Source organism: Streptomyces sp. NPDC020192, assembly GCF_044388685.1.
Taxonomy (GTDB): Bacteria; Actinomycetota; Actinomycetes; order Streptomycetales; family Streptomycetaceae; genus Streptomyces.
The window spans coordinates 281888-736764 of the sequence record NZ_JBIRXG010000001.1 but is presented as its reverse complement, the minus strand read 5'-3'; the positions used below and the strand labels follow the sequence as shown (position 1 = coordinate 736764).

Annotated in this window: 407 protein-coding genes, 1 tRNA gene, 1 other RNA gene, 7 pseudogenes and 3 riboswitches (2 of these 419 running past the window's edge); of the genes and pseudogenes, 226 read left to right on the top strand and 190 right to left on the bottom strand. The window is 71.2% G+C overall.

The window, feature by feature from the left end; genetic code table 11:
- Positions 1–587, bottom strand: the 5' portion of a protein-coding gene (locus ACH47Z_RS03425; RefSeq protein ID WP_399069981.1) for an NADP-dependent oxidoreductase. 412 nt of this gene lie to the left of the window's left edge; 587 of the gene's 999 nt are visible here — the first part of the coding sequence; the start codon lies at positions 585–587; the stop codon falls past the left edge of the window.
- Positions 588–699: 112 nt separating this feature from the next.
- On the opposite strand from ACH47Z_RS03425, the gene ACH47Z_RS03420 reads away from it, so the two are divergent.
- Both ACH47Z_RS03420 and ACH47Z_RS03415 read left to right on the top strand, forming a co-directional pair.
- Positions 700–1146, top strand: coding sequence for a MarR family winged helix-turn-helix transcriptional regulator (locus ACH47Z_RS03420; protein ID WP_399069979.1), 447 nt, complete (start codon positions 700–702; stop codon positions 1144–1146).
- 10 nt (positions 1147–1156) lie between these two features.
- Positions 1157–2062, top strand: a complete 906-nt coding sequence (locus ACH47Z_RS03415) for an EI24 domain-containing protein (protein WP_399069977.1) — start codon at positions 1157–1159, stop codon at positions 2060–2062.
- Here the strand turns inward: ACH47Z_RS03415 and ACH47Z_RS03410 are convergent.
- Positions 2027–2974 (bottom strand): LysR family transcriptional regulator, encoded by a 948-nt coding sequence (locus tag ACH47Z_RS03410; RefSeq protein WP_399069975.1) that lies wholly within the window; start codon positions 2972–2974, stop codon positions 2027–2029. The genes ACH47Z_RS03415 and ACH47Z_RS03410 overlap by 36 nt on opposite strands.
- Positions 2975–3032: 58 nt before the next feature.
- On the opposite strand from ACH47Z_RS03410, the gene ACH47Z_RS03405 reads away from it, so the two are divergent.
- The 4 genes from ACH47Z_RS03405 (at position 3033) to ACH47Z_RS03390 (ending at position 7820) form a co-directional block, all read left to right on the top strand.
- Positions 3033–3845 (top strand): NAD(P)-dependent oxidoreductase, encoded by an 813-nt coding sequence (locus tag ACH47Z_RS03405; protein WP_399069973.1) that lies wholly within the window; start codon positions 3033–3035, stop codon positions 3843–3845.
- Complete coding sequence (locus ACH47Z_RS03400; protein WP_399069971.1) at positions 3845–4231, top strand: RidA family protein; 387 nt, start codon at positions 3845–3847, stop codon at positions 4229–4231. Before ACH47Z_RS03405 ends, ACH47Z_RS03400 begins: the two co-directional genes overlap by 1 nt.
- A gap of 58 nt (positions 4232–4289) precedes the next feature.
- Positions 4290–6728, top strand: a complete 2439-nt coding sequence (locus ACH47Z_RS03395) for a beta-glucosidase (RefSeq protein ID WP_399069968.1) — start codon at positions 4290–4292, stop codon at positions 6726–6728.
- Positions 6729–7133: 405 nt separating this feature from the next.
- A complete protein-coding gene (locus ACH47Z_RS03390; protein WP_399069966.1) occupies positions 7134–7820 on the top strand; it encodes a hypothetical protein in 687 nt (228 codons plus the stop codon).
- Here the strand turns inward: ACH47Z_RS03390 and ACH47Z_RS03385 are convergent.
- On the bottom strand, positions 7817–8794 hold the full coding sequence (locus ACH47Z_RS03385) for an aldose epimerase family protein (protein ID WP_399069964.1): 978 nt from the start codon (positions 8792–8794) through the stop codon (positions 7817–7819). The two genes, ACH47Z_RS03390 and ACH47Z_RS03385, sit on opposite strands and share 4 nt — an antisense overlap.
- A gap of 10 nt (positions 8795–8804) precedes the next feature.
- The gene (locus tag ACH47Z_RS03380; protein ID WP_399069962.1) at positions 8805–9689 is read right to left on the bottom strand and encodes an SGNH/GDSL hydrolase family protein; all 885 of its coding nucleotides are present in this window, start codon (positions 9687–9689) and stop codon (positions 8805–8807) included.
- A 279-nt stretch (positions 9690–9968) separates the two neighbouring features.
- Here ACH47Z_RS03380 and ACH47Z_RS03375 point away from each other — a divergent pair, with 279 nt between their 5' ends.
- Entirely contained in the window at positions 9969–10463 is a 495-nt protein-coding gene (locus ACH47Z_RS03375) for a DUF3145 domain-containing protein (protein ID WP_399069960.1), read from the top strand.
- Positions 10464–10532: 69 nt separating this feature from the next.
- On the opposite strand, the gene fabF is transcribed toward ACH47Z_RS03375, so the two are convergent.
- The 5 genes from fabF to ACH47Z_RS03350 all read right to left on the bottom strand — a co-directional run bounded on the left by fabF (position 10533) and on the right by ACH47Z_RS03350 (position 15503).
- Entirely contained in the window at positions 10533–11795 is a 1263-nt protein-coding gene (gene fabF, locus ACH47Z_RS03370) for a beta-ketoacyl-ACP synthase II (RefSeq protein ID WP_399069958.1), read from the bottom strand.
- An 85-nt stretch (positions 11796–11880) separates the two neighbouring features.
- Positions 11881–12129, bottom strand: coding sequence for an acyl carrier protein (locus tag ACH47Z_RS03365; RefSeq protein WP_046425089.1), 249 nt, complete (start codon positions 12127–12129; stop codon positions 11881–11883).
- A gap of 80 nt (positions 12130–12209) precedes the next feature.
- Entirely contained in the window at positions 12210–13241 is a 1032-nt protein-coding gene (locus ACH47Z_RS03360; protein WP_399069956.1) for a ketoacyl-ACP synthase III, read from the bottom strand.
- A gap of 10 nt (positions 13242–13251) precedes the next feature.
- Entirely contained in the window at positions 13252–14184 is a 933-nt protein-coding gene (locus ACH47Z_RS03355; RefSeq protein WP_399069954.1) for an ACP S-malonyltransferase, read from the bottom strand.
- Positions 14185–14273: 89 nt separating this feature from the next.
- On the bottom strand, positions 14274–15503 hold the full coding sequence (locus ACH47Z_RS03350) for a PucR family transcriptional regulator (protein ID WP_399069952.1): 1230 nt from the start codon (positions 15501–15503) through the stop codon (positions 14274–14276).
- A 73-nt stretch (positions 15504–15576) separates the two neighbouring features.
- Between ACH47Z_RS03350 and ACH47Z_RS03345 the strand changes: the two genes are divergently transcribed.
- Positions 15577–16230 carry a pirin family protein gene (locus ACH47Z_RS03345; protein WP_399070368.1) on the top strand — a complete coding sequence of 218 codons (654 nt, stop codon included), beginning with the start codon at positions 15577–15579 and terminating at the stop codon, positions 16228–16230.
- 18 nt (positions 16231–16248) lie between these two features.
- Here ACH47Z_RS03345 and ACH47Z_RS03340 read toward each other — a convergent pair whose 3' ends face one another.
- Together ACH47Z_RS03340 and ACH47Z_RS03335 are read right to left on the bottom strand one after the other, a co-directional pair.
- The gene (locus ACH47Z_RS03340) at positions 16249–17070 is read right to left on the bottom strand and encodes a serine hydrolase domain-containing protein (protein ID WP_399069950.1); all 822 of its coding nucleotides are present in this window, start codon (positions 17068–17070) and stop codon (positions 16249–16251) included.
- Positions 17071–17089: 19 nt separating this feature from the next.
- The gene (locus ACH47Z_RS03335; RefSeq protein WP_399069947.1) at positions 17090–17566 is read right to left on the bottom strand and encodes a GNAT family N-acetyltransferase; all 477 of its coding nucleotides are present in this window, start codon (positions 17564–17566) and stop codon (positions 17090–17092) included.
- A 97-nt stretch (positions 17567–17663) separates the two neighbouring features.
- On the opposite strand from ACH47Z_RS03335, the gene ACH47Z_RS03330 reads away from it, so the two are divergent.
- Positions 17664–18119 carry a MerR family transcriptional regulator gene (locus ACH47Z_RS03330; protein WP_399069945.1) on the top strand — a complete coding sequence of 152 codons (456 nt, stop codon included), beginning with the start codon at positions 17664–17666 and terminating at the stop codon, positions 18117–18119.
- A gap of 6 nt (positions 18120–18125) precedes the next feature.
- Here ACH47Z_RS03330 and ACH47Z_RS03325 read toward each other — a convergent pair whose 3' ends face one another.
- The 3 genes from ACH47Z_RS03325 to ACH47Z_RS03315 form a co-directional block, all read right to left on the bottom strand.
- Positions 18126–18983, bottom strand: a complete 858-nt coding sequence (locus ACH47Z_RS03325) for a DUF4429 domain-containing protein (RefSeq protein ID WP_399069943.1) — start codon at positions 18981–18983, stop codon at positions 18126–18128.
- A 66-nt stretch (positions 18984–19049) separates the two neighbouring features.
- A complete protein-coding gene (locus ACH47Z_RS03320; protein ID WP_399069941.1) occupies positions 19050–20267 on the bottom strand; it encodes an alpha/beta hydrolase in 1218 nt (405 codons plus the stop codon).
- A gap of 83 nt (positions 20268–20350) precedes the next feature.
- On the bottom strand, positions 20351–20986 hold the full coding sequence (locus ACH47Z_RS03315) for a TetR family transcriptional regulator (RefSeq protein WP_399069940.1): 636 nt from the start codon (positions 20984–20986) through the stop codon (positions 20351–20353).
- 66 nt (positions 20987–21052) lie between these two features.
- On the opposite strand from ACH47Z_RS03315, the gene ACH47Z_RS03310 reads away from it, so the two are divergent.
- Entirely contained in the window at positions 21053–22675 is a 1623-nt protein-coding gene (locus ACH47Z_RS03310; protein ID WP_399069938.1) for a DHA2 family efflux MFS transporter permease subunit, read from the top strand.
- A gap of 275 nt (positions 22676–22950) precedes the next feature.
- Here the strand turns inward: ACH47Z_RS03310 and ACH47Z_RS03305 are convergent, their stop codons facing one another.
- Positions 22951–23694 (bottom strand): potassium channel family protein, encoded by a 744-nt coding sequence (locus tag ACH47Z_RS03305; RefSeq protein ID WP_399069936.1) that lies wholly within the window; start codon positions 23692–23694, stop codon positions 22951–22953.
- Between the two features lie 78 nt (positions 23695–23772).
- A complete protein-coding gene (gene aceE / locus ACH47Z_RS03300) occupies positions 23773–26520 on the bottom strand; it encodes a pyruvate dehydrogenase (acetyl-transferring), homodimeric type (RefSeq protein ID WP_399069934.1) in 2748 nt (915 codons plus the stop codon).
- Between the two features lie 391 nt (positions 26521–26911).
- Between aceE (ACH47Z_RS03300) and ACH47Z_RS03295 the strand changes: the two genes are divergently transcribed.
- From ACH47Z_RS03295 to ACH47Z_RS03270, 6 genes are all read left to right on the top strand, one after another.
- Entirely contained in the window at positions 26912–27337 is a 426-nt protein-coding gene (locus ACH47Z_RS03295) for a DUF3052 domain-containing protein (RefSeq protein WP_399069932.1), read from the top strand.
- A 112-nt stretch (positions 27338–27449) separates the two neighbouring features.
- The gene (locus ACH47Z_RS03290) at positions 27450–27908 is read left to right on the top strand and encodes a peroxiredoxin (protein WP_399069930.1); all 459 of its coding nucleotides are present in this window, start codon (positions 27450–27452) and stop codon (positions 27906–27908) included.
- Between the two features lie 139 nt (positions 27909–28047).
- A complete protein-coding gene (locus tag ACH47Z_RS03285; protein WP_399069928.1) occupies positions 28048–28623 on the top strand; it encodes a TerD family protein in 576 nt (191 codons plus the stop codon).
- Between the two features lie 100 nt (positions 28624–28723).
- On the top strand, positions 28724–29302 hold the full coding sequence (locus tag ACH47Z_RS03280; RefSeq protein WP_399069926.1) for a TerD family protein: 579 nt from the start codon (positions 28724–28726) through the stop codon (positions 29300–29302).
- 153 nt (positions 29303–29455) lie between these two features.
- Entirely contained in the window at positions 29456–30595 is a 1140-nt protein-coding gene (locus ACH47Z_RS03275; protein ID WP_399069924.1) for a DUF475 domain-containing protein, read from the top strand.
- A gap of 91 nt (positions 30596–30686) precedes the next feature.
- On the top strand, positions 30687–31424 hold the full coding sequence (locus ACH47Z_RS03270) for a Tellurium resistance (RefSeq protein WP_399069922.1): 738 nt from the start codon (positions 30687–30689) through the stop codon (positions 31422–31424).
- Between the two features lie 12 nt (positions 31425–31436).
- On the opposite strand, the gene ACH47Z_RS03265 is transcribed toward ACH47Z_RS03270, so the two are convergent.
- Entirely contained in the window at positions 31437–32183 is a 747-nt protein-coding gene (locus ACH47Z_RS03265; protein WP_399069919.1) for a TerD family protein, read from the bottom strand.
- Positions 32184–32366: 183 nt separating this feature from the next.
- Between ACH47Z_RS03265 and ACH47Z_RS03260 the strand changes: the two genes are divergently transcribed.
- From ACH47Z_RS03260 to ACH47Z_RS03250, 3 genes are read left to right on the top strand one after another with little or no spacing between them, the layout of a single operon-like run.
- A complete protein-coding gene (locus ACH47Z_RS03260) occupies positions 32367–33536 on the top strand; it encodes an HpcH/HpaI aldolase/citrate lyase family protein (protein WP_399069917.1) in 1170 nt (389 codons plus the stop codon).
- Positions 33533–35968 (top strand): phosphoribosyltransferase, encoded by a 2436-nt coding sequence (locus ACH47Z_RS03255; protein ID WP_399069915.1) that lies wholly within the window; start codon positions 33533–33535, stop codon positions 35966–35968. The genes ACH47Z_RS03260 and ACH47Z_RS03255 overlap by 4 nt, the downstream gene beginning before the upstream one ends.
- Positions 35968–36777: an HAD family hydrolase gene (locus ACH47Z_RS03250; RefSeq protein ID WP_399069914.1), complete on the top strand. Its 810-nt coding sequence runs from the start codon at positions 35968–35970 to the stop codon at positions 36775–36777. Before ACH47Z_RS03255 ends, ACH47Z_RS03250 begins: the two co-directional genes overlap by 1 nt.
- On the opposite strand, the gene ACH47Z_RS03245 is transcribed toward ACH47Z_RS03250, so the two are convergent.
- Positions 36774–36980, bottom strand: a complete 207-nt coding sequence (locus ACH47Z_RS03245) for a zinc ribbon domain-containing protein (RefSeq protein ID WP_399069912.1) — start codon at positions 36978–36980, stop codon at positions 36774–36776. The genes ACH47Z_RS03250 and ACH47Z_RS03245 overlap by 4 nt on opposite strands.
- A gap of 293 nt (positions 36981–37273) precedes the next feature.
- On the opposite strand from ACH47Z_RS03245, the gene ACH47Z_RS03240 reads away from it, so the two are divergent.
- The 3 genes from ACH47Z_RS03240 to ACH47Z_RS03230 all read left to right on the top strand — a co-directional run bounded on the left by ACH47Z_RS03240 (position 37274) and on the right by ACH47Z_RS03230 (position 42011).
- Positions 37274–39379 carry a transglycosylase domain-containing protein gene (locus ACH47Z_RS03240; protein WP_399070366.1) on the top strand — a complete coding sequence of 702 codons (2106 nt, stop codon included), beginning with the start codon at positions 37274–37276 and terminating at the stop codon, positions 39377–39379.
- A 57-nt stretch (positions 39380–39436) separates the two neighbouring features.
- Entirely contained in the window at positions 39437–40720 is a 1284-nt protein-coding gene (locus ACH47Z_RS03235; protein WP_399069910.1) for a hypothetical protein, read from the top strand.
- A 175-nt stretch (positions 40721–40895) separates the two neighbouring features.
- Positions 40896–42011, top strand: a complete 1116-nt coding sequence (locus ACH47Z_RS03230; RefSeq protein ID WP_399070364.1) for an amidase domain-containing protein — start codon at positions 40896–40898, stop codon at positions 42009–42011.
- On the opposite strand, the gene ACH47Z_RS03225 is transcribed toward ACH47Z_RS03230, so the two are convergent.
- The 3 genes from ACH47Z_RS03225 to ACH47Z_RS03215 all read right to left on the bottom strand — a co-directional run bounded on the left by ACH47Z_RS03225 (position 41999) and on the right by ACH47Z_RS03215 (position 44886).
- Entirely contained in the window at positions 41999–42532 is a 534-nt protein-coding gene (locus ACH47Z_RS03225) for a DUF4383 domain-containing protein (RefSeq protein ID WP_399069909.1), read from the bottom strand. The genes ACH47Z_RS03230 and ACH47Z_RS03225 overlap by 13 nt on opposite strands.
- A 107-nt stretch (positions 42533–42639) precedes the next feature.
- Positions 42640–44040, bottom strand: a complete 1401-nt coding sequence (locus tag ACH47Z_RS03220; protein ID WP_399069908.1) for a hypothetical protein — start codon at positions 44038–44040, stop codon at positions 42640–42642.
- 75 nt (positions 44041–44115) lie between these two features.
- On the bottom strand, positions 44116–44886 hold the full coding sequence (locus ACH47Z_RS03215) for a DUF4097 family beta strand repeat-containing protein (RefSeq protein ID WP_399069907.1): 771 nt from the start codon (positions 44884–44886) through the stop codon (positions 44116–44118).
- A 225-nt stretch (positions 44887–45111) separates the two neighbouring features.
- Between ACH47Z_RS03215 and ACH47Z_RS03210 the strand changes: the two genes are divergently transcribed.
- Positions 45112–45186 (top strand) — tRNA-Val (locus tag ACH47Z_RS03210).
- Between the two features lie 43 nt (positions 45187–45229).
- Here ACH47Z_RS03210 and ACH47Z_RS03205 read toward each other — a convergent pair.
- Positions 45230–45565: a hypothetical protein gene (locus tag ACH47Z_RS03205; RefSeq protein ID WP_399069906.1), complete on the bottom strand. Its 336-nt coding sequence runs from the start codon at positions 45563–45565 to the stop codon at positions 45230–45232.
- A gap of 126 nt (positions 45566–45691) precedes the next feature.
- The gene (locus tag ACH47Z_RS03200) at positions 45692–46591 is read right to left on the bottom strand and encodes a ketopantoate reductase family protein (RefSeq protein ID WP_399069904.1); all 900 of its coding nucleotides are present in this window, start codon (positions 46589–46591) and stop codon (positions 45692–45694) included.
- A gap of 93 nt (positions 46592–46684) precedes the next feature.
- Between ACH47Z_RS03200 and ACH47Z_RS03195 the strand changes: the two genes are divergently transcribed.
- The 3 genes from ACH47Z_RS03195 to ACH47Z_RS03185 all read left to right on the top strand — a co-directional run bounded on the left by ACH47Z_RS03195 (position 46685) and on the right by ACH47Z_RS03185 (position 49488).
- Positions 46685–46915 (top strand): DUF2277 domain-containing protein, encoded by a 231-nt coding sequence (locus ACH47Z_RS03195; protein WP_399069903.1) that lies wholly within the window; start codon positions 46685–46687, stop codon positions 46913–46915.
- Between the two features lie 102 nt (positions 46916–47017).
- Positions 47018–48946, top strand: a complete 1929-nt coding sequence (locus ACH47Z_RS03190; RefSeq protein ID WP_399069901.1) for an FAD/NAD(P)-binding protein — start codon at positions 47018–47020, stop codon at positions 48944–48946.
- A gap of 86 nt (positions 48947–49032) precedes the next feature.
- Positions 49033–49488, top strand: coding sequence for a DoxX family protein (locus tag ACH47Z_RS03185; RefSeq protein WP_399069899.1), 456 nt, complete (start codon positions 49033–49035; stop codon positions 49486–49488).
- Positions 49489–49561: 73 nt separating this feature from the next.
- Here the strand turns inward: ACH47Z_RS03185 and ACH47Z_RS03180 are convergent, their stop codons facing one another.
- Entirely contained in the window at positions 49562–50092 is a 531-nt protein-coding gene (locus tag ACH47Z_RS03180) for a superoxide dismutase family protein (protein WP_399069897.1), read from the bottom strand.
- Positions 50093–50315: 223 nt separating this feature from the next.
- On the opposite strand from ACH47Z_RS03180, the gene ACH47Z_RS03175 reads away from it, so the two are divergent.
- Positions 50316–50930, top strand: a complete 615-nt coding sequence (locus ACH47Z_RS03175; RefSeq protein ID WP_399069894.1) for a DedA family protein — start codon at positions 50316–50318, stop codon at positions 50928–50930.
- A 55-nt stretch (positions 50931–50985) separates the two neighbouring features.
- Here the strand turns inward: ACH47Z_RS03175 and ACH47Z_RS03170 are convergent, their stop codons facing one another.
- Positions 50986–51639, bottom strand: coding sequence for an HNH endonuclease family protein (locus ACH47Z_RS03170; RefSeq protein WP_399069892.1), 654 nt, complete (start codon positions 51637–51639; stop codon positions 50986–50988).
- A 399-nt stretch (positions 51640–52038) separates the two neighbouring features.
- Between ACH47Z_RS03170 and ACH47Z_RS03165 the strand changes: the two genes are divergently transcribed.
- Positions 52039–52620 (top strand): TMEM165/GDT1 family protein, encoded by a 582-nt coding sequence (locus ACH47Z_RS03165; RefSeq protein WP_399069890.1) that lies wholly within the window; start codon positions 52039–52041, stop codon positions 52618–52620.
- Between the two features lie 164 nt (positions 52621–52784).
- Complete coding sequence (locus ACH47Z_RS03160; RefSeq protein WP_399069888.1) at positions 52785–53453, top strand: HAD-IA family hydrolase; 669 nt, start codon at positions 52785–52787, stop codon at positions 53451–53453.
- 13 nt (positions 53454–53466) lie between these two features.
- Here the strand turns inward: ACH47Z_RS03160 and ACH47Z_RS03155 are convergent, their stop codons facing one another.
- A complete protein-coding gene (locus ACH47Z_RS03155) occupies positions 53467–54348 on the bottom strand; it encodes a peptidoglycan-binding protein (RefSeq protein ID WP_399069886.1) in 882 nt (293 codons plus the stop codon).
- Between the two features lie 143 nt (positions 54349–54491).
- Here ACH47Z_RS03155 and ACH47Z_RS03150 point away from each other — a divergent pair, with 143 nt between their 5' ends.
- A complete protein-coding gene (locus tag ACH47Z_RS03150; RefSeq protein WP_399069884.1) occupies positions 54492–56531 on the top strand; it encodes a DHA2 family efflux MFS transporter permease subunit in 2040 nt (679 codons plus the stop codon).
- On the opposite strand, the gene ACH47Z_RS03145 is transcribed toward ACH47Z_RS03150, so the two are convergent.
- Together ACH47Z_RS03145 and ACH47Z_RS03140 are read right to left on the bottom strand one after the other, a co-directional pair.
- Positions 56524–57030 (bottom strand): GNAT family N-acetyltransferase, encoded by a 507-nt coding sequence (locus ACH47Z_RS03145; RefSeq protein WP_399069882.1) that lies wholly within the window; start codon positions 57028–57030, stop codon positions 56524–56526. The genes ACH47Z_RS03150 and ACH47Z_RS03145 overlap by 8 nt on opposite strands.
- Positions 57018–57440 carry a DUF1992 domain-containing protein gene (locus ACH47Z_RS03140; protein WP_399069880.1) on the bottom strand — a complete coding sequence of 141 codons (423 nt, stop codon included), beginning with the start codon at positions 57438–57440 and terminating at the stop codon, positions 57018–57020. Before ACH47Z_RS03140 ends, ACH47Z_RS03145 begins: the two co-directional genes overlap by 13 nt.
- A 94-nt stretch (positions 57441–57534) precedes the next feature.
- On the opposite strand from ACH47Z_RS03140, the gene ACH47Z_RS03135 reads away from it, so the two are divergent.
- Positions 57535–57927 (top strand): hypothetical protein, encoded by a 393-nt coding sequence (locus ACH47Z_RS03135; RefSeq protein ID WP_399069878.1) that lies wholly within the window; start codon positions 57535–57537, stop codon positions 57925–57927.
- Positions 57928–57952: 25 nt separating this feature from the next.
- Here the strand turns inward: ACH47Z_RS03135 and ACH47Z_RS03130 are convergent, their stop codons facing one another.
- From ACH47Z_RS03130 to proP, 3 genes are all read right to left on the bottom strand, one after another.
- A complete protein-coding gene (locus ACH47Z_RS03130) occupies positions 57953–58624 on the bottom strand; it encodes an O-methyltransferase (RefSeq protein WP_399069876.1) in 672 nt (223 codons plus the stop codon).
- A 45-nt stretch (positions 58625–58669) separates the two neighbouring features.
- Positions 58670–59785 carry a DUF2330 domain-containing protein gene (locus tag ACH47Z_RS03125; RefSeq protein WP_399069874.1) on the bottom strand — a complete coding sequence of 372 codons (1116 nt, stop codon included), beginning with the start codon at positions 59783–59785 and terminating at the stop codon, positions 58670–58672.
- Positions 59786–59860: 75 nt separating this feature from the next.
- Entirely contained in the window at positions 59861–61216 is a 1356-nt protein-coding gene (gene proP, locus ACH47Z_RS03120) for a glycine betaine/L-proline transporter ProP (RefSeq protein WP_399069872.1), read from the bottom strand.
- A gap of 469 nt (positions 61217–61685) precedes the next feature.
- On the opposite strand from proP, the gene ACH47Z_RS03115 reads away from it, so the two are divergent.
- Positions 61686–63731 carry a bifunctional glycosyltransferase 87/phosphatase PAP2 family protein gene (locus ACH47Z_RS03115; RefSeq protein ID WP_399069870.1) on the top strand — a complete coding sequence of 682 codons (2046 nt, stop codon included), beginning with the start codon at positions 61686–61688 and terminating at the stop codon, positions 63729–63731.
- Here ACH47Z_RS03115 and ACH47Z_RS03110 read toward each other — a convergent pair.
- The gene (locus tag ACH47Z_RS03110) at positions 63715–64884 is read right to left on the bottom strand and encodes a steroid 3-ketoacyl-CoA thiolase (RefSeq protein WP_399069868.1); all 1170 of its coding nucleotides are present in this window, start codon (positions 64882–64884) and stop codon (positions 63715–63717) included. The two genes, ACH47Z_RS03115 and ACH47Z_RS03110, sit on opposite strands and share 17 nt — an antisense overlap.
- 229 nt (positions 64885–65113) lie before the next feature.
- Between ACH47Z_RS03110 and ACH47Z_RS03105 the strand changes: the two genes are divergently transcribed.
- Complete coding sequence (locus tag ACH47Z_RS03105; RefSeq protein WP_399070362.1) at positions 65114–66349, top strand: cytochrome P450; 1236 nt, start codon at positions 65114–65116, stop codon at positions 66347–66349.
- A gap of 9 nt (positions 66350–66358) precedes the next feature.
- Here the strand turns inward: ACH47Z_RS03105 and ACH47Z_RS03100 are convergent, their stop codons facing one another.
- From ACH47Z_RS03100 to ACH47Z_RS03070, 7 genes are all read right to left on the bottom strand, one after another.
- The gene (locus tag ACH47Z_RS03100) at positions 66359–67054 is read right to left on the bottom strand and encodes a YoaK family protein (protein ID WP_399069866.1); all 696 of its coding nucleotides are present in this window, start codon (positions 67052–67054) and stop codon (positions 66359–66361) included.
- A gap of 88 nt (positions 67055–67142) precedes the next feature.
- Positions 67143–67559 carry a transglycosylase SLT domain-containing protein gene (locus ACH47Z_RS03095; RefSeq protein ID WP_399069864.1) on the bottom strand — a complete coding sequence of 139 codons (417 nt, stop codon included), beginning with the start codon at positions 67557–67559 and terminating at the stop codon, positions 67143–67145.
- A 290-nt stretch (positions 67560–67849) separates the two neighbouring features.
- Positions 67850–68743 (bottom strand): ECF transporter S component, encoded by an 894-nt coding sequence (locus ACH47Z_RS03090; RefSeq protein WP_399069862.1) that lies wholly within the window; start codon positions 68741–68743, stop codon positions 67850–67852.
- A complete protein-coding gene (locus ACH47Z_RS03085; protein ID WP_399069860.1) occupies positions 68740–70416 on the bottom strand; it encodes an ABC transporter ATP-binding protein in 1677 nt (558 codons plus the stop codon). The genes ACH47Z_RS03090 and ACH47Z_RS03085 overlap by 4 nt, the downstream gene beginning before the upstream one ends.
- A complete protein-coding gene (locus ACH47Z_RS03080) occupies positions 70413–71501 on the bottom strand; it encodes a CbiQ family ECF transporter T component (protein ID WP_399069858.1) in 1089 nt (362 codons plus the stop codon). Before ACH47Z_RS03080 ends, ACH47Z_RS03085 begins: the two co-directional genes overlap by 4 nt.
- Complete coding sequence (locus tag ACH47Z_RS03075) at positions 71494–72150, bottom strand: SCO2322 family protein (protein ID WP_399069856.1); 657 nt, start codon at positions 72148–72150, stop codon at positions 71494–71496. Before ACH47Z_RS03075 ends, ACH47Z_RS03080 begins: the two co-directional genes overlap by 8 nt.
- Positions 72147–73373: a prenyltransferase/squalene oxidase repeat-containing protein gene (locus ACH47Z_RS03070; protein WP_399069854.1), complete on the bottom strand. Its 1227-nt coding sequence runs from the start codon at positions 73371–73373 to the stop codon at positions 72147–72149. The genes ACH47Z_RS03075 and ACH47Z_RS03070 overlap by 4 nt, the downstream gene beginning before the upstream one ends.
- A 114-nt stretch (positions 73374–73487) precedes the next feature.
- Positions 73488–73621: riboswitch (cobalamin riboswitch) on the bottom strand.
- Positions 73622–73680: 59 nt separating this feature from the next.
- Between ACH47Z_RS03070 and ACH47Z_RS03065 the strand changes: the two are divergent.
- Positions 73681–74073, top strand: a pseudogene (locus ACH47Z_RS03065) (phosphotransferase family protein); the annotation flags it as partial.
- A gap of 379 nt (positions 74074–74452) precedes the next feature.
- Here ACH47Z_RS03065 and ACH47Z_RS03060 read toward each other — a convergent pair.
- Entirely contained in the window at positions 74453–75313 is an 861-nt protein-coding gene (locus ACH47Z_RS03060; protein ID WP_399070386.1) for a hypothetical protein, read from the bottom strand.
- A gap of 265 nt (positions 75314–75578) precedes the next feature.
- Here ACH47Z_RS03060 and ACH47Z_RS03055 point away from each other — a divergent pair, with 265 nt between their 5' ends.
- The 4 genes from ACH47Z_RS03055 to ACH47Z_RS03040 are packed head-to-tail and all read left to right on the top strand — an operon-like array spanning position 75579 to position 79417.
- A complete protein-coding gene (locus tag ACH47Z_RS03055; protein WP_399069853.1) occupies positions 75579–76172 on the top strand; it encodes an XRE family transcriptional regulator in 594 nt (197 codons plus the stop codon).
- Entirely contained in the window at positions 76169–76789 is a 621-nt protein-coding gene (locus ACH47Z_RS03050; RefSeq protein WP_399069851.1) for a hypothetical protein, read from the top strand. Before ACH47Z_RS03055 ends, ACH47Z_RS03050 begins: the two co-directional genes overlap by 4 nt.
- Entirely contained in the window at positions 76789–78012 is a 1224-nt protein-coding gene (locus ACH47Z_RS03045) for an MAB_1171c family putative transporter (protein WP_399069849.1), read from the top strand. The genes ACH47Z_RS03050 and ACH47Z_RS03045 overlap by 1 nt, the downstream gene beginning before the upstream one ends.
- Entirely contained in the window at positions 78005–79417 is a 1413-nt protein-coding gene (locus ACH47Z_RS03040) for an FAD-dependent oxidoreductase (RefSeq protein WP_399069846.1), read from the top strand. Before ACH47Z_RS03045 ends, ACH47Z_RS03040 begins: the two co-directional genes overlap by 8 nt.
- Before the next feature lie 11 nt (positions 79418–79428).
- Here the strand turns inward: ACH47Z_RS03040 and ACH47Z_RS03035 are convergent.
- A pseudogene (locus ACH47Z_RS03035) lies at positions 79429–79758 on the bottom strand (nuclear transport factor 2 family protein); the annotation flags it as partial.
- Positions 79759–79797: 39 nt separating this feature from the next.
- A complete protein-coding gene (locus ACH47Z_RS03030; RefSeq protein WP_399069844.1) occupies positions 79798–80823 on the bottom strand; it encodes an MBL fold metallo-hydrolase in 1026 nt (341 codons plus the stop codon).
- Positions 80824–80920: 97 nt separating this feature from the next.
- Here ACH47Z_RS03030 and ACH47Z_RS03025 point away from each other — a divergent pair, with 97 nt between their 5' ends.
- From ACH47Z_RS03025 to ACH47Z_RS03010, 4 genes are all read left to right on the top strand, one after another.
- Complete coding sequence (locus tag ACH47Z_RS03025) at positions 80921–82375, top strand: aldehyde dehydrogenase (protein WP_399069842.1); 1455 nt, start codon at positions 80921–80923, stop codon at positions 82373–82375.
- A gap of 2 nt (positions 82376–82377) precedes the next feature.
- Entirely contained in the window at positions 82378–82611 is a 234-nt protein-coding gene (locus ACH47Z_RS03020) for a ferredoxin (RefSeq protein WP_399069840.1), read from the top strand.
- 124 nt (positions 82612–82735) lie between these two features.
- Positions 82736–83368, top strand: a complete 633-nt coding sequence (locus ACH47Z_RS03015; RefSeq protein ID WP_399069838.1) for a transposase — start codon at positions 82736–82738, stop codon at positions 83366–83368.
- 65 nt (positions 83369–83433) lie between these two features.
- The gene (locus ACH47Z_RS03010; RefSeq protein ID WP_399069836.1) at positions 83434–83595 is read left to right on the top strand and encodes a hypothetical protein; all 162 of its coding nucleotides are present in this window, start codon (positions 83434–83436) and stop codon (positions 83593–83595) included.
- Here ACH47Z_RS03010 and ACH47Z_RS03005 read toward each other — a convergent pair whose 3' ends face one another.
- Positions 83596–84216: a TetR family transcriptional regulator gene (locus ACH47Z_RS03005; RefSeq protein WP_399069834.1), complete on the bottom strand. Its 621-nt coding sequence runs from the start codon at positions 84214–84216 to the stop codon at positions 83596–83598.
- 220 nt (positions 84217–84436) lie between these two features.
- Here ACH47Z_RS03005 and ACH47Z_RS03000 point away from each other — a divergent pair, with 220 nt between their 5' ends.
- From ACH47Z_RS03000 to ACH47Z_RS02990, 3 genes are read left to right on the top strand one after another with little or no spacing between them, the layout of a single operon-like run.
- The gene (locus ACH47Z_RS03000; RefSeq protein ID WP_399069833.1) at positions 84437–85834 is read left to right on the top strand and encodes a glycosyltransferase family 4 protein; all 1398 of its coding nucleotides are present in this window, start codon (positions 84437–84439) and stop codon (positions 85832–85834) included.
- Positions 85828–86574: a class I SAM-dependent methyltransferase gene (locus ACH47Z_RS02995; RefSeq protein WP_399069831.1), complete on the top strand. Its 747-nt coding sequence runs from the start codon at positions 85828–85830 to the stop codon at positions 86572–86574. The genes ACH47Z_RS03000 and ACH47Z_RS02995 overlap by 7 nt, the downstream gene beginning before the upstream one ends.
- Positions 86571–87641, top strand: coding sequence for a prenyltransferase (locus ACH47Z_RS02990; protein WP_399069829.1), 1071 nt, complete (start codon positions 86571–86573; stop codon positions 87639–87641). Before ACH47Z_RS02995 ends, ACH47Z_RS02990 begins: the two co-directional genes overlap by 4 nt.
- Before the next feature lie 10 nt (positions 87642–87651).
- On the opposite strand, the gene ACH47Z_RS02985 is transcribed toward ACH47Z_RS02990, so the two are convergent.
- Positions 87652–87948: a hypothetical protein gene (locus ACH47Z_RS02985; protein WP_399069828.1), complete on the bottom strand. Its 297-nt coding sequence runs from the start codon at positions 87946–87948 to the stop codon at positions 87652–87654.
- 160 nt (positions 87949–88108) lie between these two features.
- On the opposite strand from ACH47Z_RS02985, the gene ACH47Z_RS02980 reads away from it, so the two are divergent.
- Positions 88109–88693, top strand: coding sequence for a hypothetical protein (locus tag ACH47Z_RS02980; RefSeq protein WP_399069826.1), 585 nt, complete (start codon positions 88109–88111; stop codon positions 88691–88693).
- A gap of 4 nt (positions 88694–88697) precedes the next feature.
- On the opposite strand, the gene ACH47Z_RS02975 is transcribed toward ACH47Z_RS02980, so the two are convergent.
- The 3 genes from ACH47Z_RS02975 to ACH47Z_RS02965 all read right to left on the bottom strand — a co-directional run bounded on the left by ACH47Z_RS02975 (position 88698) and on the right by ACH47Z_RS02965 (position 91647).
- A complete protein-coding gene (locus ACH47Z_RS02975) occupies positions 88698–89708 on the bottom strand; it encodes an LLM class F420-dependent oxidoreductase (protein ID WP_399069824.1) in 1011 nt (336 codons plus the stop codon).
- 108 nt (positions 89709–89816) lie between these two features.
- Positions 89817–90620, bottom strand: a complete 804-nt coding sequence (locus tag ACH47Z_RS02970; RefSeq protein ID WP_399069822.1) for a DUF5336 domain-containing protein — start codon at positions 90618–90620, stop codon at positions 89817–89819.
- Between the two features lie 85 nt (positions 90621–90705).
- Positions 90706–91647 (bottom strand): N-acetylmuramoyl-L-alanine amidase, encoded by a 942-nt coding sequence (locus tag ACH47Z_RS02965; RefSeq protein WP_399069820.1) that lies wholly within the window; start codon positions 91645–91647, stop codon positions 90706–90708.
- 193 nt (positions 91648–91840) lie between these two features.
- Between ACH47Z_RS02965 and ACH47Z_RS02960 the strand changes: the two genes are divergently transcribed.
- Positions 91841–92248 carry a hypothetical protein gene (locus tag ACH47Z_RS02960; RefSeq protein WP_399069819.1) on the top strand — a complete coding sequence of 136 codons (408 nt, stop codon included), beginning with the start codon at positions 91841–91843 and terminating at the stop codon, positions 92246–92248.
- Here the strand turns inward: ACH47Z_RS02960 and ACH47Z_RS02955 are convergent.
- Both ACH47Z_RS02955 and ACH47Z_RS02950 read right to left on the bottom strand, forming a co-directional pair.
- Positions 92245–92904, bottom strand: a complete 660-nt coding sequence (locus ACH47Z_RS02955; RefSeq protein WP_399069816.1) for a class I SAM-dependent methyltransferase — start codon at positions 92902–92904, stop codon at positions 92245–92247. The genes ACH47Z_RS02960 and ACH47Z_RS02955 overlap by 4 nt on opposite strands.
- A gap of 91 nt (positions 92905–92995) precedes the next feature.
- The gene (locus ACH47Z_RS02950; RefSeq protein ID WP_399069814.1) at positions 92996–94729 is read right to left on the bottom strand and encodes an MFS transporter; all 1734 of its coding nucleotides are present in this window, start codon (positions 94727–94729) and stop codon (positions 92996–92998) included.
- Between the two features lie 161 nt (positions 94730–94890).
- Here ACH47Z_RS02950 and ACH47Z_RS02945 point away from each other — a divergent pair, with 161 nt between their 5' ends.
- Positions 94891–96102 (top strand): thiolase C-terminal domain-containing protein, encoded by a 1212-nt coding sequence (locus ACH47Z_RS02945; RefSeq protein WP_399069812.1) that lies wholly within the window; start codon positions 94891–94893, stop codon positions 96100–96102.
- Positions 96103–96109: 7 nt separating this feature from the next.
- Here ACH47Z_RS02945 and ACH47Z_RS02940 read toward each other — a convergent pair whose 3' ends face one another.
- Positions 96110–96751 (bottom strand): response regulator, encoded by a 642-nt coding sequence (locus ACH47Z_RS02940; RefSeq protein ID WP_399069810.1) that lies wholly within the window; start codon positions 96749–96751, stop codon positions 96110–96112.
- A 245-nt stretch (positions 96752–96996) separates the two neighbouring features.
- Here ACH47Z_RS02940 and ACH47Z_RS02935 point away from each other — a divergent pair, with 245 nt between their 5' ends.
- Positions 96997–98559, top strand: a complete 1563-nt coding sequence (locus ACH47Z_RS02935; RefSeq protein WP_399069808.1) for an alpha-L-arabinofuranosidase B — start codon at positions 96997–96999, stop codon at positions 98557–98559.
- On the opposite strand, the gene ACH47Z_RS02930 is transcribed toward ACH47Z_RS02935, so the two are convergent.
- Genes ACH47Z_RS02930 through ACH47Z_RS02920 form a run of 3 tightly spaced genes read right to left on the bottom strand, consistent with a single transcriptional unit; the run spans position 98537 to position 101494 of the window.
- Positions 98537–99829 carry a sensor histidine kinase gene (locus tag ACH47Z_RS02930; RefSeq protein ID WP_399069806.1) on the bottom strand — a complete coding sequence of 431 codons (1293 nt, stop codon included), beginning with the start codon at positions 99827–99829 and terminating at the stop codon, positions 98537–98539. The two genes, ACH47Z_RS02935 and ACH47Z_RS02930, sit on opposite strands and share 23 nt — an antisense overlap.
- 16 nt (positions 99830–99845) lie before the next feature.
- On the bottom strand, positions 99846–100562 hold the full coding sequence (locus ACH47Z_RS02925) for an ABC transporter permease (RefSeq protein ID WP_399069804.1): 717 nt from the start codon (positions 100560–100562) through the stop codon (positions 99846–99848).
- Positions 100562–101494 (bottom strand): ATP-binding cassette domain-containing protein, encoded by a 933-nt coding sequence (locus tag ACH47Z_RS02920; protein ID WP_399069802.1) that lies wholly within the window; start codon positions 101492–101494, stop codon positions 100562–100564. Before ACH47Z_RS02920 ends, ACH47Z_RS02925 begins: the two co-directional genes overlap by 1 nt.
- A 245-nt stretch (positions 101495–101739) precedes the next feature.
- Here ACH47Z_RS02920 and ACH47Z_RS02915 point away from each other — a divergent pair, with 245 nt between their 5' ends.
- Genes ACH47Z_RS02915 through ACH47Z_RS02905 form a run of 3 tightly spaced genes read left to right on the top strand, consistent with a single transcriptional unit; the run spans position 101740 to position 104661 of the window.
- Positions 101740–102600 carry a MaoC/PaaZ C-terminal domain-containing protein gene (locus ACH47Z_RS02915; RefSeq protein ID WP_399069800.1) on the top strand — a complete coding sequence of 287 codons (861 nt, stop codon included), beginning with the start codon at positions 101740–101742 and terminating at the stop codon, positions 102598–102600.
- 31 nt (positions 102601–102631) lie between these two features.
- Positions 102632–103708: a Zn-dependent alcohol dehydrogenase gene (locus ACH47Z_RS02910; protein ID WP_399069798.1), complete on the top strand. Its 1077-nt coding sequence runs from the start codon at positions 102632–102634 to the stop codon at positions 103706–103708.
- Between the two features lie 11 nt (positions 103709–103719).
- Positions 103720–104661, top strand: a complete 942-nt coding sequence (locus ACH47Z_RS02905; protein WP_399069796.1) for a 3-oxoacyl-ACP reductase — start codon at positions 103720–103722, stop codon at positions 104659–104661.
- 55 nt (positions 104662–104716) lie between these two features.
- Here ACH47Z_RS02905 and ACH47Z_RS02900 read toward each other — a convergent pair whose 3' ends face one another.
- Together ACH47Z_RS02900 and ACH47Z_RS02895 are read right to left on the bottom strand one after the other, a co-directional pair.
- Positions 104717–104875: a hypothetical protein gene (locus ACH47Z_RS02900; protein ID WP_399069794.1), complete on the bottom strand. Its 159-nt coding sequence runs from the start codon at positions 104873–104875 to the stop codon at positions 104717–104719.
- A gap of 96 nt (positions 104876–104971) precedes the next feature.
- A complete protein-coding gene (locus ACH47Z_RS02895; protein ID WP_399069792.1) occupies positions 104972–106423 on the bottom strand; it encodes a hypothetical protein in 1452 nt (483 codons plus the stop codon).
- 187 nt (positions 106424–106610) lie between these two features.
- On the opposite strand from ACH47Z_RS02895, the gene ACH47Z_RS02890 reads away from it, so the two are divergent.
- Genes ACH47Z_RS02890 through ACH47Z_RS02880 form a run of 3 tightly spaced genes read left to right on the top strand, consistent with a single transcriptional unit; the run spans position 106611 to position 109368 of the window.
- Complete coding sequence (locus tag ACH47Z_RS02890; RefSeq protein ID WP_399069790.1) at positions 106611–107450, top strand: Nif3-like dinuclear metal center hexameric protein; 840 nt, start codon at positions 106611–106613, stop codon at positions 107448–107450.
- A 13-nt stretch (positions 107451–107463) separates the two neighbouring features.
- Positions 107464–108207 (top strand): zinc ribbon domain-containing protein, encoded by a 744-nt coding sequence (locus tag ACH47Z_RS02885; protein ID WP_399070360.1) that lies wholly within the window; start codon positions 107464–107466, stop codon positions 108205–108207.
- A gap of 21 nt (positions 108208–108228) precedes the next feature.
- On the top strand, positions 108229–109368 hold the full coding sequence (locus ACH47Z_RS02880) for a bifunctional RNase H/acid phosphatase (protein WP_399069788.1): 1140 nt from the start codon (positions 108229–108231) through the stop codon (positions 109366–109368).
- On the opposite strand, the gene ACH47Z_RS02875 is transcribed toward ACH47Z_RS02880, so the two are convergent.
- Complete coding sequence (locus ACH47Z_RS02875; protein ID WP_399069786.1) at positions 109343–109978, bottom strand: bifunctional 4-hydroxy-2-oxoglutarate aldolase/2-dehydro-3-deoxy-phosphogluconate aldolase; 636 nt, start codon at positions 109976–109978, stop codon at positions 109343–109345. The genes ACH47Z_RS02880 and ACH47Z_RS02875 overlap by 26 nt on opposite strands.
- Before the next feature lie 72 nt (positions 109979–110050).
- Positions 110051–110833 carry a peroxide stress protein YaaA gene (gene yaaA, locus ACH47Z_RS02870; protein ID WP_399069784.1) on the bottom strand — a complete coding sequence of 261 codons (783 nt, stop codon included), beginning with the start codon at positions 110831–110833 and terminating at the stop codon, positions 110051–110053.
- Positions 110834–110907: 74 nt separating this feature from the next.
- Here yaaA and ACH47Z_RS02865 point away from each other — a divergent pair, with 74 nt between their 5' ends.
- Positions 110908–112341, top strand: coding sequence for an RNB domain-containing ribonuclease (locus ACH47Z_RS02865; protein WP_399069783.1), 1434 nt, complete (start codon positions 110908–110910; stop codon positions 112339–112341).
- Here the strand turns inward: ACH47Z_RS02865 and ACH47Z_RS02860 are convergent.
- Together ACH47Z_RS02860 and ACH47Z_RS02855 are read right to left on the bottom strand one after the other, a co-directional pair.
- Entirely contained in the window at positions 112328–112486 is a 159-nt protein-coding gene (locus ACH47Z_RS02860) for a hypothetical protein (protein ID WP_399070384.1), read from the bottom strand. The genes ACH47Z_RS02865 and ACH47Z_RS02860 overlap by 14 nt on opposite strands.
- A 21-nt stretch (positions 112487–112507) precedes the next feature.
- Positions 112508–114064: an FAD-dependent monooxygenase gene (locus tag ACH47Z_RS02855; RefSeq protein ID WP_399069781.1), complete on the bottom strand. Its 1557-nt coding sequence runs from the start codon at positions 114062–114064 to the stop codon at positions 112508–112510.
- 48 nt (positions 114065–114112) lie between these two features.
- Here ACH47Z_RS02855 and ACH47Z_RS02850 point away from each other — a divergent pair, with 48 nt between their 5' ends.
- The 6 genes and pseudogenes from ACH47Z_RS02850 (at position 114113) to rnpB (ending at position 117955) form a co-directional block, all read left to right on the top strand.
- A complete protein-coding gene (locus ACH47Z_RS02850; RefSeq protein ID WP_399069779.1) occupies positions 114113–114739 on the top strand; it encodes a TetR/AcrR family transcriptional regulator in 627 nt (208 codons plus the stop codon).
- A 68-nt stretch (positions 114740–114807) separates the two neighbouring features.
- Entirely contained in the window at positions 114808–115227 is a 420-nt protein-coding gene (locus tag ACH47Z_RS02845) for a DUF4260 family protein (RefSeq protein ID WP_399069777.1), read from the top strand.
- Entirely contained in the window at positions 115220–115771 is a 552-nt protein-coding gene (locus tag ACH47Z_RS02840) for a TetR/AcrR family transcriptional regulator (protein ID WP_399069775.1), read from the top strand. Before ACH47Z_RS02845 ends, ACH47Z_RS02840 begins: the two co-directional genes overlap by 8 nt.
- 35 nt (positions 115772–115806) lie before the next feature.
- The gene (locus ACH47Z_RS02835; protein WP_399069773.1) at positions 115807–116628 is read left to right on the top strand and encodes a helix-turn-helix domain-containing protein; all 822 of its coding nucleotides are present in this window, start codon (positions 115807–115809) and stop codon (positions 116626–116628) included.
- A 22-nt stretch (positions 116629–116650) separates the two neighbouring features.
- Positions 116651–117430, top strand: a pseudogene (locus ACH47Z_RS02830) (DMT family transporter); the annotation flags it as partial.
- Positions 117431–117548: 118 nt separating this feature from the next.
- Positions 117549–117955, top strand: an RNA gene (rnpB, locus tag ACH47Z_RS02825) — RNase P RNA component class A.
- Between the two features lie 589 nt (positions 117956–118544).
- Here rnpB and ACH47Z_RS02820 read toward each other — a convergent pair.
- Positions 118545–118685: a hypothetical protein gene (locus ACH47Z_RS02820; RefSeq protein WP_399069771.1), complete on the bottom strand. Its 141-nt coding sequence runs from the start codon at positions 118683–118685 to the stop codon at positions 118545–118547.
- 21 nt (positions 118686–118706) lie between these two features.
- On the opposite strand from ACH47Z_RS02820, the gene ACH47Z_RS02815 reads away from it, so the two are divergent.
- Both ACH47Z_RS02815 and ACH47Z_RS02810 read left to right on the top strand, forming a co-directional pair.
- A complete protein-coding gene (locus ACH47Z_RS02815) occupies positions 118707–119735 on the top strand; it encodes a hypothetical protein (RefSeq protein WP_399069769.1) in 1029 nt (342 codons plus the stop codon).
- A 36-nt stretch (positions 119736–119771) separates the two neighbouring features.
- Positions 119772–121877 (top strand): AIPR family protein, encoded by a 2106-nt coding sequence (locus ACH47Z_RS02810; RefSeq protein WP_399069768.1) that lies wholly within the window; start codon positions 119772–119774, stop codon positions 121875–121877.
- 27 nt (positions 121878–121904) lie between these two features.
- Here the strand turns inward: ACH47Z_RS02810 and ACH47Z_RS02805 are convergent, their stop codons facing one another.
- From ACH47Z_RS02805 to ACH47Z_RS02795, 3 genes are all read right to left on the bottom strand, one after another.
- Complete coding sequence (locus ACH47Z_RS02805; RefSeq protein WP_399069766.1) at positions 121905–123521, bottom strand: protein kinase; 1617 nt, start codon at positions 123519–123521, stop codon at positions 121905–121907.
- A gap of 79 nt (positions 123522–123600) precedes the next feature.
- Complete coding sequence (locus ACH47Z_RS02800; protein WP_399069764.1) at positions 123601–123792, bottom strand: hypothetical protein; 192 nt, start codon at positions 123790–123792, stop codon at positions 123601–123603.
- 11 nt (positions 123793–123803) lie between these two features.
- Positions 123804–124655 (bottom strand): helix-turn-helix domain-containing protein, encoded by an 852-nt coding sequence (locus tag ACH47Z_RS02795; protein ID WP_399069762.1) that lies wholly within the window; start codon positions 124653–124655, stop codon positions 123804–123806.
- A gap of 242 nt (positions 124656–124897) precedes the next feature.
- Here ACH47Z_RS02795 and ACH47Z_RS02790 point away from each other — a divergent pair, with 242 nt between their 5' ends.
- Complete coding sequence (locus ACH47Z_RS02790) at positions 124898–125311, top strand: ATP-binding protein (RefSeq protein WP_399069760.1); 414 nt, start codon at positions 124898–124900, stop codon at positions 125309–125311.
- Positions 125312–125360: 49 nt separating this feature from the next.
- Here the strand turns inward: ACH47Z_RS02790 and ACH47Z_RS02785 are convergent, their stop codons facing one another.
- From ACH47Z_RS02785 to ACH47Z_RS02760, 6 genes are all read right to left on the bottom strand, one after another.
- The gene (locus tag ACH47Z_RS02785; protein WP_399069757.1) at positions 125361–128564 is read right to left on the bottom strand and encodes a type I restriction endonuclease subunit R; all 3204 of its coding nucleotides are present in this window, start codon (positions 128562–128564) and stop codon (positions 125361–125363) included.
- A 6-nt stretch (positions 128565–128570) separates the two neighbouring features.
- Entirely contained in the window at positions 128571–129185 is a 615-nt protein-coding gene (locus ACH47Z_RS02780; protein WP_399069754.1) for a DUF4276 family protein, read from the bottom strand.
- Entirely contained in the window at positions 129182–130399 is a 1218-nt protein-coding gene (locus ACH47Z_RS02775; protein WP_399069752.1) for an AAA family ATPase, read from the bottom strand. Before ACH47Z_RS02775 ends, ACH47Z_RS02780 begins: the two co-directional genes overlap by 4 nt.
- Positions 130400–130433: 34 nt before the next feature.
- On the bottom strand, positions 130434–131516 hold the full coding sequence (locus ACH47Z_RS02770) for a restriction endonuclease subunit S (RefSeq protein ID WP_399070357.1): 1083 nt from the start codon (positions 131514–131516) through the stop codon (positions 130434–130436).
- Between the two features lie 182 nt (positions 131517–131698).
- Positions 131699–133795, bottom strand: a complete 2097-nt coding sequence (locus tag ACH47Z_RS02765) for an N-6 DNA methylase (RefSeq protein WP_399069750.1) — start codon at positions 133793–133795, stop codon at positions 131699–131701.
- Between the two features lie 79 nt (positions 133796–133874).
- Positions 133875–135998, bottom strand: a complete 2124-nt coding sequence (locus ACH47Z_RS02760; RefSeq protein WP_399069748.1) for an N-6 DNA methylase — start codon at positions 135996–135998, stop codon at positions 133875–133877.
- 185 nt (positions 135999–136183) lie between these two features.
- Between ACH47Z_RS02760 and ACH47Z_RS02755 the strand changes: the two genes are divergently transcribed.
- From ACH47Z_RS02755 to ACH47Z_RS02745, 3 genes are all read left to right on the top strand, one after another.
- A complete protein-coding gene (locus ACH47Z_RS02755) occupies positions 136184–137878 on the top strand; it encodes a TIGR04141 family sporadically distributed protein (RefSeq protein ID WP_399069746.1) in 1695 nt (564 codons plus the stop codon).
- A gap of 317 nt (positions 137879–138195) precedes the next feature.
- Entirely contained in the window at positions 138196–139110 is a 915-nt protein-coding gene (locus ACH47Z_RS02750) for a DUF4231 domain-containing protein (protein ID WP_399069744.1), read from the top strand.
- Between the two features lie 55 nt (positions 139111–139165).
- Positions 139166–139681, top strand: coding sequence for a hypothetical protein (locus ACH47Z_RS02745; protein ID WP_399069742.1), 516 nt, complete (start codon positions 139166–139168; stop codon positions 139679–139681).
- Here the strand turns inward: ACH47Z_RS02745 and ACH47Z_RS02740 are convergent.
- The gene (locus ACH47Z_RS02740; RefSeq protein WP_399069740.1) at positions 139674–139937 is read right to left on the bottom strand and encodes a hypothetical protein; all 264 of its coding nucleotides are present in this window, start codon (positions 139935–139937) and stop codon (positions 139674–139676) included. The two genes, ACH47Z_RS02745 and ACH47Z_RS02740, sit on opposite strands and share 8 nt — an antisense overlap.
- A gap of 53 nt (positions 139938–139990) precedes the next feature.
- Between ACH47Z_RS02740 and ACH47Z_RS02735 the strand changes: the two genes are divergently transcribed.
- The 5 genes from ACH47Z_RS02735 (at position 139991) to atpF (ending at position 146269) form a co-directional block, all read left to right on the top strand.
- Positions 139991–140836, top strand: coding sequence for a fructose-bisphosphate aldolase (locus ACH47Z_RS02735; protein ID WP_399069739.1), 846 nt, complete (start codon positions 139991–139993; stop codon positions 140834–140836).
- Positions 140837–140841: 5 nt separating this feature from the next.
- The gene (locus ACH47Z_RS02730; protein WP_399069737.1) at positions 140842–141741 is read left to right on the top strand and encodes a DMT family transporter; all 900 of its coding nucleotides are present in this window, start codon (positions 140842–140844) and stop codon (positions 141739–141741) included.
- 66 nt (positions 141742–141807) lie between these two features.
- Positions 141808–142557 (top strand): SDR family NAD(P)-dependent oxidoreductase, encoded by a 750-nt coding sequence (locus tag ACH47Z_RS02725; protein WP_399069735.1) that lies wholly within the window; start codon positions 141808–141810, stop codon positions 142555–142557.
- 25 nt (positions 142558–142582) lie between these two features.
- Complete coding sequence (locus tag ACH47Z_RS02720) at positions 142583–145690, top strand: SUMF1/EgtB/PvdO family nonheme iron enzyme (RefSeq protein ID WP_399069733.1); 3108 nt, start codon at positions 142583–142585, stop codon at positions 145688–145690.
- 69 nt (positions 145691–145759) lie between these two features.
- The gene (gene atpF, locus ACH47Z_RS02715; protein WP_399069731.1) at positions 145760–146269 is read left to right on the top strand and encodes a F0F1 ATP synthase subunit B; all 510 of its coding nucleotides are present in this window, start codon (positions 145760–145762) and stop codon (positions 146267–146269) included.
- 64 nt (positions 146270–146333) lie between these two features.
- Here atpF and ACH47Z_RS02710 read toward each other — a convergent pair whose 3' ends face one another.
- On the bottom strand, positions 146334–146750 hold the full coding sequence (locus ACH47Z_RS02710; protein ID WP_399069729.1) for an ATP-binding protein: 417 nt from the start codon (positions 146748–146750) through the stop codon (positions 146334–146336).
- Between the two features lie 121 nt (positions 146751–146871).
- Between ACH47Z_RS02710 and ACH47Z_RS02705 the strand changes: the two genes are divergently transcribed.
- Complete coding sequence (locus tag ACH47Z_RS02705) at positions 146872–147723, top strand: Scr1 family TA system antitoxin-like transcriptional regulator (RefSeq protein ID WP_399069726.1); 852 nt, start codon at positions 146872–146874, stop codon at positions 147721–147723.
- On the top strand, positions 147720–147917 hold the full coding sequence (locus ACH47Z_RS02700) for a DUF397 domain-containing protein (RefSeq protein ID WP_399069724.1): 198 nt from the start codon (positions 147720–147722) through the stop codon (positions 147915–147917). Before ACH47Z_RS02705 ends, ACH47Z_RS02700 begins: the two co-directional genes overlap by 4 nt.
- A gap of 15 nt (positions 147918–147932) precedes the next feature.
- Here ACH47Z_RS02700 and ACH47Z_RS02695 read toward each other — a convergent pair whose 3' ends face one another.
- Positions 147933–148478, bottom strand: a complete 546-nt coding sequence (locus ACH47Z_RS02695; RefSeq protein ID WP_399069722.1) for a DoxX family membrane protein — start codon at positions 148476–148478, stop codon at positions 147933–147935.
- Between the two features lie 136 nt (positions 148479–148614).
- On the opposite strand from ACH47Z_RS02695, the gene ACH47Z_RS02690 reads away from it, so the two are divergent.
- The 3 genes from ACH47Z_RS02690 (at position 148615) to ACH47Z_RS02680 (ending at position 151347) form a co-directional block, all read left to right on the top strand.
- Positions 148615–148941 carry a nuclear transport factor 2 family protein gene (locus ACH47Z_RS02690; protein ID WP_399069721.1) on the top strand — a complete coding sequence of 109 codons (327 nt, stop codon included), beginning with the start codon at positions 148615–148617 and terminating at the stop codon, positions 148939–148941.
- A 58-nt stretch (positions 148942–148999) separates the two neighbouring features.
- Positions 149000–149980 (top strand): aldo/keto reductase, encoded by a 981-nt coding sequence (locus ACH47Z_RS02685; protein WP_399069719.1) that lies wholly within the window; start codon positions 149000–149002, stop codon positions 149978–149980.
- Positions 149981–150135: 155 nt separating this feature from the next.
- A complete protein-coding gene (locus tag ACH47Z_RS02680) occupies positions 150136–151347 on the top strand; it encodes a D-alanyl-D-alanine carboxypeptidase family protein (RefSeq protein ID WP_399069717.1) in 1212 nt (403 codons plus the stop codon).
- Between the two features lie 259 nt (positions 151348–151606).
- On the opposite strand, the gene ACH47Z_RS02675 is transcribed toward ACH47Z_RS02680, so the two are convergent.
- Both ACH47Z_RS02675 and ACH47Z_RS02670 read right to left on the bottom strand, forming a co-directional pair.
- Positions 151607–152365, bottom strand: a complete 759-nt coding sequence (locus ACH47Z_RS02675; protein WP_399069714.1) for an SDR family oxidoreductase — start codon at positions 152363–152365, stop codon at positions 151607–151609.
- 56 nt (positions 152366–152421) lie between these two features.
- Positions 152422–153438 carry a Gfo/Idh/MocA family protein gene (locus ACH47Z_RS02670; protein ID WP_399069712.1) on the bottom strand — a complete coding sequence of 339 codons (1017 nt, stop codon included), beginning with the start codon at positions 153436–153438 and terminating at the stop codon, positions 152422–152424.
- A gap of 90 nt (positions 153439–153528) precedes the next feature.
- Between ACH47Z_RS02670 and ACH47Z_RS02665 the strand changes: the two genes are divergently transcribed.
- The 5 genes from ACH47Z_RS02665 to ACH47Z_RS02645 all read left to right on the top strand — a co-directional run bounded on the left by ACH47Z_RS02665 (position 153529) and on the right by ACH47Z_RS02645 (position 158560).
- Positions 153529–154824: a multidrug effflux MFS transporter gene (locus ACH47Z_RS02665; RefSeq protein ID WP_399069711.1), complete on the top strand. Its 1296-nt coding sequence runs from the start codon at positions 153529–153531 to the stop codon at positions 154822–154824.
- Positions 154764–155945 carry a serine hydrolase domain-containing protein gene (locus ACH47Z_RS02660; RefSeq protein ID WP_399069709.1) on the top strand — a complete coding sequence of 394 codons (1182 nt, stop codon included), beginning with the start codon at positions 154764–154766 and terminating at the stop codon, positions 155943–155945. The genes ACH47Z_RS02665 and ACH47Z_RS02660 overlap by 61 nt, the downstream gene beginning before the upstream one ends.
- 23 nt (positions 155946–155968) lie before the next feature.
- Entirely contained in the window at positions 155969–156964 is a 996-nt protein-coding gene (locus ACH47Z_RS02655; RefSeq protein ID WP_399069707.1) for a small ribosomal subunit Rsm22 family protein, read from the top strand.
- Between the two features lie 148 nt (positions 156965–157112).
- On the top strand, positions 157113–157751 hold the full coding sequence (locus ACH47Z_RS02650; RefSeq protein WP_399069705.1) for a TetR/AcrR family transcriptional regulator: 639 nt from the start codon (positions 157113–157115) through the stop codon (positions 157749–157751).
- A gap of 77 nt (positions 157752–157828) precedes the next feature.
- Positions 157829–158560 (top strand): bifunctional DNA primase/polymerase, encoded by a 732-nt coding sequence (locus tag ACH47Z_RS02645; protein WP_399069703.1) that lies wholly within the window; start codon positions 157829–157831, stop codon positions 158558–158560.
- A gap of 6 nt (positions 158561–158566) precedes the next feature.
- On the opposite strand, the gene ACH47Z_RS02640 is transcribed toward ACH47Z_RS02645, so the two are convergent.
- Genes ACH47Z_RS02640 through efeO form a run of 4 tightly spaced genes read right to left on the bottom strand, consistent with a single transcriptional unit; the run spans position 158567 to position 162775 of the window.
- On the bottom strand, positions 158567–159559 hold the full coding sequence (locus ACH47Z_RS02640) for a hypothetical protein (RefSeq protein WP_399069701.1): 993 nt from the start codon (positions 159557–159559) through the stop codon (positions 158567–158569).
- Positions 159519–160391 (bottom strand): iron uptake transporter permease EfeU, encoded by an 873-nt coding sequence (gene efeU / locus ACH47Z_RS02635; protein WP_399069699.1) that lies wholly within the window; start codon positions 160389–160391, stop codon positions 159519–159521. Before efeU ends, ACH47Z_RS02640 begins: the two co-directional genes overlap by 41 nt.
- Before the next feature lie 6 nt (positions 160392–160397).
- Entirely contained in the window at positions 160398–161636 is a 1239-nt protein-coding gene (gene efeB, locus ACH47Z_RS02630) for an iron uptake transporter deferrochelatase/peroxidase subunit (RefSeq protein WP_399069697.1), read from the bottom strand.
- A 2-nt stretch (positions 161637–161638) separates the two neighbouring features.
- Complete coding sequence (gene efeO / locus ACH47Z_RS02625; protein ID WP_399069695.1) at positions 161639–162775, bottom strand: iron uptake system protein EfeO; 1137 nt, start codon at positions 162773–162775, stop codon at positions 161639–161641.
- A gap of 363 nt (positions 162776–163138) precedes the next feature.
- On the opposite strand from efeO, the gene ACH47Z_RS02620 reads away from it, so the two are divergent.
- Entirely contained in the window at positions 163139–163795 is a 657-nt protein-coding gene (locus tag ACH47Z_RS02620; protein WP_399069694.1) for a PhzF family phenazine biosynthesis protein, read from the top strand.
- Here ACH47Z_RS02620 and ACH47Z_RS02615 read toward each other — a convergent pair.
- Together ACH47Z_RS02615 and map are read right to left on the bottom strand one after the other, a co-directional pair.
- The gene (locus ACH47Z_RS02615; protein ID WP_399069692.1) at positions 163792–164439 is read right to left on the bottom strand and encodes a heme oxygenase (biliverdin-producing); all 648 of its coding nucleotides are present in this window, start codon (positions 164437–164439) and stop codon (positions 163792–163794) included. The two genes, ACH47Z_RS02620 and ACH47Z_RS02615, sit on opposite strands and share 4 nt — an antisense overlap.
- Before the next feature lie 97 nt (positions 164440–164536).
- On the bottom strand, positions 164537–165394 hold the full coding sequence (gene map / locus ACH47Z_RS02610; RefSeq protein ID WP_399069690.1) for a type I methionyl aminopeptidase: 858 nt from the start codon (positions 165392–165394) through the stop codon (positions 164537–164539).
- Between the two features lie 59 nt (positions 165395–165453).
- Here map and ACH47Z_RS02605 point away from each other — a divergent pair, with 59 nt between their 5' ends.
- The gene (locus ACH47Z_RS02605) at positions 165454–165687 is read left to right on the top strand and encodes a hypothetical protein (RefSeq protein ID WP_399069689.1); all 234 of its coding nucleotides are present in this window, start codon (positions 165454–165456) and stop codon (positions 165685–165687) included.
- Here ACH47Z_RS02605 and ACH47Z_RS02600 read toward each other — a convergent pair whose 3' ends face one another.
- Together ACH47Z_RS02600 and ACH47Z_RS02595 are read right to left on the bottom strand one after the other, a co-directional pair.
- Positions 165688–166953: an MFS transporter gene (locus ACH47Z_RS02600; RefSeq protein ID WP_399070355.1), complete on the bottom strand. Its 1266-nt coding sequence runs from the start codon at positions 166951–166953 to the stop codon at positions 165688–165690.
- A gap of 58 nt (positions 166954–167011) precedes the next feature.
- Positions 167012–167608, bottom strand: coding sequence for a hypothetical protein (locus ACH47Z_RS02595; protein WP_399069688.1), 597 nt, complete (start codon positions 167606–167608; stop codon positions 167012–167014).
- 168 nt (positions 167609–167776) lie between these two features.
- Between ACH47Z_RS02595 and npdG the strand changes: the two genes are divergently transcribed.
- Together npdG and ACH47Z_RS02585 are read left to right on the top strand one after the other, a co-directional pair.
- Positions 167777–168502: an NADPH-dependent F420 reductase gene (gene npdG / locus ACH47Z_RS02590; RefSeq protein ID WP_399069686.1), complete on the top strand. Its 726-nt coding sequence runs from the start codon at positions 167777–167779 to the stop codon at positions 168500–168502.
- A gap of 61 nt (positions 168503–168563) precedes the next feature.
- Positions 168564–168782 carry a hypothetical protein gene (locus ACH47Z_RS02585; RefSeq protein ID WP_399069684.1) on the top strand — a complete coding sequence of 73 codons (219 nt, stop codon included), beginning with the start codon at positions 168564–168566 and terminating at the stop codon, positions 168780–168782.
- On the opposite strand, the gene ACH47Z_RS02580 is transcribed toward ACH47Z_RS02585, so the two are convergent.
- Positions 168772–169572, bottom strand: a complete 801-nt coding sequence (locus tag ACH47Z_RS02580) for a site-2 protease family protein (protein WP_399069682.1) — start codon at positions 169570–169572, stop codon at positions 168772–168774. The genes ACH47Z_RS02585 and ACH47Z_RS02580 overlap by 11 nt on opposite strands.
- Positions 169573–169704: 132 nt before the next feature.
- Between ACH47Z_RS02580 and ACH47Z_RS02575 the strand changes: the two genes are divergently transcribed.
- A complete protein-coding gene (locus ACH47Z_RS02575) occupies positions 169705–170250 on the top strand; it encodes a Uma2 family endonuclease (RefSeq protein WP_399069680.1) in 546 nt (181 codons plus the stop codon).
- Between the two features lie 35 nt (positions 170251–170285).
- Positions 170286–173546, top strand: a complete 3261-nt coding sequence (locus ACH47Z_RS02570; RefSeq protein ID WP_399069678.1) for a BTAD domain-containing putative transcriptional regulator — start codon at positions 170286–170288, stop codon at positions 173544–173546.
- Between the two features lie 10 nt (positions 173547–173556).
- Here the strand turns inward: ACH47Z_RS02570 and ACH47Z_RS02565 are convergent, their stop codons facing one another.
- The 3 genes from ACH47Z_RS02565 to panB form a co-directional block, all read right to left on the bottom strand.
- A complete protein-coding gene (locus tag ACH47Z_RS02565) occupies positions 173557–174378 on the bottom strand; it encodes an ABC transporter permease (RefSeq protein ID WP_399069676.1) in 822 nt (273 codons plus the stop codon).
- Positions 174375–175400, bottom strand: coding sequence for an ATP-binding cassette domain-containing protein (locus tag ACH47Z_RS02560; RefSeq protein ID WP_399069674.1), 1026 nt, complete (start codon positions 175398–175400; stop codon positions 174375–174377). Before ACH47Z_RS02560 ends, ACH47Z_RS02565 begins: the two co-directional genes overlap by 4 nt.
- Before the next feature lie 209 nt (positions 175401–175609).
- Entirely contained in the window at positions 175610–176476 is an 867-nt protein-coding gene (panB, locus tag ACH47Z_RS02555; RefSeq protein WP_399069672.1) for a 3-methyl-2-oxobutanoate hydroxymethyltransferase, read from the bottom strand.
- Positions 176477–176676: 200 nt separating this feature from the next.
- On the opposite strand from panB, the gene ACH47Z_RS02550 reads away from it, so the two are divergent.
- The 4 genes from ACH47Z_RS02550 to ACH47Z_RS02535 all read left to right on the top strand — a co-directional run bounded on the left by ACH47Z_RS02550 (position 176677) and on the right by ACH47Z_RS02535 (position 181562).
- Complete coding sequence (locus ACH47Z_RS02550) at positions 176677–178263, top strand: MFS transporter (protein ID WP_399069669.1); 1587 nt, start codon at positions 176677–176679, stop codon at positions 178261–178263.
- Positions 178264–178476: 213 nt separating this feature from the next.
- Positions 178477–179013 carry a TetR/AcrR family transcriptional regulator gene (locus ACH47Z_RS02545; protein WP_399070353.1) on the top strand — a complete coding sequence of 179 codons (537 nt, stop codon included), beginning with the start codon at positions 178477–178479 and terminating at the stop codon, positions 179011–179013.
- A gap of 187 nt (positions 179014–179200) precedes the next feature.
- On the top strand, positions 179201–180250 hold the full coding sequence (locus ACH47Z_RS02540; RefSeq protein ID WP_399069667.1) for an endonuclease/exonuclease/phosphatase family protein: 1050 nt from the start codon (positions 179201–179203) through the stop codon (positions 180248–180250).
- Positions 180251–180347: 97 nt separating this feature from the next.
- The gene (locus ACH47Z_RS02535; protein WP_399069665.1) at positions 180348–181562 is read left to right on the top strand and encodes an MFS transporter; all 1215 of its coding nucleotides are present in this window, start codon (positions 180348–180350) and stop codon (positions 181560–181562) included.
- A 125-nt stretch (positions 181563–181687) separates the two neighbouring features.
- On the opposite strand, the gene ACH47Z_RS02530 is transcribed toward ACH47Z_RS02535, so the two are convergent.
- The 5 genes from ACH47Z_RS02530 to ACH47Z_RS02510 all read right to left on the bottom strand — a co-directional run bounded on the left by ACH47Z_RS02530 (position 181688) and on the right by ACH47Z_RS02510 (position 186689).
- A complete protein-coding gene (locus tag ACH47Z_RS02530) occupies positions 181688–182146 on the bottom strand; it encodes a hypothetical protein (protein WP_399069663.1) in 459 nt (152 codons plus the stop codon).
- Between the two features lie 110 nt (positions 182147–182256).
- Positions 182257–182799, bottom strand: coding sequence for a hypothetical protein (locus tag ACH47Z_RS02525; RefSeq protein WP_399069661.1), 543 nt, complete (start codon positions 182797–182799; stop codon positions 182257–182259).
- A gap of 400 nt (positions 182800–183199) precedes the next feature.
- Positions 183200–185140, bottom strand: coding sequence for a protease pro-enzyme activation domain-containing protein (locus tag ACH47Z_RS02520; protein WP_399069660.1), 1941 nt, complete (start codon positions 185138–185140; stop codon positions 183200–183202).
- Between the two features lie 236 nt (positions 185141–185376).
- On the bottom strand, positions 185377–186012 hold the full coding sequence (locus ACH47Z_RS02515) for a DUF305 domain-containing protein (RefSeq protein ID WP_399069658.1): 636 nt from the start codon (positions 186010–186012) through the stop codon (positions 185377–185379).
- Positions 186009–186689 (bottom strand): DUF3105 domain-containing protein, encoded by a 681-nt coding sequence (locus ACH47Z_RS02510; RefSeq protein ID WP_399069656.1) that lies wholly within the window; start codon positions 186687–186689, stop codon positions 186009–186011. The genes ACH47Z_RS02515 and ACH47Z_RS02510 overlap by 4 nt, the downstream gene beginning before the upstream one ends.
- A 152-nt stretch (positions 186690–186841) precedes the next feature.
- Here ACH47Z_RS02510 and ACH47Z_RS02505 point away from each other — a divergent pair, with 152 nt between their 5' ends.
- Positions 186842–187270 carry an RrF2 family transcriptional regulator gene (locus ACH47Z_RS02505; protein WP_399069654.1) on the top strand — a complete coding sequence of 143 codons (429 nt, stop codon included), beginning with the start codon at positions 186842–186844 and terminating at the stop codon, positions 187268–187270.
- A 164-nt stretch (positions 187271–187434) separates the two neighbouring features.
- Complete coding sequence (locus ACH47Z_RS02500; protein ID WP_399069652.1) at positions 187435–190302, top strand: SpoIIE family protein phosphatase; 2868 nt, start codon at positions 187435–187437, stop codon at positions 190300–190302.
- A gap of 17 nt (positions 190303–190319) precedes the next feature.
- On the opposite strand, the gene ACH47Z_RS02495 is transcribed toward ACH47Z_RS02500, so the two are convergent.
- Positions 190320–191507, bottom strand: coding sequence for a globin domain-containing protein (locus tag ACH47Z_RS02495; protein WP_399069650.1), 1188 nt, complete (start codon positions 191505–191507; stop codon positions 190320–190322).
- A 286-nt stretch (positions 191508–191793) separates the two neighbouring features.
- Here ACH47Z_RS02495 and ACH47Z_RS02490 point away from each other — a divergent pair, with 286 nt between their 5' ends.
- Both ACH47Z_RS02490 and ACH47Z_RS02485 read left to right on the top strand, forming a co-directional pair.
- A complete protein-coding gene (locus ACH47Z_RS02490; protein ID WP_399069648.1) occupies positions 191794–193155 on the top strand; it encodes a glutamine synthetase family protein in 1362 nt (453 codons plus the stop codon).
- A 178-nt stretch (positions 193156–193333) separates the two neighbouring features.
- Entirely contained in the window at positions 193334–196723 is a 3390-nt protein-coding gene (locus ACH47Z_RS02485) for an NACHT domain-containing protein (RefSeq protein ID WP_399069646.1), read from the top strand.
- Positions 196724–196732: 9 nt separating this feature from the next.
- On the opposite strand, the gene ACH47Z_RS02480 is transcribed toward ACH47Z_RS02485, so the two are convergent.
- Genes ACH47Z_RS02480 through ACH47Z_RS02470 form a run of 3 tightly spaced genes read right to left on the bottom strand, consistent with a single transcriptional unit; the run spans position 196733 to position 199918 of the window.
- On the bottom strand, positions 196733–197752 hold the full coding sequence (locus ACH47Z_RS02480; RefSeq protein WP_399069644.1) for a TolB family protein: 1020 nt from the start codon (positions 197750–197752) through the stop codon (positions 196733–196735).
- Complete coding sequence (locus ACH47Z_RS02475; protein WP_399069642.1) at positions 197749–199029, bottom strand: MFS transporter; 1281 nt, start codon at positions 199027–199029, stop codon at positions 197749–197751. Before ACH47Z_RS02475 ends, ACH47Z_RS02480 begins: the two co-directional genes overlap by 4 nt.
- Position 199030: 1 nt before the next feature.
- Entirely contained in the window at positions 199031–199918 is an 888-nt protein-coding gene (locus ACH47Z_RS02470; protein ID WP_399069639.1) for an alkaline phosphatase family protein, read from the bottom strand.
- 611 nt (positions 199919–200529) lie between these two features.
- Between ACH47Z_RS02470 and ACH47Z_RS02465 the strand changes: the two genes are divergently transcribed.
- Positions 200530–203544 carry a bifunctional [glutamine synthetase] adenylyltransferase/[glutamine synthetase]-adenylyl-L-tyrosine phosphorylase gene (locus tag ACH47Z_RS02465; protein ID WP_399069637.1) on the top strand — a complete coding sequence of 1005 codons (3015 nt, stop codon included), beginning with the start codon at positions 200530–200532 and terminating at the stop codon, positions 203542–203544.
- On the opposite strand, the gene ACH47Z_RS02460 is transcribed toward ACH47Z_RS02465, so the two are convergent.
- Together ACH47Z_RS02460 and ACH47Z_RS02455 are read right to left on the bottom strand one after the other, a co-directional pair.
- On the bottom strand, positions 203526–204416 hold the full coding sequence (locus tag ACH47Z_RS02460) for a phosphatase PAP2 family protein (RefSeq protein WP_399069634.1): 891 nt from the start codon (positions 204414–204416) through the stop codon (positions 203526–203528). The genes ACH47Z_RS02465 and ACH47Z_RS02460 overlap by 19 nt on opposite strands.
- A 68-nt stretch (positions 204417–204484) precedes the next feature.
- Complete coding sequence (locus tag ACH47Z_RS02455; protein WP_399069632.1) at positions 204485–205519, bottom strand: LacI family DNA-binding transcriptional regulator; 1035 nt, start codon at positions 205517–205519, stop codon at positions 204485–204487.
- Positions 205520–205899: 380 nt separating this feature from the next.
- Here ACH47Z_RS02455 and ACH47Z_RS02450 point away from each other — a divergent pair, with 380 nt between their 5' ends.
- The 4 genes from ACH47Z_RS02450 (at position 205900) to ACH47Z_RS02435 (ending at position 211075) form a co-directional block, all read left to right on the top strand.
- Positions 205900–207183: an extracellular solute-binding protein gene (locus tag ACH47Z_RS02450; protein ID WP_399069630.1), complete on the top strand. Its 1284-nt coding sequence runs from the start codon at positions 205900–205902 to the stop codon at positions 207181–207183.
- A 107-nt stretch (positions 207184–207290) separates the two neighbouring features.
- Positions 207291–208295, top strand: coding sequence for a carbohydrate ABC transporter permease (locus ACH47Z_RS02445; protein WP_399069628.1), 1005 nt, complete (start codon positions 207291–207293; stop codon positions 208293–208295).
- A gap of 19 nt (positions 208296–208314) precedes the next feature.
- A complete protein-coding gene (locus ACH47Z_RS02440) occupies positions 208315–209235 on the top strand; it encodes a sugar ABC transporter permease (protein ID WP_399069626.1) in 921 nt (306 codons plus the stop codon).
- A gap of 169 nt (positions 209236–209404) precedes the next feature.
- Positions 209405–211075, top strand: coding sequence for a glycoside hydrolase family 13 protein (locus ACH47Z_RS02435; protein ID WP_399069624.1), 1671 nt, complete (start codon positions 209405–209407; stop codon positions 211073–211075).
- 63 nt (positions 211076–211138) lie between these two features.
- Here ACH47Z_RS02435 and ACH47Z_RS02430 read toward each other — a convergent pair whose 3' ends face one another.
- A complete protein-coding gene (locus tag ACH47Z_RS02430; protein ID WP_399069622.1) occupies positions 211139–213223 on the bottom strand; it encodes a carbohydrate-binding module family 20 domain-containing protein in 2085 nt (694 codons plus the stop codon).
- A 185-nt stretch (positions 213224–213408) separates the two neighbouring features.
- On the opposite strand from ACH47Z_RS02430, the gene pulA reads away from it, so the two are divergent.
- Positions 213409–218781 (top strand): pullulanase-type alpha-1,6-glucosidase, encoded by a 5373-nt coding sequence (pulA, locus tag ACH47Z_RS02425; protein ID WP_399069620.1) that lies wholly within the window; start codon positions 213409–213411, stop codon positions 218779–218781.
- A gap of 34 nt (positions 218782–218815) precedes the next feature.
- Positions 218816–219169 carry a 5-carboxymethyl-2-hydroxymuconate Delta-isomerase gene (locus ACH47Z_RS02420; protein ID WP_399069618.1) on the top strand — a complete coding sequence of 118 codons (354 nt, stop codon included), beginning with the start codon at positions 218816–218818 and terminating at the stop codon, positions 219167–219169.
- Here ACH47Z_RS02420 and ACH47Z_RS02415 read toward each other — a convergent pair.
- The 5 genes from ACH47Z_RS02415 to ACH47Z_RS02395 form a co-directional block, all read right to left on the bottom strand.
- On the bottom strand, positions 219166–219882 hold the full coding sequence (locus ACH47Z_RS02415) for a TetR/AcrR family transcriptional regulator (RefSeq protein ID WP_399069616.1): 717 nt from the start codon (positions 219880–219882) through the stop codon (positions 219166–219168). The two genes, ACH47Z_RS02420 and ACH47Z_RS02415, sit on opposite strands and share 4 nt — an antisense overlap.
- Positions 219883–219918: 36 nt before the next feature.
- Positions 219919–220944 carry a PDR/VanB family oxidoreductase gene (locus tag ACH47Z_RS02410; protein WP_399069614.1) on the bottom strand — a complete coding sequence of 342 codons (1026 nt, stop codon included), beginning with the start codon at positions 220942–220944 and terminating at the stop codon, positions 219919–219921.
- A complete protein-coding gene (locus tag ACH47Z_RS02405) occupies positions 220944–221822 on the bottom strand; it encodes a metal-dependent hydrolase (RefSeq protein ID WP_399069612.1) in 879 nt (292 codons plus the stop codon). The genes ACH47Z_RS02410 and ACH47Z_RS02405 overlap by 1 nt, the downstream gene beginning before the upstream one ends.
- A gap of 103 nt (positions 221823–221925) precedes the next feature.
- The gene (locus tag ACH47Z_RS02400) at positions 221926–223848 is read right to left on the bottom strand and encodes a hypothetical protein (protein WP_399069610.1); all 1923 of its coding nucleotides are present in this window, start codon (positions 223846–223848) and stop codon (positions 221926–221928) included.
- A 71-nt stretch (positions 223849–223919) separates the two neighbouring features.
- Positions 223920–224447 carry a tetratricopeptide repeat protein gene (locus ACH47Z_RS02395; RefSeq protein WP_399069608.1) on the bottom strand — a complete coding sequence of 176 codons (528 nt, stop codon included), beginning with the start codon at positions 224445–224447 and terminating at the stop codon, positions 223920–223922.
- Positions 224448–224544: 97 nt separating this feature from the next.
- On the opposite strand from ACH47Z_RS02395, the gene ACH47Z_RS02390 reads away from it, so the two are divergent.
- Positions 224545–224940, top strand: a complete 396-nt coding sequence (locus ACH47Z_RS02390; RefSeq protein ID WP_399069606.1) for a hypothetical protein — start codon at positions 224545–224547, stop codon at positions 224938–224940.
- 67 nt (positions 224941–225007) lie between these two features.
- Here the strand turns inward: ACH47Z_RS02390 and ACH47Z_RS02385 are convergent, their stop codons facing one another.
- The 10 genes and pseudogenes from ACH47Z_RS02385 to ACH47Z_RS02340 all read right to left on the bottom strand — a co-directional run bounded on the left by ACH47Z_RS02385 (position 225008) and on the right by ACH47Z_RS02340 (position 236930).
- Complete coding sequence (locus ACH47Z_RS02385; RefSeq protein WP_399069604.1) at positions 225008–226534, bottom strand: DUF1996 domain-containing protein; 1527 nt, start codon at positions 226532–226534, stop codon at positions 225008–225010.
- Positions 226535–226682: 148 nt separating this feature from the next.
- Positions 226683–227336, bottom strand: a complete 654-nt coding sequence (locus ACH47Z_RS02380) for a LuxR C-terminal-related transcriptional regulator (RefSeq protein WP_399069603.1) — start codon at positions 227334–227336, stop codon at positions 226683–226685.
- Positions 227321–228619: a sensor histidine kinase gene (locus ACH47Z_RS02375; RefSeq protein ID WP_399069600.1), complete on the bottom strand. Its 1299-nt coding sequence runs from the start codon at positions 228617–228619 to the stop codon at positions 227321–227323. The genes ACH47Z_RS02380 and ACH47Z_RS02375 overlap by 16 nt, the downstream gene beginning before the upstream one ends.
- A 31-nt stretch (positions 228620–228650) precedes the next feature.
- Positions 228651–230342 (bottom strand): annotated as a pseudogene (locus tag ACH47Z_RS02370) (IS200/IS605 family accessory protein TnpB-related protein).
- A gap of 183 nt (positions 230343–230525) precedes the next feature.
- Positions 230526–231536 carry an NAD-dependent epimerase/dehydratase family protein gene (locus ACH47Z_RS02365; protein ID WP_399069598.1) on the bottom strand — a complete coding sequence of 337 codons (1011 nt, stop codon included), beginning with the start codon at positions 231534–231536 and terminating at the stop codon, positions 230526–230528.
- A gap of 69 nt (positions 231537–231605) precedes the next feature.
- Positions 231606–232145: a winged helix-turn-helix domain-containing protein gene (locus tag ACH47Z_RS02360; protein ID WP_399069596.1), complete on the bottom strand. Its 540-nt coding sequence runs from the start codon at positions 232143–232145 to the stop codon at positions 231606–231608.
- 282 nt (positions 232146–232427) lie between these two features.
- The gene (locus ACH47Z_RS02355) at positions 232428–234239 is read right to left on the bottom strand and encodes a hypothetical protein (protein WP_399069595.1); all 1812 of its coding nucleotides are present in this window, start codon (positions 234237–234239) and stop codon (positions 232428–232430) included.
- 68 nt (positions 234240–234307) lie between these two features.
- A complete protein-coding gene (gene glnII, locus ACH47Z_RS02350; RefSeq protein ID WP_399069593.1) occupies positions 234308–235339 on the bottom strand; it encodes a glutamine synthetase in 1032 nt (343 codons plus the stop codon).
- Between the two features lie 407 nt (positions 235340–235746).
- Positions 235747–236442 carry a hypothetical protein gene (locus ACH47Z_RS02345; RefSeq protein WP_399069591.1) on the bottom strand — a complete coding sequence of 232 codons (696 nt, stop codon included), beginning with the start codon at positions 236440–236442 and terminating at the stop codon, positions 235747–235749.
- Positions 236443–236561: 119 nt separating this feature from the next.
- Positions 236562–236930, bottom strand: coding sequence for an ArsC/Spx/MgsR family protein (locus tag ACH47Z_RS02340; RefSeq protein ID WP_399069589.1), 369 nt, complete (start codon positions 236928–236930; stop codon positions 236562–236564).
- Positions 236931–237030: 100 nt separating this feature from the next.
- Between ACH47Z_RS02340 and ACH47Z_RS02335 the strand changes: the two genes are divergently transcribed.
- Together ACH47Z_RS02335 and ACH47Z_RS02330 are read left to right on the top strand one after the other, a co-directional pair.
- Positions 237031–238581 carry an AMP-binding protein gene (locus ACH47Z_RS02335; protein WP_399069586.1) on the top strand — a complete coding sequence of 517 codons (1551 nt, stop codon included), beginning with the start codon at positions 237031–237033 and terminating at the stop codon, positions 238579–238581.
- Between the two features lie 146 nt (positions 238582–238727).
- Entirely contained in the window at positions 238728–239042 is a 315-nt protein-coding gene (locus ACH47Z_RS02330) for a hypothetical protein (protein WP_399069585.1), read from the top strand.
- Between the two features lie 63 nt (positions 239043–239105).
- On the opposite strand, the gene ACH47Z_RS02325 is transcribed toward ACH47Z_RS02330, so the two are convergent.
- The 4 genes from ACH47Z_RS02325 to glnA form a co-directional block, all read right to left on the bottom strand.
- On the bottom strand, positions 239106–239690 hold the full coding sequence (locus ACH47Z_RS02325; RefSeq protein ID WP_399069583.1) for a hypothetical protein: 585 nt from the start codon (positions 239688–239690) through the stop codon (positions 239106–239108).
- A gap of 31 nt (positions 239691–239721) precedes the next feature.
- Positions 239722–240639, bottom strand: a complete 918-nt coding sequence (gene htpX, locus ACH47Z_RS02320; RefSeq protein ID WP_399069581.1) for a zinc metalloprotease HtpX — start codon at positions 240637–240639, stop codon at positions 239722–239724.
- Between the two features lie 139 nt (positions 240640–240778).
- The gene (locus ACH47Z_RS02315) at positions 240779–241033 is read right to left on the bottom strand and encodes a hypothetical protein (protein ID WP_399069579.1); all 255 of its coding nucleotides are present in this window, start codon (positions 241031–241033) and stop codon (positions 240779–240781) included.
- Positions 241034–241231: 198 nt separating this feature from the next.
- Positions 241232–242641, bottom strand: a complete 1410-nt coding sequence (gene glnA / locus ACH47Z_RS02310; RefSeq protein WP_399069577.1) for a type I glutamate--ammonia ligase — start codon at positions 242639–242641, stop codon at positions 241232–241234.
- 210 nt (positions 242642–242851) lie between these two features.
- On the opposite strand from glnA, the gene ACH47Z_RS02305 reads away from it, so the two are divergent.
- From ACH47Z_RS02305 to ACH47Z_RS02295, 3 genes are all read left to right on the top strand, one after another.
- Entirely contained in the window at positions 242852–243319 is a 468-nt protein-coding gene (locus ACH47Z_RS02305; RefSeq protein WP_399069576.1) for an RDD family protein, read from the top strand.
- A gap of 165 nt (positions 243320–243484) precedes the next feature.
- Complete coding sequence (locus tag ACH47Z_RS02300; RefSeq protein ID WP_399069574.1) at positions 243485–244699, top strand: acyl-CoA dehydrogenase family protein; 1215 nt, start codon at positions 243485–243487, stop codon at positions 244697–244699.
- Positions 244700–244831: 132 nt separating this feature from the next.
- On the top strand, positions 244832–245332 hold the full coding sequence (locus tag ACH47Z_RS02295) for a flavin reductase family protein (protein ID WP_399069572.1): 501 nt from the start codon (positions 244832–244834) through the stop codon (positions 245330–245332).
- Between the two features lie 63 nt (positions 245333–245395).
- Here the strand turns inward: ACH47Z_RS02295 and ACH47Z_RS02290 are convergent, their stop codons facing one another.
- From ACH47Z_RS02290 to lipB, 4 genes are all read right to left on the bottom strand, one after another.
- Complete coding sequence (locus ACH47Z_RS02290) at positions 245396–246085, bottom strand: DUF4191 domain-containing protein (protein WP_399069570.1); 690 nt, start codon at positions 246083–246085, stop codon at positions 245396–245398.
- Between the two features lie 60 nt (positions 246086–246145).
- Positions 246146–246343, bottom strand: coding sequence for a hypothetical protein (locus ACH47Z_RS02285; RefSeq protein ID WP_399069569.1), 198 nt, complete (start codon positions 246341–246343; stop codon positions 246146–246148).
- A gap of 220 nt (positions 246344–246563) precedes the next feature.
- Positions 246564–247553, bottom strand: a complete 990-nt coding sequence (gene lipA, locus ACH47Z_RS02280) for a lipoyl synthase (protein ID WP_399069567.1) — start codon at positions 247551–247553, stop codon at positions 246564–246566.
- A 123-nt stretch (positions 247554–247676) separates the two neighbouring features.
- Positions 247677–248498: a lipoyl(octanoyl) transferase LipB gene (gene lipB / locus ACH47Z_RS02275; RefSeq protein ID WP_399069565.1), complete on the bottom strand. Its 822-nt coding sequence runs from the start codon at positions 248496–248498 to the stop codon at positions 247677–247679.
- Positions 248499–248761: 263 nt separating this feature from the next.
- On the opposite strand from lipB, the gene ACH47Z_RS02270 reads away from it, so the two are divergent.
- Entirely contained in the window at positions 248762–250219 is a 1458-nt protein-coding gene (locus ACH47Z_RS02270) for a regulator (protein WP_399069563.1), read from the top strand.
- Positions 250220–250253: 34 nt separating this feature from the next.
- Here the strand turns inward: ACH47Z_RS02270 and ACH47Z_RS02265 are convergent, their stop codons facing one another.
- Both ACH47Z_RS02265 and ACH47Z_RS02260 read right to left on the bottom strand, forming a co-directional pair.
- Complete coding sequence (locus ACH47Z_RS02265; protein WP_399069562.1) at positions 250254–251627, bottom strand: NAD(P)/FAD-dependent oxidoreductase; 1374 nt, start codon at positions 251625–251627, stop codon at positions 250254–250256.
- A gap of 192 nt (positions 251628–251819) precedes the next feature.
- Positions 251820–252713 carry a TIGR01777 family oxidoreductase gene (locus tag ACH47Z_RS02260; protein WP_399070351.1) on the bottom strand — a complete coding sequence of 298 codons (894 nt, stop codon included), beginning with the start codon at positions 252711–252713 and terminating at the stop codon, positions 251820–251822.
- A gap of 80 nt (positions 252714–252793) precedes the next feature.
- On the opposite strand from ACH47Z_RS02260, the gene ACH47Z_RS02255 reads away from it, so the two are divergent.
- Complete coding sequence (locus tag ACH47Z_RS02255; RefSeq protein WP_399069560.1) at positions 252794–253282, top strand: GNAT family N-acetyltransferase; 489 nt, start codon at positions 252794–252796, stop codon at positions 253280–253282.
- A gap of 12 nt (positions 253283–253294) precedes the next feature.
- Here ACH47Z_RS02255 and ACH47Z_RS02250 read toward each other — a convergent pair whose 3' ends face one another.
- Positions 253295–254485 carry a MarP family serine protease gene (locus ACH47Z_RS02250; protein ID WP_399069558.1) on the bottom strand — a complete coding sequence of 397 codons (1191 nt, stop codon included), beginning with the start codon at positions 254483–254485 and terminating at the stop codon, positions 253295–253297.
- A 579-nt stretch (positions 254486–255064) separates the two neighbouring features.
- Between ACH47Z_RS02250 and ACH47Z_RS02245 the strand changes: the two genes are divergently transcribed.
- Positions 255065–255862: a peptidoglycan recognition protein gene (locus ACH47Z_RS02245; protein WP_399070349.1), complete on the top strand. Its 798-nt coding sequence runs from the start codon at positions 255065–255067 to the stop codon at positions 255860–255862.
- 426 nt (positions 255863–256288) lie between these two features.
- Here the strand turns inward: ACH47Z_RS02245 and ACH47Z_RS02240 are convergent, their stop codons facing one another.
- The 10 genes and pseudogenes from ACH47Z_RS02240 to ACH47Z_RS02195 form a co-directional block, all read right to left on the bottom strand.
- Positions 256289–256807 (bottom strand): DUF4240 domain-containing protein, encoded by a 519-nt coding sequence (locus ACH47Z_RS02240; RefSeq protein WP_399070347.1) that lies wholly within the window; start codon positions 256805–256807, stop codon positions 256289–256291.
- Between the two features lie 66 nt (positions 256808–256873).
- On the bottom strand, positions 256874–257863 hold the full coding sequence (locus ACH47Z_RS02235; protein ID WP_399069556.1) for a helix-turn-helix transcriptional regulator: 990 nt from the start codon (positions 257861–257863) through the stop codon (positions 256874–256876).
- Positions 257864–257919: 56 nt separating this feature from the next.
- The gene (aceE, locus tag ACH47Z_RS02230) at positions 257920–260622 is read right to left on the bottom strand and encodes a pyruvate dehydrogenase (acetyl-transferring), homodimeric type (RefSeq protein WP_399069554.1); all 2703 of its coding nucleotides are present in this window, start codon (positions 260620–260622) and stop codon (positions 257920–257922) included.
- A gap of 314 nt (positions 260623–260936) precedes the next feature.
- Entirely contained in the window at positions 260937–261560 is a 624-nt protein-coding gene (locus ACH47Z_RS02225) for a GntR family transcriptional regulator (protein WP_399069552.1), read from the bottom strand.
- Between the two features lie 172 nt (positions 261561–261732).
- On the bottom strand, positions 261733–263508 hold the full coding sequence (gene sucB, locus ACH47Z_RS02220; protein ID WP_399069550.1) for a 2-oxoglutarate dehydrogenase, E2 component, dihydrolipoamide succinyltransferase: 1776 nt from the start codon (positions 263506–263508) through the stop codon (positions 261733–261735).
- 61 nt (positions 263509–263569) lie between these two features.
- Positions 263570–264958: a dihydrolipoyl dehydrogenase gene (lpdA, locus tag ACH47Z_RS02215; protein ID WP_399069548.1), complete on the bottom strand. Its 1389-nt coding sequence runs from the start codon at positions 264956–264958 to the stop codon at positions 263570–263572.
- Positions 264959–265225: 267 nt separating this feature from the next.
- A complete protein-coding gene (locus ACH47Z_RS02210; protein ID WP_399069546.1) occupies positions 265226–266761 on the bottom strand; it encodes a leucyl aminopeptidase in 1536 nt (511 codons plus the stop codon).
- A gap of 172 nt (positions 266762–266933) precedes the next feature.
- A pseudogene (locus ACH47Z_RS02205) lies at positions 266934–267620 on the bottom strand (hypothetical protein); the annotation flags it as partial.
- A 140-nt stretch (positions 267621–267760) separates the two neighbouring features.
- A complete protein-coding gene (locus tag ACH47Z_RS02200) occupies positions 267761–268321 on the bottom strand; it encodes a hypothetical protein (RefSeq protein ID WP_399069544.1) in 561 nt (186 codons plus the stop codon).
- Positions 268322–268422: 101 nt separating this feature from the next.
- Entirely contained in the window at positions 268423–269223 is an 801-nt protein-coding gene (locus ACH47Z_RS02195; protein ID WP_399069542.1) for an adenosylcobinamide-GDP ribazoletransferase, read from the bottom strand.
- A gap of 61 nt (positions 269224–269284) precedes the next feature.
- Between ACH47Z_RS02195 and ACH47Z_RS02190 the strand changes: the two genes are divergently transcribed.
- The gene (locus ACH47Z_RS02190; protein ID WP_399069539.1) at positions 269285–270049 is read left to right on the top strand and encodes a hypothetical protein; all 765 of its coding nucleotides are present in this window, start codon (positions 269285–269287) and stop codon (positions 270047–270049) included.
- Here the strand turns inward: ACH47Z_RS02190 and ACH47Z_RS02185 are convergent.
- The 3 genes from ACH47Z_RS02185 to cobT form a co-directional block, all read right to left on the bottom strand.
- Positions 269989–270753, bottom strand: a complete 765-nt coding sequence (locus ACH47Z_RS02185) for a hypothetical protein (protein WP_399069538.1) — start codon at positions 270751–270753, stop codon at positions 269989–269991. The two genes, ACH47Z_RS02190 and ACH47Z_RS02185, sit on opposite strands and share 61 nt — an antisense overlap.
- Before the next feature lie 10 nt (positions 270754–270763).
- Positions 270764–272563 (bottom strand): phosphatidylglycerol lysyltransferase domain-containing protein, encoded by a 1800-nt coding sequence (locus tag ACH47Z_RS02180; protein ID WP_399069536.1) that lies wholly within the window; start codon positions 272561–272563, stop codon positions 270764–270766.
- 148 nt (positions 272564–272711) lie between these two features.
- Entirely contained in the window at positions 272712–273830 is a 1119-nt protein-coding gene (gene cobT / locus ACH47Z_RS02175; RefSeq protein ID WP_399069534.1) for a nicotinate-nucleotide--dimethylbenzimidazole phosphoribosyltransferase, read from the bottom strand.
- 133 nt (positions 273831–273963) lie between these two features.
- Between cobT and ACH47Z_RS02170 the strand changes: the two genes are divergently transcribed.
- Positions 273964–274803, top strand: a complete 840-nt coding sequence (locus tag ACH47Z_RS02170; RefSeq protein ID WP_399069533.1) for a class I SAM-dependent methyltransferase — start codon at positions 273964–273966, stop codon at positions 274801–274803.
- Between the two features lie 7 nt (positions 274804–274810).
- Here the strand turns inward: ACH47Z_RS02170 and ACH47Z_RS02165 are convergent, their stop codons facing one another.
- Entirely contained in the window at positions 274811–276013 is a 1203-nt protein-coding gene (locus ACH47Z_RS02165; RefSeq protein ID WP_399069531.1) for a bifunctional adenosylcobinamide kinase/adenosylcobinamide-phosphate guanylyltransferase, read from the bottom strand.
- 80 nt (positions 276014–276093) lie between these two features.
- On the opposite strand from ACH47Z_RS02165, the gene ACH47Z_RS02160 reads away from it, so the two are divergent.
- Entirely contained in the window at positions 276094–276312 is a 219-nt protein-coding gene (locus tag ACH47Z_RS02160; RefSeq protein WP_399069529.1) for a hypothetical protein, read from the top strand.
- Between the two features lie 35 nt (positions 276313–276347).
- Here ACH47Z_RS02160 and ACH47Z_RS02155 read toward each other — a convergent pair whose 3' ends face one another.
- The 3 genes from ACH47Z_RS02155 to ACH47Z_RS02145 all read right to left on the bottom strand — a co-directional run bounded on the left by ACH47Z_RS02155 (position 276348) and on the right by ACH47Z_RS02145 (position 278874).
- Positions 276348–277439, bottom strand: a complete 1092-nt coding sequence (locus ACH47Z_RS02155) for a S1C family serine protease (protein WP_399069527.1) — start codon at positions 277437–277439, stop codon at positions 276348–276350.
- A 56-nt stretch (positions 277440–277495) separates the two neighbouring features.
- Positions 277496–278197 (bottom strand): class I SAM-dependent methyltransferase, encoded by a 702-nt coding sequence (locus tag ACH47Z_RS02150; RefSeq protein ID WP_399069526.1) that lies wholly within the window; start codon positions 278195–278197, stop codon positions 277496–277498.
- Positions 278198–278280: 83 nt separating this feature from the next.
- Entirely contained in the window at positions 278281–278874 is a 594-nt protein-coding gene (locus ACH47Z_RS02145) for a DUF3043 domain-containing protein (protein ID WP_399069523.1), read from the bottom strand.
- A gap of 266 nt (positions 278875–279140) precedes the next feature.
- On the opposite strand from ACH47Z_RS02145, the gene ACH47Z_RS02140 reads away from it, so the two are divergent.
- The 5 genes from ACH47Z_RS02140 to ACH47Z_RS02120 all read left to right on the top strand — a co-directional run bounded on the left by ACH47Z_RS02140 (position 279141) and on the right by ACH47Z_RS02120 (position 285549).
- The gene (locus tag ACH47Z_RS02140) at positions 279141–279932 is read left to right on the top strand and encodes a PspA/IM30 family protein (protein ID WP_399069521.1); all 792 of its coding nucleotides are present in this window, start codon (positions 279141–279143) and stop codon (positions 279930–279932) included.
- A gap of 33 nt (positions 279933–279965) precedes the next feature.
- Positions 279966–280244, top strand: a complete 279-nt coding sequence (locus tag ACH47Z_RS02135; protein ID WP_399069519.1) for a hypothetical protein — start codon at positions 279966–279968, stop codon at positions 280242–280244.
- Positions 280245–280326: 82 nt separating this feature from the next.
- Complete coding sequence (locus tag ACH47Z_RS02130; RefSeq protein ID WP_399069518.1) at positions 280327–281547, top strand: sensor histidine kinase; 1221 nt, start codon at positions 280327–280329, stop codon at positions 281545–281547.
- A gap of 55 nt (positions 281548–281602) precedes the next feature.
- The gene (locus tag ACH47Z_RS02125) at positions 281603–282277 is read left to right on the top strand and encodes a response regulator (RefSeq protein ID WP_399069516.1); all 675 of its coding nucleotides are present in this window, start codon (positions 281603–281605) and stop codon (positions 282275–282277) included.
- A gap of 170 nt (positions 282278–282447) precedes the next feature.
- The gene (locus ACH47Z_RS02120; RefSeq protein ID WP_399069514.1) at positions 282448–285549 is read left to right on the top strand and encodes an efflux RND transporter permease subunit; all 3102 of its coding nucleotides are present in this window, start codon (positions 282448–282450) and stop codon (positions 285547–285549) included.
- A gap of 54 nt (positions 285550–285603) precedes the next feature.
- On the opposite strand, the gene nadA is transcribed toward ACH47Z_RS02120, so the two are convergent.
- Entirely contained in the window at positions 285604–286788 is a 1185-nt protein-coding gene (gene nadA, locus ACH47Z_RS02115; protein ID WP_399069512.1) for a quinolinate synthase NadA, read from the bottom strand.
- 242 nt (positions 286789–287030) lie between these two features.
- Here nadA and ACH47Z_RS02110 point away from each other — a divergent pair, with 242 nt between their 5' ends.
- Complete coding sequence (locus ACH47Z_RS02110; RefSeq protein ID WP_023551351.1) at positions 287031–287387, top strand: iron-sulfur cluster assembly accessory protein; 357 nt, start codon at positions 287031–287033, stop codon at positions 287385–287387.
- An 84-nt stretch (positions 287388–287471) separates the two neighbouring features.
- Here the strand turns inward: ACH47Z_RS02110 and ACH47Z_RS02105 are convergent, their stop codons facing one another.
- Together ACH47Z_RS02105 and ACH47Z_RS02100 are read right to left on the bottom strand one after the other, a co-directional pair.
- On the bottom strand, positions 287472–289004 hold the full coding sequence (locus ACH47Z_RS02105) for a hypothetical protein (RefSeq protein ID WP_399069510.1): 1533 nt from the start codon (positions 289002–289004) through the stop codon (positions 287472–287474).
- A gap of 99 nt (positions 289005–289103) precedes the next feature.
- Entirely contained in the window at positions 289104–289313 is a 210-nt protein-coding gene (locus ACH47Z_RS02100; protein ID WP_399069509.1) for a hypothetical protein, read from the bottom strand.
- A 130-nt stretch (positions 289314–289443) separates the two neighbouring features.
- On the opposite strand from ACH47Z_RS02100, the gene ACH47Z_RS02095 reads away from it, so the two are divergent.
- Entirely contained in the window at positions 289444–290418 is a 975-nt protein-coding gene (locus tag ACH47Z_RS02095) for a carbohydrate kinase family protein (protein ID WP_399069507.1), read from the top strand.
- Positions 290419–290433: 15 nt separating this feature from the next.
- Here ACH47Z_RS02095 and ACH47Z_RS02090 read toward each other — a convergent pair whose 3' ends face one another.
- On the bottom strand, positions 290434–291810 hold the full coding sequence (locus ACH47Z_RS02090; protein WP_399069505.1) for a cysteine desulfurase/sulfurtransferase TusA family protein: 1377 nt from the start codon (positions 291808–291810) through the stop codon (positions 290434–290436).
- 258 nt (positions 291811–292068) lie between these two features.
- Here ACH47Z_RS02090 and coxB point away from each other — a divergent pair, with 258 nt between their 5' ends.
- The 4 genes from coxB to ACH47Z_RS02070 all read left to right on the top strand — a co-directional run bounded on the left by coxB (position 292069) and on the right by ACH47Z_RS02070 (position 296570).
- Positions 292069–293028: a cytochrome c oxidase subunit II gene (coxB, locus tag ACH47Z_RS02085; protein ID WP_399069503.1), complete on the top strand. Its 960-nt coding sequence runs from the start codon at positions 292069–292071 to the stop codon at positions 293026–293028.
- On the top strand, positions 293025–294758 hold the full coding sequence (gene ctaD, locus ACH47Z_RS02080; RefSeq protein ID WP_399069502.1) for a cytochrome c oxidase subunit I: 1734 nt from the start codon (positions 293025–293027) through the stop codon (positions 294756–294758). Before coxB ends, ctaD begins: the two co-directional genes overlap by 4 nt.
- Positions 294755–295153 (top strand): cytochrome c oxidase subunit 4, encoded by a 399-nt coding sequence (locus ACH47Z_RS02075; protein ID WP_031166647.1) that lies wholly within the window; start codon positions 294755–294757, stop codon positions 295151–295153. The genes ctaD and ACH47Z_RS02075 overlap by 4 nt, the downstream gene beginning before the upstream one ends.
- A 154-nt stretch (positions 295154–295307) precedes the next feature.
- The gene (locus tag ACH47Z_RS02070) at positions 295308–296570 is read left to right on the top strand and encodes an Ig-like domain-containing protein (protein ID WP_399069500.1); all 1263 of its coding nucleotides are present in this window, start codon (positions 295308–295310) and stop codon (positions 296568–296570) included.
- A gap of 39 nt (positions 296571–296609) precedes the next feature.
- Here ACH47Z_RS02070 and ACH47Z_RS02065 read toward each other — a convergent pair whose 3' ends face one another.
- Positions 296610–297011: a hypothetical protein gene (locus tag ACH47Z_RS02065; protein ID WP_399069499.1), complete on the bottom strand. Its 402-nt coding sequence runs from the start codon at positions 297009–297011 to the stop codon at positions 296610–296612.
- Between the two features lie 168 nt (positions 297012–297179).
- On the opposite strand from ACH47Z_RS02065, the gene ACH47Z_RS02060 reads away from it, so the two are divergent.
- The 6 genes from ACH47Z_RS02060 (at position 297180) to ACH47Z_RS02035 (ending at position 304282) form a co-directional block, all read left to right on the top strand.
- On the top strand, positions 297180–297800 hold the full coding sequence (locus ACH47Z_RS02060) for a heme-copper oxidase subunit III (RefSeq protein ID WP_399069497.1): 621 nt from the start codon (positions 297180–297182) through the stop codon (positions 297798–297800).
- A gap of 62 nt (positions 297801–297862) precedes the next feature.
- The gene (locus tag ACH47Z_RS02055) at positions 297863–298675 is read left to right on the top strand and encodes a c-type cytochrome (RefSeq protein WP_399069495.1); all 813 of its coding nucleotides are present in this window, start codon (positions 297863–297865) and stop codon (positions 298673–298675) included.
- Positions 298672–299730, top strand: coding sequence for a Rieske 2Fe-2S domain-containing protein (locus ACH47Z_RS02050; RefSeq protein WP_399069493.1), 1059 nt, complete (start codon positions 298672–298674; stop codon positions 299728–299730). Before ACH47Z_RS02055 ends, ACH47Z_RS02050 begins: the two co-directional genes overlap by 4 nt.
- A complete protein-coding gene (locus tag ACH47Z_RS02045) occupies positions 299727–301364 on the top strand; it encodes a cytochrome bc complex cytochrome b subunit (protein WP_399069491.1) in 1638 nt (545 codons plus the stop codon). Before ACH47Z_RS02050 ends, ACH47Z_RS02045 begins: the two co-directional genes overlap by 4 nt.
- A gap of 126 nt (positions 301365–301490) precedes the next feature.
- Positions 301491–302555 (top strand): anthranilate phosphoribosyltransferase, encoded by a 1065-nt coding sequence (gene trpD, locus ACH47Z_RS02040; RefSeq protein WP_399069489.1) that lies wholly within the window; start codon positions 301491–301493, stop codon positions 302553–302555.
- An 85-nt stretch (positions 302556–302640) separates the two neighbouring features.
- Positions 302641–302757: riboswitch (SAM riboswitch) on the top strand.
- Between the two features lie 163 nt (positions 302758–302920).
- Positions 302921–304282, top strand: coding sequence for an aminotransferase class V-fold PLP-dependent enzyme (locus ACH47Z_RS02035; protein ID WP_399069487.1), 1362 nt, complete (start codon positions 302921–302923; stop codon positions 304280–304282).
- Here the strand turns inward: ACH47Z_RS02035 and ACH47Z_RS02030 are convergent, their stop codons facing one another.
- A complete protein-coding gene (locus ACH47Z_RS02030) occupies positions 304283–304564 on the bottom strand; it encodes an Lrp/AsnC family transcriptional regulator (RefSeq protein ID WP_399069485.1) in 282 nt (93 codons plus the stop codon). It lies immediately after the preceding gene.
- On the bottom strand, positions 304561–305352 hold the full coding sequence (locus ACH47Z_RS02025; RefSeq protein ID WP_399069483.1) for a rhomboid family intramembrane serine protease: 792 nt from the start codon (positions 305350–305352) through the stop codon (positions 304561–304563). Before ACH47Z_RS02025 ends, ACH47Z_RS02030 begins: the two co-directional genes overlap by 4 nt.
- 152 nt (positions 305353–305504) lie before the next feature.
- Here ACH47Z_RS02025 and ACH47Z_RS02020 point away from each other — a divergent pair, with 152 nt between their 5' ends.
- The 5 genes from ACH47Z_RS02020 to ACH47Z_RS02000 all read left to right on the top strand — a co-directional run bounded on the left by ACH47Z_RS02020 (position 305505) and on the right by ACH47Z_RS02000 (position 310887).
- A complete protein-coding gene (locus ACH47Z_RS02020) occupies positions 305505–305744 on the top strand; it encodes a hypothetical protein (protein WP_399069481.1) in 240 nt (79 codons plus the stop codon).
- A gap of 48 nt (positions 305745–305792) precedes the next feature.
- Entirely contained in the window at positions 305793–307136 is a 1344-nt protein-coding gene (locus ACH47Z_RS02015; protein WP_399069480.1) for an NYN domain-containing protein, read from the top strand.
- 220 nt (positions 307137–307356) lie between these two features.
- Complete coding sequence (locus ACH47Z_RS02010) at positions 307357–308388, top strand: NlpC/P60 family protein (protein WP_399069479.1); 1032 nt, start codon at positions 307357–307359, stop codon at positions 308386–308388.
- 269 nt (positions 308389–308657) lie between these two features.
- Positions 308658–309668 carry an NlpC/P60 family protein gene (locus ACH47Z_RS02005; protein WP_399069477.1) on the top strand — a complete coding sequence of 337 codons (1011 nt, stop codon included), beginning with the start codon at positions 308658–308660 and terminating at the stop codon, positions 309666–309668.
- A 28-nt stretch (positions 309669–309696) separates the two neighbouring features.
- On the top strand, positions 309697–310887 hold the full coding sequence (locus ACH47Z_RS02000; protein ID WP_399069475.1) for a hypothetical protein: 1191 nt from the start codon (positions 309697–309699) through the stop codon (positions 310885–310887).
- Here the strand turns inward: ACH47Z_RS02000 and ACH47Z_RS01995 are convergent.
- Positions 310868–311401, bottom strand: a complete 534-nt coding sequence (locus ACH47Z_RS01995; protein WP_399069473.1) for a PadR family transcriptional regulator — start codon at positions 311399–311401, stop codon at positions 310868–310870. The genes ACH47Z_RS02000 and ACH47Z_RS01995 overlap by 20 nt on opposite strands.
- An 88-nt stretch (positions 311402–311489) precedes the next feature.
- Here ACH47Z_RS01995 and ACH47Z_RS01990 point away from each other — a divergent pair, with 88 nt between their 5' ends.
- The gene (locus tag ACH47Z_RS01990) at positions 311490–312812 is read left to right on the top strand and encodes an MATE family efflux transporter (RefSeq protein ID WP_399069471.1); all 1323 of its coding nucleotides are present in this window, start codon (positions 311490–311492) and stop codon (positions 312810–312812) included.
- Positions 312813–312958: 146 nt separating this feature from the next.
- On the opposite strand, the gene ACH47Z_RS01985 is transcribed toward ACH47Z_RS01990, so the two are convergent.
- Entirely contained in the window at positions 312959–314194 is a 1236-nt protein-coding gene (locus ACH47Z_RS01985; protein WP_399069469.1) for a glycosyltransferase 87 family protein, read from the bottom strand.
- Positions 314195–314312: 118 nt separating this feature from the next.
- Here ACH47Z_RS01985 and ACH47Z_RS01980 point away from each other — a divergent pair, with 118 nt between their 5' ends.
- A complete protein-coding gene (locus ACH47Z_RS01980; protein WP_399069467.1) occupies positions 314313–315455 on the top strand; it encodes a glycosyltransferase family 4 protein in 1143 nt (380 codons plus the stop codon).
- A 51-nt stretch (positions 315456–315506) separates the two neighbouring features.
- Complete coding sequence (locus tag ACH47Z_RS01975) at positions 315507–317144, top strand: GMC oxidoreductase (RefSeq protein ID WP_399069465.1); 1638 nt, start codon at positions 315507–315509, stop codon at positions 317142–317144.
- A gap of 22 nt (positions 317145–317166) precedes the next feature.
- On the opposite strand, the gene ACH47Z_RS01970 is transcribed toward ACH47Z_RS01975, so the two are convergent.
- Positions 317167–318963, bottom strand: coding sequence for an AMP-dependent synthetase/ligase (locus ACH47Z_RS01970; protein ID WP_399069463.1), 1797 nt, complete (start codon positions 318961–318963; stop codon positions 317167–317169).
- Between the two features lie 296 nt (positions 318964–319259).
- Here ACH47Z_RS01970 and ACH47Z_RS01965 point away from each other — a divergent pair, with 296 nt between their 5' ends.
- The 6 genes from ACH47Z_RS01965 (at position 319260) to ACH47Z_RS01940 (ending at position 324310) form a co-directional block, all read left to right on the top strand.
- Positions 319260–320057 carry a metallophosphoesterase gene (locus ACH47Z_RS01965; RefSeq protein ID WP_399069460.1) on the top strand — a complete coding sequence of 266 codons (798 nt, stop codon included), beginning with the start codon at positions 319260–319262 and terminating at the stop codon, positions 320055–320057.
- A 110-nt stretch (positions 320058–320167) separates the two neighbouring features.
- Positions 320168–320635: an SRPBCC family protein gene (locus ACH47Z_RS01960; protein WP_399069458.1), complete on the top strand. Its 468-nt coding sequence runs from the start codon at positions 320168–320170 to the stop codon at positions 320633–320635.
- 43 nt (positions 320636–320678) lie between these two features.
- Positions 320679–321854: an ArsA family ATPase gene (locus ACH47Z_RS01955; protein ID WP_399069457.1), complete on the top strand. Its 1176-nt coding sequence runs from the start codon at positions 320679–320681 to the stop codon at positions 321852–321854.
- A 57-nt stretch (positions 321855–321911) separates the two neighbouring features.
- Positions 321912–322439 (top strand): DUF5304 domain-containing protein, encoded by a 528-nt coding sequence (locus tag ACH47Z_RS01950; protein ID WP_399069455.1) that lies wholly within the window; start codon positions 321912–321914, stop codon positions 322437–322439.
- 67 nt (positions 322440–322506) lie between these two features.
- Positions 322507–323460, top strand: a complete 954-nt coding sequence (locus ACH47Z_RS01945; RefSeq protein WP_225096762.1) for an ROK family glucokinase — start codon at positions 322507–322509, stop codon at positions 323458–323460.
- A 76-nt stretch (positions 323461–323536) separates the two neighbouring features.
- Positions 323537–324310 carry an endonuclease/exonuclease/phosphatase family protein gene (locus ACH47Z_RS01940; RefSeq protein ID WP_399069453.1) on the top strand — a complete coding sequence of 258 codons (774 nt, stop codon included), beginning with the start codon at positions 323537–323539 and terminating at the stop codon, positions 324308–324310.
- Here ACH47Z_RS01940 and ACH47Z_RS01935 read toward each other — a convergent pair.
- Together ACH47Z_RS01935 and ACH47Z_RS01930 are read right to left on the bottom strand one after the other, a co-directional pair.
- Positions 324307–324882, bottom strand: a complete 576-nt coding sequence (locus ACH47Z_RS01935; RefSeq protein WP_399069451.1) for a hypothetical protein — start codon at positions 324880–324882, stop codon at positions 324307–324309. The genes ACH47Z_RS01940 and ACH47Z_RS01935 overlap by 4 nt on opposite strands.
- On the bottom strand, positions 324875–325684 hold the full coding sequence (locus ACH47Z_RS01930) for an alpha/beta hydrolase (protein ID WP_399069449.1): 810 nt from the start codon (positions 325682–325684) through the stop codon (positions 324875–324877). The genes ACH47Z_RS01935 and ACH47Z_RS01930 overlap by 8 nt, the downstream gene beginning before the upstream one ends.
- Before the next feature lie 117 nt (positions 325685–325801).
- On the opposite strand from ACH47Z_RS01930, the gene ACH47Z_RS01925 reads away from it, so the two are divergent.
- The 4 genes from ACH47Z_RS01925 (at position 325802) to ACH47Z_RS01910 (ending at position 329598) form a co-directional block, all read left to right on the top strand.
- The gene (locus ACH47Z_RS01925) at positions 325802–326524 is read left to right on the top strand and encodes a lysophospholipid acyltransferase family protein (protein ID WP_399070345.1); all 723 of its coding nucleotides are present in this window, start codon (positions 325802–325804) and stop codon (positions 326522–326524) included.
- A 39-nt stretch (positions 326525–326563) separates the two neighbouring features.
- Positions 326564–327772, top strand: a complete 1209-nt coding sequence (gene macS, locus ACH47Z_RS01920; RefSeq protein ID WP_399069448.1) for a MacS family sensor histidine kinase — start codon at positions 326564–326566, stop codon at positions 327770–327772.
- Entirely contained in the window at positions 327769–328446 is a 678-nt protein-coding gene (locus ACH47Z_RS01915) for a response regulator (protein ID WP_399069446.1), read from the top strand. The genes macS and ACH47Z_RS01915 overlap by 4 nt, the downstream gene beginning before the upstream one ends.
- Before the next feature lie 123 nt (positions 328447–328569).
- Positions 328570–329598, top strand: a complete 1029-nt coding sequence (locus tag ACH47Z_RS01910) for a 6-phosphofructokinase (RefSeq protein WP_399069444.1) — start codon at positions 328570–328572, stop codon at positions 329596–329598.
- 53 nt (positions 329599–329651) lie between these two features.
- Here ACH47Z_RS01910 and ACH47Z_RS01905 read toward each other — a convergent pair whose 3' ends face one another.
- Positions 329652–331508 carry an anthranilate synthase family protein gene (locus ACH47Z_RS01905; protein ID WP_399069441.1) on the bottom strand — a complete coding sequence of 619 codons (1857 nt, stop codon included), beginning with the start codon at positions 331506–331508 and terminating at the stop codon, positions 329652–329654.
- A gap of 99 nt (positions 331509–331607) precedes the next feature.
- Positions 331608–331670, bottom strand: coding sequence for a trp operon leader peptide (locus ACH47Z_RS01900; RefSeq protein ID WP_356021349.1), 63 nt, complete (start codon positions 331668–331670; stop codon positions 331608–331610).
- 392 nt (positions 331671–332062) lie between these two features.
- Between ACH47Z_RS01900 and ACH47Z_RS01895 the strand changes: the two genes are divergently transcribed.
- From ACH47Z_RS01895 to ACH47Z_RS01885, 3 genes are all read left to right on the top strand, one after another.
- Entirely contained in the window at positions 332063–334033 is a 1971-nt protein-coding gene (locus ACH47Z_RS01895) for a choice-of-anchor P family protein (protein ID WP_399069439.1), read from the top strand.
- A 115-nt stretch (positions 334034–334148) separates the two neighbouring features.
- Positions 334149–335501, top strand: coding sequence for a class II 3-deoxy-7-phosphoheptulonate synthase (locus tag ACH47Z_RS01890; protein WP_399069437.1), 1353 nt, complete (start codon positions 334149–334151; stop codon positions 335499–335501).
- A gap of 161 nt (positions 335502–335662) precedes the next feature.
- Entirely contained in the window at positions 335663–335914 is a 252-nt protein-coding gene (locus ACH47Z_RS01885) for a bacterioferritin-associated ferredoxin (RefSeq protein WP_399069435.1), read from the top strand.
- A 6-nt stretch (positions 335915–335920) separates the two neighbouring features.
- Here ACH47Z_RS01885 and bfr read toward each other — a convergent pair whose 3' ends face one another.
- A complete protein-coding gene (gene bfr / locus ACH47Z_RS01880; protein ID WP_399069433.1) occupies positions 335921–336403 on the bottom strand; it encodes a bacterioferritin in 483 nt (160 codons plus the stop codon).
- A gap of 184 nt (positions 336404–336587) precedes the next feature.
- Here bfr and ACH47Z_RS01875 point away from each other — a divergent pair, with 184 nt between their 5' ends.
- A complete protein-coding gene (locus tag ACH47Z_RS01875) occupies positions 336588–337220 on the top strand; it encodes a sulfite oxidase-like oxidoreductase (protein WP_399069431.1) in 633 nt (210 codons plus the stop codon).
- A gap of 20 nt (positions 337221–337240) precedes the next feature.
- Here the strand turns inward: ACH47Z_RS01875 and ACH47Z_RS01870 are convergent, their stop codons facing one another.
- The 5 genes from ACH47Z_RS01870 to thiO form a co-directional block, all read right to left on the bottom strand.
- Positions 337241–338131 (bottom strand): deoxyribonuclease IV, encoded by an 891-nt coding sequence (locus tag ACH47Z_RS01870; protein WP_399069429.1) that lies wholly within the window; start codon positions 338129–338131, stop codon positions 337241–337243.
- Between the two features lie 57 nt (positions 338132–338188).
- Positions 338189–340093 (bottom strand): Stk1 family PASTA domain-containing Ser/Thr kinase, encoded by a 1905-nt coding sequence (gene pknB / locus ACH47Z_RS01865; protein ID WP_399069427.1) that lies wholly within the window; start codon positions 340091–340093, stop codon positions 338189–338191.
- Between the two features lie 90 nt (positions 340094–340183).
- Complete coding sequence (locus ACH47Z_RS01860) at positions 340184–340978, bottom strand: thiazole synthase (RefSeq protein ID WP_399069425.1); 795 nt, start codon at positions 340976–340978, stop codon at positions 340184–340186.
- A gap of 3 nt (positions 340979–340981) precedes the next feature.
- Entirely contained in the window at positions 340982–341200 is a 219-nt protein-coding gene (thiS, locus tag ACH47Z_RS01855) for a sulfur carrier protein ThiS (RefSeq protein ID WP_399069424.1), read from the bottom strand.
- On the bottom strand, positions 341197–342366 hold the full coding sequence (gene thiO, locus ACH47Z_RS01850; protein ID WP_399069422.1) for a glycine oxidase ThiO: 1170 nt from the start codon (positions 342364–342366) through the stop codon (positions 341197–341199). Before thiO ends, thiS begins: the two co-directional genes overlap by 4 nt.
- Positions 342364–342475, bottom strand: a riboswitch (TPP riboswitch). (Overlaps the previous gene by 3 nt.)
- Positions 342476–342600: 125 nt before the next feature.
- On the opposite strand from thiO, the gene ACH47Z_RS01845 reads away from it, so the two are divergent.
- The 5 genes from ACH47Z_RS01845 to ACH47Z_RS01825 all read left to right on the top strand — a co-directional run bounded on the left by ACH47Z_RS01845 (position 342601) and on the right by ACH47Z_RS01825 (position 347087).
- Positions 342601–343833 carry an NAD(P)/FAD-dependent oxidoreductase gene (locus ACH47Z_RS01845; protein WP_399069419.1) on the top strand — a complete coding sequence of 411 codons (1233 nt, stop codon included), beginning with the start codon at positions 342601–342603 and terminating at the stop codon, positions 343831–343833.
- 64 nt (positions 343834–343897) lie between these two features.
- Complete coding sequence (locus ACH47Z_RS01840; protein WP_027758504.1) at positions 343898–344263, top strand: Rv2175c family DNA-binding protein; 366 nt, start codon at positions 343898–343900, stop codon at positions 344261–344263.
- Between the two features lie 105 nt (positions 344264–344368).
- Positions 344369–345016: a thiamine phosphate synthase gene (thiE, locus tag ACH47Z_RS01835; RefSeq protein WP_399069416.1), complete on the top strand. Its 648-nt coding sequence runs from the start codon at positions 344369–344371 to the stop codon at positions 345014–345016.
- Positions 345017–345150: 134 nt separating this feature from the next.
- Complete coding sequence (gene metF, locus ACH47Z_RS01830) at positions 345151–346074, top strand: methylenetetrahydrofolate reductase [NAD(P)H] (protein ID WP_399069414.1); 924 nt, start codon at positions 345151–345153, stop codon at positions 346072–346074.
- A 56-nt stretch (positions 346075–346130) separates the two neighbouring features.
- A complete protein-coding gene (locus ACH47Z_RS01825; protein WP_399069412.1) occupies positions 346131–347087 on the top strand; it encodes a hypothetical protein in 957 nt (318 codons plus the stop codon).
- A gap of 32 nt (positions 347088–347119) precedes the next feature.
- Here ACH47Z_RS01825 and ACH47Z_RS01820 read toward each other — a convergent pair whose 3' ends face one another.
- The 4 genes from ACH47Z_RS01820 to ACH47Z_RS01805 form a co-directional block, all read right to left on the bottom strand.
- Entirely contained in the window at positions 347120–348631 is a 1512-nt protein-coding gene (locus tag ACH47Z_RS01820) for a phytoene desaturase family protein (RefSeq protein ID WP_399069410.1), read from the bottom strand.
- Between the two features lie 390 nt (positions 348632–349021).
- Complete coding sequence (locus tag ACH47Z_RS01815) at positions 349022–349651, bottom strand: TetR/AcrR family transcriptional regulator (protein WP_399069408.1); 630 nt, start codon at positions 349649–349651, stop codon at positions 349022–349024.
- A 47-nt stretch (positions 349652–349698) separates the two neighbouring features.
- Positions 349699–351783, bottom strand: coding sequence for a YhgE/Pip family protein (locus ACH47Z_RS01810; protein ID WP_399069406.1), 2085 nt, complete (start codon positions 351781–351783; stop codon positions 349699–349701).
- Positions 351770–352534 carry an ATP-binding cassette domain-containing protein gene (locus ACH47Z_RS01805; protein ID WP_399070342.1) on the bottom strand — a complete coding sequence of 255 codons (765 nt, stop codon included), beginning with the start codon at positions 352532–352534 and terminating at the stop codon, positions 351770–351772. The genes ACH47Z_RS01810 and ACH47Z_RS01805 overlap by 14 nt, the downstream gene beginning before the upstream one ends.
- 190 nt (positions 352535–352724) lie before the next feature.
- Here ACH47Z_RS01805 and ACH47Z_RS01800 point away from each other — a divergent pair, with 190 nt between their 5' ends.
- From ACH47Z_RS01800 to ACH47Z_RS01790, 3 genes are all read left to right on the top strand, one after another.
- A complete protein-coding gene (locus ACH47Z_RS01800) occupies positions 352725–353285 on the top strand; it encodes an SAV_6107 family HEPN domain-containing protein (RefSeq protein WP_399069404.1) in 561 nt (186 codons plus the stop codon).
- A gap of 174 nt (positions 353286–353459) precedes the next feature.
- On the top strand, positions 353460–354230 hold the full coding sequence (locus ACH47Z_RS01795; protein ID WP_399069402.1) for a methyltransferase: 771 nt from the start codon (positions 353460–353462) through the stop codon (positions 354228–354230).
- A 277-nt stretch (positions 354231–354507) separates the two neighbouring features.
- Positions 354508–354891, top strand: a complete 384-nt coding sequence (locus ACH47Z_RS01790; RefSeq protein ID WP_053653797.1) for a DUF3040 domain-containing protein — start codon at positions 354508–354510, stop codon at positions 354889–354891.
- Positions 354892–354974: 83 nt separating this feature from the next.
- On the opposite strand, the gene ACH47Z_RS01785 is transcribed toward ACH47Z_RS01790, so the two are convergent.
- From ACH47Z_RS01785 to ACH47Z_RS01770, 4 genes are all read right to left on the bottom strand, one after another.
- Entirely contained in the window at positions 354975–357356 is a 2382-nt protein-coding gene (locus ACH47Z_RS01785; RefSeq protein ID WP_399069400.1) for a DUF3488 and DUF4129 domain-containing transglutaminase family protein, read from the bottom strand.
- Positions 357353–358714, bottom strand: a complete 1362-nt coding sequence (locus tag ACH47Z_RS01780) for a DUF58 domain-containing protein (RefSeq protein ID WP_399069398.1) — start codon at positions 358712–358714, stop codon at positions 357353–357355. Before ACH47Z_RS01780 ends, ACH47Z_RS01785 begins: the two co-directional genes overlap by 4 nt.
- On the bottom strand, positions 358714–359754 hold the full coding sequence (locus ACH47Z_RS01775; protein WP_399069396.1) for an AAA family ATPase: 1041 nt from the start codon (positions 359752–359754) through the stop codon (positions 358714–358716). The genes ACH47Z_RS01780 and ACH47Z_RS01775 overlap by 1 nt, the downstream gene beginning before the upstream one ends.
- Before the next feature lie 279 nt (positions 359755–360033).
- Positions 360034–360582, bottom strand: a complete 549-nt coding sequence (locus tag ACH47Z_RS01770) for a beta-class carbonic anhydrase (protein ID WP_399069394.1) — start codon at positions 360580–360582, stop codon at positions 360034–360036.
- 420 nt (positions 360583–361002) lie between these two features.
- Here ACH47Z_RS01770 and rsmH point away from each other — a divergent pair, with 420 nt between their 5' ends.
- The 16 genes from rsmH to ACH47Z_RS01690 all read left to right on the top strand — a co-directional run bounded on the left by rsmH (position 361003) and on the right by ACH47Z_RS01690 (position 378871).
- Positions 361003–361959: a 16S rRNA (cytosine(1402)-N(4))-methyltransferase RsmH gene (gene rsmH, locus ACH47Z_RS01765; RefSeq protein WP_399069392.1), complete on the top strand. Its 957-nt coding sequence runs from the start codon at positions 361003–361005 to the stop codon at positions 361957–361959.
- Positions 361960–362031: 72 nt separating this feature from the next.
- Positions 362032–362613 (top strand): septum formation initiator family protein, encoded by a 582-nt coding sequence (locus ACH47Z_RS01760; protein ID WP_399069390.1) that lies wholly within the window; start codon positions 362032–362034, stop codon positions 362611–362613.
- Positions 362614–362618: 5 nt separating this feature from the next.
- Positions 362619–364583 carry a peptidoglycan D,D-transpeptidase FtsI family protein gene (locus tag ACH47Z_RS01755; RefSeq protein WP_399069388.1) on the top strand — a complete coding sequence of 655 codons (1965 nt, stop codon included), beginning with the start codon at positions 362619–362621 and terminating at the stop codon, positions 364581–364583.
- A gap of 28 nt (positions 364584–364611) precedes the next feature.
- Positions 364612–366267 carry a UDP-N-acetylmuramoyl-L-alanyl-D-glutamate--2,6-diaminopimelate ligase gene (locus ACH47Z_RS01750; protein WP_399069386.1) on the top strand — a complete coding sequence of 552 codons (1656 nt, stop codon included), beginning with the start codon at positions 364612–364614 and terminating at the stop codon, positions 366265–366267.
- Between the two features lie 4 nt (positions 366268–366271).
- Positions 366272–367678 carry a UDP-N-acetylmuramoyl-tripeptide--D-alanyl-D-alanine ligase gene (gene murF, locus ACH47Z_RS01745; RefSeq protein WP_399069384.1) on the top strand — a complete coding sequence of 469 codons (1407 nt, stop codon included), beginning with the start codon at positions 366272–366274 and terminating at the stop codon, positions 367676–367678.
- Entirely contained in the window at positions 367675–368748 is a 1074-nt protein-coding gene (mraY, locus tag ACH47Z_RS01740; RefSeq protein WP_399069381.1) for a phospho-N-acetylmuramoyl-pentapeptide-transferase, read from the top strand. Before murF ends, mraY begins: the two co-directional genes overlap by 4 nt.
- Positions 368730–370172 (top strand): UDP-N-acetylmuramoyl-L-alanine--D-glutamate ligase, encoded by a 1443-nt coding sequence (gene murD, locus ACH47Z_RS01735; RefSeq protein ID WP_399069379.1) that lies wholly within the window; start codon positions 368730–368732, stop codon positions 370170–370172. Before mraY ends, murD begins: the two co-directional genes overlap by 19 nt.
- Positions 370173–370269: 97 nt before the next feature.
- Positions 370270–371631 (top strand): putative lipid II flippase FtsW, encoded by a 1362-nt coding sequence (ftsW, locus tag ACH47Z_RS01730; RefSeq protein ID WP_399069377.1) that lies wholly within the window; start codon positions 370270–370272, stop codon positions 371629–371631.
- Between the two features lie 6 nt (positions 371632–371637).
- Positions 371638–372726 carry an undecaprenyldiphospho-muramoylpentapeptide beta-N-acetylglucosaminyltransferase gene (gene murG, locus ACH47Z_RS01725; protein WP_399069374.1) on the top strand — a complete coding sequence of 363 codons (1089 nt, stop codon included), beginning with the start codon at positions 371638–371640 and terminating at the stop codon, positions 372724–372726.
- 26 nt (positions 372727–372752) lie between these two features.
- A complete protein-coding gene (locus tag ACH47Z_RS01720; protein WP_399069372.1) occupies positions 372753–373547 on the top strand; it encodes a cell division protein FtsQ/DivIB in 795 nt (264 codons plus the stop codon).
- 279 nt (positions 373548–373826) lie between these two features.
- Positions 373827–375032 carry a cell division protein FtsZ gene (gene ftsZ / locus ACH47Z_RS01715; protein WP_399069370.1) on the top strand — a complete coding sequence of 402 codons (1206 nt, stop codon included), beginning with the start codon at positions 373827–373829 and terminating at the stop codon, positions 375030–375032.
- The gene (gene pgeF, locus ACH47Z_RS01710) at positions 375029–375757 is read left to right on the top strand and encodes a peptidoglycan editing factor PgeF (RefSeq protein WP_399069368.1); all 729 of its coding nucleotides are present in this window, start codon (positions 375029–375031) and stop codon (positions 375755–375757) included. The genes ftsZ and pgeF overlap by 4 nt, the downstream gene beginning before the upstream one ends.
- A gap of 6 nt (positions 375758–375763) precedes the next feature.
- Positions 375764–376483 (top strand): YggS family pyridoxal phosphate-dependent enzyme, encoded by a 720-nt coding sequence (locus ACH47Z_RS01705; protein ID WP_399069366.1) that lies wholly within the window; start codon positions 375764–375766, stop codon positions 376481–376483.
- A gap of 128 nt (positions 376484–376611) precedes the next feature.
- Entirely contained in the window at positions 376612–377253 is a 642-nt protein-coding gene (locus ACH47Z_RS01700; RefSeq protein ID WP_361251709.1) for a cell division protein SepF, read from the top strand.
- A 60-nt stretch (positions 377254–377313) separates the two neighbouring features.
- The gene (locus ACH47Z_RS01695) at positions 377314–377601 is read left to right on the top strand and encodes a YggT family protein (protein WP_225096692.1); all 288 of its coding nucleotides are present in this window, start codon (positions 377314–377316) and stop codon (positions 377599–377601) included.
- Positions 377602–377656: 55 nt separating this feature from the next.
- Positions 377657–378871 (top strand): DivIVA domain-containing protein, encoded by a 1215-nt coding sequence (locus ACH47Z_RS01690; RefSeq protein ID WP_399069363.1) that lies wholly within the window; start codon positions 377657–377659, stop codon positions 378869–378871.
- Between the two features lie 171 nt (positions 378872–379042).
- On the opposite strand, the gene ileS is transcribed toward ACH47Z_RS01690, so the two are convergent.
- Positions 379043–382186: an isoleucine--tRNA ligase gene (gene ileS, locus ACH47Z_RS01685; RefSeq protein WP_399069361.1), complete on the bottom strand. Its 3144-nt coding sequence runs from the start codon at positions 382184–382186 to the stop codon at positions 379043–379045.
- A gap of 542 nt (positions 382187–382728) precedes the next feature.
- Here ileS and ACH47Z_RS01680 point away from each other — a divergent pair.
- The 7 genes from ACH47Z_RS01680 to ACH47Z_RS01650 all read left to right on the top strand — a co-directional run bounded on the left by ACH47Z_RS01680 (position 382729) and on the right by ACH47Z_RS01650 (position 389008).
- The gene (locus tag ACH47Z_RS01680; protein WP_399069358.1) at positions 382729–383745 is read left to right on the top strand and encodes a TraR/DksA family transcriptional regulator; all 1017 of its coding nucleotides are present in this window, start codon (positions 382729–382731) and stop codon (positions 383743–383745) included.
- Between the two features lie 67 nt (positions 383746–383812).
- Entirely contained in the window at positions 383813–384382 is a 570-nt protein-coding gene (gene lspA / locus ACH47Z_RS01675; protein ID WP_399069355.1) for a signal peptidase II, read from the top strand.
- A gap of 71 nt (positions 384383–384453) precedes the next feature.
- The gene (locus tag ACH47Z_RS01670) at positions 384454–385398 is read left to right on the top strand and encodes an RluA family pseudouridine synthase (protein WP_399069353.1); all 945 of its coding nucleotides are present in this window, start codon (positions 384454–384456) and stop codon (positions 385396–385398) included.
- Positions 385395–385865, top strand: coding sequence for a GNAT family N-acetyltransferase (locus ACH47Z_RS01665; protein ID WP_399069350.1), 471 nt, complete (start codon positions 385395–385397; stop codon positions 385863–385865). Before ACH47Z_RS01670 ends, ACH47Z_RS01665 begins: the two co-directional genes overlap by 4 nt.
- 95 nt (positions 385866–385960) lie before the next feature.
- Positions 385961–387547 carry a Na+/H+ antiporter gene (locus tag ACH47Z_RS01660; protein ID WP_399069348.1) on the top strand — a complete coding sequence of 529 codons (1587 nt, stop codon included), beginning with the start codon at positions 385961–385963 and terminating at the stop codon, positions 387545–387547.
- Positions 387548–387653: 106 nt separating this feature from the next.
- Entirely contained in the window at positions 387654–388394 is a 741-nt protein-coding gene (locus ACH47Z_RS01655) for an SDR family NAD(P)-dependent oxidoreductase (RefSeq protein ID WP_399069346.1), read from the top strand.
- 35 nt (positions 388395–388429) lie between these two features.
- The gene (locus ACH47Z_RS01650; RefSeq protein ID WP_399069344.1) at positions 388430–389008 is read left to right on the top strand and encodes a dienelactone hydrolase family protein; all 579 of its coding nucleotides are present in this window, start codon (positions 388430–388432) and stop codon (positions 389006–389008) included.
- A 22-nt stretch (positions 389009–389030) separates the two neighbouring features.
- Here ACH47Z_RS01650 and ACH47Z_RS01645 read toward each other — a convergent pair whose 3' ends face one another.
- From ACH47Z_RS01645 to ACH47Z_RS01630, 4 genes are all read right to left on the bottom strand, one after another.
- A complete protein-coding gene (locus ACH47Z_RS01645; protein WP_399069342.1) occupies positions 389031–390701 on the bottom strand; it encodes an alkaline phosphatase D family protein in 1671 nt (556 codons plus the stop codon).
- A 94-nt stretch (positions 390702–390795) separates the two neighbouring features.
- A complete protein-coding gene (locus tag ACH47Z_RS01640; RefSeq protein ID WP_399069340.1) occupies positions 390796–391608 on the bottom strand; it encodes a DsbA family protein in 813 nt (270 codons plus the stop codon).
- A 91-nt stretch (positions 391609–391699) separates the two neighbouring features.
- Positions 391700–392389, bottom strand: a complete 690-nt coding sequence (locus ACH47Z_RS01635) for a hypothetical protein (protein WP_399069338.1) — start codon at positions 392387–392389, stop codon at positions 391700–391702.
- Between the two features lie 68 nt (positions 392390–392457).
- Positions 392458–393783 (bottom strand): DUF2252 domain-containing protein, encoded by a 1326-nt coding sequence (locus ACH47Z_RS01630; RefSeq protein ID WP_399069336.1) that lies wholly within the window; start codon positions 393781–393783, stop codon positions 392458–392460.
- A 201-nt stretch (positions 393784–393984) separates the two neighbouring features.
- On the opposite strand from ACH47Z_RS01630, the gene dnaE reads away from it, so the two are divergent.
- A complete protein-coding gene (gene dnaE / locus ACH47Z_RS01625; RefSeq protein ID WP_399069334.1) occupies positions 393985–397524 on the top strand; it encodes a DNA polymerase III subunit alpha in 3540 nt (1179 codons plus the stop codon).
- 84 nt (positions 397525–397608) lie between these two features.
- On the opposite strand, the gene ACH47Z_RS01620 is transcribed toward dnaE, so the two are convergent.
- Entirely contained in the window at positions 397609–397776 is a 168-nt protein-coding gene (locus ACH47Z_RS01620; protein ID WP_399069331.1) for a hypothetical protein, read from the bottom strand.
- 226 nt (positions 397777–398002) lie between these two features.
- On the opposite strand from ACH47Z_RS01620, the gene ACH47Z_RS01615 reads away from it, so the two are divergent.
- The 4 genes from ACH47Z_RS01615 to ACH47Z_RS01600 all read left to right on the top strand — a co-directional run bounded on the left by ACH47Z_RS01615 (position 398003) and on the right by ACH47Z_RS01600 (position 401876).
- Positions 398003–399265, top strand: coding sequence for an NYN domain-containing protein (locus ACH47Z_RS01615; RefSeq protein WP_399069329.1), 1263 nt, complete (start codon positions 398003–398005; stop codon positions 399263–399265).
- A gap of 29 nt (positions 399266–399294) precedes the next feature.
- Positions 399295–400308, top strand: coding sequence for an ABC transporter ATP-binding protein (locus ACH47Z_RS01610; RefSeq protein WP_399069327.1), 1014 nt, complete (start codon positions 399295–399297; stop codon positions 400306–400308).
- Between the two features lie 73 nt (positions 400309–400381).
- On the top strand, positions 400382–401203 hold the full coding sequence (locus ACH47Z_RS01605) for an ABC transporter permease (protein ID WP_399069325.1): 822 nt from the start codon (positions 400382–400384) through the stop codon (positions 401201–401203).
- A gap of 34 nt (positions 401204–401237) precedes the next feature.
- Positions 401238–401876 (top strand): AAA family ATPase, encoded by a 639-nt coding sequence (locus tag ACH47Z_RS01600; protein ID WP_399069323.1) that lies wholly within the window; start codon positions 401238–401240, stop codon positions 401874–401876.
- A gap of 252 nt (positions 401877–402128) precedes the next feature.
- On the opposite strand, the gene ybaK is transcribed toward ACH47Z_RS01600, so the two are convergent.
- The 4 genes from ybaK to ACH47Z_RS01580 form a co-directional block, all read right to left on the bottom strand.
- Positions 402129–402632: a Cys-tRNA(Pro) deacylase gene (gene ybaK / locus ACH47Z_RS01595; protein ID WP_399069321.1), complete on the bottom strand. Its 504-nt coding sequence runs from the start codon at positions 402630–402632 to the stop codon at positions 402129–402131.
- Between the two features lie 14 nt (positions 402633–402646).
- Complete coding sequence (locus ACH47Z_RS01590) at positions 402647–403387, bottom strand: LON peptidase substrate-binding domain-containing protein (RefSeq protein ID WP_399069319.1); 741 nt, start codon at positions 403385–403387, stop codon at positions 402647–402649.
- 11 nt (positions 403388–403398) lie between these two features.
- The gene (locus ACH47Z_RS01585; RefSeq protein WP_399069317.1) at positions 403399–404442 is read right to left on the bottom strand and encodes a hypothetical protein; all 1044 of its coding nucleotides are present in this window, start codon (positions 404440–404442) and stop codon (positions 403399–403401) included.
- A 143-nt stretch (positions 404443–404585) separates the two neighbouring features.
- Positions 404586–406172: an oxidoreductase gene (locus tag ACH47Z_RS01580; RefSeq protein WP_399069315.1), complete on the bottom strand. Its 1587-nt coding sequence runs from the start codon at positions 406170–406172 to the stop codon at positions 404586–404588.
- Between the two features lie 170 nt (positions 406173–406342).
- On the opposite strand from ACH47Z_RS01580, the gene hisD reads away from it, so the two are divergent.
- From hisD to ACH47Z_RS01530, 10 genes are all read left to right on the top strand, one after another.
- Positions 406343–407668, top strand: coding sequence for a histidinol dehydrogenase (gene hisD / locus ACH47Z_RS01575; RefSeq protein WP_399069313.1), 1326 nt, complete (start codon positions 406343–406345; stop codon positions 407666–407668).
- The gene (locus ACH47Z_RS01570; protein WP_399069312.1) at positions 407665–408819 is read left to right on the top strand and encodes a histidinol-phosphate transaminase; all 1155 of its coding nucleotides are present in this window, start codon (positions 407665–407667) and stop codon (positions 408817–408819) included. The genes hisD and ACH47Z_RS01570 overlap by 4 nt, the downstream gene beginning before the upstream one ends.
- A complete protein-coding gene (gene hisB, locus ACH47Z_RS01565) occupies positions 408816–409409 on the top strand; it encodes an imidazoleglycerol-phosphate dehydratase HisB (protein WP_365579311.1) in 594 nt (197 codons plus the stop codon). The genes ACH47Z_RS01570 and hisB overlap by 4 nt, the downstream gene beginning before the upstream one ends.
- A 4-nt stretch (positions 409410–409413) precedes the next feature.
- A complete protein-coding gene (locus tag ACH47Z_RS01560; protein WP_046729563.1) occupies positions 409414–409578 on the top strand; it encodes a hypothetical protein in 165 nt (54 codons plus the stop codon).
- On the top strand, positions 409575–410216 hold the full coding sequence (gene hisH, locus ACH47Z_RS01555) for an imidazole glycerol phosphate synthase subunit HisH (protein WP_399069309.1): 642 nt from the start codon (positions 409575–409577) through the stop codon (positions 410214–410216). Before ACH47Z_RS01560 ends, hisH begins: the two co-directional genes overlap by 4 nt.
- Positions 410217–410219: 3 nt before the next feature.
- Positions 410220–410945 carry a bifunctional 1-(5-phosphoribosyl)-5-((5-phosphoribosylamino)methylideneamino)imidazole-4-carboxamide isomerase/phosphoribosylanthranilate isomerase PriA gene (priA, locus tag ACH47Z_RS01550; protein WP_399069308.1) on the top strand — a complete coding sequence of 242 codons (726 nt, stop codon included), beginning with the start codon at positions 410220–410222 and terminating at the stop codon, positions 410943–410945.
- Entirely contained in the window at positions 410942–411334 is a 393-nt protein-coding gene (locus tag ACH47Z_RS01545; protein WP_399069306.1) for a RidA family protein, read from the top strand. Before priA ends, ACH47Z_RS01545 begins: the two co-directional genes overlap by 4 nt.
- A 6-nt stretch (positions 411335–411340) precedes the next feature.
- Positions 411341–412096 carry an imidazole glycerol phosphate synthase subunit HisF gene (hisF, locus tag ACH47Z_RS01540; RefSeq protein WP_399069304.1) on the top strand — a complete coding sequence of 252 codons (756 nt, stop codon included), beginning with the start codon at positions 411341–411343 and terminating at the stop codon, positions 412094–412096.
- An 85-nt stretch (positions 412097–412181) separates the two neighbouring features.
- Positions 412182–412769, top strand: a complete 588-nt coding sequence (locus tag ACH47Z_RS01535; protein WP_399069302.1) for an ArsR/SmtB family transcription factor — start codon at positions 412182–412184, stop codon at positions 412767–412769.
- Between the two features lie 14 nt (positions 412770–412783).
- Positions 412784–414016 (top strand): MFS transporter, encoded by a 1233-nt coding sequence (locus tag ACH47Z_RS01530; RefSeq protein ID WP_399069300.1) that lies wholly within the window; start codon positions 412784–412786, stop codon positions 414014–414016.
- A 3-nt stretch (positions 414017–414019) separates the two neighbouring features.
- On the opposite strand, the gene ACH47Z_RS01525 is transcribed toward ACH47Z_RS01530, so the two are convergent.
- Entirely contained in the window at positions 414020–414418 is a 399-nt protein-coding gene (locus ACH47Z_RS01525; protein ID WP_399069298.1) for a VOC family protein, read from the bottom strand.
- A 17-nt stretch (positions 414419–414435) separates the two neighbouring features.
- A complete protein-coding gene (locus ACH47Z_RS01520) occupies positions 414436–415071 on the bottom strand; it encodes a TIGR03085 family metal-binding protein (protein WP_399069296.1) in 636 nt (211 codons plus the stop codon).
- 158 nt (positions 415072–415229) lie between these two features.
- Between ACH47Z_RS01520 and hisI the strand changes: the two genes are divergently transcribed.
- Both hisI and ACH47Z_RS01510 read left to right on the top strand, forming a co-directional pair.
- Positions 415230–415631, top strand: coding sequence for a phosphoribosyl-AMP cyclohydrolase (gene hisI, locus ACH47Z_RS01515; RefSeq protein WP_399069294.1), 402 nt, complete (start codon positions 415230–415232; stop codon positions 415629–415631).
- Between the two features lie 11 nt (positions 415632–415642).
- Positions 415643–417136 (top strand): anthranilate synthase component I, encoded by a 1494-nt coding sequence (locus ACH47Z_RS01510; protein WP_399069292.1) that lies wholly within the window; start codon positions 415643–415645, stop codon positions 417134–417136.
- Between the two features lie 6 nt (positions 417137–417142).
- Here the strand turns inward: ACH47Z_RS01510 and ACH47Z_RS01505 are convergent, their stop codons facing one another.
- Entirely contained in the window at positions 417143–418351 is a 1209-nt protein-coding gene (locus ACH47Z_RS01505; protein WP_399069290.1) for a peptidase S8, read from the bottom strand.
- A gap of 262 nt (positions 418352–418613) precedes the next feature.
- Between ACH47Z_RS01505 and ACH47Z_RS01500 the strand changes: the two genes are divergently transcribed.
- The 9 genes from ACH47Z_RS01500 (at position 418614) to lgt (ending at position 425640) form a co-directional block, all read left to right on the top strand.
- On the top strand, positions 418614–419252 hold the full coding sequence (locus ACH47Z_RS01500; RefSeq protein ID WP_399069289.1) for a TIGR02234 family membrane protein: 639 nt from the start codon (positions 418614–418616) through the stop codon (positions 419250–419252).
- A 224-nt stretch (positions 419253–419476) separates the two neighbouring features.
- Positions 419477–419737, top strand: a complete 261-nt coding sequence (locus ACH47Z_RS01495; RefSeq protein ID WP_399069287.1) for an HGxxPAAW family protein — start codon at positions 419477–419479, stop codon at positions 419735–419737.
- Positions 419738–419895: 158 nt separating this feature from the next.
- The gene (locus tag ACH47Z_RS01490; protein ID WP_399069285.1) at positions 419896–420342 is read left to right on the top strand and encodes a DUF2752 domain-containing protein; all 447 of its coding nucleotides are present in this window, start codon (positions 419896–419898) and stop codon (positions 420340–420342) included.
- Positions 420343–420519: 177 nt separating this feature from the next.
- Positions 420520–421329: an indole-3-glycerol phosphate synthase TrpC gene (gene trpC, locus ACH47Z_RS01485; RefSeq protein ID WP_399069282.1), complete on the top strand. Its 810-nt coding sequence runs from the start codon at positions 420520–420522 to the stop codon at positions 421327–421329.
- A 21-nt stretch (positions 421330–421350) separates the two neighbouring features.
- A complete protein-coding gene (gene trpM / locus ACH47Z_RS01480; RefSeq protein WP_399069280.1) occupies positions 421351–421584 on the top strand; it encodes a tryptophan biosynthesis modulator TrpM in 234 nt (77 codons plus the stop codon).
- Positions 421585–421650: 66 nt separating this feature from the next.
- A complete protein-coding gene (gene trpB, locus ACH47Z_RS01475; protein ID WP_399069278.1) occupies positions 421651–422934 on the top strand; it encodes a tryptophan synthase subunit beta in 1284 nt (427 codons plus the stop codon).
- Entirely contained in the window at positions 422931–423749 is an 819-nt protein-coding gene (trpA, locus tag ACH47Z_RS01470) for a tryptophan synthase subunit alpha (protein ID WP_399069276.1), read from the top strand. Before trpB ends, trpA begins: the two co-directional genes overlap by 4 nt.
- A gap of 89 nt (positions 423750–423838) precedes the next feature.
- The gene (locus ACH47Z_RS01465; RefSeq protein WP_399069274.1) at positions 423839–424612 is read left to right on the top strand and encodes a DsbA family protein; all 774 of its coding nucleotides are present in this window, start codon (positions 423839–423841) and stop codon (positions 424610–424612) included.
- Between the two features lie 101 nt (positions 424613–424713).
- Positions 424714–425640, top strand: a complete 927-nt coding sequence (gene lgt / locus ACH47Z_RS01460; RefSeq protein WP_399069272.1) for a prolipoprotein diacylglyceryl transferase — start codon at positions 424714–424716, stop codon at positions 425638–425640.
- Between the two features lie 78 nt (positions 425641–425718).
- On the opposite strand, the gene rbsK is transcribed toward lgt, so the two are convergent.
- The 4 genes from rbsK to ACH47Z_RS01440 all read right to left on the bottom strand — a co-directional run bounded on the left by rbsK (position 425719) and on the right by ACH47Z_RS01440 (position 430044).
- The gene (gene rbsK, locus ACH47Z_RS01455; protein WP_399069269.1) at positions 425719–426612 is read right to left on the bottom strand and encodes a ribokinase; all 894 of its coding nucleotides are present in this window, start codon (positions 426610–426612) and stop codon (positions 425719–425721) included.
- Complete coding sequence (locus ACH47Z_RS01450) at positions 426609–427967, bottom strand: ADP-ribosylglycohydrolase family protein (protein ID WP_399069267.1); 1359 nt, start codon at positions 427965–427967, stop codon at positions 426609–426611. The genes rbsK and ACH47Z_RS01450 overlap by 4 nt, the downstream gene beginning before the upstream one ends.
- A gap of 319 nt (positions 427968–428286) precedes the next feature.
- Positions 428287–429405: an ADP-ribosylglycohydrolase family protein gene (locus tag ACH47Z_RS01445; protein WP_399069266.1), complete on the bottom strand. Its 1119-nt coding sequence runs from the start codon at positions 429403–429405 to the stop codon at positions 428287–428289.
- Positions 429406–429489: 84 nt separating this feature from the next.
- Complete coding sequence (locus tag ACH47Z_RS01440) at positions 429490–430044, bottom strand: ADP-ribosylglycohydrolase family protein (RefSeq protein ID WP_399069264.1); 555 nt, start codon at positions 430042–430044, stop codon at positions 429490–429492.
- Between the two features lie 150 nt (positions 430045–430194).
- Here ACH47Z_RS01440 and ACH47Z_RS01435 point away from each other — a divergent pair, with 150 nt between their 5' ends.
- The 4 genes from ACH47Z_RS01435 to ACH47Z_RS01420 all read left to right on the top strand — a co-directional run bounded on the left by ACH47Z_RS01435 (position 430195) and on the right by ACH47Z_RS01420 (position 438258).
- Positions 430195–430926 carry a VIT1/CCC1 transporter family protein gene (locus ACH47Z_RS01435; protein ID WP_399069262.1) on the top strand — a complete coding sequence of 244 codons (732 nt, stop codon included), beginning with the start codon at positions 430195–430197 and terminating at the stop codon, positions 430924–430926.
- Between the two features lie 519 nt (positions 430927–431445).
- On the top strand, positions 431446–435957 hold the full coding sequence (gene gltB / locus ACH47Z_RS01430) for a glutamate synthase large subunit (RefSeq protein WP_399070340.1): 4512 nt from the start codon (positions 431446–431448) through the stop codon (positions 435955–435957).
- Positions 435950–437413, top strand: a complete 1464-nt coding sequence (locus ACH47Z_RS01425) for a glutamate synthase subunit beta (RefSeq protein ID WP_399069261.1) — start codon at positions 435950–435952, stop codon at positions 437411–437413. The genes gltB and ACH47Z_RS01425 overlap by 8 nt, the downstream gene beginning before the upstream one ends.
- A 116-nt stretch (positions 437414–437529) precedes the next feature.
- A complete protein-coding gene (locus ACH47Z_RS01420) occupies positions 437530–438258 on the top strand; it encodes a vWA domain-containing protein (RefSeq protein WP_399069259.1) in 729 nt (242 codons plus the stop codon).
- 1 nt (position 438259) lies between these two features.
- Here ACH47Z_RS01420 and ACH47Z_RS01415 read toward each other — a convergent pair.
- Positions 438260–438403: pseudogene (locus ACH47Z_RS01415) on the bottom strand (oxidoreductase); the annotation flags it as partial.
- Between the two features lie 282 nt (positions 438404–438685).
- On the opposite strand from ACH47Z_RS01415, the gene ACH47Z_RS01410 reads away from it, so the two are divergent.
- Entirely contained in the window at positions 438686–439297 is a 612-nt protein-coding gene (locus ACH47Z_RS01410; protein WP_399069257.1) for a TetR/AcrR family transcriptional regulator, read from the top strand.
- 24 nt (positions 439298–439321) lie between these two features.
- A pseudogene (locus ACH47Z_RS01405) lies at positions 439322–439568 on the top strand (acetyl-CoA C-acetyltransferase); the annotation flags it as partial.
- A 701-nt stretch (positions 439569–440269) separates the two neighbouring features.
- Here ACH47Z_RS01405 and ACH47Z_RS01400 read toward each other — a convergent pair.
- Both ACH47Z_RS01400 and ACH47Z_RS01395 read right to left on the bottom strand, forming a co-directional pair.
- Positions 440270–441151 carry a hypothetical protein gene (locus tag ACH47Z_RS01400; protein ID WP_399069255.1) on the bottom strand — a complete coding sequence of 294 codons (882 nt, stop codon included), beginning with the start codon at positions 441149–441151 and terminating at the stop codon, positions 440270–440272.
- A 58-nt stretch (positions 441152–441209) separates the two neighbouring features.
- A complete protein-coding gene (locus ACH47Z_RS01395; protein WP_399069253.1) occupies positions 441210–442967 on the bottom strand; it encodes a beta-galactosidase family protein in 1758 nt (585 codons plus the stop codon).
- 112 nt (positions 442968–443079) lie between these two features.
- Here ACH47Z_RS01395 and ACH47Z_RS01390 point away from each other — a divergent pair, with 112 nt between their 5' ends.
- The 7 genes from ACH47Z_RS01390 (at position 443080) to ACH47Z_RS01360 (ending at position 452091) form a co-directional block, all read left to right on the top strand.
- A complete protein-coding gene (locus ACH47Z_RS01390) occupies positions 443080–443970 on the top strand; it encodes a helix-turn-helix domain-containing protein (protein WP_399069251.1) in 891 nt (296 codons plus the stop codon).
- A gap of 33 nt (positions 443971–444003) precedes the next feature.
- Positions 444004–444351, top strand: coding sequence for a chorismate mutase (locus ACH47Z_RS01385; RefSeq protein WP_399069250.1), 348 nt, complete (start codon positions 444004–444006; stop codon positions 444349–444351).
- 96 nt (positions 444352–444447) lie between these two features.
- Positions 444448–446979 carry an aminopeptidase N gene (gene pepN / locus ACH47Z_RS01380; RefSeq protein WP_399069248.1) on the top strand — a complete coding sequence of 844 codons (2532 nt, stop codon included), beginning with the start codon at positions 444448–444450 and terminating at the stop codon, positions 446977–446979.
- Between the two features lie 108 nt (positions 446980–447087).
- Positions 447088–447918 (top strand): NAD(P)H-binding protein, encoded by an 831-nt coding sequence (locus ACH47Z_RS01375; protein ID WP_399069246.1) that lies wholly within the window; start codon positions 447088–447090, stop codon positions 447916–447918.
- A gap of 145 nt (positions 447919–448063) precedes the next feature.
- Complete coding sequence (locus ACH47Z_RS01370; RefSeq protein WP_399069244.1) at positions 448064–449494, top strand: pyridoxal phosphate-dependent decarboxylase family protein; 1431 nt, start codon at positions 448064–448066, stop codon at positions 449492–449494.
- Complete coding sequence (locus tag ACH47Z_RS01365; protein WP_399069242.1) at positions 449491–450903, top strand: lysine N(6)-hydroxylase/L-ornithine N(5)-oxygenase family protein; 1413 nt, start codon at positions 449491–449493, stop codon at positions 450901–450903. The genes ACH47Z_RS01370 and ACH47Z_RS01365 overlap by 4 nt, the downstream gene beginning before the upstream one ends.
- Before the next feature lie 63 nt (positions 450904–450966).
- The gene (locus ACH47Z_RS01360) at positions 450967–452091 is read left to right on the top strand and encodes a GDSL-type esterase/lipase family protein (RefSeq protein ID WP_399069240.1); all 1125 of its coding nucleotides are present in this window, start codon (positions 450967–450969) and stop codon (positions 452089–452091) included.
- On the opposite strand, the gene ACH47Z_RS01355 is transcribed toward ACH47Z_RS01360, so the two are convergent.
- Positions 452088–453893 (bottom strand): bifunctional metallophosphatase/5'-nucleotidase, encoded by a 1806-nt coding sequence (locus ACH47Z_RS01355; protein WP_399069238.1) that lies wholly within the window; start codon positions 453891–453893, stop codon positions 452088–452090. The two genes, ACH47Z_RS01360 and ACH47Z_RS01355, sit on opposite strands and share 4 nt — an antisense overlap.
- A gap of 208 nt (positions 453894–454101) precedes the next feature.
- Between ACH47Z_RS01355 and pyk the strand changes: the two genes are divergently transcribed.
- A protein-coding gene (pyk, locus tag ACH47Z_RS01350; protein ID WP_399069236.1) for a pyruvate kinase crosses the window boundary here: on the top strand, positions 454102–454877 show its 5' portion. It continues 664 nt past the right edge of the window; 776 of the gene's 1440 nt are visible here — the first part of the coding sequence; it begins with the start codon at positions 454102–454104; its stop codon lies beyond the right edge, outside the window.

Here is a 454877-nt window from a genome sequence, read left to right as displayed (position 1 = left end):
AAGGCGGCGTCGAAGCCGTACTCCTCGACCAGCAGCTTGACCTTCTCGTCGGAGCCGGCCGAGCCGATCACCCGCGACGCGCCCAGAAGCTTGGCGATCTGGCCGACCTGGCTGCCGACCGCGCCCGCGGCGCCGGACACGAACACGACGTCGCCCTCCTTGAAGGAGGCGGTGCGCAGCAGACCGGCGTAGGCGGTGAGGCCGGTCATGCCGAGCACGCCGAGGTACGTCGACAGGGGCGCGGCCTCGGGGTCGACCTTGACGGCGTGCTTCGCGTCCATGACCGCGTACTCGCGCCAGCCGAAGAAGTGCAGGACGTGGTCGCCCGCCTCGATGCCCTCGGCGTTCGACTCGATCACCTCGCCGACCGCGCCGCCCTGCATGACCTTGCCCAGCTCGAAGGGGGCGGTGTACGACTTCGCGGCACTCATCCGGCCCCGCATGTACGGGTCCACCGAGAGGTACTTGTTCCTCACCAGCACCTGGCCCGCACCGGGGGCCGGGACCTCGGTCTCGACCAGGGCGAAGTCCTCGGGCTTCGGCCAGCCGACGGGACGGCTGAGCAGGTGCCACTCGCGGTTGATCATGACGGCCTTCCTCACATGCTTCGCGAAATGCTCCGCGCAAATACTTCAGAACCTGAAACAACCATGCTCCTGAATATTTCAGCATGTCAAGTAACGAGGTATCCTGGAGCCCATGTCCACTCCGTCCAGTCCATCGCAGACCCGCCGCCCGGACGCCCTGACCATGGAGGTCGTCGAGCTGATCGGAGACGTCGTGGCCCGCTTCTACGCGGACTACGAGAAGGCGGCGGGCGAGCACACGCTGACCGGCCCGCAGGCCCGGCTCCTCAGCCTGCTCTCGCTGGAGCCGCTGCCGATGCGGAAGCTGGCCCAGAAGCTGAAGTGCGAGCCGTCCAACGTGACCGGGATCGTGGACCGGCTGGAGTCCCGGGGGCTGGTCGAGCGGCGCCCCGACCCCGCCGACCGCCGCGTGAAGCTCGCCGCCGCCACGGACGAGGGCCTGCGCATGGCCCAGGACCTGCGCGAGGGCCTGCGCTTCGCCCGCGAACCCCTCGCCGGGCTCTCCGAGGACGAGCGCCGGTCGTTGCGTGATCTGCTGCGGCGGATGCTGAACGCGTAAAGTTTTCGCCATGCGTGATCTCGGGGTGGGGTTCGGCTATCTGCTGAAGGGCCAGCGCTGGGTCAGCCGGCACGGCAGGCAGTACGGCTTCGGGCTGCTGCCGGGGCTGGTCACCCTGGTGCTGTACGTCGCCGCGCTCGTCGCGCTCGCCGTGTGGGGCGAGGACGCGGTCACCTGGGCGACGCCGTTCGCGGACGACTGGTCGAGCCCCTGGCAGGGCCTGTTCCGCGGCTTCCTCACCGCCGTCCTCTTCGCGCTCGGACTGCTGCTCGCCGTGCTGACCTTCACGGCCGTCACCCTGCTGGTCGGCGAGCCCTTCTACGAGAGCCTGTCGGAACAGGTCGACGCCGACGTCTCGCCCGAGGGCACCGCCCCGCGCTCGGGGCTGCCGCTCTGGCGCGACCTGTGGATCTCGGCCCGCGACAGCCTGCGTGTGCTGGTGCGGGCCGCGCTGTGGGGCGTCCTGCTCTTCGCCCTGGGCTTCCTTCCCCTCGTCGGCCAGACGGTGATCCCGGTGATCGGGTTCTTCGTCACCGGCTTCTTCCTCACCGAGGAACTGACCGCCGTGGCCCTCCAGCGCCGGGGCGTCGACCTGCGCGCCCGGCTCGCCCTGCTCCGCTCCCGCAAGACCCTGGTCTGGGGCTTCGGCACCCCACTCGGCCTGGCCTTCCTGGTTCCGTTCGTCGCGGTGTTCCTGATGCCCGGCGCTGTCGCGGGGGCGACGATGCTGGCGCGGGAGCTGTTGGGGGAGGAGATTGCAGCCGCGGGCAATCGTGCCGCTGGGGCGGCTCCCGACCCGGAGCAAAGCGCACCCTGCACGCGCCGGCAAGCGACCCAACCCCCGGCCGGCACCAGCACCGAGCACCCACATGGCACCGGCTCACCCCGGGATCCGGGCCGCCGCCTCCCGCAGTGACCCGATGAAGGCCTGCGCCGCCATCGTCAGGGAACGGCCCCGTACCGTCGCCGCGTAGACCCCCCGCGGCGGGGCGTCCTCAGGGTGCAGGGGCAGCAGGGTGACGTCCGGCCGTAGGGAGGATGCGGCCAGGGCCGGGACCAGGGTGACGCCCAGGCCGGCGGCGACGTAACCCTGCTTGGCGGTCCACTCGGCGACGACGTGTGCGACGCGCGGCCGGAAGCCCTGCCGTACGGCCGCGTCGAGGAGCGTGCCCTCGGGCCGGGTGCTGCCGGCGATCCAGTCGGCGTCGGCCAGCCGGGCCAGCCGTACCGGACCGGCGGCCGCCGCGAGCGGATGGTCCGCGGGGACGGCGACGTACAGGGTCTCGTCGAGCAGATGGTGCAGTGCGTACGTGTCCAGCGGGGCGCGGCCCGTCGTGGAGACCACCGCGAGGTCGAGATGGCCGGCCGTGAGCCGGTCCAGCAGGGCGGGGGAGAGGCCCTCCTCGCGCGAGACGCGGACGCGCGGACGGCGGGCGCGGAACGCGGCCAGCGCGTGCGGGACGAGCGCCGCGTCGGCGGTGGCGAACGCGCCGAACCGCAGCCGGCCGCCCGCCGCCGTGCGCAGGTCGGCCAGCTCGCGCACGGCACCCCGCAGCGACGCGGTGACGGCCTCGGCGTGCGGGACCAGGGTCCGGCCGGCCTCGGTCAGCCGTACCCCGCGCGGCAGCCGGTCGAAGAGCGGACCGCCGCCGAGCGCCGACTCCAGCGCGGAGATCTGCCGGGACACCGCGGACTGGGTCCAGCCCAGCGTCCGCGCGGCCACCGTGAACGAGCCGTGCCGGGCGACCTCCAGGAACACGCGCAGCCAGACGGTGTTCAGGTCGGGCGGCTCGGAGCCGGCGGGCGGGGTGGTATGCGAGGTGGGCATGGCAGCGATGCTATTCATTCGCTTGTCGCATCGCGCGGCCGGTCCTAGCGTCGACGGCATGCAGAAGATCGCGTTTCTGGGGCTGGGCCACATGGGCGCCCCGATGGCTCGCCGGCTGCTCGCGGCCGGGTATCCGCTCACCGTCTGGAACCGCTCCCCGGCCAGGGCCGAGCCGCTCGTCGCCGAGGGGGCCGTGCTCGCCGGGTCGCCCGCGGCGGCCGTGCGGGACGCGGACGTCGTCCTGACGATGCTCGCCGGACCGGACGCGCTGACCGACGTCGCCGACGCCGTCGTACCCGAGCTGCGGCCGGGCACGGCCTGGGTCGAGATGTCCACCGTCGGGCCGGACGCCGTAAGGGAGTTGGCCGCGCGGCTGAAGGACGGGGTCGTGCTGGTCGACGCGCCGGTCATGGGCAGCACGGACAGGGCCGCCGACGGCACGCTCGGCATCCTCGCGGGCGGCGACACGGCCGCCGTCGAGCAGGTCCTCGCCCACCTCGGCACACTCACCCGCACCGGCCCCCTCGGCTCGGGCGCGGCCCTCAAACTCGTCGTCAACACGGCGGTGATCGGCGGCGTCGGCATCGTCGCGGAGGCGCTGCGGCTCGCCGGCGCGCTCGGCCTCGACGGCGACACCGCCCGTACGGCCCTCGCGTCGAGCCCGCTCGGCGGCGCGGTCGGCCGGGCCTTCGCCGAGGGCGTCCACTTCGCCACGGACCTCGCGGTGAAGGACCTGCGGATCGCCGTGGACGCGACACAACTCCCTGTCACCGAAGTCGTGTTGACGCACTTTCGGCAAGCCGCCGAAGACCCCGCCCTGTCCCGCGCCGACATCGCCCAGGCAGTCACCCGCATCCGGAAAGGCCTCTGATGAACGTCACCCTCACCAGCCCCGCCGACGCCCCGCAGCCCGCCAACGCCTACTACTCCCAGATCGCCCGCGTCGAACAGGCCGACGGCGACGCCCTGTTGTTCCTCTCGGGTCAGATCGCCGAGGGAGAGACGCTGGCCGAGCAGACCCGGGGCGTCTTCGAGACGATCGACGCCCTGCTGAAGTCGCAGGGCGCGAGCCTCGCGGACGTCATCAACATCCGTACCTACCTGACCGACATCGGCAGGCTCGACGAATACGGTTCCGTGCGCCGCGAGTTCCTCACCGGGACCGCGCCGACGAGCATGACGTTCGAGGTGCCGAGGCTGTTCCGGCCGGAGGCGCAGGTGGAGATCGAGGTCGTGGCGGCCGTGGTACCCGCGTAGCGCACGGCGGCTCAGGCAGGATTGAGGCATCCGTGGACGTCAACGAGGAGGTACCGCGATGGCGGGATCCCAGCGCACCCCGGCCGGCAAGGCGCGCGAGACGGTCGTGGAGGAGGCGCTCTCGCGGCTCGACCTCGATGCCAAGGCCCGGCTGCTGGCCGGGCAGGACATGTGGACCCTGCCCGCCCTGCCCGAGATCGGCCTGAAGTCGCTCGTCATGTCCGACGGGCCGATCGGCGTCCGGGGTGCGCGCTGGAGTGCCGACGACCCCTCCGTCGCCCTGCCCTCCCCGACCGCGCTGGCCGCCACCTGGGATCCCGAACTCGCATACCGAGCCGGTGTGTTGCTCGCCCAGGAGGCCCGCCGCAAGGGGGTGCACGTGCTGCTCGCCCCCACCGTCAACCTCCATCGCTCGCCGCTCGGCGGGCGGCACTTCGAGGCCTACAGCGAGGACCCGCATCTGACGGGCGCGATCGGCGCCGGGTACGTCACCGGTGTGCAGTCCGGCGGGGTCGGCACGACGGTCAAGCACTTCGTCGCCAACGACGCCGAGACCGACCGCTTCACCGTGAACAACCTGGTCTCCGAACGCGCCCTGCGCGAGCTGTACCTGGCCCCCTTCGAGGCGATCGTCGAGAACGCCCGCCCCTGGGGCATCATGACCGCCTACAACACGGTCAACGGCACGACCATGACCGAGCACCACCACCTCGTCAACGAAGTCCTGCGCGGAGAATGGGGCTTCGACGGGTTCAACGTCTCCGACTGGATGGCCGCCCGGGACACCGTCGGTTGCATCAACGGCGGTCTGGACGTGGCGATGCCGGGCCCTCGGACCGTCTACGGCGCCGCCCTCGCCCAGGCCGTCCGGGACGGCGAGGTCGCCGAGGCCACCGTCGACGCCGCCGTACGGCGCGTGCTGCGGCTCGCCGCCCGCGTCGGGATCCTCGACGGCGCCGAACCCGTCGTCACCGAGCTGCCCGCGACCGTCGACGGCATCGAACTGGCCCGCGAGATCGCCCGCCGCTCCTTCGTCCTCGTCCGCAACGAACGCGGTGCTCTTCCCCTGAAGAACGGCACCGTGGCCCTGATCGGCGCCGCCGCCCGCGACGCCCGTGTCCTCGGCGGCGGCTCCGCCACCGTCTTCCCGGCCCGCGTCGTCTCCCCACTCGACGGCCTCACCGCCGCGCTCCCCGAGGGTACGCTCACGTACACCGTCGGCGCCGACCCCGCCACCGAACTCGCCGTCGCCGACGGGGGATTCACCCTGCGTGCCGTCTGCCGCGACACCGACGGCCAGGTCATCGGCACCCGGTCGGCCCCCGGCGGGCTGATCCAGTGGATGGGTTCCGACCTCCCCGACGGCGTCACCCACGACACCCTGCACACGGTCGAGTTGACCGGCACCTTCACTCCCCGCGAGTCCGGCCCGCACACCTTCGGCATCAAGGGCATGGGCGCCTTCACGCTCACCGTCGACGGCACCACCTACTTCGACGACGTCCAGCGCCCCGACGAGGGCGACCCCTTCGAGGCCTTCTTCGCCGCCCCCGTACCCCGCGCCCAGGCCGAACTCACCGCCGACGAAACGGTCGACGTCTCCCTCACCCACGTCGTCCAGCTCCCCGACGACGTCCCGATGCGGGTCGTCACCTTCGCCCTCGCCCACGCCGAGCCCGAGCGCGACGCCGACACGCTGATCGCCGAGGCCGTCGAGGCCGCCCGCGCAGCCGACACGGCCGTCGTCGTGGTCGCCACCACCGACCGCGTCGAGTCCGAGGGCTTCGACCGCACCGACCTCCGGCTGCCCGGCCGCCAGGACGACCTGGTCCGCGCGGTCGCCGCCGCCAACCCGAACACGGTCGTGGTCGTCAACTCCGGCTCCCCGGTCGAACTGCCCTGGCGCGAGGACGTGGCCGCCGTCCTGCTGACCTGGTTCCCCGGCCAGGAGGGCGGCGCCGCCCTCGCCGACGTCCTCACCGGCGCCCAGGAGCCCGGCGGCCGCCTCCCCACCACCTGGGGCTCCCTCGCCGACGCCCCGGTCACCCGGGTCGTCCCGGCCGACGGCGAACTGCCGTACACCGAGGGCGTGTTCATCGGCTACCGCGCCTGGGAGAAGGCCGGCCGCACCCCGGCGTACCCCTTCGGCCACGGCCTCGGCTACACCGACTGGGCCTACGAGAGCATCGTCGCCGACGGCACCACGGCCCGCGTCCGGCTGCGCAACACCGGCGAGCGGCCCGGCCGTGAGGTCGTCCAGGTCTACGTCTCCCCGGCCGAGCCCGACCCCGAGCGCCCGGCCCGCTGGCTCGCCGGCTTCGCCTCCGCCGAGGCCGGGCCCGGCGAGAGCGTCGAGGTGATGGTCGCGCTTTTGCGCCGGGCCTTCGAGGTCTGGGACGAGAAGGCGAAGGCGTGGGCATGTGTGAAGGGTTCGTACGAGATCACCGCCGGACGCTCGATCGCCGACCGTGGGCTCGCCACGCCGATTAACGTCTGATCCGGGACAAGTCCCCCTTCAGCAGCCCCGGTCCGGGACCTGACCTCCGGACCGGGGCTCATCACGTCCGGGCGGGTATGGCAGACTCCCGGCCCGCGAGAACACCGGACACACCGGGCACGGGGGAGAGGCATCGTGTATCCAGGGCAGCAGCAGGGGCCTTACGGCCAGCAACCGCCGACGGGGCCGTACGGACAGCAGCAGCCGCCTGCGGGATCGTACGGACCGTACGGGCAGCCGCCGCAGTATCAGCAGCCGTACGCGCCTCAGCAGCCGTACGCGCCTCAACAACCGTATCCGCCTCAACAACCGTATCCGCCGCAGCAGATGTATCCGCAGCAGCCGTACCCGCCGCAGCAGCCCTCTCCTCCCCAGCCGCCCGCGCAGGAGGTCGGTGAGGGGCGTATGCGGCTGGATCCGAACCTCACGCCCGCCCAGCGCGAGCTGGCGCTGAAGATCCAGGAGAAGTCCAAGCCCATGGCCTACGGCATGGTGCTCGGCGTTCCGCTCACCTTCGGCGGCGTCCACTACGGCATCACGCAGAAGCCCCTCGGCTTCGTCGCCGCGCTCGCCGGACTGGGCCTGCTGGCCTTCGGCGTCTACTCGCTGCTGCAGATGCAGGGACTCAAGCGGCAGTTGCGGCTCATCACGGCGGACGCCTGGCGTTCCCCGGCCGCGCATCTGCCCGGCGCCCGCAAGGCCGCCACGCAGGCCGCGTACCTCAACGGCCTGCTGGTCCTGCTGTCCCTCGCCGCGACCGGCTATCTGCTCTACAAGGGCGCCGGCTGGGGCGCGTACGGCAACTCCCTCGGCTTCGGCGCGCTGATGACCGCCGCAGCGCTGCCCTTCGGCCTGGCCCTGGCCGCCGCGACCACCATCCCGCAGCTGCTCCAGGTGATTCCGGCCGGCGCCAAGGTCGGCCGGAGCCTGTACTCGATCATCTTCGTGCTGGCCACGACGGTGACGGGCGAGGGCATCAAGAGCCACGCCGTCGGGCCGGTCGTGGGTGGCGGGGCGACTCTGCTGATCTGCTGGGGTGCGATGACCCTGCTGGGCAAGGCGGCGAAGAGAATGCGCGGGGAGCGCGTCTAACGCACCGAGAAGGCGTACACCGTCTCCGACCCGAACACCTCGCCCGGCCTCAGCACCGTGCTCGGGAACTCCGGCTGGTTCGGGGAGTCCGGGAAGTGCTGGGTCTCCAGGGCGATGCCGTCGCCCGGGGCGAACGGGGCGGGCAGGTGGTCGGCGGTGTAGAGCTGGAGGCCCGGCTCGGTCGTGGAGATCGTCAGGGTGCGGCCGCAGGCGGGGTCGTGCAGCTCGGCGACCTCCTGTGGGGCGGCGGTCACGCCCTTGTCCAGGACGAAGTTGTGGTCGTAACCCGAGCCGGTCTTGCGGGCGGCGCGGAAGTCGAAGCGGGAGCCGGTCACGTCCTCGATGGCGCCCGTCGGGATCAGATCGGCGTCCACCGGGGTGAACCGGGACGCGGCGATCCGCAGCTCGTGGCCGCCCGCGTGGCCCGCGTCATGGCCGGCCAGGTTGAAGTAGCCGTGGTGGGTGAGGTTGAGGACGGTCGGCGCGTCCGTCGTCGCCTCGTAGGCGAGGTGCAGGGCACCGGCCGGGTCCAGGGTGTACGTCGCCGAGACCGCCAGGCGGCCCGGGAAGCCCTCCTCGCCGTGCGGGCTGATCCGGGTCAGCCGCAGGCCGTGCTCGACCGGCTCGGCGTCCCACACCCGCTTGTCGAAGCCGTGCGTGCCGCCGTGCAGGGAGTTGGGGCCGTTGTTCGGCTCCAGGGCGTAGACCGCGCCGTCCAGCGGGAAGCGGGCGCCCGCGATCCGGTTGGCGTACCGGCCGACCAGGGCCCCGAAGTACGGCTCCGGGTGCGCGAGATAGCCGTCCAGGGACGGGAAGCCCAGCACCACGTTCGCCGTGCGACCCTCGCGGTCCGGGATCTCCAGGGAGCGGACGATGCCGCCGTACGTCAGGATCTCCACGCGCGTCCCGGCGCGCTCCAGCGTCCAGCGGTGGACCTCGGTGCCGTCGGAAAGTGTGCCGAAAAGTTCAGTCATGTGGGAAACCCTAGGTCACGGCCGTGATCGTCTTGTAGGCGATCGCCGCGAGCCGCGCCTGGCCGTCCTTGCTGGGGTGGAACCAGTCCCAGTGGCTGAGCTGGTCGGTGCCGAAGTCGTAGTCGTAGACCGCGCCCCCGTCGAAACGGCAACGGCGGTCCTTGGCGCAGACCTCCTTCAGCACCTTGTTGTACTCCACCACCCGCTGCTGCACCTGGTCCCGGCGCCGGCCGGCCGCGGTCGTCAGGTCGTCCGCGTCGGACAGCATCGACGGGCAGATGCCGAGCTTCCAGACCTGCTTGCCCAGCGGATTGGTGCGGCCCTCGGACCACAGCCGCTTCAGGTTCGGCACGCTCGCCACGTACACCTGCGTCTTCGGCTGGGCCGTCCGCAGCGTGCGCAGCGCCTCCTCGAAGTCCGCGCGGAAGTCGGCCACCGGGGTCATCGCCGACGCCGAGGAACGGCAGGCGTCGTTCGCGCCCGCCATCACCGTCACCAACGCCGGGCCGCGCGCCGCCGCCTGGGCCATCTGGGCCGGCAGGTCCGCCATCCGGGCGCCGGTCACCGCGTAGTTCCAGCTGCGCTCCGCCGCGCCCGACACGCCGAGCAGCCGCACCGCCAGACTGTCGACGTCGGCGTCGCTGCCCGTCGCCCAGGACACCTCGGGGCAGTCCGAGAGCACCGTGCACGCGTCGAAGCCGCGCGTGATGGAGTCGCCGACCGCGGCGATCGAGTCCGGGCTGCGGTTCCACACCGGGGCGGACCGGGCGGCGCGCGCCTTGGTGCCCTGCGGCACGGGCGTGCTGCCGCCGCCCGCTTCGCATCCGGCGACTGACAGCGCGGCGGCCGCCACGACGGCGAGGGCGGCGCGCGTACGGCTGCTCGGCTTCCGCATCCCCTGCTGGTCCCCTCGTCGTCGGACCCGGTACCCACCGGGCCTTCGTTCTGTGCTTCCTCCCATAACAACGCGCGAGGGTTCCCGGCCGGGCGCGCTGGAACGGCGCACCCCCGTACAAGCGTCCCCCTGGGTGAATGGCAGAGGTTTCCTGGCACCGGGACCGACGGTACGTCACACTCCTTGCGCCGCCGCAAGGTAGCCTCGCCATGAAACGCGGCCGTCGCGCCACTGCCGCCAGCCAGTCCGCAAGATGTCCCGCTCTGTCCGGAGGTTCCGGTGACGACACGTGGAGTTCTGTACGTGCACTCCGCGCCGCGCGCGCTGTGCCCGCACGTCGAGTGGGCGGTCGCCGGGGTGCTCGGCACGCGCGTCAACCTCGACTGGATCCGGCAGCCCGCGGCCCCCGGCACCTGGCGCTCGGAGTTCTCCTGGCAGGGCGAGGCCGGCACGGCGTCCAAGCTCGCCTCGGCGCTGCGCGGCTGGCACCTGCTCCGCTTCGAGGTCACCGCCGAGCCCTGTGCCACCGCCGAGGGCGAGCGCTACAGCTGCACCCCCGACCTCGGCATCTTCCACGCCGTCACCGGCATCCACGGCGACATCCTCATCCCCGAGGACCGCCTGCGCGCCGCCCTGCAGCGCAGCCAGCGCGGCGAGACCGACCTGGAGGCCGAGCTGTCCAAGCTCCTCGGCAAGCCGTGGGACGACGAACTGGAGCCGTTCCGGTACGCGGGCGAGGGAGCCCCGGTGCGCTGGCTGCACCAGGTGGTGTGAGCAGCCGTCGTAGGCGTGTACGGGAAAGGGCCCCCTGCCGGCTGGCAGGGGGCCCTTTGCTCAGGTCTCTCAGACGGTCCTGAACGCCAGCACCACGTTGTGTCCGCCGAAGCCGAACGAGTCGTTCAGCGCGGCGATGCGGCCCTCGGGCAGCCGGCGGGCCTCGCCACGGACGATGTCCGCGTTGACCTCGGGGTCGACGTTGTCGAGGTTGATCGTCGGCGGAGCCGTACGGTTCACGAGCGCCAGGATCGACGCGACGGTCTCGATACCGCCGGCGCCACCGAGCAGGTGACCCGTCATCGACTTGGTCGCGGAGATCGCCATGTGGTCGACGTCGTCGCCGAACACCTTGCGCAGCGCCTTGATCTCGGCCACGTCACCCTGCGGCGTCGAGGTCGCGTGCGCGTTCACGTGCACGACCTCGGCCGGCTTCAGGTCGGTGTTGTCCAGCAGGTTCTGCAGCGCGTGCGCGATGCCGTTGCCGGACGGCTCGGGCTGGGTGATGTGGTGGGCGTCGGCGGAGATGCCCTGGCCGACCGCCTCGACGTAGATCCGGGCGCCGCGGGCCTTCGCGTGCTCCTCGGACTCCAGGACGATCACACCGGCGCCCTCGCCGAGCACGAAGCCGTCACGGCCGGCGTCGTAGGGACGCGAGGCGCCCTCGGGGTCGTCGTTGTTCTTGCTCATCGCCATCATGTTGCCGAACGCGGCGATGGGAAGCGGGTGGATGGCGGCCTCGGTACCACCGGCCACGACCACGTCCGCACGCCCGGTGCGGATCATCTCGATCGCGTACCCGATGGCCTCCGCGCCCGAGGCGCAGGCCGAGACCGGGGTGTGCACGCCCGCGCGGGCGCCCAGCTCGATGCCGACGTTGGCCGCCGGGGAGTTGGGCATCAGCATCGGCACGGTGTGCGGGGAGACACGGCGTACGCCCTTGTCCTTGAGGACGTCGTACTGGTCCAGGAGCGTCGTCACACCGCCGATGCCGGAGGCGACGACCGCACCCAGACGGTCGGGGTTCACGGACGGGTCCTCACCGGCCTTGGCGGTGAAACCGGCGTCCTTCCAGGCCTCCTGAGCGGCGATCAGCGCGAACTGCGCGGACCGGTCCAGCTTGCGGGCCTGCGGCCGGGGGATGATCTCGGACGGGTCGACCTTGATCTGCGCGGCGATACGGACCGGCAGCTCGGCGGCCCACTCCTGCTCCAGGACACGGACGCCGGACGTGCCGGCGACGAGGGCGTCCCAGAACGACGCTACGTCGCCACCCAGCGGTGTGGTTGCGCCGATACCGGTGACGACCACGGTGCGATTGGTCGGGCTCACGGGAATTCTTTCTCCAACGGATACGGGATTCATACGGCGAAACACCGCCGGGTGGCGGGGCCTAGCAGCGGGACTGAGGGGTGACTCAGGCCTGGTGCTTGAGGATGTAGTCGGTCGCGTCGCCGACGGTCTTGAGGTTCTTGACGTCCTCGTCCGGGATCTTCACGTCGAAGCGCTCTTCGGCGGCGACGACGACCTCGACCATGGACAGGGAGTCGACGTCCAGGTCGTCGGTGAAGGACTTGTCCAGCTGGACGTCCTCAACCGGGATGCCGGCGATCTCGTTCACGATCTCGGCGAGACCTTCGACGATCTCTTCCTGAGTGGCGGCCATGTTGGCGCTCCTTCTTAGCTGTTCCAGACGGTTTGTGGCAGTTGTCCCCCTGCCGGACCGCTTGATCCGGCACGGAGTGCCTAGGGGAGGGTAACGACCGTGGCGGCGTAGACGAGACCCGCCCCGAATCCGATGACGAGCGCGGTGTCGCCGCTCTTCGCCTCCCCGGTCGCCAGGAGCCGCTCCATCGCGAGCGGGATCGAGGCGGCCGAGGTGTTGCCGGTGGTGCGGATGTCACGGGCGACCGTGACGTGCTCCGGCAGCTTGAGAGTCTTCACCATCGAGTCGATGATCCGCACATTGGCCTGGTGCGGGATGAAGACGTCCAGGTCGTCCGGGCTGATCCCGGCCGCGTCCAGCGCCTGCTGGGCGACCTTCGCCATCTCGAACACGGCCCAGCGGAACACCGCCTGGCCTTCCTGCGTGATCGCGGGGAACTTGACGTTGCCCTCGCTGTCCAGCGGCAGCTCGGAGACGTCGCCGATCCGGAAGCGGTCCCATGCGACGGTCTGCTTGATCGTCTCGGCCTTGTCGCCCTCGGAGCCCCACACGGTCGGGCCGATGGCCGGCTCCTGCGAGGGGCCGACGACGACCGCGCCGGCGCCGTCGCCGAACAGGAAGGCCGTGGCCCGGTCCTCCAGGTCGGTCAGGTCGCTGAGCCGCTCCACGCCGATGACGAGCACGTACTCGGCGGAGCCCTCCACCACCATGCCCTTGGCGAGCGTGAGGCCGTAGCCGAAGCCCGCGCAGCCCGCCGAGATGTCGAAGGCGGCGGCCTTGTCGGTGCCCAGCTTGTCGGCGATCTCGGTGGCGACGGCCGGGGTCTGCTTGAAGTGCGAGACGGTCGAGACGACCACGGCACCGACCTGCTCGGCGGAGATGCCGGCGTCCGCGATCGCCTTCCCGGCGGCCTCGACGGACATCGCGGCGACCGTCTCCTCAGGACCGGCCCAGTGCCGGGTCTCGATGCCGGAGCGCGAGCGGATCCACTCGTCGGACGAGTCGATCTTCTCGAGGATCACCTCGTTGGGCACCACGCGGGTCGGCCGGTAGCCGCCGACACCGAGGATGCGCGCGTACGGGGCACCCTTGCTGGGCCTGATCTTCGCCATCTACGGCTCCTTAGGCGTCGGCGCCGGCGTGCTCGGAGATGAGCTCGCGGGCCGCGTCGAGGTCGTCGGGGGTCTTCAGAGCAAGCGTCGTGACACCGGGCAGCGCGCGCTTGGCCAGGCCGGTCAGTGTGCCACCCGGGCACACCTCGATGAGCGCGGTGACGCCCAGCTCCTTGAACGTCTCCATGCACAGGTCCCAGCGCACGGGGTTGGCGACCTGGCCGACGAGCCGCTCGAGGACCTCGGCACCGGTCGCGACCGTCTCGCCGTCGCGGTTGGAGACGTAGCGGAGCTTCGGGTCGGCGGGCGTCAGCTCGGCGGCGGCCTTGGCCAGCGCGTCGACGGCCGGGGCCATGTGGCGGGTGTGGAAGGCGCCGGCGACCTTCAGCGGGACGACCTTGCGGACGCCCTCGGGCTTGTCCTCGGCCAGCGCGGCCAGCTGCTCCAGCGTGCCCGCCGCGACGATCTGGCCCGCGCCGTTGATGTTCGCCGGGGTCAGGCCCAGCTTCTCCAGGTGCGCGAGCGACGTCTCCGGGTCGCCGCCGAGCAGCGCCGACATGCCGGTCTCGGTGATCGCGGCGGCGTCGGCCATCGCCAGACCCCGCTCGCGGACCAGGCGCAGGGCGGCGGTGTCGTCCAGGACTCCGGCGAAGGCGGCAGCGGTGATCTCGCCGACGCTGTGGCCCGCGACCGCGCCCGGGGTGATCTCGGCAATGTCACCGAGTGCCGCGCCGGACAGGATGCCGGCGGCGACCAGCAGCGGCTGGGCCACGGCGGTGTCACGGATGGCGTCGGCGTCGGCCTCGGTGCCGTAGTGCACCAGGTCCAGTCCGATGGCGTCCGACCACGCGGCGACGCGGTCCTTGGCGCCGGGCAGTTCGAGCCAGGGGGTCAGGAAGCCAGGCGTCTGGGCGCCCTGGCCGGGAGCGACGAGTACGAGCACTCTCACACTCTCTCTTGGGGACGGCCGGGGCCGCCCGTGGGGACAGGGACGAAGAACACGGAGGGCTTTTGTGGGTCTCCGACAAAACCCTATGTCTGGGGTTCGCCGTCGGCCAGACGCCCCAGGATGAGCGCGATCCGCAACGTGAAGGCGGATCGTACATCCGAAGGCGACCAACCGGTGACGTCAGTCACACGTCGGAGCCGGTAGCGCACGGTGTTCGGGTGAACGAAGAGCATCCGGGCGGCGCCTTCCAGGCTGCTCGCCTGCTCCAGGTAGACACTCAGGGTTTCGAGGAGCGCCGAGCCCGCCTCCTCCAGCGGTCTGTAGATCTCCTCCACCAGCTGCTCGCGGGCGCTCGGATCGCCCGCGATGGCCCGCTCCGGCAGCAGATCGTCCGCCAGCACCGGCCGAGGCGCGTCCTGCCAGGCGGAACACGCCTTCAGCCCCGCGGCGGCGGCCTGCGCGGACCGCGTGGCGGCGAGCAGGTCGGGTACGACGGGCCCGGCGACGACGGGTCCGGCGGCGAAGGGCCCGATGAGCGACTTGGCGACGGCGAGCGGGTTGTTGCTCCCTCCCGCGATGACGACGAGCCGGTCCCCGAGCACCCCGGTGAGCACCTGGAGCTTGGCATGCCGGGCGGCCCGCCGGATCGCCTCGACGGTCAGCTCGCTGTCCCCGTCGGGCGCGGTCCCGAGGACGACACATACGTGCTCGGGCGAGTTCCACCCGAGGGCCGCGGCCCGGCTGACGGCCCCCTCGTCGGCCTCCCCGCTGAGCACGGCGTTGACGACGAGGGACTCCAGCCGCGCGTCCCAGGCACCGCGTGCCTCGGCGGCCTGGGCGTACACCTGGGCGGTGGCGAAGGCGATCTCCCGGGCGTACACGAGCAGGGCTTCGCGCAGCACGCGCTCATCGCCCGGAGCCGCCACCTCGTCGATGGCGGACTCCATGACCTCGATGGTGGTCCGCACCATCTCCACGGTCTGCCGCAGCGTGATCGCCCGCGTCAGCTCGCGCGGCGCGGTGCCGAAGACGTCGGTGGAGATCGCCTGCGGGGCGTCCGGGTGCCGGAACCACTCGGTGAAGGCGGCGATGCCCGCCTGGGCCACCAGCCCGATCCAGGAACGGTTCTCCGGTGGCATCGCCCGGTACCACGGCAGGGTCTCGTCCATGCGCGCGATGGCCTGCGCGGCCAGGGACCCGGAGGACTTCTCCAGTCGCTTCAGGGTCGCGGAGTGCGGGTGGACGGCGCGTGCGTGGTGGGCGGCGCGGGAATCCGCGTGGGGATCGCTGCTGCGGGATTCGGGTTCGGGCACGGGACAAGACTGCCTTATCGGGCCGGGACCGTGTGCCGCCGGGTCACGGGTGAGGTCTACGGTGGTGCCCGTGATGGACGTACGGCGCGCCGCTGAGCGCTACCCCGGGGGTGACCCTCAGGCCGGGATCGACTCCTGGCACGCCTTCTCCTTCGGCCCGCACTACGACCCCGGCAACCTGCGCTTCGGCGCGGTGATCGCCTGCAACGAGGAGCACCTCGCCCCCGGCGCCGGCTTCGACGAACACCCGCACAGCCACACCGAGATCGTCACCTGGGTGATCGAGGGCGAACTGACCCACCGCGACTCCACGGGCCACGAGACGAAGGTCCGCCCCGGTGACGTCCAGCACCTCAGCGCGGCGGCGGGCGTGCGCCACGTGGAACGCAACGACGGCCCGGCCCCGCTGACCTTCCTTCAGATGTGGCTGACCCCGGGCACCCCCGGCGGCGAACCGTCGTACGAGATCATCCCGGGCATCGCGGACTCCACGCCGTACGCCGTGCCCGCGGCCGGTGCGATGCTCCACGTCCGCCGTTTGGCGCGGGGGGAGCGGACGGCGGTGCCGGACGGGGCGTATGTGTACGTCCACGTGGTCCGGGGCGAGGTCGCGCTGGCGGGGGAGCCGCTGGGAGCGGGGGACTCGACCCGGATCACCGGGGCGGAGGGCCTGGAGGCGGTGGGGGCGACGGCGGCGGAACTGCTGATGTGGGAGATGACGGGCTAGGGGCGGGCCAGGGGTGGCTCAGCCCCACAGCTCCCCGAGCACCGCGTCCGTGAACAGTGGCCACGCCTCGATCGCCCAGGGTCCGAACGCGCGGTCCGTCAGGGCGACCCCCGCCACCCCCGCGTCCGGGTCGATCCACAGGAACGTACCGGACTGGCCGAAGTGGCCGAAGGTCCGGGGCGAGGACGAACTCCCCGTCCAGTGCGGGGACTTGGTGTCCCGGATCTCGAAGCCCAGGCCCCAGTCGTTGGGGTTCTGGTGGCCGTATCCCGGCAGGACGCCCTTCGTCCCGGGGTACTGCACGGTCATCGCCGCCGCCACGGTCCGCGGATCCAGCAGCCGGGGCGCCTGCACCTCCGCCGCGAAGCGGAGCAGGTCGGAGACCGTGGACACGCCGTCCTTCGCCGGTGAGCCCTCCAGCGATGTCGACGTCATGCCCAGCGGCTCCAGCACCGCCTGCCGCAGATACTCGGCGAACGGAATGTCCGTCGCCTTGGCGAGGTGATCCCCGAGCTGCTCGAACCCGGCGTTGGAGTACAGCCGCCGCTCCCCGGGCGGCGCCGTCACCCGGTGCTCGTCGAAGGCCAGCCCGGAGGTGTGGGCCAGGAGGTGGCGGACGGTCGCACCGGGCGGCCCGGCCGGCTCGTCCAGCTCGATCGCGCCCTCCTCGTACGCCACGAGCGCCGCGTACGCCGCCAGCGGCTTGGTGACCGAGGCGAGCGGAAAGCGGTGCCCGACGGGGCCGTGCGTCCCGAGGACGGTCCCGTCGGCTCGTACGACACCCGCCGCCGCGGTGGGGACGGGCCAGTTCTCGATCGACGCGAGGCTCTTCAACGACATGGGGCCGAGCCTATGCGGCTCACAGCCGCAGCCGCATCGACGGGTCGGGGTCACGCGTGAAGCCGAGGGAGGCGTACAGCGGCTCGGCCTCCGGGGAGGCGTTGAGCAGCACGTGCCCGGCGCCCCGCTCGCGGAACCAGGCCAGCAGTTCCTCCATGCACGCGCGCGCGTACCCGCGCCGGCGGGCGTCCGGGTCGGTCGCGACGCTGAAGACGTGCCCGACCCGCCCGTGCGGATTGCCGGCCTTCCCGATCCGGTACTCCAGCGTCCCGACCACCAGCGCGGCCAGCGCTCCCGGCCGGTCGGGATGGTCCACGACGAAGGCCGCGAGGTCCCCGCCCTCCCCGGCGAGCCGCGCCCGCAGCGTCGGCAGGGACTCGGCGTGCCAGTCGGTCGACCGGTCACCTCCCGCGATCGGCAGCGCGTCGATCATGACCTGGCGCAGCCGCAGCACTTCCGCGGCGTCCTCGGGCAGGGCCCGGCGTACAAGACTCATGCGTCGCACGCTAACCATGCGCCCCGGCGTACGTCCCGCCTTTTCTTTACCGGGTCCCGCTTGCCTGGAGTGCACTCGAAGGCCATAGCGTGGGTCCATGACGGTGATGCAGACCACGCCAGCCGACACCGCTCGCACGACCCCCGCCGACATCTGCTCCGCCCCGCCCAGACGCCATCCACGCCCCGAGGGCCAGGACCGCTACACGATCAGCGAGGTCGTCGCGTTCACCGGGCTCACCGCGCACACCCTGCGCTGGTACGAGCGGATCGGCCTGATGCCGCACGTCGACCGCTCCCACACCGGCCAGCGCCGCTACAGCAACCGTGACCTGGACTGGCTGGACTTCGTGACCAAGCTGCGGCTGACGGGCATGCCGGTGGCGGACATGGTGCGGTACGCGGAACTGGTCCGGGAGGGCGAGGGCACGTACCCGGAGCGCCAGGACCTGCTGGAGTCGACGCGCAGGGACGTCCTGAACCGCATCGCCGAACTCCAGGACACCCTCTCCGTACTGGACCGCAAGATCAGCTTCTACGCGACGGAGCGGTGACCCCCGTCACAACTCGGCCAGCAACTCCGCCTTCTTGGAGGAGAACTCCTCGTCGGTGACCAGCCCGGCCTGATGCAGTTCCCCGAGATGCCGGATCCGCTCGGCGATGTCCGCGGGGTCCCGCCGCGCCGGGGCGGCCGGTATCGCGGGTACCGGCCCCCTCGTGCGTACGGCGGCCAGGACCGCGGCGGCGAAGGGCAGTGACTCGTGCACCGGCCCGTATCCCAGCCCGAAGACCACGGCCGCCGGATCCTGGTCGGGCTGTACGGCCGCGGCCGGGTCCGCCGAGCGCCGGATCAGCCGCATGTGCCCCTCGAAGACCTCCGGCGACCGCCATTGCACCCCGCTGAGGTCGGTCACCGGAAAGCTCTGGTCGCCCGCCTTCCACTTCGCCGAGGACGCGCCCGTCCAGGACCAGCGGAACTGCACGGACGTCCCGTCGAAGGACGCCTTCCCGTCGTAGGCCTTGAAGTGCAGCGGCGCCTCGGGCGCGGCCACCAGGTAGCGGTCGGCCGGACCGGAGCCGGCCTCGGTCAGCAGGCTCTTCAGCTCGTCCGCGTAGTACTCGGCGAGCGTCTCCCGCTCGGCCGGCAGCACCAGCCGGTACGGATCGGAGCCCTCCTTCAGCTGCCCGTCGGCCGCGTCCATCAGCGGATCGGCGCCGGCGCGCGGCAGCAGACGCAGCACGACGGTGCCGCGCCTGCCCGGGGTGAGGCTCACGCCCTCGACCGCGGACAGCGGGACGCGCCGTTCGCCGAGCGCCTGGAACAGCTTCGGTGTTCGAATCCCCCGTTCGTAACGGATGAGCACGGAGTCGGACTCGAACTCCCAGACGGCATGAAAACCCGCCAGTACGTCACCCATGCGGCTCATCGTATGCGGCACGTGCTCCTCCGTCGCCACCCGCGCAGACCGCACTTCCTGCTGTTTCTACGCGCGTCCGGCCATGGTCGTGCCGGGCACACCGGCCTGGCACAGGTCGTTGTCGCGCGCGCACGTCACCTCGTCGTACGCCCCGACGCCGACGTCGGCGAGGTTGCGCAGGCTGTCCGTGCCCGGCTGGAAGTAGCCGGCGTGGCCGTGCGCGTCCCGGGCGGACAGCACGCGCGCGCCGAACGCCGAGGACACCGGGTCGGCGCCGTGCCCCAGCCCGCCCAGCTCCAGGTACGGCACGTCCTGGATCCAGTCGGTGGCGTCCCGCATCGCCCACACCTGGGCGCCGGTGCGCAGATGGGAGGCCCGGGAGACCCGCATGCCGGGGCTCGCGGCCACGGCTATGTCGGACACCCTGCGGGGCATGGCGTGCGCGGCGACACCGCAGACCACCGAGCCGTAGCTGTGGCAGATCACCGCCACCGGGGCCGTGCCGGGCAGGGCGTCCAGCAGGGCGTTCAGCCGCAGGGACCCCTCCGCGGCGCGCAGCCCGGTGGCCGCGTCCACGCCGAGCCCGTCGGGTGACGTGTAGTCGGCCCAGGCGATCACGGCCGTACGGGTCGTGGGGCTCGCCGTGTGCTCCGCCGCGTACAGCGCCTGGGCCATGCCGACCGGGGCGGTGTACTGGCGGTTGGTCTTCTGGAAGGTGAGCAGGTCGGTGTCGACGCCGGGGACGACGACCGAGATCCGCTGGGCCTGGTTCAGGTTCCCGAACACCTCGGCGATGCGGCCCGAGCCCTCGGGGTCGAAGGCGAGGATCTGCCGGCCGGGGGTCAGCAGGGACTCGTAGCGGTGCATACGGCGGCCCGCGTCCTGGTGCCCGGCCGCGCTGAGCCGGTTGTCGTGCATGCGTTTCTTCTCGACCCTGCGGGCCTGCTCCAGCGCGATGCGGTTCGCTTCGTAGCGCAGGGGGACGGGGGCGCCGTTCATGTTGCCCACCGCGAGCGGATAGCGGTGGGCGAGACGGGCCTGCTCCTCGGCGGTGAGCGAGGTGAAGAAACGGGTCAGCAGCGCCGGGTCGGACTCGGGGTCCGGCAGCCGGTGGCCGTGGAGGTAGCCGTGCTCCCACTTGCTGAGCGAGGCCTGCAGTGCCGTCGACTCCCGGTGGCTGTGCAGGGCGGTCCAGCCGGTGGTCGCGAGCATCACGAACACCACGGCCAGCGCCAGCAGTGCGCGCCAGACGTTCAGTTGCGGGGAGGTGTCGAAGGAAGTCACTGGGAAGACACACTAGGAGAACGGGACGGTCTCGCGGTAACCGAGTGACAGGTATCACGTTTCGCCAAAGGTCGAACGGTCCGTCAACGATCTCTGTCCGAGCGCCAGTTCCCGGTGAGTGCCGGACCCACCTCATCCAGGTGGGACGCGGTGAGTTGACGGATCGACTCCAGGCTGAAGTCCTCGCCCGTGCACCACTGCCGCTCGGTGACCCTTATCACTCCGCCGAACACGGCCACCGCGAGCCGCGGCCGAGGGTCGGTGTCCACGTCGACACCCTCGCGCTCGGCGAGCAGCCGCGCGATCGTCTCCTCCACGGCGGCCGAGCGGAGCAGGTGGGCGGCGAGCAGCGCCGGCGTCGACTCGATCATCCGGTACATCCGCAGGTACAGCTCGACCGGGACCGCCGACTCGACGGTCTCCCGGATCGCGTCCCAGCCCTCCAGCACCGCCCGGCGCAGCGCCTCCATCGGCGCCTCGTGCGCGGGCCGTGCCCGTACGCACGCCACGAAGTGCCGCTCGGTCATGTCCTGCACCGCGAAGGCCGCGTCCTCCTTGCCGGCGAAGTAACGGAAGAAGGTGCGCTGCGACACCCCGACGGCCTCGGCGATCTCGTCGACGGTCGTCCGCTCGTACCCCTGGCTCGTGAACAGCTCGAGAGCGGCTCGAAGGAGCGCGTCCCGGGTGCGCTGTTTCTTGCGTTCGCGCAGTGTTTCCACAGGTGTCAGTTACTGACATGTGAAAATGTTTGTCAACTGTCAGTGACTGTCACTAGCCTCGAACGCATGACTAGTCAGACCACCATCGACGCCTCGGGGGCGGGGGACGGGGCTACGGCAGCCCCGGTCGAGGCGCCTCCTGCCGCGGGGCTGCGCGGCCATCCCTGGTTCACCCTCATCACCGTCGCCGTAGGGGTCATGATGGTGGCCCTCGACGGCACCATCGTGGCCATCGCCAACCCGGCCATCGCCAAGGACCTCGGCGCGAGCTTCGCCGACGTCCAGTGGATCACCAACGCCTACTTCCTCGCCCTCGCGGTCTCCCTGATCACCGCGGGCAAGCTCGGCGACCGCTTCGGCCACCGCCAGACCTTCCTGATAGGCGTGACCGGCTTCGCCGCCGCCTCGGGCGCCATCGGGCTGTCCAACAGCATCGCCGCGGTCGTCACCTTCCGCGTCTTCCAGGGCCTGTTCGGCGCGCTGCTGATGCCGGCCGCGCTCGGCCTGCTGCGGGCCACCTTCCCGGCCGAGAAGCTCAACATGGCGATCGGCATCTGGGGCATGGTCATCGGCGCCTCCACCGCGGGCGGCCCGATCCTCGGCGGCCTGCTGGTCCAGCACGTCAACTGGCAGTCGGTGTTCTTCATCAACGTGCCGGTCGGCCTCATCGCCCTGACCCTCGGCCTGCTGATCCTGCGCGACCACCGCGCGGAGAACGCCCCGCGCTCCTTCGACATCCTCGGCATCGCGCTGCTGTCCGGCGCGATGTTCTGCCTGGTCTGGGCCCTGATCAAGGCCCCGGCCTGGGGCTGGGGCGACGGCAAGACCTGGACGTTCATCGCCGCGTCGGTGCTGGGCTTCGCCCTCTTCTCCTTCTGGGAGACCAAGGTCAGGGAACCCCTGATCCCGCTGAGCCTGTTCCGCTCGGTCCCGCTGTCGGCGGGCGTCGTCCTGATGGTCCTGATGGCCATCGCCTTCCTGGGCGGCCTGTTCTTCGTCACCTTCTACCTGCAGAACGTGCATGGCATGAGCCCGGTGAACGCGGGTCTGCACCTGCTGCCCCTGACCGGCATGATGATCGTCGGCTCCCCGCTGGCGGGCGCGGCGATCACCAAGGTCGGCCCGCGGATCCCGCTGGCCGGCGGCATGGCGGCCACCGCGATCGCCATGTACGGCATGTCCACCCTCGAGGCGGGCACCGGCAGCGGTGTGATGTCGGTCTGGTTCGCCCTGCTGGGCCTCGGCCTCGCGCCGGTCATGGTCGGCGCCACGGAGGTCATCGTCGGCAACGCCCCCATGGAGCTGTCCGGTGTCGCCGGCGGTCTCCAGCAGGCCGCGATGCAGATCGGCGGCAGTCTCGGTACGGCCGTGCTGGGCGCCGTGATGGCCTCCAAGGTCGACAACTCCCTCGCGGGCAACTGGAAGTCGGCGGGGCTGCCGCCGCTCACCCCGGCTCAGGAGGGCCTCGCCTCGCAGGCGGTGCAGCAGGGGGTCGCCCCGGTACCGAAGGGCGCGGCGGAGCCGATCGCCGCGAAGATCACCGAGGTCGCCCACCACACGTTCATCTCCGGCATGAGCCTCGCCTCCCTGGTCGCGGCGGGCGTGGCGACGGTCGCCGTCCTCGTCGCACTGCTCACCAAGCGGGGCGCGAACGCCGAGGCCGGCGGCGCGGGCGTGGGCCACATCTGAGGCCGATCCGGGCGGAGTTCACCTATCAGGGTGGCTCCGCTAAAGATCGCTCGCACCGGACGCGCGCCACGGGTCACATTGGGTCAGGTCCTCCGCAGGACATGGGAGGACGGTCGGCTTGTGGCGCGCGCAGTGGAGGGGGCTGCGCGCGCCGGGCCGTACGTAGCTGCGGGCGGTCGTGCCGCTGGGGCGGCTCCCGACCCACAGCAAAGCGGCACCCGGCAAGCGCCGGCAAGCGACCCGACACCCGGCCCGCGACACCGCCGGACACCCCGTCAACTGCGTTGTTCCTCGCGCTCGGTGGCCAACCGGGCCACCTCAGCCCGCAGCAGGCGAACCTCCTCGGCCAAAGAGGCGATCGCCTCCGTCTGGCGCCGTTCCTCCACGTCGTCCTTCTCGAACCGTGCGATGAACCACGTCGCGATGTTCGCGGTCACCACACCCAGCAGCGCGATCCCGGACAGCATCAGCCCGACGGCGATCATCCGGCCCAGGCCGGTCGTCGGGGCGTGGTCGCCGTATCCGACGGTCGTCATCGTCGTGAAGGACCACCACACGGCGTCACCCAGCGTCCGGATGTTCCCCTTCGGCGAGTCCCGCTCCACGGACAGCACCGCGAGCGACCCGAACATCAGCAGCCCGATCACCGCCCCGCCGACGTACGTCGTGAGCCGGATCTGCGAGGCCATCCGTGCCCGCCGCCCCACCAGCAGCAGCGTCGACACCATGCGCAGCAGCCGCAGCGGCTGCAGCAGCGGCACCACCACGGCGCACAGGTCTATCCAGTGCACGCGGACGAACTGCCGGCGCTGCGGGCTGAGTGCCAGGCGTATCAGGTAGTCCACCGCGAACACCCCCCACACCACCCACTCCGTGACGGTGCAGAGCACCGTCAGGACCGGGCTCGCGGGGTTGTCCACGATCGGCACGGCATAGGCGACGGCGAACGCCACCGTCAGGGCCAGCAACGGCCGTTGGGTATACCGTTCCCAACGCGCCTGCGCCGACTGATCGTTCATGCCCGCAATCGTAAAGAAAAAGCAACGAGGGCGGCGCCACGGAGATCCGGACACCGCCCTCGTTCAGTCGGTCAACGGCTACGCGTCACCGCCCGCCGCTCCCGGATCCGCCGCCGAGACGTCCAGCAGCTGGTACCGGTCGATGGCCTGCTTCAGTACGGAACGGTCGACCTTGCCCTCCCGCGCCAGCTCGGTCAGCACCGCGACCACGATCGACTGGGCGTCGATGTGGAAGAAGCGCCGCGCCGCGCCCCGGGTGTCGGCGAAGCCGAAGCCGTCCGCGCCCAGGGACTGGTACGTGCCCGGCACCCACCGCGCGATCTGGTCCGGAACCGATCGCATCCAGTCGGACACGGCCACGAACGGACCCTCGGCGCCGCTGAGCTTCCGCGTCACGTACGGCACCCGCTGCTCCTCCTCCGGATGCAGCAGGTTGTGCTCCTCGCACGCCACCGCCTCACGGCGCAGCTCGTTCCAGGACGTCGCCGACCAGACGTCCGCCTTGACGTTCCAGTCCTCGGCGAGGATCTGCTGCGCCTCCAGCGCCCACGGCACCGCCACGCCCGACGCCATGATCTGCGCCGGTACCGAGCCCGCCGTGCCCTCACTGAGCCGGTGGACGCCCTTCAGGATGCCCTCGACGTCCACGTTCTCCGGCTCGGCCGGGTGCTGGATGGGCTCGTTGTAGACGGTCAGGTAGTAGAAGACGTCCTCGCCGTGCGGGTGGTCCTCGTCGGCGCCGTACATCCGGCGCAGGCCGTCCTGGACGATGTGCGCGATCTCGTACGCGTACGCCGGGTCGTAGGCCACGCACGCCGGGTTGGTCGAGGCGAGCAGCTGGGAGTGGCCGTCCGCGTGCTGCAGCCCCTCACCGGTCAGGGTCGTACGGCCGGCGGTCGCGCCCAGCACGAATCCGCGCGCCAGCTGGTCGGCCATCTGCCAGAACTGGTCGCCGGTGCGCTGGAAACCGAACATCGAGTAGAAGACGTAGACCGGGATCAGCGGCTCGCCGTGCGTGGCGTAGGCCGAGCCCGCCGCGATCAGCGAGGCCGTGCAGCCCGCCTCGGAGATGCCGTCGTGCAGCATCTGGCCGGTCGGCGACTCCTTGTAGGCGAGGAGCAGGTCGCGGTCCACCGCCTCGTACTGCTGGCCCAGCGGGTTGTAGATCTTCGCGCTCGGGAAGAAGGAGTCCATGCCGAACGTGCGGTACTCGTCCGGCGCGATCAGCACGAAGCGCTTGCCGATCTCCTTGTCCCGCATGAGGTCCTTCAGCAGCCGGACGAACGCCATGGTCGTGGCGATGGACTGCTGGCCCGTGCCCTTCTTCACGGTCGCGTAGGTCTTGGAGTCCGGCAGCGCGAGCGGCTTGGAGCGCACGACGCGCGTCGGGACGTACCCGCCGCACTGTTTGCGCATGTCGTGCATGTACTGGATCTCGTCCGTGTTCCGGCCCGGGTGGTAGTACGGCGGCGGGCCGGACTCCAGCTGCTGGTCGCTGATCGGCAGGTGCAGGCGGTCGCGGAAGCGCTTGAGGTCGTCGACCGTCAGCTTCTTCATCTGGTGCGTGGCGTTGCGGCCCTCGAAGTTCGGGCCCAGCGTCCAGCCCTTGACCGTCTTGGCGAGGATGACCGTCGGCTGGCCCTTGTGCTCCAGGGCTGCCTTGTACGCCGCGTAGATCTTGCGGTGGTCGTGACCGCCACGGCCCAGCATCAGGATCTGGTGGTCGGTCATGTTCTCGACCATCGCGCGCAGCCGGTGGTCGTCGCCGAAGAAGTGCTCCCGGATGTAGGCGCCCGACTCCGTGGCGTACGTCTGGAACTGGCCGTCCGGGGTCGTGTTCATCCGGTTGACCAGGACGCCGTCCCGGTCCTGCGCGAGCAGCGGGTCCCAGGTGCGGTCCCAGATCAGCTTGATCACGTTCCAGCCGGCGCCCCGGAAGATCGACTCCAGCTCCTGGATGATCTTGCCGTTGCCACGCACCGGGCCGTCGAGCCGCTGCAGGTTGCAGTTGACCACGAAGGTCAGGTTGTCCAGGCCCTCCCGCGCGGCGATGGACAGCTGGCCGAGCGACTCCGGCTCGTCCATCTCGCCGTCGCCGAGGAACGCCCACACGTGCGACCTGGAGGTGTCCGCGATCTCGCGCGCCTCCATGTAGCGGTTCATCCGCGCCTGGAAGATCGCGGCCAGCGGGCCGAGGCCCATGGAGACCGTCGGGAACTCCCAGAAGTCCGGCATGGAGCGCGGGTGGGGGTAGCTGGACAGGCCGTCCGGGTACTTCGACTTCTCCTGGCGGAAGCCGTCGAGCTGCCCCTCGCTGAGCCGGTCGAGCAGGTACGCGCGCGCGTAGATGCCGGGGGAGGCGTGGCCCTGGAAGAAGACCTGGTCGCCGCCGTCGCCCTCGTCCTTGCCACGGAAGAAGTGGTTGAAGCCGACGTCGTACAGCGAGGCGGAGGAGGCGAAGGTGGCGATGTGGCCGCCGACGCCGATGCCGGGGCGCTGGGCGCGCGAGACCATCACGGCCGCGTTCCAGCGGGTCGCGTTGAGGATCTTGCGCTCGATCTCCTCGTTGCCCGGGAAGAACGGCTCGTCCTTGGTGGCGATCGTGTTGACGTAGTCCGTGCTGCGCATCTCGGGCACGGCCACGCGCCGCTCGCGGGCCCGCTCGATCAGCCGGAGCATGAGATAGCGGGCCCGCTCCCGGCCGCGCTCGTCCACGGCGGCGTCGAGGGAGTCGAGCCACTCCTGGGTCTCTTCGGGATCGAAGTCAGGAACCTGACTCGGAAGGCCGCCAATGATGATCGGGTTGCGATCGGATCCGGAAGCCACGCTGTTCCTTACCTGTCAGAGGGCCGGTTCTTCTGCTGTTCTCTGCTTTTCTGCACCTGCCTGCACCGCTCCCCATCGTCTACCTCGGGGCGGCGCACGTCATCTCCACCGGTGAAATCGCAACGATACGCCCGGGGTGTGACGGGCCGGGCAAAGGTGTTCAAGGAGCGAGTGCGGGTGTTACAAAACGGGCAAATGTGTGTGATATGGGTCACGCTGGATCGGAGTGCGGTGCCGGGAGTTGCGGTGACAAGGCCGGTATCGTCACCGTTTCGGCGGTCCGAACGGCCGGGTACTTGCGCGATCCGCCCCGCCCGTGTGGACTACGGCCAAGCATCACGCGCACGCGCGTGGCTGAGTTGTTCCCAAAGACATGATCAGGAGGCAGACCGTGAGCGCGACCGCGGACCACGCGGAGACGAGCCTGGCCGTCAGGCTGGGGTTCCAGCCCGGACAGGTGGTCCAGGAGATCGGCTACGACGACGACGTAGACCACGACCTCCGCGAGTCCATCGAGGAGACCATCGGCAGCGAGCTGGTGGATGAGGACTACGACGACGTTGCCGACGTCGTGTTGCTGTGGTTCCGTGACGAGGACGGCGACCTGACGGATGCGCTGGTCGACGCCATCGGCCTTCTCGAAGAGGGCGGCCTGATCCGACTCCTCACGCCGAAGACCGGCCGGGACGGGTACATCGAGCCCAGCGACATCAACGACGCCGCTCAGACGGCCGGCCTGTCACAGGCCAAGAGCGTCAGCGTGGGCAAGGACTGGAACGACACCAAGCTGCAGACGCCGAAGGGCTCGAAGCGGTGATTCGTCTCCTCTAGGTGAGCGGGGCGGGGGCGGCGGTCCCTCCGGGCGACCGCCGCCCCCGTCGCCGTAGGCTGTTCTCCTCCGAACAGCCCACCGAAAGGGAAACATCCCGATGGCGATCCAGGTCGGCGACAAGGCCCCCGACTTCGAGCTCAAGGACAACCACGGCGCCACCGTGAAGCTCTCGGACTTCCGTGGCGAGAAGAAGGTCGTCCTGCTCTTCTACCCCTTCGCCTTCACCGGTGTGTGCACCGGCGAGCTGTGCGAGCTGCGCGACAACCTGCCGAAGTTCGCCGACCGCGACACCCAGGTGCTCGCCGTCTCCAACGACTCCATCCACACCCTGCGCGTCTTCGGCGAGCAGGAGGGCCTGGAGTACCCGCTGCTGAGCGACTTCTGGCCGCACGGCAACGTCTCGCGCGCGTACGGCGTCTTCGACGAGGACAAGGGATGCGCCGTGCGGGGCACCTTCATCATCGACAAGGAGGGCGTCGTGCGCTGGACCGTGATCAACGGCCTGCCGGACGCCCGCGACCTGAACGAGTACGTGAAGGCGCTCGACACCCTGTAGGCCGACCGTGGGCCGACCCCGTGAGTCTCGAGGTCCAGGGTCTGCGGGGGGCGGGAACCCGTCACTAGGATCGGCACGTTGATCCGGTATCCGAAGCACGGCGGGGGCTCCCCGCCCCTGGACCACACATGGAGGACCCGTGGGAGTCAGCCTCAGCAAGGGCGGCAACGTATCGCTGACGAAGGAGGCCCCGGGCCTGACCGCCGTCATCGTCGGTCTGGGCTGGGACGTGCGCACCACGACCGGCACCGACTTCGACCTCGACGCCAGCGCGCTGCTGCTGAACAACTCCGGCAAGGTCGCGAGCGACCAGCACTTCGTCTTCTTCAACAACCTCAAGAGCCCCGACGGCTCCGTCGAACACACCGGTGACAACCTCACCGGTGAGGGCGAGGGGGACGACGAGGCCATCAAGGTCAACCTGGCCGGCGTCCCGGCCGACATCGAGAAGATCGTCTTCCCGGTGTCGATCTACGACGCCGAGAACCGCCAGCAGTCCTTCGGCCAGGTCCGCAACGCCTTCATCCGCGTCGTGAACCAGGCCAACCAGCAGGAGATCGCCCGCTACGACCTGAGCGAGGACGCCTCCACCGAGACCGCCATGGTCTTCGGCGAGCTGTACCGGCACGGGGCGGAGTGGAAGTTCCGCGCCATCGGCCAGGGCTACGCCTCCGGTCTGCGCGGCATCGCCCAGGACTTCGGCGTCAACGTCTGACGTACGCCGGCCTGTGTGTGCCGTCCGGCGCCGCACCGTTTACGGGCGGCGCCGGACGCGCAGGACAACAGAGAAGCACCGCTAGGGGAGGACCAGCATCATGGGCGTCACGCTCGCCAAGGGAGGCAACGTCTCCCTCTCCAAGGCCGCACCGAACCTCACGAACGTCATGATCGGGCTCGGCTGGGACGCCCGGTCCACCACCGGCGCCCCCTTCGACCTGGACGCCAGCGCCCTGCTGTGCGGCGCGGGCAACCGCGTGCTGGGCGACGAGTGGTTCGTCTTCTACAACCAGCTCAAGAGCCCCGACGGCTCGGTCGAGCACACCGGTGACAACCTCACCGGTGAGGGCGAGGGCGACGACGAATCGATTCTGGTGGACCTCACCAAGGTGCCGCCGCAGTGCGAGAAGGTCGTCTTCCCGGTCTCGATCCACATGGCGGACGAGCGCGGCCAGACCTTCGGCCAGGTCTCCAACGCCTTCATCCGCGTGGTCAACCAGGCCGACGGCCAGGAGCTGGCGCGCTACGACCTCAGCGAGGACGCCTCCACCGAGACCGCCATGATCTTCGGCGAGCTGTACCGCTACCAGGGCGAGTGGAAGTTCCGCGCCGTCGGCCAGGGGTACGCGTCGGGGCTGCGCGGCATCGCCCTCGACTTCGGGGTGAACGTCTCGTAGCAATTGTCTCCCCATGAGCCTGACCTGTGGCTTTTGCGTGAGGATTGCCCTGGGTGGTACCGCGGGTAGGGTGCCCCCTTAGACTCGGGTCAACGTTTAGCAAAGCCGAGTACGGCGCGGGGGAGATCCCGTACGGACAAGATGGGGTAGCCAGTGCTTCTGAAAACCTTCGGCTGGTCGTTCGCGGTCACCGCGATCGGCCTCGTCGCCGCCGTCTTCTACGGAGGGTGGGAGGGCTTCGGGGTCGTGGCCATCCTCGCCGTCCTCGAGATCTCCCTGTCGTTCGACAACGCCGTGGTCAACGCCGGAATCCTGAAGAAGATGAACGCCTTCTGGCAGAAGATCTTCCTCACGGTCGGCGTCCTGATCGCGGTGTTCGGCATGCGGCTGGTCTTCCCCGTCGTCATCGTGGCCATCACCGCGAAGCTCAACCCGTACGACGCCGTCCACCTCGCCCTCACCGACAAGGACCAGTACCAGCAGCTGGTCACCGACGCCCACCCGGCGATCGCCGCCTTCGGCGGGATGTTCCTGCTGATGATCTTCCTGGACTTCATCTTCGAGGACCGGGACATCCAGTGGCTGCGCTGGATCGAGCGGCCGCTGGCCAAGCTCGGCAAGGTCGACATGCTGTCGGTCTGCATCGCCCTGATCGTCCTGCTGATCACCTCCTTCACCTTCGCCACCCACGCCCACCAGCACGGCGGCGCCCACGTCGACAAGGCGCAGACGGTCCTGATCTCCGGCATCGCCGGCCTGATCACGTACATGATCGTCGGCGGTCTGTCCGGCTACTTCGAGGACCGGCTGGAGGAAGAGGAGGAGCGCGAGCACGAGGAGGAGGAAGAGGCCGCCCGCTCCGGCAAGCAGAAGTCGGCGGTGCTGCTGGCCGGCCAGGCCGCGTTCTTCATGTTCCTCTACCTGGAGGTCCTGGACGCGTCCTTCTCCTTCGACGGTGTGATCGGCGCCTTCGCCATCACCAACGACATCGTGATGATGGCCCTCGGCCTCGGCATCGGCGCGATGTATGTCCGCTCCCTCACGGTCTACCTGGTCCGCCAGGGCACCCTCGACGACTACGTCTACCTGGAGCACGGCGCCCACTACGCGATCGGCGCCCTGGCCGTGATCCTCATGGTCACCATCCAGCACGAGATCAACGAGGTCATCACCGGCCTCGTCGGCGTCGTCCTGATCGCCTTGTCCTTCTGGTCCTCCGTGCGCCGCAACCGCGCGCTCGAGGCCGCCGGCGAGGACAGCGACGAGAAGGCCGAGGTGCCCTCCGGGGTGTGACGCCCCGGCGGGTGAGGAACGCTCTGAAGCGGGGCGGCCGACAGGCTCGGCCGCCCCGACGGCGTACGACAAGGGTTTCCTGGGGGCGGGAATGGGTTTCTTCGACGGGCTGCTGGGCGCGCGGCTCTCCGACTTCGACTCGGGCGAGGCCGCGACCGGCTCCATCCAGCTCACCGGACGGCACCAGACGGTGTCGCTCACCAAGCAGGGCGCGGCCACGGGCAATCTGCGCGTCAACCTGACCTGGCGGATGCGCACGTCCGACTTCGACACCACCCCGCGCGGCAGCCTCTTCCGGCACCCCTTCAGGGCGCTGCGACCCCCGGAGGTCCTCGGCCACGGCCAGTCCATGGTAAACGTCGACCTCGACCTCGGCTGCCTGTACGAGCTGACCGACGGCACGAAGGGCGTCGTCCAGCCGCTTGGCAACTACCTCGGCGACGTCAACGCCCCGCCGTACATCAAGCTCAGCGGCGACGACCGGTTCGGCTCGGCGTCCGGCGAGACGATGTACGTCAACCTCGACCACCGCGACGCCATCAAACGCCTGCTGGTCTTCGTCTACATCTACGACCAGACCCCGGCCTTCGACCGCACCCACGCCATCGTCACCCTGTACCCCAGCAACGGCCCCCGCATAGAGATCGGCCTCGACGAACGGCACCCCCAGGCCCGGTCGTGCGCCGTGGTGATGATCGAGAACGTCAAGGGCGAACTGATCGTCCGCCGCGAGGTGAAGTTCGTGTACGGCTTCCAGGGCGAGCTGGACCGGTTGTACGGGTGGGGGCTGCAGTGGGGCAGGGGCTACAAGACGAAGGTGGAGAAGTGAGGGCGGGCGCACTCACCGCCCGATGAACTGCGGCCCCTGCGGCGGCAGCCGGAAGTTCGGGTCCATGGGCCCCACGGCCACCGGCACAGGCTGCGGGTAGCCGTACGCCGGCTGCGGGTACCCGTACGCAGGCGGCTGCTGAGGCATGGCGGCAGTCGTCGGCTGCTCGGGAGGCAGCGGCTGGGACGCCGTGGGCTCCGGCCCCGGCTCGGCCCCCTCCGACTCGTCCACCGAGATACCGAAGTCCGTCGCGAGCCCCTTCAGCCCGTCCTGGTACCCCTCGCCCAGCGCGCGGAACTTCCAGCCCTCCCCGCGCCGGTACAGCTCACCGCAGATCAGCGCCGTCTCCGCGCCGGTCTCCGGCTTGATGTCGAAGCGGGCCAGCGGCTCACCGTCGGCGGCCGCGTCGTACAGCTGGATGCACAGCGCCGGCACCTGATCGAAGGTGAGGCCGTCGGCGGAGGCGACGAGCAGGATCCGCCCGACACCCGGCTCGACACCGGAGAGATCTGTCTGGATCGTGTCGGTCAGCCCCTCGGCGACCCGCTTCTTGCCGAGTCGCCACACCTGTCCGGACGGGTGCCGGGGCTGGTTGTAGAAGACGAAGTCCTCGTCGGAGCGCACCCGGCCGCCGGGGCCCAGCAGCAGCGCCGAGGCGTCCACGTCCGGGACTCCCTGCCCGGGGGTCCAGCGCAGCACGGCCCGGACCGTGGTGGCTTCCAGCGGGATGTTCGACCCCTTCGGCATCGCGTGCGTCATGCGGTCATCCTGCCTTCTCGGTCCTGGTCACGACAATGCGGGGTAGGGCCGCCGAAGGCCGCCGACACAAGCGAGTTACCGGAAATTCATGCCCGCAGGGAACCCCGGACATGGGTCCCTACGTACTATTACCGGCCACCCTTTACCGAACACAGACTCGGGCCCTCGCCCATAGGGAGTCCTATGCGTCATTTCGGGCACATCGCCCCCGAGGTGCGGCGGCGCCTCTTCCACCGGGAGCCGTGCGACTTCACCGCCGACTCCCCGGCCCGGCTGCTCGCCGTCGCCCTCGGCGCCACCCTGTACAGCCCGGCCACCCGGCCGCGGCTCGCCGACGACATCGTCAAACAGGCCGGGAACGGCGTGGTCTCGATGGTGCTGTGCCTGGAGGACTCGATCGACGACGCGGACGTCGTGGCCGGTGAGGAGAACCTCGTCCACCAGTTCGCCGACCTCGCCGCCCGGCCCGGCGCCGAGCCGCCGCTGCTCTTCATCCGGGTGCGCACCCCCGAGCAGATCCCCGATCTCGTCCGCCGGCTCGGCGCGTCCGTGCGCCTGCTGTCCGGATTCGTGCTGCCCAAGTTCACCGAGGAACGCGGCATCCCGTTCCTGGAGGCCCTGACGGTCGCCGAGGCCGAGAGCGGGCGCCGGCTGTTCGCCATGCCCGTCCTGGAGTCCCCCGAGCTGCTCTACCGCGAGTCCCGCGTGGACACCCTGGAGGGCATCGCCCGCGCGGTCGACAAGTACCGCGACCGGGTACTGGCCCTGCGCCTCGGCGTGACCGACTTCTGCTCCTCCTACGGCCTGCGCCGCGCCCCCGACATGACCGCGTACGACGTCCAGGTCGTCGCCTCCGTGATCGCCGACGTGGTGAACATGCTGGGCCGGGCCGACGGCACCGGATTCACCGTGACCGGGCCCGTGTGGGAGTACTTCCGGATCTCCGAGCGCATGTTCAAGCCACAGCTGCGGCAGAGCCCCTTCCTGGAGGGACAGGCCGTCGAGCTGCGCGAGAGGCTGATCGAGCACGCCATGGACGGACTGCTGCGGGAGATCTCCCTCGACCACGCCAACGGCCTGCTCGGCAAGACCTGCATCCACCCCTCCCATGTGCTGCCGGTGCACGCGCTGTCCGTGGTCAGCCACGAGGAGTACAGCGACGCCCAGGACATCCTGCGCCCCGAGCGAGGCGGCGGGGGCGTCCTGCGGTCGGCGTACACGAACAAGATGAACGAGGTGAAGCCGCACCGCGCCTGGGCCGAGCGGACCCTGCTGCGCGCCGAGGCCTTCGGCGTGGCCCACGAGGACGTCGGCTTCGTGGAGCTGCTGGCCGCCGGAATAAGGAACGCATGAAGAACGCAGTGAACGACGGGGTCTGGTCCGGCAGTTGGGTCGCGCAGCGGCTCGGGGTCGAACTCGCGGGAGACGAGGACCTGCCGGCCCTGCTGGGACTCGCCCTGCGTCGTAACCCCAAGCGGGCCCATCTGCTGGTCTCCAACGTGCTCGGCAAGCATGTGCCGCAGTCGCCCGCCGTGGTCTACGGCCATGGGTTCCGGCTGGGTCGCCGGGTCGCCGAGCTGCTCGGCGAGGAGGCGGCCACCGCGGTTGTCCTCGGCTATGCGGAGACCGCGACCGGGCTGGGCCACGCTGTCGCCGACGGTCTCGGCACCGCGCCGTATCTGCACTCCACGCGGCGGCCGGTGGCCGGGGTCGCCCGGGCGGGCGGGTTCGAGGAGTCGCACTCCCATGCCACGTCGCATCTGCTGCTGCCGGAGGAACCTTCGCTGCTGGCGGGGGACGGGCCGCTGGTGCTGGTCGACGATGAGTTCTCCACCGGTAACACTGTGCTGAACACCGTTCGTGATCTGCATGAGCGGTATCCGCGCGGGCGGTACGTGGTGGTCGCGCTGGTCGATATGCGGTCGGCCGAGGATGTCGAGCGGCTGGAACGGTTCGCCGAGGAGATCGGGGCGCGGGTGGATCTCGTCGCCGCCGCTTCCGGGGTCGTACGCCTGCCGTCGGGTGTGCTGGAGGAGGGGCAGCGGCTGGTCGCCGAGTACGACCGGCAACACGGCTCGCCCGACCCGTCGTACGGCCGTATCACCCGCGTAGAGCTTCACTGGCCCCCCCGCCTTCCCGACGGCGGCCGCCATGGCTTCACCCCCGCCCACCGCGCCCGCCTCGAGGCCGCCCTGCCCGCCATGGCCGCCCGCATCGCCGACGCCCTGCCCGGCGATGCCCGACGCGTCCTCGTCCTCGGCTTCGAGGAGCTGATGTACGCCCCCCTGCGGCTCGCCCGGGAGCTGGAGCAGGTCGCGGAGGCCGAGGTGCGGTTCTCCACCACCACGCGGTCGCCCGTGCTCGCGCTGGACGACCCGGGGTACGCGATACGCAGCCGGCTGGTCTTCCCCGCCCACGACGACCCGGCCGACGGGCCCGGCGAGCGGTACGCCTACAACGTCGCCGGCGCCGGCTTCGACGCCGTCGTGGCCGTGGTGGACTCCGTCGCCGACACCCCCGCCCTGCACGCGCCCGACGGGCTGCTGGCCCGGCTCGCCGCCCACACCCCGCACGTCCTGCTCGCGGTCGTCCCGTCGTACGCTCCGCACGTTCCCGAAAGGCCGGCCATGCTGCCCGAGCCCCTCCGTGGCCCCGCATTCTCCTCGTACGCGCCGGAGGAGGTCGGCTGGCTGCTCCAGGACCTCTCCGACGTCACCCTGGAGGCGCCGACCGAGGAGCGGGAGGAGGCCATCCAGAGCGGCGGGGCGCACTACGCCGAGTCGCTGCCGGTGGAGTACCAGCCCAGCGAGCAGTACCAGGAGCTGTTCCAGGCCGCCCTCGACGCCTCCGCCGCCCGTATCGCGCAGGCCGTCGGGGTGGTGACGGACACCGTCCTGGCCGAGCGGTCACCACGCCCGGTGCTGGTGTCGCTGGCCCGGGCCGGAACGCCCGTCGGTGTCCTGATGCGCCGCTGGGCGCGGTTCCGGCACGGGCTGGACCTGCCGCACTACGCCGTGTCGATCGTGCGCGGCCGGGGCATCGACGCCAACGCGCTGCGCTGGCTCGCCGCCCACCACGACCCGCGGGACGTCGTGTTCGTCGACGGCTGGACCGGCAAGGGCGCCATCACCCGCGAACTCACCCAGGCCATCGAGGAGTTCGAGTCGAAGGAGGGCATCACCGGCTTCGACCCGGAGATCGCCGTACTCGCCGACCCGGGCTCCTGCGTGCGCACCTACGGCACCCGCGAGGACTTCCTCATCCCCTCGGCCTGCCTCAACTCCACGGTGTCCGGCCTGATCTCGCGTACGGTGCTGCGCGCCGACCTGGTCGGCCCGGACGACTTCCACGGCGCGAAGTTCTACCGCGAACTCGCCGGCGCCGATGTCTCCGTGGCCTTCCTCGACGCCGTCGCCGCCCGCTTCCCCGAGGTCGCCGACTCCGTCGGCACCGCCGTCAAGGAGCTGATGGCCGAGGACCGCACCCCGACCTGGGCGGGCTGGCGGGCCGTGGAGCGGATCAGCGAGGAGTACGGCATCCACGACGTGAACCTCGTCAAGCCCGGCGTCGGCGAGACCACCCGGGTGCTGCTGCGCCGGGTGCCCTGGAAGATCCTGGCCCGCGAGGGGGCCGGCGCCGACCTCGGCCACGTACGCCTGCTCGCCGAGCAGCGGGGCGTTCCCGTCGAGGAGGTCGGCGACCTGCCGTACACCTGCGTCGGGCTGATCCACCCTCAGTACACGCGGGGTGCGACGGGCGCCGACGGCAAGGCGGTGAACGTCTGATGCCGGTGCTGGTGGCGAGCGACCTCGACCGTACGCTGATCTACTCCTCGGCGGCCCTCGCGCTGACCATGCCGGACGCCCGGGCGCCCCGGCTGCTGTGCGTGGAGGTGCACGAGGCCAGGCCGCTGTCGTACATGACCGAGACGGCCGCGCAGTTGCTGACCGACCTCGGGGACACGGCCGTCTTCGTGCCGACGACCACGCGCACCCGCAAGCAGTACCAGCGGATCAATCTGCCCGGACCACCGCCGAAGTACGCGATCTGCGCCAACGGCGGCCATCTGCTGGTCGACGGGGTCACCGACGCCGACTGGCACGCGGGCGTGCAGGCGCGGCTCGCGGACGAGTGCGCGCCGCTGGCGGAGGTGCGCGAGCACCTGACGCGCTCCGCCGATCCCGCGTGGGTGCGCAAGCACCGGGTCGCCGAGGACCTGTTCGCCTACCTCGTCGTCGAGCGCGACCTGCTCCCCGAGAGCTGGGTGAAGGAGCTGGCGGTGTGGGCGCAGGCCCGGGGCTGGACGGTCTCCCTCCAGGGCCGCAAGATCTACGCCGTCCCCAAGCCGCTCACCAAGAGCGCCGCCGTCCGCGAGGTGGCCCGCCGCACCGGCGCCGACCTCACCCTGGCCGCCGGCGACTCCCTCCTGGACGCCGACCTCCTCCTGGCGGCCGACCGGGGCTGGCGCCCGGGCCACGGCGAACTCGCCGACACGGGCTGGACGGCCCCGGAGATCACCGCGCTGCCGGAGCGGGGCGTCCTGGCAGGGGAGAGGATCGCCCGGGAGTTCCTGAAGGCTGCCCGGCAGGGCTAGCCGCAGCACCCTCCACCACAGCAGCCGCCCCCGCCGGAAGGCGTCTTGGCGGCGGCCGTACCCCCCACCGACACGGTCGACAGCAACTTCACCGTGTCGGCGTGTCCCGCGGGGCACTGGGCGGGTGCGGCCGATTCCGCCATCGGTCGGCTGAGTTCGAACGTGTCACCGCAGGTCCGGCACCGGTATTCGTAGCGAGGCATGGGCAAAGGTTAGCCGCCGTGGCCCGGTTCGGGCCCCCTTGGTCCGTTTCGAACGGCGTTCCTCACAGACACATGTGTGAGGGTTTCGAAAACACGGCTGATAGCTTGTTTCCGCCGTTGCGAGAACGCTCAGCTCACCGCGCGAGCAAGAGCGAGTGCGGAGGGGAGACGCCGTCGTGACTGACGCGTCGGGGGGACGGAACCGTCCCCAAGGGGGAGACCAAGGCGGGGACATACCCGACGCCGAGGCGACCCTGCACATCAGGGTCGGTGCCGCCCGGGCGGACGAGACCATGCAGTTGCGGGTGCCCACGCCCCCGGAGCCGCCCGCGAAGGGCGGGGGCGGCCGGGCCGAACGCCGGCGCAGTGCGCGCCCCTCGGGGCGTCAACGCGCCGAGGGAGCGGCCCGTCGGCTGCTCGCGCTGCTCGCGCCCCTGGCGCCGTACGCGCGCCGCCTCGCGCCCTACGCGCGCCGCCTGAAGCCCGTCTACCCGCGTCCGGGCCGGACCGGCTGGCGCCGCTGGGTGCCCTCCTGGCGCCAGTGGCTCGGCGGTTTCCTCACCAGCGTGGGCCTGCTCGGCGCCTTCCTCGTCACGGCGTACGCGATGACGGACATACCGAGCAACCTGAACACGTACGCCACCCAGCAGGACAACGTCTACTTCTGGTCCGACGGCACCCCCATGGCCCGTACGGGCTGGGTGCAGCGGCAGGCGATGCCGCTGAAGGACATACCCCAGGACGTCCGCTGGGCGGTGCTGGCGGCGGAGAACGAGACCTTCTACTCCGATCCCGGCGTGTCCATGCGGGGCATCACCCGCGCCCTGTGGCAGACCGTGGGCGAGGGGTACACCGCGGGCGGATCGACCATCACCCAGCAGTACGTCAAAAACGTCTATCTCAACCAGAACCAGACGGTCACCCGCAAGTTCACCGAGGCGATGATCGCCCTCAAGCTCGACAACAAGATGAGCAAGGACCAGATCCTCGAGGGCTATCTCAACACCAGCTGGTTCGGCCGGGGCACCTACGGCATCCAGCGCGCCGCCCAGGCCTACTACGGCAAGGACGTCGGCAAGCTCAACGTCTCCGAGGCGGCGATGCTCGCGAGCCTGCTCAAGGGCGCCGGCCTGTACGACCCCACGCTCGGCAAGGCCAACCACCAGCGGGCCGTGGAGCGCTGGAAGTGGATCCTCGACCGCATGGTCAAGATCCACAAGCTGACACCGCAGGAGCGGGCCACGTACACGACGTTCCCCGAGCCGCTGAAGAGCAACCCGCTGTACAACACCGGCGAGCAGAGCGACTACCTGGTGGAGCTGGCCTCGCAGTACGCCAAGAAGTCCGGGCATCTGACCGACCAGCAGTTCGACCTGGGCGGCTACCAGATCTACACGACCTTCGACCGCAAGCGGGAGAAGGACCTGACCGGCGCCGTCACCAAGGCCCGCAAGCAGGCCAGGCAGGACCACCCGGGCCAGGCGAAGGACGCCCACTACGGCGCCGCCTCCGTCGCCGCCGACGGGCGGATCCTCGCGGTCTACGGCGGCCCCGACCACCGTACGCAGGGCTACAACGAGTCCAACGCGGCCACCGTCCCGGCCGGCACCGCCTTCCTTCCGTTCGTCTACGCGGCCGGGCTGGAGCACGGCGTGCACAAGACGCGCGGCGGGCCCGCCACCCCGGTCACCCCGGAGAGCGTGTACGACGGCGACGACAACATCCCCGTCATGACCCCCGAGGGGCCGTACTGGGACCGCAGCGGCAAAAGGATCCTCACCCGCAACGACGGCCACAGATCGTACGGGAAGATCACCCTGCGCCAGGCGCTCGCCGGGTCGGTGAACACCCCGTTCATGCAGCTGGGCATGGACGCCGGCCTGGACAAGGTCCGGCAGACCGCCGAGGACGCCGGGCTGCTGTCCGAGACCATCGGCCCCCAGGTGCCCGCGCTGTCGCTGGGCAACTCGACGCCGAGCGCGATCCGGATGGCGAGCGGATACGCCACGTTCGCCGCCGACGGCAGCCACACCGAGCCGTACTCGGTGCGCCGGATCACCCGCAACGGCTCGCCGGTCCCCCTGAACACCCCGCGTCCGACACGCGCGGTCAGCACCGAGGTGGCCCAGGAGGTCACCGAGGCGCTCACCGACTCCTTCCACGCCGTCCACCCGACCACCGCCGCGACCCACCCGGGGGCGGCGGGGAAGGCCGGCACCACCGAGGACGACACCGCCGCCTGGTACGCCGGAACGGCCGACGCCGTCTCGACGGCGGTGGTCGTCTACCGCATGGACCTGACGAAGTCCCTGGAGCCGCTGCCGCTCCAGGGCCTGGCCGGAACATCCGCCGACAGCGTGCCGTACCGACTGTGGACGGCCGCCATGGGCCTGGACTGACCGCCCGGGCCCGCACCCGCACCCCTGCCACCGCCACCCTCGCAGATTGAGCCGCGCATGCCCCGCAAGAAGTCGCCGCGCCGCCGACAGGCACCCGCCCCGGCCCTCATACGCCGGCCGCAGGTCCTGACGCTGGCCGCCTTTCTCGTCATCGCCTCACTCGTGGCCGGGTACCTGGCCCTGACCCGCACCGACCGCACCACCCCGGCCGCCTCCGCCGGCCCGCAGCCCACGTCGACCGCCGCCAAGCCCAGCCCGAGCCCCTCCTGGGACGGCAAGACCAAGATCCTCGGAGACGGCTCCACCTCCTACACCGGCCCGCAGAAGGGGCAGTTGAAGCCGGTGCCGCTCAAGCCCGGGGAGAAGCCGCCCCAGTTCGTCGTCTTCTCCTGGGACGGCGCCCTGGAGGGCAGCGACCATCTCTTCTCGCACTACCGGGAGATGGCCAAGGAGTACAACGCCCACATGACCTTCTTCCTCACCGGCATCTACCTGCTGCCCAAGAGCAAGAAGTCCCTGTACCAGGGCCCGATGCACAACCCCGGTGACGCCGCGATCGACTACGCCACCGACGACCACATCCGCACCACCCTGGAACAGCTCCGCCTCGCCTACGAGCAGGGCAACGAGATCGGCACCCACTTCAACGGGCACTTCTGCGGCGCCAAGGGCGGCGGCGACTGGAGCGTCGAGCAGTGGAAGAGTGAGATCGACCAGTTCTACTCCTTCGTGGAGAAGTGGAAGACCAACACCGGCTACTCCGACATCCCGGCGCTGCCCTTCGACTTCAAGCAGGAGGTCACCGGCGGCCGCGCGCCCTGCCTGGAGGGCCAGCCGAACCTGCTGAAGGCCCTCAAGAGCTACGGCTGGCGCTACGACGCCAGCTCCCCGGGCGACTTCCAGATCTGGCCGGCGAAGAAGAACGGCGTCTGGGACTTCCCGCTGGAGCTGCTGCCGTTCTCGGAGAGGACGCAGGCCCTGTCGATGGACTTCAACTTCCTCTACAACCAGTCGAACGGCGAGGTCCACGGCGACTCGGCCAAGCACGCGCAGTGGGAACAGCAGTCCGTCGACTCCTACATGGCCGGCTTCAACCGCGTCTACTACGGCAGCCGCGCGCCCCTGTTCATCGGCAACCACTTCGAGGACTGGAACGGCGGCATCTACATGAAGGCCGTCGACCAGGTCATTCCGCAGATCTGCACCAAGAAGGACGTCAAGTGCGTGTCCTTCAAGGAGCTGACCGACTGGCTCGACGTGCAGAAGCCGCAGACCCTCGCGGCGCTGCGCGTCCTCGACCCGGCACAGTCGCCGGCGAACTGGTCGACCGTCGTCAAGTGACAAGCGAATAACGGTAGTTCCGCTTGTGCGGCTCTCTTCACATCCGCCACACGATCCATGCAAGGATGCGTACCGCTCGGTAGGTCTACCGGGATAGAGGGGAACATCATTGAGAACGAGAAAACTGAGCCGTAACCGGCGCCGCGCCACCATAGTCGGCGCCGCGGCCGCCTCACTGGTCGCCGGCGTGGCCCTGCTGCCCAACTGGACCGCGGGCGCCGCCGTCGTCGACGACCCGACGGTGAACGCGGCCACCAAGGCGACCTTCCAGAAGCTGGCCGACGCGGTGTTCACCGACCGCACCCAGGCCCTGGTGGACGGCGCCGGCAGCAAGGGCACCCGGCACACGGCGGGCTTCTCCGGGTCCGTGCGCATGTCCGGCGGACAGACCGACCAGCAGTCGTCCGCCGTGAAGACGCTGACCGCCCGCAAGGGCCTGCTCGCCAAGCTGGGCGAGAAGTACAGCGCGGGCAGCACCCAGGTCACGCTCGACGCGACCGAGGTCCACGGCCGGCGCGCCAAGGTCGCCGTCACCGAGACCACGACCCTGACCTACGAGAAGCCGGCGGCCAAGGGGCCGAAGACCACCGGCTTCCAGGCCCACCACGAGCTGACCTTCAAGGCCGACCGCACGGGCGACTGGCAGCTGACCGGCATCCGCGACACCGACGACGGCTACCTCGCCGTGAATCAGATCGCCAAGCCGGCGGTCGCCAAGGTGAAGACGTCGCCCGCCGACGACAGCCCGCCGGACGCGCCCCGCGCCGCGACCAGCTGGCCCGCACCGGCCAACCCGAAGAGCCTCACGGGTGGCGCCTACGACTACAAGGCCATGGTGGCGTACGCGCAGAAGTACTGGAACAACTACAACCCGGACTACCCGGACTACAACGGCCATGGCGCCGGCGGCGACTGCACCAACTTCGTCAGCCAGACGTTGAAGGCGGGCGGCTGGAAGCACGTCCCGGGCTACACGAACGACTTCCACAAGTGGTTCGGCAACGCCGACATCCAGTCCGACTCGTTCGTCGGTGTCAACGAGTTCTCCTGGTTCGCCCTGTCCTCCAAGCGGGTCACGCCCCTCGCCAACGTCTACCAGGCGGACATCGGCGACGTGCTCCAGATGGACTTCAACCGGGACGGGGAAAAGGACCACTCGATGATCGTCACCTACCGCGACCGCTTCGGCGTGCCGTACGTGACGTACCACTCGAACAACACGTACAACCGATCGGTGGCCAGCCTCGTCGCGTCCTACCCGAACGCGTACTACTACGCCTACCGCACCTGATCCTGATCCGGCGGTGCCGCCTGCTCCGCGTCGGGGTGGCGGTACCGCCAGTACGGGTTGTCACGGGGCAGGGCCGAGCCGACCCGGCCGTACATGCCGAAGGTCATCAGCAGCAGACCCACGACAAAGCTGAACAGCACGTTCTGGATCTTGAACGCCAGGAAGTTGTGGGGCGTGTCCAGCAGGCCGAGGAACAGGAAGCCGTTCAGCAGGAACAGCACGCCGAGCACCATGTTCAGCGTGGACGCGACGTTCCCTCCGATCACCATGCCGGCCAGCAGGATCGCCCCGATACAGATCGAGAGCACGCTGAGCGCGCCGTTGGTGTTCAGCCCCGCGGCCGTCGCTCCGCCGGTGTTGAAGAAGCCGATGTGGTTGACCAGCCCCAGGACACCGAAGGCGACGAGAAACGCGCCGATCAGCCCCGCGCCGATCCGGTAGACCGCGTTCAGCCGATGATCGACGGGCAGATGCTGATCGAACCGCATCCGCTGACGTGGTCGCGCTGCGTGTGTGGCCATATCCGCCTCCCTCGGGCGTGTAGCGGAGGCCATGCGTCCCTTCAATATCCGCCCGTCGTGCGGAACCCTGCAACCGACGGCAACTGTCCCTCAGGGGCGCTGGGAACTCAATGCCCGCCTCGCTCCTCACGAATCTGAGCCACGACCTGCGCCGCTGTCCGCCGGACGGCATCCGTCTCGGTCAGGAAATGCCAATAGTCAGGGTGCCGCCCCTCCAGCGTGGCAACGGAACGCTCCAGCCGCCCCACCGCCTCATCCAGCGGAGTGGCATGCCGGGGATCCGGCGTCGCACGACCGCTCATCGCCAACCGCTGGGCGTCCCGGATCGCGAACCGGGTCCGCTCGATCTCGGCCTGCGGATCCTTCTGTACGGCGTTCAGCCGCCGCAACCGCTCCCCGGCGGCCGACACGGCCTCGTCGGTGGTGTTCAGCAGCGCCCGCACGGTCGACAACAGCGACGTGGCGTCCGGCCAGCGCTGGGCCTCCCGGGCGGACTGCGCCTCGCGCAGCTTCAGCTCGGCCTGCCGTACGTTCTGCACGGCCTGCTCGGGCACCTGCTGCAGATCCTGCCAGCAGGCCGCCGCGAACCGGCGCCGCAGCTCGCTGAGCACCGGGTCCACCTGCCCGGCCCGTGTGGTCAGCGCCTGCGCGCGCGTCCGCAGGGAGACCAGCCGGTGGTCGATCTCGGCCGCCAGCTCCGGCAGCCGCTCGGCCTCGGCCCGGATCGCCCCGGCCTCCCGCTGCACCCGCTCGGCCCGCTCCACCGTCGGCTGCACGCCGTGCTGCCCCGCGCCCTGGTTCAGCTTCGTCAGCTCGGGCGAGAGGGCGGCGAGCCGCGCCGCGAGGTCGTCGGCCCGCAGGCCCTTCTCCCGGGCGCCGTCCAGGGCGTTGCTCGCGGCCAGCAGCGCCTGCCGGGCCCGCTCCACGGCGGGCGCCAGCCGGGCCAGCCGGGTCTCGGCCGAGCCGAGCAGCGGGGCGAGCGAGCCGCCGAACCGGTCCAGCTCCTGCTGGACGCGGAGCAGCTCGTCCTTGGCGGCGGTCAGCTCGGAGCGCGCCCGGGACGCGGCCGAGGCCTCCAGGTCGTCCCGGTCGAGGTCGTGGGCGTCGACGGCCTGGATGTAGCGCTGGCTGACCTCGTCGATCCGCCGGCCCAGCGCCTCGAAGTCGCTCGCGGCACGCCGGGCGGCGGGGGAGTCGTCCACGGCCGTGATGGTCTCGACGGAGATCCGCAGGTCCCGCTGAGCGGTGTCGAGCTCGTAGAACGCGGCCGCGGCGGCGTCCTTCGCGGCCTGCGCCTCGGCCCGCTGGCTCTCCGCCCGGCCGCCGAACCAGCGCCGGGTGCCGCCGCCGGCGAACGCGGCGGGCAGCGCGAGCGCGGCCAGCACCGGCAGGCTCAGCAGGGTGAGGGTGTCACGCAGAGCCGTGGATCCCCTCCGGGCCCCCGCGGCCGACGGCGAGTCCGACGGCGGGTACGTCCGCGTCGCTGGCGTGCCCGGTGTCGCCGTCACATCCCTCTCCCGTGCTGTGGTCCGCCCCTGGGTGGTGACATTCTCCCACCCGTAGGAGACGAACACACGGGCCGGTCAGTTCGCCGTACGGACCGTGACCTTCCCGTTCGCGGAGTCCGCGGTCACGGTGTGCGGGCTGTTGTCGTCCCGGGGCACGGACACGGCGACGCCTCCGTTGTCCGAGCTCGCCTTCACGTGGTACGAGGCACGGGGCAAGGCTATGGACACCGGGCCGTTGTCGCTGGTGACGTCCACGCGGTCCGGCACCCGGCGGAGAGTGAGGTCGACCGAGCCGTTGCTGGTCTCGGCGTGCACGCGCGGCGCGGAGACCTCCGCGTGGACCGAGCCGTTGTCGGAGCGCAGGTCCAGGGGCCCGGTGGAGTCGGTGACGTGCACCGAACCGTTGCTGGTGTGGATGCCGAGCGTCTCGGCGAATCCGCGCGCCTGCACGCCGCCGTTGCCGTCGTCGACGCTGACCTGAATGCCTCGCGGCACCTCGATCCGGTACTTGGCCGAGCAGTCGGCGATGAACCCGTCGCAGTGCATCCGCAGCTTCAGCCGGTCGCCCTGGAAGGACCAGCTCACCCTGGGCCCGCTGCCGATGACGACCTTCCCCTCGAACCACCGGGTGACCTGGACCGTCCCCGCCTTGTTGCCCTGCGCGGCGACTATTTCCAGCGCCGCGTCGTCCGAGTCGACGGTGAGCGTACGACCGTGCAGCGCGAAGGACTTGTGGTCCGGGTGCTGGTCGTCGCTCGCGGAGCTGCCGCACGCGCTCACCCCCGCGACGAGCACCCCGGTGACCACGGCCATGGCGGCGGCGCGGGCGGCGTTGGAACGGCTCATACGAGATCTCCCCCTGAACCGGACCGCCGGGTGCGGCGGCCGGAGTGTGTCTGACTGTGACGACCGTAGAAGATCACGACCGGCCCGGGCATCCGGAAGACTCCCGAACCGGGGGTGGGGATAACCCCAGGAAAACCCTGACTGCCCGCCCGGAACGGGTTTGCGATGCACCGGTCCAGGCAAGGTAGGCTGTCGACTCGACCTGGGTGTGAGTCCGGGTGTTCGGGGTGCGTAGCTCAGGGGTAGAGCGCCTGCCTTACAAGCAGGATGTCGGCGGTTCGAAACCGTCCGCGCCCACCAGCGGGAAGCCCTCGGCCGGAGACGGCCGGGGGCTTCCTCTTGTTTACTCCTCTGTCTGCTCGTGGGCGTGCTTCAGCCGGGTGCGTGTCTCCACCCGGTCCGCCGCCGCGACCTCGGCCCAGAAGCGGTGCGTGCTGATGAACACCGCCAGCTCGTGCTCGCGCCGTCGCAGCTTCTCCACCTCGGCCTGCTCGTCCTCGCTCCACCCCGGGGAAGCGGGCCGCTCCACCTTGCGCCAGCCGGTGTCGTCGCTGAACGCGTCCATCGGCTCGACCGACCAGGGCAGCCGCTTGAGCAGGGCCGACAGCTCGGCCCTGACCTGATGCAGCTCCTCCTGCCCGGCGAGGAGGTCACTGGGGAATTCGTAGGTCGTCGCCACGCGGCAATGCTACGCCTGTTCGATTTTGAGAGGCGAGCTCGTTCGTGGGGTCCGGGGGAGGTTCAGCCGAACGGGTGGCGACAAGGGGGGAGGGGCGGCGCGCGTGGGGGCGCCGCCCCTGGGCCGTCAGTGGCCGGCGGCCCGGAGTTCGCGCATCAGGCGGGACGTCACCGGTGCCGGTACGTCGTGCCGGGCGGCCGCGCGCAGCAGGGCTCCGCCGATGGCGTCCAGCTCCAGCGGGCGGTCCGCCTCCGCGTCGCGCTGCATGGAGGACTTGGCGCCGGGCGGGAAGGCGTCGTACCGGGCCAGCGCCTGGGCCGGGTCGGCGGGGGCGCCGCAGGCGCGGCTGACCGCTGCGGTCTCGGCGACGAGAGCCTCCAGCTCCGCGCGGTGCCGGGTGCGGACCTCGCCGAGCGGGAGGGCGTACCGGGTGGTGAGCAGCGCGAACGGGGCCAGGAACGCCATCTTGGCCCACAGCGCCGCCGTCTCGTCCTCGACGACGCGGGCGGTCGTACCGGCGGCGGCCAACACGGCGGCGAGGGCGTCCAGACGGGTGCGGGGTACGCCGTCCCCGGCGAGGTCGATCTCCGTGAACGGGCTGCCGTGCTCGATCACGCCGGGGGAGACCCGGGTGGACTCCACGCGGATCACCGCCGGGGCGACCCGGTCGGGGCGGTAGCGCTCGCGCAGTGCGGCGGGGTGCTCGACGCCGTTCAGCAGCGGTACGACGAGGGCGTCGCCGAGCGCGGCCGGCGGGACGCGGGTGAGGGCGGCCTCGAGCGCGGTGTGCTTGACGGTGATCAGGCACGCGTCCACCGGCTCGCGCAGCTCGGTGTCCGCCTCGACGGGCGCGGTGAACTCGCCGAACTGCGGGCTGCGGACGGTGATTCCGGTACGGCGCAGGGTGTCGGCCGTGTGCTCCTGGGCCAGGCAGACGACGCGATGGCCGGAGCGGGACAGGAGGGCGGCGAGGAGGCCGCCCGTGCCGCCGGGACCGAGGACGGCCACGGTGCTCTTGCTTGCCATGAGTGTGTTCCCTTCGACGGTCGGCCCCGGGAGTCGGTAGCCGCCTTCGCCGCGATCATCGCAGGCGCGTGCGCGGTGCGGGACACTGGGCACATGTGCCGGAGTATCAAGACGCTGCGTCCCCCCGTGCTCCCCGACGAGGCCACGGACGAGGACATCCACGCCGCCGCGCTGCAGTACGTACGCAAGGTCTCGGGATTCAGGGCTCCCGCCGCCCATAACCGCGAGGTCTTCGACCGGGCGGTCGCGGCGGTGGCGGAGGCGACGGCGGAACTGCTCGGGGGGCTGGAGGTACGGGGTCAATCGGTCAGAAGTGCCCCGTAGGGGACAACTCCGGCTGCCGGTGAGGCCGTTGGTGAACACCGGGCAAGATGAAGCGTCCCGTCCGCTTGACCGGCGGACGCCATCACGCCCGGGAGCCACCCTTTGTCTGCACCGACCCAGGAACCCCCCACGATCTCCGTCGCCCTGGTCGGAGCCGGTCCGCGTGGCACCAGTGTGCTGGAGCGGCTCTGTGCCTCCGTGCCGGAGCTTCTGCCGGCCGGTGTCCGGCTGACGGTCCACGTGATCGATCCGGCGCCGCCCGGCCCCGGCCGGGTCTGGCGGACCGTGCAGTCGGCGGAGCTGCTGATGAACACCGTGGCGAGCCAGGTGACGCTGTTCACCGACGAGAGCGTCGACTGCGCCGGCCCCATCCGCCCCGGCCCCAGCCTGTACGAATGGGCGGACGGCGAGGTGGGCCCGGACTCGTACCCGACCCGTGCGCACTACGGCCGTTACCTGGAGTGGGTGTTCGCCCGGACCGTGCGCGAGGCGCCGGAATCCGTGGACGTCCGCACCCACCGGGCCCGTGCCGTCCGCCTCGCCGACGACGACACCGTCGACGGCCGCCAGGCGCTCACCCTCGACGACGGCCGGGTCCTGTCCGGCCTGGCCGCCGTGGTGCTGGCCCAGGGGCATCTGCCCGCCGCCGGAGCCGAGGAGGAGCGCCGCAGCGCCGCGTACGCCGCCCGGCACGGCCTCACGCACGTCCCGCCCGCCAACCCGGCCGACGTCGAACTCGGGGAGATCCGGCCGGGCGAGGCCGTGCTGCTGCGCGGCCTCGGGCTCAACTTCTTCGACCACCTCGCCCTGTTCACCAGCGGCCGCGGCGGCCGGTTCGTCCGGGCCGGGGCCGGCGCCGGACTGCGTTATCTGCCCTCCGGCCGCGAACCCCGGCTGTACGCCGGTTCCCGGCGCGGGGTGCCGTACCAGGCGCGCGGCGACAACGCCAAGGGCCCGTACGGCCGGCACACCCCGCTGCTGCTCACCCCGGAGGCGATCGCGGGCTTCCGCAAGCGTGCCGACTCCGGCGAGGCGCCCGACTTCCTCGCCGAGATATGGCCGTTGGTGGCCAAGGAGGTGGAGACGGTCTACTACGGCGCGCTGCTCGAACACGTCGGCCGCACCGGTCGTACCGGTCGCACCGACTTCGCCGAGCGCTTTCTCGCCGTACCCCACGGTGATCCCCAAGAGGCGCTGCTGCTGGACGAGTTCGGGGTGGCCGAGGGTGAGCGCTGGAGCTGGGAGCGGGTCGCCCGGCCGTACGGGGAGCGGGAGTTCGCGGATCCGGGGCAGTGGCGGGCCTGGCTGCTGGAGTACGTGCGCGAGGACGCCGAGCAGGCCGCCCTGGGCAATGTGCGCGGCCCGCTCAAGGCGGCCCTCGACGTGCTGCGCGATCTGCGCAACGAGATACGGCTGGTGGTCGACCACGGCGGGCTGAGCGGTGCCTCGCGGCGTGCGCACCTGGACGGTTGGTACACCCCGCTCAACGCCTTTCTGTCCATCGGCCCGCCCCGGCGTCGTATCGAGGAGCTGACGGCGTTGCTGGAGGCGGGTGTGGTGGAGATCCTCGGTCCGCGGCTCGAGGTGCGCGAGGAGCGGGCGGCCTGGGTGGCGTCCTCGCCGGACGTGCCGGGTTCCGCGGTCCGTGTGACGACTCTCATAGAGGCGCGGCTTCCGGAACCCGATCTGCGGTACACGGCCGACGAGTTGCTCGCGGGGCTCCTCGCGGACGGCGGCTGCCGGCCGCACACGGTCGACGGCTACGAAACCGGCGGGCTGGACGTGACGCGCCGGCCGTACCGTCTGATCAACCGTCAGGGAGCCGTGCACGCTAGGAGGTTCGCGCTCGGTGTGCCCACGGAGGGCGTGCACTGGGTGACGGCGGCGGGGGCTCGGCCGGGCGTGGACTCGGTGACGCTGTCGGACGCCGACGCGGTCGCGCGGGCCGTGCTGCGGACGGCCGCGGCGGAAGCGGAATCGCGGGCGGAGGCCGGACTCCGGCCGAATGTTGAACTTGCAAGCATTGATTAGGCATGCCTAACCTGGGGCCTCCGTTCGGTTACGACACCCCCACAACCGGCCCGTCCCCGGCCGGTCACCGACGAGGAGATTCCCCCATGTCCGCTCGCCTCAACTCCGCTCAGCCGTACGTCATCGGGCTCTTCCGGATCGTCGTCGGCCTGCTCTTCGCCGTGCACGGCGTCGCTTCCCTCTTCGGTGTGCTCGGGGGTGCCGCGGGCACCGACGGCGGCACGATCCCGTCCGGCACCTGGCCGGGCTGGTACGCGGCCGTGATCCAGCTGGTCGCCGGCGCCCTGGTGCTCCTCGGTCTCGGCACGCGCGGCGCCGCCCTGATCGCCTCGGGCTCGATGGCGTACGCCTACTTCGACGTGCACCAGCAGGCCGCGCTGTGGCCCATCCAGAACGGCGGTGAGCTGTCCGTCCTCTTCTGCTGGGCGTTCTTCCTGATGGTCTTCACCGGCTCCGGCGCCTTCGGCCTCGACCGGCTGTTCGGCCGGCGCACGGCCGAGGAGGCCGGGTCCGTCACCGAGCAGACCCCGGTGGCCGCCTGAGACAGCGGCCGTACGAGCCCCGCGCGGGGCGGCGCCCTTCCCCGTCACGAGAGGGGAAGGGCGTCGGCGTGCCTTACGGCTTGGCGACGAACGGCACGCTGAAGCAGGCCGCCCGGGCGCCCTTCATGCCGGGCTGGCTGTGGATCACCACGGAGCCGGCCTCGCCCTTGCGGAAGGCCCAGCTGTGCGTCGCGCTCGCGGAGCCGTTGCCCTTCGCGTCGGTCTTGAAGTCCAGCCAGACCTCGTTCTTGTTGTTGACGTGGGCGGCGTCCGTGCCGGCCTTGTCCTGGTAGTGCTTGCCGGCGGCGGCGGGGTCGGCGCCACAGGTCTTCTGGTGGATGTGGACCCCGTACTGCTGGTTGGGCTTCAGGCCCGTGACCCGCAGGTCGACCGTCGTGGCACCGGTCGGCTGGACCCGCTGCCGGACGCTGATCCAGGAGTTCGCCGGGACGAGCTTCTGGTCGTACGTCACGGCCTGCGGGGCGACGTTCTTGGCGGGCGGGGAGAACACGCCGTCGGTCTCCAGCATGAAGCCGTGCGCGCTGGGGCTTGCGGTCGCGAACAGGGCTGCGGCGAGGGCGCCCGCATATACGGCTGCCACCATGATGTGCACCTTTTTCTGCGCCTATGCGCTGTTTCTTCGGAGGTACGCCTGATGTAGGCCTCTCTTCGTTGCTACGGGACGCGGCGCGGCTCCGCCGCATGGGGCATGCCGTACGGGTGAACGGATGACGCCCGAATGGCCCCATCAGCCCCCCTTGGCCCTGCTGTCACACCCCCGGCGTACGCTGTATGGCTGTCAACGGGGGAGCAACGGGGGAGTCGTGGTGTTCGAGAGTGTGGGGTCGCTGGCCGGCGGGCCGTGGATCTACGCGGTGGTGACCCTGTCCGTGCTGCTCGACGTGTTCGTGCCGGTGCTGCCGAGCGGTGTGCTCGTCATCGCGGCGGGTACGGCCGCGGCGGCGGGCTCGGGCGCGGCGACCGGCCGGGTCCCGCACGGCGTGCCGGACATGCTGGCCCTGATCCTCTGCGCGGCGGCCGCCTCGGTCCTCGGCGATCTGGTGGCCTACCGGCTGGCGTGGCGGGGCGGGGAACGGCTGGACCGGGCCATAGCCCGCTCCCGGCGGCTGACCACCGCCCAGGAACGGCTCGGTGAGGCGCTGGCCCGGGGCGGCGGCGCGCTCGTCGTGCTCGCCCGCTTCGCCCCGGCCGGCCGCTCGGTCGTCTCCTTCTGTGCCGGCGCCGCCCACCGCCGCGCCCGGGACTTCGTCCCCTGGTCGGCCCTGGCCGGCCTGTCCTGGGCCGCGTACAGCGTCGCCCTCGGCTACTACGGCGCCCAGTGGCTCGGCGCGACCTGGCTCGCCACCGGTGTCTCCCTGACGGCCCTGTTCGGCGCGGGCGCGGCGGCGGGGTACTTCATGCGCCGCCGCCCGGTTTCCTGACGCACGGTCGTACGGCACCGGGGGCCGGCCGCGCCGGGCCGGCCCCACCTGAACGTCAGCAGCTCGCCAGGTAGTTCGTCAGCGCGGTCTTCTCCGCCGAGTCGACCGAGAGGTCGTAGTAGTACTTCACCTGCACCCAGGCGCGGACGTACGTGCAGACGTACGCGGAGCGGGACGGCACCCAGGTGGCCGGGTCCTGGTCGCCCTTGGCCTGGTTCACGTTGTCGGTGACGGCGATGAGCTGCGGGCGCGTCAGATCGTTGGCGAAGGCCTGCCGCTGCGCGGTGGTCCACTTGCTCGCGCCGGAGTCCCAGGCCTCGGCCAGCGGGACCAGGTGGTCGATGTCCAGGTCGGAGGCGGCGGTCCAGGTGGCGCCGTCGTACGGGGAGTACCAGCTGCCGCTGGTGGCCGCGCAGGAGGAGTCGGTGACGACGTTCGAGCCGTCGCGCTTGAGGACCGTCTCGCGGGTGTTGCAGGTGCCGCTGATGGTGATCCAGTGCGGGAAGAGGTCGCGGCTGTAGCCGGTGCGGTTCTCGGTGGCGACCGTCAGCTGGGAGAGGTAGACGCGGGCGGTGGCGGCGCTGACCGGGGCGGGGAGGGCGGCCGAGGCGGCCGGGGAGTCGAACAGGGCGGCGGAGGCTATGAGACCGGTAAGAGCCGCGAGTATGCTCAGTCGTCGACGCGCGTAGACCTTTGCGGAGCGGGCCATGCGAACTCCCTTGTGGGGTGGGGGTGTTGAGTGCGGACCGGGGAATGCTCGCCGGGGCGTGTTGCCGTAAGGTGAGCGTTCGGTAAGAAGGTAATGACGCGTCCATGACACAACAAGGTTCATGACGGGTTCGCGGCTGAACTTTCACATCCCGTACGATGGGGAGCGCAGAAGGGGAGTAGCTCTTCGCCGGACCGTCGACATACTGCTCAGCGAGCCTGAGCCGGCGCCCGGAGGCGGACCTCGGACCTTGGATTTCGACGGGACGCCAGCGAGACCTTCGGCAAGCAGTGCACGCCCGTGTCCACCGGCACGGGCGCCGAGTGTGCTGCCGTGCCGAGGTGTCCTTGCGTGACGTACCACACTCTCGGCCGGCGGCCCCCGACCGATTGAGGAACCTTGATCAGCATCACCGTGACGGCGCTCGTCTTCGGCGTCATCTTCCTCGCCGAACTGCCGGACAAGACCGCGCTCGCCGGTCTCGTCCTCGGCACCCGTTACCGGGCGAGCCACGTCTTCGCGGGCGTCGCCGCCGCCTTCCTGCTGCATGTCGTGCTGGCCGTCGCGGCCGGCAGCGTGCTGACCCTGCTGCCGCAGCAGATCGTGCACGCCCTCACCGGTGTCCTCTTCCTCGGTGGCGCTGCCGTGCTGCTGCTGAAGAGGGGCGACGGCGAGGAGGAGATCAAGAAGCCCGCCGACCAGTCCTTCTGGAAGGTCGCGGGTACGGGCTTCATGCTCATCCTCGTCGCCGAGTTCGGCGATCTCACCCAGATCATGACCGCCAACCTCGCCGCCCGCTACGACGACCCGGTCTCCGTCGGTCTCGGCGCGGTGCTCGGCCTGTGGGCCGTCGCCGGGCTCGGCATCGTCGGCGGAAAGGCCCTGATGAAGAGGGTCCCGCTGCGGCTGATCACGCAGATCGCGGCCCTGCTGATGCTGGGGCTCGGGGTGTGGAGCCTGTACGAGGCGGTGGCGGGCTGAGCCTGGCCGGGCCCGGCCGAGCTGAACGGCCGGTGAACCTTCGCGGGAGGCGCTGGCGGGATCGGGGGCGATTTTGTACCGTGGAGGAACAAAGTGGCTCCCGCCCGTTTTCCCTGACCGGCGGGCGGGGCCGCCTTGTCCTCTCTTCCTCCCTGGAGCTGCCGATGACGGCCACCGCCGCGCCCACCGTCCTCACCGCCCGCGCCCTCCTGCTCGACATGGACGGCACCCTCGTCAACTCGGACGCCGTGGTCGAGCGCATCTGGCGGCGCTGGGCCGAGCGGCACGGGCTGGACGGCGACGAGGTGATGAAGGTCGTCCACGGCCGCCAGGGGCACGCCTCCATGGCCGTACTGCTGCCCGACCGGCCCGTCGAGCAGAACCTCGCCGACAACGCCCGCATGCTCGCCGAGGAGACCGCCGACACGGAGGGTGTGGTGGAGATCCCTGGTGCGAGTGTCTTTCTGGCCTCGCTGCGGGGGCTTCCGCATGCGCTGGTGACCTCGGCCGACGTCGCGCTGTCCACCGCGCGTATGGACGCCGCCGGGTTGCCGCTGCCGGAGATCCGGATCACCGCGGAGTCCGTGGGCGCGAGCAAGCCCGACCCCGAGGGGTTTTTGAAGGGGGCCGCTGAGCTGGGGGTGGATCCCGGGGAGTGTGTGGTGTTCGAGGACTCCGGGGCGGGCATTGCGGCGGGGCGGGCTGCGGGGATGCGGGTGGTGGGGGTCGGGCCGCGTGCCGGGCTGCACGGGCCCGATGTGGTGGTGCCGGACCTTACGCGTGTGCGGGTCGAGGCGGGCGCCGACGGGATGATCCGGCTGTACGTCGGCTGAAAAGCGAGACGGTTCACGGCTTCGCCGTCTCCGCCTCCAGGCTCTTCCTCGTCGCCGGCCCGTACTCCCCGTAGGTGTCCCCGATGATGCCCCGGGCCAGCTGGTAGTTGCGTACCGCGTCCTGCACCGGGCGGGTGAAGATGCCGTTGATCTCGTCGCCGTAGAGGTTCAACTGCCGTAGTCGCTGCTGGAGTTCGGTGACCCCGGGGCCCTTGTCGCCGAGGCGCAGGACCGGGCCGGCGGCGGGAGCGGGCCGCGCGGTGGCGGACGTCGTCGCGGTGGGGGAGGGGGAGCTGGACGCCGTGGGGGACGCGGTGGTCGGGGTCGGGGACGGTACCGACGACGGGGGCGGGCTCGGTGGGGTCGAGGATGGGCGGGCCGGTGAGCGGGACACGGTGGGGGAGTCCGGTGCCGTGGGGGACGGCGATGCCGGTGTGCTCTTGGCCGGAACGCTCGCCCTGACCTCCTGGGCGGAGCGGTCCCGGGAGGACGGGGCGTCGTACGAGAACAGGCCGCTCGCGAAACCGGCCGCCGCCACGACCGCCACACCCGCGCCCGCGACGGACAGCAGGACGCGGACGCTCCGCGGGTTCGGCCGCGAGGGGTCGTCATTCGGCTGCGGCGCCGTTGTGGCTGGTCCGACAGTTCCCCACGCCCCTTCGGGGTACTTCGCCGGCAGTCGTAACGGCAGCGTGGTCTCGACGGCCTCGACCTTCACATACGGCCGTATCCGCAGCGGGTCGAAGTCCTCCGCCGCTGCCGCCTCGGCCGTACGCGTCTCGCGCAGGGCCTCGGCCGCCCGCTCGGTGCAGTCGCAGGACGGGCTCCGGTCCGGGCCCCTCGGCGCCCCGCACTCCGGGCAGGCATGGCCCTCGGGATGCGCGGAATCAGTCACGTGTTCGTTCCTCCCCTCACGAACTCCAGAGACTATGCGCACCTTCTCCGCATCCGCCGCCGGAAACGCGGGACTCGACAGGCCATAACCGGCCACACCGACGACGATGGAAGAGGTGCAACCCGAGCCTCCGGGAGGTCTCCATGGCCCTGGACACGCACGGTACGGCGAAGGACGCGAAGGACGGCGAACACGTCCCCGGCAGTGTGTTCGTCCCGATCGGCGCGCTGCTCCTCGGGCTGCTGCTCGCCGCGCTCGACCAGACCATCGTGTCGACCGCGCTGCCCACCATCGTCAGTGAACTCGGCGGTCTCGAGCATCTGTCCTGGGTGGTCACCGCCTATCTGCTGGCCTCGACCGCCGCGACCCCGCTGTGGGGCAAGCTCGGTGACCAGTACGGCCGGAAACGGCTGTTCCAGACGGCCATCGTGATCTTTCTCATCGGCTCGGCGCTGTGCGGGGCGGCGCAGAACATGCCGCAGCTCATCGCGTTCCGGGCGCTCCAGGGGCTGGGCGGCGGCGGGCTGATGGTGCTGTCGATGGCGATCGTCGGCGACATCGTGCCCCCGCGTGAACGCGGCCGCTACCAGGGGCTGTTCGGGGCCGTCTTCGGTGCCACCAGCGTGCTGGGGCCGCTGCTCGGCGGGCTGCTCACCGAGCAGCTGAGCTGGCGCTGGGTGTTCTACGTCAACCTGCCCGTCGGGGTCGTCGCGCTCGCCGTGATCGCCACCGCGCTGCGCATCCCGCGCCGCACCGAGCGTCATGTCATCGACTACCTCGGCACGTTCCTGATCGCCGCCGTCGCCACCTGCCTGGTCCTCGTCGCCTCCCTCGGCGGTACGACCTGGGCCTGGGCCTCGGCGCAGATCGTCGGGCTCGCCGTGCTGGGCGTGCTGCTGGCCGTGGCGTTCGTGGCCGTCGAGCGGCGGGCCGCCGAACCGGTGCTGCCGCTGAAGCTGTTCGGCATCCGCACCTTCACCCTCGCCGCCGTGATCAGCTTCATCGTCGGCTTCGCCATGTTCGGCGCGATGACGTACCTGCCGACCTTCCTCCAGGTCGTGCACGGCGTCTCGCCGACCATGTCCGGGGTGCACATGCTGCCGATGGTGTTCGGCCTGCTGCTGTCCTCGACCGTGTCCGGGCAGATCGTCAGCCGCACCGGGCGCTGGAAGGTGTTCCCGGTCGTCGGCACCGCCGTCACCACCATCGGCCTGCTCCTGCTGCACCGGCTGACCGAACACAGCCCGACCGCCGTGATGAGCGTCTACTTCTTCGTCTTCGGCCTCGGACTCGGCCTGGTCATGCAGGTTCTCGTCCTCATCGTGCAGAACGCGGTCTCGTACGAGGACCTGGGCGTGGCGACCTCCGGCGCGACCTTCTTCCGCTCCATCGGCGCCTCCTTCGGCGTGGCCATCTTCGGCACGGTCTTCGCCGGCCGGCTGAGCGACAAACTCGCCGCCGCCCTCCGGGGGGTCCACCTTCCGCCGGGGATCACCCCGGGCGCCCTGAAGTCCGACCCCCGGGGCATCGCCGCCCTGCCGCCCGCCCTGCGCCCCGCGGCCCTGCACGCGTACGCGTCCGCCATCACCGGCGTCTTCCTCTACGCCGCCCCGGTCGCCCTCCTCGGCTTCGTGCTGGCCTGGTTCCTGAAGGAGGACCGGCTGCGCGGCTCGGTCACCGCGCCGGACGTCTCCGAGACGATCCCGCCCAACCCGGTCGAGCGTTCCTCCTACGACGAGTGCTGCCGGGCCCTGTCCGTGCTCGGCACCCGCGAGGGCCGCCGGGAGATCTACCGCAAGATCACCGAACGGGCCGGCTACGACCTGCTGCCCGCCGCCAGCTGGCTGCTGCTGCGCATCCGCAAGTACGGCTCGGTCGAGCCGGGCGTGCTCGCCGAACGCGGCTCCGTCCCGCTGGAGGTCGTCATGGCCGCCGCCCGCCAGGTCGAGGAACGGCAGCTCACCGAACGCCGGGGACTGGACGTGTACTTGACCGACTCCGGCCGCGAGGCCGCCGAACGGCTCGCCACGGCCCGCGAGGAGTCCCTGGCCGAACTCCTCGGCGACTGGTGGCAGCCGTGCCGCTCGACCGACCTGGCGCAGCTGGTGAAGGAACTGACCGGGGAGCTGTGCGGCTCGGAGCGCGAGCAGCCGTTCAACGGGCCGAGGAGCAGGGTCAGTTGACTGCCAGTTCCTTGCGGAACCAGTGCTCGGCGTACTGGTCGTCGTTGTGCGGGCCGGTCTCGGTGTAGCCGAGGCGGGCGTACAGGGCGCGGGCCTCGACCAGATCACTGCGGGTGTCGAGTATGAGGCGGTGGGCGCCGAGGGCGCGGGCGGCCGCCTCGGCGGCGGCGACGAGCAGCGGGGCGCCGCCCTTGCCGCGCAGATGCCCGTACACGAACACCCGGGTCAGTTCGGCCGTGTCCGCGTCGAGCAGCCGTATCCCCGCCGAACCGCCCGGCTCGCCGTCGTACCGCCCGATGAGCAACTGCCCGGCGGGCGGGGCGAGTTCGCAACCGGTACGGGCCGCGATCTCCCGCTCCAGCTCGGCGGGGTCGGTCCGGTGCCCCTCATGCAGCAGGTACCAGCGGTCGCTGACCTCCGTGTAGTACGCCCGCCACAGCGCGGCGGCGGCCGGGGAGTCGTACGGTTCCGGGGTGATCGTCCACGTCATGCGGGCCATTGTGCGCTGCCGGCTCTACGCCGGTGCCACTCCCGTACGACCTCCTCGACGTCGTACGGCTTCTTGCCCAGCGGGGGACCGGGCGGGGGCTTGAACATCATGTCCTTGATCTTGACGTTGACGTCCTCGATGATCTTCCGCGCGATCCGCTCCGAGGGCGCCGCGTACGCCGCCGCCAGCGCGTCCTCGGCCTCCTTGCGCAGCGCGAGGGCGGGCGGCAGTACGGACAGGCCCTCGCGCGCCATCTTCCGCTTGATCCACCACAGTTCGTCGTAGGTGGACTCGACCTCGGCGGGCAGCGGCTCGCCCGCCCCCTGCAGTCGCTCGAACTCCCCGCGCCCCTGCGCGTCACGGATCTGCTTGTCGACCCAGGAGTCGAAGGGCACCCCCGGTGGCTTTCGCTCGGTCATGACTCCATTGTGCCGGACGGCACCCGGCCGGGCGTTTTATCATGCGGCGGCAGACCGACCGGCCGCGCGGCCGGATGATTCAGGGGGAACGCACGTGCTCGAACTGACCATGGCCACCGTCTCCGGGGCCGACGCGGGAGCCACGGCCGGGATGACGATGGCCGACGCGCCGAGCGAGCCGGGCGCCGTGCTCCGGGTCGGCCGTGACGCGGCGGTGTGCCGGCTGGTCACGCCGGAGGACTGGCTGTTCGTCTCCCGCGTGCACCTGGAGTTCCTCTGTGGCCCGGACGGCGGCTGGCAGGTGACGTGGCTGCGCGGTTCGCAGACGGAGCCGTCCTCCGAAGTGCGCCTGATGGCAGGGGAGTTCACCCAGCTGCTGGGCTACGGCGCGACGGTACGGCTGCCGCACGGCGGGTCCGGCGAGATCGTCGTCGAGGACCGCACCGCGCCGCGCAGCGTCAACGTCGGCTTCTACCACGAGGTGTGAGCCGGGCCTGCTGCGTACGTCCGGCTCAGGCCAGCACCCGCGCCAGCGCGAACCCGTCGTAGCCCTTGCTGCCGACCGTCTGCAGCGCCGTACCGTCGAGCCTCGGGTGGGTCGCGATCAGCTCGATCGCGGCGCGGGTGCCCACGACGTCCGGCTCGGCGCTGTCCGCGTCGACGACCCGGCCGCCGCGCACCACGTTGTCCAGCACGATCACGCTGCCCGCGCGGGTGAGCCGCAGGGCCCACTCCACGTAGTGCGCGTTGTTGGCCTTGTCGGCGTCGATGAAGACCAGGTCGAAGGGGGGCGGGTTCTCGTCGGCGAGCTTGGGCAGCGACTCCAGGGCCGGGCCGACCCGCACCTCCGCGATCCGGTCCAGCCCCGCCCGGGCGATGTTCCGTACGGCCACCTCGGCGTGCTTGGCGTTGTACTCCAGCGACACCAGACGGCCGTCCTCGGGAAGCGCCCGCGCCAGCCAGATCGTGCTGTACCCGCCGAGCGTGCCGATCTCGAGGATGCTCCGCGCACCCAGCACCTGGGCGAGCAGATGGAGGAACTTGCCCTGCGTGGCCGTGACGGCGATGTCGGGCAGCCCGGCGATTCCGTTCTCCCGCACGGCTGCCTGGAGCGCCTCGTCATCGTGGGCGAGGTGGCTGTTGAAGTAGTCGTCTACGTCGTCCCAGACCTGCGAGCCGCTCATGGCCGTACTGCCTTTCCCGAGTATCTGCGCTACTCCTGCATCGTCTCAGTCTTGCGGCCCCGTGGGGGAGATCGCCGGGGATTGCGCGGGCGGCGGCGGAAGCGCCGGCCCTCGTGAGCGCCGTACGACGAGCAGGCAGACCAGCGCGACCAGCCCCAGCAGCCCGCCGCCGACCGTGACGACCCACGCCGGGATCCCGGCGATCCGGCGCAGCTCGTCGTCGTAGGTCACCTGCTGGACCGGGGTGTCGGCGGCGGCCCGGCGCAGTTCGTGGTCGCCGGAGATACGGGAGGGGTCGGGGAACCCCTGGGCGAGCGTGGTCAGGTACGGCGTCCCGGCGGCCAGCTCGCCGAGGGCACCGCCCGGCGCGTCGAGGCGGCCGGCGTAGACCGTGCGGGGCGCCGGGCCGCCGATCGCCGTGCGCGTCTCCATGCGGTGCGCGGCGAGCACGTACAGGCCGAGCGACTGCGGGGTGGTGGCCAGCCGGGAGAGCCGCATCGGGTACACCGGGGCGTCGGCCGCGAAGGTGAGGTGGATCGGGTCGAGAGCGCCGTGCAGCGGGGTGCCGCCGGTGTCCGGGGCAAGGCGGACGGCGACGTACTCCCAGTGCCGGTCGACGTACGGCTGGAGGGCGGTGCGCAGCCGGTCGGGGAGGGCGAAGTCGTGGCTCTTCAGCCAGTCGCTGAGTGCGCCGGGGTCGGTGGCGGTCAGCCGGGCCACGTCGAAGGGGCCGAGCCGCTGCTGGCCGACCACGCCGACACCGGCCGCGTCCGGGGGTGCGGCGGCGCCGGCGGAGTCGTGGTCGTCGAACGGCCAGTCGCCGTTCCGCGGCCAGAAGTGGTACCGGGTGCGGTGGACCGGCTGGATCGCCCTGGCCAGCTGGTCGAAGAGGGCGGGGTCGCCCAGGCGGACGGTGGCCCGGTGCGGGACGGGCATGATCCAGGCGGCGTGCCGCGCGTCCCCGCCGACCGTCAGCCGCATCACGATCTGCTCCTGCCGCCCGTCCCACCGCAGCACGGACTGCTCGTCCGCGACGGAGATCCGCTCCGCCGCGTCCGGGATCATCGCCCCGCAACCGCAGGCGTAGGCGGGGGCGATGAACCAGGTGAGCTGGATGCCGAGGAGGGTGAGCAGCAGGGAGAGTATGCGGGCGCGTGTCACGGGGCTACAGACGGTGGGGGTCTGTGATCGGTTCCGGGGCCGGGGAGCCGCCCCCAGCGGCACGGCTGCCCGCAGCTACGAGCGCTCCACCGCCGGTGCCGACCCCGGAAGCGGCCGCCCCGCCGACTCCGACATCCGCCACACCGCGAAGCCGCCCACCACGGCCGCGGCCATCATGTAGTACGCGGGCATCATCATGTTCCCCGTCGCCCCGATCAGCGCGGTCACCACCAGCGGAGTCGTCCCGCCGAAGAGCGACACCGACACGTTGAAGCCGATGGACAGGGAGCCGTAGCGCACCCGGGTCGGGAAGAGAGCGGGCAGGGCGGCGGGCATCGCCGCCGTGAAGCACACCAGCAGCAGGCCCAGCGCGCCCATGCCCAGCGCGACGGCGAGCAGGCTGCCCTGGCGGATCAGCAGCACGGCGGGGATCGACAGGAACAGGAAGCCCGCGCAGCCCGCCGCGATCACCGGACGCCGGCCCACCCGGTCGGTCAGCGCGCCCGCGAACGGCTGGACGATCATCATCAGGGCCATCACGCCCAGCACGACCAGCAGCCCGTGCGTCTCGTCGTACTTCAGCTCGCTCGTCAGATAGCTCGGCATGTACGACAGCAGCATGTAGTCGGTGACGTTGAAGACCAGCACCAGGCCCATGCAGAGGAGCAGGGCCTTCCACTGGCCCGCGACCATCTCGCGCAGCGGCACCTTCGGGCGTTCCGCCTCCGCCTTCTCGACCTCGGCCGCGAACGCCGGGGTCTCCTCCAGCCGCATCCGCAGGTACAGGCCGATGATGCCCATCGGGCCCGCGATCAGGAACGGGATGCGCCAGCCCCAGGTCAGCAGGTCGTGCGACGACAGCAGCGCCGTCATCAGCGTCACCAGGCCCGCGCCGCCGATGTACCCGGCCAGCGTGCCGAACTCCAGCCAGCTGCCGAAGAAGCCCCGCCTCTTGTCGGGCGCGTACTCGGCGATGAAGGTCGACGCGCCCGCGTACTCACCGCCCGTCGAGAAGCCCTGCACCAGCCGCGCGGCCAGCAACAGGAGCGGAGCGCCCACGCCGATCGACGTGTACGACGGGATCAGGCCGATGGCGAACGTGCCCGCCGCCATCATGATCATGGTCAGTGCGAGGACCTTCTGGCGGCCCACCCGGTCGCCCAGCGGGCCGAAGACCATGCCGCCCAGCGGACGGACCAGGAACGCGGCGGCGAAGGCGCCGAACGTCGACAGCAACTGCGCGGTCGGGTTGCCGGACGGGAAGAAGACCTTGCCCAGGGTCACCGCGATGTAGCTGTAGACGCCGAAGTCGAACCACTCCATCGCGTTGCCGAGCGCCGCCGCCTTCACGGCGCGCTTGACCAGCGCGGGGTCGGTGACGGTGACCTCGGCCGGGGCCTGCGCGGCCCGCGGGGTCTTCGGGGTCTTCATGTGCGGGGTGATGGCTGTGGCGACTGCCAAAACGGGCTCGCCTACCTTTCGACGGGGACAGGGACGCGGTCCGTACGGCGACGCTGCCGAGCGGAACGGACCGAAAAGCGACCATAGGAGGGTTTCGGTCCGTTACGTGCCGTACGGGGATGGCTGCACAGTGCAGCTAAACGCCGCGTACCCAGGTACGTCTGCCCGCCTCACGCGCGCCGTTCCACTCCCGCACTGTGATCCTTATCGCGCCCCGCCCCCGCAACCGCACATGCCCCGGACTGTCGTCATCCGGACTAAAGACGGACGAAAGATCGACGAAAACCGGACGAAAGACGGACGGCCGTCAGGTGAAGCGGGGGTTGCCCGCGTCTTTGTCCGAGGGCTCTGCGAGTCTCATAGGGATTCTCATAGGGTCCGCAGAAGAACGTGGCGTATACGGCGCCGGAACGTGAACGGGGCGGGAGGCCGACGAGGCGTGGCGAACGTGGAGCACAGCGGGGGACCTACGGATGCCTTCGGGCAAGCCACGACAGGGGCGCGACTGCGCGCGGCCCGGCTGGCGCTGTGGGCGGTGGCGGCGATCCTCGCCGTACGGCAGGTGGCCGTGGTCCTCAGCACCCCGAGCGGTGACCGGCTGACCGACCTGGAGACCTGGGTCGGACCACACGGCGTCCTGCATGTGAACGGCTCGATCTACGACTCGACCCGCTTCACCGGCACACCCTTCGGCGGGCTCGTCCTCAAGCCCCTGACCCGCTCCGCCCAGGCCGCGCTCGGCTGGGGCTGGACCTTCGGCACCCTGCTCCTCGTCGTCGCCCTCGGCCTGATCGCCGCCCGCGCGCTGCCCCAGCCGGTCAGCCGCCGTACCTCGCTGCTGGCCGCGCCGGTCGCGATCAGCCTGCTCATGCTGTCGCTGCCGGTCCGCAACGCCCTGTGGCTCGGCCAGACCAGCATCATCCCGGTGCTGCTGGTCCTGCTCGGGCTGTTCGCCGTGCGTGGGGAGCGGGCCAGCGGCCTGTGCATAGGCCTGGCCGCCGCGCTCCAGCCGACCATGCTGCTGTTCGCGCCGCTGGTGTGGTTCACCGGCCGGCGCCGGGCCGCGCTCAGCACGGCCGGCACCTTCGTCGCCCTGACCGCGCTCGCCTGGGCCGCGCTGCCCCACGACTCCTACGCGTACTGGGTGCACCACATGGCCGGGGCGGGCCTCGGCGGCAAGGCCGACGCCCTCGGCAACCAGTCGCTGCACGGCGCCCTGCTCCGGCTCGGGCTGACCGGCCCGCTGGAGATCGGCGTCTTCCTGGTGCTCGGCGCCGTCGTCGCGGCCCTCGCCATGCGCCGCGCGGTCCACTACGCGGCCGACGGCCAGCTGCTGCTCGCCGTCGCCGTCACCGGCTGCGCCGCCATCGCCGTCTCACCCACCGCCTGGCAGCACCAGCTGCTGTGGGTGCTGCTCGCGGTGGTCGGCCGGGTCGGCAAGCGGGCCTCCGGCCGTTACGTCTGGCCGGTCGCGGTCGTCCTTGTCACCACTCTCCCGGCGAAGATGATGCTGCCGAACATGCCGGCGATGTACCCGCTGCGGGACAACCTGGTCCTGCTCGCCGCCCTCGCCGCCGCGACGGCGGTCCCGTTCCTGTCCCGGACCTCCCTCTCCTACCAGACCCCGGTCCCGACGGAGCACGCGCCACCGGTCCCGGCCCGCTTCAGCCGCGTCCCGCTCGTCCCCTTTCTCCGCCGGGTCCTGACCCGCCCGAACCTGCTGCTGGAACTGCTGCTCATCCGGGTCGTCTACGCCGCCTACTCACAGGTGCGGCTCGCCGCGACCGGCGGCACCATCTCCGGCGGCCGGGCGCGTGCCGAGCACCACGGGCACGTCGTGCTCGACATCGAGCGCTTCCTGCACATCGACATCGAGCACTGGGCCAACCACGCCGTGGTGAGGATCGGCTGGCTGCGGGACTTCCTCAACTTCTACTACGAGTCCTTCCACTTCGTCGTCCCGCTGACGATCCTCGGCATCCTCTACTGGCGCCGCCCCGTCGACTACCGCTGGGCCCGCGCCTCCCTCGGCTTCGCCACCTTCCTCGCCCTGCTCGGCTTCTGGCTCTTCCCGCTCGCCCCGCCGCGCCTGATGCCGAACCTCGGCATCATCGACACCGTCCACGGCGTCCAGGACTTCTCCAAGCCGAACTACGGCACGCTGACGGCTCTGACCAACCAGTACGCGGCGATGCCGTCCCTGCACTTCGGCTGGTCCCTGTGGTGCGGTGTCGTCATCGCGATCATCGCCCCGAGGTGGTGGATGAAGGCCCTCGGCCTGCTGCACCCCCTCTTCACCGTCTCGGCCATCGTCGGCACCGGCAACCACTGGGTGCTGGACGCGGTCGGCGGCGCGGCGGTGGTGGCGGCGGGGTTCGGGCTGTCGTACGTCTTCCAGGGACCGAGGGCGAAGACGGTCACGGCGGCGACGGGCGCCCAGGAGACACCGAAGGTGACAAACTGGGCCTCTACAGCCGCTGAATGATCGTCCCGGTAGCCAGCCCACCGCCCGCGCACATCGTGATGAGCGCGAACTCCTTGTCGGCGCGCTCCAGTTCGTGCAGGGCGGTGGTGATCAGCCTGGCCCCCGTCGCCCCGACCGGATGTCCCAGGGCAATCCCACCGCCGTTCACGTTGACCTTCTCCAGGTCCTGTTCGAAGACCTGAGCCCAGCTCAACACCACCGACGCGAACGCCTCGTTGATCTCCACGAGGTCGATGTCCTTCAGCGTCATCCCCGCCTTGCCCAGCACCGCCCGCGTCGCGTCGATCGGGCCGTCCAGGTGGAAGTGCGGGTCGGCGCCCACCAGCGCCTGGGCGACGATTCGTGCCCGGGGCTTCAACTTCAGCGCCCGCGCCATCCGCTTCGACGCCCACATGATCGCCGCCGCCCCGTCCGAGATCTGCGACGAGTTGCCCGCCGTATGGACGGCCGTCGGCATCACCGGCTTCAACCCCGCCAGCGCCTCCATCGACGTGTCCCGCAGCCCCTCGTCCTTGTCGACCAGCCGCCACATGCCCTGACCGGCGTACTGCTCCTCCTCGGTCGTCGGGACCTGTACGGCGAACGTCTCGCGCTTGAAGCGTTCCTCGGCCCAGGCGAGGGCCGCCCGCTCCTGCGAGCGCAGGCCCAGCGCGTCCACGTCCTGCCGCGTCAACCCCCGGTGGCGGGCGATGCGTTCGGCCGCCTCGAACTGGTTCGGCAGGTCGACGTTCCACTCGTCCGGGAACGGCTTGCCGGGGCCGTGCTTCGAACCCGACCCCAGCGGGACCCGGCTCATGGCCTCGACACCGCAGCTGATCCCGACGTCGATCACGCCGCCCGCGACCATGTTGGCCACCATGTGCGAGGCCTGCTGGGAGGAGCCGCACTGGCAGTCGACGGTCGTCGCGGCCGTCTCGTACGGCAGGCCCATGGCCAGCCAGGCGGTGCGCGCGGGGTTCATGGACTGTTCGCCGGCGTGGGTGACCGTGCCGCCGATGATTTGCTCGACCGCGTCGGCGGGGATGCCGGTGCGGCCGAGGAGTTCACGGTAGGTCTCGCCCAGGAGATAGGCGGGGTGCAGGTTGGCGAGCGCGCCGCCGCGCTTGCCGATCGGGGTGCGGACGGCTTCGACGATCACGGGTTCGGCGGCCATGGGTGCGGGTCCTCTCCGAGGGCTCTCCGGGCTTTCCTCCAGAAACGTGCCAGAACTAGAACGCGTACTAGTTCTGAGGGCAGTCTGCTGACGTGATGTCCGTCACCGCAAGGGTCTTGCAGCGGATTGGGGGTGGATTGGGGGCGCCGTACCTCTTGCGAGTTGTAGAACCCGTTACTACGTTCACGGTCATCTGCTGATGGACCGTCAGAACGGACGGGAGCCGCCGATGCACTGCCCCGCGCTGCCCGACGGATTCGACCTCACCGACCCCGACCTGCTCCACCACCGCGTGCCCTTGCCGGAGTTCGCCGAGCTGCGCCGCACCGAGCCGGTCCGCTGGATCCCGCAGCCGCACGGCATCGCGGGCTTCGCCGACACCGGCTACTGGGCCGTGACCCGGCACGCGGACGTCAAGTACGTCTCCACGCACCCCGAACTCTTCTCCTCCACCCTCAACACCGCGATCATCCGCTTCAACGAGCACATCCAGCGAGACGCCATCGACGCGCAGCGCCTCATCCTGCTCAACATGGATCCTCCGGAACATACGCGCGTCCGGCAGATCGTGCAGCGGGGCTTCACGCCACGTTCCATCCGCGCCCTGGAGGACCGGCTCCGGGCCCGCGCGGAGGCGATCGTCTCGGCGGCCCGCGCCCGCTCCGGGCCCTTCGACTTCGTCACCGAGGTCGCCTGCGAACTCCCGCTCCAGGCCATCGCCGAGCTGATCGGCGTACCGCAGGAGGACCGGTCCAAGATCTTCGACTGGTCCAACAAGATGATCGCCTACGACGACCCCGAGTACGCCATCACGGAGGAGGTCGGCGCCCAGTCGGCCGCCGAGATCATCGCCTACGCCATGAACATGGCCGCCGAGCGCAAGCAGTGCCCGGCCCACGACATCGTGACGACCCTGGTGGCGGCGGAGGACGAAGGCAACCTGAACTCCGACGAGTTCGGCTTCTTCGTACTGATGCTGGCGGTGGCCGGGAACGAGACGACCCGGAACGCCATCACCCACGGCATGCACGCCTTCCTCACCCACCCCGAGCAGTGGGACCTGTTCCGGCGGGAGCGGCCCGGGACGACGGCCGAGGAGATCGTGCGCTGGGCGACCCCGGTCAACTCCTTCCAGCGGACGGCGACCCAGGACACCGAGCTGGGCGGGGTGCGGATACACCAGGGGGACCGGGTCGGGCTCTTCTACGCCTCCGCCAACCACGACCCGGAGGTCTTCGCCGACCCCGACGCATTCGACATCACCCGCGACCCCAACCCGCATCTGGGCTTCGGCGGTGGCGGCCCCCACTTCTGCCTCGGCAAGTCCCTCGCCGTCCTGGAGATCGACCTGATCTTCAATGCCATCGCCGACGCCATGCCCGGCCTGCGCCTCGCCGAGGAACCCCGGCGGCTGCGCTCGGCGTGGATCAACGGCGTGAAGGAACTCCAGGTCACGACCGGCTGACCGGAGCGGTCACTCCTTGCCCGACGCCACCACCGCCAGCACGGCCGAGACCGCCGCCGCGAGCGCGAGCGGGATGCCGAGGCCGTGGTGGAGGACCAGCCACGCGCCCAGGCAGGCGCCGGCGAGCATGGCGAGCACCGCGGCCGTACGGCGCGGTTCGCGGTGTCTGGTGGCGTCGCCGAAGCGGGACTCCGAGGCCAGGCCGGTCAGGGTCATCGTCAGGACGGTGGTCGTCAGATCGGGGATGCGCAGCTTGCGGACCGTGGCGTTGCGCAGGCCCATCGCATAGCCGGTCAGGGCGATCAGGGCGTAGACCGTGCCGGTGGCGTGCGGCCAGGCGAAGGCGACCACCGCCGACACGGCCACCAGGACCGCCTCCGCCGCGAGGGTGAGACGGGCCCAGGTGCGGCGCGAGCCCTTGCTGTAGCGGGCCGACAGCCGGCCGCCGGTCACCGCGCCCAGCAGGAAGCAGCCCAGCGAGGTGGCCGTGTGCGGGACGGAGAAGCCGGGCGCACCGGCCGCCGCGAAGCCCAGGACCACGACATTGCCGGTCATGTTCGCCGTGAACACCCGGCCCAGGCCCAGATAGCTGACGGCGTCGATCAGTCCGCTCACCACGGTCAGGGCCAGCAGCACGATCACCAGCCGCAGCCCGCGCATCTCCGGATCCGGTGCCGGTGTCCCCGCCTGCGATGCCGTGGTCATGGGGACCACTTCACCACGGGTGCGGGAGCGGGGTCCGTACAAACGCGCGCACCCTCGCCGGGGGGCGAGGGTGCGGGGGCGGGTCGGCTCAGTACCAGCCGTTGGCGTGCCAGAAGTTCCAGGCCTTGACCGGGCTGCCGTAGCGGGAGTTCATGTAGTCCAGGCCCCACTTGATCTGGGTGGCCGGGTTGGTCTTCCAGTCGGCGCCGGCGGAGGACATCTTCGAGGCCGGCAGCGCCTGGACCAGGCCGTAGGCACCGGAGGAGCTGTTGGTGGCGGCCGGGTTCCAGCCGCTCTCGTGCGAGACGATCTTGCTGAACGCGTTGAACTGCGCGGCGTCCGGAATCATCTTGTGCGCGATCGCCTGAGCGGAGGAGGCCGAGGCCGGCGTGGCGGCCTGGGCGGGCGCCGCGGTCAGAGCCAGACCGGCGGTGGCGGCGGCCACGACGGCGGTGGTGAGGGCCTTCTTCGGGGAAGCGATGCGGCGGATGAAGGAGACGGACACAGAGAACCTCTTGCGTTGGGGACAAGGACTCGCCCGTATGTCGTGGACACCGTTCGTGCGGTGGCCGCATACGTCGGCGCCCTGGCCCTTGCGGGCTCGTGGCGCCTGGCGACGTCGTCCAGAGAAGCAGGCTCGAAAGCCGTCCGCAATGACCCCTTTTACTAGTTGTGGCCGGATAGGCGAGAAACATCGACTTTGTGAAGTGGCTCTCAATGTGCAGGTCAGAGGGGGTGGATTAGTGAACATATCGGACATTTGTTACTACGATCCTGGATCGTAAGTGATCCAGGTCATGTGGGGTGCTTCACCGCCGCGGTGCCGCTGGGTGAGGGGCCGTATCCGTCCGGTGAGGGTTCTCGGGCCCCGAATGTGACCGCGGTCTCGAAGGCAACCCGGCGCGTCGCCCGGCGCAGCGCGCGCAGCACCGCCGGGCCGAGGAAGAGGGTCAGCGCCACCGTGCAGCAGGCCCGGCCCAGGTCCCAGCCGAGCGAGGTGGCCAGGCAGTACGCGACGAAACGGGCCAGGTTGGCGGGGACGGAGGCGTGGGCGTTGAAGGAGATGCCCGAGGCGGCGGTGGAGAGGAAGGGCCAGCCGGCCAGGTTCATGACGGTGCCGTAGGCGAGGGAGGCGAGGAAGCCGTAGACGGCGAGGAGGACCAGCTCGGCCCTGCCCCGCAGGCGTACGGGCCCCGGCAGCAGCCCGGCCCCCATCGTGAACCAGCCCATCGACAGCATCTGGAACGGCAGCCACGGCCCGACCCCGCCGGTGAGCAGGGCGGACGCGAACATCGTGACGGAGCCGAGCGTGAAGCCGAAGCCGGGCCCGAGGACCCGCCCGCTGAGCACCATCAGGAAGAACATCGGCTCGATCCCGGCCGTCCCCGCGCCGATCGGCCGCAGCGCCGCCCCCGTCGCGGCCAGCACGCCCAGCATGGCCACGGCCTTCGGCCCGGGATCCGACTCCGAGATCGTCGCCGCCACGACCGCGACCAGGAGGATGAGCAGGCCCGCGAAGAGCCAGGGCGCGTCCTGGGCGTGGGCGCTCAGCTGCGAGGTGGGAGGCGCGAGGAAGGGCCAGCCGAAGGCGACGACCCCGACCGCGCCGACCAGGGCGAGGGCGGCGAGGGAGCGGGGGCCGAGGGCGATGGCGTGCGGGCGGGAGGTCCGTGCGCGGGCGGCCGTCATGCGAGGGCCTCGCGTACTTCGGCCACGGTGAGCCACTGCTGGGGAGCGAGGATCTTCGTCACCTGGGGGGCGAAGGACGGCGAGGAGACCACGATGTGCGCCGTCGGCCCGTCGGCGATCACCTCCCCCTCGGCGAGCAGCACCACCCGGTGCGCGATCTCGGCCGCCAGCTCCACGTCATGCGTGGCCAGCACGATCGCGTGCCCCTCGGCGGCGAGCCCGCGCAGCACGGTCACCAGGCGGGCCTTGGCCGCGTAGTCCAGACCGCGGGTGGGTTCGTCGAGCAGGAGGAGGGGCGGCCTGGCGGTGAGTACGACGGCCAGGGCGAGCGCCAGGCACTGGCCCTCGGAGAGGTCGCGCGGGTGGGTGCCGTCCGTGATGCCCGGCAGCAGCGTCGACACGAGTGCCCGGCAGGTACCGGGTTCGGCGTGGGCATCCCGGTCGGCGGCCGCGCACTCGTCGGCGACCGTGTCGGCGTAGAGCAGGTCGCGGGGGTCCTGGGGGACCAGGCCCACACGGCGTACCAGGTCGGGGGGTGCGCTGCGGTGGGGCACGACTCCGCCGACGGTGACGCTGCCCGTGGTCGGGGGCACCAGGCCGACCAGGGAGCCGAGCAGGGTGGACTTTCCGGCGCCGTTGCGGCCCATGAGGGCGACCGTTTCGCCGGGGGTGACGGTGAGGTCCATGTGGCGCAGGGCCTCTGTGCGGTCTCGGCGGACGGAGAGGGACCGGACGTCGGCGATGTGCCGGTGAGGTGGGGTTTCCGGAGTGGGGCGGCGGAAGAGACGTCGGCGGGCGGGGTGCCCGGGGTCGGGGCCGGGCGGGGGTTGGGGCGCCTGCCGGCGCTTGCCGGGTGCCGCTGCCAGACGCCCTCGCAGGTCACCCGCTCTGCGGCGGGCGTCACGCACCGTCAGGGGAAGCGGGGACCAGCCGGCCAGGCGGCCCAGGTCCACCACCGGCGGGTACACCGGGGAGACCGCCATCACCTCGGACGGGGTGCCTACGATCGGGGCCTCGCCCGGGGACGGGAGGAGGACGAGGCTGTCGGCGTAGTGGATCACGCGTTCCAGGCGGTGTTCGGCCATGAGGATCGTCGTGCCGAGGTCGTGGACCAGACGCTGGAGGACCGCCAGGACCTCTTCCGCCGCGGCCGGATCCAGGGCGGAGGTCGGTTCGTCCAGGACCAGGACCCGCGGGTGCGGGGTGAGGACCGAGCCGATCGCGACGCGCTGGCGCTGGCCGCCGGAGAGGGTGGCGATCGGACGGTTGCGGAGTCCCGCCAGGCCCAGCAGGTCCAGGGTTTCCTCGACCCGGCGCCGCATCACCTCCGGGGCCAGACCCAACGACTCCATGCCGTAGGCGAGTTCGTCCTCCACCGTGTCCGTGACGAAATGGGCGAGCGGATCCTGGCCCACCGTGCCGACCACGTCGGCGAGTTCACGCGGCTTGTGGGTGCGGGTGTCACGGCCGGCGACGGTGACGCGGCCGCGCAGGGTGCCGCCGGTGAAGTGCGGCACCAGTCCGCTCACCGCGCCGAGCACGGTCGACTTGCCGACCCCGGACGGGCCGACGAGCAGCACGAGTTCACCCTCCGGCACCTCGAAGTCGACGCCCCGGACGGACGGTTCGGCCGCGCCGTCGTACGTCACGCTGACATCCTCGAAGCGGATCACGACGGCTCCTTGGGGACGACGAAGGCGGGCAGGAGGGAGAGGAGGATCGCCGCGGCCGGCAGCAGGGGGAGGGACGGTGCGACCAGCGGGACGACTCCCGGGTGCAGGGCCTCCGGGTCGCGGGCCGAGGCGAGCGTGAGCAGGGCGGCGACGGCGGCGCCGGAACCGGTGACCAGCCAGGCCCGCGCGTCCCACGGGTCCGGGCGGTACCGGGTGCGCGGCGAGCGCCGGCCGCCCAGTTTCAGGCCGGCGAGCGCGGCGGCCACCCCGGCGAGCAGCACCGGCAGCCCGTACGTGCCGCCCTCCGCGGTGAGCAGCCCGTACGTTCCGGCGCACACGCCCAGCAGGCCGCCGAGGGTGAGCGCGGCCGTCGTACGGCGGACCCGGGCGGGGACCTCGACGGTACGGCCGTACCCCCGGGCCTCCATCGCGGCGGCGAGCGCGACCGAGCGCTCCAACGCGCCCTCCAGGACCGGCAGTCCGACCTGGAGCAGACCCCGCAGGCCCCGGTCCGGACGGCCGCGCAGCCGGCGGGCGGCGCGCAGGCGCTGGACGTCGGCGACGAGGTGCGGCGCGAAGGTGAGGGCGACGACGACGGCCACGCCGGTCTCGTACAGCGCGCCGGGGAGGGACTTCAGCAGACGGCTCGGTGCGGCGAGGGCGTTCGCCGCGCCGACACAGATGAGGAGGGTGGCCAGTTTCAGACCGTCGTACGCCGCGAAGAGCAGGGCCTCCGCCGTGACCCTGCCGCCCAGCCGGATGCCCTGCGCCCAGTGCGGGAGCGGGACTTCGGGGAGGGTGAGGAGGGTGTGGGTGCCCGGGATGGGGGAGCCCAGCGCCACCGCGAAGAGGAGGCGGATGAGGAGGACGGCGAGGGCGAGTCTGGCGAAGGCCGGGTAGGAGCGGGCGGTGGGGGTGGGGGAGCGGTGCGTCGCGACGACGTACGCCGACGCGGATATGAGGAGGGCGAGGAGGAGGGGGTTGGTGGTGCGGGTGGCGGCCGTACCGAGGCCCAGCGCCCAGAGCCACCAGGCGCCGGGGTGAACAGCGGTCCGGTGCCTGGCGGGGGTTGGGTCGCTATTCACTCCGTCGCCGCCGTGCCTGCCACACCGCCGCGCCCGCCAGGAGAACGACCACCCCCACGCCGATGGGCAGCCCCAGCGCGGGGCCGTTCGCCGAGTCGACGCGTTTGCCGCCGTTCCCCTTCGGGGGGCTTGTCCTCTGTGTGCCCGAGACCTGTTCTCCGCACCCCTTCTGCGGATACCCCGCGATGGCGCAGAGCAGGGCGTTGGTGTCGTAGCGCAGGGGTTTGGCGACGGCGGCCAGGGCGTCGGCCGTCGTCGCGTCGGCCGGTACGCGGGCGCAGGCCGTTCGGCCCGTGGGCGGGGTTTCGCCCGACGGGGCGTCCGCCGGGGTGCCGAAGTCGAGGACGAGCGCCACCCGCTTCATGCCGGACCCCGCCGGTGTGGACGAGCAGATGGCGCTGAAGTCCGCCGTGCCACGGGGCCGGCCGGCGTCGGCCGAGTCCGCGCTGACCGCGAACCGGAAGCCCTCCACCGCGCCGTCGTCGGGGCGGGCGGTCGACGGGCCCTGCGTGGCGTACGTCCAGTGGCCGTCGGTGCGCTCCCAGAAGGACCAGTAGCGGTAGCCCGTGGCGTGCGCCGGGGCCACCGCAGCGACCAGCACGGCGAACGCGGCCAGCAGCAGACCCGTGGCCCGGCGGACCGCCGTCACAGCTGCTGCTTCTTCCGGCCGCTCAGCAGGAAGCCGATGCCGATGCCCGCGACGAGGCACACGCCGACGAACCACCACACGCCGAACGCCGAACCGCCACCGGACTTCCCGGACTTCTCGCCCTTCTTGGTCTCCTGCCCGGCGGAGGCCATGCTCGGGGCCGGGCCCAGCGCGTTCAGGGACCGGACCAGGCTGGTGCCGCCGAAGTCACCCGGCTGCGCGCCGACCGCGTGCGCGGCGAGGATCAGCTGGGCGTAGGCCGCCGGGCCGCTCTGCTCGGCCCAGTGCGCGGCGTTGTTCTCCAGCCAGGTGTACGACCGCAGCGCCTGGGCGAGGCGCCCGTCGGCGGCGAGCGCGACCACCGTGTCCGCCGTGTTGCCGAAGTCCGGCTGGTCCGCGGCCCCGGGCAGCGTGGACGTCAGATGGCCGGTCCTCGCGACCACCTTCGCGAGGTGCCCGCCCGCGTTGTCCGCGACCTGTGCCGGGGTGAGGTGCTTGCCGGTGACGCACGCGTCGTTGCCGGGCGCCTTGCCGGTCGTCGTGACGAACCCCTTGCCGAGCGCACCGAGCACGCCCGCCGCCGTCGCGTCCGCGTTGGCGTACAGCGTGCCCTTCTTGCCCGGCTGGAAGGCGAGGCCACCGCCGCCGACCTGGCCGCAGGGGATGGACATGGCGGCCAGCAGGTCGTAGGGGGACTTGCCCCCCTTGCCGGCGCTCGCCGGGTCCGTGCCGACGGCGGTCAGGGCGCCGATGACGACGGAGGTGGAGTTGGTGTCGCTGGCCCCGCCGGGGGAGTAGCCCCAGCCGCCGTCCTTGTTCTGCACGGACTTCAGCCAGTCCACGGCCCTGCCGACCGCGTCCGCGTGTCCGCCGACCGCCTTCAGGGCCTGTACGGCGGCGCCCGTGCTGTTGGTGTCCACCATGACCTTGCTGTCGCAGGCCTTGTCCGGGGCGGCGCGGAACGCGGCGAAGGCGCCGTTCGCGCACTGCTGGCCGGCGAGCCAGTCCACGGCCTTCGCGGCCGGCTCGTAGCCGAGCGTGCGCTGGGCGATCAGCGTCAGCGACTGGCGCCACACACCGTCGTACGTGGGGTCCGTCCTGCCGTACAGCCCGGACGGGATCGCGACCTTGGGCGACGGGGACGGCCCGGCGGCCGTGGCGGGCGCGGCGGCGGCCAGCACGCCTACGGCGGCGAGAGCCGCTGCGCTGCGGCGGACGTTCATGGTCGGCGACTGCCTCTCCTGCGGGGAGCCGGGCAGCGCGCGGGGACCCCCCGGGCGGCTCGGCTCCGTAAACCTCGACGGTGCCGTGCGCGGCGGGCCGCCGAGCACGCGAGCCGGTCAGCATCCCGTCCGGGTCGGTCCGGCTCACCGCCCTTGGGGCGGTTCACGGATGGGGGAGGGTCAGCGCCGGAATTGCACCGGCTTCCCCCTGTACGGGTGTGATGACGACCCCGCCACCTTACCGGCAGCCCCGCGCGAGCCGACGAGTGGCTGTGGGCACAGGGCGGCGGTGACTAGGGTCACGGTCATGACGACGACGGGGAGACTGCTCGGCTCGGGCCGCTCGGCGGACGTGTACGAGATCGACGACGCGTGGGTGCTGCGCCGGGACCGGGACGGCTGGGGCGACGCGGCTGCCGAGGCCGCCGTGATGACGTACGTACGACACCACGGCTATCCGGCACCCCGGGTACGCCCCACCGCCTCACCCACCGACCTGGTCATGGAGCGCCTCTCCGGCCCGACCCTGCTGACCGCCCTCACCGAGGGCCAGGTGGACCCGGCGGAGGCCGGCACCCTGCTCGCCTCCCTCCTGCGCCGCCTGCACGCCGTACCGGGCCGCGACCCGGCCGCCCCGCACACCCGCGTCCTCCACCTCGACCTCCACCCCGACAACGTGATGCTCACCCCGACCGGCCCCCAGGTGATCGACTGGTCCAACACCGAGGACGGCCCCCCGGCCCTGGACTGGTCCATGTCGTCCGTGATCCTGGCCCAGGTCGCCGTATCGGACACCGCGTTCGCGTCCCCGGCGTTCACGATGCTCGAGGCCCTCCTCCCCGACCCGCCGGAGCTGACGGAGGAGGCCCTGGGGGAGGCACGGCGACGGAGGGCGGCCAACCCGACGATGACACCCCGGGAGGTCGAACTCCTGGAAGACGCCGTGCACTTGATACATAGGGTGGGACAGCTTCCCTGGGGGCGCGGGGCTGTATCGAGGTGCGGCTCCGCCGCGCGGGCGCGAGCAACCACGACGGACAGTCAGCCCGAAGACGGTCGAACCCTCAACGGCGAAACCGCTAGGCAGCCCCGAGTACCCGATCACACTCCGCCGCATCCTCCCCTTCCACCACCCGGTACAAGCGGCCGTCGGCCGAATCCGCGAAGCGAACCGCCGCGGCCCGCTCCCGCCAGGGCACCGCGTCGACCACCGTCCCGCACGCCAGCGCCAGAGCCACCCCTGCCAGATCCACCCCGGTCGCCCGCTCCACCAGCAGGGGAATCAAGTCACCCGGCAGATAGGGCAGGACCCCGGTCACCCGAGGTCCCCGCCCGGTCAGTCGGAGACGCACGTGCGCGATGGTGTGCGTGAGCCCGAGCGCCCGTACCGCTCGCTCGACGGTCTGCCGCAGGAACCGATTGTGCAGCAACCCGTCATGGGCGTGGACCGAGTGCCGCAGCGGCGAGCGACCGTGCGACCCGGGCGTCGTACGGGTGAGCGCGACGATGCGGACCTCGTCGTCCAGGACGACGGTCTCGGCGGACACCAGGGGCCCCGCGGTGTCCTCGGGCCCCTCCGGTACCACCCGGTGCCGGGCGAGCCGGTCCCGTAGCGCCGCTGGGTGCGCGCAGGCCGCGGCGGTCTCGTACGGCAGGCCCGGCAGCCGCAGATACCCGGTGATCCGCGCGGCGGTGCGCAGATGCTCCCGGGTCCAGGTCAGCACGCCCGCGACCGGGTGCCGGTCCGTGTACCGCGCGATCGCCTCCGCCGTCTCCGCCTCCCGTGCCGGGTCGGCCGCGAGGTGGCCGGAGAGGAAGGGGCGCGCCCAGTCGGGTACGGCGGTGTCGACCAGGATCACGGGGCGGAGCTCGGCGATCCGCTCCAGCGGGAACCCGTACGCGGCCGGGCCGGCCCCGAGCAGAAGGACGGGCTGCGGCATCGACGCATCACCTTCGCTGGTCAGGCGGGTGGGACAGAGAAACACCCCGGGTGCCGCTCCCCCATAGGCGGCACCCGGGGCGGGTCTGAAGCTTGCTCTCTGTGCCGTGATCCTCACCCACTGCTCCCGCAACTGTCAACTATTCCTGCCTCCTTGGGCAGGGAGCGTTGTCAGCTCTGGTCGGCGAACGGACGACCGGGTAGCCTCGCGTCTCGTCCAGTCGCCCAGTCACCGAACCGGCGACACACGCTCAGGGGGGACCTCGGTGAGTGACGCCTACACCTCGCTGGCCGAAGTCCTGGCCAGACTGGGGGAGTTGACCGGCCGCCCCGGCCGGCTGCCGGAGGCCCTCGACGTGGCCGACCTCTCCCATCGCACCGGCATCCCCGTCGGCATCGTCGTGGAGCTGCTCGGCGGCGGGCGGGCGCCCGAGGACTGTCTGGCCCAACGGGTGCGTCAGCGGCTGGACTTCATCCGGGAGACCCGGCGCCGGCCCGACGGCAAGCGGTACTCGCTGGACGAGCTGGCCAGGATCGCCGGCACCAGCCGGCAGTGGCTGAGCGAGTGGCGCAAGAGCGGGATGCCGGGCCTGGAGCACACCGACCGGCTGCGCCGCTTCTTCGGACTGCCGGCCGGCTTCTTCACCGCCGACGAACCGGAGGCACTGCACGAAGCGCTGCAGCCCGTGCTCCAGGGACTCGAGGCCGAGGCGGATCCGCTGCTGCGGCTGCGCGAGAGCGGCCTGGTCCGGCTCGCCGCCCGGGCCCCGCAGATGAACGCCCGCCAGCTCGCCACACTCGCCGACCTGGCCGAGATGATCATCTCCTCGGAGCGGGCGGAGGAGGACATCCGCCGGTGAAGCCCTCCAAGTCGCCGAAGTCCGCCAAGTCGCCCAAGCGCTTCCTCGACCGGCTGGTGCGCGACACCGCCCGCACCCTCACCGGGCCGACCGGGGCAGAGGCCTTCCTGCACACGCTGTGCGCCACGCTCAGCCCGCAGCTGGACCGCCCGGTCCGGCTGAAGTTCGTCACCTTCCCGCCCGAACTGGACGTCTCCGGAGTCACGCTCGCGCTGGACGAGCAGTACATCGTCGTGGTCGAGAACCGCGCCCCCGACCCGCACAAGTTCGTCATCGCCGGCCACGAGATCGGCCACATCCACTACGGCACCCTCGACGTCCACTACCCGGCCGGTCCGCCCGCCGCCGCGCGCCGGCTGCTGTCCCGGTACGCCGCGGACGACAGCTCCGGGGACGACGAGGACATCCCCTGGGACAAGGTGGTCGCCATGGCCACCCGGTCCCCGGCCGCCGCCGCTGCCGCCGCGGCGGCCGAGTGGGAGGCCGAGGAGTGCGGGCTGCGGCTCGCCGCGAAGTTCTCCAAGGTCGTCGGGCCCGGCGCGGCTGCCGGCCGCACCACCCAGGACACCCTCACCGGCCGCCTGTCGTCCTCCCTGGGCAACATCGGCGGACCCTGATGCGCTGGGACATCTCCGGCACCTTCGCCGCCTACGCGGTCCCCGGTGCGCTGCTCGCCGTGGCCTTCGTGATCAAGCTTCCGCTGCTGCGCCGCGCCTGGCAGGACCCCATCCTGCGGGCCACCGCGCTGCTGCTCGGCATCGGCGCGACCGTCTTCGCCTCGCTGCCGCCGGCCAACCTGCACCGCATCAACGCGTTCACCGGCATCCCCAACTTCGCGGGCGTGTGGGTGTATTCACTCCTCACCGCCTACTGCGGCGCCTGCCTGTGGCTCATCATCACCTGGCGTGAACCCCCCTCCGCCGTGCGCCGCCGGCGCACCCGGTTGGTGTGGATGGCGTACACGGCCATCATCGCGGGCCTGTGGACGACGTTCTCGCTCGGCGACCACCACGTGGAGCGGCTGCGCGACCTCGACACCTACTACGCCAACACGCCCTGGATGCGCGAGTTCGGGATGCTGTACCTGGTCGCGCACATGGTGTCCGCGCTCGTCGCGGCCGGCATGCTGTGGGCCTGGTACAAGGAGGTCGAGGACACCTGGCTGCGCCGGGCCGTGATCTTCCTCCAGGTCGCCTACGCCCTCGGGTTCGTCTTCGACGTCGCCAAGATCGCCGCGATCGGCGCCCGCTGGAGCGGCCGTGACTGGGACTGGCTGTCGACGTACGTCGCCCCGCCGTTCGCCATCGCCGAGGCGCTCCTGGTCTCCGTGGGCTTCATCGCCGGGCAGGCCGGTCCGGTGGTCGAGGAGCGCCTGCGGCTGGTGCGCACCCACCGGCTGCTACGGCCCCTGTGGCAGACCATGCTGACGGTCACCGCGCCGGCGGCCCCCGCGACCGGCCGGGTCAGCGGCGCCGCCCTCCGCCTCGAACTGCGCCGCGCCGCCATCAACGACGGCTTGCTCAAACTGTCCCCCCACCTCAGCGAAGCCCGCCGCGAACGGATCCGCACGGCGGCCACGGCAGCGGGCCACCCGGACACCGAGGCACGGGGCATCGCCGGGGCGGTGGACATCCTGATCGCCGCCCACCTGCTGCACGTACCGGCCGGCGGAGGTGAACCCCGCGCGGAGCAAGGGCCGTTGGGGCAGACCGGAGCCGCAGCCGGACTCTCCGACGGCGAGTTGGAGTCCATCGCACACGCGTTGCGGTGCCACGCGCCGGTCATCGACAGGTTCCGCCAGGAGGCGGCCGCCATGGAAGGTCTCACCGCACATGCCTGACACAGCCGCTGACATACGCACCGCCCGCCGCAGAGCGGTCGTCATCGGCGGGAGTACGGCCGGCATGCTCGCCGCGTCCGTGCTCGCCACCCGCTTCCACGAGGTGACCGTCGTGGAGGCCGACCGGCTGCCGGCGGGCCCCGAGCCCCGCAAGGGTCTGCCCCAGGCCCGCCACGCCCATCTGCTGTGGTCCGGCGGAGTGGCCGCCCTGGAGGAGCTGCTGCCGGGCATCACCGGGGAACTGACCGGCCAGGGCGCCGGACTCGTCGGCGTGATGGCCGACCTGGTCAGCAAGGCGCCCTCCGGCCAGTGGTTCCGGCGCTTCACCGACTCCCGGCACCACCTGATCGTGTGCAGCCGGGACCTGCTGGACGCGGTGATCCGTGCCGACGTCCTCGCCCGGCCCGGGATCACCCTGCTCGACGGCACCCGCGCGGCGGGCCTGACGGGCGGGCGCGACCGCGTCACCGGCGTCCGCGTGGACGGCCGGGAGACCACGCTCGACGCCGACCTGGTGATCGACGCGAGCGGGCGCGGCTCGCAGGCCGCCACGTGGCTGCGGGCGCTGGGCCACGCCCCGGTCGAGGAGCGCGTGGTCGACGCCGGCGTCGCCTACGCCAGCCGCCTCTACGCGGCCCCCGACGGCACCCTCGGCCGCCGCTACCCGGTGGTCAACGTCCAGGCCGACCCGCGCCAGGCGCCCGGCCGGGGCGGGGTCGTCGTACCGATCGAGGGCGACCGCTGGCTGGTCACGCTCTCCGGCACCCGGGGCGGGCAGCCCACCGCCGACCCCGACGCGTTCGAGCACTTCGCGCTCACCGGCCTGAGCGACCCGGTCATCGGCCACCTCCTCGCGCGGGCGAAGCCCCTGACCGACCCGGTGACCAGCCGCAGCACCGCCAACCGCCGCCGCTACTACGAGAACGCCCCCGCCTGGCCGGAGGGCTTCGCCGTCCTCGGGGACGCCGTCGCCGGCTACAACCCGGTCTACGGCCACGGCCTGACCGTCGCCGCCCAGAGCGCGATCATCCTCGGCCGGGTCCTCGACCGGTACGGCCCCACCGCCCCCGGCACCGCCCGCCGCGTCCAGCGCGCGGTCGCCCGCCCGGTCGGCAACGCCTGGAACCTCGCGGTCGGCCAGGACGCCTCCTACCCCGGCGCCGCGCCCAAGCCGCCCACCCTGGTGGAACGGCTGCTCAGCGCGTACGTCGACAAGGCCGTGGCCGCGGGCTCCGAGAACCCGCGCGCCCTGCGGGGCCTGCTGGACGTGATGAGCCTGAAGACCCCGGCGACCCGGCTGTTCGCCCCCGACATGCTCTGGAACATCGCCGTCGGCCCCCGCAAGGGCCCGCTGCCCGGCCCCCCGCTGAGCGAGGAGGAGCGGCAGGCGGCGGGCCTCAACTAGCTTTGCCCGCCCGGAACGATGCCGCCGTCGTACCCGTCGACACGGTACGTCGCGAAGTACGAGACGGCGGTGGCCGTGTCCGGGCCGGTCACGGTGGCGAGGATGTTCGACATGAACCGGCGCGAGAGTCGGTCGGCGGGACGGGAACCGAAGTACTCCCGCAGCGCCCGGCGCCCCTGCGCCCGCCTCCCGTCGCCACCCGGTGGCGGCCACTCCCAGACGCCGTCCTCGGTGAACAGCCCGGCCACGGACGCCGGTTCACCGAGGTCGAGCCGGTGGACGAAGTCGATGATCAGGCGCTCACAGGCGCGTTCGGCCAGAATTCGCTCCAAGGGATCCATGAGGCTGTTCAGCAGTGACGGAAGCGAAGGGCGAACGCATTACACCGCCACGTACGCCACCGGCGCACTCCCCGCCACCTGCTCGGCCCGCCCCAGCTTCACCAGCCGCCGCAGATGGGCCTCGGCCTCGGAGACGGCGATGTTCCGGGAGCCGTAAGGGATGTCGGCCCACGGGCGGTTCCACTCCATCCGCTCGGCCAGCTGCCAGGGAGTGAGCGGCTCGGCGAGCAGGGCCAGCAGACCGGCCAGCCGCTCCTCGTGGTGCACGAGCAACTCCCGTACCCGGCCGGGCCCGTCGGTGAAGGCGTACTGGTGGGCGGGGAGGACCTCGGCGGGGGCGAGCCGGCCGATCCGCTCCAGGGAGTCGAGGTAGTCGCCGAGGGGGTCGGTGACAACATCGTCGTCGGGATCCTCGTACAGGCCGATGTGCGGGGTGATCTCGGGGAGGAGGTGATCACCGCTGAACAGGCGCCCGCTGCCGGGCAGTTGGGCGGGATGGTGTTCCTCCAGATGCAGGCACACATGGCCGGGTGTGTGCCCCGGGGTCCAGATCGCGCGCAGCCGCCGCCCGGGCAGGTCGAGGAGTTCGCCCGGGAGGATCTCCCGGTCCGGGAGAGCGGGGGACAGTCCGGGCAGGGAGCGCGGGCGCGGGCTGCGCAGCGGGGCCACATGGTCCTCGGGCGCCCCGGCCGCCGTCAGCTTGGCCGCCATGTACGTGAACCACCGCTCGGGCCGTGTCTCACGCGTCCTGCGGACGATCGCCGCGTCGGCGGCGTGCAGGGCCACCCAGGCACCGGAGGCCTCGCGCACCCGCGCCGACAGCCCGTGGTGGTCCGGGTGATGATGCGTGACGACGACGCCGTACACCTCGGCCACCGCCGTGCCGCACTCCCCGAGCCCCGCCGTGAGGGCGTCCCAGGAGCCGGGATCGTCCCATCCGGCGTCGACGAGCACCGGACCCCGGTCGGTCTCCACCACGTAGACCAGGGTGTGCCCCAGGGGATTGTCCGGGATGGGTACCCGAACGGACCGTACGCCCCCGCCGTGCTCGAACGTCGTCGTCATCTCTCCTCCGCCCCACGGCCATTGCCCACTATAACTGGAACTGGTATCAGTTCTGACACAGCGTCAGGAAGTTTGCGCGCGGTGGGAGGCGGCGGCCATGACCGAGCTCGTGGAACACGGACAGCTGTTCATCGGCGGGGAGTTGACCGACCCCGTGGGCAGGGACGTCATCGAGGTGATCTCGCCGCACACCGAGGAGGTCATCGGCCGGGTGCCGCACGCCTCACGGCAGGACGTCGACCGGGCGGTGGCCGTGGCGCGGCGCGCCTTCGACGAAGGGCCCTGGCCGCGGGCCACTCTGGAGGAGCGGATCGCGGTCGTCACCCGCGTCAAGGACGGCATCGCCGCCCGGCACGAGGAGCTCGCCCGGGTGATCTCCTCGGAGAACGGCTCCCCGTACTCCTGGAGCGTCCTCGCCCAGGCGCTCGGCGCGATGATGGTGTGGGACGCGGCGATCAGGGTCGCGCGGGACCACACCTACGAGGAGCGTAGGGACGGTGTCCTCGGCCCGATCCTGGTCCGGCGTGAACCGGTCGGCGTCGTCGCGGCCGTGGTCCCGTGGAACGTCCCGCAGTTCGTGGCCGCCGCCAAGCTCGCGCCCGCGCTGCTGGCCGGCTGCACGGTCGTCCTGAAGCCGTCCCCCGAGTCCCCGCTGGACGCGTATCTGCTGGGCGAGATCGCGAGGGACGCCGGTCTGCCGGAGGGCGTGCTGTCGATCCTCCCCGCCGACCGGGAGGTCAGCGAGTACCTGGTCGGACACCCCGGCATCGACAAGGTCTCCTTCACCGGCTCGGTGGCGGCGGGCAAGCGCGTGATGGAGGTCGCGGCCCGCAATCTCACCCGCGTGACGCTGGAGCTGGGCGGCAAGTCGGCGGCGGTCGTCCTGCCGGACGCGGACGTACAGGCGGCGGTGGCCGGCATCGTCCCGGCGGCCTGGATGAACAACGGGCAGGCGTGCGTGGCCCAGACCCGGATCCTGGTCCCACGCGCCCGCTACGACGAGTACGCCGACGCCTTCGCGGCCGCCGCGAGCGCCCTGAAGGTCGGCGATCCGCTGGACCCGGCGACCCAGGTCGGCCCGCTGGTCGCCCGTCGCCAGCAGCAGCGCAACCTCGACTACATCCGGATCGGCCAGGAGGAAGGCGCCAAGATCCTCACCGGCGGCGGCGGCCGCCCGGCGGGCCTGGAGCGCGGCTGGTACGTCGAGCCGACGCTCTTCGGCGACGTCCACAACGCCATGCGGATCGCCCGCGAGGAGATCTTCGGCCCGGTGATCTGCCTGCTCCCGTACGGCGACGAGGAGGAGGCGGTGAAGATCGCCAACGACTCGGAGTACGGCCTGTCGGGCAGCGTGTGGACGGCGGACGTGGAGCACGGCATCGAGGTGGCTCGGCAGGTCCGCACCGGCACCTACTCGGTCAACACCTTCAGCCTCGACATGCTCGGCCCGTTCGGCGGCTACAAGAACTCCGGCCTGGGGCGCGAGTTCGGCCCGGAGGGCTACGGCGCGTACCTGGAGCACAAGATGATCCACCTGCCGGCGGGGGCGTGAGCATGGGCGACCGCTGGCACGTCGAGGTCGACCGCTCGGTGTGCATCGGCTCGGCCCAGTGCCTCCACCACGCCCCCGACGCCTTCCGCCTCGACTCCGCCCGCCAGTCCCACCCGGTGGCGGCGGACACGGACGCGAGCGAGCCGGTTCTGGAGGCGGCGGAGGGGTGTCCGGTGGAGGCGATCCTGATCACGTTGGCGGGGAGTGGGGAGGGAGTGTTTCCGCCGGAGGAGTGAGGGTGCGTCCTGGCGTGTCTTGCCCAGTAGCGGCCGGGAGTTCTGCCCTCCCTGCCAGGAACGGGAGTTCCCACATCGATGCATCCTGTCAGCGACTGCGCGGCACGAGCGCGGGCGCTGGTTCGTGTCCTTCCGGACCGAGGTGAAACGGGACCTGGTCCGCGTCGCCCGCCCTGATGTGGCGGTCGGCATCGACCTTGGTGTGAAGCACCTGGCGGTGATGGCCGACAGCATGGGGGAGATCCGCTACGAGCCCAACCCGAAGTACCTGGATGGTTCCCTGAAGCTGCTGCGTCGGCACTCGCGCCGGGTCTCCCGACGGCAGGGGCCCGACCGGCGCACCGGGAGGAAGCCTTCGAAGCGGTGGGAGAAAGCCAACGCCGAGCGCAACAGGGTGCACCACCGGGTGGCGAACCAGCGCAGTGATGCACTGCACCAGCTCACGACCCGCATCCGGGCCGAGTACGGGACCGTTGTGGTGGAAGCCATCGTGGCCGACCGCTGGTACCCCTCCTCCAAGACCTGCTCGAACTGCGGCGCGGTGACAGCCAAGCTGCCGCTGCATGTCCGAGTTTTCGACTGTGACGAGTGCCGACTCGTGATGGACCGGGACGAGAACGCAGCTCACAACCTTGTCGCCCTTGTGGCGGCTGCAACAACAGCCGGGGCGGGCGGGTGGCGCAACCCTGCCGCACCAGCGGCGGGACGAAGCGAGAGACCGTACTCAAGCCGAAGCCCTTACGCTTTGGTGATGTGACGGACCATCCGGGCCGTAATGTCCGGATTGCTGATAGTCGTTGAGGCTCTTGGTAACGGAACGCCATGACCGTCCAGCCGCCCGTGCTCCTCGCCGCCCTCGTCTTCCTCGCCGTCTACGCCGGAGTCGTCCTGCCCGCCGTATGGTCCCGGCGCCCGGCCCGCCGTACCGCGGCGCTCAAGGTGCTCGGTCAGCTGCTCGGTGCCCTGCGGTACCGGAAGCGGTGATCAGGAATGCCCGCCCGGCTCCGTCAGGTCGATCAGCCGGCACACCGTCTCGATGTCGATCTTGACCTGGGCGATGGAGGCGCGACCCGAGAGCCAGGTGATGAGGGCCGAGTGCCAGGTGTGTTCGATGACGCGGACCGCCGAGAGCTGTTCGGGGGTGGGGTTCTCCAGGCCCATCGCGTCCAGGATGATCAGCGTCGTCTGGCGGGAGACCTGGTCGACCTCCGGCGAGACACTGCGGTCGGCGAACGTGAGCGCGCGGACCATCGCGTCGGCCAGGTGCGGCTCGCGCTGCAGGGCGCGGAAGGCGCGCATCAGGGTCTCCGCCACCCGTTCGGCCGCCGTGTCGCCCGCCGGGGGCTTCTTGCGCAGGGTGCCGTGCATGTGCTCCAGCTGGTCCTGCATCGTCGCCACCAGCAGGTGCACCTTGGACGGGAAGTAGCGGTAGAGGGTGCCGAGGGCCACCTGGGAGGACTCGGCGACCTCGCGCATCTGCACCGCGTCGAAACCGCCCCGGCTGGCCAGCTGGGCGCTCGCGTGCAGGATCCGGCGACGGCGGGCCTCCTGCCGCTCGGTGAGCGGCGGCGAGGCCGGCCTCGACATACTGGCTTCCGCAGGCATGGGTCCCGTTCCGTGACAGTCGGTGAGGGCGTCTGTAGGGCACGTGATCACACAGCATGGCAGGGCGGTCCGCCGTGGCGTGAATCACCTGATCCACTGCTCACAGCTCCCTTACCTGCCGGTAGATTCAGAGCCTCTTGAACGATCAAGTCTGAAACTTGTTCTAGATTAGCGTCCCGGCGTAGTCTCGCGGGACAGCGCAGGCAGAAGGGGGCACGGAGTGACCGCTGAGGCCCGGAACGCGGGTGCCCAGAAGGACCCCGCGGCCGACGGCGGGCGACCGCTCGACATCGCGCTCCTCACCTATAAAGGGAACCCGTTCTGCGGCGGCCAGGGTGTCTACGTACGGCACCTCTCGCGCGAGCTGGCCAAGCTCGGCCACCGGGTCGAGGTCATCGGCTCGCAGCCGTACCCCGTCCTCGACGAGGGGTATCCCGGGCTCACCCTCACCGAGCTGCCCAGCCTGGACCTCTACCGCCAGCCCGACCCCTTCCGCACCCCGAGGCGGGGCGAGTACCGGGACTGGATCGACGGTCTCGAAGTCGCGACCATGTGGACCGGCGGGTTTCCCGAGCCGCTGACCTTCTCCCTCCGTGCCCGCCGCCATCTGCGCGCCCGGCGCGGCGAGTTCGACGTCGTCCACGACAACCAGACCCTGGGGTACGGCCTGTTGGGGGACATCGGTGCGCCCCTGGTGACCACCATCCACCATCCCATCACCGTCGACCGGCAGTTGGAGCTGGACGCGGCCGAGACCCGGCAGCGGCGGTACTCGGTCCGCCGCTGGTACGCCTTCACCCGGATGCAGAAGCGCGTCGCCCGCCGGCTGCCCTCGGTCCTCACCGTCTCCGGCACCTCCCGGCAGGAGATCGTGGACCACCTCGGCGTCCGCGACGACCGCATCCACGTCGTCCACATCGGCGCCGACACCGACCTCTTCTCGCCGAATCCGGCCGTGCCCGAGGTGCCGGGCCGGATCGTCACCACCTCCAGCGCCGATGTGCCGCTGAAGGGCCTGGTCTTCCTCGTGGAGGCGCTGGCCAAGGTGCGCACCGAGCACCCGGCCGCCCATCTCGTCGTCGTCGGCAAGCGCCCCGAGGAGGGGCCGGTGGCCCAGGCCATCGAGCGGTACGGCCTCTCCGGCGCCGTCGACTTCGTCAAGGGCATCTCCGACGCCGAACTCGTCGACCTGATCCGCTCCGCCGAGGTCGCCTGCGTGCCCTCGCTGTACGAGGGGTTCTCGCTGCCCGCCGCCGAGGCCATGGCCACCGGCACCCCGCTGGTCGCCACGACCGGCGGCGCCATCCCCGAGGTCGCGGGCCGCGACGGCGAGACCTGTCTGGCCGTCACCCCCGGGGACGCGGGCGCGCTCGCCGCCGGGCTCGTACGACTGCTCGGCGACCCGGAACTGCGCGTCCGGCTCGGCCGGGCCGGCCGGGAGCGGGTGCTCGCGCACTTCACCTGGGCCCGGGCCGCTGAGGGCACCGTCGCCCGCTACCGCGAGGCCATGGCCGCCCGCACCGGCGGCCTCCGCTCCACATCGCACCAGCCGCACCCCGAGGGCCGCCCCGCGACCGCGGCAACAGGCGTCTACACCGAAAGCAGGGCCACGTGCTGACCGTCGACTTCTCCCGGTTCCCGCTCGCCCCCGGCGACCGTGTCCTGGACCTCGGCTGCGGGGCCGGCCGGCACGCCTTCGAGTGTTACCGGCGCGGCGCGCAGGTCGTGGCCCTCGACCAGAACGGCGAGGAGATCCGCGAGGTCGCCAAGTGGTTCGCGGCGATGAAGGAGGCCGGGGAGGCACCGGAGGGCGCCACCGCCACGGCCATGGAGGGCGACGCCCTCGCCCTGCCCTTCCCCGACGAGTCCTTCGACGTCGTCATCATCTCCGAGGTGATGGAGCACATCCCCGACGACAAGGGCGTGCTGGCCGAGATGGTCCGCGTCCTCAAGCCGGGCGGCCGTATCGCCATCACCGTGCCCCGCTACGGCCCGGAGAAGGTCTGCTGGGCGCTGTCCGACGCCTACCACGAGGTCGAGGGCGGCCACATCCGCATCTACAGGGCCGACGAGCTGACGGCGAAGGTCCGCGAGGCCGGCCTCAGGCCGTACGGCAGCCACCACGCGCACGCCCTGCACTCGCCGTACTGGTGGCTGAAGTGCGCGTGCGGCGTCGACAACGACAAGGCGCTGCCGGTGCGGGCGTACCACAAGCTGCTGGTCTGGGACATCATGAAGAAGCCGCTCGCCACGCGCGTCGCCGAGCAGGCGCTCAACCCGGTCATCGGCAAGAGCTTCGTCCTCTACGCGACCAAGCCCCACCTGCCCCGTCTGTCCGCCGAGGTGGCCGCCCAGTGACGACGCCCCGGACAGAACACCTCGTCCTGCCCGGGGTCCTCACCGCCGAGCAGGCTGCCGCGACCGTCCGCGGCATCCTCGCCGTACAGCGGGAGGACGGCGCGATCCCGTGGTTCCGCGGGCACCACCTGGACCCCTGGGACCACACCGAGGCCGCCATGGCCCTGGACGCGGCCGGCGAGCACACCGCCGCCGAGCGGGCCTACGACTGGCTGGCCCGGCACCAGACCGAGGACGGCTCCTGGTACGCCGCCTACGCCGACGGCGCCCACGACGACGTCACCGACCGCGCCCGCGAGTCCAACTTCGTCGCCTACATAGCCGTAGGCGTCTGGCACCACTACCTCTCCACCGGCGACGACACGTTCCTGGACCGTATGTGGCCCACCGTGTACGCGGCCGTGGAATGGGTGCTCAGGCTCCAGCAGCCGGGCGGTCAGATCGGCTGGCGGCGCGACGACGACGGCACGCCCACCGCGGACGCGCTGCTCACCGGCAGCTCCTCCGTCCACCACGCGCTGCGCTGCGCCCTCGCCATCGCCGAGCAGCGCGAAGAGCCGCAGCCGGACTGGGAGTTGGCGCTCGGCGCGCTGCGCCACGCGATCCGCCGCCACCCGGAGCGGTTCCTCGACAAGGACCGCTACTCGATGGACTGGTACTACCCGGTCCTCGGCGGCGCGCTGACCGGCGCGGAGGCCATGGCCCGGATCGCCGAGTCCTGGGACCGGTTCGTGGTGCCGGGCGTCGGCGTGCGCTGTGTCGTCCCCAATCCCTGGGTGACCGGCGGTGAGTCCAGCGAACTCGCCCTCGCCCTGTGGGCGGTGGGGGAGTCGGACCGCGCCCTGACGATCCTCCAGTCCATCCAGCACCTGCGCGATCCGGACAGCGGCCTGTACTGGACCGGCTACGTCTTCGAGGACGACGCGATCTGGCCCCGGGAACTGACCTCGTGGACGGCGGGTTCCCTGCTGCTCGCGGTGGCGGCGCTGGGCGGGCACGAGGCGACGTGCGCGGTCTTCGGCGGCGAGCATCTGCCGACGGGTCTGGACCCCGACTGCTGCGCATGACCCCACGGCCTCAGTACCGGTGCATCCGGTTGGCGATGGCGTGGCCCACGAACAGGTACACGACCGCCGCCAGGCCGTAGTCGCAGATCACCCGTGCCCACTCCTGGTGGAAGGTGAAGATGCCCTGGGCCCAGCCCGTCAGCCACGTCGCGGCGTCGTGCACGAACCGGACGAAGCCGTTGGACCGGTTCGCGCCCAGCAGGAACAGCAGGATCCACAGGCCGATGATCAGCGCCATGACGTCGGCGACGACCGCGATGACCCTCCCGGCCGGATTCGCGCCGTAGGAGCGATATCGAGGGGCCATATCTGCCGGATTGCCGTGAAACGGACGTTGAAACCTGAACGGCGTCCTCTGGACGGTGTCCTCCGCGCGGCGTCCCCCGAGTGGCGGAGTCGGCCGCTCCGGGCGAGGCTGCTTGGGGAAGCGACCGCTCGGGGAGAACGCGACTCGTCCGGAGGACCTCGTGCCCGCACCGATACGGCGCCTCTGTGTGGCGCTCACGCTCTGTACCGCCCTGCTGGCCGGGGCCACGGCCTGCGGCACCGGTGAGAAGACCAGTACGAAGGACACCACGAAGGACACTGCGGCGCTCCAGGCCGTCCCCGCCGCCGACACCCCCAGTCCGACGACGTCGGCGGAGCGCCAGAAGTTCGCCAAGGCCCGGTTCGTGGCCAACGCGGGCCTCGCGGCCGGCGCGACCTACCAGTGGATCGTGAAGCCCTGGAAGGCGGGCACGTTCAAGAAGGGCGCCGACGGCCGCAAGTCGGCCCTGGTGAAGGCCGGCCTGGCCGGTGCCTTCACCTACAACCGCCTCAAGGCCGCCGAGAGGAACGCCCAGGGCGACCCGACGCTCTCCAAGGCGCTCGCGCCGCTCTCCGCGGGCATCGACGCGCTGAAGAACCTGCCGTCCAAGCTCAGGAACGGTGACGGCAGCGCGGTCAACGCCTTCAGCGACATGATCACCAAGGTCAAGGGAGCGGGTGCCGACGCCGGTGCCCCGGTCAAGGACCAGGTGCCCTCGGCCTCCCAGCTCACCAGCGGCGGCTAGACGGCTAGGAGTTCAGCTCGGCCAGCACCCTGAGCGTGTGCGGGTCCGGTGACACGGCCAGCAGGTCCGTCACCGGGCCCGCACGCCATGCCGTCAGCCGCTCGGCGATGCGCTCACGCGGCCCGACCAGCGAGATCTCGTCGGCGAAGGCGTCCGGCACGGCCAGTACGGCCTCTTCCCGCCGCCCCGCGAGGAACAGGTCCTGGATCCGCCGGGCCTGCTCCTCGTACCCCATGCGGGCCATCAGGTCGGCGTGGAAGTTGCGGGCCGCGTGCCCCATCCCGCCGATGTAGAAGCCGAGCATGGCCTTGACGGGCAGCAGCCCCTCGGCCACGTCGTCGCACACCCGCACCTGGGCCAGCGGGGCCACCATGAACCCCTCGGGCACCTTCCGCACGGCCTCCCCGTACACCTCGGGCCGGCTCGGCGCCCAGTACAGCGGCAGCCACCCGTCGGCGATCCGCACCGTCTGCGCCACGTTCTTCGGCCCCTCGGCACCGAGCAGCACGGGCAGGCCGGGCCGCAGGGGATGCGTGATCGACTTCAGCGGGCGGCCGAGCCCAGTACCGTCCGCTCCCCGGTACGGCAGCGGGTGGAACCGCCCGTCCACCTCCACCGGCCCCTGGCGCCGCAGCACCTGCCGTACGACGTCCACGTACTCCCGGGTCGCGGTCAGCGGGGACTTCGGGAACGGGCGGCCGTACCAGCCCTCCACCACCTGTGGCCCCGACAGGCCCAGCCCGAGCAGCATCCGCCCGCCGGAGAGGTGGTCCAGGGTCAGCGCGTGCATCGCGGTGGCGGCCGGGGTACGGGCGGCCATCTGGGCAACCCCCGTACCCAGCCTGATCGTTGACGTCCGCGCCGCGATCCAGGTGAGCGGGGTGAACGCGTCCGACCCCCAGGACTCCGCCGTCCACACCGAGTCGTACCCGAGCCGCTCCGCCTCCACGGCGAGCGGCACATGCCGGGCGTCCGGACCGCGTCCCCAGTACCCGAGCGCGAGACCGAGTCGCATACTCCACCCACCTTCTGACGGACCGTCAGATCCGTGACCGGAAGCCGAGCGTACGACAACGGCCCCCCGCCCGGAAGGGCGAGGGGCCGTACGCTGCGCTGTGCGCGGTCAGCCGCGCTGGATGCCGGAGGTGTCCTGGAGGACACCGCGGCGGCCGTCCTGGGTCTGCGCGACCAGCGCGGGACCGCGCTGCTCGACGGCCAGGTACCAGGTGCCCGGCGCCAGTTCGGCGATCGGGGTCGGCGAGCCGTCCTCCGCGAACAGCGGACGGGTCACCGGCACGGCGAACCAGAACGGCGAGAAGTCCCCGGCGGCCGGCTGAGCCGCCGCCGGAGCGGCACCCTGCGCGGCGGCCGGCTGCGGCTGCCCGAACGGCTGCCCCGGCTGCGGCTGGGCCCCGTACGGCTGCGGCGCGGCCGGGGCACCCGGGTACCCGTAACCGCTGGGCGGCTGGGCGCCGTAGGGCTGCGGCGCGGCCGGCTTGGCGGCCGGGACCAGGGCGGCCTGGAGGGCGGGGACGAGGGGGGTGGCGATGGCGCCGCCCGCGAGGACGGCCGCGGCGATGAAACCGAGGATGAGACCGGCGCCGGCGCTCACACCATCAGGCACGTCGATGAGCGACCACAGCAGCGACCAGGCCGCCAGCACCCCGAATCCGGCGCCGACTTGACCGAGGTCGAGCCCGAGCACCTTGCGCGGCTGCGGCAGACAGCGGTTGACGACGATGAGGGCACCACCGATGACCGCGCCCATGTAGATACCCAGGCCTTCGCCCAGGTCGTCCCAGGCGTTCCGGCTGACGGTGCTTCCGTAGCCCGAGATGCTTTGGAAGCTGAGGAACGACGCGATGAACAGCACCACCGCTGCTCCGATCACCACGCCGTCGCCTCTAGTGAGGGAGCGGATATTCACTTCAGGTCCTTCGTAAGTCGTCTCTCGTCGTCGGTAGACACTACCGTCCGCAAGATCCAGCCGTACGGCCGTATCCGCCCGCCGGTCACGACCCGCGCAGGAAACTCACGATTCCGTCAGAGATTCCTTGCGCCGCCCGCTGCCGCCAGGCCCCGCTGGTCAGGAGTGCCGCGTCCTTGCTATCGCGCATGTTGCCGCACTCGATGAACACCTTGGGAACTGTTGACAGATTGAGACCACCCAGGTCCGTACGTGTAACGAGACCGGTACCTTTGCCGACGTAGTTGGACGGCGGCTCACCGGTGTCACGAAGGAAGTTGCCCGCGACGCGCGTGCCCAGGTCACGGGAGGGGCCGACCATCTTCCGGGTGTCGGCGGCACCGGCGTGCACGGCCCCCGGCAGGATGACGTGGAAGCCGCGGTCGCCCTCCGCGGAACCGTCGGCGTGGATGGAGATCGCCGCGTCGGCATGGGCGTTGTTCCCGAACCGGGCCCGCTCGTCCACGCACGGCCCCCAGGCCGGGCTGTCTCCGTCGCGGGTCATCTTCACCGTGGCGCCCTGCTGCTCCAGCAGCGTGCGCAGCCGGTGGGCGACGTCGAGGGTGAACCGGGCCTCGGTGTAACCGTCGTTGGTGGACGTCCCGGTGGTGTCGCATTCCTTCCTGTTCGTCCCGATGTCGACCTGGCGGTTGATCTCGGTGGCGTGCTGGAAGTTGCCCTGGTTGTGCCCGGGGTCGATGACCACGACCTTCCCCGTGAGCGGAAGGGAGGTGCCGGCCGCCTTGCTGTCGTCGCCGGGCGCACCGTCGGGGGAGGCCGAGCGGGTCGACGGAGCGGCCGAGTGGGTGGAGGCCGGCGCGACGGAGGCCGTACGGCCGGAGCCGTTCCCGCCTCCGCCGCCCACCGCCTCGTACACCACCCAGCCGAGCAGCGCGCCGGGCACCAGCGCGGCGAGCGCGACGGTCATGGGGCCACGCCGGGGCCGGCGAGGCTGCGGGGTTTCGAATTCCGGGCCTGTGTACGACACGTCTGCCACCCTAACGGCCGTCCGGGGTGTCCATACGGTCCAGGACGGCCCTATGGGTGACGCCGTCGAACCGCCCCACCCCCCGCCAAAAATGGTGAATTGCCGGGCAACGGCGCTCCCGCATTCGCCCTCTGACAGGTTGCGATCGGTGAGTGTTGCCGAGCACGACACCATCCGAAGGGGGAGACAGGCGATGGGCTTTCTCAACCGGCGCGCCGCGCGTGTGGCCATCGTTACGGCAGTCGGCATATCGGCACTCGGACTGAGTGCGGCGACGGCTTCCGCGAAGGTCGACTACGACTTCAAGGTGAGCCCGCACACCGTGAAGGCAGGCGCGCGTATCCACCTGAAAGGGCACGCCGCGAACGACAGCGACGTCCTGCAGAGGTTCTGTGTTCAGCAGCGGCAGGGCAGCGGATCCTGGCGCACGGTGAAGTGCGCTCACGGTGCGGTCGAGGACGGCGGCGCGGTCGACACATGGGTGCGGGCGAAGCATCGTGGCACGCTCACGTTTCGCGGGGCGCTCTACGAGGCTGACTTCGGCTCCACCAAGCTCCACCTGCAGATGGTCGGGCCGGCCGAGACCGTCAGGGTGCGCTAGATCCCCGCGCGCGTTCGCCGCAGGACACGAAGCGAACCGGTGGCGGAGACCTCCTCGAACGCCCCGGACGCGAGAGCCCGCAGATACACCCGGTACGGCGCCTGCCCGGTGAACTCGTCCTCGGGGTCCGGGAAGACGTCGTGGATGACGAGCAGACCCCCCTCGGCGACGTGCGGCGCCCAGCCCTCGTAGTCGGCGGTGGCGTGCTCGTCGGTGTGGCCGCCGTCGATGAAGACGAGGCCGAGCGGGGAGTTCCAGATCGCCGCGATCTGCGGGGAGCGCCCCACCAGGGCGACGACGTGCTCCTCCAGCCCCGCCCTGAACAGCGTGCGGCGGAAGGTGGGCAGGGTGTCCATCAGCCCGACCTCGGGGTCGACCGTCTCCGGGTCGTGGTAGTCCCAGCCGGGCTGCTGCTCCTCGCTGCCCCGGTGATGGTCGACGGTCAGCGCGCCGACCCCGGCCGCCCGCGCGGCATCGGCGAGCAGCACGGTGGACCGCCCGCAGTACGTCCCGACCTCCAGCAACGGCAACCCCAGCCGCCCCGCCTCCACGGCCACCGCGTAGAGGGCCAGCCCCTCATCCACGGGCATGAATCCCTTGGCCGCTTCGAACGCGGCGAGGATCTCGGGCTTGGGGGCAGTGGCGGGAGCGGACATGGGGGCCTTCCGGTTCGTACGACGATTCCGGCCGCCCATGCTGCCGTACCCCCGGTCACTTGTAGACAGGGGGTACGGCAAGCAGGGGCTCTCAGGCGCTCACAACCTCCCCAGGCAACGAGAGATCCAGGAGGACAGCCTCGTCCTCACCGGAATGCGTGGCAGAAGAGGCAAGCGGCCCATGGCCGGAGGCCTTCGCGGCCAGCACGTACGCGCCTTCACTCGGCACGCTGAGCGTGTAGGAACCGTCCTCGGTGGAGACGGTGGCGCCGGCCTGCCGGCCCCGCCGATCGATCAACGTGACCTTGGCCCGGGGAACCGGAACCCCGGAGGAATCCAGAACCCGGCCCTGGAACCCGCGCAGCACCTCCTCGGCCCGCTCCAGCGAAGCGTCCTCCTCGCTGCTGGCCCGGAGCTGCGGTGCCCGGCCGGCCTTCGGGAGGAACAGCGCCAGCACCAGTCCCGCCGCGACCGCCGCCGTGGCGATGAGGAAGGACACCCGGAAGCCGTGCATGGTCGGGATCGCGATGCCGCCCACGTTGTTCGCCGTGTTGGCCAGCACCATGCCGATGACGGCGCTCGACACCGACGTGCCGATGGACCGCATCAGCGTGTTCAGGCCGTTGGCCGCGCCGGTCTCCGAGGCGGGAACGGCACCGACGATCAGCGCCGGCAGGGACGAGTACGCGAGACCGATGCCCGCGCCGAGGACGACGGACGTGACGATGGTCTGCCAGGCCGCGTCCATCAGGCCGAGGCCGCCGCCGTAGCCGAGCGCGATGATCAGCAGGCCGAGGATGAGGGTGGTCTTCGGGCCGTAGCGGGCGGACAGGCGGGCGTAGACCGGGGCCGTGAACATCATCGTCAGGCCCAGCGGCGCCACGCACAGACCCGCGACGACCATGGACTGGCCGAGGCCGTAGCCGGTGGCCTTCGGCAGCTGGAGCAGCTGGGGCAGGACGAGCGAGACGACGTAGAACGCGACGCCGACCATGATCGACGCGAGGTTGGTGAAGAGGACGGCCGGGCGCGCGGTGGTGCGCAGGTCGACCAGGGGTGCCTTGATCCGCAGTTCGAACAGGCCCCACAGGACGAGGACGACGACCGATGCGCCGAACAGACCGAGCGTGGTGCCGGAGGACCAGCCCCAGTCGCTGCCCTTGGTGATCGGGAGCAGGAGCAGCACCAGGCCGGTGGACAGGCCGAGCGCGCCCGCCAGGTCGAAGGAGCCCTCGGCCCGCATGGGGGACTCGGGCACGACGAGGAGGGTGAGGGCGATGGCGATGATGCCGAGGCCGGCGGCGCCGTAGAAGAGGGCGTGCCAGTTCGTGTGCTGCGCGACCAGGGCGGCGGCGGGCAGCGCGAGGCCGCCGCCCACGCCGATGGAGGAGCTCATGAGGGCCATGGCCGAGCCGAGCTTCTCGCGGGGCAGCATGTCGCGCATGAGGCCGATGCCGAGCGGGATCGCGCCCATGGCGAAGCCCTGCAGCGTACGGCCGACGATCATGGTGAGCAGCTGGCTGGTGAGCGCGCTGACCAGGGCGCCGACCACCATGACGGCGAGGCTGAGGATCAGCATCCGCCGCTTGCCGTACAGGTCGCCGAGGCGGCCCATGATCGGCGTGGCGACGGCGCCGGACAGCAGGGTCGAGGTCAGTACCCAGGTGGCGTTGCTGGGGGCGGTGCTCAGCAGCTGCGGCAGGTCCTTGATGACCGGCACGAGCAGCGTCTGCATCACCGCGACGACGATGCCCGCGAACGCGAGCACCGGAACCACGGCCCCGCTCGCCCGCCGGGGCGGCTGGTCGGTCGTCGTGTGGGTCATTGAGTGAGGCCTCCCGTGAACATAAGTGGTGGGTAAACCTCGTATGCACAGGCAACTATTCCGTTGCTTCGGGCCTCTAATGGATTCTTGACCCGCTCATGGGTTTCTGACGTCGGGTCGGGTCTGGTGGATTTATGGAACACGTTCTACTCTGGCGCGCCATGAAGGCCTATGTCGCCGGGGTCGGGATGACCAGGTTCGAGAAGCCCGAGACCCGTTCATGGCAGTACTGGGACATGGTGCGGGAGGCGGGCGGGGCGGCCCTGGCGGACGCCGGGATCGCCTACGAGGATGTGGAACAGGTTCCGGTCGGCTACTGCTTCCAGCCCTCCACCGCCGGCCAGCGGGCCGTGTACGAGCTGGGGCTCACCGGCGTCCCCGTGTACAACGTCAACAACAACTGCGCGACCGGCGCGACCGCCCTGATGCTGGCCCGGCAGCTCGTCGAGGGCGGTGCCTGTGACTGCATCCTGGCGCTGGGCTTCGAGAAGATGAAGAAGGGCGCCCTCGGGGGAGGGGCCGACGGAGGGGCCCGCGGCGGAGCCGCTGATGCATGGGGCTCGACGTCTCCCGTCGCCCGGCACTACGGCATCATGGCCGCCCGGCACGGCTTCGAACCGGCCCCGCCGACCGCGCAGATCTTCGGCGACGCGGCCCGCGAGCACATGGAGCGGTACGGCACGACGGAGGCACAGCTCGCCGCCGTCGCCGCCAAGAACCACCGGCACTCCGCGCACAACCCGTACGCGCAGTTCCGGGACGTCTACGAGGTGGCCGACATCCTGTCCGCGCGGATGGTGCACCGGCCGCTGACCAGACTCCAGTGCTCGCCGACCTCGGACGGCGCGGCGGCGGTGGTCGTGGTGTCACGGCGGTTCGCCGACGAGCGCGGGCTCTTAGGGCTGGTGGAGATCGCCGGGCAGGCCATGGCCACGGACACCGAGGAGTCCTTCGCCTCCGGCTCGTGCATCGACGTCGTCGGGCAGCCGATGTCGCGCGAGGCGGCCGGCCGGGCGTACGGGCTCTCGGGGCTCGGCATCGAGGACGTCGACGTGATCGAGCTGCACGACTGCTTCTCGGTCAACGAACTGCTGACGTACGAGGCGCTCGGCATGTGCGAGGCGGGGGAGTCCGGGAAGCTGGTCGAGTCGGGCGCGACGACGTACGGCGGGCGCTGGGTGGTGAACCCGTCGGGCGGACTGATCTCCAAGGGCCACCCGCTGGGCGCGACCGGTCTCGCCCAGACCGCCGAACTGGTCTGGCAGCTGCGCGGCGAGGCGGGGGAGCGGCAGGTGCCCGGCGCGCGGGTGGGGCTCGCGCACAACATCGGGCTGGGCGGGGCGGCGGTGGTGACGCTGCTGCGGGGGATGTGACGGGCGGCTACAACCACCCCTGCTGCCGGGCCTCCCGTACCGCTTCCGCCCGGTTGCGGGTGCCCGTCTTGCCGATCGCCGAGGAGAGGTAGTTGCGGACGGTGGACTCGGACAGATGCAGCCGGCCGGCGATGTCGGCGACCGTCGCCCCGTCCACCGACGCCTTCAGCACGTCGCACTCACGGGCCGTCAGCGGATTCCGTCCGGCGCTGAGCGCGGCGGCGGCGAGCGCGGGATCGACCACGGTCTCCCCGGTGAGCACGCGCCGGATGGCCACGGCCAGGTCCTCCACGGGCCCGTCCTTGACGAGGAACCCGGCCGCCCCGGCCTCCATGGCCCGGCGCAGATAGCCGGGCCGGCCGAAGGTGGTGAGGATCAGCACCCGGCAGTCGGGCGCCTGCTCGCGCAGCTCGGCCGCCGCGTCCAGCCCACTGGCGCCCGGGAGTTCGATGTCCAGCAGGGCCACGTCGGGCCGGTGCAGCAGCGCCGCCTCGACGATCGCGTCCCCGCGCGAGACCTGGGCGACGACCTCGATGTCGTCCTCCATGCCGAGCAGCAGCGCGAGGGCCCCGCGCATCATCCCCTGGTCCTCGGCGAGCAGAACCCGGACGCACGTGGCGGGTCCGCCGTCCCGGGGCATCTCGTTCATGGGCTCAGCGTACGGCCACGCCCGCGCCGGGTGCGGGAGTGGTCTGTGAGGCGCCTGTTCGTCGATTAAAGACTCGGCATTGTCCCGTGCGGCGGGGGTTGACGCCCTCGGACGCCACCCAAACAATCGCCCCTGCATTTCCAGGAATCCCCACGCAATTTCGCAGTCGAATGGGTTCGGCATTTCGATCGAACGCTGTCCGAGATCCCGAACGTGAGCTGTCCTACGACGAACCGAGGTGCACCTTGCTCCCCAGAACCCCCCGCCCACGGCGCCTGAGAAGCGCCGCCCTGTCCGTGCTCGCCGTCTGCGCCACGCTCGTCGCGCTGCTCCTCGGCACCGGCGTGCCCCAGGCGGCCGCCGCGAGTTCGCTGCCCTGTGACGTGTACGCCGCCGCAGGCACCCCGTGCGTCGCCGCGCACAGCATGGTCCGGGCGCTGTACTCCTCGTACAACGGCTCGCTGTACCAGGTACAGCGAGCCTCGGACAGCGCGACCAGGAACATCGGGCTGCTGGCCGCCGGCGGATACGCCGACGCGGCCGCCCAGGACTCCTTCTGTGCCGGTACGACCTGCATCATCACCAGGATCTACGACCAGTCCTCCCGCCACAACGACCTCACCGTCGAGGGCGCCGGCGGCGCCGGTGTGGCCGACGTCGGGTCCCCGGCGGACGCGCTGCCGGTGACCGTCGGCGGGCACCAGGTCTACGGCCTGGAGATCTCCGCCGGGATGGGCTACCGCAACGACGCCACCTCGGGTGTCGCCACCAACGGCGCCGCCGAGGGGATGTACATGGTGACGTCCGGCACGCACGTCAACGGCGCCTGCTGCTTCGACTACGGCAACGCCGAGACCAACAACAAGGACACCGGCAACGGGCACATGGACGCCATCAACTTCGGCACCGAGTGCTGGTTCTCGCCCTGCTACGGCTCCGGCCCCTGGGTGCAGGCCGACCTGGAGAACGGGCTGTTCCAGTCCGACGCCGGATACAGCAAGAACTCCTCCAACACCGGCACGGGCGCGCTGCCGTTCGTGACCGCGCTGCTCAAGAACAACGGGCAGAACCATTTCGCGCTCAAATGGGGAAATGCGCAATCGGGCGGGCTCACGACCACCTATTCCGGCGGTGAGCCGACCACCAGTGGCTACTCGCCCATGCACCAGGAGGGCGCCATCGTCCTCGGCACCGGCGGTGACAACAGCAACGGCTCCATCGGGTCCTTCTTCGAGGGCGTGATGACCTCCGGCATCCCGACCGACGCCGCCGACGACGCCGTACAGTCGAACATCGTCTCCGTGGGCTACGGCGGCGCGACCGGCAGCAGCGGCACGCTCAGCGCCGGTTCGGAGATCTCGCTGCGCGCGACCACGTCCTGCTGCACCGGCGACTACGTCCGGCACCAGAACGGCGCCGGTGTCATCTCCTCCATCACCTCCAGTAGTTCCAGCCTGGACAAGAACGACGCCACCTGGATCGTGCGCCCAGGGCTCGCCGACAGTTCCTGCGTGTCGTTCGAGTCGCGCAACTACCCCGGCGACTATCTGCGCCACTACAACTTCAAGATCTACCGGCAGCCCATGGACGGCACCGCCCAGTTCCGGGCCGACGCCACCTTCTGCCCGACGACCGGCAAGAGCGGTACCGGCGCCTCGTTCGCGTCGTACAACTACCCGACGAAATACCTGCGTCACTACGACTACAACCTCTACATAGCGAGCGACGGCGGATCCAACACCTGGGACAGCAGCACGTCCTGGACCGACGATGTGAGCTGGGCGGTCAGCACGCCCTGGGCGCCGTAGCCACGACGTCCGCGAACTCCGCCGACTCCACCGGGAGTTCGGCGGTGACCGAGAAGCCGCCGCGTGGCGACGGGCCGGCCGTGAGCGAGCCGCCCGCCGCCGCGAGGCGCTCGGTCAGCCCCTTCAGGCCCGTGCCGCCGATGCCCTCCCGGGGCCGGCTGACCGGCTCGCCGGTGCCGTTGTCGGTGACGGCGAGCCGGGCCTGCTCGGCGCCGCTCTCGATGGTGATCTCACAGCGGCTCGCGTCACTGTGCCGGACCACGTTGGTGACCGCCTCGCGCACCACCCAGCCGAGCAGCGCCTCGGTCTGCGGGGCGAGCGGCGTGCCGGACTGCCGGATCACCGGCTCCACGCTCGCCGCGGACAGCGCCGAGCGGGCCCGGGTCAGCTCGGTGGCGAGGCTCCCCTCGCGGTAGCCGGTCACCGCCTCGCGGATCTCGGTGAGCGCCTGCCGGCCCACCGACTCGATGTCCGTGATCTGGCCCAGCGCCGCGTCCATGTCGCGCGCGGCCAGCCGCCGGGCCGCCTCCGACTTCACCACGATCACCGACAGGGTGTGGCCGAGCAGATCGTGCAGATCCCGCGAGAAGCGCAGCCGCTCCTTCTCCACCGCGCGCCGCGCCAGCTCCTCGCGCGCCGCCCGCAGCTCCCGCACCGCCTCGGACAGGCCGAGGATCGCGGCGGTCACCATGCTGGACAGAAAGGTGCCGTAGGCGATGTTCACCGCGTCCGAGCCGTCGTGGACGCCGGAGATCGCACCCGCGTACCCGGCCAGCAGCAGGCCCGTCCGGCCCAGCCACGGACCGCGCAGCGCCGCACCCGTCGCGAGGCCCAGCAGCGGGAAGAACATCAGCCAGTTGCCGCCGTAGCCGAGGGCCAGGCCTGTGGTCAGCAGGCCCATGAGCCCCAGCGCCACCCGGGTGGAGACCGCCTCGCGCCGCTCACGGTCGAAGGAGCGGAAGGTGACGTAGATGTACAGCGAGTTGAAGGTCAGCAGGCCCAGGCCGCCGATCAACGGGTTCGGGGTCTTGCCCTGGAGGAGGTTGGAGAAGGCCCCCATCCCCATCAGCAGCCAGGGCAGCAGCGCGAAGCCGGTGGGCGGCGGACCCGGGTGGTCGACATCCGGGGCTCTGCCCGTCTTCCGCGCGGCCTGCTGCGCGGCGACGAAGCGCTCGTGCTCCGCCTTCCAGCGGTCGCGCTCCGCCTTCCACTCGGTCCGTCCCGCCTGCCAGGCCCGCGCCTGACATCGCAGTCTGCTCCACACCCTCATGTCCGTGTTCCCCCGATCAGATGGTCCCCGCCCCACGGCGGTACGACAGCACAGCGTACGAACCGAACAGTCCCAGCCAAACCGTCAGCACGATGATGGCACCGCCACCGGGGGCGTGCCCGTCGGCGACGGCGGTCCCCAGCTGGGCGAACCGGTGCGTGGGGGTGTACGCCGACAGGGCGCGCAGCCAGCCGGGGAACAGGCTGACCGGGAACCACAGTCCACCGAGCACCGAGAGCCCCAGGGTGCACATCATGTTGGCCACACCGGTCGCGGGCCCGGTCAGCCGGTAACCGTTGCCGAGGCCGAGCAGCGTGAACGGCAGCGAGCCGAGCCACAGCAGCACCGTGAGCGCGGCCCACTGCCAGGCCGCCAGCCGCACCCCGTTGACCAGACCACCCGCCGCGAGTACGGCGACGATCGCGGGCAGCACGGTCACCGCGCCGGTCAGTGTCCGCCCGGTCACCACCTCGCGCGGGGTCATCGGGGTCACGCGCAACTGCCGCAGCCAGCCGACGGCTCGGTCCTCGGCGACGGCACCTCCGGTGTTCAGCGCGGAGCCGACGGCGCCGTAGGCCGCCATGCCGACCATCCCTGCGGTGCTCCAACTGTCGTCGGCGCCGCCGAGGTTGGTGAACAGCAGGTACATCATCACCGGCATGGCTATGCCGCCGATGACGAATCCGGTGTCGCGGAGGGTGCGGCGGACTTCGAGGCGTACGTAGGCGAGCATCACACGACCTCCGGGTCATGAGAGCGGTGGGAGCGCCCCTTCGGGGCGCTTGTCAGCTCCAGGAACGCGTCGTCCAGTGACGCCGGAGTCACCTCAAGCCCTCGTATCGCCCCCAGCTCCGCCAGGGCGACAACCGTCGCGTCCGAGTCGTCCGTGCGCAGCCTGGCCCGGTCGCCGTCGATCTGTACCGAGCGGACCCCCGGCAGCAGAGCCAGTCCCTCCGGGTCGCGCCCCGCCAGGTCCAGGCTGACCAGGTTGCCGCCCGCCGCCCGCCGCAGTTCCTCGCCCGTGCCCTCGGCGGTGATCCGGCCCCGGTCGATGATCACGATCCGGTCGGCGTGCGCGTCGGCCTCCTCCAGGTAGTGCGTGGAGAAGAGGACGGTGTGGCCCCGGCGGGCGTAGGCGCGCATGGAGTCCCAGAAGGCGTGCCGGGCCTCCACGTCGAGCGCCGCCGTCGGTTCGTCCAGCACCAGCAGCGCGGGGTCCCCGGCCAGCGCGAGCGCGAACCGCACCCGCTGGACCTGCCCGCCGGACAGCCGGTTCACCCGCCGCCCGGCCAGGTCGGCGATCCCGGCCAGCTCCAGTGCCCGCGCCACCGGCATGGGGGCGGGGTAGCGGGAGGCCAGGAAGGTGACCAGTTCGCCCACCGTGGCCCGGGGCACCGGACGGGCGTCCTGGAGCATCGCGCCCACCCGGCCTGCGCGCACCGACCGCTCGGGCGCCGCACCGAACAGTTCCACGGTGCCGGCGTCGGGCTCGTACAACCCGAGCAGCAGCCCGATCGTGGTGGACTTGCCGGCGCCGTTGCGGCCCAGCAGGGCCACGGTCTCCCCGCGCCCGATGTCCAGATCGAGGCCGTCCACGGCGCGCACCTCGCCGTACGTCTTGACCGCCCCCGTGAAGGACACGGCGGTGTTCTCCGTCTGTGTCATGCCTACGACGTTACGAACCCGGCCCCCGCCTCCGGCAGATGCGCATGTACGGACCCGGGCAGTACAAATGTCACTGCTCCGGCCGAGCTGACACAGCGTCAGGAGCCTTCACAACTGCGGAGGGCTCGGCTATACAAGGGGCGCCGGACTGGAACGCGTTCTAGATCGGCCCCGTAGCGACCTCGGTGCGGCCGACGGTGCGGACGTCCGCGCCGGGGTCTTGGACCGCCAGTGTCAGGAGCCGTATGCCCATCGACGCAGCGAAAGCCCTCGCGGCCGAACCCCGGACCGGTGAGATCTCCTGGACCACCAAGGACGTACAGCTCTACCACCTCGGCATCGGCGCCGGCATCCCCGCCACCGACCCCGGCGAGCTGCGCTACACCCTGGAGTCCCGGCTGCACGTCCTGCCCAGCTTCGCCACCGTCGCGGGCGCCGGCGCGCCCGGGGTGATCAGGGGGCTGTCCATGCCCGGCGTGGAGGTCGAGCTCGCCAGGGTCCTGCACGGCGGACAGACGCTGGAGATCCACCGCCCGATCCCGGCCGAGGGCACGGCGACCGCGACCAACCGGCTCGCCGCCGTCTACGACAAGGGCAAGGCCGCCGTCCTGGTCCTGCGCACCGAGGTCGCCGACGCCGACGGACCGCTGTGGACCAACGACGCCCAGATCTTCGTACGAGGGGAGGGCGGATGGGGTGGCGACCGAGGTCCCTCCACGCGCCTCGACCCGCCCGCCGGTGAGCCCGACCGGACCGTCGAGCGGGCGATCCGCGAGGACCAGGCCCTGCTCTACCGCCTCTCCGGCGACTGGAACCCGTTGCACGCCGACCCCGACTTCGCCAAGCGCGCCGGCTTCGACCGGCCCATCCTGCACGGGCTGTGCACCTACGGCATCACGCTCAAGGCGGTCGTGGACACGCTGCTCGACGGGGACGTGAGCCGGGTCCGCTCGTACACCACCCGGTTCGCCGGAGTCGTGTTCCCGGGGGAGACCCTGCGCATCCGCATGTGGCAGGGGGAGGGGAACGTCGTCCGGGTGGCTGTGAGCGCCGTCGAGCGGGAGGACGCGCCCGTCCTCGCCGACACCACCGTCCAACACTCCTGAGCCAACGCACCGTTGAGGGGAGAGCCGCACCATGCGCGCAGCCGTACTGCACGAGATCGGCCAGGAAAAGCTCGAGGTTCATGACGACGTCGAGGCCGTGGGCTTCGGGCCCGGCAAGGTCAGGGTCCGGGTGCGCGCCACCGGGCTGTGCCACTCCGACCTGTCCGCGATGAGCGGGGTGCTGCCGCAGCCCGCACCGTTCGTGCCGGGGCACGAGGGCGCGGGGGAGATCCTCGAAGTCGGGGACGGGGTGCGGCACGTGAAGCCCGGCGACCGGGTCGTGATCTGCTGGCTGCCCGCCTGCGGCGCCTGTCCGGCCTGCAAGCGCGGCCAGACCCAGCTGTGCCTGGCCGGGTTCATGAACGCCGGCACCCCCAACTTCAGGCGGGCAGCCGGTGACGTCTTCGGCTTCGCCGGCACCGGCACCTTCGCCGAGGAGGTCGTGGTCGACGCGGGCTGTGCCGTGCCCATCCCGCAGGACGTGCCCTTCGACATCGCCGCGCTGATCGGCTGCGGGGTCACGACAGGGCTCGGTGCCGCCCTCAACACCGCTGATGTGCAGGCCGGTTCGTCCGTCGCCGTCATCGGCTGCGGGGGCGTCGGGATCTCGGCGGTGCAGGGGGCGCGGCTGAAGGGCGCCGCCGAGATCGTCGCCGTGGACCCGGTCGCCTCCCGGCGCGAGTCCGCCCTCAAGTTCGGTGCCACGAAGGCCGTTTCGCCGGACGAGCTGGCTGACGCCAAGCAACAGGTCACCGGCGGCGAGGGCTTCGACTACGTCTTCGAGGTCGTCGGCAGGTCCGCCACCGCCCGCACCGCCTACGAGAACACCCGGCGCGGCGGCACCCTCGTCGTGGTCGGCGCCGGTGCCATGGACGACTTCCTCCAGCTCAACATGTTCGAGCTGTTCTTCGACGAGAAGCGCATCCTGCCGTCCATGTACGGCGGCGGGGACGTGCTGCGCTCCTACGAGCGCGCGATCGCCCTGTGGCGGGCCGGCCGGATCGACCTGGCGGGCCTGATCACCCACCGGGTGCCGCTGGCGGAGATCAACGAGGCACTGGACCAGATGCGTACCGGGACCGCCCTGCGTACGTGCATCGAGATCTGAGGGCGCCGGCCATGTCACTGCCACTGGAGGGGATGGCGGCGATCGTCACCGGCGCCGGGCGCGGGCTCGGCCGGGCCGAGGCCCTGGAACTCGCCCGGCTCGGCGCGGCCGTCGTCGTCAACGACTACGGACAGTCCGGGCGGGACGGCTCCGGTGAGGCGTCGGCCGGTCCCGCCGAGGAGGTCGTGGCCGAGATCGCGGCCCAGGGCGGCCGGGCCCTCGCCCACACCGGGGACGTCGCCGACTTCCAGCAGGCCGAAGAACTCGTACGGTTGGCGGTCAGCGAGTACGGCAAGCTGGACATCCTCGTCAACAACGCGGGCATCCTGCGCGACCGCATGGTCTTCTCCATGACCGAGGACGAGTGGGACGCGGTGATCCGGGTCCACCTCAAGGGCCACTTCAACACCACCCACTTCGCCGCCGCGCACTGGCGGGAGCGGTCCAAGGCGGCCGGCGGGGCGAAGGTCTACGGGCGGATCGTGAACACCTCCTCGGAGGCCTTCCTGGCCGGTTCCGCCGGACAGCCCAACTACGCGGCCGCGAAAGGCGGCATCGTCGGCCTGACCACCTCCACCGCCCTCGCCCTCGCCAAGTACGGCGTTACGGCCAACGCGATCTGCCCGCGCGCCCGCACCCGGATGACCGAGGACGTCTTCGCCGGCTTCCGGGAACCGGAGGGGGGCCTGGACCCGCTGGCCCCCGGGCATGTCGCCCCGCTCGTCGGCTATCTGGCCTCGCCGGCCGCCGCCCGGATCAACGGCCAGCTCCTCGTCGTACACGGCGGCATGGTCGCGATCGTCGAACGGCCCCGGGTGCGGGCGAAGTTCGACAGCAAGCAGGAGACGTTCACGTACGACGAGCTGGACGCGCTGCTCACCCCGCACTACGCGGACCGGCCGCCGGGGGAGACGTTCGCGGCGGCGGAGGTGCTGGGGCTCGGACGCGAGTGAGGAAAAGGGAAGAGGGGGTGCCCCGTATCAGGCACCCCCTCTTCCTCTCTTACCGTCAGGCAGCCGCCTCGGCGGTCTCCGTAGCGGGCTTGCGGTGCCGCCCGTGCGGAGTCTGCTCACCCTCCTGGGCCGAGATCTGGCCCCGGTGCCGGCCGTGGCCGGACGCGTCCTGAGAGTCGGCAGACAGCTGCTCAGTGGTGCTGGTGTCGCTCATCGGAAGAATTCACCCCGTCAACATGATCTTTCGTACAGCCCGGCGAGTGTAACCGGCACACCACGGGCCGAATCCAGGCGCACACGCCAACCGGCACTAGTTCGTTACAAGACGCCCCAGTGGTGCCTGCTGCAACGGCACCGGACGTGCCATGACGGGCTCCGGAATCCCTGTTTTCGCAGGCGCCACGGGACGCTCGGCACGCACTGCGGGCGCCGTACGCCCCGCAGGTTCCGGAGGATCCGGTTCCGTCGGCTCCGGCGACGCCCCGGGCGCCCCGGCAGCCGTGCCGTCCCGGACCGGACCCTCCAGACCCACGCCCCCCGAGCCCCCCGCTCCCTCCGGCACCACGGCAACCCAGCCTCCCGCAGCACCGGAGCCCCTCGGGGCCGCGGCCGTACCGCTTCCCGCAGCCCCCGCTCCCCCCGAGACTGCGGCCGTACCGCTTCCCGTAGCCCCCGCTCCCCCCGAGGCCGCCGCCGTACCGCTCGCCGCAGGCCTCTCCCCCCTGGGTGCCATAAGCTCCGCCACGCCGCACGGAGTCTCCTCCGTGGCGTACGGCAGCCGCAGCACCCCGTCCCGGGTCCACAGTCCGGTGCCGGTCAGCCATCCCTCGGGTGCCGGGAGGTGGTCGACGTGCCGTCCGGCGGGCCGCCAGATGCCCACCCAGCTGCCGACCGGCCCGTCGACGCGGAGTGCCACCGCGCAGTTCTCCGGCATCAGCACCTGCCCCGGCTGGATCGCGAACGGTGTCACCGTGCAGTCCGGCATCCGCAGGGACTCCGGGAAGCGCACCGGCAGCGTGCTGCCGAGGACGCCCCAGCCCAATCGTTCCCGCCCCGGCGAGGGCGCGTCCGAGGAGATGAGCAGCAGCCCGCTGTCGGGGTCGGCGAGCAGCAGCCGGTCGTCGCTGCCGGGCGCGATCTGGAGCAGGGGCGAGACCTCGGCGCGCTCCAGGTTCACCACGACCGTCTTCACCGGCCCGCGGCCCGGCTCCCGGTCCAGCGCCAGCATCCGCCCGGCGCGGTCCAGCCACACCCCGCCCGAGCAGCGCCCCGGCACCTCCGCGAGCCGCTCCGGACCGAAGGCGCCGCCCGCCACCAGCCAGACGGTGCTGGAGCGCGGGCCGACGGCGAGGGCGTACGCCCGCATGCCCCCCGGCGCGGGCGGCAGCAGCGCGAGCCGGGTGCCGGGCTCGGGGCACTCCACCGCGCCCAGCGGCAGCTCACCGGTGCCGGGCCCGGTCGGGTACAGCAGCGAGAAGGCGTGCCGCCGCTCGATCAGCCGGTGGATGAGCACCCGGCCGTCGGCCAGCGGCTGCACCTCGGTGCCGGGCTCCTCCGGCTGGTTGCCGGGCAGCGGCACGGCGTACGGCTCCGGGCCGTCCAGCGTCCAGCGCTCCGGGAACCAGCAGTCGCCGGCCGGCGCGAGCCGGGCGGCGTACGCCCCGTCCGCCGTGAGGGAGCACCCGCCGAGGGCGCGTCCGCTCCCTCCGTCGTCCGCACCGGACGCGCCGGTATGGGGTGGTTCGATCGCACAGGCTGTCATCGTTCGGTCACCTCCGGCGACGAAGCTAGTTTTCGCTCGCACAGGCATGGGACCGGCCGCGCCCGCTTCACACATACGGGTGGTGCAGAAGCGATTCACCTGAGGAAAACGGGGCGATTGTGCTGACAGGGACAAGAGCCTGCGGAAGCGGTACGGCCGCGCAGACCAGCCAGGTAGCCTTTCCCTCGTGCCCCGTCTGTCTGAAGTCATCGCCGCGCTGGAGACCCTGTGGCCCGCCGAGCGGGCCGAGTCCTGGGACGCGGTCGGCACGGTCGTGGGCGACCCCGACCAGGAGGTCACCCGGGTCCTGTTCGCCGTCGACCCCGTACGGGAGATCGTCGACGAGGCGGTGCAGCTCGGCGCCGACCTGCTGGTCACCCACCACCCGCTCTACCTTCGCGGTACGACGACGGTGGCGGCGAGCCACTTCAAGGGCCGGGTCGTGCACACCCTGATCAAGAACGACATCGCGCTGCACGTGGCCCACACCAACGCGGACACCGCGGACCCGGGTGTCTCGGACGCCCTGGCCGGCGCGCTGGACCTCAGGGTCGTACGCCCCCTGGTCCCGGACCCCACCGACCCGGCCGGCCGCCGGGGTCTCGGCCGGATCTGCGAGCTGGACCACCCGGTGACCGTCCGCGAGCTGGCCGCCCGCGCCGCCGAGCGGCTGCCCGCCACCGCGCAGGGCATCCGGGTGGCCGGCGACCCCGAGGCCCTCGTCCACACGGTCGCCGTCAGCGGCGGCTCCGGCGACAGCCTCTTCGACCAGGTCCGCGCGGCCGGCGTGGACGCCTTCCTCACGGCGGACCTGCGCCACCACCCGGCGTCCGAGGCGGTGGCCATGACCCCTCTCGCGCTGCTCGACGCGGCGCACTGGGCCACCGAGTGGCCCTGGTGCGAGCTGGCCGCGAGCCAGCTCGACGAGATCTCCGACCGCCACGGCTGGGACCTGCGCGTCCACGTCTCCAAGACGGTCACCGACCCCTGGACCGCCCACGCGGCGTCCACCACCCCGAGCAACTAACAGGAGCCCCCAACTGAACGCCGCGCCCGCCGACCAGATCCGCCTCCTCGACGTCCAGGCCCTCGACGTCCGCCTCCAGCAGCTCGCGCACAGGCGGAAGTCGCTGCCCGAGCACGCCGAGATCGACACCCTGAACAAGGACCTCACGCAGCTGCGCGACCTGCTGGTCGCCGCGCAGACCGAGGAGAGCGACACCGCCCGCGAGCAGACCAAGGCCGAGCAGGACGTGGACCAGGTGCGCCAGCGCGCCGCCCGCGACCAGCAGCGCCTGGACTCCGGCGCGGTCACCTCGCCGAAGGACCTGTCCAACCTCCAGCACGAGATCGCCTCCCTCGCCAAGCGCCAGGGCGACCTGGAGGACGTGGTCCTGGAGGTCATGGAGCGCCGGGAGGCCACGCAGGCGCGGGTGGCGGAGCTGACCGAGCGGGTCGGGTCGGCGCAGTCGAAGATCGACGACGCGAGCGGTCGCCGGGACGCCGCGTTCGAGGAGATCGACGGCGAGGTGGCGACGGTGACGAAGGAGCGCGAGGTCGTGGCGGCCTCGGTCCCCGCCGACCTGCTCAAGCTCTACGACAAGCTGCGCGGGCAGCAGGGCGGCATCGGCGCGGCGAAGCTGTACGCCCGCACCTGCCAGGGCTGCCGTCAGGAGCTGGCGATCACCGAGCTGAGCGAGATCCGCGCGGCGGCGCCGGACACCGTCGTACGCTGCGAGAACTGCGGCCGCATCCTGGTGCGTACGGCCGAGTCGGGTCTGTAGGAGTCGTAAGGGGCTTGTCGGGTGCGGGAGTTCATCATCGAGGCGGACGGCGGCTCGCGGGGCAACCCCGGGCCCGCCGGCTACGGTGCCGTGGTGACCGACGCGGCGACCGGGGAGATCCTGGCCGAGGAGGCCGAGTACCTCGGCGTCGTCACCAACAACGTCGCCGAGTACCGGGGCCTGCTGGCCGGCCTCCGCGCCGCCCACGCCCTCGACCCGACGGCCACGGTCCACGTCCGCATGGACTCCAAGCTGGTCGTCGAGCAGATGTCGGGCCGCTGGAAGATCAAACACCCCGCCATGAAGCCCCTGGCCACGCAGGCCCGTTCGGTCTTCCCCCCGGACCAGGTCACGTACGAGTGGATCCCGAGGGAACAGAACAAGCACGCGGACCGCTTGGCCAACGAGGCGATGGACGCGGGGTCTGCCGCGAAATCCCTCGACGAGCAGCAGCTGTCCAGCAGCGGAAGGGAAACCGTGGCCGCCACAACCGAGCAGCCCCAGTCGACGCAGGGCTGGAGCAGCGCCCCCGACCTCGGCGCCCCCGCCACCTTCGTGTTGCTCCGCCACGGCGAAACCCCCCTGACCCCCCAGAAGCGCTTCAGCGGCAGCGGCGGCACCAACCCCTCCCTCTCCGACGCCGGCCGCGAACAGGCCCGCCGAGTCGCGGAGGCACTCGCGAAGCGCGGCACGATCCAGACCGTCCTCGCCTCCCCCCTCGCCCGCACCCGCGAGACCGCCGGCGTCGTCGCCGCCCGCCTCGGCCTGGAGGTGACGATCGAGGACGGCCTGCGTGAGACGGACTTCGGCGCCTGGGAGGGGCTCACCTTCGGGGAGGTCCGCGACCGCTACCCGGACGACCTGAACGCCTGGCTCGCCGACCCCGAGGCCCACCCCACCGGCGGCGGCGAGAGCTTCGCCGAGACGGCCACCAGGATCGCCGCCACCCGGGACAAGCTGGTCGCCGCGTACGCGGGCCGCACGGTCCTCCTCGTCACCCACGTCACCCCGATCAAGACCTTCGTCCGCCTCGCCCTCGGCGCCCCGCCCGAGTCCCTGTTCCGTATGGAACTGTCGGCGGCCGCCCTGTCGGCGGTGGCGTACTACGCGGACGGCAACGCCAGCGTCCGGCTCTTCAACGACACGTCCCACCTGCGCTGAGCCCCGCCGCCTCCCGGGCCAGCGCCTCGATCCGCCCCCAGTCACGGGCGGCGACGGCGTCCGCCGGGAGCATCCACGTGCCGCCCACACAGCGGACGTTGGGGAGTGCCAGGTACTCGCGGGCGTTGGCCGGACCGATCCCGCCCGTCGGGCAGAAACGGGCCTGGGGGAGCGGTCCGGCGAGCGACTTCAGGTAGGCCGTGCCGCCCGCCGCCTGCGCCGGGAAGAACTTCATCTCCCGCACCCCGCGCTCCAGCAGCGCGACGACCTCCGAGGTGGTCGACACCCCGGGCAGGAACGGCACCCCCGACCCGCGCATCGCCTCGAGCAGCGCCTCCGTCCACCCGGGACTGACCAGGAACCGCGCCCCCGCCGCCGTACAGGCGCTCACCTGCTCCGGCGTGATCACCGTCCCCGCCCCGACCACCGCGTCCGGCACCGTGTCGGCGATCGCCCGGATCGCGTCCAGCGCCGCCGGCGTCCGCAACGTCACCTCGATCGACGGCAGCCCCCCGGCCACCAGCGCCCGTGCCAGCGGTACGGCGTCGGAGGCGTCCTCGATGACGACGACGGGCACGACGGGGGCGAGGTCCAGCGGAGATGAGGCCATGGCGTCATCGTGCCGAAGCGGTGCAGCGTGCGCAAAGGTCATTGCACATGCTGCAATGCGAGGGAGGTGGGCTCAGTGGATCTCGTTCACCAGCACGTCCAGCGCCCACGCCCGCCCCGCCTTCGTGGGCGCCTGGGCCTCCACCTCGTACCCGAGATCCCGCAGCGCCTCGACGAGCTCGGCCGGACCGGAAGGCGCCACGCCCACCGACACCAGACTCCGTACGATCCGCCCCTTCGTCGCCTTGTTGAAGTGGCTGACCACCTTCCGGGTCGGCGCGTGCAGCACCCGTACGGTCGCCGTCCGCCCCGCGACCTCGCCCTTCGGCTTCCAGGCCGCCGCGTACGCCGCCGAGCGCAGGTCCAGGACCAGGCCGTTCCCGGCCGCCTCGGGCAGCACCTCGGCCATCGGCGCCCGCCAGTGCGCGCCCAGCGCGCCGAGCCCGGGCAGCTTCACGCCCATCGAGCAGCGGTAGGAGGGGATACGGTCCGTGACCCTGACCGCGCCCCACAGGCCCGAGAACACCAGCAGCGAGCGCGCCGCCCGCTTCTTCGCCGCCGCGTCCAGCGTGGCCAGGCCGAGGGCGTCGTAGAGGACACCGGTGTAGATCTCCCCGGCCGGGCGGGCGCCCGCCGTCGGCAGGCCGGCGTTCTTCGCGACCTCGCCGCGCAGCCCCTCGCTCAGCCCCAGCACCTCGCGCGCCTTCTCCTCGTCCCCGGCACACAGCTCCACCAGCTCGCCGAGCACCGCCTCCCGCGCGGCGGACAGCCCCGGCAGGGACAACGCCTCCAGCTTCAGCGGGGCACCCGCGCCCGGGTTCGCCTTGCCTTCCGACGGCGGCAGCAGGACCAGCACCACGTACTCCTCACCTAGACCTCCGCGACAGCGTACGGCGTGCCGCCCACCCCGCCTCGACCTACGCTCGCTGTATGCCACGCCGCAGGATCCGTGTGACCGGTGCCCCCGAGGCCCCGCTCCGGGCCGCGCTCGCCGCGTTGCGTGCCGAGCTCGGTGTCCCGGGCGCGTTCCCGCCGGGGGTCCAGGAGGAGGCCGAGCGGGCGGCGAAGGCGCCCGCCGTACCGTCGTACGACGCCACCGACACCCCCTTCTTCACCCTCGACCCGCCCACCTCCACCGACCTCGACCAGGCCGCCCATCTCTCCCGGCGCCGCACCGGCTACCGGGTCCGGTACGCCATCGCCGACGTCGCCGCCTTCGTCGCACCCGGCGGCGCGCTGGACACGGAGGCGCACCGGCGGGTCAACACCCTGTACTTCCCGGACGGGAAGGTCCCGCTGCACCCCGTCGTGCTCAGCGAGGGCGCCGCCAGCCTGCTGCCGGGGCAGGTCCGCCCGGCCGTGCTGTGGACGCTCGACCTGGACGCGGACGGCCGGACCGTCGCCGTGGACGTGCGCCGCGCCCTGGTCCGCAGCCGGGCCAAGCTCGACTACGCGGGAGTGCAGAGGCAGATCGTCACCGGGACCGCCGAGGAGCCCGTCGCGCTGCTCAGGGAGATCGGCGAGGTCCGGGAGCGGCTGGAGGTGGCGCGCGGCGGCATCTCCCTGAACGTGCCCGAGCAGGAGATCACCGCCGAGGACCACACCTACCGCCTCGGCTACCGCGCCCCGCTGCCGGCCTACGGCTGGAACGCCCAGCTCTCCCTGCTCACCGGCATGGCCGCCGCCGACGTGATGATCACCTACGGCACCGGCGTGCTGCGCACCCTCCCGGCCGCCCCCGACGGCGCCGTCGCCCGGCTGCGCCGTACCGCGACCGCGCTGCACATCGACTGGCCGCACCACGTGTCGTACGCGGACCTGATCCGCTCCCTCGACCCGCACACCCCGCACCACGCGGCCTTCCTCCAGGAGTGCACGACCCTGCTGCGCGGCGCCGGCTACACCGTCTTCCGGGGCGGCGAGCTGCCCGCGATCACCACACACGCCGCCGTCGCCGCCCCCTACACCCACTGCACGGCCCCCTTGCGCCGCCTCGCCGACCGCTACGCCGCCGAGCTGTGCCTCGCGGCCCTCGCCGGACAGTCCCCGCCCGACTGGGTGCTCGCCGCGCTCGACGCGCTGCCCCGCCGGATGGCCGACGGCTCCCGTATCGCCGGGACGGTCGAGCGGGAGTGCATCGACCTCGTGGAGGCGGCCCTGCTCAAGGACCGGATCGGGGACGTCTTCGAGGCCTGCGTGGTGGACATCGAGGAGCGTCAACCGACCGTCGGCACCGTGCAGTTGACCTCCCCGGCGGTCATCGGCCGGATCGAGGGCGACGACCTCCCGCTCGGCGAACGCCTGCGGGTACGGCTCGCCCAGGCCGATCCGGGGACGTCGAAGATCCTCTTCACGGCCGCGTGAGCGCCTGGACCAGTCCGCCGGGGTCATCGGCGTGCAGCCGTACGACACGGACGTCCCGGCGGTGGCCGAGCAGCGTCAAGTGAGGGACGGGCTCGGTGAGTTCGAGCGTGACGGAGGTCTGGGAGCCGACCGCGAGGACATTCACGGCGGGGGTCGAGCGACCGGCTCAAGCGGTGACGGCGGGCGCCCCGAGCCAGCGTTCCAGGACCTCCGGCAGACCCTTGCCGTCCACCGCGTCCGCCGTGTCCTCCCGGTCGGCGGCCCAGGCCACGAAGCCGTCCGGGCGGACGAAGAGCGCGTGCAGACCGGGCCGGTCCGGGCAGGCGAGCGTACGGATCTCCAGCCGGTCGGCGTAGCCCTCGGCCCGGTCGCGCAGCGCGGGGTCGTCGGCGAGGTCGAGCAGCAGGGCGCGGCCGGAGTGGAGGTGGTCGCCGAGCCGGGTGCCGTCGGACAGCTCCAGGTCGGGCGCGCTCGCGCCGGTCAGCGGGTGCTCGCCGGGCAGGTCGTAGCGCTGCCAGACGCCGGAGATCCGGTTGACGAGGTACGTCGTGCCGGTGGTGGTCAGCGCCAGGTCGGTGACCACCCGGCGCAGGGCGCGGGCGTGCCGGTCGGGGCGCATCACCGCGATCTGGGCCCGGGTCCAGTCGAGCACCCAGGCGCCGATCGGGTGGCGTTCGGCGGTGTAGGTGTCCAGCAGGGACTCGGGGGCCTGACCGCGTACGACGGCGGCGAGCTTCCAGCCCAGGTTCATCGCGTCCCCGAGGCCGAGGTTCAGACCCTGCCCGCCGAACGGCGAGTGCACGTGCGCCGCGTCGCCCGCGAGCAGCACCCGGCCCTTGCGGTAGTCGGTGGCCTGGCGGGCGTTGTCGGTGAACCGGGTCGCGCTGATCACCTTGTGGATGGTGACCTCGGGCACGCCGGACACCCGGCGCAGGCCGGCCTGCAGTTCCTCGGCGGTGACGGGGGCGGACCGGTCGGCCGGGGGGCCGTCGAACTCCACGGTGAGGATCCGCCCGGGGAACGGCCCGTTGACGTACGTCCCCACGTCGGTGGTGTTCCAGCCCGCGCCCAGCCGCTCGTCGCCGGACATCTCCACGACCGCCTGACAGCCGGTGATCTCCGGGTCCGTGCCGGGGAAGTCGAACCCGGCGAGCTTGCGGACGGTGCTGCGGCCGCCGTCGCAGCCGACCAGCCAGTCGGCCCGGATCGTCCCGTCGCCGGTGTGTACGGCGACCCCGTCGGCGTCGGCGTCGAAGCCGGTCAGCTCCACGCCCCGGCGCACCTCCACGCCGAGCTGCGCGGCCCGCCGGGCCAGGATCCGCTCCAGCTCCGCCTGGGGCACGCCGAGCCCGCTGTCGGCGGCGGGGCCGACGTCCTCCCAGGCGGGGTCGGAGCCGTCGAAGAGATCGGGGTCCATCATGATCCCGCCGAAGTGCCCGGCGAACTTGGGCGGGGTCCTCATGGCGCCCTGGCCGCTCTCCCCGAAGGCGCGCAGCCGTTCCAGCAACGCCTCCCACACCGCCGCCAGCTCGGGCAGCAGCCCCCGCCGGTAGAAGGCGACCGCGCTCGGGATGTTGACCGAGCCCGCCTTGATCGTCTCGTCCACCTCGGTCAGCCGCTCCACGACGAGCACCCGTGCCCCGCCGAGCCCGAGTTCGCAGCCGAGGAAGAGCCCCACGGGGCCGGCGCCGGCCACCACCACGTCGTAATCCGTCGTCGTCATGGCTTTCACTGTAGTCACTAAAAGTTTTGAGTGGCTATAGTTTCCTGTATGGATCAGGAACTGGACGAGGGGCTTCCGCTGAGGGAGCGCAAGAAACGGGCCACTCGGCAGCGGATCTCCGACATCGCGACGGGGCTCTTCGTGGAGCGGGGCTTCGACGCGGTGACGGTCGCCGAGGTCGCACGGGCGGCCGGTGTGTCCGCGATGACGGTCTTCAACTACTTCCCGCGCAAGGAGGACCTGTTCCTCGACCGCATCCCGCAGGCCGCCGAACTCTTCGCCGAAGCCGTGCGGGACCGCGCCCCCGGCGAGTCCCCGCTCGCCGCCCTGCGCCGCCTCGTGCTCCGCCTCCTCGACGAGGGGCACCCGCTGAGCGGCGTGGGGGAGCACTACCCGCACTTCTACCGCGTCGTCATCGCCTCCCCGGCCCTGCGCTCCCGCGCCCGCGAGGGTGTCGAGGAGGTGGAACGCGCGCTGGCCGCCGCCCTCGCCGAGTCGGGCGCGGCGGACTCCCGGCTCCTGGCGGCCCTCACCGTCGCCGCCTACCGCACGGTCTTCGTCACCTCCGCGCACCGCCTGCTGTCCGGCGACCCGGTGGACGAGGTGGCCCGGGACCACCGGGCACGACTGGGGGTGGCGTTCACGGCCCTGGAGCGGGCGGGGCTTGACGGCTAACGCCGTTAGCCCTACGGTGTGGCTAACAAAGTTAGCCGCTGACGCCGTACGAGGACCCGGAGGCAGCCATGACCGCACTGGCCGGCACCACCCGCACGTCCCGCTCCACACTCACCGTCCTGCGCCGCACCGCGTGGCTGGCGTTCGCCCTGTTCTGGTCGGCCTTCGCGGTGCTGGAGGGCATGAACCACGGCTGGCTCGCCGGCACCCTGGCGCTGGTCTTCCTCGTCCTGCCGGACCTCACTTTCCTGGTGGCCCTGGACGACGCGCCCCGCATGGCCAAGGGGCAGCTGCCGCCGCGCGCGGTGCCGTACTACAACGCGCTGCACCGGGCGCTCGTCCCGCTCGCGCTGCTGGTGGCGTACACGGTCCTGCCGGTCGCCTGGCCCCCGGCGTTCGCGGCCCTGTGCGGCTGGCTCGCCCACATCTCGTACGATCGCGCCTTCGGCTACGGACTGCGGACCAAGGAGGGCTTCCAGCGTGCCTGACCAGCAGGGAACCGCACTCGCCGCCGGTGACCGTCTCACCCCCCGGGCACGCGAGATCGTGGCCGCCGCCCGGGAACTCCTGGAGGAGTCCGGCCTCGACCGGCTCACCACGCGCACCCTCGCCGACCGCCTCGGCATCAAGGCGCCGTCCCTCTACAAGCACTTCCCCGACAAGCACGCCGTAGAGGTGGAGCTGACGGCGCAGATGCTCGCGGAGTCGGCCGATGCCCTGGAGGCCGCCGAGGCCCGTGCCCCCGGCTCCCTCGAGGCCCTCGCCGGGGCCTACCGCGCCTACGCCCTCGCCCACCCGCACCTGTACTGCCTGGCCACCGAACGCCCGCTGCCCCGCGCCGAACTCCCCGAGGGCCTGGAGGACCGGGCGGCGCTGCCGCTGATGCGCGCCTGCGGCGGGGACGTCGACCGGGCCCGCGCGCTCTGGGCCTTCGCCCACGGCATGGTCATCCTCGAGATCCACGGCCGCTTTCCCGGCGACGCCGACCTGGACGCGGCATGGAAGCGGGGCCTGAAGGCGTTGCACGAGTAGAAGGTCTCTGAAGGTCTCTGGACAAGGGGTGTGCCATGGCGGAACAGGCGCTGTGGACGCGCGCCCGGCTGGGCCACGAGGGCCCCCCGCTCGACCTCCTGACCGCGAACTTCCGCCGGCACACCTACGCCCCGCACGCCCATGACGAGTACACGATCGGCGTCTGCGTCGGCGGCAGCGAGGTCATCGCCTACCGGGGCGGTCACATCCGTACCGGACCGGGCAGGATCGTCGTCCTCGACCCCGGCGAGACGCACACCGGCGGCCCCGGCAACGCCACCGACGGCTACGCCTACCGCGCCCTGTACGCCGAGCCGGCCCTGCTGACCGACGGCGTCCTCGGCGGCCTCCCCTTCTTCCGCGAACCCCTCCTCGACGACCCGGAACTGGCCACCGCGCTGGGCCTCGCCCACACCGAACTCAGCGTCTGCCCCGACCCGCTGGAGGCGGAGTCCCGGATCCCCTGGCTGCTGACGGCCCTGGCCCGCCGCCACTCCACGGCCCGGCCGGGGCCGGACCTGGTCCCGGGCGCGATCACCATCGCCCGGACGGTCCGCGACCGCCTCGCCGACGAGCTGACGGCCCCGCCGACGCTCGCCTCCCTCGCCGCCGACCTGGGCCTGTCCCGCTACCAGCTCCTGCGGGCCTTCCGTACGACGATGGGCCTGCCGCCGTACGCCTGGCTCGCCCAGTACCGGGTGAGCAGGGCGCGGGCGTTGCTGGAAGCCGGCCTGCGCCCGGCGGAGGTGGCGGGCCTGGTGGGCTTCGCCGACCAGGCACATCTGACCCGCTGGTTCCGCCGGGTGCTCGGGGTGACCCCGGCGGCGTACCGCAACAGCGTTCAAGACGCGGGGTGAGGGTCTGACCGAAACTCGCCGTATGACTGCACGCGGCTGGTTTCTGTTCTCCCTGATGGGAGTGATCTGGGGCATCCCCTATCTGATGATCAAGGTGGCGGTGGACGAGGTGTCCCCGCCGGTGGTGGTGTTCACGCGCTGTGCCCTCGGCGCGCTCATCCTCCTCCCCTTCGCCCTGCGCCAGGGCGGCCTGCCCGCGACGATCCGGGCCCACTGGCGCCCCATGCTGGCCTTCGCGTTCCTGGAGATCGTCGTCCCCTGGTTCACCCTGACGGACGCCGAACGGCACCTGTCCAGCTCGACGGCCGGCCTGCTGATAGCGGGCGTGCCGATCGTCGGTGTGGTCGTCGCCCGCCTCCTCGGCAACACGGAACACCTGGGAACCCGCCGCATCACGGGCCTCGCCCTCGGCCTGGGTGGCGTGACGGTCCTGACCCTGCCCCACCTGACCGGCGGCGACGCCCGCTCCCTGGTCGAGGTGCTGGTGACGGTCATCGGCTACGCCACGGCCCCCCTGATCGCCGCGCACCGCATGAAGGACGTCCCGTCCCTGCACCTGACGGCACCGTGCCTGACCCTGGCGGCCCTGGTCTACGCCCCGTTCGCGGCCGCGACCCGCCCGGCCTCTCTTCCTTCCCCCTCCGCCCTGGCCGCGCTGGCCGGCCTGGGCGTGATCTGCACGGCGGTGGCCTTCGTCGCGTTCCTGGAGCTGATCAAGGAGGCGGGTCCGACCCGGGCGACGGTGATCACGTACGTCAACCCGGCGGTCGCGGTGGCGGCGGGCGCGCTCCTCCTGAACGAGTCCCTGACCCCCACCGTCCTGGTGGCCTTCGCCCTGATCCTGACGGGCTCCGTCCTGGCGACGGCGGCGGCCGGTCCTCGCCGCTCCCGGCGCCCGGTACCATGGTCGACACGGCAGACGAGCCGGGCGGACGGCCGCGTGGAGTCCCCCTAGGGGGGCTTCCCGAGGAACGTCCGGGCTCCACAGGGCAGGGTGATGGCTAACGGCCACCCGGGGTGACCCGCGGGACAGTGCCACAGAAAACAGACCGCCCGGGGCTTCGGCCCCTGGTAAGGGTGAAACGGTGGTGTAAGAGACCACCAGTGCCCAGGGTGACCTGGGCAGCTAGGTAAACCCCACCCGGAGCAAGGTCAAAAGGAGCCGCCGCAAGGCGCGCTCTGCGCGGACGTTCGAGGGCTGCCCGCCCGAGTCCGCGGGTAGACCGCACGAGGCCGACGGCAACGCCGGCCCTAGATGGATGGCCGTCGCCGAGGGGCCCGCGAGGACCCCTCGGAACAGAACCCGGCGTACAGCCCGACTCGTCTGCCTTGATGGGCCTCGACCTTAGGGTTTGCCTCGGGCAGGGTCATTTTTTGTTGGGAGGAGGTTCTCACTTCTACCTGCGGCTCCCCTGGAGTTCCTGCGTAATCGCGCAGCAGTTATGGAATGAGGGAGCGGCTGGCCGGGCGTGACTTGGCTCGTGGGGCCGGGGTGCCGATCAAGTGCTACGCAGGTTCGAACCCCTGGTCGGAGACTTGCACAACGGGAAGGGCGAAGCCGCTGTTCGAAGGCGGGTAGATGGTGGTCCAGACGGTTGTCCAGCTGAAACGGTAGACCTTCGACGCTTGGCTGAGGTTCGAGTCCTGATGCGGGGACGCGGGACCTGGGGACGTGTAAGCCGGAAGCTGGAGCTGGCGCGCTACCATCCCCCTGAGCCTGACTCGGTATGGTGGCAGGCGATTCGGGGGAGTGGATGACATTCGCACAACCAAGGCGGGTAGATTTCCCGTCTTCGGCGCAAGCGCCGCGGCTGGCGATTCTGCGCCCTGACAGTGACTTACTTCGTCTGCTCGATGCCGACCGCATCAAGGAAAGGTCCTACTCTCAACCCTGCCGTGACTGGCCCGAGGTCAAGTCACACCTCGCAGTCCTGCTTGCTCCTGCCGACCAGCAGGGTGACCAAGGTGGCCGGGAGCAACCGGAGCGGATCTGGGGGTTGGGCGTCGTGCGCCCTGCTCACGAGACTGACCGAGACCGGAAGGTCTTCGTCGCCCATGCGCGAAGGCTTCGAGAACTGGTGCCCGTCTCACGGCTCTGGTGCAGTGGCGGAAAGACGGATGAAGCACTCTCCAAGTCGCTACCGGAAAGCGGTCCTGTCACGGTCGGCGCAGACATCGTGTTCGCCAATCTTCAGCGGATCTCCCCAGACGTCGAAGCCGAAGTCCAGAGGCTGGTGCCTTTGCTCGACGACGGCGAAGGCTGGGGCGAGGCGGAGCTCCGCTGGCGCGACGAGCGTGATGCTCTGCTGCTCTTCGCCAAGATAGCTGGGGTGGCCGCGAAGGATTTCACACGGGTACACGCCTGGGACAGGACAGCTGTCGGGACGAGCTTCATCAGCGGGCTCAACGGGACTGCGGTTCAGCCGACGCTCGACGACAAGCGTGGGCGGGTGGCGGAGAGGCTCAGTGGTATCGGTGACACCGCCGTGAAGGAGTTCGCGAGCCGCGACGGTCGTCGAAGTTATGACTTCGAAGCCACGTCGATTATCGATCCGCAGGCGGCCGACGGTGCCGAGGCATCCCTCGACGCCTACTACTACCACGACGGTACCCAGACGCTCGTCCTGTTGCGCTACTTGCGTCCCGGACCGAGCGGGCTCCTCTGGCCAGAGGCCTGGCACAGTCTCTCCGAACTCCACGGCCGGATCCACAGCTTGGAGCAAGGCGCTCGGCGGAGCACCGACGATTACGGCTTGCTGGAAGACCCCCTGTTTCTCCGCGTTCACGAGCAGGTGCCCTTCACCCCTGCTCTGCACCGGACGAGCTCCGGCGCGATCTACCCCTACGGCCAGGTCGCAGCGGCGATCTCTGCCGCGGCGAAGACCGGCCTAGCAAGTCCTCCCGCCGACGCGCTCACCCGCCACCTGGTACCGACCGACTTCGCCCGCCTGGTCCGCGACGGTTGGTTCGGCGCTCGCGACGTGCCCTTGAAGGTTGCCTTGGGCTTGGTGAAGGCCACCGTCGAAACGGTCGGAGCTGCTCTGGTGGTCGTTGACTTCAGCGACCGGGCGCGTGGCAACGGCTCAGGGCTCGGTATACAGGCTTAGGGCATCACAAGACACCATCAGTGGGAGCGGCTATCCATGGTCACCTCGGGGGCGGATACACCTCGCCAGGTCACGCAGGTGCGTGAGCAACTGCACGAGACATTCGACGGGGTGATAGACGACAGTGACATCGCCCATTTCCGAGGCGACAACTACGAACAGCGTTTCCTCTCCCGCGCCCTTGCAGCCCTCGCGGTACGACGTTTGGCCAAATGCAGTGTGGCCGAGGCGGCCCGGTTCGTGACGGACGGCATCGCGGACCAGGGGATGGACGCCATCGCCCCCCTGCCGGAGAGCGGACTGGCTCTGCTCGTCCAGGCGAAGTGGAGCGACAAGGGCACGGCGACCTTCGACGTGGGCGCCGCCAAGGCGATGGTGGACGGCCTGAACCGTATCGAGAACGAGTTGTACGACCAGTTCAACCAGCGTGCCGGCGCGCTCGCCCTGGAGGCCAGGCCGTTCATCGTCAACGAGAGAGCCACTCTGGTCATCGCGCTGATGGGCACCGTGGAGCCCTCTCCGCCCGCACTCGAGGTTCTCAAGAACGCTCTCGACGAGTTCAACAAGCACGGCGCCCGCTTGAGCGTCGAGGTGCTGTACGCCGCAGACTTCCATGACCAGATCCATGCGGATCTTCGGCCGGAGCCCATCTGTCTGGACGTGCGTCTTGATGACTGGTACCGGCAGAAGGGACCACTGGAGGCCTATCAGGGCACGGTTTCCGCCGAGAGCGTCGCCGAGTGGTACGAGACGCACGGTACCGGCCTGTTCGAGCAGAATCTCCGGGCCCCGCTCGGGACCACCGTCACGAATGCGGAGATCGGTCAGACTCTTACGTCCGATCCCACGAGATTCTGGCACCTGAACAACGGCATCACCATGATCTGTACCTCGCTCACCGCCAAGAACGACAGCGCCAAGGCACCGCAGAGCAGGCCAACCACTCTCACCGTGGCCGGGGCGAGCATAGTGAACGGTGCTCAGACGGTACGGGCTGTCGCCAGGGCCATGCACGACGACGGTGAGGCCGCGGCCAACGCCACCCTGAGCATCAAGGTCATCAACACGCATGAAGACCGGGAATTCGGCGTGCAGGTCTCGCAGGCGGCGAACCGGCAGAACGCCATCGAGCAGCGCGATCACATCGCGCTGGAACCCGTGCACCAGGCGATCAAGGCCAACCTGCGCGCCGAGCTGCGCAAACAGTACGTGATCAAGCGCGGTGAGCCGGTCGCCGCGCCTGAGACCGGTTGTTCGCTGGACGAACTCGCTTTGGCACTCGCGTGCCTGCACCCGGATGCGGAACAGGCCGCCCGGGCCGCCAGTTCCACGGAGAACCTCTGGGAGCAGGGCCCCAAAGGTAGCCACACCCTGCTGTTCAAACGTGAACCCTCGCCGCAGAAGGTGTGGCGGTCCGTGCTCACGCTGCGCGCCACACGGAGCGCGGTTTACGAACTGGGCAGTGGGCAGAACAGCCGCGAGGCTGCAACCACGGAGCATGGCGGCTTTCTCGTCACCCACCTGATCTTCCAGCATCTCGGCGCCACGAGCATCGATGACCCCGACTTCGACTGGGACAGCGAGGTCCTGGAGAAGATCCCCGCCCTCGTACCGGAGCTGGTGCGTCGGCTGACCCACGAGATCGTGACTCGTTACGGGCCGCGCCCCCAGATCAGGACCGCCTTCCAGACCGCGGAGACATGCCGGGAACTCGCGAAGCACGTCCTCGGCGACCTGGCCGATGGCGTCGCCGTTCCCGCACCTCCCGTGAAGGAGCGGAAGCCCCGTCGCCCGAACACCGTGCCGCTCCTGGTAGACCGCCGCGTCATCAAGGAGGGAGCCCCCCTCGGGTACCGAGCTCTGAACGACCCCGAGCGTGACGCCATGGAAGAGTGGCTTGTCGCTGACGAAAGGCGACGCCAGGCGACCTGGGTCAATCACCGGACCAAACCGATCCTGTGGGCGTACGACGAGCAGCAGTACTCGCCGTCCGGGCTGGTGTCGAAGATGTGGGCGGATGCCGAATGGGACGAGCGCCCCGTGGCCAATCAGGGAACGGCTCGCTGGTTCCAGTCGGATGGCCTGAGCCTGTGGGATCTGGCGCAGCGCATCCACAGCGAAGAGGCCGAGGACGAGGCCTGACGGCGTGTGCGTCGCACCGGCAGGACGTCAGTAAGGGCGTGGTCCCTCCGGGCCGCGCAGTCGGGCGAGGAGATCGGCGATCTCGCGGGTCTCCTCATGGTCCTCCCCGAGGAGGACGCACATGTCCTCGTGGAGGGCGTCGAGGACGCCTTCAGCCTCGGCGCGGCGGCCCTCGGAGAAGAGGAGCACGCCGATACTGCGGCGCAGGTCGAGAGCGGTTTCGGAGGCGTCCCCGGCTTCGTCGGACACAACCTCCAGGACCTCCTGGAACTCCCGCAGGGCGACCGTGGCCTGTCCGAGGTTGGCCCGGCAGTGGGCGGCGTGCCGACGGCACTCCAGGGTGCTTTCATCGGCCGGTCCCGCCGTACGGGCGTAGACGGCGGCCAGTGCGTCGAACTCCGGTAAGGCACGCCGGAAGTCCTCGCCGGCCATGAGGACCGCCGCGCGCTGCCGCCGCAGACCGAGCACACGGGGGTTGTGCGCGCCGAGGGCGGTGCCCACTGTGGCGATCACTGCCTTGAGGACGTCCGCGGCCTGGGCGAACCGCCCGCTCTCGGCGAGGTCTGCGGACCGGGCGTAGGCCTCCCGGATCGCTTCCCGCAGCGCGGTGTCGACGCGCGCCGGGACCGGTACGGGAGCCATCGGCCCGAGCGAGGGCGCGGTTGGCGTGGTCCGCCGCAGGGGTGCGTTCGGCTGTCGGTAGACCACCGTCGGGTCGGGGACTTCGGAAGGGGAGCCGTCGTGGGTGAGGGCCACGGGCTCGGCTGCCGATCCCGGTTGCGGCAGGTGCGGCGAGAGGCGCTCGTACACCGCGTACGCGTCGGCCGGACGCTGCTCGGGCACCTTGGCCAGCAGATCCAGGACCAGCGCCTCCAGGTCCTCCGGCACCTCGGGTCGCAGGGTACGTAACGGCTTCGGCGGCACGTTCATGTGCTGGTGCAGAAGCTGGTACTCGTTGTCGCCGCTGAAGACTGGTTCTCCGGCGAGGAGTTCGTGCAGCACGCAGCCGAGCGCGTAGAGGTCGCTCAGCGGTGTGATCTGCGCGCAGTCGATCTGCTCGGGAGGCATGTAACGGCTGGTACCGATACGGCTGCCCGTGGCCGTGAGCCGGGTGACGTCCGTGCGCAGCAGCTTCGCGATGCCGAAATCCAGCACCTTGATCGTGCCATCAGAGGCGATCAGGACGTTGTCCGGCTTCAGATCGCGGTGCACGACCGGGACGGCGTGCGCGTACGACAGGACCGTGCAGATCTGCGCCGCGATCGACGCGACCCAGCTCACCGGGAGCAGCGCCGCCGTTCCGTCCTCCGCGCAGGCCAGCACCGTGCGCAGGGAGATCCCGCGCACGTACTCCATCACCAGGTACAGCCGGTCGTACGACGCCTCGTCCAGTACCGCGTCGAACACCTGCGGCACGCCGTGATGCCCGATCCGAGCGGTGACGCGCGCCTCGCGTTCGAAGCGGCGGGCGAACTCCTGCGCCTGCGCGGGCGATGCGACGACGTCGGGCCGGATGAGCTTGACCGCGATCTCCCGGTCGAGGACGGCGTCGTAGCCCCGCCAGACCGTGCCCATACCGCCGGACTCGATCTCCTCGATCAGCTCATAGCGGCCCTGCTCGCCGATTCTCCTCGCCTGCGACACGCGTTGCGCCCCCGTCGTCCTGATGCCACGTCAGTCGATCGCTGTACACGGTACCTATTCGCGGGGTGCGCGGCAGGGGTTACAGCAGGTGGTCGGCCTTGCCGGCCTTGATGTCGGTGATGAGGGTGCGCAGGGCTTCGAGTGAGTCGGTGAGGTAGTGGCCCTCCTGACCGTTGACGGCTATGTAGCCGTTGCCGTCGGCGTCGGTGCCGAGGCGGAAGCAGTTGCTCGCATCCTGGCAGAAGGGGGCTTCCCAGCTGATGTCAGACATGAGCAACTCTCCTAAAGGCTCTGGGAAATGGCTTGCATGAGATCGAGGGTCTCCTCGGGCTTGAGCGCGAGCCTCTGCATCTCGTCGAGTTGTAGGCGGTACTTGCACAAATGGGCGCCCGAATAAAGGAATTCTCCTGCCGTGGTGCGATCCAGGTGCACGGTGTCGAGCGGGGGCATCTGGCCGAGGACGTACAGGATCGCCTGGCCCGAACCGGGGAACGCCCCAGCGGAGAAGGGGATGGCCTGGATTGTGACGTTGTCGCGGTCTGCGGCTGCCATGAGGTGGCCAAGCTGGTGGCGTAGCACCGCGCGTCCACCCACTTCGATCCGTAGGGCGGCTTCGTGGATGATCAGCGCGTAGTCCGGAGCCCCTGGCCGGTCGATGACCTGCTGTCTTTGTACACGGTGGGCGACTCTGGCCTCGAACTCCTCGGCGGGCAGCGGCGGGATCGCAGCTTGGAAGAGAGCGTGCGCGTACGCCTCGGTCTGCAACTGCCCCGGCATGTGCGTCATCGTGCTGACACGCAAGCCCTGGGCGTGCCACTCCAACTCGGCGATGTCCAAGAATGTCGCGGGCAGGAGGTCGCGATACTCCTCCCACCAGCCGGTCGTGCGGTCGCCGCACATGGCAACCAGTGCGTCCACCAAAGCCTGGTCAGTGCACTCATACCGGAAGGCAATGCGCCGGACGCGCTCCGGGCTGACGCCGTGGCGTCCCGCCTCGGTACTGGTGATTACGGTCCGTTTCGTGTCCAGCAGAGTGGCGGCCTGTTCGGTGGACAGTCCCGCCCCTTCCCGTAGCTTGCGCAGTTCTGCGCCCAGCCGCTGCTGGCGTGCGGTCGGATTGCTCCTCGGCGGCATGCGTTCCCTCTCGTCGCGTGCGACTCAGTTTGCCGCGAAGCGAAGTTCGTTCCAACGGACCTTCGGGACTTGGTAGCACATGTATCCCCGTTGTCCTACTGTGAGTATCGCGCACGCTACACACCGCAATGCCGGAAGCGCACCGCGCGAGCATGCCCGTCCGCCCTGGGACGGGTGTGCCCGCGACCAGGGCGGTAGGCCACCGGCGATCCCAAACCCCTCACACAGACGTGGAGTTCGCCATGCCCGAGATCCCCCTCGTACCTGTCCACTGGCGCTTCCCCGCCCACCCCGCCTCCGTACGACGGGCCCGGCATGCCGTCGCCGCATCGCTGCCGCATGTCCTCCGCCCCCACCTCGGTGACGACCTCGGCTTGTTGACCTCGGAGCTGGTCACCAACGCCATCCGTCACGGAGCCTGCGGGGAGGACGGCGACCTCGTCGAACTCGTTCTGTGGCCCGCCGACGGACACTACTGGCTCGCCGTCTCCGACCCGGGTGCGGGCAAACTCGAACTGGCCCGCCTGGACACGGACTCCGAGAGCGGTCGGGGTCTGATCCTCGTGGACAGCCTTGCCACCGCCTGGACCGTCCGGCCCCGCTCCACGCGCGGAACGTCCGTGATCGCGGGTCTCCCTTTCCGTCAGGACGGTTGACGGGACGGAGCCGCCCGCAGGGGAGGGGGCAGAAGGGCCCGGCGTGTGGTCAGGCCGCCTCGTCGTCGATGTTCTCCTCCCGGCGGATCATCCGCCAGGCCGCCCGGCGCGCACTCTGGTTGAGCGACTGCTTGAAGCTGTCGTCGTGGCTGAAGTACTGCCGTCCCATGTCGGCGATGGTGTCGATGTGCTCGGCCATCTTGTCCTCGAAGACCTCGTCGAAGACGAGACCGAAGTTCTCCTCGTCGTTGACGGCGGCGGCGCGGACTTTCGGGTCGGCCGTCGTCTCCGAGAACGGCGTGATCACGTCCTGATCAGTGAAGCTGGTGCCGTACTTGTCGTTGAACTTCTCGATCAGCTCTGACAGCAGCGACTTCTCCTGCTCTTTGGCGCCGCCCCCACCTTCGCCGAAGCCGCGCAGCTCCGCCGCTCCCTCGGAGGTCAGGGTGAGGTCGTACTCGCCGGTCTTCTGGATGCGCAGGTGACTGAGGTCGACGTCCCCTATGTCCACGCCGCCGTCTCCGCGTCGCGGCAGGCGGTTGAGCAGGTGGCGGCCGTAGAGGTAGAGGCATTCGAGGTCGGCGTCGCGGTAGGGCACGATCTGCGAGAGGAAGCCGTACTTCCGCACGTAGTCGTTGAGATCCGCGCGGAACTGCTCGGCGGCCTCGGCGGCTTCCTCGTCAGGGTCGCCCGCCTCGTCCTTGCGGTCCAGCAGCTCGGTGAACCGCTCGACGGCGGGGCCGAGATGCCGGTACAGCTCGGCGTGCAGCTTCTCCCAGCGGGCCGCCGAGCCCGCTGCCCTCTCCTCAGCCTCCAGATAGGCATCCGCGAACTCCCGCATCTCCTCCTCGACGAGGATGTCGGGCTGCATGACCTGACTCTGCGCGGTGTAGAGGAGGTTGGGGTCGGAGGGAAGGGTGTTCGCCTCCTCGAAGTACGGCCGGAAGGACTTCTTGATGTCCTCGGCGTCGTTGACGAAGTCCAGTACGGCCAGGTCCGCCTGCGACTTGCGGTCGGCGGTGCGGTTCAGACGGGAGAGGGTCTGGACGGCGCTGATGCCCGCGAGCTTCTTGTTCACGTACATCGTGGTGAGCAGCGGCTGGTCGAAGCCGGTCTGGTACTTCTCGGCGACGACCAGGATGCGGTACTCGCGCTGCGTCGCCGTCCCGCCGGTGCGCACGGCCTTGTCGTCCTTGCGCGTGTACGCGAACGCCTTGGGCAGCGCGGACTCGGCGAGGCCGCCGTTCTCCTTCGGCTCGGTCGTCTCCTTACCGTCGTACGTCAGGCTGCCGGAGAACGCGACCAGGACGCCGGGGTCGGCGTACGCCTGGTCGTCGACGTACTTCCTGATCTGACGCGCCATTTGCACGGCGCTGTGCCGGGAGGCCGTCACCACCATGGCCTTGGCCCGCCCGCCGAGTCGGCCGGCGGTGTGCGTGCGGAAGTGCTCGACGATCACCTGCGCCTGCTGCGTCACGGTGGAGTCGTGCGTGAGCGCGTACCGGGCGAGCAGTGGATTCGCCTTGGACGGGTCCACCTCGCGCTCGGCCGGGTTCTTGTTCACCAGCTTCCAGTACGTGTCGTACGTGACGTAGGTGCGCAGGGGATCGAGGATGAAGCCCTCCTCGATGGCCTGGCGCATCGAGTACGTGTGGAAGGGGACGTACGTCGCCTTGCCGTTGACGGTGTCCAGGGTGCCGAAGAGTTCGAGCGTCTTGGCTTTGGGCGTGGCCGTGAACGCGAAGTAGGAGAGGTTGGAGGCCATGCTGCGCTGGGTGGCCTTGCGGACGAGCCTGGCTTCGGTGGTGGCTGCCGCTGCTTCCAGTTCGGTTGCCCCAGCGTCATCGGAGTCCGAGTCCAGGCCCAGGTCACGCAGGGCCGCGCGTACGGCGGTGGCGGCGTCGCCGGACTGCGAGGAGTGCGCCTCGTCCACGATGATCGCGAAGTTGTGGCCCTGTATCTCGGTCGGGTTGCGACGCAGGTAGTCGATGAGGGCGGGGAAGGTGTGCAGCGTGACCGTGATGATCTTTCCGGTCTCGCGGGACAGCGCCTTCGCGAGCTGGTCGGACTTCGCGCCGTGCTTCTCGTCGATCTTCACGACGAGACCGGCGGTCTTCTCGAAACTGCCCACCGTTTCGCGGAGTTGGGCGTCGAGATTGCGGCGGTCGGTGATGATCACGACCTTGTCGAAGACGGGCGCACCGGGCTTGAGTCCGGCGGCCAGGGCGTCGGGGTCGATCTCGGCGGGGTCGGTGGGCGTGTGCAGCGACGACAGGCGGTGCGCCAGCCATCCGATGGTGTTCGACTTGCCCGAGCCGGCGGAAGCCATGCCCAGGTAGTTGTGACCGGCGCCGTGGCGGGCCGCGTGGCCGGTGAGCTTCTTGACGATGTCCCACTGGTGGTAGCGCGGGAAGATCAGCTTCTTCCGCGTCCGCCCGTCCGGGCCCTTCTCCTTGCTGAGGTGCACGAACCGCTCGATCAGGTCCAGCCAGGTGTCCCGCTCCCAGATCTGCTCCCAGAGGTAGGAGGTCGCGTACGTTCCGGGGACGGTGGGCGCCGGATTTCCCGCCCCGCCGGGCTTCCCCGGGCCCTCCGAGCCCGTGTTGAACGGTAGGAACCGAGTGAGCTTGCCGCGCAGTTCGGGCGCGACGTAGACCACATCCGTGTCCACGGCGAAGTTCGCGATGACGCGGCGCGCGAAGATCAGCTCAGTGGGGTCCCGCTTGAGTCGGTACTGCTCCTTGGCGTGCTCCGCCCCCTGCCGTGTGAGGGCGTTCTTCAACTCGGCGGTCGCCAGCGGGATTCCGTTGAGGAACAGGGTGAGATCCAGCTCGTTGCCCTTGTCCGCCTGCTTCGCCGCGTACTGCAACTCCTTGACGAAGGTCAGCCGGTTCGCCCGGTAGTCGTCCAGGACAGCGTTCGATGCGACGAGCGACGGCTTGAAGTAGGCGAGCCTGATCAGGATGCCGTGGTCCTTCACACCCTTGCGGAGTGCGTCCAGCACACCGTCGGTTCCGATCGCCTGGTCGACGCGCTTGGCGAACCCGGCCATGGCGGTGTTGGGATCCCCGCCGTACAGGGCGATCAGCTCGGCCCAGTCGTCGGCTTGGGTCTTGCCGATGAACTCGAAGAGCTGGGCGGTGTCCAGGCCGAGTTGAGGTTGGTAGTGGGACCGGCTTCCCTCACTCCAACCGCGCTCCAGCAGCGCGGCGACTATGGCGTTTCCGAATGCTGCTTCGTCGTGGACGGACATGAGCGGCTATTCCCCCCGCTTTCCGGTGATCAGGTATGTAATGTCGCGGCAGAGCTTGTCGAAGGACGGTGAGTTGACGCGAGCCAGGTCGAGATCCATTTCCTGGGTCAGGGCAGGCTGGTCCACGCGGGGGCGGTACCGCACTCCGTCGCGCCGGCGATGGGTCAGCCAGCCCTTGCAGTCGCGGAGCGTCTCGCTGTTGGCCGGGACCTCCAGGTGCTCGGCGAGACCCGCCCGGCCGCCGAGGGAGGGCGCCGAGGCGAGGAACCATGCCTCGAACTCCCGGTTCGCCAGTACCACGGCCGTCCGGCGGTCCGGGCGGGTTGCTTCGGCCCTGGCCAGCAGCGAAGGCCCGAGGCTGGCCGGGCAGTCGTCGTCGGCGTCGATCACGACGAGGATGCCTCCTGGGTGGCCGGCGGGTACGCGTCGAGCCTGGGCCTCCACGGCGGCCTCCAGCCCGCCCGGCCTGACGAGTCGGCCACGGTCGACCATGAAGGGCGGCTGGATGTCGGCGTCCCAGATCGCAGCCTCGTACATCAGCCGCCGGAGGAGTACGGGGAGAGCGCTGATCTCGCCCTCGCCTTCCACGACGGAGGCGATCGTGACTCTCGGCTGGTTCACTCCTCACCCTCCGGTTGCTCGTCCGGTCGGGCTGGGGGTTCGACGACCGGGCGCAACTGGTTGGAACGCAGCAGTTCGGCCGTGGTAGCCAGGCCGTCGGCCACGATCGACCGACTTACGGGGTCCACCTCGCCGATCACTGTCACTCCGTGCTCGGCGGCAACCACGCGGATGGCCGACAGGTCTGCCTCTTTGCGGTCGAACAGCTCCGCGCTTTGCGTGGTGGCGAGGATCTGTACGTGCTCGCTTGCTTCCGTGAGCGCGTCGTAGAGGGCTCCGGCCGCGAGTGGGTGCAGGGCGAGTTCGGGCTCTTCGACGGCGATGAGCGGAATCCAGCCGTCGCGGGCGTCGTGCTGGAAGAGTGCGGTCAATAGGCCGATGGCTCGGATGGTCCCCTCCGACATGGACTCGGCCCGGAAGGTGTGCGGTTCGGTATCTCCGTCAGTGGCGAAGCTGATCCGCGCCGCGATGTAGTCGGCGGAGGCGTCTGTCGGGCCGACCTCTACGACTCCGGGCACGATCGCCCTGAGGTACTGCGAGATGCGCTCTCGCTGCCGCTCCCCGAGCGCGGCCAGTGCCGAGCCGAGGCCGCTGCCGTCCTCCTTCAGCATCCCGGCGGTTGGCGTGTTGGGGCGTGCGGCACGGAGGCTGGACAGGTCAGGGCTGTAGAAGAACATATCCGCGAGAGTCCCGTGAAGTTTGAAGAACGGCTCTGTGTCAGCCACTCGTGCAAGCTCCAGCCGACTCTTACGATGTCCCGTTTCCGGGCGGTCTCGCACCTCGAATCGCTTGGCGTCAGTCCCGCTCTGCTCGCCAGGGCGGTGCATTTCGCAGAACTCACGCTGGATACGGACACCGGATCCGGCGTCTCGGCCCGACCGGGTGGCGGCCGTCGGCGCGAGGGTGATCTCGTACGACCCCACCCATGGCTTCCTGTCATGGGGAGGGAACGCCGGCAGGTAAAACTCCAGACCGATCGTGCAGGAGCGTGCTGGCTCAGGGACCCGGCGCACAACCTCCTCCCACCCGCCACGCGCCGCCACGGCCTCGGTCGGACCGTCCAACAGTGCGTCGCGAACGAAGCGCAAGGCGTCCAGGAAGTTCGACTTGCCTGCTGCGTTCAGTCCGAGCAGCACGGTGAACGGGCCGAGAGTCACGTCGCAATGGGCGATGGACTTGTAGTTGTCGACGCGGACACGGGTGATCAGCGGCATCGGGAGGTGAGGCGGGGCGGGACTCATAGCGTGATCATTCCTCGATCCAACGTCCGCTGGCGGTGGACACGTCGATCTGGCCGGTGACGGCGGCGGTGATCAAGGCTTGGCGCCGCTCGACGAGAACCGATCTTTGACGTTCCAATTTGTCGCTTAGTCTCCTCATAGAGTCTTGGATGCGGGCGATTTCTCGAACCATGTGTTTCCGCTCCTGCGAGTCCGAGGGCCAAGTCAGTGAAAAATTGCCGAGGTCTTCCATGCCGAGCGTCGGTTGAGCGGTGTCTGTGCTTGTAGCGACAAGGGCCTGCTTGTGGAAGGAGCTCGTACCGAGCCAGGCTTCGACGAGTTGCACGTCTACATCGGGCATGAAACGCATCGAACACACGGCTCGCGCGATGTTTGCACCAGCCAAACTCGCGGGGGCAATCGCTGCCCGTCCTAGTGTTCCCACAACGCTCATCAGTAGATCGCCGGGCTGGACAATGCTTCTGGCGTATTGCGCTGACAATTCACTTGGAATATTGCGCAACCCATCGGCTCGTCCCTTCAAATCAAGGAGGTCATTGACCCGGATGAAGGGGACACCGTCGTCTGTAAATATCGGGACCAGGACGCCGTAGCGCGGACGCACAGAGAACAGATATTTGAGTCGCGTCTGAGTCCCGGATCGCGCCTCTCGGAATGAAAGGTCCAGCATCGCTCGTTCGCGCTCTGTCAGGATTTCCAACTGCGTGGACCGAGACGCATCCAAACCGTCGATGCGGGCGGTCTCGGCGTCGAGGAACTCGGCGATGCGGCGCTGCTCATTCACGGGCGGCACGGGAAGGCAGATTTCGCGTGCTACCTCAAGGTTGATCCGAGACCGCGTCGACCCTCGGGTCGAGGCTGAAACTTGGTCTGAAACAGCTGAGGACCCGAGTGCCCATGCGGCGAACCGATGCGTGAGTTGGGCCTCATCCAGTCGAACTCGGTAGCAATCTGCCTTAACAATGGCGGGCCCTAGGTGGTCTGGTGCAATGCAGGCGCGCCCCACGGGATGTCGATCATCGCCGAGCCCTGCAATGAGCAAATCTCCTGCCTTGACCTCATGGCGTCGCAATTCTTGAAAATAAGACATCGGGATGAATGCTGCATCGGAATCCTTGAAGCGCGCTGATCCAATATTTCCAAGGCGAATCACGCGTGCGCCTTCATCGGAATAATGTCTACTCGTCAGTGAACTCCCGAAGGGCCCATCCGTCATCTCGTGGACGAAACGTCGAAGCGGGAACTGTGGGTACGTGTAAGGCGTCCTGTTGCTCACTCCGTCACCTCCCCAAGTAGCGCCTGAATCTCGGCCTCAAGCGCCTTCAACTCCCCGTCGATCTCCGCCAACGCTCGCGGCGGCTTGTACACGTAGAAGTGCCGCGTGAACGGAATTTCGTACCCCACCTTCGTCTTGCTGTGGTCGATCCACGCGTCCGGGACGTGCGGCAGCACCTCGCGCCGCAGATATTCCTCCACGTCCTCCTCCAGCGGCACGTTCTCGTAGTCCCGCAGCTCCGGATCCGGCTCGGGCTCGCCCTTGACGCGCTGGACCTCGCCCCCCGGATCCCGTACGCCGACCATTTCCCGCAGCGCCTTGCTGAACGGCGCGCCCGTCGGCCACAGCAGGCCGGCCGCGACGACCGCGTCCTTCAGGTCGATCCACGCGTCGGACTTCGTCGTCCAGGACTTGCCGACCAGCGGGCGCAGCGCCGCCACGAACGCCTCCGCGTCCGTCGCTCGTGTGATCGGCTTGGACGCGGCGATCGCCGTCAGCGTCTCCTCCGTCACCTCGAAGCGGAGCTTCAACGGCCGTTCGACGGTGATCCGGTGATACCCGAAGTCCTCGTTGCGGAAGACCTTGATCTTTCCGGCCCGGTCGGCCAGGTCGTGGCCGCCGCCCCTCTCCGCCGCGTCGACGATAGCCAGCGCCTCCGTGTAGAGCCTCGTGATCTCGGAGATGTGCTGCTCGCCGAGTTCCTTGCGCTTGTCGCCCAGCGACTTGCGCATCTTGCGCCAGTAGTCGCGCGCGTCCAGCAGGACGACCTTGCCGCGCCGGTCCCTGGACTTGCGGTTGCTGAGCACCCAGAAGTACGTGGAGATGCCGGTGTTGTAGAAGAGCTGGTCGGGGAGGGCGACAATGCCCTCCAGCCAGTCCTTCTCCAGGATCCACTGCCGGATCTTGGACTCACCCGACTCCGCCGCCCCTGTGAACAGCGGGGAGCCGTTGAAGACGATCGCGATGCGGCTGCCGCCCGCCCCCGACGCGTCCACCGGCTTCATCTTCGAGATCATGTGCTGGAGGAAGAGCAGCGACCCGTCGTTGATACGCGGCAGGCCGGCCCCGAACCGCCCGCTCTCACCGAGGCGTTCGTGTTCGTCCTCGACGGTGTCCTTGACCTTCTTCCACTCCACGCCGAACGGCGGGTTGGCCAGCAGGTAGTCGAAAGTGGTGGGCGTGTTCTTGTCCCTCTTGGAGTCGTCGCTGCTGAAGCCGTCGTCGCTGAAGGAGTTGCCGAACTTGATGTTCTCCGGGTCCTGGCCCTTGATCATCATGTCCGACCGGCAGATGGCCCAGGACTCGGGGTTGAGCTCCTGGCCGAAGACCTTGACCGTGGCGTCCCGGTTGTGAGCCGTGATGTGCTCCTCGGCCGCGCTGAGCATGCCGCCGGTCCCGCAAGCCGGGTCCATGACCGTGCGGACGGTGCCCGGCAGGGCCAGCGCGTCGCTGTCCGGTGCGACGAGCAGGTTGACCATCAGCCGGATGACTTCCCGGGGTGTGAAGTGCTCACCGGCCGTCTCGTTGGACTGCTCGGCGAAGCGCCGGATCAGCTCCTCGAAGACGTAGCCCATCTGGTGGTTGGTGACGATCTCGACCGGCTTGCCGTGCTCGTCGAGTACGACGTTGCCGTCCGCATCCCTCTTCACCGGCCGCAGGTCGAGGTCGGCGAACCGTCCGACCACCTGGTACAGGAGGTCCGCCGCGGCCAGCCGCTTGATCTGCTGGGCGAAGTCGTAGCGCTCCAGGACCTCCCGCGCGTTGGGGGAGAAAGCGCCGTAGTACTCGTTGAGGTACTTCGCCGCGTGCGAGGCGTCGCCCGCGATGGCCTTCAGCGTGTAGGTGCTGGTGTTGTAGAAGCTGTGGCCGGAGGCCTTGCGCAGGAAGCGGTCGGGGTTGATGTCCTGGTTCTCGTAGCGGGCGGCGACCTCCAGGACCTTGTCCTTGGTCGGGGCGAGGACGCACTCCAGGCGCCGCAGCACGGTGAACGGCAGGATCACCTTGCCGTAGTCGGACTGCTTGTAGTCGCCGCGCAGGAGGTCGGCGACCGACCACGCATGATTCGCCAGTTCCGTGTGCTTACTGCTGTTCAACGCTGTCCTTCCGGAGTTTCGCCGTCCCCGAGGGACGGAGAGGTCAAGTCTGGTCGTTCGCGGTGCCGGGCCGCACGTTTCACGCCGATCCGTGACTGCCCGGCAACAGCGCGCCGCCGGTGAGTCCGGTGCCGAGGAGACATGTGAGGTCCTCGGCGGCCCGGTCGGCGCGGCGGGCGGCGGTACGCAGCTCGTGCAGGCGGCGGAACGCGGCGCCGTAGCGCTGCTGTTCGGCGAGTGGGAGCAAGGGAACGCGTAGTCGTCGGGGCTCCACCCGAACGACGGATGTGCCGGTGGCCGCCGCGTTGACGTTCTGTTCCGCTGAGAGGAACCCGGCCAGGAACCAGGGGTCGAGCCGACGTTGATCCGGGCGGAAGAGCAGCAGATGAGGCCCGAGGAAGCAGCCTGCCTCGCCCGGTTCGACGACCCGGGCCACGGCGCCACGCCCCACGCGGAGCATCTCTGTGAGCAGCACGTCACTTCCCTGGATCAAGGGGAGGGCGGTGCCAGTGGGAAGGTCCGCCTGCGTTCCGGAGGCGGGTCGGTTCTTCATGACGTCGGTTGCCGTGAGCGTCGGCCATCCGCCGAGTTCTGGCTCGGGCTGCGGTAGCGGTTGGCCGCTACGGGTCCGGCGGCCTCCGGGCGCGGTGCGAAGCAGACTGAGAGCGCCGCCGCGCAGAAGATCCTCGACTGTTGCTGTGCGCCAGTCGCGGGGTCGGCCGTCGGCCGGTGGCCAGTCGCCTTCGATGCTGAGGCCGGTCAGGTCCCTCGCGGCACGGTGGAGTTGGTCGTACAGCTCCGATGCCTGCCGGGCCAGCAGGGCGGGGCGCAGAGTCTGCCGGGGAGCCGTTCGGATGTGGCGGGCCGGAGTCAGGTCCACGGCCTCGTTGAGGAGGTCGGTGATCGGTACGGCGCCCGCGATGCCCGGGGCTCCGGTGAAGCTGTCCCGTTCCGCCAGGTACGGCCGCCACGCCGAGAGCACGGTGTCGCCGATGGCGGCCCAGTCGAGATCGCGGTTCCCGGAAGCGGATGCGTCGATCAGCAGGACCGTACTCGGAGCTTCGGCCTGCGGATCGGGCCGTTCGAGCACCCACAGATGCAGGCCGATGTGGAGCGGGGTGGCCGCGCCCTGGGGAAGCGAGACGACGGCGCGGAGGGCGCCGTCGCGTACGAGCTGCGCCCGGATACGCCGGCCGGCGGTGCGTTCCGCGACGGCGGGCGGCATGAGCAGTACGGCACGGCCCCCGGGCGTGAGGTGGGCCAGGCAGTGCTGGACCCAGGCGAGTTCGGGCTCGCCCTTGGGCGGTACGCCGTAGGCCCACCGTTGGTCGTACGCCAGATCCTCGTGCCCCCAGTCACGGACTCCGTACGGAGGATTGCACAGCACAGCGTCAGCGGTGAGGCCCTTGAAGGCGTCCGAGCGCAGGCTGTCCCCCGCACGTACGGTGACGGCAGCCTCGGGGGCGCTCAGCCGGAGCCGTACGGCGGCCTGGGCGGCCTGGGTGACCAGGATGTCCTGGCCGTGAAGTTCGGTCGCTCCCGCGGATGCCGCCGCGGCGAGTAGCGATCCGGTGCCGCACGCGGGGTCGAGAACGCTCGCGGGGAAGGCACCCGCGCTGTCGGTCAGGAGCCGGGCCATGAGGTCGGCCAAGGGGCGCGGCGTGAGGTAGGTGCCGGTGCCTCCCGAGTCCTCCAGCAGGCGTTCGGCCAGGACATCCGTCGCGGCCTCGGCGCCGTCCGCGACGACGTACTGCACCAGGGCCCTCAGCGGCTCGGCCGCCTCGGGGTCGTATGCGGCGTCCTCGGTTCCCGGGATGTCCTGGGCTCCGTCGTCCGCAGCCGACCGGACCCATCGCAGCAGTGCGTCGTCACGCAGTTTGGGAAGGATTTCACGCTCTCTCCGGTCCAGCCGGGCAGCCGCGAGCACCACAGGGAACAGGTGCAGGACCGGTTCGCCGGCGCCGGGGTGGGTGCGCAGCGCGGTGCGAAGCCGGTCCGCCGGTGTGTCCTCGGGAAGTTGGCCACGGGCGGCGAGCCAGGCGCGTACGGCGTCGAGATCGTAAGTGGGGCTGGCGTCCGTGCCTCCCGTAGGGGTGGGGAAGTCCGGATGCCGACGACGCCAGTTACTCACCGTGGCGCGGGTGACGCCGGCCAGCCGGGAGATGTCGGCGGCGGTCACGAGGGCACTGGCCTGCTGGTTCATGGGCTCCTGCCGGGTGACGTGGGGGCGGGCGTACTGGACGGCCTCACTCTATACCGGCACCCAACCGATGTGAAGTGTTTGACAATGCTTTCAGTTGCCACTCTACTGGTTGTGTTTTCACTGGCTTCCCGGCTTCCCCGGGCATCCCTATGCCCGCGACACGTCGATTCGAACGGAGCGGCACCATGGCTACCAGTACTTCCGGCACGTCCAAGCGCACCCTGTACCGGCTCACGGGTATCGCTCCCACGGTCGACGCGATGTTCGACGTACTCGACCCGGCTCGGCTCGAAGCCGTTGGCGCGGAGCTGGACTTCCCGGAGGAGCGGTTGGGTGTTCCGGCGCTGCTGGTCACCGGCAGCTTCGAGCAGCCGGTCGCGGGCTGGTGCGACGAGATCAACCGCACGACCGGGTGCGAGGTGTCGCGGCCCGTGAACCGGTCGGCCGGGCTGCTGATGCTCGCGGTCGACGGCGAGGTGTACGCCGTCGGCTACGACCAGGGCTTCCGTCTGGTGCCCGACCGGGTCAAGGACCGGCGGTTCGGGCTGGGTTTCGTGATCCGCAGGGTGGACCCCGCCCAGATCCGGGACATGGTCTCGCATACGCCGGGCGGCGGCCGGACCGACATCACCCTCGTGCCCGGCGGCGCTCCGGTCTGGAACCTGGGTGTCCAGGAGCACGCGCAGATCGTGCGGCGGCTGGGCGGTCGGCTGGACACGCTCCAGCTGACGATCGCTCAGGACGACCGTACGAAGATCTCCAGCGTCGAGGGCGGTACCGGGCTGCGGATGCGCCTCGGCATCGACGCCGCGGACCTGGTCGCGGACATCCGGGCCATCGCCCGTGTCCTTCGGGAAGAGGCCCCGACTCCGGAACTGGAGTTCGTCGAGCACATCGTCCCGGTCAAGGACGACAGCCTCGTCACGCGGCTGGAGGAGCGGCTCGACGACATGCTCGGCGAGCCGCCGGACGGACGTGTCGCGGTCGCCGTCCCGTTCGATCACTGGGACGACTACGGCGCCGCCCAGGCGTTCGCCATCAAGGTGCGCAGTAAGGACGCCTACCTCGCCGACGACTTCAGTCTGGAGTACGTCCTCAACCGGGCCCGCGTGCAGAGGGCGGGAACGCGCTTTGCCGCGTTTCGGGACGGCAACGTCACCCTCTACGCGCACACCCGGGCGGAGAAGAGCGACGTCATCTGGACGTCGAACGTGCTGCGGTGGATCGAGGCGGAGGTGGCGCTTGGCGCCCGCCGGTTCTTCCTGCTGGACGGGCAGTGGTACGAGATCGGTGAGGTGTATCTGGAGGCGATCCGTTCGCAGGTGGAGCGGCTCATCACCGACACGCCCTCGGTCGACCTTCCGGCCTGGGTGCTCGGGGACAAGGAGCGGGACTACAACGAGTCGGTGCCCGACCTGCGGCCCGGTTACGTCTGTTTCGACCGTGACAACGTCCGGACCGCGCTGCATCGGGGCAACGGCGTGGAGATCTGCGACCTGCTGAGCCCGGACGATGTCCTGGTCATGGTGAAGCGAGCAAAGGGGTCCGACGCGCTGAGCCATCTGTTCGGCCAGGCCGTGGTCGCCGTGCAGACTCTGCTGCACTCGCCGGAGGCCATGGACGGGTTCGCCCGGAAGGTGGCCGCGGCCCGGCCCGGCAGGGCCCTGCCAGAGGGTTTCCGGCCGTCGAAGGTCGTCTTCGCGATCCTGCTGAAGAACGGGACCGACCTCACAGCCGACACGCTGTTCCCGTTCTCCCAGGTGACCCTCGTGCAGACGGCCAAGATGCTTGAGGCGTGGGGCATCGCCGTCGAGGTCGTCGGGATTCAGGCCACTTCGGTGCCTCCGGGCCGGGCGGGAATCCGTCACTTGGCCGCGTAGCGGGCCCGTCTTACGCAGCCATCAAGGTAGCTGCGCCAGCGCCCTCCCTGCACGTTTAGGCAGGTCATAGCGTTGCGGTGACTTTCCCCGGCGTACAGCCCGACTCGTCTGCCGCTGAGGGCCCCCGATCAGCGAACATACTGGTCAGTGGCCCTTTTGTGCCCCGGCGGTCTTGCGTGGACCCCGTTCCGTACCGGTTCGAACGAAGCCTTGCCGAGCTTGTGCCGACAGGCTGAGAAAAGGGCATCATCGGACGGATCCCTGCGACCGCTGGGCCGGTTGCCGAGAAGTCCTTGCGCGCCCTCCCCGCAATCGTCATGATCGTGGGCATGTCTGGGGGGCCGAGCGACCTGATCCTGACCGATGACGGTCTTCCGTCCATGTTCCGCTCCGCGGACGCCGCCTCCTTAGCCGGTCAGTCGGATACGGTCCGGTGGTCCGCTCTCCAGTTGTCCATGCTGGTCGCCGGAGCCGTGCTGGGCGGGGTCGACATCCATCTCGGCAACAGCCTTGATCTGGGCGCGCTCGTCGCGTCAATCGCACTCCTGGCCTCGCTCGCACCGGCCTTGTGGCTGTCCTTGAAGAATCCTCAGCGTGCCTGGTACCGAGGGCGCGCGGCAGCTGAATCGGTACGCACTCTGTCGTGGAAGTACGCGGTGCGGGCGGAGCCCTTCACGGGCACCGACGAGGCGGCGAACGAGCGGCTGCTGGATGACATGGCGAGCATCCTTCGCGACCTCCGTGACGTCGGCTGGCTCATCGATGCCGGCGGTCAGGCCGAGATCACCCCTCAGATGAGAGACCTGCGGAGTCAGCCTCTCCGGCTGCGTCAACAGGCATACATTCAAGGACGCTTGGACGCCGAGTACGTCTGGTACACCTCCAAAGCCGCCAGGTTCACGCGCATGGCCCGCCGGTGGGCGGCTGCGGCGGTTATCGCGACGTCGCTCGGCCTGGCGGGAGGGTTCCTGCGCGCCTTCGGCCTGCTCGACTACGACGGGCTGGGCAGCGCCTCGGCCATTGCGGCTGCCGCTACGGCATGGACGCAGCTCAAGCAGTACCGTCCGCTGGCGGCCGCCTACTCGCTCACTGCGCACGAACTGCTTTTGGTGAAGGCCGGCTTGGAGACCCTGGCCGATGACGAGGTCCAATGGTCACGTCGATGCAGCGAGGCCGAGGAGGCCATCTCACGGGAGCACACGATGTGGCTGGCCCGCCGGGAGGCCGCCTGAACTCCGGCACCGTGTCGCTCGTACTCAGTCACTGCCTTGACCAGGAGGAATGCGCGTGTCCTACCGGCTTGACGCCCAAGACGGCAACCACACCGATGAAGCACTGCGTGCGAGTCTGGAGGGATTGCTCGCCGACAACACCCTTTTCTACCTCGCGACGACGGGTTCTGGCGGTGCGCACATCAACACCGCGTTCTTCGCGCACGACGGGGAACTGAACCTGTACTTCGTCAGCGAGCGATCCACCCAGCACAGCCGAAACACCGCGAGTGACTCGCGCGCGGCAGCCACCGTGACGCATCAGCCGCCCGAGTACGGCGAGCACCTTCAAGGCGTCCAGTTGTCCGGCGTCGTACACGAAGCCCGGGATACGGCGACTGGCGCAAGGGCTGCTCTGACCTGCTACCAAGGGCGGTTCCCGACGTTCGCGCAGGACGCGGCGACGCAGCAGCGCTTCCTCACCGGCGAGGGTTCCCTGGCGCTGTACCGGTTCCATGTCGAGTTGCTGACGCTGCTGGACGAGCCTCGGTTCGGACGCCGGGTGTACGTCAAGGCGGCCGTTGTCAGGTAGCGGGAGGGAAGGGCGGTGCGGCGTCGTCCGCGATGTCGATCTCCGGTACGTCGACGTTCGCGAAGACGGCCAGGCTGTCCGCAGGGTCCAAATCGGCGGCCAGCCGGTGCAGTTCCTCAAGGGGATCGATGCTTTGAGGGAGCGTGCCGTCCTGGAGCTGCTGCACCCAGTCCGTACGCCGTGATCCACGCACCCCGTCCATGCGATCGTCCTCCCGGTCGGTCGTCGGTCCGCTGTCCGCCACGGTACCGGCCAACGCACCATTCCTCAGCCTCCGCGCTGACCATGACGGACCCGAGAGAGGACCACGTGACGTCCATAGGCAAGACAGTCAGGCTCGCTCGCATCATCCCCGGTGTCCGGACGGTCATGGTGCCCTTCGACGACGACCTCATCAACGGGCCCTACGCGGGTCTCGCCGATCCAGTGACACGTGCACGAGAGGTCGCATCAGGCGGGGCCGACGCCATGCTCGGCTTCCCGCGCCTCCTGACACAGTGCGCGGAGAGGGGCATACGCCTGCCCTTCGTCTCCAACCTCACCGCGAGCACCGTCCTCGGCGTCCACACGCGCAAGGTCGCGGTGAGCACTGTGGAGCGCGCCGTGCGCAACGGATGCGACGGAGTCGCGGTGCATGTGAATGTGTCGGACCGTCAGGAGCCCGACATGCTCTCGACTCTGGGCGCGGTCGCCGAGGAATGTGAACGGTGGGGGATGCCGCTCCTGGCCATCATGTACCCACGGCGCTCCCATAACGGAGCGGATGACAACTACCTCGAACTCAAAGAACACGAGCGTGCCCGATACGCGGATCTTGTGCGCCACTGCGTGCGCATTGCGGTGGAGCTCGGCGCGGACATGGTGAAGACGCAGTACACCGGCGACCCGGAATCCTTTGCCTCGGTCACCACCGCGTCCATGGGGATACCCGTGATCGTCGCCGGCGGACCCCGTACGTCGATCCGGGAGGCCCTGACCAACGCACACGGCGCGATCACGGCGGGGGCCACAGGTGTCTGCTTTGGGAGGCAGACCTACAACCGAACCGACATCCCCGGCTTCGTAGGCATGCTGCGTGCGGTGGTTCACGACGGACGCGCACCGGATGACGTGCTGGCCGGCCAACCGGGCATCACCGCCACCAGCGCGCAGTGAGCGCCATGTCCACGACGTCCCTGCGCCGTTACAGCCCGGCGTTGGGTACCGCGGGCGTGGCGGTCCTGTGGGGCACCAGCGGCGTCCTGGTCCGCGAAAGTGTGCTGTCCGCCGTAGCGATCGCGTTCGGGCGCGCCGCGGTGGGCGCGGCGGCCCTGTGGCTGTGGGAAGCGGTCACGCCGCGAGGGCGAGGCCGGGCGAGCATCCGCAGCTACGGGAAACCGGCGGTGCGCTCACTGCTGTGGTCCGGAGCGCTTCTGGCTGTGCACTGGCTGACGTTCGTGATGGCCTTGCAGCGGGCGCCGATCGGCACGGTCCTGCTCGGTATCTATCTCGCTCCGCTCGCCATCGCGGGGCTGGCCCACCGCACTCTCCAGGAACGTGTCACGCGTCGCCAGATGGCAGCGCTTGCGCTGGCCCTGGTCGGCAGCGTCTTCGTCCTCCAGCCGGGGCAGACCGGCGGTCTCGACGGTGTGACGTTGATCGCCGTTTCGGCGCTTGCCTACGCCGGGTCCACGCTGGCCAGCAAGAAGGCGCTCGGTACCGTCCCGACCGTACGGGTCGCCACCGGCCAACTCGCGATCGCCGCAGTGCTCTTGATGCCCTGGCTCGCCATCCATCCGAGGCTGCCGAGCCGCGTCGACGTCTTGGTCATCACCAGTCTGGGCGTGATCTACAGCGCATTGGCGCTCCTGGCCTACCTCGCCTTCCTCAAGCGCCTGCCGGTGACGACGGCCGGAATCCTGCTGTACCTCGAACCGGTCTCGGCACTGGTCTCCGGCTGGATCTTCCTGGGCGAACATCCCGCGCCACTCACCTGGCTCGGCGCATGTCTCGTATTCGTCGCAGGCTTCATGGTCAGCAAGGATTCCGTGTCCAACGCCGAACGGAAGCAGGATAGTTGAGTGTTGATCCGATACGGTGACTTCACCGTGTGAGATCACCGATTCACGATCAGCGAAGGACAGATCATGCCGCTCTCCGGTCAGGTTGCCGTCGTCACCGGTTCCTCGCGTGGAATTGGGCACTCCGTAGCGCTTGCCTTCGCCGAGCGCGGCGCGAAGGTCGTGGTCAACTCACACAGCGACCTCACAGGAGGCGAGGCGCTCGTTCAGACAATCAAAGAGAACGGCGGCAGCGCACTGTACGTGCAGGCCGACGTCGCCGACACCGCCGACGTCGAGCGTCTCTTCACGACCTCCGAGGAAGCGTTCGGCCCGGTCGACGTCCTGGTGAACAACGCCGGCCTCACCGAAGGCATGCCCATCCTCGACTCCACCAAGGAGCACTGGCTGCGCATGCTGAACATCAACCTCCTCTCCACCGTGCTGTGCTCCGTGCGGGCGGCCAGGACCATGAAGGAGCGAGGCACCGGCGCCATCATCAACACCTCCTCCATCCGCGGCTTCGACGCGACGGGCCGGGAAGGCGTGATGGCCTACTCCGCCGCCAAGGCCGCCGTCAACAACTTCACGCGCACACTGGCCAAGGAGCTCGCGCCTACCGTACGGGTGAACGCCGTCGCCCCCGGCTTCGTCAACACCTCGTACATGGACCGGACCGACGAGGCGCTGAAGGAGTCCTGGCTGGACATCATCCCCCTGCGCCAGTTCATCGCACCCGACGACATCGCAGGCGCATACGTCTTCCTCGCCGAGTCGCCGTACATGACCGGCACTCTTCTGACCGCCGACGCGGGGTTCACCCTGGGCCGCGGCTGAAGAGAGCAGGCAGCAGGGGGGAGGTGTGACAGTGGTCCGGGAGAAGATCTTCATCTCCTACCAGCGGGACTCCGCTGTCCTCGCGCAGCGTATCCACGATGCACTTGAAGACGCGGGTTTCGACGCCTGGGTGGACACCGAGCGCATCCGGCACACCGATCGATGGGCCACCTCTATCGACCAGGCGCTACGGTCAGCCGACCGCCTCGTTGTGCTCCTCACCGAGAAGGCCACGGAGTCCCGCGAGGTCTTCAACGAGTGGTTCTTCTTCTATGATCATCGCAAGCCCATCCACGTGGTGCGCATCGACGGCTGCGAACTGCACTACCAACTGGTCCCGTTTCAACGCCTGGAGTGGACCGCCCAGGCCGACGAGAGCGAATGGGCGGCACGCACGAGTGCACTCGTCACCACGCTACGCGGTTCATTCTCGTGGCCTCAGGCGGCTTCGGCGGATGACGCGGTGGTCACTACCCCCTTCGCCCCACCCCGCACCCTGCCCGGCGCGTTCGCCGCGCTCGAAGAAGCCATCCGCAATCCCGATCGCTCCGTCGCCCTCACCGACGAGCAGCTCCACGACATCCGTGACCACTCTTCGCGCAGCGTCCGTGAGTATCTGCTGTCCTGCTACGCCCGATGGTGCACCCCGCGCTACCAACTCGACCGCCGCTTCGTGCGCCTCGCCCTGGTCTACGACGAAGGCACCGACGCTTCCGACCGCTGGGTCACCGCGCCGAGCAGCCGCCGCACCGACGACCTCCAGGCCGTCCTCGCCGGCAGCGACTCCTTCGCGTACGTACTGCTGGGAGCGCCGGGGTCTGGAAAGACGACATTGCTGCGCCGCCTCGAACTCGACGTGGCCGCAGAAGGAATGGCCCATCCCGCCGAGCCGGTCATCCCGTTCAGCATCTCGCTGGCCGAATACGGTCTCAACGTCGGCGAACCGCCGGTCCCACGCCGTTGGCTGGAGGACCGCTGGAGGGCACGCAACCCGCACCTGCCCGAGCTGGCGCACTTCTTGGAGTCGGGCCGCCTCCTGCTGCTCCTGGACGGCCTCAACGAACTGGCCCACCTCGATGCCTCCGACCTGCGCCGCCGTATCGACGCGTGGAAGGCATTCCTCTACGAATGCGTGCGCGACGTCCCTGGAAACCGGGCCGTGTTCACCTGCCGCACCCTCGACTACGGCGCCATGCTCAGCAGCAAGGACGTCGGCGTCCCGCACATCCGCCTCGAACCCATGACCCGCGACCAGGTCCTGGAGTACATAGCCCTTCACCTGCCCGAACAGGCCGACCTTGTCCACGATGCCCTGAACGGCGACCCGCGAACCCTTTCGTTCTACCGCACTCCCTACATGCTGCGCTTGCTGGTCAACCAGGTCCGCGCTGTGGGCACGGTCCCGGTCGGCCGTGTCGACGCGTTCGCCGGCATGGTCCGCGAGCTGCTCCGCCGCGAGATCCTCTCCGGCAACCCACGGACCGCCGACCCGGAGCTCCTCACCGATCGCGAACAACGCCGCCTGCGTGACGGCGTCCGGGACCCACTGTGGCTCCCGGACCGCGGCCACCTCGTTCCCGCCCTGACCCGGCTCGCGTACCAGATGCAAGAAACCAAGCGCGGCGAGGACAAAGGAAGCGTCGTCGTCGACTACGACACTGCTGTCGACCTCCTCAACGGGCTGGCCCGACTCGCGGAGGCCTCCCTGCGTGTCGGCTGCGACACTGGCATCCTGGACGAGGACGAAGAAGCCATCCGCTTCTTCCACCAGCTCTTGCAGGAATTCTTCGCCGCACGCCAACTCGCGGCAGCCCCCGACTTCTCCCGCCTTGCCATGCCCGACACGGCTACCGCCGTAACCCCGCCTCTTGCCGTGGTCCTGACGCAGCTTGCCCCCGGCGAGCCGCTACCGCCGCTGCCGACCACTGGCTGGGAGGAGACGGCAGTCATGGCCGCCGCCCTCGCCGAGGACCCCGACGCGTACGTCCGCAACGTCCTCGCCGTCAATCCCGCCCTGGCAGGCCGCTGCCTGGCCGCCCCTGACGTACGCGTCGACACAGCCGTGCGCAATGAGGTGACGCACACGCTCGTCGCCCGCAGCACCAACCCGACGACGGACCTGCGGGCCCGCATCCACTACGGCCGCATCCTCGGCGTCCTGGGCGATCCCCGCCTGACGCGTGTCGAGAGCGCTCACGGTGCTGCGCTCCTCCCGGAGTTCGCGCACATACCAGCCGGCAACCACCGCATCGGAGCCGAAGGCACCCCGTACATCCTCGAACGACCCGTCCACGAGGTGCGCCTACCGGCATTCGACCTGGCCCGCCGCCCGGTCACCAACGCCGAGTACGCCCACTTCATAGCCGCTGGCGGCTATGAAGACGACCAGTGGTGGCACTCCGCCCACGCCCGCAGATGGCGCTCTGGCGAGGGCATCCAGGACCTCATCGCCGCCGAGTGGCGTAAGAAGCGCGACAACCTGCGCCGACGCCCCACCCTCCCCGTGGACATGCTCCGCACCGGCGCGGCTACCCTGCAGCAGGCCGTCAGCATGGTGAAGCTCACCACCATGACCGACGAGGCCATCCAAAAGGCCCTGACAGACATCTACGGCACGGAGGCCCCGTCCACACCGGCGTACTGGTACGACAGCCTCCTCGCCCACCCCAGCGCCCCCGTCGTCGGCGTCTCCGTTTACGAGGCGGAGGCCTACTGTGCCTGGCTCAGCGCGGTGACGAGCACGACGATCCGTCTGCCCACCGAATACGAATGGGAGGCCGCTGCGTCGGCCGGAGGGCGAGCCTTCCCGTACGGGGACGACTTCGAGGCGCTCGCGTCGAACTCCTTTGAGCTCCATGCGCGCAGCACGCTCCCCGTCGGCATTTTCCCCGAGGGACGGAGCCCCTCAGGCATCGACGATCTGTCCGGCAACGTCTTTGAGTGGACGGCGAGCGCCCCGGAGCCGTATCCCTACGATCGGAACGCCCGTCCGTCGGACGAGCCCAGCGATGCCCGTGTGTGCCGTGGGGGTTCGTGGCGCCACCGGCACAACAGGGCGCGGGCGGCGTACCGAGGGCGAGGACAGTGCTTCGTACGCAACGACGATCTTGGATTCCGGCTCGCGAGGGGCTAGGGGCAGTTGCCCTTAATGAGTTGAGGGAATCCGCTCGGTCGGTGCTGCCCGCACTGTTACGGTCTTTTCATGGGACCCCTGGAGCCAAAGGTAAACGAACTCATCGTTGCGGTGATCTGCTTCGCAGCGGTCTTCTTCGCTTTCGCGAAATTCCTGGTGCCGCGCATCACCAGGACGCTCGAGGCCCGGCAGGACGCTATCGAGGGCACCATCGAACGTTCCGAAGCCGTCTACGCGGAGGCTCGGCAGGTTCACGCCGAATACCAGGCCGAACTTTCCGAGGCGCGCCACGAGGCCGCCCGCCTCCGGCAGGCCGCGACCGACGAGGGAAGCCTCCTCATTCAGCAGGTCCGGGCCGAGGGGCAGCGGCAGCGCGACGAACTCGTGGCATCGGCCAGGGCGCAACTGGAAGCCGATCGGATCGTCGCCGAGGCGGCACTCAGGGAGGATGTGCTCAGGCTGGCCACCGACCTGGCCGAACGAATCCTCGGCGAGCCGATCACCGATGAGCGCAGGGCGCGGGAAATCGCCGACGCGTTCTTCGCCGAGGTGGACGCCGACTCCACGGCGAAGGCATAACCACAGCCTCGTACAAGGCCCGGACTTCTTCGTCTGGGCCTTTTTCGCGTTCTCGCATCCGCGGTCAGGGGAGTGCGAGACATGCCCAGACGGTCTTGCCGGAGGGCGGGTACGGGGCGCTGCCCCAGCCGCTCGCCAGCGCGTCCACGACGAGCAGGCCGCGACCGGATTCGGCGGTGGGGGTGGGTGTACGAGGCTGGAGCGGGCGGTCGCCTCGAGGGTCCGCCACCTCGATGCGGAGCGTGTCCGGGGCGTCGACGGCGAGCGTGAGCCGGAAGCAGCGGCCTCTCACCCGGCCATGGGTCACCGCGTTCGCGGCCAGCTCGCCGACGACCAGGGCAGCGGACTCGCTGGCCGTGCAGGAGGCCGGCCAGCCCCAGTCCGTGAGTTGCTGCGTGGCGAGCAGGCGGGCGAGGTGAGCACCTCGGGGCGTCGCGCTGAGGAGCTGGGTGAACCGCAGGGTGGAGATGTGTGACTTCATGTCACCCAGCGTGGTCGGGGCGCTCTACGCTGACCAGGCAATCCCTCTGTACGGAGGGTGTGTGTACCGGTACGCACGGTGTGCCGTACCGGTGTCGGCCGTGACCAGACAGGGGGTACGGGTGTCTGAGACGCAGGAGTCGTACGACGAGGGTGAGCTGAACGGTGACCTGGTGCGGGCGTTGGGCAAGCAGGTGAAGTTGCTGCGGGAGCGGGCCGGGCTCACGCAGAAGGAGCTGGGGGACCGGCTCCGGTACAGCGAGGATCTCATCTCCTCGGTGGAGCGGGGGAGGCGTAACCCGCAGCCCGAACTTCTGGAGGCTGTGGATGAACTGCTGGGCGCGGGTGGGTTGTTGAAGGCCACGATCGAGGACGTGGAGAAGGCCAAGGCGAAGGCGAGGGTTCGGCATCCGGCGTGGTTCAAGGATTACGCCCGGATGGAGTTGAGTGCGGTCGAGATCAACTTCTTCAGCATGGTGACGGTCCCGGGTCTGTTGCAGACAGAGGACTACGCGCGAGTCACGTTCAGTGTGCGACGGCCGCTGTGGTCGGAGGAGACCATCGAGCAGCGCGTGGCCGCGCGGATGGCTCGTCAGGAGATCCTGACCCAGTGGCCGCCGCCGATCGTCACGGCAGTCATCGATGAGGCCGTTCTACGGCGTGAGATCGGCGGGACGAAGGTCCAACAGGAACAGCTGCGGCACCTGTTGAACGTCGGCCGACTTCGTAGCACCACCTTGCAAGTCCTGCCGCTAGGCTGCGACGAGAACCCCGGTGTGGATGGTCCTTTCATTCTCCTGACGCCCAAGGGGAAACCGCAGGTCGGCTACCTGGAGGTGCAGGGGGCCAGCCACTTGATCACGGACCCGGAAGAAGTGCGTATGCTGGCCGCGCGGTATGGAGCCATCCGTGGGCAGGCTCTCACACCAGGCGAGTCCCTTGCTCTGATGGCCGAACTGTTGGGAGAGCGATGATGACTGGTACCACCTCGCCCGAACTCGCCTGGGTCAAGAGCAGCTACAGCGGCGGCGAGGGCGGCGAATGCCTTGAGGCCGCCATAACGCCCGACTCCATCCACATCCGCGACTCCAAAGCCCCCACCCGTGCCCAACTGACCATCGGTGCCTCGGAGTGGGCCGCGTTCGTACGGTTCGCCGTCACCCGCTGACGGTCAGAGCTTCTCCTACTCCTCGAACAGCGCTTCCTGCTCCCCCTCCGCCTTCGCCCGCACCCGGCAGTTCCGTGCCCCCACCACCACGGCCGTGGCCGCCGCCGTGACCCCCAGGGCCACCGGGACCATCCAGCCGCGGTCGAAGACATGGCCGAGGGCGTGGTCGAGGGAGGCGCGGCCCGGGCCGGTGATGGCGAGGCCGGCCGCCGCGAGGCCGAGGCTCGCCGCGTACTCGTAGCCGCCCGACTGGGCGAAGAAGCCGTTGGGCACGTGGACCGACGCCGCCCCCGCCATCGCGCCGGCCGCCGCCGCGCCCGCGGCCGGGGTTGCCAGACCCAACGCCAGCAGGGTGCCGCCGCCCGCTTCCGCGAGGCCCGCCGCCGTCGCGCTCGCCTTGCCCGGCGTGTAGCCGACGGACTCCATGAACTGGCCGGTGCTCTCCAGACCGTGCCCGCCGAACCAGCCGAACAGCTTCTGCGCGCCATGCGCGGCGAGCACTCCGCCGGTGCCCAGCCGGAGCAGCAGCAGGCCCAGATCACGTCGGTCGAAACAGGTCACGGCGACTCCCGGCAGATGGGGCGGATGGGCGGACGGGTTCCTCCCGCCCGTCCACCGTCGCAGCCCTCACCCCGGTGGGCGAGCCGGGGAGGGCGTTCGGGTGGCGGGGCCGCGGCGGCGGTGTGAGCCTGACGCCATGACGATCAAACCAGCCAAGCTCAGCGACCCGGCCGTCCGGGCCTTCGTCAACGCGGTCAACTCCCATGACCGCGAGGGCCTCCTGCACCTCCTCGCCCCCGGCGCGACCATGTCCGACGACGGCTCCGACCGCGACCTCGACGAGTGGCTCGAGGCGGAGATCTTCTCCTCCCACGGCCACATGGACGTCCAGAGCGAGTCCGACGGCGGCCGGGCCCTGGTCGCCGACTACCGCAACGACGCCTGGGGCGAGATGCGCACCGCGTGGCGCTTCACTGTCGACGACGAGGGGCAGATCGCCCGCTTCGAGACCGGGCAGGCGTAGAAGTCGCGTACGCCGGGCCTTGTCTTCGTGTGCGCTTCAACTCCTAGCGTCTCTCGGCATGACGCAGAGAACTCTGGGACGCAGCGGTGTGGACGTCAGCGCGCTCGGCTTCGGGTGCTGGGCCATCGGCGGTGAGTGGCAGGGTGCCGACGGGCAGCCGCTCGGCTGGGGGAAGGTGGACGACGACGAGTCCGTACGGGCGATCCACCGCGCCCTCGACCTCGGCGTGACCTTCTTCGACACCGCCGACTGCTACGGCACCGGGCACAGCGAGGAGATCCTCGGCCGGGCGCTGGGCAAGCGGCGGGACGACGTCGTCGTCGCCACCAAGTGGGGCAACCTCTTCGACGAGCGCACCCGCACCGCCGACGGCCAGGACGACACCCCGGCCCACGCCCGCCGCGCGCTGACCGACTCCCTGCGCCGGCTCGGCACGGACCACATCGACCTGTACCAGTTCCACCTCTCCGACGCCGACCCGGAGCGGGCGGCCGAACTCCTGGACACCTGCGAGGAGTTCGTACGGGAAGGGCTCGTGTGCGCCTACGCCTGGAGCACCGACGACCCCGCCCGCGCCGCCGTCTTCGCCGAGGGGGAGCACTGCGCGGCCGTACAGCACGCGCTCAACGTGCTGCAGGACGCCCCCGACATGCTCGCGCTGTGCGAGGAGCGGGGGCTCGCGAGCATCAACAGGAGTCCACTGGCCATGGGGTTGCTGGGAGGGAAGCGGCGCGGCTCGCTCGCGGCCGGGGACATCCGGAGCAGGCCGCCGGCCTGGCTCCAGGGGTACGACGCGGACGGCTCCGGCGCCGACCAGGCCTGGCTGGCCCGCATCGACGCCGTGCGGGACATCCTCACGAGCGACGGCCGCACCCTCGCCCAGGGCGCACTCGCCTGGCTGTGGGCCCGCAGTCCGCGCACGATCCCGATCCCCGGGTTCCGCTCGGTCGCGCAGGCCGAGGAGAACGCCGGCGCGATCGGGAAGGGGCCGCTCACCGCCGGTCAGTTGAACGAGGTCGAGCGTCTGCTCGGGCGGTGAGCGGCCTGTGAGCCGCTCTGGGTGAAGGATGTGTAAGGGCTGGGAAGCGCTGAGAAACGCAGATAACTCATCGGATTTTCATAACGCGGCAAATTCCCGACCGTCCGTGCCCGGCGTCGCGGAAGCCGCAGCTGGGCGCGGTGTACGGTCCCGGGGTGCGTGAATGTTCCCGGATCAGTCGGCGTGCCCTCCTCGGTCTGACGGCCGCCGCCCTTCCCGTGTCCCTCTCCACGGCCGCCGAGGCCACCGCGGCCGAGTCCACCGTCGTCGGGGGCGAGCAGCTGGCCCACGCGGGCGTCCAGGTGCGCGGTGCCTCCGGACTGCCCGCGAAGCTCACCGCCCGCTCCTGGCTGATCGCCGACCACGACAGCGGCGAGGTGCTCGCCTCGTTCAATGCGCACCGGCGCCTCGCGCCCGCGTCCACGCTGAAGATGCTGTTCGCGGACACCGTGCTGAAGAAGTTCGACCGCGCCCAGCGATATACGGTCAAGGACGCCGACCTCGCCGACATCCCGGCCGGCTCCAGCCTCGTCGGCATCAAGCCCGGCCTCACCTACACCGTCGAGCAGCTGTGGCAGGGCGTGTTCCTGCGCTCCGGCAACGACGCCGTGCACGTGCTGTCCCACATGAACGGCGGCATCGCCAGGACGGTCGCCGAGATGCAGGCCAAGGCCGAGGACCTGCAGGCCCTGGACACCCATGTGGTCAGTCCCGACGGCTTCGACCACCCGGGCCAGATCTCCTCGGCGTACGACCTCACGCTCTTCGCCCGCCACGGCCTGAAGGACACCGACTTCCGCGGCTACTGCGGCACCCGCACCGCGAACTTCCCGGCGGGCGGCAAGAAGACCTTCCAGATCCAGAACACCGACCGCCTGCTGACCGGGGCATGGGGTCTGAAGACATACGACGGCCTGATCGGTGTCAAGAACGGCTACACCAGCAATGCCGGCAACACCTTCACCGGCGCCGCCACCCGGGGCGGACGCACCCTGCTGGTGACGGTCATGCACCCCGCCGAGGGCAGCAACGCCGTCTACGAGCAGACGGCCGCTCTGCTCGACTGGGGCTTCGGGCACGGGCGTTCGGCGCAGGCCGTGGGCACGCTGGTCGACCCGCTCAGCGAGGGCGGCGCGAAGGTGAGCCCGGCATCGGGGAGCAAGGGGGACCGGGCGGCCGACGCCTCCGGCGCGTCGTCCGGCGGCCCCTCCACCGGCCGGCTGGTGGAGGGCGCCGGGGGTACGGCGCTGCTGCTGGCGGCGGCCGGAACGTGGGTGGTGAAGCGGCGGCGCGGGGCGGTCGCCGCGGCGGCGACGGCCGAGGCGGAGACGGACACCACGGAACCGGGCGGCAAGCACCGGCGCTGAACGCCGAGCAGTGCGGCGGCCGTTCCACCGACCGGTGCGTACCCCGCGCCTCGCGCGAGGTCCACCCCCAACTTCCGGTCCGGTGGAACGGCCGCCGCCTTCCCCCCTCAAAATGGCCTCGGCGGGGCCGCGGAACCCCTGTACTCCAACTGTGAAGCTCTCGTGGAGGAAAGTTGAGCATATGTGCGCGACGGGCCGCAACACCATGGATGTTCAAATTCCGTTTGTGGTATAGGCGGGTAGGGCTCCCGAACGGGGTTCAGCCCCGCCCGATGTAGGGCATCGCCGTCGCCAGCACCGTCGCGAACTGCACGTTCGCCTCCAGCGGCAGCTCGGCCATGTGCCGCACGGTCCGCGCCACGTCGGCCACGTCCATCACCGGTTCCGGGGCTACCTCCCCGTTCGCCTGCAGTGCGCCGGTCTGCATCCGGGCCGTCATGTCGGTGGCCGCGTTGCCGATGTCGATCTGCCCGACCGCGATGCCGTACGGCCGCCCGTCCAGCGACAGCGACTTGGTCAGCCCGGTCAGCGCGTGCTTGGTCGCCGTGTAGGCCACCGAGTGCGGGCGCGGGGTGTGGGCCGAGATCGAGCCGTTGTTGATGATCCGGCCGCCCCGCGGATCCTGCTCCTTCATCTGCCGGTACGCCGCCTGCGCGCACAGGAACGCCCCGTTGAGGTTGGTGTCCACCACGTGCCGCCAGGCGTCGTAGGGGAGTTCCTCGACCGGGACCCCGCCGGGCCCGAAGGTTCCCGCGTTGTTGAACAGCAGGTCCACCCGCCCGAACCGCTCCACGGTCGCCGCGAACAGCGCCGCCACGTCCTCGGGCCGGGACACGTCGGTGCGCACGGCGAGCGCGGCGCCGCCCGGCACCAGCGCCGCCGTCTCCTCCAGCGTCCCGGCGCGCCGGCCGGCCAGCGCGACCGACCAGCCGGCGGTCAGCAGCTCCACGGCGACGGCCCGCCCGATGCCGGAACCGGCGCCGGTCACCACCGCGATCTTCGATTCCCTGTCAGTCATGGCTCCGCAGCGTAGGCGGGAAGTCCGCGATGCGGAATGCCATGTCCGCCATACGGTTATGCGGTCACCGCCGCCGGCTCCTCGCCGGGATACCGCACCCCGATCCGCTCCCGTACCGCGTCCAGCGTCCGCATCACCGCGAGCGAGCCCTCCAGCGGCACCAGCGGTGACTCCTTCTCGCCCGCCCGCAGCGCCCGCATGACCTCGACCGCCTCGTGCCGCAGGCTGGTGCGCGGCCCGTCGGCCGGGTCGGCGGTGAACTCCTCCGGCTCACGGCCGTCACGGTGCAGCACGAACCGGTCGGGGTGGAAGAAGCCCGACGGTACGTCGATCCGGCCGTGCGAGCCGGTCACCGACGCCGTGGCCGCCGTACCGCCGACGATCGAGCAGTGCACCGACGCCAGCGCCCCGGACTCCCACGACAGCAGCGCGCCCGTCTGCAGGTCGACGCCCTCCGCCGAGACCTGCGCGCTCGCCGTGACGGAGTCCGGCTCGCCCAGCAGCAGCTGCGCGAACGACACCGGGTACACACCCAGGTCCAGCAGGGCCCCGCCGCCGAGCGCCGGGTCCCGCAGCCGGTGGGCCGGCGGGAAGGGACCGGCCAGCCCGAAGTCGGCCTGCACGGTGCGGACCTCACCGATCGCGCCGTCGTCCACCAGCGCCTTCAGCCGCCGTACCAGCGGATTGCAGTACATCCACATCGCCTCCATCAGGAAGCGGTCGTGCTCCCGCGCCAGCGCGACGAGTTCCTCCGTCTCGCGCAGGTTCAGCGTGAACGGCTTCTCGCACAGCACGTTGCGCCCCGCCTCCAGACACAGCCCGGCCGCCGCCCGGTGCGCCGAGTGCGGGGCGGCGACGTACACGACGTCGATGTCCGGGTCCGCCGCCAGCGACGCCCAGTCGCCATAGGCCCGCGCCACCCCGAACCGGTCGGCGAACGCCTCCGCGGCACCCTGACTGCGCGAGGCGACGGCCGCGATCTCCGCCTCCGGTAGATCGACCAGGTCCGCCGCGAACGCCGCCGCGATCCCGCCCGTCGCCAGGATTCCCCACCGCACCCTCTGCTCCGCCATCCCGGCCGCCCCGCCCTCGCTCGTATGTACCTCGGCAATGTGTACGAGCTGAGAGCATAGGTGCCGGTCGTTTCGCAGAAGGAGGGACACATGCGCGAGCACATGGCGGCGGCCGCACCGCGGACGGGGCGGATCACACCGTCCCCGGACGCCACCCGCCGCACCGGCCTGCTCGTCACCTTCGTGCTCGGCGGCCTCACCGCGACACCCCCGCTCGCGATGGACATGTACCTGCCCTCGCTGCCCGAGGTCACCAGGTCCCTGCACGCCCCCGCCGCCACGGTCCAGCTCACCCTCACCGCGTGCCTGGCCGGCATGGCCCTCGGCCAGCTGGTCGTCGGTCCGATGAGCGACCGCTGGGGCCGCCGCCGACCGCTGCTGACCGGCCTCGCCGTATACGTCCTCGCGACCGCCCTGTGCGCCCTCGCCCCGAACGTCGAGACCCTCGTCGTCTTCCGGCTGGCCCAGGGCCTCGCGGGCGCGGCCGGCATCGTCATCGCCCGGGCCGTCGTACGCGACCTGTACGACGGCGTCGCCATGGCCCGCTTCTTCTCCACCCTGATGCTGATCTCCGGGGCCGCGCCCGTCGTGGCTCCGCTGATCGGCGGACAGATCCTCCGGGTGACCGACTGGCGGGGCGTGTTCGTGCTCCTCACCGTGGTCGGCGCGCTGCTCGCCGCGCTCGTCTGGCTGCGGCTGCCGGAGACGCTGGCGCCCGAGGAGCGGCACGACGGGGGAGCCGGTGAGGCGCTGCGGACGATGCGGGCCCTGCTCGCCGACCTGCCCTTCACCGGCTACATGCTGGCCGGCGGCTTCGCCTTCGCCGCGCTGTTCGCCTACATCAGCGCCTCGCCCTTCGTGATCCAGGAGATCTACGGCGCCTCCCCGCAGACCTTCAGCCTGTTGTTCGGCCTCAACTCGGTCGGACTCGTGGCCGCCGGGCAGGTCAACGGCAAGGTGCTGGTCGGCCGGGTCGCCCTGGAGAAGGTGCTGGCCTGCGGTCTGACAGTGATCGTGCTCGCGGCGACGGCGCTGCTGCTGATGTCGACGGGAGCGTTCGGGGAGACCGGGCTGGCCCCGATGGCGGCCGCCCTCTTCGTCCTGATGACGGCGATGGGCATCACCCTCCCCAACGCCCAGTCCCTCGCCCTGCTGCGCACCCGGCACGCCGCCGGCTCCGCCTCCGCGCTGCTCGGCACCACCTCCTTCCTCGTCGGCGCGGTAGCCTCACCGCTCGTCGGCATCGCCGGCGAACACACCGCCGTACCCATGGCGCTCGTCCAACTGGCGGGAGCACTGGTCGCGGCGGCCTGCTTCGTGGGACTGTGCCGTCCCTGGAACACACGGGGGAACACCCGTACGGGGTCGGAGGGAGACGAGCACTGAGCGCACCGAGACTGCGCGCCGACACACCGGAACGGGCCGGGCTGGACCCCGCGGAACTGGGACACCTGGTCGGCGAGCTGCACGCACTCACCTCCGGAGACCACCCCTGGGCGGCCGGCGCCGTCGTGCTCGCCGGCCGCGGACCCGTGATCGCCGTGGCCGAGGCCGCGGGCTGGGCGGTGCGTTACGCCGCCTACGACCCGGAGACCGACACCGGCGTGGAGCTGCCGCCGGACGCCCGGGTCCCGATGACGGTGGACACCCCCTTCGACCTGGCGTCGCTCACCAAGCTGTTCACGTCCGTCGCGGCCGTGCAGCAGATCGAGCGCGGCACCCTCGGCATGGACGCCCGGGTCGGCGACTACCTGCCCGACTTCCACGCGGCGGCCGCGCACGGCATCACCGTCCGCCAGCTCCTCACCCACACGTCGGGGCTGCGCCCCGAACTCCCGCTGTACGACTGCCCGGACGACACGAGCCGACTGTCCCTGCTCCGCGCCGAGGCACCGGTGTCCGAACCCGGCACGCACGTGTACTCCGACCTGAACATGCTCCTGCTCCAGTCCGTGCTGGAGCGGATCACCGGCCGTTCCCTGGGCGTCCTGTTCGAGGACGGCATCACGCGTCCGCTCGGCATGACGGCGACCCACTTCGGCCCCCGCCCCGGCGCGGCGGCCACCGAGGACCAGCGGCGGCCGTGGGCCAAGGCGGACCGCGGGATGCTGCGGGGTGTGGTCCACGACGAGAACGCCTGGGCGCTGGGCGGGGTGGCGGGCCACGCGGGCCTGTTCTCCACCGCTCCCGACCTGGCGGTCTTCTGCCGCACCCTGCTCGCCGGCGGCTCCTACGGTCCCGCCCGCATCCTCGGCCCCGACTTCGTCGAACTCCTCCTGACCCCGCCGGGCCTGGGCTTCACGGTGGACCAGCCGTGGTTCATGGGCGAACTGTCGGGCAACGGCGCGGCGGGCCACACGGGCTTCACGGGCACGTCGCTGGTCCTCGACCCGAGGACGGACACGTTCCTGATCCTGCTGGCGAACACGGTCCACCCACGGCGCCGCACCCCGGACAGCGGACCGAGGGCGGCACTGGCGACGAGGCTGGCGAGGGCGGTGATCTGAGCAGCACCCCGTAGAATCACCGGGTGAACGACCCCGTGACCCCGGCCCAGACCCTGCGTGCCGCTCTGGACGACGTCCTCGCCGGGCTCCCGCCCAGGCAGGCCGCCGGAGCCGTGGAACGGCTGATCGCCAACTACCGGGGTGAAACCCCGACCCACGCACCGATCCTCCGCGACCGGGCCGACGTGGCCGCCTACGCCGCCTACCGCATGCCCGCCACCTTCGAGGCGGTCCACTCCGCGCTGGAGGCGTTCGCGGCGACCGCCCCCGACTGGACCCCCGGCAGCCATATCGACGTCGGCGGTGGCACCGGCGCCGCCACCTGGGCCGTCACGGCGACCTGGCCCGGCGAGCGCGGCGTCACCGTGCTGGACTGGGCCGAGCCCGCCCTCGCCCTCGGCCGGGAGATCGCCGCCGCCAACCCGGCCCTGAAGGACGCCCGCTGGCAGCGCGCCCGGATCGGCGCCGACCTCACCCTGGACGTCACCGATCTCGTCACGGTGTCGTACGTCCTCAACGAACTCGCCGAACCCGACCGCGCCGCCCTCGTCGACGCCGCTGCCGCCGCCGCGCAGGCCGTGGTGATCGTGGAGGCCGGCACCCCGGCCGGCTACGCCCGCGTCATCGAGGCCCGCGACCGCCTGATCAGCGCCGGCCTGCACGTCGTCGCCCCCTGCCCGCACAGCGCCGGCTGCCCCATCGAGCCCGGCAAGGACTGGTGCCACTTCTCCGCCCGGGTCAGCCGCTCCTCCCTGCACCGCCAGGTCAAGGGCGGCAGCCTGCCGTACGAGGACGAGAAGTTCTCCTACGTCGCCGCCACCCGCCTGCCGGCGGAGCCGGCCGCTTCTCGGATCGTCCGGCGCCCCCAGATCCGCAAGGGCCAGGTCCTGCTCGACCTGTGCGAGCCGGACGAACGCCTGACCCGCACGACGGTCACCAAACGCCACGGCGACCTGTACAAGGCGGCGCGGGACGCGGAGTGGGGAGACCGGTGGCCGCCGCTGGAATCGGACGCGTAGGCAGCGCCCCGAAGGGGCGCGGGGCTGTGTCGATATGCGGCTCCGCCGCGCGGGCTTGACCAGCCACGACGGCGCCGCGGTCGCTCGATGGCCTGGCGCGGCACTTTCCGGCGCACCGCTGAACCGGCGGAGCTTGTAGCGTCAGGCCATGGTCAAGAAGCCCGCCCCAGACGCCACCCGCCGCAGTGAGAAGTCCCGCCGTGCGATCTACGACGCCGCCCTCGCCCTGGTCGGTGAGGTCGGGTACCCGAAGACCACCGTCGAGGGGATCGCCGCCCGGGCCGGGGTCGGCAAGCAGACGATCTACCGCTGGTGGCCGTCCAAGGCAGCCGTTCTGCTGGAGGCGTTCCTCGACCTTTCCACGCAGGCGGCACAGGAAGCGGGGCAGGAGCCGTACGTCATCCCGGACACCGGCGACCTGGCCGCCGACCTCAAGGCGGTGCTGCGGATCACCGTGGACCAGCTCGTCGACCCGCGTTTCGAGGTGCCCTCCCGGGCGCTGGCCGCCGAGGGCGTCGTCAACGAGCCGGTCGGCCGCGAGTTCGTCACCAAGCTCCTCGAACCCCAGCTCCAGCTGTACGTCGACCGGCTGCGCTCCGCGCAGGACGCCGGGGCCGTACGGGCCGACGTCGATCCCCGGATCGCCCTGGAGCTGTTCGTCTCGCCCCTCGCGCAGCGCTGGCTGCAGCGGACCGGACCGATCTCGTACGACTACACGGACACCCTGGTCGACTACGCCCTGCACGGAATCGGACGAATCGGACCCCAGGCACCCCGAAGCAGATGAAGATGGGACGATAGGGCATGCTGTCGGAACACCACCGAGGCGACACCATCGCGGCGACCACCGAGGCGAGGGGATAGATGAGCGCGACGTTCGGCGGCCCATCCGGCCGGCAGGGCAGACTCTCCCAGTGGCTGCGTGGACGCCGTCCGAAGGAGGCCGTCGGCACCGACGGCCGTGAGGCCCTGCTGCTCGCCGCCGCCACCGCGGGCCTGCCGCTCGCCCCCGCCGCGCATCCCGCCCCCGGCTACCGCTGTTCCTGCGACCGCGTCGGCTGTCCCACCCCCGCCCGGCACCCGGTGTCGTTCGCCTGGCAGACGCAGTCCACCACCGACCGCGCCCAGATCGAGCGCTGGGCCCGGCACCAGCCGCAGGCCAACTTCATCACCGCCACCGGGATGACCCACGACGTCCTGGACGTGCCCCTGGAGGCCGGGCGGGAGGCGCTGGACCGGCTGCTCGGCGCCGGTGTCGAGGTCGGTCCGGTCGCCGAGAGCGACGACGGCCGCATGCTGTTCTTCACCCTCACCCGCGGCACCCCCGAGGACGAGGACGAGTGGTGGCCCTGCGAGCTGGACTGCCGCCCGGAGACCATGGACGAGCACCCCGGCCTGCGCTGGCACTGCCGGGGCTCCTACGTCCTCGTCCCGCCCGCCCGGCTGCCCGGCGACGACGACCAGCAGGTGCGCTGGGTACGCGGCCCGGAGCACCCGCTGCCGGACCCGCTCAGCCTCCTGGAGGCCCTCACCGACGCCTGCGCCCGCCACGCCGGCACCGAACACCACGGCGCCGCCTGGCCCCTGCGCCACTGAGACCGTTTACTCGCCCTGCGCCGACGTCAGTCCCGGTACCCGGCCCAGCATGGACACCGCGCCGTTGCCCGCCGGATCCAGGGCGACCTCGTTGGACATGAACTCCAGTGTCAGGGACTGCTTCACCTCGCCCTTGGTCAGGGCCTGCACGTCCTTGTTCTGGGCCGGCATCGTGGTGCCCGCGGCGACCGTCCGCTTCTCGTAGTGGTGCGTGGTGAAGAACACCAGCGCCCCGCCGTCCGCCGTCCGCAGCGCCAGCGGCCGGTAGTCGCCGTTCGTCAGCGGCTTGTCGATGAACTGGGTGACCAGACCCGGCTTGCGGGCCCGCTGGGCACGGTTCGCGCGCTCGGCGCTGGTGTAGTCGCCGTCGGCGAAGGTCTGCCCGCCCTTCTGCAGATACGTCGCGTAGTCCGCGCTCAACGCGCCGGGTGCGACGGCGAGTTGCACCGAGTCCGCCGGCACGGCCTCGGCCCAGCCGTCCTTGTCCGTCGTGAACTTCGGTACGGCACCCGGCGCGACGAGCGTCAGATACGCCACCTGCCAGCGCTCGCCGAGGCCGCCCCGGGTGAACACCAGCAGCCAGCGTGCGTTGCCCGCCTTGTTGCCCCGGGCGTCGGCGACGAACCAGCGCGGCCAGCCCGCCTTCTTGGGGATGGTGATCTTCACGTCCGTCAGCTTCAGCGGCACGTGGTTCGCGTTGCCCGACGGGCTGTTGGTGTGCCCGGCCTTCAGCCGCGCCTCGTCGATGTCGCCGAACGGGCCGGTGACGTAGGGCGCGTCCAGGGAGCTGTCGTAGGCCTTGTCGGCCTTGTTGTACGCGGTCGTGAACGCGGTGACCGCCTTGGCGGCCTCGGCACGCGTGGCGGCGGGGAGCACCTCCCGCTCCCCGTGCACCACCACGCATCCGCTCGCCGTCAGTGACAAAGCACTCAACGACACCGCTATGAGTGCGTTCCGGTCACGCCTGCGGAGCCTGCGCGGGCTGCGATCCCTGCTCATCGGGTCCCTTCACCTTCGCCTTCCCGGAGGCGAACCCTACCGGGGCGAAGAACACCGCGAGTGTCGGGACCAGGTACAGCAGCCACACCGTGACCTGGACGACCGTCGGATCCGGCTGGAAGTTGAACACGCCCTTCAGCAGCGTGCCGTACCAGCTGTCCGGCGGGATGGTGCCGCTGATGTCGAAGGCCAGGCTGTTGATGCCCGGGACCCAGTTCGCCTCCTGCAGATCGTGGAAGCCGTACGCCAGCACGCCCGCCGCGACCACGACCAGCATGCCGCCGGTCCAGGTGAAGAACTTCGCCAGGTTGATCCTCAGGGCGCCCCGGTAGAACAGCCAGCCCAGGAGGACGGCGGTGGCGAGGCCCAACGCCACGCCGACCAAAGGGCGCGGGGTGCCGTCGCTCGCCGCGTGCACCGACGCCCACACGAACAACGCGGTCTCCAGGCCCTCCCGACCGACGGCCAGGAACGCGGTGGCGACCAGCGCGCCCGTGCCCATCGCCAGGGCCGCGTCCAGCTTGCCGTGCAGCTCGGACCTCAGGTGCCGGGCGGTGCGCCGCATCCAGAACACCATCCACGTCACCAGGACGACGGCGACGACCGACAGCGAGCCGCCGAGCGCCTCCTGCGCCTGGAACGTCAGCTCCTGCGAGCCGAACTCGAGGGCGCAGCCGAAGCCCATCGCGATGGCGACCGCGATGCCGATGCCGATCCAGATCGGCTTCAGGGCGTCCCGGCGGCCGGTCTTGACCAGATAGGCGATGAGGATGCAGACGACGAGCGAGGCCTCGAGCCCCTCGCGCAGGCCGATCAGATAGTTGGAGAACACGGGCTGTCACGCCTCCTTCGAGAACAGCGCCCGCCCCCACCAGTCGTCCGCGTTCCGGACGCCGGGGGGAACCGCGAAGACCGCCGAACCCACGTGCTGGGTGTACTCGTTGAGGGCGTCGTGCGCCGACAGCTTGCGCTGGAGCGGGATGAACCCCTCGCGCACGTCCCTCATGTAGGCCAGGAAGAACAGACCGGCGTCCAGCCGGCCGAGACCGTCGGTGCCGTCCGTGAAGGAGTAGCCCCGGCGCAGGATGGTGATCCCGCCGTTGGCGTCGGGATGCGCCAGCCGCACGTGCGCGGTCGGCTTCATCGCCTTCAGGAACGGCTCGTCGTGCTCCTTGGCCTTGCCGACCGGAGCACCCTCGCGCTTGTCCCGCCCGAACACGTCCTCCTGCTCCTGGAGCGAGGTCCGGTCCCAGGTCTCGATGTTCATGCGGATGCGCCGGGCGACGAGATACGACCCGCCGGCCATCCACTCCGGGCCGTCCCCGTCACCGACCCACACGTGCCTGGTCAGCCGGTCGGTCTCGGTGCCCGCGATGTTGCGGGTGCCGTCCTTGAAGCCGAACAGGTTGCGCGGGGTCTGCGCGTCCGGGGTGGTCGAGGAGGTCTTGCCGAAGCCCAGCTGGGACCAGCGCACGGCGACCTTGCCGAAGCCGATGCGGGCGAGGTTGCGGATGGCGTGCACGGCGACCTGCGGATCGTCGGCGCAGGCCTGGACGGCGAGGTCACCGCCGGTGCGGGCCTTGTCGAGGTTGTCCCCGGGGAAGGCCGGCAGATCGGCGAGCGCGGCGGGACGCTTGCCCCCGAGCCCGAACCTGTCGAAGAGGGAGGGCCCGAAGCCGATGGTCAGCGTCAGCCGGGACGGCCTGAGTCCCAGCGCCTCGCCGGTGTCGTCCGGCGGGGCCTCGGCGAGCCCGCCGTACGCGCCCTCGCCGACCGCCTCACCGGCGGTCATCCGCCGGGCGGCCTCCGTCCACTCCCTGAGCATCTGGACGAACTCGTCGCGGTCGTCGGTCTTCACGTCGAACGCGGCGAAGTGCAGCCGGTCCTGCACCGGGGTGGCGATGCCGGCCTGGTGGGCGCCGTGGAACGGTACGGCGTCGCCGACGGGCTGGGGCGTGTCGTCGCCGCTCGCCATGGCCACGGCCCCGCCGGCCACGGCGGCACCGAGCGCGAGCCCGGCCCCGCCCCAGCCGATCAGCGCGCGGCGCGAAGGGCTGCCGCCGTTGTCGCTGCTCATGCTCACTTCACCACCGCGGCGGCGAGCTTGGACAGCGGCTCGGCGAGCGCGTTCACGGCGTCCGACAGTTCCTTGCGCTGTTCCTTGGTGACCTTGTCGTAGGAGACGAAGTCGTAGGAGGTCTTGTCGGCGCGGTACTTGTCGAGCAGGGCGTTCAGGGCGGTGAACTGCTTGTCCAGCTCCTCGGTGAGCTTCGGGTCGTTCTTGGCGGCGACCGGCTTCAGCAGCTCGTACGCCTTCTGGGCGCCCTCGACATTGCCCTTGAAGTCGACCAGGTCGGTGTGCGCGTAGCGGTCCTCCTCGCCGGTGACCTTGCCGGTGGCGACCTCGTCCAGCAGCTCCTTGGCGCCGTTGGCCATGGAGGTCGGGGTGATCTCGGCCTTGCCGACCCGCTTCTGCCAGTCCTTCAGGTCGGTCACCAGCTGGTCGGCGAGCGTCCTCTCCTCGGCGCCGGTCTTCCTGTCGTGCCAGAGGGCCTTCTCCAGCCGGTGCCAGCCGGTCCACTGCTGGCCGGCCTCCAGGCCGTCCTCGCGGACGTCGACCTTCGGGTCGATGTCACCGAAGGACTCGGCGACCGGCTCGGTGCGCTCCCAGCCGAGGCGGGAGACACCGTAGGCCTTCTTCGCGGCGTCCACGTCCCCGGCCTTGACGGCCTTCACGAAGTTCTCGACGAGCGGGAGGGTGGCGTCGGCCTGGTCCTGCGCGTACTGCCGGTACTCGGCGACGGCCTGGTCCAGCTTCGGGTCGCGCCTGGCGGTCGTACCGCCACCGGTGACGGTGAGCTTCTGCCGCACACCGTGCCCCTTCATCCCGGGCCGGCAGGCGATCTCGTACGACCCCGCCTTCACCTCGGCGGTCAGCGTGTACTTGGTGCCCGGACCGATGTTCTCCTTCTCGGAGACGATCCGGTCGTCCGGGAACAGGATCTCGACCTCGGTGGCCTTGGACCCCTTGTTCTCTATCGTCAGCGTGACCTGCCCGGCCGGTACGGACGTGGCCGAGGTCTCGCACGTCGCGTCGGCCGCGGTGACCTGGACGGCGTCGCCGTCCTTGGCATCGCTCTTCGCGGTGCACGCCGAGAGGGCGGTCAGGGCGGCCACGGTCGTGGCGGCGGTGACGGTCAGTCGGACGGCTCGCATGCAGGCTCCCAGCGGATCCGGTGTGGTGAGGCTGCCCTAACTTACCTGAGCCTTACCTTGCTCATACCTATGGGGGTGGTGATTCGGGTCTCAAAAGGTTGCACCCGGGCCGAGGACGCCGGTGTCCCGCACGACGAGGCCTATCGGCGTGTGTTCGGCGAGGGTGAGAGGTGAGGTACGAGGTCAGCGACCGGCAGATCCGCGTGTCCGTGATCCACCTCGGGCGGGTGCGCTGATCGGATCCGCTCGGCGACGCCCTGCCCGAGCTGCCCTACGCCCCCTCGGGCATGCGCACCCACCCGCTCCCCGGCGGCGCCCCCGCCTGGCGCGCGCTCGCCGGGGCCGCGATGTTTCAATTCCCCGGTGACTGACTACGACGTACTCCGCGTCTTCTGCGGACCGAACGGCGGCTACGGCAACGAACTCGGCGTCGTCCGCGACGGCTCGGTCCTGCCCGAGCGGAGCGACCGGCAGGCGATGGCGGCCAAACTCGGCTTCAGCGAGACCGTGTTCGTGGACGACCCCGAGCGCGGCGTCATCGACATCTACACCCCCACCCTGCGGCTGCCCTTCGCCGGTCACCCCTGCGTCGGCACCGCCTGGCTGCTCGACGTGCCCGAACTGGTCACCCCCGCCGGAGTCGTCGGCGTCCGGCTGGACGGCGAGTTCAGCTGGATCGAGGCGCGGGCGGAGTGGGCCCCACCGCGCACCCTGCGCCAGTACGGCACGGCGGCCGAGGTCGACGCCCTGGACGTGCCCCCACCGGGGGAGTGGATCTACGCCTGGGCCTGGGAGGACGAGGCGGCCGGCCGGATCCGCGCCCGCGCCTTCCCCGGCCGTGACGACGGCATCGACGAGGACGAGGCCACCGGAGCGGCGGCCCTCCTCCTCACCGACCAGCTGGGCCGCGCCCTGAACATCACCCAGGGCAGGGGCTCCCAGATCCTCAGCGCCCCGCAGCCGCACGGCTGGGTGGAGATCGGTGGACGGGTGTTCCTCGAGCGCCAGCCGGAGCGCTAGGCGCTCAGCGGGAACTCCTCACCCAGAGCCCTGAACACCGCGGTGTTCAGGGCGAACGCCCGCCTGCACTCCGTCACGACCCGCTGCTTCTCCAGGTCGTCCACGGCGATCGCGTCCAGCAGCTCGCGGTAACTCCGCTTGAACGCGGCCGGGTTGGAGAGCCCCTCGAAGACGTAGAACCGAACCCCGTCGCCCTTCCGCGTGAAGCCCCACGTCCGCTCCGCGCTGTCCCGGATGATCTGGCCGCCGGACAGATCGCCCAGATAGCGGGTGTAGTGGTGGGCGACGTAGCCGCCGGGCCATCGCTCGGCGCACTCACGGACCCGGTCCGCGTACGCCCGGGTCGCCGGCAGCGCGGACAGGGTCGCCCGCCAGCCGGCGCCCCGCAGATGCGCCAGGTCCCGCTCCAGCGCCGGAAGCCGGAACAGCTCCGGCCGGATGAACGGCCCCGCCACCGGATCCGAGGCCAGCCGCCCGGCGCCGCTCTCCAGCGCCTCGTACACGAACCACAGCTGCTCGGTGTAGCGCGCGTACGCCGCCACGCCCAGCCGGCCGCCGAGCAGGTCGCTCATGAACGTCGAGGTCTCCGCCTCCACGTGCTGCTCGTGGGACGCGGTGCGGATGAGGGCCGAGAAGGAGTCCATGGGGCCGTCCCTTGCGCATCTTGCCGACACCCTGTCGGTAAAAGTCTACAAGAGAAGGCCCGCCCTCGCAGAGGGCGGGCCAGGGGCGGGGGTGGCGTCAGGGCAGGGTCAGGATCTCCGCGCCCGTGTCCGTCACCACCAGCGTGTGCTCGAACTGGGCCGTCCGCCTGCGGTCCTTCGTCACGACCGTCCAGCCGTCGTCCCACATGTCGTACTCGTGCGTGCCCAGCGTCAGCATCGGCTCGATCGTGAACGTCATGCCCGGCTGCATGACCGTCGTCGCGTGCGGGCTGTCGTAGTGCGGGATGATCAGGCCGGAGTGGAACGAGGAGTTGATCCCGTGCCCGGTGAAGTCCCGCACCACCCCGTACCCGAACCGCTTGGCGTACGACTCGATGACCCGGCCGATGATGTTGATCTGCCGGCCCGGCTTGACCGCCTTGATCGCGCGGTTCAGGGACTCACGCGTGCGCTCCACCAGCAGCCGCGACTCCTCGTCCACGTCCCCGACCAGGTAGGTGGCGTTGTTGTCGCCGTGCACCCCGCCGATGTACGCCGTCACGTCCAGGTTGACGATGTCGCCGTCGTTCAGGACGGTCGAGTCCGGGATGCCGTGGCAGATGACCTCGTTGAGGGACGTGCACAGTGACTTGGGGAAACCGCGGTAGCCGAGCGTGGACGGGTAGGCGCCGTGGTCGCACATGTACTCGTGCGCGACCTTGTCCAGCTGGTCCGTGGTGACCCCGGGCGCGATGATCTTCGCGGCCTCCTCCATCGCCCGCGCGGCGATACGGCCGGCGATCCGCATCGCCTCGATGGTCTCGGGGGTCTGCACCTCCGGCCCGGTGTACGGCGCCGGCGCGGGCTTGCCGACGTACTCGGGGCGGCGGATGTTTCCGGGGACCGAACGGGTGGGGGACAGCTCCCCTGGTACGAGCAGCGACTGGCCAGACATGCCAGCGAGTCTATCCACGCCGACATGGGGGAACATGTCGGTGGCGAGAGGAGCTGTCCATGGCCCTGTTCAAGAGGCGCACCGTCGGCAAGCCGGGCGAGTGGTACTACTGCCTGGAGCACAAGAAGGTCGAGGAGGGCCCGGAGTGCCCGGGCAAGGACCGCTTCGGGCCGTACGCCTCGCCGGAGGAGGCCCGGCACGCGATGGAGACGGCCGCCGAGCGCAACCTCGAGTGGGAGAACGATCCGCGCTGGCACGACGCGCAGGCGGGCGGGAGCACCGAGGACGAGTGATCACGCCTGTACGGCCGCGCGCCGCTCGCGCATGCGGACCGCGTGCTCGTTCGTCCGCGCGTCGTACGACATGAGGCCCGGCAGGCACAGCGCGAGCAGGCCCATGGCGCCCGCGCAGGCCAGGCCGCCGGAGACGACCGAGGTCCGTACGCCCGCCCAGGCCGCGAGGCCGCCCGCGCGGACCTGGCCGAGCTGGGGGCCGACCGAGTAGGACAGCAGCTCGATCCCGGCGAGGCGGCCGCGCAGTTCGTCGGGGATCGTCTGGTTCCACATGGCGGACCGGAAGATCCCGCTGACCATGTCGAAGCCCCCGCCGATGGTCAGGAAGGCCAGGACCAGCCACACGTTTCCGCAGACGCCCGCCGCCGCGACCGCCAGGCCCCAACCCGTGGCCGCCAGCACCACCATCAGGCCGTGCCGGTGCACCCGGGAGGCCCAGCCGCTGGTCAGGCTCACCAGCATCGCCCCGGCCGGGACGGACGCGTACATCAGGCCGAGCGACCAGTCGGCGTGCAGTGCGTCGGCGAGGAACGGCAGCACCGCGAGCGGCATGGCCAGGAACATCGCCGCGAGGTCGACGACGTAGGTACCGAGGAGCTCCTTACGGCTCCACGCGTACCGGGCGCCCTCCAGGACGGCCGTCAGTGAGGGCCTGGAGGCCTCGTGGGAGGCGGGGGAGGGGGCGATCCGCACGATGTACGCCAGCGAGACCGCGAAGGTGAGCGTGTCGGCCGCGTACGCCCAGCCGAGGCCCGCGTAGGCGACGACCACGCCCGCGACCGCCGGGCCGGCGACTCCGCCGACGGTCCAGCGCAGCGAGTTCAGCGAGGCCGCGGCGGGCATGTCGTCGTGGGCGACGATCCGGGGCCAGAGCGAGTCCAGCGCCGGTCGCTGGATCGAGCCCAGGGCGGAGGAGAGGGCGGCGATGGCGTACAGCGGCCAGACCGCGGGGTGCGGGAGCAGGGCGTTGACCAGCAGGACGGCACTCAGCAGACCCTGACCGGCCTCCATCCACACGATGAGCTTCCGCTTGTCCAGCGCGTCGGCGAGAGCACCGCCGTACAGTCCGCAGACGATGAGCGGCAACAGCTCCACGGCCCCGATCGCGCCCACGGCTGCCGCCGAGCCGGTGAGGTCCTTCAGCTGGACGGGGAGCGCGACGAAGGTGAGGAAACTCCCGAAGTTGCTGATCAGCCCTGATGTCCAGAGCCGCCGGAAGTCGGCGGAGGCCTTCCAGGGGGAGAGGTCGGGGAGGAGGTTGCGCAGCACAAGGGGTCATGCTCGGTCGGCCGCGCGCCCCGGGCAACCGTATTTCCGGGTGTGCTCACCAAGGGGCCGGCGGTGGGGCCGTCAGGACCTCGGCCAGTCTCGACAAGCGGTCGCGGAAGCCCCGTTGAGCCCTCGGAGGGCCCCCGTTCTCGCCGGCCGCCGCGCTGACCAGGTGCTGGACGGTGTCCAGGTCCAGCTCCGCCCCCTGCGGCACCGCCAGCGACTCGTGGGCCATCGCCGTCAGCTCGCCCTCGTCCGCGCCCAGCGCCAGCACCGTCACCCCGGCCCGCCGGGCCGAGTGGACACGTTCCAGCAGGGGTGCGGGCTCCTCGGGGGCCACGACCAGCAGGGTCTCACCGCGCCGCGCCCCCTCGATCCGGCCCGGTCCGACGGCCAGGTGGGGCGGGTCACCGGGGCGCGGCCGGTGTCGTACGAGCGTCGGCGCCAGCTCCGGCGTACCCGACCACGCGGCCTCGTCCACCAGATGCGCCGCCAGATGCCACGGCTCGTACTCCGGCGTCCCCACCAGCAGCAGCCCGCCCCCGTGCGCCACCACCGACCCGCGCAGCACCCCCGCGAACCTCCGGGTGGCCCCCAGCCACTCCGTCCCGGCGAGTACTTCGCGCAGCAACGCGACCCGTACGGCGTCCATACGACCGCATACTGCCCCAACCGGCCACTCGCGACCCGGAGTTCACCCGGAATTCCCCCGCCCCGGGGACATCCACCGGTTCACCGGACACGTGTAGGTACAGCACAGCGATGACGACGGGCTCACCTGACCCGGTGCCGTACCCGCCCCGGACGTAGAGTCGGGTCCATGACCTCTACGACCTCTTCCGACAGCTCTTCCGGCACGGCACAGAAGGCCCCCGCCAAGGACCCCTGGGACCTGCCCGACGTCTCCGGGTACGTCGTCGGCGTCCTCGGCGGCACCGGCCCGCAGGGCAAGGGCCTCGCCTACCGGCTCGCCAGGGCCGGCCAGAAGGTGATCATCGGCTCCCGGGCCGCCGAGCGCGCCCAGGCCGCCGCCGGGGAACTCGGCCACGGCGTCGAGGGCGCCGACAACGCCGAGACCGCGCGCCGCAGCGACATCGTGATCGTCGCCGTACCGTGGGACGGCCACGGCGACACCCTGAAGGCCCTGCGCGATGAACTGGCCGGCAAGCTCGTCGTGGACTGCGTCAACCCGCTCGGCTTCGACAAGAAGGGCGCCTACGCGATCAAGCCCGAGGAGGGCAGCGCCGCCGAGCAGGCCGCCGCCCTGCTGCCGGACTCCCGGGTCGCCGCCGCCTTCCACCACCTGTCGGCCGTCCTGCTCCAGGACCCGGAGATCGACGAGATCGACACCGACGTCATGGTGCTCGGCGAGGAGCGGGCCGACGTGGAGATCGTCCAGGCGCTCGCCGGCCGCATCCCCGGCATGCGCGGCATCTTCGCCGGCCGGCTGCGCAACGCCCACCAGGTCGAGTCACTGGTGGCGAACCTGATCTCCGTCAACCGCCGCTACAAGGCACACGCCGGGCTCCGCGTCACCGACGTGTGAGCGGATGGGGGACACTGGTGGGCACCGGCAGTGTCCCCCACCGCACCCGAAAGCGACTCCTATGCCCCCCTTGCCCCCACCCGCCCAGACCCGGCGACTCGCCCTCTACGCCCTGGTCGTCTGCGTCCTCGCCGTGGCCGCCGCCGTCGTCTCCTTCGTCCAGGGCAGCTGGCTGGGGATCGTCTGGGTGCTGCTGGCGGGCCTGTCGTCCAACATGACCTGGTACTACGTCAAGTGTGGCCGGCGGACGGCGGGGCAGGACACGTCCGTCACGGGCTGACGGTGCAGATCTCCGGCGTGCCACGCCAGAAGCGGTACAGCTCCTGGCCGCAGTAGCGGGAGCCGTCGTCGACGCCCAGGCCGCGCAGGATCGCGTCGATCGCGTCGAAGAACACGTTGTTGACCGACGGCACCCACAGCAGCGCGAACACGAACAGCAGGCCGAACGGCGCGAACGGCGCCACCTGCCGCTTCACCCGGTACGACAGCCACGGCTCGATGACGCCGTAGCCGTCCAGGCCCGGCACCGGCAGGAAGTTCAGGATCGCCGCCGTCACCTGGAGCAGGCCCAGGAACGCCAGCGCGAACCGGAAGTCCGCGGGCACCCCGTCCAGCGCGTGCAGCCAGAACGGCGCGGTGCACACGGCCGCGAACAGCACGTTCGTCAGCGGGCCCGCCGCCGAGACCAGACTGTGCTTCCAGCGGCCCCGGATCCGGCCGCGCTCGATGAACACCGCGCCGCCCGGCAGACCGATCCCGCCCATGATCAGGAAGAGCACCGGGAGCAGGATGCTCAGCTGCGCGTGCGTGTACTTCAGCGGGTTCAGCGTGAGATAGCCCTTCGCGCCCACCGTGATGTCCCCGCCGTGCAGGGCGGTGCGCGCGTGCGCGTACTCGTGCAGACACAGCGAGACGATCCAGGCCGCCGTCACGAACAGGAAGATCGCGACGCCCGGCTGTGTCGCGAACCCGGTCCAGGTGGCCCAGCCGGTCACCGCCGTCACGGCCAGGATCCCGACGAACACGGGACTGACCCGGCGGTCGCCGTGGCGGGTGGTGGCGGTGGTCATGGGCAGGGCTCCTGCTGGTGTCTCGGGTGGGCCGGGGTCGACCGTACCGGTGATGTGGGGGGAACGTCCTGCGGAGGGCCAGAGGTTCCTGGTAATCGATAGGCTGTAATCGAGTCGACTGAGGAGGTGGCCATGACGATCGCCGAGGGCTGGGTCGAACTTGTGCAGGACACCATCCATGTGCCAAAGAGCGCGCGCCTCCGGCTGACGAGGAATGGGCTCACTTTGGTACCCGTCACTCAGGCGCACGTGACCACGGCCCGGCGTATCGCCAACCAGATCGAGGCAGGACTGCCCGGTTGGATGGCGACGGGTGAGTTCTCGGTCGTCCCTCCCCGGGAGGGCTACAAGCCGGAGCCCGACGCGTCGGCGCTGCCGTTGGAACAGATCCGTCCGGGCACGAGCGAGATCGACGAGTCGCTGCTGCCCTTCGTGGTCGAGGTCGTGTCGCCGGAGAGCAAGCACCGCGACTACAACACCAAGCCCGACCACTACGCCCTGCGTGGCATCCCTGCTTACCTGATCGTCGACGTCCTGACCGGCACCTGGACGCTCCTGACCCAGCCGGAGAACGGCGCCTACCAGTGCACCCGGTCCGGCCCCTTCGGCAAGGAGATCGAGATCCCCGTTGCCGACCGGACCCTCACCCTCGACTCCTCCCAGTTCATGCGCGTCTGAAACCCGGAAGCGGTGTCCGGTCGTCCCCGGGGACAATGGACACCGTGCGCTATCGGCTCCTCGGCACCACCCAGGCACTCCGCCCCGACGGCACGGCCGTCCCGCTCGGCGGGGCGCGGCTGCGTGCCCTGCTGAGCGTGCTCGCGCTGCGGGCCGGGCGGACCGTGCCCGTCGGGGTGCTCGTGGACGAGGTGTGGGGCGCCGACCCGCCCACCGACGCGGCCGGTGCGCTCCAGGCGCTGGTCGGCCGGCTGCGCCGTACCCTCGGCGCGGACGCCGTCGCCTCCGCCGACGGCGGCTACCGGCTCACCGCCCCCTCCGACGACGTCGACCTCAGCCGGTTCGAGCGGCTCACCGGCGACGGTCTGCGGGCCCTCGCCGACGCCGACCCGGCCAAGGCCGCCGCCGTCCTGGACGACGCGCTCGCCCTGTGGCGCGGCCCCGCCCTCGCCGACCTGCCCGGCCACACCGCCGAGGCGGCCCGCTGGGAGACCCGCCGCCTCGACGCGCTGCGCGCCCGGCACGCCGCCGCCCTCGCCCTCGGCCACGCCGAGCAGACGCTGCCCGAGCTGGCCGCCCTGTGCGACGAGCACCCGCTGGACGAGCCGCTCCAGGCACTGCGGCTGCGCGCCCTGCGCGACGCCGGCCGCCCCGCCCAGGCGCTCGCCGCCTACGAGGACGTACGACGGCTGCTCGCGGACCGGCTCGGTGCCGACCCCGGACCCGAACTACGTGCCCTGCACGGCGAGTTGCTCACCGCGGAGCCACCGCAGAAGGCGCCTGAGCCCCGGTCGGCCCCGGGTAACCTGCCCGCCCGGCTCACCTCCTTCGTGGGCCGGGAAGCCGACATCGAGGCCATCGGCGCCGACCTCGCGGGCGCCCGGCTGGTCACCCTGCTCGGGCCGGGCGGCGCCGGGAAGACCCGGCTGTCTCTGGAGGCCGCCGAGGCGGTACGGCACACCGTCCGGGACGGGGTGTGGCTGGCCGAGCTGGCCCCCGTGGACGACCCCGAGGCCGTACCGCAGGCGGTGCTCACCGCGATCGGCGCCCGTGAGACCGTGCTGCACGGCGCCGGTGTCGAGGGCATGCGCGCGGTCGCCGACCGCTACGACGAACCCCTGGAGCGGCTCCTGGAGCACTGCGCCCGGCGCCGGATGCTGATCATCCTCGACAACTGCGAGCACGTCGTGCAGGCCGCGGCCGATCTGGTGGCCCGGCTGCTGTCCCGCTGCCCGGGGCTGGTCGTCCTCGCCACCAGCCGCGAACCCCTCGGTGTGCCGGGGGAGTTGGTGCGGCCGGTGGAGCCGCTGCCGGAGCCGGTCGCGCTGCGGCTGCTGGCCGAGCGGGGCGCGGCGGCCCGGCCCGGGTTCCGTACCGAGGACGATCCGGACGGCTGCGCCGAGATCTGCCGGCGGCTCGACGGGCTGCCCCTCGCGATCGAGCTGGCCGCGGCCCGGCTGCGCATGCTCACCCCCGGGCAGATAGCCGCCCGGCTGGACGACCGCTTCCGGCTGCTCACCTCCGGCAGCCGCACCGTACTGCCCCGCCAGCAGACCCTGCGGGCCGTCGTGGACTGGTCCTGGGACCTGCTGGACGCGGACGAACGCGACGTCCTCGCCCGGCTGTCGGTCTTCGCGGGCGGCTGCGACCTGGCCGCCGCCGAGGCCGTCTGCGGCCCGGTCGCCCTGGACGCGCTCGGCTCGCTGGTCGACAAGTCCCTGGTCGTGGCCGCCCCTTCGCACGAGGGCGGCATGCGCTACCGGCTGCTGGAGACCGTCGCCGAGTACGCCGCCGAACGGCTCGCCGAGAACGGCCACCGGGGCGAGGCCGAACGCGCCCACCTGGTGTACTACCGCGAACTCGCCCGCGCCACCGACCCGTTGCTGCGCGGCCCCGAGCAGCGCACCGCCATCGAGCGGTTCCAGCTGGAGTACGAGAACCTGCGCACCGCCCTGCGGCACGCCGTCGCCCTCGGCGACGAACAGGAGGCGCTGTGCCTGGTGCTGTCCCTGGGGTGGTTCTGGCAGATGCGTGACCAGCGCGTCGAGATCCGCAACTGGTGCCGGGAGGTCATGGCGCTCGGCCCCGACCCGTTCGCCGAGCCGGTCCGCCCGGCCCGCCCGGTCCGGCAGCGCTGCACCGACACCCCGCCCCCGTACACCGGCGAGCTGCTCGCCGAGGCCCGGCGCGGCGTCCACCTGGCCCATCTCGCCTGCATGGAAACCGAGTTGGAGGCCTGGCAGACGCCCGAGGCGCAGGCCAAACTGCGGGCCGTCACCGAGGTGTACAAGCCCGGCCTGCCGCAGACCTGCCGGGCCCCGGGCATGCTGTGGTTCTTCGCCGAGATACTGACCGGCGGCATGGACCGGCTGCGCCCGATCATGGACGCCACCGTGGAGACCTGCCGGAGCACCCCCGGCTTCGAGTGGGAGCTGGCAGGCGCCCTCCAACTGCGCGCCAACCTGCTCGCCAACCGCACCGCCTGGGCGGGCGACGCCTCCCGTGATGCCGACGAGGCGCTGCAGATCTACCGCCGCCTCGGCGACGCGTGGGGCACCGCCGAGGCGCTGTCCGCGCGCGGCGAGGCCCATGAGCGCAAGGGCGCCTACGCGGCCGCCGCCGCCGACTACCAGGCCGCCATCGCGTACGCCGAACGCCTCGGCGCCCGCGCCCAGATGGCCATCCTGGGCGCCCGGTTCGGCAGTGTGCTCATGGAGCAGGGCGAGCTGGAGCGCGGCGAGAAGATGCTCCGCGACGTCATCGCCAGCCAGGACGGCTCCCTCAACGAGGCGATGCCCGCCGCCCGGCTCTTCCTCGCCTGCTGGCTCGCCGTGTACGGCCGGACCGGCGAGGCGCGCGAGCAACTCCGGCTGCTCCGAGAGGAGTTCGCGATCGCGCACTTCGTGGTCTTCGACGCGATGATCCTCGTCCAGGAGGCCTGGGTGGACGCCCTCGACCGGCTGCCGGAGCAGGCCCTGACCCGGGTCCGTGAGGCGCTGCGGCTGACCCGGGACCCGCTGTCCGAGGCCGTCAGCCCGCACCTGCCCTCCATCTGTCTCTCCGTCGCCGCGATGGCCCTGGCGGAGCGCGGAGAGGCGGGTGCCGTGGCCGGGGCCCGCTGTCTGGGCGCCGCCGACGCCCTGATGCCGCCCGGCCACGCCCCCTCCGGCATGGAGCGCCGGGCGCACGACCTGACCGAGACCCGGATCCGCGAGCGGCTCGACGAGGCCGGGTACGCGGCGGCGTACGCCGAGGGCGGTGGCCTCTCCCTCGCGGAGGCCACCGCCCTGATCTGACGCGCGGGCGTCAGCTCTTCGTACGGAACTTGTGGATGGCGATCGGTCCCATGACCGCCGTGATCGCCACCGACCAGCCCACGGTCACCCACAGATCGTGGGCCACCGGGCCGCCGACCATCAGCCCGCGGGCCGCGTCCGCGAGCGTGGACAGCGGGTTGTAGTCGGTGAAGTGCCGCAGCCAGCCGGGCATCGACCGGGTCGGCGCGAAGATCGAGGAGCCGAACTGCAGCGGGAACAGCACGAGGAAGCCCACGCCCTGCACGGACTGCGCGTTCTTCAGCATCACGCCGAGGGTGAGGAACACCCACATGATCGAGGAGGCGAACAGCGCGGACAGGCCCACGGTCGCGAACAGCCCGCCCCAGTGGTGGATGTGGAACCCGACCAGGACGGCGACGACCATCAGGATGACGGTCGCGAACAGCATCCGCCCCAGCTCCACGGCGATCTTCGCGAACAGCACGGAGCCGCGCCCGATCGGCAGCGTGCGGAACCGGTCCATGACCCCGCTGTTGAAGTCCTGGCTGAACCCGGTGCCGACGCCCTGCGACAGGGTCATGCTCATCATCGCCAGCATGCCGGGGATGACGTACTGCACGTACTGGTCCTGGCCGCCGCCCAGCGCCTGGCCGATCGAGCCGCCGAAGACGTACACGAACAGCAGCGTGAAGACGATCGGCATGAACAGCGCGTCGAACATCGACTCCGGGTCCTGGCGGATCCAGAGCAGGTTACGGCGGACGAGCGCGCCGGTGTGCCGCAGATGCCCGCGCAGCGGGATCCGTACGTCGGCGTCGGTGACAGGAGTGGTTACGGTGGCGGCGCTCATACGGCGACCTCCTCGCGGGAGTCGGCGGGCGTGGTCTCCTGCGGGGCACCGGCGCGGTGGCCGGTGAGGGACAGGAACACCTCGTCCAGGCTGGGCAGTTCGGTGGTGATGGAGGAGATCGTGATGCCGCGCGCGGTGACCGCGCCGACCACGGCGGTCAGCTGCTCGTCGCTGAGGATCGGCACCAGCAGCGTGCCGGTCTCGGGATCGACGGTGGTGGCGGCGAGCCCGGTGATGCCGAGTTCGTCCAGCATGCCGGCGAGGGGCCGCAGCTCCATCGGGTCGAGGGGGCGCACGCGCAGCGTACGACCGCCGACCCGGCTCTTCAGCTCCTCGATCCCGCCGGTGGCGATGACCTTGCCGCGGTCCACCACGGTCAGCTCCGAGGCGAGCTGCTCGGCCTCCTCCATGTACTGGGTGGTGAGCAGCACGGTGACGCCGTCGCCGACCATGGTCTTGACCTCGTCCCACACCTCGTTGCGGGTACGGGGGTCGAGGCCGGTGGTGGGCTCGTCGAGGTAGAGGACGGCAGGCCGTCCGATCATCGAGGCGGCCAGATCCAGCCGCCGCCGCATACCACCGGAGTACGTGCTGGCCGGCCGCTTGGCCGCCTCGGTGAGGGAGAACCGCTCCAGCAGCTCGTCGGCCCGTGCGCGGGCGTCCTTGCGGGGGAGGTCGAGCAGCCGCCCGATCATGTACAGGTTCTCCCAGCCGGGCAGCTTCTCGTCGACGGAGGCGTACTGCCCGGTGAGCCCTATGACCCGCCGCAACTGCCGGGGCTGCCGTACGACGTCGTACCCGGCCACGGTGGCCTGCCCGGCGTCGGGGGTGATCAGCGTGGACAGAATCCGTACGAGGGTGGTCTTGCCGGCGCCGTTCGGTCCGAGCACGCCCATCACGGTGCCCTCACGCACATCCAGGTCGACGCCGTCCAGCGCCTTGGTCTCGCCGTAGTGCTTGACCAGTCCCCGCACCGTCACTGCGTGGCTTGCGCCGACGGGGTTGTCATCGATTCGCTTCATGACGGAGACGGTGCCAGTGTCTGCCGACAAATCACCGACAGGCCACCTACAGCAACCGACAACCCGCCGACGACCACCGAAACCATCAATTGAGGAACCACGGCGGCGAGCAACCACCTCCGCGAGAGCGGCGCCGGTTCAGGCGCAAAAAACGGCAGCCCGCCGACGGGGGAAGATCGGCGGGCTGCCCGGGGTGTTGCCGCAATGGCTCAGTGGACGGAGTGCTCCTCCAGCGGGAAGGTTCCGCCGACGACGTCCTCCGCGAAGGCCTTCACCGCGCTCGACATGACCTCACGCAGGTCGGCGTACTTCTTGACGAACTTCGGGACCCGGCCGGAGGTCAGGCCCAGCATGTCCGTCCAGACGAGGACCTGCGCGTCGCACTCCGGGCCCGCGCCGATGCCGACCGTCGGGATGTGCAGCACGCGCGTCACCTCGGCCGCCAGCTCCGCGGGAACCAGCTCCAGGACGACCGCGAAGGCACCCGCGTCCTGGACCGCCTTCGCGTCCCGCAGGAGCTGCTGGGCGGCCTCCTCGCCCCGGCCCTGCACGCGATAGCCCATCGCGTTCACGGACTGCGGGGTCAGCCCGATGTGGGCCATCACCGGGATGCCGGACTCCACCAGCAGCCGGATCTGTTCGTGCGACCGCTCGCCGCCCTCCAGCTTCACGGCGCCCACCCCGGCCTCCTTCACCAGCCGGGTCGCCGAGCGCAGCGCCTGCACCGGGCCCTCCTGGTACGAGCCGAAGGGGAGGTCGCCGACGATGAGGGCGCGCTGCGTGCCGCGTACGACGGCCGCCGACAGCATGGTCATCTCGTCCAGCGTGACGGGCACGGTCGTCTCGTACCCGAGGTGGCAGTTGCCCGCCGAGTCCCCGACCAGCATGACCGGGATCCCGGCCTCGTCGAAGACGGACGCGGTCATCGCGTCGTAGGCGGTGAGCATGGGCCACTTCTCGCCGCGTTCCTTGGCGAGGGCGATGTCGCGAACAGTGACACGGCGTGTGCCCTTCCCCCCGTACAGCGCCTTGCTGCCGTCGGAGGGCTTTGTCTGGGCAGCCGAAAGCTGCGTCATGGCAACGGCTCCTTCAGTCATCTCGAGGCGCCCTGACGGCGTCCCCGGATCGTCTCCATGGTGGCACCTCGTGCCAGTCAGGGCCAGGGGAACCCCCTGTGATCCCGTCCAGAACGGCTCCAGGCCCACCTTGTAAGGCCTTGGTAAAGAAGATTAGATACGAGACCGTTCCGTATCGAAATGATCGTAGTCTCGAACACATGACAAGTCCCGTCCCTGCTTCCCGGATACCGGAAGCGGTGCACCGGCGCCGATGGGCGATCCTCGGTGTGCTGATGCTGAGCCTGCTCATCGTGGTGCTCGACAACTCGATCCTGAACGTCGCGATCAAGACCATCTCCACCCCGGCGCCCACCGGCCTCGGTGCCAGCCAGGGCCAGATCGAGTGGGCGATCAACGCCTACACCCTCGTCTTCGCCGGCCTGCTCTTCACCGCCGGCCTCGTCGGCGACCGCCTCGGCCGCAAGAAGGTGCTGATCGCCGGCATCGCCGTGTTCGGCATCGGTTCGGCGCTGGCCGCCGAGTCCGGCTCGCCGGCCCAGCTGATCGCCTTCCGCGCGCTGATGGCCCTCGGTGCCGCCTTCGTGATGCCCTCGACCCTCGCCGTGCTGATGAACGTCTTCGAGCGCGAGGAGCAGCCGAAGGCCATCGGTATCTGGGCCGGCGGCGTCGGCCTCGCGATCGCCATCGGCCCGATCACCGGCGGCGCCCTGCTCGACCACTTCTGGTGGGGCTCGGTCTTCCTCGTCAACGTGCCGATCGTGATCATCGCGCTGATCCTGATGACCTGGCTGGTGCCCGACTCCCGCGACCCCAGGCCGGGCCGTCTCGACCCGATCGGCGTCGTCCTGTCCGTCGTCGGCCTGGTCCTGCTGGTCTACGGCATCATCAAGGGCGGCGAACTGGCCGACTTCACCGACCCCAAGGTGCTGGCGACCATCATCGCCGGACTCGTCGTGCTCGCCGCGTTCGTCGTCTTCGAGAAGCGCAGCGACCACCCGTCCCTCGACGTCACCTACTTCAAGAACAAGGTGTTCTCGGCCGCCATGAGCGCCATCGCGCTCGTGTTCTTCGCGCTCATGGGCGTCACGTTCTTCGGCGTCTTCTACACCCAGAGCGTGCGCGGCTACTCGCCGCTGGAGTCCGGCGTGCTGATGCTGCCGCTCGCCGCCGCGCAGATGATCTTCGCGCCGCGCGCCCGGCTGCTGGTCGAGCGGTTCGGCAACCGGGCCACCACCACCGCGGGCATGGTGCTGATCGCCGCGACGCTCGCCGCGTTCGCCACCTTCGAGGCGGACACGCCCATCTGGCTGCTGGAGGTCGTGTTCTTCCTCATGGGCACCGGCATGGCCCACATCATGACGCCGACCTCGGTCGTCATCATGCAGGCCCTGCCCCGCGAGAAGGCCGGCTCCGCCTCCGCCCTGAGCAACACCTTCCGCCAGGTCGGCGGCGCCCTCGGCATCGCCGTACTCGGCTCGGTGCTCGCCACGTCGTACCGCAACGGCATCGAGGACAAGCTCGGCCTGCTGCCGCCCGCCCTTCGCAAGACGGCCGGCGACTCCATCGAGGCCACCCTCGGCATCGCCGGAAAGCTCGGCCCGCAGGGCAAGGCCCTGGTCACCCCGGCCGACGACGCGTTCCTGCACGCCATGCACGTCACCGCCCTGTGCGGTACGGGTATCGCGCTGATCGGCGCCGTGGTGACCGCCCTGTTCCTGCCGGGCAGGCCGACGGCCGGTCAGCAGGACGAGCGGGAGCCGGAGTTGGTCGCGGCCGCGGACTGACGCGGACCGCGGTCCCTCCACGGGGAAGGAGGCCGCTGCGGGACAATCACCGCAGCACAGTGAGAGGACGGAAGCGACGTGACCCTTGCCGACACCGACACGGATACCGGCGTCGACCCCGATACCGGCATCGACAGTCGGCTGCGCCCCTGCGGGTCCGCACGGGGCAGGCCCCGCAGCGAGGCGGTGGAACGCGCCATCCTCGAAGGCGTGATGAAGCTGCTGGAGGACGGCGTCCCCCTCGCCGAGCTCTCCATCGAGCGCGTCGCACGCACGGCCGGCGTCGGCAAGGCCACCATCTACCGCCGCTGGAGCGGCAAGGAGGAACTGTTCGTCGACGTCGTGCGCGCCGCCGAACTCCCCGACCCCGAACTCCCCGGCACCAGCATGCGTGACGACCTCGTCGTCCTGCTGGAGTCCCTGCGCGAGCGCGGCCTCGCCAGCCGCTCCTCCGCGATCCTGCACAACGTGTACGCCCAGATGAAGTCGAGCCCCAAGCTCTGGGCCGCGTACCACGCCAGCGTCATCGCCCCCCGCCGCGACCTCGTCATGGATGTACTGCGCCGGGGGCAGGCGAGCGGTGAACTCCGGCCGGACGCCGACGTGGAGCTGGCCAACGACCTGTTCGTCGGCCCCATGCTCGTGCGCAGCATCGTGCGCCCCGACGGCGACCTCCCCGAGGGCCTCGCCGAGGAGATCGTCGACACGGTCCTGCAGGGCCTACGGCCCGTCAGCTCGACAGCCTCGTAGCATCCATGTGCGCGTTTCGTCACAGACCCAGGCGTCACAGGGGCAAACGGAACTCGCAGCCCCGCCCCGTTCGTCCTCGACTTCCGTACGGCCGTCACGGGACGGCGGGAACAGCGCCGATCATCCCCTAGGGTCGGAACAGCACGGGGGGACGACGGTGTGCACGGCAGGCAGTGAGGCAGACGGTATGGCGCAGCAGGCGTACGTTTCGGAGACGGTGGGCGGCGGCAAGGGGCCGAAGCGACCCGGATCCCGGCTCCGACGCCTGGCGCACCGCCTCTTCACCGGCTGGCGCGGCGACCCGCGCATCTGGCGCAGGGGCATCATCGTGGCGCTCCTCGCCCTCCTCCTGGCCCTGGTGATGCTGCTGCACTCGCACATCCCCAACCGGGTGGGCAACCTCGGCAGCCTCACGGAGACCTTCCTGCCCTGGCTGGGCCTGCTCATCCCGCTGCTGCTGCTCTGTGCCCTGCTCCGCAAGTCGGCCACCGCCCTGCTCGCGATCGTCCTCCCGGTGATCGTGTGGCTGAACCTCTTCGGCGGGCTGCTCGTCGACCGGACCGGGTCGGGCGGTGACCTGATGGTGGCGACCCACAACGTCAACGCCGACAATCCCGACCCCTCGGCGACCGCCCGCGCGGTGGCGGCCTCCGGCGCCGACGTGCTCGCCCTGGAGGAGATCCCGGGCACCGCCGTACCCGTCTACGAGAAGGCGCTCGCGCCGACGTACAGGTACCACGCGGTCGCGGGCACGGTCGGGTTGTGGAGCAAGTACCCGATGAGCGACGTCCACTCCGTCGACATCAAGCTCGGCTGGACGCGGGCGATGCGCGCCACCGTGACGACCCCCAAGGGCCCGGTCGCGGTCTACGTCGCCCACCTGCCCTCGGTCCGGGTGAAGATGAAGGCGGGCTTCACCGCCCGCCAGCGGGACAAGAGCGCCGACGCGCTCGGCGAGGCGATCGCCGACGAGCCCCTGAAGCGGGTCGTCCTGCTCGGTGACCTGAACGGCACGATGAACGACCGCTCGCTGAACGCGGTGACCTCCCAGATGCGCTCCACGCAGGGCGCGGCGGGCAGCGGCTTCGGGTTCAGCTGGCCGGCGTCGTTCCCGATGGCGCGGATCGACCAGATCATGGTCAAGGGCGTCGAGCCGGAGAGCTCCTGGACCCTGCCCCGGACGGGCAGCGACCACCTCCCGGTGGCGGCCCGTGTGAAGCTGGACACGTCCTCGTAACCCGCCGGAATACTGGGCCTGAGAGACTTTGTTCCGTAGCTGAACATAGACTGGCTACGGAACTCCGCTCTCTTACCTCGAAAGGCACAGGCCCTTCATGCCCCTGGCCCTGCTCGCTCTGGCCGTCGGCGCTTTCGGTATCGGTACGACCGAGTTCGTGATGATGGGCCTGCTGCCCAATGTCGCGGACGACCTGCACATCTCCATCCCCACGGCCGGTCACCTCGTCTCGGCGTACGCGCTGGGCGTCGTGATCGGCGCGCCCCTGCTGGCCGCCGTGACGGCCCGCATGCCCCGCCGTACGGTCCTGATCGCGTTGATGGGACTGTTCGTGGTGGGCAACGCCCTGTCGGCGTTCGCCCCCGGCAACGGCTCCCTGCTGGCCGCCCGCTTCCTCAGCGGCCTGCCGCACGGCGCCTTCTTCGGCGTGGGCGCGGTCGTCGCCACGTCGATGGTCCCGCCGGAGCGCAAGGCCCGCTCCGTGTCGCTGATGTTCCTCGGCCTGACCGTCGCCAACGTCGCGGGCGTCCCCGTGGCCACGCTGATGGGCCAGCACCTCGGCTGGCGGGCGACCTTCCTGGGCGTGAGCGTGATCGGCCTGGCGGCGATCGCGTCGCTGGCGCTGCTGATCCCGCACGACCGGGTGGGTGCCCCCTCGGCAGGCCTGCGCGGCGAACTGGCCGCGCTGAAGTCCCTGCCGGTCTGGCTGGCCCTCGGTACGACGGTGGCGGGCTTCGGCGCGCTCTTCGCGGCCTACAGCTACGTCACCCCGATGCTGACCGAGTCGGCCGGTTTCGCCGAATCCGACGTGACCCTGCTGCTGGCCCTGTTCGGCGTGGGCGCGACGGTCGGCAACCTGCTGGGCGGCCGCCTCGCGGACCACTCGCTGAGGGGGACGCTGTTCGGCGGCCTGGTGTCGCTGGGGCTGGTTCTGCTGCTGTTCCCGGTGCTGATGCGGGCGGAGTGGAGCGCGGCGCTGGCGGTGACCCTGCTGGGCATGGCGGCGTTCATCACCGGCTCCCCGCTCCAGCTGATGGTGATGGAGAAGGCGTCGGCGGCCCCGTCCCTGGCCTCCTCCGCCAACCAGGCGGCCTTCAACCTGGCCAACGCCGGCGGCGCCTGGATCGGGGGCCTGGCGCTCGCGGCGGGCTTCGGGGCCACGTCCCCCGCGCTGGCCGGCGCGGCTCTGGCGGCGCTGGGGCTGGGTGTGGCCGGGGTGGCGTATGCGGTGGACCGGCGTCGGTCGGTCACCCACGTCGGCCGGGTGGTCGCGTCTCATGTGCCCGAGCAGCAGGGTGTGCTGAACCACTGACCTGCGCCGCCTGGGCACGGTCGCGTCTCGCGTGACTGGCAGATCTGTTCCGGGCCGGGACCCCTGGTCCCCAGCTGTTCCCGCGGCTTTTCCGACTCCGCCTGGGAACGAATCTGCCCATCACCTCACGGCCGGCGGCTGCTGCCGCTCGTCGCGGTCGGGCGGAATCTGCGGCTGAAGTCCAGGGGGATGTCCAGGGCCAGGAAGTTCTTTCCGGTCCCGGTCCGGGCGCGCAGGCGGATCCGGTGCTGGGCCACCGGCACCGTCTCGGGAAGCTGAAGGTTCCACGCCTGCCGCCACGGGCCGGCGGGCGGCCTGGGGTCGCCCGACAGGCTGGCGCCCATGCCCGCCAGCAGTTCGGGCAGCCGGTAGCTCCTGTCGAGGAACTTCATCGGACCGAACTTCATGGTCACGTCGCAGGTGACCCGGGTCAGGTCGACGGTCTCCTTGAGGTGACCGTCCATCTCCCAGCGGACCTGATGGCCGAGCCACGGCAGGGCGGGAGTCAACGTGATGTCGAGGATGTCCAGGACGTAGGTGTCGTCGCTCGCATCCTCCACCAGGCGCATGCTCACCTCGCTCACCTCGCGGAGTGTCAGTCGGCGTCGGACAAGGGTAGGGACTGGAGCCCCGGCCCGATTCCGGCGGGCCGGGGCTCCCTATTCATGCGGTCATTTCCGGATCGGTACCCGGATCACCACTCGTCGTGGTGCCGGACCACGCGGAAGCTGGCCACCACGCCGTCGTCGACGTGGATGTCGTCGACGTGGCCGGGGTGAATGCCGAAGCTGTCGCTGTGCGGGCCGACGGTGGCGATCGGAGCGCCGTTGTCGCAGACCGCGCCGCGGAAGACCTCGACGGTCTTCTTGCTCTCGTTACGGACGTTCAGGGTCTTGGCGTCCAGGCCGCTGATGACGGTGATGCAGTCGCCCGGGTGGGGGGAGTACGACCGCTCGTTGATCTCGATGCGGCCCTCGTGCTCGCGCTCCTCGCCACCCCGGCCCTCGTTGCCCCGGCCCTCGTTGCCCTTGCCCCAGTTCTCGTTGCCCTCGTTGTTGTTGCCGTTGTTGCCCTTGCCCTTGCCCTGTCCGGAGTCGCCGTTCAGGGGCGCGACGGCGGCGGCCTCCGGGGCCGCCTGGGGGGCCGAGGCCGCCGAGGCGTAGGTAATGCCGGTCGCGGCAAGAGCTGCCGCAGCTCCGACGGCGGCGGTCACCATGGTTGAACGGGCGAGCTTCATGGTGCTTCTCCTGTCTTGTGTCTCTCGGAGATGCCGACCCCTCAGTCGGCTCGGAACGAACATACCCATCGCGGTCATATCAGTCATACCGGAAGGCTCGCGTAAGGGCCGATCAGGGCATTTGTGGGCTCGGATACCGCTTCTCCGGGACGTCGGCGCCGCCTCAAATGGCCAAGAAGAAAAGGACGATTGACGTACAATTAGCCCTTCGGGGTGATGTTCTGACGCCCGCTCACATCCCGCCGACACGGCGTGCCGCTGCGGATGCGGCGAGGCGAGTCGTGTTATGAGGTCGTGTCAGTGCCTCAGCTCGCACCACACAGCGCGTCCCCACGCAAAGAGGGGCGTTGGGGTGCTCGGCACCCCAACGCCCCTCGCCCCTCAGCGGAGCGTCAGTGCGTCAGTGCTTCTTCGCCCACGACTGCACGTAGCCGTCGGCCGGAGAGCCGACGCCCGTCACGTCGTCGTAGCCCTTCGTCGCGGACAGGGAGCTGTCCTTGCCGAGGGAGCGGACCGAGTACCGCAGGCCGCCGGAGGCGTCCAGGCCGTTGGCGAAGTCCACGCGGGCGACCGCCAGGTCGGAGCCGGTCGGGTTGTCCGTGACGTCGTGGAAGACGCCCTTGCCGTACTTGGAGTAGATCTCCGGGTTGGCGAAGCCGATCGCCTTGCCGCCCCGGGCCTCCTCGGCCAGCGCCTGGATGGCCGCGATGGTCGGCGCGGCCAGCGACGTGCCGCCGATGCGGTACTCGCTGTACTGCTGCGAGCCGTCCGCGAAGGTCTGGGTCTGGCCGACCAGGAAGCCGGTGTTCGGGTCGGCGATGGCCGCGATGTCCGGGACGACGCGGTTGCCGTCGGCGCTGTTGGCCTTGGCCAGCGCGTCGGGGACGACGCCCTTCTGGTAGTACGGCTCGGCGACCGTCTTGCTGGTGCCGCCGCCCGCGCCCGAGGTGAAGGCGCCGGGGAAGTTGGTCCAGCTCTTGCCGTCGGCCGACAGGGTCGCCTTCTCGGTGCCCCAGCCGGTCTCCCACTGGTACGTGTCGCCCTTGCCGACGGCCAGCGACGTACCGCCGACCGCGGTCACCCAGGCGGAGTTGGCCGGGGTGTCGACCTGCTTCGTACCGGTGTTGGCGACCTCGTCGCCGTTGTCACCGGAGGAGAAGTAGAAGCCGATGCCCTGGACCGCGCCCAGCTGGAAGACCTGGTCGTAGGCGGCCGCGAGGTCCGGCGTCTGGCTGGCCTCGGTGTCGCCCCAGGAGTTGGAGACGATGTCGGCCAGGTGATTGTCGACGACCTTGCTGAGCGAGTCGAGCAGGTCGTCGTCGAAGCAGGAGGCGGCACCGACGTACGTGACGTCGGCGTTCGGCGCGACCGCGTGCACGGCCTCGACGTCGAGGGTCTCCTCGCCGTACCAGCCCGCGGCCTTGCACTCCTTGATCTTGGAGTACTTGTCCGGCAGCACCTGGTGCAGCTGGCTGGTCCGCCAGGCCTGGTCGCCGTGCTTCGCCGCGTACGTGCCCGCGTCGAAGGCGATGGTCGGCGAGGCGTAGGCGTCGGTGATGGCGACGCGGACACCCTTGCCGGTGTACGTGCCGGCGCCGTACGCGGCGCGCAGCTGCTTGCCGGTGTACCCCTTGATCGCGTACGGGATCTTGCCGCCGTACGCGTCCGGCAGCGTGGTCGCGATGTTCGAGCCGAAGTACGAGGAGAACGGCCCGGAGTTCTTGAACACGGCGTCCGGCGGCGGCAGTTGCTCGTCGTGGTTCGCCTTGTGCGGGGCGTTGTCCAGACCGGTGACGGTCAGGACGGCGCCCTTCAGGCCGGCCGGCACGGAGGCCGCCTGTGCCGGGGCGCGGTAGGTCGCCGAGCCCTTGGCGAAGTTGTGCAGCTGGGCGCCGAACGCCTTCTCGGCGGCGGCCACGTCACCGGAGACGGCGACGTAGTGCTGGGTGACCGCGGTGACCTTCAGACCGGCCGAGGTCAGCCAGGACTTGACGGCGGCCACCTGGGCCTTGGTGGCCCCGAACTGGGCCTGCGCCTTCTTGGCGTTCAGAAACTTGCCGTAGAGCGGCGAGCTGGGGTCGGACACGGCCTTGGCGTAGGCGGCGAGGCCCGCCGCGTCCCGCCCGGCCAGGTAGACCCGGGCGTTCACCTGGGCGCTGTTCGCGGTGGCGCCCTTGTCCGCCTTGGCCGTGGCCCAGGCGGGCTTGGTGCCCTGAAGTGCCTGACGAGCAGGGCTGTCCGCGGCGTGTGCCGCGGGTATGCCCAGCGCCAGCGCGCCGGCGATCATGGGCAGTGTCGCTGCCATGCTCACGGCGCGCAGCTTGGCGCGGTTGGATCTCATAGAACCCCCTGCAATGCGGTTCGCATGCACGTAGTGGTCGGTACGTCGCGGCTCCGCGGTGCCGGCCCGCGGCGGTGTCGGCCGGCGGTGCTGGATCACACGATGGGGGTCACTCTTTCGATGAACTGTTCATGCCAGGGGAACGGAAAGGTCAAGAGAAGCTCAAGTAGTCGTCAGGTGGGGCGATTTGGGCCCTTTATCCTTACGGCTGTGTTACGAAACCGCTTGTCCGCTGTTCACGAACGCGGCTTCGCTCCCCGCTCCTTGAGCATCCCGGCCATCACCTGGAGCTCCGACTGCTGGGCGTCGACCATGCCCTGCGCGAGCCGCTGCTCCACCCCGACGGTGCACGTGGCCACACACCCCTCGGCCATGTGGATACCGCCCTTGTGATGGTCCGTCATCAACTGGAGGTAGAAGGTCTCGGCCTGCTTGCCGCTGAGCGACTGGAGCTTCTTCAGCTCGGTGTTCGTCGCCATGCCCGGCATCAGCGAGCCGTCCCCCCGCTCGGGCATGTCACCCATGCCCATCCAGGCCATCGGCGGCTTCGCCGACACCTTCGGCAGCTCCCACAGATCCAGCCAGCCCAGCAGCATGCCGCGCTGGTTGGCCTGCGTCTGCGCGATGTCGTAGGCGAGCCGCCGCACGTCCGCGTTCGTCGTGCGGTCCCGCACGATGTACGACATCTCGACGGCCTGCTGATGGTGTACGGCCATGTCCCGGGCGAACCCGGCGTCGGCCGACTCCGCACCCGGCACCTTCAGCTCCGACGGACCGCCGGAGCCCTCGGCGACCGCGTACGTCGCCGCACCGGCCGCGACGAGCACCGCCGCCGCGGCCCCGGCGATCCAGCCGATGCGCCGCCGGGTCACTTCATGGCTCCGCCGGTGCAGGAGGCGCCCGGCTCGGGGGTCTGCTGGCCCTGGACGTACGTCGAGAAGAACTTGTCCACCTCGGGGTCGGTGGCGCTCTTGACGGTCACCTGGTGGCCCCACGCCGACAGGATCAGCGGCGCGGCCTGGTTCTCGTACGGGCTCATCAGCGAGTACGGCGTCTTCTTCACCTTCGCCGCGAGCGCGTCCACGTCCGCCTTGCTCGCCTTGCCGGTGTACGTCACCCAGACCGCGCCGTGCTCCAGGGCGTGCACGGCGTTCTCGTCCTGCACCGGCTTGGTGTAGACGTCACCGTTGCAGTCCAGCCAGACCGGGTTGTGGTTGCCGCCGACCGGCGGGTGCATCGGGTACGACACCTTGGTCGTCACGTGCGTGCGCGCCAGCGTGCCGGACCAGGTCATCACCCCGTCCTTGCCGGTGGTGAAGTGCCCGGAGTCGCCGGAGGAGCCGCCCTTGGAGTCGCTCGCGGTGAGCGACTTCTTGTCCGACTGGGAGTTCACGAGGACCACACCGCCGACGACGAGACCGGCGACGACCACCACGGAAGCGGCGATGGTGAGCACCCGGCTACGGCGCTCGCGGGCGCGCTCGGCACGCCGCATCTCCTCGATGCGCGCCTTGCGCGCCGCGCTGCTGCTGTTCTTGGCGGAACCCATGAGGCTTTTGTCCTTCTGGGGGAAAGGGCGGACAGGAGGGGTGGGGCTCGCTGATGGTAGTCGGCAGTCCGTCTGCGCCGAAGAGAGGGACAGCAAACGGACAGGCGAACGGATAATTTGAACCCAGGATGCGTATTACTTACGCTCGCCGTATGCGGCTCCTTCGCTCCACCGACCTGGCCCTGCGGGTCCTGATGCGACTCGCCGTCGCCCCCGACACCACGCCCACCACCCGCCAGGTGGCGGCGGACATGGACGTGCCCTACACCCACGCCGCCAAGGTGGTCGCCGAGCTCCAGCACCTGGGCCTGGTGGACGCCCGGCGCGGCCGCGGCGGCGGCCTCGCGCTCACCGAGAAGGGCCGCACGGCGTCGGTGGGCGCGGTGGTGCGGATCTTCGAGGGCGACGGTGACGTGGTCGAGTGCGAGGGGGCCACACCGTGTCCGCTGAACTCCGGGTGCCGGCTGCGGGGGGCCCTGCGGCGGGCCCAGGAGGCGTTCTTCGCCGCGCTGGATCCGGTGACGGTGGGGGAGATCGTCGCCGAGCCGACGGGCCCGCTGCTGCTGAACATCACCCGGTGACCGCCTCCCGGGCCGGCCTCGCACGTCCGTATTCCGTAATGCCGGAATATTGGGCATTTGTGCGATTTCCGGACTAGTGTGGGAGCGCTTGGACAGGTGCCCCGAGGAGGCGGACCGAGCAGCGGTGCGCGACGGGGCCGCCCCAGCCGAGGGAAGTGATCCCGTTGTCGGTCGCCTCGGACCACATCGGCGGTCTCGTCCGGGCCCACGAGCGTTTCCTGGCCGGTGCGCGGATCGACGCGGACGTACCCGCCCCGGTGCTCGACTCCTGGAAGCGCTGCCGGAACGCGGGGCTCCAGCCGCACCATCTGCTGATTCCGTACGCCGCGGACCTGGGGTTCGACGACCGGGTCCGCAGCGCCGCCGACCCCGTCCTGCACCGCCTCGCCGCGTCGCTCGCCGACATCGGCGTGACCGTCGTGCTCTGCGACGCGCAGGGCCGCATGGTCGAGCGGCAGGGCGGCGACCTCCAGCTGTGCCGGCGCCTCGACGAGGTGCACTTCGCCCCCGGATTCGACGCCTCCGAGAACGCCGCGGGCACCAACGGCGTCGGCACCGCGCTGGCCGAGCGCAGGCCGGTGTACGTCGTCGGCCGGGAGCACTTCGCCGACTGCCTGCAGCCGTTCGCCTGCGCCGGTGCACCCGTCCGTGACCCCCTCAGCGGACACATCGAGGCCGTCCTCGACCTCACCTGCCTGCGCGACGACGGCGACCCGGCCATGCTCCGGCTGGTGCGCGAGGCCGGCGGCGACATCGAGGCACGCCTGCTGAAGGAGGCCGGAGCCCGGGAGCGCGCGCTGCTCGCCGCGTACCGGCGGGCCGCCCGGGCCGCCGACCGAGGCGACTGGCCGCCCCAGCCGGAGCCGCCGCTCGCCGGACGGGACGGCGTCCAGGACGCCGGCGGCCTCGGCCGGATCGACCTGGCCGTCCTGCGGGAGAAGGCCGAGGAACTCCTCGCCGCGCCCCAGCGCACCCTCGACGAGGTGACCCTGCCCGGCGGCCGGGTCGCGCTCCTGCTGCGCCGTCAGATCAGGGGCGCGGCCGGCGAGACCGGCGCGGTGGTCGAGGCCCGCGTCCTGGACGGCCCGCGCATGCGCTACGCCGACCTGAGCGCACCGGCCGCCTCCGGGGCAGTGGCGCCGCCGGCCGTACCGCCCGCGCCCACTCCGCCCGCTGTACCCGCTCACAACGGCGACGGTCCGGACACGGTGTCCGCGTTCGCCCCGTACACGGTCGTACCGCCACCGCTCACCACGGAGCCCGCCCCCGGCGCGGACGCGCACGCCGGTGAGGCCGACGGGCCCGGCTGGCTGGTGCTCGTCGGTGAGCCCGGTGTGGGGCGGCTCGCCCTGCTGGCCCGCAGGCGCCTCGGGCTGGTGCACGACGCCGGAGTCCGGATCGGCACCACGCTGGACGTCACCCGCACCGCGGAGGAGCTGACGGAGGTGGCCGTCCCCCGGTTCGCCGACTTCGCGGCCGTCGACCTGCCCGACGCCGTGCTGCGCGGCGAGGAGCCCGGCCCCTTCACGGCGGACACCCCGTTGCGCCGGGTCGCCCTCGGCGCCATCCACCAGGAATCCCACCTCTACGACGTGGGCGACCCGGTCCGCTGCGTTCCCGGCACGCCGCTGACCCGCAGCCTGGAGACCCGGCAGCCCGTGCTCGAACCCCACCTGGGCCGGGCCGCCGACTGGGCCGCCCAGGACCCGGACCGGTGCGAGCAGGTGCTGGCCGCGGGCATCCACTCCCTGATCGCGGTGCCGCTGCGGGCCCGCGGCAGCACCCTCGGCGCGGTCGCCTTCTACCGGTCGGAGCAGCCCGCGCCGTTCGAGGACGACGACGTGGCCCTGGCCCAGGAGCTGGCCGGCCGGGCGGCGATCTGCATCGACAACGCCCGCCTCTACACCCGCGAGCACAATACGGCGCTGGCGCTCCAGCGCAGCCTGCTGCCGCGCGGCCGGCCCGAGCAGAGCGCCGTCGACATCGCCTACCGCTACCTGCCCGCACAGGCCGGGGTCGGCGGCGACTGGTTCGACGTCATCCCGCTCTCCGGCGCCCGGGTGGCGCTGGTGGTCGGCGACGTGGTCGGCCACGGCCTGCACGCCGCCGCCACCATGGGACGGCTGCGCACCGCCGTGCACAACTTCTGCTCCCTGGACCTGCCGGCCGACGAACTCCTCACCCACCTGGACGACCTGGTCGGCCGGCTCGACCGGGGCGAGGGCTGGGCCGTGGAGGCCTCCCACTCGGACCCGGACTCCGGGATCGTCGGCGCGACCTGCCTGTGCGCCGTCTACGACCCGGTGTCCCGCCGGTGCACCTTCACCCGCGCCGGGCACCCCGTCCCCGCGATCGTCGCTCCCGACGGGACGGTGGACTTCGTGGACCTGCCCGCCGGGGCGCCGCTCGGACTCGGCGGCATGCCCTTCGAGACCGTCGAGGTGGAGCTGGCCGAGGGCAGCCAGGTGGTGCTGTACACCGACGGCCTGGTCGAGGACCGGCTGCGCGACATCGACGTCGGCCTGGACCAGCTGCGCACCGTCCTGGCCTGTGCCGGCCGGCCCCCGGAGGAGACGTGCGACGCGGTCCTCGACGCGCTGCTCCCGGCCCGGCCGACGGACGACGTGGCCCTGCTGGTCGCCAGCACCCACGCCCTGGGACCGGACCGGGTCGCCCAGTGGGACCTGCCCAGCGATCCCGCGGTCGTCTCCTCCTCCCGCCAGACGGTCACGCGGCGGCTCGCCGAGTGGGGCCTGGACGAACTCGCCTTCACCACGGAGCTGGTCGCCAGTGAGCTGGTCACCAACGCCATCAGGCACGCCACGGGACCGGTCCAGCTGCGGCTGCTGCGCGAGCGCGGGCTGATCTGCGAGGTCTTCGACGGCAGCGCCACCTCACCCCGGCTGCGCCGCGCCCGCACCGAGGACGAGGGCGGACGCGGCCTGTTCCTCGTCGCCCAGCTCACCGAACGCTGGGGGACCCGCTACACCCCGGACGGCAAGATCATCTGGGCGGAACAGCCCCTGCCGTGACCGCCCAGGGCCCCGGCTCAGCCCTGCGCCAGCCAGAGGTCAGGGCCGAACACCTCGTAGTGGATGTCGGCCGGAGCCACGCCCTTCTCGAGCAGCTGACCGCGTACCGCGCGCATGAAGGGCAGTGGCCCGCACAGGTACGCGCGCGTGCCGGCCGGTACGGCGATGCCGTCGAGGTCGACCAGGCCGGTGCGGGTGCCCGGCTCCGCGTCCCGCTCGTAGAAGAAGTGCACGGAGGCGTCCGGGAGCTTCTGCGCGTAGGCCTCGTGGTCGGTGCGCAGGGCGTGGTCGGCGGGGGAGCGGTCGCCGTGGACCACCGTGACCGGGGTGGTGTGGCCGTCGGCGGCCAGGGCGGCGAGCATCGCGACCATCGGGGTCACGCCGATGCCCGCGGAGGCGAGCAGGAGCGGCCGGCCGTCGGGGTCGCCGAGGACGAGGTCGCCGTACGGCTCGGACAGACGCAGGACGTCACCGGTGCGCACGCGCGCGTGGAGGTGGTTGGAGACCTCGCCGTCGGGTGCCGCCTCGTCGCCCGGCACGCGCTTGACGCTGATCTGGCGCACGGACTCGCCCGGGGCGCCGGACAGGCTGTACTGCCGTATCTGCCGGGCCCCGTCGGACAGCTCGACCTGGACGGAGACGTACTGCCCGGCGCGGAAGGCGGCCACCGGCCCGCCGTCTACGGGTCGCAGCCGGAGGGAGACGACGTCCGCGGTCTCCTCGACCCGCTCCACGACCTCCCACTCCCGCGGGCCGCGGCTGCCGCTCTCCTCGTACAGCCGCTTCTCGACGGCGATGAGGGCGTTCGCCATCAGCCAGTACACCTCGTCCCAGGCGGCGGCCACCTCGGGCGTGACGGCCTCGCCGAGGACCTCGGCGATGGCGGCGAAGAGGTGCGTGTGGACGACGTCGTACTGCTCGGGCGCGACCCCCAGCGAGGCGTGCTTGTGGGCGATGCGCCCCAGCATGGCGTCCGGCCGCTGGTCCGGGTGCTCGACGAGATACGTGGCGAAGGCGGCGATGGAGCCGGCGAGGGCCTGCTTCTGGGCGCCGGAGGCCTGGTTGCCGCGGTTGAAGAGGTCCCGCAGCAGCTCGGGGTGGGCGGCGAAGAGACGGGCGTAGAAGCGCTCGGTGATCTCGCCGATGGCCGCCCCGACGGCGGGGAGGGTGGCGCGGACGGTGGCAGCGGACTGCTCGGACAGCATCGGGACTCCTCGGAACTCGGCTGACTCCTCGACTGAGCGGCACGCTATGAAAACTTGCATTTGAGATGCAAATTAAACGGGCGTGGTCTCGGTCACGGTGGAAGCGGACCGGCCATTACGGATGTCGGTGCGAGAAGGCAAGATGGGCGGCAGAGCGGTACACCTGCCGTACGACAGGCATTCAGGCCTAGGACGCTCGGGCGATCAAGGTCCGCAACGCGCTGGAAACGGTGTTGTGGTGAGATGCTCCCAGGCGGCCTGACCAGCAAGGATGGGGAAGCGGAAGATGGACAAGCAGCAGGAGTTCGTGCTCCGGACGTTGGAGGAGCGCGACATCCGGTTCGTACGCCTGTGGTTCACGGACGTGCTGGGCTTCCTCAAGTCCGTCGCCGTGGCCCCCGCCGAGCTGGAGCAGGCCTTCGACGAGGGCATCGGCTTCGACGGCTCGGCCATCGAGGGCTTCGCCCGGGTCTACGAGTCCGACATGATCGCCAAGCCGGACCCCTCCACCTTCCAGGTCCTGCCCTGGCGCGCGGAGACGCCCGGCACCGCCCGCATGTTCTGCGACATCCTCATGCCGGACGGCTCCCCGTCCTTCGCCGACCCCCGGTACGTGCTGAAGCGCGCCTTGGCCCGCACCTCCGACCTGGGCTTCACCTTCTACACCCACCCCGAGATCGAGTTCTTCCTGCTGAAGGACCGCCCGCTGGACGGCACCCGTCCGACCCCGGCCGACAACTCGGGCTACTTCGACCACACCCCGACCAACGTCGGCATGGACTTCCGCCGCCAGGCGATCACCATGCTGGAGTCGATGGGCATCTCGGTCGAGTTCTCCCACCACGAGGGCGCGCCGGGTCAGCAGGAGATCGACCTCCGCTACGCCGACGCCCTCTCGACCGCCGACAACATCATGACGTTCCGGCTGGTCATGAAGCAGGTCGCGCTGGAGCAGGGTGTCCAGGCCACCTTCATGCCGAAGCCTTTCTCCGAGCACCCCGGCTCCGGCATGCACACCCACCTGTCCCTGTTCGAAGGTGACCGAAACGCGTTCTACGAGTCGGGCGCGGAGTACCAGCTCTCCAAGGTCGGCCGCTCCTTCATCGCGGGCCTGCTGCGGCACGCGGCGGAGATCGCGGCGGTCACCAACCAGTGGGTGAACTCCTACAAGCGCATCTGGGGCGGCTCCGAGCGCACGGCCGGCGCCGGCGGCGAGGCCCCGTCGTACATCTGCTGGGGCCACAACAACCGCAGCGCCCTGGTCCGCGTCCCCATGTACAAGCCTGGCAAGACCGGCTCCGCGCGCGTGGAGGTCCGCTCGCTCGACTCGGGCGCGAACCCGTACCTGGCGTACGCGGTGTTGCTGGCGGCGGGCCTGAAGGGCATCGAGGAGGGCTACGAGCTGCCGCCGGGCGCCGAGGACGACGTCTGGGCCCTCTCCGACGCCGAACGCCGCGCGATGGGCATCGAACCCCTCCCGCAGAACCTCGGCGAGGCCCTCACCCTGATGGAACGCAGCGACCTGGTCGCCGAAACCCTCGGCGAGCACGTCTTCGACTTCTTCCTGCGCAACAAGCGCGCCGAATGGCACGAGTACCGGAGCGAGGTCACGGCGTTCGAGCTGCGGAAGAACCTGCCGGTGCTGTAGGGGCAGGTCGGGCGGGGTTTCTCGCTCATCCTGCGGGTGGGGCCCGTGGTCGCTGACCGCGGGCCCCACGTCGTCTCGGTGCCCCCAACGCCTTCACGGGGCGCAACCGCCGGACGCAGCGCACCGGTGCACCCTAAGATCCTTGTGGGGAAGGGAAGTTACCCAGGGGGGCACACTGTTGGACCCGGCAACGATCGGCACTCGCCTCGCCTCGGCCGTCATCGGCCCGCTGGTCAAGAAACTCTTCGTCACCGAAGGCCCCGGCGCGGGCCTGGTCCACCAGCCGATCCGGATCTCCGGGTACGTCTCCTTCAAGGGCGAGAAGCGCCGCCTCACCGCCTCCGACGTGCGCGGCCTCGCCGCCAAGCTGGTCGCCCACGCCCTGCGCACCGGCGAGCGCCCCATCACCGAGGACGAACGGCAGGCCGTCACCGACGCCCTCGCCACCGCCCTCCACGCCCTCGGCGACATCACCCTCACCGACCTGGACGCCGTACGACTGGGCCACGAGGCCTTCGCCCGCGAACTGCGCCGCGCCGCCGGCCATCCGGAGCATCAGCTCTCGTCCGACGCCACATACCTCTACGAACGGCTCCTCGACGCGGCCTGCCTGCACATCCTGCACTTCTTCACCCAGCGCTCGACCTTTGTGGCCCACACGCTGGTCCAGCAGACCCGCTCCCTCGACGCCCTGACGGCGAAGGTGGACGAGCTGATCCGGCGCAGCCCGCTGCCAGGGTCCGAGGACGCGGCGTTCGAGCAGGAGTACCTGCCGTACGTCATCAAGAAACACGGCAAGCTCACGATCTACGGCATCGATCTCAGCCGTACACCGAAGCGGTGGCCGTTGGACCTGGCCTATCTGAGTCTGGAGGCGTCGTCTGCGCTGATGGGCCGGTGGCGGCACGCGTTCCAGGTGTTCCGCGAGGCCAACGGCCTGCCGGAGGGCGTTGTCGACGCCGCGGCGGTTCTCTCCACCCTGACCGTCGTCGATCCGGATGTCATCAGGAGAACCGACAACCTCGCGCAGTGGGTGACGGCTCTGGAACCGGACGTTCTGCCCCACTTCCGGATCATCCTCGCATCGGAGCGGGACACCACCCGCCGACTGCTGGCCGAAACCCACGCACACCGCCCCGCCGACCAGGCCCTCGCCGACAGCCCCCGCGTCCTTCTGCGCGGGGAGGCGGGCTCCGGCAAGAGCACGCTGGTGCAGTGGCTGGCGGTCACCGCCGCGCGGCAGGACGTACCGGACCGTATGGCGTACCTGGAGGACCGCATCCCGTTCGTCCTGCCGCTGCGCCGGCTCATCGGGGACGGCAAGGCGCTGCCGCTGCCCAAGGACTTCCTGACCGCCGTGCGCTGCCCGCTGGCCGGCACCCAGCCCGCCGGCTGGGAGAACCGCGTCCTCGCCGCGGGCCGGGGCCTGATCCTGATCGACGGCATCGACGAGGTCCCCGACGCCGAGCGCGAGCGCACCCGCGGATGGCTGCGGGAGCTGACCGAGACCTACGACGGCGACAACCGCTGGCTGGTCACCTCCCGTCCGTCCGCCGTGGGCCAGGACTGGCTGGAGGAGGACCGCTTCACCGAACTGACCCTGTCCCCGATGACCCCGGCCGGCATCGCCGCCTTCGTCCACAAGTGGCACGAGGCCGCCCGCCCCGACGCCGAGGACGCCGCCGAACTCGACCAGTACGAGCGCCAGCTCCTCACCGCCGTCCGCACCAAGCCGGACCTCGGCCGGCTCGCCACGAACCCGCTGATGTGCGGGCTGATCTGCGCGCTGCACCGGGACCGGCGCGGCTACCTCCCGCGCGGCCGCAAGGACCTCTACGAGGCCGCGCTGTCGATGCTGCTCAGCCGCCGCGACCGCGAACGCGACATGGCCGGACCCGACCTGCGCGAGGAACCCCAGCTCGACCTGCTGCAACGGCTCGCCTACTGGCTCATCAAGAACGGCCGTACGGAGCTGGACCGCTCCCGCGCCGAGACCATCATCGGCCGGGCCCTGCCCGCGGTCCCCGAGGCGGCCGCCCTCGGCGACGCGTCGGACGTCCTCAGGTACTTCCTCGACCGCAGCGGACTGCTGCGCGAACCGGCCCTGGACACGGTCGACTTCATCCACCGCACCTTCCAGGACTTCCTGGGCGCCCGGGCCGCCGTGGAGGAAGGCGACTTCGGCCTGCTCACCGGCCACGCCGCCGACGACCAGTGGGAGGACGTCATCGGCATGGCGGTGGCCCTGGGCCGGCCCCACGAACGCGAGACGATCTTCCGGGGGTTGCTGGCCCTGGGTGACGCGGCCCCCGACCGGCGCGCGCAAGCCCGCGTCTATCTGCTCGCCGCCGCCTGCCTGGAACACGCCACGACCCTGTCCCCCACGGTGCGAGAGGCCGTGGAGCAGCGCACCGCCACCCTCATCCCGCCGAAGAGCGTGGAAGAGGCCCGCGCCCTCGCCGAAGCGGGTCCGTTGATCCTCGATCTCCTGCCCGGCCCGGAGAAACTGGACAGCGACATGGCCGCCTACCACGTCGTCGTCGCGGCCTCCCACGTCAAGTCCGACGCCGCCCTGCCCTTCCTGGCCCGCTTCGTCGAGCATCCCTTCCATCTGGTCCGGGCCGAGCTGATGGGGGCCTGGTCGAGTTTCGACTGCGCCCAGTACGCCGAGGAGATCATCGCTCACCTCGACGCGACCCATTTCGGCTACGTGGTCCAGTCGGACGAACAGCTGGTCCAGCTGAACCGCCTCGGGCTGCGGGCGTCGTCCCTCGACATCCGCGGCGGCGTCTCCCCGCACGTCCTCGCCGCGTACGCCGCCCGCAACCACCTCACCGATCTGTCCTTGTCCCACTCCGCCATCTCCGACCTGTCCTTCCTGGCCGGGCAGACCGAGCTGAAGTCGCTCGTCATCAAGGAGTGCCCGGCGCTGGTGGACCTCTCCGCGCTCGCCGGGCTCCCGCTGCTGTCTCTCGACCTCACGTGCTCGGGCCCCGACGTCGACCTGCGTCCGCTCTCCCGGCTGCCCGCGCTGGAGGAACTGTTCCTCCGCAGCCCTTCGCACGCCCCCTGGCAACTGGAAGCCCTTCCGGTCGGCGCCCCGCTGCACACCCTGTGGCTGAAGGGCGGGGTGACGCCCGCGTCCGGGACCGCGGGTCTGGCCCCTCTCACCCGCCTCAAGACCCTCCGGCTCGACCCGTCGGCGGGTCCGGCCTCGCCGGAGGACTGGGCGGACCTGGGCCGGCTGCCCGCGCTCGAGGATCTCGCCCTGCCCGCCGCAGCGTTGGAGGCCTTGCCGCCGCGGATGGTTCTGGCCGGCATCACCAGCCTCACCCTCTTCGGCGGCGGCGAACGGGCCCTGCAAGCAGCCGTACACCTGGTGCCACGGGCGTTTCCCTTCCTGGCCTACTGCGAGTTGCTGGGTGACATGAGAGCGGAAGGAGACATCGACGTCGCGCCCCTGGCGGCCCTGCCCCGCCTGCGGTACCTGGCCCTGGCGACGAGTCCCGACCGCATCCGGGGCACCGCCGCGCTGCCGGCGTCCGTCCGGCTGATCTCGCAGAAATGACCTCTCCGGCTACGGCACATACGCCGGCGACACCGCGGCCGCACTGATCCTTCGCGGCGTCCCCGACCCGTCCGCCGGAACCTGATACAGATCGGCGCCGTAGTCCCCGGGCAGCGCGTACACGACCGTACGGGAGTCCTTCCACACCGCCTGGTCGTCCACGCTCCGCCGCTCGGCGAGCGGGGTCACCCGCATCGTCCGCAGATCGAGGACGTACAGGTGCCAGGGGGCGTCCTTGGGCAGCCCCTCGACGCGCTTCTTGTAGGCGATACGCGTCCCGTCGGGGGAGAGCGAGGGGCACTCGACGTTCGCGTGCAGGGTGGTGAGGGTACGTGCCCGCAGGTCACCCCGGACCAGATAGGTGCTGCCACCGGTGGCGAGCGTGGCGTAGAAGGTACGGTCGTCGCCCGCGAACGTGACGCCCCAGAAGTTGACGTCCGCCGCCCGGTACGGGTGCCCGTCCTTGACGATCCGGAAGTCCTCCAGGGACGGGACCAGCCGGCCGCTCCGGGTGTCCACGATCGCGGCACGCGTGGAGAAGTTCGTTCCCGCGTAGCTGTCGCCGCCCACGAACGCGGTCCAAGCGGCGAAGTGACCCGTCGGTGAGACCCGGGCACGTGAGGGAATCCCCGGGACGTCGTACCGCCGCACGGTCCGCAGCCGGTCATCCAGAATGAGCGCGCGATAGGTGTCCGAAACGGGCCCGTGCACGGCCTGCAGACACACCCCCACCCCCGAAGCGGCGTAGAAGCGCAGACACTTGACGCCGGAAGCCGTACGGGCGTCCGACGGATCACCGGCCGGAACGCTGACGACCTCGTCCCGGTGCGGTCCCCAGGCCATGTTCCGGAAGAGGACCCGCCCGTGCCCGCTCAACGTGACCGCACCCGGCGTGACATGCGGTCCGCCCGCCTGCACGTGATCACGACGGTCGGCCCGGGCCGAGGCGTGCAGCACGGACGCCAGTCCGATCGCGGCGAGCACGGCGACGGCCGAGACCAGGATCAGGACGCGGCTGCGTACGGTCATGCGGTCACCGTTCCCTTCGGACGTACCGTCCCCTTCGGACGCACGGTGAGGGAGAACACGGCACAGACGACCAGCGCCACGGCCGCCCCGCTCAACGCCGCCCGGTCGCCCCACACCGTCCAGGCCGCGCCGAACAGCAGCGAGCAGGCGAACCGGGCCATCGCCTGCCCGGTCTGCACGAGGGCCAGCCCCGAGGAGCGCAACGCCTCCGGCACCCCGTCCGAGGCGGCCGCCATCAGCACCCCGTCCGTGGCCGCGTAGAAGGCACCGTGCAGGGCGAGGACGACGTACGGCAGCCCGCCCCCGTGCCACGACGTCAGCAGAAGCACATACGCGACGAGCAGCGCCCCATGCCCGGCCAGAAACACGGCCCACCGCCCCACCCGGTCCGCGAGCCGCCCGAGCGGGATGGCGAGCAGCAGGAACGAGGCGGCCGTACCGAGCGGCAGCAGGGCGAACCACCGGTCCGGAACCCCCAGCCGCCGCTGGAGCAGCAGATACACGAACGAGTCACTCACCGTGGCGAGTCCCAGCAGCAGCGCGCACACGGTGATCCGGCGCAGATCACGCCGCCCGAGCAGCCGTACGGCGGCCGACAGGGTAGGCCGCTCGGCCGCCGGAACCCTCTCACCCCGCCCGCCGGGCACGAACAGAACGAGCACCAGCACGCCCAGCACGGCCACGCAGAAGCTGACGGTGAACACGGCGTCGTACCCGTCCACGGTGGCCCGAAGAATCAGGAAGGCCACCAGCGGTCCCAGCAGCGCACCCGCCGTATCCATGGCCCGATGCACCCCGAAGGCACGCCCCCGCGACTCGGCCGTACTCGACAGGGAAATCAGCGCGTCGCGAGGAGCCGTACGCAGCCCCTTCCCCGTTCGGTCGGCGGCAAGAACCAGCCCGATCGGAGTGAGCGAATGAACGACGAGCAACAACGGTTTGCACACGGCCGACACGGCATACCCGAACCCGGCGACCCACTTGTGCCGCCCACCGCCCCTGTCCGCCAGATGCCCGCCGACGAGCCGGACGAGCGCCGAGAAACCGTTGTAGACACCGTCGAGCACCCCGAAGCCCAGCGGCGACAGACCGAGCCCCGTCACCAGATACAGCGGGAGCACGGCCGTGACCATCTCGGACGAGACGTCGGTGACGAGACTGACCGCCCCGAGGGCGAGGACGGCGGGCGCGACCACGGCACGGCGCCGCCCGGTCACAGACCGGACGGCACCGTCCGCGGACGCCGGCGCACTCGCGCGGCTGTCCGCTACGTACACGTCAGGACGCCCAGATGCCGGTGATGTCCTGCGCGGAGGCCGCGTTGCCCGCGTGCGTGGTCAGTCCCTGGGTGTCCTCCAGGGTGCGCAGCAGGTCGTAGTGGTTGTACGTCGTGGAGCTGCTGGACCCGGCCGTGACCGGCTGCCCGTACAGCACAGTCGGGATCCGGTTCCCACTGAGCCGGTTGTCCTCGTCGAAGGTGACGACGAGCAGACTGTTGTGGGTCTTGGCCCATGTGGCGTAGGCGCCCAGGTTGTTCTTCAGCCAGGTGTCACCGGTGGACACCGAGCAGTCGTGCATGTCGCTGCACAGGTTGGGGGTCACGAAGGACATCTGGGGCAGCGTCGAGTAGTCCGTCGGGAACTGGTCGAACGTCATGGCGCTGTCTGTCGGCACGTTGCTGAACCCGAACCAGGGGTTGTGCTTCTGGGCGTAGTCGCCGCTGCTGCACGAGGTGTCGCCCTGGCTGGGCAGATCCTCGTTGTAGCTGGCCCAGGTTTTGCCCGCGGCGATCACCTCGGATGCCAGGTTGTCCGCCGAGGAGAAGCCGGGCGTGACACAGCTGTCGTCCGTGATGCCCTGCGTGGAACCGGAGAACAGGGCGTAGTAGTTCGGCTGGCTCGGGTGGGTCTCGGCGTACGACTGCGTCAGGTTGGCACCTCCCGACTTCAGCGAGTTGATGTACGGCGCGCGGGAGGAACCGATGACCTGGTTGTACGCATGGTTCTCGAAGACCACGACGACCACGTGGTCCGGGCTGGGCACGGCGCTCGCGGCGTGCGCGGACGCGCCACCGAGTCCGGTCCACAGCCCGACGGCGGCCGCGGCGAGGGCGGTACCCGACGCCACGGCGGTACGAGCTCGGCGGTACACGGAACTGCCGGACACATCAACCTCCGAGAGTGGGGGGATGAACGGGGCTGGCGATGCGGACAGAGCATGCACACGCCAACATGCCCACGCCCCACGTAAGCCAACCTCACGGATGAAGACCGGATGAACGCCGGGTGCGCCCGGGCCCACGAGGGTTCCGGTGGAGGGGACGGTCGGTTGGGCGGCGCACGGCGGGGAGAGGAAGGCTGCCTGGGCCGCGTACGGCGGGAGGGGGCGTGGCGGCGTTCGCGGGGAACGGGACCGGCCGGGTCGCGTACGGCGGGGAGGGGACGTGGCGGGTGGTGTCCGCCCGCAGCGGCCGGCGTGAACCCAGTTCACCCTCTCCGGAAGCAGCCCGCCGGACCGAGGACGGATACCACCCGGCGCGGCACCGACTCACCCCCCACCGTAGGCGCGACCCAAGCCCCCCACGCACCCGCACAGGCCGCCGCAGGCACTCGCACCCGTACCCCGCACAGGCGCCGCAAGCACGCGCACCCCCACACCCCCCACCCCCACCCGCACAAGCCGCCGCAGGCACCCGCAGGCATCCCCCACGACAGACCCACCGCCCCCCGATCCGGCTAGGCTCTGGCCAGGACGACCGAGATCAGGGGAGGCCAGCCATGACGCCGGGCCGCAGGAGCAGCACCTTCACCCGCCTGCTACGACACGGCTTCACCGACCCCTCCGCAGCCGAGCGCCTCCTCGACGGCCCCGAGCTGACCCTCGTCCGCAACGACCCCGTCCTCCTGGAAGCCCTGGGCGCGACCGCCGACCCCGACCTCGCCCTCCACGGCCTCGTCCGCCTCCTCGAGGCCCAGCCCACCCCCACCGCCCACCGCGAACTCCTCGACACCCTCATCGCGGCCAAACCCCTCCGCGACCGCCTCCTGGGCGTCCTCGGCGCCTCCGCCGCCCTCACCGACCACCTGGCCCGCCACCCGGCCGACTGGCACGCCCTGGTCACCTACGAACCCCAGGACCTCCACCCGGGCCTGGCGGAGTTCGAACGCGGCCTGGCCAAGGCCACCGACCCGGTCTCCCTCCGCATCGCCTACCGCCGCTGCCTGCTCTCCATCGCCGCCCGCGACGTCTGCGGCACCACGCACCTGGCCGAGACCGCCGCGGAACTGGCCGACCTCGCCACCGCCACCCTCCGCACAGCACTGGCGATAGCGCAGACCGAAGCCCCCCAGGACGCCGCAGCCTGCCGACTGGCCGTGATCGCGATGGGAAAGTGCGGCGGCCACGAACTGAACTACGTCTCGGACGTGGACGTGATCTTCGTAGCGGAAGCAACCGAGGCCACCACCGAGGCCAAAGCACTAGCGGCCGCCACCCGCCTCGCCTCCCACCTCATGCGGATCTGCTCGGAAACCACCGTGGAGGGCTCCATCTGGCCGGTGGATGCCAACCTCCGCCCGGAGGGCCGCAACGGCCCCCTCGTCCGCACCCTCTCCTCCCACCTCGCCTACTACCAACGCTGGGCGAAAACCTGGGAGTTCCAGGCCCTGCTCAAGGCCCGCCCGGTAGCGGGCGACGCGGAACTCGGCCGGGCCTACGTGGACGCACTCGAACCCCTGGTCTGGAAAGCGGCCGAGCGCGAGAACTTCGTACCGGACGTACAGAAGATGCGCCGACGCGTCGTCGAGAACATCCCCGCGTCCGAGATCGAAAGAGAACTGAAACTCGGCCCCGGCGGCCTCAGGGACGTCGAATTCGCGGTCCAGCTCCTCCAGTTGGTGCACGGCCGCACCGACCCGACCCTCCGCAGCGGCACCACCCTGGACGCCCTTCAGGCCCTGGCCGCGGGCGGCTACGTGGGCCGCGAGGACGCCGCCCGCCTGGACGAGGCGTACCGCTTCCTGCGCAGCATGGAACACCGCATCCAGCTGTACCGCCTGCGCCGCACCCACCTCGTCCCCGTGGCCGAGGAGGACCAGAGACGCCTGGGCCGCTCCCTGGGCCTGCGCACGGACCCCGCCGCGGAGCTGATCCGCGAATGGAAGCGGCACACAGGCGTCGTACGCAGACTCCACGAGAAGCTCTTCTACCGCCCCCTCCTCGACGCGGTGGCCCAACTCGCCCCGGGCGAGGCCCGCCTGAGCCCGGAAGCGGCCCGCGAACGCCTGGTCGCCCTCGGCTACGCGGACCCGGCATCCGCCCTGCGCCACCTGGAGGCCCTGGCCTCCGGCGTGACCCGCAAGGCGGCCATCCAGCGCACCCTCCTCCCCGTCCTCCTCGGCTGGTTCGCCGACTCGGCGGACCCGGACGCCGGCCTGCTGAACTTCCGCAAGGTCTCGGACGCCCTGGGCAAGACCCCCTGGTACCTCCGCCTCCTCCGCGACGAAGGGGCAGCCGCGGAAAACCTCGCCCGAGTCCTCTCGGCGGGCCGCCTGGCCCCCGACCTCCTCATGCGCGCCCCCGAGGCGGTGGCCCTGCTGGGCGACGGCGACGGCAAGGGCATGCCCGGAGCCGGTCTGACGCCGCGCGGGCGCACCCCGCTGGAGCAGGAGATCCTGGCCGCGGTGGGCCGCGCGGAGAACGCCGGGCAGGGCGTCACCGCGGCCCGCGGCGTACGCCGCCGTGAACTGTTCCGCACCGCCGCCGGCGACATCGTCGACTCCTACGGCACGGAGAACAACCACGCCGAGCCCGACCAGGGCGCCCTGGTCGACCGGGTCGGCGCGGCGGTCTCCGACCTCACCGCGGCGACCCTCGCCGGCACCCTGCGCGCGGTGGTCCGCGACGGCTGGGGCGACACGCTCCCGACCCGTTTCGCGATCATAGGGATGGGCCGTTTCGGCGGTCACGAGCTGGGCTACGGCTCCGACGCGGACGTCCTGTTCGTCCATGAACCGCAGGACGGCGTGGACGAGCACGAGGCGGCGGCCGCCGCGAACAAGGTGGTCGAGGAGATGCGCCGCCTGCTCGCGCTGCCCAGCACCGACCCGCCCCTGCTCATCGACGCCGACCTGCGCCCGGAGGGCAAGTCGGGCCCGCTGGTGCGCACGCTGAAGGCGTACGAGGCGTACTACCGCCGCTGGTCCCTGGTCTGGGAGTCCCAGGCGCTGCTGCGGGCGGAGCCGGTGGCCGGCGACGAGGACCTCGGCCGGCGCTTCACCGAGCTGATCGACCCCCTGCGCTACCCGCACCGCGGTCTCCCCGAGGACGCGGTCCGCGAGATCCGTCGCCTGAAGGCCAGGATGGAGTCCGAGCGCCTCCCCCGGGGCGCCGACCCCAAGCTGCACACCAAGCTCGGCCCGGGCGGTCTGTCGGACGTCGAGTGGACGGTCCAGCTGCTCCAGCTCCGGCACAGCGGGGACGTACCGGGCCTGCGCACCACCCGCACCCGCGAGGCCCTGGCCGCCGCCCGCGAGGCCGGGCTGCTGTCGGCCGAGGACGCGGAGATCCTGGACGAGGCATGGGTGCTGGCGACGAGGGTGCGCAACGCGGTGATGCTGGTGCGCGGCCGGGCGGGGGACACCTTCCCCACGGAACCGCGCGAGCTGGCCGCGGTCGGCCGCTACCTGGGCTACGGCGCGGGTCACGCGGGAGACATGCTGGACGCGTACCGCCGTACGACCCGCAGGGCCCGCACAACCGTGGAGGAACTGTTCTACGGCAACGGAACGTGACGGTCAGCCGGTGACGACGGCGACGAAACGGAACCCCTCACCACCGGCCCCGCCACCCCCCGAGGCAACCGGTAGGGCAAGGCCCCGTACCACACCCGAGCCACCCCGAACCCGAAGCTCAGGCACAGCACACCCCCCACCGCGTCCAGCCAGAAGTGGTTGGCGGTGGAAACGATGACCAGGAGCGTGGCCGCCGGATAGAGCAGCCCCAGCACCCGCGCCCACGGCACGGAGGCCAGCGCGAAGATGGTCAGCCCGCACCACAGGGACCACCCGATGTGCATGGACGGCATCGCGGCGTACTGGTTCGACATGTCCTTCAGATCGCCGGAGGCCATCGAGCCCCAGGTGTGGTGCACCATCACGGTGTCCACGAAGTGCCCGCCGCGCATCAACCGAGGCGGCGCGAGCGGGAACAGATAGTAACCGGCGAGCGCCACACCGGTGGTCGCGAACAGCGCCAGCCGCGCTGCCGCGTACCGCCCCGGATGCCACCGGTACAACCACACCAGCACACCGATCGTGATGATGAAGTGCAGCGTGGCGTAGTAGTAGTTCATGCCGATGATCAGCCAAGTCGCCGAGTTCACGGCATGGTTGACGGACTGTTCGACGGCGATGCCCAGATGGTGCTCGACGGACCAGATCCAGTCCGCGTTGCGCAGCGCCGCCGTCCTCTGCTCCGGGACGGCGTTGCGGATGAGTGAGTACGTCCAGTAACTCACCGCGATCAGAAGGATCTCGAACCAGAGCCGGGGCCGCCGCGGCCGCCGCAGCCTGGTCAGCAGACTCCGTCTGCCCTCGACCGTGACGGCCTGAGGAACGGCCACCTCTTCGCGACCTTCCGACTGCGTCACGGTCGAGTCACTCATAGGCATCAAGTCTGCCAGAGAAGGCTTCTCCGACAGATCATCCCAAGGTCGGGTCCGTGGCGCACCTTCTACGCCGTACGGACGACATGCGGGGCAGAAGCGGTCGAACCGCGCACCACCAGCTCCGGCATGAACACGAATTCGCTGTGCGGCGCGGGCGTTCCGCCGATCTCCTCCAGCAGCGTGCGCACCGCGGCCTGCCCCATCGCCGGCACCGGCTTGCGCACGGTCGTCAGCGGCGGATCGGTGAACGCGATCAGCGGGGAGTCGTCGAAACCGACCACCGAGACGTCACGCGGCACCTCCAGCCCCCGCTGCCGGGCGGCCCGTATGGCACCGAGCGCCATCATGTCGCTCGCGCACACCACAGCCGTACAGCTGCGGTCGATGAGCGCGCTCGCCGCCGCCTGACCCCCCTCCAGCGTGTACAGGGAGTGCTGGATCAACTCCGCTTCGACGACCCCGGCGGGCAGCCCCAACTGGTCCTGTACGGCCCGCACGAAGCCCTCGATCTTGCGCTGGACCGGCACGAACCGCTTCGGCCCGAGGGCCAGCCCGATCCGGGTGTGGCCCAGCGACACCAGGTGGGTCACGGCGAGCGTCATCGCGGCCCGGTCGTCGGGGGAGATGAACGGCGCCTGCACCTTCGGCGAGAACCCGTCCACCAGCACGAACGGCACGCCCTGCGCCCGCAGCCGTTCGTAGCGCTGCATGTCGGCGGTGGTGTCCGCGTGCAGCCCGGAGACGTAGATGATCCCGGCGACCCCGCGGTCCACGAGCATCTCGGTCAGCTCGTCCTCGGTCGACCCGCCCGGGGTCTGCGTGGCGAGCACCGGCGTATAGCCCTGGCGGGTCAGCGCCTGGCCGATGACCTGGGCCAGGGCCGGGAATATCGGGTTCTCCAGCTCGGGCGTGATCAGGCCGACCAGCCCCTCGCTGCGCTGCCGCAGCCGCACCGGGCGCTCGTAACCCAGGACGTCCAGCGCGGCGAGCACGGACTGGCGGGTGGTGGCGGCGACGCCCGGCTTCCCGTTGAGGACCCGGCTGACGGTCGCTTCGCTCACCCCCGCCTGCGCAGCGATGTCGGCAAGCCGTGTGGTCACGGCACTGGACTGTACCGGTCGTATGTCGCCTTGCACACCGGCCGGACGCCGGGCCCGGGACGCGGGACGGCCCGCCCTGGGTTGCTGCCTCATCGCGCTCCCTCGAAGTCATGGTGGCAAGAGCTTGCAGAGTCTTGCACAAGTCGGCCGCCGCCCGCTGAGCGGCGGGGAAACTGAGCTGCGAGCGCCCCCTGCGCACATCACGGCGGCGTAACCATCGTGTCTCCTTGCACTTTTTTTCTGCAAGGTCTTTCGCAGCGCTTACATCGCTGTTACGTTCCCAGTCGCCCGGCCGCCGCAACGGCGCAGTCGGCACCACACCCGGGGACGGCGGACGGGACCGCCCCTGGCATACGGGCTTCAACCCTCAAGGAGAACTCATGCGGCGTGGCATAGCGGCCTCCGCGCTGGTGGCGTCCTTCGCCCTCGCGGCGACGGCCTGCGGCGGCGGGAGCAGCGACAGCGGTAACGGTGGCAAGGCCGGCGGCCCGGTCACCATCACCTGGTGGGACACCTCCAACGCCACGAACGAGGCGCCGACGTACCAGGCCCTGATCCAGCAGTTCGAAGCCCAGAACAAGAACATCAAGGTCAAGTACGTCAACGTCCCCTTCGACCAGGCGCAGAACAAGTTCGACACCGCCGCCGGCTCCAAGGGCGCCCCGGACATCCTGCGCTCCGAGGTCGGCTGGACCCCCGCCTTCGCGAAGAAGGGCTACTTCCTGCCGCTGGACGGCACCGCGGCCCTCTCCGAGCAGAGCAGCTTCCAGCCGAACCTGATCAAGCAGGCGCAGTACGAGGGCAAGACCTACGGCGTTCCGCTGGTCACCGACACCCTCGCGCTGGTCTACAACAAGGCGCTGTTCCAGAAGGCCGGCATCACCGCCGCCCCCACGACCTGGGACGAGCTGAAGGCGGACGCCGCCAAGGTCAAGGACAAGACCGGCGCCGACGGCTACTGGGGCTCGACCCAGGCCTACTACGCCCAGCCGTTCCTCTACGGCGAGGGCACCGACACCGTCGACGCCACCGCCAAGAAGATCACCGTCGACTCGGCCGCCGCGAAGAAGGCCTACGGCACCTGGCTGAGCCTGTTCTCCGGCAAGGGCCTGCACAAGGCCGACACCACCGCCGACGCCTACGCCCACATCTCGGACGCGTTCGTCAACGGTAAGGTCGCCGCGATCGTCCAGGGCCCGTGGGAGATCACGAACTTCTACAAGGGCAGCGCCTTCAAGGACAAGTCGAACCTCGGCATCGCCACCGTCCCGGCCGGCTCCAGCGGCAAGGCGGGCGCCCCGACCGGCGGCCACAACCTCTCGGTCTACGCCGGCTCCGACAAGGCCCACCAGGAAGCGGCCCTGACGTTCGTGAAGTTCATGACCTCGGCGAAGTCCCAGGAGACCATCGCCCTGAAGAACTCCACCCTGCCCACCCGCACCGACGCCTACACCGCCCAGGTCAAGGCCGACCCCGGTATCGCCGGCTACCAGGGCGTCCTCTCCTCCGCCCAGCCGCGTCCGGCGCTGCCCGAGTACAGCTCCCTGTGGGGCCCGCTCGACACCGAGCTGCCCAAGATCGCCGGCGGCAAGGAGTCGGTGGACCAGGGTCTGAGCAACGCCCAGCTGGCCATCGCCAAGCTGGTGCCCGACTTCAGCAAGTGAGCCCGTGTGGCCGTCGGATCCTCCCGTACGAGATCGGGGGGGAAGGATCCGGCGGCCACCGCCCTGTGCCCGGCCCCCATATCCTTGATCTTTGAAGGTGTCGAACCATGACAGTCGCCATCGACCGCGCGACCGGCAAGCGCCGCGGTGACCGCGCGCCTCGGCCCGGGCTGGGGCAGCGCATCAGAAACGGCCTCCAGAAGTACTGGTACGCCTACGCGATGATCGCCCCGGTGGTCATCGTGCTCGCCGGTATCGTCGGCTACCCGCTGATCCGCGGTGTCTACCTCACCCTCACCGACGCCAACAGCCTCAACTCGGCGCGCACGATCGGCGTCAACCACATCGCGGCCACCTACAAGTTCATCGGCCTGGACAACTACAAGGACATCCTGTTCGGCCCGACCTCGTACGACCGCTTCTGGTCGCACTTCCTGTGGACGGTCTTCTGGACGGCCGCCTGTGTGTTCCTGCACTACACGATCGGCCTCGGCCTCGCGCTCATGCTCAACCAGAAGCTGCGCGGCCGCACCTTCTACCGGCTGCTCCTCGTCCTGCCCTGGGCCGTGCCGACCTTCGTCACCGTCTTCTCCTGGCGGATCATGCTCGCCGACTCCGGTGTGCTCAACCAGATCCTGCACTCCCTGCACCTGCCCCAGCCGCAGTGGCTGGAGGACACCTTCTGGCAGCGGTTCGCCGCGATCATGGTCAACACCTGGTGCGGTGTGCCGTTCATGATGCTCTCGCTGCTCGGCGGCCTGCAGTCCATCGACTCCACCCTCTACGAGGCGGCCGAGATGGACGGCGCCAACGCCTGGCAGCGCTTCCGGCACGTCACCCTGCCGGGGCTGCGGTCCGTCAGCTCCACCGTCGTGCTCCTCGGCATCATCTGGACCTTCAACCAGTTCGTGATCATCTTCCTGCTGTTCGGCCCCACCAGCGCCCCGGACGCCCAGATCCTCGTGACCTGGGCCTACGCGCTGGGCTTCGGCCAGCAGCCGCGGGACTTCGCCCAGTCCGCCGCGTACGGCGTGCTGCTGCTGTCGATCCTCACCGTCTTCACCTCCTTCTACTTCCGCTGGCTGAAGCGCAATGACCAGCTCGCCGTCTGACGCCGCAGGAGCCGCCGCCATGAGCACCACGACACCCTCCGAGATCAAGCCGGACCGCCCGGTGACCCCGCAGGTCCTCGCCGCGTCGACGCTGCGCCCGGTCCGCCGGCGCGGCGAGCGCGGCCCGCTCGGCGCCGCCCTGCTGCACGGCGGCCTCGCCGTCGCGAGCCTCATCGCACTCGCCCCGGTGGCCTGGCTGTTCTATCTCTCGCTCGGCCCGGACAAGGACGACTACCTCCACCCGAGCAAGATCGCGAGCAAGTTCAGCTTCTCCAACTACAGCTTCGTGCTCCAGCACACCGGCTTCTTCGACTGGTTCAAGTCGACGATGATCGTGGCCCTCGGCACCACCCTGATCGGTGTCCTCGTCGCCGCGACCACCGGCTACGCGGTCTCCCGGATGCGCTTTCCCGGCTACAAGCAGCTGATGTGGGTCCTGCTGCTCACCCAGGCCTTCCCGATCGCCATCCTGATCGTGCCGATGTACCAGATCTTCAGCGACCTGGGTCTCATCGACACCTACTGGTCGCTGATCATCATCAACTGCACCACGGCCGTGCCGTACAGCGCCTGGCTGCTCAAGGGGTACTTCGACACCATCCCCTTCGAGATAGACGAGGCCGGACGTGTCGACGGGCTGTCCCCCTTCGGCACCTTCTTCCGGCTGATCCTGCCGCTGGCCCGCCCCGGCCTCGCCGTGGCCGCCTTCTACAACTTCATCACCGCGGTCGGCGAGGTCGCCTTCGCGACGACGTTCATGCTGGACGACTCGAAGTACACCTTCGCCGTGGGCCTGCAGACCTTCGTCAGCGAGCACGACGCCCAGTGGAACTACATGGCCGCCACCGCCGTGCTGATCGCGATACCCGTGTCGGTGTTCTTCTACCTCGTGCAGAAGAACCTCGTCACCGGCCTGACCGCGGGCGGCACCAAGGGCTGACGCCCTGCGCACACACAGACTCCCGCGCACAGCGTTGCGCGGGTAGGCGGCCGCGGTCTCCATCCGACCCCGCTGTGACCGCGGCCGCCTCGCACACCCCCCGGTCCCCGGCATCCCCCGCCGCACCCACGCGCCCATGACCAGAACTCGCTTACCCCTCAAGGACGCCATGAGCCAGCAGCACCCTGCCGCACCGGCCCCCCATTCCACCGCAGCCGCCGTCGCCGACCGCCGCGACTGGTGGCGGGACGCGGTCATCTACCAGGTCTATCCGCGCAGCTTCGCCGACAGCGACGGCGACGGCATGGGCGACCTGGAAGGCATCCGCTCCCGTCTGCCGTACCTCCGCGACCTCGGCGTCGACGCCGTGTGGCTCAGCCCCTTCTACGCCTCCCCGCAGGCCGACGCCGGCTACGACGTCGCCGACTACCGAGCCGTCGACCCGATGTTCGGCAACCTGCTCGACGCCGACGCGCTGATCCGCGACGCGCACGAACTGGGCCTGCGCATCATCGTGGACCTGGTCCCCAACCACTCCTCCGACCAGCACGAGTGGTTCAAGCGCGCCCTCGCCGAGGGCCCCGGCTCCCCGCTGCGCGAGCGCTACCACTTCCGCCCCGGCAAGGGGAAGAACGGCGAACTGCCGCCCAACGACTGGGAGTCCATCTTCGGCGGCCCGGCCTGGACGAGGGTGGACGACGGCGAGTGGTACCTGCACCTCTTCGCTCCCGAGCAGCCCGACTTCAACTGGGACCACCCGGCGGTGGGTGACGAGTTCCGCTCGATCCTCCGCTTCTGGCTGGACATGGGCGTCGACGGCTTCCGTATCGATGTGGCCCACGGCCTGGTGAAGGCGGAGGGCCTGCCGGACCTGGGCGCCCACGATCAGCTCAAGCTGCTGGGCAACGATGTCATGCCGTTCTTCGACCAGGACGGCGTACACGAGATCTACCGCCAGTGGCGGCTGATCCTGGACGAGTACTCCGGCGAGCGCATCTTCGTGGCCGAGGCGTGGACGCCGACGGTCGAGCGCACCGCGAACTATGTCCGCCCGGACGAGCTGCACCAGGCCTTCAACTTCCAGTACCTGAGCACGGCCTGGGACGCGCCGGAACTCCGCGAGGTCATCGACCGCACCCTGGAGGCGATGCGCCCGGTGGGCGCCCCCGCGACCTGGGTCCTGTCGAACCACGACGTCACCCGCCACGCCACCCGCTTCGCCAACCCGCCGGGCCTGGGCACCCAGATCCGCACGGCCGGCGACCGCGCACTGGGCCTGCGCCGGGCACGGGCGGCCACCCTCCTCATGCTGGCGCTGCCCGGCTCGGCGTACATCTACCAGGGCGAGGAACTGGGTCTGCCGGACGTGGTCGACCTCCCCGACGAGGTGCGCCAGGACCCGGCGTACTTCCGCGGCGCCGGCCAGGACGGCTTCCGTGACGGTTGCCGGGTCCCGATCCCATGGACCCGCACGGGCTCGTCGTACGGCTTCGGCGGCGGTGGCAGCTGGCTGCCACAGCCCTCCGCCTGGGCCGACCTGAGCGTGGAGGCCCAGACCGGCGTGGCCGGCTCCACCCTGGAGCTGTACCGGTCCGCGCTGAGCGTGCGCCGGTCGCGGCCCGACCTGGGCGCGGGCGACGCGGTGGAGTGGCTGCGGGCGCCGGAGGGCGTCCTGGCCTTCCGCCGGGGCGGCTTCGTGTGCGTCGCGAACACCACGGGGGAGGCGGTGACCGTTCCGGCGTACGGCCGGGTCCTGCTCACCAGCGGTGAGGTCACCGAGGCCGACGGCGAGACGAAGGTACCCGCCGACACGGCCGTCTGGTGGTCCACGACGGACTGACGGGTTCGATCAGCAGAGACGGCCGCGGGGGTGGAGCCCCCGCGGCCATGTCCTGTAGGTGCCTTACTTCCAGGTGTCGCTCGTCGTGTATCCGGACGACGTGCCCGTCGTGTACGAGCGGTTCGTGCCGGACTCCCAGGTGACGTTTCCGGAGCCGTCCTTCTTGATGTACTTGTAGGCGAAGGTCGTGCTCTTCGGGACGATCACCAGCTTGCTCCAGGTCGGGTAGGCCGCCGAGGAGAGCGGGATGGCGTCGGACGTGCTCCAGGAGCCGAGGGACGGGATCGAGCCGACGACGTAGACGTTGGTGCCCAGGTCGGTCGTGGCGGTCTCGTTGAAGGTGACGCCGGTGGCGTCGGTGTCCGCCACGTTCCAGGAGTTGTTCAGCGACAGGGCCGAAGTGGTGGTGGACGTCGACCTGTTGGCGTTCGACTCCCAGGTGACGTTCCCGGAGCTGTCCTTCTTGATGTACTTGTACGTGAAGGACGTGTTCACCGGCACGCTCACCTCACCCGACCAGATCGGGTAGCCGGTGGACGAGAGCTGGACGGCCTTCGAGGTGTCCCAGCCGCCCAGCGCCGCGATGGAGCCGACCACGTACACGTTCGTGCCGGACGTGGTCGACGCGTACTCGTTGAAGGTCGCGCTCACCGTGCCGCCGGAGCTGCCGCCCGAGTCGCCGCAGCCCACCGTGCAGGTGTAGGACGAGTTGAAGAAGGCGACCGCGCCCTTCGCGGGGATCGTGATCGACGCGCTGCCGCCGGAGACGGTCACCGTCGACTTGCCGCCGTCGATCACGTTGCTGTACGTGCCGTCGGCCATCCCCGTGGCGAACGTGTAGGTCGCCGACGACGTCCCGTTGTTGAGCGCGAAGAAGCCCTTGCCGCCGCGCCCGAAGCCGATCACGTTGGACGACATGGTCTGCCAGTTGGAGACCGCGGCCGTGTCGGTCGCGTTGTGCCAGGCCACCATGCCGACCACGCCGGTGTCCCGGTCCAGGCAGTACCAGGCGCCGTTCGAGCAGTCCGTGCCGGTCACGAAGCCCGACGAGTTCGGCGGTGCCTGGTCGCTCTGGGTCCACTCCCAGCTGGCGTACACCGTCGGCGTCGACCACTTGTAGGCGAGCTGGAAGAGGTTGGCCAGCTTGTAGGTGTCGCCGTCCTTGTACGACATGTGCAGGCCGTTGCGCTCGGTGTCGTGGTTCGTCACGAACGACACCGAGTTGGCCGCCGGCAGGATGCCGGACGACGACAGGGACGACAGGTCGGAGACGTTGCCCTGGAAGGCCGACTTCATCTTGCTCGCGTAGGTGAAGTCCAGGACGTCACCCGAGGCGTAGTAGTCGCTCGGCTGCGGAGTCGAGCCGGGGTAGATCTCCTGGAAGACGTACGGCGCCGAGCCCGCCGTGGTGTTCGTCAGCTTGCCCTCGATCGCCGCGATGTCGGCCTCGGGGATGTGCTTGGCCGCGTCGATCCGGAAGCCGTCGACACCCAGGGCCAGCTGGGAGTTGAGGTAGTTCGCGAGGCCCACGCGGACGTTGTCCGACCCGGTCTTCAGGTCGGGCAGGCCGAGCAGCTCGCAGTTCTGGACCTGGGTCAGGTTCGAGTAGTCCTGGATGGTCAGGTCAGAGGTCGGGCACTGGCTGGAGTCGTGGTAGTCGGTCCGGCTCCAGTCGGGCGTGGAGTACTTGTCGGTGATCGTCGTCCCGTTGTACCCGGTGCCGGTCTGCGCGGCCGTGTGGTTGAGCACCGCGTCCGTGTAGACCTTCACACCCGCCGTGTGACAGGCCGTGATCATGGCGCTGAACTTCGCCTGGCTGCCGAAGCGGCTGTTCAGGCTGTACGAGTACGGCTGGTAGACGTCCCACCAGTAGTAGTTCGACTGCTTCAGGGACTCCTCGGGCGGCGCCACCTGGACCGCGCCGTAGCCCGCCGGGCCCAGCACGTTGGTGCACTCCGAGGCGATGGAGTCCCAGTTCCACTCCCAGAGGTTGGCGATCACGTCGCCTTTGGCGGTCGTCTTCGCCTGTGCGGGGGTCGCGGGCAGGGCGAGCACGCCCGCGAGGGCCAGCGCGCCGGCGGCCACGGCTCCGGCCGTCCGGCGGACGACACCCGGTGAGCCCGGGGGTCGGTGTCGGTTTTCGGTCATGTGCGGCTCCGAAGTAGGGGGTGAGTTTCAACAACCGGTGAGCCTGCGGCAGTTGAGAAGGGCACGTCAAGGTTGACGTTGAAACTTCTTGCTATGAGTTTCAAGACTCTTGCAGTAAAGCTTTCTGCGGCGATACGGTCGCGCGGGGTCGGACCCAAGAGAGCCGCATTCGCTAGGAGTTACGCGTGATACCGAGAGCGAGACGGGCCGCGGCCGTGACCGCCGCAGCCCTCGCCGCCGCCCTGATCCAGCCACTGGCGGCACACGCAGCCACCCCGCCCGCACCCCCGTCGGACGCGGCCCTCGCCGCTCAGCCCGCCCGGCACGACGACACCCGCGAGCAGTTCTACTTCGTCATGCCGGACCGTTTCGCCAACGGGGACAAGTCCAACGACCGGGGCGGCCTCACCGGCTCCCGGCTCAGCACCGGTTACGACCCCACCGACAAGGGCTTCTACCAGGGCGGCGACCTCAAGGGCCTGACCCGGAAGCTGGACTACGTCAAGGGCCTCGGCACGACGGCCATCTGGATGGCCCCCATTTTCAAGAACCAGCCCGTGCAGGGCACCGGCGCGGGCGCCTCCGCCGGCTACCACGGCTACTGGATCACCGACTTCACCCAGGTCGACCCGCACTTCGGCACCAACCAGGACCTGAAGACCCTCATCTCCAAGGCCCACGCCAAGGGCATGAAGGTCTTCTTCGACGTCATCACCAACCACACCGCCGACGTCGTCAGCTACCGGGAGAAGTCCTCCGACTACCTCTCCAAGGGCGCCTTCCCGTACCTGACCGAGGACGGCAGGCCCTTCGACGACGCCGACTACGCCGACGGCGGCAAGAAGTTCCCGGCCGTCGGCACCGGGTCCTTCCCGTACACCCCGCGGGTCACGAGCGACAGCAAGGTCCCGGCCTGGCTCAACGACCCGACGATGTACCACAACCGGGGCGACTCGACGTACGCCGGCGAGTCCACCACCTACGGCGACTTCTCCGGCCTGGACGACCTGTGGACCGAGCGTCCCGAGGTCGTGCACGGCATGGAGAAGATCTACGAGCGCTGGGTGAAGGACTTCGCCGTCGACGGGTTCCGGATCGACACCGTCAAGCACGTCGACATGCCGTTCTGGACCCAGTGGGCCACCGCGCTGGACACGTACGCGGCGGCACGCGGGCGGAAGAACTTCTTCATGTTCGGCGAGGTCTACTCCGCCGACACCTCGATCACCTCCCCGTACGTCACCCAGGGCCGCCTCGACGCCACCCTCGACTTCCCCTTCCAGGACGCGGCCCGCTCCTACGCCTCCCAGGGCGGCAGCGCGCAGAAGCTCGCGGGCGTCTTCGGCGACGACTGGAAGTACACGACCGACAAGGCCAACGCCTACGAGCAGGTCACCTTCCTCGGCAACCACGACATGGGCCGCATCGGGTACTTCCTGCAGCAGGACAACCCGAAGGCCACCGACGCCGAGATCCTGAAGAAGGACCGCCTCGCCAACGAGCTGATGTTCCTCAGCCGTGGCAACCCGGTCGTCTACTACGGCGACGAGCAGGGCTTCACCGGCTCCGGCGGTGACAAGGACGCCCGCCAGACCATGTTCGCCTCCCAGGTGCCCGACTATCTCAAGGACAACGAGATCGGCACCACCCGCACCCACGCCAGCGACTCCTACGACACCGGCGCCCCGCTCTACCGGCAGATCGCCGCCCTGTCCCAGCTCCGCACGGCCAACCCGGCCCTGACCGAGGGCGTCCAGACCGAGCGGTACGCGGCTGACGGCGCCGGGATCTACGCCTTCACCCGGACGGACGCCAGGACGGGCGCCGAGTACGTCGTCGCCTTCAACAACGCGAGCGAGACGAAGACGGCCACGTTCGCCACCGGGTCCGCCGGCATGTCGTACCGGGGGATCTACGGCGCCACCGGCTCGGTGCGGACGGACGCCGACCACAAGGTCACCGTCACCGTCCCGGCCGAGTCCGCCGTCGTCTACAAGGCCGCCCGCACCCTCGCCGAGCCCGCCGCCAAGCCGACGATCACCCTCCAGGCCCCGGCCGCCGGAGCCACCGGGACCGTGAACCTGACCGCCGACGTGAACAGCGGTCAGCTGAACCGGGTCGTCTTCGCCGCCCAGGTCGGCGACGCCCGGTGGCAGGTGCTCGGCTCCGCCGACCACGCCCCGTACAAGGTCACCCAGACCCTCGGCACCGCCGTACCCGCCGGGACCGCCCTGCGCTACAAGGCCGTCGTCGTCGACGCGGCCGGGCACACCGCGAGCGCCGTGGCGAGCAGCACCTCCGGCACCCCGCCGGCGACCCCGGTGCCCACGGCGTCCTCCCGGGACTATGCGATCGTCCACTACAAGCGCACCGACGGCGACTACGACAACTGGGGCCTGTACGCCTGGGGCGACATCGCCGACGGCGAGGCGACCCAGTGGCCGGCCAGTCACCCCTTCGCCGGCCGGGACGCCTACGGCGCCTTCGCCTACGTCAGGCTCAAGCCCGGCGCCTCGAACGTCGGCTTCCTGGTCATCGACAAGAACGGCAACAAGGACGTCTTGGCCGACCGGAGCATCGACGTCACCAGGACGGGTGAGGTCTGGGTCGAGCAGGGCAAGCCGGACGTACTGACGACGAAGCCCGCCTATCCCGCCCAGGACACCACCAAGGCCGTCATCCACTACCACCGCGCCGACGGCTCCTACGACGGCTGGGGCCTGCACGTCTGGACGGGTGCCGCGAACCCCACCGACTGGTCGAAGCCGCTGCAGCCGGTGAAGACTGATGCCTATGGCGCGGTCTTCGAGGTGCCGCTCAGCGCGGGTGCCACCAGCCTCAGCTACATCATCCACAAGGGCGACGACAAGGACCTGCCCGCCGACCAGTCGCTGGATCTCAAGGCCAACGGCTACGAGGTGTGGCTGTTGAACGGCCAGGAGAAGTACCTGCTCCCGCAGCCCGCCGGCAGCGCGGCCGCGCTCGACCTGAGCACGTCCAAGGCGGTCTGGATCGACCGGGACACCGTCGCCTGGAACGGCGCCGACGGCGCCGCCTCCACCCAGCTGCTCTCCTCCCGGGACGGCTCGATCACCGTCAAGGACGGGACGCTGACCAGCGACGACGAGCGCTGGATCCGGCTGGAGAAGACCACGCTCACCGACGCCCAGAAGGCGAAGTTCCCGTACCTGAAGGACTACGCCGCCTGGTCCGTCGACCCGCGTGACCGGGACCGGGTGCGCACGGCGCTCACCGGCCAGCTCGTCGCCTCCCAGCGGGCCGCGGGCGGCGCCGTGCTGGCCGCGACGGGTGTGCAGATCGCCGGGGTCCTGGACGACCTCTACCCGGCGGCGACCAAGGCCCAGCTCGGCCCGGTGTTCCACGACGGCAGGCCGACCCTCTCCGTCTGGGCGCCGACCGCACAGAGCGTCTCGCTGGAGCTGGACGGCTCGGTCAGGGCCATGCACCGCGACGACACGACCGGGGTCTGGTCCGTCACCGGGCCCGCGTCCTGGAAGGGCAAGCCCTATCGGTACGTCGTGAAGGTCTGGGCGCCCAGCGTCCGCAAGCTGGTCGTCAACAAGGTCACCGACCCCTACTCGGTCGCCCTCACCGCCGACTCCGCGCGCAGCCTCGTCGTCGACCTGAACGACAAGGCCCTCGCCCCGAGCGGCTGGGCGGCCCTGCGCAAGCCCACGGCCGTACCGCTGAAGGACGCGCAGATCCAGGAGCTGCACATCCGGGACTTCTCGGTCGCCGACCGGACCGTCCCGGCCAAGGACCAGGGCACCTACCTGGCCTTCACCGACAAGAACAGCGACGGCTCCCGGCACCTCAGGCAGCTGGCGACGTCCGGGACCTCCTACGTCCACCTGCTGCCCGCGTTCGACTTCGCCACGGTCCCCGAGAAGAAGGCCGACCAGCAGAGCCCGGCCTGTGACCTCGCCTCCTACCCGGCCGACTCCGACCAGCAGCAGGCGTGCGTGGCGAAGACCGCCGCGAAGGACGCCTACAACTGGGGCTACGACCCGTACCACTTCACGGTTCCCGAGGGCTCGTACGCCACCGACCCGGACGGCACCGCCCGCACGGTCCAGTTCCGCAGGATGGTCCAGGCGCTGAACGGGGACGGCCTCAGGGTCGTCATGGACGTCGTCTACAACCACACCGCCGCCAGCGGCCAGGCGGACACCTCCGTCCTGGACAAGGTCGTACCCGGCTACTACCAGCGGCTCCTCGCCGACGGCAGCGTGGCCAACAGCACCTGCTGCGCCAACACCGCGCCCGAGAACGCGATGATGGGCAAGCTGGTCGTGGACTCGATCGTCACCTGGGCCAAGGAGTACAAGGTCGACGGCTTCCGGTTCGACCTCATGGGCCACCACCCGAAGGCCAACATCCTGGCCGTCCGGAAGGCACTCGACGCGCTGACCGTCGCCAAGGACGGCGTCGACGGCAAGAAGATCATCCTGTACGGCGAGGGCTGGAACTTCGGCGAGGTCGCGAACGACGCCCGCTTCGTGCAGGCCACGCAGGCCAACATGGCCGGCACTGGCATCGCCACCTTCTCCGACCGGGCCCGGGACGCGGTGCGCGGCGGCAGCCCCTTCGACTCCGACCCCGGCGTCCAGGGCTTCGCCTCCGGTCTCTACACCGACCCCAACTCCTCCACCGCAAACGGCACTTCGGCCGAGCAGAAGGCCCGGCTGCTGCACTACCAGGACCTGATCAAGGTCGGGCTGAGCGGCAACCTCGCCAGGTACCACTTCACGGACACGGACGGCAAGGAGGTCAAGGGTTCCGAGATCGACTACAACGGCTCGCCCGCCGGCTACGCGGACTCGCCCGGCGACGCCCTCGCCTATGTGGACGCGCACGACAACGAGTCCCTCTTCGACGCGCTGACCTACAAGCTGCCCGCGAAGACCAGCGCCGCCGACCGGGCCCGGATGCAGGTCCTCGCCATGGCCACGGCCGCCCTCTCACAGGGTCCGGCCCTCTCCCAGGCGGGCACCGACCTGCTGCGTTCCAAGTCCCTCGACCGCAACTCCTTCGACAGCGGCGACTGGTTCAACGCCATCCACTGGAACTGCGCCGACGGCAACGGCTTCGGCCGCGGGCTGCCGATGGCGGCCGACAACCAGTCCAAGTGGGACTTCGCCAAGCCGCTGCTGAGCGCGCTCCGGGTGGGCTGCAACGACATCACCGGCGCCTCGGCCGCCTACCAGGACCTGCTGAGGATCCGTACGACGGAGAAGGCGTTCTCCCTCGACACGGCCGCGCAGGTGCAGGACGCGCTGTCCTTCCCGCTGTCCGGCAAGGACGAGACACCGGGCGTGATCACCATGCGCCTCGGTGACCTGGTCGTCGTCTTCAACGCCACCCCGCAGCGGCAGGAACAGACGGTCGGCACCCTCGCCGGGACGTCGTACCGGCTGCACCCGGTGCAGGCCTTTGGCGCCGACGCGGTGGTGAAGACCTCCTCCTACGCGGCCGGCTCGGGCACGTTCAGTGTCCCGGCGCGGACGGTGGCGGTGTTCACGCGGGCGGCGAAGTAGGGTCGGGGCGTCGCGCCGTAGAACAGGAGTGCCCATGCCACAGATCACCGTCGACTGCTCGGACAACGTCGAGGAGTTCTCGGAAGGCTTCGACCGGCGACTGCACGAGGTGACCGTCGAGATCGCGGCGGCCAAGCCGGAGTCGTGCAAGACGCTGTTCCGGGCCGCCGAGGCGAGCTCGTTCGGCTACGAGGACCCCGAGCGGCACGCGATCGTGCACGTGACCATCGGTCTCCTCGCCGGCCGTACCGAGGAGACGAAGGCGAGGCTGACCGAGGCGGTGCTGGAGCTGCTCCGCGAGCATCTCGTCGTGGCCGACGGGGTCACCGTCCACGCCTCCGCCGAGGTCCGCGACCTCGACGCGTCCTACCGGAAGTACGAGGGCTAGGGCGCCAGGGACAGGAGCCGGCCGACCAGCTCCGCGAAGGGGCCGTCGGCCGGCTCGTCCTTGACCATGGTCTTCAGCAGGGCCGCCATCTCCTCGTCGTAGGCGGCGCTGACGGCGGCCAGGGCGGCGAAGTCGTGCACGAGCTGGAGCTCCAGTTCGGCGCGGGGGACGCGCCGGCCGTCCAGCCAGAGCAGGGCCGTCGACTCGGCGAGTGAGATCCAGGAGCGGACCACCAGCTCCAGGCGCGGGGGCGCCTCCGCGACCTGGAGGTGCACCAGGATCTGGTCGTACGCGGCCTGCCGTACGGAGTCGATCAGCGCGTTGGTGGTCGAGACGTGGTCCTTTGAGCGGACTCCGTCCGCGGGGACCGCCGGGCCGCCGCGCATCAACGCCGAGAAGCCGGGCCCGTGTTCGTCCACGAAGGCGAAGTAGCGGCGCATCACGCGCAGCAGCCGGGCGCCGAGCGGACCCTCGTGCGGCTCGGCGAAGCGGCTCGCGAGATCCTCCGAGGCACGCTTCAACGCGGCCTCGTACAGGCTGAGTTTGCCGGGGAAGTAGTGGTACACCAGCGGGCGGGAGATGCCGGCGGCCGCCGCTATCTCGTCGATGGAGACCTCGTCGGGCGAGCGTCGGCTGAACAGGTCGAGAGCGACGCCGATCAGCTGCTGCCGCCGCTCCTCGACGCCCATCCTGCGGCGAACCCCGGTACTCATGGGCACACCTTACCGATCGGATCCGGCCGCAGGTGATCACATGTCGAGCACCAAACGATCGCTCCGGGCGCGGGATACGCAGATCAGCATCGAGTCGGCACGCTCCGTGTCCGTCAGCAGCTCGTCCCGGTGGTCGATCTCCCCTTCCAGCACCCGCTGTTGGCAGGTCCCACAGAATCCCTGCTCGCAGGAGTAGGCGGTGTTCGGCAGCTCCCGGCGGACGGCGGCCAGCACGGTGGAGTCGGCCGGGACGGTCAACGTGCGCCCGCGGCGCCGCAGTTCGACCTCGAACTCCGTGTTGCCGTCGGACGACGTACGCGGCGCGAACCGTTCGAGCCGGACGTCCGGAAAGCGCGCCTCGACGGCCGCCATGAGCCCCTCCGGGCCGCAGCAGTAGACGGCGGCCCCTTCGCTCACCTCCAGCGCGTCGAGATCGGCCCGTCCCTCCACGACGGTCACCCGGTCGCGGCCGCCCAGCTTCTCGACCTCCTCCAGGAAGGGCATCGAGGCCCGGTCGCGCCCCGCGTACAGCAGCCGCCACTCGGCGTTCTCCGGGAGTGCCCGCAGCATCGGCAGCAGCGGGGTGATCCCGATCCCGCCGGCGACGAAGACGTACGACTCCGCCTCGACCAGCGGAAACCGGTTCCGCGGCCCCCGCACCTCCAGTTCCGTGCCCTCCGTCACCTGCTCGTGCAGCTCGCGCGAGCCGCCCCGCCCGTCCGCCACCAGCCGGGCCGCGACGGTGTACGAGGAGGTGTCCTCGGGGTCGCCGCACAGCGAGTACTGCCGCACGAGCCCCGACGGCAGCACGAGGTCGAGATGCGCGCCGGGCTCCCAGCGCGGCAAGTCCGGTCCCTCGAGCCGGAGTTGGACGACCCCGTCGGCCACCGTCTCGTGCGAGGTCACCAGCAGCCGCAGGGCCCGCGAGCGCGGCCGGCCCGAGACGGGCTCCTCCAGCGCGGGCAGCGGCCACAGCGGCGAGACCTGGATACGGCGGCGCAGGGCACCCCGGGTCAGCAGTACGGCGCCCGCGACGAGCGCGACGGTACGCAGCCTCGGCATCAGGCGGCCCTCTTCTCCGCCGCCGTGGCCGCCGGGGAGGACGCCAGGTAGGCGACGGCCTGCTCGGTGTCGCCCTCCTGCGAGGGGTGGTAGTCACGGCTCAGATAGCGGGGGATGGACCTGATCATGTCCCCGGTCGAGGGGAGCAGGCCCCGCCTGCCACGGACGTAGAAGTCCTTGAAGGTGGCCTTGCCGTCGATGAGGGTCGGGTCGTTCTCCATGAAGAACCGCGTCCCGCGCTGCCACAGGAACACCAGCGCCGTGAAGGCCGTGGCCCAGGTGCGGACCCGCCGGCTGTAGCTGCCGTCGACGTGCAGGAACAGCTCGAAGGCCACGGAGCGGTGCTCGACCTCCTCCGCGCCGTGCCAGCGGAGCAGGTCCAGCATGGTCGGGTCGGCGCCCTGCCGGTCCAGTTCCCCGGCGTTGAGCACCCAGTTGCCGAGGAACGCGGTGTAGTGCTCGATGGCCGCGATGAGGGCGACCCGTTCCATCAGCCACCACCGGCGCGGCCTGCCCGGCGGCAGCGTGCGGTCGCCGAGCAGTTTCTCGAAGAACCAGTCGACCTGCGCGGTGTACGGCGTCGGGTCGAGCCCCTGCTCACGCAGGTGTGGCAGCACCTCGTCATGGGCCTGGGAGTGCATGGCCTCCTGGCCGATGAACCCGATGACGTCCTCGCGCAGCCGCTCGTCGCGTATGTACGGCAGCACCTGCTTGTACACGTGCACGAACCAGCGCTCACCGGCGGGCAGCAGCAGGTGCAGCACGTTGATGGTGTGCGTGGTGAAGGGGTCGTCCGGCACCCAGTGCAACGGCGTGCCGTCCCAGGAGAAGGACACTTTGCGTGCCTTGAGCGGCACCCGGGCCTGCGTGTTAGACATGGCGTCAATGTACTGATGGGTAGGGAGTCTGGGAACCCCTGTGCCGCACCTTGTTTACGCCGCTGTCAACAAGCTTCCCCGGTGCAGCCCGCACCCGCCTTCCTCAGTGCAACCCGCTGATCGCCCGTCCGTCCGCCAGCGTGCCCTCGAGCGTGGCCGAAGCCCCCTGCTTCGCCCGAGCCACGAGCAACGGGCCCTGCCCGGCCGCGGTGATCCCGCCCCCGGCCCGGATCGACGAAGTCCCCTCGCCGCCCGCCGCCAGCAGATACCAGTGGCCGGCCGCCGACTTCCACAGCACCCCGGCCAGCACATGGGGATCACGCGGCCCGCAGGCCCGTACGTCCGTGCCCTTGGCGACGACGGCGCCGACCGGCGCTTTCGGCGTGCGGAACTGGGCCAGCGCGGCCGTGCCGTCGCCGCGCCAGGTCTCGGCCCGGGTGCACACCCAGGCCCCGGCCCCGCTGCCGTCGGGCAGCGGCTGCTCGGCGAACTCCCAGGCGTTGACGCTCCGGATGCCCGCCGAGCGCTCCGCCGCCAGGGAACAGGCGAACGGCGCCCAGGTGCGCAGTCCGGCGGCACCGGACGCCTCCCCGGGCGAGCCGGGCTTGCCCGAGGTCAGGTGGGCCGGGACCAACTCGCCCAGATCGCCGACGAGTTCGGGGCCGGAGGTGTCGGTCAGCTGGAGCACGGTCCAGGAGGTGCAGGTGCCGGGCTGGAGCACCGGGCTGGTCAGCGGCGCGGTCACGCCGTCGGCGAGGGTCAGCGGGGTCGCGGCCGCGTCCGGCTTCATCAGGTTCCGCGCCGCCGCCTTCTTCACCCAGGGCGCGGTCAGATACCGCACGTTGCCGTCGGAGCGGCCCAGCACCAGCGCGCTCGCCTCGGCGCCGGTCGCGCCGTCGACGCGGGCGAAGTCGAGTGCCGCGCCCTGGGTGCCGTTGACCGGCTCGGCATAGCGGGCGATGCGCAGACCGTCGTAGAGGATCACCACGCGGGCGCTGTCGACCTGGCCCGCGTACAGCAGCTGGGGCGGGCCGGCCGGGCCGCCGGTCTGGGTGCCGGGGGTCGCCGAGACACGGACCGTGCCGCCGGGGCGGGCCCACACGGCGAGGGCGCGGCGCAGCAGCGCCCGGTCGCCGGTGAGCGGGCCGCGCGCGGGCCACACGGAGAAGTCGGCGCGCGCGGAGGTCTGCCAGGCGGTGGGGGAGACCCGGGTGAGATGGGCCGGGTCGAGGGCGGCCTGGGCGGCGGGGTTCCCGGCGTAGGCGGGCGCGGCGGCGCCGTCCGGGCCCCAGCCGCCACCCGGCATGACCACCAGCGCCCCGCACACCGCGAGTGCGGCGGCCGCGGCGAGGGCGGCCTTGGTGTGCTGGCGGCGGCGCATCAGATCGGTGGGCCGGGCCTGGAGCGAGCAGGGGTCGAACTCGGGGGAGGTGAGCAGCTCGGGCCGGCCGGACACCCTGTTCGCCGAGGCCAGCGCGCCGCCCGGGTCCTCCACTCCGGCCGAGGCGAGGAGCTTGCGGATGTCCGCGTCGGACAGTTTCTCCAGGCCGCGCAGCACATAGGCGGCGCGGGCCGGGCCGGACAGGGCGGACAGCCGCTGGTCCAGGGCGAGTTCGTCGGCGCCGCCCGAACGCGGGAACAGCCTCAGGCCCCAGACCTGGGGCAGCAGCGGCGGCAGCTGGGAGAGCCGGGGCAGGCCCTTGCGGGGCCGGGCCGCCTCCAGCGCCGTACGCAGGATGCGCTCGCGCAGGAACGCGTACCCGGGGTCGCCCTCCCGGCCCGAGGCCTGGGCCGGGATCACGGACGGCCGCTGCCCCCGGCCGCGGGGCAGGGCGCGCTGGACGAGGGCGTGTGCGGTCAGCACCCGGCGGCCGCGGCCGAGGCCCGGCGGCAGCACCAGATAGGCGATCCGGACCAGCCGGGGATAGTGCTCGACGAGCGCGGCCTCGGCCTGCTCGACGTCGACCTGACCGGGGTCCCCCGCGGAGACGGCTGCGTGACGGTGGGTTACATCCTGTGACTGCACGTCATGGAGAACGAGCGAGCCGGGGGTTGGTCACCGCCGGATGGGTGATTCACCCCGGCCTCGGCCCTGCCTCAGTTCTCCGGTTCGACCAGGAGGCGCGCGTAGTTGGCCATCGAGCGCTGGTAGCGCGGCAGATGGGGGGCCAGCGCGCCGAGGACGAGGGAGAGGCCCTCGCGGTCCCGGCCGAGACTGGACAGGCACAGCGCGAGACAGGCCCGTACGGCGTCGTCCAACTCATCCGAGGGAGCGACCAGTTCGGGCGTGAGCAGCTTGACGCCCTCCTCCGCCTGGCCGATGTTCCGCAGGGAGCTGGACAGCTGGATCTTGGCCCGGCGGCCCTTGTACTGGCTCGCTTCACCGAGTCCCCGTGCCAGCGCCTCCTGGTACAGCGGCACCGCCTTGTCCGAGTGCCCGGTCGAGTCCCAGGCGCAGGCCTGCTCGAAGGGGCCCAGCGGGCTGTCGTCCGGCAGCTCGGCGACCAGCGCGTCGATCAGCGCGCGGAACTCGTGCGCGCGCTCTTCCGGATAGTCGTCGAGGGTGGCCCAGGCGGCGGCCACGCGGTCTTCCCAGTTCTCGGTCACCGGGGCACTTTCGCACATCCGTGCCTACCCGGTCAGCGGATTTGAGCGTACGGCGGCCGGGGTCCGTATCCGAAGGAGCCGAGGCATGCTTGGGCCACCAGGACCGGAGGAACTGATGAGGGTGACACGACTGCTGCCGGCCGTCACGGCCGTACTGGCGCTGGCGGGCTGCGCCGCGGGCGGGGAGACCAGGAGCGCCCCGCCCACCGCGACCGGCAGCCTGGAGAGCCTGGCCGCCGAGGTGAAGTGCAAGCCGAACATGCAGACCGACGCCGACACGATCCGCCAGGCCATCTGCACCAACACCGACGGGAAGTTCATCCTCGCCACCTTCTCCACCGACCGCGGCCAGCGCGAGTGGATCAACGACGCGAAGGACTACGGCGGTTACTACCTGGTCGGCCGCAAGTGGGTCGCCGTCGGTGACGACGGTGTCGTCCATGCGCTGCGCGGCAGGCTCGGCGGGGACGTGGAGATCGGTACGAACCACGCCGCCCACTCCGACCACTGACCGACCGCCAACAGGAAGAAGCGGGCGGTGGGAGACTCCCACCGCCCGCTTTCCCAGGGGGTTTTCACTACTGGCAACGCTGCCCGGTGTTGATGCAGTTCGCGATCGTGTTGGCCAGACCGCCGTTCGTGACGCTGATGAAGTCGTCGTGGTCGGTGATCGGCTTGTGCAGCTCCTCCGGGAAGCCGTCCACCGCGTAGGCGTTCTTCACCTGGCCGTTCTGGATGACCGGCTGCGGCACGTTGTACACCAGGCGCATCGTCAGCTGCGGGATCGCCTTGAAGCCCGCCGGGCAGGCACCGCTCGCCGGATCGGCGAAGGCCACGTGCGTACGGTGGTTGGCGCTGTCGATGTTCTTGCCGTCCCAGCAGCTCTGGAAGGCGAACGTCCGCACCACCTTGCTGCCCGCCGGGCAGATCGGGTACTGCGTCGTCAGCTGCACCTTGTTCTCGAAGCCGGTGCAGCTCCAGTGCGCGTTGGCGTTGGCCGGGCCGTTGACGAAGGCCTTGGCGTCACCGGTGATGATCCGCAGGAACTGCGGCATCGCGACGACCTTGCTGGTCGGGTTGCCGACGTACTTGATCTGCGCCTGCTGGGCGACCAGGATCTTGCCGACGTTCTTGTCCTTGCCGCCGCCATCCGCGTTGGCGTCCTTCTCCTGCGTGCCGTCCTGTAGACGAATGACCGGCCAGTAGTACGCCGACAGGTCGTTCTTGTTCTGGCAGCTGGTGCCGCCCTGCAGGAACGTCTGGTTGCTGGAGAAGGCGTTGACCTTCTGGTTGCCCACGTAGTCGTGCACGTGGTGGGCGCCGTTGGTCACACCCGGGGCGACGATGACGTTGTCGCTGTTGTGGTTCTGGTTCGCGTTCACACCGCAGCGCGTGACGAACGTACCGGTCGAGGCGTTGGCCGACTTCTGCGGCTTGGCCTGGACGTTCGCCGCGACCTTCGTGATGTCCACGAAGTCCGCCGCGGACGGGCCGTCACCGCCCTGGCCACCGTTGTTGGCCTGCCCCTGCTGCTGACCGCCCTGCTGCTGGCCGCCGTTGTTGTTCTGCTGCTGACCACCGTTGTTCTGGCCGCCGTTCTGCTGCTGGCCGCCGGCGGTGGTCTGGTTGGCGGCCTGCGTCGTGCAGGCGGCGAGCTGGGAGAGCGAGTTGTCGAACTGCCCGCCGACCCGCTGGATGTCGATGCGGATCCGGTCGATCGTCGCGGCCCGCTTCTCCTTCAGGGGGCCGACGATCGCGTTCTGCACGAAGCTCGGGTCGTTGGTCTGCGCCTGCCGGGTGGAGGCGAGCCGGTTGTAGGCCTCGGTGATCTGCTTGTCGAGGTTGGCCAGCTCCGTCGCCACACCCTGGCGGGCCGCCTGGGGGACGTTCGTCAGCTTCTGACCGACATCGGGGCAGGAGATGGTCGCGACCTGGGCCGTCGCGGCCTTGGTCGAGTTGCCTCCCCACATCTGGTTGTTCGACTCGTGCGCCGAGGCGTAGAAGTTCGCCCAGATCAGCCCGCCCCCACCGAGCGCTAGGGCCGCCGATGCGGCTATGGCCTTGGTGGCCAGCGGCGTACGGCGTTTACGTGTGTTGCGTCCCATGGAACTCCTCTGACTTCCTTGCGGGGCAGCATCGAGGCGCCCGACAGGAGTGAAGCGGCGCCCTTGTGTACGGACGCCGCCTCAGAGGTGTTCACCGGTCTCACAAATTCCTCGTAGAAACAGGTGAGTTGGCAGGTCAGCGGCTGGCTCACCGGTCCTGGTCGAGGTGGGCGAGCACCGCCAGGACGCGCCGGTTGTCATCGTCCGACACCTCCAGTCCCAGTTTGCCGAAGATGTTGGAGGTGTGTTTGGCGATGGCCCGTTCCGTCACCACGAGCTGGGCCGCGATGCCCGCGTTCGACCGGCCCTGCGCCATCAGCTCCAGCACCTCCCGCTCGCGCGGGGTCAGCCGGCCGAGCGGCCGGTCCTCGGCGGAGCGCCGGGACAGCAGCTGCTGGATCACCTGCGGGTCCATCGCCGTACCCCCGGCCGCGACCCGGCGTACGGCGTCGATGAACTGCTCGGCGTCGAACACCCGGTCCTTCAGCAGATAGCCGACCCCGCCGGTGCCGTCGGCGAGCAGCTCGCGCGCGTACAGCTGTTCCACGTGCTGGGACAGCACCAGCACCGGCAGCCCCGGCCGCGCCGCGCGGGCCGCGAGCGCGCACTGCAGCCCCTCGTCGGTGTGCGTGGGCGGCAGCCGTACGTCCACCACGGCGACGTCCGGCTCCAACTCGGCCAGCGCGCGGGCGAGTTCGGGGCCGGACTCGACGGCGGCCGCGATCTCGAAGCCGAAGGCCTGAAGCATCCGGACCAGCCCGTCGCGCAGCAGGAAGAGGTCTTCGGCTAGGACAACACGCACGGAATCTCCATGGTCACCATGGTGGGGCCGCCGGCGGGGCTGCTGACGGCCAGGACGCCGTCGAATGTACCGAGCCGCCGCTCGACCCCGGCGAGCCCCGACCCGGCGCCCACCGCCGCGCCGCCCCCGCCGTTGTCGGTGACCGTGATCCGCAGCCGGCCGTCGGTGTGGTGCAGGTCGGCCCAGATCCGGTCGGCGCCGGAGTGCTTGACGGCGTTGGTGAGCACCTCGCTCACCGCGAAGTAGGCGGCCGACTCGACCGGGGCGTCCGCGCGGCCCGACAGCTCCACGGTCACCTCGGTCGGCAGGGGCAGCCGCAGCGCCAACGCCCGTACGGCGTCGCCGAGTCCGCGTTCGGCGAGGACCGGCGGGTGGATGCCGCGCACCAGGTCGCGCAGCTCCTCCAGGGCCTCGGCGGAGTTCCGGCGAGCCTGGGCGAGCAGCCTCTTCGCCTGCGCCGGGTCCTGTTCCACCAGCACCTCGATGGTGCCGAGGTCCATGCCCATGGCGACGAGCCGGGCCTGCGCCCCGTCGTGCAGGTCGCGCTCGATGCGGCGCAGCTCGGCGGCGGAGGTGTCCACGGCGTCCCGCCGGGTCTCGGTCAACACCCTGACCCGCTCGGTGAGTTCGGCGTCGCTGCCGAGTACGGCCCGGCCGAGCAGGAAGTGTGCGCCCAGGGTGCGCGGGACGTAACGGCCGGCGAGGGCGAGGAGTACGGCGGCGAGCCCGGCCGCGCCGAACGCGCTCGTCTGGTCGGTGACCGGCACGAAGAGGTACCAGTAGGTGCCGCCTGACCCGGAGACGTACGGCCGCCACAGCCCGGCCGCCAGCAGGAGCCCCTCGACCGGGTAGGCCACCAGCAGGGCCGGGAGCAGCGCGGTGACGAAGCCCGCCGTGAAGCTCACCGGCAGCCACAGCACATCGCGCCGCACCTGCGGGTCGCCGAGCAGGCGGAAGGTACGGGTCCACGGATTGGCCTTCGCCGGCATGGGCCGGTACGCCGCCGGGATCCGCACCCCGCACCACTCCTCGGCGAGCCTCCTGTGGACGTCCGCCAGGGCCCGCACCCCGGTCAGGATCACCGGGGTCGTGACCAGCCCGATGCCGAGCGGGACGAAGGCGACGGAGAGGAGCGTCAGGACGAAGAACGCCACACCGAGCGGCAGCACCGCCACGGCCAGCGTCAGGCCCCGCACGGCGTCCAGCAGGACCTTTTTCGTACGGACCCGCACCGTGCCGCTCGTACGGGCCCGTACCGTGCCGCGCTTGATGTTGGTGTTCATGCCATAAGTCTCGCCGAGACGCCCGTCCGGGTCAGTCGTCCGAGGCCCCCTCCTGGGGGGTGGTGCCAGATACACCGCTCCTACAACTGAGCATGAGTTGTACAGGCTCAGTCGGACGCTCCGAACGGTGTTGAGCGTCCTGGTCGCCCGCGTTCGCTCCGCGTCCGGCTCCATCGGATCGTGTCCGTGGTCCGGGGATGCGAGGGCGGCCCGCGGCCGGAGGCCGCTGATGGACAGCGCCTCACGCCCTCGGGTCTCGCGTCCGGCCTGGGCGGTCCGATGCCCACGACGATCGCTCTGGTCGTCGTGGGGCGGTGCCGTCCGTCGCCGGGTACGGTGCCCGAGGGCGCGTCGTCCGATCGCGACGCTGGCCGCGTCGTGGCGGGTGGTCTTGCGCTTGTTGCTAGTGAGGGGCTTCTGCCAGTGCTGGGCGCCCCAGATCGAGGTGTATGCCGGGTCGACCGCGACCACGGTGATGCCCAGCTCGGCCGCCATCGACACGAGCCTTGACCGCAGCTTGCTCACGGGCATGCCGGAGATCAGCTTGCGGAACCGCTTGCGCCGTCCGTGCTTCTCGCGGGTCTTCTCCGCTGCGAAGTCGAGGTCTTCGATCGCGATCGCGAGGCCGAGCCGGGCAGCCCAGTGCAGGAGCCGGATGAGTGCGTGCCGCACCTGCGCGTCCCGGTGGGCGGCCGGGCCGTCGAGGTCGAAGGAGAACCGGCGGGGCTTGCCGCACGGGTTGCCGTGCTCGTCGAGCCGCCATGCGGCGGTGGGGGAGGTCGGCGTTGGTGTCCACGCCTACCAGCCCGTTCGCGCGGGCCGCCTCCAGGGGAACGGTCTTGACCGGCGGGTTCGTCCACGATGCGGTCAGGTACCAGCGGCCGCGTGCCGTGTCTTCGTGGATGCGGTAGGCGACCGCCCGGTTCGCGGCGACGCGGTCGGCCCACTGCTCGCCCCGGTGCGCGAACGACACCTTCGCGGCGAGCACGTACCGGCCGTACGGGGCGTTGGCCAGGTGTGCCAGCGGTGCGGGGAGCTTGATGCTCACCTCGCCGTCGGGGGTGAGGCGGATGGTCTCGTTGCCGAACCGCTTGCCGGACTCGCCGTCGGCCGCGAGGAAGCGGCGCTCGGCCTGCCACCGCGCACGCCACCGCTCCTCCGTGAGACGGGCGGCCTGCAGGTGGTGGCGGGTGTTCAGCAGCCGTTTCCCGCCGCGCACCACGCGCACGACACCGGCCTGCCAGTCCGCCCGCACGGCGTCCAGGCGGTCGGCCAGCACGTGCAGGCGGCGCGATTTGGCGTGCCACTCCCGCCTGCTGCGATAACCGCCCGGCGCCTTCTTCGAGCCCTTCTGGCCGATCGGCAGGGACAGCCGGTGCGTGATCGTGTCGATGCCGGCTTCGAGGCTGTGGATGTGCGCGAGGTGGCCACGTCGCGCGAGCGCCCACTGATCGTGGGAGGCCTTCGTGATCGACCCGGCCCACCGGGAGGAGGACTCCCCCGTCAGCATGCGCTTGCGCTCGGCCCACTGCTCGGTGTCATGGTCCAGCCCGTCCGCGCACCGCGCTTTGAGGTCACGGCAGGCGAGCGTGCCGAGCAGGTCACCGACCAGGCGCAGCACCTTCTCGTCCTCGGTGGTCAGGTGCTTGAGCCGGTCACGGATGGCCACACCGGACGGCCCCAGGGCGACGAACGGCGCCGCCATCTCCCGCAGCCCTCCCATGCCCTCGCCCCGTCCCTGTGTTGGCCGAAGATCCCGTCACCCCAGCCAACGACCATCACTGGCAAAGGTCACGCATTCGATGAACAAACGCACGTCCACCTTGGATGCCCGCGAGTCCCGTGGCCGAGATGCTCACTCATGCACGCCAGAACACGCTCATCCGCAGCCAACGGGCAACAGTTCTCAACCCCCCGCCCCGGCCAGTACCTTCGCCTCCGTCTCCGGGTCGAGGCCCAGGGCCGGGCGGTCCGGGCGCCGGGGGGCCTCGCCGCCGATCTCCGTGAGCCAGCGCCAGGTGTCCGCGACGGTCTCCCGGACCGGCCGGCAGGCCAGGCCGGTGGCCAGCGCCCGGGACACGTCCCCGCGGTGTGCCGCGGCGTGCAGGTCCGTGCCCGGCGGCGTCCACACCGGCAGCTGGGTCCAGGGCTCGATCCCGGCGTCGAGGACGACCTGCGGGTCGGTCCAGCGCAGCTCGGCGTCCGCGCCGGTGGCCCGGACGCACTCCTCCAGCAGCTCGCCCATGGTGGTGTGCCCGGACGGGCTGACCAGGTCGTACGGCCCGCTCAGCCGCTGCTCGACCGCGCCGAGGAGCCAGTCGGCGAGGTCACGGGCGTCGATGTACTGCAGCGGCAGATCGCGCGGGCCGGGAGCGAGGACCGGGCCGCCGCGGGCGATCCGGGTCAGCCACCAGGGCAGCCGGCCCACGTTCTCGTACGGGCCGAGGATCAGCCCGGCCCGCGCCAGCACCGAGCGGTTCGCGCCGAAGGTCTCGACGGCGGCCAGCTCACCGCCGCGTTTGTCGCGGGCGTAGTCCGTCGGCCCCGCGTCGGCGGCGCCCTCCACCACGGCCCCGGCCTCGGCGGGCCCGCCCAGCGAGGGCCAGGGCCAGGTGTACACCGACCGGCTGGAGACGTACGCGTACCGCGCGGCACGGCCCCGCAGCAGCCGTGCCGCGGCGAGCACGGCACGCGGCTCCGCCGACCAGGTGTCGATCACGGCGTCCCAGCCGCCCGGCTCCGCGGCGAGGGCGGCGAGACCGTCGGGAGCGGTGCGGTCGCCGTGCAACGACCGCACCCCGGCCGGGGTTCGGTGCCGTCCCCGGTGGAAGACGGTCACCTCCCAGCCGCGCGCCACCGCGGCCTCGGCGACCGCCCGCCCCACGAACTCCGTACCGCCCAGCACAAGAAGTCTCATGCCCCTGATCGTGCCCGCTCCGGGCGCGTGGCGGTACGGGACTCTGCCCAGGGCAGAGCGGCGGCCGGATCAGCGGGCGGTCGGCGGCGTGTACTTGTAGCCGACCCGGCGCACCGTCTGGATCGTCTGCCGGTACTGTGCGCCCAGCTTGCGGCGCAGCCGGGCGACGTGCACGTCGACGGTACGGCCGTCGCCGACATGGCCGTAGCCCCATACCGTGGTGACCAGCTGGTCGCGGGTGTGCACCCGGTGCGGGTGGGCCACCAGGTGGGCGAGCAGCTCGAACTCGAGGTAGGTCAGGTCGAGTTCGCGGCCGTCGACGCTGGCGGTGCGCTGCACGGGATCGATGCGGACGAGGGGGTCGCCGGTGTCGCCGGGGCGGTCGGTGTCCACGACGTGGGGTCGGTCGGCCGGGATGAGGACGAGGTAGCCGACCATCGGCGGCTGCCCCGGCAGCGTGGGCAGGGTGTGCTTCGGCGCGGGCAGCCAGGTGGCGCCCGGCGGCAGGAACTCCGCGACATCGATCACCTCGTCGGGGTCGACGGCGCGCAGTCGCTGCCGGGCAGGGGAGGAGACGGGGACGGAGGACAGAGGACGAGTGGTCGCCATGAGGGGTCAGCTCTTTCGCGCGAGGGGTTCGTCGGGAAGGACGTACGTCGTTTCGCGCTGGCCGAAGGCCGGGGTTACGGCTTTAGAGGGCCCGCGCGTTCGTCGCGCGGCAACACACCCGGTCGAAGTCGTGGTGCTGACGGGAAGGCCAGAAGGGCTCGAGGTCGTGGCGACCCGTCGCGGTGTACTTCTGGAAGCTGGCCATACGCCCATTGAAGCAGACGCGGGCGCCGGACAGGACCCCCACCCGAGATGATGTCTCGGTATCCGGACATGTACCGCTCAGTCGAGCACCGTCGCGGAGTCCAGCAACTCCCGTACGGCGGACCGCAGCAGGTAGTCCGGGTGCGGGCCGCCCTCGACGAACAGGTCGGAGGAGACCCGCCGACGCGACTCGGCGATCCTGCGCAGCGGGTCCACGGAGAACCGGGGGAGGAGGCCGATCGTGGTGAGGGCGGGCAGGGCCGCGGGCAGGTCGACACCGGCCCGGTCGCCACTCCCGACCAGCCACCGGGCGAGGGGCTCCACCGTGTCCTCGGTCCGGCCCGTGATGCGCCACACGGCGAGCGCCGCCCGGCCCCGGCCGCCGACCGTACGGCTGCCCGCCAGCAGCGGCTCGATCAGGGGCAGCAACGGCGCGGCTGCGGGCCCGAGTTCACCGGCGTACGCCACCCACCCCGAGGCCGGGTCGGGGCGCTCGCGGTCGAGGAGGGCGAGCGCCGGCTCCGGGTCGCCGGCCACCCGGTGGTACGCCAGCGCGGCGGCCCTCGACACCGAGGAGCCGGTACCCGTGGTCGCGGCCGCCCGCAGGGCCTCGGCGCCGACGGCACCGGCGGCCGGTCCGAGCGCGCCGAGCACGGTGATCGCGCCGCCGTACTCGTGCCCGGGGACCAGGGCGGCGAGCCCGGCCACCGCCTCCGCGGCCACCTCGGGATACCGGGCCAGCATTCCGACCAGCCAGGACGAGGCCACGTCGAGCCGCCCGGCCACGGCCCGCGCCACGGGCAGCGCCCCGGCCCCGAACACCTCGGCCACCGCGCTGACGGCACGGACGGTGCCGTCCAGGTCGGGCGCCTCCTCGACCAGCCGCACGACCTCCGGCACCACCTCCGCCGTACCGGCGCGGGCCAGCACGGTGAGCGCCGCGGCCCGTACGGCCCCGTCGTCCGCGTCCAGGTACGGCAGCACCCGCTCGCGCACCTGCCCGTGATCCTCCGTGGGCAGCGCACAGGTGAGCCGGGCCAGCCGGTACAACTCCCATGCGCTGTCGCCGAGTTCCGCCAGCACCCAGGGCAGGACGGCCGTCTCACGGTCCCGCCAGCGCTCGGTGATCTCGTGGGCGAGCGGCACGCCCTGGGCGAGGGCCCGCAGTGCCGCGTCCGGGTCGTCCGCCACGAGCCGGTCGGTGAACGGGCGGTAGGGGTGCGGCCAGTAGCCGCTCGCGCGGTCGTGCGGGTCGGCCGCGTACGCCCGCGCGCCGACGTCCACCAGGGCGCCGGGCAGCGGTGGTTCGGCGGTGCGCAGCAGATCCTCGGCGGCGGCGAGCCGTACCCGGGGTGCGGGATCGGCCAGCAGAGAGTGCCGCCAGCCGCCGTCGCCCGCCTCCAGCAGCCCGAGCGCGGTGACGACATGCCCGCGCACCTCAGTGTCGGATTCCGCCTCGAGCCGGGCCCGCAGCAGGGGGAGGAGGGGCGCGGCGTACGGATGGCCGAGGTGGGCGATCAGCAGCACCATGGCGTCCCGGATCTCCGCGTCGGTGTCGTGCGCGAAGGGCAGCAGGTCCGGCATCACCTCGGCCACGGCCCGCCGCGCGGCGGCGCGTACGGCGGGCTTCCCGGATCCGTCCGCGATGCCGGCGAGCAGCCAGAGCAACTCCCGCCGGTGGCCGGGCCCGTGGAGGGCGAGCCGGGCGAGGTGGGGGACGGCGGCGGCGGACGCGTCGTAGACGCTGCCCTGATGGCACAGCGCGGAGACCAGGCCGTCCATGGCCTCCTCGCGTACGTCCGGGCCCTCGGACTCCATCGCGCGCAGCAGGTCGGGGATGTCGTCGGCCGGGCCGTACGCGTGGCCGAGGTCCGCCCATCGGGTCTGCATGACAGCGCACGATATGCGTAAGGGGCGCCCGCCAAGACGGCGGGCGCCCCTTACGGGAGTCGGGCGGATCAGACCTGGCCGGCCTTCTCCAGGGCGGAGCAGCAGGTGTCCACCAGCAGGCGGGTCACCACGTACGGGTCGACGTTGGCGTTCGGGCGGCGGTCCTCGATGTAGCCCTTGCCGTCCTTCTCGACCTGCCACGGGATACGGACCGAGGCACCGCGGTTGGAGACGCCGTAGGAGTACTCGTTCCACGGGGCGGTCTCGTGCAGACCCGTGAGGCGGTCGTCGATGCCGGCGCCGTAGTTCTTCACGTGGTCGAGCGGCTTGGAGCCCTCACCGAGCGACTCGCACGCGGTGATGATCGCGTCGTAGCCCTCGCGCATGGCCTTGGTGGAGAAGTTGGTGTGCGCGCCCGCACCGTTCCAGTCGCCCTTGACCGGCTTGGGGTCGAGGGTCGCGGAGACGCCGAAGTCCTCGGCGGTGCGGTACAGCAGCCAGCGGGCCACCCACAGCTGGTCGGAGACCTCCAGCGGGGCGAGCGGGCCGACCTGGAACTCCCACTGGCCCGGCATGACCTCGGCGTTGATGCCGGAGATGCCGAGGCCGGCCTTCAGGCAGTTCTCCAGGTGGGCCTCGACGATGTCACGGCCGAAGATCTCGTCGGCGCCGACACCGCAGTAGTAGCCGCCCTGCGGGGCCGGGAAGCCGCCCTCGGGGAAGCCCAGCGGACGGGAGCCGTCGAAGAAGGTGTACTCCTGCTCGATGCCGAAGATCGGCTCCTGCGCGGCGAACTTCGCGGCGACCTCGGCCAGCGCGGCACGGGTGTTGGACTCGTGCGGGGTCATGTCGATGTCGAGGACCTCGCACAGCACCAGGATGTCGTCACCGCCGCGGGTCGGGTCCGGGCACGTGAAGACCGGCTTGAGCACGCGGTCCGAGGCGTGGCCCTCGGCCTGGTTGGTGGAGGAGCCGTCGAAGCCCCAGATCGGCAGCGCGTCGAGACCGGCCGGGGCACCCGTGATGATCTTCGTCTTGGAACGAAGCTTGGCCGTCGGCGTGGTGCCGTCGATCCAGATGTACTCAGCCTTGAAGGTCACGGGGCCACATCCTTAGGGGTGGGTCGGGTGCACTCGTCGTGGCGGGTGCTGCGGCGCTGCGGCACTGGGGCGCCGCTCGATCTGCCGCGCAGCCTGTCAACAGGCGATTTCCCGGCCATTGCTCCTGTGTGAACCCCGTGTTACCTGGGTGTTCTGTGGCACGGCTCACGTTGTGAGGTGCCGGCGGGCGGGGTATGGGCGCCCTCCGGGCCCGAGCGTCCCGGCCGGCGACCGCCACCCCCGCACGGTCGCCGACCTGGTGCTCCGGCCGGACGCGGTCCTGGACGGCCCGGGACACGCCGCCTGTTCCTCCTGAGCCCGACCCGGTGTTTCGCTGGGCTCAAGGCGGCGTATCCGCTGCGTGTCCTGGACCTGCCGGCCTCACCCGCTTCCTGTCGGACCGAGCCTCACCCCACCTTCTCGATCAGGGCGTGGCGGATGAGGAACTTGCCGGATTCCCGGACCTGTTCGAAGGCCGCGTTGTTGAGCAGGACGCAACTGCCGGAGACGGAGGTGACCTTCACCGTCGTCGCCTTGTTGTTGTCCAGGTTGGTGACCTTCAGCGTCGTACCCGCCGGGAACTGGTTGCTGGACGCGGCCGGGGCGCCGGCCTCGCCGGAGAGGGTGACGGTGGAGCCCTTGCAGACCTGCTGCCCGGAGGCCGCGGCGGCGCCACCGCCGCTGCTGCCCGCGGCCGCGCTCTGCGAGGGCTGCGCGTTCTGCGAGGGTTGCGCGCTCTGCTGCTGGGCCTGGCCGCCCTGCGCCGACTGGGAGCCCTGAGCCGACTCCCCAACGGTGCAACCGGCCGCCTTCTGCTGGACCTCGATCTGTTTGACGACCGCCTGCCGGTTGGCGATCCGGGCCGCCGACTGGGCGTCCGGACTGGCCTGCTGTCCGGCGATGAAGCGTTCGTTGTTGCCGAGGGCGGTGGCGAGGCCCTGGCAGACGGTCGAGTTCCCCGCGGACAGGGTCTTCGCGTTCTGCGCGGGCTGGGCGGCGTTGGACGTGCTCGCCAGTGCGAAGGCCCCACCGCCCGCCACCGCCGCGGCGCTGACGAGCAGCGCGATCTTCTTCTTCGTGCCGAGAGTTCTCCTGCGCGACATGCGCGCCTCCTGAAGAGGTAGGGGAGCGTACGCCGCTATGTACGAGATACCGAACAGAGTTACTCAGCGGTTGCGGGAGTCGGTGAAGTGGGCTGCGTCACAGCAGAGTTGGGCGCGGCTCAGTCCTTGTCGCGGGACAGGGCCTCCCGTACCGCGTCCTCGGTGCGGGCCACCAGGGCCGTACCGTCGTCCGCGGTGATGATCGGCCGCTGGATGAGCCGGGGGTGCTCGGCGAGCGCGGTGATCCAGCGCTCCCGCGACTCCGCGTCCCGCGCCCACTCCCTGAGCCCCAGTTCCCTGGCGTCGGCCTCCCCGGTCCGGGTGATGTCCCACGGCTCCAGGTTCAGCCGCTCGAGTACGGCCCTGATCTCGTCCGCGCTCGGCACGTCCTCCAGATAGCGGCGGACGGTGTACTCGGCCCCCTCGGCGTCGAGCAGGCTGATGGCGCTGCGGCACTTGGAACAGGCCGGATTGATCCAGATTTCCATGGGCCAACGGTAGCGAGTGCGGCCTCCCGCCCGCGCCGCAGGCCGCCGCCGGGGACGGCGACCGGTTGCCGTACGGCCGTACCTCGCCTTCCATGGGACCATGCCCGCCGCATACGTGACCGGACTCGTCGCGGCACTGGAGGGGCACGCCGGCCGCCCGGCGCTGGGCGGCGCCGGCCTCGGCGGTCGTGTGCTCGACCATGGCGCACTGCTCGACGAGGTCTACCGCGTCGCCGGCGTGCTCGGCGACACGGGGGTGCGCCGCGGGTCCGGGCTGGCGTGCGTGCTCGGCGGGAACCGGGCACAGGCGCTGCTCCTGCGGACCGCCGCCCACGTCCTGGGCGCCCGGTTGACCCTGGTCGTACGGGACGCGTCCACGTACGGAGTGGCGTACCTCCTCCGGGACTGCCGTCCGGACCTGGTGGTGCACGACATCCCGGTGCCGGACACGGGCGTACGGCGGCTGGCGCTGACCGAACTGCTCGCGGCGGCCGCACCGCGGGAGCCGGTCGCGGTGCCCGTCGCCGCCCGCGAGGACGACGTGGCACGCGTGATCTACACGGGAGGCACCACCGGCCGGCCCAAGGGCGTCGCCACCACCTTCCGCGCACTGGCGGCCCGCCCCGGCGAGCAGGCCGCGCGAACCGGCACCTATGTGTCGGTGGCCTCCCTGGCCGCGCGCTCCGGCGGCCGTTGTCTCGAACACTGGCGGGCGGGCGGCCGGGTGGAGGTGCTGTCCGCCTTCGACACCGGGAAGCTGCTGGCCGCCTGCCGGACACTGGGGCCGGCGTCGACGTATCTGCTGCCGCCCATGATCCTCCGGCTCCTGGCGGACCCCCGGGCCGCCGACGGGATTCCGGGCCTCGAGGCGATCAGCTACGGCTCCTCGCCGATCCCGCCGGAGCGGCTGCGGCAGGCGGTCACCGCCTGGGGCTGCCGCTGGCAGCAGGGCTACGGCTCCACCGAGTCCGCGGTCGTCACCAGGCTGACCCCCGCCGACCACGCGGCGGCCGTCGCCGACCGGCCCTGGCTGCTGGGCTCGGTGGGCCGGCCGGCGTCCGGGGTGGAGATCGACGTACGGCGGACCGGAGCCGTCGGGCGGTCACTGCCCGTCGGGCAGGTGGGCGAGGTGTGGGTGCGGTCGGCCGCGCGGATGGCGGGCTACTGGATGCGGCCCGACCTCACGGAGGAGGTGCTGCGCGACGGCTGGCTGCGCACCGGCGACCTCGGGCACCTGGACGACGACGGCTATCTCTACCTCGACGACCGGGTCAAGGACATGGTGGTGGTCGACGGGGACAACATCTACTGCCTGCCCGTCGAAGCGGTCCTCACCGAGCACCCCGCCGTCGCGCAGGCCGCCGTGGCCGGCCGGCCCAGCGCCCGGACGGGTGAGGAGGTCTGCGCCTTCCTCGTGCCGGCGGCCGGCCGCGCGCCGAGCCGGCGGGCCGCCGCCGAGGCGTGCGCACGCGTGGCGGACCGGCTCGCTCCCGCACACCGGCCGACCGCCGTCTGGTGGACGGAGCGGCTTCCCCTCAACGCGAGCGGCAAGGTGGACAAGCGCGCGTTGCGTGCCCTGGCCGGGGCGGGCGACGGTCCGCGGTGTTCGAATTTCTCGGCGCCTCTTGAGCATCACTCGGACCGTCCGTGACAGGATGTCAATTGCAGGGCTCACCTGGAGCTTTGCCGGGCTCGCGGACTGCCTGATTGTCAGTGCCGGGCAGTAGACTGGAAGCAGTGTTCGAGGGTGTCGCCGGGCTGTCCGGTCGGCACCCTGACCGCGACAGGAGGATGCCCGTGCCCGCTGCCGCCCTGAAGCCGAAGCCGTTCCCGACCCAGTCCACCGCCCAGCACCCCGTTCTCTTCGACTCGCCCTACGAGCCCCTGACGAAGCGTCCGCTGGCGGCCGGGCGGCCGCGCGAGTGGTACGTCAGCCACAACCGCCGGCTGAAGGCCATGCGCCTCGCCATAGCCCTCCTCGACTCGGGCGTCTACCTCCCGGCCCAGGCCTCCGACGCCACGATCCGCACCACGGCGCAGGACATCGGCATGCGCCCGCCGTCCGACACGACCTGCCACATGGTCCGGGCGTTCATGCGCTACAGCCGCTGAGACCGGTCGCACACCGGGTGCCCCGCCGACCGACCGGCGGGGCACCCGGCACGACGGCGCCGGTCACAGACCGGGGGCGCCCCACACCGGGAACCAGCGGCTCAGGTCCTGTTCGATCCGCAGGTCGTTCGCCAGGGTCGCCTTCACCTGGAGTTCCAGCGCGCTGTCCCGGCGCTCGCCCGCACCGGGGACGGGAGCGAAGGGGTAGAACGTGCCCCGCTTGTAGAGGTAGACCAACGCCAGCCTGCGGCCGGTGTCGTCCTGGAACGCGGCCAGCGAGCACAGCAGCTGCGGGCCGAATCCGTTGACCTCCATCGCGCTGTTCACCGCGTGCAGATCGTTGACCAGCTGGGGCAGCTGGTCCGGCGTCCGCTCGGACACCAGCCACGAGTAGCCGTACGTGTCCCGGCGCAGCTCCACCGGCGGACCGGTCCGGTCGGTGTCCGCGTCCAGCAGCGCCTGCACCTCCCGATGGGTCTGCTCGAAGGCCGCGCCCTCCACCGTGGCGAAGCACACCGCCCCGCCCCCGGTGGGTGTGAAACCGGCCGCGGCCTGCAGCGTCACGGCCGCCGAGGGCAGCGCGAAGAGCTGATCCAGATCGGGCGCGACCGGTTTCGTACGGCCCAGCAGGATGTCCAGCAGCCCCAATGCTCAGCCCGCCTTCCGCAGTGCCATGTGCTCAGTCCGCCTTCCCGGGAGTGGCGGCCTCGCCCAGCTCGGCCGAGATCCGGCCCAGCTGCTCGAGGCGCTGCTCCAGGGTCGGGTGCGTGGAGAAGAACCGCTCCAGGCCCGGCTCCTTGCCCTCCGCCGGGGTGAAGTAGAACGCGTTGAAGGCCTGGGCCGTGCGCAGATCCTTGGTCGGGATCCGGGCGATGTCCCCGGAGACCTTGGTGAGCGCCGAGGCGAGGGCCGACGGGCGGCCGGTGAGATGCGCGGCCGCGCGGTCCGCCGCCAGCTCCCGGTACCGCGACAGCGCCCGGATCAGCAGGAAGCTGATCGCGTACACCGCCGCCGAGACACCCAGCACGGCGGCCATGATGACGGCCGTGTTCTGGTCCCGGCGGCCGCCGAAGACCTGTGAGTAGAAGGCGAACCGGACGATCAGGCCCGCCAGCACCCCGAGGAAGGACGCGATCGTGATCACGGCGACGTCCTTGTGCGCCACGTGCGACAGCTCGTGCGCCAGCACGCCCTCCAGCTCGGCGGGTTCCAGCCGCCGGAGCAGCCCGGTCGTCACACAGACCACCGCGTGGTCGGGGTTGCGCCCGGTCGCGAACGCGTTCGGCATGTCCAGCTCGGACACGGCGACGACCGGCTTGGGCATGTCCGCGATCGCGCACAGCCGGTCCACCACCGCGTGCAGCTCGGGATACTCCTCGCGCTCCACGACCCGCCCGCGCATCGCGAACATGGCGATCTTGTCGGAGAACCAGAACTGTGCCACGAACATCGCCCCGACCACGACGACGACCAGCAGCCAGGACTTCAGCAGCACGATCAAGGCCGCGACGAAGCCCACGTAGAGCAGACCGAGCAGGAACATCGTGAGTCCCATGCGCACGGCCAGCCGTCGATCGCTCCGGAACCGGCTCTGCATCTTGCATCACCCCGCAGTCACGCACTCGTCCCGCTGTCCAGTGTGCACCTGCCGATTCCCATGAAGTGGTTCCGAACGGCCCTAGGGGCAGCAAAAGGTACCTGTGAGCGCCGCTCCTGGTACGAAGAGTGAGCCGCGTCTAGTAGGAGGAGCGGAACTGCACGAACCCGATCAGCACCATGACCACGATCACTGCGGCGACCACGACGGCCGTGGACGCCCAGGACGCCCGGCGCGGCACCGGATCGGGGTCGGCACGGAAGGGCGCCGGGTTTGGCGGGTTCTCCTTCCAGCGGGCGGCGAGCATCCGGGCCCGCGCCGAGGGCTCCTTGTGCTGGGCGGATTTCGCCCAGCGATGATCGAACTCCCGCTCCCAGTCGTTCTTTTCTGCCATCCCCGTTCAACCTCTCTCGTCCGGCAGGGTCAGAAGGGATGATCCCCCGAAGGGAGGAAGGAAGGGAAGCCGCAAAGGTCGCCCGCCCGAGACCTGACGGGACCCGGACATGGGGAAACCCCCCGGTCCTCTCCCTTTCGAGGAGGGAGCCGAGGGGTTTCCCTGTGGTGCTGTGCCGCCGGAGGGGCGGCGCGGCTGTCACACGTCGAAGTAGAGCTCGAACTCGTGCGGGTGCGGACGCAGCTGCAGCGGCGCGATCTCGTTGGTGCGCTTGAAGTCGATCCACGTCTCGATCAGGTCCGGCGTGAAGACGTCGCCCTGGAGGAGGAACTCGTGGTCGGCCTCGAGCGAGTCGAGGACGGCCGGGAGGGAGGTCGGGACCTGGGCGACGTTCGCGTGCTCCTCGGGAGCCAGCTCGTACAGGTCCTTGTCGATCGGCTCGGCCGGCTCGATCTTGTTCTTGATGCCGTCCAGACCCGCGAGGAGCAGGGCCGAGAAGGCCAGGTACGGGTTGCCGGAGGAGTCGGGCGCACGGAACTCGACGCGCTTGGCCTTCGGGTTGGAGCCCGTGATCGGGATACGCATGGCCGCGGAGCGGTTGCGCTGCGAGTACACCAGGTTGATCGGAGCCTCGAAGCCCGGCACCAGACGGTGGTACGAGTTCACCGTCGGGTTGGTGAAGGCCAGCAGCGACGGGGCGTGCTTGAGGATGCCGCCGATGTAGTAGCGGGCGGTGTCCGACAGGCCCGCGTAACCGGCCTCGTCGTAGAACAGCGGGTCGCCGTTCGACCACAGCGACTGGTGGACGTGCATGCCCGAGCCGTTGTCACCGAAGATCGGCTTCGGCATGAAGGTCGCGGTCTTGCCGTTGCGCCAGGCCACGTTCTTCACGATGTACTTGAACAGCTGAAGGTCGTCGGCGGCGGCCAGCAGCGTGTTGAACTTGTAGTTGATCTCGGCCTGGCCGGCGGTGCCCACCTCGTGGTGCTGGCGCTCGACCTTCAGGCCGGACCGCTCCAGCTCCAGGGAGATCTCGGCGCGCAGGTCGGCGAAGTGGTCGACCGGCGGGACCGGGAAGTAACCGCCCTTGTAGCGGACCTTGTAGCCGCGGTTGTCCTCCAGCGCGCCCGTGTTCCAGGCGCCCGCCTCCGAGTCGATGTGGTAGAAGGACTCGTTCGCGGACGTGGCGAAACGGACGGAGTCGAAGACGTAGAACTCCGCCTCGGGACCGAAGTACGCGGTGTCGGCGATCCCGGTGGAGGCCAGGTACGCCTCGGCCTTCTTCGCCACGTTGCGCGGGTCACGGGAGTACTGCTCGCCCGTGATCGGGTCGTGGATGAAGAAGTTGATGTTGAGCGTCTTGTCCCGGCGGAACGGGTCCACCCGGGCCGTCGACAGGTCGGCGCGCAGGGCCATGTCGGACTCGTGGATGGCCTGGAAACCACGGATCGACGATCCGTCGAAGGCCAGCTCCTCGTCGGGGTCGAACGCCTCGACGGGCACCGTGAAGTGCTGCATGACGCCCGGCAGGTCGCAGAAGCGGACGTCGACGAACTTGACGTCCTCGTCCGCGATGAACTTCTTGGCCTCGTCGGCGTTCTGGAACATCCAGCTCCTCCTACTCCCGACCGTCCTCGCCGGGGTGGTAGATCGTTCGTGCGGCCAGTGCGGTGGCACACGCTGGTCTCGACCCTAGGGACGGGTGATTTCTCGGGCGTGACCCGTTTGTTTCGCAGAAGTTAACCGGCCACGTGTCCACCGTAGCCCCGACACACCCCTCGGCACAGGGCTCGTCACCGGGCGCAGTACCTTTGACGAGTGGACAACAGGCGTGCAATCGGATCATGGCTGTCCGGGCCCCGCGAGGCCCTGGAAGACGCCGGTGCCGACTTCGGTTACCGGGGGGAACAGCTCGGTCTCCCGGAGACCGGGCCCAACTCGGTCGCGCGGCCGGGCCGGCGCATCGGCGCCCTCGCCGTGGACTGGGCGATGAGCGTCCTGATCGCATACGGCCTGATCACCCACGGCTACAGCCAGGCGACCAGCAACTGGGCCCTCGGCATCTTCTTCCTCCTGAGCGTCCTGACCGTCGGCACGATCGGCTCCACCCCCGGCAAGCGGCTGTTCCGCATCCGGGTCGTCGCGCTGGAGACTGGCGTGGTCAACCCGGTGCGCGCGCTGGTGCGCACGATCCTGCTGTGCCTCGCGATCCCGGCGCTGGTCTGGGACCGGGACGGCCGGGGCCTGCACGACCGGCTCGCCAAGACCGTCGAAGTCCGCATCTGAGGCTCCGCCACCCGACAGGGCGGCCAGGCCCCACCTTCGGGTGCCTGGTTCGTCCGATCATACGAATTTCCCGGTCCCGGTCGGGTGATCGTCGGACCGGTGTCCGGCCCGCGCCGCTGCGGCCCGGTGAGACTGCCGCCATCCCCGGTGGAGGTGGCGGACAGAATGACTGGCGACAGCACACAGACGCGTACGGACGAGGCGCCGCGCCTCTCGCGGATCATGGTCGGCGCACCCGGCGCGGCCCGGATCGCGGCGCGGTGCGCCGAGGAGGCGGAGGCCGCCCGGCGGCTCACGCCCGAGGTGGTCGAGGCGCTGAAGGAGGCCGGCTTCGCCCGGCACTTCGTGCCCGCGACCCACGGCGGCACCGAGGGCGGCTTCGAGGAGCTGACCTGCGCGGTCGGCGTGGTGGGTGAGGGCTGCGCCTCGGCGGCCTGGGCCGCCTCGCTGGCCGCCTACGCCGGCCGGTACGTGGCCTTCCTGCCCGCCGCCGGACAGGCGGAGATCTGGGCCGACGGCCCCGACGTCCTGGTGGCCGGCGCGCTCATGCCCGCCGGGACGGCCGAGCGCGTGCCCGGCGGCTGGCGGCTGAGCGGCGAGTGGAAGTACATCAGCGGGGTGCACTTCGCCGACTGGGTCCTCGCCTGTTCGGTCGTACCCGGCGAGGCCGGTCCCGAGGGGCGTACCGGCGGCCGCTCCGACCGGTCCGGCGAGGTGCGGTTCTTCGCGGTGCCGCGGGCGGACGTCGTGGTCAGGGACAGCTGGTTCACCCTCGGCATGCGGGGGACCGGCAGCGACACCCTGGTCCTCTGTGACGCCTATGTGCCCGACCATCTGACCCTCGGCAGATCCGCCGTGCACGAGGGCCGGGCGGTCGGCACGGACGCCCGCTGCCACATCGTCCCCATGTACGCCGTGAACGCCCTGCCGTTCGCCGCCCCGCTGGTCGGCGCCGCCCGGGGCGCCCTGCGGGCCGCGCACGAGCAGACCCGGCGGCGCCTGGACCGGCGCGGCAACCCGGTCCGCGACAAGCCCTCGGTGCAGATCGACCTGGCCCGCTCCGCCGCCGAGGTGGACGCCGCCGAACTCCTCGTGCGGCGCACCGCCCGGGCCGCCGACGGCATCGACGAGCCCGGCGCGGCCGAGGCGGCGGTGCGCGGGCCGCGGGACCTGGCGCTGGCGGTGGAGCTGCTGGTGTCCGCCGTGGAGCGGCTCTTCCGGGCCACCGGCACCTCGGGGCACTTCGAGTCCGACCCCGTCCAGCGGTTCCGGCGGGACATCGACACGGCGGCCTCGCACGTGGCCCTGTCCTTCGAGACCACCGGCGCGGCCTACGGCGCCTGGGCACTCGGCGCCGGGAACGCCGTCCCGGCCCGCTGACCGTCCCGGCCCACCCCCGGGTCCTCTCTGGTTGCCCGGTACCCGTGGCGGCGGCATAGTCGTGATCGGTGACGGTGACCGCCCGGACACGGACGGTCACCGAGCCGACGTCGCGGGACAGGTGGTGCGCGTATGACCGATGGTCAGGATGTGATGGCGGCCGGGGTGACCCCCGAGGAGTTCCGGGACGCCATGGCGCGCTTTCCGTCGGGCGTCGTGGTGGTGACCGCCCGCTGCGAGGACGGCACCCCGCGCGGCTTCACCGCCAGCTCCTTCTGCTCGGTCTCGCTGGAACCGGCGCTGGTCCTGGTGTGCCTGTCGGACATGGCCGACTCGGCGGTGGCCTTCGCGCGCTGCGAGCACTTCGCGGTGAGCGTGCTGGCCCCGGAACACCGGCATCTGGCGCTGCGGTTCGCCACCAAGGGCGCGGACAAGTTCTCCGACCGCCTGCTCCGGCCGAGCCCCGCCGGGCTGCCGACGGTGTGGCAGGCCCCCGTACAGCTGGACTGTGCCGCATACGCGCGTTACCCGGCCGGGGATCACACGATCCTGGTCGGCCGGGTAACGGGAGTGCGGCTGGGCGAGGGGTCGCCGATGGTCTACTGCGAGCGGGAGTTCCACTCGCTGAACTGACCGACGGCCGCCGCCGGGGGCGTACGAGCGAGCCTCGAGGGCTCTTCGGGCGATCTTCGAGCCTCAGCGGCCCTTCGGCATGCGCATGCCCTTGGGCATGGGGCCCTTCGGCAGCGGCATGTTGGACATGAGGTCACCCATCGCCCGAAGCCGGTCGGTGGTGGCCGTCACCTGCGGGCCGGTCAGCACGCGCGGGAACTTCAGCATGGTCGTGCGCAGCTTCTTCAGCTCGACCATGCCCTCGCCGTTGCCGACGATGACGTCGTGCACCGGGACGTCGGCCACGATGCGGTTCATCTTCTTCTTCTCGGCGGCCAGCAGGCTCTTCACCCGGTTCGGGTTGCCCTCGGCGACCAGCACGATGCCGGCCTTGCCGACCGCCCGGTGCACCACGTCCTGGCTGCGGTTCATCGCCACCGCCGGGGTCGTCGTCCAGCCCCGGCCGATGTTGTCCAGCACGGCGGCCGCGGCGCCCGGCTGACCCTCCATCTGGCCGAAGGCGGCACGCTCGGCCCGGCGGCCGAACACGATCGCGGTCGCCAGCAGAGCGATCAGCAGACCGAAGATGCCCAGGTAGATGGGGTGACCGAGCAGGAAGCCGATCACGAGGAAGACGGCGAGAGTGCCGATGCCGACAGCCCCGAGAACCAGGCCGATCTTCGTGTCGACCTTACGGGTCATCTTGTACGTGAGAGCGATCTGCTTCAGTCGCCCTGCGTTCGCGGCGTCCGCCGCGGTTTCCTTCCTCGCCATGCCACGAAGTCTACGTGGCCCCGGGAGTGCCGACGACGGCAGTGCCCGAGGGGGTGGGGGTCAGGAGCGGGCCGCGGCCTGCTCCAGGAAGCGCTGCGCCTCGACCCGGTCCTTGGCGCGGCGGCGGTCCTCCAGCACGGACGTCCAGGCGTTGCGGCGAGCGGTGCGCTGACCGCCGCTCATGAGCAGTGATTCGACGGCGCGGAGCGCGTCGGTGAAGGACGGGATGGCGGTGGCGCGTACGGGCGCGGCCTGCATGGTCGAGGTCCCCCCTCGGGACGGCGGATGGTGTACGTGGCGTGATACCAGTGTCACTGTTTGGTGTTACCAGGGAGTGTCCGACCGGTCAAACACCCATGAAGCCTTGATGCGGGGCGCCCAAACGATGACGCGGCCCTGATGGACGCCCTCATCAGCGAGGACGGTCAGGACCGCGTCGACTCGGCCATTACCGGCCGGTAATTGCTTGTGCGCGAATTCACACAGCCTGGGTGGCGATGTAACTGCCGCCCCGCTGCGGAGCAGCTGAATGACGCTGTTCGATGGCCATCTGGTACAGGCGGCCGGCCCGGTACGAGGAGCGCACCAGCGGGCCGGACATCACGCCGGAGAAGCCGATCTGCTCGGCCTCCTCCTTCAGCTCCACGAACTCCTGCGGCTTGACCCAGCGCTCGACCGGGTGGTGCCGTACGGAGGGGCGCAGGTACTGGGTGATGGTGACCAGCTCGCAGCCCGCGTCGTGCAGCTGCCTGAGCGCCTCGCTGACCTCCTCGCGGGTCTCACCCATGCCGAGGATCAGGTTCGACTTGGTGACCAGGCCGAAGTCACGGGCCTCGGTGATGACCTTCAGGGAGCGCTCGTAGCGGAAGCCCGGGCGGATCCGCTTGAAGATCCGCGGCACCGTCTCGACGTTGTGCGCGAAGACCTCCGGGCGCGCGGAGAAGACCTCGGCCAGCTGCTCGGGGACCGCGTTGAAGTCGGGAGCCAGCAGCTCCACCTTCGTACGGCCGCCCTCGCGGTCCGCCGTCTGCGCGTGGATCTGCCGCACGGTCTCGGCGTACAGCCACGCCCCGCCGTCCTCCAGGTCGTCGCGGGCGACGCCGGTGATGGTGGCGTAGTTCAGGTCCATCGTGACCACGGACTCGCCGACGCGGCGCGGCTCGTCGCGGTCCAGGGCCTCGGGCTTGCCGGTGTCGATCTGGCAGAAGTCACAGCGCCGGGTGCACTGGTCGCCGCCGATGAGGAAGGTCGCCTCGCGGTCCTCCCAGCACTCGTAGATGTTCGGGCAGCCGGCTTCCTGGCAGACCGTGTGCAGGCCCTCGCTCTTCACGAGGTTCTGCATCTTCGTGTACTCGGGACCCATTTTCGCCCGGGTCTTGATCCACTCGGGCTTGCGCTCGATGGGGGTCTGGCTGTTGCGGACCTCCAGACGCAGCATCTTGCGTCCGTCGGGTGCGACTGCGGACACGACCGGCTCCCTGCTGTTTGACGTGCGTGAATCTTCGATTCTTCGGCGCACTCCAGGGTACGCCCGTGCTAATTGCGCCCTGCCGCAGAGGCCAACCTCGCAGATGCAGGCCTCATTCCCGGCTCAGGCGGTCGCCTTCTCGATCAGCCGCGGCTTCGGTTCCGCATTCTCGAGTACGTCCCTCAGGTGCCGCTCGACCACCGGCAGGACCTCCTCGATGGTGACGTCCCGGCCCAGCTCGCCCGCGAGGGAGGCGACCCCCGCGTCCCGGATCCCGCACGGGATGATCCGGTCGAACCACTTGTTGTCGGGGTTCACGTTGAGGGCGAAGCCATGCATCGTGACGCCCTTGGCGACCCGGATGCCGATCGCGGCGATCTTGCGGTCCTCGCGGCGCTGGCCCGCGTTGGAGGGGGCGTACTCGGGACCGTTGAGCCGGGGGTCGAACTCCGGGTCGCTGATCCGCGGGTCGAAGTCCAGGGCCAGGCCTCCCCCAGCCTCCGGCCGGGGGGACCCCCACAACGGCCGCTGTTCGACGGGGTCGCCGAGCACCCACACACCGCTGCGGCCCTCGACCCGGGTGGTCTCCACGCCGAACTCGGCGCAGGCGCGGATGAGCGCCTCCTCGAGCCGCCGTACGTGCGCGACCACGTCCACCGGGCGGGGGAGTTTCTGGATCGGGTAGCCCACCAGTTGGCCCGGTCCGTGCCAGGTGATCTTGCCGCCGCGGTCCACGTCGATGACCGGGGTGCCGTCCAGCGGCCGCTCGCCGGCCTCGGTGCGCCGGCCGGCCGTGTAGACCGGCGGGTGCTCCAGGAGGATCACGGTGTCCGGGACCTCGTCGGCGAACCGGGCCGCGTGCACCCGGCGCTGCTCGTCCCAGGCCTCCTGGTACTCGACGGCTTCCGCATCGAACCCCATGCGGACGAACCGCAACTCACTCACGGCAAGCGCCTCCCTCAGCGACGGCCGGGCAATCGACCGAGCGATCGGTGTGTCAGGCACGTAACGCGCCCACGCCACTGTACGTCCGACCGGAGTACGTCAGCCCTACGGGCGTTTCTCACACGATCGGATGAATGCCTGGCGGAATGTGTGATCAGCTCCTCACTCTCCGCTACATTCGCGCCGTTCGTGAGGCCATAAGGGCTGCTCAAAGGTAAAACCGGGCACTTCAGAGGCCCGGAAGGCAGGAGACCGCACCGCAGATGACGGACCGACCCGCGCAGCGCACCCCCAACCGCCAACTCGCCGCGCTCATCGCAGAAGCGGGATTCTCCAACGCGGGTCTGGCCCGTCGCGTCGACCAGCTCGGCCTGGAGCACGGGCTGGACCTCAGATACGACAAGACCTCGGTCACCCGCTGGCTGCGCGGACAGCAGCCCAGGGGCACGACCCCCGCCCTGATCGCCGAGGTGTTCACACGCCGGCTCGGGCGCCGGCTCACCGCCCAGGATCTCGGCCTGGACGCGTGCGCGCCGGTGTACGCCGGGCTGGAGTTCGCGGCCACCCCGGAAGAGGCGGTCGACATCGTCAGCGGGCTGTGGCGCAAGGACTCCGGCAGCCACGCCGAGCTGCGCAAGATCGCCTTCACCCCGGCGGGGCTCGTCGTACCCAGCCGGGACTGGCTGATCGGCAAGCCCGACGACAAGGTGGCCCGCGACCCGGCACCCCGGGTGCCCGCGCAGGTCCGTCCGGGCCCCGTCAAGCCCCAGCCGCTCGCCCCGCCCCGGGCGCGCGGGAACGCCGAGCGCGTCCCCGGGCACAAGGTCAGCGGCGGCGACATCGCCGCGCTCCGCTCGGTGGGCGAGCTGTTCCGCACCCTCGACGACCGGTTCGGCGGCGGCCACGCCCGCCAGGCCCTCGTGCGCTACCTGGAGCACGAGTGCGAGCCGATGCTCCGCGGCAGCTACGACGAGCAGACCGGCCGCCGGCTGTTCGGCGCCGCCGCCGACCTCACCCGGCTCGCGGGCTGGACGTCGTACGACATCGCCGCGCACGGACTCGCCCAGCGCTACTTCGTGCAGGCCCTGCGGCTCGCCCAGGCGGCCGGCGACCGGTCCTACGGCTCCTACGTCCTGGTCACCATGAGCCGCCAGGCCGTCTATCTCGGGCACGGCAGGGAGGCCGTGCAGCTGGCCCGGGTGGCCCAGCAGGGGGTCGGCACGAGCGCTCCGCCGGTCGTGCAGGCGCTGCTGCACGCCTCCGAGGCACGGGCGCACGGCGTGCTCGGCGAGGTGCGGGCGTGCACCGCGGCGCTGGTGCGGGCCGAGCGCGCCCTGGAGGCGGCCCGGCCCGGGGACGACGTGCCGTACTGGGCCAAGTTCTTCGACGAGGCCCAGCTCGCCGACGAGTTCGGGCACTGCCACCGGGATCTGCAGCAGTTCCGGGCCGCCGCCCAGCACGCCGAACGCTCCCTGCAGCTCCGCGCGCCCTCCTTCGCCCGCAGCCGCCTCTTCTGCCGCGTCGTCCTCGCCACGGCCCGCCTCGGCCTCGGCGAACTCGACCAGGCGTGCACGCTGGCCGCGGAGGCCGCCGGCCAGGCAGCCGAGATGCGTTCCGCTCGCGCGATCGAGTACGTCCGGGACTTCGAGCGCCGACTGGAGCCGTATCGGGATGCGGCACCGGCGAGGGGGTATCGGGAGAAGGTGGCGGCGTTGGGGTAGTTCACCCCGTCCCGCCGCGCCCCTTTGGGTGCGTTTACGCCGCCCTGGGCAACGTAGGTGCCGGATCCGCACGATGCATCGAGCCCGCCGCGCCCAGGTCGGCCAGAATCGCGGCCGTGGCCCGGCGGGCCGAGTACAGGGCGCCCTGGACCGTGCTGGTGTCGCGGTGGTCGCCGCAGACGTAGAGGCCGGCCAGGAGGCGTACCGGGCGGCGCAGGTCGTGCGGGGGGCGCATCGCGGGGACGGCCTCCGGGGTGTGGTGCACGGCCAGCGTCTCCCAGCGGCGCGTCGAGGTGCCGTAGAGCCGGGAGAGGTGGATGCGGACGGCCGTGTCCACGCTCTCCGGCGGCGGCCCCAGGACCGTCGAGGAGATCAGGACGCGGCCGACCGGCGCCCGGCTCGGGTCCACGGCGCTGACCACCGCCGTGTGCGCCACCGGTCCGCCCCGATCGGCGTCCAGCAGCAGCGAGGTGCCCGTGCCGAGGGCGGTCGCCGGGTCGTCGGTGGTGTGGTGGACCACGGTCACCGGGTGGAACTCCGGCACCCGCAGTCCGGGGAGCAGCTCCGCCGCCGCCCGCGCGTCCGTCGCCAGCAGCACCGCCCGGCAGCGGATCTCCCCGTGCTCGGCGGTGGTCACCGAGGTGGTGCACACCGAGGTCACCCGCACCCCGGTGCGCACGGTGCCGGGCGGCAGCGCCCGCGCCAGCAGTTCCGGCAGGACGTCCGCGCCGCCCTCCGGCACGCACAGCAGCCCGCTCGCGAAGGCGCGCAGCGCGAGGTCGGCGCACCGGCTGGAGGTGGTCAGCTCGGGGTCACAGAGGAGCGTGGCGAGCAGGGGCCGCAGAAAACCCTCGACGGTGCGCGGCGGGAGTCCTCGCTGGGCGAGGGCCTGAGCGGCCGGCATCTCTGGGCGGGCCAGGATGCGTTCGACGGGCGTGGCGGCGATCCGGCCGAGCGCGGCGCCCAGCCGGGCCTGGTCCACCGCGCCGCCGACCGGCGCCCCGGCCCGGCCGGGAGCGGCCGCCGGATTCCTGGGGGTGCTCGCGAGGGCACGCACCGCATGGAGTGCGCCCCGTGCGCCCCTTGCGCTCCCGACGCCTGCCGGTGCTCCCGCGCGCTGGGTCCGTCCGTCGCGGTGCAGCAGGACGCCGGGCGCGAAGGTGCGCAGGACCAGGGAGTCCAGGCCCGGGGTCGTACGGAGTTCGGGGTAGGACGTGGACAGCAGTTGTCCGATGCGGTCGAGTCGGAAGCCGTCGACCTTCTCCGTCGACATACGGCCGCCCACGTAAGGGGCGGCCTCAAGGACTGCGGTCGTTACTCCTGCGCTGGTGAGCCGATGAGCCGCCGAGAGACCGGCGATTCCGGCTCCCACGATGACGACGTCCACCTGGTACGCGGGCTCAAGCACGAGGCCCCTCCTGTGGTTGCGCGGCCGGTGGAGACGTCATGCCCCCAACAGGCTCCAGGGATACCCGAGTTCGGCTCGAGGTTAGGGCCGCGATCGGTCACGAACAGTCGCGCATGAACAGGGCACGGTCGCATGGAGGTCGCATACGGTCACAAGAGGTCGCAGGACATCCCTCGTGTACGTCTGGGTACGTCAGGCCGCCCGGATCGCCTGCTCGATGTCCGGGAACGCGAACCGGAACCCCGACTCCAACAGCCGCCTCGGCAGCACCCGTTGACTGCCCAGCACATCCCCGGCCATCTCACCCAGCACCGCCCGCAGCACCGGCGCCGGTACCGCGAACGGGGCCGGACGGCGCAGGACGCGCGCCATCGCCGCGGTGATCTCACGGTTCGTCAACGGCTGTGGCGCGGTCAGGTTGAACGGCCCGGACAGGGACTCGGCGTCGATGAGATGCCGGATCGCCGCGACCTCGTCATGCAGCGCGATGTACGACCAGTACTGCCGCCCGTCGCCCACCCGCCCCCCGAGCCCCGCCCGGAACAGCGGGAACAGCCGCCCCCACGCCCCGCCGCCCCGGGCCACCACCAGCCCCGTCCGCGCGAACACCGTCCGTACGCCCGCCTCCTGCGCGGGCGCCGCCGCCTCCTCCCACTCCACGCACAGCTCCGCCAGGAACCCGTCGCCCGGCGGCGCCTCCTCGTCCACCGCCCGGTCGCCGGTGTCGCCGTAGAAGCCGATCGCGCTGCCGTTGACGAAGACCCGCGGCGGCTCGGGCAGCGCGGCCACCGCCTCCGCCAGCGCGGCCGTGCCCAGCACCCGGCTGTCCCGCAGCAGCCGCTTGTACGCCGGTGTCCAGCGCCGGTCGCCGATCCCGGCCCCGGCCAGATTCACCACCGCCGAGACCCCGGTCAGCCCCGCGGCATCCACATACTGCCCCTGTGGGTCCCAGCAGACCTCGTCCGGCTTCGCGGCCGCCCGGCGCACCAGCCGTACGACCTTGTGCCCGTCCGCCGTCAGAGACCGCACCAGGGCGCTGCCGATGAGCCCCGACGCACCGGCCACCGCGATACGCATCCGTTCCATGGGTTCCATGGCCCCAGCATGCCCGCGGCCGCGGCAAAACCCCGTGAGCGTCTCCGACCGCCCGCCGTAGGGTGATCGCCATGCCCGAGCCGTACACGCCGCAGATACGCATCGCCGTCGCCGACGACGAGGAGGGCCTCGCCCTCCTGGACCGCCTCACCTGGTCCACCCTGCACGCCGTCGCGCCCCCGCCCGAGGGGTCGTTCTTCGACGAGCGGCACACCCCCGGGGACTACCTGGTCGCCGAGACCGACGGGCGGATCGTCGGCTACATCCGCCTCGCCCGCCCCACCCCGCTCGCCTCCAACGCGCACGTCCTGCAGATCCAGGGCCTCGCCGTCGCCGACGAGGCGCGCGGGCAGGGCGTGGGGCGCGCGCTGATCCGGGCCGCCGTCGAGGAGGCGCGCGGACGTGGTGCACGGCGGCTGAGCCTGCGCGTGCTCGGGCACAACGCCCCGGCCCGCGCGCTGTACACGTCCGAGGGGTTCGCCGTCGAGGGCGTACAGCCGGAGGAGTTCCTCCTCGACGGCGCCTACGTCGACGACGTGATCATGGGCCGCAAGCTGTGAGAGCCCTCATGGTCAGGAGCTGACAAGGCTGCCGGTGTCCACCGAGGTCGTCGCGGTGGCCGCCTGCTTCGCGTCGCCCGCCACCTCGTCCGCCGTGAGCGCGTACCCCGTCTCGGCGTCCGAGGTGGAACGGGCGAAGACCACCCCGAACACCCTGCCGTCCGTGGTCAGCAACGGGCCGCCGGAGTTGCCCGGGCGGACCGTGGAGCGGATCGAGTAGATGTCCCGGGTGACCGTGCGGTCGCTGTAGATGTTCTGCCCGGTCGCCTGGACCCGGCTCGCCACCGTCGCCGCCTGCAGGTTCAGGCCGCCGTCCTGCGGATAGCCCGCGACCACCGCCGAGTCGCCGCGCCCCGCGTTCGTGTCGAAGCGCAGCACCGGGGCGCGCAGACCCGGCACGTACAGCACCGCCACGTCCCGGTCGGGGTCGAACAGCACCACCCGGGCGTCGTACGACCGCCCGACCCCGCCGATCCGCACGCCCGGGTGGTTGATGCCCGCCACCACGTGCGCGTTGGTCATCACATGCTCCGAGGCGTAGACGAAGCCGCTGCCCTCCCGGCCCTCGTTGCCCGAGACGCCCTCGATCTTCACCGTGCTCAGCTTCGCCGCGCTGGTCGCGGCCGGGGTCACGCTGTCGCCGGAGGGGCGGGCCACCCGGGCCGTCGACTCGTTCTCGAACGGGTTGAAGACCTGTGGGAAGCCCGCCTCGGTCAGCGCCGACGTGGCCCGAGAGAACCAGGCGGGCGTCGTCTGCGGCATCGCCTCCTGCACGGCGCCGAGCAGCGTCGAGTTCCGTATCGCCGTCGTCAGCGTCTGCGAGGGGGCCGCGCCCAGGACGCTCGCCGCGACCCAGGCCACGATCAGCACCGCGACCGAGTTGGCCGCGGCGCCCCCTATCCCGTCGATCACCCGCAGCGGACGCGGCCCCTGGTCCATCTCCCCGCGCAGCCGCAGCGCCAGCCGGCCCGCCAGCTCGTGCCCGACCACGGCAGGCACCAGTACCGTCAGCACCGCGAGCACGGTCGCCGCCGCCGTACCGCGCGCCACCAGGCCGGTCACCCAGGGCAGCACCCACACGCCGACGACAGCGCCGCCGACGAATCCCGCGAGGGAGACGCAGCCGGCCACCAGTCCCCGTCGGTAGCCGGACGCCGCGTAGACGAGGATCACCAGCACAAGCACCAGGTCGAGCAGGTCCACTGAGCCGCCTTTCTCTCGGACCCCTCAGTACGGACGGGACAGGCCCGTTTGATCAGTCACCCACACCTGAGCGGCCACCGCGCGGCGAACCGACCACGTATGCGTGTACCCGCAGAAACGTCCCGGACCAGGACGATGGTTCCACCGGCTGGCACAACGCACATCGCGGGCACGGCGCGTCGCCTTGAGAGTGGGACCATGCGCGTTGTCCGAAGATCGCTGAAAAGACTGAGAACGCTGAGAAGGCCGGGCGTACGGAGGCCGTCGGCTGGAGTGCGGGGGGCCTCCGGGAGGCCGGAGCCGGGGCTGCCGGGGCTGCCGCCCTGGGGTTCTGGGGCCACCATCTGGGGTGGTGTGGGGCCGTCTGAGTCGTCTGAGTCGTCTGAGCCTTCTGAGCCCTCAGGGCCGGCCCGGCCGGAGGGGGCCTCTGAGGGGACGACCGCCGGATCGCCCCGCGCGCCGGAATCGCCCGGGTCAGCCGAGCCGGCCGCGTCACCTGAGCCATCCGGGCCGGCGGAGCCACCCGGGCCGGTGAAGACGTGCCGCCGCCTTCCCGTCCGGATCCGCGTTGCCCTCCTGGTGTTGATCGGCTGTCTGTCCGGGGTGTTCGCCCTGGTCGCGTTGGTGCTGGTCGCCCGGGGCGACGACAGGCCCGGCCCCGTGCGGCTCGATCGGCACGGGGCGGGGGCCAGCACGGCCTATCGGGCGCCCCGGCCGGTCATCGTGCCCCGGTCCGTCTGGATGGGGCCCACCGCCGGGCCCCAGCCGCCGCCGCGCTACGACGACAAGGTGGTCGCCGTCTTCCTGCACCACACCGACTCACCCGGCGACTACGACTGCGCGGACGCGCCCAACATCATCCGCCACCTGTACGCCGGCCAGACCGGTGACCGCCAGTGGGACGACATCGGCTACAACTTCATCGTCGACCGCTGCGGCACCATCTACGAGGGCCGGGCCGGCGGCGTCGACCGGGCCGTCATCGGCGCCCACACCCTGGGCTTCAACCACCGCACCGCCGGCATCGCCGCCCTCGGCACCTTCACCGCGGGCGTCCCCGTGCCCCGGGCCATGACCGACGCGATCGCCGCCGTGGCCGCCTGGAAACTGGGCCTCGCCGGTGTCGACCCCCGCGCCAGCGTCCGGCTGCTCTCCAGCAGCAGCCTCAGCCGCTACAAGGCCGGCACCACCGCCACCCTGCCGGTCCTGTCCGGCCACGACGCCGGCTACATGACCAGCTGCCCCGGCGCCGCCCTCACCGCCCGCCTCCCCGAGATCCGCGAGGCGGCCGCCCGTCTCCAGGGCCGTATCCCCCCGGTGCCCGCCACAGCCCGTGCGTCGGCCACGCCCCGTACGCCGTCCACAGCAACGCCATAGGCTCCCCGCAGGCTTCTCCGAGCCCCGCGTCCTACCGTCGAGCACGTCGAGCACATCGAGTCCGGCAACAGGCCGACCGGAGGTGGGGTTGCAGCTGCTGGCGACTGACTGCGCACGGACGTGTTCTGACGCGCATCGGTGAGCGAGGGCGTGGTGCGCGGTGGGGCTGGAGCACGACAGCGAGCGGTGGGCCGAGCGCAAGCGCGGGCGCGATGGGCGGGGGAGTCCGAGCACGCGAGTCTCATCGTCCGGACACGGATGTCGTCGCCTTCGGGTGCGTGCTGAGTCGGCAGGGAGCGCGGTTCCGGCGTACGCCGAACGTGGAACACGCCTCGTGCGTGCGCTTTCTGACGGTGTGTTTTCTGGGGCGTGAGATGCCAGAGGAACGCCCGGAGTGAACGTTTTCGGTCGAATTCCTGGAAGAAATCAGCCCTTGAAGCGATCCCAGAGCTTGGGATAGAGCTGCGCGAGGACAGCTTCGTTCTCGAAGTTGATCGAGCTGCCCTCCGGCTCCGCGGGTGCCGGGGCGATGCCCAGGTCGGGGGCGACGGTGCCGGTCAGCTGTTCGTAGGCCTCGTCCGCCGCGTAGCCCAGCTCCTCGCCGTCCCCGTCGATCTCCTCGTCGAAGTCGCCCAGCAGGTCGGCCAGCGAGTCCGGATCGTGCAGCCCGCCCTCGAACACCTCCCGGCCCTGGCCGATCAGCCAGCACCGGAAGAAGTCGAACGCGTCGTCGCTGGCCCCGTCCAGCAGCACCCAGGCGGCGCCCCACAGGTCCCAGTGGTAGGCGCGGTTGTAGCGGGCCTCGAAATGACGGGCGAAGTCCAGGACCGTCTCCGGGTCCAGCTGGAGCAGCCGGTCCACGAGCAGGTCGGCCTGCTCCTCGGGATCGCCCTCGGCGGCCTCGCGGGTGGCGTCGATCAGCTCCCAGAACTCCGACTCTTCCATCACGGCACCAGCATCGGGCCTCGACCCGTGCCACGCACGCGGAGTGCGCCGGAGTACGGCGGATCGTTATCCGGCGGACCGATGGTCATATCGGGCGGCGAGCCGGGCCGCGTCCGCCGCGAACCGCTCCCGCAGGCTCGCCGGGGCCAGCACCTCGGCCTCCGCCCCGAGCGCCGTCAGCTGCGTGTGCGCGACCTCCTCGGACTCCACCGGCACCGTGACCGTCACCCAGCCCTCGCCGTCCGGCTCGCCCGGCTCCGCCAGTGCCTCCCGCGCGGACAGCGGATCGACGGCGTACCGCAGCCGGCGCACCCCGTCCGGGGACAGCCGTACGACGACCTCGGCGCGCAGGATCGAGCGTGCGAACCGCTCGGCCTGTCCGGCCCAGTGGCCGGGCAGATCGAAGTCCGGGTCACGGGTGAAGCGTTCCTCCAGGGGATCCACGGCACCGAACCGGTCGATCCGGTACGTCCGGAAGCCGCCGTGGCCGTCGGCGACCCGCGCGCACAGGTACCAGACGCCCGCCTTCAGCACGAGCCCGTACGGCTCCAGCTCCCGCTCGACCGTGCTCTCCCCGCGCCGGTAGACCGCGCGGATCCGCCGGTCCTCCCACACCGCCTCGGCCACCACCGGCAGCAGCGCGGGCGTCTCCGGCTCCCGGAACCAGGCCGGCGCGTCCAGATGGAACCGCTGGGCGGCGCTGTCCGGGGCGTCCCGCAGCGAGGGCAGCAGGGCGGCCGACACCTTCAGCCGGGCCGCCGAGGCCGCGTCGTCCAGGCCCATCTCCCTGAGCGCCCCCGGCACCCCGCTCAGGAACAGCGCCTCCGCCTCGCTCCGGGCCAGCCCCGTCAGCCGCGTCCGATACCCGCCGACCAGCCGATACCCTCCGGCCCGTCCCCGGTCGGCGTACACCGGCACCCCCGCCTCCGACAGCGCCTGCGCGTCCCGCGTGACCGTCCGCTCCGAGACCTCCAGTTCGGCCGCGAGCTCGGCCGCGGTCATGGCGGGGCGGGACTGGAGGAGGAGCACCATCTTGATGAGCCGGGCCGCACGCATACGGCCATCATGCAATGAGGCCCCCCGCCACAGCGGGGGGCCTCATCGTCCGGCTCTTACAGCCCGTACTTCTCCCGGGCCTCCTTGACCGCCGTGGCCTTCACCTCGCCGCGCCGGGCGAGCTGGGCCAGGGCCGCGACGACGACCGACTGGGCGTCGACGCCGAAGTGGCGGCGGGCGGCGTCGCGGGTGTCCGAGAGGCCGAAGCCGTCGGCACCCAGCGAGGTGTAGTCCTGCTCGACCCACTGCGCGATCTGGTCCGGGACCTGGCGCATGTAGTCGGAGACCGCGAGGACCGGGCCCTCGGCGCCCTGCAGGGCCTGGCGGACGTACGGCACGCGCTCCTCGCCGCGCAGCAGGGCCGCGTCGGCCTCCATGGCGTCCCGGCGCAGCTCCGTCCAGGAGGTGGCGGACCAGACGTCGGCCGCGACACCCCACTCCTCGGCGAGCAGCTTCTGCGCATCGAGGGCCCAGTGGATCGCCGTACCGGAGCCCATCAGCTGGATGCGCGGGGCGTTGGCCGCCGGGGACAGACCCGCGGACTCCGCCGTGTTGAAGCGGTACAGGCCCTTGACGATGCCCTCGTCGATGCCGAGGCCCTGCGGCTTCGCGGGCTGCGGCATCGGCTCGTTGTAGACCGTCAGGTAGTAGAAGACGTTCTGGTCCTCGCCCGGCTTGGCCTCGCCGTACATCCGGCGCAGACCCTCACGGACGATCACCGCGATCTCGTAGGCGAACGCGGGGTCGTACGACAGCGCGGCCGGGTTGGTGGCGGCGATGACCGGGGAGTGGCCGTCGGCGTGCTGCAGGCCCTCGCCCGTCAGGGTCGTACGGCCCGCCGTCGCGCCGACGAGGAAGCCGCGGCCGAGCTGGTCGCCGAGCTGCCACATCTGGTCGGCGGTGCGCTGCCAGCCGAACATCGAGTAGAAGATGTAGAAGGGGATCATCGCCTCGCCGTGCGTCGCGTACGACGACGAAGCGGCGATGAAGTCGGCCATCGAACCGGCCTCGGTGATCCCCTCGTTGAGGATCTGGCCGTTCTTGGCCTCCTTGTAGTACATCAGCTGGTCGCGGTCGACCGGCTCGTACGTCTGGCCCTTGGGGGAGTAGATGCCCAGGGACGGGAAGAGGCTCTCCATGCCGAAGGTGCGCGCCTCGTCGGGGACGATCGGCACCCAGCGCCTGCCGGTCTCCTTGTCGCGGACCAGGTCCTTGACCAGGCGGACGAAGGCCATGGTGGTGGCCACGTTCTGCGCGCCGGAGCCCTTGTCGAAGGAGGCGAACGCCTTCTCCGCCGGGGCGGGCAGCGGGGCCAGCGCGTGCGTACGGCGGGCCGGGGCCGGGCCGCCGAGGGCCGCGCGGCGCTCCTGGAGGTAGCGGACCTCGGGGGAGTCGGTGCCGGGGTGGCCGTAGGGCACCACGCCGTCGACGAAGTCGCTGTCCTTGATCGGCAGGCCGAGCAGGTCGCGCATCGTCTTGAACTCGTCCACCGTCAGCTTCTTCATCTGGTGGTTGGCGTTCTTCGACGCGAAGCCCTCGCCGAGGGTGTGGCCCTTGACCGTCTGGGCCAGGATCACGGTCGGCGCGCCCTTGTGCTCGACGGCGGCCTTGTACGCGGCGTAGACCTTGCGGGCCTCGTGACCACCGCGCGAGAGGTGGAAGCACTCGAGGATCTTGTCGTCGCTGAGCAGCTTCGCCATCTCGGCGAGCGCCGGGTCCTTGCCGAAGAAGTCGGCGCGGATGTAGGCGGCGTCGCGGGTCTGGTACGTCTGGACCTGCGCGTCCGGTACCTCGCGCAGGCGGCGTACCAGCGCGCCCGTGGTGTCGAGGGCGAACAGCTCGTCCCAGGCGGAGCCCCACAGCGTCTTGACGACGTTCCAGCCGGCGCCGCGGAACTGGGCCTCCAGCTCCTGCACGATCTTGAAGTTGGCGCGGACCGGGCCGTCGAGGCGCTGCAGGTTGCAGTTGATGACGAAGGTCAGGTTGTCCAGGCCCTCGCGGGAGGCCAGCGCGAGCGCGGCCGTCGACTCCGGCTCGTCCATCTCGCCGTCGCCGAGGAACGCCCACACGTGCGAGGCGGAGACGTCCTTGATGCCGCGGTTGGTGAGGTAGCGGTTGAAGCGCGCCTGGTAGATGGCGGAGAGCGGGCCGAGGCCCATCGACACCGTCGGGAACTCCCACAGCCAGGGCAGACGGCGCGGGTGCGGGTACGACGGCAGGCCGTTGCCGCCGGCCTCCTGGCGGAAGTTGTCCAGGTGGTGCTCGTTCAGCCGGCCGTCGAGGAAGGCGCGGGCGTAGATGCCGGGGGAGGCGTGGCCCTGGATGTACAGCTGGTCGCCGGAGCCGTCCGCCTCCTTGCCCTTGAAGAAGTGGTTGAAGCCGGTCTCGTACAGCCAGGCGGCCGAGGCGAAGGTGGCGATGTGGCCGCCGACGCCGTACTTGCTGCCCCGGGTCACCATGGCGGCCGCGTTCCAGCGGTTCCAGGCGGTGATGCGGGCTTCCATCTCCGGGTCACCGGGCAGGCCCGGCTCGGCGGAGGTGGGGATGGTGTTGACGTAGTCCGTCTCGAGGAGCTTCGGCAGCGCGATGCCGCCCGCCTCGGCGCGCTCCAGCGTGCGGCGCATCAGGTACGCGGCGCGGTGCGGCCCGGCCTCCCTGGCGACGGCGTCGAGGGAGGCCTGCCATTCGGCGGTCTCCTCCGGGTCGCGGTCGGGGAGCTGGTCGAGCGCGCTCGGCTGGATGGCGTTGGGGTCGGTCATGTCGCCGCCTTCCTCAGTCGAAGGGGGTTCCCTCATCGGTGTAAGGCTTCAGGGGTGCCCTTGGTCTTTGGCAGGACAGGGCTTGGACTTCGGTGGAAGTCCGTCGGCGACTGTAACTCCCTGATCGATGATCGATCAAAGGGGTGAGGGGCAAAACTTCTCGAATACGAGAAAGTAGGCACGGGGTGCCTTTGATTGGGGCACCGAGTGTCGGCTCGGAGGCGCGTTTTCGCAGGTCGAGCCACGTTTGAGCGATACTCTGCTCGCCGGTGCTACGACCCTTTCAGAGCCTGCCAGGACCCTGCCAGGGCCTGCTACGGCCGCGGGGCACAGCCGAGGACGTGAGCCTTCACCAGCTCCGCGATCCGCGGATCCCGGCGCTTGAACGCCTGCACCAGCTCCTCGTGCTCCTCGGCGTACGACTGCTGGACCGTGCCCAGCCAGCGGATGGACAGCGCCGTGAAGACCTCGATGCCGAGGCCCTCCCAGGTGTGCAGCAGCACCGAGTTGTGCGCCGCCCGGACCAGTTCGCGGTGGAAGCCGACCGTGTGGCGGACCTGGGCCGTGCCGTCGGCCTCGCGGTCGGCCTCGTACAGGGCCAGGACGTGCGGTTCCAGGGCCGAGCAGTCCTCGGCGAGGCGCTCCGCCGCCAGCTCGGCCGCGATGGCCTCCAGGCCGGCCCGGACGGGGTAGCTCTCCTCGAGGTCGGCCGCGGTCAGATTCCGTACGCGTACGCCCTTGTTCGGGGCCGACTCGATCAGGCGGAGTGACTCCAGCTCGCGCAGGGCCTCGCGGACCGGGGTCTGGCTGACCTCCAGCTCCGTGGCGATCCGGCGCTCCACGATGCGCTCGCCCGGCTGCCAGCGCCCGCTGACGATTCCCTCCACGATGTGCTCGCGGATCTGTTCGCGCAGCGAGTGGACGACGGGCGCGGTCATTTGGGCTCCTTAGGGAGGGCTGACGTTTAGACAATAAGGCCGCCGTGCTCGGGGGGAGGTGCGTGTGGGGGGGCTTTTGCGCAGGTGAGACGAGGCTTACACGCTACGTGTGCCGACAAACACGAACACCCCGCCCGGAAAGCTCCGGACGGGGTGCCGTACAGGCCAGGAGTTACAGCCCGAGCTCGACCTCGAACTCGCCCGCCTCCAGGATCGCCTTGACCGCCGTCAGGTAACGGGCCGCGTCGGCGCCGTCCACCAGGCGGTGGTCGTAGGAGAGGGTCAGGTAGGTCATGTCGCGGACGCCGATGACCGTGCCCTCCTCGGTCTCGATGACCGCCGGGCGCTTGACCGTGGCACCGATGCCGAGGATCGCGACCTGGCCCGGCGGCACGATGATCGTGTCGAACAGGGCGCCACGCGAACCGGTGTTGGAGATGGTGAACGTCGCGCCGGACAGCTCGTCCGGGGTGATCTTGTTGGCGCGGACCTTGCCCGCCAGCTCCGCCGTGGCCTTCGCGATGCCGGCGATGTTCAGGTCGCCCGCGTGCTTGATGACCGGGGTCATCAGGCCCTTCTCGGAGTCCACCGCGATTCCGATGCTCTCGGAGTCGAAGTAGGTGATCGTGCCCTCGGCCTCGTTGATCTTGGCGTTGATGACCGGGTGGGCCTTCAGCGCCTGGGCCGCCGCCTTCACGAAGAACGGCATCGGGGAGAGCTTGACGCCCTCGCGCGCGGCGAAGGAGTCCTTGGCCTGGGTGCGCAGGCGCATCAGGCGGGTGACGTCGACCTCGACGACCGACGACAGCTGGGCCTGCTCGTGCAGCGCCTTGACCATGTTGTCGCCGATGACCTTGCGGATGCGCGGCATCTTGACGGTCTGGCCACGGAGGGGGGAGACCTCCAGCGCCGGGGCCTTCTTGGCGGCGGCGGCCGGAGCCGGAGCGGCGGCGGCGGCCTTCGCGGCCTCGGCGGCGGCGATGACGTCCTGCTTGCGGATACGGCCGCCGACGCCGGTGCCCTTGACGGCGGCCAGGTCGACACCGTTCTCGGCGGCGAGCTTGCGCACCAGCGGGGTCACGTACGCGCCCTCGTCCGTCGCCTGGGTGGCGGTCGGGGAGGTCGGCGCGGTGGCCGGGGCGACCGGGGCCGGAGCGGCCGGCGCGGGGGCCGGAGCCGGGGCAGCGGCGACCGGGGCGGGCGCCGGAGCCGGAGCCGGGGCCGGAGCGGCCGGGGCAGCCGGAGCCGCGGGGGCGGCCGGAGCCGGGGCCGGGGCGGCGGCGGGAGCCGGGGCGGCCGGAGCCGGAGCGGCGGCCGGGGCGGCACCCGGGGCGCCGATGACGGCGAGCTTGGCGCCGACCTCGGCGGTCTCGTCCTCGTTCACCACGATCTCGAGCAGCACGCCGGAGGCGGGCGCCGGGATCTCGGTGTCGACCTTGTCCGTGGAGACCTCGAGCAGCGGCTCGTCGGCCTCGACGGAGTCGCCGACCGACTTCAGCCAGCGGGTGACGGTGCCCTCGGTGACGGACTCACCGAGCGCGGGCAGGACCACGTCCGTGCCCTGGGCGCCACCGGCCGGAGCGGCGGCGGGGGCCGGGGCAGCCGGAGCCGCGGGGGCCTCGGCGGCCGGGGCCGGAGCGGCAGGGGCCTCAGCCGCCGGGGCCGGAGCCGCGGCGGCGGCGGGGGCCGGGGCGGCCGCGGGGGCGCCGGAGCCGTCGTCGATGACGGCCAGCTCGGCGCCGACCTCGACGGTCTCGTCCTCGGCGACCTTGATGGAGGACAGGACACCGGAGACGGGCGAGGGGATCTCGGTGTCGACCTTGTCGGTCGACACCTCGAGCAGCGGCTCGTCGGCCTCGACGCGCTCGCCCTCGGCCTTCAGCCAGCGGGTGACAGTGCCCTCGGTGACGCTCTCACCGAGCGCCGGAAGGGTTACGGAAACCGCCATGGTTTCGGTTGCTCCTTACGAATTGCGGAAGTCTGTGTCGTCGCGCCCGTTGACCGAAGGCTCAGTCGTGGGAGTGCAGCGGCTTGCCGGCGAGCGCCAGGTGCGCCTCGCCCATCGCCTCGTTCTGCGTCGGGTGGGCGTGGATGAGCTGGGCGACCTCGGCCGGCAGCGCCTCCCAGTTGTAGATCAGCTGGGCCTCGCCGACCTGCTCACCCATGCGGTCGCCGACCATGTGGACGCCGACCACGGCACCGTCCTTGACCTGGACGAGCTTGATCTCGCCCGAGGTGTTCAGGATCTTGCTCTTGCCGTTGCCCGCCAGGTTGTACTTCAGAGCGACGACCTTGTCCGCGCCGTAGATCTCCTTGGCCTTGGCCTCGGTGATGCCGACGGAGGCGACCTCCGGGTGGCAGTACGTCACCCGCGGGACACCGTCGTAGTCGATCGGAACGACCTTCAGACCGGCCAGACGCTCCGCCACCAGGATGCCCTCGGCGAAGCCGACGTGCGCGAGCTGGAGGGTCGGGACGAGGTCACCGACGGCGGAGATGGTCGGAACGTTGGTCCGCATGTACTCGTCGACGAGGACGTAACCGCGGTCCATGGCGACCCCGGCCTCCTCGTAGCCCAGGCCCTGCGAGACCGGACCGCGGCCGACGGCGACGAGGAGGACCTCGGCCTCGAACTCCTTGCCGTCCGCCAGGGTGACCTTCACGCCGTCCTGGGTGTACTCGGCCTTCTGGAAGAAGGTGCCGAGGTTGAACTTGATGCCGCGCTTGCGGAACGCGCGCTCAAGAAGCTTCGAGGAGTTCTCGTCCTCGACCGGGACGAGGTGCTTCAGGCCCTCGATGACCGTGACGTCCGAGCCGAAGGACTTCCACGCCGAGGCGAACTCGACGCCGATGACACCGCCGCCCAGGATGATCGCGGACTGCGGCACGCGGTCCAGGACGAGGGCGTGGTCGGAGGAGATGATCCGGTTGCCGTCGATCTCCAGGCCCGGCAGCGACTTCGGCACGGAGCCGGTCGCCAGCAGGACGTGGCGGCCCTGGATGCGCTGGCCGTTCACGTCGACGGAGGTGGGGGAGGACAGACGCCCCGCACCCTCGATGTACGTCACCTTCCGGGACGCGATGAGGCCCTGCAGACCCTTGTACAGGCCCGAGATCACGCCGTCCTTGTACTTGTGGACGGCCGCGACGTCGATGCCCTCGAAGGTGGCCTTGACGCCGAACTGCTCGCTCTCGCGGGCCTGGTCGGCGATCTCGCCCGCGTGGAGCAGGGCCTTGGTGGGGATGCAACCCCGGTGCAGGCAGGTGCCGCCGACCTTGTCCTTCTCGATCAGGGCGACGTCCAGGCCCAGCTGCGCCCCGCGCAGGGCCGCGGCGTAACCACCGCTACCACCGCCGAGGATCACTAGGTCGAAAACGGTGCTGGCGTCGTTCGCCACGTCACGTCCTCCATGCATGTGCGCCGTACGCCGGTCTCCGATGACCGGCAGGCGGCTGGTGTCCGGCCGCTTGATGCTTCGGCCCTTCGGTGGGGGCCCTGTCCTGCCGGGCTCCATCTTTGCACTTGTTCGAGACGAACGATGCGCCGGGCCGGGGTGTGAGACACCCCACTAGAGCGCCCGAAGGGGCGCGAGGAACTGTGCAACCAGCCCCCACGCCCCTGCAGCCGCCACACAAACAGTGCGACCCGAGCCAGCAGGCGAACGTCAGCCCAGGTCACCCGCAGCGGTCAGCTCGGCCAGCCGGACCAGCGTCCGTACACCGGAACCCGTGCCTCCCTTGGGCGTGTACCCGAAGGCACCCCCCTCGTTGAAGGCGGGGCCCGCGATGTCGACGTGCGCCCACGTGATCCCCTCGCCCACGAACTCGCGCAGGAAGAGACCGGCGACCAGGCCGCCGCCCATCCGCTCGCCCATGTTCGCGATGTCGGCCACGGACGAGTCCATGCCCTTGCGCAGGTGCTCCGGCAGCGGCATCGGCCAGGCCGGCTCGCCGACCTCCTCCGCCGCCTCGTGCACCGAGGAGCGGAACGCGTCGTCGTTGGCCATGACACCGAACGTCCGGCTGCCCAGCGCCAGCACCATCGCGCCGGTCAGCGTGGCGACGTCCACGATCGCGTCCGGCTTCTCCTGCGAGGCCGCCCACAGTGCGTCGGCGAGCACCAGCCGGCCCTCGGCGTCGGTGTTGAGCACCTCGACGGTCTTGCCGCTGTACATGCGCAGCACGTCACCCGGGCGCACGGCGGAGCCGGAGGGCATGTTCTCGGCCAGCGCCAGCCAGCCGGTGACGTTGACCTCCAGGCCGAGGCGCGCGGCGGCGACGACGGCGGCGAACACGGCGGCCGCACCGCTCATGTCGCACTTCATCGTCTCGTTGTGCCCGGCCGGCTTCAGCGAGATGCCGCCCGAGTCGTAGGTGATGCCCTTGCCGACGAAGGCCAGGTGCTTCTCGGCCTTCGGGTGCTTGTACGACAGCTTCACCAGGCGCGGGGTCGCGGCCGAGCCGCCGCCGACGCCGAGGATGCCGCCGTAGCCGCCCTTGACCAGGGCCTTGTCGTCGAGCACCTGCACCTTGATGCCGTGCTCCTTGGCCGCGGTCTGCGCGATCTCCGCGAAGATGCCGGGGGTCAGGTCGTTCGGCGGGGTGTTGATCAGGTCGCGGGCGCGGTTCAGCTCCTCGGAGACCGCGACGGCGCGGGCGACGGCCCCCTTGTGGGCGGCGTCGCGCGGCTTGCCGCCGAGCAGCGCGGCCTCGGCGAGCGGCGCCTTGCCGTTCTTGGCCTTGGCGTCCTTGCCGTTCTCCTTGTAGGTGTCGAAGGCGTACGCGCCGAGCAGCACGCCCTCGGCGATCGCGCCGACGGCACCCGGGCCGTCGACGGGCAGCGCGAACGCCGCCTTCTTGGACCCGGCGAGCGCCCGGGCGGCCACGCCGGCGGCCCTGCGCAGCGCCTCGGCGCCGTAGCCGGCCTCCTCGTCCTTGCTGTCGGGCTCCGCGCCCAGGCCCACCGCCACGACGAGCGGGGCCTTGAAGCCGGCCGGGGCCGGCAGCTTCGTCAGCTCGCCCTCGGCACCCGAGGCGCCGAGAGTCTCCAGGACGCCGGCCAGCCGGCCGTCGTACGCCTTGTCCACGGCCTCGGCGCCCGGCGCTACGACGGGGCCCTGGGCGCCCTTGGCGACACCGATCACGATCGCGTCGGCCCGCAGGCCGGGCGCCGCAGAGGTGCTGAGAGTCAGAGCAGTCACGGTGGTGAAATCTCGCTTCCGATGTGAAGTTGCTGTGGCCGATATGGGGTGGGTCGACCGGGCCCGAGAGCCGACCCTAGGTCCAGGCCCGAGGTCAGGTGGCAACCGGGGCCTTCACCCTGTCGGCGAACCCCCGGGACGAGACTACGCGCGTGCGGGCGTTCGCTCATTCCTACGGGCGTTCACCTGTCCGTGGCGTCATGGCCACTTTCCGCCGTTCCTGGAGACTGAGTGGGAGTGAGTCCTGTTGCCAGGACGTGTGCTCAGCCGGACGTCCCGAACGGTGCGCGGTGCCGTCCGTCGCCGGATCGGGTGCCCCGGGGCGCGCCTGCGGATGGCCACGGCGGCAGCGTCGTGGCGAGTGGTCTTACGAGGACTGGTGGTAAGGGGCTTCTGCCAGTGCTGGGCGCCCCATGTGCGGGTGTAGGCGGGGCCGACGGCGATGACGGGGATGCCGAGTTCGGCCGCCATGCTGACCAGCCGGGCCCGGAGCCTGGACACCGGCATGCCGGAGACGAGGTGGCGGAACTTCTTGCGGCGACCGTGTTTCTCGCGGGTCTTCTCCGCGGTGAGGTCGAGGTCTTCGACCGCGATCGACAGCCCGTGGCGCTTGGCCCAGTGCGGTAGGCGGATCAGCGCGTGGCGGACCTGGGCGTCACGGTGGTTCGCCGTGCTGGTCAGGTCGTAGCCGAACCGGAAGGGTGTGCCGACGGGGTTGCCGTGTGGGTCGAAGCGCCGGGCGGCGGTGGGGGAGGTCGGCGTTGGTGTCCACCCCGACCAGCCCGTTCGCGCGGGCCGCCGCCAGCGGCACGGCCTTGACCGGGGGGATGGTCCACGACGCGGTGGGGTACCGTCTTCCTGGACCAAGTGAGCACGGGAACGAGGGAGTTCGGCAGCTACGAGCGGCTGGCGCTGACCGACCGCACCCTCGGCCACGACAGGCTCGTGCGGAACCACGGCACGCTCCGCCGTGCACTGCGCGGTGCCCGGCGCGGGCGCTCACCCCTGGGGCACGCCGCCCAGCGGACTGGACGCGGCGCGCTGAAACGCGCCCTCGACGGAGGTGCCGGCCAGCCGGTCGGCGAGCGAGCGGCGGCCCGGGAAGAACACCGGCAGCGCGTTGACCAGGAACAGCACCACCGCGACCGCCCAGACCAGCATCGACACCAGGAAGTGCCCCTCGATCAGCAGCACGCAGGCCAGGGCGTACACCGCGACGTCGGCGGCGGTGGTGACGGCGGCGCGGCGCACGGCGTGCCGGGACAGCCGCGGGGTGACCTGCAGGCCGAGCAGGCCCTTGCCGAGGGTGCGGCCGAGCAGCCGCAGACAGGCCCACTGGTAGAGGAACGTGACGAGCACGAGCGCCCCGAAGGCCTCCTCCACGTCCAGCACCACGGAGTCCCACACGGACAGCCCGAGGTGCTCGGAGGCACCGATGACGTCCCCGCGCGAGGTCACCAGGTCCAGGCCGCCCTTCGTGGCCAGGGACGGTATGTCGGTGACGAGGAGGGTGACGCGGTGGAAGGTGAGGACGGCGAGCAGCGAGGCCGCCCCCGCCACCAGTGCGAAGTCTATGAACCAAGCCGTGGCACGACGCAGCCTCAGCACGGAGTTCCCCCGATCATGCTTTCCTGTCCGTGTACGGGCGGAGAGCTTAGCGCTCAGTGACCGAAGGCCAGCACCACAAAGGCCGCCGTGGCCGCCGTCTCCTCCAGTGCCCCGAAGACATCCCCCGTCACCCCGCCGAACCGCCGCACGCACCGACGCAGCAGCAACTCCGCGGCGGCCAGGGACAGCAGCACCGCGGCCGCCGCGCGCACGGCGCCGTACACCCCGAAGAACGCGCCCCCGGCCGCCGCCGCGAGCGTGCAGGCCACCGCGACCCCCACCGCGCCCCGCACCGGCACCACCTCCGCCACCGCCGCCCCCAGCCCCTCCGGGCGTGCCGCCGGTACGCCGGTGCGGGCGGCGAGGGTGAGGGCCAGTCGGGCCGCCACCGCCGAGGTCACCGCCGCCGCGGCCCCCCGCGCCCAGGAGTCGCCGTAGAGCTGGGCCAGGACCGCGACCTGGGCCAGCAGGGTCAGGACGAGGGTGAGGACGCCGAACGGGCCGATGTCCGACTGCTTCATGATCCGCAGGGCGTCGTCCGCGGGCTTGCCGCTGCCCAGGCCGTCCGCCGTGTCGGCGAGGCCGTCGAGGTGCAGGCCGCGGGTCAGCGCCGCCGGTACGGCGACGGAGGCGACGGCGGCGAGCAGCGGGCCGGCGCCCAGCAGGAGCAGGAGCAGCCCGAGTACGGCCGCGCAGGCGCCGACGACCAGCCCGGCCACGGGCGCGGCCAGCATCCCGCCGCGCGCGGCCCCCCGGTCCCAGCGGTGCACCCGGACGGGCAGCACGGTGAGGGTGCCGAAGGCGAAGCGGAAGCCGTCGAGGGGCGAGGGGGACGAGGGTGAGGACGTGAGCACCGGCGCAGGTTACCGGGCTGCCGTCAGGCTCCCCTGACACCGCCGGGGATAAAGTGCGCACATGGGGCACTGGTGGGAACGGAACATCGTCGAACCGGGCAAACTCCCGCTGCTGCTCGCCCTCACGGCCTTCGTGCTGACCTTTCTGGTCACCCGGGTGATCACCCGCCTGATCCGGGCCGGCCGGGGCCCGTTCGGCAACGTCAGGGCGGGCGGGCTGCACATCCACCATGTCGTGCCCGGGGTCGTCCTCACCGTCGTCGGCGGCTTCGGTGCCGTCGCCAGTGACCGGCACGGTGTCGGGGGAGCGGTCTCCGCCGTGCTGTTCGGCATGGGGGCCGGGCTGGTGCTGGACGAGTTCGCGCTGCTGCTGCACCTGGACGACGTCTACTGGAGCGAGGAGGGCCGCAAGAGCGTCGAGGTCGTCGTCCTCACCGCGGCCCTGGTCGGGCTGCTGCTGGCCGGGTTCTCGCCGTTCGGCGTCAACGACCTGTCCCAGCAGGAACTCCAGCACCGGGGCACGGTCATCTCCAACATCGCCGCCAACTTCCTCTTCTCGCTCGTCGCGTTGAGCAAGGGCAAGGCCCGCACCGCGGTGTTCGGGATCGCCGTGCCCCTCGTCGCACTCGTCGGCGCGATCCGGCTGGCCCGCCCCGGCTCCCCGTGGGCCCGCCGCTTCTACGGCCGCCGTCCCCGCGCCCGCGCCAAGGCCGCGCTGCGCGCCTACCACCACGACCGCCGCTGGGCCCGGCTGCGCCGCGCGCTTCAGGACTGGATCGGCGGCAAGCCCGACCCGCGCCCGGTACGGCTGCCCGGCCGCCGCTGACCGCGCCGCGTCCGGCGGCCGTACGCGCGCCGCAGCCGCTGCCGCAGCTCGTGCCCGAACCGGTGCCGCACCGCCACCGCCAGGCACAGCATCCCCACGGCCATCAGCGCGGCCAGGTGCTCCTTGCCCGCCAGGTTCTCCTTGACCAGCACCTCGGCCACCATGGCCACGGTCACCGCACCCGCCGTCGCGTAGGCGCCGTACCGCCAGGCCACGTACACGGCGAGCCCCACCACGGCCGCCGACGGGCCGGTGTCCACGACCTGCGCGTCGGTCCAGGGCAGCCCGAAGGGGGCGTGCGTGCCGAGCGAGATGCCCACGCGCGCGTACAGGGTGCCGGCGAGCGTGGCGACGTACGCGATGGTCAGCGTCCGCCACCAGCCGATGCAGATCTCGGCGATCCCGAACACCAGCAGGATCTGCACCAGTGCGCCCCACACCGGCAGGTCCAGCGCGGGCACGAACAACGACAGGGGAGTGCGCAGCAGGGCCAGCCACAGGGGGTCCTCGGCCCGTACGGCGCCCACGTTCTGCACGAACTGATAGCCCCACTGCTGGTTCTGCACCCACTGGAGCAACGCCGTCAGACCCACCGCCGCGAGCGTCATCGGGATCGCCCGCAGGCGCCGCTTCAGGGAGGCCTCGCGCACGGTGACGTACAGCAGCCCCCACTCCTCACGGGCCCAGCGGGCGAGGGTTCGCATCAGACGTTCCTCATCGATGTGTGTCCAGGTGCCTGCGGTGCAGCCACTTCGGCAGTCCCGGCGCCTCCAGGAAGCCCTCCGCGCGGGCCGAGGCGAGGCCGATGCGCAGCAGGTCCGCGCTCTTCTCGAAGAGCAGGAACCGCGGCTCCCAGATGGGCCGGTACTTGGCGTTGGCGCGGTACAGCGTCTCGATCTGCCACCACCTCGAGAAGAAGCTGAGCAGCGACCGCCACAGCCTCAGCACCGGACCGGCACCGAGGCGTGCGCCACGTTCGAAGACCGACCTGAACATCGCGAAGTTCAGTGAGACCTGCGTGATCCCGATCTCGCGGGCCCGCCGCAGCAGTTCGATGACCATGAACTCCATCAGCCCGTTGTCGGAGTCCCGGTCCCGGCGCATGAGGTCCAGGGACAGCCCGTGCGGCCCCCACGGCACGAAGGAGAGCAGCGCCCGCGGCCGGCCCTCGGCGTCGGCGCACTCCAGCATCACGCACTGCCCGTCCTCGGGGTCCCCGAGCCGGCCGAGCGCCATGCTGAACCCGCGCTCGGTCGCTCCGTCCCGCCAGTCGTCCGCCCGCTTCACCAACTGGGCCATCTCGTCCGCCGGGATCTCCGCGTGCCGCCGGATCCGCACCTCGTACCCGGCCCGCTTCACCCGGTTGTGTGCCTGCCGTACGGTGCGCATGGCCCGCCCCTCCAGGGTGAAGTCGGCGACCTCCACGATCGCCTCGTCACCGAGTTCGAGCGCGTCGAGCCCGTGCCGGGCATAGATCGTCCCCGCCTCCTCGCTCGCCCCCATCACCGCCGGGATCCAGCCGTGCGCCCACGCCTCGGCCAGCCACGGGGTGATCGCCCCCGGCCAGGCCTCGGGGTCCCCGATCGGATCCCCGGAGGCGAGGGAGACCCCGCCGACGACGCGGTAGGCGATGGCAGCCTTCCCGGTCGGCGACCACACCACGCTCTTCTCACGGCGCAGCGCGAAGTAGCCCAGCGAGTCCCGCTCGCCGTGCCGCTCCAGCAGGCCCCGCAGCCGCTTCTCGTCGTCCTCGGTGAGGGGGTCCACGGCGCGCCGGCTGCGGAAGGCGGCGTAGAGGACGGCGAGGACGAGGGCCGTGCTGAGCACGTTGATGGCGACGTTCGCCCAGTTCGGCGGGTCGATGCCGGGGAAGCGGTTCTCGTCGGCGGCGACCGACACCAGGCGCAGGGCGCCGTAGTGCCAGCGCTCCAGGAAGGTCGAACGGGCCGCGTCCGGCGCCTGGTTGGTGACCGTGATCAGCAGCCCGGCGAGCAGGGAGGCGACGACCCCGCCGCCGACGGCGACCGTCGCCGCGAGCCGGGGGTTGGCGCGGTCGCCCTTGGCGTAGAACTCCCGCCGGCCCACGAGCAGCGCGCCGACGAACGCGGCCGTGAGGCCCAGCGAGATCCAGTTCTGCGCGTACTGCCGGATCTCCGGGAACGCCATCGCGAACGCGAACAGAGCCAGGAAGACCCCGCTCATCACCAGGTTGAGGATCCATGCGGCCCGTTTGCGTCGGCGCATGGTGATGGCGAGGAACGCGGTGAACACGCCCGAGGCGAAACCGGCCGTCAGCAGGTACGGGGTGAAGTAGTCGTCCTGGTTGTGCCGGCGCACGTCCTGCCCGAGCGAGACCCAGACGGCGCTGAGGAAGTTGATGAAGGCGACGGTCCGCAGATACCAGACGGCGAAGGCGGCGGCCCGTCGGGAGGCCCCGGTGGACCGCCGCTCCTCCTCACCCGGACGCCCCGGTTCGGCTTGCTGCGGCGACACGGCAATTCGGGCATCTCCCATGGGGCAGGATCATATGGGCGCCGCCCTGACGAACCGCACTTTTCCGCCGGGGCGCCCCTTTCTCCACAGAGCCCGCCATTCTTCTCCGCCGCGAGGGTGCTTGGCCAGGACGGCCGATTCCGGCGGTGCCGAACCGGCCGAAACCCGACTACTCCTCCGGCCCCTCTTCAGAGGGCTCCGCCGACTTCTCGGAAGGTTCCTCCGGCTTCTCGGAAGGCTCCGCCGGCTTTTCGGGAAGTTCCGCCGCCAGTGCCGCCGCAGACCGGACGAGCGGCAGCGCCAGCAGCGCCCCCGCACCCTCGCCGACCTTCACGCCCTGGTCCAGCAGTGGCTCCAGGGCCATCCGGTCCAGCGCCTTGGTCTGCCCCGGCTCCCCGCTGTCGTGCCCGGCCAGCCACCAGTCCGGCGCCCGGAACGCGACCCGCTGCCCGACCAGCGCACAGGCCGCGGCCACGACGCCGTCCAGGATCACCGGCAGCTTCCGTACCGCGCACTGCAGCAGGAACCCCGTCATCGCGGCCAGATCCGCCCCGCCCACGGTCGCCAGCAGCTGCATCTGATCCCCGAGCACCGGCCGCGCCCGCCGCAGCGCGTCCCGGATCGCGGCACACTTCCGCATCCACGCCAGGTCGTCGATCGCGAGCCCGCCGCGCCCGGTCACCACCGACGCGTCGGTCCCGCACAGCGCCGCGATCAGCACCGCCGCCGCCGTGGTCCCGCCCACGCTGATGTCGCCGAGCACCACCAGATCGGTACCCGAGTCGGCCTCCTCGTCGGCGATCGCGATGCCCGCCCGCAGGGCCGCCTCGGCCTCCTCCAGGGTGAGCGCGTCCTCGATGTCGATACGTCCGCTGCCGCGCCGTACCCGGTGCCGTACGACGTCCTCGGGGAAGGCGTCCGGTTCGCAGTCCAGGGCCATGTCCACGACCCGTACGGGAACCTCGAAGCGCCGCGCGAGCACGGACACCGGGCTCGCGCCCTCCAGTACCGCCCGCACCAGCTGTCCGGCGCTGCCCGCGGGCCGCGCCGAGACGCCCAGTTCGGCGACGCCGTGGTCACCGGCGAACAGCACCACGCGCGGCCGTTCGACGGGCCGTACCGGTGCGGCGCTCTGCGCGGCGGCCAGCCACTCGCCCAGCTCGTCGAGGCGCCCCAGCGCCCCTGGCGGCACGATCTGGCGCTCCCGCCGGGCCTCGGCGTCACGGCGCACGCCCCCGTCCGGGCGCTCGATCAGATCGGTGAAGTCGTCCAGATTAAGCCTGCTCATTCGCCGAACAGTACCGCCAGCGAACGCGCGTTTCCGCGCCACATCGCCACCACACCCCCATGACGTCTTTGCACCCAAGATCGGTATCCCATACGTTCCGTTTTGCAGCGAAATGTCGCTCAGGGAGCCGCCCATGTCGCCCTCGCCCCGGATCACCCCCCAGGCCGCCGACCCGTACCACGAGCCGCGCCGCGAGCACTGCCCCTGGTGCGGCGGCGCGCGCCTGCGCACCCGGGCGCGGGCCGCCGCGCCCGGCCGGCGCGGTCCGGGCGCGTGCGCCGTGGACCAGTGCCGCGACTGCGGGCACGCCTTCCAGAACCCCCGGTTCACCGTGGAGGGCCTCGCCTTCCACCACCGGAACTTCTCCGCGCGCCGCCTGGAGGACCTCGCGGACCGGAGCCCCACCCGCGCGGTCCGCCGCCGGCACCGCGCGGCGGCCCGTACGGTGCTGCCGCTGGCCGAGCCGGAGAGCTGGCTGGACGTGGGCACGGGGCACGCCCGTTTCCCGGAGACGGTGCGGGAGGTCTTCCCGTACACGTCCTTCGACGGCCTGGACCCGACGCCGAGGGTCGAACAGGCGCGCCTGGCGGGCCGCGTCGAGGAGGCCCACATCGGCGACCTCACGAACCCCTGGGTCCTGCCCCGCCTGTACGCCCGCTACGACGTGGTCAGCATGTTCCACCACCTGGAGCACGCCCCCGACCCGCGCGCCGAACTCCACGCGGCCCTGGCCGCGCTACGCCCCGGCGGCCTCCTCATCCTCGAACTCCCCAACCCTCAAAGCGTGTTCGCGATGCTGCTGGGCCGCCGCTGGCCCCCGTACCGCCAACCCCGCCACCTGCACCTGTTGCCCCTTGCCAACCTGTGCGAGGAGCTGGAGAGCCAGGGCTGCGACATCCTCACGACCGACCGCCGGGCGCGCTTCTCGAACACCTACCGGATCGTGGCGCGGAGGCACACGGAAACCTCGTGACCGGAGTTCACCCCCGCAGCACCACAGCCTGCCCCGCCACCACCAGCAGCACCTGCTCGCACTCGCCCCCGAACGCCGCGTTCAGCCGCCCCAGTTCATCCCGGTACCGTCGCCCGGACGCGGTCGCCGGGACGATCCCCGAGCCGACCTCGTTCGACACCGCCACCACCGTCCGCCGAGTGGCGCGCACGGCGGAGGTCAGTTCCCGCACCCGCTCCCGCAGCAGCTTCTCGCCGCCGCCCGCCCACTCCGCGTCGTCCCACGCCCCGACGGAGTCCATGGCGTCCGTCAGCCACAGCGACAGACAGTCGATCAGCAGCGGCGGCCCGTCCTGGCCCAGCAGCGGCACCAGGTCGGTCGTCTCCGTCGTATGCCACGAACCCGGCCGCCGCTCCCGGTGCGCGGCCACCCGTGCCGCCCACTCGGTGTCCCCGCCGCGCGTCCCGCCGGTCGCCACGTACAGCACCTCCGGGAAGGACTCCAGGCGCCGCTCGGCCTCCACGGACTTGCCCGAGCGCGCCCCGCCCAGCACCAGCGTCCGGCGCGGCACGTCGGGTACGTCCTCGTACACCCCGACCGTCAGTGTCGTACCGTCCGGCACGGCCCGCGCCCCGGCCGCCGCCAGCCGCCGCCGCACCTCCGCACCCGGCGGCACGTCGTGGTCGAGATGGACCGCGACCACGTCCGTCGTCGGACCGGCCGAACCCACCGCCCGCAGTCGCGCCAGCGCGTCCGGGCGGCCGACCACGTCCGCGAGGACCAGGTGGTACGACTCCGCCCTCGCCTCCTCCAGACCCGCCGGCGCCCCGCCCGGCGGCAGATACAGCAGCCGCTGCCCGTCCGGGCCCGTCACCGCGTACCCGGTGCCGCCCGCGTCCATCGCCACCGCCCGGACCCGATGCCCCGTCAGCAGCGCCAACTCCCGCCCGTCCGGCACCCGCCCGGGCTGCGGCAGCCCGGCCGGCACCTCCACCGCCGGACCGTCGTGCGGATGCGACAGCAGCACCTGCCGTACCCCGCCCAGCGAATGCCCGGCCCGGGCCGCCGCGAACGCCACGCCCGGTGTCAGGTCGAGGAGCAGCGCCCCGTCCACCAGCACGGCGGTCGCCGCCCGCGCGTCCGGCCCGAGCGCGGTCGCGCAGGCGGCACAGGGGCAGTCGGGGCGAGGCAGTCCGGCCGGGGCGCCGGTACCGAGCAGAGTCACTTCCACGGAATCGATTTTCGCCCGTCTGATCAGGTCTTGCGCTTCCGGCTAGTCTGCCAGCACGTGTTGGATCAAAGGAGGCCCACATGACGGCATGGACGTGGCGGTTCGAGAAGGCCGACGGGACGGAGGTCCAGCCCGCCGTGCAGCCCGAGGAGTTCACCACGCAGGGGGATGCCGAGTCCTGGATCGGCGAGCACTGGCGGGCGCTGCTGGAGGGCGGCACCGACCAGGTGCGGCTGTTCGAGGAGGGCACCGAGATCTACGCCGGGCCGATGAGCCTGCGCGCCGCCGCCGAGGACTGAGCCAGGAGGGGGTACGGCCGCTCCGTACCCCCTCCTCACTGCTCGCCCAGCGTCACGTCCGCCGTCTTCTCGGCGCCGCCGCGCTGGTACGTCACCGACGTCTTCTGGCCCGGTTTGTCCGCCGCCAGTGCCTCCGCGAGGGAGGTGATGGTGGTGATGGACCGGTCGCCCACCTTGGTGATGATGTCGCCGGTGCGCAGACCCGCCTTGTCGGCCGCGCCGCCGCGCTTGACGCTGACCACCGCCACCCCGGCCGGCTGGTAGGTGTCGTCCACGACCGTCCGTCCGGCGATGTTGAGCGCGGCCCGCCCCGAGTCGACGACCTTGCCCTCCTTGACGATCTGCCCGGCGATCGTCTTCACCATGGACGCCGGGATGGCGAAGCCGATGCCGGGCGCCGCGCTGCCCCCGAGGTCGGGGTCGGCGGCGGCGAGCGTCGGGATGCCGATGACCTGCCCGTCCAGGTTGACCAGGGCGCCGCCGCTGTTGCCGGGGTTGATGGCGGCCGAGGTCTGCACCAGGTTCGCGATCGTCGCGCCCGTACCGCCGCCGGTGCGGTTCTCGCTGACGGTCCGTCCGACCGCCGAGACGATGCCCTGCGTCACGCTGGAGGACAGCCCGAGCGGCGAGCCCATCGCCAGCACGATCTGGCCGACCTCCACCTTCTCGGAGTCGCCGAACGTCGCCGGCTTCAGCCCGGACGGCACCTTGTCCAGCTTGATCACGGCCAGGTCCTGGTCGGGGTAGGAGAACACCAGGGTCGCGGCGAGCGGTTCCTCGTTGTTGGCCGTGGTCACCTTGAAGGTCTTCTCCTGGCCGACCACGTGCGCGTTGGTGACGATGTCCCCCTTGTCGTCGTACACCACCCCGGAGCCCAGCTCATGGCTCGCCTGGATCTGCACGACCGACGGCAGGACCTCCTTGATCACCTTCTGGTACTGGTTCTGCAGATCGGTCGCTGCCATCGGCACGGCCCGCGCGGGCGTCGCGGTGTTCCGGGCGGCCGGAGTGGCGGCCGGCGAGCAGCCGACGGCAAGCCCGGCGGTCAGCACCGCGCAGCACACCAGCGCGGCGGCGGGCACGGCCCTGCGGACGGCACGGGTATGGGCAATACGGGAAGCGTCCATGCCCCGAGTCTCACCGGAGAGTGATCAACCGGCCCGCCGTGTTGCCCCGAACGGGCTCAGCCCCGTACGCCGCACAGGTGCAGCAGTGCCGCCACCCCGCGGTAGGGGTCCGTGCGTCCGGCGCGCTCCTCGGCCGCCAGCAGCGTCTCGACGTCGTCCGGGACCGGCGCGTCGTCCGCGGCCGTGTCCGTGAAGACCCGCACCCCGTACCAGGCGTGCAGCGGGGCCCCGATCCCGGCGAGCGTCGCGGTGAGCGTGGCCAGCCGGTCGGCCCGTACGTCCAGGCCGAGACGGTTGCGGTACACCGTGGTGTCGAACGCGGCCAGCGCGCCCGCCCAGTCGCCGGACAGGCCCGGCCGCATGGCGAGCGCGTCGCCGTTGCGGACCAGGAGGGAGAGCAGGCCGCCGGGGGCCAGCATCCGGGCCAGCCCCGCGACCAGCCGGTCGGGCTCCTCGACGTACATCAGCACGCCGTGGCACAGCACCACGTCGAAGCTGCCCGGCAGGAAGTGCACGCCGGTGTCCCGCCCGTCGCCCTGCACCAGCCGGACCCGCTCGCGGATACCCTCCGGCTGCGCGGCCAGCGCCTCGCGCGCGGCGGCGATCATCGTCGCGTCCTGCTCGACACCGGTCACCTGATGACCGAGCCGGGCCAGCCGCAGCGCCTGTGTGCCCTGGCCCATGCCGACGTCGAGCACCCGCAGCCGCTGCCCGACGGGGAACCGCCCGGCTATCTGCTCGTCCAGCTGCCGGGCCACCAGCTCCTGCCGTACGACATCACGCAGCCCGCCCAGCTTGCGCAGCCAGGCGTCGGCCGCGCCCCCGGTGAAGGCGTCAGCGCTCAGGGCTTCTCTCCGCGCTTGACCTGCGGCTTCGGCAGCCGGAGCCGGCGCATCTGGAGGGAGCGCATCAGGGCGTAGGCGACCGCGCCCCGGGTGTTCTGGTCGGGGAAGCGCTCCTTGAGGCGCTTCTTCAGGCGGAAGCCGCTGAACGCCGCGTCCGCCACGATCAGCACGATCACGACCAGCCACAGCAGCAGCGCGATGCTCTGGATCGCGCCCACCCGCACCACGCTCAGTACGAGGATCACGATGGCCATCGGCAGGAAGAACTCCGCCACGTTGAAGCGCGAGTCCACCCAGTCCCGGGCGAAGCGGCGCACCGGGCCCTTGTCCCGGGCCGGCAGATAGCGCTCGTCGCCGGTGGCCAGGGCCTGGCGCTGGCGCTCCAGCGCCTGGCGCCGGTCCTCGCGCTGGCGCTTCGCGGCGTCCTTGCGGGTCATCGGCGTGTTGGCGACGCTGCGGCGCTGGGACTGGGCCTCACTGCGCTTGGGCGTGGGCCTGCCCTTCTTGGCCTGCGGGTCACGGGTCTGCTTGGAGTCGGCCAGCGCCTTGTCGGCGGGGGCCTTCTCTTCCTTGGCACGGCTACGGAACACAAAACCCAAGGGTAAGCGCTGGACCGGCATGGACGTCAGCCCGGCGGGGAACGATCCGGCAACACCGTTCGTCTGTAGGGGGACAGAGGGGACGTTCCGCCAGGGGGTCACCTACTCCTTGCGCCGGAGCGGTACGGTCCACGGTCGTCCTTGGGGATGAGCGCATCGGTCCCGGAACAGTGCGGTAATGGAGTCAGGGCCCGTACTGTGGGTCCTGTCGCAGGATCTGTGAGCTGGAGTCCGTCAGAAGGGGGCGCGCGAAGCCCATGAGCGGTGTCATGAAGCGTATGGGGATGATCTTCCGCGCGAAGGCGAACAAGGCCCTTGACCGGGCCGAGGACCCGCGCGAGACCCTCGATTACTCGTATCAGAAGCAGCTGGAGCTGCTGCAGAAGGTGCGCCGGGGCGTCGCCGACGTGGCGACCAGCCGCAAGCGCCTGGAACTCCAGCTCAACCAGCTGCAGCAGCAGTCCGGCAAGCTGGAGGACCAGGGCCGCAAGGCACTCGCGCTCGGCCGCGAGGACCTGGCCCGCGAGGCGCTGTCCCGGCGCGCCGCGCTCCAGCAGCAGGTCACCGACCTCGAGACGCAGCACGCGACCCTCCAGGGCGAGGAGGAGAAGCTCACCCTGGCCGCCCAGCGCCTGCAGGCCAAGGTGGACGCGTTCCGCACGAAGAAGGAGACCATCAAGGCCACCTACACCGCCGCCCAGGCCCAGACCCGCATCGGCGAGGCCTTCTCCGGCATCTCCGAGGAGATGGGCGACGTCGGCCTCGCGATCCAGCGCGCCGAGGACAAGACGCAGCAGCTCCAGGCCCGCGCCGGCGCCATCGACGAGCTGCTCGCCTCCGGCGCCCTGGACGACCCGACCGGCATGGCCAAGGACGACATCGCCGCCGAGCTGGACCGCATCTCGGGTGGTACGGATGTGGAGCTGGAGCTGCAGCGCATGAAGGCCGAGCTGGCCGGAGGCTCCCCGCAGCAGGCCATCGAGGGTGGTACGGCGCAGGGGCAGACCCAGCAGCAGCCGCAGGACACCCCGCGCTTCGACAAGCAGTAGTACGGCGCCGGGGGCCGAGCCGAGGAGGCCGACGTGATCGTACGGATCATGGGGGAGGGCCAGTGGAAGCTGGCCGACTCCCACTTCGCCGAGCTGAACAAGCTCGACGACGAGCTGCTGGCGGAGATGGAGGGCGGCGACGAGGCGGGCTTCCGCCGCACCCTCGGCGCCCTTCTCGACTCCGTCCGCGCGCTTGGCACTCCGTTGCCGGATGACGCCCTGGAGCCCTCGGAGCTGATCCTGCCGTCCCCGGACGCCTCGCTGGAGGAGGTCCGGGCGATGCTGGGGGACGAGGGGCTGATTCCGGGGTAGCGCCCCGCCGGCGCGGTCAAGCGAAACCCACCCCGGCCGGCGACAGCACCGGTCACTCGAAAGCCGCCGTACTGTTCATCCCGTGAGCACTCTCGACCGCGCCCGCTGCAGCCTGAAAGCGCACCCCCTCGCGCTGGACGCGGCCATCGCCGCGGGCGTGCTGCTGTGCATGATCGTGGGATCCTTCGTGACTCCGCGCGGCGACAACGGCGTCACCTGGGGCATCCGCACCCCCGCCCCCCTCAGCCTCCTCCTCATGCTCCTCGCCGCGGCCGCGCTCGTCTTCCGGCGCCGCGCCCCCATGCCGGTCCTCGCCGTCACCGGCACGCTCTCCCTCGTCGAGTGCGTCACCGGTGACCCACGCGCCCCGGTCACGATGTCCGCCGTCGTCGCCCTGTACACCGTCGCCGCGACCACCGACCGCACCACCACCCTGCGCATCGGCCTGCTCACCATGACCGTGCTGACGGCCGCCGCCATGCTCGGCGGGCCGCTGCCCTGGTACGCGCAGGAGAACCTGGGCGTGCTCGCCTGGACCGGCATCGGTGCCACCGCCGGGGACGCCGTACGCAGCCGGCGCGCGGTCGTGCAGGCCATCCGGGAGCGGGCCGAGCGAGCCGAACGCACCCGCGAGGAGGAGGCCCGCCGCCGGGTCGCCGAGGAGCGGCTGCGCATCGCCCGCGATCTGCACGACGTCGTCGCCCATCACATCGCCCTGGTGAACGTGCAGGCCGGGGTGGCCGCACACGTCATGGACAAGCGGCCCGACCAGGCCAAGGAGGCCCTCGCCCACGTCCGCGAGGCCAGCCGCTCCGCGCTCGACGAACTGCGGGCCACCGTCGGTCTGCTCCGCCAGTCCGGTGACCCCGAGGCACCGACCGAGCCCGCGCCCGGACTGAGCCGGCTGGAGGATCTCGCCGGCACCTTCCGCAGTGCCGGGCTCCCGGTGGAGGTGGCCCGCGCCGGGCAGGACTCCGACCTTCCGGCCGCCGTCGACCTGGCCGCCTACCGGATCGTCCAGGAGGCCCTGACCAACGTGCAGAAACACGCGGGACCCGGCGCCAAGGCCGAGGTCAGCGTCGTACGCGTCGGCACGGACATCGAGGTCACCGTGCTGGACGACGGGCCGGGCGCGGAGGGCGAGCCCGGGACCGGCGGCGGGCACGGGCTGCTCGGCATGCGCGAGCGGGTCACGGCCGTCGGCGGCACCCTGACCACCGGACCCCGCTACGGCGGCGGATTCCGCGTCCATGCGATCCTGCCCGTCAAGACCCGTACCGAGTCGCGCAAGGACTCGTACTGAGACCCGTACGAAGGACTCGAACCGAGACCCGTACGACGGCCCCGGGGGAGCCCGCATGACGATCCGTGTCCTGCTCGCCGACGACCAGGCCCTGCTGCGCAGCGCGTTCCGCGTGCTGGTCGACTCCGAGCCCGACATGGAGGTGGTCGGCGAGGCCTCCGACGGCGCGGAGGCGGTCCGGCTGGCCAAGGAGCAGGCCGCCGACGTGGTCCTCATGGACATCCGGATGCCGGGCACCGACGGCCTCGCCGCCACCCGGCTGATCAGCGCCGATCCCTCCCTGGCGGACGTCCGCGTGGTCATCCTGACCACCTTCGAGGTCGACGACTACGTCGTCCAGGCCCTGCGCGCGGGCGCTTCCGGCTTCCTCGGCAAGGGCAGCGAGCCCGAGGAACTGCTGAACGCCATCCGGGTCGCGGCGGGCGGTGAGGCCCTGCTGTCGCCCGCCGCCACCAAGGGGCTGATCGCCCGCTTCCTCGCCCAGGGCGACGACGGCCGCGACCCCGCCCGCTCCGAGCGGCTCGGCGCCCTCACCGGACGGGAGCGGGAGGTGCTCGTCCAGGTCGCCGGCGGCCACTCCAACGACGAGATCGCCGAGCGTCTGGAGGTCAGCCCGCTGACGGTGAAGACGCACGTCAACCGGGCCATGGCCAAGCTGGGCGCCCGCGACCGGGCCCAGCTCGTGGTGATCGCCTACGAGTCGGGTCTGGTCCGGCCGAGGACGGACTGATCTCCACCCGGGTCCACCCGTGGCGTACTGCGGTCTCCACCCGGGCGTACTGCGGGCGGAGTAGGGCCCGGATAAGGAAATGGACTCTGGGCCTACGGTTCGGCTCTCCGTGATGGGTGAGGGTGATGAGGTCTGCCGCTCACAGACTCACGGAAGAGAGTCCCTGATCCATGTCCTGGCTGTCGAGATTCAGCCTGCGCCAACGGGCCCTGGTCGGTCTGATGTCGCTCATCGCGCTCGTCTTCGGGCTGATCGCGATACCCCAGATCAAGCAGCAGTTGCTGCCCACCATCAACCTGCCCATGGTGTCGGTGATCGCGCCGTACCGGGGCGCCTCGCCCGACGTCGTCGAGAAGCAGGTCGTCGAGCCGATCGAGAACAACCTCCAGGGCGTGGACGGCGTCAAGTCCGTCACCTCCACGGCCAGTGAGGGCAACGCCGTGATCATGGCGTCCTTCGACTACGGCAACGACACCAAGCAGCTCGTCTCCGACGTCCAGCAGGCCGTCAACCGGGCCCGCAACCAGCTGCCGTCCGACGTCGACCCGCAGGTCATCTCCGGTTCGACCGACGACATGCCGACCGTGGTCCTCGCCGCCACCTCCGACAAGGACCAGCAGGCCCTCGCCGACCAGCTCGACAAGACCGTCGTACCGGCCCTGAAGGACATCTCCGGCGTCGGCCGCGTCCAGGTCACCGGCGTGCGCGACCTCCAGGTCACGGTCACCCCGGACGACGCGAAGCTCGCCCGGTCCGGTCTCACTCCCGCCGCCCTCGGCCCGGCCCTGCAGGCGGGCGGCGCGACCGTCCCGGCCGGCTCCTTCGACGAGAACGGCGCCAACCGCACCGTCCAGGTCGGCGGCGGGTTCACCTCGCTGCAGCAGATCCAGGACCTGATGGTCACCGGCGCGAGCGGGGAGAAGCCCGTACGCCTCGGTGACGTGGCCACCGTCAAGGAGCAGCCGGCCCCGGCCGACTCCCTCACCCGCACCGACGGCAGGCCCAGCCTCGCCGTCAACGTCACCATGGACCACGACGGCAGCGCGGTCACCATCTCGGGCGCCGTCAAGGACAAGCTGCCCGGCCTGCGCGAGCAGCTCGGCTCCGGCGCCCGGCTCACGGTCGTCAGCGACCAGGGCCCGGCCGTGTCGAAGTCCATCAAGGGCCTGACGACGGAAGGCGCGCTCGGCCTGCTCTTCGCGGTCCTCGTCATCCTGGTCTTCCTCGCGTCGATCCGCTCGACCCTGGTCACGGCGGTCTCCATCCCGCTGTCGGTGGTGCTGGCCCTGATCGTGCTGTGGACGCGCGGCCTGTCCCTGAACATGCTCACGCTCGGCGCGCTGACCATCGCCATCGGCCGGGTCGTCGACGACTCGATCGTGGTCCTGGAGAACATCAAGCGCCACCTCGGCTACGGCGAGGAGCGGCAGACGGCGATCATCACCGCGGTCCGCGAGGTGGCCGGCGCGGTCACCTCCTCCACCCTCACCACGGTCGCCGTGTTCCTGCCGATCGGCCTGGTCGGCGGCATGGTGGGCGCCCTGTTCGGCTCGTTCAGCATCACCGTGACGGCGGCCCTGCTGGCCTCCCTGCTGGTGTCGCTGACGGTCGTACCGGTCCTGTCGTACTGGTTCCTGCGCGCCCCCAAGGGCACCCCGGACGACGCGGCGGAGGCCCGCCGCAGGGCCGAGGAGAAGGAGGCGAACAGCCGCCTCCAGCGCGCCTACGTCCCCGTCCTGCGCTTCGCCACGCGCCGTCGGCTGACCAGTGTCCTGATCGCGATCGTGGTCCTGGTGGTGACGTTCGGCATGGGCGGCCTGCTGAAGACCAACTTCTTCGACCAGAGCGAGCAGGAGGTCCTCACCGTCAAGCAGGAGCTGAAGCCCGGCACCAGCCTCGCGGCCACGGACGCGCAGGCGAAGAAGGTCGAGCGGCTGATCGCCTCCACCAAGGGCGTCAAGGACTACCAGGTCACCGTCGGCTCCTCCGGCTTCATGGCGGCCTTCGGCGGCGGCACGGACACCAACCAGGCGTCGTACCAGGTCATGCTGAAGGACTCGAAGTCGTACGACGACGTCCAGAAGCACCTCGAGAACGGCCTGAAGAAGCTCGAGGGCATCGGTACGGCCACCGTGTCGGCCGGTGACGGCTTCGGCAACCAGAACCTGAGTGTGGTGGTCAAGGCGGCCGACCCGCAGGCGCTGCGGACGGCGGCGGACCAGGTCCGCGCCACGGTCGCGGGCCTCGACGGCGTCACGGACGTCACCAGCGACCTCGCGACCAGCGTGCCGCGGATCTCGGTCAAGGCCAACGCCAAGGCGGCCGCGGCCGGTCTCGACGACCAGAAGCTCGGCGCGCTGGTCGCCGAGGCGGTGCGCGGTACGACGGCGGCGAAGGCGATCCTCGACGACACCGAGCGCGATGTCGTGGTGCGGTCGGCCGAGCCCGCCACCACCCTGGACCAGCTGAAGAACCTGCGCGTCGGCCCGGCCAGGCTCGGCGACATCGCCACGGTGAAGGTGGTGGACGGCCCGGTGTCGCTGACCCGGATCGACGGCCGACGGGCCGCGACGATCACGGCCAAGCCGACCGGTGACAACACCGGTGCGATCAGCACCAAGCTCCAGTCGAAGATCAAGGCGCTGAAGCTGCCGACGGGCGCCTCGGCCGAGATCGGCGGCGTGACGTCGGACCAGAACAACGCGTTCAAGAACCTGGGCCTGGCCATGCTGGCGGCGATCGCGATCGTCTTCATGCTCCTGGTCGCGACCTTCCGCTCGCTGGCCCAGCCCCTGATCCTCCTGGTCTCCATCCCCTTCGCGGCGACGGGCGCGATCGGCCTCCTGGTCGCCACCGGCACTCCGATGGGCGTCCCGGCGATGATCGGCATGCTGATGCTGATCGGCATCGTGGTGACGAACGCGATCGTGCTGATCGACCTGATCAACCAGTACCGCGGTCAGGGCCACGGCGTCGTCGAGGCCGTGATCGAGGGTGGCCGCCACCGCCTCCGCCCGATCCTGATGACGGCGTTGGCGACGATCTTCGCCCTCCTCCCCATGGCCCTGGGCGTCACGGGCGAGGGCGGCTTCATCGCCCAGCCCCTGGCGGTGGTGGTGATCGGCGGCCTGATCACGTCGACCCTGCTGACCCTGCTCCTGGTCCCGACGCTCTACGCCATGCTGGAGCTCCGCAAGGAACGCCGGGCGAAGAAGCGGGCGGCGAAGAAGGAGGCGAAGGCGGAGGAGATGCCGGAGCCTGCCGGAGTCTGACGGTATGACGAAGGGCCGGGTCTCGCGGAGACCCGGCCCTTCGTGTTCGTGCGCCTACGGCAGGGCGAGCATCCGCTCCAGGGCCAGCTTGGCGAAGGCCTCTGTCTCCTTGTCGACCTCGATGCGGTTGACCAGGGTGCCCTCGGCCAGGGACTCCAGGGTCCAGACCAGGTGGGGCAGGTCGATGCGGTTCATGGTCGAGCAGAAGCAGACCGTCTTGTCGAGGAAGACGATCTCCTTGTCCTCGGGAGCGAAACGGTTCGCCAGCCGGCGGACCAGGTTCAGCTCGGTGCCGATGGCCCACTTGGAACCGGCCGGGGCCGCCTCCAGCGCCTTGATGATGTACTCGGTCGAGCCGACGTAGTCCGCGGCGGCGACCACCTCGTGCTTGCACTCCGGGTGGACCAGCACGTTCACGCCGGGGATGCGGGCGCGCACGTCGTTCACCGAGTCCAGGCTGAACCGGCCGTGCACCGAGCAGTGCCCGCGCCACAGGATCATCTTCGCGGCCCGCAACTGGTCCGCCGTCAGACCGCCGTTCGGCTTGTGCGGGTTGTAGACCACGCAGTCGTCCAGGGACATCCCCATGTCCCGGACGGCGGTGTTGCGGCCGAGGTGCTGGTCCGGCAGGAAGAGCACCTTCTCGCCCTGCTCGAAGGCCCAGTCCAGCGCACGCTTGGCGTTGGACGACGTGCAGATCGTGCCGCCGTGCTTACCGGTGAACGCCTTGATGTCGGCGGAGGAGTTCATGTACGAGACCGGCACCACCTGCTCGGCGACGCCCGCCTCCGTCAGCACGTCCCAGCACTCCGCGACCTGCTCGGCCGTCGCCATGTCGGCCATGGAGCAGCCGGCGGCGAGGTCGGGCAGGACGACCTTCTGGTCGTCGGAGGTGAGGATGTCGGCCGACTCGGCCATGAAGTGCACACCGCAGAAGACGATGTACTCGGCCTCCGGCCGCGCGGCCGCGTCCCGGGCCAGCTTGAAGGAGTCACCCGTGACGTCGGCGAACTGGATGACCTCGTCGCGCTGGTAGTGGTGGCCGAGCACGAAGACCTTGTCGCCGAGCTTCTCCTTGGCCGCGCGGGCGCGCTCGACCAGGTCCGGGTCGGAGGGCGACGGCAGGTCACCGGGACACTCGACGCCCCGCTCGCTCTTCGGGTCGGCCTCACGGCCGAGCAGCAGCAGGGCGAGCGGAGTCGGCTGCACGTCGAGCTCCGGGGTCTGGGCGGTGGTCACGACACGCACCCTTTCTACTTTTCGTCTAACTGACGCTATCTATCATAACTGGTTCACGTCACTTTGACGATGGCCATAACGTCGATGTGACGTGAATCCCCATGAGGCGTTTTCCGCTCCGGAGGCCATGTGCGAGCATGAGGAAGGAGCCGAAAGACAGGCGCCCGGCCCGGAATGAATCCGCGGCCTTGCCGGTTGCAATCGTCGGCAAGCAGTCTCCGTACAACCCGGGAGAGATGTAGATGTCCGTATCGGACGAGACCACCACCGTCACCGACGGCATCATCCTGACCGACGCCGCCGCGGCCAAGGTCAAGGCCCTGCTCGACCAGGAAGGCCGCGACGACCTCGCGCTGCGCGTCGCCGTCCAGCCCGGCGGCTGCTCCGGCCTGCGTTACCAGCTCTTCTTCGACGAGCGCTCGCTCGACGGCGACGTGGAGAAGGACTTCGGCGGGGTCAAGGTCGTCACCGACCGCATGAGCGCTCCGTACCTGGGCGGCGCCACCGTCGACTTCGTGGACACCATCGAGAAGCAGGGCTTCACGATCGACAACCCGAACGCGACCGGCTCCTGCGCCTGCGGCGACTCCTTCAGCTGAGCCGACGGCCCTGACGTAACAGCCTGACGCACAAGGCGGCGGCCTCCTTCAAGGGGGCCGCCGCCTTCGTCGTACCTCGCCGCGTCAGCGCGTCCGCGCCGATGCGCCCGGACGCAGCGCCCCGGGCTTCCCCTGGGGGATCCTGCTCCCGTCCGCGCCGACCACCGTCCGCCCGTCCAGCGGCGCGTTCAGCCGGACGGTCCTCACGTACTCCTTGGCGATCATCACGCACACCTTGTCCGGCCAGGGCCGTGCGGTGACGGTGACGGTCACCTTGTCGCCGCTCTCCTTCGCCGCCGCCGAGTAGTCGGCGCACACCCCGCCGAAGAAGCTCACGGTCAGGTCCCGGCCGTCGGCCGTATAGCCCTCGACCTTCACGGTGTGCGGCTCCGGCGCCGTGCTCGGCCCGCCGGAGGGAGTCGTGGCCGACCCCAGATAGGCCGGATCGACCGCCGGATACGTCACCGTGTACGCACCGCCCGCCGAGTCGCCCCGCACCTGGAACAGCCAGGACGGCACCAGCGTCTGCCGCCCGGCGACGGAGTGCGCGGCCAGCCCGAACACCGCCTTGTCGACGGTGACCGTGTCCGTACCGGCGTCCGCCCCCGCCTTGGGCACGGACGTGGACGCTCCGCAGGGCTGCTCGAACCGGTCCTTCAGCGGCACCTGATGCGCGCAGCCGCCGATCCCCATCCGGTGGTCGCCCTTCGGTGCCGTGTTCATCAGCTTCAGCGTCTTCGCCGCGCCCAGGACGGGGTACGTGTCGCTCTTCACCGGCGTCCCGAGCAGCCCGTGCCCGCCGACCACCTCACCCTGCGCGCTGACCGTCAGCCCGGTGGCCCAGCCGTACGTCGGCAGCCCGCCGACCACCGGCTCGGCGTTGACCACCCGCTGAACGCCCATGACCTGGCTCGCGTCGATCTTCGCGTCGTCCAGCCCGGCCGCCTTCAGCACCGGAGCCGCGGCCGCGGTCGCCCGGGACACAGTCACCGGGCTGCCCGTCGGGCCCATCGGGTCGTGTGCGCACAGAACACCCTTCTTGCAGTTGTCGGTGCCCGGCGCATACCGGCTGAACGTCCAGCTGCCCGGCGCGTCCCGGTTCACCGTGAGGCTCGGGCCGGTGCCGTCCTTGCCGCCGACCCGCCAGATCCCGCCCTCGGCCACCGGCGTCCCGTCGACACCGAGCGCCCGCGCGAGGCGCGCCACCGCGTCCTTGCCGACCTCGCCCTTCGGCACGTACACCGGAGCGGAGCCGGGGCCGGCCGGCAGATCGCCCGGGGCGACGTACGTCGCGCCGTACGGGTCACCGCGCCAGCCGTCCAGGGCCAGCGGCGGGGGAGTGGCGCTCCCACCGGCCGCGCCGGATCCGCCGTCCGTACGGCCGCCCGCACCGCTGCTCGCCGCGACATAGGCGCCACCACCGCCGACCAGCAGCACGGCGGCGGCCACGGAGAGGACGGCGAACCGGGACCGACGCCACCCAGCCCGCTCGCCACCGGCGCCGTCCCCGTCGCTCTCAGGACCCCCGTGGCTCTCGACGCTCTCTGCGGCCTCTGCGGTCTCGGACGCCTCGGAGTCCTCGGGGTGCTCGCGGTTCTCGGGTCGCTCGGTGTTCACCGCATCGCTCCTCGCTGGTCGTATCCCGCCTCCCCCGCGTGGGGGACGGCGATGGGACGCGGGAGGGGAGCGCGCGGTTCCCGTCGAGTGCGCCCCGCGTCAGTCGCCGTAGTCGGACATCGCGTCCAGCAGCCGCGCGGAGCGCGCCGGCACGGACACCCCGTGGATCAGGGACGGCGGCACCGGCCGGGACTCGGCGTGCGCGGGAACCGCCCAGTGCGGTGCCATCCGGGCGCAGTCGACGCGCAGCGCGGCGAGGTCGCCCTCGAGGTCGGCCGGGGCGGGAGAGTGGACCTTGAGGTTCGTCATGACGGCACCGTAAGCACGGCCGAGCGCGCGAAGAAAGATCTACTATCGGGTAGTTTTGCCAACTACAGCGCCGTCGCCCGAGCGGGTAGCGTGAACTGTCAATCCAGCCTCCCGCAGGAGAATGCCCGTCGTGCGCATCGCAGTCACCGGCTCCATCGCCACCGACCACCTCATGACCTTCCCCGGCCGCTTCGCCGACCAGTTCGTCGCGGACCAGCTGCACACGGTTTCGCTCTCCTTCCTCGTGGACAACCTCGACGTGCGCCGCGGCGGCGTCGGTGCCAACATCGCCTTCGGCATGGGCCAGCTCGGCACCAAGCCGATCCTGGTCGGCGCCGCCGGCTTCGACTTCGACGAGTACCGCGCCTGGCTCGAACGGCACGGCGTGGACACCGAGTCGGTCCGGATCTCCGAGACCCTGCACACCGCCCGCTTCGTGTGCACCACCGACGCCGACCACAACCAGATCGGCTCCTTCTACACCGGCGCGATGAGCGAGGCCCGCCTCATCGAGCTGAAGACCGTCGCGGACCGCGTGGGCGGCCTCGACCTGGTCCTCATCGGCGCCGACGACCCGGAGGGCATGCTCCGCCACACGGAGGAGTGCCGCTCCCGCGCGATCCCCTTCGCCGCCGACTTCTCCCAGCAGATCGCCCGCATGGAGGGCGACGAGATCCGCGTGCTGATGGAGGGGGCGACGTACCTGTTCTCCAACGAGTACGAGAAGGGCCTCATCGAGACCAAGACCGGCTGGAGCGACGCCGAGATCCTGGCCAAGGTCGGCCACCGCGTCACCACGCTCGGCTCGCGGGGCGTGCGCATCGAGCGGGCCGGCGAGGACCCGATCGAGGTCGGCTGCCCCGAGGAGGACCGCAAGGCCGACCCCACGGGCGTCGGCGACGCCTTCCGCGCCGGGTTCCTGTCGGGACTCGCCTGGGGTGTCTCGCTGGAGCGCGCGGCGCAGGTGGGCTGCATGCTCGCCACGCTGGTCATCGAGACGGTGGGCACGCAGGAGTACCAGCTGCGCCGGGCGCACTTCATGGAGCGGTTCACGAAGGCGTACGGCGACGATGCGGCCGCCGAGGTCCAGGCCCACCTGAGCTGAGCCGCTTCGGGGCGCTCAGCTCACCCGGCGTACGACGTACGCCGTACCCCTCTGCGCCGGTTCCTCTCCGACGTACTCCTGCCCCCGCATCTCGCACCACGCCGGGATGTCCAGCCGGGCGGCCTCGTCGTCGGAGAGGACCCGTACGGTGCCGCCCACCGGTACCTGGCCGAACACCTTGGCCAGTTCGATGACCGGGATCGGGCAGCGTTTGCCGAGCGAGTCGACGACGAGTTCCTCGGCGTGCACGGCCGTCTCGGGGGCCGGTGCGCCCAGCTTCTCCCGGACGCCCGCCACGGCACCCGGCAGCACCGCCAGGAAGCGCTCCACGTCCTCCTCGGCCGCCCCGGCCGGCAGGGACACCCGGACATTGCCCTCGCTCAGCACCCCCATCGCCTTCAGCACATGGCTGGGCGTCAGCGTGCTGCTCGTGCACGACGAACCGGACGACACCGAGAAGCCCTCGCGGTCCAGTTCGTGCAGCAGGGTCTCCCCGTCGACATAGAGACAGGAGAACGTGACGATCCCGGGCAGCCGGCGCTCCGGGTCGCCCACCACCTCCACGTCCGGCACCAGCTCCGGCACCCGCGCCCGGATCCGCGCCGTCAGCTCCCGCAGCCGTACCGCCTCCTGGGCCGCCTCGGCCCGTACCGCGCGCAGTGAGGCCACGGCCGCCACGATCGCCGGGAGGTTCTCGAACCCGGCGGCCCGCCCCGACTCCCGCTCGTCGACCGGCCCTTGAGCGGCGAACCGTACCCCCTTGCGGACGACGAGCAGCCCCACCCCCGACGGCCCGCCCCACTTGTGCGCACTGGCCGTGAGCAGCGACCAGGCGCCCTCGACCGGCCCCCACCCCAGCGACTGCGCCGCGTCCACCAGCAGCGGCACCCCGGCCGCCCGGGCGACCTCGGCGACCTCGGCCACCGGCTGCACGGTCCCCACCTCGTGGTTGGCCGACTGGAGCACGGCCAGCGCGGTGTCCTCCCGCAGGGCAGCCGCGTAGGCCGACGGGTCCACGACTCCGGCTCGGTCCACGGCCACCTGGGTCACCGTCCCGCCGTCCGCCTCGAACAACTCCGCCGAATGGAGTACGGAGGAGTGTTCGACGGCTGACACGATCAGGTGGCGTCCGACCCGCCGCCTTCCGGCCAACGCCCCCGCGACACCCGTATGTACGGCCCGAGTGCCAGAGGAGGTGAACACCACCTCGTCCGCCCGGCACCCCACGGCCTCAGCAGCTGCCTCCCGCGCCGCATCCAGCAACATCCGGGCCTTGCGTCCCTCCCGGTACAGCCGTGCAGGATCGGCCCATCCCTCATCCAAAGAGGCCAACAACGCCTGACGGGCCACGGGATGGAGGGGAACGGCGGAAGCAGCGTCAAAGTAGGCCATACGGCAACGCTAAACCGCCGGTCAGGGCAGCGTCCCGAGGGGGCGCGAGGAACTGCGCGACCAGCCACGACGGACCCGCAGCCGCCAATTCAGCGAACCACCCGAGTTAGTAGGCACCCCTCCCCGCGAACCCCCGGAGGGCGTCGGCTAGGGTTTGGTCCGCATAAACATCCAAACCCCTGCCCGCCGCAGGGCGGCGACCGACCAGCGAGAAGGCCGCAGCCGACCGCGCGGGCGAGACTCTCGGGAAGGCGCTACGTGAGTCCCAACGGCTCCGACCGCTCGCCGCGGCGCCCGATGCGGCGGAAGCTGCTGCAGGCACTGACCGCGGGCCTGGTCCTGGCGACCGCAACCGGTTGCACATACAAGGACTTCCCCCGCCTTGGCATGCCCACCCCGACCACGGAAGAGGCTCCGCGGATCCTCTCCCTGTGGCAGGGCTCCTGGGCTGCCGCGCTGGCCACCGGCGTGCTGGTGTGGGGCCTGATCCTGTGGAGTGCTTTCTTCCACCGGCGCAGCCGCACCAAGGTCGAGGTACCTCCGCAGACTCGGTACAACATGCCGATCGAGGCCCTGTACACGGTGGTCCCGATCATCATCATCTCGGTGCTCTTCTACTTCACGGCCCGGGACGAGTCGAAGCTCCTGGACCTGTCCAAGAAGCCCGACGTCACCATCAACGTGGTCGGCTACCAGTGGAGCTGGGGCTTCAACTACGTCGAGAGTGTCCCCGGGGTCCCCGGCGACGCCAAGACGGACAAGAACCTGGACGCCATTCCGGACCGGTTCAAGAAGGACTTCCCGGCCGGCGCCGGCGGTGTCTACGACGCCGGTACGCCCGCCACGCGGAACCCGCAGACGGGTAACCCCGGTCCGACGCTCTGGCTCCCCAAGGGCAAGACGGTCCGCTTCGTCCTCACCTCTCGTGACGTCATCCACTCCTTCTGGGTGGTGCCGTTCCTGATGAAGATGGACGTCATCCCGGGCCACACCAACTCGTTCCAGGTGACTCCGAACCATGAGGGCACCTTCCTCGGCAAGTGCGCCGAGCTCTGCGGCGTCGACCACTCGCGGATGCTGTTCAACGTGAAGGTCGTCTCCCCGGCGGCGTACCAGAAGCACCTCCAGGACCTCGCCAAGAAGGGGCAGACCGGTTACATTCCCGCCGGCATCGCGCAGACGAGCCACGAGAAGAACCGGGAGACGAACAACCTGTGAGCATCCTCAACGAACCCCAGGGTGCCGCCGCAGCTGAGGACTCGTACGAGAACGAGCTGCCGGTCAGGCGCAAGCAGCCCGGCAATGTCGTGGTGAAGTGGCTGACGACCACCGACCACAAGACCATCGGAACGCTGTATCTGACGACGTCGTTCGCGTTCTTCCTGATCGGCGGCGTGATGGCGCTCCTCATGCGCGCCGAGCTGGCCCGGCCGGGCCTGCAGATCATGTCGAACGAGCAGTTCAACCAGGCGTTCACGATGCACGGCACGATCATGCTGCTGATGTTCGCGACGCCGCTGTTCGCCGGTTTCGCCAACTGGATCATGCCGCTGCAGATCGGCGCGCCCGACGTGGCGTTCCCGCGGCTGAACATGTTCGCCTACTGGCTGTACCTGTTCGGCTCGCTCATCGCGGTGGGCGGCTTCCTCACCCCGCAGGGCGCGGCCGACTTCGGCTGGTTCGCCTACTCGCCGCTGTCGGACGCGGTCCGCTCGCCGGGCGTCGGCGCCGACATGTGGATCATGGGTCTGGCCATGTCCGGCTTCGGCACCATCCTCGGCTCGGTCAACTTCATCACCACGATCATCTGCATGCGTGCCCCGGGCATGACCATGTTCCGCATGCCGATCTTCGTGTGGAACGTGCTGCTGACCGGTGTGCTGGTCCTGCTCGCCTTCCCGGTGCTGGCCGCCGCGCTGTTCGCCCTGGAGGCGGACCGCAAGTTCGGTGCCCATGTATTCGACGCCGCAAATGGCGGCGCACTACTTTGGCAACATCTCTTCTGGTTCTTCGGACACCCAGAGGTGTACATCATCGCGCTGCCATTCTTCGGAATCATCTCCGAAGTGATCCCGGTGTTCTCCCGTAAGCCGATGTTCGGTTACATGGGTCTGATCGCCGCGACCATCGCGATCGCCGGTCTGTCCGTGACGGTGTGGGCCCACCACATGTACGTCACCGGTGGTGTGCTGCTGCCGTTCTTCTCCTTCATGACCTTCCTGATCGCCGTACCGACCGGTGTGAAGTTCTTCAACTGGATCGGCACGATGTGGAAGGGCTCGCTGTCCTTCGAGACGCCGATGCTCTGGGCGACCGGCTTCCTGATCACCTTCACGTTCGGTGGTCTGACCGGTGTCATCCTGGCCTCGCCGCCGATGGACTTCCACGTCTCCGACTCGTACTTCGTGGTGGCCCACTTCCACTACGTGGTCTTCGGTACGGTCGTCTTCGCGATGTTCTCCGGCTTCCACTTCTGGTGGCCGAAGATGACCGGCAAGATGCTGGACGAGCGCCTCGGCAAGATCACCTTCTGGACGCTGTTCATCGGCTTCCACGGCACCTTCCTGGTCCAGCACTGGCTGGGTGCCGAGGGCATGCCGCGTCGTTACGCCGACTACCTGGCGGCCGACGGCTTCACCGCCCTGAACACGGTCTCGACCATCAGCTCCTTCCTGCTCGGCCTGTCGATACTGCCGTTCCTCTACAACGTGTGGAAGACGGCCAAGTACGGCAAGAAGGTCGAGGTCGACGACCCGTGGGGCTACGGCCGCTCGCTCGAGTGGGCGACGTCCTGCCCGCCGCCGCGGCACAACTTCCTCACCCTGCCGCGGATCCGCAGCGAATCCCCGGCGTTCGACCTGCACCACCCCGAGATCGCCGCTCTCGAGCAGCTTGAGTACGCCGGTCACGGCACCGCCGTCGAGGGCAGCAAGGAGGCCGGCAAGTGAAGATCCAGGGTCGGATGTTCATCTGGCTGAGCGTCTTCATCCTGATCATGGCCATCGTGTATGGCGTGTGGTCGAAGGAGCCGGCCGGTACCACCGCACTGTTCCTGGCCTTCGGCCTGAGCGTCATGATCGGCTTCTACCTGGGCTTCACGGCCCGGCGGGTCGACGCGGGTGCCCAGGACGACAAGGAGGCCGACGTCGCGGACGACGCGGGCGAGCTGGGCTTCTTCAGCCCGCACAGCTGGCAGCCGCTCATGCTGGGCTTCGGCGGTGCGATCGCCTTCCTCAGCATCGCGGTCGGCTGGTGGCTGATCTACTTCTCCGCGCCGTTCATCGTGATCGGCCTGTTCGGCTGGGTGTTCGAGTACTACCACGGTGAGAACCGCACCCAGTAGCACACGGGAACACGCACGGAAGCCCGGACACTCCATCAGGAGGGTCCGGGCTTCCGGCCTTTCCGGGTGCCCTGTCCTTCGTCTGCCGGAGTGCCGATCCCTCGGACGGGTTACATGACGCGCAAATGGGGTGAACGCCTCATAGCGTGATCGTATGAACCACACTCCGCGGACCCGCACCGTCGTCGGCTGCACGTTGCTGGCGACCGCCCTCGGCGCGAGCCTCACCGCCTGCGGTTCGGACGGCAACCCCCTGGCGGACAAGCCGTACGACGCGGCGGGCCTGATCTCCTTCAGCGGCCCCACCGGTGAGGGAAAGCGGGCCGACCCGGACAAGCCCCTGGAGGTCACCGCCACGAGCGATGACGACCGGATCACCGACGTGACCGTCCAGGACGCCGCAGGGCGCTACGTGGCGGGCGAACTCGCCGCTGACGGCAGCCGATGGCACAGCACCTCCCCGCTGGCCGCCAACGCCCACTACACGGTCACGGTGAGCACCGAGGACGAGGGCGGCGCGCCCGGCCGCAAGGTCGTCACGGTCGACACCAGCCGGCCCGCCGCGCAGAAGCGGCTGAACGTCAAGCTGGGCCCGGACGCGGGCGAGTACGGGGTCGGACAGCCCGTCACCGCCGAACTCGACCAGGAGATCAAGGACAAGGCGCAGCGTGCCGTCATCGAGCGTGCCCTCAGGGTGGACTCCACGCCGGCCGTGCCGGGCTCCTGGTACTGGGTGAGCGGCAAGGAACTCCACTACCGGCCCCAGGAGTACTGGCCCGTCCACACCACCGTCTCGGTGCACAGCAACCTGGACGGCATCAAGATCGGCGACCGGCTGTGGGGCGGCGCCTCCAAGCCGCTGAAGTTCACGATCGGTGACCGGGTCGAGGCCGTCACGGACGCCGCGTCCCACCAGATGACGGTCTACCGGAACGGCAAGGTGATCAACCAGATCCCCATCACCACCGGCAGGCCCGGCTGGGAGACCCGCAACGGCGTCAAGGTCGTCCTGGAGAAGCAGTACTTCGTACGCATGCGCGGCACCACGGTCGGCATCGCCGCGGGCACCTCCGACTCCTACGACCTGCCGGTCTACTACGCCACCCGGGTGACCTGGTCCGGCGAGTACGTCCACGCCGCGCCCTGGTCCGTGGGCTCACAGGGCTACGCGAACGTCAGCCACGGCTGCACGGGCATGAGTACGTCCAACGCCCAGTGGTTCTTCAACACCGTCCGCGAGGGCGACATCGTCAGGGTCGTCAACTCGGGCGGCCGGCAGATGGAACCCTTCGGCAACGGCTTCGGCGACTGGAACGTCGACTGGAAGAAGTGGGCCACGGGCAGCGCCCTGACTAAGGGCACGACGAACGGCCAGGCACCCGGACAGGTGGTAAGGCTCCAGCCGACGGCGCTGTGAGGTGAAGCGCCCCGAAGGGGCGCCTCGCGCCCCGCACCCCTAGGCGCTCAACAACCGCTTGTGCCGCAGCAGAGAAGCGAGCGAGGCGGCGAACTCCACAGGGTCCACCGGCAAGGTGACCGCGGCATCGGCGCGGCTCCACGTGGCCAGCCACGCGTCCTGCGGCCGGCCCATGAGGAGCAGCACCGGCGGGCAGTTGAACACCTCGTCCTTGATCTGCCGGCACACCCCCATACCCCCCATGGGCACGGCCTCACCGTCGAGCACGCAGACGTCGATCCCGCCCTTGTCCAGCTCACGCAGCACGGCGTCGGGCGTCGCACACTCCACGAACTCGACCAAGGGGACGTCAGGGGCCGGCCTGCGGCCGGAGGCCATCCGTACCTGCTCGCGGGTGTTGGAGTCGTCGCTGTAGACCAGCACGGTGGCGGTCGGCTGCATGGTTCCTCCGGTGACGTCAGCGTCGTACGGACGGGACGGACAGGGCCGTTCGCGCCGGATGTTACTCCCGTCGAAGTCCCCATGAACACCACGTCAACACCGGTTCGGCGGGCAGCAACACTCCGAACGGCACCCCCCGGAGTGAGGGCGGGATAAGCGACCGACATAATGTCGGTCGTGGCGACAGCAACGACAGTAGAAACCGGGCACGCGCACCCGTCGGTCAATCGGCCGAACCTCACCAGCGTCGGAACCATCATCTGGCTGAGTTCCGAGCTGATGTTCTTCGCGGCCCTCTTCGCGATGTACTTCACCCTGCGATCGGTGACGGGTCCGGCGCACTGGAAGCACATGGCCGATGCGCTCAATGTGCCCTTCTCGGCGACGAACACCACGATCCTGGTGCTCTCCTCGCTCACCTGCCAGCTCGGCGTGTTCGCGGCCGAGCGCGGTGACGTGAAGAAGCTCCGCATGTGGTTCATCGTCACCTTCATCATGGGTGCGATCTTCATCGGCGGTCAGATCTACGAGTACACGAGCCTGGTGAAGGACGACGGCATCTCGCTGTCCTCCGACCCGTACGGCTCGGTGTTCTACCTGACCACCGGCTTCCACGGCCTGCACGTGACGGGCGGTCTCATCGCCTTCCTGCTGGTCCTCGGCCGCACCTACATGGCCAAGAGGTTCACTCACGAGCAGGCGACCGCCGCCATCGTCGTGTCCTACTACTGGCACTTCGTCGACGTGGTCTGGATCGGCCTCTTCGCCACGATCTACCTGATCAAGTAGCGGGACCGGCTCCCGCACATCCAGAAGCATCGACGCAGAAGATCCTGACACCGGGGTAATCCGTGAAAAAGCTCTCCGTACGACGACGCCATCCGCTGGCGGCGGTCGTCGTCCTACTCCTCGCGCTGGCGGCCACTGGGGGGCTGTACGCCGCGTTCGCACCCGCGAGCAAGGCACAGGCCGATGAAACCTCCCAGTCCCTGACCATCAAGGAGGGCAAGAAGCTCTACGAGGTCGGCTGCGCCAGCTGCCACGGCACCGGTGGCCAGGGCTCCTCCGACGGGCCGAGCCTGGTCGGCGTGGGCGCCGCGGCCGTCGACTTCCAGGTCGGCACGGGCCGTATGCCGGCCGCCACCTCGCAGGGCGCCCAGGTCCCGCGCAAGAAGGTCATCTACAACCAGACGCAGATCGACCAGCTCGCCGCGTACGTCGCCTCGCTGGGCGCCGGCCCGAGCATCCCCACCAAGGACCAGTACGGCCCCGACGGTGCGGACATCGCCAAGGGCGGCGAGCTGTTCCGTACCAACTGCGCGCAGTGCCACAACTTCACCGGCAAGGGCGGTGCCCTGACCAAGGGCAAGTTCGCGCCGAGCCTGGAGGGTGTCGCTCCCAAGCACATCTACGAGGCCATGCAGACGGGCCCGCAGAACATGCCGTCCTTCCCCGACACCACGATGACGTCGAAGAACAAGAAGGACATCATCGCGTACCTGAACGCGGTCAACGGCGACAAGACGGAGAACCCCGGCGGTCTGGAGCTGGGCGGCCTCGGGCCGGTCAGTGAGGGTCTGTTCGCCTGGATCTTCGGCCTCGGCGCGCTGATCGCGGTCGCCGTCTGGGTCGCCGCTCGGACCGCAAAGGCCAAGAAGTCATGAGTAGCCAAGACATTCCAGAAGAGAACCTGCCCGCTGAGCAGGAGCACGCGCACGCCGCCGTGAGCGTCGCGGACGAGAAGAACCCGTTCGCCGACCCGGGCCTGCCCCCGCACGAGCACCGTATCCAGGACATCGACGAGCGGGCCGCCAGGCGGTCCGAGCGCGTCGTCGCCCTGCTGTTCACGCTGTCGATGCTGGCCACCGTCGGCTTCATCGCCGCCTACCTGGCGGTGCCGCACGACAAGTCGATCTTCGTCTTCCCGATCGGCCACGTCAGCGCGCTGAACTTCGCCCTGGGTCTCACCCTCGGCACGGCGCTGTTCTGCATCGGCGCGGGCGCGGTCCACTGGGCCCGCACCCTGATGTCCGACGTGGAGATGGCCGACGAGCGGCACGCGATCGAGGCCTCGCCGGAGCTCAAGGCGAAGGTCATGGAGGACTTCCGCCAGGGTGCCGAGGAGTCCGGTCTCGGCCGTCGCAAGCTGATCCGCAACACGATGTTCGGCGCGCTGACCCTGATGCCGCTCTCCGCCGTCTTCCTGCTCGGCGGTCTCGGCCCGGCGCCGAAGTCCAAGCTGCGGCACACCATGTGGGCCAAGGGCAAGCGTCTGGTCAACATGAACACGAACCAGCCGCTGCGTCCCGAGGACGTCGCCGTCGGCTCGCTCACCTTCGCCAAGCCCGACGGCCTGGAGGAGACGAACGAGGACTTCCAGAACGAGATCGCCAAGGCCGCCCTGATGATCATCCGGCTCCAGCCGGACAACATCAAGGACAAGCGCGAGCTCGACTGGTCGCACCAGGGCATCGTGGCCTTCTCGAAGATCTGCACCCACGTCGGCTGCCCGATCTCGCTGTACGAGCAGCAGACGCACCACGTGCTGTGCCCGTGCCACCAGTCCACCTTCGACCTCTCCGACGGTGCCCGAGTGATCTTCGGCCCCGCCGGCCACGCCCTGCCGCAGCTGCGCATCGGCGTGGACAGCGACGGTTACCTCCAGGCGCTCGGCGACTTCGAGGAGCCCGTCGGTCCTGCATTCTGGGAGCGCGGATGAGCACTACAGCGAACGACACCTCCCGCGCACGCGGGAACGCCCCGGCCGGCGAGCGCGTCGCCGACTGGGTCGACGGCCGCCTGGGGATCTACTCCCTGGCCAAGAGCAACATGCGCAAGATCTTCCCCGACCACTGGTCGTTCATGTTGGGCGAAGTGTGCATGTACAGCTTCCTCATCATCATCCTGACGGGTGTCTATCTGACGCTGTTCTTCCACCCGTCGATGAACGAGGTCGTGTACCACGGCTCGTATGTCCCGCTCCAGGGACAGCTGATGTCCGAGGCGTTCAACTCGACCGTGCACATCTCCTTCGACGTGCGTGGTGGTCTGCTCATCCGGCAGATCCACCACTGGGCCGCGCTGATCTTCCTCGCGGGCATGTTCGTGCACATGATGCGCGTGTTCTTCACCGGCGCGTTCCGCAAGCCGCGTGAGATCAACTGGCTGTTCGGCTTCCTGCTGTTCGTCCTCGGCATGTTCACCGGCTTCACCGGTTACTCGCTCCCGGACGACCTGCTCTCCGGCACCGGTGTGCGCTTCACCGAGGGTGCGATCCTGTCGATCCCGATCGTCGGCACGTACATCTCGATGTTCCTCTTCGGCGGCGAGTTCCCCGGTCACGACTTCGTCGGCCGGTTCTACTCGATCCACATCCTGCTGCTGCCGGGCATCATGCTCGGCCTGATGGTGGCGCACCTGATCCTGGTCTTCTACCACAAGCACACGCAGTTCGCGGGCCCCGGAAAGAGCGAGAAGAACGTCGTCGGCATGCCGCTGCTGCCGGTGTACATGGCCAAGGCCGGAGGCTTCTTCTTCCTGGTCTTCGGTGTCATCGCGGCCATCGCGGCCGTCGCGCAGATCAACCCGATCTGGGCCATGGGCCCCTACCGTCCGGACCAGGTGTCCACCGGCGCCCAGCCCGACTGGTACATGGGCTTCGCCGAGGGTCTCGTCCGCTACATGCCGGGCTGGGAGATCAACCTCTGGGGTCACACGCTCGTCCTGGGTGTGTTCATCCCGCTGGTGCTCTTCGGTCTCGTCCTGGCGGCGATCGCGGTCTACCCGTTCATCGAGTCCTGGGTCACCGGCGACAAGAGCGAGCACCACATCCTGGACCGCCCGCGCAACGCCCCGACCCGTACCGCGTTCGGTGTCGCCTGGGTGACGATCTACATGATCGGCCTGGTCGGCGGTGGCAACGACCTGTGGGCCACCCACTTCCACCTGTCGATCAACGACGTCACCTGGTTCGTCCGGATCGGCTTCTTCGTCGGCCCGGTCATCGCGTTCATCGTCACCAAGCGGATCTGCCTGGGTCTGCAGCGCCGTGACCGCGAGAAGGTGCTGCACGGTCGCGAGACCGGCATCATCAAGCGCCTGCCGCACGGTGAGTTCATCGAGGTGCACGAGCCGCTCAGCCAGGAGCAGCTGCACACGCTCACGGCTCACCACCAGTACGAGCCGGCCCAGGTCGGCCCGGCGGTCGACGAGAACGGTGTCCAGCGCAAGATCCCGGCCTCGGAGAAGCTGCGGGTCAAGCTGTCCAGCGCCTACTACGGCGAGGACAACCAGATCCCGAAGGCCACCGTCGACGAGTACAAGGAGATCACCAGCGGCCACGGCCACCACTGATCACCGCGTCGCCACGCCACGCTGAGGGGCCCCGTCCGGCTTACGGACGGGGCCCTTCGCCGTGCCCCGGGGCCGATAGGGTGGCATCAACCACTGATTCCGCAGGTACGACACCCAGGAGCTGCCATGAGCGCTGTGACCCCCGCTGGAGGCGACACCGCGGCGGGCCGCTCCTGGCCCGCCCTGCTGAACGGCCTGCTCGGCGGCCACGACCTGTCCGCCGACGACACCGCGTGGGCGATGGACCGGATCATGCGCGGCGAGGCGACCGACGCGCAGATCGCCGGGTTCGCGGTGGCCCTGCGGGCCAAGGGGCAGACGGTCGAGGAGATCACCGGTCTGGTCCGCACGATGTACGAGCACGCGAACGTGATCGAGGTGCCCGGCCGGACCGTCGACATCGTCGGCACGGGCGGCGACGGGGCGAAGACGGTGAACATCTCCACGATGTCCTCGCTGGTCGTCGCCGGTACGGGCGCCAAGGTCGTGAAGCACGGCAACCGCGCCGCCTCCTCCGCCTCCGGGGCTTCCGACGTCCTGGAGCAGCTGGGCGTCAACCTCGACCTCACGCCCCGGCGGGTGGCCGAGGTCGCCGAGGAGGCCGGCATCACCTTCTGCTTCGCGATCAAGTTCCATCCGGCGCTGCGTCATGTGGGCGCCGCCCGCGGCCAGTTGGGCATCCGGACGGTGTTCAACCTGCTCGGTCCGCTGACCAACCCGGCGAAGGTACGGGCCCAGGCGGTCGGCGTGGCCGTCGCGCGGGAGGCGCCGATCGTCGCGGGCGTGCTCGCGGAGCGTGGCAACTCCGCGCTGGTCTTCCGCGGCGACGACGGCCTGGACGAGCTGACGACGACGTCCACGTCCCACGTCTGGATCGTCAGGGACGGCAAGGTCACCGAGGAGGTCTTCGACCCGCGCGAGGCCGGCCTCGACCTCGTCCCCGTGGAGGCCCTGCGCGGCGGCGACCCGGCCCACAACGCGGAGGTCGCCCGCCGGCTGCTGGACGGTGAGCGGGGCCCGGTCCGGGACGCCGTCGTGCTGAACTCGGCGGCGGCCCTGGTCGCCCTGAACCCGACGGACGCCTCCCTCACCGAACAGCTCCGCGCCGGCATGGCCCGGGCCGTCGAGTCGATCGACTCGGGCGCGGCGAAGCGGGCGCTGGAGCGCTGGGTGGCGGCCACCAACCGCTGACCCCGGCCCGCATGTGACGCAAGGCGCAGTCCAGATGGCGGACCGCGCCTTGCGCGTCGAAGATCGTATGGCAGGATACGAGCCAGGTCATGAGTGACAGCCTTCAGGCCCCGGCCGGCTGTCCGGCAACCCTCCGTCCGTGGCGGGGTGCCCCGGGTGAAGACCAGGCTGTAGGCAACGAGGTCTACGGCAAGCGCGGACCCCTCGAGAAACCAGGGGTCCTGGTCGTCGAGGAGCCTTCCGTGAGCAAGCGAATGCGATAGGGCCGCAGAGCCCCGCCTCCGCATCCCTTTTTTCACTCCACCACCGTTCGAGCGTTCTCTGCTCACGTGGTGAATGACACCTGCCTTCACGGGAGTTGAGCCATGTCTTCCTTCACTGTTGCCGCCGACCAGTCTGTTTGTGCCCCGCTGTCCGTTCTGGGCCGGGATGTCACCGTCCCGCTCGTCACCGGCGGCGAGGTCACGTACGCGGCTCTCGACTACGCGGCCAGCGCCCCCGCCCTCCAGCGCGTCTGGGACGACGTCGCCGCCTACGCGCCGTACTACGGCAGCGTCCACCGGGGTGCCGGCTACCTCTCGCAGCTCTCCACCGACCTGTTCGAGAACGCCCGCAGGACGGTCGCCGAGTTCCTCGGCTGCCGCGCCGACGACCAGGTGATCTTCACCCGCTCCACGACCGACTCCCTGAACCTGCTGGCCCGGGTGATCCCGGACGACTGCCAGGTCTTCGTCTTCGAGACCGAGCACCACGCCTCCCTGCTGCCCTGGCAGGACGCGAACGTCACCTATCTCAACGCCCCGCGCACCCCGCGGCAGGCCGTGGCGACCCTGGAGCGGGCCCTCGCCGACCGTGACCCGCACGGCCCGGCCCTGGTCTGTGTCACCGGCGCCTCCAACGTCACCGGCGAGCTGTGGCCGGTGCGTGAGCTGGCCGCCGCCGCGCACGCCCATGGTGCCCGGATCGTCCTGGACGCCGCCCAGCTGGCCCCGCACCACCCGGTGGACCTGCGTGACCTGGACGTCGACTGGGTCGCCTTCTCCGGGCACAAGCTGTACGCCCCCTTCGGCTCCGGTGTCCTCGCGGGCCGCGCCGACTGGCTGCGCGCGGCCGAGCCGTACCTCGCGGGCGGCGGCGCCAGCCGCACGGTGACCCGGCGCGCGGACGGGGGAGTGGACGTGCAGTGGCACGAGAGCGCCGCCCGGCACGAGGCGGGCTCGCCGAACGTCATCGGCGCCTACTCCATCGCGTCGGCCTGCAAGGCGCTCACCGAGGCCGGCTGGGACACCCTGGTCGCCCGCGAGCAGCACCTCATCCGCACGGTCCGCGCGGGCCTGGCCGAGGTCCCGCAGGTGAAGGTGCTGTCCCTGTTCGGCGACGACGCCCCGCGCGTGGGCGTGATCTCCTTCGTGGTGGAGGGCTGGAACAGCTCCCACTTCGCCGCCGCGCTCTCCGCCGAGTACGGCATCGGCGTCCGCGACGGCCTGTTCTGCGCCCACCCGCTGGTCCGCACCCTGCTCGGCAGCGACCCCCAGACCCAGGGTGAGTGCGGCGCCCCCGAGGCGGCCCCGGGCGAGAAGTCCCTCAACGCCATCCGCGTCAGCTTCGGCGCGGGCACCCCCGACGAGCACGTCGAGCGTTTCGTGAGCGCCGTGAAGGAACTGGTCACCAGTGGCGCCCAGTGGACGTACCACACGGAGGACGGCCGCTGCGTCCCGGCGGTGTGATCAGTTCTCCAGCCCGATGGAGAAGGCCGCCTCGAGGTCGTGCTGGGAGTAGGTGCGGAACGCCACGTGCGTGTCGGTGCCTTCCACGCCGGGAATCTTGCTGATCCGGCCGGGGATGACATCGGCGAGATCGTCGTGCTTGCGCACCCGGACCATCGCGATCAGGTCGTACGTACCCGTGACGGAGAAGACCTCGCTGACCGAGTCCAGCGAAGCGATCTGCTCCGCGATCTCCGGAATCCGGTCCACGCTGGTCTTGATCAGAACGATCGCGGTGATCACGGCTGGTTCTCTCCCTCGGAGGCCTGGGCAGGGGCGGCTTTCACTTTAGCCCGCCCGTCTCCCGCCACCGCCCTTCCAAGGCCGCCCTTCGGGCCCTTCCTTTTGCCGTATCGCACCCACGCGTACCCGAAGCCGAGCCCGAATCCGACCAGGTGGGCGAGGTAGGCCACCCCCGGCCCCTCGCTCGCCTGCGCCGCCGCCAGCCACTGCACCGCCACCCAGAACGGCAGTACGACCCATGCCGGGAACCGCATCGGCAGGAAGAGCAGGAACGGCAGAAGACTGGTCACGCGCGCGCGGGGGAACAGGTAGAGGAACGCGCCGAGGACCGCCGAGATCGCCCCGGAGGCTCCCACCAGCGACTGCTCGGACGAGGCGTTGGCGGCCGCGTACCCCAGCAGGGCGAGATAGCCGCAGCCGGCGTAGAAGAGGGTGAACTCGACGTGGCCCATGCGTTCCTCGGTCATCGCCCCGAAGACGAAGAGGAAGAGCATGTTGCCGAGCAGATGCACCCAGTTGCCGTGCACGAACAGGGCCGTGGCGGGCGTGAGCGCCTCATGGACCGGCCCGCCGAACAGCTCGGCGGGGACCACGCCCCAGTGCCGGAAGTAGGCCCGCTGCGCGGCCGCGAGGACCTCCCCGGAGCCGTAGGCGGGGGTCAGTCCGGAGGCGGGGCCGAGGGCGAAGAGCAGAAAGCACAGGGCGATGAGGCCGTAGGTGATGGGCGCCGAGGTGCCCCGCACCGCTCGGATGGTCCTGCCGGCCGCCGTGCTCCACTCGCTGATCATGACCACAGAGCATGACGTAACGGGACGCATGCCGACAGACCGCCTCGCCGTCGTGGACGGACGGGCGGCGACCACCCGGCAGGCCGTAGGGTTACGGCCACACGCGTCGGCCGACGGCGCGGACGGAGACGAGAAGGAAGCGGACTGCCACGATGACGGTTCCCCTGCCGACCGCGACCACCCGGTGGCGCTGCACCCTGTGCGGCAACCTGACCCGGTTCGACGTGACCCGTTCGTCGAAGGTCGTCGAGTACGTCCATCTCGATCTGGCCGGAGAATCCACGGTGGAGGAGCGCGAGGTGGTCAGTGAGACCATCGAATCGGTGCGCTGCCGCTGGTGCAACGCGGTGGACCAGGTGGAACTCGTGGACAGGCCGGGCGCCGACTCCTGAGCGGGAGGCGGCCCCGGAGAGGCTTTTCTCGGTATTGGGGTGTGACGGATGGTGGAGACCACAGGCGGGGGGCCGGGCGACGGCACCGCTGAGGTGCTTGACCGTCCGCTGCCCGACGGCGTGCGCCGGCGGGTCGTGCAGATCGTCTCGGACGGCTTCGGCGGGCTGACCGTGTCCGAACTGCCCGCACAGTTGCGGCAGTACGCCCGGTTCGCCCCCAATCGCCGGGCGAAGTTCGCCGGGAACGCGATGGCGGCCGCGCTGGAGACCGACCCGTTGTTCCGGCAGCGGATCGGGGAGAAGCTCAGAGAGGCCCAGCCGGAACTCACCGGCGCCCTCGACTCCGGCTCCCCGCCCCCGGCCGCGGACCCGCTCGACGTGGCGGCCGCGGCCTACGTACTGCGCCCGGCGGGCTGGGTGAAGCTGGTCGCCGCGGCCGGCGAGGAGGCCCAGCGCGCGGACGCCGAGCGGGCGGACGAGGAGAGCCGGGTCGAACTGGAGCGGCTGCGCGCCGAGCTGGCCCAGGCCCGCGAGCACACCCGCGCCGAGACCGAACGGCTGCGCGCCGAGCTGGAGTCGGCGAAGAAGGAAGCCGAATCCCTGCACCGCAAGCTCCGTGCCGCGCTCAGCGACGTCAAGCGGGGCGAGGCCGCGCTGCGCAAGGCCCACGGCGAGATGGACTCCGCGCGGGCCGAGGCGCAGGCGCAGGTGTCGTCCGCCGAGAGCGAGTCCCGCCGGCTCAAGGCCCGGCTCGGCGAGGCCGAGGCGGCGCTGGAGGCCACCCGGCGGGCCGTCCGCGAGGGCCGCAGCGTGGAGGACATGCGGGTCCGGCTGCTGCTGGACACCCTGCTGGACGCCACCCAGGGCCTCAGGCGCGAGCTGGCCCTGCCGCCGGTGTCCGTGCGGCCGGCCGAGACCGTGGACGCCGTGGAGCCCGGCCGGATGACCCCGAAGGACATCGCGGCCCGCGCCCTGTCCGAGAACGATCCGGCCATTCTCAACCAGTTGCTCGCGCTGCCCCAGGCGCATCTGGTGGTCGACGGCTACAACGTCACCAAGACCGGCTATCCGCAGATGCCGCTGGAGAAGCAGCGCCTCCGGCTCCTCGGCCAGCTCTCCGCGCTCGCCGCGCAGACCGGCGCCGAGGTGACGTGTGTCTTCGACGGCGCCGAACTGGCCGCGCCGGTGCTGCTCGCGCCGCCGCGCGGGGTGCGGGTGCTGTTCTCCAAGCCGGGCGTCACGGCCGACGAGCTGATCCGCCAGCTGGTGCGCGCGGAACCGCCGGGCCGTCCGGTCATCGTCGCCTCCACCGACCGCGAGGTCGCCGACGGGGTCGCCAGGGCGGGTGCCCGACCGGTGGCGTCTGCGGTGCTTCTCAAGCGACTGTCCTGAAGGTCCAATGGGCATAGGCAATGCCCGAATTGGCCGGATCGTCACGCAACGTAGTGTCAATCGCGCCTCACGCCTGGTGAGTTGTGTGCAAAGAATGCATTGCGTCACGGGATTTTTTGCCGTGAGGATTTGAACTGATCACAACTGGGTCACTAGGGTCAGGGCTCGAACCTCCGAACGGGTGATCGCTCACTCACTCACGAGAAGGAGTTCGTCCTCCGTGGCGTCCCACCGTCGACCCAAGCAGCAGAGTCGCGCCCGCGTGACCGTGCTGACCACCGCCGCCGCCGCAGCTGTCGTGCTGAGCGCGAACGCCGCCAACGCCGCGCCGAGCCAGAAGCTCAGCAAGGACCAGGTCAAGGCCAAGGTCGACGAGCTCTACTCGCAGGCCGAGCAGGCCACCGAGAAGTACGACGGGGCCCAGGCCAAGCAGGAGAAGCTGCAGAAGGAAATATCCACCATCCAGGACAACGTCGCCCGGGGTCAGCAGGACCTCAACAAGCTGCGCGACAGCCTGGGTTCGCTGGCCACCTCGCAGTACCGCACCGGCGGCATCGACCCCTCGGTCCAGCTCTTCCTGTCCTCCAACCCGGACGACTTCCTGGACAAGGCCTCCACGCTCGACCAGCTGAGCGCCCAGCAGGTCGACGCCCTGAAGAAGATCCAGGACAAGCAGCGCGAACTCGCCCAGGAGCGGGCCGAGGCCACCGCGAAGCTCAAGGACCTCTCCGCCACGCGCGCCCAGCTGGCGCAGAACAAGAAGGACGTCCAGGGCAAGCTCTCCGACGCGCAGCAGCTGCTCAACACCCTGACCGCCAAGGAGAGGCAGCAGCTCGCCGCCGACCAGCAGCGCGCCGACCGCTCCTCCAGTGAGCGTGTCCACCTCGGCACCAGCAAGGGCTCCGGCATGGCCGGCGCCGCCTTTTCCGCCGCCCAGAGCGTGATCGGCTCGCCGTACGTCTACGGCGCCTCCGGCCCCTCCTCCTTCGACTGCTCGGGCCTGACCTCCTGGGCCTACGCGCAGGCCGGCGTCTCCATCCCGCGTACCTCGCAGGAGCAGGCCACCATCGGCACCCGGATCACCTCGGTCAACGACCTTCAGGTCGGCGACCTGGTCTTCTTCTACGGCGACATCCACCACGTCGGCCTGTACGCGGGTAACAACATGGTGCTGCACGCCCCGCACACCGGCGCCGTGGTCCGCTACGAGTCCATGTCCGACATGCCGTTCCAGTTCGGCGTCCGGGTCTGACACCACCGTGAAGACCCCGCGGAACCCCCGCGGCCTCACGCGAAACGCGGACACGGGGCGCCCGAACGGGCGAATCCGGTGAACCCAAACTGACTCCACGCCCCGCCGGTGACCTGCGTCAGCGGCGGGGCGTCACTGTGTGTTGCCGTCACGGTCTTTGGCCGGGGCCCTCGCGGACGGCTACTGTCTGGCGCGCTCCCCCGGCGCCGGGGTCTCCCCGTCCCCAGGCGCCGGGGGAGCGGTATCTGTCCGCCAGCAGAAGGACCGCCGTGGGGTCTCATCGCCGTCTTGTCTCCTCCGGATTCGACCGGGGCGCCACCGTACTGTGCGTGCTGTCGGCCGCGGCCGCCGCGCTCGGCGCCGTACCCGCGCACGCGGCGCCGCACGACGGCACCCGCGCCGAGGTGGACCGCCTCTACCAGGAGGCCGAGCAGGCGACCCAGGCCTTCGACAAGGCCCAGGAACAGGCCGACTCGCTGCGCCGTGAGGTGAGCGGCGCCCAGGACCACATCGCCCGGCAGCAGCAGCGCATCAACACCCTGCGCGAGCATCTCGGCTCGCTGGCCGGCGCCCAGTACCGGGCCGGCGGCATCGACCCGGCCGTGGCGCTGCTCTTCTCCGACGACCCCGACGACTACCTCGACAAGGCCGCCACCCTCGACCGCATCAGCGCCCAACAGGCGGGCCAGCTACGTGAGTTGAGGCTGGCGATGCGGGAGCTCGCGCAGGAGCGCTCCGAGGCGGCCGGGAAGCTCGCCGAGCTGGAGAAGAGCCGCCAGGCCGTGGCCGTGCACAAGAAGACCGTCGAGAAGAAGCTCGCCAGGGCCCGGCAGCTGATCGACTCCCTGCCGGACGCCGCCCGCGCCGCCTACGACCGCGCCTCCCGGGACACCCGCGTCGACCTGCCCGACCTGTCGGGCGTCGTCGCCCCCGACGCCCGCGCCGCGGCCGCGGTGGCCGCCGCCCAGTCCGCCCTCGGCCGCCCCTACGTCTGGGGCGCGAACGGCCCCTCCGGCTTCGACTGCTCGGGCCTGATGCAGTGGTCGTACGCACACGCCGGCATCCATCTGCCGCGCACCTCGCAGGAACAGCGCTTCGCCGGCCGCCACGTCCCGCTCTCCCAGGCCCGGCCCGGCGACCTCGTGGTCTACCGCTCCGACGCCAGCCATGTGGCGATGTACGTCGGCAACGGCCGGGTCATCCACGCCCCCTACCCGGGCGCCGCGGTGCGCTACGACCCCGTGGGGATGATGCCGATCTCCTCGGTGACCAGGCCCTGACGGCGACTGCCACCGTTACGATCGGGAAATGGCTGGTCGCAGAAGGGCGGGGTGGATCGGTGCCGTCGGGTTCGCTCTGGTGCTGTCCCTGACCGGATGCGCGAACGGCGGCACGCCCGCCGACCCCGCCCGCACCGAGGTGCAGCACCTGCTCGACCGGCGCTCGGCCGCCCTCCTCGGGCACGACGAGAAGGCGTACGCGGCCACGGGCACCCGCACCGAGTACACCCGGCTGCGTGCGCTCCCGTTGGCCTCCTGGGCGTACCGGGTCACGGCCGTACGACACACCGCCACCGGCGCCAGCGCCGATGCCGAGCTGAGTTACCGGGTCGCCGGGTACGACACGGCCCCGGTCGACGCCCGCCGTACCCTCACCCTCGGCCGTACCGCCGACGGCCAGTGGTACGTCACCGCCGACCAGCCCGCGCAGCAGGCCGGGCAGCAGCTGTGGGACCAGGGGTCGGTGACCGCCGTCCAGGGCGCGCACAGTCTGGTGCTGGGCACCGGGCGGACGGCCGCCGAGCTGCGGGCCTACGCCGGGCTCGCCGACCGTGCGGTGCCGGCCGTCTCCCGGGTGTGGGGCATGGACTGGAGCCGCCGGGTCGTCGTCCTCGTGCCGCGTTCCCTGGACGGCATGGCGGGGCTGCTCGGCTCGCCCCCCGCCGACTACCGGGGCATCGCCGCCGTCACCACGGGGGAGGTGGGAGGCGCGGGAAGGGCGCCCGCGGACCGGGTGGTGGTGAACCCGGAGGCGTACGCCGTGCTGGGCGGCCTCGGCAAACAGGTCGTCCTCACCCACGAGACCACCCATGTGGCCACCCGTGCCCACACCACCGCCGCGACCCCTCTGTGGCTCTCCGAGGGCTACGCGGACTGGATCGGCTACCTCGGCACCGGCCGCACCCCCACCGAGGCCGCGCCGGAACTGACCCGCGCCGTCCGCGACGGCCGCACCCCGGCCGCCCTGCCCACCGACAAGGACTTCGGCTTCACCAGCGACCCCACCAAGCTGGCCCAGGCCTACGAGAGCGGCTGGCTGGCCTGCCGGATGATCGCCGCCCGCTGGGGCACGGCCCGGCTGGACGCCTTCTACCGGGCCGTCGGCGACCGTCGGCAACGGGCGGGCGCGGTCGAGGCGGCGCTGAAGACGGTGCTCGGGACCACGCCGGAGGCGTTCACCGAGCAGTGGCGGGCCTACGTCAGGAGTCAGCTCGGCTGAGCGTCTCGATGGCCTCGCGCAGCCAGGCCCGCTCCGCCGTCCCCGTGGCCCGGGCGACCCGCAGCATCCCCTCCCGGAACAGATCCCCGGCCTCCTCGGCGCGCACCGGCTCGCCCTGCCGGTAGAAGAAGCTCGCCGGGGTCTCAAGGAAGTCCAGCCGGCGGCGCAGTACCGCGGCCTGCCCGGCGGGGTCGTCCAGGTGCCGCAGGAAGGCCAGCACGGTGTTGAAGCGGACGTGGTCGGTGATCTCCGCCTGCTTGGGGCTGCGCAGGCGCTCCAGCAGCTCCGCGCGGCCCTCACCGGTCAGGGACAGCACCCGGCGCGGGGCGGCGCTCGCGCCCTCCTCGGTGCGCTGGTCCAGCAGCCCGGCGGCGACGAGCCGGTTGATGGCCGGGTAGAGCGCCCCGTCGCTGACCGGCCGGACGTGGCCGCTGAGCGCCTTGATCCGCTCCTTCAGCTCATAGCCGTGCAGCGGCTCCTCGGCGAGAAACCCCAGGATCGACAACTCCAGCACCGGTTTTCCTCCTTGCGGCGGCCCAGATGAGCATGCTAACTCTTATCGAGCTACCTCGATTAGTGGTAGCTCGATACGAGGGGGCTCAGTGAACACCCACCGCAAGCAGCTCATAGCTCTCGCCCACCCCGTCTACCTCTCCCTCCTCGCCTCGGTCGCCTCCGGGATCGTCAACACCGTCTGGGTCTCCCGGCTCGGCGGGGCCGCCGTCGCCGCCGTGGCCGTCGCCACCAACACCGAGAACGTGCTGCTCGGCGTCGCGCTGGTCTTCGCCTCCGGTACGACGGTGCTGGTGGCGCACGCCCGCGGTGCCCGGGACCCGGCCGCCGTACGGGCCGCCGTGCGCGGGGGCTGGGCCCTGTGCGCGCTGGTCACCCCCGTGGTCGCGGCCGGCGGCTTCCTGCTGCGCGGGCCGCTGGCCGGTCTGGTCCTCGGCGGGGGCGACGGTGCGGCCCTGCGCCTGGCCACGGCCTACTTCGCGATCTCCCTGCCCGGCATGGCCGTCTTCTTCGCCCAGCAGCTCGTCGACGGCATCCTCAAGGGCGCCGGTGACACCCGCACCCCCATGCGGCTCGCGCTGCTGGCCAACGGCCTGATCCTGGTGGGCGACCCCGTCCTGATCCATGTCTACGGCGTGCGGGGTGCCGCCGCCTCCACGGTGCTGTGCCGCTGCGCCGCCCTCGCGGTGGGCCTGCGCGCCCTGCGCCGTGACCCCCTGTTGCGGGCAGCGGCCGGGGCCCCGCCCGCCGAATCGGTTCCGGCCGCCCTGCGTCGTACGCTCACCACCGGTCTGCCCATGTCCGCCGACTTCACCGTGCGGCAGGGCGGTGCGCTGGTCCTGGTCGCGATCGTGGCCCGGCTCGGGGTGACCGTGGTGGCTGCCTACGCCATCGCCTACAAGGTCATGTACGTCGCCACCATGGCCTTCTACGCCATACGTCAGGCCGCCGCCATCCACACCGCGCACACCCGGGGCGCCGGCACGGACGCGCGGCACGAGATCGGCCGGCAGGCGGTGCTGCTCGCGGGGCTCCTGGGGCTCACCGCCACCGCCCTGTTCGCCGTGACGGCCCCCTGGATCATGGCCGCCTTCGGTGCCGGACCCGGTGTCGCCCACCAGGGCGTGCTGTTCCTGCGCTGTATCGGCCCCTATCTGCTGCTGATGGCCTGCTGCATCGCGCTCGGCGGAGTCTTCGAGGGCAGCGGGGGAGCACCGGCCCTGCTCCGGGTCACCCTGCTCGGCACGGCCGTCCAGCTGCCGCTGGCGTACGCCCTCTCCGGCCTCGGCCTGCCCGGTGTCTGCCTGGCGCTGGCGCTCGCGATGGCCGTGCAGTGCGCGGCGGTGACAGCGCTGCTGCGAAGGGCCGGCCGGCGCGAGAAAGCCGGGATGTCCCTGGCCCGCGCCGGGTGAGCCGGGAGGGACCGGGGCCGCGTCGCCAGGTCGGCGGGGCGGTCCAGGTGAGGTGTGGCGGCCGAGGTCTCCCTGGCGCCCGCGGGCTGCCGTGGCCTGCCGGGTGTCGTGGGTCGGCCGTCATCTCCCGGCGTGGGCCGGCCGCGTCAGGAGGAGACCGGGGTCTCCCGCGGCCGGGCCGGCTCCGGCGGGAGCGGGGCGGCGGGGGCCGGAGGGACGGTCTCGCGCCACAGGCGGCGGCCCGCCGTGACGGAGGCGGCGAGCAGCAGGCCGTTGCGGACCACCAGCAGCAGCACCCCGTACCGGTCGCTCAGCACCACGTGCAGGAAGCCGAGCGGGAACTCCAGGACCGTCACGAAGGACGCGGCCACGACCATCAGCGCGGGCGCCGCCATCCGGCTCGCCCGGTACGTCAGACAGACCGCGGCGAGACCCACCAGCCAGACCAGGTACTGCGGGCTGATCACCCGGCTGGTCACCGTGAACACCAGCACCGCCGTGAACGCCGCGTCCGCCAGCGTGTGCGGCGCCCGGCGCGTCACCCGCAGCCGCCACAGCAGCAGCCAGCCGAACGCGGCCCCGGTCAGCGCCAGCGCCGCCGTGCTGACCTGCGCCACATGCGGGCCGACGAACTCGACCGACCCGTAGTTCAGCAGCACCTGTCCGCTCCAGCCGAAGTGCCGGGCCACATGGAAGACCAGGGCGCCCAGCGACTCCACCTCGGTGCCCCGGTCCCGCTGGAAGGTCAGGAAGGCGAAGGCGCCCGGCATGGACACCGCGAACACCGCGGCGAGCCCGGCCGCGGTGACCACCGCCGACGCCCACGCCCGGCGCCGGAAGCAGCCGACCAGCAGCAGCGCCGGCCACACCTTCAGCAGTGCCCCGAACGCGGTCAGCGCGCCCATCACCCGCGGATGCCGGACCCCCGCGAGCAGCGCCGCCACGGCCACCGCGGTCACCATCACGTCGTAGCGGGCGAACACCGTCGGGCCGAGCAGCGGCACGCCCGCCACCCACACCCAGGCCCCGCGCGGCGACCGCCCGGAGCGCCCGGCCGGACGCAGCAGCAGCTGGAGCACGACCGCGTCGGCGAGGAACGTCAGCATGAAGAAGGCGTGCGTGTACGACAGGAAGGGCAGGGCGGCGGGGGCGAGGACCGGGAGGGCGGCGGCGGGCGGGTACTGCCAGGTCACGTCGTCCAGCGGAAACGTTCCCTGCCGCAGGACCTCGTACCAGCCGCGGTAGATCACCGACACGTCGGAGGTGACGTCCGGGCCCGGGAAGACCCACACCTGGAAGACGAACAGCAGCAGCACCAGACGGGTGACGCCCCAGGTCGCGAGCAGCCATGCCAGGGACCGCCCGGCGCCCTTCGTCTCCACGTGATCCCCTGCCGTTCGAATTCAGGTCGGGCACCATGATGTCGTGCCCCGCTGTGTACCTGCCACAGACTCGGCCGTACCCGGCACCGGACGGCCCATTTGGGTAGGGTCGGCGGCGATGCGCAAGACCCTGATCGTCACGAACGACTTCCCGCCCCGGCCGGGCGGCATCCAGGCCTTCCTGCACAACATGGCCCTGCGCCTGGACCCCGACCGGCTGGTCGTCTACGCCTCCACCTGGAAGCGGAGCCGGGAGGGCGCCCGGGCCACGGCCGCCTTCGACGCCGAGCAGCCCTTCACCGTCGTACGCGACCGTACGACGATGCTGCTGCCGACCCCGCAGGCGACCCGGCGCGCGGCCGGGCTGCTGCGCGAGCACGGCTGTACGTCGGTGTGGTTCGGGGCGGCGGCCCCGCTCGGCCTGATGGCCCCGGCGCTCCGCAGGGCCGGTGCCGAGCGGCTGGTGGCCACCACCCACGGGCACGAGGCCGGCTGGGCCCAGCTGCCCGCCGCCCGGCAGCTGCTGCGGCGGATCGGCGAGTCGACGGACACGATCACCTATCTGGGTGAGTACACGCGGTCCAGGATCGCCACGGCACTCGCCCCGGCGGCGGCCCGGCGCATGGCCCAGCTGCCGCCCGGGGTCGACGAGAAGACCTTCCACCCCGCCTCCGGCGGCGACGAGGTCCGCGCCCGCCTCGGCCTCACCGACCGCCCGGTCGTGGTCTGCGTCTCCCGGCTGGTCCCGCGCAAGGGCCAGGACACCCTCATCCAGGCCATGCCCCGCATCCTCGCCGCCGAGCCCGACACCGTGCTGCTCATCGTCGGCGGCGGCCCCTACGAACAGGACCTGCGCCGCCTGGCCCACGAGACCGGCGTCGCGTCCTCGGTCCGCTTCACCGGCTCCGTCCCCTGGTCCGACCTGCCGGCCCACTACGGCGCCGGCGACGTCTTCGCCATGCCCTGCCGCACGCGCCGGGGCGGCCTGGACGTGGAGGGCCTCGGCATCGTCTACCTGGAGGCCTCGGCGACGGGCCTCCCGGTGGTCGCGGGCGACTCCGGCGGCGCCCCGGACGCGGTCCTGGACGGCGAGACCGGCTGGGTGGTGAGGGGCGGCGCCCCGGCGGAGGCGGCCGACCGCATCATCCCGCTGCTCCAGGACCCCGAGCTGCGCAGGAGGATGGGGGAGAGGGGGCGCCAGTGGGTGGAGGAGCGCTGGCGCTGGGACCTGCTGGCGGAGAAGCTCAAAGCCCTTCTCTAAAACATCCCGGAGAGTCTAGGCGGAACCGGAAAATCCGCCCATGCTGCGCGCATGACAGCAAACTTGACGCAGCGTCAGCTGACCAGACGTCACATACTCGGCATGGTCGCCCTGCAAACAGCGGCCACCCTCGGCTTCACCCGTGTCGGACTCCAGTCGGCCCGAGCCGCCGAACCCGCCGCCACGGACAACTCCCCGGCCATCGTGGTCGGTTCGGGCTACGGCGGTGCCGTCGCCGCCCTCCGGCTCGGCCAGGCCGGCATCCGTACCCTCGTCCTGGAGATGGGCCAGTTGTGGAACACGGCCGGCAGCGACGGCAAGGTGTTCTGCTCCACCCTCGCCCCCGACCAGCGCTCCATGTGGTTCCGCACCCGCACCGAGGCCCCGCTCGCCACCTTCCTGTGGCTGGACGTGGTCAACAAGGCCATCAGCTCCTACCCCGGCGTCCTGGACCGCGTGCACTACGACAACATGTCGGTCTTCGTCGGCCGGGGCGTCGGCGGCGGCTCGCTCGTCAACGGCGGCATGGCGGTCACGCCCGTGAGGTCGTACTTCGCCGAGCAGTTCCCGGCCGTCGACGCCGACGAGATGTACGGCACCTACTACCCGCGCGCCCGCACCATGCTCGGCGTCAACACCATCGACCCGGCCTGGTTCGAGTCCACCGAGTGGTACCGGTTCGCCCGCACCTCCCGGAAGGCCGCCGGCAACGCGGGCCTGAAGACCACCTTCGTGCCGAACGTCTACGACTTCGGCTACATGCAGCAGGAGGCCGCCGGTACCGCCACCAGGTCGGCGCTCGCCGGCGAGGTCATCTACGGCAACAACCACGGCAAACGCAGCCTCGACAAGACCTACCTGGCCGCCGCCCTCGGCACCGGGAACGTCACCATCCACACCCTGGAGAGGGTGAAGTCCGTCAGCCGGGCGAGCGACGGGTCGTACGTCCTCACCGCCGACCGGATCGACACCACCGGCGCGGTCGTCGAGACGAGGAGCTACAGCTGCACGTACCTCTTCCTCGGCGGCGGCAGCCTCGGCACCACCGAACTCCTCGTCCGCGCCCGGGACACCGGCACCCTGCCCGACCTGACCGCCGACGTCGGCGCCGGCTGGGGCACCAACGGCAACACCATGCTCGGCCGCGCCAACCACATCTGGGACACCGTCGGCGCCGACCAGGCCACCATGCCGGTGATGGGCATCGACGACTGGGCCAACGCCGACAACCCGGTCTTCGCCGAGATCGCCCCGCTGCCCATGGGCTTCGAGCACTGGGTCAGCCTCTATCTGGCGATCACCAAGAACCCCGAACGGGCGTCCTTCTCGTACGACTCCTCGTCCGGGACGGTCAAGCTCGGCTGGACGCCCGCCCAGAGCGCGGTCTCGGTGGCCATGGCCAAGAAGCTGTTCGACCGGATCAACCTGGCCAACGCCACCATCTACCGCTACGACCTGTTCGGCTCCACGAGCAAGGTCTTCGCCGACGACTTCACCTACCACCCCCTCGGCGGCTGCGTCCTCGGGAAGGCGACGGACGCCTACGGCCGCGTGAAGGGGTACGACCGGCTGTACGTCACCGACGGCTCGCTCGTGCCCGGCAACATCGGCGTGAACCCCTTCGTCACCATCACCGCGCTCGCCGAACGCACGATGGCGCGGGTCCTCGCCGAGGACACCGCGCCATGAGCCAACTGCCGTACGTGGCCCGCTACTTCTGGTAGATCGCCTCGATCTCCGAGGCGTAGTCCTTCGCCACCACGTTCCGCTTGAGCTTCAGCGACGGGGTGAGGTGGCCCGACTCCTCCGTGAACTGGGAGGACAGAATGCGGAACTTCCGCACCGATTCCGCCTTCGACACCGCGGCGTTGCCGTCGTCGACCGCCGCCTGGATCGCCGCGTTCAGATCCGGGTCGTCCTTCAGCGACGCCGCGGTGGAGCCCGCCGGCTTGCCGTGCTCCTCGGCCCAACGGCCCAGGAACTCCTCGTCGATGGTGACCAGCGCGCCCACGAACGGCCGCCCGTCGCCCACCACCATGCACTCCGCGACCAGCGCGTGCGCCCGGATCCGGTCCTCGATCACGGCCGGGGCGACGTTCTTGCCGCCCGCGGTGACGATGATCTCCTTCTTGCGGCCGGTGATCCTGAGGTAGCCGTCCTCGTCCAGGGTGCCGATGTCACCGGTGTGGAACCAGCCGTCGGCCAGCGCCTCCGCCGTCGCGCCCGGGTTGTTCCAGTACTCCTTGAACAGGTGCTCGCCGTGCAGCAGCACCTCGCCGTCGTCCGCTATGCGGATCACCGAACCGGGCAGCGGCTGGCCGACCGTGCCGATCTTCTGCCGGTCCCACGGGTTGAACGCCGTCGCCGCACAGGACTCGGTCAGGCCGTAGCCCTCCAGCACGGTGAAGCCGATGCCCCGGAAGAAGTGGCCGAGCCGCTCGCCGAGAGGGGCACCGCCGGAGATGGCGTACTCGCCCCGGCCGCCGAGCACCGCGCGCAGCTTGCTGTAGACCAGCCTGTCGAAGACCTTGTGCTTGACCTTCAGGCCGAACGACGGGCCGGAGGCGCTGTCCAGCGCCTTGCTGTAGGCGATCGCGGTGTCCGCCGCCTTGTCGAAGATCGCGCCCTTGCCGTCCGCCTGCGCCTTGGCCCGCGCGGAGTTGTAGACCTTCTCGAAGACGCGCGGGACACCGAGGACCAGCGTCGGCCGGAACGCGGCCAGTTCGTCGGTGAGGTGCTTGATGTCCGGGACACAGCCCAGCTTGATGGGCGCCATCATCGGCGCGATCTGCACCAGGCGCCCGAAGACGTGCGCGAGCGGCAGGAAGAGCAGCACCGAGCACTCGCCGGTGCGGAACAGCGGGCGCAGCCGCTCCACGATGTTGCCGCACTCGGCGAAGAAGCTGCGGTGGGTGAGCACACAGCCCTTGGGGCGGCCGGTCGTACCGCTCGTGTAGACGATGGTCGCCGGGTCGTCGGCCTTGGCGAGCGAGCTGCGCTCCTCGACCGTCTGGTCCGAGACGTCCTGCCCGAGCCGCCCCAGCTCCTCCACGCCGCCGGCCTCGATCTGCCAGACGTGCTTCAGCGCGGGCAGCGACTCGCGCACCGACTCCACGGCCGCCGCGTGGCCCGCCAGCTCCACGATGCACGCGGTCGCGCCCGAGTCCGACAGGATCCACCGCACCTGCTCCGGCGAGCTGGTCTCGTACACCGGCACGGTGACCGCGCCCGCGCTCCAGATCGCGAAGTCCAGCAGCGTCCACTCGTACCGCGTGCGGGACATCAGGCCCACCCGGTCGCCCGGCTGCACTCCGGCGGCGATGAGGCCCTTGGCGGCGGTGTGCACCTCGGCCAGGAACTCCCGGGCCGTCACGTCCTGCCAGGCACCGCCGGCCTTGCGGGCGATGACGGCGACGTCGGGATGCTGCGCGGCGTTTCTGCGGACGATGTCGGTCAGATTGCCGTCCGCAGGGACCTCGTACAAAGCCGGAAGGCTGAACTCGCGCAAGACTGCTGCTCCTCATAGGGCGCCGGCGCCACGACACTGTGTGATGCGACGGTGCGGTCCAAGGCTCGGGCTGGTGCTCGGGTCTTCGGTGGTTGAAATCCAGAGCACGACTGGACTGCCCGGACGTTACCGGTCGGTATGGCCTTCCCGACAGGGGGTTCGAGCCAGATGTTCGCTGCGTCACACACGTTGGCGTTCCTTCGCGCACAGTAGTCCACGGCTGAACCGACCGGCGAGTAACCGCAGGCCGGACCGGCACTGTTCACGCACACCGCACAGGCCTACCCTTGATCACCATGGCATCCTCACGCTCGGCGGGCCGGCGGACCCGCGTCCACGTGGTCAGCGACGTGCACGGCAACGCCCGGGACCTGGCCCGGGCCGGTGAGGGTGCCGACGCCCTGATCTGTCTGGGTGACCTCGTCCTCTTCCTCGACTACGCCGACCACTCGCGCGGCATCTTCCCGGACCTGTTCGGCGAGGAGAACGCCGACCGCATCGTCGAGTTGCGCACGGCCCGCCGCTTCGAGGAGGCCCGGGAGTTCGGCGCCCGGCTGTGGGGCGGCATCGGCACCGACCGGGCCGCCGCCATCGAGAAGGCCGTGCGCAAGCAGTACGCCGAGATGTTCGCCGCGTTCCCGACCCCGACGTACGCCACCTACGGCAACGTCGACATGCCGCCTCTGTGGAGCGAGTACGCCCGCCCCGGCACCACCGTTCTCGACGGCCAGCGGGTGGAGATCGGCGGCCGCACCTTCGGCTTCGTCGGCGGCGGCCTCAAGACACCGATGCGGACGCCGTACGAGATCGACGACGAGGAGTACGCGGCGAAGATCGAGGCGGTCGGCGAGGTCGACGTGCTGTGCACGCACATCCCGCCGGAGGTTCCCGAACTGGTCTACGACACCGTCGCCCGCCGCTTCGAGCGCGGCAGCCGCGCCCTGCTGGCCGCCATCCGCCGTACGAAACCCCGCTATTCGCTCTTCGGACACGTGCACCAGCCGCTGGCCCGCCGGATGCGGATCGGCTCGACGGAATGCGTGAACGTGGGCCACTTCGCCGGGACGGGCAGGCCCTGGGCGCTCGAATGGTGACCCTCGGGACACGGGGTGAGGGCGGCAGGTCGGTGGCGCGGTAGCCTTCACGCTGCACACACGTGCGCACGACGATCTCAGTACGGCCCGCATCTGGAGGAGCCACGGCGATGGCGGAACACACCAGCTCGAGCATCACGATCGAGGCGGCACCGGCCGACGTCATGGCGGTGATCGCCGACTTCGCGCGCTACCCGGACTGGACCGGAGAGGTGAAGGAGGCGGAGGTCCTCGCGACCGACGCCCGCGGCCGCGCCGAGCAGGTCCGCCTCGTCATGGACGCCGGAGCCATCAAGGACGACCAGACCCTCGCCTACACCTGGACCGGTGAGGACGAGGTCTCCTGGAGCCTGGTGAAGTCCCAGATGCTCCGCTCCCTGGACGGCTCCTACCTCCTGAAGCCGGCCGGCCAGGGCGCCACCGAGGTCACCTACCGGCTCACGGTCGACGTCAAGATCCCGATGCTCGGCATGATCAAGCGCAAGGCGGAGAAGGTCATCATCGACCGGGCGCTGGCGGGTCTGAAGGCGAGGGTGGAGTCGGGGGAGGCGCCGGCGGAGGCGTCGGGGGAGAAGTAGTCACCCCGCGCACCACTCGCGCACGGCGGTACCGTTCACCCTCATGCGCACCATCCTGATCATGGGCCCCGGCGGCAGCGGTCGTACCACGGTCGCCGCCGCGACCGCACAGCGCGCCGCCCGCGAGGGCCTGCGGACGCTGTTGCTGAGCGCCGACCGCACCGACACCCCCGGCGCGGCCCTGGGCCCCGCGACAGGACCGGTGCCGGAAGAGGCCGCGCCGGACCTCACCGTCTGGCGGCCCGACGCGGTCGACCGGTTCCGGGAGGACCTCGCCGCCTTCCAGTCCCGCGCCGCGAACGTCCTCGACCTGCTCGGCGCCTCCCGGCTGGACGCCGAGGAGGTCACCCCGCTGCCCGGCGCCGAGGAGCTGTCCTTCCTGCGCGCGCTCAGGGACGCCGCCCTCTGCGAGCGCTACGACCTCCTCGTCGTCGACCTCCCGCCCCTCCCGCAGGCCCTCGCCCTGCTCGGCCTGCCCGAGGAGCTGCGCCGCTATCTGCGCCGCCTGCTCCCGCCCGAGCGGCAGGCGGCCCGCGCCCTGCGCCCGGTCCTCGGCCGACTGGCCGGGGTGCCGATGCCCGCCGACTGGCTGTACGAGACGGCGGCCCGCTGGGACGTCGAGCTGGCCGCCGTCGAGGCCGTCCTCACCGACCGCGCGACCGTCGTACGCCTGGTCGCCGAGCCCGGCCCGGCCGGCGCCGACGCCGTCCGCACCGCCGGCCTCGGCCTCGCCCTGCGCGGTCTGCGCACCGAGGCACTGATCGCCAACCGCACCCTGCCCGAGACCGCGCCCGACACCTGGCTGGCCGGGCTCCTCGCCCAGCAGCGCAAGGCCCTCGCCGACTGGCAGGAGCTGCCGTACGACGTCCACCCCGTCCCCCACCTGGGCCGGGACCCGCGCGGCGACGACGACCTCGCCGCCCTCGCCGTACCCGGCGTCAACCCGTCGCCCGCCCCGGTCGGGTGGCCTGTCACCGACCGGATCGCCGAGGACGGCGTCCTGGTCTGGCACATCCCGCTGCCCGGCGCGGTACGGGACGAGCTGGACCTCATCCGGCGCGGCGACGAACTCGTGATCACCGTGGGCCCGTTCCGCCGCATCGTCCCGCTGCCCTCCGCCCTGCGCCGCTGCACCGTCGCCGGGGCCGGGCTGCGCGAGGGGGAGCTGCGCATCCGGTTCGCCCCGGACCCCGACCTGTGGCCCGTCGCCGGACGGTGAACGGGAAACGCCCGTTCGGGTAACGTCGTACGGGCGAACCGTAGTCAGGAGTCCGCCATGAGCGAAGAGCGCCCCGCAGCCGACTCGTCCGCCGGCTCGTACGAGGAAGAGGAACACGGGAAACAGGGCCCCGCGGCCGACGCCGACGCCTGGGCGACCGCCTGCGCCGAGGATCTGGAGGCCGAGAAGGCCCGCCGCCGCACCGAGTACGGCCCGCAGCCGGGCTCGGCCGCCGAGGAACTGAAGAAGTTCGTGGACACGGTCGCCGACAAGCTGTCCGGCCTCCAGTCCCCCCTCCTCGGCGGCCTCGCCGGACCCGCCGCCCAGCAGGTGGTACGGCAGGTCGTCCAGCAGGCCAAGGCCGCCGTCGAGCCCGTCATAGAGCGCAACCCGGACGTCTTCGACCACCTGGCCGCGGCCGGCGGCGAGCTGCTGGCCGCCTACCGCTCCGCCGTCCAGGCCCAGGAGCGCCGCTGGACCGCCCGCACGTCCGAGGACCTGACCCGGGAGCGGCCCGAGGACAAGCGCGACCGGCGCGACGGGGGCGAGGGCACCGGTCCGGGGGAGCGGATCGACCTGGACTGAAGCGCTTTCCCGGCAGGGCCTCGGGTACGGTTGGCCGTAGCGGGGCTCGACCGAAACTGAGGGATTCATGGGACTCACCATCGGCGTCGACATCGGCGGCACCAAGATCGCGGCCGGCGTGGTCGACGAGGAAGGCAACATCCTCTCAACCCACAAGGTGCCGACCCCGGGCACGCCCGAGGCGATCGTGGACGCCATCGCCTCCGCCGTCGAGGGCGCGCGCGCCGGGCACGAGATCGTCGGCGTGGGCATCGGTGCGGCCGGTTACGTGAACCGGCAGCGCTCGACGGTGTACTTCGCGCCGAACATCGACTGGCGCCAGGAGCCGCTGAAGGAGAAGGTCGAGGCCCGCGTGGGCCTCCCGGTCGTGGTCGAGAACGACGCCAACGCCGCCGCCTGGGGCGAGTACAAGTTCGGCGCCGGCAAGGGCCACCGCAACGTCATCTGCATCACGCTCGGCACCGGCCTCGGCGGCGGCATCATCATCGGCAACAAGCTGCGCCGCGGCCACTTCGGCGTGGCCGCCGAGTTCGGCCACATCCGGATGGTCCCGGACGGCCTGCTGTGCGGCTGCGGCTCGCAGGGCTGCTGGGAGCAGTACGCCTCCGGCCGCGCCCTGGTCCGCTACGCCAAGCAGCGCGCCAACGCCACCCCGGAGAACGCCGAGCTGCTGCTCTCGCTGGGCGACGGCACCCCGGACGGCATCGAGGGCAAGCACATCTCCATGGCCGCCCGCCAGGGCGACCCGGTGGCCGTCGACTCCTACCGCGAGCTGGCCCGCTGGGCCGGCGCCGGCCTCGCCGACCTGGCCTCCCTCTTCGACCCGTCCGCGTTCATCGTCGGCGGCGGCCTGTCCGACGAGGGCGAACTGGTCCTCGACCCGATCCGCAAGTCCTACAAGCGCTGGCTGGTCGGCGGCAACTGGCGCCCGGTGGCCGACGTGATCGCGGCCCAGCTGGGCAACAAGGCGGGCCTGGTGGGCGCGGCGGACCTGGCCCGCGAGCCCGACCCGATCATGTGAGAAGCATGAACTGAAGAAGGGGCGCGGGGCTGGACAAACCCCGCGCCCCTGAGCTGTTGGGCGTACATTGATCGACATGGAGCCGCTCCCCAACTCCCGCACGGACCCTGACGGTTCACCCCTGATCCGCGTCCTGAGCTACAACATCCGCTCCATGCGGGACGACACGGACGCGTTGGCCAGAGTGATCACCGCCTGCGCCCCCGACCTGGTCCTGATCCAAGAGGCCCCCCGCTTCTTCCGCTGGCGCAAGAAGCTGGCCCGCCTGGCAGCGGCCTCCGGGCAGGTCATCCTCACCGGCGGAGCCCCGGCGGCCGGCCCCGCGATCCTCTGCTCACTGCGGGCCACCGTCGAGCGCACGGAGGACGTGCTCCTCCCGCTCACTCCCGGCCGGCACCGGCGCGGCCTCGCCACGGCGGTGGTCCGCTTCGGCGCCGCCCGCCTGGGCGTGCTCAGCTGCCACCTGAGCCTGCGGAGGGACGAGCGCCGCGCGCAGGCCGGGATGCTCCTCGACCGCCTCGCGGGCATGGGCGTGGAGCACGCCGTCGCCGGCGGCGATCTCAACGAGACCCCTGACGGCCCCGCCTTCCGGCTGCTCTCCGGCGCCCTTCAGGACTGCCGGGCCGTGGCCCCCTGGGGCGGCGAGGAGACCTGGAGATACAGCGAGCCCCACCGCCGTATCGACGCGGTCTTCGCCACGAAGGGCGTCGAGGTGCTCGGCTGCGGGGTCCCCCTGGACCAGCCCGGCGTCACCCGGCCCGACCTGATCGCGGCCACGGACCACCTCCCGGTCCTGGCCGCCCTCAGAATCCCGGCCGGCGGAGGCGTCGCCGGACCACCGCGTCGCTAGACGACGGCGCCCCGCCCCGGGTCGTCGCCCTCGTCGTCGTCCGTCCGCATCCGCATCACCAGCGCGGCGAAGCCGCCGAGGAAGCCGCCGACGCCCAGGGTGGTCAGCCACCACGTCATGTCCCAGCCGAGCAGCACCGCCAGCAGCAGCAGGATCGGGCCGCCGACGACGCCCAGCCAGGCGAACTTGGCCGTGGTGTCCGCCGTCGGGAGCGGGGGCGGCTCCGGCGGGACGAAGTGGCCCTCGTCGTCCTCGTCGAAGTCGTCCTCGGAGGGCTCCGGCGCCGTGTAGTCGCGCGGACCGATGCCGGGGGCGAAGGTGACCGAGCTGCCCAGCGCGGGCTGGACGGGCGGTGCACCGGCAGAGCCGTCCTGCTCGCCCTCACCGTTCTTCTCGGCGTCCATCGCCGGCAGCGCGAGGTCCTCCACCGGCTTGAAGGGCTTCGCGCCCGGTGGGTCCGGCGGCTCCGCGCCGTACCCGGCGACGATGGCCCGCCAGGCGGCGTCCTCGTCGAAGGGCACCCCCTGCTCGTCCGGCTCGCGACCCTCGCGGTCCGAGTCGTGCTCAGCCAACTGAGGCCGTCCCTTCCTTGCCGTCCTTGCCCGCGCCGTCCTTGCCGACGCCCGCACCGGTCGCGAGCCGGCCGATGAAGGCGAGGCTCTCCTCGAAGATCCGGTCCGCATCCTCGTCCAACGTCGCCACGTGGTAGCTGTGTTCCAGCACGACTTCCGATACGTCCGTGGACGACACCCGGCTCAGCACCCGGGCCGAGTCGGCGGCCGGCACGACATGGTCCTGCGCGCTGCGCAGCAGCAGCAACGGCTGGGTGACCTGGGGCAGTTCGCCGTCCAGGCGGCGCAGGAACACCCGCAGCGAGTGCGCCGCGTGCAGCGGCACCCGGTCGTAGCCCAGCTCGGCCGCGCCCTCCTTGGCGATGTCGCTGGCGATGCCCTTCGTCGTCCGCACGAGATGCCGGGCCACCGGAAGGGCGTACGCCGACAGGCCGTGCACCTTGTTCGCCGGGTTGACGACCACCGCGCCCGTGACCCGCGCGCCGTGCCGGGCCGCGAGCCTGAGGGCCAGCGCGCCGCCCATCGACAGGCCCGTGACGAACACCCGGGAACAGCGCTCGGAGAGCAGGCGCAGCTCGCGGTCCACCTCCGCGTACCAGTCCTGCCAGCTCGTGACCTGCATGTCCTCCCAGCGGGTGCCATGGCCGGGCAGCAGCGGCAGCGACACCGTCAGGCCGTGGGCCGCGTGATGCTCCGCCCAGGGGCGCAGCGACTGGGGCGAGCCGGTGAAGCCGTGGCAGAGGAGGACCCCCACCTCCCCGCCCTCGTGGCGGTACGGCTCGGCTCCGGGGAGAAGTGGCATGTGCTTCACCGTACGCGACCGCACTGACACCGACCAGGGTCGTCGGGTCCTTTCACGGTCCTGCGGGTTAAGGTCTGTTCGACGGAAACGGGAGGCACACGGGTGTTGTACGGCACGATGAAGGTCGCCATCGGAGGACCGCTGAAGGTCGCCTTCAGGCCCTGGGTGGAGGGGCTGGAGAACATCCCGGCCGAGGGCCCGGCCATCCTGGCGAGCAATCACCTGTCCTTCTCGGACTCGTTCTTCCTGCCCGCGGTCCTCGACCGCAAGGTCACCTTCATCGCCAAGGCCGAGTACTTCACCACCCCGGGCGTGAAGGGCCGGCTGACGGCGGCCTTCTTCAAGGGCGTCGGCCAGCTCCCGGTGGACCGCTCCGGGGCGCGCGGCGCCGGCGAGGCCGCGATCAAGAGCGGCATAGAGGTGCTGGAGCGCGGCGAGCTGTTCGGCATCTACCCCGAGGGCACCCGCTCGCCCGACGGCCGGCTCTACCGGGGCAAGCCCGGCGGCCTCGCGCGCGTGGCGCTCGCCACCGGCGCGCCGGTCATCCCGGTCGCCATGATCGACACGGAGAAGATCCAGCCGCCCGGCAAGGTGATGCCGAAGCTGATGCGGCCCGGCATCCGGATCGGCAGGCCGCTGGACTTCAGCCGCTACGCCGGCATGGAGCACGACCGCTTCGTGCTGCGCGCCCTGACCGACGAGGTCATGTACGAGATCATGAAGCTCTCCGGCCAGGAGTACGTCGACATGTACGCGACCGCTGCCAAGCGGCAGATCGCGGAGGCGGCGAAGGCGGCCAAGGAGGCCGAGAAGGCCAAGGAAGCGGAGAAGAAGGCGTAAGCCCGAGGGGCTTGACGGAGGGGCTGGGGGCCGGGGGAGATGCCCAAGCGCGAGCGTGTCCTGCGGATGTCGGTCGAGCTGCCGCTGTGGCGCGCGCTCGCCGGCTACCGCGTCCTGACCATGCTGTACGCCATCGGCCTGTGCGCCACGGCGTACTCCCACTTCGTGCGCCCCTGGGTCGCCGTCGCCTACTACGCCGTCCTGGCCGTGTGGACCCTCGCCACCCTGCCCAGGGTGGCGAGCGAGGCCGCCTGCACCAAGCGCTTCCTCGCCGTCGACCTGGCCATCGCCCTCACCGGCATCCTGCTCACCCCGCTCGCCGACAACCACGAGCGGATCGCGGGCGGCGGCCCCACCCTGCCGTCGATATGGACCGCCGGCTCGGTGCTGGCCTTCGCCATCAAGGGCGGCTGGCGCTGGGCGGCCGTCGCCTCCACCGCCGTGGCGGCCGTCAACCTGGTCGAGCGCGGTCACCCCGCCCGGGACACCGTGCACAACGTGATCCTCGTCTGGGTGGCCTCCATCGCCATCGGCTACGTCGTGGAGGTCGCCCGCGCCTCCGAGCGCACCCTCGCCCGCGCCCTGGAGATCGAGGCCGCGACCCGGGAGCGGGAGCGGCTGGCCCGGGACATCCACGACAGCGTGCTGCAGGTGCTGGCGATGGTGAAGCGCCGGGGTGCGGCCCTCGGCGGCGAGGCGGCCGAGCTGGGCCGGCTGGCCGGGGAGCAGGAGGTGGCGCTGCGCACGCTGGTTTCCGGCGGCCTGCTGCCGGTGTCCCGGCTGTCGGAGGACGCGGCCGCCGGGGCCGTCGTACGCGCGGTGGACGAGCCCGACGACGACGGTCCGGTCGATCTGCGGCAGCTGCTGGCCCCCTACGCGGCTGCCCGGGTGAGCCTGGCCGAGCCCGGTGCGCCGGTCGGGCTGCCCCGGCCGGCCGCGCGGGAGCTGGCGGCGGCGGTGGGCGCCGCCCTGGACAACGTCCGGGCGCACGCGGGCGAGGAGGCCCGGGCCTGGATCCTGGTCGAGGACGAGCCGGACGAGATCGTCGTGACCGTCCGGGACGACGGCCCCGGCATCCCCGAGGGCCGGCTCGCCCAGGCCGAGGGCGAGGGGCGGCTCGGGGTCGCCCAGTCGATCCGCGGCCGGCTGCGCGACCTGGGCGGCAGCGCCGAGCTGATCTCCGTCCCCGGGCAGGGCACGGAGGTCGAACTGAAGGTACCGAAGAAGGCGAAGGCGGAGCGTCGATGAGCGAGCAGCGGGACCCGATCAAGGTCATGGTGGTGGACGACCACCCCATGTGGCGCGACGCGGTCGCCCGGGACCTGGCCGAGTCCGGCTTCGAGGTGGTCGCCACCGCAGGCGACGGCGAGCAGGCGGTGCGCCGGGCCAGGGCCGCCGCCCCCGACGTCCTCGTGCTGGACCTCAACCTGCCCGCCAAGCCCGGCGTCCAGGTCTGCAAGGAACTGGTCGGCCACAACCCGGCGTTGCGCGTTCTCGTGCTGTCCGCGAGCGGTGAGCACGCCGACGTGCTGGAGGCGGTGAAGTCCGGCGCGACCGGCTATCTGCTGAAGTCGGCCTCCACCGAGGAACTGCTGGACGCCGTGCGCCGTACCGCCGTGGGCGACCCGGTGTTCACGCCGGGCCTCGCCGGACTGGTCCTCGGCGAGTACCGCCGCCTGGCCTCCGAACCGGCCCCCGCCCCGGACGCCGACCAGCCCGGCGCACCCCGGCTGACGGACCGGGAGACGGAGGTGCTGCGGCTGGTCGCCAAGGGGCTGAGCTACAAGCAGATCGCCGAGCGCCTCGTCATCTCCCACCGCACGGTCCAGAACCACGTCCAGAACACCCTCGGCAAGCTCCAGCTGCACAACAGGGTCGAGCTGGTGCGGTACGCCATCGAGCGCGGCCTCGACGACGAGTGACCCCGAGCGCGGCCCGAAGCCCCCGCGCATGCTCCGGAATCACCCGTCCCGCCCCTCCCGGTGTGACCTGAGTCACCGTTAGCGTGACCAAATGTCAGGAAACCGCGGCGAAGGGACTTTTCCATGCGGGTCGGAGTACTGACCGGAGGCGGCGACTGCCCCGGGCTCAACGCCGTCATCCGGGCCATCGTCCGCAAGGGCGTGCAGGAGTACGGCTATGACTTCACCGGCTTCCGGGACGGCTGGCGGGGTCCCCTCGAAGGCGACACCGTCCGTCTCGACATCCCCGCGGTGCGCGGCATCCTGCCCCGCGGCGGCACCATCCTCGGCTCCTCGCGCACCAACCCCCTCAAGGCGGAGAACGGCATCCGCCGGATCAAGGACAACCTGGCCAAGCTCGACGTCCAGGCCCTCATCGCGATCGGCGGCGAGGACACCCTGGGCGTCGCCGCGCGGCTGTCCGACGAGTACGCGGTGCCCTGCGTCGGGGTGCCCAAGACGATCGACAACGACCTGTCGGCCACCGACTACACCTTCGGCTTCGACACCGCCGTCAACATCGCCACCGAGGCCATCGACCGGCTGCACACCACCGCCGAGTCCCATATGCGGGTCCTGGTGGTGGAGGTGATGGGCCGGCACGCCGGCTGGATCGCCCTGCACTCGGGCCTGGCCGGCGGCGCCAACGTCATCCTCGTCCCCGAGCAGCGCTTCGACGTCGAGCAGGTCTGCGCCTGGGTCACCTCCCGCTTCAAGGCGTCGTACGCGCCGATCGTGGTCGTCGCCGAGGGCGCCATGCCGAGGGACGGCGACATGGTGCTCAAGGACGGCTCGCTGGACTCCTTCGGGCACGTCCGGCTCTCCGGGGTCGGCGAGTGGCTGGCCAAGGAGATCGAGCGGCGCACCGGCAAGGAGGCCCGCACCACGGTCCTCGGCCACGTCCAGCGCGGCGGCACGCCCAGCGCCTTCGACCGCTGGCTCGCCACCCGCTTCGGCCTGCACGCCATCGACTGCGTCCACGACGGCGACTACGGCACGATGGTCGCCCTGCGCGCCACCGACATCGTCCGCGTCCCGCTCGGCGAGGCCACGGCCAAGCTGAAGACCGTGGACCCGAAGCTGTACGAGGAGGTCGGGGTCTTCTTCGGCTGAAACAGCGCCGCAGCTGTGGGCCGGATGCCCGGCCCACAGCAGGCGTCACGGCGTCACGGCTGCTGGAGAAGTGCTCCCTGCAGCAGTTCCGCCACGATCGCCCGGCCGTTGAGCGTCAGTACGGACTCCGGGTGGAACTGCACCGACGCGAAGCGCGCCGCGCGCAGCCCGTGCACCTCCCCGTTCGCCGCCCGGCTCACCTCGATCCCGTGTGCGGCCAGCTCCCGGGCCGCCTCGTCGTCGCACCGTGCCACGAAGCTGTTGTAGAAGCCGACGGTCTCCGCCCGCCCGAACAGGTCCACGGTCGTCTGCGCCCCCTGGTACGGCACGTCCTTCCGTACGATCTCCAGCCCCAGCTCGGCCGCGATCAGCTCATGCCCGAGGCAGACGCCGAGCACCCCGTGCCGGTGCTCCCGGAGCACGGTCGCCGTCAGCTCCCGCAGGAACCGCATCTTCGGATCGGTCAGTTCGGACGGGTCGCCGGGGCCCGGGCCCAGCACGACCGGCCCCTCGTGCGTGAGCACCGCGTCCCGCAGTCCCGGCTCGTCGAACCGCCGGACGGTCACGTCGAGGCCGCCGGAGCGCAGCACGTGCGCGAGCATCGCGGTGAAGGTGTCCTCCCCGTCGACGACCATGGCGTGCCCCGCCAGTTCCCCGGACCGCTCCTGCATCCGCAGCCAGAAGGGCGCCAGCGAGGCCCGCCGCCCGTCCAGCGCGGCCCGCACCCGGGGATCGTCGGCGAGCCGGGGCCGCTCCCGCTCCTCGCGCGGCCGGGCCGGCCGTACCCCGAGCGCCGCCAGCACGCCCGCCGCCTTCGCGTGCGTCTCCGCGACCTCGCTCGCCGGATCCGAGCCGCGTACGAGTGTCGCCCCGACCGGCACCCGCAGCCGCCCGTCCGCGCCGATGTCGGCGGTGCGGATCAGGATGGGGGAGTCCAGGGTCTGCGCGCCCCCGGAATCCCGGCCGAGCAGCGCCAGCGCCCCGGCGTAGTACCCGCGCCCCCCGGCCTCGTACCGCTCGATCACCCGGCACGCGTTCTGCACCGGCGAGCCGGTGACCGTCGCCGCGAACATGGTCTCCTTCAGCACCTCCCGCGCGTCCAGGGAGGACTTTCCGCGCAGCTCGTACTCGGTGTGCGCGAGGTGGGCCATCTCCTTCAGCCGCGGCCCGACGACGACCCCGCCCATGTCGCCGACGGTGCACATCATCTTCAGCTCCTCGTCGACGACCATCGACAGCTCCTCGATCTCCTTGCCGTCGGCGAGGAAATCCAGCAGGTGCTCGGGCGTCGGGCCCTCGGCGGGATAGCGGTACGTCCCGCTGATCGGGTTCATCACGACCGTCCCGCCCGACATCCGCACATGCACCTCCGGGCTGGCCCCGACCAGGGTCCGCTCTCCCGTATGCACCACGAACGTCCAGTACGCGCCCCGCTCGCCCGCCAGCAGCCGCCGGAACAGCGCGAGCGCGTCGGCCCGCCCGAACCCGGGGATCTCGCCCTCGTACGTCCGCCGGATCACGAAGTTCGCGCCCTCGCCCCGGCCGATCTCCTCGGCCAGCACCCGCCCGACGATCCCGGCGTACTCCTCGTCCTCGATGTCGAACCCGCCGCCCTCGACCCGGACTTCGTGCCGGGGGAGCTGCTCCAGGGCCTGTTCCAGCGGGATCTCGTACGACTCCTCGGGGATCAGCACCAGCAGCGGGGTGGCGTCGTCGCGGACGTCGAAGCCGCGCTCGCGGATCTGCCGGAACGGGACCAGCGCCAGGCCCTCGTCGGGGAGGTCGGCCAGCCGGTCGCGGGCCGTGACGGGGCCCCGCAGCAGCTCGACCATGTCGTGGTCGCGGCCCGGTGCGCGGCGGCGCAGGAGGGCGAACGGGCGGTCGTCGTCCAGCAGTTGGGGCAGGTCCATGGCTCCTCGGTTCCTCTTGACGGTGGGAGGAACGGCCCGGCCCTGGAAACACCGAAGGCCGCCCCTCGGGCGGCCTTCGCGAAGTGTGGGTACGCGCAGTCAGTGGGCCGCCGGATGAGCGGTCCACCACCAGTTCTGGTTCATGGGTGAGTGCGCGAACATGTCCCGCACCCTACCCGATCCGGCCAAGCCTTGGCGGGTTCATCCGTCCGACACCCGCTTCCCGGAGGCTTTCCCCGGCCCGTGCGCGTCCGGCGACCCGCTGCTTCACGCCGTCCCCACACCGCCCTCACGCCCGGCATGCCGACGCTCCGCAAACGGAAGTAGGCCGAAAAAACAGGCAATTGAGCGTCATTTATTGACGCGTACACGATCTGACTCCCAGTCTTCCCCCGGACCGCTGTCGTCCCACGGGGGAGGAGAAAGTCATTTCCACATCACTGTCATCACGGCCGCACTCGCGGACCAGACGGCGCGCCGCACGGGCGCTGACCGTCCTCGCCGCCGCGGCGGCACTCGGCGCCGCACCGCTCGCCACCGCACAGGCCGCCACCATGCCGGACGTGACCGGCGGCGGCACCACCGCGATCCACTACCGGGGGCACACGTTCACCGTCCCCGCCGACTGGAAAGTCGTCGACCTCGACAAGAATCCGGCCACCTGCGTCCGCTTCGACCGGCACACCGTGTACCTCGGCACACCGGGCGCCCGGCAGAACTGCCCCGCCGACGTGACCGGTCGCACCGAGGCGCTGCTCGTCCAGCCCTCGAACGCCACCAGGACCGCCGTCACCGAGAACCCCACCTCCCGGACGTACAGCGCGACCGCCGCCGGCATCACCGTCACGGCCGGCTACGGCGGTGACCGTGCCGGGATCCAGCGGGTGCTCGCCAGTGCCGGGCTGCCGGTGGCCTCGGCGCGGACCGCGGCGCCGTCCGCCGCGCCGGCCGCGCTCGCCGTACCGGCCGACGCGACCTCGTACCAGGGCACGGGCTTCGACGCCTGCGCCGCCCCGAGCCAGGCGGCGATGGACGCCTGGAAGGGCTCCTCCGGCTACGGGGCCGTCGGCGTCTACATCGGCGGCGAGAACCGCGGCTGCTCCCAGGCGAACCTCAACGCCCAGTGGGTGCAGACCCAGTACACCAACGGCTGGCGTTTCCTCCCGATCTACGTCGGCAAGCAGGCCACCGCCGACTCGGGCAGCTGCGGCGGCCACTGCACGGTCATCACCGACCCGGCCCCGCAGGGCAGCGCGGCCGCCGACGACGCGGTCGCGCAGGCGAAGGCGCTGGGCCTCGGCGCGGGCTCGGTGATCTACGAGAACATGGAGAACTACCCGCCCGGCGGTGACAACACCTCCCGGGTGCTCGCCTACCTCGACGCCTGGACCAAGCGGCTGCACGACCTGGGCTACCGCTCCGGCGCGTACGGCGGCGGGGCGTCCCTGACCCCCGACCTCGTCGCGGCGGCCGGCAGGATCACCCTGCCGGACGTGATCAACACCGCCCGCTGGAACAATCAGGCGACGACCGACGACCCGGCGATCCCGGCCAACCTCTGGGCCGACCACCAGCGCGTCCACCAGTACGCGGGTGATCTGTTCGAGACCCACGGCGGCGTCCGGATCGGCATCGACCGCGACTTCATCGACGTCGGGGCCGGCAGCACGCCGCCGCCCCCTCAGAAGAAGACGACCAAGCTCGCCTACACCGGCCCGAAGACCGTCTCCGACGGCTCCCCGGCCACCTTGTCCGCGACCCTCACCACCGACGCCGGCGCACCCGTCGCCGACAAGAAGGTGAGCTTCGCGCTCGGCGCCCAGGCCTGCGACGGCACGACGGACGCCCAGGGCGCGGCGAAGTGCACCATCGCCTCGGCCGACGCCCCGCTGACCGCCGACGCGACCGTCCCGGTCAAGGCGTCCTTCGCCGGCGACGACGGCTACCTGCCCTCCGAGGTCACCGACACCGTGCGGCTCCAGTACGTCACCGGGCGGGCCTACGGCCTCTCGGCCGACGTCTCGCTGCTCGGCCTGCCGGTGGTGTCCGTCCCGCCGACGCCCGACACGGGCACCGTGCGCACCGCGGGGGCGAGCACCACGGCCCCGCCCTGCACGGCCGACGTCAACACGGTCGTGCTCACCTCGAAGACGCTGTGTGCCCGGGTCGACACCAAGGCCGGACCCGGCAGCGCCACCTCCACGGCGTCTCTGGAGGAGGCCACGGTCGGCCTGCCGGGTCTCCCCGTCCTCGAGGTGTCCGGGGTCAGGGCCGTCTCCACCAGCACGTGCGGCGCGGTGTCCGGCGGCACGGACCTCACGCTCACCGTGGCCGGTGTCCCGGTCAAGCTCGACGGCAGCGTGAACGAGTCCGTCGACCTCGGTGTCGTGGGCACCAAGCTCGTGGTGAACGAGCAGGTCAGGACGGCGGACGGCGGCCTCACGGTCGACGCCGTGCACCTGACCGCCCCCGGGGTGGACGTGGTCATCGCGTCCAGCACCTCGGCGGCGCACAACTGCGGCTGACCGCCGCCGGGAACGGGCCCCTGTGCGCGGGGCCCGTTTTCCGCTGCTCGGGACGTGTGTCTCACTTGATGAGCGAATGAGGGGGCCGGTGACTTCACCCCGTAATGTGTAGAGGGTGACCGTGAACGCTAAGACCAGCGCGAGCGCTGGCAACACCTGGCGAAACCTGCCCGCGGCGCAGCAGCCCGAGTACCCCGACCCCGAGGCTCTGCGCGCAGTGATCGCGGACCTCGAGTCGTATCCGCCGCTCGTCTTCGCGGGCGAGTGCGACCAGCTGCGCGCCCGGATGGCGGCCGTCGCCAAGGGAGAGGCGTTCCTCCTCCAGGGTGGCGACTGCGCCGAGGCCTTCGACGCGGTGTCCGCGGACCACATCCGCAACAAGCTCAAGACGCTGCTCCAGATGGGTGCCGTCCTCACCTACGCGGCCGCCGTGCCCGTGGTGAAGGTCGGCCGGATCGCGGGGCAGTACTCCAAGCCCCGCTCCAAGCCGATGGAGACCCGCGACGGCGTGACGCTCCCGGTGTACCGGGGCGACTCCGTCAACGGCTTCGACTTCACGCCCGAGTCCCGCATCCCGGACCCCGAGCGGCTGAAGCGCATGTACCACGCCTCGGCGTCCACGCTGAACCTGGTGCGCGCCTTCACCACCGGCGGTTACGCGGACCTGCGCCAGGTGCACGCCTGGAACCAGGACTTCGTGAGGACCTCGCCATCGGGCCAGCGCTACGAGCAGCTCGCGCGGGAGATCGACAACGCGCTGAACTTCATGCGGGCCTGCGGCACGGACCCGGAGGAGTTCAAGACCGTCGAGCTGTTCTCCTCGCACGAGGCGCTGCTGCTGGACTACGAGTCGGCCCTGACCCGGGTCGACTCCCGCACCGGCAAGCTGTACGACGTCTCCGCGCACATGGTGTGGATCGGTGAGCGCACCCGGCAGCTGGACCACGGGCACATCGAGTTCGCCTCGCAGATCCGCAACCCGATCGGCATCAAGCTCGGCCCGGCGACGACGGCCGAGGAGGCGCTGACGTACATCGACCGCCTCGACCCCGAGCGGGAGCCGGGCCGGCTGACCTTCATCGTCCGCATGGGCGCCGACAAGATCCGCGACAAGCTCCCCGAGCTGGTCGAGAAGGTCACGGCGTCCGGCGCCACGGTGGCCTGGGTGACCGACCCGATGCACGGCAACACCTTCGAGGCGGCCTCCGGGCACAAGACCCGCCGCTTCGACGACGTGCTCGACGAGGTCAAGGGCTTCTTCGAGGTCCACAAGGGGCTCGGCACCCACCCGGGCGGCATCCACGTGGAGCTGACCGGCGACGACGTCACCGAGTGCGTGGGCGGCGGCGACGAGATCTTCGTCGACGACCTCCACCAGCGCTACGAGACGGCCTGCGACCCCCGGCTGAACCGCAGCCAGTCGCTCGACCTGGCCTTCCTCGTCGCCGAGATGTACCGGAACCAGTAACCGGGCTCGGTTACCGGTCGGGAACGATCTGGGGCGCGGATCACATACGATCCGCGCCCCTCCCCACTTTTGCGGGCCCCGCACGGCGGGTAAGGTTAGGTTTGCCTCACCGATCAAGGGGATGGCAGTCATACGGCAATCCCACCGGGAGGTGAATCCGCGTGTACGTCTGCAGCTGCTTCGGCATCACCGAGGCCCAGGTCAAGCAGCACGCGGAGGACGGTGCCTGCACCCCCCGCCAGATAGCCTCCGCCTGCAAGGCCGGCACGGACTGCGGCTCCTGCGTCCGCCGTATCCAGGCCCTCCTCGGCCGCGGCGCCTGCCCCCGCCGCGAGCTGGCCGACCAGGGCAGGCCGGTGCTGGCCGAGCTGCCCGGGGAATCCGAGGAGCCCGGGATCCCGAGGGCCGCCTGACTCCGGTCAGCTGCTCTCCGGCTGCTCGATGATCTGCGAGATGTAGAGCGCCTCGCCGAGCTTCTCCACCAGGTCCAGCTGGGTGTCGAGGTAGTCGATGTGGTGCTCCTCGTCGGCGAGGATGTCCTCGAAGATGTTCGCGGACGTGATGTCGCCCTTCTCGCGCATCACCTTGACGCCCCGCCTGAGCCGGTCGATCGCCTCCACCTCGATCTGCCGGTCCGCCTCGAACATCTCCTTCACGGTCTGCCCGACGCGGACGTGAAAGAGCCGCTGGTAGTTGGGCAGCCCGTCCAGGAACAGGATCCGGTCGGTGAGCACCTCCGCGTGCTTCATCTCGTCGAACGACTCGTGGCGCGTGTACTTGGCGAGCTTGTACCAGCCGAGGTTCTCCTGCATCTTCGCGTGCAGGAAGTACTGGTTGATCGCGGTCAGCTCGCCGGTGAGCTGCTCGTTGAGGAATTCGATGACCTCGGGATCGCCCTGCATCGCAGCGGCTCCTTCCACGGGGAACGGGGGGAGGTGTGCGGCCGCATGATTGCATCGGCAACGAAGATCGTCCAGTAAGTGGATACTTAGTAAGTTGGCCCTGTCTTGATGGCTGTTGTCCGTTTCGTGCGCAACGGTGGGTGGGTGGTCAAGGGCACTGCCCGAGGTCTGTCAGGATGGATACATGGGTCATCCGGTGGAGCGAGCGTCTGGAGCGACGGCAGGGGCCGAGCTTCCGCCGGGGCAGCGGCTCCAGCGTGGCTGGCCGGTCACGCACTACGGGCCCGTACCGAAGTTCCGCCCCGAGCGCTGGGACTTCCGGGTCTTCGGCGCCACCGCCGACGGCGACAAGCACACCTGGGGCCACGAGGAGTTCACGGCCCTGCCGTACACCACCGTGGTGGCCGATCTGCACTGCGTCACGAAGTTCAGCATGACCGGTGCCGAGTGGGGCGGTGTCCCCGCCACCGCGATCCTGGACCTGGCCCCGCCGGCCCCCGACGTCACCCATGTGATGGTCTGGGCGGAGTACGGCTTCAGCTCCAACCTCCGCCTGTCCGACTTCGCCTCCGAGCGCACGATCTTCGCGACGCACAAGGACGGCGAACTCCTCACCGCCGAGCACGGCTTCCCGGTCCGCCTGATCGTGCCCCACCTGTACGCCTGGAAGGGCCCGAAATGGGTCCGGGGCGTGGAGTACATGACGACCGACCGCCGCGGCTTCTGGGAGGAACGCGGCTACCACAACGTCGGCGACCCCTGGAAGGAACAGCGGTACTCCTACCAGGAGGAACCGGGGGAGGGCCCGGAGCTGTAGCGCTCGGTGCGGGCCGCGGCTCAGCCGTCCCGCAGCTTCTTCAGCCGCTCCACGTCCGCCGCGTGCCCCGCCTGGCCGCCCGGTGTCTCGATGACCAGCGGCACGCCCTCGGTCGCGGGATGGGTCATCAGGGCACGGAACGGATCCTCGCCGATGTGGCCGGCGCCGATGTTCTCGTGGCGGTCCTTGTGTGCGCCGACCACGTCCTTGGAGTCGTTGGCGTGGATCAGCTTCAGGCGGCCCTCGCCGACGGTGCCCACCAGCAGGTCGAGGGTCTGGTGCATGCCGCTCGGGCCGGTCAGATCGTGCCCGGCGGCGAAGATGTGGCAGGTGTCCAGGCAGACCCCGAGCTTGGGGTGCGCGTCCAGCGCCTCGAAGTACGGCCCGAAGTCCCAGGTGCGGGAGCAGAGCGAGGCGCCCTGGCCCGCCGTCGACTCCAGCAGCAGGAACGGGTCGTCGTCATGGGTCAGCTCGTCCAGCAGCGGCAGCACGCGCTCCCGCACCTGCCGCAACGCCGCCGACCGCTCGCGCCCGCCCGTCGCGCTGCCCGTGTGGACGACGACCCCCAGCGCGCCGATCTCCCGCCCGCGCCGCAGCGAATGCCGCAGCGACTCCACCGACCGCTCCACGGTCGCCTCGGTGTGGGAGCCGAAGTTGATCAGGTAGGGCGCGTGGACGTACGCCGGGATCGACTCCTCGGCACAGGCCGTACGGAACGCCTCGTCCTGCTTCGCGTTCCCCGCGGGCGTGGCCCAGCCGCGCGGGTTGGCCACGAAGACCTGCACGGTCTCCGCCTGCAGCGCACGGGCGTACGACAGCCCGACCGAGTGCAGGCCACCCGCCACCGGGACATGACCGCCGATGGGGTTGCGGGGCAGGGACGACTGAGGGGACGACTGAACGGGACTCACCCGTTCAGGGTGTCATGTCCGTCCCTGCCACCGAGCCACCCTCCCCGGTGACCCCGGTCACCGGATGGTGATCGTGATCGTCGATCCCTTGGGCGCCGTGTCGCCGCCCTTCACCGACTGCTTCTTCACGGTGTCCCCGAACAGCCCGAGGATCCCGCGGTCCTCGCTCACCTTGAAGCCCGCGGCCTCCAGCGCCTTGTGGGCGTCGTCCACGCTGTCCCCGGTCACGTCCGGCACCTGGACCATCTCCGGGCCCTTGGACAGCGTCAGCGTCACCGTGTCGCCCGCGGCGGCCTGGCTGCCGTTGCCCGGGCTCTGCTGGGCCACCTTGCCCTTGTCGTACTCGGAGTTGACCTGCTCGGGGGCGATGACCACCTTCAGCCCGGCGTTCGTCAGCGTCTGCCGGGCGTCCGCCGGATCGTCACCGGTGACGTCCGGGACGTCGATCGGGCTGCCCTTGCTGACGGTCAGCGCGATCGCCGAGCCCGCGTGCCGCCTGGTGCCCGCCGGCGGGGTCGTGCCGATCACGGAGCCCGCGGCCACGTCCCCGCTGAACTCCCGCGTGACCATGCCCGGCTCCAGCCCGTCCGCCTTCAGCAGCTTCCGCGCCTCGGCCAGCGGCCTGCCCGCCACGTCCGGCACGTTCACCGTCTCCGGGCCCAGCGAGACGGTCAGCGTCACCGCGTCATGGCCACGGATCCGGGCGCCGGGCGCCGGGTCGGTGCCGATGACCGTGCCGCGCCTGACGGTGTCGTTGTACTCGCGCTTGACCTGCCCGACGTCGAGCCCGGCCGCCCTGAGCCGCTCGCGCGCCTGTGCCTCGGTCTTCGACAGCAGGAGCGGGACCTTCGTGAACTGGCCGGAGTTGATGTACCAGACGCCCGCACCCACGCCGAACACGAGCAGCACGGCGGCGACGATCGTCAGCACCAGCCGCTTCGGCCGCCGGGGCGGCACCGGCGGCGCCTGGAGCCGGCTGGTGTGCTCGGCGGGCTCCGGCTCGTTGACCGGCAGCGGGCGGGGCACGGTGAGCGAGCGCGGGATCACACTCGTACGGTCCCCGGCGTTGTCGTGCTCGGCGGACAGCGCCTGCGGCGGCATCGCGTCCAGCTGCTCGTCGCTCAGCCCCTGGCGTGCCTCGCGCACCCGGGCGAGCAGTGCCACGGCGTCCTGCGGCCGGAGCTCCGGGGTGCGCGCGGTGGCCGCCGCGACCAGCCCGTCCAGCTCCTCCACCAGCCCCGGCACCAGCGCCGAGGGCGGCGGCACGTCCTCGTGGATGTGCTTGTAGAGCACCTGGGCGGGGGAGCCCCCGGAGTGCGGCTTTCCGCCGGTCAGCATCTCGTAGAGCACGACACCGCACGCGTACACGTCGACGCGCGGATCGGCGGTGCCCTGTTCTATCTGCTCGGGCGCGAGATACGACACGGTGCCGAGCACGGCGCCGGTGGTGCTGGTCACCGTGTCCACGGACCTGACCAGGCCGAAGTCGGCGACCTTGACCCGCCCGTCGTCGCCTATCAGCACGTTCTCGGGCTTCATGTCCCGGTGCACGAACCCGGCCCGGTGCGCGGCGCCGAGCGCGGCGAGAACGGGCTCGAGGATGTCGAGGGCCGCGCGGGGCTGCAGAGCCCCGCGCTCGCGCAGCACGTCCCGCAGGGTGCACCCGGCGACGTACTCCATCGCCAGGTACACGTACGACCCGTCGGCCCCCTGGTCGAAGACCTGCACCACGTTCGGGTGCGCCAGCCGGGCGACCGACTTCGCCTCCCGGATGAACCGCTCGACGAAGGATCCGTCGGCCGCGAGCGTCGGGTGCATCACCTTCAGCGCGAGAACGCGGTCCAGCCGGGTGTCCAGGGCCCGGTAGACCGTGGCCATCCCGCCGACCGCGATCCGCGCGTCGACGCGATAACGGCCGTCGAGCACCTGCCCGACGAGGGGGTCCTGAAGGGTCGTATCCACGAGAGGGGAGTCTACGAGGACCGGCCGACAGTGCCGCACGGTGCGCTGATTCCGGGGACGGAATGCAGCACAGCTGTGACTCGCGCGCGATCAGAAGGCCGGGCGCTCGGGATCCAGGTGGGCGCGTCCTTCGGCGGGGGAGGAGGCTTCCGCGAAGTGCCTGCGCGGAATCCGCCCCGCCAGCCGGGCCAGCCGGCCCCCCTCCACGGCGAGCTTCATAGCGGCGGCCATCACCTCCGGCTCCTGCGCCCGAGTCACCGCAGAGGCAAGCATCACCCCGGCACACCCCAGCTCCATGGCAAGCGCGACATCGGACGCCGTACCGGCCCCCGCATCCAGAATCACCGGCACGCGCGCGTGCTCCACGATCAACTGGAAGTTGTGAGGGTTCCGAATACCGAGACCGGACCCGATCGGAGAGCCCAGCGGCATCACCGCCGCACACCCCACATCCTCCAGCTTTCGCGCCAGCACGGGATCGTCATTGGTGTACGGCAACACCGTGAACCCGTCGTCGACCAGTGTCTCCGCCGCCTCCAGCAGCTCCACCGGATCCGGCAGCAGCGTCCGTTCGTCGGCGATGACCTCCAGCTTGATCAGATCCGTACCCAGCGCCTCCCGGGCCAGCCGAGCGGTCAGTACCGCCTCCCCGGCGGTGAAACAGCCCGCCGTGTTCGGCAGCACCCGGATGCCCAGCTTCTCCAGCACCGACAGCACCGAGCCGTGCACGGAGGGGTCCACGCGCCGCAGCGCGACCGTCGTCAGCTCCGTGCCGGAGGCGATCAGCGCCCGCTCCAGCACCTCCAGGCTGGGCGCACCGCCCGTACCCATGATCAGCCGCGACGAGAACGTCGTACCCCCGAGGACCAGGGAATCGTCGGCCACGGCTCAGCCTCCCTGCACGGCGGTGAGGACTTCGACGCGGTCGCCGTCGGCCAGCGCCGTGGCCGCCCACCGCGTACGCGGGACGACGGTCTCGTTGACGGCGGCGGCCACCCCGGAGGGCGCGGCGACCAGGGACCGTACGACGGAGTCGAGCACGGTACCCGGAACGATCTCCCGGCGCTCTCCGTTGACGGAGATGGAAACAGTGGCGGAGACGCTCATGCGGGCTGCTCCTGGAGGACGGCGCCGAAGCGCTGCGGCGTGAACGGACGGGCTTCTTCGGGCAACTGACCACCCGTCAGCACCTCGGCCAGCACGTCGCCGGTGACCGGCGTGAGCAGCACCCCGTTGCGGTAGTGCCCGGTGGCCAGCACCAGCCCGTCGAGCCCGGACGGGCCGAGCAGCGGCGCGTTGTCGGGCGAACCGGGGCGCAGCCCGGCGCGGGTCTCGGTGAGCGGCAGCTCGGTGATGCCCGGCACCAGCTCATGGGCGTCGCGCAGCAGCTCGTACACACCGCCCGCGGTGACCGTCGTGTCCCAGCCCAGCTCCTCGCTGGTCGCGCCGACGACCAGCTCGCCGTTCTCCCGGGGCACCAGATAGACATGGCCGCCGCGGACGATGGCCCGCACGGTACGGCTCAGGAACGGCGCGTACCGCCGGGGCGCCGTCAGCCGCAGCACCTGCCCCTTGACCGGCCGCACCGGCGGCAGCAGCCCCGCCGGCACCCCCGCGAGCCGCCCGCTCAGGCTCCCGGCCGCGAGCACCACCTGCCCGGCGCGCAGCTCCGTGCCGTCGGCCGTGGTGACCCCGGCGGCCCGGCCCCGTACGACGTCCAGCCGCTCGGCCCACGTGCGGTGGAACACCACCCCGGCCCGCTCGCACGCGACCACGAGGGCCGTGGCCAGCCGCCGCGGGTCGATCTGGTGGTCGCCGTCGACCCGCAGCCCGCCGCGCACCCCGGGCGCCAGCATCGGTTCCAGACGCCGGCACTCCCGCCCGGACAGCCACTCCGACTCCAGGCCGGAACGCTGTTGCAGGGCGTGCAGTTCGCGCAGGTAGGCGCGGTCGTCGGCGTCGAGCGCGACCTGGAGGGTGCCGCAGCGGCGGTAGCCGAGGTCGTGGCCGGTCAGCTCGGTCAGCTCCGCCGCGAAGCCCGGATAGCGGCGGGCCGACTCCAGGTTCAGGGCGAGCAGGGTCTCCTCGCCGTAGTGCAGTTCGGTGACCGCGGCCAGCATCCCGGCCGCGACCCGCGCGGCCCCGCCGCCGGGCTCGGGGTCCACCACGGCCGTGGCGAGCCCGCGCTGCGCCGCGCGCCAGGCCGTGACCAGGCCGATGATTCCGCCCCCGATGACGAGGACGTCGGACGTATCGGACGTACGTGACGACATGGGCGTCCAGCCCCTCCCTTCGCCGGCATGACCCGGATCAGGTTCGTACGGTCGGAGGCCGCCAGCCTCCCTCTCAGCCCGGTGCGTCCGGGCTCCCGCGAGTGCGTGTACGGACGTCACCCTAGCCCGCCGCGCCCGTCACCCGTAAGACAGCCCCCGCGTCACGGGTGGTGTGGAGCAGGTCACCGAGCACGCCCGCTGACTCACGATCCGTCACCTGTCTATGGTGATCAGGTGAGCGAGCACACAGCCCACGAGGGCACGTCACAGGGGCGGCGCGTGGTCGTCGTCGGCGCGGGCATGGCCGGGGTGCAGACCGCCGTCGCGCTGCGGGAGCAGGGCTTCAAGGGCGCCATCACCCTGCTCGGCGCCGAGCCGCACCAGCCGTACGACCGGCCACCGCTGTCCAAGGCCGTGCTGCTCGGCAAGGCCGAGGACTCCGCCTTCGAAGTGGACTTCGAGTCGCTCGGCGTCGAGCTCCGGCTCGGCTGCGAGGTGCTGGGCCTGCGCCCCTCCGAGCACGAGCTGGACACAGAGGCGGGCCCGGTGTCGTACGACGTCCTCGTCCTCGCCACCGGCGCCGAACCGATCACCCTGCCCGGCACCGAGGGCGTGCCCGGCGTGCATCTGCTGCGCACCCTGGACGACGCCGAACGGCTGAAGCCGGTGCTCGCCCGGCAGCACGAGATCGTGGTCGTCGGCGCCGGCTGGATCGGCGCCGAGTTCGCCACGGCCGCGCGCGAGGCGGGCTGCGCGGTCACCGTCGTCGAGGCCGCCGACCGGCCGCTCGCCGGCGCGCTGCCCGCCGAGGTCGCGGCGCCCATGGCCGCCTGGTACGCCGACGCCGGGGCCGAACTGCGCACCCACGCGCGCGTGGAGCGCGTCGAGCCCGGCGCGGTGGTGCTCGCCGACGGCACGCGGCTGCCCGCGGGCGCCGTCGTCGTCGGCATCGGCGCCCACCCGGCGACCGGCTGGCTGGCCGGCTCCGGCATCGAGCTGGGCCCGCGCGGGGACGTCCTCGCCGACGCCCACCTGCGCACCAGCGTCGAGGACGTGTACGCCGTCGGCGACTGCGCCTCCTTCCCCTCGGCCCGCTACGGCGAACGGCTGCTCGTCCACCACTGGGACAACGCCCTGCAGGGCCCGCGCACGGTCGCCGCGAACATCCTGGGCGAGACCCCGGCTGCCTACGACCCGGTGCCGTACTTCTGGTCCGAGCAGTTCGGCCGCTTCGTGCAGTACGCCGGCCATCACCCCGCCGCCGACCGCATGATCTGGCGCGGCGACCGGACGGGCCCGGCCTGGACGGTGTGCTGGCTGCGCGAGGACCGCCTGGTGGCCCTGCTGGCCGTCGGCCGCCCGCGTGATCTGGCGCAGGGGCGGCGGCTGATCGAGGCGGGGCGGAGGATGGACGCGCAGGCGCTGGCGGACCCGGGCAGGCCGCTGAAGGACGCAACCGTCGACTAGCTCATCCTCTCGGCTGGACCTGCCTGACTTCCGACTGTCAGTGGGGGATGGCAGGCTTGTCCCTGTGACCGAGATTGACGCAAAGATCGATGCTCTCGTCCCCGCCTGGCTCACCCTTCCCGACATCGCCGAGATGCTCGACGTCGAGGTGACGCGCGTGCGGCAGCTGGTGAAGGAGGGCCAGCTCATCGCCGTACGCCGAGGGGAGAACCGGGCGCTGCACGTCCCCGCCGCCTTCATCGACGGGGACAAGGTCGTCAAGGGCCTGTCCGGGACCCTGACGCTGCTGCGGGACGACGGCTTCACGGTGGAAGAGATGATCGAGTGGCTCTTCACCCCCGACCCGACCCTGCCGGGCACCCCCGCGCAGGCCCTGAGCGAGAATCGCGGCACGGAGGTGAAGCGCCGCGCCCAGGCGCTCGCCGTCTGAGCCGAGCCGTATCAGCAGGGGTGGCGTGCGGGCCGCGGCCGTAGCCGCAGTCCGTGCGCCACCCGCGACCGCCGCCAGGACACCGATTCACGGGGGGACTCACGCATGTCCGACACCGCACGCACCGCGCTCGCCGGCGCCCGTCTGTACCTGTGCACGGACGCGCGCAGGCGCCAGGGCGACCTGCCCGAGTTCCTGGACGCGGTCCTGGCCGGCGGTGTCGACATCGTGCAGCTGCGCGACAAGGGCATGGAGGCCGCCGAGGAGCTGGCGCACCTGGAGGTCCTCGCCGACGCCTGCGCCCGGCACGGCAAGCTGCTCGCGGTCAACGACCGCGCCGACGTCGCCCACGCCGCCCGTGCCGACGTGCTCCACCTCGGCCAGGGTGACCTGCCGGTCCCCGCGGCCCGCGCCATCCTCGGCGACGAGGTGCTGATCGGCCGCTCCACGCACGCCGAGTCGGAGGCCGCCGCAGCCGCGGCCCAGGACGGTGTGGACTACTTCTGCACGGGCCCCTGCTGGCCCACCCCCACCAAGCCCGGCCGCCACGCCCCCGGCCTCGACCTGGTGCGCCACACGGCCGCTCTGGGCACCGAGCGCCCCTGGTTCGCCATCGGCGGCATCGACCTCGCCAACCTCGACGAGGTGCTGGACGCCGGCGCCCGCCGGGTGGTCGTCGTCCGCGCGATCACCGAGGCCGACGACCCGGGAGCGGCCGCGGCGGAGTTCGCCAAGCGGCTGCGGCAGGCATAGCGACACGCCGCCGTCCGGGTCTGTGCCCCGGGTCTGTCCGGATTTCTGTCCAAGGAGTGGACAGAAAACCGACAATTCGGGCAAATTACCGGCGTCCGGTTGGGGTACCGCCCACCCCTGGCTAACCTGCCCGTATGGCCCTCGGAACCCCCTCCACCAGGACTGATCGCGCACGCACCGTGCGGGACATCCTCGCCACCGGCAAGACGACGTACTCGTTCGAGTTCTCTGCGCCGAAGACCCCCAAGGGCGAGCGGAACCTGTGGAGCGCGCTCCGGCGGGTCGAGGCGGTCGCCCCCGACTTCGTCTCCGTGACCTACGGCGCCGGCGGCTCCACCCGCGCGGGCACGGTCAAGGAGACCGAGCAGATCGTCGCCGACACCACGCTCACCCCCGTCGCCCACCTCACCGCGGTCGACCACTCCGTCGCCGAACTGCGCAACATCATCGGCCAGTACGCGGACGCGGGCATCCGCAACATGCTCGCCGTGCGCGGCGACCCGCCCGGCGACCCCATGGGCGACTGGGTCCCGCACCCCAAGGGCCTGACCTACGCGGCCGATCTCGTCCGGCTCATCAAGGAGGCGGGCGACTTCTGCGTCGGCGTCGCCGCCTTCCCGGAGATGCACCCCCGCTCCTCGGACTGGGACACGGACGTCGCCCACTTCGTGGACAAGTGCCGCGCGGGCGCCGACTACGCCATCACACAGATGTTCTTCCAGCCGGAGTCGTATCTCCGGCTGCGCGACCGCGTGGTGGCCGCGGGCTGTGAGACCCCGGTGATCCCCGAGATCCTGCCTGTCACCAGCGTGAAGATGCTGGAACGGTTGCCCAAACTCAGCAATGCTGTCTTCCCGGATGCCCTGAAAGAGCGGATCCTCACAGCGAAGGACGATCCGGCGGCGGTACGCTCCATCGGTATCGACTTCGCCACGGAGTTCTGCGCTCGGCTGCTCGCCGAGGGAGTGCCCGGACTGCACTTCATCACGCTCAACAACTCCACGGCGACCCTGGAAATCTACGAGAACCTGGGCCTGCACCACCCCCCGCAGGCCTAGACCGGCCGCATCGCGATACGACACACTGCGTAGCGGTCACTGGGAGAGGGGCGTACATGGGCTGGACGGTCCTCTACATCGCGTTCGGCGTCGTCGCACTGTGGTTGCTGGGCGAGGTGCTGCTGCAGTACAAGGCGCGGCTGCGCTGGCGGCTGCTCGCCTTCGCCGGTTTCCTCGGTGTCGTGGTCGGTGTGCTGATGCCGTCCGTGATCGTGATCGGCGTCGGCGCCATCGCCTTCGCCGTCGGCCAGACCTACGTCACCCTGTCGTTCCGCCGCGGCTTCGCCGCCGGCTGGGCGGTCAAGCGCCCCGACGGTGAGAGCGGCGCCGGTGGCTCCGGCAGCGGCGGCAGCAAGCGCCGTCGCGGCAGGGCGGACCGGCAGGACCCGGCGCCGGAGCTCTCCGACCTGGAGCCCACCGGCCCGGAGGCGGACCGGGGGCCCGACCAGACCGTCTACGCCCAGGGTCACGACGCCTACGACGACGACTACGACCGCGACGACGTCTTCACCCCGGCCCGCCCCCTCGAGCCCACCGCCGCGGAGACCACCACCGTCTACGAGCCCCAGCCGCTGCCCGAGGACACCGGTAACTACGGCGTCTACGGCGACACCGCCACCCACGCGGCCCAGCCCCAGGGCGCCGGACAGCAGGCCTACGCCTACGACTACTCCGGCTACGGCCAGCAGGGCTACGGCTACGACGCCGGCGGCCAGCAGGGCTACGCCAACTACTCCGACCCCTACATCGGCAGCCAGTCCTACGGCGGCGGCGCGTACGACACCGGCTACTCCGGGCAGTACGGCCAGCAGGGCTACACCCAGGACGCGTACGCCGGCGGCGGCTACGGCGAGACCCCGCCCGGCGGGGTGTGGGTGCCGCAGCAGCGCACCGACGAGACCTACGGCGGCGAACTCCCGCAGGAGCAGCCGTACCCCTACCAGGGCCAGGGGCACGGCCATGCGCAGCAGCCGCAGTCCGGCGCCGGGTACGACGAGCAGTACCGTTTCTGACGCCGGTCCGGCCTGTCAGCCCTGAGACCGGCTCACTGCGAGCCGCGGAACTCCGGGCCCTCAACGATCAGCCCCGCCACCAGCGCGCCCGACATGCCCGCGTGCGGCAGACCGCCGCCGGGGTGGGACCAGCCGCCGACCCGGTACAGACCGGGCAGCCGGGTGCTGTTCGCCGGGTGCAGGAAACGGCCCTCGCCGGCGGCCAGCGAGGGGGCCGGCACGGCGCCGAGAAAGGCACTCGTCTCGTCGTCGGTGTCGTCGGGCGTGCGCACTTCCTGCCACAGGACGCGGTCCCGCAGGCCCGGTATCGCCGCCTCGGCGGCTTCGAGGAGATGGTCCGTGTACTGCCGGACGATGCCCTCGTCCTCCCAGTCGGCGGCGCCGGGCACCACCGCGGACAGCACCATGGACTCGTGCTCGTCGTCCGGTCTGAGCGCGGGGTCGTCGGGGCGCAGCACGGTCACCGTGGGCGCCGGCGGCTCGTCTCCGTCCGCCGAGTCCAGGAAGTCCAGCTCGGACTCCGGGTCCGGCGCGTGGACGACCGTGCGGTGCGCGGCACCGGCCTCGCGTCCGCCGCGCAGGGCCAGCAGCACGACGAACCGCCCCGGACGGGTCGTGAAGGGATCGACCCGGACATCCCCGCCCTTGTCGAGCGGACGGTCCGTCATCGCCTTCAACCGCGCCGGGTCCACGTCCGCCACGACATGGTCGGCCTCGGCCACCGTGCCGTCCAGCAACTCCACGCCCGTGGCCCGCCCGTCCCGCTCCAGGATGCGCATGACCTCCGTGCCGAAGACGAACTCGACCCGCCGCTTCAGGCACCGCTCGTACACCGCGCGCGCCAACTCCCGGATGCCGCCGCGCACATACCAGGTGCCGAAGGCGTGCTCCATGTACGGCAGCACGGCCGCGCTCGCCGGAGTGGTCCGCGGATCGAGGCCGTGGGCGAGCGCGCAGCTCTCCAGCAGGGCCGCCAGGCGCTCGTCGCGCAGCTCCCAGGAGCCGATCTCGGCCAGCGTGCTCGCACGCCGTGTGCGCAGCACCCGCTTGTGCGGGACGGCCGGATACGGCTCCTTGTCGGCCAGCACCCGCCAGTTGGGCCACAGCGGCTCCTCCAGCAGCGGTCTGCGGGTGCGGTCCCAGGCCTCGCGGGCCCGCACCAGGAAGTCGCCCCAGCGCTCGCCCGCACCCGCGCCCAGTGCCTCGTCCAGCGCCGCGACCACTCCCGCGCGCGAGGCGTTGGGCACCGACACCTCGGTGCCGTCCGCGAAGACGTGCCGCGAGGACGGGTCGACCTGGACCAGCTCGACGCACTCCTCCAGCGGCTCCTTGCCGGTCTTGACGAACAGGTCGCGGTACACCGCGGGCAGCGTCAGCAGCCCCGGGCCGGTGTCGAAGCCGAACCCGTCCCGCTCGAAGCGGCGCACCGCACCGCCGTACGTGTCCGTCCGCTCGTACACCGTCACCCGGTGGCCCGCGACGGCCAGCCGGGCGGCGGCCGCCATCGCGCCCATCCCGGCGCCGATCACCGCAATCCGTGCCATGCCTGCGACTTTATCGACCGCCACTGACAATCCGGCCCGCGGGCAGGCCAAGGGGGGCCGCGAGACCGCCCGTCGTACGGCTGAGTATCCGTACCTAGGTCGCGAGATGAGTATCCGCGCGGATGGGCCACGACCCGTGGGCACGGGAGAGTGGGGACACGGCAAGGGGGCACGGCCCGGCACCGCCGACACGGGGCGGCGGAACGGCGCCTGTCACCTGGCCGCTCCTTCCGCCGATCCGTCGGCGGAAGCGAGTCGGGGGACCCGGGGGACGACCACCCACGGGGGACCATCGGGGGAGAACCGTACGGGGGAGTACGGGGAGTGCGGGGAGTACGGGGAAGTGGGAAGGCGCCGGTCCGGCAGCGGACCGGCGCCCTCCTCATGTGCTCAGCCCCTGCCGCTGACCCGCCCCTGGAGCAGCCGGGACAGTGCCGCGTGGACGTCGTCCAGGGAGCGCTCCGGCTGGAAGGACTTCCAGTCCAGTGCGGCCACCAGGACCATGCCGACCAGCGCGGCCGCCGTCAGCTGGATGTCGATCTCGTCGCTGAACTCCCCGGCCGCCACGCCCTCGCGCAGCACGCCCTCGACCACCGCGACGGCCTCCTGCCGGACCACCATCAGCGTGGACTGCCAGGCCCGGTTGGTGCGCCACAGCTCGGCCACGTACAGCTGGGTGAAGGCCGGGTAGCGGTCGATGAAGACCAGGCCCGCGCGGACCATCGCGTCCAGGGCGTCCACCTTGCTGCCGCCCTCGCGCGCGGTGTGCTCCGCGGCCTCCTTCAGGGACGCGGTGAGCAGACCCACCCCGTGCCGCAGCAGCTCCTCGAAGAGGACCGACTTGCTCGCGAAGTTGTAGTAGACCGTGCCTTTCGCGACCCCGGCCCGCTCGGCGATCTCGTCCACCGTCGTCGCGGAGAAGCCCTGCTCGGCGATGAGGGTGACGGCCGCCTCGTAGAGCTTCTGCCGGGTGGCCTCGCGGCGCGTGCTGCCGCCGGACCTGGCGCTGCTGCTTTCCATGGTCCCGATTCTCACAGGTACGCGCGCGTGCCGAGTCCTCTCCGGAATCACAGGCTCAGCTCCGGGTGCAGCCGGGCCGGCGTCCACACCTGGCGGCGCCGGGCCGCGAGGGCGGTCAGGGCGAGCGCGCCCGCGGTGAACGCGGCCAGTACGGCGGCGGCCTGCCAGACCGGACCGAGGCCGCCGCCCGTGATCAGCCGGCGCAGCGCCGCCACGATGTAGCTCATCGGCAGGAACGGGTGGATCGCGTTGAAGAAGCCCGGACTGGTCTGCACGGGGTACGTGCCGCCCGCCGAGGTCAGCTGGAGCATCAGCAGCGCCAGCACCAGGATCCGGCCCGCCGCGCCGAAGCGGGCGTTCAGCCACTGCACGATCGCCGCGAAGCACGCCGTGACCAGGAACAGGAAGCCGATCGTGCCGGCCGCGCGCAGCATCTCGAGGCCGATCGCCCAGTGCAGTACGGCCATGAGAGCCGCCACCTGGAGCACGCCCACGGCGACCACCGGCAGCCAGCCGGCGAGCGCGATCCGCCACGCCGGCGAACCGGCCGACAGGGCACGCCGGTTGAGCGGCTGGATCAGCATGTAGGCCACCATCGCGCCCACCCAGAGGGACAGCGGGATGAAGTACGGGGCGAACCCGGTGCCGTAGTTCGGCGCCTTGTGCAGGTCCTGGGAGGCCAGCTGGACCGGGTCGGCCATCACGCCCGTGCGTGCGTCGCGTTGCCGCTTGTCGTAGTCCGGGATCCTCCTGGCGCCGTCGTGCAGCCCGCCGGCGAGCCTCCCGGAGCCGTCGGACAGCTTGTACAGGCCGCCGTTCAGCGTCTGGGCGCCCGTGGCGGCCGTGCCGATGCCCTGGTCCAGCGTGTCCGCGCCGGTCTGGGCCGTGCCGAGCCCGGTGCGCAGTTTCCTGGCGCCCGCGGCGACCTTCCGCGCGCCGTCGTTCAGCTTGTCGATCTTCTTGACGGCGTCGTCGACGTCCTCGGACAGATGCGGCGCGCGCTCGGCGAGGGCGTCGGCCTGCCGCTGCAGCGTGCCGAGGTTGGCGCGCATCGTCCTCAGGTCGCCGTCCTGGTCGGCGACCAGTGTGCCGAGGTCGTCGGCGACGGTGGCCACCTCGGCTGCGGCCGTCTTCGCCCGCTTGAGGTCGGCGCAGTCCGGGTCGGGAAGCGTGGCGGTCTCGCAGCGCGCCGTGTAGACCTCGTCCAGGACGGCCGAGGAGGCGTGCGCGGTCCTGTCGGCGGCGGGCGCGAGCTTCATCAGGACGTCGAGGTTGTCCTTGACCGTCTTCGCCGAGTCGGAGACCAGCCGGGCGGTGTCCCCGATGGTCTTCTCGTTGCTCCTGAGGAACGGTCCGGCCTTGTCGTAGACGCCGTTGACCTGGTCGGCGAGCGCCTGCGTGCCGTCGGCGACCTGCCGGGACCCGTCCTCGAGGTCACCGGCGCCCGTGCCGAGCTTCTTCAGGCCCTTGGCCAGCGTGCCGCTGCCGCTCTTGGCGTCCTTCAGCCCGTCGGCGAGATCCTTGGAGCCCTTCTCGGCCTTGCCGATGCCGGTGTTCAGCCGGTCGGCGCCCTCGGCGGCCGTGACGGTCTTGCCGTGGATGTCGGAGAAGGAGACGAAGATCTTGTCCAGGAAGGTGCGGGAGGCCTTGGTGGAGGCGGCCGAGCGCACCTCGTTGAAGACGGTCCGGGAGATCTGGCCGACGATGTAGTTGTTCGCGTCGTTCGTACGGACCTGCAGTGCGCCGGTCTCGGGGGAGTCGCCCGAACTGGACGCGATCCGCCTGCTGAAATCGTCCGGCATGGTCAACGACAGGTAGTACGTGCCGTTCTCGACGCCCTTACGGGCCTCCTCGTCGCTCACCTCGTGCCACTCGAAGGTCCGGCTGTCGCGCAGCCCGGCGACGATGTCGTCCCCGGCGGTGATCCTCTTCCCGCCCGCCGTGGCGCCCTTGTCGTCGTTGACCAGGGCCACCGGGATACGGTCCAGGCGGCCGTACGGATCCCAGAACGACCACAGGTACAGGGCGCCGTAGAGCAGAGGCAGCACGAGCAGCGCGACCAGGGCGGCGCGCGGCAGCTTCCCGCGCCCGAAACGCCGCAGCTCGAGTGCGGCGAGCCTAGGCGAGCGCATCGGCGTCCTCCTTCGGGTCGCCACTGGTCTCCGGACTGCCGGTCTCCGGCTCCGTCTTGCTCTGTGCCGCCCCGGTGCGTACGGCCACGCAGTCCGCGGGCGCGGTGCGGCAGACGGCCGCCACCGTCGTCCCCGCGCGCGTGAGGGAGCGCAGCAGGGCCCAGGCGTCGGCGCGTTCGGCGTCCGAGAGCTTGAGGTCGATGTCGTCGACGCCGATCAGCCCGGGCCGGCCGAGCAGGGCCAGGGCGATGGACAGGCGCAGTTCCTGGAGCCGTTCCAGGTCGCGTACGGCCGTGCGGGAGCCCTTGGGCAGCGTCTCCAGGTCGAGCCCGGCGGCGGCCAGGGCCGCGTCGACGCGCAGCCGTGCCTCGTGCACGCGCTGGGTGCGGGGCCGCAGCAGATCGCGCAGGGAGTCGCCGAACCGGCTCTGCAGCAGGGCGCGTTCGCGCAGGTGCTCGCCGACGGTCAGGGCCGGCTCCAGGTCCGTCACCCCGGCCACGTTGGCCACGGCGCTGATCCGGCGCAGCGCGGCCATGCGCCTCGGGAGCGCGAGCCCGCCGACGGTGGCCGTGCCCTCGGTGGGCTTCATCCGCCCGGTGAGCGCGAGCAGCAGGCACGTGCGGCCGGAGCCGGACGGTCCCTCGATCGCGATGAGCGAGCCGGGCTTCGCGTCGAGGGTGACGCCGCGGAAGGCCCACCCCCGCGGTCCCCTGAGCCCGAGGCCCTCGGCCGTGACGTCCACGCCGTGCATGCCGTCCACACGCCCCCCTGCCTGATCCCCTGGTTTTTGAACTGACTGGTCAGTGCAAAAGTACGCCCGAACCTGCGATCGAGGCAAAACCCCAGGTCAGAACGGATTGTCAGTGGCATACCTCACGATGGGCACATACGGCACACCCCGTGTGAGGGCGTGCCGTCACCCAGACGACAGGAGGTTCGTCATGGCCAACCCGTCCGCCGCCGCCCGCCGGCGCCGCGCCACCGGCCCTGCCCCCTCACTGACCGGCCCGGCGAGCGATGTGCACCCCGTGCTCCGCCGTACCACGGCCCCGCCCGCCGCCCTCGACCTGCTCGCCCAGGCCCATGCCGGACTGCAGGAAGCCGCCGTCCTGGAAACGCCGAACGAGCGCTATGCGACCGCCCACCTCGCCGCCCTGCGCACCGCCGCCGCCGTGCTCGCCGCCCGGGGGCGTCCCGAGACCAACCCGCACCGCCGCGCCCGGATCCGCAGCGCCTGGGACGTGCTGCCCGAGATCGCCCCCGAACTGACCGAGTGGAGCGCCCTGTTCGCCGCCGGCGCCGCCCGCCGCGCCCGCGCCGAGGCCGGCATCCAGGGCGCCGCCGGACAGCGCGACGCCGACGACCTGATGCGCGACGTGGCGATGTTCCTGCGCATCGTGGAGCGGATGCTCGTCCTCCAGCCCGTCCTGCCCCAGCCCCGCAGAGACGCGGGCGAACCGCCGGGTCCGAGTGCCCCGGGTGATCTTCCGGACGCGGGCTGACCACGGTCGGCCTCTCGACACCGGCTGAGAGCGCCCCGGAGGCGAACGACCAAGAGGGCTGCCCGGCCGGCGAGACGCACCGCTGCCCACCCGGCCGCGGTGACCGGACCGGGCGCGGAGGCAATAGGGTGGAGTTCGCCTGAAGCCTTCCGCCCTGCCGAGGAGTCAACTGCCGTGTCGGACCCCTTGCGCCCCCGCGCCTCTCTCCGAACCGCCGTGGTGTGGGAGGTCCTCCAGGACGCCCTCGACCGCCGGGTCAAGGCCACGGGCCGGGACTCGCTGGACGTCCTCGACACCGGTGGCGGCAGCGGCAAGTTCGCCGTGCCCGTCGCCCGGCTCGGCCACCGCGTCACCGTGGTCGACCCCAGCCCGAACGCGCTGTTCGCGCTGGAGCGCCGGGCCGCCGAGGCCGGCGTCGCCGACCGGGTCCGGGGCGTCCAGGGCGACGCGCACGGCCTGTTCGACGTGGTCGAGCGCGGCGGCTACGACGTCGTGCTCTGCCACGGCGTGCTGGAGTACGTCGACGACCCGGCCGAGGGTGTGCGCAACGCAGTCGCCGCACTGCGCTCCGAGGGCGTCCTCAGCCTGCTCGCCGCCGGCCTCGGCGGCGCCGTGCTCGCCCGCGCCCTCGCCGGCCACTTCACGGAGGCCCGGCAGGCGCTGCAGGACCCCGACGGCCGCTGGGGCACCGGGGACCCGATGCCGCGCCGGTTCACCGCCGAGCAGCTCACCGCGCTGGTCGAGGGCGCGGGCCTGACCGTCGGCGCCGTGCACGGCGTGCGGGTCTTCTCCGACCTCGTGCCCGGCGTCCTGGTGGACACCGAGCCCGGCGCCCTCGACGCCCTCCTCAAGCTGGAGGCCGCCGCGGCCGAACTGCCCGCGTTCCACTCCGTCGCCACCCAGCTCCATGTACTCGGCGAGACACCGGGTGCCGCCGGGGTCTGAGCGAACTGCCGGGACCCGCTGCTGATCAGGGCATCGACGGCGGATGGAGTACGACACAAGACCCCCGATCGAGGGGTTTGCGCCGTATGATCGAGGTGGACCACCCGGCATGACGGGCCGGTCGCAGGGGAATGGAAGCCTCAGCGAGCCGGGACGGCCATGGCGGGTTCCGGTTGGCCAATTGGCGTAGAGGGGCGGGTTTCACGGGGGCGATTCCCTGCCTATCCTGAAGGGACCCCCCGGGTCGCCCCGGCGACTGCACGATGAGGAGGACTCCGTGCCGCTCTCGGAGCACGAGCAGCGCATGCTCGAGCAGATGGAGCGAGCGCTGTACGCCGAAGATCCCAAGTTCGCGTCGGCGCTTGAGGGAAGCGGGCTGCGCACGTACACCCGGCGTCGGGTCTACCAGGCGGTCGCAGGCTTCCTCGTAGGTATCGCGCTCCTCATGGCCGGAATGGTCGCACAGCTGATCTGGGTCAGCGTGGTGGGTTTCCTCGTCATGCTGGGCTGCGCCGTACTCGCCGTCACCGGCTGGCGCAAGGCCCCGAAACCGGGCGAGCAGCCCGCGGGCGCCGTCCGCCGGCAGGCGCGTCCGAAGCGCTCCATGATGGACCGGATCGAGGAGCGCTGGCAGCGCCGCCGCGACGAACAGGGCCACTGACGCCGTCCGGCGGTTGCCGCCGACATCGACAGACATACGTGTGAGGGGCGACCACCCGAGGTGGTCGCCCCTCACACGTTGTCTCAACCCCGCTGCTGCGACGGCCGGCGCAGGCTGGGCCTCGCCGCCGCTGCCCTGGCCCGCAACGCCGACCAGCGGGCCGACAGCGCCCACAGCACCCGCACCGACGAGCGGGGCAGGAACAGCGCCCGCAGCCGCGCACCCGTGCCGACCGCGCCGCGCAGTCCCTCGATCGCCCGGCGTACATCCTCGGCCGCACCCGCCGCCGGGCGCGGCCGCGGAGCGTACAGCACCTGCTCCACCGCGTCCGCCAGCCGGTGCACCGCGGCACCGGCCGCCGGATCCAGCTCGCCGAGCCGGACGATCCGGTCGGCCGCTCTGCGCGGGGTCAGCGACTCGTCCGGCGCGATGCCGTGGTCCCAGGCGCTGTCCGTCAGCTCCTGCCAGGCGGCCAGCGTGTGCTCCGCCGCGCCCTCCTCGGTCCGGGCGTGCGCCCCCAGCCGCACCGACCGCACCCGCGCCCGCCACAGCCACGGCGACAGCGGAACGGCCGGCACCACGAGCGCGGCCAGCCCGATCAGCACGGCCCACCACGGGCCCGGGCCCCCGTCGCCGCTGTGTGGGGCCGCCGCGGCGGACGCGGTGTCGCAGCCCTGCAGCTTGATCAGCTGGGGCGAGCAGCTCTCGCTCGCGGAGGCCGCCGCCGAGGGCGCCGTGGACGACTGGTGCGACGGCAGGTCCTGGTCCGGCAGTGAGGTGCCGGGAGTGTGGGAAACCGTGTACGACGGCGTGGTCCCCCGGGTCGGGGTCGGCTCGAAGCGGGTCCAGCCCACACCCTCGAAGTACAGCTCGGGCCAGGCGTGCGCGTCCTTCTGGTTCACCGTGACCGTGCCGTCACCCTGCGGGGTGCCCGGGGCGAAGCCCACCGCGACCCGGGCCGGGATGCCGAGGGTGCGGGCCATCGCCGCCATGGCGAAGGAGAAGTGGACGCAGAAACCCTGCTTCTTCTTCAAGAAGTTCGCGATGGCATCGGGGCCGGTGCCGACCTCCACGTTGGTGTCGTACTGGAAACCGCCCGTCACCGCGAAGTAGTCCTGGAGTTTGACCGCTTCCTCGTAGTGATTGCGGGTGCCCGCGGTGATCTGCTTCGCGGTCTGGGCCACGACCTTCGGCAGCGAGGACGGCACCTGCGTGTACGTGTGCTTCAGGTCCGACGGCGGCTCCGGCGCGGAGGCCAGCTGCACGGCCGTCGGCTGCACGTCCAGGCTGGTCACCTGGTAGGTCTCACCGCGCGTGGTCTGGCCGTGCTCGCCGACGAGGGTCATGCCGACCGGTTCGTAGCGCCAGCGGCCGGCGATGTTCACGGCGCTCGGCGGGTACGGCATCGGCAGCCAGTCCTGGGCGTACCAGTCCGCCGCCGAGATCGTCGTCGTCACCTTGCCGCGCCTGACGTCCTGGCTCAGGCCGATGGGCGTGGGGAACGTGTCCGGCACGCCGGTGATGCGCCGCTGGGCCGGCTTCCAGGTGGTGCCGTCGAAGTCGTCCAGGGAGACGATCCGCAGATACAGGTCCGAGACGTCGTTCGAGCTGGACTTCAGGGACAGCACCTGGCGGTCGTTGTTCGTTCTCAGACTGTCGCGCAGCGACACCAGCGGGTTGACCGCGGAGATCGTGCCCCCGTTGCCGTTCCCGACGCCCACCCCGGTGCCGGCGGGGTCCAGCAGGCCGCCGCTCATCGCGGGCAGGACGAGCGGCACCAGCAGGGCCACCCCGAGCGCGACCGCGCCGATCCGGCGCCCGGTGCGCACCGGGGCCACCGCGCCGCCGTCCGGGGCACCGGGGGAGCGGGGCCCGCCGAAGACCCGGCCCCACTGCGCCAGCCGGTCCCGGCCCTCGGCGAGCAGCAGCATCAGATAGCCGGCCGCCGCCACCAGGAACCACAGCCAGTCGGCCCCGCCGTCGGACAGCCCGGCCGCCACCGAGTACAGCGCGAGCAGCGGCAGACCGGCCGGGGCCGCGCTGCGGAAGGTCACCGCGAGCGTGTCCACCAGCAGGCCGATGATCAGGACACCGCCGATCAGCATCAGCTTGATGCCTTCCGTCAGCGGCGCCGGTATCGCGTACTCGCTGACGTCGGTGGAGCCCTGCTGGAGCAGGTCGGTCAGATGCCGGAAGGCTTCCGGGCCCGGGATCAGCCCGATGACCGCCTGCTGCCGCGCGAAGACCAGGGTCAGCAGGATCAGGGTGACCAGCGCCTGCGCGGCCACCGTCAGCGGCCGGCCGAGCGGCACCCGGCGTGCCGCCGCGCCCACCCCGGTCTGCACGGCCACCAGCGGCACCAGTTGCAGCAGCCAGGTCGGCTCGGCCACCAGCGGCAGCAGCGCGCAGGAGGCCATCAGCGTGGCCGCGGCGGCGCACAGCGCCAGTCGTGCCCGCCCGCTCATGCCGTCGCCTCCCCGCTCACCCCGGCCAGCCCCGAACGCTCCCGGTCCGCCTCCTGCCACAGCGCGGTCAGCGAGCCGCCGCGCGGCACGCTCAACGCCGTCCAGCCCGCCTCGCGCAGCAGACGCAGCCGCTCCGCATGCCGGTCGCCCGGCCGTGGCACCGCGGTCGCCTCCCGCGTCCAGGTGTCGGGGTCGAGCACGAAGGCGACGGCACCGCCGCTGCGCCGGCTCATCTTGGCGACCGTCGCGGCCTGCTCCTCGTCCAGATCGCCCAGGAAGGCCACCAGCAGCCCCTCGTTGCCGCCGCGCAGCACGTCGTACGCCCGGGACAGGCCCGAGCCGTCGGAGTGGTCGATCACCGCGAGGGTGTCCATCATCAGGCCGGCCGCGTCCGCGGTCTCCGGGCCGCTGCCCGCGTACCCGTCACCGCCCTCGCCGGGCACCGCGCTGCCGCTGTCGGTCAACAGCCGTACCGAGAAGCCGCGTTCGAGCATGTGCACCAGCACCGAGGCGGTGCCGGAGACGGCCCACTCGAAGGCCGAGTCGGGACCCGCGCCCTCGTAGGCACCGCCCCGGGTGTCCAGCAGCACGGTGCACCTCGAGCGCCTCGGCTGCTCCTCGCGGCGGACCATCAGCTCGCCGTAGCGCGCGGTGGAGCGCCAGTGCACCCGGCGCAGGTCGTCGCCGTGGCGGTACCCGCGCGGGATCACGTCGTCCTCGCCCGCCAGGGCCAGCGAGCGCTGCCGGCCGTCGCCGTACCCCTTGGCCTCGCCGCTGAAGCGGACCGGGGGGAGCGGCTCCACGCGCGGGATGACCGTGAGCGTGTCGAACGCCGAGAAGGAGCGGGTCAGTTCGCACATCCCGAAGGGGTCGGTGAGCCGCAGCTGCAACGGGCCCAGCGGATAGCGGCCGCGCAGGTCGGAGCGGACCCGGTAGGAGACCTCGCGGCGGCCGCCCGGCTCCACGCGGTCCAGCACGAACCGGGGGCGCGGCCCGAGGACGTAGGGCACCCGGTCCTGGAGCATCAGCAGCCCGGTCGGCAGCCGCGAGACGTTGTCCATCCGCAGGTGCACCCGGGCCTCGCTGCCGGCCGGCACGCGCGCGGGGGCGAGCCGGCGGGTGCCCGCCACCCGGTAGCGCGTGCGGTAGAGCACGGTCGCGCAGAGCAGGGGCAGCGCGGCCAGCAGCAGGCCGACGCGCAGCAGATCGCTCTGGCCGAGGACGTACGCGCAGATCGCGGCCGCGATACCGGCCGCCAGGAAGGAACGGCCGCGGGTCGTCAGCCCCGCCAGGGCCGTACGGACGCCGCCCGCCTCCCCGCGGTCGGGCTCCGCCTGCCCCGTCCCCCCGGCGCTCATCAAAGACTCCGCGGCGGCTGCTGGGGATACGCCGGGACGCCCCGGCCCAGGGTGCCGAAGCCGCTCTGCTGGCCGGGCGCCGCCGGCACCGGGGTGTGCTGGAGGATCTCCTGCACGACCTGCTCGGCCGTACGGCGGTTGAGCTGGGCCTGGGCGGTGGGCAGCAGGCGGTGGGCGAGGACGGCCACAGCCAGTGCCTGCACGTCGTCCGGCAGCGCGTACTCCCTGCCGGCCAGGGCCGCGGTCGCCTTCGCCGCGCGCAGCAGATGCAGCGTCGCGCGCGGGGAGGCACCGAGTCTGAGATCGGGGTGCGTGCGCGTGGCGGCGACCAGCTCCACCGCGTACCGCCGGACCGGCTCGGCGACGTGCACCCCGCGCACCGCCTCGACCAGCTTCACGATCTCGTGCGCGTGCGCCACCGGCTGGAGGTCCTCCAGGGGGCTCGCTCCGCCGTGGATGTCGAGCATCTGCAGCTCGGCCTCCACGCTCGGGTAGCCGACGGAGACGCGGGCCATGAAACGGTCGCGCTGGGCCTCGGGCAGCGGGTAGGTGCCCTCCATCTCGACCGGGTTCTGCGTGGCCACCACCATGAAGGGGCTGGGCAGTTCGTACGTCTGCCCGTCGATGGTGACCTGGCGCTCCTCCATGGACTCCAGCAGCGCCGACTGGGTCTTGGGGGAGGCGCGGTTGATCTCGTCGCCGATCACGATCTGCGCGAAGATGGCGCCCGGCTTGAACTCGAAGTCCCGGCGCTGCTGGTCCCAGATGGACACGCCGGTGATGTCCGAGGGCAGCAGGTCCGGCGTGAACTGGATGCGCCGCACCGAGCAGTCGATGGACCGTGCCAGCGCCTTGGCCAGCATCGTCTTGCCCACTCCGGGGACGTCCTCGATCAGCAGATGACCCTCGGCGAGCAGCACGGTCAGCGCGATGCGTACGACCTCGGGCTTCCCCTCGATCACGCCCTCCACCGAACCGCGCACCCGCTCCACCGTGGCGGTCAGATCTGTGAGGCTCGCTCGATCGTCATAGGTCGTCACCCGGCCCTCCTCGGCCCGTTCTTTCCGGGCCGACGCTGCGTGCGAAACCGGCCCACCCCGAAACACGGACACCACGCGGGAAAAGTTCCGCGTGACGCCACACCCCGCATTCTTGCTGCCGTTACCGATTCGTGTCACTCGCCTGTGGACAACTGCCCGAACGATGTCGGTCTTACGGCTTTTTCGACCCTGTTTTCGATGCGGGAACGGCGGGGGAGGGCGCCGTGGTTCCGGGGCGGCCGGCCGGTGGGCCCGGTCGGGCCGGGTCACTTGTCCCGGTCAGGCCGGGTCGACCTCGCGCAGCAGACCGGTGCGCACGTCGAACACGAAGCCGCGTACGTCGTCGGTGTGCAGCAGGAACGGCGAGGTGCGCACGCGCTGCATGGACTGGCGCACGTCCTGGTCGACGTCCCGGAAGGCCTCCACCGCCCAGGCGGGGCGCTGGCCGACCTCCATCTCCAGGTCGTGCCGGAAGTCCTCGGTGATGGACTCCATGCCGCATCCGGTGTGGTGGATCAGGACGATGCTGCGGGTGCCGAGCGCGCGCTGGCTGATGGTCAGGGAGCGGATGACGTCGTCGGTGACGACCCCGCCCGCGTTGCGGATGGTGTGGCAGTCGCCGAGCTCCAGGCCGAGCGCGGCGTGCAGGTCGAGGCGGGCGTCCATGCAGGCCACGACCGCTACCTGGAGGACGGGACGCGCGTCCATGCCCGGGTCGCCGAACTCGGCGGCGTACGCCTGGTTGGCCTCCACCAGGCGGTCCGTCACGGTGCCGTCGCTGGTTATGGCGCCTTCGGGTCCAGTGGGAACTGCTGCGGAAGTCGTCATACTGACGACGCTACTGGTCACGTTCGGCCGCGTCCTCCTGTGAGAGCGGACAAAGAACGTCATCGTGGCTTGTTGTGAGCTAACCCACACGGACGGCAAACCCGACTCGAATGGGTGAATCTTTTCGAATTGCCGCTTCCGCCGTGACGCGGTGCGCGACGCGCAGGCCGGTTGATTGACCGCGAGACAGGGTGGACTAAAGTGACGCGAAGCGGGAGACGTGGCTCTCCCCGCTGGTGAAACCCCCCGGAGACCCCGGCGAACACCCGGACCGTCTCCCCACGTGCGCGGCGCGTACGTACGGCTCGGCCTCCTCCCGCTCCCGGTCGGCTGACGCTTCCGGCGCCGGCGGGCCTCCCTCTTCACGAGCAGGCGGGGACCCGGCGGTGCGTATGGTCCCGCGGGATCTGAGAGGCCCCCTTGAGCCAGAGTCGACACGTCCCGGTGATGCTCCAGCGGTGCCTGGATCTGCTGGCGCCCGCCCTGGAGCGGCCGGGAGCGGTGGTCGTCGACTGCACCCTCGGCCTCGGCGGGCACAGCGAGGCGCTGCTGGCCCGGTTCCCCGAGGCCCGGCTGATCGGCCTCGACCGGGACAAGGAGGCGCTGCGGCTGTCCGGGGAGCGGCTGGCGCCCTTCGGCGAGCGCGCCACCCTGGTGCACGCCGTCTACGACGAACTGCCCGAGGTGCTGCGCCGGCTCGGCATCGCGCGCGTGCAGGGCGTCCTGTTCGACCTCGGGGTCTCCTCCATGCAGCTGGACGAGGCCGACCGCGGCTTCGCCTACGCCCAGGACGCGCCCCTGGACATGCGCATGGACCAGACGACCGGCATCAGCGCCGCCGAGGTCCTCAACACCTACCCGGCGGGCGAACTCGTGCGCATCCTGCGCGCGTACGGCGAGGAGAAGCAGGCCAAGCGGATCGTGTCCGCGATCGTCCGCGAGCGCGAGAAGGAGCCCTTCAGCAACAGCGCCCGGCTCGTGGAGCTGATCCGGGACGCCCTGCCGCAGGCCGCCAAGCGCACCGGCGGCAACCCGGCCAAGCGCACCTTCCAGGCGCTGCGTATCGAGGTCAACGGCGAACTGTCCGTCCTGGAGCGGGCGATCCCGGCCGCGGTGAAGGCCCTCGGCGTCGGCGGGCGCATCGCCGTCCTGTCGTACCACTCGCTGGAGGACCGCCTGGTGAAGCACGTCTTCGCGGCCGGCGCCGCCTCCACCGCGCCGCCCGGCCTCCCGGTCGTGCCCGAGCGGTACCAGCCGCGGCTCAAGCTGCTCACCCGGGGTGCCGAACTTCCCACCGAGGAAGAGGTCGCCGAGAACCGCCGGGCCGCACCGGCCAGGCTGCGCGGCGCCGAGCGCATCAGGGAGGACGCCGAGTGAGCGAGACGGGTCGGTTGGATTTCCGGACTCACGCGGGATGCCGGTTGGAATCCCGGACTCACCGGGGGAGCAGTGAGTAGGAAACCCGAACTGAGGGGGCGGGCCGCGCGGCTCGTCCAGCTCTTCCCGGCCGGCCGCGCCCAGGCGGCCCGCACCCCGTTCGTCCTCCTCGTCGTCCTGCTCCTCGGCGGCGGCCTCATCGGGCTGCTGGTGCTGAACTCCGCCCTCAGCGAAGGCTCGTTCAAACTCGCCGACCTGCAGAAGCGGACGAAGAGCCTCACCGACGAGGAACAGGCCCTCCAGCGGGACATCGACGCCTACTCCTCGCCCGACGCCCTCCAGCGCCGCGCGCACGAACTCGGCATGGTCCCCGGCGGCGACCCGGCCTTCCTCGGCCCCGACGGCACGGTCAAGGGCGTCCCGAGCGCCGCCATCCCCGAGTCGGCCGCCTTCACCGACCCGGTGGCCCCCGAGGTCATGACCCCGGCCGCCGCCCACTCCACACCCCCGGCCGCGACACCCCCGACCCCCGCCTCCCCACCACCTCCACCCTCGGCCCAGCCCCAGGCCATCCCCACTCCCTCCGTCCCGGTGACGGCCGTACCACCGCCGCACACCCCCCAGCCCACTCCCACCCCGACCCCCGGCAGGTGACGGAAGTGTCCGACAGGGAACCGCCGCGCCGTCGTGTGCCCGGGCCCGCCAGGCCGCAGCGGCCCAGGAGTGCCGTGCGGCGGCAGGCCGCGCCCGGTGCCCGGCCGGTACGCCGGCCCAGTGGTGCGCGGCCGCCGCTCCAGCGTCCGCTCCGGCTCGGCAGTCCGCGGCCCCGGCTGCGCATGGTCGGCCTCGCCCTGACCCTGGTGCTGATCGCCTTCGCCGTACGGCTGCTCCAGGTCCAGGCCGTCGACGCCGGCACGTATGCCGCACGGGCCGAGCTGAACCGGTACGTCGTGCACACCCTGGCCGCCGAGCGCGGCGGGATCACCGACCGCGACGGTGTCGCTCTCGCCGTCAGCGAGGACGCGTACGACATCACGGCCGATCCCACGATGTTCGGCCCCGAGCAGCTGAAGATCGACGACGGGCCGGAACAGGCGGCCGCGCTGCTCGCGCCCATCCTCGGGCAGGACCAGGCCACGCTCGTGAAGAAGCTGCGGCCCGCGAACAGGAAGTCCCGCTACACCCGGCTCGCCGTCCGGCAGACCCCGCAGGTCTGGAAGCAGATCAGGGACCTCAAGAGCGCGCTCACCAAGAAGGCGGGGACGGACAGGAACACCGTCAACGTGCTCGCCGGTGTCTTCGCCGACCCCAGCAGCCAGCGCGTGTACCCCAACGGCGACCTCGCCTCCGGGATACTGGGCTGGGTCAACGCCTCGGGCAACGGGGGCGGCGGCATCGAGCAGGAGCTGAACAAGCAGCTGACGGGCAAGGACGGCAAGATCCGGTACGCCCAGTCCGGTGGGCGCGAGGTGCCCACGGCCGGGTCCGCCGAGACGCCCGCCGTTCCCGGTGCCGACGTCGAGCTGACCATCGACCGCGACATCCAGTGGGCCGCGCAGAACGCCATCACCGAGCAGGTGAAGAAGTCCAGGGCCGACCGCGGTTACGTCGTCGTCCAGGACACCCGGACCGGGCAGATCCTGGCCATGGCCAACTCGCCCGGCTTCGACCCCAACGACCTGTCCAAGGCCGACTCCGCCGCCCTGGGCAATCCGGCCGTCCAGGACGCCTACGAACCCGGCTCCACCGCCAAGGTGATGTCCATGGCGGCCGTGCTGGAGGAGAACGCGGCGACCCCGCTCACCCACGTCGTCGTACCCAACCGGCTGCACCGCGGCGACCGGCTCTTCTCCGACGACGTCGACCACGCCACCTGGAACCTCACGCTCAACGGCGTCCTCGCCAAGTCCAGCAACATCGGCACCATCCTCGCCACCGGCCAGCTCGGCAAGACGCAGGAGGAGGCCAACAAGGTCCTCTACTCGTACCTGCGCAAGTTCGGCATCGGCGGCTACACCGGGCTCGGCTTCCCCGGCGAGACCCCGGGCATTCTCGCGCCGTACCAGAAGTGGTCCACTTCACAGCAGTACACGATTCCTTTCGGCCAGGGCTTCTCCATCAACGCGATGCAGGCCGCCTCCGTGTACTCGACCATCGCCAACGGCGGAGTGCGTGTCGAGCCGAGCCTGGTGCGCGGCACCAAGGGCGCCGACGGGCGCTTCACCCCCGCACCCAAGCCCCGGGAGACCCGGGTCGTCAGCGAGAAGACCGCCAGGACGCTCGCCCAGATGCTGGAGTCCGTCGTGGACGACGAGCAGGGCACCGGCGTCAAGGCCCGCATCTCCGGCTACAACGTCGCCGGCAAGACCGGCACGGCCAACCGCGTGGATCCGGCCACCGGCAGGTACCACGGATACACGTCGTCGTTCGCGGGCTTCGCACCCGCGGACAATCCCCGCATCACCGTCTACTGCGCCATCCAGAACGCCACCTCCGGCAGCTACTTCGGCGGTCAGATCTGCGGCCCCATCTACAAGCAGGTGATGGAGTTCGCCCTCAAGACCCTCCAGATCCCGCCGACCGGGGCGCCGGCCGCGAACCTGCCCGTCGACTACAAGCCCTGATCAGCACCGGAACACCAGGAATCAACTCGTGACAACGATCACTCCCGACGCCGGGAACCAAGGGACCGAGAACCCCTCGCTTCGCCCCGGAGCGGGTACGCCCGGTACGCTCACCGCCGTGCCACACGCTGATCAGTCCCAAACCACCCAGAAGGGCGCTTCCGTGACATATCCGGGACCGCCGCGACCGGTTCAGGTCTCCGCCACACCCCTCGCGGAACTGGCCGATCAGCTGGGTGCCGCCGCTCCGGACGCCGCCGCCGGGATCACGGGGATCACCCATGACTCGCGCGCCGTCCGCCCCGGCGACCTGTACGCCGCCCTCCCGGGCGCCCGCCTGCACGGCGCCGACTTCGTCACCCAGGCCGCCGGCCTCGGCGCGGCCGCCGTGCTCACCGACCCGACGGGCGCCGAGCGCGCCGCCGCGACCGGGCTGCCGGTCCTCGTCGTCGACGACCCGCGCGCGCGGATGGGTGAACTCGCGGCCACCATCTACGGCCGCCCCGGCAGCGACCTGCTGCAGATCGGCATCACCGGCACCTCCGGCAAGACCACCACCGCCTACCTCGTCGAAGGCGGCCTCCGGACGACCAGGGCGACCGGCCTGGTCGGCACGGTCGAGATGCGCATCGGCGACGAGCGCATCAAGTCCGAGCGCACCACCCCCGAGGCCACCGACCTCCAGGCGCTCTTCGCCGTCATGCGCGAACGCGGCGTCGAGGCGGTCGCCATGGAGGTCTCCAGCCACGCCCTGGTCCTCGGCCGGGTCGACGGCTGCGTCTTCGACATCGCCGTGTTCACCAACCTCAGCCCGGAACACATGGAGTTCCACTCCGACATGGAGGACTACTTCCGGGCCAAGGCACAGCTGTTCACGCCGAAACGCAGCAAACTCGGTGTGATCAACAGCGACGACGCGTACGGCCGCCGGCTCGCCAAGGAGGCCACGGTCCCCATCGTCACCTTCTCCGCCGAGGGCCACCCCGACGCCGACTGGCGCGCCGAGGACGTCCAGATCGGCCCCATGGACTCGACGTTCACCGCCGTCGGCCCGAACGGCGAGCGGATCCACGCCAGGTCGCCGCTGCCGGGCCCCTTCAACGTGGCGAACACCCTGGCCGCCCTCGTCGCCCTCGCCGCGGCCGGCCTCGACCCGCAGACCGCGGCCGACGGCATCGCCGCCGTACCGGGCGTCCCCGGCCGCCTGGAGCGCGTGGACGCCGGGCAGTCCTACCTCGCGGTCGTCGACTACGCACACAAGACCGACGCGGTCGAGTCCGTGCTCAAGGCGCTGCGCAAGGTCACCAAGGGCCACCTGCACATCGTCCTCGGCTGCGGCGGCGACCGGGACCGGACCAAGCGTGTCCCGATGGGCGCCGCCGCGGCCCGGTATGCCGACACGGCCGTACTGACCTCCGACAACCCCCGCTCCGAGGACCCGCTCGCGATCCTCGCGACCATGCTCCAGGGCGCGGCCTCCGTGCCCGCGCACGAGCGCGGCGAGGTGCTTCTCTTCGAGGACCGCGCCGCCGCGATCGCCGCCGCCGTCGGCCGGGCCGCGCCCGGCGACACCGTGCTGGTCGCGGGCAAGGGCCACGAGCAGGGCCAGGACATCGCCGGCGTGGTCCGTCCCTTCGACGACCGCCAGGTGCTTCGCGAAGCTATCCAGAAGACCCAGGGATGAACTTGTGATCGCCCTCTCCCTCGCCGAGATCGCAGCAGTCGTCGGCGGGCAGACGCACGACATACCGGATCCGTCCGTCCAGGTCACGGGACCGGTGGTCCGCGACTCCCGCGAGGTGGTGCCCGGCAGCCTGTTCGCCGCCTTCGTCGGCGAGCGCGTGGACGGCCACGACTTCGCACCGCGGGTCGTCGAGGCGGGTGCGGTCGCCGTACTGGCGTCGCGCCCGGTCGGCGTGCCCGCGATCGTGGTCGAGGACGTCCAGACCGCCCTCGGCGCCCTCGCCCGGCACGTCGTACGACGGCTCGGCGCGACCCTCGTCGCCCTGACCGGCTCGGCGGGCAAGACCAGCACCAAGGACCTCATCGCACAGGTCCTCCAGCGCAAGGCGCCCACCGTGTTCACGCCCGGCTCGCTCAACAACGAGATCGGGCTGCCGCTGACCGCCCTGTCGGCCACCGAGGAGACCAGGTTCCTCGTGCTGGAGATGGGCGCCCGCGGCCTCGGGCACATCCGCTACCTCACCGACCTCACGCCCCCGAAGATCGGCCTCGTCCTCAACGTCGGCACCGCCCACATCGGCGAGTTCGGCGGCCGCGAGCAGATCGCGGAGGCGAAGGGGGAGCTCGTCGAGGTGCTGCCCGAGGACGGCGCCGCGATCCTCAACGCCGACGACCCGCTGGTCCGTGCCATGGCCGCCCGTACCAAGGCGAAGGTGGTCCTTTTCGGAGAGTCGGCCGAAGCGGACGTACGCGCCGAGAACGTACGACTCACGGACAGCGGACAGCCCGCATTCAGGCTTCACACACCCTCCGGTGCAAGCGATGTGACCATGCGCCTGTACGGTGAGCACCACGTGTCGAACGCGCTCGCCGCGGCCGCCGTCGCCCATGAGCTGGGCATGTCCGCGGAAGAGATCGCCACCGCGCTCTCCGAGGCGGGCTCCCTCTCCCGCTGGCGCATGGAGGTCACCGAGCGCCCGGACGGCGTGACCATCGTCAACGACGCCTACAACGCCAACCCCGAGTCCATGCGGGCCGCCCTTCGGGCGCTCGCGGCCATGGGCAGGGAGCGGCGCACATGGGCGGTGCTCGGCAAGATGGCCGAGCTGGGGGACGAGGCGCTCGCCGAGCACGACGCCGTCGGACGGCTCGCCGTCCGGCTCAACGTCAGCAAGCTCGTCGCCGTCGGGGGGATTGAGGCCTCCTGGCTGCAACTGGGCGCATATAACGAGGGTTCGTGGGGTGAGGAGTCGGTGCACGTGTCCGACGCACAGGCGGCGATCGACCTGTTGCGCAGCGAGTTGCGCCCGGGGGACGTCGTGCTCGTGAAGGCGTCCCGTTCGGTGGGGCTCGAGAGCGTTGCCCAGGCGCTGCTCGAGGCCGGTGCCGAGGGTGAGGTTGCCGCCCGATGATGAAGCAGATCCTGTTCTCAGGAGTCATTGGCCTGTTCCTGACGCTGATCGGCACTCCGCTGCTGATCAAGCTCCTCGCGCGCAAGGGGTACGGCCAGTACATCCGTGACGACGGCCCGCGCGAGCACGCCAGCAAGCGCGGTACGCCGACCATGGGCGGTATCGCGTTCATCCTGGCGACGATCGCCGCGTACTTCCTGAGCAAGCTCATCACCGGTTACCCGCCCACCTACTCCGGCCTGCTGGTGCTCGGCCTGATGTTCGGCATGGGCCTGGTCGGCTTCCTCGACGACTACATCAAGATCGTCAAGCGGCGTTCGCTGGGCCTGCGGGCCAAGGCGAAGATGGCCGGCCAGCTGATCGTCGGCATCTCCTTCGCGGTGCTCTCGCTGCAGTTCGCCGACGCGCGCGGCAACACCCCGGCCTCCACCAAGCTGTCGTTCATCACGGACTTCGGCTGGACCATCGGTCCGGTGCTGTTCGTCGTCTGGGCGCTGTTCATGATCCTCGCGATGTCGAACGGCGTGAACCTGACCGACGGTCTGGACGGTCTGGCCACCGGCGCCTCCGTGCTCGTCTTCGGCGCCTACACCTTCATCGGGGTCTGGCAGTTCCAGGAGTCCTGCGCCAACGCGGAGACCCTGACCAACTCGGCCGCCTGTTACGAGGTGCGCGACCCGCTCGACCTCGCGGTGGTCGCCTCCGCGCTGATGGGCGCCTGCCTGGGCTTCCTGTGGTGGAACACGTCACCGGCGAAGATCTTCATGGGCGACACCGGCTCGCTCGCCCTCGGCGGTGTCCTGACCGGTCTGGCCATCCTCTCCCGCACGGAGCTGCTGGTGGCCATCATGGGCGGCCTGTTCGTCCTCATCACCATGTCGGTCGTCATCCAGGTCGGCTCGTTCCGGCTCACCGGCAGGCGCGTCTTCCGGATGGCGCCACTTCAGCACCACTTCGAACTCAAGGGCTGGTCCGAAGTCCTGGTGGTGGTCCGATTCTGGATCATTCAGGGCATCTGTGTGATTGTCGGACTGGGCCTCTTCTATGCAGGATGGGCAGCGCAAAAGTGACCTCCACCTCGGAGCTCTTCGACTTCCAGGGCAAGCACGTCACCGTCGCCGGGCTCGGTGTCTCCGGCATCCCGGCGGCCAAGGTGCTGCACGCGCGCGGGGCGATCGTCACGGTCGTCAACGACGGCGACGACGCACGCGCGCGTGAGCAGGCCGCGGAGCTGGAGGCGCTGGGCATCAGCGTGCGCCTCGGCGACGGGGCGACCCTGCCGGAGGGCACCGAGCTGATCGTCACCGCGCCCGGCTGGAAGCCGGACAAGCCCCTCTTCACAGCGGCGGCCGAAGCGGGCGTGCCCGTCTGGGGCGACGTCGAGCTGGCCTGGCGCCTGCGCGGCCCCGACGCGGCTCCCTGGCTGGCCGTCACGGGCACCAACGGCAAGACGACCACCGTCCGCATGCTCGCCTCCATCCTCACGGCGGCGGGCCTGCGCACGGCCGCCGTCGGCAACATCGGCGTCTCCCTGCTGGACGTCGTCCTCGGCGACGAGGAGTACGACGTCCTCGCGGTCGAGCTCTCCAGCTACCAGCTGCACTGGGCGCCCTCCCTGCGCGCCCACTCCGCCGCCGTGCTGAACCTCGCGCCCGACCACCTCGACTGGCACGGCTCCATGGAGGCCTACGCGCGCGACAAGGGCCGTATCTACGAGGGCAATCGGGTCGCCTGCGTCTACAACGTCGAGGACAAGGCCACCGAGGACCTGGTCCGCGAGGCCGACGTCGAGGAGGGCTGCCGGGCCGTCGGGTTCACCCTCGGCGCCCCCGCGCCCTCCCAACTCGGCGTCGTGGACGGCATCCTGGTCGACCGCGCCTTCGTCGAGAACCGGCAGAAGAACGCGCAGGAGCTGGCCGAGGTCTCCGACGTCAACCCGCCGGCCCCGCACAACATCGCCAACGCCCTTGCCGCGGCGGCCCTCGCGCGCGCCTTCGGGGTGCCCGCCGGTGCCGTACGCGACGGACTACGCGCCTTCCGTCCCGACGCCCACCGCATCGAGCACGTCGCCGACCTCGACGGGGTCGGGTACGTGGACGACTCCAAGGCGACCAACACCCATGCCGCGGAAGCCTCGTTGGCGGCATATGAGCCGATCGTATGGATTGCGGGCGGTCTGGCGAAGGGCGCGACCTTCGACGAGCTGGTCACCAAGTCGGCAAAGCGACTTCGCGGTGCCGTCCTGATCGGCGCCGACCGCGAGCTGATCCGCGACGCCCTCGCGCGACACGCCCCGGAAGTACCCGTCGTCGACCTCGAGCGGACCGACACTGGGGCGATGCTCCAGGCGGTGACGGAAGCGAAGCGGCTCGCTCAGCCCGGCGACACGGTGCTGCTGGCCCCGGCCTGCGCCTCCATGGACATGTTCACCAACTACAACCAGCGCGGTGACGCGTTCGCGGCGGCGGTCCGCGAACTCGGAGCGGGCGCCTGACGGCGGGTCTCGGCCACCTGGGGTGCTTCGGGACCCTTGGAGGGACACGTGAGGCGAATGTGGCTCGGGTTTGGTCGGCGGGTGCGAGGAGCTGGTGATGTCCAGTAGCCGTACGGGCCGTCCACCGGTTCAGCGCGCCGCGAGAAGGCCCGCGGCCTCCCGGGGGCCGCGCGAGAACCCCTTCCAACGGTTCTCCACGCGCGCGCGCAAGGCGTGGGACCGGCCGCTGACCGCCTACTACCTGATCGCCGGCGGGAGCCTGCTCATCATCGTGCTGGGCCTGGTGATGGTCTACTCGGCCTCCCAGATCACCGCGCTGCAGCTGTCGCTGCCGGGGTCGTACTTCTTCCGCAAGCAGTTCCTCGCCGCGTTCATCGGCGGTGTCCTGCTGCTCGCGGCCTCCCGCATGCCGGTGAAGCTGCACCGGGCGCTGGCCTATCCGATCCTCGCCGGTGCCGTCTTCCTGATGGTCCTGGTGCAGATCCCCGGGATAGGGCACGCGGTCAACGGCAACCAGAACTGGATCTCCCTCGGCGGCTCCTTCCAGATCCAGCCCAGCGAGTTCGGCAAGCTCGCCCTGGTGCTGTGGGGCGCGGACCTGATCGCCCGCAAGCAGGAGAAGAAGCTGCTGACCCAGTGGAAGCACATGCTGGTGCCGCTGGTGCCGGTCGCCTTCCTGCTGCTCGGGCTGATCATGCTCGGCGGCGACATGGGTACGACGATCATCCTGACGGCGATCCTGTTCGGGCTGCTGTGGCTCGCGGGGGCGCCGACGCGGCTGTTCTCCGGGGTGCTCGGCGTCGCCGTCGTACTCGCCGCCATCGCCATCGAGACCAGCCCGCACCGCCTCGCCCGCCTCAACTGCATCGCGGCCACCGACCCCGGTCCGGGTGACATGTGCTGGCAGGGCGCGCACGGCATCTACGCGCTCGCCTCCGGCGGACTCTTCGGTTCCGGACTCGGCGCGAGTGTGGAAAAATGGGGACAACTTCCGGAAGCCCACACCGACTTCATCTTCGCGGTCACCGGTGAGGAACTGGGCCTCGCGGGGACACTGTCGGTGCTCGCCCTGTTCGCGGCTCTAGGCTATGCGGGTATCCGCGTGGCCGGACGCACGGAGGACCCCTTCGTGAGGTACGCCGCGGGAGGCGTGACCACCTGGATCACCGCCCAGGCGGTGATCAACATGGGTGCGGTGCTCGGTCTGCTGCCGATCGCCGGGGTCCCCCTTCCGCTGTTCTCCTACGGAGGATCCGCTCTGCTGCCGACCATGTTCGCCATCGGGCTGCTGATCGCCTTCGCGCGCGACGAGCCCGCTGCGCGGGCGGCGCTTGCGATGCGGCAACCTCGCTTTGGTAGAAAGCGGGGAGCCGGGGGCTCCGGGTCCGGTCGGAGTCCCCGGAGATGGAACACGATGCGACGGCGTGCCTCGGTGGCGCGTCCGTCCGGAGAGCGGTGAATTTCGGTGCATGTCGTACTCGCCGGTGGGGGGACCGCCGGCCACATCGAGCCCGCGCTCGCCCTCGCGGACGCCCTGCGCAGGCAGGACCCGACCGTGGGGATCACGGCCCTGGGCACGGAGCGCGGCCTGGAGACCCGGCTCGTCCCGGAGCGCGGCTACGAGCTGGCGCTGATCCCGGCCGTGCCGCTGCCCCGCAAGCCCACACCCGAGCTGATCACCGTCCCGGGCCGGCTGCGCGGCACGATCAAGGCCGCCGAGCAGATCCTGGAGCGCACCAAGGCGGACGTCGTGGTCGGCTTCGGCGGTTATGTCGCGCTGCCCGGCTACCTGGCCGCCAAGCGGCTCGGCGTGCCCATCGTGATCCACGAGGCCAACGCCCGCCCGGGCCTGGCCAACAAGATCGGCTCGCGGTACGCGGCCCGGGTCGCCGTCTCCACCCCGGACAGCAAGCTGCGTGACGCGCGTTACATCGGCATCCCGCTGCGCCGCTCCATCGCCACCCTGGACCGGGCCGCCGCGCGCCCCGAGGCCCGCGCGATGTTCGGGCTCGACCCGAACCTGCCGACACTCCTCGTCACCGGCGGCTCGCAGGGCGCCCGGCGCCTCAACGAGGTCGTCCAGCAGGTCGCGCCCTGGCTCCAGCAGGCCGGCATCCAGATCCTGCACGCGGTCGGTCCGAAGAACGAACTGCCGCGGGTGCACCAGATGCCGGGAATGCCCCCCTACATCCCGGTAAGTTACCTGGACCGGATGGACCTCGCGTACGCCGCGGCCGACATGATGCTCTGCCGCGCGGGCGCGATGACCGTCGCCGAACTCTCCGCCGTCGGACTCCCGGCCGCCTACGTCCCGCTGCCCATCGGTAACGGCGAACAGCGGCTCAACGCCCAGCCGGTGGTCAAGGCCGGCGGCGGACTCCTCGTCGACGACGCGGAGCTGACACCCGAGTGGGTACAGCAGAACGTCCTGCCCGTGCTCGCCGATCCGCACCGGCTGTACGAGATGTCCCGCGCGGCAAGCGAGTTCGGCCGCCGGGATGCCGACGAGCTGCTCGTCGGCATGGTGTACGAGGCGATCGCCTCGCGCCGTTAGGACCGTATGACGAAAGGGCAGTGAGCGTGGCCGGACCGACGACCGCCGAGCGCGGGAAACGCCAGCAGGAGTCGTCCGGCCCGCCGCCCGCCCGGCGGTTCAGAAGACCACGCCTTCGTACGATCGTCATTCTGGCGGTCCTTCTGGCGCTCCTCGGGGCCGGTTCCGTCTGGGCGTTGTACGGCTCCACCTGGCTGCGCGTCGAGCATGTCTCGGTGTCGGGCACGCAGGTGCTGACCCCCGCCGAGGTGCGCGACGCGGCGGCCGTACCGGTGGGGGCGCCGATGATTTCCGTCGACACCGACGGCATCGAAGCCCGACTCCGCCGGAAATTGCCCCGAATTGACACGGTTGACGTGGTGCGTTCCTGGCCCCATGGAATCGGCCTGAAAGTGACCGAGCGCACTCCGGTTCTGCTGGTCCGAAACGGCAGGAACTTCATCGAAGTCGATAGCGAAGGTGTCCGTTTCGCCACGGTTTCGCAGGCGCCGAAAGGCGTTCCGGTGCTGGAATTGTCCGTATCCCGCACGGGTTCCGCAGCCGCGAGCCTCCGGCGCTTCGGCACCGACCGGCTGGTGCGCGAGGCGGTCGGCGTCGCCGGCGATCTGCCCGCCGCCGTCGCCCGGGACACCCGGACCGTCCAAGTCCGTTCATACGACGACATCTCGCTGGAGTTGGGCGGCGGCCGCACGGTGGCGTGGGGGAGCGGCGAGAGCGGCCGCGTCAAGGCGCGGACCCTCACAGCTCTCATGAAAGCAGCTCCCGGCGCGCGGCACTTCGACGTCAGTGTTCCCACCGCCCCTGCGTCATCGGGGAGTTGACGCACATCAGCGCAGGCCAGCACCCTGGTTGGGCACTGCTACGGCTGATCACATAGGGTGAAAAGAAAAACGGGAGGTTCGGCGTGTTCGTTGAACGGGCGCCACTTGTCGACTTAGTGTCCTGTTCAGAAGACTTCAGGGAACAGACACACTGGTAACCCTAAACTTCAGGGTTAGGGTTCGGGTCGGCGCTACGGACCGACCCATTCGGCATCTGTCGTCCCGTCGCGGGGCACCGCACGGCGACGTCAACGTAATTCGAGGCGAGAGGCCTTCGACGTGGCAGCACCGCAGAACTACCTCGCAGTCATCAAGGTCATCGGTGTCGGCGGCGGTGGTGTCAATGCCATCAACCGGATGATCGAGGTCGGTCTCAAGGGCGTCGAGTTCATCGCCATCAACACCGACGCGCAGGCGCTGTTGATGAGCGACGCCGACGTCAAGCTCGACGTCGGCCGCGAACTCACCCGCGGACTCGGCGCCGGCGCCAACCCGGCGGTCGGCCGCAAGGCCGCCGAGGACCACCGCGAGGAGATCGAGGAGGTCCTCAAGGGGGCCGACATGGTCTTCGTGACGGCCGGTGAAGGCGGCGGCACCGGCACCGGCGGCGCGCCCGTCGTGGCCAACATCGCGCGCTCGCTCGGCGCCCTCACCATCGGCGTGGTCACGCGCCCGTTCACCTTCGAGGGACGGCGCCGCGCGAACCAGGCCGAGGACGGCATCGCCGAGCTGCGCGAAGAGGTCGACACCCTCATCGTCATCCCCAACGACCGGCTGCTGTCCATCTCGGACCGCCAGGTCTCGGTCCTGGACGCCTTCAAGTCCGCCGACCAGGTCCTGCTCTCCGGTGTCCAGGGCATCACCGACCTCATCACCACCCCCGGTCTGATCAACCTGGACTTCGCCGACGTGAAGTCGGTCATGTCCGAGGCCGGTTCGGCCCTCATGGGCATCGGCTCGGCCCGCGGCGACGACCGCGCGGTGGCCGCGGCCGAGATGGCGATCTCCTCGCCGCTGCTGGAGGCGTCCATCGACGGCGCCCGGGGCGTGCTGCTCTCCATCTCCGGCGGCTCCGACCTCGGCCTGTTCGAGATCAACGAGGCCGCCCAGCTGGTCAGCGAGGCCGCCCACCCCGAGGCCAACATCATCTTCGGCGCGGTCATCGACGACGCACTCGGCGACGAGGTCCGGGTCACCGTGATCGCGGCCGGCTTCGACGGCGGCCAGCCGCCGGCCCGCCGGGACAACGTCCTCGGCTCGGCCTCGTCCTCGACGTCGACCCGCCGCGAGGAGCCCGCTCCGGTACGGCAGTCCGAGCCCAGCCGGCCGACCTTCGGCTCGCTCGGCAGCGTGACGCCGAAGGAGGAGCCGGAGCCGGCGCCCGAGCCGGTGGCCGACATCCCGGCCGTCCCGCCGCTGCCGGCGGCGCGGACCTACGCGGACAGCGCCGCCGAGGAGCTGGACGTCCCGGACTTCCTGAAGTGATAGGACAGCGCGAGAGCGTGAGCGGCGCGCACTTCGCCTTCACCGACCGGTGGGGCGGGGTGAGCGCCGCTCCGTATGAGGAGCTCAACCTCGGCGGCGCGGTCGGTGACGAGCCGGAGACCGTACGGGCCAACCGCGAGCTGGTGGCCAAGTCGCTCGGTCTGGACCCCGGCCTGGTGGTCTGGATGAACCAGGTGCACGGCAACGACGTGGTCGGGGTCGACGGACCGTGGAACGTCGAGCGGCCCCCGCAGTGCGACGGCATCGTGACGGGCACGCGCGGTGTCGCCCTCGCGGTCCTCACCGCCGACTGCGTACCGGTCCTGCTGGCCGACCCCGCCGCCGGGGTCGTCGCGGCTGCGCACGCGGGCCGCCCCGGCATGGTCAAGGGGGTCGTCCCCGCCGCCGTACGGGCCATGGTCGAACTCGGCGCCGAGCCGGACCGGATCGTCGCCCGCACCGGGCCGGCCGTGTGCGGCCGGTGCTACGAGGTGCCGGAGCCGATGCGCGCCGAGGTGGCCGCCGTCGAGCCGGCGGCGCACGCCGAGACGAGCTGGGGTACGCCGGCGGTCGACGTGAGCGCCGGAGTGCATGCGCAGCTCGACCGGCTCGGAGTGCGCGACCGGGCGCAGTCGCCGGTGTGCACGCTGGAGTCGGGGGACCACTTCTCGTACCGCCGTGACCGCACCACCGGGCGGCTCGCGGGCTATGTCTGGCTGGACTGATGGGGCATGACGGACCGTAAGACCGAACTCGCAGCAAATCTGGCGCAAGTGGAGCAGCGCATCACGGCCGCGTGCGTCGCGGCCGGGCGCGAGCGGGAGGAGGTGACCCTGATCGTGGTCACCAAGACCTACCCGGCGAGCGATGTGCGGATCCTGTCGGAACTCGGTGTGCGTCATGTCGCCGAGAACCGCGACCAGGACGCGGCCCCGAAGGCGGCCGCGTGTACGGATCTGCCTCTTAAGTGGCATTTTGTCGGTCAGTTGCAGACCAACAAGGTGCGTTCCGTGGTCGGTTACGCCGATGTCGTGCAGTCGGTCGACCGTTCCCGGCTCGTCACGGCTCTGTCGACGGAGGCGGTGCGGGCGGGGCGCGAGGTGGGCTGTCTGATCCAGGTCGCGCTCGACGCGGGCGTGAGCGGCCGGGGCGAGCGTGGAGGCGTCGGCCCGGGCGGAATCGAAGAGTTGGCCGCCCTCGTCGCGGACGCGCCCGGACTGCGGCTCGACGGGCTGATGACCGTCGCCCCGCTCACCGGGGAGTACGCGGGACGCGAACAGGCGGCGTTCGGGCGGCTCATGGATTTGTCGACTGACCTGCGCCGAGCCCATCCGGCTGCAACCATGGTGTCGGCAGGGATGAGTGCGGACCTCGAACAGGCCGTGGCGGCCGGGGCGACACATGTGCGCGTCGGCACCGCGGTACTCGGAGTCCGCCCCAGGCTCGGGTAACGTCGCCAGGAAGTCGGACCACAGCAGAAAATATGGTCAATGCCCGCGAAGGCGAGCACAACGACCGCGTGGATCGCGGGCACTTGGCAGTCGTCAGTCGATCCACCACAGAGCGGAGGACTCAGAGCATGGCCGGCGCGATGCGCAAGATGGCGGTCTACCTCGGCCTCGTGGAGGACGATGGGTACGACGGCCGCGGATTCGACCCTGACGACGACTTCGAGCCCGAGTTGGACCCGGAGCCCGAGCGGGACCACCGACGGCATGAATCGTCACATCAGCCGCACAGTGCACATCAGTCCCAAAGGGACGAAGAGGTGCGAATCGTCCAACCGCCCGCGCCTCGCGAGCCGGTGGCCCGTTCGACGTCACTCGCCGCGGAATCCGGACGTCCGGCGCGCATCGCGCCCGTGGCATCCATCACACAAGAACGTCAGTCCCTGGAGAAGAACGCACCGGTGATCATGCCCAAGGTCGTGTCGGAACGAGAGCCTTACCGGATCACCACGCTTCACCCGCGGACCTACAACGAGGCCCGTACCATCGGGGAACACTTCCGTGAGGGCACCCCGGTGATCATGAATCTGACTGAGATGGACGACACAGACGCGAAGCGACTTGTCGACTTTGCGGCCGGTTTGGTGTTTGGTCTTCACGGCAGCATCGAGCGGGTGACGCAGAAGGTGTTCCTGTTGTCTCCTGCTAACGTCGATGTCACGGCGGAGGACAAGGCCCGCATCGCAGAGGGCGGGTTCTTCAACCAGAGCTGAGACGTACAACAGGATCGACGTTCGGAAGAGCACGGAACAGGGGAGAGGGAAGCGCAGGCCATGAGCGTGTTCGCACAGGTGGTCCACATCGCGCTATTGCTGTTCCTTGCCGTGCTCATCTTCCGGCTCGTCATGGACTACGTGTTCCAGTTCGCCCGCTCGTGGCAACCCGGCAAGGCGATGGTGGTCGTACTGGAGGCCACCTACACTGTCACCGATCCACCGCTGAAGCTTCTGCGGCGGTTCATCCCGCCGCTGCGTCTCGGGGGCGTGGCGCTCGACCTGTCCTTCTTCGTACTGATGATCATCGTCTACATCCTCATCTCCATCACGGGGAGCTTCGTGTAATGAGGGTGGACGATACGGTCTTGCCGACTGCCGATGACTACGCTGAGGTGAAGAGATGCCGTTGACCCCCGAGGACGTGCGGAACAAGCAGTTCACGACCGTCCGCCTCCGAGAAGGCTATGACGAGGACGAGGTCGATGCCTTCCTCGACGAGGTCGAAGCCGAACTGACCCGTCTGCTCCGCGAGAACGAGGACCTGCGCGCCAAGCTGGCCGCGGCGACCCGTGCGGCCGCGCAGAACCAGCAGAACATGCGCAAGGGTCCGCCGGAGCAGGACCAGCAGCAGCATCCGCAGCAGCAGGGCATGCCTCAGCAGGGGATGCGAGGACCTGGCGCGCCGGTGCCCGCCGGCATATCGGGCCCGCCGCAGCAGCAGATGGGCGGCCCCATGGGTGGCCCGCCCCAGCTGCCGAGCGGTGCCCCGCAGCTGCCCGCCGGCCCCGGTGGCCAGGGCGGCCCGCAGGGTCCCGGCCCGATGGGCCAGGGTCCGATGGGTCAAGGCCCCATGGGTCAGGGCCAGATGGGTCAGGGCCCCATGGGTCAGGGCCAGATGGGTCAGGGCCCCATGGGTCAGGGCCAGATGGGTGGTCAGCCGCCCATGCAGCAGCAGATGGGCGGTCCGATGGGTGGCCCCATGGGCGGTCCGATGGGCGGCCCCGGTCAGGGCCCTGGTGGCGACAGCGCCGCCCGTGTCCTCTCGCTGGCCCAGCAGACCGCCGACCAGGCGATCGCCGAGGCCCGTTCCGAGGCCAACAAGATCGTCGGTGAGGCCCGCAGCCGCGCCGAGGGTCTGGAGCGTGACGCCCGTGCCAAGGCCGACGCCCTGGAGCGGGACGCGCAGGAGAAGCACCGCGTCGCGATGGGCTCCCTGGAGTCCGCCCGCGCCACGCTGGAGCGCAAGGTCGAGGACCTGCGCGGCTTCGAGCGCGAGTACCGCACGCGCCTGAAGTCGTACCTCGAGTCCCAGCTGCGCCAGCTGGAGACCCAGGCCGACGACTCCCTGGCTCCGCCGCGGACCCCGTCCGCCCCGTCGCTGCCGCCGTCCCCGGCGCCCTCCATGGCCCCGGCCGGCGCGAGCGCCCCGTCCTACGGCGGCAACCAGACGATGGGCGGCGCCCCCGCTCCGTCCGCCCCGTCCTACGGCGGCCAGCAGCAGATGACCCCGGCCATGACCCAGCCCATGGCTCCGGTCCGCCCGCAGGGCCCGTCCCCGATGGGCCAGGCACCCTCGCCGATGCGTGGGTTCCTGATCGACGAGGACGACAACTGAGCACCGGGCACGGTGAGTAGTACGCCGTAGGCGTCGGCAGCGTTCAAAGGGCGGGGCCCTGGACTTCGGTCCGGGGCCCCGCCCTTTTTACGCGGGTTGAGACACGAGTGCACTTGTCGGAAGGGCCCGGCCTCCAAGCCGGAGACCGGGCCCTTCTCAACGGGCTTTCGCTTACGCCTTGCGCAGCCGGAACGTCAGGGACAGACCCTCGTCCGTGAACGGCTCGCCGTACGTCTCGTCCGCCTCACCCTGGCCGAAGCCGGTCGCCAGGACCTCTTCCGCGATCAGTCCGGAGTGCTCGGTCAGGGCCGCGATCACCGCGGCATCCGTCGACACCCACCGCAGAGCGATCCGGTCGGCCACATCCAGCCCACTGTTCTTGCGGGCCTCCTGGATCAGCCGGATCGCGTCGCGGGCCAGGCCGGCCTGCCGCAGCTCCTCGGTGATCTCCAGGTCCAGCGCCACCGTGGCACCGGAGTCGGACGCCACCGACCAGCCCTCGCGCGGGGTCTCGGTGATGATCACCTCGTCCGGGGCCAGCGTGACCGTCTCGCCGTCGACGTCCACCGAGGCCGTCCCCGCACGCAGCGCCAGCGACAGCGCGGCGGCGTCGGCGTTCGCGATCGCCTTGGCCACGTCCTGCACCCGCTTGCCGAACCGCTTGCCCAGCGCCCGGAAGTTGGCCTTCGCGGTGGTGTCCACCAGTGAGCCGCCCACATCGGAGAGCGAGGCCAGCGAGGTGACGTTCAGCTCCTCCGTGATCTGGGTGTGCAGTTCCGGGTCCAGCGCCTCGAAGCCGGTCGCCGCGATCAGCGCGCGGGACAGCGGCTGACGCGTCTTGACGCCCGACTCCGCGCGCGTGGCACGGCCCAGCTCCACCAGCCGGCGGACCAGGACCATCTGCTTCGACAGCTCCGGGTCGATCGCGGACAGGTCCGCCTGCGGCCAGGCCGCCAGGTGCACGGACTCCGGGGCGCCCGGGGTCACCGGCACGATCAGGTCCTGCCACACCCGCTCGGTGATGAACGGGGTGATCGGCGCCATCAGCTTGGTGACGGTCTCCAGCACCTCGTGCAGCGTGCGCAGCGCTGCCTTGTCGCCCTGCCAGAACCGGCGGCGCGAGCGGCGCACGTACCAGTTGGACAGGTCGTCGACGAACGCGGACAGCAGCTTGCCGGCGCGCTGGGTGTCGTACGCCTCCATCGCCTGGGTCACCTGGTCGGTGAGGGCGTGCAGCTCGGACAGCAGCCAGCGGTCGATCAGCGGGCGCTCGGCCGGGGCCGGGTCCGCCGCGCTCGGTGCCCACTGCGACGTACGGGCGTACAGCGCCTGGAAGGCGACCGTGTTCCAGTACGTCAGCAGGGTCTTGCGGACGACCTCCTGGATGGTGCCGTGACCGACCCGGCGCGCCGCCCACGGGGAGCCGCCGGCCGCCATGAACCAGCGCACCGCGTCCGCGCCGTTGGCGTCCATCAGCGGGATCGGCTGCAGGATGTTGCCCAGGTGCTTGGACATCTTGCGGCCGTCCTCGGCCAGGATGTGGCCCAGGCAGACGACGTTTTCGTACGACGACTTGTCGAAGACGAGCGTGCCGACGGCCATCAGCGTGTAGAACCAGCCACGGGTCTGGTCGATCGCCTCGGAGATGAACTGCGCCGGGTACCGGCTCTCGAACAGCTCCTTGTTCTTGTACGGGTAGCCCCACTGCGCGAACGGCATCGAACCCGAGTCGTACCAGGCGTCGATGACCTCCGGCACGCGCGTGGCCGTCTTTCCGCAGCCCTCGTGCGGGCAGGCGAAGGTGACCTCGTCGATGTACGGCCGGTGCGGGTCCAGGTTCGACTGGTCGGTGCCGGACAGCTCGGTCAGCTCCGCGCGCGAGCCGACGCAGGTGAGGTGGCCGTCCTCGCAGCGCCAGACCGGCAGCGGGGTGCCCCAGTAGCGGTTGCGGGACAGCGCCCAGTCGATGTTGTTGTTCAGCCAGTCGCCGTACCGGCCATGCTTGACCGTGTCCGGGAACCAGTTGGTCTTCTCGTTCTCCTGGATGAGGCGGTCCTTGATCGCCGTCGTGCGGATGTACCAGGAGGGCTGCGCGTAGTACAGGAGCGCGGTGTGGCAGCGCCAGCAGTGCGGGTAGCTGTGCTCGTACGCGACGTGCCGGAAGAGCAGGCCGCGCTGCTGGAGGTCCTCGGTGAGCTTTTCGTCGGCCTTCTTGAAGAAGACACCGCCGACCAGCGGCACGTCCTCCTCGAAGGTGCCGTCCGGGCGGACCGGGTTCACGACGGGCAGACCGTAGGCGCGGCAGACCTTGAGGTCGTCCTCACCGAAGGCGGGGGACTGGTGGACCAGACCCGTACCGTCCTCGGTGGTGACGTAGTCGGCGTTGACCACGAAGTGGGCCGGCTCCGGGAACTCCACGAGCTCGAACGGACGTTGATACGTCCAGCGCTCCATCTCGGCGCCGGTGAAGGTCTGGCCCGTGCTCTCCCAGCCCTCGCCGAGCGCCTTGGCGACGAGCTGCTCGGCGACGACGAGCTTCTCCTCGCCGTTGGTCGCGACGACGTAGGTGACCTCCGGGTGCGCGGCGACCGCCGTGTTGGACACCAGGGTCCAGGGGGTCGTCGTCCACACCAGGAGCGCGGCCTCGCCGGCGAGCGGACCGGAGGTGAGCGGGAAACGGACGTAGACGGACGGGTCGACGACCGTCTCGTAGCCCTGCGCCAGCTCGTGGTCGGACAGGCCGGTGCCGCAGCGCGGGCACCAGGGGGCGACGCGGTGGTCCTGGACCAGCAGGCCCTTGTCGAAGATCTCCTTCAGCGACCACCAGACCGACTCGATGTACTCGGGGTCCATCGTGACGTACGCGTCGTTGAGGTCGACCCAGTAGCCCATGCGGGTCGTCAGCTCTTCGAACGCGTCGGTGTGGCGGAGCACGGACTCGCGGCACTTGGCGTTGAAGGCGGCGATGCCGTACGCCTCGATGTCCTGCTTGCCGGAGAAGCCCAGCTCCTTCTCGACGGTCAGCTCCACGGGCAGGCCGTGGCAGTCCCAACCGGCCTTGCGGGCCACGTGGTAGCCGCGCATGGTACGGAAGCGGGGGAAGACGTCCTTGAAGACACGCGCCTCGATGTGGTGGGCGCCGGGCATGCCGTTCGCGGTGGGCGGGCCCTCGTAGAACACCCACTCCGGGCGGCCCTCGGACTGCTCCAGGCTCTTGGCGAAGATCTTCTGCTCGCGCCAGAAGTCGAGCACGGCGTGCTCAAGAGCGGGCAGGTCGACCTGTGCGGGCACCTGGCGGTACGTCGGCGCTGTCATCTGCGAGCATCCTCCAACGGACTTGCTGTCTTCCGTCGGAGGGACGAGAGCCTTCGATCCTGTCTACGCCGTGTGCGGCGCGCTCCCGCGGTACCACCCTCCTTGGCCCTCCGGTGCGCCCTGTGCTCCGGTGAGCCCCCTCATTGGGGTCGCGAAGCCGGTTCTACTCGCCCTGGCCTGGTGGCTGCGGCTTTCTTCCGGCGGCTCCGGGGTGATCTTCACGTCGCGCTCGCCCCCGGGCTCACACCGTCCCCGGGTCGCTCTGGGCTGCGTACGCCGCTACTCGTCCCCATCCACGCTTCTCGCTCCGCCCAGTGTACGGCGCCGCGCGGACAGTGGCCGACCGGTTTTCCCCGCACCCGATTTCCGTGGGGCGGGGCCGTGCGGCTGGTGGCAGGGTGGGATGACCCGAATGGCGAGGGGACATGCGCGCGTGTCCGGCAGGGCTCGCCGGGGCGGATTACCCGGCGGGGAGCTGGGCACAACCGATGCAGGCCCGCTGCTCGGGGGGTGCGGGCGGGCGAATCGGGCGGTGTGCCCCGTTGCCGCGGGACTCAAGTCGATTTATCGTCCCAGCACGATTCGCGAGCAAGATCACAATATGTGAAGGGGCCGCGGCCATGGTGGCGAAAAAGACCGCCGTAGAGCAGCCGGCGACCGGCCGGGCCACAGGCGCGGCCGCCCAGAAGACGACTGCGAAGAAGACGGCCACCAAGAAGACGGCCGCGACGGGAACGGCTGCGAAGAAGCCGGCCGTGACGAAGACGGCCGCGAAGAAGGCCCCGGCCAAGAAGGCCGTCCAGGACACGGTGCCGGCCGGGAAGACGGCCGCGAAGAAGCCGGTGGCCCAGGTGGACGCCAAGAAGCCGGCGGCCAGGAAGACGGCGGCCGCGAAGGCCGTCGGGAACAAGGCGGTGGCGAAGGGGGTGGCGGTGGAGAAGGCGGCCGTCAAGGAGCCGGCGGCGAAGAAGGCCGGCGCCGGGAAGACGGCCGCCGCGGACGCCTCTGCGGAGGCGGCCGGCAAGAGCACGGCCAAGAAAGCGGGCGCGGCGCGGGCCGCGAAGCAGACGGGAGCCACGACAGTGGTTGCGAAGAAGACTCCTGGCACGGCCACGGCCGCACAGACCGCCGTTCCCAAGGCACGGATCGCCGCGGCGGACCCCGGCGAGCTGGCGGTGCGTCCCGGAGAGGACCCCTGGACCCCGGAAGAGGTCGCGGAGGCCCGTGCCGAGCTGCTGTCCGAGGTGGAGCGGCTGAGCACCGAGATCAGCTCCGCAGAGGCGTCCCTCGTGGGGCTGATGCGGGACTCCGGTGACGGCGCGGGCGACGACCAGGCCGACACCGGTGCCAAGAACATCACGCGCGAGCACGAGATGGCGCTGGCCGCCAACGCGCGCGAGACGCTGATCCAGACCGAGCGCGCCCTGGAACGGCTGGACGCGGGCACGTACGGCCTGTGCGAGAACTGCGGCAATCCCATCGGCAAGGCCCGGATGCAGGCCTTCCCGCGGGCCACCCTGTGCGTGGAGTGCAAGCAGAAGCAGGAACGTCGCTCCTGAGCGTGAGGGGCCGGGCGGGCGTGCCGTAGTCTCGTCCTCAGTCAGGCACCTAGGTTGAGGGACTCACGTGGCAGAGGCGGAGCGCGTCATCGGTACGCCGGACACCCCGGACGACAGCGGCGAGCAGCGGACCCCGGCGCAGCGGAACGGCCGCGGGCGCCGGATCGCCGTGCTGTTCGCGGTGGCCGCGTTCGCGTACGCCCTCGATCTGATCAGCAAGACGCTCGTGGTCGCCAGGCTGGAGGGCCGCGAGCCGATCAGGCTCGTCGGGGACCTGCTGGAGCTGCACGCCATCCGCAACCCCGGTGCCGCCTTCGGCTTCGGCGGCGCGTTCACGGTGATCTTCACGCTGATCGCCGCGGCGGTGATCGTGGTGATCATCCGCCTGGCCCGCAAGCTATACAGCTTCCCCTGGGCGGTCGCCCTCGGCCTGCTGCTCGGCGGCGCCCTCGGCAACCTGACCGACCGGATCTTCCGGTCGCCCGGGATCTTCGAGGGCCAGGTCGTGGACTTCATCGCGCCCAAGGGCTTCGCGGTGTTCAACCTCGCCGACTCGGCGATCGTGTGCGGCGGCATCCTGATCGTGCTGCTGTCCTTCCGCGGGCTGGACCCGGACGGCACGGTCCACAAGGACTGACGACTCGCGTCGGCGGGGAGTTATCCACAGGCACGTGCGGGGGCGTCCGGGCCGTCCGGCATACTCGACGGGTGAGCACGATTCCCGAGATCCGTACCCTGCCCGTGCCCGACGGTCTGGAGGGCGAGCGCGTCGACGCCGCCATCTCCCGCATGTTCGGCTTCTCCCGCACGAAGGCGGCCGAGCTGGCCGCGGCCGGCAAGGTCCAGGTCGACGGCGCGGTGGTCGGCAAGTCCGAGCGGGTGAGCGGCGGCGCCTGGCTCGAGGTCGAGATGCCGCAGGCGCCCTCGCCGGTGCAGGTGGTCGCCGAGCCCGTCGAGGGCATGGAGATCATCCACGACGACGAGGACGTGGTCGTGATCGTCAAGCCGGTCGGCGTGGCCGCGCACCCGTCGCCGGGCTGGAGCGGCCCCACCGTCATCGGCGGCCTCGCCGCCGCCGGCTACCGAATCTCCACCTCCGGCGCCGCCGAGCGCCAGGGCATCGTGCACCGCCTGGACGTCGGCACCTCGGGCCTGATGGTGGTCGCCAAGTCGGAGCGGGCGTACACCTCGCTCAAGCGCCAGTTCAAGGAGCGCACGGTCGACAAGCGCTACCACACGCTGGTCCAGGGCCACCCGGACCCGACGAGCGGCACGATCGACGCCCCGATCGGCCGCCACCCGAACCACGACTACAAGTGGGCGGTCACGGCCGACGGCAAGCCCTCCGTGACCCACTACGACCTCATCGAGGCGTTCCGCGCCGCCTCGCTGCTGGACGTGAAGCTGGAGACGGGCCGCACCCACCAGATCCGCGTCCACATGGCCGCCCACCGCCACCCCTGCGTCGGCGACCTCACCTACGGCGCCGACCCGACCCTCGCCAAGCGGCTGCGCCTGACCCGCCAGTGGCTGCACGCCGTGCGGCTCGGCTTCGAGCACCCCGCGGACGGGCAGTGGGTCGAGTTCGCGAGCGACTACCCCGAGGACCTGCAGGCGGCCCTCGACCAGGTCCGTGAGGAGACATACGCGTGAGCGCGACGCCGTACACCCTGCGGGTCGCCGAGGACCCCGCCGACCGCGAGGCCTGCTTCGCGGTCCGCAAGGAGGTCTTCGTCCGCGAGCAGGGCGTCGCCGAGGACATCGAGTACGACACCTACGACGCGGGAGCCGTGCATGTGCTGGCGGTCCGCGAGGACGGCGTGCCGCTCGGCACCGGCCGACTGCTGCACGGCGCGGCGGCCGTGGCGAAGACCGGCGCGGACGCCTCGGTGGGCTCCCTGGGGCGGCTCGCCGTCGCCCGGGCGGCGCGCGGACTCGGCGTCGGCGTGGCCCTGGTCCGGGCGATCGAGGACGCGGCACGCGCGCGTGGCCTCACCGCGGTCGACCTGCACGCGCAGACCCATGCGCTGGGCTTCTACGAGCGCCTCGGATACGCGGCGTACGGCCCGGAGTTCCCGGACGCCGGGATACCGCACCGGGCGATGCGCCGCACCCTGTAGGCCTCGAGCCGCGCCCGGCAGCGGCGCGCGCTCCCGGCGGGCGGATGGCAGGCTTGAGGTCTGACGTGTGATCGTCGACCCCCGGAGCGCCGGCCGTGGATCAGTTGGCCCTGCTGTTCATCCTGCTGCTCGGGGCCCTGGTGAGCGTTCCGGTGGGGGACCGGTTCGGGGTGCCGGCGCCGGTGCTGATGACGCTGTTCGGCGGGCTCCTCGCGGTGGCCGCCTTCGTGCCCAACGTGACCATTCCGCCCGAGCTGATCCTGCCCGGGCTGCTGCCACCGCTGCTCTATGCCGCCGTGCGCCGCACCTCCTGGCGGCAGTTCGCGGCCAACATCCGGCCGATCTTCCTGCTGGCCGTCGCCCTGGTCTTCGTGACGACGGTGTGCGTGGCGTTCGTCGCCAACGCGATCGTGCCCGGGCTGCCGATCGCCGCCGCCGTCGCCCTCGGCGCGCTGATCGCCCCGCCCGACCCGGTCGCCGCGACCAGCGTCGCCGGACAACTGGGGCTGCCGCGCCGCCTGGTGTCGATCCTGGAGGGCGAGGGGCTCTTCAACGACGTCACGGCCATCGTGCTGTACCACGTGGCGATCGCCGCGGCGGTGAGCGGCAGCTTCTCGGCGTGGCGGGCCGGCCTGGACTTCGTGCTGTCCGCCGTCGTCGCGGTGCTCGTGGGTCTGGTGCTCGGCTGGGGCGCCAACAGGCTGATGGACCTGCTGGGTGATCCGACCCTGCAGATCGGCATGACGCTGCTCGTGCCGTACGCCTCCTACGTGCTCGCGGAGAAGCTGCACGGCTCCGGGGTGCTCGCGGTGCTCACCACGGCGCTCTTCCTCGCCGAGTACGCCACCGACGCCGACGACGTGATGACCCGGCTGGCCGGGCACACCTTCTGGGACATCATCGACACCCTCGTCACGGGGGTCGCCTTCGGGCTCATCGGTCTGGAGCTGCACAACGCCATCCGCACGGCCCAGGGCCGCTGGGGTGAGCTGCTCGGCTGGGCCGCCGCCGTCGTGGGCGTGGTGATCGTCGTCCGGCTGCTGTGGCTGCTGCCCGCGACCTGGCTGACCAAGCGGCTGCACGCGCGGCGGGACTACGACGAGGAGATCCCGGTCAGCTGGCGGGAGACCGTCGTGATGTGGTGGTCCGGAATGCGCGGGGTGGCCTCGGTGGCGCTGGCGCTGGCCGTCCCGCTGAAGACCGACGACGGCTCCCCCTTCCCGGACCGGGACGAGATCATCTTCATCGCCTTCGGGGTCATCATCGTCACGCTGGTGCTCCAGGGGCTCACCCTGCCGTGGCTGGTGAAGCGGCTCGGGGTGCGGGCCGACTCCGAGCGGGAGAAGGAGTTCGAGAAGGAGCTGGCGGTGCGCGCGGCGAAGGCGGCGAAGAGCAGGCTTCGGGAGATCGAGCAGGTGGAGGACCTGCCCGAGGACCTGGCGGAGCAGATGCTGCGGCGCGCCTTCGACATCGGCATCCGGATCAGCCCGGACATGGGCGAGGAGGAGCGGCGGGAGGCGCAGCACCAGCGGGCCAAGCGGCTCAGACGCGTCCGGCGCATCCAGAACGAGATGATGAGCGCGGCCCGGCACGAGGTGCTGGCGGCGCGCAGCGAGCCGGGGGCGGATCCGGAGATCGTGGACCGGGTGCTGCGGCATCTGGACGTACGGAGCCTGCGGTGAGCGGGCGCCGGTGCTGACGTGCGGGGGCGGGCTGATCGTCGTACGAATGTGTGGTGCCTGTGGAAAACTCCCGCACCGTTCGGCGGTCCGTGCCTACTCTCGGATCATGACGCGCAACATCGTGATCAGTGGTGGTGGTACGGGCATCGGGCTGGCGACCGCTCAGGCGTTCGCGGCGGACGGGGACCAGGTGCTGCTGCTCGGGCGGCGGGCCGAGGTGCTGGAGAAGGCCGGGGTGCCCGGGGCGCTCACCTGTGCGGCGGACCTCGCCGAGCCCGACCAGGTCCGCCGGGTGGCCCGGTTCGTGGCCGACGAGCTGGGCACGGTCGACGTTCTCGTGCACAGCGCGGGCGGCGCCGGCCAGCTGGAGCCGCCGTCCGGCAGCGACGACCCGCTGGACCGGGTGGCTCACAACTGGACCGTCAACTTCAGACAGAACGTCCTGACGGCCGCGCTCCTCACCGAGGCGCTGAAGAGCCGCCTCGCCGAGCCCGGCGGACGGGTGCTGTTCATCAGCTCCATCGCCGCCTACCGGGGCTCGGGCAGCGGCGCCTACGCGGCGGCCAAGGCCGGGCTGCATCCGTACGCGCACGACCTGGCCCGGGAGCTGGGCCCGCGCGGCATCACCGTGAACGTGGTCGCGCCGGGGTACGTGGAGGACACCGGGTTCTTCGGGGACACCATGGACGAGACCCGGCGGGCGCGGCTTATCGGTGACACGCTGACCGGACGCGCCGGGGAACCGGGAGACGTGGCGGCGACCCTGCACTGGCTGGCCTCGCCCGGCGCCGGGCACGTCACCTCACAGGTGATCCAGGTCAACGGAGGTGCGGAACGCGGGCACTGACGCGGCGCACCGGCACCGGCTGGCACCATGGCCTCATGAACATCGTGCTCTTTCATTCGACCTACGGTCTCAGGCCCGCGGTGCGCGAGGCCGCGGACCGGCTGCGCGCGGCGGGCCACGAGGTGTGGACGCCGGACCTCTTCGAGGGGCGCACGTTCGACACCGTCGAGGAGGGCATGGGGTACAAGGAGGAGATCGGCAAGGACGAGCTGCTGAAGCGGGCCGTGCTGGCGGCGGCGCCGTACTCCGAGCGCGGGCTCGTGTACGCGGGCTTCTCGCTCGGCGCCTCCATCGCCCAGACCCTGGCTCTCGGCGACGACAAGGCGCGCGGGCTGCTGCTCCTGCACGGCACGTCGGACATCGCCCCCAACGCGCAGGCGGACGAGCTGCCGGTGCAGCTGCACGTGGCCGAACCGGACCCGTTCGAGACGGACGACTGGCTGAGCGCCTGGTATCTCCAGATGGGCCGCACCGGCGCGGACGTGGAGATCTACCGGTACGCGGGCGCCGGGCACCTGTACACCGACCCCGGGCTGCCGGACTACGACGCCGAGGCCGCCGAGGCCACCTGGCGGGTGGCGCTCGGCTTCCTCGACAGCCTGGAGAACGCGTAGGGATCACGCGTGGGCGTACGTCCTACACGGGGTCGTAGGTGCGCTCGACCTTCTGGGTGCCGCTGCGGGTGCGGTACGAACGCTCCCACCTGGCGGTGGCGTTCGGGTCGGTGCGGTCGGACAGGACGTAGTAGTCCATCTGCGCATGGCCGGCGGTGATGTCCAGGACGCCGTAGCCGTGCCGGTCGGTGTCGACCCAGTGGACGTGCCGGTTGGCGGCCTCGATGAGCGGCGTGGCGACCGCGGAGACCGTGCCCTCGGGGACCTTGACGATGTCGTCGAGGTTGTCCGAGGTCACCGAGGTGATCACGAACTCGGTGGCCGCCGACGGCGACAGCGGATAGGTGCCCGCGTCCACCGGCACGTCGTTGGCCCAGGACATGTGGATGTCACCGGTCAGGAAGACGGTGTTGCCGATGGCGTTCGCGCGCAGGTGGTCCAGGAGCTCGCGGCGGTCGTGGGTGTAGCCGTCCCACTGGTCGGTGTTGACGCCTATGCCGTCCTGCGGCAGGCCGAGCAGCTTGGCGAGCGGCTTGAGGAGATCGGCGGTGAGGGAGCCGATGACGAAGGGGGCGATCATGACCGAGTTGCCGACCAGCCGCCACGTGGTGTCGGAGGCCTTCAACCCCGCCTTCAGCCAGTCGAGTTGGGCCCGGCCGGTGATGGTCCGGTTCGGGTCGTCCACCGAGCCGCTGCCCGCGGACGCCTGCTGGGAGCGGAAGGAGCGCAGGTCCAGCAGGGACAGATCGGCGAGCTTGCCGAAGCGCAGCCGCCGGTAGGTGGTGCCCTCGACGGCGGGGCGGACCGGCATCCACTCGAAGTAGGCCTGCTTGGCGGCCGCCTTGCGGGCGGTCCAGGTGCCCTCGGCGCCCTCGGTGTGGTTGACCGCGCCGCCCGACCAGGCGTTGTCGGCGAACTCGTGGTCGTCCCAGATCGCGATGACCGGCGCCTTCAGATGCAGGGCCTGCAGATCGGGGTCGGTCTTGTACTCGCCGTGCCGGATCCGGTAGTCGGTGAGCGTGATGATCTCGTGGGCGGGTGCGTGCGGGCGGACGACCGTGCCGCGGGCCGCGTACTCGCCGGACTTGTACTCGTAGATGTAGTCGCCGAGGTGCAGCCACGCGTCCAGGTCGCTGCGGGCGGCGAGGTGGCGGTAGGCGGTGAAGTAGCCGGCCTCCCAGTTGGCGCAGGTGACCACGCCGAAGCGCAGGCCGGGAACGGCCGCGTCCGCCGCCGGGGCGGTGCGGGTGCGGGCCACCGGGGAGTCGGTGCCGCCGGCCGAGAAGCGGAACCAGTAGTCGGTCGCCGGCTCCAGCCCGCGGATGTCGGCCTTCACGGTGTGGTCGGAGGCGGCGGTCGCGGTGACGGACCCCTTGGCGACGATGGCCGTCAGCGCCTTGTCCTTGGCGACGACCCAGCTCACCTCGGTGTCCGGGCCCACCCCGGAGCCGGGTACGGCGTCGGGGGTCGGGGTCACCCGGGTCCACAGCAGGATGCCGTCGGGCAGCGGGTCACCGGAGGCGACGCCGTGCAGGAAGGCGGGGGCCTGGTCGGCGGCGCGTGCCGGAAGGGAGGCGGCGAACGGGCCGGCCAGTACAACGGACGCCGCCGCGGCCTTGACGACCGTACGGCGGCGGGGCGAGAGGGAGGTGAGGCGCTCGGAGGCCGAAAATGATCTTTGTCGACTGGTCACGACCGGTCAGGTTACTGGCCGGTACGAACGCGAGAGCGGGCGAACTCCCAAAGTTCGCCCGCTCTTCACGGGAAGGCCGGATTCCGCAGGGCTGTCAGCGCTTGAGGGCCGCGTCGAGGGCCGTGTTGAAGTCGGCGACCGACATGGGCGGGTTCTTGCCGTCGGTGCCCGTCAGCGTCTTGCCGTCCATCTTCAGGGTCGGCGTGCCCTGTATGCCGTCCTTGTCGAAGATCTTGGACTCCTCCAGCGCCCACCGGTCGTAGGTGCCGTCCTTCACGGCCTTCTGGAACGCCGCGTTGCCCTTCAGGGCGGGCACCGTGTCGGCGATCTTGATCAGATAGGCGTCGTCCTTGAACTTGTCGTCGTTCTCGTCGGGGTGCCACTTCGCCGAGTACATCGCGGCCTTGTACTCGAGGAACGCCTCGGGGCTGACGTTGAGCGCGGCGCCCAGGGCGCTGAGCCCGTTCTTGGAACCCACACCGGGCAGGTTCTTGTCGAGGAAGGTGGCACCGACGTAGTGGAGCTGGAACTTGCCGTCGTCGATGTCCTTCTTCACGGTCGTGCCGACCGTCTGCTCGAACTGCGCGCAGACCGGGCAGCGCGGGTCCTCGTAGATGGTGAGGGTCTTCTTGGCAGTGCTCTTGCCGATGACGACGGTCGTGCCGTCCGAGCCCGTGGTGTTGGCCGGCTTCACGAGCGGCTTGTTCTTCGCGGCGTCCCATCCGGTCGGCTTGTTGGCCTGGACGACGGCGTAGCCGATGCCGCCGGCCGCGGCCAGCACGGCCACGACCGAGGCGGCGACGATGATCTGCCGCCTGGCCTTGTCGCGCTTGGCCTGCCGCTCGCGCTCCTCGCGCAGCCGCTCGCGGGCCGCTGTCTTCGACGCCTGGCTGTTCCGCTTGCTCATGTTGGTGATCTCCATGTGGGACGCGCACATGCCGTACGCGGGATACGTGTGGGGGACTCGATGTGCTCAGATGCCGCCGCGCACCAGCCGTTCAGGCTGTGGCGAGGGCGGGGGAGCACGGCGGTCCACGCCGTCCCAGGGAGTGCACGAGAAGCCGGTCGCGGGCGGCGAACCGGCGCGGAGCCGGGCGCGGCAGCCGGCGGGCCGGAGCCGGCCGTACGGTGACCGAGGCCACCGCCAGCAGCAGCGGCCGGAAGGTGGTGGTGGCGACCGCGCGCAGCAGCTGCACCAGCGCCCGCTCGCCCCGGCGCAGCCAGGCGGCGGCCAGCAGACCCACGCCGACGTGCGCGGCGAGCAGCAGCCAGGCGGCCGCGGGACTCGCGTGCGCGAGGAGCGCCTCCGGGCGGCCCTCGGCGCCGGTCATCCGGGCGAGCGGGGTGCCGACGGCGCCGCCCTGGCACAGCACGTCGAAGCCGAAGGCGCGCAGCGGGCCCGCGACCGGGCCGCCCGCCCGGCCGTAGCAGGCGTGCTGGCCCGTGGTGAACACCGTGTCGGAGGCCAGCTCCAGCGGGATCAGCAGGGTCGCGATCCGGCCGAAGCCGCGCTCGCGGCCCGCCAGCGCGTACGCGGCGGCGAACACCCCGGCGCAGACCGCCAGCACCGTTCCCGCAGGCAGCGGGGCGCGGGACAGCAGCACGTGCGACGCGGTGCTGAGCGTCACGACGAAGGCCGTGAACAGCGCCGCGCGCACGGCTCTGAGCTGGGTCCCGGATATGTCCATAGCGAGAGAAGAGTCTGTCACGTACGCGAGTAAGGGACCCCTAAAGAGTGCCTGTGAGTGCGCGAAGGTTACAGCCCCGGAATCCGGCCGTTGCGGAACAGGTCGACGAAGATCTGGTGGTCGGCACGCGCGCGTGCGCCGTAACCGTGCGCGAAGTCCACCAGGAGCGGCGCGAAGCCCTCCTCGTCGGCCGCGAGCGCCGCGTCGATGGCCCGCTCGGTGGAGAACGGCACCAGGGACTCGCCGGAGGTGGCGTCCGCCGCCGCGTGCATCGCCGCCGTGGCCCGGCCCAGGTCGGCGGCCACCTGCGCGATCTCCTCGGGGTCGTCGATGTCGCTCCAGTCGAGGTCGACGGCGTACGGCGAGACCTCGGCGACCAGCTGGCCCGTGCCGTCCAGCTCGGTCCAGCCCAGCCACGGGTCGGCGTGCGCCTGCAGGGCGCGCTGGGAGATCACCGTGCGATGACCCTCGTGCTGGAAGTACCCGGCGATGGCCGGATCCGTGATGTGCCGGGAGACGGCCGGGGTCTGGGCCTGCTTGACGTAGATCACCACGTCGTTCTCCAGGGCGTCGCTGTGGCCCTCCAGCAGGATGTTGTACGACGGCAGGCCGGCCGACCCTATGCCGATGCCGCGGCGGCCGACGACGTCCTTCACGCGGTAGGAGTCCGGGCGGGCCAGGGAGGAGTCCGGCAGCGTCTCCAGATAGCCGTCGAAGGCCGCCAGCACCTTGTAGCGGGTCGCCGCGTCCAGCTCGATGGAGCCGCCGCCCGGCGCGAAGCGGCGCTCGAAGTCGCGGATCTCGGTCATCGACTCCAGCAGCCCGAAACGCGTCGAGGAGCGGGCGTCACGCAGCGCGTCCAGGAGCGGACCCTCCGCGGTGTCCAGCGTGAACGGCGGCACCTCGTCGCTCTTGGCGCCCGTGGCCAGGGCGTGGATGCGCTCGCGGTACGCGCCCGCGTAGATCCGCACCAGCTCGGTGATCTGCTCGTCACTCAGCGCCTTCGCGTACCCGATGAGCGCGACCGAGGCCGAGAAGCGCTTCAGGTCCCAGGTGAAGGGGCCGACGTAGGCCTCGTCGAAGTCGTTGACGTTGAAGACCAGGCGGCCGCTCGCGTCCATGTACGTGCCGAAGTTCTCTGCGTGCAGGTCGCCGTGGATCCACACGCGCGAGGTGCGGTCGTCCAGAAATGGACCACCGCGCTTCTCTGTGTCGAGGTCGTGGTAGAAGAGGCACGCCGTGCCCCGGTAGAACGCGAACGCCGAGGCCGCCATCTTCCGGAACTTCACCCGGAACGCGGCCGGGTCGGCGGCCAGGAGCCGGCCGAAGGCGGTGTCGAAGACGGCGAGGATCTCCTCGCCGCGCTGCTCGTCGTTGAGCTGGGGTGCCGACATCGCGGGGTGCCTCCTGGTGCGTTACGTGTACGACAGCGTTTCCGCCGTACTCAACGGGCGACGCCACGCGGGAGTGCCCGGTTCCCGCATGAAGGTACGTCCGGACCGCCCGTGAGTGTCAGTGGCGAGGCATAGACTTCCCGCTGACCCCAGAACTGTTCGTCCGCCCCATGCCCAGTGTTTTCCGTTGGAGGCCATACCGTGTCAAAGCCGCCCTTCACGCACCTGCACGTCCACACCCAGTACTCGCTGCTGGACGGTGCCGCGCGGCTCAAGGACATGTTCAACGCCTGCAACGAGATGGGCATGACGCACATCGCCATGTCCGACCACGGCAACCTCCACGGGGCGTACGACTTCTTCCATTCCGCGAAGAAGGCCGGAATCACGCCGATCATCGGGATCGAGGCCTACGTCGCCCCCGAGTCCCGGCGCAACAAGCGCAAGATCCAGTGGGGCCAGCCGCACCAGAAGCGGGACGACGTCTCCGGCTCCGGTGGTTACACCCACAAGACGATGTGGGCCGTGAACAGCACGGGTCTGCACAACCTCTTCCGGCTCTCCTCGGACGCGTACGCCGAGGGCTGGCTGCAGAAGTGGCCCCGGATGGACAAGGAGACGATCTCCCAGTGGTCCGAGGGCATCGTCGCCTCCACCGGCTGCCCCTCGGGCGAGCTCCAGACGCGGCTGCGTCTCGGGCAGTACGACGAGGCACTGAAGGCCGCCGCCGACTACCAGGACATCTTCGGCAAGGACCGCTACTTCCTGGAGCTGATGGACCACGGCATCGACATCGAGCACCGGGTACGCGACGGCCTGCTGGAGATCGGCAAGAAGCTCGGCATCCCGCCGCTGGTGACGAACGACTCGCACTACACGTACGCGCACGAGGCGACCGCCCACGACGCCCTGCTGTGCATCCAGACCGGCAAGAACCTCTCCGACCCGGACCGCTTCAAGTTCGACGGCACCGGCTACTACCTGAAGTCCACGGACGAGATGTACGCCATCGACTCCTCGGACGCCTGGCAGGAGGGCTGCGCCAACACGCTCCTCATCGCCGAGATGGTCGACACCACCGGCATGTTCGAGGCCAAGAACCTCATGCCGAAGTTCGACATCCCGGAGGGCTACACCGAGGTCTCCTGGTTCAAGGAGGAGGTCCGCCGGGGCATGGACCGCCGTTTCCCCGGCGGCGTCCCGGACGACCGGCAGAAGCAGGTCGAGTACGAGATGGACGTCATCATCCAGATGGGGTTCCCGGGCTACTTCCTCGTGGTCGCCGACTTCATCATGTGGGCCAAGAACAACGGCATCGCGGTGGGCCCCGGCCGAGGCTCCGCGGCCGGCTCGATCGTCGCCTACGCCATGGGCATCACCGACCTCGACCCGATCCCGCACGGCCTGATCTTCGAGCGGTTCCTCAACCCCGAGCGCGTCTCCATGCCCGACGTCGACATCGACTTCGACGAGCGCAGGCGCGTCGAGGTGATCAGGTACGTGACCGAGAAGTACGGCGCCGACAAGGTCGCCATGATCGGTACCTACGGCAAGATCAAGGCCAAGAACGCGATCAAGGACTCCGCGCGCGTGCTGGGCTACCCGTACGCGATGGGCGACCGCATCACCAAGGCCATGCCCGCCGACGTCCTCGGCAAGGGCATCGACCTGGACGGCATCACCAACTCCGCGCACCCCCGCTACAACGAGGCGGGCGAGGTCCGGGCGATGTACGAGAACGAACCGGACGTGAAGAAGGTCATCGACACCGCCAAGGGCGTCGAGGGCCTGGTCCGGCAGATGGGTGTGCACGCCGCCGGCGTGATCATGTCCAGCGAGACCATCACCGAGCACGTCCCGGTGTGGGTGAGGCACACGGACGGCGTGACCATCACGCAGTGGGACTATCCGAGCTGTGAGTCGCTCGGCCTGCTGAAGATGGACTTCCTGGGCCTGCGCAACCTCACGATCATGGACGACGCCGTCAAGATGGTGAAGTCCAACAAGGGCGTCGACATCGACCTCCTGGCTCTCCCGCTGGACGACCCGACGACCTTCGAACTGCTCCAGCGCGGCGACACGCTCGGCGTCTTCCAGTTCGACGGCGGCCCCATGCGCTCGCTGCTGCGCCTGATGAAGCCGGACAACTTCGAAGACATCTCCGCCGTGTCGGCCCTGTACCGCCCGGGCCCGATGGGCATGGACTCGCACACGAACTACGCGCTGCGCAAGAACAAGCTCCAGGAGATCACCCCGATCCACAAGGAGCTGGAGGAGCCCCTCGAGGAGGTCCTGGCCGTCACCTACGGCCTGATCGTCTACCAGGAGCAGGTGCAGAAGGCCGCTCAGATCATCGCCGGTTACTCGCTCGGCGAGGCCGACATCCTCCGGCGGGTGATGGGCAAGAAGAAGCCCGACGAACTCGCCAAGAACTTCACGATCTTCCAGGCCGGCGCCCAGAAGAACGGCTACAGCGACGAGGCCATCCAGGCCCTGTGGGACGTGCTGGTCCCGTTCGCCGGCTACGCCTTCAACAAGGCGCACTCGGCCGCGTACGGCCTGGTCTCCTACTGGACCGCGTACCTCAAGGCCAACCACCCCGCCGAGTACATGGCCGCCCTGCTGACGTCCGTCAAGGACGACAAGGACAAGTCGGCGATCTACCTCAACGAATGCCGCCGCATGGGCATCAAGGTGCTCCCGCCGAACGTCAACGAGTCGGTGCACAACTTCGCGGCGCAGGGCGACGACGTGATCCTGTTCGGCCTGGAGGCCGTCCGCAACGTCGGTACGAACGTGGTCGAGTCGATCATCAAGAGCCGCAAGGCCAAGGGCAAGTACGCCTCCTTCCCCGACTACCTCGACAAGGTGGAGGCGGTCGCCTGCAACAAGCGCACCACCGAGTCGTTGATCAAGGCGGGCGCCTTCGACACCCTGGGTCACACCCGCAAGGGGCTGACGGCCCAGTACGAGCCGATGATCGACAACGTGGTCGCGGTCAAGCGCAAGGAGGCCGAGGGGCAGTTCGACCTCTTCGGCGGCATGGGCGAGGAGGAGAGCAGCGAGCCCGGCTTCGGCCTCGACGTGCAGTTCACCGACGACGAGTGGGACAAGACCTATCTGCTCGCCCAGGAGCGGGAGATGCTCGGTCTGTACGTCTCCGACCACCCGCTCTTCGGCCTGGAGCACGTGCTGTCCGACAAGGCGGACGCCGGCATCGCCCAGCTCACCGGCGGTGAGCACGCGGACGGCGCGGTCGTCACCATCGGCGGCATCATCTCGGGCCTGCAGCGCAAGATGACCAAGCAGGGCAACGCCTGGGCGATCGCCACCGTCGAGGACCTCGCCGGCTCCATCGAGTGCATGTTCTTCCCGGCGACCTACCAGCTGGTGTCGACCCAACTCGTCGAGGACGCCGTGGTGTTCGTCAAGGGCCGCCTCGACAAGCGCGAGGACGTGCCCCGGCTCGTCGCCATGGAGCTGATGGTCCCGGACCTCTCCAACGCGGGCACCAACGCGCCGGTGATCCTCACCATCCCGGCCACCAGGGTCACCCCGCCCATGGTCAGCCGCCTCGGCGAGATCCTCAGCCATCACAAGGGTGACAGCGAGGTCCGGATCAAGCTCCAGGGCCCGCGCAAGACGACCGTGCTGCGCCTGGACCGGCACCGGGTCAAGCCCGACCCGGCGCTCTTCGGCGACCTGAAGGTGCTGCTCGGCCCGTCCTGCCTGGCGGGCTAGTGGGCGGAGACATGCAAGGGGCGCACCCGAAGTGGGGTGCGCCCCTCGTCATGTGTCTGGGCTCAATCGCCCTTCATGCGGATGTCAGTTGTGGCCGAAGCGCTTCCCCTTGTTCTTGCGTGCCACGTCCGCGGGCGTCGACATGTGGGAGATCCGCTGCTCCGCCTGCTGCTCCAGGGAGGAGTGCGGGGCCTGCTCCTGGCTGCGCTCGGGCTGCGGCTGCTTACGGTCCTGCTTCTTGTTCTTGGCCATGGGGATCTGCCTCCTGTGGGGGATCTAGGGGCCAGGGCCGGAATCAGATTCACATAAGCCGACATCGGGCGCATGTCGGATAATTACCGTGTGTGACAGGGCGGGTGGGGGCGCGCGCACCGCAAACGCCACGCCGAAGATCCAGTTCCGGCCGTTAACCTCCGCGTGGTCGGGCAGACTCGAAGGAAGTCACTGAGCAAAGCCTCCCGGGAAGAGGGTGAGTCGCGTGGACCGCTGCATCGTCCTGGTGGACGCCGGATATCTGCTGGGCGCGGCCGCCAGCCTCCTCGCCGGTGAGCCCTCGCGGTCCCGGATCACCGTGGACCACACGGCGCTGATCCAGGGGCTGCGCGACCGCGCGGAGGCCGAGACCGAGCGCCCGCTGCTGCGCATCTACTGGTTCGACGGCGCCCCCGACCGGGTCCCCCAGCCGGAGCATCGCCGGCTGCGCGTGATGCCCCGGGTCACCGTCCGGCTCGGCGCCCTCACCCGCAGCGACGGACGCTGGGCGCAGAAGGGCGTGGACGCGGCCATGCACGCCGAACTGACCGAGCTGGCCCGCAACCGCGCCTGCTCCGACGTCGTCCTCGTCACCGGCGACGGCGACCTGCTGCCCGGCATGATGGCCGCCAAGGAGCACGGTGTCGCCGTCCACCTGTGGGCCGTACAGGCCGCCGACGGTGACTACAACCAGTCCGAGGACCTGGTCGCCGAGGCCGACGAGCGGCGCGTGCTGGACCGGGCCTGGATCACCCAGGCCGTCCGGGCCAAGGAGCTGACCGGCGTCTGCGCTCCGCCGCCCGCGCCCCGGCCCGAGATCGCCGCGATCCTCTCCGCGCCGCTGCCCGAGTCCGCGCTCGCCGCGGCGGCCGAACGCCCGGCCGAGCAGGGCGCGCACACACCGGCCGCCGCCGCGTCGGCCAACGGCACCCAGGAGCGGACCGCCGCACCCAAGGGTGTACCCACCCCCAAGGACCTCGCCGCCCTGCGCGCCCCCGGCGCCCAGCCCGTCCAGCACCCCGCGACCGCCACCCTGCGCTGGTCCTCCGACAAGGGCTGGGTGGACCGCCCCGGTGTGGTCCCCGAGCCGCCCGAGGCCGCCGCCATGCCGACGCTGGCCCAGCTCACCACGGCCGAGCAGCGCTGGGCCGACCGGGAGGAGGACATCACCACCGTCGGCGGCGACCCGTACGAGGTGGGCCAGGTCTTCGCCCGGCGCTGGATCTCCCGGCTCGGCGACCAGAGCCATCTGCAGAAGCTGTCGCAGATGTACCCGCGCGTCCCGCACCGCATCGACGGGGAGCTGCTGCGCTACGCGGCCCGGTTCGGTCTGCTCGCCCACAAGGACGACCAGATCGACGAGCACGACCGTTACGCCATCCGGGCGGGCTTCTGGCGGGAGATCGACGTACCCGCGGGGACGGAGCCCGCGCCCGCCGCAGGACCGAACCCGGGTGGAACCCCCGTAGGCGGCCCCAAAGGCGAGTAAAGGCCCCGGACCCCGTACCCTCGTCCCTTGTGAACACGCGCGCGGTACCGGCCCTTCGGCATGACGAGGTCGTACGCGTGCGCGGGCTCGCCAAGACCTATCCGGCCGTCAGGGGACGGCGCGGCGCCCCCGGCACGCCCGAGGTGCGGGCCACCGACGGGGTCGAGCTGACGGTCCGGCGCGGCGAGGTCTTCGGGCTGCTCGGGCCGAACGGCGCCGGCAAGTCCACCCTCGTACGACAGCTCACCGGGCTGCTGCGGCCGGACAACGGCAGCGTCGAGATCCTCGGCCACGACATCGTGCGGCACCCCGAGCGCGCCGCGCGCCTGCTCGCCTACCTCGGCCAGGAGTCCTCCGCGCTGGACGAGCTGACCGTCTCCCTCGCCGCCGAGACCACCGGACGCCTGCGCGGCCTCGACGTACGGCGGGCACGGGCCGAGCGGGACGCCGTACTGGAGGAGCTGGGGCTCACGCCGATCGCCGGGCGGGCGCTGAAGAAGCTGTCCGGCGGGCAGCGGCGGCTCGCCTGTTTCGCCGCCGCCCTCGTCGGCGAGCGCCCGCTGCTCGTGCTGGACGAGCCGACCACCGGCATGGACCCGGTGGCCCGGCGCGCGGTGTGGGCGGCCGTCGACCGGCGGCGCGCCGAGTGCGGTACGACCGTGCTGCTGGTCACCCACAACGTCATCGAGGCCGAGACCGTGCTGGACCGGGTCGCCGTCCTCGACCAGGGCCGGGTCATCGCCTGTGACACCCCGGCCGGGCTGAAGGAGCAGGTCGCCGGCGAGGTGCGGGTCGAGCTGGTGTGGCGGGAGCGGGCGCCGCTGGAGGTGCCCGAGGTCGCCGTACTGCGCGAGCGCGCGGTGGAGGCCGGGCGGCGATGGACGCTGCGGCTCGCACCCGAGGAGGCCCGGGCCGCCGTCGCCACGGTGACCGGCGGGGCCGCCTTCGCCGCTCTGGACGACTTCACCCTCGCCACGCCCAGCCTGGAGGACGTCTATCTGGCGCTCGGCGGCGCGGCCCGGCAGGGGCTGGTGAAAGCGTGAGCGTACGGGCCGCGGAATGCGTATCGGTCGTGGGGGCGTATGTGACGGCCGCAGGGAAGAGGAGCAGCTCGACGTGAGTGTCGTACCCGCCGAGGTTCTGTCGGGCGGTGCCCCGGCCGTGCCCGAGACGGCACGGGAGACGGCCGAACTCGGGCCGTCCGCGCGGCTGTGGCCGTCGCTGGCGGCCGTGTACCGGGCGCAGCTGTCCCGGGCCCGGGTGGCGCGGATCCCGCTGCTGTTCGTGGCGACCTTCCAGTCCGTCGGCATCACGGTGATGATGCGCGGCGTCGTCGACAGCGGCAGTGAGGCCCAGTCCGTGGTGGCGGGGTCGTCGGTACTGGTCGTCGCGTATGTGGCGCTGAATCTGCTGGCGCAGTACTTCGGGCAGCTGCGGGCGAGTGGCGGGCTCGATCACTACGCCACGCTGCCCGTGCCGCCGGCCGCGGTGGTGCTCGGCGCGGCGGCCGCCTACGCCTCCTTCACCGTGCCCGGGACGCTGGTGACGGCCGTGTTCGGATGCGTGCTGTTCGGGCTGCCGCTGTCCAACCTGTGGGTCCTGCTCATCGTGATCCCGCTCGCCGGAGCCGCGCTGTCCGGGCTCGGCGCCGCCTGCGGACTGCTCGCGCCCCGGCCCGAGCTGGCCACCCTGCTCGGGCAGCTGGGCATGTCGGCGGCGCTGCTGCTCGGGGTGCTGCCGGCCGACCGGATGCCGGAGATCGTCCGGCTGGCGCGCGATCTGCTGCCGTCGACGTACGGCGTGGAGGCGTACGCCCGCACGTTCGGCGACCGTCCGGACTGGGCCGTCGTCCTCGCCGACCTGGGTGTGTGCGCCGGGGTCGGGGTGGTCTCGCTGGCCGTGGCGACCTGGGCGTATCGCAGGGCCGCCGTCCGGTGACGCGGCGCACAGCGCGACCTGGCACGATGTCAGGGTGACCGCACCGCTGACTCCGCCCCCGCCCCCGCACGACGACTCCGCGCACCAGGTCTGGCAGGCCCCGCCCGCCGGGGCGCCGGGCGTCGGCACGTACGAACAGGACGGCCCCGGGATGAAGACCGAGTTGCGGGAGGCCGCCGTGACCACGGTGGCCGTGGCGCTGGGCGGGGTGCTGCTGGGGCTGCTGTGGTGGTGGCTGGCACCGCACGTGCCGCTGGTCGGCGACCAGGTCGACAAGAGCTGGGTGGTCTACCTCAAGGACAGCGAGGGCGAGCAGGCCATCGGGGTGGACGGCACGTTCACCCTGCTGGCGCTGGGCTTCGGGCTGCTCAGCGGGCTGGCCGTGTTCCTGCTGCGGCGACGCGGGGGAGTGCCGCTCGTGGTGGGGCTGGGCGTCGGCGCGCTGCTCGGGTCGCTGCTCGCGTGGCGGCTCGGGGTGTGGCTCGGGCCCACCTCCGACGTGATCGCTCACGCGAAGCAGGTGGGCAAGGGAGTCACCTTCTCGGCGCCGCTGAAGCTCGGGGCGAAGGGCGCGCTGCTGGCGTGGCCGCTTTCCGGGGTGCTCGTGCATCTTGGGCTTACGGCGTTGTTCGGGCCCCGGGATCCTGAAGTGCCGTATCCGCAGGCGTCCTAGCCAGGGGGCTGCGCCCTCCTGGAACTCCGGGACGACATACGAAAGCCCCGCGCTCCACTGCGCGGGGCTTTCGTGCTCAGCCGGACGGGACCGTCTAGCTGGAGGTCTCTTTGCTGTGCACGATGTACTTGGCGTAGTAATAGCCGGAACGAAGATGGCCGGCTGCCTCGCTCACATTCACGGCGCCGACGTACAGCCCCTTGCCGACGACCTCAACACACGCAAGGGAGTTGACCGCCGGAATCAGCCCTGTCAGTCCCGGCTGATCGGTGCCAGTGCCGCCTCTGTCAGTTTCACCAGGTCTGCCGGTGCCAGTTCCACCTCGAGCCCCCGCCGCCCGGCCGACACACAGATCGTTCCGTGTGCCTGTGCCGAGTCGTCCAGGACCGTCGGCAGTCTCCTGCGCTGGCCGAGGGGTGAGATGCCGCCCCGGACGTATCCGGTGGTCCGTTCGGCCAGGGTCGGGTCCGCCATGGTCGCCCGCTTACCGCCGACCGCCGCCGCGAGGGCCTTCAGATCGAGGGAGCCGGAGACCGGGACCACGGCCACCGTCAGGGCGCCGTCGACGTCCGCGACCAGTGTTTTGAAGACCCGGTCGGGGGAGACGCCCATCGCCTCGGCCGCCTCCTCGCCGTAGGACGGGTGGGCCGGGTCGTGGTCGTACGCGTGCGTCGTGAAGTCCACGCCGGCCGCGGTCAGGGCGACCGTCGCGGGCGTTCCCCCGGACTGCTGTTGTTTCTTCTGTTTCTTCGCCATCCGGCTTGGCTTCCTCAGTTCAGGCTCGTCGGCGTCCGCGTCAGCTCGAACGCGGGCAGCGACGGCAGGCTACGGATGATGGCCGTCTCGGCGCGCAGCAGTTTCAGTTCGTCGCGCAGGCGGGACGCGGTGTCCGGAGCTTGCAGGAGCCGTTGCTTGGTCGGCGTGTCGTGCACCATCGCCGCCGCCACCAGGTACGACACCACGCTCGGGTCGTCCGGCAGCTCCGTGCCCGAGGACAGTGAGCGCTCGCGGGCGCCGGCCAGGCGTTTCTGGTACTGCCGGAAAGAGCGCAGGACGCCCTCGGCCAGCGCGCCCGCCTCGTCGCCCGGCTCCTCCGGCAGCTCCTCGAGCTCCCCGGTGAGGAACGGGCCCGACGCGTCGACGGAGAGCAGCCGCACCCGGGTCGTGCCCGTCGCCAGCACCTCGAACGTGCCGTCGGCCCGCTCCCGGATCGTTGCCGCGTCCGCCACACAGCCCACCGGGTGGAAGGCCTTGAGCGGCTCCGGGCCGAAGCCCGCGGCCGGCCCCCGCTCGGGCTGTGCGGTGGGGTCCGGCATGCCGGGGGCGCTCGGCGCCACCTCGTAGCCGTCGCGGATCGCCACGACGGCGAACCGGCGCGGCTCGTCCTCGGGTGTCTTGAGCAGCTCACGCATCATGGCGCGATAGCGCTCCTCGAAGACGTTGAGCGGCAGCACGAGCCCCGGGAACAGCACCGTGTTCAGCGGGAAGAGCGGGAGACGGACGGTGGTCACGGCGCCCCAGCCTAATGGTCACCGGCGCGGACGTGTCCGCCGTGCTCACCGAGGAGGGCCGGGGGCAGTGGCGCGGGCCCCGCGGCGACCGGCCGTGGACCCGGCGTCAGCAGGTGTTCGCGCAGCCGCAGGAAGTGGCCGAGCGGGTCGTCGGAGAACCGGGCCCAGGGGAACGACGTGGCGTACGGGCCGATCAGCGTGAGCAGGGCGCGCGCGTCCTCCCAGCGCTCCAGGCGCAGCAGGACGTACAGGAGCTTGTTGCGGATCCCGGCCGACCAGGGGTCGGCCGCCGGGAGGCGTGCCGACAGGGCGAGGGCGCGGTCGGCCGCGGCGTCCAGCCGGGCGCGCGGCACCTCGGGACCGCAGCCGTCGGTCAGATAGCCGAAGGCTGCGCGGGCCGGCAGCGCCTGGACCAGCGAGTCGGCCGGGGCGTCCTGCGCGGCCCGGTCGGCGAAGTCGAGGCACTCGCGGTGCGCGCCGTGCCAGGACGTGGCCAGATAGCGCAGCGCGGCCACATGGCAGCCGTGGTGGTGCGGGGCCCGCCGGACCGCCGCCGCCCACAGCTCCTCGACATAGCGGTGCCCGGCCCGGGAGCCGCGCGCGTGGTCCAGCGCGATCCGCCAGGGCACCGGATCGCGGTCGTCGGCGCGGGCGGCGGCCGTGATGAGCGGGCTGACCTCGCGTAGCAGCTCGGCGCGGGCCGGCGAGGGCCAGGCGCGGTCCACCGCCAGCTGCGCCCCGACCAGCAGCGCGCCGGGGTCCTGCGGGGCGGTCGTACGCCAGGCCTCGAACCACTCGGGGCGCGAGCGGGCGAAGGCGGCGAGGTGCCGTACGTACCGGTCGTGGTTCTCCCAGGCGGCCGCGGCGCGGGTGGCGGCCAGCAGGGTGGCCGCCGCGTCGTACTCGCCCCGGCCGGCCGCGACCAGCGCCGGGGAGAGACGGTCGTCGGGCGCGTCGAGCACGGCCTCGTCCCCGGCCGGAGTCCGGTCGGCCGGGCGCGCGGAGCGTTTGGTCATCCGGACGGCGCAGCGGATGAACGACGGCAGCGGAACCATGGTGTGACCATTGAAAGTCCGCAGGTCGGAGGCGCGCCAGAGACTTCGGGCAAGTCCCGGAAAGTTGTACGCCGGTCGGTCAAGGAGCGGCAAAGGTGACGCCTCGACGATGAGACACCTGTTCCAGTGGTCCCTCTGGTCCCTCAGCTTCGCCGCAGCAGCCGTGTCGCCCCCGCCGCCACCGTGGTCGCGAGTATCCAGCCGAGCAGGATCATCGCGCTCTCCAGCCACTCCCAGCCGCCATGGAGCTGCCACGCGCCGGACTGGCCCAGGTCGATCACGGGCAGCAGCAGGTCCAGGGTGAACAGGGCCGGGCTCCAGTACGGATGCTCGTCGTGGTTCGCCGGCAGATGGCCCGCGTGCGCGAACGCGAGCGTGCCCGCCGCCCACAGCACCGCCATCCACACCGCGGCCCGGCCCGGACGGTACCCGTAGGCGACCGTCCAGTCCTGGACATAGCCCAGGACCTTGGCGGCCGGCGGCAGGGTCTCGCGGCGCCGGCGCTGCTTGGCGAGCAGCACCTCGCGCGCGTCCTCGTCCTCGCCGGCCGCGCGCAGCACCGCCGCCAGCCGCTCGTACGGCTCCGGGGCGTACTCCGCGGTGGCCGCCGCGAGCCAGTCCAGGCGCCGGGCCAGCGGGAAGGGGCCCTGCGGCACCAGGTTCTCGTAGCTGAAGCCGCCCATGTGCAGATTGCCGGCGTCCGGCCAGGCGCCCGCGCGGTCCACCAGGTTGACGATCCGCGCCCCGGACAGCACGATCTTGCCGCGCTGTGGCTTGTCCCCGAGGAAGCGCAGCTCGGGCGCGTGCACCCGGCGCAGCGACAGTTCCTGGTCGTCGGTGAGGACGAACCGGGCCCGCTCCAGGTCGACGGCGTCCCCGAACCGCCCGTCGTCCAGGCGGATCCCGCCCCGGCACTCGAAGCGCTGGATCCGCGTCCCGCGCGCGGGAGTCGTGCCGCTCAGCAGCGGGCTGCCCACGCCGGCCGGGGTCAGATACAGGGTGCGCTCGACGGTCATCTGGGGTGCGTTCAGGGCCAGCCGGGCGTAGGGATTGGCGAGTTTCGCGCCCCGCAGGCTGAGCGACACGCCGACCTTCGCGCCGCGCAGCCTCAGCTCACCGTGCGACTCCAGCATCTCCGCCTGGAGGTCCTGGCCGACGGTCATGCCGTCCCCGGCGATCGACCGGCCGCTGTGGTCGCGGTACACGATCGCCTCGTTGAGCATCAGATCCGTGCCGATGTGCGCGTCGGTCAGCCGGATCCCGTTCTGGAAGCGGCAGCGCGGCAGGTGCAGATCGCCCTCGGTGTGCACCCGGGCCGCCTCCAGCCGCGGGACCGCGCAGTCCACCAGGCGCAGGGTGGTGAACCGGGCCTCCGGCAGCAGCACCTCGTCGTCGAAACGGCAGCCGCGCAGCTCCACGTACGGCCTGACCGTGCCGCCCGCGAGGTCCATCGGGCCGGTGATCCGGACGCCGACGAGCTTCAGCGCGGACACCCGGCCCGCGAGCGCCGGCGGCCCGTCCAGCAGCAGCCAGCACACGATCCGCGCCCGCACGGTCCGCTCGGGACCCCAGGGATGCCCGCCGTGCGGATCGTCCACGACGGCGTCGCCGCTGCTCAGGTCGTACACGCTGCCGTTGCGGAAGGCCTGCCACATGCCCGCCTCGGCCGCGGTCAGCTCGTCCGGCACGTCCCTGGCGTCCGCTGCGACGACGCCGGCCCCCTCGGTCACCGCTGTTCCTTCTCCCTCCATCGCACACGGTTTTCGTACAGCCGTTCATGCCCGCTGAGTGACAGATGGAACACCGGAGGTGAAGGGGATCTTCCGAATCCAGCCACGTTCTGTATCAGCCATTGATACGCGCGCACGGCGTCCGACCCCGGTCTGAGAGAATTGAGTCCGTGATCTCCCGAATCGATCTGCGCGGCGACGCCCTTCCCGAGGGCCCCGCCCTGCGCGACCTGCTGCCCCGAGCCGACTTCGACGTTCAGGCCGCCCTGGAGAAGGTGCGTCCGATCTGCGAGGCCGTGCATCATCGTGGCGACGCGGCGCTGATCGACTTCGCCGAGAAGTTCGACGGAGTACGGCTGGAATCCGTCCGTGTGCCGGCCCAGGCGCTCACCGACGCGCTGGCGGCCCTCGACCCGGCCGTGCGTGCCGCGCTGGAGGAGTCCATCCGCCGCGCCCGCCTGGTCCACCGCGAGCAGCGCCGCAGCACGCACACCACCCAGGTGGTGCCCGGCGGCTCGGTGACGGAGAAGTGGGTGCCGGTCGAGCGGGTCGGGCTGTACGCGCCCGGCGGCCGCTCGGTGTACCCGTCCTCCGTGGTCATGAACGTCGTACCGGCCCAGGAGGCCGGCGTCGAGTCGATCGCGCTCGCCTCCCCGCCGCAGGCGGACTTCGGCGGCCTGCCGCACCCGACGATCCTCGCCGCGTGCGCCCTGCTCGGCGTGGACGAGGTCTACGCCGCGGGCGGCGCCACCGCCGTCGCGATGTTCGCCTACGGCACCGAGTCCTGCGCCCCCGCCAACATGGTCACCGGCCCCGGCAACATCTGGGTCGCGGCCGCCAAGCGCTTCTTCACCGGCAAGATCGGCATCGACGCCGAGGCCGGCCCGACCGAGATCGCGATCCTCGCCGACGACACCGCCGACCCGGTGCACGTGGCCGCGGACCTGATCAGCCAGGCCGAGCACGACCCGCTGGCCGCCGCCGTCCTCGTCACCGACTCCCCGGAGCTGGCGGACGCGGTGGAGAAGGAGCTGGAGCCGCAGGTGGCGGCCACCCGCCACATCGAGGACCGGGTCGTGCCCGCCCTCAAGGGCAGGCAGTCCGCGATCGTCCTGGTGGACGGCCTGGAGGAGGGCCTGCGCGTGGTCGACGCGTACGGCGCCGAGCACCTGGAGATCCAGACGGCTCGCCCTCAGGAGGTGGCCGACCGGGTCCGCAACGCGGGCGCGATCTTCATCGGCCCCTGGGCCCCCGTCTCGCTCGGCGACTACGCGGCCGGGTCCAACCACGTCCTGCCCACCGGTGGCTGCGCCTGCCACTCCTCGGGCCTGTCCGTCCAGTCCTTCCTGCGCGGTATCCACATCGTGGACTACACGAAGGACGCGCTCGCCGAAGTCGCCCATCACGTGGTGACGCTGGCGGAGGCGGAGGACCTGCCGGCGCACGGCGCGGCGGTCAAGGCTCGTTTCGGATGGAAGGTACCTGACAGCAAGTGACCGGCAACCCCTCTGTGTCCCCTTGGGACGAGCTCCCCATCCGGGACGAGCTGCGCGGCAAGTCCCCTTACGGCGCGCCCCAGTTGGACGTCCCTGTACGGCTGAACACCAACGAGAACCCCTACCCGCTGCCCGAGCCGCTGGTCGAGCGGATCACGGAGCGGGTGCGCGAGGCCGCCCGCGACCTGAACCGCTACCCCGACCGGGACGCGGTCCAGCTGCGCGCCGAGCTGGCCAAGTACCTGACGAAGACGGGCAACCACCCGCTCGGCATCGAGAACGTGTGGGCGGCCAACGGCTCCAACGAGGTCATCCAGCAGCTGCTGCAGACCTTCGGCGGACCGGGCCGTACGGCGATCGGCTTCGAGCCGTCGTACTCGATGCACGCGCTCATCGCGCGCGGGACGGGCACCGGCTGGATCTCGGGTCCGCGGGGCGAGGACTTCACGATCGACGTCGCGGCGGCCGTCGAGGCGATCACCGAGCGCCGGCCGGACGTCGTCTTCATCACCACTCCAAACAACCCCACGGGCAACGCGGTTCCGCCGGAGACGGTCCTCGCGCTGTACGAGGCGGCCCAGGCGGCCAAGCCGTCGATGGTGATCGTGGACGAGGCCTACATCGAGTTCAGCCACGGCGACTCGCTGCTGCCGCTGCTTCAGGGCCGCCGGAACCTCGTCATCTCCCGCACCATGTCGAAGGCGTTCGGCGCGGCGGGCCTGCGCCTCGGCTACCTGGCCGCCGACCCGGCGGTCGTGGACGCCGTCCAGCTCGTGAGGCTGCCGTACCACCTGTCGGCCGTCACCCAGGCGACCGCCCTGGCCGCCCTGGAGCACACCGACACCCTGCTGAAGTACGTCGAGCAGCTGAAGGCGGAGCGGGACCGGCTGGTCGCCGAGCTGCGCGCGATCGGCTACGACGTCACCGAGTCCGACGCGAACTTCGTGCAGTTCGGCCGGTTCGAGAACTCCCACGAGGCCTGGCAGAAGATCCTCGACCGGGGCGTCCTGGTCCGGGACAACGGCGTACCGGGGTGGCTGCGGGTCTCCACCGGCACCCCGGAGGAGAACGACGCGTTCCTCGACGCGGTCCGTGAATTGCTGTGTTTTGTGGGGGACACCCCCACGCCCCCGAAGGAGCTTGAGGCATGAGCCGCGTTGGACGCACAGAGCGTACGACCAAGGAGACCTCCGTCCTGGTCGAGATCGACCTCGACGGCACCGGGCGGACCGACATCGCCACCGGCGTCGGCTTCTACGACCACATGCTCGACCAGCTCGGCCGGCACGGTCTGTTCGACCTGACCGTGAAGACCGACGGCGATCTGCACATCGACTCCCACCACACCATCGAGGACACCGCCCTCGCGCTCGGCGCCGCCTTCAAGCAGGCGCTCGGCGACAAGGTGGGGATCTACCGCTTCGGCAACTGCACGGTTCCCCTGGACGAGTCCCTCGCCCAGGTGACGGTCGACCTGTCCGGCCGCCCCTACCTCGTGCACACCGAGCCCGAGAACATGGCGCCGATGATCGGCGAGTACGACACGACGATGACCCGGCACATCCTGGAGTCCTTCGTCGCCCAGGCGCAGATCGCGCTGCACGTGCACGTGCCGTACGGGCGCAACGCGCACCACATCGTGGAGTGCCAGTTCAAGGCGCTGGCCCGGGCGCTGCGGTACGCGTCCGAGCGTGACCCGCGCGCGGCCGGCATCCTCCCCTCCACGAAGGGCGCGCTGTAACCCCATGAACGGTCTGTCCACGGTCCTGATCGTCGTCGGTCTCTTCCTCGTCGGCGGCATCATCTCCTTCGTCAAGCAGAAGATGCCCACGAGCCTCATCGTGCTGCTCTCGATCGGCGCGGCCATGTGCCTCGTCGCGGGCGTCATGCGGCTGGAGGTGTGGAATTGAGCAACCCCAAGCGAGTGGTCGTCTTCGACTACGGCTTCGGCAACGTCCGTTCCGCCGAGCGTGCCCTCGCGCGCGTGGGCGCCGATGTCGAGATCACGCGTGACTTCGACAAGGCCATGAACGCCGATGGACTGCTGGTGCCGGGCGTCGGCGCGTTCGCCGCCTGCATGGAGGGCCTGCGGGCCGCGCGCGGTGACTGGGTGGTCGACCGCCGGCTGTCCGGGGGGCGCCCGGTGATGGGCATCTGCGTCGGCATGCAGATCCTCTTCGCGCGCGGCATCGAGCACGGCGTGGAGGCCGAGGGCCTGGACGAGTGGCCCGGCACCGTCGCGCCGCTCCAGGCCGACGTCGTGCCCCACATGGGCTGGAACACCGTCGACGCCCCGGCCGACTCCCAGCTGTTCGCGGGCCTCGACGCCGACGCCCGCTTCTACTTCGTGCACTCCTACGCCGTCCACGAGTGGCACCTGGAGACCAACAACCCGGTGATCGAGGCCCCCAAGGTCACCTGGTCGACGCACGGCAAGCCGTTCGTGGCCGCCGTGGAGAACGGCGCCCTGTGGGCCACCCAGTTCCACCCCGAGAAGTCCGGTGACGCCGGCGCCCAGCTCCTCACCAACTGGATCGGAACCCTGTAGACCATGGCCAAGCTCGAACTCCTCCCCGCCGTCGACGTCCGCGACGGCCAGGCCGTCCGCCTCGTGCACGGCGAGTCCGGGACCGAGACCTCCTACGGCTCCCCGCTGGAGGCGGCCCTCGCCTGGCAGCGCTCCGGCGCCGAGTGGCTGCACCTGGTCGACCTGGACGCCGCGTTCGGCACCGGTGACAACCGTGCGCTGATCGCCGAGGTCACCGAGGCGATGGACATCAAGGTGGAGCTGTCCGGCGGCATCCGTGACGACGCCTCGCTGGCCGCCGCCCTGGCCACCGGCTGCACGCGCGTGAACCTCGGTACGGCCGCCCTGGAGACCCCGGAGTGGGTCGCCAAGGTCATCGCCGAGCACGGCGACAAGATCGCGGTCGGCCTGGACGTGCGCGGCACGACCCTGCGCGGCCGCGGCTGGACCCGCGACGGCGGCGACCTCTACGAGACGCTGGAGCGCCTCAACAAGGAGGGCTGCGCCCGCTACGTCGTCACCGACATCGCCAAGGACGGCACTCTCCAGGGCCCGAACCTGGAGCTGCTGAAGAACGTCTGCGCGGCGACGGACCGCCCGGTCGTGGCCTCCGGCGGCGTGTCGTCGCTGGACGACCTCCGCGCCATCGCCGAGCTGGTACCCCTCGGTGTCGAGGGCTCCATCGTCGGGAAGGCCCTGTACGCGAAGGCGTTCACCCTGGAAGAGGCCTTGGAGGCTGTGTCGTCATGACCGAAGCCGTGCGGCGCGTGCAGAGCGGAAGTCCCTGGGAAGAGAGTTTCGGGTTCGCGCGCGCCGTCGCGGCGGGGGACCGGGTGTCCGTGGGCGGCACCACGTCCTTCAAGGGCACGGTGCTGTACGGCGAGGGCGACCCGTACGAGCAGACCAAGGTCGCCTTCGGCAACGCCCTCGACGCGCTGAAGGAGTTCGGGCTCGGCATCGAGTCCGTGATCCGCACGCGTATGTACCTGAGCCATGTGCGCGACGTCGACGAGGCGGGACGGGCCCACAAGGAGCTGTTCGACTCCGTGCGCCCGTGCTCGACCCTGCTGGTGGTCGAGGGCTTCGTCGATCCGCGCATCCTGGTCGAAGTAGAGCTTGAAGCATTCAGAGGAGCCTGAGCAGTCATGACCCTGGCGGTCCGAGTCATCCCCTGCCTGGACGTCGACAACGGCCGGGTCGTCAAGGGCGTCAACTTCCAGAACCTGCGCGACGCGGGTGACCCCGTCGAGATGGCCAAGGTGTACGACGCCGAGGGCGCCGACGAGCTGACGTTCCTGGACATCACCGCCTCCTCGGGCAACCGGGAGACGACGTACGACGTGGTGCGCCGCACCGCCGAGCAGGTGTTCATCCCGCTGACCGTGGGCGGCGGAGTCCGTACGGCCGAGGACGTGGACAAGCTGCTGCGGGCGGGCGCCGACAAGGTGGGCGTGAACACCGCCGCGATCGCCCGCCCGGAGCTGATCCGGGAGATCGCGGAACGGTTCGGCAGGCAGGTGCTGGTGCTGTCGGTCGACGCGCGGCGGACCGAGTCGGGTTCGTTCGAGGTGACCACGCACGGCGGCCGGCGCGGCACCGGCATCGACGCGGTGGAGTGGGCGCACCGGGCGGCCGAGCTGGGCGCGGGTGAGATCCTGCTCAACTCCATGGACGCCGACGGCACCAAGGACGGCTACGACCTGGAGATGATCGCCGCCGTCCGCAAGTACGTCACCGTCCCGGTGATCGCCTCGGGCGGCGCTGGCAAGCTGGCCGACTTCCCGCCGGCCGTCGAGGCGGGCGCGGACGCGGTCCTGGCCGCCTCCGTCTTCCACTTCGGGGATCTGCGGATCGGCGAGGTGAAGCGGGCCCTGCGGGAGGCGGGGCACCCGGTGCGCTGACGCTGCGCTGGACTTCGGCAGATACGAAAGGGAAGTTGCGCAAAATCTGTTGTGCAACTTTTCTTTCGTATCTACCGTCGTGGGCATGGCAGGCAAGGAGAACCGGCGGATCACCGACCTCGGCACGCTCAAGGCACTCGCGCACCCGCTGCGGGCGGATCTGTACCGGCTGCTGTGTCTCGAGCGCGTCGCCACCGCGTCCCGGCTCGCCGAGCACGTGGACGAGGCCGTGTCCCTGGTCAGCTACCACCTGCGCAAGCTCGCCGAGCACGGGCTGATCGAGGCGGCCGAGCCGCGCAGCGGTGACGGACGGGAGCGGTGGTGGCAGCCCGCGTCGGACGGGGTGAGCATCCGGCACGAGGACTTCCGCGGCGAGCCGGAGAAGGCCGCCGCCCACCTCGCGGCCGCACGGCTCTTCCACGACCAGCGCGCCGCCCTCTACCGGCGGCACCTCGACGAAAGCCCCACCTGGTCCCCCGAGTGGAACACCGCCTCCGGGGACAGCGAGTCCTGGCTCCGCCTCACCGCCCCGGAACTGACGCGGCTGCGCGAGGAGCTGAACGCGCTCATCAGGAAGTACGACGAGCAAGGCCGGGCCGCCGAAGCGAACGGCGACACCGAAGGGCGTGAGAGCGTCGCGCTGCACGTGTACGGCTTCCCGTTCCGCGTCTGAGAGGAGCGGCCCGAGTGACCGCCACGCTCATACCCTCGGCCACCACCCCGGCCCACCGCGACCCCCAGGTCCGCCGCTGGCTCACCGCCTACACGTCCTCGATGCTGGGCGACAACATCTACTACCTCGCCCTGTCCTGGGCCGCCGTCCGCTCCGGGACCCCCGCGCAGGCCGGGCTCGTGATGTCGGCGAGCGCGCTGCCCCGGGCCGTACTGATGCTGGGCGGGGGAGTGGTCGCCGACCGGTTCGGGCCGCGCCGGGTCGTCATCGGCAGCGACGCCGTGCGCTGCGCGGCCGTCCTCGCCGTGGCCGCCCTGCTCTTCCTCACCAGCCCGGGACTGTGGCCGCTCGCTCTGCTGGCGGTGGTCTTCGGCACGGTCGACGCCGTCTTCGTGCCCGCCGTGGGCGCCCTGCCGGCCCGGCTCACCGAGAAGGACCAGCTCGCCCGGGTCCAGGGCCTGCGCGGCCTCGCCATCCGGTTCGCCGCCGTCATGGGCGCCCCGCTCGGCGGGCTCGGCGTGGCCGTCGGCGGTGCCCCGGCCGCGTTCGCCCTCGCCGGGCTGCTCATCGCCGGGTCCGTACCGCTGCTGGTCTCCGTACGGGTACGGGACCTGCCGAAGGAGTCCGGCGCTGTCGGGACCGCCTGGAGCGACCTCCGGGCCGGGCTGCGCCACATCCGCCGGCACCGCGTCCTCGCCCCGCTGATGCTGGCCATCGCCCTCGGCGACCTGGGCTTCGTGGGACCGCTGAACGTCGGACTGACCCTGCTCGCCGACCGACGCGGCTGGGGCGCCTCCGGCATGGGCTGGGTGCTCGCCGGGTTCGGGACCGGCGCGGGTGCCGCCTCGCTGCTGCTGGCCGTACGGGGGCGGCTGCCGCGCGCCGGACTCGTCGCCGGGTGCACGATCGTCGTGGGCTCGGTGGCCGTCGGTGCCCTCGCCTACGCACCCACCCTGGTCGCGGCCGTCGGTACGGCGCTGCTGGTCGGCCTGCTCACCGGGCTCAGCGGGGCGATGTGCGGCGCGCTGCTGCAGACCCGGGCCGACCCCGCGTACCTCGGCCGGGTCACCGCCGTCTCCAGCCTGGTCAGCCTCGGCCTCACCCCGCTCAGCATGCCGTTCGCCGCCGCTGCGATCGGGGCCTGGGGGCTGCGCCCGGTCTACGTCGTCAGCGCCGCCGTCTGCGGACTCGGCGGGGTCGTCGCCCTCGCCGTACCGGCCCTGCGCACCGCCGAACTGCCCCGCTGAACGTCACTCCCGCGACTGGATCAGCTGCACCAGATTGCCGCAGGTGTCGTCGAACACCGCCGCGAGGACCGGCCCCTGCCGCTGCGGCGGGTGGGTGAACCGGACGCCCAGGCCGCGCAGCCGCGCGTACTCCCCCCGGAGGTCGTCCACGGAGAAGACGATGCACGGGATGCCCGCGTCGTACAGGGCGCTGCGGTACGACCCCGCGATGGGGCCCTGCCCGGGCTCCAGCAGCAGCTGGAGGTCCGGCTGGGCCCCGGCGGGCGCGCCGACCGTAACGAACAGGATGCCGTCGCCCAGGTCCCGGTGCAGCCGTGTCTCGAAGCCCAGCACGTCCGTGTAGAAGGCGTGCGCCCGCGCCACGTCGTCCACGTACACACCCGTCATCGCTACCTTGATCACGGGTGGCTCCTTTCGGATCAGAAGCCGAGTTGCTTCGACTCGTGCACCTGGGCGATGGCGTCCGCGTCGCCCTCCAGGTCCACCTTGGCCGCGCTCTGCCGGCCGAAGGCGAACATCAGCAGCTCCGACGGCTCGCCGGTCACCGTGACCACCGGCGCGCCCCGGTGCGCCACCGCCGTCTGCCCGTCCGGGCGGCGCAGCACCAGCCCCGTCGGCACCCCCCGGGCCACCAGCCGCGCGGTGCGCTCCAGCCGGGACCACAGGGCGTCCTGGAAGACCGGGTCCAGCTCGCGCGCCCTCCAGTCCGGCTGCGCGCGGCGGACGTCCTCGGTGTGGACGTAGAACTCGACGATGTTGGCCGCCTCGTCGACCTGCTTCAGCTGGAACGGCGAGAAGCGCGGCGGGCCGGTGCGGATCAGCTGGATCAGTTCGTCGTACGGCTTCGCCGTGTACTCGGCCATCACCTTCTCCAGACGCGGTACAAGCTGTTTGATCAGCGTGCCCCCGGCCGCGTCCGGGCGGCGCTCGCGCACGATCACATGCGCGGCCAGATCCCGGGTCCGCCAGCCCTCGCAGAGGGTCTCGGCGTCCGGTCCGACGGTCTCCAGCAGGTCCGCGAGCAGCAGCCGTTCACGCTTGGCGAAGGTCGACATGGAAGTCAGCCTACGACCGGGCGCCATGTCCGCCCACCCGTCACCCGACCACCACCCCTCATGGAGACTCCCCCAGAGGGGGCACCCCCATCGCGCCGACGTGCTCAATCGATGGACGCGCCCCCGCGTTGTCCGTGCCGCGCGGCACAATGGCACCCATGACCAGCACGACCGGAACGCCCGGGCCCAGCAGCCTCGCCCCGGAGATCGCCGCGCGCCTCAAGCGCAGCCCCGACGGACTCGTCCCCGCCATCGCCCAGCAGTACGACACCGGCGAGGTGCTCATGCTCGGCTGGATGGACGACGAGGCGCTGCACCGCACGCTGACCACCGGCCGCTGCACGTACTGGTCGCGCAGCCGGCGGGAGTACTGGGTCAAGGGCGACACCTCGGGCCACTTCCAGTGGGTGAAGTCGGTCGCGCTGGACTGCGACGCCGACACCGTGCTGGTCAGGGTCGACCAGGTCGGCGCCGCCTGCCACACCGGCGCGCGCACCTGCTTCGACGAGGACGTGCTCCTCAAGGACGCCGATTCCGGCCCGACCGGCTCCGGTCAGTAAGGTCAGCGGCCATGGACCTCGAGACCTTCCGCAAGCTCGCCACCGACCGGCGCGTCATCCCGGTCACGCGCAAGCTCCTCGCCGACGGCGACACCCCGGTCGCGCTCTACCGCAAGCTCGCCGCCGAGCGCCCCGGCACCTTCCTCCTGGAGTCCGCGGAGAACGGCCGCTCCTGGTCCCGGTACTCCTTCGTGGGCGTCCGCAGCGCCGCCACGCTCACCACGCGCGACGGCCAGGCCCACTGGCTCGGCACCCCGCCCGTCGGCGTCCCCGTCGACGGCGACCCGCTCGAGGTGCTGCGCGCCACGCTGCAGACCCTGCACACCCCGCACCAGGAGGGCCTGCCGCCCTTCACCGGCGGCATGGTGGGCTACCTCGGCTACGACATCGTCCGCCGCCTGGAGAAGATCGGCCCCGGCGAGCGCGACGACCTCGGGCTGCCCGAGCTGACCATGCTCCTGACCAGCGACCTCGCCGTGATGGACCACTGGGAGGGCTCGGTCCTGCTGATCGCCAACGCGATCAACCACAACGACCTCGACACCGGGGTGGACGAGGCCTACGCCGACGCCCTGGCCCGCCTCGACGCCATGGAGGCCGACCTCACGCGCGCGGTGGCCCAGCCGCCCGCCGTCCTGCCGCCCTCGGAACTGCCCGAGTACACCGCGCTGTGGGGCGGCCCCGACTTCCAGGTGGCCGTCGAGGACATCAAGGAGCGCATCCGCGCGGGCGAGGCCTTCCAGGTCGTGCCCTCCCAGCGCTTCGAGACCCCGTGCACGGCGAGCGCGCTCGACGTCTACCGGGTGCTGCGGGCCACCAACCCGTCGCCGTACATGTACCTGTTCCGGTTCCCCCACGGGGAAGGAGGGGCGTTCGACGTCGTCGGCTCGTCCCCCGAGGCCCTGGTGAAGGTCGAGGACGGGCGGGCCATGGTCCACCCCATCGCCGGCACCCGCCCCCGCGGCGCCACCCCGCAGGAGGACCAGGCCCTCGCCGAGGAGCTGCTCGCCGACCCCAAGGAGCGCGCCGAGCACCTGATGCTGGTCGACCTCGGCCGCAACGACCTCGGCCGGGTCTGCCGGCCCGGCACGGTCGAGGTGGTCGACTTCATGTCCATCGAGCGCTACTCGCACGTGATGCACATCGTCTCGACCGTCACCGGCACGGTCGCCCCGGGCCGCACGGCCTTCGACGTGCTCACCGCCTGCTTCCCCGCGGGCACCCTCTCCGGCGCCCCCAAGCCCCGCGCGATGCAGATCATCGACGAACTGGAGCCGTCCCGCCGCGGGCTGTACGGCGGCTGCGTCGGCTACCTCGACTTCGCGGGCGACTCCGACACGGCCATCGCCATCCGTACGGCCCTGCTGCGGGACGGCACGGCCTACGTCCAGGCCGGAGCCGGCATCGTCGCCGACTCCGACCCGGTCGCGGAGGACCAGGAGTGCCGCAACAAGGCGGCGGCGGTCCTCCGCGCGGTGCACACGGCCAACAGGCTCAACTCATAGGAGAGTTCAGCCGGTGAACGCGGCGGTGCCGTTCGGCGTGCCGAGCCCGGACGGCCCGTCGTACCCGGTGCTGCCGGTGCACAGGTACGTGCCGCCGCAGCTGCCGTTGGAGCCGCTGGTGACGTCGTTCAGCGCCGAGGTGTGGGCGTACGGGAAGGACGACGGGTAGGAGCCGGCGGACGGGGTGCCGCCCAGCGCGTAGACCGCCGCGATCAGCGGGGACGAGGCGCTGGTGCCGCCGAAGACCATCCAGCCGCTGCCCTGGCTGTAGGTGTCGTACACCGCGACACCGGTGTTGGGGTCGGCGACCGCCGAGACGTCCGCGACCGTGCGGTTCGCACAGCCGGAGTCCTTCTGCCAGCTGGGCTTGGCGTCGTACGCGGAGCAGCCGGAGCCCGCCCCGCTCCACACCGTGTCGGTCCAGCCGCGGGTGGTGGACGACGTCTTCAGGGACGTACCGCCCACCGCCGTCACGTACTTGGAGGCCGCCGGGTACTCCACGCCGTAGCCGCCGTCGCCGGAGGAGACGGTGATGGCGACGCCCGGGTGGTTGAAGTAGGTGGAGTCGTACGACGCGTCGCTGGAGGACTCGGAGCCGCCGTAGCTGTTGGAGACGAACTTCGCGCCCAGCCGGACCGCGGTGTTCACGGCCGTGCCCAGGTTGGTCATGCTCGCCGAACTGGCCTCCACCAGCAGGATCTTGCAGTTCGGGCAGGCCGCGCTGACCATGTCGAGGTCGAGCGAGATCTCCTCGGCCCAGCCGGAGTTGCCGCGCGGGTACTTGGTGCCGCCGCTCTGGTCCACCTTCTTGAAGCAGCCGTTGGCGGTGGTGCAGGCGGACAGGCCGTACTGGGAGCGGTAGACGGCGAGGTCGGACTCGGCGTTGGGGTCGTCGTAGGCGTCGACGATCGCCACGGTCTGGCCCGAACCGCCGGTCGCGGAGGGGAGATTGTACGCCGACTGGAGCGAGGCGGGGCCGTAGCCGGAGGGAGCGGCGGCGGCCGTCAGCGCGCTCTCGGCGTGCGCCGACGCCGGGGTGCCCGCGGTGACCTGCAGGGCCTTGCAGGCCATCTGGTCCTTCTGCGTCGGGGCCGCGCAGGCGTGGGCGACGGAGACGCCGTGGGAGGCGGTGGCCGCCTGGCCGACGGGGGCGGCCAGGGCGAGGGCGGCTGTGGCGAGGGTGGCCACAGCGGTGAGGGAAACGGTTCTGCGCAACGTATGTCCTCCACGAGGTGGGTGTACCGGGAAGGGCTGTGGGGGGTGCGCGATGCCACCCCGGCGCGTGGTGTTACGTCCGGGGTGGCGCAGAACCTACGGATGTCGGGACCACGTCAACAAGATGGATATTGAAGCAGGAACAATGCTTTGCCTTTCCTGAGGAACCCGTGTGCGTCCCATGGGGAACTCGCGGGGGAATGTCGACCTCCGTATGGGTTGACGGACCCTGGGTGACAGTTCTCTTGGGGTTCGGGCGATAGTGGAGTACGTGACTGCCGTTCCTCACTCCCGTTCCGAAGCCGCCGCGCCCGCCCGGTCCGGCCGGCGGAGCCTCGCCCTGGCCCTCCTGTGCGGTGCGCTCGGCGCGGCCGTGACGCTGCTCGCGACCCGGCAGCGCTGGGCGGAGGGCACCGCGACGGTGGCCGGCGGCTCCTTCCCGCTCACCGCCAAGGGCAGCGACGTCACGGGCGTCCCCGCGGCCCTCGCGATAGTGGGCCTCGCCGCGCTCGTCGCCGTCTTCGCCGTCCGCAGGGCCGGTCGCGTCGTCGTCGCCGGGCTGCTCGCGCTGTCCGGCGCCGGGATCGCCGCCGCCGCCCTGGTGTCCGCCTCCGACAACTCCGCGCTGGACGACAAGGCCGCCCGGGCGAGCGGTGACACCTCCGCCACGGTCGCCGCGCTCAGCCACACCGGCTGGCCCTACGTCGCGGTCGCCGGCGGTGCGCTGATCCTGCTGGCCGGCCTGCTCGCGCTGCGCTACGGAAGCCTGTGGCCCGCCATGTCCGGCCGCTACGAGCGCGGCACCGACCGCCCGCGGCGCAAGGCCCGGCCGGTCGACCCCGAGCGGCCCGAGGAGATCTGGAAGGCCCTCGACCGGGGCGAGGACCCGACCGGAGCCTGAGCCACCGCTCAAGCCCGGTTCAGGTCCGGTTCAAGGCCGGTCAAGCGCCCGGTCAAGGCGAGCCGGGTGTGGCGAACCAGACGCCACCCCCGCGTCCGGCACGCGCACGGGTACGGGACAATGGATGGCGAGCGTCCGGCTCGGACAGTGACGGGCGGGCTCGGAGCCGTACGACACGTACGCCTCTCTCCTGGGACACGTACACAGCAACGAGGAGCACAGACATGGCGGGCAGCAGCCACGGCCACGGTCACACCCCGGCCGCCTGGACCGGCGTCATCATTTCCTTCATCGGTTTCCTGGTCGCGGGCGCCTTCATGGTGATGGCCAACACCGTCGGCTTCTGGGCCGGCATGGTGCTCATCATCGGCGGCGCGGTGGTCGGCGGCATCATGCGCGCCATGGGCCTCGGCGCGAACCCCAAGCCCCTCAAGATGACCGGTGGCCCCCTCGCGACCCGCGAGCCGGCGACCGCGGAGAGCTGAGCGCCACGACACCGCCCGCGAGGGGCGGCCCGGCACCCGGACAGGTGCGGGCCGCCCCTCGGGTTTTCCGCCTCTTTTCCGCCCTGGAGCCGGACGTACGGACCCGGGTGCGCCGGCGGCGGCGCGCGTGCGGGACAGGCGCGGGGCACAATGCCAGCGTGAACGCCGACAGCCGCGTGGCCCTGCCAGCGCCACCGCCGACAGCACCGCTCCCGCGGCGGCTCGCCGTCCCGGGCGCGCTGCTCGCGGCCGTCGCCGGCGCCTTCGCGTACGTCGGTGCCGTCGACCCGGACGAGCCCGGTCACTACCCCGTCTGCCCGCTGTACCGGCTCACCGGCCTGTACTGCCCCGGCTGCGGCGGCCTGCGCAGCGCGCACGCCTTCGTCCACGGTGATCTGCTCACCGCCCTGCACGACAACGCGCCGGCCGTGGCCGGCTACCTGGGCTTCGCGGTGCTGTGGACCGTCTGGGTGGTCCGCACGGTGCGCGGCCGGCCGGCGCGGCTCCCGGCCCTCGGGCCGGCGCACCTGTGGGCGATCGGCACGTTGCTGCTGGTGTTCACGACTGCCCGGAACCTGCCGTCGGGCGGCTGGTTGCATCCTTGATCACCGGGGGAATGTCCAGGTAGTAGCACTGGCGTCCGCCTGGATGCGAGGGCACCGGCCCGCTCCGGATACCATCGCATTGACCACGGGTTTTCAGAACCTGAAGAGTCCTGGAACCCGAAGAGCCTGGAACCTGAAGAACCTGAAGGAACCACCGTCTGGAAGGGGGCCGCTCGCGTGAGTGTGCTCGACGAGATCATCGACGGAGTCCGTGCCGACCTCGCGGAGCGGCAGGCACGCGTCAGCCTCGACGAGCTCAAGGAGCGCGCGGCCAAGGCACCCGCCGCCAAGGACGGGGTGGCCGCGCTGCGCGGTGAGGGCGTCAAGGTCATCTGTGAGGTCAAGCGCTCCAGCCCGTCCAAGGGCGCGCTGGCCGCGATCGCCGACCCGGCCGGGCTGGCCGCGGACTACGAGGCGGGCGGCGCGGCCGTCATCTCGGTCCTGACCGAGCAGCGCCGCTTCGGCGGCTCGCTGGCCGACCTGGAGGCCGTCCGCGCGCGCGTGGACATCCCGGTGCTGCGCAAGGACTTCATCGTCACGTCGTACCAGCTGTGGGAGGCCCGGGCGTACGGCGCCGACCTCGTGCTGCTGATCGTCGCCGCCCTGGACCAGCCGGCCCTGGAGTCGCTGATCGAGCGCGCGGTCTCCATCGGCCTCACCCCGCTCGTCGAGGTCCACGACGAGGACGAGGTCGAGCGCGCCGTGGACGCGGGCGCCAAGGTGATCGGTGTCAACGCGCGCAACCTGAAGACGCTCGAGGTCGACCGCTCCACCTTCGAGCGGGTCGCCCCCGAGATCCCGGCCGGCATCGTCAAGGTCGCCGAGTCCGGCGTCCGCGGCCCGCACGACCTGATCGCGTACGCCAACGCCGGCGCCGACGCGGTCCTGGTCGGCGAGTCCCTCGTCACCGGCCGCGACCCGAAGACCGCCGTAGCCGACCTGGTCGCCGCAGGCGAACACCCCGCACTGCGGCACGGCCGGAGCTGATCACCCAGTAGGCTGACCCCGATGACTCTCACCGTGACGACCGTGGACCGCTACGCCCGCCTGGCACGCGGCTGCCGCCCCCGCGGCTGCCGCGCCCCGGCGAGGCGCGTCCACGGTCGTCGCGTGCGATACGTCATCGGGGATGAGCCTGGGCAGGTAAACGGACGTCGATGGCAGCGCGCCCCGAAGGGGCGCGGGGCTGTATCCGACTATGCGACTCCGTCGCGTGGGCGCGACCAGCCACACACGGCCTGAGGTCGTACGACAGCTCCGCCCCCACGGCGCATAGTGTCTTTTCACGCACTCACCGTGAGGTTTGGCATGCCCAGCAACTTCTTCTTCCCTGACCCGGAGGGTCAAGTCCCCAGCGCCGAGGGATACTTCGGCGCGTTCGGCGGCAAGTTCATCCCGGAGGCCCTCGTCGCCGCCGTGGACGAGGTCGCCGTCGAGTACGAGAAGGCCAAGCACGACCCCGAGTTCGCCCGAGAGCTCGACGACCTGATGGTCAACTACACCGGCCGCCCCTCGGCGCTCACCGAGGTCCCCCGTTTCGCCGAACACGCCGGAGGCGCCCGCGTGTTCCTCAAGCGCGAGGACCTCAACCACACCGGCTCCCACAAGATCAACAACGTGCTCGGCCAGGCCCTGCTCACCAAGCGGATGGGCAAGACCCGGGTCATCGCCGAGACCGGCGCCGGCCAGCACGGCGTCGCGACCGCCACCGCCTGCGCCCTGTTCGGCCTCGACTGCACCATCTACATGGGCGAGGTCGACACCAAGCGCCAGGCCCTGAACGTGGCCCGGATGCGCATGCTCGGCGCCGAGGTCGTCGCGGTGAAGTCCGGCAGCCGCACCCTGAAGGACGCCATCAACGAGGCGTTCCGCGACTGGGTCGCCAACGTCGACCACACCCACTACCTCTTCGGGACCGTCGCCGGACCGCACCCGTTCCCGGCCATGGTCCGCGACTTCCACCGCGTGATCGGCGTGGAGGCCCGCCGTCAGATCCTGGAGCGCGCCGGCCGCCTCCCCGACGCCGCGATCGCGTGCGTCGGCGGCGGCTCCAACGCCATCGGCCTCTTCCACGCCTTCATCCCGGACGCGTCCGTCCGCCTGATCGGCTGCGAACCGGCAGGTCACGGCATCGAGACCGGCGAGCACGCGGCCACCCTCACCGCCGGCGAGCCCGGCATCCTGCACGGCTCCCGGTCCTACGTCCTGCAGGACGAGGAGGGCCAGATCACCGAGCCGTACTCGATCTCGGCGGGCCTGGACTACCCGGGCATCGGCCCCGAGCACTCCTACCTCAAGGACTCGGGCCGCGGTGAGTACCGCGCGGTCACCGACGACGCGGCCATGCAGGCCCTGCGTCTGCTGTCGCGCACCGAGGGCATCATTCCGGCCATCGAGAGCGCCCACGCCCTCGCCGGCGCCCTGGAGGTCGGCAGGGAGCTGGGCAAGGACGGCCTGATCGTCGTCAACCTCTCCGGCCGCGGCGACAAGGACATGGACACCGCCGCGCGCTACTTCGGCCTGTACGACACCGACGCCGCCGTCGCCGCCAACGCGACCGACACCGCCGAGATCGAGGGGGACGCCAAGTGAGCGGGAACATTCAGCTGCTGTCCGACACCCTCGCCGGTGCCAAGGCCGAGGGCCGCTCCGCGCTCATCGCCTACCTCCCGGCCGGGTTCCCGACCGTGGACGGCGGCATCGAGGCGATCAAGGCCGTCTTCGACGGCGGGGCGGACGTCGTGGAGGTCGGTCTGCCGCACAGCGACCCGGTCCTCGACGGCCCCGTCATCCAGACCGCCGACGACATCGCCCTGCGCGGCGGCGTCAAGATCGCGGACGTCATGCGGACGGTCAGGGAGGCCCACGCGGCCACCGGCAAGCCCGTCCTCGTCATGACGTACTGGAACCCCATCGACCGCTACGGCGTCGAGCGCTTCACCGCCGAGCTGGCCGAAGCGGGCGGCGCGGGCTGCATCCTGCCCGACCTGCCCGTGCAGGAGTCGGCCCTCTGGCGGGAGCACGCCGACAAACACGGCCTCGGGACGGTGTTCGTCGTGGCGCCGAGCAGCAAGGACGAGCGGCTCGCCCGGATCACCGCGGCGGGCAGCGGCTTCGTCTACGCCGCCTCGCTCATGGGTGTCACCGGCACCCGCGAGTCGGTCGGCGCGCAGGCCCAGAACCTGGTCGAGCGGACCAGGGCCACCGGCACCGACCTGCCCGTCTGCGTCGGCCTCGGCGTCTCCAACGCGGCCCAGGCCGCCGAGGTCGCCGGCTTCGCCGACGGCGTCATCGTCGGCTCGGCGTTCGTGAAGCGGATGCTGGACGCCCCCGACCACGCGTCGGGCCTCGGGGCCGTCCGTGAGCTGGCCGCGGACCTGGCGAAGGGCGTGCGCGGACAGGCGTAACCGTCAGTAATGCGGAACATTCGGTCACTCGAACGGGTGGACCTCGGGCCGGGGAGGCGCGCTGCGCCTCCCCGGTTCGTTCTGGGGGTGTGAGCGAGAAGAACCGTGACGGAAAGCGCACCGCCCGGGAGCGGCTGGCGGTCGAGCGCGAGAAGCAGAAGGCCTCGGAGAAGCGGCGGCGCACGCTGATCGTGAGCGCGAGCGTCGTCTGCGTCCTCGGCCTCGCGGCGGTGATCGGCGTGCTCGCCGCGAACGCCGGCAAGAACAAGGGCGGTGAGAAGGCGGGCCCGGTCGTGGCGCCCTCGGGCGCGCAGGGCAAGGACAGCCTCGCGATCCCGGTCGGCAAGGACAGTGCCAGGTCGACGCTCACCGTCTGGGAGGACATGCGCTGCCCGGCCTGCCAGGCCTTCGAGATCGCCTACCGGCCGACGCTCCACGAACTGGTCGACGCCGGCAAGCTCAGAATCGAGTACCACCTGGTCCGCCTGATCGACGGCAATCTCGGTGGCACCGGCTCCCTGCGCGGGGCCAACGCCGTGGCCTGCGCCCAGGACGCCGGAAAGTTCCGCGAGTACCACGACGTGCTGTACACGAACCAGCCCAAGGAGACCGACGACGCGTACGGCGACAACGCCAGGCTCATCGATCTCGCCGGCAAGGTCCACGGACTCGACACCCCCGCCTTCCGGAAGTGTGTGAACGACGGCACCCACGACTCCTGGGTGAACAAGTCCCACAAGGCCTTCCAGTCCGGCGGCCTCACCGGCACGCCCACGGTCCTGTTCGGCGGGAAGAACATCTACCAGGACCAGACCATGACCCCGGCAAAGTTCAAGCAGATGGTGGAGGCGGCCAACCGCTGACAGCCGGCCTCGGACGGGCGTTTTTCACCCGTTCCCGTTATGGACCCGTAGCCGGGCTGCTTGCCGTCCCCACGGCCCGGCAGGGTAGCGTCGGACTTGCCATGGAACTTGCCTACATTCCCAGCCCGTCGCGCGGGGTGCTGTACCTCGGCCCCATCCCGCTGCGCGGCTACGCCTTCTGCATCATCATCGGCGTCTTCGTCGCCGTCTGGCTCGGCAACAAGCGCTGGATCGCCCGGGGCGGGCGGGCCGGCACGGTCGCCGACATCGCGGTCTGGGCCGTGCCGTTCGGCCTGGTCGGCGGCCGGCTGTACCACGTGATCACGGATTACGAGCTGTACTTCAGCAAGGGCCGTGACTGGGTGGACGCCTTCAAGGTGTGGGAGGGCGGCCTGGGCATCTGGGGGGCGATCGCGCTCGGCGCGCTCGGCGCGTGGATCGGCGCCCGGCGCCGGGGCGTCCCGATGCCCGCCTACGCCGACGCCGTGGCGCCCGGCATCGCGTTCGCGCAGGCCATCGGCCGCTGGGGCAACTGGTTCAACCAGGAGCTGTACGGCCGCGAGACGCACGTTCCCTGGGCGCTGCACATCACCTCCTCCGAGGGCGGCCGGGTGCCGGGCTACTACCACCCGACCTTCCTGTACGAGTCCCTGTGGTGCATCGGCGTGGGCTTCCTGGTGATCTGGGCCGACCGCCGCTTCAAGCTGGGCCACGGCCGGGCCTTCGCCCTGTACGTCGCCGCGTACTGCGTGGGCCGCGGCTGGATCGAGTACATGCGCGTGGACGACGCCCACCACATCCTGGGCCTCCGCCTCAACGACTGGACCGCGATGATCGTGTTCCTGCTGGCGGTGGTGTACATCGTGGTGTCGTCGAGGCTGCGGCCGGGGCGCGAGGCCGTGGTCGAGCCGGGTGTCCCCGACGGTGCGGCCGAGGGTACGGACGGTGCCGACGAGGTGGAGGAGAAGGCTGAGCCGGATGCCGTGAAGGCGAAGGACGAGGCCGAGTCGGGGACGTCGAAGACCTGACCGCTGGCTGTACGACGCCGAGGGCGCCCGGAACTCCTCCGGGCGCCCTCGGCGTATACGGGCGTGCGGTCGCGGGGCTCACGCGTTGTACTGCGCGTCGATCTCCGGTCGGTACGGCATCGACGACGACGCCCCTTCCCGCTGGACGGAGATCGACGCGGCGGCGGCCGCCCAGGACAGGGCCTCCCGCACCGGCTTCTCCTCGGCCAGGGCCACCGCGAGCGCCCCGACGAAGGTGTCCCCGGCGCCCGTGGAGTCGACGGCGGTCACCTGCGGCGCCGGGACCACGAGCGGCTCGGTGCCCCGGGCCCGGTACAGGCTGCCGGTCGCGCCCAGGGTGACGACGGTCTCCGGCACCAGGTCCAGCAGGGCGGCGGCCGCCTCGCGCGGGTCGGTGCGGCCGGTGAGGGTGACCGCCTCGTACTCGTTGGCCACGAGCAGATCGGTCACGGCGAGGAGCTCGGGCGGCAGCGGCTGCGCGGGGGACGGGGTGAGGACCGTACGGACCCCGTGCCGACGGGCCGCCTGCGCACCCGCGACGACCGCGGCCATCGGGATCTCCAACTGCAGCAGCAGCGCGTCGGCGGAGGCGAGGACACCCTCGTCGCCCGGGGAGAGATGGTCGACTGTGCCGTTCGCGCCCGGGATCACGACGATCGCGTTGCCACCCTCGTCGTCCACCACGATGTGCGCGGTGCCGGACGGACCCTCGACCGTGCGCAGGAAGTCGGTGTCCACGCCGGAGTGCTCGAGGGTGTCGCGCATCCGCAGGCCGAAGGCGTCGTTGCCGACCGCGCCGATCATCGAGACGGTGGCGCCGGCGCGGGCCGCGGCGATCGCCTGGTTGGCGCCCTTGCCGCCGGGGACCGTACGGAACTCCCGTCCCGTCACGGTCTCGCCGCGCTGCGGGGCCTTCGTGACGTAGGTGACGAGGTCCATGTTCGTGCTGCCGAGGACGACGATGTGGGTCATGAGCGGGCCGTCTCCAGATGGGTGAGGTGGGCGAGGGTGTCGAAGCCGGTGCCGTCGAAGTCGGCGACGGTGGTGGCGAGCCGGTTCTTCAGCGGGGCCCGCCAGTGCTCGGGGAGCGCCGCGGGGCCGCCCGCGAGGAGACCGGCGATGCTGCCGGCCGTGGCGCCGTTCGAGTCGGTGTCCCATCCCCCGGACACCGCACGGCAGACGGACCCGCTGAAGTCGCCGTCCGCGTGGGCGAGCGCGGCGACGGTCAGGGCGGTGTTGGGGATCGCGTGACCCCAGGGGTGGGCGGGGGCGTAGGTGGTGTGGAGCTCATCGACGGCGGTGCTGAAGTCCCCGTGGCAGGCGGCCAGTTGAACGGCGTGGTCGATCGCCCGCGCGAGCCGGGAACGGGGCGGGATCACCTGCCGCCCGGTGCGCAGGCAGGCGTGGATGTCCTGGCTGCCGGTGGCCGCGGTGGCGATGACGGCGGCCGTGAACATCGCCGCGTAGACGCCGTTGGCCGTGTGGGTCAACACCGCGTCGCGGTACGCCTGTTCGGCTGCGGCGGCCGGGTCGCCGGGGTTGGTCCAGCCGTGCACGTCGGCGCGGATCAGAGCGCCGGTCCACTCGCGGAAGGGGTTGCGGTGGCGGGCCGTGTGCGGGGGCTCGATGCCGGTCAGGAGATTGCGGTAGGCGATGCGCTCGGCGGTGAAGGTGCGGCCGGGCGGGAGTTCGTCCAGCCAGAGCCGGGCCACGTCCGTGGTGGTGAAGGTCTTTCCGTGGCGCTGGAGGAGCAGGAGGTTGAGGAGCGGGTAGTTGAGGTCGTCGTCCTCCGGCATACCGTCGATGTTCTCGGCGAGGGAGGTGGGGGCCGAGCGGCGGTTCCAGGGGTGGGCGACGAGGAGGTCCTCGGGTACGCCGGCCGTGGTGAAGTAGGTGGTGAGGGGCCAGTTGCCGGCGGCCTGGGCGAGGGCGCGGATGGCGTCGAGGGGGAGTTTCTCGACGGGTTTGCCGAGCAGGCAGCCGATGGCCCGGCCGAGCCAGGCGGATTCGAGGGCGGCGGCAGTGGGGGTGGAGCGGACAGGGGCGGGCCAGTCCGGACAGAGGGACTTGATCCGTGCCAGCTCCGTCGGCTCGTCCTCGGCCAACGTGCCCGGCAGATCGGCCAGTTCGTCCAGCAGATCCTCCGCCAGCAGGCGCAGATACCGGGACGCGCGGTGCGCGGAGGCTCCCGCCCGTTCCGGGGCGTCCGGGCCGCCCGCCGCGCGCCAGCGGGCCTCGATCGCCGAAGGCGACCGGCCGTCCAGGCGGGCCTGGCGGAGCTCGTGGCCCAGCAGGTCCTCCGGCTGGACCCAGGTCAGTCGGAGCATGCGGTGCCTCCGAGTGCCGCGAAGATCTCGCGCGTGACCCCGGTGAGGGTGCGGGCCGGCTCCCACAGGTCCAGGCGGCCGGCCTCGGCCACGTCGCTGCCCCGGGGCTGAGCGGGCTCACTCCTGCTCAGTCCACAGGAACGGTGGTCATCAGGTCCTGGACCAGATGGCCGGCCACGGCATACGCGTCGAGTGATATGGCCGTCGCCCTTGTGGCATGGCGCGATCGGTCGAGCGGCGTGGGTGATGCGTTCGTCCAGGCCGTACGGAGATGTCCCGCCACTTTCTTGTTCGGGTTCTTCGGGCGTCATGCCCCGAATCATCCTCCTGGACGGGCCGGTTGCGCGGCTTCCAGGAGTCCGGCGAGTTCCACCAGGTCGGTGCCGGTGAGGCGGGGCAGGGCGCAGCCGGACAGGGTGCGGCAGGCGTCCCGCCAGGTCTGCGGGATGGCCGCGCCGCCGCCGAGCGCTCCGGTGAGGGCGCCCGCGAGGGCGGGGGCGGAGTCGGCGACGCGGGACAGGCAGGCGGCGGCGGGTACGGCCGCGTCGACCCGGCCGCCGGCCGCGGTGGCCAGGGCGAGGGCGACCGGGACGGTCTCGGCGGCGGCGATGCCGTAGCTGTGGACGTGGTCGACGATCTGGTGCTCCAGGAGCGGGACGAGGGCGAAGGCGGACTCGCTGTCCTCGGCGAGGGCGAGTGCGTGCCGGGCGTTGCGGCCGATCTCCGTGCGGGCGGGGAGTTCGGCGAGCGCGGCGGTCACGCAGGTGTCCGTGCCGGCGCCGGTGAGGGCGAGCGCGAGCGCCGCGGCCATCGCACGGGCGCCGTGCACGCCGTCGCCGTCCTGGGTGTAGCGGGCGTCGAACTCGGCGAGGGCGGCGGCGCGTTCGGGGTCGCCGGGGTGGGCGGCGGCGAGTACGCAGGCGCGGACGCAGGCGGCGTCGTCGAAGTAGTGCGGGTTGTCGTGGCCGGTGGCGGGCGGGCGCAGACCGGCGGCGAGGCTGCCGAGGCCGGCGCGGACGGAGATGCGGGCGCGCAGGGGGCGGACGGCCGACTCGATCTCGGGCGCGCGGTCCGCTGCCGCGGCGACTTCGGCGGCCACGGCGGTCCAGGTGAGGTCGATGGCGGCACGGGTACGGCGCTCTCGGCCGAGGTCGCCGAGGACGTCGTCGTCGCCGGCCCGCAGCACCGCCTCCGCGGCGAAGGCGGCCCACTCGGCGTCGTCGGAGGGGCCGGGGCGGAGGGGCTCGGGGGGTTGGTTGAGGGCGATCGGCAGCGGGAGGATGGTGGTGGCGCTCTGCTCCGCGAAGGTGGCCGGCTCGCGGGTGAGGCGCCGGGTCCACTCGGGCATAAGGTCGGCCCGGTGCCGTGCGGCCGGCCGGCCGGCGGCATCTCCTGCGGCAAGCCCGAGCAGAAGCCCCTCGATACGACGCACCGTCATTTGCGACCCTCCGTCTCCGCGTACCCGAACTCCCCCACCCCAACCAGGGGGCTCCGCCCCCTTTCGCCCACCCGCCCAGCCGACTCATGGGTGGGGCTGGTCAGTTCGGCGGGCCGGGCCGATGGCTGAGGACCAGGACGGAGGGATCGCGGAGATGCCCTGGGGCGCGCCGGAGAGGGCGCCGGCCGGCGCCGCCGTCGTGTCCGCGTCCCGGCCCATGTCGACGGCCGTCAGTACCGCCTCCCTGAAGTCGCCGTCGGCCGCCGCGTACGCGCCGAAGGCGAGGGCGACCGCCTCGGGGCCAGGTCGGTTCGGGGGCAGCCGCCGATGACCACCGCGGAGCGGACCGCGCCGCAGGGAGCGTGCCGTGCAGGAGTCGTCCGGGATGACGGCGAGTGCGGAAGCGATCACCACGGCCACCGCAGCCCTCGCCATCACCGCCGCCACCCCGGCCGCCACGGCCTGGCCGCCGTAGATGCCCTCGCCCTCGTGGCTGACCTGGCCGTCGATCGCCCGCCTCCACATGGGCCGGGGTGAGCGCCGAGCCGTACCGCACGGGCGGTCGGTGACGTAACTCCCACAGCGCGTCCTCGCCTGTTCCTCCCAGCCGTCCGCGTCACCCGCTTGGCATCTGAGCATCCCCAAATGCAGATGAGTAAAGTTGGCAAAATCGCAGGTTAGCCCAGCCTTTCCTTGCTGGCGGGAACGGAACGAGCGGCGTACCTTCAGTGTTGTCGAAAAGTAGAACTCGTCCAAAGTTAGCTTTGGCTAAGCTATTCGGGGGCTCCGATGGCCATCATCGAAACCGAGGCCGCGCTGCACGTGGCGCACCGTGACAACCACACGCACCGCGACGTCAACGGCGGCTGGCTGCGCCCCGCCGTCTTCGGTGCCATGGACGGCCTCGTCTCCAACCTGGCCCTGATGACCGGTGTGGCCGGCGGGGCCGTGAGCCAGCAGACCATCGTCATCACCGGGCTCGCCGGACTCGCCGCCGGCGCCTTCTCGATGGCCGCCGGTGAGTACACCTCGGTCGCCTCCCAGCGCGAGCTGGTCGAGGCCGAGCTCGACGTCGAGCGCCGTGAGCTGCGCAAGCACCCGCAGGACGAGGAGGACGAGCTCGCAGCACTGTACGTCGCCCGGGGTGTGGAGCCCGAGCTGGCCCGGGAAGTGGCGCGGCAGCTGTCCAGGGATCCCGAGCAGGCGCTGGAGATCCACGCCCGTGAGGAGCTGGGGATCGACCCCGGCGACCTGCCGTCGCCGCTGGTCGCCGCCGTCTCGTCCTTCGGGTCCTTCGCCCTCGGCGCCCTGCTGCCCGTGCTGCCGTACCTGCTCGGCGCGACCGTGCTGTGGCCCGCCCTGCTGCTGGCCCTCGTCGGGCTGTTCGGCTGTGGTGCCGTCGTGGCCAAGGTGACCGCGCGGAGCTGGTGGTACAGCGGTCTGCGACAGCTCGCGCTCGGCGGTGCGGCGGCCGGTGTGACGTACGCCCTGGGCAGCCTGTTCGGAACGGCCGTAGGATAGTGCGACCGGTACCTATGCGTTGGGCCGCATAAGTAGCCGCCATCACCCGTTACTCGCTGGTTTCGACCGCGTGACCACCGGGCATGAGCCGTAAGCGCTGCCGGCAATGACGCCTGCCGCACCCCCGCGGGGTGAGTGACGACGCTCCCCCCGCCCTCCAGGGCCGTCGGACGCCGATCTGACCGATCTTGTCCGTGACGGTCCCCTCATGTGTCGCCGCCCCGAGCGGTGCCCGCCGTCACCGTGCGGCACCCCCGCCGTCTTCGTGCGGCGCCTCTGCCATGTACCCCGTGGCGTCCGCATGTTGGAACGCAGTATCCGGTTCCCGAGAACCGCTCCATCATGTAACCTGCACGAAATTTTGAGACACACGCAGAGGGCCAACGTCGTCCCTCGGCACCTGCCACATGCCACATGACGACGACGGGAGAGCCGATGCGTACGCCGCGCCAGCCGTCCCAGCACTCCGCGAATGGCCAGAACTGGTCCTTCATGGATGCTCGCCCTGCTGCACAGGGTATGTACGACCCCCGCAACGAACACGACGCCTGTGGTGTCGGTTTCGTCGCCACCCTCACCGGCGAGGCGTCCCACGCGCTGGTCGAGCAGGCGCTCACCGTCCTGCGCAACCTGGAGCACCGCGGTGCCACCGGCTCCGAGCCCGACTCGGGCGACGGCGCCGGCATCCTCTCCCAGGTGCCCGACACCTTCTTCCGCGAGGTGGCCGGATTCGACCTTCCCGCGGCGGGCTCGTACGCGGTAGGCATAGCCTTCCTGCCGGAGGAGGGCACCGAGGACGCCGTCTCGAAGATCGAGACGATCGCCGGCGAGGAGGGCCTGACGGTTCTCGGCTGGCGTACGGTCCCGGTCGCGCCCGAGCTGCTCGGCGCCACCGCCCGCTCCACCATGCCGGTCTTCCGGCAGATCTTCGTCACCGACGGCGCCAGCGAGGGCATCGCGCTGGACCGCAAGGCCTTCGTGCTGCGCAAGCGCGCCGAGCGCGAGGTCGGTGTCTACTTCCCGTCCCTCTCCGCGCGCACGATCGTCTACAAGGGCATGCTGACCACCGGCCAGCTGGAGCCCTTCTTCCCGGACCTGTCCGACCGCCGCTTCGGCTCCGCGATCGCGCTCGTCCACTCGCGCTTCTCCACGAACACCTTCCCGTCGTGGCCGCTCGCCCACCCGTACCGCTTCGTCGCGCACAACGGTGAGATCAACACCGTCAAGGGCAACCGCAACTGGATGGTCGCCCGCGAGTCGCAGCTGGTCTCCGACCTGTTCGGTCCCCAGGAGAAGCTGGAGCGCATCTTCCCGGTCTGCACCCCGGACGCCTCCGACTCCGCCTCCTTCGACGAGGTCCTGGAGCTGCTGCACCTGGGCGGCCGTTCGCTGCCGCACTCCGTGCTGATGATGATCCCGGAGGCGTGGGAGAACCACGACTCACTGGACCCGGCCCGGCGCGCCTTCTACCAGTTCCACTCCACGATGATGGAGCCCTGGGACGGCCCGGCCTGTGTCACCTTCACCGACGGCACCCAGGTCGGCGCCGTGCTCGACCGCAACGGTCTGCGCCCCGGCCGCTACTGGGTCACCGACGACGGCCTCGTCGTCCTCGGCTCCGAGGTCGGGGTCCTCGACATCGACCCGGCCAAGGTCGTCCGCAAGGGCCGCCTGCAGCCCGGCCGCATGTTCCTCGTCGACACCGCCGAGCACCGCATCATCGAGGACGACGAGATCAAGGCACAGCTCGCCGCCGAGGCCCCCTACGCCGAGTGGCTGGAGGCCGGCGAGATCGAGCTGGGCGACCTGCCCGAGCGCGAGCACATCGTCCACACCCACGCCTCGGTCACCCGCCGCCAGCAGACCTTCGGCTACACCGAGGAGGAGCTGCGCGTCATCCTCGCGCCGATGGCCAAGGCCGGCGCCGAGCCGATCGGCTCCATGGGCACGGACTCGCCGATCGCGGCCCTGTCCGAGCGCCCGCGGCTGCTCTTCGACTACTTCACCCAGCTGTTCGCGCAGGTCACCAACCCGCCGCTGGACGCGATCCGCGAGGAGCTGGTCACCTCCCTGCGCTCGTCCCTCGGCCCGCAGGGCAACCTGCTCGACCCGACCGCCGCCTCCTGCCGGTCCGTCGTGCTGCCCTTCCCGGTCATCGACAACGACGAGCTGGCCAAGCTCATCCACATCAACGCCGACGGCGACATGCCCGGCTTCAAGGCCGCGACCCTCTCCGGCCTGTACCGGGTCTCCGGCGGCGGTGACTCCCTCGCCGCGCGCATCGCGGAGATCTGCGCCGAGGCCGACGCCGCCATCGACAACGGCGCCCGCCTGATCGTCCTGTCGGACCGCCACTCCGACGCCGAGCACGCGCCGATCCCGTCGCTGCTGCTCACCGCGGCCGTCCACCACCACCTCATCCGCACCAAGCAGCGCACCCACGTGGGCCTGCTGGTCGAGGCCGGCGACGTCCGCGAGGTCCACCACGTCGCCCTGCTCATCGGCTTCGGCGCCGCCGCCGTCAATCCGTACCTGGCGATGGAGTCGGTCGAGGACCTGCTGCGCGCCGGCACCTTCCTCAGCGGCATCGAGCCGGAGAAGGCCATCAAGAACCTGATCTACGCCCTCGGCAAGGGCGTGCTGAAGGTCATGTCGAAGATGGGCATCTCCACCGTCGCCTCCTACCGCGGCGCCCAGGTCTTCGAGGCCGTCGGCCTGGACGAGGCCTTCGTCGAGAAGTACTTCAACGGCACCGCCACCAAGATCGGCGGCGTCGGCATCGAGGTCATCGCCCAGGAGGTCGCCGCCCGCCACGCCAAGGCCTACCCGGCCTCCGGCATCGCCCCGGCGCACCGCGCGCTGGAGATCGGCGGCGAGTACCAGTGGCGCCGCGAGGGCGAGCCGCACCTGTTCGACCCGGAGACGGTCTTCCGCCTCCAGCACTCCACGCGCTCCGCTCGCTACGACATCTTCAAGAAGTACACCGAGCGGGTGAACGAGCAGTCCGAGCGGCTCATGACGCTCCGCGGCCTCTTCGGCTTCACGTCCGACCGCCCCTCGATCCCCGTCGAGGAGGTCGAGCCGGTCTCCGAGATCGTCAAGCGCTTCTCCACGGGCGCCATGTCGTACGGCTCCATCTCCAAGGAGGCGCACGAGACCCTCGCCATCGCCATGAACCAGCTGGGCGGCAAGTCCAACACCGGTGAGGGCGGCGAGGACCCGGACCGCCTGTACGACCCGGCGCGCCGGTCCGCCATCAAGCAGGTCGCCTCCGGCCGCTTCGGTGTGACCTCGGAGTACCTGGTCAACGCGGACGACATCCAGATCAAGATGGCCCAGGGCGCCAAGCCCGGCGAGGGCGGCCAGCTGCCCGGCCACAAGGTCTACCCGTGGGTCGCGAAGACGCGGCACAGCACCCCCGGCGTGGGTCTCATCTCCCCGCCGCCGCACCACGACATCTACTCCATCGAGGACCTGGCCCAGCTGATCCACGACCTCAAGAACGCCAACCCGGCCGCGCGTATCCACGTGAAGCTGGTGTCGGAGGTCGGCGTCGGCACGGTCGCCGCCGGTGTCTCCAAGGCGCACGCGGACGTCGTGCTCATCTCCGGTCACGACGGCGGTACGGGTGCGTCCCCGCTGACCTCGCTGAAGCACGCGGGCGGTCCCTGGGAGCTGGGCCTCGCCGAGACCCAGCAGACCCTGCTGCTCAACGGCCTGCGCGACCGGATCGTCGTCCAGACCGACGGCCAGCTGAAGACCGGTCGTGACGTGGTCATCGCCGCGCTGCTCGGCGCCGAGGAGTTCGGTTTCGCGACCGCTCCGCTCGTCGTCTCCGGCTGCGTCATGATGCGCGTCTGCCACCTGGACACCTGCCCGGTCGGCATCGCCACCCAGAACCCGGTGCTGCGCGACCGCTTCGCCGGCAAGGCAGAGTACGTGGTGAACTTCTTCCGGTTCATCGCCGAGGAGGTCCGCGAGCTGCTGGCCGAGCTGGGCTTCCGCTCCATCGAGGAGGCCGTCGGCCACGCCGAGGTCCTCGACGTCCAGCGGGCCGTCGACCACTGGAAGGCGCAGGGCCTGGACCTTCAGCCGCTGTTCCACGTGCCGTCGCTGCCCGAGGGCGCCGTCCGCCACCAGGTGGTCGCCCAGGACCACGGCCTGGAGAAGGCGCTGGACAACGAGCTGATCAAGCTCGCCGCCGACGCCCTGGCCGCTTCGGACGCCATCGAGGCCCAGCCGGTGCGCGCCCAGGTCGCCATACGCAACATCAACCGCACGGTCGGCACCATGCTCGGCCACGAGGTGACGAAGAAGTTCGGCGGCGCGGGTCTGCCCGACGACACCATCGACATCACCTTCACCGGCTCGGCCGGCCAGTCCTTCGGCGCGTTCCTGCCGCGCGGTGTCACCCTGCGTCTGGAGGGCGACGCCAACGACTACGTCGGCAAGGGCCTCTCCGGCGGCCGAGTGATCGTCCGCCCGGACCGCGCGGCCGACCACCTCGCCGAGTACTCGACCATCGCGGGCAACACGATCGGCTACGGCGCCACCGGCGGCGAGCTGTTCCTGCGCGGCCGCACCGGTGAGCGGTTCTGTGTCCGCAACTCCGGCGCGCTGGTCGTCTCCGAGGGCGTGGGCGACCACGGCTGCGAGTACATGACCGGTGGTCACGCGGTCGTCCTCGGCCCGACCGGCCGCAACTTCGCGGCGGGCATGTCCGGCGGTATCGCGTACGTCATCGACCTCGACCGCGACAACGTCAACGTCGGCAACGTCGAGTCCGTCGAGGCGCTGGACGACACGGACAAGCAGTGGCTGCACGACGTGGTGCGCCGCCACGCCGAGGAGACCGGCTCGACGGTCGCCGAGAAGCTGCTCGCCGACTGGGACGTGGCCGCGGCGCGGTTCAGCAAGATCATCCCCAGCACGTACAAGGCAGTGCTCGCCGCCAAGGACGCCGCCGAGCGAGCCGGTCTCTCCGAGACCGAGATCACCGAGAAGATGATGGAGGCGGCGATCAATGGCTGACCCGAAGGGCTTCCTGAACCACGGCCGCGAGGTCGCCAAGACCCGTCCTGTCGGTGAGCGCGTCAAGGACTGGAACGAGGTCTACGTCCCCGGCTCCCTGCTGCCGATCATCAGCAAGCAGGCCAGCCGCTGCATGGACTGCGGCATCCCGTTCTGCCACAACGGCTGTCCGCTGGGGAACCTGATCCCCGAGTGGAACGACTACGCCTACCGCGAGGACTGGGCGGCCGCCCAGGAGCGGCTGCACGCGACCAACAACTTCCCGGAGTTCACCGGTCGCCTCTGCCCGGCCCCCTGCGAGTCGGCGTGCGTGCTCGGCATCAACCAGGCGCCGGTCACCATCAAGAACGTCGAGGTCTCGATCATCGACAAGGCGTGGGAGACCGGGGACGTCGCCCCGCAGATCCCGGAGCGCCTGTCCGGCAAGACGGTCGCGGTCATCGGCTCGGGCCCGGCGGGTCTCGCCGCCGCCCAGCAGCTGACCCGGGCCGGCCACACGGTCGCCGTCTACGAGCGCGCGGACCGCATCGGAGGCCTCCTGCGGTACGGCATCCCCGAGTTCAAGATGGAGAAGCGGCACATCAACCGCCGTATCGAGCAGATGCGCGCGGAGGGCACCCGCTTCCGCACCGGCATCGAGATCGGCCGCGACCTCAAGGCGACCGACCTGAAGAAGCGGTACGACGCGATCGTGATCGCCGCCGGCGCCACGACCGCCCGTGACCTGCCGGTGCCGGGCCGCGAGCTCAAGGGCATCTACCAGGCGATGGAGTACCTGCCGCTGGCCAACAAGGTCCAGGAGGGCGACTACGTGGTGCCCCCGATCTCGGCCGAGGGCAAGCACGTCGTCGTCATCGGCGGCGGTGACACCGGCGCGGACTGCGTGGGCACCGCCCACCGTCAGGGCGCGGCCTCCGTCACCCAGCTGGAGATCATGCCCCGCCCGAACGAGGACCGGCACCCGACCAACCAGCCCTGGCCGACCTTCCCGATCCTGTACAAGGTCACCTCGGCCCACGAGGAGGGCGGCGAGCGGATCTACTCCGCCTCCACCACCCACTTCGAGGGCGACGAGGACGGCAACGTGCAGTGGCTGCACCTCGCCGAGGTGGAGTTCGTGGACGGCAAGCTGACCTCGAAGCCGGGCACGGAGCGCAAGATCCCCGCCCAGCTGGTCACCCTCGCCATGGGCTTCACCGGCACCGACCGCGAGAACGGCCTGGTGGAGCAGTTTGGTCTGGACCTCGACGAACGCGGTAACATCGCCCGCGACGCCGACTTCCAGACCAACGTGCCGGGTGTGTTCGTCGCCGGTGACGCCGGCCGCGGCCAGTCCCTCATCGTGTGGGCGATCGCGGAAGGCCGCTCGGCGGCCCGCGGAGTCGACCGCCACCTGACCGGTGCCAGCGACCTGCCGGCCCCGATCCGCCCGACCGACCGCTCCCTGGCGGTCTGACGGCACACCCCGAGACGTCCCGTACAAAGGCGTACGGAACACTGGCGACGCCTGCCCTGTCCCCGACCGGACGCTGGGCAGGCGTCGTTGCATGTCCGCACAGCCGAGGGGGAGACATGGCCGCGATCAGTCTGCGCACGGTGGAGGAGACCGCGCCCGCCCTGGTCAGCCTGTACAAGAGCGCCGGGGTGTCCCTGCGCAAGCACGGCCTGGACGGGCTGCGCGCCGCCGTCTATCTCGTGGTCGACCACTCCGGCTCCATGCGGCCGTACTACCAGGACGGCAGCGTGCAGGCGCTCGCCGAACGGGTGCTGGGGCTGTCCGCGCACCTGGACGACGACGGGCGGGTGCCGGTGGTGTTCTTCTCCACGGACGTCGACGCGGTCGCCGACATCGCCCTCGACCGGCACGAGGGCAGCGTCGAGCGGATCGTGGCCGGGCTCGGGCACATGGGCAAGACCAGCTACCACCTGGCCATGGACGCCGTCATCGACCACTACCTGGACAGCGGCACCACCGCCCCCGCCCTGGTCGTCTTCCAGACCGACGGCGGCCCGCTCAGCAGGCCCGCCGCCGAGCGCTATCTGTGCAAGGCGGCCAGACTCCCGCTGTTCTGGCAGTTCGTCGGCTTCGGCGACCCGGACAGCCGGCAGTTCGACTTCCTGCGGAAACTGGACGAGCTGCCCGTGCCCGGCACACGGATCGTGGACAACGCCGGCTTCTTCCACGCAGGCCAGGATCCGCAGCGCATGTCCGACGCCGAGCTGTACGACCGGCTCGTCGGCGAGTTCCCGCGGTGGCTCGCGTCCGCACGCACCGCGGGGATCGTACGACCGCCCGCCTGAGTCACCCCCCGGCGTTCTCCGTGAGGTGGGCGGGGGAGGAGGTGCCCGGGACCGGAATGATGTCCGGGGCGCGGTGCGGCAGCCAGGCCGGCGCCGTTTGCGCGCGGGTGGCGCCGAGTTCGGCGGCGACCTCGGCGATCGCGCCGATCGCGAGCGTGCAGAACGTGTACAACCTGGCCGCGCACGGCCGAGGGCCACGCCCAGCTCGGCTGCGGCCTCGGCGCGGTCATGCCGGACCGCTCGTGCGGGGCGTTCGCTCGGCGCCGACCGCACCCCCGGCGGACGGCGTGTCTACGACGCCGGCGCGCCCGTGACCGTACGGCGCATCCGCACCCTGCCGTCCGACGCCGATGCTGCGGGAGTAGCTCCAGGGCCGTCGTCGCATCGGCGAGGCGGTGCTTGACCTGGCCGGGGACACAATGGGTGCGTGCCGACCAAGAAGAAGCCCCAGGTGACCCCGGCAGCGGCCCGGCGCGGCGAACTCCTGACCACCGCCGCCGAGGTCTTCGCCGAGCACGGCTACAACGCCACCACCGTCCGCAAGATCGCCGACCACGCCGGGATGCTGGCGGGCAGCCTCTACTACCACTTCGACTCCAAGGAGTCGATGCTCGAGGAGATCCTGCGGACCTTCCTCGACGAGCTGTGGGACGGCTACGACACCGTCCTCGCCTCCGGGTTCGGGCCCCGCGAGACGCTGGAGGCGCTCGTCACCGAGTCCTTCCGGGAGATCGACCGGCACCGCGCGGCCGTCGCCATCTATCAGAAGGAGAGCCGGCAACTCGTCGCCCAGGACCGGTTCGCGTTCCTCGCCGAGTCCCAGCGCCGGTTCGAGAAGGCCTGGCTGTCCACGCTGGAGCGCGGGGTCGCCGAGCACGTCTTCCGCGCCGACCTGGACATCCGCCTCACCTACCGGTTCGTCCGCGACACCGTCTGGGTCGCCGCCTCCTGGTACCGGCCCGGCGGCCGGCACAGCCCCGAGGAGATCGCCCGCCAGTACCTGTCGATGGTGCTGGACGGGATCGCCGTACGCGAGTGACACCGATCGCGTAACGACCCTTTTCTGTGGGGGAGTTGCCATGGCCGAGGCCTGGTCCACCCGGCCGACCCGGGCGCGCCTGCGCTGACGGCGCTGGTGGAGCGGGCCCGGATCGCCCCGGCCGCCGTGGCGGACGTGGTGGGGCCGCAGGCCAGGGACATCACCCGCACCTGCCGGCCGGCCGCGGGACTCCCGGGGACGTTGCCGGGCGTGACCGTCGGCCGTGCTCTCCGGCACCCAGGACCTGGTGATCGCGGGCGGTGTGCAAAACGGCTGAGCCGACCCGCATCGCGCCGGACCGAGCCGCAGCCCCCGTGATGTGCGAACCCCGGACACTCAGCCCCGGCCCCTTGGACCCGCGGGTCTTGGACTCTCAGACGCTCTGGGCCCGGGGGCTGAGGGCCGGAGTGGGTCCGGGCTGGGCTCCGGGGCCTTGAGGGTCCGATGTCCGGGATTCACGGGGTCCGGGAGTCCCGGGGGCTGAGGGGTCCGCTGGTCCGGGCGGCTGGGTCTGGGGTCCGCTGGGGTGGTCCGGGAAGCCGGCGTCTGGGCTGAGATGCCCGGGAGGTCCCAGAGCGGGCCCGGGATTCCAGGAGGGTTCGGGAGTCCGGGAGTCCCGGGTCCGCTGGTCCGGAGCCTAGGTCCGGGCCGGGGACCGGGTCCGGACCGAAGGGGTCCAGAGTCCCGGGAGTGTCCAGGAGTCCCGGGTCTGAGGCTCCGCCGGCCCAGGGGCTAGGCACCCTGAGGCCTCCGCCGGTCCAGGGGTTGGGGTCTTGGGCTGAGAAATGTCCGGGAGCCCAGGAGGGGTCCGGGAGGGGTCCGGGAGGCCGGGAGGGACTCCGGACCCTGGTCCCATCCCCACCCCTCCACCTGACCAGCCGGCTGAGAAGGACCGCAGAAGGACAACGCCCCTCGACCTCGCTTTTCAGCCGACCGAGCCGACCGAGACGGGCGGGCGGGTGGGCGGAGGGGCTAGGTGTCGCACTCCAGCACCCTCCGGCACACCCCGCACCGCGCGCGGACGCGCCCCCGCACAGGCACCCGGATCCGCTGATGGCAGGTAGGGCAGGGAAAGGTCACGCGGAGGTGGCCCGCGGGGTCCGGGGTGAAGGCGTAGGGCGCGCCCGGTGCGGCGGACGGCGCGTGCCGGCGGTCGTGGGCGTAGCGGCGCCGGCCCGCCCAGCCCGCGCCGGTCAGCGGTGGCTGCTGCTCGTCCCGGCGGGCCAGGGCCAGGCCCTTGGTGTACGCGGTGTAGGCCTGCGGGCTGGTGAACCACACCGAGGGGTCCTCGCCGAACAGCAGCGCCCGCTTGGCCAGGACATAGCCGAACTCCTCGGGGGTGAGATAGCCGAGCTTCTGCGAGGAGACCTCGTCCTCCCGGTAGGCGTCCAGCAGCAGCCAGCCCGCGCCCAGGTAGGTCGTCACCGTGTCCGTCAGGATCTCGTTCTCGGCCGTCGTGGGGAAGGCGAGGTCCAGGCGGTGCAGATAGACGTGCGCCACCTCATGGGCGAGCGCCGCGCCGATGTCCCGGCGATGGGTGCGGAAACGATCGTTCAGCTCGACGAAGTACTCCGGGCCGGCGGCCAGTTCGACGTTGGCCGCGTGGGTCATCTCCCGGAAGCCGACGATCAGCCGGGCGTCCGGCAGCCGGAAGTGCCGCACGATCTCGCGGGCCACACGCTGTGCGCCCAGATACAGGTCGTCGGTGTCGCAGAAGGCCACGTCGGCGGGGGCCACACTGGCCGAGAACGTCTGGACGGTGTCGTGGGACACGCGCCTGTACAGCGCGTTGACCGCGGCCCGCACCGTCTCCAGGTGCGGGTAGCCGTGCTCGACGGGTCCGCCGTTCGCCACGTCCGCACCCCCATCGACGCCGGAACTCCTCTCCACTGTAGGCGCGCCGGGCCGCCGGTCACACGGGCAGCAGACGGGGCGCCGGCCGGTCCGGGGCGGTTTCCTCCAGCTCCAGCACCCACAGCTCGTTCACGCCCTCCCGCAGCACCGGCCCGGGGACGTACAGGGACCGCTGGGGACCCGCCGACCAGTAGCGGCCCAGCCCGAACCCGTTGATCCAGACGAAGCCGCGCGTCCACCCGGGCAGCTCCAGCCGCGCGTCCCCGGCCCCATCGACGCTGAGCGTGCCCCGGTACAGGCCCGGAGCCCCCTCCGTGGGCAGCGCGGCGAACGGCACCGCGTCCACACCGGCCTCGAAGGCGTCCAGATCCAGCCCACGCGCGCGTACCCCGTGCAGATACTGCCGCTCGTGCAGGATGCCGCCGGTGACGCCCTTCGCCTCGCCGAGCCGCGGCCCGTAGTTCACCCGCCCCAGGGACTCCACCCACAGCTCCACGCGCGCGGGGCCCGCGACGGGCTCCTTCAGCAGCGGCTCCTCCTCGGTGATCACCCCGGCCCGCACCCCGTCGACGTACACCACCGCCAGGTCCCGCAGCCCGCGCACGGTCAGCGGGTACGGCTGCCGCGGCCCCGGCACCGCCACCTCGTAGCGCACCAGGCCCCGGGTCACCTCCAGCTCCTCGAACGAGGGTGGCATCGGTGTCACGGTCTCCTCGCCGCCCAGTGCCGACAGTACGTCGCCCAAGGGTGCCCATCCCGTGAGCGCGGCCTCCGCCGCTGCATCCAACGCGGGCTGTCGCGGCGGCGGTTCGGGCAGCGGGGCGGAGTGATACGCGGAGAGGATCTCCCGGAAGCGCCAGAACTTCTCGGTGGGGCGGCCCTGTTCGTCGATCGGCGCGTCGTAGTCGTACGAGGTCACGTCCGGCTCCAGCGGGCCCTCGTGCAGTGCGCCGCCGCCCCGGTTGGCGCCCGCCCAGCCGCCGAAACTCGTGCCGCCGTGCGCCATGTACAGGTTCACCGACGCCCCGCACTCCAGGATCTCCCGCAGTGCCTCGGCGGCCTCGTCCGGGTCCCGTACGACGTGCTCGCCGGACCAGTGGTCGAACCAGCCGCACCAGAACTCCATGCACATCAGCGGGCCCTCGGGGCGGTGGCGGCGCAGCGCGTCGAAGGCCACGCGCGCGTGCGAGCCGAAGTTCACCGTGGCGAGCACCCCGGGCAGTGAACCGCCGGTCAGCATGTGGTCCTCGGGCCCGTCCGAGGTGAACAGCGGGACCGTCACCCCCTCCGCGCGCAGCAGCCCGGCCAGCGCCGTCAGATGGCCGGCGTCGCTGCCGTAACTGCCGTACTCGTTCTCGACCTGCACCATGAGCACCGGGCCGCCGCGGTCGGTCTGCCGGGGGACGATCTCCCGCAGCAGTCGACCGAACCACGCGCGCACGGGGGACAGATACCGTTCGTCGCGGGTACGCGCGCGTGGGCCCAGTTCGTGTGTCAGCCACGCCGGCAGGCCGCCGTTCTCCCACTCGGCGCAGATGTACGGGCCCGGCCGCACGATCGCCCACAGGCCCGCCTCCCGGACCGCGTCCAGGAAGCGGCCGACCGCCCGCACGTCCCGGAAGCTCCCGGGGCGCGGCTCGTGCAGATTCCACGGGACGTACGTCTCCACGCAGTTCAGGCCCATCGCCCGCAGCATCGCCAGCCGGTGCCGCCACTGCGCCTCGTGGACCCGGAAGTAGTGCAGCGCCCCGGACAGCAGCCGCACCGGCTGCCCGTCCAGCAGGAAATCGCCTTCCCCCACCGTGAAATCGCTCATGCGGCCAAGCCTCCCCCTCTGGCGGCGCCCCGCGCCATGGACGAAGATCGGCGCTGCTTGGACAAAACACCTGGACAGAAGTCCGCCGTCGCCGACGCCGGGAGGTGCGCCGATGTACCAGACCTGGATGCGGTTCTTCAGCCCCGGCCCCGCCCACCACCGTCTCGGTCTGGTCTGTCTCGGCGTCGGCCTCCAGCACGGAGCGCTGCCCACGGTCGGCCCGCGCACCCTCGACCACCACGTGGCGGTCGTGATCAGCTCGGGCGGCGGCTGGTACCGGGGCGCCGACGGCCGCCGTACGACCGTCACCGCGCCCGCGCTGCTCTGGCTCACCCCCGGCGTGCCCCACCACTACGCGCCCGACCCCGGCACCGGCTGGGACGAGGGCTTCGTGGACTTCACCGGGCCCGCCGCCGCGACGTACACCGAACTCGGTTACATCGAGCCCGAGCGGCCCGTCGTGCCGCTCTCCGACGCCTCCGGGCCCCGCGCGGTGGTCGCCCGCATCGTCCGTGCCGCCCGCCGCGGCAACCCCCTGCTGGAGGTGGAGACCGGGGCCGCCGTGCACGAGCTCCTCGTCGCCCTGCGCCGGGCCCGCGCCGACCTCGCCCCGGACGGCGACGAGGTGCTCCAGGCCCTCGCCCGGGACGCCTGCACGCCGATGAGCGTCGCCGACCACGCGCGCGTGCACGGCATGACCCCCGCCGAGCTGCGCGGCGCCGTCCGCCGGGCCGCGGGATGCAGCCCCAAGGACTATCTGCTCGGCATCCGGCTCGCCCGCGCCAAGGAACTCCTCGCCGCCACCGAGCTGCCCGTCGCGGCCGTCGCCCGCCGCGTCGGCTACGACGACCCCGCCTACTTCTCCCGGCTGTTCACGCGCCGCGTGGGCCTCGCCCCGGTCCGCTTCCGCGCCCAGCAGGGCCGCAGCGTCCCCGGCGGCTGGAGCGACCGCGTCCCGGACCCCGACGACCCCCCGATGATCCACTCTCCGGACACCCCGTAGACGCGGGCCGCCGACCGCATAGGGTTGACGGCCATGACCACCAGCAACACCGGCAGCGGTGACATGGAGCCCCAGGTCCGCCAGGAACTGGACCGGCTGCGCGACAGCATCGACAACATCGACGCGGCCGTCGTCCACCTGCTCGCCGAGCGGTTCAAGGCCACCCAGCAGGTCGGCCGGCTCAAGGCCGTGCACCAGCTGCCGCCCGCCGACCCGGCCCGCGAGGCCCGCCAGATCGAGCGGCTGCGCCGCCTCGCCGAGAACGCCAAGCTCGACCCGGCCTTCGCCGAGAAGTTCCTGAACTTCATCATCGCCGAGGTCATCCGGCACCACGAGCGCATCGCCGAGGACACCGCCAACGGGCAGCCGGTGGACGACTGACCTCCCCGGAGGCCGGGGTGGCCGACCATCCGGACATTTGCCGTGAAGCCGTCCACCCCCTGTGCGCTGTCAGCGCTATCAGGCAGCATGGCGTCCATGTCCGTACTCACGCGCGACGAAGCGCAGCTCCGAGCACAGCTCCTCGACGTCCACCGCTACACGGTCGAACTGGACCTCACCACCGGGGACGAGACCTTCGACTCCCGCACCGTGATCCGCTTCACCGCGCGCTCCGCCGGGGACACGTTCGTCGAGCTGAAGCCCGCCGAGCTGCGGGCGGTCACGCTCGACGGACAGCCCCTCGACCCGGAGTCGCTCGACGACGGCCGGCTCGCGCTGAAGAACCTCACCGCGGGCGAGCACGAGCTGCGCGTGGACGCGGTCATGCGCTACTCCCGCACCGGCGAGGGCATGCACCGCTTCACCGACCCCAGCGACGGCGAGACGTACGTCTACACGCAGATGTTCATGGACGACGTCCAGCGCGTCTTCGCCGCCTTCGACCAGCCTGACCTGAAGGCCGTCTTCGAGGTCTGCGTCACGGCGCCCGAGGGCTGGACCGTCCTCGGCAACGGCGTCACCGAGCAGCGCGCCGACGGTGTCTGGCAGGCCGCGCCCACCCCGCTGATCTCCACGTACCTCGTCGCCGTCGCCGCCGGCCCCTGGCACTCGGTGCGCACCGAGCACCGCGGACTGCCCTTCGGCATCCACTGCCGCCGCTCCCTCGCGCCCTACCTGGACACCGACGCCGACGAGATCTTCGACGTCACGCGCGCGTGCTTCGACCGCTACCACGAGAAGTTCGAGGAGCCGTACCCCTTCGACTCCTACGACCAGGCGTTCGTCCCGGAGTTCAACGCGGGCGCGATGGAGAACCCCGGCCTGGTCACCTTCCGCGACGACTTCGTCTACCGCTCCGCCGTCACCGACACCGAGCGGCAGACCCGCGCCATGGTCATCGCGCACGAGATGGCCCACATGTGGTTCGGCGACCTCGTCACCCTCAGGTGGTGGGACGACATCTGGCTGAACGAGTCCTTCGCCGAGTACATGGGCTACCAGACCACCGCCGAGGCCACCCGGTTCACCGACCCCTGGACCGAGTTCGGCGTCACCCGCAAGGCCTGGGGCTACGACGCCGACCAGCGGCCCACCACCCACCCGGTCGCCCCCGAGAAGGTCGACGACACGGCCTCCGCGCTGCTCAACTTCGACGGCATCTCCTACGCCAAGGGCGCCTCCGCGCTGCGCCAGCTGGCCGCCTGGCTCGGCGAGAAGGACTTCCTCGCCGGCATCAACACCCACTTCGCCCGGCACAAGTTCGGCAACGCCACCCTCGCCGACTTCATCGACTCCCTCGCCTCGGCCACCGACCGCGACGTGCCCGCCTGGGCCGACAGCTGGCTGCGCACCACCGGCGTCGACACGCTGCGGCCTCAGCTGGCCTCCGCCGACGGCAGCTGCACCCTGACCGTCGACCGCGCGGGGAGCCGCCCGCACCGCCTCACCGCCGGCCTGTACGACCGCGACGTCGCCGACGAGGGCCGGCTGGTGCTGCGTGAGCGCCTCGGCCTCGACGTCCCGCAGACCGCCGCACAGCCCATCGGCAAGCGCCCGGCGCTGCTCCTGCTCAACGACGGCGACCTCACCTACGCCAAGATCCGCTTCGACGCCGAGTCCTTCGAAGCGGTGCGCGCCGGACTGTCCGGCCTGCCCGACCCGCTCACCCGCGCGGTCGTCTGGAACACCCTCAGGGACGCCGTGCGCGACGGCGAACTGCCGCCCAGCGCCTACCTGGAGACGGCCCGCGGCCACCTCCCGCGCGAGACCGACCTGGCCGTCGTCCAGGGCGTCCTCGCCTTCGCCGCCGGCCAGATCGCCGACCAGTACCTGAGCGCGGAGGACCGCCCGGCCGCCCTGTCCACGCTCACCTCCCTCTGCCGCGACCTGCTGCGCCGCACCGAGGACGGCGACCACCCCGGCCTGCGCCTGATCGCCGTACGACACCTGATCGGCGTCGCCGCCCACCCCGACACCATCGCCGCCTGGCTCGCCGACGGCACGGTGCCCGGCGGGCCGGAGCTCGACCCCGAGCTGCGCTGGCGCGTACTCGCCCGGCTCGCCGTGCTCGGCGCCACCGACGAGGCCGCCATCGCCGCCGAGCTGGCGCGCGACCCCAGCGCCACCGGCCAGGAGGGCGCCGCCCGCTGCCGCGCCGCCCTGCCCGACCCGGAGGCCAAGCGGGCCGCCTGGGAGGCGATGTTCGTGGGCGACGACCTGTCGAACTACCTCTTCACGGCCACCGCGCAGGGCTTCTGGCAGCCCGAACAGGCCGAGCTGGTACGGCAGTACGTGCCGCGCTTCTACCCGGACGCGGTCGCCGTCAGCGCCCGCCGCGGCCCCGCCATCGCACAGGCCGTCGGCCGCTGGGCCTTCCCGGCCCACGCCGTCGACGCCGAGAACCTGCTCCTCGGCGAGGCCTGCCTGAGCGACGCCGACCCCACCCCGGCCCTGCGCCGCACCCTCGCCGACCGCCTCGACGACCTCGCCCGCGCCCTGCGGGTGCGCGGCGAGCGGGAAGTGGCTCAGGAGGCGACTCAGGAGGTACGAGAGGCAGAAGAGGCGTAGGGCCGGAGACGTAGGGCCCGGCTGCTCCCCGCGGACGATGCGGAGCGGAGGGTTGCGTTCCTAGGCTCGGTCACGAGTGTTCACACCGAGCCTTTGAAAGGCGGAACCGTGATCTTAGTGACCGGAGCGACCGGCAACGTCGGCCGTGCCCTTGTCGACCGTCTCCTCGCCGCGGGCGCGCCCGTGCGGGCGCTGACCCGTGACCCGGAGCGGGCCGCACTGCCCGAGGGGGCCGAGGTCGTGCGGTTCGACCCGGACGACCCGGCAGCGCTGTTCGACGGGGCGACGGCCCTCTACCTCTACGCGCAGGCCGGCACGCCCGCGCTGCTGGACGCCGCCCGCGCCCACGGGGTGAAGCACGTCGTCCTGCTCTCCAGCGCCATCATCCATGAGGGCGCCGACGAGACCCACCCCATCCACGTCATGCATGCCACCGTCGAGCGGCACATCCGCGACAGCGGGCTCGACTGGACCTTCCTGCGGCCGGGCGGCTTCGCCACCAACGCCCTGCAGTGGGCGTCGCAGATCCGCGCCGGCGACACCGTCCGCGGCGTCTACCCGGGAGCCCTGAGCGCGCCCATCCACGAGGACGACATGGCGGCCGTCGCCGAGCGTGTCCTGCTCGACGGCGGGCACCAGGGCGCCGTGTACCGGCTGACCGGGCCGCAGGCCACCACCAACGCCGAGCAGGTCGCCGCGATCGGCGCGGCCGTCGGCCGGGAACTGACGTACGTGGAGGTGGACGCGAGCGAGGCGGGCCCGGAGCTGTTCCCGCACGTTCCGCCGCAGATGCTCGAACGGCTGCTGCGTACCTACGAGTCCACCGTCGGCGTGGCACCGGAGATCAACGACACGGTCGAGAAGCTCACGGGCACCCCGGCCCGCCCCTTCACCCAGTGGGCCCGGGACCACGTCGAGGACTTCGGGGGACGGGCATAATCCCCACGCATTTTCCCCGCACGGCAGTACCCACTTTCGGGTTCTGATCGCCGATCTTTCGGGACACACGGGCCTCTTCCAGTACAAGCTGGCAACCGAAGGCCGACGGAGCAGCGGAGGCCGGCCCGAGAGCGGAGGACAGCCGATGACCGGTGACGCTCCTCCGCTCGTCCCGCCCCTCGCCTCGGGCCCCGGCGGCCTGCACGGCCCCGAGGCCCTGCGCCCCCTGCTCGGCACCGTCCTCGACGCGCTCGCGGCCGGGGGCCGGGCGCGGGGCGGGCCGGTGCCCGCCGGGGGACACGAGGCCGTCGCCGCGCGGATCGCCGACGTGCTCGGGGACGCGCTCCCGGACGACGGTGACCCCGACGCCCTGCGCGCCCTCGTGCACGCCCTCGCCGAGGGCTCGGCCGACCCCGCCGACCCGCTGTGCGCGGCCCATCTGCACTGCCCGCCACTCGCCGTGGCCACCGCCGCCGACCTCGCGGCGAGCGCCCTCAACCCGTCCCTGGACTCCTGGGACCAGGCCCCGGCCGCCTCCGCCCTGGAAGCCGCGGTCACCCGCGCCCTCGCCCACACCGCAGGGCTCGCCGACGCCCTGGTCACCACCGGCGGCACCGAGTCCAACCAGCTCGCCCTGCTGCTCGCCCGCGAGGCGCACGGTGGCGTCCGGCTGGTCTGCGGCGCCCAGGCCCACCACTCACTGCCGCGCGCCGCCTGGCTGCTCGGCCTGCCCGACCCGGTCGTCGTCCCCACCCCGAGCGGCGTCCTCGACCCGGCCGCCCTGCACGAGGCCCTCACCGCGCTCTCCGGCCCGCTGCTCGTCGCCGCCACCGCCGGCACCACCGACGCAGGGCTCATCGACCCGCTGCCCGAGATCGCCGGCCTGTGCGCCGCCCACGGCGCCCGGCTGCACATCGACGCCGCCTACGGCGCAGGCCTCCTCTTCAGCGACCGGCACCGCGACAAACTCGCCGGACTCGAAGCCGCCCACACCGTCACCCTGGACCTGCACAAACTCGGCTGGCAGCCGGTCGCCGCGGGCCTGCTCGCCGTCGCCCGCCCCGCCGAACTCGCGGCCCTCCACCAGCGCGCCGACTACCTGAACGCCGACGACGACACCGAGGCCGGCTTCCCCGACCTGCTCGGCCGCTCCCTGCGCACCACGCGCCGCCCCGACATCCTCAAGATCGCCGTCACCCTGAAGACCCTCGGCCGCACCGGACTCGGCGCCCTGGTCGACCACGTCTGCCTGCGCGCACGCGAGTTCGCCGCGCTGATCGACGAGCACCCCGGCTTCGAGCTGTACGACCGGCCCGTGATCAGCACGGTGCTGTTCCGGCCCGCGGGCGCCACCGACGACGACGTGGCCGCCGTACGCCGCCGGCTGCTGCACGAGGGCCGCGCCGTCCTCGGCCGGGCCCGGCCCGACGGCCGGCTCTGGCTCAAGGCCACCCTCCTCAACCCCCATACCCGGCCGGACGACCTGGCCCACCTGCTGAAACTCGTCGAAGCCCGTCCGGTGACCCCCGCAGAAGCCCCTCTGAAGGAACCCGCAGAAAAAGGCACCCCCGCATGACCAACCCCCCACCCCCCGAGCCCGCCGCCCCCCGCGACCTGGTCGGCATCGGCATCGGCCCCAGCAACCTCTCCCTGGCCGCCCTCGCCCACCCGCTCGCCGAACTCGACGCCGTCTTCTACGAACAGCGCCCCGGCTTCGACTGGCACCCCGGCCTGCTCATCGAGGGCGCCACCATCCAGGTGCCGTTCCTCGCCGACCTGGTGACCCTCGCCGACCCCACCAGCCCCTGGAGCTTCCTGAACCACCTCAGGTCCCGCGAGCGGCTCTTCCCCTTCTACTTCGCCGAGCGCTTCCACATCCAGCGCACCGAGTACGACGCCTACTGCCGCTGGGTCGCGCAGAACCTCCCCGGGCTGCGCTTCCGCCACCAGGTCGACTCGGTCCGCTGGAACCCCGAACAGGACGTGTTCGAGGTCGACTTCACCCAGCTCGACGCCGAGGGCGAGGCCGAGGCCCTGGGCCGTACCCACACCCGCAACATCGTCCTCGGCGTCGGCACCGCCCCCTATGTGCCCGACCCCCTCCAGCCCCTCGTGGACGCCCCCGGCGTGCCCGTCATCCACGCCGCCGACTACCTCGGCCACCGCGACAGCGTCCTCGCCGCCGGACACGTCACCGTCGTCGGCTCCGGACAGTCCGGCGCCGAGGTCTTCCTCGACCTGCTGCGCCACCGCCCCGCGGGCCGCGAGAAGCTGCACTGGATCGGCCGCAGCGAGGCGTTCGCGCCGATGGAGTACTCCAAGCTGGGCCTGGAGCACTTCACCCCCGACTACACGCGCTACTTCCACGCCCTCGCCGAGCCCGTCCGGGACCGGGTCGTCGCCGGCCAGTGGCAGCTGCACAAGGGCATCGACGCGGGCACCCTGGCCGCCATCCACGACGAGCTGTACCGGCGCACCCTGCGCGGCGGCTGGCCCGACGCCGTCCTCACCCCCGGCGTACGGGTCCGTACGGCCGGCCGGATCGCGAACACCAAGGTCGAACTCCATCTGGAGCACCTCCAGCAGGACAGCCGCTCCCGGCTCACCACCGACGCGGTCGTCCTCGCCACCGGCTACCGCGAACGCCCGCTCGGCCGCATCCTCGCCGGGCTCGACCCCTACATGCGCCGTGACAGCAGCGAACGCCCGCGCGTCGACGAGGAGTTCCGGCTCGTCCTCGACCCGTCCGTGACCGGCGCGGTCTACGTCCAGAACGCCGAGCTGCACACCCACGGCGTCGGCGCGCCCGACCTCGGCCTCGCCGCCTGGCGCAGCGCCACCATCCTCAACTCGCTCACCGGTAAGGACCCCTATCCGCTGGCAGCCCGAACCGCCTTCACCACGTTCGGACTTCAGGACCAGCACTCCCGGGTGCCGCAGACCCGGCAGGAGAAGCGGCTCACTCCGCTTGTCGAGGGAAGGTAGCAGGGAAGGCAATGAAGGGGTAAACGCGGAAGAAGGCCGCTGACGGCGGTGTTGCCGGTTGCCATGACCACGACTTGGATCGCCGCCCACCGCACCGCCGTCATCGACCCGTACGAAGGCTTCCGCCTCTTCGAGAGCAGAGGCTTCGCCGATCAGACCCTGCGCCAGTCCCTGCGGCTCGCCGGAGGCGGGGAGGCGGTGCGGATCACGCTCAGCAACCGCTACGGCAAGGAGCCGCTGGAGATCGGCGGCGCGCACCTCCGCGGAGACGGGCTGGACACCCCGCTCACCTTCGACGGTGCCAAGGCCGCCACGGTCCCGGCCGGCGGGGACCTCGTCTCCGACCCGGTCGAGCAGCCCGTCACCGCGGGCCAGGTCCTCACGGTCGGCCTCCATCTGCCCGGTGACACCGGCCTGACCACCTTCTCCGCGGTGCCCTACGACATCGGCCACGCCGCCCCCGGCGACCAGCTGACCGCGCCGGCCCTGCGGGATGCCGAGGAGGTGCCCACCGGCCACTTCGGGATCGGCGCCGACGTCCGCGCGCCCGAGGGCACCCGGATCGCGGTCGCCTTCGGGGACTCCTGGATCGAGGGCGCGGCCACCACACCCGGCCTCGACAACAGCTTCCCGGCCCAGCTCGGCCGCCGCCTGACCCGCGGCTGGATCGTCAACCAGGGCATCTCCGGCAACCGCCTGCTCACCGACGAGATCGGCGAACGCCTCCTCGCCCGCGTCGACCGGGACGTCCTCGCGGTGCCCGGGGTGAGCCACGTCCTGATCCACATCGGCCTCAACGACCTCGGCCTGCCCGGCCACATCGCCTTCCCCCAGGCCGGAACGCCGCCCACGGCCGCCGAGTTCATCGCCGGTCTGACCGCCCTGGCCGACCGGCTGCACGCCGCCGGGCTGACCGTCATCGGTTCCACCGTCGGCCCCTACCGCGGCACGGTCTACGACGGCTACGACAACGAGGCCGGCCAGGCGGTGCGGCGCGAGGTGAACGCCTGGCTGCTGGGCGGGGACCACCCCTTCGACGGCATCGTGGACGTGGCCGCCGCCGTCGCGGACCCGGCCGAACCCGACCGGATCCGCGAGGAGTTCAACAGCGGCGACGGACTGCACGTCAACGACGCCGGCGCGAAGGCGATCGCCGACGCCGTCGACCTGTCACTGCTCGACCTCTAGAACACCGGGGTCCCGTTCCGCACCAGCCTCCAGTCCGCCGAGGCGAAGTCCTTCGGGTCCAGCACCCCCTTCGCGGTGACCCACTCCGCGATCCGGGTGCGGATCTCGGTCGACTCCGACCACAGCTCCTTCGCGCCGGCGACGTACGGGAACGCACCGCCTCCGTTGGCACGGTAGTTGTTCACGGCGAGCACGAACTGCTGCGCGTCGTCCAGCGGGGCGCCCCTGAAGGACAGGTTCCTGATCCGGGACCCGGCCGGCCGGGCGATGTCGATGTCGTACGACAGCCCCGACACGTAGTCGTAGTTGTAGTCCGGACGGCCGCCCGCGTTGGTGAGCTTGTCGACGTCGACCGGGGCACCGGCGGCCGTCTGGTTGTAGTACTCCGCCGAGTACTCCAGGTAGGCGCGCACCTGGGCGCCCGTCAGCAGCTTGGCGACCAGCGAGTTGTCGTAGACGTACAGGCTCGACAGATCCCGGATGGTCACCGTGCCGGCCGGGATCTCGGAGGTCCGGGAGAACGGCGAGGCCTGCGCGATCACCGGCAGCGCGGCGTACTGCGTGCCCGCGAGGGCCGCCCTGACCACGTCCTCCTGCACCCTGGTGATCAGGTCGATGATCGGGGCGTCCCTGTAGCGGGCCTCGACCGTCGTCAGCGTCTGTGTCGCCCGGCCCACGACCTGGTTGACGTACGCGACGACCTTCTCGTGCTCCTCCTTCAACAGCCGTGTGATCTCCGGGTCGTCGGCGACCGTGTTGGCGTTGCGCAGCGACGCGGAGACCGACTCGACCGTCCAGCGGCCCTTGCCGAAGACGAGTTGGACGTCGAAGAGGGTGAGGCGCTCGGCGAAGCACAGCGGCTCGGAGAGGACCACCGTCCTGCCGTTCCGCTCGTTGACGACCTTCAGCTCCGGGATCTCCACGTGTGCGTGCCCGACCAGGATCGCGTCGATGCCCGGCACCTGCCGCGCCACGTTCGCGGCCGCGTTCTCCACGTACGGCACCTGGTCGCCGTACGACGACGTGCCCGACGTACCCGAGTGCGCGGACACCACGACCACGTCGGCGCCCATCGCCCTCAGCTTCGGCACCCACTTCGCGGCCTGCTCCTCCAGGCCCGGGAACGCCAGCTTGCCCTGCACATGGGCCTTGTCCCAGATCGCGATGCCCGGGTTGGTCAGGCCCAGCACGGCCACCCTGACCGGCTTGGCGCCCGGCACGTGGAACGTCTTCATCGTGTACGGCGGGAACGCGGGCCGCAGGGTCCTCGCGTCGACCGCGTTGGCGCCGAGCAGCGGGAAGTCGAGCTGCTCCTCGAACCGGCGCAGGGTCTCGATGCCGTAGTTGAACTCGTGGTTGCCGAGCGCCGCCGCGTCGTACCCGATGGCGTTCATCGCCTTGGCCATCGGATGCACCGGGCCGCCCTTCGCGGTGATCGGGTCGACCTTGGCGTAGTAGTAGGCCAGCGGGGTGCCCTGGATGGTGTCACCGGCGTCCAGCAGCAGGGTGTTGCGGCGGCCCTTCTCCTTGCGGACCTGCTCGACGAGGGTCGCGATGCGGGCCAGGCCCATCGCGTTGCCGGCCTTGTCGGAGTACTCCGCGTCCTTGAAGTAGTCCCAGTTGAAGACGTGGCCGTGCAGGTCGGTGGTGCCCATCACGGTCAGCGCGTACCGCTTGACGGGGCGGCCGGGCCGGTGGGGCTGGGCGGCCTCGGCCGCCGGAGCCGCCGCCGCGCCGGCGACCGCCACCCCCGCCCCGGTGGCGGCGGACTGCTTCAGGAACTTCCGGCGGTTCAAGGGCATCTCATGGTCTCCTTGTGGATCAGTCAACGACGCGCGTAGATTCTGACCTGGGCATGACCCGGGGCACCAGGCTTCGGAAGAGTGAAATTCGCTCATCGGAGCGAGTCGTCGCACAATTCAACACTTGTCAACGTCCCTTTACTCAAAGGTTGTTGAGTGGTCATGTGGGGCCGATTCTCTACCCACCGGTAAGGCCTAGGCTCGACGTATGCGCCGAGCGAAGATCGTCTGTACTCTGGGGCCCGCCACCGACTCGTACGACCAGATCAAGGCACTGGTCGAGGCCGGAATGGACGTCGCCCGCCTCAACCTCAGCCACGGCACGCACGCCGAGCACGAGGAGCGCTACCAACGCGTACGGAAGGCGGCCGACGAGACCGGCCGCAGCGTCGGAATTCTCGCCGACCTTCAAGGTCCGAAGATCCGGCTCGGGCACTTCGGCGAGGGCCCCGTACTCCTTGAACGCGGTGACGAGTTCACCATCACCGTCGAGGAGGGCGTCGCGGGCGACCGCCACCGCTGCGGCACCACCTACGCCGGCCTCGCCGCCGATGTCACCCCCGGCGAACGCGTCCTCGTGGACGACGGCAAGGTCTGCCTCGAGGTCACCGCCGTCGACGGCCCGCGCGTGCACACCCGGGTGGTCGAGGGCGGCATGGTCTCCGACCACAAGGGACTGAACCTCCCCGGCGTCGCCGTCTCCGTCCCCGCCCTCTCCGAGAAGGACGAGGACGACCTGCGCTGGGCGCTGCGCACCGGCTGCGACGTCATCGCCCTCTCCTTCGTCCGCAGCGGCGACGACGCCAAGGACGTGCACCGCATCATGGCCGAGGAGGGCCGCAGGCTGCCGGTGATCGCCAAGGTCGAGAAGCCACAGGCCGTGGAGAACCTCGACGGCATCGTGGCCGCCTTCGACGGGATCATGGTGGCGCGCGGCGACCTGGGCGTGGAGATGCCGCTGGAGCAGGTGCCGATCGTGCAGAA

Bases quoted from the DNA above. Each gene is read 5' to 3' on its own strand.
- ACH47Z_RS02490 (WP_399069648.1), top strand. From the start codon at position 191,794: ATGGACAAGCAGCAGGAGTTCGTGCTCCGGACGTTGGAGGAGCGCGAC.
- ACH47Z_RS02290 (WP_399069570.1), bottom strand. From the start codon at position 246,085: ATGGCGAGGAAGGAAACCGCGGCGGACGCCGCGAACGCAGGGCGACTG.
- ACH47Z_RS01385 (WP_399069250.1), top strand. From the start codon at position 444,004: ATGACCACCAGCAACACCGGCAGCGGTGACATGGAGCCCCAGGTCCGC.
- htpX (WP_399069581.1), bottom strand. From the start codon at position 240,639: ATGCAGAGCCGGTTCCGGAGCGATCGACGGCTGGCCGTGCGCATGGGA.
- ileS (WP_399069361.1), bottom strand. From the start codon at position 382,186: ATGACAGCGCCGACGTACCGCCAGGTGCCCGCACAGGTCGACCTGCCC.
- ACH47Z_RS03410 (WP_399069975.1), bottom strand. From the start codon at position 2,974: ATGCCCACCTCGCATACCACCCCGCCCGCCGGCTCCGAGCCGCCCGAC.
- ACH47Z_RS01445 (WP_399069266.1), bottom strand. From the start codon at position 429,405: ATGACGGTGCGTCGTATCGAGGGGCTTCTGCTCGGGCTTGCCGCAGGA.
- ACH47Z_RS01390 (WP_399069251.1), top strand. From the start codon at position 443,080: ATGTACCAGACCTGGATGCGGTTCTTCAGCCCCGGCCCCGCCCACCAC.
- ACH47Z_RS01980 (WP_399069467.1), top strand. From the start codon at position 314,313: ATGCGCAAGACCCTGATCGTCACGAACGACTTCCCGCCCCGGCCGGGC.
- ACH47Z_RS02650 (WP_399069705.1), top strand. From the start codon at position 157,113: ATGGTCAAGAAGCCCGCCCCAGACGCCACCCGCCGCAGTGAGAAGTCC.
- ACH47Z_RS01545 (WP_399069306.1), top strand. From the start codon at position 410,942: ATGACCGAAGCCGTGCGGCGCGTGCAGAGCGGAAGTCCCTGGGAAGAG.
- ACH47Z_RS03070 (WP_399069854.1), bottom strand. From the start codon at position 73,373: ATGAACGTCCGCCGCAGCGCAGCGGCTCTCGCCGCCGTAGGCGTGCTG.
- ACH47Z_RS01695 (WP_225096692.1), top strand. From the start codon at position 377,314: ATGAGCGTGTTCGCACAGGTGGTCCACATCGCGCTATTGCTGTTCCTT.
- ACH47Z_RS01535 (WP_399069302.1), top strand. From the start codon at position 412,182: ATGGCAGGCAAGGAGAACCGGCGGATCACCGACCTCGGCACGCTCAAG.
- ACH47Z_RS02260 (WP_399070351.1), bottom strand. From the start codon at position 252,713: ATGGAACGGATGCGTATCGCGGTGGCCGGTGCGTCGGGGCTCATCGGC.
- ACH47Z_RS01820 (WP_399069410.1), bottom strand. From the start codon at position 348,631: ATGGCACGGATTGCGGTGATCGGCGCCGGGATGGGCGCGATGGCGGCC.
- ACH47Z_RS03130 (WP_399069876.1), bottom strand. From the start codon at position 58,624: ATGAGCGGCTCGCAGGTCTGGGACGACGTAGACGACTACTTCAACAGC.
- trpD (WP_399069489.1), top strand. From the start codon at position 301,491: ATGAGCGCTGTGACCCCCGCTGGAGGCGACACCGCGGCGGGCCGCTCC.
- ACH47Z_RS03335 (WP_399069947.1), bottom strand. From the start codon at position 17,566: ATGAGTCTTGTACGCCGGGCCCTGCCCGAGGACGCCGCGGAAGTGCTG.
- ACH47Z_RS02090 (WP_399069505.1), bottom strand. From the start codon at position 291,810: ATGGCCTACTTTGACGCTGCTTCCGCCGTTCCCCTCCATCCCGTGGCC.
- proP (WP_399069872.1), bottom strand. From the start codon at position 61,216: ATGAAGACCCCGAAGACCCCGCGGGCCGCGCAGGCCCCGGCCGAGGTC.
- ACH47Z_RS02120 (WP_399069514.1), top strand. From the start codon at position 282,448: ATGTCCTGGCTGTCGAGATTCAGCCTGCGCCAACGGGCCCTGGTCGGT.
- ACH47Z_RS02690 (WP_399069721.1), top strand. From the start codon at position 148,615: ATGACGATCAAACCAGCCAAGCTCAGCGACCCGGCCGTCCGGGCCTTC.
- ACH47Z_RS02725 (WP_399069735.1), top strand. From the start codon at position 141,808: ATGCCGCTCTCCGGTCAGGTTGCCGTCGTCACCGGTTCCTCGCGTGGA.
- ACH47Z_RS02950 (WP_399069814.1), bottom strand. From the start codon at position 94,729: ATGACCCACACGACGACCGACCAGCCGCCCCGGCGGGCGAGCGGGGCC.
- ACH47Z_RS02420 (WP_399069618.1), top strand. From the start codon at position 218,816: ATGCCACAGATCACCGTCGACTGCTCGGACAACGTCGAGGAGTTCTCG.
- ACH47Z_RS02975 (WP_399069824.1), bottom strand. From the start codon at position 89,708: ATGCGACTCGGTCTCGCGCTCGGGTACTGGGGACGCGGTCCGGACGCC.
- ACH47Z_RS01805 (WP_399070342.1), bottom strand. From the start codon at position 352,534: ATGCACGGCGTGGACGTCACGGCCGAGGGCCTCGGGCTCAGGGGACCG.
- ACH47Z_RS02535 (WP_399069665.1), top strand. From the start codon at position 180,348: ATGCCCCTGGCCCTGCTCGCTCTGGCCGTCGGCGCTTTCGGTATCGGT.
- ACH47Z_RS03340 (WP_399069950.1), bottom strand. From the start codon at position 17,070: ATGTCGTTGAAGAGCCTCGCGTCGATCGAGAACTGGCCCGTCCCCACC.
- ACH47Z_RS02430 (WP_399069622.1), bottom strand. From the start codon at position 213,223: ATGACCGAAAACCGACACCGACCCCCGGGCTCACCGGGTGTCGTCCGC.
- ACH47Z_RS02855 (WP_399069781.1), bottom strand. From the start codon at position 114,064: ATGACGACGACGGATTACGACGTGGTGGTGGCCGGCGCCGGCCCCGTG.
- ACH47Z_RS02100 (WP_399069509.1), bottom strand. From the start codon at position 289,313: ATGACGAACCTCAAGGTCCACTCTCCCGCCCCGGCCGACCTCGAGGGC.
- bfr (WP_399069433.1), bottom strand. From the start codon at position 336,403: ATGCAGGGCGATCCCGAGGTCATCGAATTCCTCAACGAGCAGCTCACC.
- ACH47Z_RS02070 (WP_399069500.1), top strand. From the start codon at position 295,308: ATGAACCACACTCCGCGGACCCGCACCGTCGTCGGCTGCACGTTGCTG.
- ACH47Z_RS02170 (WP_399069533.1), top strand. From the start codon at position 273,964: ATGTCGCCCTCGCCCCGGATCACCCCCCAGGCCGCCGACCCGTACCAC.
- aceE (WP_399069554.1), bottom strand. From the start codon at position 260,622: ATGACCGACCCCAACGCCATCCAGCCGAGCGCGCTCGACCAGCTCCCC.
- ACH47Z_RS02570 (WP_399069678.1), top strand. From the start codon at position 170,286: ATGGACACCGTGCGCTATCGGCTCCTCGGCACCACCCAGGCACTCCGC.
- ACH47Z_RS01945 (WP_225096762.1), top strand. From the start codon at position 322,507: ATGGGACTCACCATCGGCGTCGACATCGGCGGCACCAAGATCGCGGCC.
- ACH47Z_RS03390 (WP_399069966.1), top strand. From the start codon at position 7,134: ATGCGGCTGGATCCGAACCTCACGCCCGCCCAGCGCGAGCTGGCGCTG.
- murD (WP_399069379.1), top strand. From the start codon at position 368,730: ATGGGCAGCGCAAAAGTGACCTCCACCTCGGAGCTCTTCGACTTCCAG.
- ACH47Z_RS02910 (WP_399069798.1), top strand. From the start codon at position 102,632: ATGCGCGCAGCCGTACTGCACGAGATCGGCCAGGAAAAGCTCGAGGTT.
- ACH47Z_RS03280 (WP_399069926.1), top strand. From the start codon at position 28,724: ATGGGCGTCACGCTCGCCAAGGGAGGCAACGTCTCCCTCTCCAAGGCC.
- ACH47Z_RS03415 (WP_399069977.1), top strand. From the start codon at position 1,157: ATGCGTGATCTCGGGGTGGGGTTCGGCTATCTGCTGAAGGGCCAGCGC.
- ACH47Z_RS01655 (WP_399069346.1), top strand. From the start codon at position 387,654: ATGACGCGCAACATCGTGATCAGTGGTGGTGGTACGGGCATCGGGCTG.
- ACH47Z_RS02050 (WP_399069493.1), top strand. From the start codon at position 298,672: ATGAGTAGCCAAGACATTCCAGAAGAGAACCTGCCCGCTGAGCAGGAG.
- ACH47Z_RS02955 (WP_399069816.1), bottom strand. From the start codon at position 92,904: ATGTCCGCTCCCGCCACTGCCCCCAAGCCCGAGATCCTCGCCGCGTTC.
- ACH47Z_RS01770 (WP_399069394.1), bottom strand. From the start codon at position 360,582: ATGACGACTTCCGCAGCAGTTCCCACTGGACCCGAAGGCGCCATAACC.
- ACH47Z_RS03245 (WP_399069912.1), bottom strand. From the start codon at position 36,980: ATGCCTCGCTACGAATACCGGTGCCGGACCTGCGGTGACACGTTCGAA.
- ACH47Z_RS03030 (WP_399069844.1), bottom strand. From the start codon at position 80,823: ATGACGACGACGTTCGAGCACGGCGGGGGCGTACGGTCCGTTCGGGTA.
- ACH47Z_RS03310 (WP_399069938.1), top strand. From the start codon at position 21,053: ATGACTAGTCAGACCACCATCGACGCCTCGGGGGCGGGGGACGGGGCT.
- ACH47Z_RS03145 (WP_399069882.1), bottom strand. From the start codon at position 57,030: ATGGCCCGCATGACGTGGACGATCACCCCGGAACCGTACGACTCCCCG.
- ACH47Z_RS01355 (WP_399069238.1), bottom strand. From the start codon at position 453,893: ATGCCCTTGAACCGCCGGAAGTTCCTGAAGCAGTCCGCCGCCACCGGG.
- ACH47Z_RS01950 (WP_399069455.1), top strand. From the start codon at position 321,912: ATGAGCGAAGAGCGCCCCGCAGCCGACTCGTCCGCCGGCTCGTACGAG.
- ACH47Z_RS02675 (WP_399069714.1), bottom strand. From the start codon at position 152,365: ATGACTGACAGGGAATCGAAGATCGCGGTGGTGACCGGCGCCGGTTCC.
- ACH47Z_RS02865 (WP_399069783.1), top strand. From the start codon at position 110,908: ATGCCACGCCGCAGGATCCGTGTGACCGGTGCCCCCGAGGCCCCGCTC.
- ACH47Z_RS02060 (WP_399069497.1), top strand. From the start codon at position 297,180: ATGTCGGTCGTGGCGACAGCAACGACAGTAGAAACCGGGCACGCGCAC.
- hisF (WP_399069304.1), top strand. From the start codon at position 411,341: ATGACCCTGGCGGTCCGAGTCATCCCCTGCCTGGACGTCGACAACGGC.
- ftsW (WP_399069377.1), top strand. From the start codon at position 370,270: ATGTCCAGTAGCCGTACGGGCCGTCCACCGGTTCAGCGCGCCGCGAGA.
- ACH47Z_RS02540 (WP_399069667.1), top strand. From the start codon at position 179,201: ATGGCGCAGCAGGCGTACGTTTCGGAGACGGTGGGCGGCGGCAAGGGG.
- ACH47Z_RS01700 (WP_361251709.1), top strand. From the start codon at position 376,612: ATGGCCGGCGCGATGCGCAAGATGGCGGTCTACCTCGGCCTCGTGGAG.
- cobT (WP_399069534.1), bottom strand. From the start codon at position 273,830: ATGAGCAGGCTTAATCTGGACGACTTCACCGATCTGATCGAGCGCCCG.
- ACH47Z_RS03160 (WP_399069888.1), top strand. From the start codon at position 52,785: ATGACGGCCACCGCCGCGCCCACCGTCCTCACCGCCCGCGCCCTCCTG.
- glnA (WP_399069577.1), bottom strand. From the start codon at position 242,641: ATGTTCCAGAACGCCGACGAGGCCAAGAAGTTCATCGCGGACGAGGAC.
- ACH47Z_RS02820 (WP_399069771.1), bottom strand. From the start codon at position 118,685: ATGGGCGACGAAGACCTTCCGGTCTCGGTCAGTCTCGTGAGCAGGGCG.
- ACH47Z_RS03265 (WP_399069919.1), bottom strand. From the start codon at position 32,183: ATGACGCACGCGATGCCGAAGGGGTCGAACATCCCGCTGGAAGCCACC.
- ACH47Z_RS02985 (WP_399069828.1), bottom strand. From the start codon at position 87,948: ATGGCCCCTCGATATCGCTCCTACGGCGCGAATCCGGCCGGGAGGGTC.
- ACH47Z_RS01875 (WP_399069431.1), top strand. From the start codon at position 336,588: ATGGGTCATCCGGTGGAGCGAGCGTCTGGAGCGACGGCAGGGGCCGAG.
- ACH47Z_RS03290 (WP_399069930.1), top strand. From the start codon at position 27,450: ATGGCGATCCAGGTCGGCGACAAGGCCCCCGACTTCGAGCTCAAGGAC.
- ACH47Z_RS02360 (WP_399069596.1), bottom strand. From the start codon at position 232,145: ATGGCGACCACTCGTCCTCTGTCCTCCGTCCCCGTCTCCTCCCCTGCC.
- ACH47Z_RS03240 (WP_399070366.1), top strand. From the start codon at position 37,274: ATGCAGTTGCGGGTGCCCACGCCCCCGGAGCCGCCCGCGAAGGGCGGG.
- ACH47Z_RS03380 (WP_399069962.1), bottom strand. From the start codon at position 9,689: ATGCGGAAGCCGAGCAGCCGTACGCGCGCCGCCCTCGCCGTCGTGGCG.
- ACH47Z_RS03140 (WP_399069880.1), bottom strand. From the start codon at position 57,440: ATGACCGAGCGAAAGCCACCGGGGGTGCCCTTCGACTCCTGGGTCGAC.
- ACH47Z_RS01915 (WP_399069446.1), top strand. From the start codon at position 327,769: ATGAGCGAGCAGCGGGACCCGATCAAGGTCATGGTGGTGGACGACCAC.
- ACH47Z_RS02450 (WP_399069630.1), top strand. From the start codon at position 205,900: ATGCGGCGTGGCATAGCGGCCTCCGCGCTGGTGGCGTCCTTCGCCCTC.
- ACH47Z_RS01940 (WP_399069453.1), top strand. From the start codon at position 323,537: ATGGAGCCGCTCCCCAACTCCCGCACGGACCCTGACGGTTCACCCCTG.
- ACH47Z_RS02365 (WP_399069598.1), bottom strand. From the start codon at position 231,536: ATGAGACTTCTTGTGCTGGGCGGTACGGAGTTCGTGGGGCGGGCGGTC.
- ACH47Z_RS03385 (WP_399069964.1), bottom strand. From the start codon at position 8,794: ATGACTGAACTTTTCGGCACACTTTCCGACGGCACCGAGGTCCACCGC.
- ACH47Z_RS02790 (WP_399069760.1), top strand. From the start codon at position 124,898: ATGCCCGAGATCCCCCTCGTACCTGTCCACTGGCGCTTCCCCGCCCAC.
- ACH47Z_RS03060 (WP_399070386.1), bottom strand. From the start codon at position 75,313: ATGCCGCAGCCCGTCCTTCTGCTCGGGGCCGGCCCGGCCGCGTACGGG.
- ACH47Z_RS02065 (WP_399069499.1), bottom strand. From the start codon at position 297,011: ATGCAGCCGACCGCCACCGTGCTGGTCTACAGCGACGACTCCAACACC.
- ACH47Z_RS03260 (WP_399069917.1), top strand. From the start codon at position 32,367: ATGCGTCATTTCGGGCACATCGCCCCCGAGGTGCGGCGGCGCCTCTTC.
- ACH47Z_RS01450 (WP_399069267.1), bottom strand. From the start codon at position 427,967: ATGCTCCGACTGACCTGGGTCCAGCCGGAGGACCTGCTGGGCCACGAG.
- ACH47Z_RS02875 (WP_399069786.1), bottom strand. From the start codon at position 109,978: ATGGCCTCATCTCCGCTGGACCTCGCCCCCGTCGTGCCCGTCGTCGTC.
- ACH47Z_RS03185 (WP_399069899.1), top strand. From the start codon at position 49,033: ATGTCCGCTCGCCTCAACTCCGCTCAGCCGTACGTCATCGGGCTCTTC.
- ACH47Z_RS02545 (WP_399070353.1), top strand. From the start codon at position 178,477: ATGAAGCTGCTGGAGGACGGCGTCCCCCTCGCCGAGCTCTCCATCGAG.
- ACH47Z_RS03045 (WP_399069849.1), top strand. From the start codon at position 76,789: ATGCGCTGGGACATCTCCGGCACCTTCGCCGCCTACGCGGTCCCCGGT.
- ACH47Z_RS01800 (WP_399069404.1), top strand. From the start codon at position 352,725: ATGGCCAACCCGTCCGCCGCCGCCCGCCGGCGCCGCGCCACCGGCCCT.
- ACH47Z_RS02550 (WP_399069669.1), top strand. From the start codon at position 176,677: ATGACAAGTCCCGTCCCTGCTTCCCGGATACCGGAAGCGGTGCACCGG.
- ACH47Z_RS01620 (WP_399069331.1), bottom strand. From the start codon at position 397,776: ATGGCCAAGAACAAGAAGCAGGACCGTAAGCAGCCGCAGCCCGAGCGC.
- ACH47Z_RS02185 (WP_399069538.1), bottom strand. From the start codon at position 270,753: ATGCGAACCCTCGCCCGCTGGGCCCGTGAGGAGTGGGGGCTGCTGTAC.
- ACH47Z_RS02940 (WP_399069810.1), bottom strand. From the start codon at position 96,751: ATGAACGAGATGCCCCGGGACGGCGGACCCGCCACGTGCGTCCGGGTT.
- ACH47Z_RS03180 (WP_399069897.1), bottom strand. From the start codon at position 50,092: ATGGTGGCAGCCGTATATGCGGGCGCCCTCGCCGCAGCCCTGTTCGCG.
- efeB (WP_399069697.1), bottom strand. From the start codon at position 161,636: ATGAGCAGCGACAACGGCGGCAGCCCTTCGCGCCGCGCGCTGATCGGC.
- ACH47Z_RS03360 (WP_399069956.1), bottom strand. From the start codon at position 13,241: ATGGCGAAGATCAGGCCCAGCAAGGGTGCCCCGTACGCGCGCATCCTC.
- ACH47Z_RS02000 (WP_399069475.1), top strand. From the start codon at position 309,697: ATGGCTGGTCGCAGAAGGGCGGGGTGGATCGGTGCCGTCGGGTTCGCT.
- ACH47Z_RS02700 (WP_399069724.1), top strand. From the start codon at position 147,720: ATGATGACTGGTACCACCTCGCCCGAACTCGCCTGGGTCAAGAGCAGC.
- ACH47Z_RS02235 (WP_399069556.1), bottom strand. From the start codon at position 257,863: ATGCGTGCGGCCCGGCTCATCAAGATGGTGCTCCTCCTCCAGTCCCGC.
- sucB (WP_399069550.1), bottom strand. From the start codon at position 263,508: ATGGCGGTTTCCGTAACCCTTCCGGCGCTCGGTGAGAGCGTCACCGAG.
- ACH47Z_RS03305 (WP_399069936.1), bottom strand. From the start codon at position 23,694: ATGAACGATCAGTCGGCGCAGGCGCGTTGGGAACGGTATACCCAACGG.
- ACH47Z_RS02520 (WP_399069660.1), bottom strand. From the start codon at position 185,140: ATGAGATCCAACCGCGCCAAGCTGCGCGCCGTGAGCATGGCAGCGACA.
- ACH47Z_RS01640 (WP_399069340.1), bottom strand. From the start codon at position 391,608: ATGAGCAAGCGGAACAGCCAGGCGTCGAAGACAGCGGCCCGCGAGCGG.
- npdG (WP_399069686.1), top strand. From the start codon at position 167,777: ATGACCTCTACGACCTCTTCCGACAGCTCTTCCGGCACGGCACAGAAG.
- ACH47Z_RS01560 (WP_046729563.1), top strand. From the start codon at position 409,414: ATGAACGGTCTGTCCACGGTCCTGATCGTCGTCGGTCTCTTCCTCGTC.
- ACH47Z_RS03345 (WP_399070368.1), top strand. From the start codon at position 15,577: ATGGACGTACGGCGCGCCGCTGAGCGCTACCCCGGGGGTGACCCTCAG.
- ACH47Z_RS02340 (WP_399069589.1), bottom strand. From the start codon at position 236,930: ATGGAAATCTGGATCAATCCGGCCTGTTCCAAGTGCCGCAGCGCCATC.
- ACH47Z_RS03105 (WP_399070362.1), top strand. From the start codon at position 65,114: ATGCACTGCCCCGCGCTGCCCGACGGATTCGACCTCACCGACCCCGAC.
- ACH47Z_RS02110 (WP_023551351.1), top strand. From the start codon at position 287,031: ATGTCCGTATCGGACGAGACCACCACCGTCACCGACGGCATCATCCTG.
- ACH47Z_RS02525 (WP_399069661.1), bottom strand. From the start codon at position 182,799: ATGAAGCTCGCCCGTTCAACCATGGTGACCGCCGCCGTCGGAGCTGCG.
- ACH47Z_RS02850 (WP_399069779.1), top strand. From the start codon at position 114,113: ATGGATCAGGAACTGGACGAGGGGCTTCCGCTGAGGGAGCGCAAGAAA.
- ACH47Z_RS03170 (WP_399069892.1), bottom strand. From the start codon at position 51,639: ATGGCCCGCTCCGCAAAGGTCTACGCGCGTCGACGACTGAGCATACTC.
- ACH47Z_RS02930 (WP_399069806.1), bottom strand. From the start codon at position 99,829: ATGAGGGTGTGGAGCAGACTGCGATGTCAGGCGCGGGCCTGGCAGGCG.
- ACH47Z_RS01585 (WP_399069317.1), bottom strand. From the start codon at position 404,442: ATGGTTCCGCTGCCGTCGTTCATCCGCTGCGCCGTCCGGATGACCAAA.
- ACH47Z_RS02495 (WP_399069650.1), bottom strand. From the start codon at position 191,507: ATGCTGTCCGAGCAGTCCGCTGCCACCGTCCGCGCCACCCTCCCCGCC.
- ACH47Z_RS02900 (WP_399069794.1), bottom strand. From the start codon at position 104,875: ATGAGCGACACCAGCACCACTGAGCAGCTGTCTGCCGACTCTCAGGAC.
- ACH47Z_RS02770 (WP_399070357.1), bottom strand. From the start codon at position 131,516: ATGTCTTATTTTCAAGAATTGCGACGCCATGAGGTCAAGGCAGGAGAT.
- ACH47Z_RS02565 (WP_399069676.1), bottom strand. From the start codon at position 174,378: ATGAGCGCCGCCACCGTAACCACTCCTGTCACCGACGCCGACGTACGG.
- ACH47Z_RS03195 (WP_399069903.1), top strand. From the start codon at position 46,685: ATGTGCCGGAGTATCAAGACGCTGCGTCCCCCCGTGCTCCCCGACGAG.
- ACH47Z_RS03040 (WP_399069846.1), top strand. From the start codon at position 78,005: ATGCCTGACACAGCCGCTGACATACGCACCGCCCGCCGCAGAGCGGTC.
- ACH47Z_RS03270 (WP_399069922.1), top strand. From the start codon at position 30,687: ATGGGTTTCTTCGACGGGCTGCTGGGCGCGCGGCTCTCCGACTTCGAC.
- ACH47Z_RS02300 (WP_399069574.1), top strand. From the start codon at position 243,485: ATGACTGGCGACAGCACACAGACGCGTACGGACGAGGCGCCGCGCCTC.
- ACH47Z_RS03365 (WP_046425089.1), bottom strand. From the start codon at position 12,129: ATGGCCGCCACTCAGGAAGAGATCGTCGAAGGTCTCGCCGAGATCGTG.
- ACH47Z_RS02190 (WP_399069539.1), top strand. From the start codon at position 269,285: ATGGGGCACTGGTGGGAACGGAACATCGTCGAACCGGGCAAACTCCCG.
- ACH47Z_RS02730 (WP_399069737.1), top strand. From the start codon at position 140,842: ATGTCCACGACGTCCCTGCGCCGTTACAGCCCGGCGTTGGGTACCGCG.
- ACH47Z_RS01370 (WP_399069244.1), top strand. From the start codon at position 448,064: ATGACCGGTGACGCTCCTCCGCTCGTCCCGCCCCTCGCCTCGGGCCCC.
- macS (WP_399069448.1), top strand. From the start codon at position 326,564: ATGCCCAAGCGCGAGCGTGTCCTGCGGATGTCGGTCGAGCTGCCGCTG.
- ACH47Z_RS01630 (WP_399069336.1), bottom strand. From the start codon at position 393,783: ATGTCGGCACCCCAGCTCAACGACGAGCAGCGCGGCGAGGAGATCCTC.
- ACH47Z_RS02125 (WP_399069516.1), top strand. From the start codon at position 281,603: ATGACGATCCGTGTCCTGCTCGCCGACGACCAGGCCCTGCTGCGCAGC.
- hisB (WP_365579311.1), top strand. From the start codon at position 408,816: ATGAGCCGCGTTGGACGCACAGAGCGTACGACCAAGGAGACCTCCGTC.
- ACH47Z_RS02395 (WP_399069608.1), bottom strand. From the start codon at position 224,447: ATGTGCGAAAGTGCCCCGGTGACCGAGAACTGGGAAGACCGCGTGGCC.
- ACH47Z_RS03025 (WP_399069842.1), top strand. From the start codon at position 80,921: ATGACCGAGCTCGTGGAACACGGACAGCTGTTCATCGGCGGGGAGTTG.
- ACH47Z_RS02375 (WP_399069600.1), bottom strand. From the start codon at position 228,619: ATGAACACCAACATCAAGCGCGGCACGGTACGGGCCCGTACGAGCGGC.
- ACH47Z_RS01440 (WP_399069264.1), bottom strand. From the start codon at position 430,044: ATGCTCAGATGCCAAGCGGGTGACGCGGACGGCTGGGAGGAACAGGCG.
- ACH47Z_RS02440 (WP_399069626.1), top strand. From the start codon at position 208,315: ATGAGCACCACGACACCCTCCGAGATCAAGCCGGACCGCCCGGTGACC.
- ACH47Z_RS03255 (WP_399069915.1), top strand. From the start codon at position 33,533: ATGAAGAACGCAGTGAACGACGGGGTCTGGTCCGGCAGTTGGGTCGCG.
- ACH47Z_RS02645 (WP_399069703.1), top strand. From the start codon at position 157,829: ATGAGCGCGACGTTCGGCGGCCCATCCGGCCGGCAGGGCAGACTCTCC.
- atpF (WP_399069731.1), top strand. From the start codon at position 145,760: ATGGGACCCCTGGAGCCAAAGGTAAACGAACTCATCGTTGCGGTGATC.
- ACH47Z_RS02270 (WP_399069563.1), top strand. From the start codon at position 248,762: ATGACGGACCGACCCGCGCAGCGCACCCCCAACCGCCAACTCGCCGCG.
- ACH47Z_RS01425 (WP_399069261.1), top strand. From the start codon at position 435,950: ATGGCTGACCCGAAGGGCTTCCTGAACCACGGCCGCGAGGTCGCCAAG.
- ACH47Z_RS02605 (WP_399069689.1), top strand. From the start codon at position 165,454: ATGGCCCTGTTCAAGAGGCGCACCGTCGGCAAGCCGGGCGAGTGGTAC.
- ACH47Z_RS02510 (WP_399069656.1), bottom strand. From the start codon at position 186,689: ATGGGTTCCGCCAAGAACAGCAGCAGCGCGGCGCGCAAGGCGCGCATC.
- ACH47Z_RS01510 (WP_399069292.1), top strand. From the start codon at position 415,643: ATGGACCTCGAGACCTTCCGCAAGCTCGCCACCGACCGGCGCGTCATC.
- gltB (WP_399070340.1), top strand. From the start codon at position 431,446: ATGTACGACCCCCGCAACGAACACGACGCCTGTGGTGTCGGTTTCGTC.
- ACH47Z_RS02560 (WP_399069674.1), bottom strand. From the start codon at position 175,400: ATGAAGCGAATCGATGACAACCCCGTCGGCGCAAGCCACGCAGTGACG.
- ACH47Z_RS02335 (WP_399069586.1), top strand. From the start codon at position 237,031: ATGCCCGCCGCATACGTGACCGGACTCGTCGCGGCACTGGAGGGGCAC.
- ACH47Z_RS02020 (WP_399069481.1), top strand. From the start codon at position 305,505: ATGACGGTTCCCCTGCCGACCGCGACCACCCGGTGGCGCTGCACCCTG.
- ACH47Z_RS01815 (WP_399069408.1), bottom strand. From the start codon at position 349,651: ATGGAAAGCAGCAGCGCCAGGTCCGGCGGCAGCACGCGCCGCGAGGCC.
- ACH47Z_RS02895 (WP_399069792.1), bottom strand. From the start codon at position 106,423: ATGACAGCCTGTGCGATCGAACCACCCCATACCGGCGCGTCCGGTGCG.
- ACH47Z_RS03150 (WP_399069884.1), top strand. From the start codon at position 54,492: ATGGCCCTGGACACGCACGGTACGGCGAAGGACGCGAAGGACGGCGAA.
- ACH47Z_RS02845 (WP_399069777.1), top strand. From the start codon at position 114,808: ATGACCGCACTGGCCGGCACCACCCGCACGTCCCGCTCCACACTCACC.
- ACH47Z_RS02045 (WP_399069491.1), top strand. From the start codon at position 299,727: ATGAGCACTACAGCGAACGACACCTCCCGCGCACGCGGGAACGCCCCG.
- ACH47Z_RS02800 (WP_399069764.1), bottom strand. From the start codon at position 123,792: ATGTCTGACATCAGCTGGGAAGCCCCCTTCTGCCAGGATGCGAGCAAC.
- ACH47Z_RS01690 (WP_399069363.1), top strand. From the start codon at position 377,657: ATGCCGTTGACCCCCGAGGACGTGCGGAACAAGCAGTTCACGACCGTC.
- ACH47Z_RS02240 (WP_399070347.1), bottom strand. From the start codon at position 256,807: ATGGAAGAGTCGGAGTTCTGGGAGCTGATCGACGCCACCCGCGAGGCC.
- priA (WP_399069308.1), top strand. From the start codon at position 410,220: ATGGCCAAGCTCGAACTCCTCCCCGCCGTCGACGTCCGCGACGGCCAG.
- ACH47Z_RS01395 (WP_399069253.1), bottom strand. From the start codon at position 442,967: ATGAGCGATTTCACGGTGGGGGAAGGCGATTTCCTGCTGGACGGGCAG.
- ACH47Z_RS03250 (WP_399069914.1), top strand. From the start codon at position 35,968: ATGCCGGTGCTGGTGGCGAGCGACCTCGACCGTACGCTGATCTACTCC.
- ACH47Z_RS01360 (WP_399069240.1), top strand. From the start codon at position 450,967: ATGACCACGACTTGGATCGCCGCCCACCGCACCGCCGTCATCGACCCG.
- ACH47Z_RS03090 (WP_399069862.1), bottom strand. From the start codon at position 68,743: ATGACGGCCGCCCGCGCACGGACCTCCCGCCCGCACGCCATCGCCCTC.
- ACH47Z_RS02345 (WP_399069591.1), bottom strand. From the start codon at position 236,442: ATGTCGCGCAGGAGAACTCTCGGCACGAAGAAGAAGATCGCGCTGCTC.
- ACH47Z_RS02385 (WP_399069604.1), bottom strand. From the start codon at position 226,534: ATGGGACGCAACACACGTAAACGCCGTACGCCGCTGGCCACCAAGGCC.
- ACH47Z_RS01635 (WP_399069338.1), bottom strand. From the start codon at position 392,389: ATGGACATATCCGGGACCCAGCTCAGAGCCGTGCGCGCGGCGCTGTTC.
- ACH47Z_RS03200 (WP_399069904.1), bottom strand. From the start codon at position 46,591: ATGGCAAGCAAGAGCACCGTGGCCGTCCTCGGTCCCGGCGGCACGGGC.
- ACH47Z_RS03215 (WP_399069907.1), bottom strand. From the start codon at position 44,886: ATGAGCCGTTCCAACGCCGCCCGCGCCGCCGCCATGGCCGTGGTCACC.
- thiO (WP_399069422.1), bottom strand. From the start codon at position 342,366: ATGTCGTCACGTACGTCCGATACGTCCGACGTCCTCGTCATCGGGGGC.
- ACH47Z_RS02160 (WP_399069529.1), top strand. From the start codon at position 276,094: ATGACGGCATGGACGTGGCGGTTCGAGAAGGCCGACGGGACGGAGGTC.
- trpM (WP_399069280.1), top strand. From the start codon at position 421,351: ATGACTCTCACCGTGACGACCGTGGACCGCTACGCCCGCCTGGCACGC.
- ACH47Z_RS01435 (WP_399069262.1), top strand. From the start codon at position 430,195: ATGGCCATCATCGAAACCGAGGCCGCGCTGCACGTGGCGCACCGTGAC.
- ACH47Z_RS02225 (WP_399069552.1), bottom strand. From the start codon at position 261,560: ATGACCGCGCCCGTCGTCCACTCGCTGCGCGAACAGATCCGCGAGCAC.
- ACH47Z_RS02295 (WP_399069572.1), top strand. From the start codon at position 244,832: ATGACCGATGGTCAGGATGTGATGGCGGCCGGGGTGACCCCCGAGGAG.
- ACH47Z_RS02465 (WP_399069637.1), top strand. From the start codon at position 200,530: ATGACGCCGGGCCGCAGGAGCAGCACCTTCACCCGCCTGCTACGACAC.
- ACH47Z_RS02810 (WP_399069768.1), top strand. From the start codon at position 119,772: ATGGTCACCTCGGGGGCGGATACACCTCGCCAGGTCACGCAGGTGCGT.
- ACH47Z_RS02035 (WP_399069487.1), top strand. From the start codon at position 302,921: ATGTCTTCCTTCACTGTTGCCGCCGACCAGTCTGTTTGTGCCCCGCTG.
- ACH47Z_RS02015 (WP_399069480.1), top strand. From the start codon at position 305,793: ATGGTGGAGACCACAGGCGGGGGGCCGGGCGACGGCACCGCTGAGGTG.
- ACH47Z_RS02355 (WP_399069595.1), bottom strand. From the start codon at position 234,239: ATGCAGACCCGATGGGCGGACCTCGGCCACGCGTACGGCCCGGCCGAC.
- ACH47Z_RS02685 (WP_399069719.1), top strand. From the start codon at position 149,000: ATGACGCAGAGAACTCTGGGACGCAGCGGTGTGGACGTCAGCGCGCTC.
- ACH47Z_RS02435 (WP_399069624.1), top strand. From the start codon at position 209,405: ATGAGCCAGCAGCACCCTGCCGCACCGGCCCCCCATTCCACCGCAGCC.
- ACH47Z_RS02615 (WP_399069692.1), bottom strand. From the start codon at position 164,439: ATGGACTCCTTCTCGGCCCTCATCCGCACCGCGTCCCACGAGCAGCAC.
- pepN (WP_399069248.1), top strand. From the start codon at position 444,448: ATGTCCGTACTCACGCGCGACGAAGCGCAGCTCCGAGCACAGCTCCTC.
- ACH47Z_RS03100 (WP_399069866.1), bottom strand. From the start codon at position 67,054: ATGACCACGGCATCGCAGGCGGGGACACCGGCACCGGATCCGGAGATG.
- thiE (WP_399069416.1), top strand. From the start codon at position 344,369: ATGTCCGACACCGCACGCACCGCGCTCGCCGGCGCCCGTCTGTACCTG.
- ACH47Z_RS02905 (WP_399069796.1), top strand. From the start codon at position 103,720: ATGTCACTGCCACTGGAGGGGATGGCGGCGATCGTCACCGGCGCCGGG.
- ACH47Z_RS03110 (WP_399069868.1), bottom strand. From the start codon at position 64,884: ATGGCCGCCGAACCCGTGATCGTCGAAGCCGTCCGCACCCCGATCGGC.
- ACH47Z_RS03405 (WP_399069973.1), top strand. From the start codon at position 3,033: ATGCAGAAGATCGCGTTTCTGGGGCTGGGCCACATGGGCGCCCCGATG.
- ACH47Z_RS02180 (WP_399069536.1), bottom strand. From the start codon at position 272,563: ATGGGAGATGCCCGAATTGCCGTGTCGCCGCAGCAAGCCGAACCGGGG.
- thiS (WP_399069424.1), bottom strand. From the start codon at position 341,200: ATGAGCGTCTCCGCCACTGTTTCCATCTCCGTCAACGGAGAGCGCCGG.
- ACH47Z_RS02255 (WP_399069560.1), top strand. From the start codon at position 252,794: ATGCCCGAGCCGTACACGCCGCAGATACGCATCGCCGTCGCCGACGAC.
- ACH47Z_RS02760 (WP_399069748.1), bottom strand. From the start codon at position 135,998: ATGAACCAGCAGGCCAGTGCCCTCGTGACCGCCGCCGACATCTCCCGG.
- ACH47Z_RS01965 (WP_399069460.1), top strand. From the start codon at position 319,260: ATGGCATCCTCACGCTCGGCGGGCCGGCGGACCCGCGTCCACGTGGTC.
- ACH47Z_RS02915 (WP_399069800.1), top strand. From the start codon at position 101,740: ATGCCCATCGACGCAGCGAAAGCCCTCGCGGCCGAACCCCGGACCGGT.
- ACH47Z_RS02460 (WP_399069634.1), bottom strand. From the start codon at position 204,416: ATGAGTGACTCGACCGTGACGCAGTCGGAAGGTCGCGAAGAGGTGGCC.
- ACH47Z_RS02390 (WP_399069606.1), top strand. From the start codon at position 224,545: ATGAGGGTGACACGACTGCTGCCGGCCGTCACGGCCGTACTGGCGCTG.
- ACH47Z_RS02415 (WP_399069616.1), bottom strand. From the start codon at position 219,882: ATGAGTACCGGGGTTCGCCGCAGGATGGGCGTCGAGGAGCGGCGGCAG.
- ACH47Z_RS02315 (WP_399069579.1), bottom strand. From the start codon at position 241,033: ATGGCAGAAAAGAACGACTGGGAGCGGGAGTTCGATCATCGCTGGGCG.
- ACH47Z_RS02665 (WP_399069711.1), top strand. From the start codon at position 153,529: ATGCGCGAGCACATGGCGGCGGCCGCACCGCGGACGGGGCGGATCACA.
- ACH47Z_RS01780 (WP_399069398.1), bottom strand. From the start codon at position 358,714: ATGAGCGCCGGGGGGACGGGGCAGGCGGAGCCCGACCGCGGGGAGGCG.
- ACH47Z_RS01910 (WP_399069444.1), top strand. From the start codon at position 328,570: ATGCGGGTCGGAGTACTGACCGGAGGCGGCGACTGCCCCGGGCTCAAC.
- ACH47Z_RS02945 (WP_399069812.1), top strand. From the start codon at position 94,891: ATGAAGGCCTATGTCGCCGGGGTCGGGATGACCAGGTTCGAGAAGCCC.
- ACH47Z_RS03235 (WP_399069910.1), top strand. From the start codon at position 39,437: ATGCCCCGCAAGAAGTCGCCGCGCCGCCGACAGGCACCCGCCCCGGCC.
- ACH47Z_RS02585 (WP_399069684.1), top strand. From the start codon at position 168,564: ATGCCCCCCTTGCCCCCACCCGCCCAGACCCGGCGACTCGCCCTCTAC.
- ACH47Z_RS02595 (WP_399069688.1), bottom strand. From the start codon at position 167,608: ATGGACGCCGTACGGGTCGCGTTGCTGCGCGAAGTACTCGCCGGGACG.
- ACH47Z_RS03010 (WP_399069836.1), top strand. From the start codon at position 83,434: ATGACCGTCCAGCCGCCCGTGCTCCTCGCCGCCCTCGTCTTCCTCGCC.
- ACH47Z_RS03005 (WP_399069834.1), bottom strand. From the start codon at position 84,216: ATGCCTGCGGAAGCCAGTATGTCGAGGCCGGCCTCGCCGCCGCTCACC.
- ACH47Z_RS01420 (WP_399069259.1), top strand. From the start codon at position 437,530: ATGGCCGCGATCAGTCTGCGCACGGTGGAGGAGACCGCGCCCGCCCTG.
- ACH47Z_RS02795 (WP_399069762.1), bottom strand. From the start codon at position 124,655: ATGCCGCCGAGGAGCAATCCGACCGCACGCCAGCAGCGGCTGGGCGCA.
- ACH47Z_RS03325 (WP_399069943.1), bottom strand. From the start codon at position 18,983: ATGGGTGACGTACTGGCGGGTTTTCATGCCGTCTGGGAGTTCGAGTCC.
- ACH47Z_RS03395 (WP_399069968.1), top strand. From the start codon at position 4,290: ATGGCGGGATCCCAGCGCACCCCGGCCGGCAAGGCGCGCGAGACGGTC.
- ACH47Z_RS02755 (WP_399069746.1), top strand. From the start codon at position 136,184: ATGGCTACCAGTACTTCCGGCACGTCCAAGCGCACCCTGTACCGGCTC.
- ACH47Z_RS02920 (WP_399069802.1), bottom strand. From the start codon at position 101,494: ATGACACAGACGGAGAACACCGCCGTGTCCTTCACGGGGGCGGTCAAG.
- ACH47Z_RS01650 (WP_399069344.1), top strand. From the start codon at position 388,430: ATGAACATCGTGCTCTTTCATTCGACCTACGGTCTCAGGCCCGCGGTG.
- panB (WP_399069672.1), bottom strand. From the start codon at position 176,476: ATGACGCAGCTTTCGGCTGCCCAGACAAAGCCCTCCGACGGCAGCAAG.
- ACH47Z_RS03420 (WP_399069979.1), top strand. From the start codon at position 700: ATGTCCACTCCGTCCAGTCCATCGCAGACCCGCCGCCCGGACGCCCTG.
- ACH47Z_RS02155 (WP_399069527.1), bottom strand. From the start codon at position 277,439: ATGGACGCTTCCCGTATTGCCCATACCCGTGCCGTCCGCAGGGCCGTG.
- ACH47Z_RS01520 (WP_399069296.1), bottom strand. From the start codon at position 415,071: ATGTCGACCTTCGCCAAGCGTGAACGGCTGCTGCTCGCGGACCTGCTG.
- efeO (WP_399069695.1), bottom strand. From the start codon at position 162,775: ATGCGAGCCGTCCGACTGACCGTCACCGCCGCCACGACCGTGGCCGCC.
- ACH47Z_RS01930 (WP_399069449.1), bottom strand. From the start codon at position 325,684: ATGCCACTTCTCCCCGGAGCCGAGCCGTACCGCCACGAGGGCGGGGAG.
- hisI (WP_399069294.1), top strand. From the start codon at position 415,230: ATGACCAGCACGACCGGAACGCCCGGGCCCAGCAGCCTCGCCCCGGAG.
- rbsK (WP_399069269.1), bottom strand. From the start codon at position 426,612: ATGACCCACATCGTCGTCCTCGGCAGCACGAACATGGACCTCGTCACC.
- ACH47Z_RS02505 (WP_399069654.1), top strand. From the start codon at position 186,842: ATGCGGCTCCTTCGCTCCACCGACCTGGCCCTGCGGGTCCTGATGCGA.
- ACH47Z_RS02925 (WP_399069804.1), bottom strand. From the start codon at position 100,562: ATGCTCGCCTACGTACGCCTCGAAGTCCGCCGCACCCTCCGCGACACC.
- mraY (WP_399069381.1), top strand. From the start codon at position 367,675: ATGATGAAGCAGATCCTGTTCTCAGGAGTCATTGGCCTGTTCCTGACG.
- ACH47Z_RS02750 (WP_399069744.1), top strand. From the start codon at position 138,196: ATGATCGTGGGCATGTCTGGGGGGCCGAGCGACCTGATCCTGACCGAT.
- ACH47Z_RS02445 (WP_399069628.1), top strand. From the start codon at position 207,291: ATGACAGTCGCCATCGACCGCGCGACCGGCAAGCGCCGCGGTGACCGC.
- ACH47Z_RS02960 (WP_399069819.1), top strand. From the start codon at position 91,841: ATGGGCTTTCTCAACCGGCGCGCCGCGCGTGTGGCCATCGTTACGGCA.
- ACH47Z_RS03225 (WP_399069909.1), bottom strand. From the start codon at position 42,532: ATGGCCACACACGCAGCGCGACCACGTCAGCGGATGCGGTTCGATCAG.
- ACH47Z_RS02140 (WP_399069521.1), top strand. From the start codon at position 279,141: ATGAGCGGTGTCATGAAGCGTATGGGGATGATCTTCCGCGCGAAGGCG.
- ACH47Z_RS03020 (WP_399069840.1), top strand. From the start codon at position 82,378: ATGGGCGACCGCTGGCACGTCGAGGTCGACCGCTCGGTGTGCATCGGC.
- ACH47Z_RS01925 (WP_399070345.1), top strand. From the start codon at position 325,802: ATGAAGGTCGCCATCGGAGGACCGCTGAAGGTCGCCTTCAGGCCCTGG.
- ACH47Z_RS02410 (WP_399069614.1), bottom strand. From the start codon at position 220,944: ATGCCGAGGCTGCGTACCGTCGCGCTCGTCGCGGGCGCCGTACTGCTG.
- ACH47Z_RS02835 (WP_399069773.1), top strand. From the start codon at position 115,807: ATGGCGGAACAGGCGCTGTGGACGCGCGCCCGGCTGGGCCACGAGGGC.
- ACH47Z_RS02025 (WP_399069483.1), bottom strand. From the start codon at position 305,352: ATGATCAGCGAGTGGAGCACGGCGGCCGGCAGGACCATCCGAGCGGTG.
- ACH47Z_RS01495 (WP_399069287.1), top strand. From the start codon at position 419,477: ATGGCGGGCAGCAGCCACGGCCACGGTCACACCCCGGCCGCCTGGACC.
- ACH47Z_RS01960 (WP_399069458.1), top strand. From the start codon at position 320,168: ATGGCGGAACACACCAGCTCGAGCATCACGATCGAGGCGGCACCGGCC.
- ACH47Z_RS01955 (WP_399069457.1), top strand. From the start codon at position 320,679: ATGCGCACCATCCTGATCATGGGCCCCGGCGGCAGCGGTCGTACCACG.
- ACH47Z_RS01705 (WP_399069366.1), top strand. From the start codon at position 375,764: ATGACGGACCGTAAGACCGAACTCGCAGCAAATCTGGCGCAAGTGGAG.
- ACH47Z_RS02670 (WP_399069712.1), bottom strand. From the start codon at position 153,438: ATGGCGGAGCAGAGGGTGCGGTGGGGAATCCTGGCGACGGGCGGGATC.
- trpB (WP_399069278.1), top strand. From the start codon at position 421,651: ATGCCCAGCAACTTCTTCTTCCCTGACCCGGAGGGTCAAGTCCCCAGC.
- ACH47Z_RS02775 (WP_399069752.1), bottom strand. From the start codon at position 130,399: ATGCCGCTGATCACCCGTGTCCGCGTCGACAACTACAAGTCCATCGCC.
- metF (WP_399069414.1), top strand. From the start codon at position 345,151: ATGGCCCTCGGAACCCCCTCCACCAGGACTGATCGCGCACGCACCGTG.
- ACH47Z_RS01810 (WP_399069406.1), bottom strand. From the start codon at position 351,783: ATGCGCTCGCCTAGGCTCGCCGCACTCGAGCTGCGGCGTTTCGGGCGC.
- map (WP_399069690.1), bottom strand. From the start codon at position 165,394: ATGTCTGGCCAGTCGCTGCTCGTACCAGGGGAGCTGTCCCCCACCCGT.
- ACH47Z_RS02640 (WP_399069701.1), bottom strand. From the start codon at position 159,559: ATGAGCAGGGATCGCAGCCCGCGCAGGCTCCGCAGGCGTGACCGGAAC.
- ybaK (WP_399069321.1), bottom strand. From the start codon at position 402,632: ATGGCGAAGAAACAGAAGAAACAACAGCAGTCCGGGGGAACGCCCGCG.
- ACH47Z_RS02405 (WP_399069612.1), bottom strand. From the start codon at position 221,822: ATGTCTAACACGCAGGCCCGGGTGCCGCTCAAGGCACGCAAAGTGTCC.
- ACH47Z_RS01895 (WP_399069439.1), top strand. From the start codon at position 332,063: ATGCCGGACGTGACCGGCGGCGGCACCACCGCGATCCACTACCGGGGG.
- ACH47Z_RS01825 (WP_399069412.1), top strand. From the start codon at position 346,131: ATGGGCTGGACGGTCCTCTACATCGCGTTCGGCGTCGTCGCACTGTGG.
- ACH47Z_RS02710 (WP_399069729.1), bottom strand. From the start codon at position 146,750: ATGAAGTCACACATCTCCACCCTGCGGTTCACCCAGCTCCTCAGCGCG.
- ACH47Z_RS03400 (WP_399069971.1), top strand. From the start codon at position 3,845: ATGAACGTCACCCTCACCAGCCCCGCCGACGCCCCGCAGCCCGCCAAC.
- lgt (WP_399069272.1), top strand. From the start codon at position 424,714: ATGGAACTTGCCTACATTCCCAGCCCGTCGCGCGGGGTGCTGTACCTC.
- ACH47Z_RS02480 (WP_399069644.1), bottom strand. From the start codon at position 197,752: ATGACCGTACGCAGCCGCGTCCTGATCCTGGTCTCGGCCGTCGCCGTG.
- ACH47Z_RS01905 (WP_399069441.1), bottom strand. From the start codon at position 331,508: ATGGACCTGCCCCAACTGCTGGACGACGACCGCCCGTTCGCCCTCCTG.
- ACH47Z_RS01365 (WP_399069242.1), top strand. From the start codon at position 449,491: ATGACCAACCCCCCACCCCCCGAGCCCGCCGCCCCCCGCGACCTGGTC.
- ACH47Z_RS02785 (WP_399069757.1), bottom strand. From the start codon at position 128,564: ATGTCCGTCCACGACGAAGCAGCATTCGGAAACGCCATAGTCGCCGCG.
- ACH47Z_RS01785 (WP_399069400.1), bottom strand. From the start codon at position 357,356: ATGAGCGGGCGGGCACGACTGGCGCTGTGCGCCGCCGCGGCCACGCTG.
- ACH47Z_RS02580 (WP_399069682.1), bottom strand. From the start codon at position 169,572: ATGACCACCGCCACCACCCGCCACGGCGACCGCCGGGTCAGTCCCGTG.
- ACH47Z_RS02575 (WP_399069680.1), top strand. From the start codon at position 169,705: ATGACGATCGCCGAGGGCTGGGTCGAACTTGTGCAGGACACCATCCAT.
- ACH47Z_RS02285 (WP_399069569.1), bottom strand. From the start codon at position 246,343: ATGCAGGCCGCGCCCGTACGCGCCACCGCCATCCCGTCCTTCACCGAC.
- ACH47Z_RS03330 (WP_399069945.1), top strand. From the start codon at position 17,664: ATGACGGTGATGCAGACCACGCCAGCCGACACCGCTCGCACGACCCCC.
- ACH47Z_RS01975 (WP_399069465.1), top strand. From the start codon at position 315,507: ATGACAGCAAACTTGACGCAGCGTCAGCTGACCAGACGTCACATACTC.